416 protein-coding genes, 8 tRNA genes, 3 other RNA genes, 1 pseudogene and 1 riboswitch (1 of these 429 cut by a window edge) are annotated in these 461,373 nt (G+C 39.4%); of the genes and pseudogenes, 250 read left to right on the top strand and 178 right to left on the bottom strand.

Translation table 11 applies throughout. From position 1 onward, the window contains the following. Positions 1-51: 51 nt before the first annotated feature. From J580_RS23805 to bfmS, 3 genes are read left to right on the top strand one after another with little or no spacing between them, the layout of a single operon-like run. The gene (locus tag J580_RS23805; RefSeq protein ID WP_031944149.1) at positions 52-234 is read left to right on the top strand and encodes a hypothetical protein; all 183 of its coding nucleotides are present in this window, start codon (positions 52-54) and stop codon (positions 232-234) included. Further along, positions 231-947, top strand: coding sequence for a response regulator transcription factor BfmR (bfmR, locus tag J580_RS11890; RefSeq protein WP_000076440.1), 717 nt, complete (start codon positions 231-233; stop codon positions 945-947). Before J580_RS23805 ends, bfmR begins: the two co-directional genes overlap by 4 nt. A 32-nt stretch (positions 948-979) precedes the next feature. Beyond that, a complete protein-coding gene (bfmS, locus tag J580_RS11885) occupies positions 980-2,629 on the top strand; it encodes a sensor histidine kinase BfmS (RefSeq protein ID WP_002120020.1) in 1,650 nt (549 codons plus the stop codon). Between the two features lie 21 nt (positions 2,630-2,650). Here the strand turns inward: bfmS and J580_RS11880 are convergent, their stop codons facing one another. Both J580_RS11880 and J580_RS11875 read right to left on the bottom strand, forming a co-directional pair. Continuing rightward, the gene (locus J580_RS11880; RefSeq protein WP_002120022.1) at positions 2,651-3,004 is read right to left on the bottom strand and encodes a hypothetical protein; all 354 of its coding nucleotides are present in this window, start codon (positions 3,002-3,004) and stop codon (positions 2,651-2,653) included. Positions 3,005-3,096: 92 nt separating this feature from the next. Next, complete coding sequence (locus tag J580_RS11875; protein ID WP_032004301.1) at positions 3,097-4,515, bottom strand: sensor domain-containing diguanylate cyclase; 1,419 nt, start codon at positions 4,513-4,515, stop codon at positions 3,097-3,099. 425 nt (positions 4,516-4,940) lie between these two features. On the opposite strand from J580_RS11875, the gene ndhC reads away from it, so the two are divergent. From ndhC to J580_RS11800, 15 genes are all read left to right on the top strand, one after another. Continuing rightward, positions 4,941-5,492: an NADH-quinone oxidoreductase subunit A gene (gene ndhC / locus J580_RS11870; protein ID WP_002120061.1), complete on the top strand. Its 552-nt coding sequence runs from the start codon at positions 4,941-4,943 to the stop codon at positions 5,490-5,492. 6 nt (positions 5,493-5,498) lie between these two features. Continuing rightward, a complete protein-coding gene (locus J580_RS11865; protein ID WP_002120034.1) occupies positions 5,499-6,176 on the top strand; it encodes a NuoB/complex I 20 kDa subunit family protein in 678 nt (225 codons plus the stop codon). A gap of 84 nt (positions 6,177-6,260) precedes the next feature. Further along, positions 6,261-8,048 carry an NADH-quinone oxidoreductase subunit C/D gene (gene nuoC / locus J580_RS11860; protein ID WP_002120052.1) on the top strand — a complete coding sequence of 596 codons (1,788 nt, stop codon included), beginning with the start codon at positions 6,261-6,263 and terminating at the stop codon, positions 8,046-8,048. Positions 8,049-8,061: 13 nt separating this feature from the next. Then, positions 8,062-8,571, top strand: a complete 510-nt coding sequence (gene nuoE, locus J580_RS11855; protein WP_002120040.1) for an NADH-quinone oxidoreductase subunit NuoE — start codon at positions 8,062-8,064, stop codon at positions 8,569-8,571. Then, complete coding sequence (gene nuoF, locus J580_RS11850) at positions 8,568-9,899, top strand: NADH-quinone oxidoreductase subunit NuoF (RefSeq protein ID WP_032004300.1); 1,332 nt, start codon at positions 8,568-8,570, stop codon at positions 9,897-9,899. The genes nuoE and nuoF overlap by 4 nt, the downstream gene beginning before the upstream one ends. 11 nt (positions 9,900-9,910) lie before the next feature. Continuing rightward, positions 9,911-12,595: an NADH-quinone oxidoreductase subunit NuoG gene (gene nuoG / locus J580_RS11845; protein ID WP_032004299.1), complete on the top strand. Its 2,685-nt coding sequence runs from the start codon at positions 9,911-9,913 to the stop codon at positions 12,593-12,595. Between the two features lie 3 nt (positions 12,596-12,598). After that, positions 12,599-13,615, top strand: a complete 1,017-nt coding sequence (gene nuoH, locus J580_RS11840) for an NADH-quinone oxidoreductase subunit NuoH (protein ID WP_004703499.1) — start codon at positions 12,599-12,601, stop codon at positions 13,613-13,615. 18 nt (positions 13,616-13,633) lie between these two features. Continuing rightward, the gene (nuoI, locus tag J580_RS11835) at positions 13,634-14,176 is read left to right on the top strand and encodes an NADH-quinone oxidoreductase subunit NuoI (RefSeq protein ID WP_002120012.1); all 543 of its coding nucleotides are present in this window, start codon (positions 13,634-13,636) and stop codon (positions 14,174-14,176) included. Then, positions 14,176-14,694, top strand: coding sequence for an NADH-quinone oxidoreductase subunit J (nuoJ, locus tag J580_RS11830; RefSeq protein ID WP_014205902.1), 519 nt, complete (start codon positions 14,176-14,178; stop codon positions 14,692-14,694). The genes nuoI and nuoJ overlap by 1 nt, the downstream gene beginning before the upstream one ends. After that, a complete protein-coding gene (gene nuoK / locus J580_RS11825) occupies positions 14,694-15,002 on the top strand; it encodes an NADH-quinone oxidoreductase subunit NuoK (RefSeq protein ID WP_000529822.1) in 309 nt (102 codons plus the stop codon). The genes nuoJ and nuoK overlap by 1 nt, the downstream gene beginning before the upstream one ends. Further along, complete coding sequence (nuoL, locus tag J580_RS11820) at positions 14,999-16,888, top strand: NADH-quinone oxidoreductase subunit L (RefSeq protein ID WP_002120008.1); 1,890 nt, start codon at positions 14,999-15,001, stop codon at positions 16,886-16,888. The genes nuoK and nuoL overlap by 4 nt, the downstream gene beginning before the upstream one ends. A 1-nt stretch (position 16,889) precedes the next feature. Further along, entirely contained in the window at positions 16,890-18,488 is a 1,599-nt protein-coding gene (gene nuoM / locus J580_RS11815) for an NADH-quinone oxidoreductase subunit M (protein WP_002120006.1), read from the top strand. 2 nt (positions 18,489-18,490) lie between these two features. Then, the gene (gene nuoN / locus J580_RS11810; RefSeq protein ID WP_032004298.1) at positions 18,491-19,984 is read left to right on the top strand and encodes an NADH-quinone oxidoreductase subunit NuoN; all 1,494 of its coding nucleotides are present in this window, start codon (positions 18,491-18,493) and stop codon (positions 19,982-19,984) included. A 100-nt stretch (positions 19,985-20,084) separates the two neighbouring features. Continuing rightward, entirely contained in the window at positions 20,085-20,720 is a 636-nt protein-coding gene (gene upp / locus J580_RS11805; RefSeq protein WP_002120045.1) for a uracil phosphoribosyltransferase, read from the top strand. Positions 20,721-20,835: 115 nt separating this feature from the next. After that, positions 20,836-21,129, top strand: a complete 294-nt coding sequence (locus tag J580_RS11800; RefSeq protein WP_032004297.1) for a cold shock domain-containing protein — start codon at positions 20,836-20,838, stop codon at positions 21,127-21,129. A gap of 19 nt (positions 21,130-21,148) precedes the next feature. Here J580_RS11800 and gigC read toward each other — a convergent pair whose 3' ends face one another. Further along, entirely contained in the window at positions 21,149-22,033 is an 885-nt protein-coding gene (gene gigC / locus J580_RS11795) for a LysR family transcriptional regulator GigC (RefSeq protein WP_002120024.1), read from the bottom strand. A gap of 86 nt (positions 22,034-22,119) precedes the next feature. Here gigC and J580_RS11790 point away from each other — a divergent pair, with 86 nt between their 5' ends. Then, complete coding sequence (locus J580_RS11790) at positions 22,120-22,881, top strand: ferredoxin--NADP reductase (RefSeq protein WP_032004296.1); 762 nt, start codon at positions 22,120-22,122, stop codon at positions 22,879-22,881. Positions 22,882-22,929: 48 nt separating this feature from the next. On the opposite strand, the gene J580_RS11785 is transcribed toward J580_RS11790, so the two are convergent. Further along, complete coding sequence (locus tag J580_RS11785; protein WP_014205905.1) at positions 22,930-23,349, bottom strand: hypothetical protein; 420 nt, start codon at positions 23,347-23,349, stop codon at positions 22,930-22,932. A 290-nt stretch (positions 23,350-23,639) separates the two neighbouring features. On the opposite strand from J580_RS11785, the gene J580_RS11780 reads away from it, so the two are divergent. The 3 genes from J580_RS11780 to J580_RS23095 all read left to right on the top strand — a co-directional run bounded on the left by J580_RS11780 (position 23,640) and on the right by J580_RS23095 (position 26,093). After that, positions 23,640-23,867, top strand: a complete 228-nt coding sequence (locus J580_RS11780) for a hypothetical protein (RefSeq protein WP_002120072.1) — start codon at positions 23,640-23,642, stop codon at positions 23,865-23,867. Between the two features lie 225 nt (positions 23,868-24,092). After that, a complete protein-coding gene (locus J580_RS11775) occupies positions 24,093-25,796 on the top strand; it encodes a mechanosensitive ion channel (RefSeq protein ID WP_032004295.1) in 1,704 nt (567 codons plus the stop codon). Positions 25,797-25,922: 126 nt separating this feature from the next. Continuing rightward, complete coding sequence (locus J580_RS23095; protein WP_002120038.1) at positions 25,923-26,093, top strand: hypothetical protein; 171 nt, start codon at positions 25,923-25,925, stop codon at positions 26,091-26,093. A gap of 12 nt (positions 26,094-26,105) precedes the next feature. Here the strand turns inward: J580_RS23095 and J580_RS11765 are convergent, their stop codons facing one another. The 5 genes from J580_RS11765 to J580_RS11745 all read right to left on the bottom strand — a co-directional run bounded on the left by J580_RS11765 (position 26,106) and on the right by J580_RS11745 (position 31,736). Beyond that, positions 26,106-27,305: an NAD(P)/FAD-dependent oxidoreductase gene (locus J580_RS11765; RefSeq protein ID WP_032004294.1), complete on the bottom strand. Its 1,200-nt coding sequence runs from the start codon at positions 27,303-27,305 to the stop codon at positions 26,106-26,108. A 117-nt stretch (positions 27,306-27,422) separates the two neighbouring features. Next, positions 27,423-28,304 (bottom strand): 1-aminocyclopropane-1-carboxylate deaminase/D-cysteine desulfhydrase, encoded by an 882-nt coding sequence (locus J580_RS11760; protein WP_032004293.1) that lies wholly within the window; start codon positions 28,302-28,304, stop codon positions 27,423-27,425. Between the two features lie 64 nt (positions 28,305-28,368). Beyond that, a complete protein-coding gene (locus J580_RS11755; RefSeq protein ID WP_032004292.1) occupies positions 28,369-29,487 on the bottom strand; it encodes an HlyD family secretion protein in 1,119 nt (372 codons plus the stop codon). Positions 29,488-29,526: 39 nt separating this feature from the next. After that, positions 29,527-31,170: an MFS transporter gene (locus J580_RS11750; RefSeq protein WP_032004291.1), complete on the bottom strand. Its 1,644-nt coding sequence runs from the start codon at positions 31,168-31,170 to the stop codon at positions 29,527-29,529. After that, entirely contained in the window at positions 31,167-31,736 is a 570-nt protein-coding gene (locus J580_RS11745) for a TetR/AcrR family transcriptional regulator (protein ID WP_002120318.1), read from the bottom strand. The genes J580_RS11750 and J580_RS11745 overlap by 4 nt, the downstream gene beginning before the upstream one ends. A 179-nt stretch (positions 31,737-31,915) precedes the next feature. On the opposite strand from J580_RS11745, the gene J580_RS11740 reads away from it, so the two are divergent. The 3 genes from J580_RS11740 to J580_RS11735 all read left to right on the top strand — a co-directional run bounded on the left by J580_RS11740 (position 31,916) and on the right by J580_RS11735 (position 33,206). Further along, positions 31,916-32,539 (top strand): LysE family translocator, encoded by a 624-nt coding sequence (locus J580_RS11740; protein ID WP_002120398.1) that lies wholly within the window; start codon positions 31,916-31,918, stop codon positions 32,537-32,539. A gap of 162 nt (positions 32,540-32,701) precedes the next feature. Further along, positions 32,702-32,890 (top strand): NF038215 family lipoprotein, encoded by a 189-nt coding sequence (locus J580_RS0104215; RefSeq protein WP_032004289.1) that lies wholly within the window; start codon positions 32,702-32,704, stop codon positions 32,888-32,890. Then, the gene (locus J580_RS11735) at positions 32,871-33,206 is read left to right on the top strand and encodes an EF-hand domain protein (protein ID WP_032004288.1); all 336 of its coding nucleotides are present in this window, start codon (positions 32,871-32,873) and stop codon (positions 33,204-33,206) included. Before J580_RS0104215 ends, J580_RS11735 begins: the two co-directional genes overlap by 20 nt. Positions 33,207-33,288: 82 nt before the next feature. Here J580_RS11735 and metG read toward each other — a convergent pair whose 3' ends face one another. Next, a complete protein-coding gene (metG, locus tag J580_RS11730; RefSeq protein WP_032004287.1) occupies positions 33,289-35,355 on the bottom strand; it encodes a methionine--tRNA ligase in 2,067 nt (688 codons plus the stop codon). A gap of 284 nt (positions 35,356-35,639) precedes the next feature. On the opposite strand from metG, the gene J580_RS11725 reads away from it, so the two are divergent. The 3 genes from J580_RS11725 (at position 35,640) to J580_RS11715 (ending at position 38,493) form a co-directional block, all read left to right on the top strand. Then, a complete protein-coding gene (locus tag J580_RS11725; protein WP_017386611.1) occupies positions 35,640-36,140 on the top strand; it encodes a hypothetical protein in 501 nt (166 codons plus the stop codon). A gap of 145 nt (positions 36,141-36,285) precedes the next feature. Further along, positions 36,286-37,476, top strand: coding sequence for an iron-sulfur cluster carrier protein ApbC (gene apbC / locus J580_RS11720; protein ID WP_017399777.1), 1,191 nt, complete (start codon positions 36,286-36,288; stop codon positions 37,474-37,476). Between the two features lie 144 nt (positions 37,477-37,620). After that, positions 37,621-38,493 carry a 5'-methylthioadenosine/S-adenosylhomocysteine nucleosidase gene (locus J580_RS11715; protein ID WP_032004286.1) on the top strand — a complete coding sequence of 291 codons (873 nt, stop codon included), beginning with the start codon at positions 37,621-37,623 and terminating at the stop codon, positions 38,491-38,493. A 32-nt stretch (positions 38,494-38,525) separates the two neighbouring features. Here J580_RS11715 and J580_RS11710 read toward each other — a convergent pair whose 3' ends face one another. Then, positions 38,526-39,092, bottom strand: coding sequence for a DUF2062 domain-containing protein (locus J580_RS11710; protein ID WP_016802582.1), 567 nt, complete (start codon positions 39,090-39,092; stop codon positions 38,526-38,528). A gap of 362 nt (positions 39,093-39,454) precedes the next feature. Between J580_RS11710 and J580_RS11705 the strand changes: the two genes are divergently transcribed. The 7 genes from J580_RS11705 (at position 39,455) to J580_RS11675 (ending at position 48,923) form a co-directional block, all read left to right on the top strand. Further along, on the top strand, positions 39,455-40,048 hold the full coding sequence (locus J580_RS11705; RefSeq protein WP_032004285.1) for a LysE family translocator: 594 nt from the start codon (positions 39,455-39,457) through the stop codon (positions 40,046-40,048). Between the two features lie 114 nt (positions 40,049-40,162). Then, positions 40,163-40,732: a dCTP deaminase gene (dcd, locus tag J580_RS11700; RefSeq protein ID WP_002120290.1), complete on the top strand. Its 570-nt coding sequence runs from the start codon at positions 40,163-40,165 to the stop codon at positions 40,730-40,732. A 302-nt stretch (positions 40,733-41,034) separates the two neighbouring features. Beyond that, on the top strand, positions 41,035-42,348 hold the full coding sequence (locus tag J580_RS11695) for a hypothetical protein (RefSeq protein WP_032004284.1): 1,314 nt from the start codon (positions 41,035-41,037) through the stop codon (positions 42,346-42,348). 232 nt (positions 42,349-42,580) lie between these two features. Continuing rightward, a complete protein-coding gene (locus J580_RS11690; RefSeq protein WP_032004283.1) occupies positions 42,581-44,623 on the top strand; it encodes a hypothetical protein in 2,043 nt (680 codons plus the stop codon). A 15-nt stretch (positions 44,624-44,638) separates the two neighbouring features. Continuing rightward, positions 44,639-45,364 (top strand): DUF6160 family protein, encoded by a 726-nt coding sequence (locus tag J580_RS11685; RefSeq protein WP_032004282.1) that lies wholly within the window; start codon positions 44,639-44,641, stop codon positions 45,362-45,364. Positions 45,365-45,396: 32 nt separating this feature from the next. Further along, positions 45,397-47,808, top strand: a complete 2,412-nt coding sequence (locus J580_RS11680; RefSeq protein ID WP_032004281.1) for a DUF6160 family protein — start codon at positions 45,397-45,399, stop codon at positions 47,806-47,808. Between the two features lie 161 nt (positions 47,809-47,969). Continuing rightward, on the top strand, positions 47,970-48,923 hold the full coding sequence (locus tag J580_RS11675) for a DUF6160 family protein (protein WP_032004280.1): 954 nt from the start codon (positions 47,970-47,972) through the stop codon (positions 48,921-48,923). Positions 48,924-49,005: 82 nt separating this feature from the next. On the opposite strand, the gene J580_RS11670 is transcribed toward J580_RS11675, so the two are convergent. Beyond that, positions 49,006-49,950, bottom strand: coding sequence for a tRNA dihydrouridine synthase (locus J580_RS11670; protein WP_068791274.1), 945 nt, complete (start codon positions 49,948-49,950; stop codon positions 49,006-49,008). An 84-nt stretch (positions 49,951-50,034) separates the two neighbouring features. Further along, positions 50,035-50,844 (bottom strand): cytochrome C assembly family protein, encoded by an 810-nt coding sequence (locus J580_RS11665; protein ID WP_002120294.1) that lies wholly within the window; start codon positions 50,842-50,844, stop codon positions 50,035-50,037. A gap of 140 nt (positions 50,845-50,984) precedes the next feature. Between J580_RS11665 and ffh the strand changes: the two genes are divergently transcribed. Further along, entirely contained in the window at positions 50,985-52,397 is a 1,413-nt protein-coding gene (gene ffh / locus J580_RS11660) for a signal recognition particle protein (RefSeq protein ID WP_002120334.1), read from the top strand. Positions 52,398-52,446: 49 nt separating this feature from the next. Here ffh and J580_RS11655 read toward each other — a convergent pair whose 3' ends face one another. Together J580_RS11655 and J580_RS11650 are read right to left on the bottom strand one after the other, a co-directional pair. Continuing rightward, positions 52,447-53,181: a pantothenate kinase gene (locus tag J580_RS11655; protein ID WP_032004277.1), complete on the bottom strand. Its 735-nt coding sequence runs from the start codon at positions 53,179-53,181 to the stop codon at positions 52,447-52,449. A gap of 15 nt (positions 53,182-53,196) precedes the next feature. Then, positions 53,197-53,949, bottom strand: a complete 753-nt coding sequence (locus J580_RS11650) for a biotin--[acetyl-CoA-carboxylase] ligase (RefSeq protein WP_032004276.1) — start codon at positions 53,947-53,949, stop codon at positions 53,197-53,199. Positions 53,950-53,979: 30 nt separating this feature from the next. On the opposite strand from J580_RS11650, the gene J580_RS11645 reads away from it, so the two are divergent. The 7 genes from J580_RS11645 (at position 53,980) to J580_RS11615 (ending at position 64,576) form a co-directional block, all read left to right on the top strand. After that, positions 53,980-54,783: a sulfite exporter TauE/SafE family protein gene (locus J580_RS11645; protein WP_014205929.1), complete on the top strand. Its 804-nt coding sequence runs from the start codon at positions 53,980-53,982 to the stop codon at positions 54,781-54,783. Positions 54,784-55,039: 256 nt separating this feature from the next. After that, positions 55,040-55,735 (top strand): GntR family transcriptional regulator, encoded by a 696-nt coding sequence (locus J580_RS11640; protein ID WP_002120391.1) that lies wholly within the window; start codon positions 55,040-55,042, stop codon positions 55,733-55,735. Between the two features lie 10 nt (positions 55,736-55,745). Then, entirely contained in the window at positions 55,746-59,195 is a 3,450-nt protein-coding gene (gene smc, locus J580_RS11635; RefSeq protein ID WP_032004274.1) for a chromosome segregation protein SMC, read from the top strand. Between the two features lies 1 nt (position 59,196). After that, the gene (locus J580_RS11630; protein ID WP_032004273.1) at positions 59,197-60,243 is read left to right on the top strand and encodes a cell division protein ZipA C-terminal FtsZ-binding domain-containing protein; all 1,047 of its coding nucleotides are present in this window, start codon (positions 59,197-59,199) and stop codon (positions 60,241-60,243) included. A 94-nt stretch (positions 60,244-60,337) separates the two neighbouring features. Beyond that, positions 60,338-62,377 carry an NAD-dependent DNA ligase LigA gene (gene ligA, locus J580_RS11625; RefSeq protein WP_032004272.1) on the top strand — a complete coding sequence of 680 codons (2,040 nt, stop codon included), beginning with the start codon at positions 60,338-60,340 and terminating at the stop codon, positions 62,375-62,377. Positions 62,378-62,629: 252 nt separating this feature from the next. Next, positions 62,630-63,094: a heteropolymeric bacterioferritin subunit Ftn gene (gene ftn / locus J580_RS11620; protein ID WP_001214863.1), complete on the top strand. Its 465-nt coding sequence runs from the start codon at positions 62,630-62,632 to the stop codon at positions 63,092-63,094. 288 nt (positions 63,095-63,382) lie between these two features. Beyond that, positions 63,383-64,576: an MFS transporter gene (locus J580_RS11615; protein ID WP_081403635.1), complete on the top strand. Its 1,194-nt coding sequence runs from the start codon at positions 63,383-63,385 to the stop codon at positions 64,574-64,576. Positions 64,577-64,645: 69 nt separating this feature from the next. On the opposite strand, the gene J580_RS11610 is transcribed toward J580_RS11615, so the two are convergent. Next, on the bottom strand, positions 64,646-66,079 hold the full coding sequence (locus J580_RS11610) for an alpha,alpha-trehalose-phosphate synthase (UDP-forming) (RefSeq protein WP_017399789.1): 1,434 nt from the start codon (positions 66,077-66,079) through the stop codon (positions 64,646-64,648). Beyond that, on the bottom strand, positions 66,067-66,918 hold the full coding sequence (gene otsB / locus J580_RS11605) for a trehalose-phosphatase (protein WP_032004269.1): 852 nt from the start codon (positions 66,916-66,918) through the stop codon (positions 66,067-66,069). Before otsB ends, J580_RS11610 begins: the two co-directional genes overlap by 13 nt. 356 nt (positions 66,919-67,274) lie before the next feature. On the opposite strand from otsB, the gene J580_RS11600 reads away from it, so the two are divergent. The 5 genes from J580_RS11600 to bioD all read left to right on the top strand — a co-directional run bounded on the left by J580_RS11600 (position 67,275) and on the right by bioD (position 71,930). Further along, a complete protein-coding gene (locus J580_RS11600; protein WP_032004268.1) occupies positions 67,275-68,006 on the top strand; it encodes an alpha/beta fold hydrolase in 732 nt (243 codons plus the stop codon). A gap of 93 nt (positions 68,007-68,099) precedes the next feature. Further along, a complete protein-coding gene (gene bioA, locus J580_RS11595) occupies positions 68,100-69,380 on the top strand; it encodes an adenosylmethionine--8-amino-7-oxononanoate transaminase (RefSeq protein WP_032004267.1) in 1,281 nt (426 codons plus the stop codon). A gap of 1 nt (position 69,381) precedes the next feature. Beyond that, entirely contained in the window at positions 69,382-70,539 is a 1,158-nt protein-coding gene (locus J580_RS11590) for an 8-amino-7-oxononanoate synthase (RefSeq protein ID WP_032004266.1), read from the top strand. Further along, positions 70,536-71,285, top strand: a complete 750-nt coding sequence (gene bioC, locus J580_RS11585) for a malonyl-ACP O-methyltransferase BioC (protein ID WP_032004265.1) — start codon at positions 70,536-70,538, stop codon at positions 71,283-71,285. The genes J580_RS11590 and bioC overlap by 4 nt, the downstream gene beginning before the upstream one ends. Continuing rightward, the gene (gene bioD, locus J580_RS11580) at positions 71,286-71,930 is read left to right on the top strand and encodes a dethiobiotin synthase (RefSeq protein ID WP_032004264.1); all 645 of its coding nucleotides are present in this window, start codon (positions 71,286-71,288) and stop codon (positions 71,928-71,930) included. It begins immediately after the preceding gene. A gap of 60 nt (positions 71,931-71,990) precedes the next feature. On the opposite strand, the gene rluB is transcribed toward bioD, so the two are convergent. The 5 genes from rluB to J580_RS11555 all read right to left on the bottom strand — a co-directional run bounded on the left by rluB (position 71,991) and on the right by J580_RS11555 (position 75,934). Continuing rightward, the gene (gene rluB / locus J580_RS11575) at positions 71,991-72,914 is read right to left on the bottom strand and encodes a 23S rRNA pseudouridine(2605) synthase RluB (RefSeq protein WP_002120431.1); all 924 of its coding nucleotides are present in this window, start codon (positions 72,912-72,914) and stop codon (positions 71,991-71,993) included. Positions 72,915-72,955: 41 nt separating this feature from the next. Continuing rightward, complete coding sequence (gene scpB, locus J580_RS11570) at positions 72,956-73,552, bottom strand: SMC-Scp complex subunit ScpB (protein ID WP_002120355.1); 597 nt, start codon at positions 73,550-73,552, stop codon at positions 72,956-72,958. Continuing rightward, positions 73,549-74,340 (bottom strand): segregation and condensation protein A, encoded by a 792-nt coding sequence (locus J580_RS11565; protein WP_017387236.1) that lies wholly within the window; start codon positions 74,338-74,340, stop codon positions 73,549-73,551. The genes scpB and J580_RS11565 overlap by 4 nt, the downstream gene beginning before the upstream one ends. Before the next feature lie 223 nt (positions 74,341-74,563). After that, entirely contained in the window at positions 74,564-75,181 is a 618-nt protein-coding gene (locus J580_RS11560) for an L-threonylcarbamoyladenylate synthase (RefSeq protein ID WP_002120255.1), read from the bottom strand. Positions 75,182-75,271: 90 nt separating this feature from the next. Beyond that, positions 75,272-75,934 carry an elongation factor P hydroxylase gene (locus J580_RS11555; protein ID WP_002120452.1) on the bottom strand — a complete coding sequence of 221 codons (663 nt, stop codon included), beginning with the start codon at positions 75,932-75,934 and terminating at the stop codon, positions 75,272-75,274. Between the two features lie 96 nt (positions 75,935-76,030). Here J580_RS11555 and J580_RS11550 point away from each other — a divergent pair, with 96 nt between their 5' ends. From J580_RS11550 to lysM, 6 genes are all read left to right on the top strand, one after another. Further along, positions 76,031-76,591, top strand: a complete 561-nt coding sequence (locus J580_RS11550) for a YceD family protein (protein ID WP_002120393.1) — start codon at positions 76,031-76,033, stop codon at positions 76,589-76,591. A gap of 74 nt (positions 76,592-76,665) precedes the next feature. Then, positions 76,666-76,851 carry a 50S ribosomal protein L32 gene (rpmF, locus tag J580_RS11545; RefSeq protein ID WP_000290730.1) on the top strand — a complete coding sequence of 62 codons (186 nt, stop codon included), beginning with the start codon at positions 76,666-76,668 and terminating at the stop codon, positions 76,849-76,851. Between the two features lie 151 nt (positions 76,852-77,002). Next, on the top strand, positions 77,003-77,989 hold the full coding sequence (gene fabD, locus J580_RS11540; protein WP_002120357.1) for an ACP S-malonyltransferase: 987 nt from the start codon (positions 77,003-77,005) through the stop codon (positions 77,987-77,989). Further along, entirely contained in the window at positions 77,986-78,720 is a 735-nt protein-coding gene (gene fabG / locus J580_RS11535) for a 3-oxoacyl-ACP reductase FabG (RefSeq protein ID WP_032004263.1), read from the top strand. The genes fabD and fabG overlap by 4 nt, the downstream gene beginning before the upstream one ends. Before the next feature lie 84 nt (positions 78,721-78,804). Then, complete coding sequence (acpP, locus tag J580_RS11530) at positions 78,805-79,041, top strand: acyl carrier protein (protein WP_001279871.1); 237 nt, start codon at positions 78,805-78,807, stop codon at positions 79,039-79,041. A gap of 186 nt (positions 79,042-79,227) precedes the next feature. Next, a complete protein-coding gene (gene lysM, locus J580_RS11525) occupies positions 79,228-79,701 on the top strand; it encodes a peptidoglycan-binding protein LysM (protein WP_032004261.1) in 474 nt (157 codons plus the stop codon). A gap of 44 nt (positions 79,702-79,745) precedes the next feature. Here lysM and J580_RS11520 read toward each other — a convergent pair whose 3' ends face one another. After that, a complete protein-coding gene (locus J580_RS11520; RefSeq protein ID WP_032004260.1) occupies positions 79,746-80,513 on the bottom strand; it encodes a hydroxymethylpyrimidine/phosphomethylpyrimidine kinase in 768 nt (255 codons plus the stop codon). Positions 80,514-80,610: 97 nt separating this feature from the next. Here J580_RS11520 and J580_RS11515 point away from each other — a divergent pair, with 97 nt between their 5' ends. Then, the gene (locus J580_RS11515; RefSeq protein ID WP_014205944.1) at positions 80,611-81,285 is read left to right on the top strand and encodes an HAD-IA family hydrolase; all 675 of its coding nucleotides are present in this window, start codon (positions 80,611-80,613) and stop codon (positions 81,283-81,285) included. Positions 81,286-81,343: 58 nt separating this feature from the next. Here J580_RS11515 and ribB read toward each other — a convergent pair whose 3' ends face one another. After that, complete coding sequence (ribB, locus tag J580_RS11510; RefSeq protein WP_032004259.1) at positions 81,344-82,003, bottom strand: 3,4-dihydroxy-2-butanone-4-phosphate synthase; 660 nt, start codon at positions 82,001-82,003, stop codon at positions 81,344-81,346. Positions 82,004-82,093: 90 nt separating this feature from the next. Next, positions 82,094-82,244, bottom strand: a riboswitch (FMN riboswitch). A 176-nt stretch (positions 82,245-82,420) separates the two neighbouring features. Between ribB and J580_RS11505 the strand changes: the two genes are divergently transcribed. Next, the gene (locus tag J580_RS11505; RefSeq protein WP_032004258.1) at positions 82,421-84,205 is read left to right on the top strand and encodes a DUF2157 domain-containing protein; all 1,785 of its coding nucleotides are present in this window, start codon (positions 82,421-82,423) and stop codon (positions 84,203-84,205) included. Next, complete coding sequence (locus tag J580_RS11500) at positions 84,202-84,762, top strand: GDYXXLXY domain-containing protein (RefSeq protein ID WP_017387239.1); 561 nt, start codon at positions 84,202-84,204, stop codon at positions 84,760-84,762. The genes J580_RS11505 and J580_RS11500 overlap by 4 nt, the downstream gene beginning before the upstream one ends. Before the next feature lie 45 nt (positions 84,763-84,807). Here the strand turns inward: J580_RS11500 and panD are convergent, their stop codons facing one another. The 11 genes from panD to J580_RS11450 form a co-directional block, all read right to left on the bottom strand. After that, entirely contained in the window at positions 84,808-85,188 is a 381-nt protein-coding gene (gene panD, locus J580_RS11495) for an aspartate 1-decarboxylase (protein ID WP_002120296.1), read from the bottom strand. A gap of 131 nt (positions 85,189-85,319) precedes the next feature. Continuing rightward, on the bottom strand, positions 85,320-85,901 hold the full coding sequence (gene pth, locus J580_RS11490; protein WP_002120328.1) for an aminoacyl-tRNA hydrolase: 582 nt from the start codon (positions 85,899-85,901) through the stop codon (positions 85,320-85,322). A gap of 20 nt (positions 85,902-85,921) precedes the next feature. After that, positions 85,922-86,218, bottom strand: coding sequence for a 50S ribosomal protein L25 (rplY, locus tag J580_RS11485; RefSeq protein WP_002120443.1), 297 nt, complete (start codon positions 86,216-86,218; stop codon positions 85,922-85,924). Positions 86,219-86,314: 96 nt separating this feature from the next. Further along, on the bottom strand, positions 86,315-87,265 hold the full coding sequence (locus J580_RS11480; protein WP_002120445.1) for a ribose-phosphate pyrophosphokinase: 951 nt from the start codon (positions 87,263-87,265) through the stop codon (positions 86,315-86,317). A gap of 36 nt (positions 87,266-87,301) precedes the next feature. Continuing rightward, positions 87,302-87,376, bottom strand: a tRNA-Gln gene (locus tag J580_RS11475). A 91-nt stretch (positions 87,377-87,467) separates the two neighbouring features. Beyond that, a tRNA-Gln gene (locus J580_RS11470) sits at positions 87,468-87,542 on the bottom strand. Between the two features lie 20 nt (positions 87,543-87,562). Further along, a tRNA-Gln gene (locus J580_RS11465) sits at positions 87,563-87,637 on the bottom strand. Between the two features lie 26 nt (positions 87,638-87,663). After that, positions 87,664-87,738 (bottom strand) — tRNA-Gln (locus tag J580_RS0104210). Further along, positions 87,737-88,570, bottom strand: coding sequence for a 4-(cytidine 5'-diphospho)-2-C-methyl-D-erythritol kinase (ispE, locus tag J580_RS11460; RefSeq protein ID WP_032004257.1), 834 nt, complete (start codon positions 88,568-88,570; stop codon positions 87,737-87,739). Before ispE ends, J580_RS0104210 begins: the two co-directional genes overlap by 2 nt. An 18-nt stretch (positions 88,571-88,588) precedes the next feature. Further along, positions 88,589-89,167: a lipoprotein insertase outer membrane protein LolB gene (lolB, locus tag J580_RS11455; RefSeq protein WP_005070955.1), complete on the bottom strand. Its 579-nt coding sequence runs from the start codon at positions 89,165-89,167 to the stop codon at positions 88,589-88,591. Between the two features lie 4 nt (positions 89,168-89,171). Continuing rightward, complete coding sequence (locus J580_RS11450) at positions 89,172-90,881, bottom strand: tetratricopeptide repeat protein (RefSeq protein ID WP_212750313.1); 1,710 nt, start codon at positions 90,879-90,881, stop codon at positions 89,172-89,174. 88 nt (positions 90,882-90,969) lie between these two features. Between J580_RS11450 and hemA the strand changes: the two genes are divergently transcribed. Further along, positions 90,970-92,253, top strand: coding sequence for a glutamyl-tRNA reductase (gene hemA, locus J580_RS11445; protein ID WP_032004255.1), 1,284 nt, complete (start codon positions 90,970-90,972; stop codon positions 92,251-92,253). Here the strand turns inward: hemA and J580_RS11440 are convergent. Then, positions 92,250-94,118, bottom strand: coding sequence for a DNA primase (locus J580_RS11440; protein ID WP_032004254.1), 1,869 nt, complete (start codon positions 94,116-94,118; stop codon positions 92,250-92,252). The genes hemA and J580_RS11440 overlap by 4 nt on opposite strands. A 157-nt stretch (positions 94,119-94,275) precedes the next feature. Further along, positions 94,276-95,439: an outer membrane protein assembly factor BamD gene (locus J580_RS11435; protein ID WP_032004253.1), complete on the bottom strand. Its 1,164-nt coding sequence runs from the start codon at positions 95,437-95,439 to the stop codon at positions 94,276-94,278. Positions 95,440-95,510: 71 nt separating this feature from the next. On the opposite strand from J580_RS11435, the gene rluD reads away from it, so the two are divergent. From rluD to J580_RS11420, 3 genes are all read left to right on the top strand, one after another. Continuing rightward, complete coding sequence (gene rluD, locus J580_RS11430) at positions 95,511-96,563, top strand: 23S rRNA pseudouridine(1911/1915/1917) synthase RluD (RefSeq protein WP_032004252.1); 1,053 nt, start codon at positions 95,511-95,513, stop codon at positions 96,561-96,563. A 10-nt stretch (positions 96,564-96,573) separates the two neighbouring features. Continuing rightward, positions 96,574-97,311 (top strand): peptidoglycan editing factor PgeF, encoded by a 738-nt coding sequence (gene pgeF / locus J580_RS11425; protein WP_032004251.1) that lies wholly within the window; start codon positions 96,574-96,576, stop codon positions 97,309-97,311. A 189-nt stretch (positions 97,312-97,500) separates the two neighbouring features. After that, on the top strand, positions 97,501-98,052 hold the full coding sequence (locus J580_RS11420) for a flavodoxin family protein (protein ID WP_032004250.1): 552 nt from the start codon (positions 97,501-97,503) through the stop codon (positions 98,050-98,052). Positions 98,053-98,100: 48 nt separating this feature from the next. On the opposite strand, the gene smpB is transcribed toward J580_RS11420, so the two are convergent. Further along, complete coding sequence (gene smpB, locus J580_RS11415; protein WP_002120348.1) at positions 98,101-98,577, bottom strand: SsrA-binding protein SmpB; 477 nt, start codon at positions 98,575-98,577, stop codon at positions 98,101-98,103. A 134-nt stretch (positions 98,578-98,711) separates the two neighbouring features. Here smpB and coaD point away from each other — a divergent pair, with 134 nt between their 5' ends. The 5 genes from coaD to J580_RS11400 all read left to right on the top strand — a co-directional run bounded on the left by coaD (position 98,712) and on the right by J580_RS11400 (position 101,326). Further along, the gene (gene coaD, locus J580_RS11410) at positions 98,712-99,203 is read left to right on the top strand and encodes a pantetheine-phosphate adenylyltransferase (RefSeq protein ID WP_005070938.1); all 492 of its coding nucleotides are present in this window, start codon (positions 98,712-98,714) and stop codon (positions 99,201-99,203) included. Between the two features lies 1 nt (position 99,204). Then, a complete protein-coding gene (locus tag J580_RS0104205) occupies positions 99,205-99,468 on the top strand; it encodes a YfhL family 4Fe-4S dicluster ferredoxin (RefSeq protein WP_005070936.1) in 264 nt (87 codons plus the stop codon). Between the two features lie 27 nt (positions 99,469-99,495). After that, positions 99,496-99,851: RNase P RNA component class A (gene rnpB, locus J580_RS12270), an RNA gene on the top strand. 64 nt (positions 99,852-99,915) lie between these two features. Continuing rightward, positions 99,916-99,992: transfer RNA gene (locus J580_RS11405), tRNA-Met, on the top strand. A gap of 149 nt (positions 99,993-100,141) precedes the next feature. Further along, on the top strand, positions 100,142-101,326 hold the full coding sequence (locus J580_RS11400) for a porin (protein ID WP_014205957.1): 1,185 nt from the start codon (positions 100,142-100,144) through the stop codon (positions 101,324-101,326). 54 nt (positions 101,327-101,380) lie between these two features. Here the strand turns inward: J580_RS11400 and J580_RS11395 are convergent, their stop codons facing one another. Further along, positions 101,381-102,361, bottom strand: coding sequence for a LysR family transcriptional regulator (locus tag J580_RS11395; RefSeq protein WP_004710275.1), 981 nt, complete (start codon positions 102,359-102,361; stop codon positions 101,381-101,383). A 103-nt stretch (positions 102,362-102,464) separates the two neighbouring features. On the opposite strand from J580_RS11395, the gene J580_RS11390 reads away from it, so the two are divergent. The 7 genes from J580_RS11390 to J580_RS11360 all read left to right on the top strand — a co-directional run bounded on the left by J580_RS11390 (position 102,465) and on the right by J580_RS11360 (position 110,146). Then, positions 102,465-103,577: a tartrate dehydrogenase gene (locus tag J580_RS11390; RefSeq protein WP_032004248.1), complete on the top strand. Its 1,113-nt coding sequence runs from the start codon at positions 102,465-102,467 to the stop codon at positions 103,575-103,577. Positions 103,578-103,597: 20 nt separating this feature from the next. Continuing rightward, positions 103,598-105,250 (top strand): BCCT family carnitine transporter, encoded by a 1,653-nt coding sequence (locus J580_RS11385; RefSeq protein ID WP_023187688.1) that lies wholly within the window; start codon positions 103,598-103,600, stop codon positions 105,248-105,250. Positions 105,251-105,261: 11 nt separating this feature from the next. Beyond that, positions 105,262-106,230 carry an alpha/beta hydrolase gene (locus tag J580_RS11380; protein WP_032004247.1) on the top strand — a complete coding sequence of 323 codons (969 nt, stop codon included), beginning with the start codon at positions 105,262-105,264 and terminating at the stop codon, positions 106,228-106,230. A 48-nt stretch (positions 106,231-106,278) separates the two neighbouring features. Further along, complete coding sequence (cntA, locus tag J580_RS11375) at positions 106,279-107,394, top strand: carnitine monooxygenase subunit alpha (protein ID WP_002120432.1); 1,116 nt, start codon at positions 106,279-106,281, stop codon at positions 107,392-107,394. A gap of 63 nt (positions 107,395-107,457) precedes the next feature. Continuing rightward, positions 107,458-108,909 carry an NAD-dependent succinate-semialdehyde dehydrogenase gene (locus J580_RS11370; protein WP_032004245.1) on the top strand — a complete coding sequence of 484 codons (1,452 nt, stop codon included), beginning with the start codon at positions 107,458-107,460 and terminating at the stop codon, positions 108,907-108,909. A gap of 47 nt (positions 108,910-108,956) precedes the next feature. Next, complete coding sequence (cntB, locus tag J580_RS11365) at positions 108,957-109,913, top strand: carnitine monooxygenase, reductase subunit CntB (protein WP_032004244.1); 957 nt, start codon at positions 108,957-108,959, stop codon at positions 109,911-109,913. Positions 109,914-110,069: 156 nt separating this feature from the next. Continuing rightward, positions 110,070-110,146: transfer RNA gene (locus J580_RS11360), tRNA-Met, on the top strand. Positions 110,147-110,189: 43 nt separating this feature from the next. Here J580_RS11360 and J580_RS11355 read toward each other — a convergent pair. From J580_RS11355 to J580_RS11335, 5 genes are all read right to left on the bottom strand, one after another. Continuing rightward, the gene (locus tag J580_RS11355; protein WP_032004243.1) at positions 110,190-111,218 is read right to left on the bottom strand and encodes a hypothetical protein; all 1,029 of its coding nucleotides are present in this window, start codon (positions 111,216-111,218) and stop codon (positions 110,190-110,192) included. Beyond that, positions 111,211-112,836, bottom strand: coding sequence for an NAD+ synthase (locus J580_RS11350; RefSeq protein WP_014205965.1), 1,626 nt, complete (start codon positions 112,834-112,836; stop codon positions 111,211-111,213). The genes J580_RS11355 and J580_RS11350 overlap by 8 nt, the downstream gene beginning before the upstream one ends. Before the next feature lie 385 nt (positions 112,837-113,221). Further along, positions 113,222-113,782, bottom strand: a complete 561-nt coding sequence (locus J580_RS11345; RefSeq protein WP_014205966.1) for a hypothetical protein — start codon at positions 113,780-113,782, stop codon at positions 113,222-113,224. Positions 113,783-113,943: 161 nt separating this feature from the next. Further along, positions 113,944-114,396: a protoporphyrinogen oxidase HemJ gene (gene hemJ / locus J580_RS11340; RefSeq protein ID WP_002120291.1), complete on the bottom strand. Its 453-nt coding sequence runs from the start codon at positions 114,394-114,396 to the stop codon at positions 113,944-113,946. A gap of 18 nt (positions 114,397-114,414) precedes the next feature. Continuing rightward, positions 114,415-115,644, bottom strand: coding sequence for a beta-ketoacyl synthase N-terminal-like domain-containing protein (locus tag J580_RS11335; RefSeq protein WP_014205967.1), 1,230 nt, complete (start codon positions 115,642-115,644; stop codon positions 114,415-114,417). A 300-nt stretch (positions 115,645-115,944) separates the two neighbouring features. Between J580_RS11335 and J580_RS11330 the strand changes: the two genes are divergently transcribed. From J580_RS11330 to rimI, 8 genes are all read left to right on the top strand, one after another. Next, on the top strand, positions 115,945-117,264 hold the full coding sequence (locus J580_RS11330; RefSeq protein WP_032004241.1) for an EcsC family protein: 1,320 nt from the start codon (positions 115,945-115,947) through the stop codon (positions 117,262-117,264). A gap of 200 nt (positions 117,265-117,464) precedes the next feature. Then, the gene (gene rpsL, locus J580_RS11325; RefSeq protein ID WP_002050319.1) at positions 117,465-117,839 is read left to right on the top strand and encodes a 30S ribosomal protein S12; all 375 of its coding nucleotides are present in this window, start codon (positions 117,465-117,467) and stop codon (positions 117,837-117,839) included. 160 nt (positions 117,840-117,999) lie between these two features. After that, the gene (gene rpsG / locus J580_RS11320) at positions 118,000-118,470 is read left to right on the top strand and encodes a 30S ribosomal protein S7 (protein WP_001138055.1); all 471 of its coding nucleotides are present in this window, start codon (positions 118,000-118,002) and stop codon (positions 118,468-118,470) included. A gap of 177 nt (positions 118,471-118,647) precedes the next feature. After that, the gene (gene fusA / locus J580_RS11315) at positions 118,648-120,786 is read left to right on the top strand and encodes an elongation factor G (protein WP_002120436.1); all 2,139 of its coding nucleotides are present in this window, start codon (positions 118,648-118,650) and stop codon (positions 120,784-120,786) included. Between the two features lie 95 nt (positions 120,787-120,881). Continuing rightward, on the top strand, positions 120,882-122,072 hold the full coding sequence (gene tuf, locus J580_RS11310; protein ID WP_005065785.1) for an elongation factor Tu: 1,191 nt from the start codon (positions 120,882-120,884) through the stop codon (positions 122,070-122,072). Between the two features lie 205 nt (positions 122,073-122,277). Further along, the gene (locus J580_RS11305; RefSeq protein WP_002121792.1) at positions 122,278-123,159 is read left to right on the top strand and encodes a metal-dependent hydrolase; all 882 of its coding nucleotides are present in this window, start codon (positions 122,278-122,280) and stop codon (positions 123,157-123,159) included. Between the two features lie 235 nt (positions 123,160-123,394). Continuing rightward, a complete protein-coding gene (locus J580_RS11300; protein ID WP_002121736.1) occupies positions 123,395-124,270 on the top strand; it encodes a metal-dependent hydrolase in 876 nt (291 codons plus the stop codon). A 106-nt stretch (positions 124,271-124,376) separates the two neighbouring features. Beyond that, the gene (gene rimI / locus J580_RS11295) at positions 124,377-124,838 is read left to right on the top strand and encodes a ribosomal protein S18-alanine N-acetyltransferase (RefSeq protein WP_032004240.1); all 462 of its coding nucleotides are present in this window, start codon (positions 124,377-124,379) and stop codon (positions 124,836-124,838) included. On the opposite strand, the gene J580_RS11290 is transcribed toward rimI, so the two are convergent. The 3 genes from J580_RS11290 to trxB all read right to left on the bottom strand — a co-directional run bounded on the left by J580_RS11290 (position 124,824) and on the right by trxB (position 127,459). Then, the gene (locus J580_RS11290; RefSeq protein WP_032004238.1) at positions 124,824-125,639 is read right to left on the bottom strand and encodes an arginyltransferase; all 816 of its coding nucleotides are present in this window, start codon (positions 125,637-125,639) and stop codon (positions 124,824-124,826) included. The genes rimI and J580_RS11290 overlap by 15 nt on opposite strands. An 18-nt stretch (positions 125,640-125,657) precedes the next feature. Continuing rightward, positions 125,658-126,389 (bottom strand): leucyl/phenylalanyl-tRNA--protein transferase, encoded by a 732-nt coding sequence (aat, locus tag J580_RS11285; RefSeq protein WP_032004237.1) that lies wholly within the window; start codon positions 126,387-126,389, stop codon positions 125,658-125,660. A gap of 122 nt (positions 126,390-126,511) precedes the next feature. Continuing rightward, a complete protein-coding gene (trxB, locus tag J580_RS11280) occupies positions 126,512-127,459 on the bottom strand; it encodes a thioredoxin-disulfide reductase (RefSeq protein WP_032004236.1) in 948 nt (315 codons plus the stop codon). Between the two features lie 269 nt (positions 127,460-127,728). On the opposite strand from trxB, the gene J580_RS11275 reads away from it, so the two are divergent. Together J580_RS11275 and rhtC are read left to right on the top strand one after the other, a co-directional pair. Beyond that, positions 127,729-130,782, top strand: coding sequence for a DNA translocase FtsK (locus tag J580_RS11275; RefSeq protein ID WP_032004234.1), 3,054 nt, complete (start codon positions 127,729-127,731; stop codon positions 130,780-130,782). Between the two features lie 149 nt (positions 130,783-130,931). After that, positions 130,932-131,552, top strand: coding sequence for a threonine export protein RhtC (gene rhtC / locus J580_RS11270; RefSeq protein ID WP_032004232.1), 621 nt, complete (start codon positions 130,932-130,934; stop codon positions 131,550-131,552). Between the two features lie 55 nt (positions 131,553-131,607). On the opposite strand, the gene J580_RS11265 is transcribed toward rhtC, so the two are convergent. The 7 genes from J580_RS11265 to J580_RS11235 all read right to left on the bottom strand — a co-directional run bounded on the left by J580_RS11265 (position 131,608) and on the right by J580_RS11235 (position 136,656). Beyond that, positions 131,608-132,147 (bottom strand): tyrosyl-tRNA synthetase, encoded by a 540-nt coding sequence (locus J580_RS11265; RefSeq protein WP_032004231.1) that lies wholly within the window; start codon positions 132,145-132,147, stop codon positions 131,608-131,610. Positions 132,148-132,292: 145 nt separating this feature from the next. Then, the gene (locus J580_RS11260) at positions 132,293-132,580 is read right to left on the bottom strand and encodes a PA4642 family protein (RefSeq protein ID WP_002121755.1); all 288 of its coding nucleotides are present in this window, start codon (positions 132,578-132,580) and stop codon (positions 132,293-132,295) included. 83 nt (positions 132,581-132,663) lie between these two features. After that, positions 132,664-132,936: a cell division topological specificity factor MinE gene (gene minE, locus J580_RS11255; RefSeq protein WP_000896934.1), complete on the bottom strand. Its 273-nt coding sequence runs from the start codon at positions 132,934-132,936 to the stop codon at positions 132,664-132,666. A 2-nt stretch (positions 132,937-132,938) separates the two neighbouring features. Then, on the bottom strand, positions 132,939-133,751 hold the full coding sequence (gene minD, locus J580_RS11250) for a septum site-determining protein MinD (protein WP_002121719.1): 813 nt from the start codon (positions 133,749-133,751) through the stop codon (positions 132,939-132,941). A gap of 66 nt (positions 133,752-133,817) precedes the next feature. Further along, positions 133,818-134,546 (bottom strand): septum site-determining protein MinC, encoded by a 729-nt coding sequence (gene minC, locus J580_RS11245; protein WP_005075304.1) that lies wholly within the window; start codon positions 134,544-134,546, stop codon positions 133,818-133,820. A gap of 120 nt (positions 134,547-134,666) precedes the next feature. Beyond that, positions 134,667-135,713 carry a hypothetical protein gene (locus tag J580_RS11240; RefSeq protein WP_005803142.1) on the bottom strand — a complete coding sequence of 349 codons (1,047 nt, stop codon included), beginning with the start codon at positions 135,711-135,713 and terminating at the stop codon, positions 134,667-134,669. A 16-nt stretch (positions 135,714-135,729) separates the two neighbouring features. Beyond that, a complete protein-coding gene (locus J580_RS11235) occupies positions 135,730-136,656 on the bottom strand; it encodes an acyltransferase (RefSeq protein WP_032004229.1) in 927 nt (308 codons plus the stop codon). A 246-nt stretch (positions 136,657-136,902) separates the two neighbouring features. Here J580_RS11235 and J580_RS11230 point away from each other — a divergent pair, with 246 nt between their 5' ends. The 10 genes from J580_RS11230 (at position 136,903) to J580_RS11185 (ending at position 146,905) form a co-directional block, all read left to right on the top strand. Further along, positions 136,903-137,556 (top strand): OmpA family protein, encoded by a 654-nt coding sequence (locus J580_RS11230; protein WP_009390536.1) that lies wholly within the window; start codon positions 136,903-136,905, stop codon positions 137,554-137,556. A 193-nt stretch (positions 137,557-137,749) separates the two neighbouring features. Next, on the top strand, positions 137,750-139,789 hold the full coding sequence (locus tag J580_RS11225) for a UvrD-helicase domain-containing protein (protein WP_005070868.1): 2,040 nt from the start codon (positions 137,750-137,752) through the stop codon (positions 139,787-139,789). Between the two features lie 24 nt (positions 139,790-139,813). Further along, positions 139,814-140,266, top strand: coding sequence for a dUTP diphosphatase (gene dut, locus J580_RS11220; RefSeq protein WP_002121799.1), 453 nt, complete (start codon positions 139,814-139,816; stop codon positions 140,264-140,266). Between the two features lie 197 nt (positions 140,267-140,463). Then, entirely contained in the window at positions 140,464-141,882 is a 1,419-nt protein-coding gene (locus tag J580_RS11215) for a phosphomannomutase/phosphoglucomutase (protein ID WP_032004228.1), read from the top strand. A gap of 15 nt (positions 141,883-141,897) precedes the next feature. Then, positions 141,898-142,803 (top strand): acetylglutamate kinase, encoded by a 906-nt coding sequence (argB, locus tag J580_RS11210; RefSeq protein WP_002121716.1) that lies wholly within the window; start codon positions 141,898-141,900, stop codon positions 142,801-142,803. Positions 142,804-142,925: 122 nt separating this feature from the next. Continuing rightward, positions 142,926-143,708, top strand: coding sequence for a GNAT family N-acetyltransferase (locus tag J580_RS11205; RefSeq protein WP_002121744.1), 783 nt, complete (start codon positions 142,926-142,928; stop codon positions 143,706-143,708). 106 nt (positions 143,709-143,814) lie between these two features. Further along, positions 143,815-144,663 carry a class II glutamine amidotransferase gene (locus J580_RS11200; RefSeq protein WP_032004227.1) on the top strand — a complete coding sequence of 283 codons (849 nt, stop codon included), beginning with the start codon at positions 143,815-143,817 and terminating at the stop codon, positions 144,661-144,663. Between the two features lie 251 nt (positions 144,664-144,914). Beyond that, a complete protein-coding gene (locus J580_RS11195; protein WP_002121698.1) occupies positions 144,915-145,370 on the top strand; it encodes a bacteriohemerythrin in 456 nt (151 codons plus the stop codon). A gap of 153 nt (positions 145,371-145,523) precedes the next feature. After that, a complete protein-coding gene (locus J580_RS11190) occupies positions 145,524-146,591 on the top strand; it encodes a membrane protein (protein ID WP_032004226.1) in 1,068 nt (355 codons plus the stop codon). Next, positions 146,591-146,905, top strand: coding sequence for an RnfH family protein (locus J580_RS11185; RefSeq protein WP_032004225.1), 315 nt, complete (start codon positions 146,591-146,593; stop codon positions 146,903-146,905). The genes J580_RS11190 and J580_RS11185 overlap by 1 nt, the downstream gene beginning before the upstream one ends. Before the next feature lie 64 nt (positions 146,906-146,969). On the opposite strand, the gene J580_RS11180 is transcribed toward J580_RS11185, so the two are convergent. Further along, positions 146,970-147,368 (bottom strand): outer membrane protein assembly factor BamE, encoded by a 399-nt coding sequence (locus J580_RS11180; protein ID WP_002121740.1) that lies wholly within the window; start codon positions 147,366-147,368, stop codon positions 146,970-146,972. 111 nt (positions 147,369-147,479) lie between these two features. On the opposite strand from J580_RS11180, the gene fur reads away from it, so the two are divergent. After that, complete coding sequence (fur, locus tag J580_RS11175; RefSeq protein ID WP_002121758.1) at positions 147,480-147,917, top strand: ferric iron uptake transcriptional regulator; 438 nt, start codon at positions 147,480-147,482, stop codon at positions 147,915-147,917. A gap of 69 nt (positions 147,918-147,986) precedes the next feature. On the opposite strand, the gene J580_RS11170 is transcribed toward fur, so the two are convergent. Continuing rightward, entirely contained in the window at positions 147,987-149,105 is a 1,119-nt protein-coding gene (locus J580_RS11170) for a PilT/PilU family type 4a pilus ATPase (RefSeq protein ID WP_032004223.1), read from the bottom strand. A gap of 19 nt (positions 149,106-149,124) precedes the next feature. Then, entirely contained in the window at positions 149,125-150,162 is a 1,038-nt protein-coding gene (locus J580_RS11165) for a type IV pilus twitching motility protein PilT (protein WP_002121749.1), read from the bottom strand. A gap of 126 nt (positions 150,163-150,288) precedes the next feature. Between J580_RS11165 and J580_RS11160 the strand changes: the two genes are divergently transcribed. Beyond that, the gene (locus J580_RS11160) at positions 150,289-150,981 is read left to right on the top strand and encodes a YggS family pyridoxal phosphate-dependent enzyme (RefSeq protein WP_032004222.1); all 693 of its coding nucleotides are present in this window, start codon (positions 150,289-150,291) and stop codon (positions 150,979-150,981) included. Positions 150,982-151,181: 200 nt separating this feature from the next. Here the strand turns inward: J580_RS11160 and J580_RS11155 are convergent, their stop codons facing one another. After that, positions 151,182-154,778 carry an AAA family ATPase gene (locus J580_RS11155; protein ID WP_032004221.1) on the bottom strand — a complete coding sequence of 1,199 codons (3,597 nt, stop codon included), beginning with the start codon at positions 154,776-154,778 and terminating at the stop codon, positions 151,182-151,184. Between the two features lie 9 nt (positions 154,779-154,787). Then, positions 154,788-156,056, bottom strand: a complete 1,269-nt coding sequence (locus tag J580_RS11150; protein WP_032004220.1) for an exonuclease SbcCD subunit D — start codon at positions 156,054-156,056, stop codon at positions 154,788-154,790. A gap of 164 nt (positions 156,057-156,220) precedes the next feature. Here J580_RS11150 and J580_RS11145 point away from each other — a divergent pair, with 164 nt between their 5' ends. Next, on the top strand, positions 156,221-156,694 hold the full coding sequence (locus tag J580_RS11145; RefSeq protein ID WP_032004219.1) for an OsmC family protein: 474 nt from the start codon (positions 156,221-156,223) through the stop codon (positions 156,692-156,694). A 61-nt stretch (positions 156,695-156,755) separates the two neighbouring features. On the opposite strand, the gene J580_RS11140 is transcribed toward J580_RS11145, so the two are convergent. Beyond that, a complete protein-coding gene (locus tag J580_RS11140; RefSeq protein ID WP_001091952.1) occupies positions 156,756-157,133 on the bottom strand; it encodes a VOC family protein in 378 nt (125 codons plus the stop codon). Positions 157,134-157,513: 380 nt separating this feature from the next. On the opposite strand from J580_RS11140, the gene J580_RS11135 reads away from it, so the two are divergent. Together J580_RS11135 and J580_RS11130 are read left to right on the top strand one after the other, a co-directional pair. Further along, positions 157,514-157,966, top strand: a complete 453-nt coding sequence (locus J580_RS11135; RefSeq protein WP_032004218.1) for an ABZJ_00895 family protein — start codon at positions 157,514-157,516, stop codon at positions 157,964-157,966. Positions 157,967-158,049: 83 nt separating this feature from the next. Further along, positions 158,050-158,955 (top strand): TIGR01777 family oxidoreductase, encoded by a 906-nt coding sequence (locus J580_RS11130; RefSeq protein WP_032004217.1) that lies wholly within the window; start codon positions 158,050-158,052, stop codon positions 158,953-158,955. Here J580_RS11130 and J580_RS11125 read toward each other — a convergent pair. Both J580_RS11125 and hemB read right to left on the bottom strand, forming a co-directional pair. Continuing rightward, positions 158,947-160,062, bottom strand: coding sequence for an NAD(P)/FAD-dependent oxidoreductase (locus J580_RS11125; protein WP_032004216.1), 1,116 nt, complete (start codon positions 160,060-160,062; stop codon positions 158,947-158,949). The genes J580_RS11130 and J580_RS11125 overlap by 9 nt on opposite strands. A gap of 25 nt (positions 160,063-160,087) precedes the next feature. Further along, positions 160,088-161,101 (bottom strand): porphobilinogen synthase, encoded by a 1,014-nt coding sequence (hemB, locus tag J580_RS11120; protein ID WP_004794101.1) that lies wholly within the window; start codon positions 161,099-161,101, stop codon positions 160,088-160,090. A 142-nt stretch (positions 161,102-161,243) separates the two neighbouring features. Between hemB and J580_RS11115 the strand changes: the two genes are divergently transcribed. From J580_RS11115 to J580_RS11070, 11 genes are all read left to right on the top strand, one after another. Further along, positions 161,244-161,741 carry a thioesterase family protein gene (locus tag J580_RS11115; protein WP_002121786.1) on the top strand — a complete coding sequence of 166 codons (498 nt, stop codon included), beginning with the start codon at positions 161,244-161,246 and terminating at the stop codon, positions 161,739-161,741. A 267-nt stretch (positions 161,742-162,008) separates the two neighbouring features. Continuing rightward, on the top strand, positions 162,009-163,160 hold the full coding sequence (locus tag J580_RS11110; RefSeq protein WP_032004214.1) for an EmrA/EmrK family multidrug efflux transporter periplasmic adaptor subunit: 1,152 nt from the start codon (positions 162,009-162,011) through the stop codon (positions 163,158-163,160). A 6-nt stretch (positions 163,161-163,166) separates the two neighbouring features. Next, entirely contained in the window at positions 163,167-164,690 is a 1,524-nt protein-coding gene (locus J580_RS11105; RefSeq protein WP_017398872.1) for a DHA2 family efflux MFS transporter permease subunit, read from the top strand. Between the two features lie 303 nt (positions 164,691-164,993). Further along, positions 164,994-166,979 carry a gamma-glutamyltransferase gene (gene ggt, locus J580_RS11100; protein ID WP_032004213.1) on the top strand — a complete coding sequence of 662 codons (1,986 nt, stop codon included), beginning with the start codon at positions 164,994-164,996 and terminating at the stop codon, positions 166,977-166,979. Between the two features lie 163 nt (positions 166,980-167,142). Then, positions 167,143-167,502: a transfer-messenger RNA gene (gene ssrA / locus J580_RS22770) on the top strand. Positions 167,503-167,672: 170 nt separating this feature from the next. Next, entirely contained in the window at positions 167,673-170,126 is a 2,454-nt protein-coding gene (locus J580_RS11095) for a type I restriction-modification system subunit M (protein ID WP_032004212.1), read from the top strand. Further along, positions 170,126-171,466 (top strand): restriction endonuclease subunit S, encoded by a 1,341-nt coding sequence (locus tag J580_RS11090; protein ID WP_050675754.1) that lies wholly within the window; start codon positions 170,126-170,128, stop codon positions 171,464-171,466. The genes J580_RS11095 and J580_RS11090 overlap by 1 nt, the downstream gene beginning before the upstream one ends. Before the next feature lie 36 nt (positions 171,467-171,502). Continuing rightward, positions 171,503-173,353: a DUF262 domain-containing protein gene (locus J580_RS11085; protein ID WP_032004210.1), complete on the top strand. Its 1,851-nt coding sequence runs from the start codon at positions 171,503-171,505 to the stop codon at positions 173,351-173,353. 24 nt (positions 173,354-173,377) lie between these two features. Further along, complete coding sequence (locus tag J580_RS11080; protein WP_032004209.1) at positions 173,378-176,470, top strand: type I restriction endonuclease subunit R; 3,093 nt, start codon at positions 173,378-173,380, stop codon at positions 176,468-176,470. Continuing rightward, on the top strand, positions 176,467-177,171 hold the full coding sequence (locus tag J580_RS11075) for a M48 family metallopeptidase (RefSeq protein WP_032004208.1): 705 nt from the start codon (positions 176,467-176,469) through the stop codon (positions 177,169-177,171). Before J580_RS11080 ends, J580_RS11075 begins: the two co-directional genes overlap by 4 nt. A 24-nt stretch (positions 177,172-177,195) precedes the next feature. Further along, positions 177,196-177,597: a hypothetical protein gene (locus tag J580_RS11070; protein WP_032004207.1), complete on the top strand. Its 402-nt coding sequence runs from the start codon at positions 177,196-177,198 to the stop codon at positions 177,595-177,597. A gap of 28 nt (positions 177,598-177,625) precedes the next feature. Here J580_RS11070 and J580_RS11065 read toward each other — a convergent pair whose 3' ends face one another. The 5 genes from J580_RS11065 to J580_RS11045 form a co-directional block, all read right to left on the bottom strand. Beyond that, positions 177,626-178,459: a TIGR02391 family protein gene (locus J580_RS11065; protein WP_032004206.1), complete on the bottom strand. Its 834-nt coding sequence runs from the start codon at positions 178,457-178,459 to the stop codon at positions 177,626-177,628. A 226-nt stretch (positions 178,460-178,685) separates the two neighbouring features. Then, a complete protein-coding gene (locus tag J580_RS11060; protein ID WP_032004205.1) occupies positions 178,686-178,970 on the bottom strand; it encodes a hypothetical protein in 285 nt (94 codons plus the stop codon). 651 nt (positions 178,971-179,621) lie between these two features. Beyond that, on the bottom strand, positions 179,622-180,968 hold the full coding sequence (locus tag J580_RS11055) for an OprD family outer membrane porin (protein ID WP_032004204.1): 1,347 nt from the start codon (positions 180,966-180,968) through the stop codon (positions 179,622-179,624). 78 nt (positions 180,969-181,046) lie between these two features. Next, positions 181,047-182,432, bottom strand: a complete 1,386-nt coding sequence (locus tag J580_RS11050; protein WP_032004203.1) for an MFS transporter — start codon at positions 182,430-182,432, stop codon at positions 181,047-181,049. A 172-nt stretch (positions 182,433-182,604) separates the two neighbouring features. Further along, positions 182,605-183,549: a dihydrodipicolinate synthase family protein gene (locus J580_RS11045; RefSeq protein WP_000050879.1), complete on the bottom strand. Its 945-nt coding sequence runs from the start codon at positions 183,547-183,549 to the stop codon at positions 182,605-182,607. A 185-nt stretch (positions 183,550-183,734) separates the two neighbouring features. On the opposite strand from J580_RS11045, the gene J580_RS11040 reads away from it, so the two are divergent. The 9 genes from J580_RS11040 to J580_RS11000 all read left to right on the top strand — a co-directional run bounded on the left by J580_RS11040 (position 183,735) and on the right by J580_RS11000 (position 194,199). Continuing rightward, positions 183,735-184,625: a LysR family transcriptional regulator gene (locus J580_RS11040; RefSeq protein WP_032004202.1), complete on the top strand. Its 891-nt coding sequence runs from the start codon at positions 183,735-183,737 to the stop codon at positions 184,623-184,625. 136 nt (positions 184,626-184,761) lie between these two features. After that, the gene (locus J580_RS11035; RefSeq protein WP_080758527.1) at positions 184,762-185,283 is read left to right on the top strand and encodes a sigma-70 family RNA polymerase sigma factor; all 522 of its coding nucleotides are present in this window, start codon (positions 184,762-184,764) and stop codon (positions 185,281-185,283) included. Continuing rightward, the gene (locus tag J580_RS11030) at positions 185,284-186,300 is read left to right on the top strand and encodes a FecR family protein (protein ID WP_032004200.1); all 1,017 of its coding nucleotides are present in this window, start codon (positions 185,284-185,286) and stop codon (positions 186,298-186,300) included. It begins immediately after the preceding gene. 139 nt (positions 186,301-186,439) lie between these two features. Further along, positions 186,440-189,613: a TonB-dependent receptor domain-containing protein gene (locus J580_RS11025; RefSeq protein WP_032004199.1), complete on the top strand. Its 3,174-nt coding sequence runs from the start codon at positions 186,440-186,442 to the stop codon at positions 189,611-189,613. A gap of 193 nt (positions 189,614-189,806) precedes the next feature. Beyond that, positions 189,807-190,598 carry a Slam-dependent surface lipoprotein gene (locus J580_RS11020; RefSeq protein ID WP_032004198.1) on the top strand — a complete coding sequence of 264 codons (792 nt, stop codon included), beginning with the start codon at positions 189,807-189,809 and terminating at the stop codon, positions 190,596-190,598. A gap of 102 nt (positions 190,599-190,700) precedes the next feature. Further along, on the top strand, positions 190,701-192,167 hold the full coding sequence (locus tag J580_RS11015) for a porin family protein (RefSeq protein ID WP_081403631.1): 1,467 nt from the start codon (positions 190,701-190,703) through the stop codon (positions 192,165-192,167). 10 nt (positions 192,168-192,177) lie between these two features. Next, positions 192,178-193,098 (top strand): energy transducer TonB, encoded by a 921-nt coding sequence (locus tag J580_RS11010; RefSeq protein ID WP_032004196.1) that lies wholly within the window; start codon positions 192,178-192,180, stop codon positions 193,096-193,098. A gap of 32 nt (positions 193,099-193,130) precedes the next feature. Next, entirely contained in the window at positions 193,131-193,730 is a 600-nt protein-coding gene (locus tag J580_RS11005) for a biliverdin-producing heme oxygenase (RefSeq protein ID WP_002062720.1), read from the top strand. A 28-nt stretch (positions 193,731-193,758) separates the two neighbouring features. Further along, the gene (locus tag J580_RS11000) at positions 193,759-194,199 is read left to right on the top strand and encodes a YbaN family protein (protein ID WP_032004195.1); all 441 of its coding nucleotides are present in this window, start codon (positions 193,759-193,761) and stop codon (positions 194,197-194,199) included. Positions 194,200-194,201: 2 nt separating this feature from the next. Here the strand turns inward: J580_RS11000 and J580_RS10995 are convergent, their stop codons facing one another. Further along, positions 194,202-194,477, bottom strand: a complete 276-nt coding sequence (locus J580_RS10995) for a hypothetical protein (protein WP_000061143.1) — start codon at positions 194,475-194,477, stop codon at positions 194,202-194,204. 321 nt (positions 194,478-194,798) lie between these two features. Between J580_RS10995 and J580_RS10990 the strand changes: the two genes are divergently transcribed. Both J580_RS10990 and J580_RS10985 read left to right on the top strand, forming a co-directional pair. After that, positions 194,799-195,506: a YoaK family protein gene (locus J580_RS10990; protein ID WP_032004192.1), complete on the top strand. Its 708-nt coding sequence runs from the start codon at positions 194,799-194,801 to the stop codon at positions 195,504-195,506. A 149-nt stretch (positions 195,507-195,655) separates the two neighbouring features. Then, the gene (locus J580_RS10985) at positions 195,656-197,569 is read left to right on the top strand and encodes an esterase/lipase family protein (protein ID WP_032004191.1); all 1,914 of its coding nucleotides are present in this window, start codon (positions 195,656-195,658) and stop codon (positions 197,567-197,569) included. Positions 197,570-197,624: 55 nt separating this feature from the next. Here the strand turns inward: J580_RS10985 and J580_RS10980 are convergent, their stop codons facing one another. The 7 genes from J580_RS10980 to betI form a co-directional block, all read right to left on the bottom strand. Next, positions 197,625-198,959, bottom strand: coding sequence for a basic amino acid/polyamine antiporter (locus J580_RS10980; protein ID WP_032004190.1), 1,335 nt, complete (start codon positions 198,957-198,959; stop codon positions 197,625-197,627). Between the two features lie 5 nt (positions 198,960-198,964). Further along, the gene (locus J580_RS10975) at positions 198,965-199,843 is read right to left on the bottom strand and encodes a homocysteine S-methyltransferase family protein (RefSeq protein WP_014206015.1); all 879 of its coding nucleotides are present in this window, start codon (positions 199,841-199,843) and stop codon (positions 198,965-198,967) included. Between the two features lie 216 nt (positions 199,844-200,059). Beyond that, entirely contained in the window at positions 200,060-200,530 is a 471-nt protein-coding gene (locus J580_RS10970) for a hypothetical protein (RefSeq protein WP_068791272.1), read from the bottom strand. A gap of 91 nt (positions 200,531-200,621) precedes the next feature. Then, positions 200,622-202,262: a malate dehydrogenase (quinone) gene (gene mqo, locus J580_RS10965; RefSeq protein ID WP_032004188.1), complete on the bottom strand. Its 1,641-nt coding sequence runs from the start codon at positions 202,260-202,262 to the stop codon at positions 200,622-200,624. 510 nt (positions 202,263-202,772) lie between these two features. Further along, positions 202,773-204,431 carry a choline dehydrogenase gene (betA, locus tag J580_RS10960; protein ID WP_032004187.1) on the bottom strand — a complete coding sequence of 553 codons (1,659 nt, stop codon included), beginning with the start codon at positions 204,429-204,431 and terminating at the stop codon, positions 202,773-202,775. Between the two features lie 95 nt (positions 204,432-204,526). Further along, positions 204,527-205,999, bottom strand: a complete 1,473-nt coding sequence (betB, locus tag J580_RS10955; protein WP_032004186.1) for a betaine-aldehyde dehydrogenase — start codon at positions 205,997-205,999, stop codon at positions 204,527-204,529. Beyond that, positions 205,992-206,615, bottom strand: a complete 624-nt coding sequence (betI, locus tag J580_RS10950) for a transcriptional regulator BetI (protein ID WP_005070763.1) — start codon at positions 206,613-206,615, stop codon at positions 205,992-205,994. The genes betB and betI overlap by 8 nt, the downstream gene beginning before the upstream one ends. Positions 206,616-206,879: 264 nt before the next feature. Here betI and J580_RS10945 point away from each other — a divergent pair, with 264 nt between their 5' ends. The 4 genes from J580_RS10945 to J580_RS10930 all read left to right on the top strand — a co-directional run bounded on the left by J580_RS10945 (position 206,880) and on the right by J580_RS10930 (position 212,082). Further along, on the top strand, positions 206,880-208,502 hold the full coding sequence (locus J580_RS10945; RefSeq protein ID WP_032004184.1) for a BCCT family transporter: 1,623 nt from the start codon (positions 206,880-206,882) through the stop codon (positions 208,500-208,502). A gap of 121 nt (positions 208,503-208,623) precedes the next feature. Further along, entirely contained in the window at positions 208,624-210,690 is a 2,067-nt protein-coding gene (locus J580_RS10940) for a choline transporter (RefSeq protein ID WP_017387102.1), read from the top strand. A gap of 11 nt (positions 210,691-210,701) precedes the next feature. Further along, complete coding sequence (locus J580_RS10935; protein ID WP_002117499.1) at positions 210,702-211,316, top strand: MarC family protein; 615 nt, start codon at positions 210,702-210,704, stop codon at positions 211,314-211,316. A 250-nt stretch (positions 211,317-211,566) separates the two neighbouring features. After that, the gene (locus J580_RS10930) at positions 211,567-212,082 is read left to right on the top strand and encodes an acyl-CoA thioesterase (RefSeq protein ID WP_005070756.1); all 516 of its coding nucleotides are present in this window, start codon (positions 211,567-211,569) and stop codon (positions 212,080-212,082) included. A gap of 131 nt (positions 212,083-212,213) precedes the next feature. On the opposite strand, the gene J580_RS10925 is transcribed toward J580_RS10930, so the two are convergent. Beyond that, entirely contained in the window at positions 212,214-212,414 is a 201-nt protein-coding gene (locus tag J580_RS10925) for a hypothetical protein (protein ID WP_000761577.1), read from the bottom strand. A 500-nt stretch (positions 212,415-212,914) separates the two neighbouring features. Between J580_RS10925 and J580_RS10920 the strand changes: the two genes are divergently transcribed. Further along, positions 212,915-213,913, top strand: a complete 999-nt coding sequence (locus tag J580_RS10920; protein WP_032004183.1) for a CobW family GTP-binding protein — start codon at positions 212,915-212,917, stop codon at positions 213,911-213,913. Positions 213,914-213,958: 45 nt separating this feature from the next. On the opposite strand, the gene dctA is transcribed toward J580_RS10920, so the two are convergent. After that, on the bottom strand, positions 213,959-215,221 hold the full coding sequence (gene dctA, locus J580_RS10915) for a C4-dicarboxylate transporter DctA (protein ID WP_032004182.1): 1,263 nt from the start codon (positions 215,219-215,221) through the stop codon (positions 213,959-213,961). 189 nt (positions 215,222-215,410) lie between these two features. Here dctA and J580_RS10910 point away from each other — a divergent pair, with 189 nt between their 5' ends. The 5 genes from J580_RS10910 (at position 215,411) to pgaD (ending at position 220,381) form a co-directional block, all read left to right on the top strand. Next, positions 215,411-215,941, top strand: coding sequence for a YaeQ family protein (locus J580_RS10910; protein WP_002117684.1), 531 nt, complete (start codon positions 215,411-215,413; stop codon positions 215,939-215,941). Between the two features lie 87 nt (positions 215,942-216,028). Next, positions 216,029-216,367 (top strand): FKBP-type peptidyl-prolyl cis-trans isomerase, encoded by a 339-nt coding sequence (locus tag J580_RS10905; RefSeq protein WP_002117532.1) that lies wholly within the window; start codon positions 216,029-216,031, stop codon positions 216,365-216,367. Between the two features lie 243 nt (positions 216,368-216,610). Continuing rightward, positions 216,611-218,605: a poly-beta-1,6-N-acetyl-D-glucosamine N-deacetylase PgaB gene (gene pgaB, locus J580_RS10900; RefSeq protein ID WP_032004181.1), complete on the top strand. Its 1,995-nt coding sequence runs from the start codon at positions 216,611-216,613 to the stop codon at positions 218,603-218,605. Between the two features lie 13 nt (positions 218,606-218,618). Next, entirely contained in the window at positions 218,619-219,878 is a 1,260-nt protein-coding gene (pgaC, locus tag J580_RS10895; RefSeq protein ID WP_002117710.1) for a poly-beta-1,6-N-acetyl-D-glucosamine synthase, read from the top strand. Positions 219,879-219,961: 83 nt separating this feature from the next. Beyond that, positions 219,962-220,381, top strand: a complete 420-nt coding sequence (pgaD, locus tag J580_RS10890) for a poly-beta-1,6-N-acetyl-D-glucosamine biosynthesis protein PgaD (protein ID WP_032004180.1) — start codon at positions 219,962-219,964, stop codon at positions 220,379-220,381. Positions 220,382-220,482: 101 nt separating this feature from the next. Here the strand turns inward: pgaD and J580_RS10885 are convergent, their stop codons facing one another. Beyond that, complete coding sequence (locus tag J580_RS10885) at positions 220,483-221,271, bottom strand: crotonase/enoyl-CoA hydratase family protein (RefSeq protein WP_032004179.1); 789 nt, start codon at positions 221,269-221,271, stop codon at positions 220,483-220,485. 247 nt (positions 221,272-221,518) lie between these two features. Here J580_RS10885 and pnuC point away from each other — a divergent pair, with 247 nt between their 5' ends. Both pnuC and J580_RS10875 read left to right on the top strand, forming a co-directional pair. Continuing rightward, on the top strand, positions 221,519-222,100 hold the full coding sequence (gene pnuC, locus J580_RS10880) for a nicotinamide riboside transporter PnuC (protein ID WP_005070736.1): 582 nt from the start codon (positions 221,519-221,521) through the stop codon (positions 222,098-222,100). A gap of 14 nt (positions 222,101-222,114) precedes the next feature. Further along, a complete protein-coding gene (locus J580_RS10875; protein WP_032004178.1) occupies positions 222,115-222,414 on the top strand; it encodes a hypothetical protein in 300 nt (99 codons plus the stop codon). Positions 222,415-222,459: 45 nt separating this feature from the next. Here the strand turns inward: J580_RS10875 and J580_RS10870 are convergent, their stop codons facing one another. After that, the gene (locus J580_RS10870; RefSeq protein WP_017399043.1) at positions 222,460-223,272 is read right to left on the bottom strand and encodes an IclR family transcriptional regulator; all 813 of its coding nucleotides are present in this window, start codon (positions 223,270-223,272) and stop codon (positions 222,460-222,462) included. A gap of 273 nt (positions 223,273-223,545) precedes the next feature. On the opposite strand from J580_RS10870, the gene J580_RS10865 reads away from it, so the two are divergent. From J580_RS10865 to J580_RS10800, 14 genes are all read left to right on the top strand, one after another. Then, the gene (locus tag J580_RS10865) at positions 223,546-223,851 is read left to right on the top strand and encodes a non-heme iron oxygenase ferredoxin subunit (RefSeq protein ID WP_002117586.1); all 306 of its coding nucleotides are present in this window, start codon (positions 223,546-223,548) and stop codon (positions 223,849-223,851) included. 27 nt (positions 223,852-223,878) lie between these two features. Next, the gene (locus J580_RS10860) at positions 223,879-224,178 is read left to right on the top strand and encodes a recombinase-like helix-turn-helix domain-containing protein (RefSeq protein WP_005070730.1); all 300 of its coding nucleotides are present in this window, start codon (positions 223,879-223,881) and stop codon (positions 224,176-224,178) included. A gap of 16 nt (positions 224,179-224,194) precedes the next feature. Further along, positions 224,195-225,262, top strand: a complete 1,068-nt coding sequence (locus tag J580_RS10855; RefSeq protein ID WP_017387110.1) for an aromatic ring-hydroxylating oxygenase subunit alpha — start codon at positions 224,195-224,197, stop codon at positions 225,260-225,262. Beyond that, positions 225,255-226,019: an SDR family oxidoreductase gene (locus tag J580_RS10850; protein ID WP_005070723.1), complete on the top strand. Its 765-nt coding sequence runs from the start codon at positions 225,255-225,257 to the stop codon at positions 226,017-226,019. Before J580_RS10855 ends, J580_RS10850 begins: the two co-directional genes overlap by 8 nt. Positions 226,020-226,030: 11 nt before the next feature. Next, positions 226,031-226,960 (top strand): VOC family protein, encoded by a 930-nt coding sequence (locus J580_RS10845; protein ID WP_032004177.1) that lies wholly within the window; start codon positions 226,031-226,033, stop codon positions 226,958-226,960. A 28-nt stretch (positions 226,961-226,988) separates the two neighbouring features. Next, positions 226,989-228,200 carry an NAD(P)/FAD-dependent oxidoreductase gene (locus tag J580_RS10840; protein ID WP_032004176.1) on the top strand — a complete coding sequence of 404 codons (1,212 nt, stop codon included), beginning with the start codon at positions 226,989-226,991 and terminating at the stop codon, positions 228,198-228,200. A 42-nt stretch (positions 228,201-228,242) separates the two neighbouring features. Further along, the gene (locus tag J580_RS10835) at positions 228,243-229,466 is read left to right on the top strand and encodes an MFS transporter (protein ID WP_017399048.1); all 1,224 of its coding nucleotides are present in this window, start codon (positions 228,243-228,245) and stop codon (positions 229,464-229,466) included. A 23-nt stretch (positions 229,467-229,489) separates the two neighbouring features. Continuing rightward, positions 229,490-230,011 carry a cupin domain-containing protein gene (locus tag J580_RS10830; RefSeq protein WP_002117566.1) on the top strand — a complete coding sequence of 174 codons (522 nt, stop codon included), beginning with the start codon at positions 229,490-229,492 and terminating at the stop codon, positions 230,009-230,011. 35 nt (positions 230,012-230,046) lie between these two features. Beyond that, complete coding sequence (locus tag J580_RS10825) at positions 230,047-230,871, top strand: alpha/beta fold hydrolase (protein WP_002117692.1); 825 nt, start codon at positions 230,047-230,049, stop codon at positions 230,869-230,871. 15 nt (positions 230,872-230,886) lie between these two features. Next, positions 230,887-231,681, top strand: coding sequence for an SDR family oxidoreductase (locus J580_RS10820; RefSeq protein ID WP_000009973.1), 795 nt, complete (start codon positions 230,887-230,889; stop codon positions 231,679-231,681). 15 nt (positions 231,682-231,696) lie between these two features. Then, positions 231,697-232,488 carry an aspartate dehydrogenase gene (locus J580_RS10815; RefSeq protein ID WP_032004175.1) on the top strand — a complete coding sequence of 264 codons (792 nt, stop codon included), beginning with the start codon at positions 231,697-231,699 and terminating at the stop codon, positions 232,486-232,488. 13 nt (positions 232,489-232,501) lie between these two features. Further along, the gene (locus J580_RS10810) at positions 232,502-233,968 is read left to right on the top strand and encodes an aldehyde dehydrogenase (RefSeq protein WP_032004174.1); all 1,467 of its coding nucleotides are present in this window, start codon (positions 232,502-232,504) and stop codon (positions 233,966-233,968) included. A 38-nt stretch (positions 233,969-234,006) separates the two neighbouring features. Further along, positions 234,007-235,647: a thiamine pyrophosphate-binding protein gene (locus J580_RS10805; RefSeq protein WP_032004173.1), complete on the top strand. Its 1,641-nt coding sequence runs from the start codon at positions 234,007-234,009 to the stop codon at positions 235,645-235,647. A 155-nt stretch (positions 235,648-235,802) separates the two neighbouring features. Continuing rightward, positions 235,803-236,999: a hypothetical protein gene (locus J580_RS10800; protein WP_032004172.1), complete on the top strand. Its 1,197-nt coding sequence runs from the start codon at positions 235,803-235,805 to the stop codon at positions 236,997-236,999. Between the two features lie 61 nt (positions 237,000-237,060). Here J580_RS10800 and J580_RS10795 read toward each other — a convergent pair whose 3' ends face one another. Continuing rightward, positions 237,061-238,359 (bottom strand): MFS transporter, encoded by a 1,299-nt coding sequence (locus J580_RS10795; RefSeq protein WP_032004171.1) that lies wholly within the window; start codon positions 238,357-238,359, stop codon positions 237,061-237,063. 234 nt (positions 238,360-238,593) lie between these two features. Between J580_RS10795 and def the strand changes: the two genes are divergently transcribed. Together def and J580_RS10785 are read left to right on the top strand one after the other, a co-directional pair. Further along, positions 238,594-239,076: a peptide deformylase gene (gene def / locus J580_RS10790; RefSeq protein WP_032004170.1), complete on the top strand. Its 483-nt coding sequence runs from the start codon at positions 238,594-238,596 to the stop codon at positions 239,074-239,076. Between the two features lie 178 nt (positions 239,077-239,254). Beyond that, positions 239,255-240,576 (top strand): annotated as a pseudogene (locus tag J580_RS10785) (glutaminase). Here the strand turns inward: J580_RS10785 and J580_RS10780 are convergent. Next, a complete protein-coding gene (locus J580_RS10780; protein ID WP_032004168.1) occupies positions 240,543-241,331 on the bottom strand; it encodes an AraC family transcriptional regulator in 789 nt (262 codons plus the stop codon). The pseudogene J580_RS10785 and the gene J580_RS10780 overlap by 34 nt on opposite strands. A 106-nt stretch (positions 241,332-241,437) precedes the next feature. Here J580_RS10780 and J580_RS10775 point away from each other — a divergent pair, with 106 nt between their 5' ends. After that, positions 241,438-242,658, top strand: a complete 1,221-nt coding sequence (locus J580_RS10775) for an MFS transporter (RefSeq protein ID WP_032004167.1) — start codon at positions 241,438-241,440, stop codon at positions 242,656-242,658. Between the two features lie 69 nt (positions 242,659-242,727). Here the strand turns inward: J580_RS10775 and J580_RS10770 are convergent, their stop codons facing one another. Beyond that, positions 242,728-243,873 (bottom strand): aldose epimerase family protein, encoded by a 1,146-nt coding sequence (locus J580_RS10770; RefSeq protein ID WP_032004166.1) that lies wholly within the window; start codon positions 243,871-243,873, stop codon positions 242,728-242,730. A gap of 192 nt (positions 243,874-244,065) precedes the next feature. Between J580_RS10770 and J580_RS10765 the strand changes: the two genes are divergently transcribed. Continuing rightward, complete coding sequence (locus tag J580_RS10765) at positions 244,066-244,470, top strand: hypothetical protein (RefSeq protein WP_050675753.1); 405 nt, start codon at positions 244,066-244,068, stop codon at positions 244,468-244,470. A gap of 53 nt (positions 244,471-244,523) precedes the next feature. On the opposite strand, the gene J580_RS10760 is transcribed toward J580_RS10765, so the two are convergent. Next, complete coding sequence (locus tag J580_RS10760; RefSeq protein ID WP_081037658.1) at positions 244,524-245,399, bottom strand: LysR substrate-binding domain-containing protein; 876 nt, start codon at positions 245,397-245,399, stop codon at positions 244,524-244,526. Positions 245,400-245,583: 184 nt separating this feature from the next. On the opposite strand from J580_RS10760, the gene J580_RS10755 reads away from it, so the two are divergent. The 4 genes from J580_RS10755 to J580_RS10740 all read left to right on the top strand — a co-directional run bounded on the left by J580_RS10755 (position 245,584) and on the right by J580_RS10740 (position 249,592). After that, complete coding sequence (locus J580_RS10755) at positions 245,584-246,333, top strand: SDR family NAD(P)-dependent oxidoreductase (protein WP_000926503.1); 750 nt, start codon at positions 245,584-245,586, stop codon at positions 246,331-246,333. 77 nt (positions 246,334-246,410) lie between these two features. Next, a complete protein-coding gene (locus J580_RS10750) occupies positions 246,411-247,712 on the top strand; it encodes an MFS transporter (RefSeq protein ID WP_017387125.1) in 1,302 nt (433 codons plus the stop codon). A 19-nt stretch (positions 247,713-247,731) separates the two neighbouring features. Next, the gene (locus tag J580_RS10745) at positions 247,732-248,577 is read left to right on the top strand and encodes a transketolase (RefSeq protein ID WP_079381098.1); all 846 of its coding nucleotides are present in this window, start codon (positions 247,732-247,734) and stop codon (positions 248,575-248,577) included. A 10-nt stretch (positions 248,578-248,587) separates the two neighbouring features. Continuing rightward, a complete protein-coding gene (locus J580_RS10740; RefSeq protein WP_017387127.1) occupies positions 248,588-249,592 on the top strand; it encodes a transketolase family protein in 1,005 nt (334 codons plus the stop codon). A 79-nt stretch (positions 249,593-249,671) separates the two neighbouring features. Here the strand turns inward: J580_RS10740 and metH are convergent, their stop codons facing one another. Further along, complete coding sequence (gene metH, locus J580_RS10735) at positions 249,672-253,358, bottom strand: methionine synthase (protein WP_032004163.1); 3,687 nt, start codon at positions 253,356-253,358, stop codon at positions 249,672-249,674. 462 nt (positions 253,359-253,820) lie between these two features. On the opposite strand from metH, the gene J580_RS10730 reads away from it, so the two are divergent. Continuing rightward, positions 253,821-255,452, top strand: coding sequence for an inorganic phosphate transporter (locus J580_RS10730; protein WP_005070664.1), 1,632 nt, complete (start codon positions 253,821-253,823; stop codon positions 255,450-255,452). Between the two features lie 165 nt (positions 255,453-255,617). Continuing rightward, complete coding sequence (locus J580_RS10725; RefSeq protein WP_032004162.1) at positions 255,618-256,952, top strand: D-serine ammonia-lyase; 1,335 nt, start codon at positions 255,618-255,620, stop codon at positions 256,950-256,952. Between the two features lie 47 nt (positions 256,953-256,999). Here the strand turns inward: J580_RS10725 and J580_RS10720 are convergent, their stop codons facing one another. The 5 genes from J580_RS10720 to J580_RS10700 form a co-directional block, all read right to left on the bottom strand. Then, positions 257,000-258,547, bottom strand: a complete 1,548-nt coding sequence (locus J580_RS10720) for a hypothetical protein (RefSeq protein WP_032004160.1) — start codon at positions 258,545-258,547, stop codon at positions 257,000-257,002. 554 nt (positions 258,548-259,101) lie between these two features. Continuing rightward, the gene (locus J580_RS23060; RefSeq protein ID WP_000854552.1) at positions 259,102-259,266 is read right to left on the bottom strand and encodes a hypothetical protein; all 165 of its coding nucleotides are present in this window, start codon (positions 259,264-259,266) and stop codon (positions 259,102-259,104) included. A gap of 109 nt (positions 259,267-259,375) precedes the next feature. Then, positions 259,376-260,380, bottom strand: a complete 1,005-nt coding sequence (locus J580_RS10710) for a formylglycine-generating enzyme family protein (RefSeq protein WP_032004159.1) — start codon at positions 260,378-260,380, stop codon at positions 259,376-259,378. Next, entirely contained in the window at positions 260,377-262,053 is a 1,677-nt protein-coding gene (locus J580_RS10705; RefSeq protein WP_032004157.1) for an arylsulfatase, read from the bottom strand. Before J580_RS10705 ends, J580_RS10710 begins: the two co-directional genes overlap by 4 nt. Positions 262,054-262,223: 170 nt before the next feature. Next, entirely contained in the window at positions 262,224-262,841 is a 618-nt protein-coding gene (locus J580_RS10700) for a rhomboid family intramembrane serine protease (RefSeq protein WP_002117778.1), read from the bottom strand. Between the two features lie 158 nt (positions 262,842-262,999). Between J580_RS10700 and nfuA the strand changes: the two genes are divergently transcribed. Together nfuA and J580_RS10690 are read left to right on the top strand one after the other, a co-directional pair. Beyond that, positions 263,000-263,638 (top strand): Fe-S biogenesis protein NfuA, encoded by a 639-nt coding sequence (gene nfuA, locus J580_RS10695; protein ID WP_002117617.1) that lies wholly within the window; start codon positions 263,000-263,002, stop codon positions 263,636-263,638. Positions 263,639-263,807: 169 nt separating this feature from the next. Continuing rightward, entirely contained in the window at positions 263,808-266,072 is a 2,265-nt protein-coding gene (locus J580_RS10690; RefSeq protein WP_017398680.1) for a TonB-dependent siderophore receptor, read from the top strand. Between the two features lie 23 nt (positions 266,073-266,095). Here J580_RS10690 and J580_RS10685 read toward each other — a convergent pair whose 3' ends face one another. Together J580_RS10685 and J580_RS10680 are read right to left on the bottom strand one after the other, a co-directional pair. After that, positions 266,096-267,103 (bottom strand): hypothetical protein, encoded by a 1,008-nt coding sequence (locus J580_RS10685; RefSeq protein WP_032004156.1) that lies wholly within the window; start codon positions 267,101-267,103, stop codon positions 266,096-266,098. Positions 267,104-267,129: 26 nt separating this feature from the next. Beyond that, complete coding sequence (locus tag J580_RS10680) at positions 267,130-268,155, bottom strand: alpha/beta fold hydrolase (protein ID WP_032004155.1); 1,026 nt, start codon at positions 268,153-268,155, stop codon at positions 267,130-267,132. 284 nt (positions 268,156-268,439) lie between these two features. On the opposite strand from J580_RS10680, the gene J580_RS10675 reads away from it, so the two are divergent. After that, positions 268,440-269,054: a carbonic anhydrase gene (locus tag J580_RS10675; protein WP_002117769.1), complete on the top strand. Its 615-nt coding sequence runs from the start codon at positions 268,440-268,442 to the stop codon at positions 269,052-269,054. Positions 269,055-269,089: 35 nt separating this feature from the next. Here the strand turns inward: J580_RS10675 and J580_RS10670 are convergent, their stop codons facing one another. Next, positions 269,090-269,713 carry an arylesterase gene (locus J580_RS10670; protein WP_005129345.1) on the bottom strand — a complete coding sequence of 208 codons (624 nt, stop codon included), beginning with the start codon at positions 269,711-269,713 and terminating at the stop codon, positions 269,090-269,092. A gap of 44 nt (positions 269,714-269,757) precedes the next feature. Here J580_RS10670 and J580_RS10665 point away from each other — a divergent pair, with 44 nt between their 5' ends. Both J580_RS10665 and J580_RS10660 read left to right on the top strand, forming a co-directional pair. After that, on the top strand, positions 269,758-270,450 hold the full coding sequence (locus tag J580_RS10665; protein ID WP_005070633.1) for an ABC transporter ATP-binding protein: 693 nt from the start codon (positions 269,758-269,760) through the stop codon (positions 270,448-270,450). 3 nt (positions 270,451-270,453) lie between these two features. Continuing rightward, complete coding sequence (locus J580_RS10660) at positions 270,454-272,913, top strand: ABC transporter permease (RefSeq protein WP_032004154.1); 2,460 nt, start codon at positions 270,454-270,456, stop codon at positions 272,911-272,913. A gap of 1 nt (position 272,914) precedes the next feature. On the opposite strand, the gene J580_RS10655 is transcribed toward J580_RS10660, so the two are convergent. Continuing rightward, positions 272,915-273,724 (bottom strand): rhomboid family intramembrane serine protease, encoded by an 810-nt coding sequence (locus tag J580_RS10655; protein WP_032004153.1) that lies wholly within the window; start codon positions 273,722-273,724, stop codon positions 272,915-272,917. A 76-nt stretch (positions 273,725-273,800) separates the two neighbouring features. Here J580_RS10655 and mtgA point away from each other — a divergent pair, with 76 nt between their 5' ends. Together mtgA and ppk1 are read left to right on the top strand one after the other, a co-directional pair. Continuing rightward, on the top strand, positions 273,801-274,478 hold the full coding sequence (gene mtgA, locus J580_RS10650; RefSeq protein WP_002117784.1) for a monofunctional biosynthetic peptidoglycan transglycosylase: 678 nt from the start codon (positions 273,801-273,803) through the stop codon (positions 274,476-274,478). Between the two features lie 105 nt (positions 274,479-274,583). Then, on the top strand, positions 274,584-276,662 hold the full coding sequence (ppk1, locus tag J580_RS10645) for a polyphosphate kinase 1 (protein ID WP_002117516.1): 2,079 nt from the start codon (positions 274,584-274,586) through the stop codon (positions 276,660-276,662). Positions 276,663-276,722: 60 nt separating this feature from the next. Here ppk1 and J580_RS23055 read toward each other — a convergent pair whose 3' ends face one another. After that, positions 276,723-276,851 carry a hypothetical protein gene (locus J580_RS23055; protein WP_081037648.1) on the bottom strand — a complete coding sequence of 43 codons (129 nt, stop codon included), beginning with the start codon at positions 276,849-276,851 and terminating at the stop codon, positions 276,723-276,725. Between the two features lie 57 nt (positions 276,852-276,908). Here J580_RS23055 and J580_RS10640 point away from each other — a divergent pair, with 57 nt between their 5' ends. Further along, positions 276,909-277,499, top strand: a complete 591-nt coding sequence (locus J580_RS10640) for an SPOR domain-containing protein (RefSeq protein WP_032004152.1) — start codon at positions 276,909-276,911, stop codon at positions 277,497-277,499. A 28-nt stretch (positions 277,500-277,527) separates the two neighbouring features. Here J580_RS10640 and oxyR read toward each other — a convergent pair whose 3' ends face one another. The 4 genes from oxyR to rubA form a co-directional block, all read right to left on the bottom strand. Continuing rightward, positions 277,528-278,436, bottom strand: coding sequence for a LysR family transcriptional regulator OxyR (gene oxyR / locus J580_RS10635; protein ID WP_005070616.1), 909 nt, complete (start codon positions 278,434-278,436; stop codon positions 277,528-277,530). Positions 278,437-278,442: 6 nt separating this feature from the next. Next, on the bottom strand, positions 278,443-279,387 hold the full coding sequence (gene estB / locus J580_RS10630) for an esterase EstB (RefSeq protein ID WP_032004151.1): 945 nt from the start codon (positions 279,385-279,387) through the stop codon (positions 278,443-278,445). 52 nt (positions 279,388-279,439) lie between these two features. Further along, positions 279,440-280,621: a rubredoxin reductase RubB gene (rubB, locus tag J580_RS10625; protein ID WP_017387143.1), complete on the bottom strand. Its 1,182-nt coding sequence runs from the start codon at positions 280,619-280,621 to the stop codon at positions 279,440-279,442. Between the two features lie 94 nt (positions 280,622-280,715). Continuing rightward, positions 280,716-280,880, bottom strand: coding sequence for a rubredoxin RubA (rubA, locus tag J580_RS10620; RefSeq protein ID WP_000760495.1), 165 nt, complete (start codon positions 280,878-280,880; stop codon positions 280,716-280,718). 446 nt (positions 280,881-281,326) lie between these two features. Between rubA and J580_RS10615 the strand changes: the two genes are divergently transcribed. Beyond that, positions 281,327-281,767, top strand: a complete 441-nt coding sequence (locus J580_RS10615; RefSeq protein ID WP_032004150.1) for an SRPBCC family protein — start codon at positions 281,327-281,329, stop codon at positions 281,765-281,767. Between the two features lie 15 nt (positions 281,768-281,782). Here the strand turns inward: J580_RS10615 and J580_RS10610 are convergent, their stop codons facing one another. After that, on the bottom strand, positions 281,783-282,271 hold the full coding sequence (locus tag J580_RS10610; RefSeq protein WP_032004148.1) for a YqiA/YcfP family alpha/beta fold hydrolase: 489 nt from the start codon (positions 282,269-282,271) through the stop codon (positions 281,783-281,785). 255 nt (positions 282,272-282,526) lie between these two features. On the opposite strand from J580_RS10610, the gene lysS reads away from it, so the two are divergent. The 5 genes from lysS to cysN all read left to right on the top strand — a co-directional run bounded on the left by lysS (position 282,527) and on the right by cysN (position 288,615). Beyond that, on the top strand, positions 282,527-284,056 hold the full coding sequence (gene lysS / locus J580_RS10605; RefSeq protein WP_005070604.1) for a lysine--tRNA ligase: 1,530 nt from the start codon (positions 282,527-282,529) through the stop codon (positions 284,054-284,056). Positions 284,057-284,241: 185 nt separating this feature from the next. After that, a complete protein-coding gene (locus J580_RS10600) occupies positions 284,242-285,684 on the top strand; it encodes a capsule assembly Wzi family protein (protein WP_032004147.1) in 1,443 nt (480 codons plus the stop codon). 254 nt (positions 285,685-285,938) lie between these two features. Then, positions 285,939-286,070 (top strand): hypothetical protein, encoded by a 132-nt coding sequence (locus J580_RS23050; protein ID WP_002117520.1) that lies wholly within the window; start codon positions 285,939-285,941, stop codon positions 286,068-286,070. Further along, complete coding sequence (cysD, locus tag J580_RS10595; RefSeq protein WP_032004146.1) at positions 286,063-286,971, top strand: sulfate adenylyltransferase subunit CysD; 909 nt, start codon at positions 286,063-286,065, stop codon at positions 286,969-286,971. The genes J580_RS23050 and cysD overlap by 8 nt, the downstream gene beginning before the upstream one ends. A 30-nt stretch (positions 286,972-287,001) precedes the next feature. Beyond that, positions 287,002-288,615: a sulfate adenylyltransferase subunit CysN gene (gene cysN / locus J580_RS10590; RefSeq protein ID WP_032004144.1), complete on the top strand. Its 1,614-nt coding sequence runs from the start codon at positions 287,002-287,004 to the stop codon at positions 288,613-288,615. 51 nt (positions 288,616-288,666) lie between these two features. Here cysN and J580_RS10585 read toward each other — a convergent pair whose 3' ends face one another. Next, positions 288,667-289,224 (bottom strand): DUF2239 family protein, encoded by a 558-nt coding sequence (locus J580_RS10585; protein ID WP_081403617.1) that lies wholly within the window; start codon positions 289,222-289,224, stop codon positions 288,667-288,669. A 213-nt stretch (positions 289,225-289,437) separates the two neighbouring features. On the opposite strand from J580_RS10585, the gene J580_RS10580 reads away from it, so the two are divergent. Next, positions 289,438-289,950 (top strand): hypothetical protein, encoded by a 513-nt coding sequence (locus tag J580_RS10580; protein ID WP_002117749.1) that lies wholly within the window; start codon positions 289,438-289,440, stop codon positions 289,948-289,950. A 42-nt stretch (positions 289,951-289,992) separates the two neighbouring features. Here the strand turns inward: J580_RS10580 and J580_RS10575 are convergent, their stop codons facing one another. From J580_RS10575 to J580_RS10565, 3 genes are all read right to left on the bottom strand, one after another. Then, on the bottom strand, positions 289,993-291,330 hold the full coding sequence (locus J580_RS10575; protein ID WP_002117607.1) for a CitMHS family transporter: 1,338 nt from the start codon (positions 291,328-291,330) through the stop codon (positions 289,993-289,995). A gap of 568 nt (positions 291,331-291,898) precedes the next feature. Further along, positions 291,899-293,224, bottom strand: coding sequence for a hemolysin family protein (locus tag J580_RS10570; RefSeq protein WP_002117726.1), 1,326 nt, complete (start codon positions 293,222-293,224; stop codon positions 291,899-291,901). Positions 293,225-293,347: 123 nt separating this feature from the next. Further along, complete coding sequence (locus tag J580_RS10565) at positions 293,348-294,337, bottom strand: LysR family transcriptional regulator (RefSeq protein WP_004703082.1); 990 nt, start codon at positions 294,335-294,337, stop codon at positions 293,348-293,350. 587 nt (positions 294,338-294,924) lie between these two features. Here J580_RS10565 and J580_RS10560 point away from each other — a divergent pair. After that, positions 294,925-296,529, top strand: a complete 1,605-nt coding sequence (locus J580_RS10560) for an isocitrate lyase (protein WP_002117581.1) — start codon at positions 294,925-294,927, stop codon at positions 296,527-296,529. A 55-nt stretch (positions 296,530-296,584) separates the two neighbouring features. Here the strand turns inward: J580_RS10560 and J580_RS10555 are convergent, their stop codons facing one another. Together J580_RS10555 and J580_RS10550 are read right to left on the bottom strand one after the other, a co-directional pair. Then, positions 296,585-297,055 carry a copper resistance protein NlpE gene (locus J580_RS10555; RefSeq protein ID WP_002117559.1) on the bottom strand — a complete coding sequence of 157 codons (471 nt, stop codon included), beginning with the start codon at positions 297,053-297,055 and terminating at the stop codon, positions 296,585-296,587. A 187-nt stretch (positions 297,056-297,242) separates the two neighbouring features. Then, on the bottom strand, positions 297,243-297,566 hold the full coding sequence (locus tag J580_RS10550) for a hypothetical protein (protein WP_032004142.1): 324 nt from the start codon (positions 297,564-297,566) through the stop codon (positions 297,243-297,245). A gap of 201 nt (positions 297,567-297,767) precedes the next feature. On the opposite strand from J580_RS10550, the gene J580_RS10545 reads away from it, so the two are divergent. The 9 genes from J580_RS10545 to J580_RS10505 all read left to right on the top strand — a co-directional run bounded on the left by J580_RS10545 (position 297,768) and on the right by J580_RS10505 (position 303,963). After that, on the top strand, positions 297,768-298,643 hold the full coding sequence (locus J580_RS10545) for an urease accessory protein UreD (protein WP_032004141.1): 876 nt from the start codon (positions 297,768-297,770) through the stop codon (positions 298,641-298,643). Between the two features lie 101 nt (positions 298,644-298,744). Then, on the top strand, positions 298,745-299,047 hold the full coding sequence (gene ureA / locus J580_RS10540; protein WP_002117495.1) for an urease subunit gamma: 303 nt from the start codon (positions 298,745-298,747) through the stop codon (positions 299,045-299,047). 11 nt (positions 299,048-299,058) lie between these two features. Next, a complete protein-coding gene (locus tag J580_RS10535; RefSeq protein ID WP_005802937.1) occupies positions 299,059-299,379 on the top strand; it encodes an urease subunit beta in 321 nt (106 codons plus the stop codon). Beyond that, a complete protein-coding gene (locus tag J580_RS10530) occupies positions 299,369-299,827 on the top strand; it encodes a GNAT family N-acetyltransferase (protein ID WP_032004140.1) in 459 nt (152 codons plus the stop codon). The genes J580_RS10535 and J580_RS10530 overlap by 11 nt, the downstream gene beginning before the upstream one ends. A 12-nt stretch (positions 299,828-299,839) precedes the next feature. Further along, on the top strand, positions 299,840-301,540 hold the full coding sequence (ureC, locus tag J580_RS10525; protein ID WP_032004139.1) for an urease subunit alpha: 1,701 nt from the start codon (positions 299,840-299,842) through the stop codon (positions 301,538-301,540). A gap of 70 nt (positions 301,541-301,610) precedes the next feature. Further along, positions 301,611-302,093, top strand: a complete 483-nt coding sequence (gene ureE / locus J580_RS10520; RefSeq protein ID WP_017387150.1) for an urease accessory protein UreE — start codon at positions 301,611-301,613, stop codon at positions 302,091-302,093. Beyond that, entirely contained in the window at positions 302,080-302,745 is a 666-nt protein-coding gene (locus J580_RS10515) for an urease accessory protein UreF (RefSeq protein WP_005070574.1), read from the top strand. Before ureE ends, J580_RS10515 begins: the two co-directional genes overlap by 14 nt. A gap of 24 nt (positions 302,746-302,769) precedes the next feature. Next, entirely contained in the window at positions 302,770-303,384 is a 615-nt protein-coding gene (gene ureG, locus J580_RS10510; RefSeq protein ID WP_002117800.1) for an urease accessory protein UreG, read from the top strand. A gap of 9 nt (positions 303,385-303,393) precedes the next feature. Then, the gene (locus J580_RS10505; RefSeq protein WP_032004138.1) at positions 303,394-303,963 is read left to right on the top strand and encodes a HupE/UreJ family protein; all 570 of its coding nucleotides are present in this window, start codon (positions 303,394-303,396) and stop codon (positions 303,961-303,963) included. Between the two features lie 42 nt (positions 303,964-304,005). On the opposite strand, the gene rsmD is transcribed toward J580_RS10505, so the two are convergent. Beyond that, on the bottom strand, positions 304,006-304,557 hold the full coding sequence (gene rsmD / locus J580_RS10500) for a 16S rRNA (guanine(966)-N(2))-methyltransferase RsmD (RefSeq protein WP_005070570.1): 552 nt from the start codon (positions 304,555-304,557) through the stop codon (positions 304,006-304,008). Further along, on the bottom strand, positions 304,557-306,575 hold the full coding sequence (gene mrdA, locus J580_RS10495) for a penicillin-binding protein 2 (protein WP_017398665.1): 2,019 nt from the start codon (positions 306,573-306,575) through the stop codon (positions 304,557-304,559). The genes rsmD and mrdA overlap by 1 nt, the downstream gene beginning before the upstream one ends. Before the next feature lie 235 nt (positions 306,576-306,810). Between mrdA and J580_RS10490 the strand changes: the two genes are divergently transcribed. The 4 genes from J580_RS10490 (at position 306,811) to J580_RS23990 (ending at position 309,653) form a co-directional block, all read left to right on the top strand. After that, complete coding sequence (locus J580_RS10490) at positions 306,811-307,329, top strand: hypothetical protein (protein WP_002117557.1); 519 nt, start codon at positions 306,811-306,813, stop codon at positions 307,327-307,329. Positions 307,330-307,390: 61 nt separating this feature from the next. Continuing rightward, positions 307,391-308,704 carry a membrane protein gene (locus tag J580_RS10485; protein WP_032004137.1) on the top strand — a complete coding sequence of 438 codons (1,314 nt, stop codon included), beginning with the start codon at positions 307,391-307,393 and terminating at the stop codon, positions 308,702-308,704. Positions 308,705-308,790: 86 nt separating this feature from the next. Further along, on the top strand, positions 308,791-309,444 hold the full coding sequence (gene adk, locus J580_RS10480) for an adenylate kinase (protein WP_002117671.1): 654 nt from the start codon (positions 308,791-308,793) through the stop codon (positions 309,442-309,444). 71 nt (positions 309,445-309,515) lie between these two features. Then, positions 309,516-309,653, top strand: coding sequence for a hypothetical protein (locus J580_RS23990; protein WP_335340275.1), 138 nt, complete (start codon positions 309,516-309,518; stop codon positions 309,651-309,653). A 37-nt stretch (positions 309,654-309,690) separates the two neighbouring features. Here the strand turns inward: J580_RS23990 and nth are convergent, their stop codons facing one another. Then, positions 309,691-310,380 carry an endonuclease III gene (gene nth, locus J580_RS10475; protein ID WP_017398664.1) on the bottom strand — a complete coding sequence of 230 codons (690 nt, stop codon included), beginning with the start codon at positions 310,378-310,380 and terminating at the stop codon, positions 309,691-309,693. After that, positions 310,381-311,172 (bottom strand): RnfABCDGE type electron transport complex subunit B, encoded by a 792-nt coding sequence (locus J580_RS10470; RefSeq protein ID WP_032004136.1) that lies wholly within the window; start codon positions 311,170-311,172, stop codon positions 310,381-310,383. A 272-nt stretch (positions 311,173-311,444) separates the two neighbouring features. Between J580_RS10470 and gdhA the strand changes: the two genes are divergently transcribed. After that, positions 311,445-312,848, top strand: coding sequence for an NADP-specific glutamate dehydrogenase (gene gdhA, locus J580_RS10465; protein ID WP_081403615.1), 1,404 nt, complete (start codon positions 311,445-311,447; stop codon positions 312,846-312,848). Positions 312,849-312,901: 53 nt separating this feature from the next. Here gdhA and J580_RS10460 read toward each other — a convergent pair whose 3' ends face one another. From J580_RS10460 to J580_RS10440, 5 genes are all read right to left on the bottom strand, one after another. Continuing rightward, on the bottom strand, positions 312,902-314,011 hold the full coding sequence (locus J580_RS10460) for an META and DUF4377 domain-containing protein (protein ID WP_025466047.1): 1,110 nt from the start codon (positions 314,009-314,011) through the stop codon (positions 312,902-312,904). Positions 314,012-314,179: 168 nt separating this feature from the next. Next, the gene (locus J580_RS10455; protein WP_032004133.1) at positions 314,180-314,956 is read right to left on the bottom strand and encodes a DODA-type extradiol aromatic ring-opening family dioxygenase; all 777 of its coding nucleotides are present in this window, start codon (positions 314,954-314,956) and stop codon (positions 314,180-314,182) included. Positions 314,957-315,068: 112 nt separating this feature from the next. Continuing rightward, on the bottom strand, positions 315,069-315,548 hold the full coding sequence (gene rlmH / locus J580_RS10450) for a 23S rRNA (pseudouridine(1915)-N(3))-methyltransferase RlmH (RefSeq protein WP_002054393.1): 480 nt from the start codon (positions 315,546-315,548) through the stop codon (positions 315,069-315,071). A gap of 304 nt (positions 315,549-315,852) precedes the next feature. Further along, positions 315,853-318,282, bottom strand: coding sequence for an endopeptidase La (lon, locus tag J580_RS10445; RefSeq protein ID WP_002117591.1), 2,430 nt, complete (start codon positions 318,280-318,282; stop codon positions 315,853-315,855). Positions 318,283-318,744: 462 nt separating this feature from the next. Continuing rightward, entirely contained in the window at positions 318,745-319,329 is a 585-nt protein-coding gene (locus J580_RS10440) for a 5-formyltetrahydrofolate cyclo-ligase (protein WP_032004132.1), read from the bottom strand. A gap of 240 nt (positions 319,330-319,569) precedes the next feature. Between J580_RS10440 and J580_RS10435 the strand changes: the two genes are divergently transcribed. From J580_RS10435 to J580_RS10430, 3 genes are all read left to right on the top strand, one after another. Then, a complete protein-coding gene (locus J580_RS10435; protein WP_017398660.1) occupies positions 319,570-319,914 on the top strand; it encodes a hypothetical protein in 345 nt (114 codons plus the stop codon). 112 nt (positions 319,915-320,026) lie between these two features. Beyond that, on the top strand, positions 320,027-320,140 hold the full coding sequence (locus J580_RS23040) for a hypothetical protein (protein WP_081403614.1): 114 nt from the start codon (positions 320,027-320,029) through the stop codon (positions 320,138-320,140). Between the two features lie 93 nt (positions 320,141-320,233). After that, positions 320,234-320,554 (top strand): hypothetical protein, encoded by a 321-nt coding sequence (locus J580_RS10430; protein ID WP_032004131.1) that lies wholly within the window; start codon positions 320,234-320,236, stop codon positions 320,552-320,554. Between the two features lie 141 nt (positions 320,555-320,695). Here the strand turns inward: J580_RS10430 and ssrS are convergent. From ssrS to J580_RS10420, 3 genes are all read right to left on the bottom strand, one after another. Further along, positions 320,696-320,880, bottom strand: a non-coding RNA gene (gene ssrS / locus J580_RS22765) — 6S RNA. 191 nt (positions 320,881-321,071) lie between these two features. Further along, positions 321,072-321,356, bottom strand: coding sequence for a cell division protein ZapA (locus tag J580_RS10425; protein ID WP_005070547.1), 285 nt, complete (start codon positions 321,354-321,356; stop codon positions 321,072-321,074). Beyond that, positions 321,353-321,913 (bottom strand): hypothetical protein, encoded by a 561-nt coding sequence (locus tag J580_RS10420; protein WP_002117619.1) that lies wholly within the window; start codon positions 321,911-321,913, stop codon positions 321,353-321,355. The genes J580_RS10425 and J580_RS10420 overlap by 4 nt, the downstream gene beginning before the upstream one ends. A 64-nt stretch (positions 321,914-321,977) precedes the next feature. Between J580_RS10420 and J580_RS10415 the strand changes: the two genes are divergently transcribed. The 5 genes from J580_RS10415 to J580_RS10395 all read left to right on the top strand — a co-directional run bounded on the left by J580_RS10415 (position 321,978) and on the right by J580_RS10395 (position 326,925). Next, positions 321,978-322,607, top strand: a complete 630-nt coding sequence (locus tag J580_RS10415; protein ID WP_032004130.1) for a UPF0149 family protein — start codon at positions 321,978-321,980, stop codon at positions 322,605-322,607. Between the two features lie 67 nt (positions 322,608-322,674). Next, the gene (gene pepP / locus J580_RS10410; RefSeq protein ID WP_032004129.1) at positions 322,675-323,997 is read left to right on the top strand and encodes a Xaa-Pro aminopeptidase; all 1,323 of its coding nucleotides are present in this window, start codon (positions 322,675-322,677) and stop codon (positions 323,995-323,997) included. Between the two features lie 31 nt (positions 323,998-324,028). Then, positions 324,029-325,237, top strand: a complete 1,209-nt coding sequence (ubiH, locus tag J580_RS10405; protein ID WP_032004128.1) for a 2-octaprenyl-6-methoxyphenyl hydroxylase — start codon at positions 324,029-324,031, stop codon at positions 325,235-325,237. Beyond that, positions 325,234-326,466: an FAD-dependent monooxygenase gene (locus tag J580_RS10400; RefSeq protein ID WP_032004127.1), complete on the top strand. Its 1,233-nt coding sequence runs from the start codon at positions 325,234-325,236 to the stop codon at positions 326,464-326,466. The genes ubiH and J580_RS10400 overlap by 4 nt, the downstream gene beginning before the upstream one ends. 207 nt (positions 326,467-326,673) lie before the next feature. Further along, entirely contained in the window at positions 326,674-326,925 is a 252-nt protein-coding gene (locus tag J580_RS10395) for a hypothetical protein (protein WP_002117665.1), read from the top strand. Positions 326,926-326,963: 38 nt separating this feature from the next. Here the strand turns inward: J580_RS10395 and J580_RS10390 are convergent, their stop codons facing one another. Then, positions 326,964-327,365, bottom strand: a complete 402-nt coding sequence (locus tag J580_RS10390; RefSeq protein WP_032004126.1) for a MerR family transcriptional regulator — start codon at positions 327,363-327,365, stop codon at positions 326,964-326,966. Positions 327,366-327,430: 65 nt separating this feature from the next. Between J580_RS10390 and J580_RS10385 the strand changes: the two genes are divergently transcribed. Beyond that, positions 327,431-328,072, top strand: coding sequence for a cation transporter (locus J580_RS10385; RefSeq protein WP_032004125.1), 642 nt, complete (start codon positions 327,431-327,433; stop codon positions 328,070-328,072). A 55-nt stretch (positions 328,073-328,127) separates the two neighbouring features. Here the strand turns inward: J580_RS10385 and J580_RS10380 are convergent, their stop codons facing one another. Then, entirely contained in the window at positions 328,128-328,730 is a 603-nt protein-coding gene (locus J580_RS10380; RefSeq protein WP_002117603.1) for a LysE/ArgO family amino acid transporter, read from the bottom strand. A gap of 105 nt (positions 328,731-328,835) precedes the next feature. On the opposite strand from J580_RS10380, the gene J580_RS10375 reads away from it, so the two are divergent. After that, positions 328,836-329,726, top strand: coding sequence for a LysR family transcriptional regulator ArgP (locus J580_RS10375; protein WP_032004124.1), 891 nt, complete (start codon positions 328,836-328,838; stop codon positions 329,724-329,726). 2 nt (positions 329,727-329,728) lie between these two features. Here J580_RS10375 and J580_RS10370 read toward each other — a convergent pair whose 3' ends face one another. Together J580_RS10370 and rsmI are read right to left on the bottom strand one after the other, a co-directional pair. Further along, on the bottom strand, positions 329,729-330,115 hold the full coding sequence (locus J580_RS10370) for a hemin receptor (RefSeq protein WP_032004123.1): 387 nt from the start codon (positions 330,113-330,115) through the stop codon (positions 329,729-329,731). Between the two features lie 99 nt (positions 330,116-330,214). Further along, on the bottom strand, positions 330,215-331,051 hold the full coding sequence (gene rsmI, locus J580_RS10365; RefSeq protein WP_032004122.1) for a 16S rRNA (cytidine(1402)-2'-O)-methyltransferase: 837 nt from the start codon (positions 331,049-331,051) through the stop codon (positions 330,215-330,217). Between the two features lie 209 nt (positions 331,052-331,260). Between rsmI and J580_RS10360 the strand changes: the two genes are divergently transcribed. The 3 genes from J580_RS10360 (at position 331,261) to J580_RS10350 (ending at position 333,316) form a co-directional block, all read left to right on the top strand. Next, positions 331,261-331,662: a YraN family protein gene (locus J580_RS10360; RefSeq protein WP_032004121.1), complete on the top strand. Its 402-nt coding sequence runs from the start codon at positions 331,261-331,263 to the stop codon at positions 331,660-331,662. Positions 331,663-331,741: 79 nt separating this feature from the next. Beyond that, positions 331,742-332,449, top strand: coding sequence for a BON domain-containing protein (locus J580_RS10355; RefSeq protein WP_017398647.1), 708 nt, complete (start codon positions 331,742-331,744; stop codon positions 332,447-332,449). A 3-nt stretch (positions 332,450-332,452) separates the two neighbouring features. After that, positions 332,453-333,316 carry an alpha/beta hydrolase gene (locus J580_RS10350; protein WP_014206106.1) on the top strand — a complete coding sequence of 288 codons (864 nt, stop codon included), beginning with the start codon at positions 332,453-332,455 and terminating at the stop codon, positions 333,314-333,316. A gap of 28 nt (positions 333,317-333,344) precedes the next feature. Here J580_RS10350 and nudC read toward each other — a convergent pair whose 3' ends face one another. The 3 genes from nudC to dnaQ form a co-directional block, all read right to left on the bottom strand. Further along, positions 333,345-334,088: an NAD(+) diphosphatase gene (gene nudC, locus J580_RS10345; protein WP_005070517.1), complete on the bottom strand. Its 744-nt coding sequence runs from the start codon at positions 334,086-334,088 to the stop codon at positions 333,345-333,347. Continuing rightward, positions 334,088-335,731: a hypothetical protein gene (locus tag J580_RS10340; protein ID WP_032004120.1), complete on the bottom strand. Its 1,644-nt coding sequence runs from the start codon at positions 335,729-335,731 to the stop codon at positions 334,088-334,090. The genes nudC and J580_RS10340 overlap by 1 nt, the downstream gene beginning before the upstream one ends. Positions 335,732-335,860: 129 nt before the next feature. Continuing rightward, the gene (gene dnaQ / locus J580_RS10335) at positions 335,861-337,240 is read right to left on the bottom strand and encodes a DNA polymerase III subunit epsilon (RefSeq protein WP_032004119.1); all 1,380 of its coding nucleotides are present in this window, start codon (positions 337,238-337,240) and stop codon (positions 335,861-335,863) included. A 233-nt stretch (positions 337,241-337,473) separates the two neighbouring features. Between dnaQ and J580_RS10330 the strand changes: the two genes are divergently transcribed. The 6 genes from J580_RS10330 to J580_RS10305 all read left to right on the top strand — a co-directional run bounded on the left by J580_RS10330 (position 337,474) and on the right by J580_RS10305 (position 347,636). Further along, a complete protein-coding gene (locus J580_RS10330) occupies positions 337,474-340,689 on the top strand; it encodes a lytic transglycosylase (RefSeq protein ID WP_032004118.1) in 3,216 nt (1,071 codons plus the stop codon). Positions 340,690-340,704: 15 nt separating this feature from the next. After that, positions 340,705-342,540, top strand: coding sequence for an extracellular solute-binding protein (locus J580_RS10325; protein WP_032004117.1), 1,836 nt, complete (start codon positions 340,705-340,707; stop codon positions 342,538-342,540). A 31-nt stretch (positions 342,541-342,571) separates the two neighbouring features. Beyond that, entirely contained in the window at positions 342,572-343,624 is a 1,053-nt protein-coding gene (locus J580_RS10320) for a microcin C ABC transporter permease YejB (protein ID WP_032004114.1), read from the top strand. Next, positions 343,624-344,634 (top strand): ABC transporter permease, encoded by a 1,011-nt coding sequence (locus tag J580_RS10315; protein WP_032004113.1) that lies wholly within the window; start codon positions 343,624-343,626, stop codon positions 344,632-344,634. Before J580_RS10320 ends, J580_RS10315 begins: the two co-directional genes overlap by 1 nt. Then, the gene (locus tag J580_RS10310; protein ID WP_032004112.1) at positions 344,609-346,204 is read left to right on the top strand and encodes an ABC transporter ATP-binding protein; all 1,596 of its coding nucleotides are present in this window, start codon (positions 344,609-344,611) and stop codon (positions 346,202-346,204) included. Before J580_RS10315 ends, J580_RS10310 begins: the two co-directional genes overlap by 26 nt. 187 nt (positions 346,205-346,391) lie before the next feature. Further along, positions 346,392-347,636 (top strand): NADH:flavin oxidoreductase/NADH oxidase family protein, encoded by a 1,245-nt coding sequence (locus J580_RS10305; protein ID WP_032004111.1) that lies wholly within the window; start codon positions 346,392-346,394, stop codon positions 347,634-347,636. Positions 347,637-347,641: 5 nt separating this feature from the next. Here the strand turns inward: J580_RS10305 and J580_RS10300 are convergent, their stop codons facing one another. The 5 genes from J580_RS10300 to pyrC form a co-directional block, all read right to left on the bottom strand. Then, entirely contained in the window at positions 347,642-348,325 is a 684-nt protein-coding gene (locus J580_RS10300; RefSeq protein ID WP_032004109.1) for a glutathione S-transferase N-terminal domain-containing protein, read from the bottom strand. Positions 348,326-348,530: 205 nt separating this feature from the next. Continuing rightward, positions 348,531-350,645, bottom strand: a complete 2,115-nt coding sequence (locus J580_RS10295; RefSeq protein ID WP_032004107.1) for a TonB-dependent siderophore receptor — start codon at positions 350,643-350,645, stop codon at positions 348,531-348,533. 174 nt (positions 350,646-350,819) lie between these two features. Further along, positions 350,820-350,895 (bottom strand) — tRNA-Glu (locus tag J580_RS10290). A gap of 18 nt (positions 350,896-350,913) precedes the next feature. Further along, a complete protein-coding gene (gene rnt / locus J580_RS10285; protein WP_002117536.1) occupies positions 350,914-351,576 on the bottom strand; it encodes a ribonuclease T in 663 nt (220 codons plus the stop codon). After that, entirely contained in the window at positions 351,561-352,595 is a 1,035-nt protein-coding gene (pyrC, locus tag J580_RS10280) for a dihydroorotase (protein WP_005070491.1), read from the bottom strand. The genes rnt and pyrC overlap by 16 nt, the downstream gene beginning before the upstream one ends. A 149-nt stretch (positions 352,596-352,744) precedes the next feature. On the opposite strand from pyrC, the gene J580_RS10275 reads away from it, so the two are divergent. Further along, positions 352,745-354,007: a GGDEF domain-containing protein gene (locus J580_RS10275; protein WP_032004106.1), complete on the top strand. Its 1,263-nt coding sequence runs from the start codon at positions 352,745-352,747 to the stop codon at positions 354,005-354,007. 61 nt (positions 354,008-354,068) lie between these two features. Here J580_RS10275 and argG read toward each other — a convergent pair whose 3' ends face one another. Next, positions 354,069-355,427, bottom strand: coding sequence for an argininosuccinate synthase (gene argG, locus J580_RS10270; protein ID WP_014206117.1), 1,359 nt, complete (start codon positions 355,425-355,427; stop codon positions 354,069-354,071). 297 nt (positions 355,428-355,724) lie between these two features. On the opposite strand from argG, the gene J580_RS10265 reads away from it, so the two are divergent. The 3 genes from J580_RS10265 (at position 355,725) to J580_RS10255 (ending at position 358,615) form a co-directional block, all read left to right on the top strand. Next, on the top strand, positions 355,725-357,755 hold the full coding sequence (locus J580_RS10265; protein ID WP_032004105.1) for an NADPH-dependent 2,4-dienoyl-CoA reductase: 2,031 nt from the start codon (positions 355,725-355,727) through the stop codon (positions 357,753-357,755). An 85-nt stretch (positions 357,756-357,840) separates the two neighbouring features. Next, positions 357,841-357,930 (top strand) — tRNA-Ser (locus tag J580_RS10260). Positions 357,931-358,297: 367 nt separating this feature from the next. Next, on the top strand, positions 358,298-358,615 hold the full coding sequence (locus J580_RS10255) for a hypothetical protein (RefSeq protein WP_080779859.1): 318 nt from the start codon (positions 358,298-358,300) through the stop codon (positions 358,613-358,615). Between the two features lie 11 nt (positions 358,616-358,626). Here the strand turns inward: J580_RS10255 and J580_RS0104180 are convergent, their stop codons facing one another. Further along, entirely contained in the window at positions 358,627-359,727 is a 1,101-nt protein-coding gene (locus J580_RS0104180; protein WP_032004103.1) for a M48 family metallopeptidase, read from the bottom strand. Positions 359,728-359,747: 20 nt separating this feature from the next. Then, the gene (locus J580_RS10250) at positions 359,748-360,836 is read right to left on the bottom strand and encodes a YjgN family protein (RefSeq protein WP_032004102.1); all 1,089 of its coding nucleotides are present in this window, start codon (positions 360,834-360,836) and stop codon (positions 359,748-359,750) included. A gap of 933 nt (positions 360,837-361,769) precedes the next feature. On the opposite strand from J580_RS10250, the gene J580_RS10245 reads away from it, so the two are divergent. Together J580_RS10245 and J580_RS10240 are read left to right on the top strand one after the other, a co-directional pair. Beyond that, the gene (locus J580_RS10245) at positions 361,770-362,345 is read left to right on the top strand and encodes a TetR/AcrR family transcriptional regulator (RefSeq protein ID WP_032004100.1); all 576 of its coding nucleotides are present in this window, start codon (positions 361,770-361,772) and stop codon (positions 362,343-362,345) included. 233 nt (positions 362,346-362,578) lie between these two features. Continuing rightward, complete coding sequence (locus tag J580_RS10240) at positions 362,579-363,502, top strand: hypothetical protein (RefSeq protein ID WP_005075600.1); 924 nt, start codon at positions 362,579-362,581, stop codon at positions 363,500-363,502. A 75-nt stretch (positions 363,503-363,577) separates the two neighbouring features. Here the strand turns inward: J580_RS10240 and J580_RS10235 are convergent, their stop codons facing one another. Further along, positions 363,578-364,048 (bottom strand): hypothetical protein, encoded by a 471-nt coding sequence (locus J580_RS10235; RefSeq protein WP_032004098.1) that lies wholly within the window; start codon positions 364,046-364,048, stop codon positions 363,578-363,580. A gap of 268 nt (positions 364,049-364,316) precedes the next feature. On the opposite strand from J580_RS10235, the gene J580_RS10230 reads away from it, so the two are divergent. The 4 genes from J580_RS10230 to J580_RS0104170 all read left to right on the top strand — a co-directional run bounded on the left by J580_RS10230 (position 364,317) and on the right by J580_RS0104170 (position 370,706). After that, positions 364,317-367,049, top strand: a complete 2,733-nt coding sequence (locus J580_RS10230) for a type VI secretion system Vgr family protein (RefSeq protein WP_032004097.1) — start codon at positions 364,317-364,319, stop codon at positions 367,047-367,049. A gap of 20 nt (positions 367,050-367,069) precedes the next feature. Continuing rightward, on the top strand, positions 367,070-368,128 hold the full coding sequence (locus tag J580_RS10225) for a T6SS immunity protein Tli4 family protein (protein WP_032004096.1): 1,059 nt from the start codon (positions 367,070-367,072) through the stop codon (positions 368,126-368,128). A 1-nt stretch (position 368,129) separates the two neighbouring features. Beyond that, the gene (locus J580_RS10220) at positions 368,130-369,866 is read left to right on the top strand and encodes an esterase/lipase family protein (protein ID WP_032004095.1); all 1,737 of its coding nucleotides are present in this window, start codon (positions 368,130-368,132) and stop codon (positions 369,864-369,866) included. 420 nt (positions 369,867-370,286) lie between these two features. Then, a complete protein-coding gene (locus J580_RS0104170; RefSeq protein ID WP_032004094.1) occupies positions 370,287-370,706 on the top strand; it encodes a hypothetical protein in 420 nt (139 codons plus the stop codon). 346 nt (positions 370,707-371,052) lie between these two features. Here the strand turns inward: J580_RS0104170 and J580_RS10215 are convergent, their stop codons facing one another. The 9 genes from J580_RS10215 to J580_RS10175 all read right to left on the bottom strand — a co-directional run bounded on the left by J580_RS10215 (position 371,053) and on the right by J580_RS10175 (position 380,795). Continuing rightward, entirely contained in the window at positions 371,053-371,412 is a 360-nt protein-coding gene (locus tag J580_RS10215; RefSeq protein ID WP_002120526.1) for a hypothetical protein, read from the bottom strand. 365 nt (positions 371,413-371,777) lie between these two features. Continuing rightward, entirely contained in the window at positions 371,778-373,136 is a 1,359-nt protein-coding gene (locus J580_RS10210) for an amino acid permease (RefSeq protein ID WP_081403611.1), read from the bottom strand. 146 nt (positions 373,137-373,282) lie between these two features. After that, a complete protein-coding gene (locus J580_RS10205; protein ID WP_032004092.1) occupies positions 373,283-374,728 on the bottom strand; it encodes an NAD(P)/FAD-dependent oxidoreductase in 1,446 nt (481 codons plus the stop codon). 18 nt (positions 374,729-374,746) lie between these two features. Beyond that, positions 374,747-376,078, bottom strand: a complete 1,332-nt coding sequence (locus J580_RS10200) for an APC family permease (RefSeq protein ID WP_032004091.1) — start codon at positions 376,076-376,078, stop codon at positions 374,747-374,749. A 186-nt stretch (positions 376,079-376,264) separates the two neighbouring features. Further along, positions 376,265-376,972, bottom strand: a complete 708-nt coding sequence (locus J580_RS10195; RefSeq protein ID WP_032004089.1) for a cache domain-containing protein — start codon at positions 376,970-376,972, stop codon at positions 376,265-376,267. Between the two features lie 65 nt (positions 376,973-377,037). Beyond that, complete coding sequence (locus J580_RS10190; RefSeq protein WP_032004087.1) at positions 377,038-377,757, bottom strand: FadR/GntR family transcriptional regulator; 720 nt, start codon at positions 377,755-377,757, stop codon at positions 377,038-377,040. A 55-nt stretch (positions 377,758-377,812) separates the two neighbouring features. Then, a complete protein-coding gene (locus tag J580_RS10185) occupies positions 377,813-378,583 on the bottom strand; it encodes a nuclear transport factor 2 family protein (RefSeq protein WP_002120573.1) in 771 nt (256 codons plus the stop codon). Positions 378,584-378,611: 28 nt separating this feature from the next. Then, entirely contained in the window at positions 378,612-380,042 is a 1,431-nt protein-coding gene (locus tag J580_RS10180) for a gamma-aminobutyraldehyde dehydrogenase (protein WP_032004086.1), read from the bottom strand. Positions 380,043-380,372: 330 nt separating this feature from the next. After that, positions 380,373-380,795, bottom strand: coding sequence for an Lrp/AsnC family transcriptional regulator (locus tag J580_RS10175; RefSeq protein WP_002001056.1), 423 nt, complete (start codon positions 380,793-380,795; stop codon positions 380,373-380,375). A 135-nt stretch (positions 380,796-380,930) separates the two neighbouring features. On the opposite strand from J580_RS10175, the gene J580_RS10170 reads away from it, so the two are divergent. The 7 genes from J580_RS10170 to J580_RS10145 all read left to right on the top strand — a co-directional run bounded on the left by J580_RS10170 (position 380,931) and on the right by J580_RS10145 (position 387,268). Beyond that, positions 380,931-382,166 (top strand): aspartate aminotransferase family protein, encoded by a 1,236-nt coding sequence (locus J580_RS10170; protein WP_032004085.1) that lies wholly within the window; start codon positions 380,931-380,933, stop codon positions 382,164-382,166. Further along, entirely contained in the window at positions 382,163-383,257 is a 1,095-nt protein-coding gene (gene astA, locus J580_RS10165; protein WP_032004084.1) for an arginine N-succinyltransferase, read from the top strand. The genes J580_RS10170 and astA overlap by 4 nt, the downstream gene beginning before the upstream one ends. Before the next feature lie 399 nt (positions 383,258-383,656). Beyond that, a complete protein-coding gene (locus J580_RS10160; RefSeq protein ID WP_032004082.1) occupies positions 383,657-385,120 on the top strand; it encodes an amino acid permease in 1,464 nt (487 codons plus the stop codon). A 300-nt stretch (positions 385,121-385,420) separates the two neighbouring features. After that, a complete protein-coding gene (locus J580_RS0104165) occupies positions 385,421-385,747 on the top strand; it encodes a hypothetical protein (protein ID WP_081403625.1) in 327 nt (108 codons plus the stop codon). 75 nt (positions 385,748-385,822) lie between these two features. After that, entirely contained in the window at positions 385,823-386,275 is a 453-nt protein-coding gene (locus J580_RS10155; protein WP_014206140.1) for a DUF4265 domain-containing protein, read from the top strand. Positions 386,276-386,309: 34 nt separating this feature from the next. Further along, on the top strand, positions 386,310-386,642 hold the full coding sequence (locus J580_RS10150) for a hypothetical protein (protein ID WP_032004080.1): 333 nt from the start codon (positions 386,310-386,312) through the stop codon (positions 386,640-386,642). Positions 386,643-386,713: 71 nt separating this feature from the next. Continuing rightward, entirely contained in the window at positions 386,714-387,268 is a 555-nt protein-coding gene (locus tag J580_RS10145) for a hypothetical protein (protein WP_032004079.1), read from the top strand. 34 nt (positions 387,269-387,302) lie between these two features. Here J580_RS10145 and J580_RS10140 read toward each other — a convergent pair whose 3' ends face one another. Then, positions 387,303-388,763 carry a coniferyl aldehyde dehydrogenase gene (locus J580_RS10140; protein ID WP_032004078.1) on the bottom strand — a complete coding sequence of 487 codons (1,461 nt, stop codon included), beginning with the start codon at positions 388,761-388,763 and terminating at the stop codon, positions 387,303-387,305. Between the two features lie 129 nt (positions 388,764-388,892). Here J580_RS10140 and J580_RS10135 point away from each other — a divergent pair, with 129 nt between their 5' ends. Then, positions 388,893-389,963, top strand: a complete 1,071-nt coding sequence (locus J580_RS10135; RefSeq protein ID WP_032004077.1) for an AraC family transcriptional regulator — start codon at positions 388,893-388,895, stop codon at positions 389,961-389,963. Between the two features lie 15 nt (positions 389,964-389,978). On the opposite strand, the gene J580_RS10130 is transcribed toward J580_RS10135, so the two are convergent. The 3 genes from J580_RS10130 to J580_RS10120 all read right to left on the bottom strand — a co-directional run bounded on the left by J580_RS10130 (position 389,979) and on the right by J580_RS10120 (position 393,984). After that, on the bottom strand, positions 389,979-390,875 hold the full coding sequence (locus J580_RS10130; protein ID WP_032004075.1) for a DMT family transporter: 897 nt from the start codon (positions 390,873-390,875) through the stop codon (positions 389,979-389,981). A 126-nt stretch (positions 390,876-391,001) separates the two neighbouring features. Beyond that, positions 391,002-392,549: a galactarate dehydratase gene (gene garD, locus J580_RS10125; RefSeq protein ID WP_032004074.1), complete on the bottom strand. Its 1,548-nt coding sequence runs from the start codon at positions 392,547-392,549 to the stop codon at positions 391,002-391,004. Between the two features lie 70 nt (positions 392,550-392,619). Continuing rightward, the gene (locus J580_RS10120) at positions 392,620-393,984 is read right to left on the bottom strand and encodes an MFS transporter (RefSeq protein ID WP_014206146.1); all 1,365 of its coding nucleotides are present in this window, start codon (positions 393,982-393,984) and stop codon (positions 392,620-392,622) included. Positions 393,985-394,269: 285 nt separating this feature from the next. Between J580_RS10120 and gudD the strand changes: the two genes are divergently transcribed. The 4 genes from gudD (at position 394,270) to J580_RS10100 (ending at position 399,355) form a co-directional block, all read left to right on the top strand. Next, positions 394,270-395,604, top strand: coding sequence for a glucarate dehydratase (gene gudD / locus J580_RS10115; protein WP_032004073.1), 1,335 nt, complete (start codon positions 394,270-394,272; stop codon positions 395,602-395,604). Positions 395,605-395,871: 267 nt separating this feature from the next. Continuing rightward, on the top strand, positions 395,872-396,783 hold the full coding sequence (gene kdgD / locus J580_RS10110; protein WP_032004072.1) for a 5-dehydro-4-deoxyglucarate dehydratase: 912 nt from the start codon (positions 395,872-395,874) through the stop codon (positions 396,781-396,783). A 30-nt stretch (positions 396,784-396,813) separates the two neighbouring features. Next, on the top strand, positions 396,814-398,400 hold the full coding sequence (locus tag J580_RS10105; RefSeq protein WP_032004071.1) for an aldehyde dehydrogenase (NADP(+)): 1,587 nt from the start codon (positions 396,814-396,816) through the stop codon (positions 398,398-398,400). Positions 398,401-398,641: 241 nt separating this feature from the next. Continuing rightward, positions 398,642-399,355 carry a FadR/GntR family transcriptional regulator gene (locus J580_RS10100; RefSeq protein ID WP_005042034.1) on the top strand — a complete coding sequence of 238 codons (714 nt, stop codon included), beginning with the start codon at positions 398,642-398,644 and terminating at the stop codon, positions 399,353-399,355. Between the two features lie 74 nt (positions 399,356-399,429). On the opposite strand, the gene J580_RS10095 is transcribed toward J580_RS10100, so the two are convergent. From J580_RS10095 to J580_RS10060, 8 genes are all read right to left on the bottom strand, one after another. Next, on the bottom strand, positions 399,430-401,181 hold the full coding sequence (locus tag J580_RS10095; RefSeq protein ID WP_032004070.1) for a tannase/feruloyl esterase family alpha/beta hydrolase: 1,752 nt from the start codon (positions 401,179-401,181) through the stop codon (positions 399,430-399,432). Between the two features lie 33 nt (positions 401,182-401,214). Then, a complete protein-coding gene (locus J580_RS10090; RefSeq protein ID WP_032004069.1) occupies positions 401,215-401,604 on the bottom strand; it encodes a PaaI family thioesterase in 390 nt (129 codons plus the stop codon). A 40-nt stretch (positions 401,605-401,644) separates the two neighbouring features. Continuing rightward, positions 401,645-402,181 (bottom strand): DUF3237 domain-containing protein, encoded by a 537-nt coding sequence (locus J580_RS10085; RefSeq protein WP_000758285.1) that lies wholly within the window; start codon positions 402,179-402,181, stop codon positions 401,645-401,647. Positions 402,182-402,237: 56 nt separating this feature from the next. Further along, the gene (locus J580_RS10080; protein WP_000041309.1) at positions 402,238-403,488 is read right to left on the bottom strand and encodes an OprD family porin; all 1,251 of its coding nucleotides are present in this window, start codon (positions 403,486-403,488) and stop codon (positions 402,238-402,240) included. 81 nt (positions 403,489-403,569) lie between these two features. Further along, positions 403,570-404,709 (bottom strand): acyl-CoA dehydrogenase family protein, encoded by a 1,140-nt coding sequence (locus J580_RS10075; protein WP_032004068.1) that lies wholly within the window; start codon positions 404,707-404,709, stop codon positions 403,570-403,572. Between the two features lie 74 nt (positions 404,710-404,783). Then, positions 404,784-406,670, bottom strand: coding sequence for a feruloyl-CoA synthase (locus J580_RS10070; RefSeq protein ID WP_171071972.1), 1,887 nt, complete (start codon positions 406,668-406,670; stop codon positions 404,784-404,786). Between the two features lie 81 nt (positions 406,671-406,751). Then, on the bottom strand, positions 406,752-408,203 hold the full coding sequence (locus J580_RS10065; RefSeq protein WP_032004065.1) for an aldehyde dehydrogenase: 1,452 nt from the start codon (positions 408,201-408,203) through the stop codon (positions 406,752-406,754). A 37-nt stretch (positions 408,204-408,240) separates the two neighbouring features. Next, complete coding sequence (locus J580_RS10060; protein WP_014206158.1) at positions 408,241-409,080, bottom strand: p-hydroxycinnamoyl CoA hydratase/lyase; 840 nt, start codon at positions 409,078-409,080, stop codon at positions 408,241-408,243. Between the two features lie 248 nt (positions 409,081-409,328). On the opposite strand from J580_RS10060, the gene mhpT reads away from it, so the two are divergent. The 3 genes from mhpT (at position 409,329) to J580_RS10045 (ending at position 411,903) form a co-directional block, all read left to right on the top strand. Next, the gene (gene mhpT / locus J580_RS10055) at positions 409,329-410,561 is read left to right on the top strand and encodes a 3-(3-hydroxy-phenyl)propionate transporter MhpT (RefSeq protein WP_032004063.1); all 1,233 of its coding nucleotides are present in this window, start codon (positions 409,329-409,331) and stop codon (positions 410,559-410,561) included. Positions 410,562-410,631: 70 nt separating this feature from the next. After that, positions 410,632-411,087, top strand: coding sequence for a MarR family winged helix-turn-helix transcriptional regulator (locus J580_RS10050; RefSeq protein WP_014206159.1), 456 nt, complete (start codon positions 410,632-410,634; stop codon positions 411,085-411,087). A 123-nt stretch (positions 411,088-411,210) separates the two neighbouring features. Then, entirely contained in the window at positions 411,211-411,903 is a 693-nt protein-coding gene (locus J580_RS10045) for a GntR family transcriptional regulator (RefSeq protein WP_005802836.1), read from the top strand. Between the two features lie 43 nt (positions 411,904-411,946). Here J580_RS10045 and J580_RS10040 read toward each other — a convergent pair whose 3' ends face one another. The 5 genes from J580_RS10040 to J580_RS10020 form a co-directional block, all read right to left on the bottom strand. Further along, positions 411,947-412,891 (bottom strand): PDR/VanB family oxidoreductase, encoded by a 945-nt coding sequence (locus J580_RS10040; protein ID WP_032004061.1) that lies wholly within the window; start codon positions 412,889-412,891, stop codon positions 411,947-411,949. Positions 412,892-412,903: 12 nt separating this feature from the next. Beyond that, positions 412,904-413,980, bottom strand: a complete 1,077-nt coding sequence (locus tag J580_RS10035) for an aromatic ring-hydroxylating oxygenase subunit alpha (RefSeq protein ID WP_032004060.1) — start codon at positions 413,978-413,980, stop codon at positions 412,904-412,906. 236 nt (positions 413,981-414,216) lie between these two features. Continuing rightward, positions 414,217-415,404 carry an OprD family outer membrane porin gene (locus tag J580_RS10030; protein ID WP_032004059.1) on the bottom strand — a complete coding sequence of 396 codons (1,188 nt, stop codon included), beginning with the start codon at positions 415,402-415,404 and terminating at the stop codon, positions 414,217-414,219. A 12-nt stretch (positions 415,405-415,416) separates the two neighbouring features. After that, positions 415,417-416,370, bottom strand: a complete 954-nt coding sequence (locus J580_RS10025; protein WP_081403624.1) for a formylglycine-generating enzyme family protein — start codon at positions 416,368-416,370, stop codon at positions 415,417-415,419. Between the two features lie 25 nt (positions 416,371-416,395). Then, positions 416,396-418,081, bottom strand: a complete 1,686-nt coding sequence (locus J580_RS10020) for an arylsulfatase (RefSeq protein WP_032004057.1) — start codon at positions 418,079-418,081, stop codon at positions 416,396-416,398. A 369-nt stretch (positions 418,082-418,450) separates the two neighbouring features. Between J580_RS10020 and J580_RS10015 the strand changes: the two genes are divergently transcribed. The 3 genes from J580_RS10015 to J580_RS10005 all read left to right on the top strand — a co-directional run bounded on the left by J580_RS10015 (position 418,451) and on the right by J580_RS10005 (position 423,559). Further along, entirely contained in the window at positions 418,451-419,797 is a 1,347-nt protein-coding gene (locus J580_RS10015) for an MFS transporter (protein WP_032004056.1), read from the top strand. Positions 419,798-419,828: 31 nt separating this feature from the next. Then, positions 419,829-421,109: an OprD family outer membrane porin gene (locus tag J580_RS10010; protein WP_032004055.1), complete on the top strand. Its 1,281-nt coding sequence runs from the start codon at positions 419,829-419,831 to the stop codon at positions 421,107-421,109. A 251-nt stretch (positions 421,110-421,360) separates the two neighbouring features. Next, positions 421,361-423,559, top strand: coding sequence for an OsmC domain/YcaO domain-containing protein (locus J580_RS10005; protein WP_032004053.1), 2,199 nt, complete (start codon positions 421,361-421,363; stop codon positions 423,557-423,559). Positions 423,560-423,623: 64 nt separating this feature from the next. Here the strand turns inward: J580_RS10005 and J580_RS10000 are convergent, their stop codons facing one another. The 4 genes from J580_RS10000 to J580_RS09985 form a co-directional block, all read right to left on the bottom strand. After that, positions 423,624-425,294, bottom strand: a complete 1,671-nt coding sequence (locus J580_RS10000) for a GMC family oxidoreductase (protein WP_032004052.1) — start codon at positions 425,292-425,294, stop codon at positions 423,624-423,626. A 27-nt stretch (positions 425,295-425,321) separates the two neighbouring features. Then, complete coding sequence (locus J580_RS09995; protein ID WP_032004051.1) at positions 425,322-426,215, bottom strand: alpha/beta hydrolase; 894 nt, start codon at positions 426,213-426,215, stop codon at positions 425,322-425,324. 72 nt (positions 426,216-426,287) lie between these two features. Beyond that, positions 426,288-427,142, bottom strand: a complete 855-nt coding sequence (locus tag J580_RS09990; RefSeq protein WP_032004050.1) for an SDR family NAD(P)-dependent oxidoreductase — start codon at positions 427,140-427,142, stop codon at positions 426,288-426,290. A 44-nt stretch (positions 427,143-427,186) separates the two neighbouring features. Next, entirely contained in the window at positions 427,187-428,674 is a 1,488-nt protein-coding gene (locus J580_RS09985; protein ID WP_032004049.1) for a flavin-containing monooxygenase, read from the bottom strand. 135 nt (positions 428,675-428,809) lie between these two features. Here J580_RS09985 and J580_RS09980 point away from each other — a divergent pair, with 135 nt between their 5' ends. Next, complete coding sequence (locus J580_RS09980) at positions 428,810-429,823, top strand: AraC family transcriptional regulator (RefSeq protein ID WP_032004048.1); 1,014 nt, start codon at positions 428,810-428,812, stop codon at positions 429,821-429,823. 43 nt (positions 429,824-429,866) lie between these two features. On the opposite strand, the gene ttdB is transcribed toward J580_RS09980, so the two are convergent. From ttdB to J580_RS09965, 3 genes are read right to left on the bottom strand one after another with little or no spacing between them, the layout of a single operon-like run. Next, entirely contained in the window at positions 429,867-430,475 is a 609-nt protein-coding gene (gene ttdB / locus J580_RS09975; RefSeq protein ID WP_032004047.1) for a L(+)-tartrate dehydratase subunit beta, read from the bottom strand. Next, on the bottom strand, positions 430,472-431,371 hold the full coding sequence (gene ttdA / locus J580_RS09970) for a L(+)-tartrate dehydratase subunit alpha (protein ID WP_000356537.1): 900 nt from the start codon (positions 431,369-431,371) through the stop codon (positions 430,472-430,474). Before ttdA ends, ttdB begins: the two co-directional genes overlap by 4 nt. 49 nt (positions 431,372-431,420) lie before the next feature. Further along, on the bottom strand, positions 431,421-432,719 hold the full coding sequence (locus tag J580_RS09965) for an MFS transporter (protein ID WP_032004046.1): 1,299 nt from the start codon (positions 432,717-432,719) through the stop codon (positions 431,421-431,423). A 237-nt stretch (positions 432,720-432,956) separates the two neighbouring features. Here J580_RS09965 and J580_RS09960 point away from each other — a divergent pair, with 237 nt between their 5' ends. Continuing rightward, positions 432,957-433,877 (top strand): LysR family transcriptional regulator, encoded by a 921-nt coding sequence (locus tag J580_RS09960; protein WP_032004045.1) that lies wholly within the window; start codon positions 432,957-432,959, stop codon positions 433,875-433,877. A gap of 59 nt (positions 433,878-433,936) precedes the next feature. On the opposite strand, the gene J580_RS09955 is transcribed toward J580_RS09960, so the two are convergent. The 4 genes from J580_RS09955 to J580_RS09940 all read right to left on the bottom strand — a co-directional run bounded on the left by J580_RS09955 (position 433,937) and on the right by J580_RS09940 (position 438,333). Beyond that, positions 433,937-434,815: a class I SAM-dependent methyltransferase gene (locus J580_RS09955; protein ID WP_032004043.1), complete on the bottom strand. Its 879-nt coding sequence runs from the start codon at positions 434,813-434,815 to the stop codon at positions 433,937-433,939. Between the two features lie 113 nt (positions 434,816-434,928). Further along, complete coding sequence (locus J580_RS09950; protein WP_032004042.1) at positions 434,929-436,452, bottom strand: flavin-containing monooxygenase; 1,524 nt, start codon at positions 436,450-436,452, stop codon at positions 434,929-434,931. A 22-nt stretch (positions 436,453-436,474) separates the two neighbouring features. After that, on the bottom strand, positions 436,475-437,308 hold the full coding sequence (locus J580_RS09945; protein WP_032004041.1) for an SDR family NAD(P)-dependent oxidoreductase: 834 nt from the start codon (positions 437,306-437,308) through the stop codon (positions 436,475-436,477). Between the two features lie 65 nt (positions 437,309-437,373). Then, entirely contained in the window at positions 437,374-438,333 is a 960-nt protein-coding gene (locus tag J580_RS09940) for a metal-dependent hydrolase (protein ID WP_005070390.1), read from the bottom strand. A gap of 524 nt (positions 438,334-438,857) precedes the next feature. On the opposite strand from J580_RS09940, the gene J580_RS09935 reads away from it, so the two are divergent. Continuing rightward, the gene (locus tag J580_RS09935) at positions 438,858-439,478 is read left to right on the top strand and encodes a TetR/AcrR family transcriptional regulator (RefSeq protein ID WP_002163161.1); all 621 of its coding nucleotides are present in this window, start codon (positions 438,858-438,860) and stop codon (positions 439,476-439,478) included. A gap of 78 nt (positions 439,479-439,556) precedes the next feature. On the opposite strand, the gene J580_RS09930 is transcribed toward J580_RS09935, so the two are convergent. Further along, positions 439,557-440,279, bottom strand: a complete 723-nt coding sequence (locus J580_RS09930; RefSeq protein ID WP_032004038.1) for a pirin family protein — start codon at positions 440,277-440,279, stop codon at positions 439,557-439,559. 605 nt (positions 440,280-440,884) lie between these two features. On the opposite strand from J580_RS09930, the gene J580_RS09925 reads away from it, so the two are divergent. The 3 genes from J580_RS09925 (at position 440,885) to J580_RS09915 (ending at position 443,869) form a co-directional block, all read left to right on the top strand. After that, a complete protein-coding gene (locus J580_RS09925) occupies positions 440,885-441,112 on the top strand; it encodes a hypothetical protein (RefSeq protein WP_032004037.1) in 228 nt (75 codons plus the stop codon). Between the two features lie 322 nt (positions 441,113-441,434). Further along, positions 441,435-442,754: an NCS2 family permease gene (locus J580_RS09920; RefSeq protein WP_032004036.1), complete on the top strand. Its 1,320-nt coding sequence runs from the start codon at positions 441,435-441,437 to the stop codon at positions 442,752-442,754. 116 nt (positions 442,755-442,870) lie between these two features. Beyond that, positions 442,871-443,869: an adenosine deaminase gene (locus J580_RS09915; protein ID WP_032004035.1), complete on the top strand. Its 999-nt coding sequence runs from the start codon at positions 442,871-442,873 to the stop codon at positions 443,867-443,869. Between the two features lie 43 nt (positions 443,870-443,912). Here the strand turns inward: J580_RS09915 and J580_RS09910 are convergent, their stop codons facing one another. Beyond that, positions 443,913-444,467, bottom strand: a complete 555-nt coding sequence (locus J580_RS09910) for a cytochrome b (RefSeq protein ID WP_014206183.1) — start codon at positions 444,465-444,467, stop codon at positions 443,913-443,915. 239 nt (positions 444,468-444,706) lie between these two features. On the opposite strand from J580_RS09910, the gene J580_RS09905 reads away from it, so the two are divergent. Together J580_RS09905 and rnhB are read left to right on the top strand one after the other, a co-directional pair. Beyond that, positions 444,707-445,096, top strand: coding sequence for a hypothetical protein (locus J580_RS09905; protein ID WP_005076998.1), 390 nt, complete (start codon positions 444,707-444,709; stop codon positions 445,094-445,096). Between the two features lie 70 nt (positions 445,097-445,166). Further along, positions 445,167-445,733: a ribonuclease HII gene (rnhB, locus tag J580_RS09900; RefSeq protein ID WP_002163155.1), complete on the top strand. Its 567-nt coding sequence runs from the start codon at positions 445,167-445,169 to the stop codon at positions 445,731-445,733. Positions 445,734-445,800: 67 nt separating this feature from the next. Here the strand turns inward: rnhB and csrA are convergent, their stop codons facing one another. The 3 genes from csrA to alaS form a co-directional block, all read right to left on the bottom strand. Further along, on the bottom strand, positions 445,801-446,055 hold the full coding sequence (gene csrA / locus J580_RS09895) for a carbon storage regulator CsrA (protein ID WP_031950299.1): 255 nt from the start codon (positions 446,053-446,055) through the stop codon (positions 445,801-445,803). Positions 446,056-446,301: 246 nt separating this feature from the next. After that, entirely contained in the window at positions 446,302-447,582 is a 1,281-nt protein-coding gene (locus J580_RS09890) for an aspartate kinase (RefSeq protein ID WP_032004034.1), read from the bottom strand. Between the two features lie 65 nt (positions 447,583-447,647). Then, entirely contained in the window at positions 447,648-450,284 is a 2,637-nt protein-coding gene (gene alaS / locus J580_RS09885; protein ID WP_032004033.1) for an alanine--tRNA ligase, read from the bottom strand. 269 nt (positions 450,285-450,553) lie between these two features. On the opposite strand from alaS, the gene J580_RS09880 reads away from it, so the two are divergent. The 5 genes from J580_RS09880 (at position 450,554) to J580_RS09860 (ending at position 455,739) form a co-directional block, all read left to right on the top strand. Next, on the top strand, positions 450,554-451,579 hold the full coding sequence (locus J580_RS09880; protein WP_032004032.1) for a type I glyceraldehyde-3-phosphate dehydrogenase: 1,026 nt from the start codon (positions 450,554-450,556) through the stop codon (positions 451,577-451,579). Between the two features lie 275 nt (positions 451,580-451,854). Next, positions 451,855-453,021 carry an ATP phosphoribosyltransferase regulatory subunit gene (locus J580_RS09875; protein ID WP_032004031.1) on the top strand — a complete coding sequence of 389 codons (1,167 nt, stop codon included), beginning with the start codon at positions 451,855-451,857 and terminating at the stop codon, positions 453,019-453,021. A 63-nt stretch (positions 453,022-453,084) separates the two neighbouring features. After that, on the top strand, positions 453,085-454,404 hold the full coding sequence (locus J580_RS09870) for an adenylosuccinate synthase (protein ID WP_002121613.1): 1,320 nt from the start codon (positions 453,085-453,087) through the stop codon (positions 454,402-454,404). Positions 454,405-454,526: 122 nt separating this feature from the next. Beyond that, a complete protein-coding gene (locus J580_RS09865; RefSeq protein WP_002121533.1) occupies positions 454,527-454,844 on the top strand; it encodes a hypothetical protein in 318 nt (105 codons plus the stop codon). Between the two features lie 115 nt (positions 454,845-454,959). Continuing rightward, positions 454,960-455,739: a M48 family metallopeptidase gene (locus J580_RS09860; RefSeq protein ID WP_002121572.1), complete on the top strand. Its 780-nt coding sequence runs from the start codon at positions 454,960-454,962 to the stop codon at positions 455,737-455,739. A gap of 54 nt (positions 455,740-455,793) precedes the next feature. Here J580_RS09860 and J580_RS09855 read toward each other — a convergent pair whose 3' ends face one another. Continuing rightward, positions 455,794-456,843, bottom strand: coding sequence for an NADP(H)-dependent aldo-keto reductase (locus J580_RS09855; protein WP_032004030.1), 1,050 nt, complete (start codon positions 456,841-456,843; stop codon positions 455,794-455,796). Between the two features lie 159 nt (positions 456,844-457,002). Beyond that, the gene (gene crp, locus J580_RS09850; RefSeq protein WP_032004029.1) at positions 457,003-457,710 is read right to left on the bottom strand and encodes a cAMP-activated global transcriptional regulator CRP; all 708 of its coding nucleotides are present in this window, start codon (positions 457,708-457,710) and stop codon (positions 457,003-457,005) included. A 240-nt stretch (positions 457,711-457,950) separates the two neighbouring features. Here crp and J580_RS23035 point away from each other — a divergent pair, with 240 nt between their 5' ends. The 3 genes from J580_RS23035 to J580_RS09840 all read left to right on the top strand — a co-directional run bounded on the left by J580_RS23035 (position 457,951) and on the right by J580_RS09840 (position 459,093). Then, positions 457,951-458,070, top strand: coding sequence for a hypothetical protein (locus J580_RS23035; protein WP_002121587.1), 120 nt, complete (start codon positions 457,951-457,953; stop codon positions 458,068-458,070). 78 nt (positions 458,071-458,148) lie between these two features. Then, complete coding sequence (locus tag J580_RS09845; protein WP_002121528.1) at positions 458,149-458,571, top strand: OsmC family protein; 423 nt, start codon at positions 458,149-458,151, stop codon at positions 458,569-458,571. Positions 458,572-458,667: 96 nt separating this feature from the next. After that, a complete protein-coding gene (locus J580_RS09840; RefSeq protein WP_005076986.1) occupies positions 458,668-459,093 on the top strand; it encodes a GNAT family N-acetyltransferase in 426 nt (141 codons plus the stop codon). On the opposite strand, the gene J580_RS09835 is transcribed toward J580_RS09840, so the two are convergent. Continuing rightward, the gene (locus tag J580_RS09835; protein ID WP_032004028.1) at positions 459,090-459,899 is read right to left on the bottom strand and encodes a M23 family metallopeptidase; all 810 of its coding nucleotides are present in this window, start codon (positions 459,897-459,899) and stop codon (positions 459,090-459,092) included. The genes J580_RS09840 and J580_RS09835 overlap by 4 nt on opposite strands. Positions 459,900-460,198: 299 nt before the next feature. Here J580_RS09835 and clpB point away from each other — a divergent pair, with 299 nt between their 5' ends. Next, a protein-coding gene (gene clpB, locus J580_RS09830; RefSeq protein ID WP_005070314.1) for an ATP-dependent chaperone ClpB crosses the window boundary here: on the top strand, positions 460,199-461,373 show its start. The gene runs 1,405 nt beyond the window's last position; only the first 1,175 of its 2,580 coding nucleotides appear in the window; the start codon lies at positions 460,199-460,201; the stop codon falls past the right edge of the window.

Below are 461,373 nucleotides of genomic sequence, written 5' to 3'. Positions count from 1 at the left end.
TTCATACATTGGAAATATGAATAGAATATGAAATTTAATAACAATAAATAAATCTTAAAAACACGTGAAAATTCAAAGGCTAATAAAATGCAACAAAATACGATGGTCATGTATCAGTTTGGTGAACGCCTACTTGTTTACAATGTAAACGTGTGTATATTGCAAATGATAAACGAATGTATCTGCAAGATTTTTAAGATGCATGAAACGAGATTTATAGGGGCAATGATATGAGCCAAGAAGAAAAGTTACCAAAGATTCTGATCGTTGAAGATGACGAGCGCTTAGCGCGATTAACTCAAGAATATTTAATTCGCAACGGCTTGGAAGTTGGTGTAGAAACTGATGGTAACCGTGCAATTCGTCGTATTATTAGTGAACAACCAGATCTAGTAGTTTTGGATGTCATGTTGCCGGGTGCCGATGGCTTAACAGTTTGCCGTGAAGTTCGTCCACATTACCATCAACCGATTCTGATGTTGACTGCACGTACAGAAGACATGGATCAGGTACTTGGTTTGGAAATGGGCGCAGATGACTATGTTGCTAAACCGGTTCAACCACGTGTTCTTTTAGCGCGTATCCGTGCACTATTACGTCGCACAGATAAAACTGTAGAAGATGAAGTTGCTCAACGTATCGAGTTCGATGACCTTGTAATTGATAATGGCGGTCGTTCTGTAACGCTAAATGGTGAACTTGTTGACTTCACTAGCGCAGAATATGACCTATTATGGTTGCTTGCATCAAATGCTGGTCGTATCTTATCGCGTGAAGATATCTTCGAACGTTTACGTGGTATCGAATACGATGGTCAGGACCGTTCAATCGACGTCCGTATTTCACGTATTCGTCCAAAAATTGGTGATGATCCTGAAAATCCAAAACGTATTAAAACTGTACGTAGTAAAGGTTACTTGTTCGTTAAAGAAACCAATGGGTTATAAGATCTGAATAAACTTCCTATAAGGTTGGTCGAGTGTTTAAACACAGTATATTCCTGCGAATATATGCGGGACTGGTAATTCTTGTTGTTTTGGTTGCTGTCTTTGGTTATTTGCTTGTACAAATTATCAATTATCAACGGGCACAAGAATACCGAGAATCTTTAACTGATGGTATCTCTTATGTCATTAGTGAGGGAGTCGCTCGACAACCGGGGAAACAACAGAAAATAGACTGGGTTTCAGATGCGTCAGATTTATTGGAACTTCCAATTTACTATACTGATGCAAGCAAGGTTGAGTTATCTCGTACCGAGAAAAAACGAATCGAAGCTCAAAAGTCTGTTGTCCGTTACGATGCCAGTAATAGTATTGCGTATATCATTATTGGCTTGCGTGACGACCCTCAGCATTTTTTATCTATAAAAGTCGACAAAATTACTGAGCGCCAAATGAAGGCTCTCCCTATTTTTGTACTGGATTATCTAATGTTTTATCCGGGGCAAGAACAAGAATATCTTGCCAAGATTCAAAAGCATTTCTCTTACCCAATTAATATCTACAATATTCAAGATATCAATCTGGACTCCGAACAAATTGGTCGTTTACGCCAAGACCAAAGCGTTATGTTGTACAAAGACAGTGCGACAGTCCGCGGTACAACCATTTCAATCGTCTCTCCAATTCCGAATCAGCCTACACGGGTTCTCGTGCTTGGACCGGTTCCGATGTTTAACTGGATGCCTTTGCAGCTTTCAGCAGGGATTACTTTATTTAGCTTATTTTTGCTGAGTCTAGGTGTTTATGGGTTGATCTTGCCGCTAGAGCGTAAAATTCGCCAAGTACGTTATGCATTAAACCGCATGAAGTCTGGTGATTTGTCATTGCGTGTTCCTATTGAAGGAAGTGACGAAATGGCAAACTTGGCATCAAGTTATAACAACATGTCTGATCATATTCAGCGCTTAATCGAGGCTCAGCGTGAGTTAATGAGAGCCGTATCTCATGAGCTTAGAACGCCTGTTGCCCGTATTCGCTTTGGTACAGAAATGTTGGCAGAAGAAGATGATTACAATCATCGTATGCATCAGGTCGATATGATTGATAAAGATATTGAAGCACTCAATACCTTAATTGATGAAATCATGACTTATGCAAAACTAGAGCAGGGTACACCTTCGCTAGATTTTGATGAAATTACTTTATTTGATGTGTTAGATCAGGTTGCGGTCGAAACCGAAGCTTTAAAAACGCAAAAAGAAATTGAACTGGTTGCTCCTCCACTTTATGTAAAAGTAGATGCTGAGCGCCGTTATTTACATCGTGTTGTTCAAAACTTGGTGGGTAATGCGGTTCGTTATTGTGATAATAAAGTTCGGATTACCGGTGGTATCCACAGTGATGGCATGGCCTTTGTTTGTGTTGAAGATGATGGTGCAGGTATTCCTGAACAAGACCGTAAAAGAGTATTTGAAGCTTTTGCCCGTCTAGATGATAGCCGTACGCGTGCGTCGGGCGGTTATGGTTTAGGGTTGTCTATCGTAAGCCGTATTGCCTATTGGTTTGGCGGTGAAATTAAAGTGGATGAAAGCCCAACCTTGGGTGGTGCTCGTTTTATTATGACATGGCCAGCAAAACGCTTTAAACAGCCTCCTTTAAAAGCCAATAAAAAAGCACCTTCATAAGGTGCTTTTTTATTGATCTATTTATAGTTGAGTCGCATCTGGTTCCAAAATAGGTTTTCCGCTTCTTAAGCTGGTTAAGGCATCGGAATTAAAATCGATCAGTAACGAATTGTTTTTTGCATCAATCTGGTATTTTTGTATAAGAGGTTGATCTCCATTAAGCGTTTCTATTTTATATTCATCTGCAATATGCAAAATACCTTCTAGGTTTGTTGTCGTTGACGCAAAATCCTGTCTAAATATTTCATAGACATCCCGCAAGTCAAAAATTGCATTGTTGGCATCTGGATGTTTGTGAATATAGCTTTCTATATGTCGCACCAGTAATTGTGCAAACAAGTAGTAGTTTGGTTTATGCGTATATTCTAGAGTCATGCATTTTTCTCCTTATTATCTGTTATTAGCATACATGGCAAAACACGGGTTATTGTATAAAATTCATTACACTAGATGATGAAATGAAAATATTATAAAGAGATAAACACTCGATTACGTCCTTGGCGTTTTGCTTGATATAGAGCGTCATCTGCTTCTTTAAATAAACTTTCAATCGCTCGATGGGAAGATGGGGAATATAAGCTTATTCCAATACTCACCTGTATAAAAATTGGTAATTTCCCATAAATATAAATCGGTTGCTGACTAATTTTAATTCGAATTTGTTCAGCCAGTTCAAATGCACTTTCCTTGGTGGTATCTGCAATAAAAATGGCAAACTCTTCACCTCCAAAGCGACCTAATAAATCATGAGGATGTAAAATATTTTGAATCGTGGTGACACAAGTTTGTAGCGCCCGATCACCGATTTGATGACCATAGTTGTCGTTAACTTGCTTAAAGTGGTCGACATCAAGCATGAAAAAAGCTGAGGTCTTATTTTCTTTTTGTACTTTTTCTTGAAGTAATCTGACCGACTGTAAAAACTGGCGTCGAGTCAGACTTGAAGTTAGTTCATCATGTGCAATGGCATGTTGAAGTTTTTGAATTAACTCTGAATGCAAAACACTAATACTAGAAACCGTAAGTGGGGCAATCGTCATCATAATTAACCCAATACGGATTGAAATTGTATTGCTGAAATATTCGTTTGGATAGAGCAAAAGGTAATGTCCAGAGACATGATAAATAATATAAGCACTGGTAAAGCTAGTAATGAGTGCAACAACAATAGGTTTGTAGCGAATGGCACACCAGATCAGTGCAGCAATCGGGTAGAGGAGCGAACCCGGGCCAGAGTCATAATAGCTAGCAGCAATCGAAATAAGCACAGCGCCAAAAGGTAAAAGGTCGGTTGGTTGTAGGCCACGATTTCTTGAAAAGTAATGCTTAACCTGACTATATTGAGGAATGTTCAATATGATAGGTAAAAGAAGCAAGGCATTTTGCAGTTCTGAAGTGAACCAGTAACCAAACTCATCCAACAAGCCACCAATCATAAATTTGGTATTAAACATAGGCACGAAAGTTGCTGCAAACAATGCACCTACTACGCTACCTATTCCGCATAATCCAAATAAAAAGAGGTAGGAATAACCGCGATAGGCCGCCTTAATATGTTGATTAAAAAACATATAGAGCGCAAACGTAGTAACAACATAAAGAAAGTTTGATGTTGTTAAAACAAGTGTGAGAGCAAATGGAGTGCCCTGAAATAAGTCAGCAATCACATATCCTATATAGGCACCTAAAAATGCGCTTGGTCGGCGTGTGATTGGGAAACGAATAAGCAACCCGAGCAAAACCGAATTGGCAGGCCAAAAGAATGCAAGAAAACTTAAAGGGCGAGATGCAATGCCAATGAAACAACATACTGCAATAATAATGCTAAACAGGAGAAAAAATTTTAAAAAGGAGAGAAATGAAAATTCACGAAGTGAGTATGGCATCAGCTGCCCTTAATGATAAATACTCTTATCCAAGAGTAATAAAATATTATGCATGATTAAACATTCATCATAATTCAGAGGAGAAGCTGAATACAATAAAAAACAAACTAATATTATAAAAAAGTAAGTTATAAAAAGTTAATAAGCGCTTCAACTGTGTAAATATTCTAAAATTAAAAAATGAAAAAAATCATCATAAATAAAGAAACAATTAAATAAACCGATTATGTGCGGTGAAACCCCCCTTACAACACATAGATGAATAGTTTTGTCTAGAAAATCATCCGAAAGACTAAGACGCTTCAACTAGCATGGGAAATTAGAAATCAGGTACAATTGGCGGGATTAATTTTGTGTTTGGTGTATTTGAAGGCCAATACATACATTCTTTGTTAAATAATAGGCCTGCCAGGAGTTATCCCCGCATGAGTGCCATTACTCCATACGACTGGGCGATTATCGCCTTCGTGATCGGCGTTACATTTCTTTGCGTCTTTATGCTCACAGTTCCCTTACTCCTCGGGGGAAAATCGTGGGGACGTGCTAAGCAAGAGCAGTTTGAATCAGGTGTCGTGAGTGCTGGTGGCGCTCGCATTCGCCTGTCTGCAAAGTTCTATTTAGTTGCAATTTTCTTTGTTGTCTTCGACTTAGAGGCACTTTACCTCTATGCATGGTCTACTTCTGTGCGTGAAGTAGGGTGGTTGGGATATACCACTGTAGTGATCTTTGTCGTTGATTTATTGATTGCGCTTGTTTATGCCTTCTCTGTAGGTGCTTTAAGTTGGTCACCAGCAGATCGCCGTAAATCAGCAGGTGAGGCGGTTAAAATCGGTTCACCAACAATGAACATTGCTGAAATTACACGCTTTAATTCTATTGAAGAGCTCGTAACTGACCCTACAGGCCAGATTCCAGCTCAATCATCAGGTCGTGTTAAGTCAAAAACTACACCTGCATTGTCATCTGAAAAGGAGTAAGTCGGGATGAAATATACTCTGACCCGCGCGAATCCGGATGCTGATCAATACCCATTGCAAGAACGTCAAATTGTGACGGATCCGCTTGAAGAGGAAGTGAATAAAAACGTATTCATGACTCGTTTAGAGGATGTCTTGCATACAGCAGTAAACTGGGGACGTAAAAACTCTTTGTGGCCATTTAACTTTGGTACCTCATGTTGTTACGTCGAATATGCAACGACCTTAACAGGTGTGCATGACTTGTCACGTTTCGGTGCAGAGGTTATCCGTGCTTCACCTCGTCAGGCTGACTTGATGATTGTTGCAGGTACCTGTTTCGTAAAAATGGCACCAGTTATTCAGCGTCTGTATGAACAGATGTTAGAGCCTAAATGGGTTATTTCGATGGGTGCTTGTGCAAACTCTGGAGGTATGTACGACATCTATTCAGTAGTACAAGGTGTAGACAAAATTATTCCTGTTGACGTGTACGTCCCAGGTTGTCCGCCTCGTCCTGAAGCATTAATTCAAGCTTTAATGCTTTTACAAGACCAGATTCAATTAGAGCGACGCCCGCTTTCTGCCGTGATCGGTGATGATCTTCAGCCAGTATATAAGCCAAAGATGATGCCAGAACGTGACCGTAAGAATGCAGAGCGTATTGCCGTTAAAAACTTACGCTCTATGGATGAGATTAAATAATTTTTTGACGGTGTTTTGACATATCTAACTGATATGTTCATCGAGAAAATTGACAGAATTTGTATTAAATAGGAAGCCAAGCCAATGGCTGAAACTGACATTGCTATGCCAGAGTCAACAGCAGTTGATTCACGCCCAGCATTTGCAATCGTAGAAGAGCTCAAAACCAAATTTGGTGAGAACTTTTACGTGCAGGCGACTTTTGAAGAGTTTCCAACAGTCTGGGTCGAGCGCGCACGCGTGCAAGAAGTCCTTATGTTCCTGCGTAAAGTGGAACGTCCGTATGTAATGCTGTTTGACTTATCTGCGATGGATGAACGTTTACGTGTTCATCGTGATGGTTTACCAGCATCTGACTTCACTGTGTTCTATCATTTATTATCGCTTGAGCGTAATAGTGACATTCGTATCAAGGTTGCCTTGAACGAAAATGATCTAAACATTCCGACAGCGACAAATATCTGGCCAAATGCCAACTGGTATGAACGTGAAGCTTACGATATGTTCGGTATCAATTTCGAAGGGCATCCAATGCTCCGTCGTATTTTGTTGCCAACCTATTGGGAAGGTCATCCGCTTCGTAAAGAATATTCAGCACGTGCGACAGAATATACGCCGTACATGCAAGACAAAGCGAAACAAGACTTTGAACAAGAGCACTTACGTTTTGTACCAGAAGACTGGGGCCTTAAGCGTGGTAACGCTGATGAAGACTTCATGTTCTTGAACTTGGGTCCTAACCATCCATCTGCACATGGTGCGTTCCGTGTTGTATTGCAGTTAGATGGCGAAGAAGTGAAGGACTGTGTACCTGATATCGGTTATCACCACCGTGGTGTGGAAAAGATGGCTGAACGTCAAACATGGCATTCTTTCATTCCTTATACTGATCGTGTTGACTACTTAGGTGGTTGTGCTCAAAACATGCCGTATGTAATGGCTGTAGAGCAAATGGCAGGGATTAAAGTTCCTGAACGTGCGCAAGTGATTCGTGTCATGTTGAACGAATTGTTCCGTATTAATAACCACTTGTTATTCTGTGGTACGGCAATTCAGGATGCCGGTGGTATGACACCAGTATTCTATATGTTCGCAGACCGTCAAAAAGTTTACGACATTGTTGAAGCAATCACGGGTTACCGTATGCATCCAGCATGGTTCCGTATTGGTGGTACAGCACACGATCTTCCAAACAACTGGCAAAAGCTTGTTAAAGAATTGCTAGAGTGGATGCCTAAACGCTTAAATGAATACTACACAGCGGCATTGAAAAACTCTGTGTTTATTGGACGTACGCGTAATGTTGCACAATACGATGCCAAATCTGCACTCGCATGGGGTGTAACTGGTACTGGTTTACGCGCAACAGGTATCGATTTTGACGTACGTAAATATCGCCCATACAGCGGCTATGAAAACTTCGATTTTGATGTGCCGGTTGAGTATGAAGGCGATGCATACGCACGTGTGCTTGTTCACTTCCGTGAAATTACCGAGTCGCTAAAAATTATTCAACAGTGCTTGGATAACATGCCTTCTGGTCCATACAAAGCGGATCATCCATTGGCTGTTCCACCACCGAAAGATAAGACATTACAAGATATTGAAACCTTGATTACGCACTTCTTGAGCGTTTCATGGGGTCCTGTCATGCCAGCGGGCGAGTCATCATTTATGACTGAAGTGGTTAAAGGTGCAAGTACTTACTACTTGACTTCAGATAAAGCGACCATGAGTTATCGTACTCGTATTCGTACACCGACGTTTACTCACTTACAGCAAATGCCTTCAGTGATTAACGGAAGTTTAGTATCTGACTTAATCATTTATCTGGCGACCATTGACGTGGTTATGGCTGACGTGGATCGCTAAGAGGTAACACATAATGATGATTTTGACTGATAAAAAACCACGTGTGAATGTCGAAGGGATTTTGACTGCGGAAGAAATTCACGAAATCGAACATCACATTGGTCACTATCCATACCCTCGTGCAGCCTCTTTGGATGCATTGAAGTGTGTACAGCGCCGTAATGGTTGGGTAGATGACGCTCAAATGAATGCCATCGCACAGTTGTTGTCGATGAGTGTTGCTGATTTGGAAGGCGTTGCAACATTTTACAACCGTATCTATCGTCATCCGGTAGGTCGTCACGTAATTTTGCTTTGCGACTCAATTGCTTGCTTCTTAATGGGTGCAGAAACACTTGCTGAAGCATTCCAGCGTGAATTAGGAATTCAGTATGGTCAAACGACACCAGATGGTCGTTTTACATTGCTTCCAATTTGCTGCCTAGGCAACTGCGACAAAGGCCCAACTTTAATGATTGATGAAGATACTCACGGTTTAGTCGAAGTGACATCAATTAAACAGTTATTGGAGAAGTATGTATGAATACTGAACCAAAACCAATTTATGGCGACGGTAATCCGGAAACTCATCCGCTCACTTGGCGTTTAAGCAAACAAGAAGCGGTACGTAGTGCTGATGATTACGAAGCACTTGAAGGCTATGCTGGCTTTAAAAAAGCTTTAGGCATGAAACCTGCTGAAGTGTTAGACGTCATTAAAGCTGCAACTGTAAAAGGTCGTGGTGGTGCGGGTTTCCCAGCGGGGATTAAATGGTCATTGATGGCACCAAATGATGGTGGTCCACGTTACTTGATCTGTAATGCTGACGAAATGGAACCGGGTACCTTTAAAGACCGTTTGTTGATGGAAAAACTTCCACATCAATTGATCGAAGGGATGTTAATTGCGGGTTATACCTTAGAAGCAACTCAAGGTTATATCTTTATCCGTGGTGAATACATTGAGGCTGCTCAATATCTAAATGAAGCGTTAGAACAGATTCGTGCTAAAGGTTATTTAGGCGAAAATATCTTAGGTTCTGGCTGGAATTTTGATCTGCATGTACATACGGGTGCAGGGCGTTATATCTGTGGTGAAGAAACTGCATTGATTAACTCGCTTGAAGGCCGTCGTGCTAACCCACGTACTAAGCCACCGTTCCCGCAAGTTGCTGGAGCATGGGGCCGTCCGACGATTGTGAACAACGTTGAAACTTATAACAACTTGCCAGCAATCATGCTTCGTGGGCCAGAGTGGTATATCGGCTTTTCAGCGGGGAAATCAAAAGATCCAGGCACTAAAATTTATGGTGCATCGGGTAAAGTTAAATTCCCTGGTCTTTGGGAATTGCCATTTGGTACAACTGCGCGTGAAGTGATTGAAGATCATGCAGGTGGTATGCGTGAGGGCTTAAAGCTCAAAGCATGGTTACCGGGCGGTGCTTCAACTGACTTTTTACCAGCAGATACCATTGATTTACCAATGGATGCAGACACGATTATGAAAGCAGGTTCTCGTTTGGGAACATGTTTGTTAATGGTGGTAGATGAAACCCAATGTATGGTATCGCTCACTCGTAACTTAGAAGAATTCTTTGCGCGTGAATCATGTGGTTTCTGTACACCATGTCGTGATGGTTTGCCATGGGCTGTTAAAGCGCTTAAAGCACTTGAAGCAGGCGAAGGTAAGAAAGAAGATATCGACCATTTACAAGAACTAACTCGTAAATTATGGATTGGTAAAACTTTCTGTGCCCACGCACCAGGTGCGATGGAGCCGCTTATGGGCGCACTCAAACATTTCCGTGGTGAGTTTGAAGCGAAAGTGACGAATCGTCCTGTCGTGCAAACCAGCAACGTAGAACAAGCTTAAGGAATTCGACTATGGCTACAATTCATGTCGATGGAAAATCGTATGAAGTCAACGGCTCGGAAAACTTGCTACAAGCATGTTTGAGTCTGGGCATCGACATCCCATATTTTTGTTGGCATCCATCCTTAGGTTCGGTTGGTTCTTGCCGTCAATGTGCTGTTACGCAATATGCGAATCCAGAAGATACGCGTGGTCGTTTAGTCATGTCTTGCATGACTCCAGCATCTGACAATACCTATATCTCAATTGAAGACAAAGAAGCAACGGATTTCCGTGCATCTATTGTTGAATTTTTGATGACCAACCACCCACACGACTGTCCAGTTTGTGAAGAGGGGGGTCACTGTCATTTACAAGATATGACTGTAATGACAGGTCATGACCGTCGTCGCTACCGTTTTACAAAACGTACGCATTACAACCAAGAACTCGGCTCATTCATTGCGCATGAAATGAACCGCTGTATTGCTTGTTACCGTTGTGTTCGTTACTACAAAGACTATGCGGGCGGTACAGACTTTGGCGTATATGCCAATGCATCTCGTGTTTACTTTGGTCGTCCGGAATCAGGTACTTTAGAGTCTGAATTCTCTGGTAACTTGACTGAAGTATGCCCAACAGGTGTATTCACTGATAAGACTCATTCAGAGCGTTATAACCGTAAGTGGGACATGCAGTATGCACCAAGCGTGTGTCAAGGCTGTTCTTCTGGCTGTAACATTTCTCCGGGTGAACGTTATGGTGAAATCCGTCGCGTAGAAAACCGTTTTAATGGTTCGGTTAACCAGTACTTCCTTTGTGACAAAGGTCGTTTTGGCACAGGTTATGTGAACCGTGCAGACCGTCCACGTCAGCCTCAGTTCCGTAATGGTGAAACTGTTGCAACTGTTTCTGTCGATCAAGCTCTCGATCAAGCGATTGCTAAGCTTCAAGGCAAAAAAGTTTTGGGTATTGGTTCTCCTCGCGCAAGCTTGGAATCGAACTACGCATTACGTGAGCTTGTAGGTCAGGCAAATTACTCAACTGGTATTGCACAAAAAGAGCAAAAGCTTGTTGAACTTGCTGCATCTATCATGCAAACCGAGGGTATCTACAACCCGAATATGCGTGAAATTGAAAGCTATGATGCTGTTCTGATCTTAGGTGAAGACCTAACTCAAACTGCACCTCGCATGGCATTGTCTGTTCGCCAAGCTGCGAAAAACAAAGCGCGTGAAATGGCTGCAAAAACACGTACACCAGATTGGTTAGCTGAGCCTGTACAACGTATTGGCCAAGAAGCAAAATCTCCGGTTTACATTTTAGCTGCAACTCAAACTCGTCTTGCTGACGTTGCAACTGGTGAAGTGGTTGCTTCTCCAAATGACATCGCACGTTTAGGCTTTGCAGTTGCTGCGGCAGTGAATGGTGAAGTTGTAAGTGGTTTAGATGAAGATGCAAAAGCATTTGCTCAAACCATTGCTGACACTCTAAAAGCAGCAAACAAACCATTAATTATTGCGGGTACAAGCTTGCAAGATGCTTCTATTATGGAAGCTGCTGCACAGTTAACTCAGAACTTAGGTTCTAAAGCTGGTTTAAGTCTTGTAGTTCCTGAAGTGAACTCTATGGGCTTGGCATTGTTCGGTGGTTTAAGCCTTGAACAAGCATTTGCTCAAGACTACGACACGCTTGTTATTGTTGAAAATGACTTGTTCCGTCGCTTACCAGCTGCTCAAGTAAAAGCTGCATTAGATAAAGCTGAAACAGTAATCGTGCTTGATCACAGCGAAACTGAAACTGTGAAACAGGCTGATATCGTTCTTTCGGCAGCAAGCTTTGCAGAGGGTGATGGTACTGTTGTAAGCCAAGAAGGTCGTGCACAGCGTTTCTATCAAGTTTACGATCCAAGCTACTACAAACCTGAATATGCAATTAAAGAATCATGGCGTTGGTTACATGCCATTGAAACTGGCATTAAAGGTAAGGTTGTAGATTGGACATTGCTTGACGATGTAATTGAAAGCATCGTGAAAAATGTACCAGTACTTGAAGCTATCCAAGATGTAGCACCAGATGCGGGTTATCGTGTACATGGCTTGAAAATCGCGCGTGAACCACGTCGTTATTCAGGTCGTACAGCAATGCGTGCACCGTTATCGGTTCATGAACCTAAACAGCCTACTGATCCAGATTCAGCATTAACATTCTCAATGGAAGGTTATGTTGGTCCGCAAAAAGCATCATCATTAGTACCGTTTGCATGGGCTCCGGGTTGGAACTCCCCGCAATCTTGGAACAAATACCAAGATGAAGTCGGTGGTCACTTAAAAGGTGGTGATTCTGGTGTTCGTTTATTCGATCGCTTGGCAAAACGTCCTGCACGTAGCTACGTTGCTCCAGTGCCAGTCGTTGCAAACCCTGAAAGTTTCCGCTTAGTACCAATGCATCATATTTTTGGTTCTGGCGAATTCACGATTAAAACACCTGCAATGGAAACTCGTATTCCTGAAGCTGTGTTTGCAGTGGGCGAACAAGATGCAACTCGTTTGAACCTTCAAGAAGGTCAACGCATTACGGTAAAAGCAGGCGAAACAACTGTGAGCTTGCCGGTACAAGTAATTGAATATTTACCTACAGGTTATATTGGTTACCCAGTTGGTTTAGCACCAATGGTGTCACTAGCTGAGCCTGTTTCAGTGGCTTTAGGAGTGTAATTCATGAATCAAGAAATTATACGTCAAACGCCACTTTGGGCTGAGAACTGGCCGATTGCTTACGCTGTCGTTCAAGCAGTTGTAATTTTGCTTGTTGTAGTTTTAGTTGCAGCGTTGATGTCTTTTATTGAGCGTCGTTTACTTGCTTGGTGGCAAGACCGTTATGGTCCAAACCGTGTTGGTCCTGGTGGTATGTTCCAGATCGTTGCCGACATGCTCAAAATCATGTTCAAAGAAGACTGGACACCAAAGTTTGCTGACAAACTTACATTCCGTTTAGCACCAGCTGTTGCAATGGCAACAGCGGTTCTTTCGTTCATGGTAATCCCGGTGAGTCCTTCACTGGGTGTTGCTGACATGAGTATCGGCTTGTTGTTCTTCATGGCAATGGCTGGTATTGCAGTCTATGCAGTATTGTTTGGTGGCTGGGCTTCAAATAACAAATATTCATTGCTTGGTGGTTTACGTTCAGCTGCTCAAACTATTTCTTATGAAGTGTTCTTGGGTATTTCATTGATGGGTGTGGTTGCAATTGCAGGCTCATTTAACCTTCGTGAAATTGTTGAAGCACAACGCGATGTTTGGTTCGTTATTCCACAATTCTTAGGTTTCTTGATTTTTGTGGTTGCTGGTGTTGCGGTAACTCATCGTCATCCATTTGACCAACCAGAAGCAGAACAAGAATTGGCAGAAGGTTACCATGTTGAATATGGCGGTATGAAATGGGGTATGTTCTTCGTTGCTGAATATGTCAACGTAGTACTGATCTCTGCATTGATCGTGACTTTATTCTTTGGTGGCTGGTTAGCGCCATTCAATTTAGAAATTCCATTTGTTCCACCAGTATTCTGGTTTGTGATTAAAACAGCATTCTTTGTAATGATGTTCGTATTGGCACGTGGTTCTTTAATGCGTCCACGTTATGACCAAGTCATGAACTTTGGTTGGAAAATTTGTTTGCCATTGGCGTTGGTCAACTTGTTAGTGACTGGTGCTGTGATTCTGATGAATCAGGCCTAGGACAGCAGGGAGTACAAAATGTATAAATTTCTAGCTGGATTCGGATCAATTGTACGTACGTTGCTCATGGTGTTTAGCCATGCAACGCGTAAACGTGACACGATTTTATATCCAGAAGTTCCGGCTGAACAGATTGTGCCGCCACGCTTTCGTGGTCGTATCGTATTAACACGTGACCCTGATGGGGAAGAGCGTTGCGTAGCATGTAACCTATGTGCGGTTGCATGTCCGGTTGGCTGTATCTCACTACAAAAAGCAGAAACAGAAGATGGTCGTTGGTACCCGGAGTTTTTTCGTATCAACTTCTCACGTTGTATTTTCTGCGGTATGTGTGAAGAAGCTTGTCCAACAACTGCGATTCAGCTCACACCAGACTTCGAGTTAGGCGAATATGTACGTCAAGACCTTGTTTATGAGAAAGAAAACTTACTCATTTCAGGTCCAGGCAAATACCCAGATTACAACTTCTACCGTGTAACGGGTATGGCAATTAACGGTAAAGAGAAAGGTCAAGCACAAAAAGAAAGTGCACCAATCGATGTACGGAGTCTATTACCATGATGTGGCCGTTTTATTTGATGGCACTCGTGGCCATCGTTTCTACGGTTCGTGTAGTGACTAACACGAACCCTGTACACGCTCTACTTAGTCTAATTGTTTCATTGCTTGCTGTTGCTGGTATTTTCATGATCGTGGGGGCGCCTTTTGCAGGTGCTCTTGAAATCATTGTTTATGCCGGAGCAATTATGGTTCTGTTTGTCTTCGTGGTGATGATGCTTAACTTAGGTCAACACACCGTTGAACAAGAACGTAAATGGCTTTCTTCAGATGCTTGGGCATATCCAGCACTCATGAGTTTCTTACTCGGCTTGCTTTTAGTTTGGATGCTTGGTGGTGAATACACCACTATTTCAGCACCGCTTGGGGCACAAGTGATTGGACCAAAAGTAGTTGGTCAAGCACTCTTTACTCACTATTTATTATTGGTTGAAGTTGCCGCGATGTTATTGCTAGCAGCCCTTGTTGCAGCATACCACTTAGGTAAACGTGAACCAGGTGCAGAAGAGGAAAAAGAATAATGGGCCAGATTCCTTTAGAACATGGTTTGATTGTTGCAACCATCCTTTTTGCACTCGGTTTTTACGGTGTAATGGTGCGACGCAACCTATTATTTATGTTAATGAGCCTTGAAATCATGATGAATGCTGCAGCATTGGCATTTGTTCTTGCGGGTAGCGTATGGGCACAACCAGATGGGCAAGTGATGTTCATCTTGATTTTGACCCTTGCAGCAGCAGAGGCATGTATCGGTCTTGCGATTGTCCTTCAGTTCTATCATCGCTTCCATCATTTGGATGTGGATGCTGCTAGTGAGATGCGCGGATGAGTTATTTATATTTAACAGTATTATTTCCGCTAATCGGTTTTATTTTATTGGCGGCAGGACGAGACAAACTCTCTGAAAACGTTGCAGCAGTTATTGGTGTAGGTTCTGTAGGTTTATCTGCATTATTTGCACTCATTGCTGGAATGGCATTTACCACGAGTGGTCAGCAAGTTTTTGTTCAAAACTTGTGGACATGGTTCAATGTTGGTGGTTTTGCGCCGGGCATTAGCTTACATTTAGATGGCTTATCTTTACTCATGATGGGCATGATTACGGGTGTTGGTTTCTTAATCCACATCTTTGCTTCATGGTACATGCGTGGTGAAGAGGGTTATGCGCGTTTCTTCTCTTATTTCAACCTGTTTGTTGCAAGCATGCTTGTGCTTGTATTGGGTGACAACTTGGCGTTGTTATTCTTGGGTTGGGAAGGCGTAGGTCTTTGCTCTTACTTGCTGATCGGTTTCTATTATGCAAACCCTGCAAATGGTTGGGCTGCGATCAAAGCGTTTACAGTGACCCGCGTTGGTGACGTATTCTTGCTTATTGCTTTATTCTTGCTTTACCAACAATTTGGTACGCTGAATACTCAGTACATCGTTGAACACGCAGCAGAAGTAATGACGAAGAGTTCGTCACTTACAATCTGGACTGCATTAATGTTGTTCTTGGGTGCTGCTGGTAAGTCTGCTCAAATTCCATTGCAAACATGGTTGGCAGATGCGATGGCAGGTCCAACACCTGTTTCTGCATTAATCCACGCTGCAACAATGGTAACGGCTGGTGTGTACTTATGCTGCCGTCTATTCAGCGTATTTGAACTTGCTCCTGAAGTGATGCAATTCATTTCGGTAACTGGCGCGGTAACTTTGTTAGTTGCAGGTTTTGCTGCACTTGTACAAACAGACATCAAACGTATCTTGGCTTACTCAACAATGAGTCAGCTTGGCTATATGTTTATGGCTGTAGGTGCGGAAGCGTATCAAGCTGGCTTGTTCCATATGTTGGCTCACGCATTCTTTAAGGCATTATTATTCTTGTCTTCTGGTGCGGTGATTCTGGCTTATCACCACGAGCAAAACATTTTCAAAATGGGTGGTTTGTTCAAACGTAACAAATTCCTGTTTGCTTGTTTCGCGATTGGTGGCGGTGCATTAGCAGCGATTCCATTCTTGACTATTGGCTTCTTCTCTAAAGATGCGATTCTTGGTGAAGTTTGGGTACAAGGTCAATCAGTTGCTTTATATCACACCTTATATTGGGTGGGTGTAGCAGGTGCATTCCTGACTTCAATCTATACATTCCGTTTAATCTGGGTTGTATTCTTTGGTCAAGAAAACACGCCTTACCATGAAATTAAAGGTGCAACTTACTGGGCTCCACTGGGTATTCTAGCTGTATTGTCTACTTTTGTTGGTGCGGTATTAAAAGCACCGGTAGCAGGTATTCTGAATACTGCAAAAATTCCTGAATTCCATGTCGCTGAACAATTTGTAGAAGGCATGCATGGGGCAGAGCACTTAGCAGTAGGTATTGCACTAGTTGGTCTAGTTGTTGGTATAGCATTATTTACATTTGCTTATGGTGCAGTGAAATCATTCGCTCAAACAAGTTTGGGTTCAGGTTTGGCACATATTTGCCGTACCGCTTTTGGTTTTGATGCATTGTATGACATCGTTTTTGTTAAACCTTATTTATTCTTCGCCAAAATCTTTGGCCGTGATCCGATTGACGGTTTGTGGTTAGTTCTTCCTGCACTCGTGAAAGGCGGAAACAGTTTTACAAGCTCACGTCAAACAGGTTCATTGCGTGAATACGCATCAAGCATGTCACTCGGTGTAGTGGTGTTATTGATGATCTTGATCGTTATTCAGGTAGTGGGGAAATAAAATGGAAAACAATTTAATTTTACCCGCGCTGATCCTTGTTCCGTTCATTGCCGGTTTTATTTGTTGGTTAGTCGATAAGCTCGACAAAACTTTGCCACGCTGGATTGCCTTAATTGGTATGCTCATTACTTTGGGCTTAGGTCTTGCACTTTGGCAAAGTGGAACTTATAGCTACGAGTTGGGTTCTAAAATCCCAACTTGGTCTGCTGAGTTCTATTTACCGTGGATTCAATCACTCGGTATTGGCATTCACTTAGCTGTGGATGGCTTATCTTTACTCATGGTGCTATTAACAGCGTTACTTGGTGTACTTGCTGTTGGTTGTTCATGGGGCGAGATTCAAAAGAACGTTGGTTTCTTCCACTTAAACCTATTATGGAGTTTAGGTGGCGTTATCGGTGTATTCTTAGCGATTGACTTGTTCTTGTTCTTCTTCTTCTGGGAGATGATGCTTGTACCAATCTACTTCTTGATTGCGTTATGGGGTCATAAAGGTTCAAATGGTCGTTCACGTGTTTACGCTGCTACTAAGTTCTTCCTTTACACACAGATTGCCGGTCTAGTGATGTTAATCGGTATCCTAGGTCTTGTAGTTTATGGCTACATGATGACAGGCATGATCGGTTTTGATTACAACTATTTATTAGCTGTAGCTAACCATTTACCTGCAGGCTTAGCTTACGGTTTTATGATCTGTTTCTTCATCGGTTTTGCGGTGAAATTACCAGTATTCCCATTACATGGTTGGTTACCAGATGCGCATGCTCAAGCTCCTACAGCAGGTTCTGTAGACTTAGCGGGTATCTTGATTAAAACAGCTGCGTATGGCTTGCTTCGTTTTGTTATTCCATTCTTCCCGACAGCTTCTGCACAGTTTGCAGACATTGCGATTATTTTCGGTTTGATTGGTATTTTCTACGGCGCATGGTGTGCTTACCAGCAAACTGACATGAAACGTTTACTTGCGTATACGTCGATTTCACACATGGGCTTTATCTTACTTGCAATCTATGCAGGTAATATTTTGACTTTCCAAGGTCTAATGATCATGATGTTGGCACATGGTTTGTCATCAGCTGCATTGTTCATTATGTCTGGTCAAATCTACGAACGTTTACATACACGTGATTTACGTTTAATGGGTGGTCTTCGTGGCCAGCTTCAGTACTTGCCATTTTTCTTGATGTTCTTCGTTGCTGCTCTTGTAGGTGTACCAGGTTTAGGTAACTTTATTGGTGAATTCCTGATTTTGATGGGTTCATTTAATAAATATCCTGTCTTCACGATTCTTGCTTCTATCAGCCTTGTATTTGCAGGTTTATATGGCTTGATCTTGATTCACCGTGCTTTATTTGGTGAACCAAATCCTGAACAAAAGCAACATTACACTAGTCCATTGAAAGACTTATCTGCTCGTGAAGTTGGTATTTTGATGATTTGTGCGATTGGTCTCGTTTGGCTTGGTATCTACCCACAAACATTCTTGGATGTATCTCATTCAAGCATGCAGTGGTTGGTCAATAGTTATGTGCCAGTACAAGAAGTCGTTGAAACTGTTCAGCAAACAGCTACTCAACTTGACCATGTGGAGATCCAATAATCATGAACTTCACAGTATCATTCTCTACGCTTATGCCTTTAGCTCCGGTGATGATTGTTGCTTTGACAACAATCGTCGTCATGCTGTTAATTTCAATTAAGCGTAATCATAATTTAATCGCAACAGCTTCTGTTGTCGGTTTAAACCTTGCTGCACTTTATATTTTATTTGCAATATTTGGCGGTAAGTTTGTACCGGCAAATGTGATGGGCATGTTTATGGTTGATCCATTTACCATGTTCTATCAATTTATGATTTTGATTGCGGCATTGGCATGTTGTACTTTGTCTCATGCTTACATTGAAACTTATAAAGACAACCGCGAAGAGTTATATCTTTTGTTACTTGCTTCAGTAGCAGGTGCAATGTTGATGGTTGCAAGCTCTCACTATGCATCGTTCTTCATTAGCCTTGAGTTAATGTCGATTCCTGTATATGGCTTACTTGCTTATACTTATCAACGTAGTAACTCACTTGAAGCGGGTATTAAATACCTTGTACTTTCAGCGACAGCTTCGGCAATGTTGTTGATGGGTATGGCATATATCTATGCATATACAGGTTCGCTTTCATTCTATGATTCTGTACAAGCATTATTTGAAGCAATCAAACAGCCAATGGTGTTATTAGGTTTAGCACTTATTATCTTTGCTGTTGCATTTAAATTGTCGCTTGCGCCGTTTCATAAATGGACACCGGATGTATATGCAGGTGCACCAGCGCCAATGGCAACTTTCTTAGCGACTGCTGCTAAAGTTGCAACAATTGGTTTGTTCGTGCGCTATATGCTTGCTTCAGGCGCAATGATGGTGAACTCGTTAGTAACTATTTTGACGATCATTGCTGTATTGTCGATTTTAGTTGGTAACTTACTCGCTGTTCGTCAAGTTAATTTAAAACGTATTCTTGGTTATTCATCTATTGCTCACTTTGGTTATTTGTTAATTGCTTTAATTAGTATGACTTATGCGAGCTTGGGTAGCGTAACTGTATATGTAGTGTCTTATGTATTAACAACTATTGGTGCCTTTGGTGCAGTAGCGTTAATGTCTAGCCCATATAACAACGTAGATGAAGCACAAAGCCTTGCAGACTACCGTGGTTTGTTCTGGCGTCGTCCAGTACTTACAGCAACTTTAACAGTCATGATGTTATCTTTGGCTGGTATTCCATTAACAGCAGGCTTCATTGGTAAGTTCTTGGTGGTAATGGCTGCTGTAACAACTCAACACTGGTTCTTAGCTGCAATGATTATTGTGGGTAGTGGTATCGGTTTGTACTATTACTTACGTGTGATGGTTGTAATGTACATGACACCACCGGAAACTCCTCGTATTGATGCAGATGCTCATTGGGGACAAAAAGTGGGTGGTTTAATGGTATTGGCTGCTGCTGCCTTAGTTATTATTTTGGGTGTTTATCCAGATCCAATGATTAATTTGGCATTAAAAGCAGAAATTTTATCTCCATTACATTTCATGCTTTCACAACAGTAATTCTGGTGTACAAAAAAGCCTCCAAATCTGGAGGCTTTTTTTTATTGAGCGTTAAAAAAAGATTATAATAAATACGTTTTTATATTTTTAGGTAACATCTGTGGCCATTCAAGAAATTCGTCACCCACTTATTCGTCATAAATTAGGCTTGTTACGCCGTGCTGACATCAGTACTAAGAATTTCCGTGAGCTTGCTCAGGAAGTGACTATGTTGTTGACTTATGAAGCAACAAAAGATTTACCAGTTGTGGATTGTGAAATTGATGGATGGGCTGGAACTGTTACTACTCAGCGTATTGCTGGTAAAAAAATAACGATTGTACCGATTTTACGTGCTGGAATTGGTATGTTAGATGGTGTACTTAATCTAATTCCAAGCGCAAAAGTGAGTGTTTTAGGTCTTGAGCGTAATGAAGAAACTTTAGAAGTTCGCACGTATTATAAAAAACTAGTTCCAGATGTCGCTAACCGTCTTGCGATGATTATTGACCCAATGTTAGCAACGGGTAATTCGTTAGTTGCTGCTATTGATGTGTTAAAGGCGAGTGGTTGTAAAGATATTCGTGTTATGGTGTTAGTTGCCGCTCCAGAAGGTGTTGCTAAAGTTGAAGCAGCTCATCCAGATGTGCAAATTTATACAGCATCTATTGATAATGGCTTAAATGAACAAGGTTATATTGTTCCTGGCTTGGGCGATGCTGGCGATAAAATTTTTGGTAGTGTACAAAAAGATTAATTTTTTGAAATCGCATTAAAAAGAGACTTCATTAAACCGTATAATTTTAAAACGGAATCGTGAGTCTCTTTTTTATTTACCGCAACAACTGGATTGGAAAAGTAGGGGAAAGATCATGAAGCAAGAGTTTTATACTGGATGGGTAAAACAATATAACGCTGATAAAGGGTTTGGTTTTATTGAAACTAGTGAAGGAGATATTTTCTTTCATATTTCTGATTTCCCTGCATCAGAGGGCGAACCGAAAAGAAATGAAAAAGTGAAGTTTCTTGCCGCAGATAATCAGGGCAAATTTAAAGCGATCAAAATTGAGCGTGTTGACCCGAATCCTGCGAAAACCAAGAAAAATAAAATTGCGGATCACAATAAAGCGATCACAAGCGAATTGCTATCAAATTTTCGACGCTAATCAATGAAAAGATCAGGTTTTAAACCTGATCTTCACAGAATTGTAAGAAAGCTTTGAGACCTGGACCCTGATATTTTTGACGGTGTACCAGCATATAAAGCGGACGGGTAAGCTGCCAGAATGGTGTATCTAAAATTACTAATTGTCCCTTTTCAATTAAAGGTTCAATGGCTAGTTTAGAAATACATGACATACCTAAACCACCAGCAACGATTTTTAAAATTGCTTCATTGTGACCTAGGGTTAAGCGAATATTCGCGTCTGGCAGATCTTGCAATATCGCATTATCAAACACTTCACGAGTCCCTGAGCCTTCTTCACGTAAAATCCATTCGACTTGAAGAAAATCATGCGCTGTTAGAGGTCTATTTAAACGTGCTAACGGGTGATTTGGGGCACAGCAAACTGCAAGTTCATCATCACGCCAATGAATACATTGGAGTTGAGGTAAATGACATGATCCTTCAATTAAAGCTAAATCAAGTTGGAATTGATTGACTGCTTCAATCATTTGGCGTGTATTGCCCACTTGTAATTGCAAATGTGCTTTAGGATGATGCTGTAAAAAGTTTGCCATTAAATCTGGCATGAGGTAATCACTAATCGTTAAAGTGGCCCCAATACGTAAATCAATGCTTTGCAATTCACCTTTTGCAGCTTGCTCAAAAGCTTCACAGCGACCTAATATTTCTAATGCTTGAGGCAATAGAAAACGACCTAAATCATTAAGCTGTAATCGTTTACCTAAACGATCAAATAGAGGAGCACCAAGGCCATCCTCTAAATCGGCTAAAGCCATACTTGCTGCACTTTGCGTCAGTCTGACCGCATCACTGGCTTTAGTGACAGTTCCTTCTTGAGCGACTGCTACAAAAACAGCCAACTGGCGTAATGTCATGCGCATGTTTAAAAAGCCTTAACGTTTAAAAGTATTCATTATTTCGGCTGTCATGCTAACATGAGCGCACTATTTCATGCCACGTTGAAATCATGTCAATTGAAAAATTTAGCGTAGAAAAAGTTTTATCTGTACACCGCTGGACTCCAACTCTTTTCAGTTTCACCATGACTCGCCCTGCACATTTTAAATTTACTGCTGGGCAATTCGCACGTATTGGGCTAAAAGTTGGAGAGGAACTCGTTGTTCGTGCTTATTCGGTAGTCTCATCACCATTTGATGAAACGCTTGAGTTTTTTTCGATTGTAGTACCAGACGGTGCATTTACGTCAAATCTTCAACATTTAAAGGTAGGAGATGAGCTTTATTTAGAAAAAATACCTTATGGTTATTTGACTTTAGCTCGCTATCAACAACCTTTACCGCATGATTTATGGTTATTGGCAACAGGTACGGGTTTAGCTCCATTTTTATCGATGCTACAAGACTTCGATACATGGTCTAAATATCAAAAAATTAATTTGGTCTACAGTGTCCGTACCGCAGCTGAGTTAGCTTATGTTGATCGTATTCAAGAGATTGCTGAAACTTTTGGGGAAGGACATAACGGATTTAAATTTATTCCGATTATTACTAGAGATCCATCTGCGCCATTGCATGATCGTTTGCCGATTCTGATTGAAAATAGTGAATTAGAAAAATCTGTTGGTATAGAGCTGAATCCTGCCACAAGCCACGTCATGCTTTGCGGAAATCCGCAAATGGTAGATGACACGAAAGAGGCTTTAAAACGCCGTGGTTTGACGATGAACCGTCGAGGTGAGGGAAATATTGCGGTAGAAAATTACTGGTAATAAATTGCGGTGAAAACAACTTTATAATTAATTTTATGGATATGTTTATTAGTGGACAAACATATCCATAAATTCGCGAATTTCTGAAATTGCGCTATCTACATCGGTTGAAAGCCAAGTTGGCTCAAAAAGACCTGCATAATGTTCCAAACGATCTTGTGGAACGACTAAGCGAACAGGACAGTCTTCTTCTAGTAAGCGCCAAGGCAAGATTGGAACATCATTGTCTAGAAAAATATTGATATTACGAATATCAACAATCATGGCATTAATGCAGTCAGGAAATGGCATGACCGAAAATTCTTCAGTACGGCGACGAAAATACTCTAAATCACCCCATTTGAGTTCATAACTTGGTTTATTAAATTCAATAATACCAATGAGATGTTCGTCTCTCGTCTGATGTATATAACATTGATGTGTGACGTCAGTGTCGAGATCAAGTGTTACGTTTTGCTGACGATACATCATAAAATAGAGCAGCTTTAAAACAAGGGGGCTTATTATAGCCTATTTTATAAAAAGTAAGCGCTAAAACATATTGTATTACAAATAGAACCTCAAAGAAGCTCGAGCATAACTTGTCATTATTTTTTAATGGCTAAATATTTTTGCCTAAATTTTATACTGTTTTTATTATTTTAATAGTAGAGTTTTGCAAACACAGACACCTTAGCATAATGCTTTTTCACACAATGCAACAAACCAAATTGCTATGATGATTATAAAGTTAATGATAAAAGAAGAGGGGAAAGAAGATGCATGATTTTTCAAAACCACCTCATGTGACGAGTCCTGAAGAAACTGCGAAAAAAAGAAGATTGCCAGTTTACATTTTAATTATTGTTGGGCTTTTTCTTATTGCACTCATCGTCTACATGGTTGCTGATCACAGCAAAACACCTAAAGAAGAAGCCGCTTTTCAACATGAGGTCACACCACATGTCATTAAGAGCACTTCAGATTTGAATATTTATAAAGGGTAATAAGCTAACCAGTATATCTTTATAGAAAGCCTTTGGGATGTGACCTGAAGGCTTTTTTTGCAACCTTTTGCATCAATTTGTTGTATTTATGCAGAAGTGTGTTGATTAGAAAATATTCAAAACATAAGGTGAGATAGACCGCATTTATCGTCATTTTTAACAACGAAAAGTGTTTTTCATAATTGATGGCACTGAAAAGAACATAACAATTGAGGACATAACAATATGAATGAATTTTTTGATGGGCCTCGCGGCGCTCAGTTTGATGCGATGTATTACTGGGATCAGTTTCATCCTATTTTAGCTGCAATCGTCATCTTACTGGTCGGCTGGATAATCGCCTTATTAGTTGCGGCAGGTGTAAAAAAACTTCTGCAAAAAGTAAATACCAATGCAAAATTATCTTCAGCAACTGGGCGTGCTCCAAACATAGAAGGTCTTATTTCAAAAGTCGTATTCTGGTTTATTTTAATCTTAGCTGTTGTCGCAGCTCTCAATGTACTTAACATTAGTGGAGTAAGTGGCCCGTTCAGCAATATGGTTAATCAGGTACTCGTCTATATTCCAAATATTATTGCTGCTGTTGTGGTGGGTTTTATTGGTTGGATCGTTGCTCGACTGGTGCGAGCGGGGGGGACCAATGTTTTATCCCGAACTCAACTTGACGATAAGTTAAGCAGTGAAGTGGGTGTAGGTGGAATTAGCCAGAATATTGGTGAAATTCTTTACTGGCTTGTATTGTTACTTTTCCTTCCGATTGTTCTTTCAATATTAGGATTAACAGGCTTACTGATTCCAGTTCAAAATATGGTAAATGATGCTGTAGCATTCTTACCAAATATCTTTATTGCTGGTGTTATCGTTTTTGTTGGTTATATCTTGGCAAAAATTGTACGCGGTATTGTTGAAGGTTTAGTGAATAGCTTAGGTGTTCAGGCTCAAGCTGAAAAAATTGGTCTTTTCAAAAGCTCTAACGTAGGCAAATTCTTAGGGTCATTTGTTTTCGCAATCATCATTATTACAACATTGATTGTAGCGTTTGAAGCTTTAGGGATTGAGACAATTTCTCAGCCAGCAACAGCAATGCTTAATGAAATCTTGCAGGCGATTCCAAACATTATTGCTGCTGGTTTAATTCTACTGGTTGCTTATATTGTTTCTCGTTTTGTTGGTCGCTTAGTCGCTGAATTAATTGCAGGTACAGGTGTTGATGAGATTCCTGCAAAGTTAGATGTACAACGCTTTTTAGGTCAAACTAAAGTTTCTAATGCAGTTGGCTGGTTAATTGTATTCTTTACTATGCTATTTGCGGTTTCTGAAGCTGCGGATCGTCTTGGTTTCGATCAAATTAGTGGTCTAATTGCAATGTTTATCCATTTCGGTGCAAACATTCTATTGGGCGCTGTAATCTTGGTTATTGGTTTCTGGCTTGCCAATGTTGTGGCGAACGTGGTTCAACGCGGCGAATATAATAGCTCGCGTTGGTTAGGTAGTTTAGTTCGTGTATTAATTATTGGTCTTGTACTTGCGCTTGGTTTAAGAGCGATGGGTATTGCAGATTCAATCGTTAATCTTGCATTTGGTTTGACTCTAGGCGCAGTTGCAGTTGCTTTCGCTCTTGCATTTGGTTTAGGCGGTCGCCAACCAGCAGAAAGACTGTTGAGCGATTTGCTAGATAAAGCTAAAAAAGAAGCTAATGAACCAAATCCGCTTTATCAACCGCCTTCTACTACGACAACAAGCAGTCCATCTGCTGGTAGCTCATCTGCAACTACGAGTTCGTCAACATCTACAGTTGCACCAACGACTACAACTTCACCATCAACTGTTTCATCTGATGCAAAACCAGCTGATTCTGCGCAAGTAAATCCAGCAGAACCACCTGTAAATAAACCGTTTGGATCTACTGGAGAAAATGACGAAATTTAGTATGTAAGACTAATTTTCAGATAAACCGTACAAAAAATCTTTGATTTTTGTGATAAGTTCGACCACTCTATATTGAGTGGTCGTTCTTTTTAGACGTTATAAAAACAAATAAGTGAGGAAAATACGATGAAGAAACCAGGTCGTTTTTTAGCACCGATTGTCATTGCGGGAATTACGGTAGGTTTTTTAGCAAGTGCTTATAAATTTGTGTTTAATAAATCTAATTCATCAAAACAGGCAACAACTCATACACGTAATTCTGAAAAATCATCTAATGATTCGAAAGCCTCAAATTAGCTTATTCATCAGTTAAACGTATTGTGCTGCTGCATAAGCGGAAGACCAAGCCCATTGGAAGTTATAACCTCCTAAATGGCCAGTCACATCAAGTACTTCCCCAATAAAAAACAGTCCTTTCTGCTTTTTACTTTCCATGGTTTTGGAAGATACTTCACTTGTATCAACCCCACCTAAAGTAACTTCGGCAGTACGATACCCTTCTGTGCCTGATGGTTTCACAGCAAAACCATGTAGTTGCTCAGCAATATGATCTAGCTGTGCATCACTGATATTACCAATTGCAGTCTCGCTCTGCTCTGGCCATATAAGTTGTTGTAACTCTTGTACAATACTTTTTGCAGTAAATTCATTCAGAAGAGTACGCAATAAAACTTTAGGTTGGGCTTTCTTTTTATCTTTTAAATAAGTTGCTAAATCTTGGCTCGGGAAAAAGTCGATTTTAAAACTTTCACCTGTATTCCAATAGTTTGAAAGCTGTAAAGAACTTGGACCACTCAAACCACGATGCGTAAACAATAAGGCTTCAGTAAAGCTATTCTTCGAGTTACTTAGAGTCACATCTAAAGCATTACCACTTAGGCGTGTAGTGACTTCTTTAATATGATCTGAAAAAGTAAATGGGACTAATCCTGCGCGAGTTGGGAAAACCTGATGTCCAAATTTTTGTGCCAGTTCATAACCAAATCCAGAACCACCTAAAGTTGGGATGGATAAACCACCTGTAGCAACCACTAATGACTCACAGCTAAATCGGCCTTGGTTTGTGTGTACAGTAAAACCGCCTTTTTCTAAAGGATCAATCTGTACAGCTTCACATTGAGTTTGGATATCAACATTATTGGTTTTATTACATTCACTCACCAGCATCTCTAAAATTTCTTTAGCGCCGTTTAGCGTGAATAATTGCCCGTGTTTCCGTTCTTCATAAGCAATTTTATAATCACATACCAGCCCAATAAAGTCCCAGTTGCTATAACGTGACAGGGCAGAAATAACGAAGTGCGAATTATGAGAAATATAGTTGTCAGGCTCTACATACAGGTTGGTAAAGTTACACTTGCCACCGCCCGACATTAAAATCTTTTTACCAATTTTATTGGCTTTTTCTAAAACTAAAACCGAGCGCCCTCGTTTAGCAGCATGTGCAGCCAACATGAGTCCAGAAGCACCTGCACCTAAGACAATGACATCGACATGACTGTTAGACATAAGAGATTCTCGATTAATCGTGAAAATTTAAAAGGGGCATATACTATCATGCCGAGCCTTAGTCATGCTAAAGACATTTACTGCTATGCGGAGTAATGTGCACTAAAAGCTAATAAGTTATTGATGTGATTTATTTCTTATATCTGCCTGTAAACCACCAGAATGAATTGCCAGAATGCGAGTTCCTTCAGCAAAGTAATTATTCTTTATAAGATCAAACAGACCAAACATCATCTTTCCCGTATAGATCGGTTCAAGTGGTACCGCATGCTGCTCTTCAAAACTTTCTATAAACGCCAATAACTCGGGTGAAGTTTTTGCATACCCACCACAGCAGTATGCATCTGTCACAGACCAGTTCTGTTTTTTGGTCCACTGCCGAATTTCTTGTTGTAAAAAGTCACCTTTTAAAGCCGAAAATCCTAAGACTTTTTGATCGGCTGAACTCCTTTCAATAAGACCCGAAATCGTTCCGCCAGTTCCTACTGCACAGCAAATCACATCATAGTTTTGCAAATCGCTTTGACTGATAATTTCCTGACAACCTTGAACTGCCAGTTCATTGGTACCGCCTTCAGGAATAATGAAAGTTTCAGGAAATTGGTGCTGTAATTGTTGAAGATAGTTTGCATCTTCTCGTAAGCGATATTCATTGCGTGAGACAAAATGTAGATGCATTCCTAAACTTTGAGCTTTTGCTAAGGTTGGATTCAGAGGTTTGTCAGCTAACTCTTCACCACGAATAATTCCAATACTTCTTAAGCCAAAAAGATGAGCTGCATACGCAGTTGCGGCAATATGGTTTGAATAAGCGCCACCAAAAGTCAAAATGCTCGATAAACCTTGTTGTTTTGCGGCAAGCAAATTGTATTTTAATTTGAAAAATTTATTACCTGAGATTTGGGGATGAATTAAATCTAGCCGCTTAATGTCGAGATGCAGGGGATGGGGTAGTTGAATATGTTGATAAGGAACTGATTGAGCAATGTGATCAAACATTAGAAATTGAGAAAATAATGATTGATCACATTGTAACTTTTTAAATAGAACTTTAAAAAGCTGTTTACGAATTTGTATCGACAGAAGTAACCACTGACATACCAGGACGTAAATGTTCCATTCCTTCCTGATTTGGATCAATAGTAATGCGGACGGCAATTCGTTGAACAACTTTGGTAAAGTTACCTGTCGCATTGTCAGGTTTTAATACACTGAACTCGGAACCCGCAGCAGGTGAAATCTGCTCAACATGCCCTGTAAATTTTTTGTGTTTCATCGCATCGACTGTAAACCATGCTTTTTGACCAATCCGCATATTGGCAATTTGGGTTTCTTTAAAGTTGGCAATCACCCAAGTTTGCTGTGGGATGAGGTAGAGTAATTGTGACCCTGCTGCTACATATTGCCCAACACGAGGGTTCACCTCACCAAGTTGACCATCCATTGGAGCAACAATAACGCTATAGTCTTTAGTAGTTTGTGCTTGGTCTAGTTGTGCTTTAGCACTGGAAACTTGTGCTTCTAATCCAGCTTCTGCCACTTGCGCTGTTTTAAGCGCTTCTTTGGCAACTAAAACATTGGCCTCTGCCTGCTTCAGTGCTGCAAGGTTATTTTCAGCATCTGCTGCGGCTTTATCCTGCTCAGATTTAGAGGCTGCGCCACTATTTCCTAACTGTTGATAGCGTCTAAGCTGTGCTAAAGAAAGTTCATATTGAGCTTTAACTTGTTCAACTTTAGCCTGTGCAGCCACAATATCAGCTTGTTTTTGAGCAATAGACTGTGTCTGATTGGCTAAAGTATTTTTAGCTTGTTCAACTCCAGAAGCCGCTTGCGTTACTTTTTGGTCGTAGGTGGTTGCATCAATATGCATTAATACTTGACCCTTTTTAACGTGGTCAAAGTCCTTAACTAATACATCTTTAACATAGCCATTAATTTGCGACGATAAAATCGTTGTTTTACCTTTAACATAACTATTGTCAGTTTGCTGAACGCTCGTTGCGAAGGGTCCGATTCTCCATGCCCACAAAATCACTAAAATACCAACAATGAGCACAACTAGCATCCATAATAAAGTTGAGCGTTTTGTTGGAATTAGTTTGCTCGCAGGTGCTGGTTCATTAGACGAAGCAGGAGCTGCTTGAGGTGGAGCTTGTTCCGGTTTGTTTTGATCATCTGACATATATCAATCTCAATTTCTATTTCATCAATAAAGAAGCCATTAAGGACGGCTAATTCCTCTGCGTTGTAGATATTTACTACGTGCAATATTAAATCCGCCCCACAAGAGTAGGGCGATAGCAAAAATACCGTTTAATGCAATAACGTCATTGTAGGCACGCACTTGCGCTTCACGAGTGACCACTTGATTAAGTGAGCGCATGGATTGGGCTGTTTGTAATGCTGGGTCAGTAGTCGTAACTGATGCACTGCGTTGATATGTAGAGAGCCTTTGAGCAACTAGAGGATCTGCTTGTTCCAAATCTTTAATAATCTCGACTTGATAATTTTGTGTGCGGTGTTGTTGATAGGTCGAGAAGAAAGAAGATCCAACAAGACCACCAAATGTTTGAGTTGCAGAGAACAGCACAATAAAAGTCACCACATACGAAGGACCTTTAGCCAAAGTTTGCGCAAAGCCAATCAGGAGCAATGGCCCAATAAATAAACCACCTGCAAAGCCTACTAAGAACTGACTTGCAAAGAAGTTCACAGGTCGGACATCACTGGTTAAGTGATAATCTAATCCACACGCAACTAAAATTAAAAATTCTGCAAAAAGTAAGTGGAAGATAATCCGTTCGCGTGAAAAAGTTAGTGCACTAAAAAGTGTTCCGCTTAAAATCCCCACCAAGATGACAACATAGAGTGGAACAAATTGGTCAGGACCCATTCCCATAGTTTTTAAGAAATTAACCGCTGCGTAGCTTTGTTCTGACATTAAAAGTCGAATAGCAAAAGCACCAAAAATGAAGCGTAGGGTCGAAGCGGCACCTAACCAACGTGTCATAATTAATGGATTGGCGCGATAGTGCTCATAGAGCAACCCCAAAACAACTAAGCTAAAACCTGCAATTAATACATAAGCAAGCCACTGGCTATTAAACCACCATAAAATTGGGCCTTGCGTGAGCACAATACATAAACAAGCAAAGCCGGGAGCGAGTAAAGCAAAGGTGAAAAAATCTTGCTTCTCAAAAACGTAAATTCTTAAGCTACGTGGTAACTTCAATGAAACGACCATGGCTAAACAACAAAGTGCTAAGCCGAGCTCAAACGTATATAGAACAGACCAACTGTCTGTATTTACAAGAAATGGAGAAATAATCCAAGCGAGGGGAACACCTAACTGTTGAAAACCAAAGGCAATATATATTCCTTTTGCCATGTCTGCTTTTTTAAAAGCTTGCATGGTGTAATACATACCTAGTGAGCTTAATGGCGCACCAGCTAAACCAGCTACAACCCGCGCAAATAGGGCCATTTCATAAGTATGCACAAAAATATGTAATACCAGAACTGCAATAAAAATCACGAGTCCTATTTCCGAAAATACTCTCAGGCCATACTGTTGCCGGGCTTTAAATAAAATCAGGTTTGAACTGACATTTGCCATGACATAAGCAGCAGGTAACCAAGCCGCTTCGGAAGGAGTTAGTCCATACTCACCTTGGATTAAAGGTAAATTTGCCGTAATAAAACCATTACTTAAGCTTGCCGAAAGGGCGATAAATAAACCAATAAAAAAGTAAATAAACCGCTTAGGTACAGAGTGTGCAATAGCTGCTGGTGAACCAGGTAAAGTCGGTTGCTCTTCTGGGGTCCAGTCGGGTGGTGTTTCTAAGTAACGAGGCGTTTTACTCATTCTATCCCTCGAATTTTTTGTATTTGAATACCATGAAATAGTAATTCAATTGCTCGTTTTGCTAAGCGAGTCTGTTCTTCTGGCTCATGTCCTTGAAATGAAGAACCCAACATTGCTGTGACCATTGCATAGTCATCGGCGGTCAGATCAGCTCGGCACAATTTTTGTTCTATCGCATTTTCAATCAGTGGGTTAAGTGCATTATTTCGCCGTTCATAAATTTTTAACATAATTGGATCTTGCCGATCAATCACTCTCCAAAAATCTTGCAAAATTGCGAGCTTGGGAAGTTGCCCAATATGTCCTTCAATTAAACGAAATAAACCATCTTCGAATTGTTGAAAATGAGCTGCTTTTTGCTCTAGCTGTGTAATTGCACGTTCTAAAAGTGCACTAATTAAAGCTTTTCGATCACAAAAATTACGGTAGAACGTCGCTCTGCCTACACCAGCGTGGTCAATCACAACTTGTAAGGGAACATTAATACCATGAATACGAAAACATTCTTCGGCTGCATTGAGTAATTCATCCCGATTATGGGCAGCAATTTTTTGACGTTTACTCATGTCATCGGTTTGGGGAGTTCGAAAGGTTATATATTTAACGGACATTTTTGTCCGTTGTGAAGATCTAAATTGTAAAAACATGAAAATTCAATTTTCATCATTTATATCTTCGCCATTTTTATATGTGTCATAAAAAGCTGTTAGAATACCGCGCAATTGCGTGATGCTAGGTCAATACAATGTTTGAGTCCCTTATTCCTCTTTTTTCAATTGCGATGGCATTGATGCTTGGAGCAATAAGTCCTGGGCCAAGCTTTATTTATGTTGCACAAAATTCAATTTCTAAATCACGTAAACATGGGTTGTTTACCGCTTTAGGGACGGGGACAGGTGCAGCGCTTTTTGGTCTATTAGCAGTTATGGGATTGCAAGCAGTTTTATTGGCGGTGCCTTCTGCTTATCTGATTTTAAAAATTGGTGGTGGTCTATATTTACTTTGGCTGGCTTTTAAAATTATTAAACATGCTAAAGAACCAATTGCGATGGAAAACGATGGCAAATCGAAAATGACCTATAAGCAGGCATATCGATATGGCTTAATTACCCAGTTAAGTAATCCAAAAATCGCAGTCGTGCTAGCGAGTGTATTTACTGCTTTGTTGCCAAAAGAAATTCCAAATTATTACTACGTCGCATTACCAGTGATTTGTTTTATGATTGATGCTGGTTGGTACTCATGTGTGGCAATGCTGCTCTCTTCAGAGAAGCCTCGAAAAATGTATCTGAAAGCAAAAACAGGGGTGGATCGAGTTGCTGGAAGTATTGTGACTTTATTGGGTTTAAAATTAATTTTCTTCAAATGATTACTCTTTAATTAAAATATCTACAAAATCCAAAGCCAGCTATTTATAGTCTGGCTTTATTTTTGAGTAAAATATATACAAATTGAAATATCTTTTTTAGCACTTAAATACTTTAAAAGTGGTAACTTAATAAATAAAACAAAAAGAAATGAGGATCACGTTATGAAAAAACTAATAGTGAGCATTTCTGTAGTTTTTCTCATCTTAACTACAGGATGTGAGATGAGAACGACGAGTAAACAACAATCGGCAAATGAGCGGACTATGAGTATTGTGGGTACTCCAGTTCATGAAAAGGATTATAAAATTTCCGATATACAAGTGAATAATCATGAGCAATCTAACTATTAGGTTACTTGCTGGATGTGCAACTTACTGTGTTTTGAATATGGTAAGTGCATGTGAGCCTGCTTCTTTAGATTGGGAGCTTTTTCAGGAAAAATATGATTTAAATCATGATGGCATGTATAGCCAAAAAGAATTTCAACGGGTTGAAGACTTTTATCCTTATAACTGGCCGAGTGATAAGCGTTTTCAAGGTGAAAACAAGCAGACAGAGCTATTTCATTATTTAGATGAAAATAAGAATGGCTATTTAACAAATGAAGAGTTGGGAAATATACACGTTTTATTTAATAACCCTTGCGAAGGGTGGCCGTGGTCCTAATTTAGTAAGCCCCGTTTAAACCTATTCAAAGCCCTTAAAAATAAAAAAGCTCCCAATTTAGGGAGCTTTTTTTGAAAGCAGATTAAGAAACTTTATCGCCAGGTTTCGCACCGCTGTCTGGAGAAATAATGAAAATACCTTCACCATTTCCAGCAGCAAGTACCATGCCGTTTGAAATACCAAAACGCATTTTGCGTGGTGCAAGGTTAGCAACCATAACAACCAATTTACCTTTTAGGTCTTCTGGTGCGTATTGGCTACGAATGCCACTAAATACATTGCGTGGTTCAGCTTCACCAACATCTAATGTCAATTGAAGTAATTTATCTGAACCTTCAACTGTACCAGCTTCAAGTACTTGAGCAACACGCAAGTCAACTTTTAAGAAATCTTCAATACCAATAATTTCAGCTTCACCCACTGCTGGAGCAGGGGCAGCTTTTTTCTCGGCAGCTTTGTCCTTTTTCGCCGTTGCTTTAGTTGCTTCTGGAGCAGGAGCACCTAAAGACTCTTTAGAAGCATCAACCATAGCTGCAACAGCTTTTGGATCAACACGCTGCATAAGCGGTTGGAACTGCGCAATCTCATGACTTACAAGAACTTGTTTACGTGACTCGAAATCGAAACTTTCAAGTTTTAAGAAATCTTGAACTTGCTTGGCCAAAGTTGGAAGAACTGGAGCCAAGTACACTGCAAGTTGACGGAATAAGTTGATACCCACAGAACATACATCAAGAACTTGTTGCTCTTGACCTTCTTGTTTAGCAAGTGCCCAAGGCTTTTTCTCATCAATATATTGGTTTGCACGGTCAGCTAGCGCCATAATTTCACGGATCGCCGTAGAGAATTCACGTGCTTCATATGCAGCAGCGATTGAATCGCCAGCATCAATAAAACTTTGTACTAAATCAGTTTCTGCACATTGAGCAGATAACGTATTGTTAAAGTTGCTGTTGATGAATTTCGCACAACGGCTAGCAATATTAACGACTTTACCGACTAAGTCTGAATTTACTTTTTGAACAAAGTCATCAAGATTTAAGTCAGAGTCTTCAACTTTATCTGAAAGCTTAGATGCAAAGTAATAACGTAAATATTCAGGGTTTAAATGCTGTAAATACGTCTCGGCCTTAATGAAAGTACCACGTGACTTAGACATTTTTTGTCCATTTACAGTCAAGAAACCATTTACAAAAAGACCAGTTGGAGTGCGATAGTTCGCACCTTCAAGCATTGCAGGCCAGAATAAAGCATGGAAATAAACAATGTCTTTCCCAATAAAATGATAAACATCGTTTTGGCTGTCTTTTTTCCAGAAATCATCAAAGTTTAAATCTGGGCGTTTAGTTTTGATGTAGTTTTCAAAACTAGACATATAACCAATTGGGGCATCTACCCATACGTAGAAATATTTATTTGGTGCGTCTGGAATTTCAAAGCCAAAATATGGTGCATCACGAGAAATATCCCAGTCTGCTAAACCAGCTTCAAACCATTCATCTAACTTGTTCGCAATTGAAAGAGGTAAACGTCCTTCATCACGCGTCCATTTTTGTAAATATTCAGAGAAGTTTGGAAGCTTGAAGAAATAGTGATCTGATGATTTTTCAACTGGTGTTGCACCACTTAAAGTCGAACGTGGATTAAGTAACTCAGTCGCATTGTAAGTTGTACCGCACACCTCACATGAGTCGCCGTATTGATCTTCTGATTTACATTTTGGGCATGTACCCTTAATGAAACGGTCAGACAAGAACATCCCTTTTTCTGGGTCAAATAATTGAGTTACAGGACGAACTGCAATATTTCCAGCTTCACGGTTTTTAATATAGATATCTGTTGAACGTGCTTTGTTTGCATCGCTATGCGTTGAATCGTAATGATCGAAATGTACACCAAAACCGTCAAAATCACGGATGTGTTCTTTTTGAATATTCGCAATTTGCTCTTCTGGGCTAATACCATTTGCTTCGGCACGTAGCATAATTGCTGTACCGTGAGCATCATCCGCACATACATAAGTCACATCATGACCCATTGCTCGCATGGCACGAACCCAGATATCTGCCTGGATGTAACCGAGTAAATGACCCATATGAATTGGACCATTAGCATAAGGGAGGGCATTAGTGACTAAAATTTTACGCACGGATTTCATTCTCTCATTCGTATTTATAAGGTGGAAGATTTTAACTGATGCAGGGAGATAAGCAAAGATTAATAATCTCCAGCTTGGCATAAGCGATTTCTATTAAAATGGATTTTGGTCAGGCATGGTTTCTCTTTAGAACAGATAAACAAATCAAAAAATATTTGAATCTTCCTGTATTGTCTTTGTTTCAAATTGCAGTTACGGTCAGAAAATAAGCCATAACGATGTATAACTAATAACTTATTCAGGTAATTTTTTAATTAACTATGAGGATAACAACGATGACTACAGAAAATAAATTAGATGAATTAAAGGCAAAAGCGGCTGATGCAAAAGTACAAGGTGAAAAAGCTTTGGACGATTTAAAGGAAAATGTAAAAGAGAAGCAAGCTGCTGGTAAAGAAGCAGTTGAAGATAAGGTAGATCAATTAAAGGCAAAAGCAGCTGATGCGAAAGTACAAGGCGAAAAAGCTTTGGACGATTTAAAGGAAAATGTAAAAGAGAAACAAGCTTCTGGTAAAGAGGCTCTTGAAGAAAAAGCAACTGATTTAAAAGGTAAACTTGAGGATGCTCAGCATAGTCTACAAGATAAGTTTGATCATTTGCGTACAGAAGCAGCTCATAAACTTGACGATGCTAAAGCCAAAGCTGCGGAATTAAAGGAAGAGGCTGCTACAAAATTGGATGAGTTGAAAACACAAGCAACTGCAAAACTTGATGAGTTGAAGAAAACTGCAACCGATAAACTCAATAAATTAAAGAATCATGATTCTGCTGAATAAGCTGATTTAAACTAAAATCTGCACTCCTTACCTAAAAGATGAGATCTGAAGTGAGTAATTATTCATCCCAAGGTGAGCGAGTGTGGAGCAATACTGTTACACTATCTCCATTAAGCTGTAATGATCTGTTTTTGGAGTAAACAATATGTCTTGGCTTTCTTCATTAAAGTCCGTTTTTTCACCCGCACAAGAGGTGAAAGAAGATGAAATCCAAACCGTACTCCAAAATTATTTATTACCGCATTCAAAAGATGCTTTAAAGGAGCGCATTAGTCAGCTTCAAGTTCAGGGTCGTGTATTACAACTTACGATTAATACATTTCCTGATGAAAAAGAGCATTTGCAGCAAATCCATGATGATTTAGCTGGTGCATTAGAAAAGTGCGGTATTGAAGAACTTAATTTACACGTGGTTCAACAAAAGCGCCCTACACAAGAAAGTTCAAATTTACCTCCTGTGCTTGATGCCTCACCTAAATCAGAACCAGATCCAAATAATCCACCGATTCAAAAAGCCGCTCCGCAACAAAGAGATGTTCCACTTCACCCTCGCATTAAGAATGTTATTTTAGTTTCATCTGGAAAGGGTGGCGTTGGTAAATCGACAACTACCGTCAATTTGGCGCTTGCCTTGCAAAAAATGGGTCTTAAGGTTGGGGTATTAGATGCTGACATCTATGGTCCAAGTATTCCCACAATGCTAGGAAACGCTGGCAAAACTCCACTTATTGAAAGTGAAAATTTTGTACCTTTAGATGCTTATGGTATGGCTGTGCTTTCTATTGGACATTTAACTGGTGATAACAACACACCTGTTGCATGGCGTGGACCAAAGGCAACAGGCGCTCTAATGCAATTGTTTAATCAAACACTTTGGCCTGATTTAGATGTACTCATGATTGATATGCCACCAGGTACTGGTGATATTCAGCTTACGCTTGCACAGCGTATTCCGGTTACAGGCTCCATCATTGTGACTACTCCACAAAATGTTGCCTTGCTTGATGCCACCAAAGGAATTGAGTTATTTAATAAAGTAGGTATTCCCGTATTAGGTGTTGTCGAAAACATGTCGACTCATATTTGCTCAAACTGTGGTCATGAAGAGCAAATTTTTGGTATCGGTGGTGGTGATAAGCTTTCCGAGCAATACCATATTCCATTGTTAGGCCGTTTGCCTCTAAATGCTCAAATACGTGAACATGCTGATCAGGGTAAACCGAGCGTTGTGGCAATGGATGATGCGGCTGATAGTTATATTGAGATTGCTAAAGCGGTCTGGCAGCAGATTGAAAAAATCCCTCAACGCACACGTGATGATAAGCGTATTTTCTAATTTATTAAAACCCGGCTTTAAGTCGGGTTTTTTTATCATCTGATTAAAATAAAAAATTAAATTACTGAATCCTAATAACAAAGCTGAACTTGAAATTGGCATGCAGATTGCTACTTTACACTTTTTAAAAAGAAAGGTTAAAAAATGCAATTTAAGTATAGTTTGGGCGTAATCAGTTTATGTAGCGCTTTATTTTTAGTTGGATGTAACGATGACAACTCATCTGCCTCACAGACACCAACAGTTCAGGAACAAAAACAGAAGTTACAGCCGATCATTATTCAGGGTGCTTTACCCGTAGAGTCGGAAAGAATGGCTTCAAAGTTAGAGAATAAAACTGTTGAAACAGTAGGGGGATGGACGTTCTGGAAAGGTACCTATAATGGTTATCCAATGATTATTTCTAAAACTCGCATGGGTATGAGTAACTCTGCTGCAGCAACTGCTCTAGCGATTGAGCGTTATAAACCGATTGCGATCATTAATCAGGGAACTTCAGGTGGACATGATCCTGATTTGCATGTTTACGATATTGTTTTAGGAAAATATACAACCAATATTGGTGCATTTAGAACACCTAAACAGCCAGTGGGCGGTGGTTCAGACTCACTCACATGGGTTGAGGCTTTTGATGTTTTGCCAACAGATGAATCTGACCCAGAACCGATTGCAATTCGTAAATTTGAAGGTGACCAAGAGTTGTTAATGGCGGCACATAAAGTCCGTTATGATAAAGGTGATGTGGTTGAAGGAACGATTGGTTCAGCAGATGTCTGGAATAATGAGCTAGATCGTATTCAATTTTTCCACCAGCGTTATGGTACTTCTGTTGAAGAAATGGAAGCGGCTTCTGTTGCACAAATTGCAAGCCAGTTTAATGTTCCTTTCCTAGGCATTCGAATCTTATCTAATAATATTACCAATAACGGAGCTTATGACCCTGGTACAGGAGAGGCTTGCCAAGAATATGTGCTTAATGTGGCCGAAGAATATATGAAATCAAAACTACCGAAATAATGATTTAAACTTATGCAAGAAGAGTGAAGCTTTTATAAAACCTCTTCTTGCTTCTTTTGATGATGTCTACTTTTCCAGTTTTTAACAACCATCCAGCGCCAGAAAATTTCTGTGCATATATATAAAATAACAGCAAATACAAAAGCTTCTACAACAAGTCCAGTCATCAAGATTTTCGCAAGACTAAAATCAATGTGGCCATGGCCGAAATGAGTAATCCAACGAGAAATCTGATGCAATACACCTAGCAGCATTTCTTTGTTAATCATATGCACATGAAAAATGTGTGCACCGAACCAAAAACCAATATATAGAATAGGAACTAATGTAAGCGGGTTACTTAACCAAGCGAGCATCAAGCTAATTGGTAAATTTACTTCAAATAGTAATACCGCCATCACAATAAATACGCTGTGAAAAGGAATAGGCAGTAAACCAAAAAAAGTTCCGACAAAAACAGCTCGGGTAATTGATTTTCGATTGACATACCAAAGCACAGGATTAAGGGTTTTTTTACCAAAAATCCTTAGAAATTTCATATTTGAAACTTTCTCGGGGGAGGGAAGCCAAGATTGAAAAAAATGCTTTGCCATAATCATTAAGGGTAGTAAAGCGCGATGCTCTATATAAAAAAATCAGAAACAATATATGAATTGAAACTTATTAAAAGCTTAAAATTTAAACTTACCAGTGCTATATATTTTTATTATAAAGACTTTTGATGGAAAAATAGACTTAAAATAAAAATAGTTATGTTACTTAACTCAGAATCTATTTGAAAAGTATAACAACTGACCGTAAAGTTTTCTTCTCGACTTTATGTGATAATTTTATAAATATTTGTTTTTATATACTTTATTTTTATTTTGAAAATAATTTGAAATACTTTGTCTTACAATTACCTTTTGCCTTGTGACAGGATATCTATTAATCTGAGATGACTATATTGTGAGGTCATTCAATGATTTCATGGCTTTTTATTGGCTTAGTAGCCACAATTTTACTTACTCCTGGTCCAACCAATACCTTACTAGCTTCTTCTGGGGTACAAGTGGGTTTAAGGAAGTCAGTAAAACTTATTCCAGCAGAAGTTTTAGGTTATGTCATCTCTATTTCTGCATGGGGAATGCTGATTGGAAAAGTGTCTAGCACACTACCAATGCTGCCGCCTATTCTAAAGCTATTGAGCGCTTGCTATATTATTTTCTTAGCCATCAAGTTATGGCATACGGCAAATCAAGAAGTTGAATTAAATCAGCCAACAATTCGTGCTCGTGAGTTATTCTGCGCCACTTTATTAAACCCAAAAGCATTACTGTTTGCCTCAGCAATTTTCCCAGTAGGTGCATGGAGTAATTTTCATATTTATTTAATTCATATGATGGCTTATTTAGCGCTTATTACCCCAATTGCATTGTTCTGGATTTTCTTGGGATCGGTTTTAGCATCTAAAAAAGTAGGTTGGTTAAATCAAACTAACTTGCAAAAAACTGCTTCACTTGTATTGGTCAGCTTTTCAATTCCAATTAGTTATTCTGCTTTACTGAACCTCTAAATGTGCAGCTGAGCTATTCTTATTTATTTGAGTAGCTCTGTGTTGTTTTCATAATTGGTTTTTTAAGTTAAAGTACGTCGAAATCAATGAATTTACCTTTTGGATAGAAAATACATGGCCATTAAGTCTGATCGTTGGATTCGCGAAATGAGCGAAAAACACGGCATGATTGAACCTTATGCAGAGAATCAAGTCCGTTTTGATAAAAATGGTGAAAAGTTGATTTCCTACGGGGTCTCTAGCTATGGTTATGATGTACGCTGTGCCCGTGAATTTAAGGTTTTTACAAACGTACATTCTGCAATTGTCGATCCAAAAAATTTCGATGACAAAAGTTTTATCGATATTGAGTCTGATGTTTGTATTATTCCGCCAAACTCATTCGCTCTAGCGCGTACAATTGAATATTTCCGTATTCCTCGCAATGTGTTGACTGTATGTCTAGGCAAGTCAACCTATGCTCGCTGCGGTATTATTGTAAATGTGACTCCATTAGAACCTGAATGGGAAGGTCACGTTACTTTAGAATTTTCAAATACAACAAATTTACCTGCACGTATTTATGCTGGGGAAGGCGTAGCACAAATGCTATTCTTTGAAAGTGATGAAGTATGTGAAACCTCTTATAAAGACCGTGGTGGTAAATACCAAGGTCAAACAGGTGTTACGCTTCCTAAAACTTAATCTTTCCTCGATGAAAAGATTTTAAAAATAATGGGTCACTTAGGTGGCCCAATTTTATAAATAAAATTTTTTTGAGAAGCGTTTATCGGAATTATGATAAACGACAGTTTCCTTTTGTAAAAAATGATATAAAATGATCAATAATTGATTTGTTTTTTTGTTCTGCATCACAGAATTTAAAAGTAAATGTGGTTGATATAGGCTTTCTTTGATAATGTTTAGTTAAATATTTATCAAATGTAGATAGGCCAAATAAAAAGAAATTAAACAGGATTATGCCCCCACGGATATGGAGGTCGGCCATGCGACAGTTTACGTCTCTTCATTTAGCAATATTAGCGCTTGGAAGCTTGTGCTTTTCTTCGGCGCATGCTGCTTCTACATTAGTTCCTATGACAGATGCTGAACTATCAGCGACGCGTGGTCAAGCCTTGATGAGCATGTCATATGTTGCGCCTACCGATTCTGCGAACTTGGAAAAACTGCGTGACAGTAATAGTAATGTAGGTTTTTATAAATTAGGTCTAGATGCTGATTTAGAGCTGAACGCGAATATTAAAAAATTGCAGCTTGGATGTGGTGGAGCCAATGGAGCAGGTGCCTGTGATATTGATATCGATAACTTAAGCCTAAGTGGTATTTCTGATACTAATGATGGTCGTGCTAGTTCTTCAGCAAAATTAACCAATCCATTTATTGAATTTGCAATTAAAAATCCTAACAGTGCATCGACTCGTGAAGTTGCTGGGGTGAGATTAAGTGCAGAATCCATTCAAGGTCTACTTACTTTTGGTTCAGAAAATACAACTACAAAAAATGGTATTAACTCTTTTAGTGGTTATATGGTGACTCAAGCGACTGGAGGTACGGTTAGTACTTTACAAGCAGTGTCAGGACAAGCTGGATTAACTCAAACAAATTTAGGAACAGCAATTACCGGTAAGGTAAAAAGTACAACAGGGTTTATTACAGCAGACTTCCAGACAACAAGTTATGATTTAGGCTTAAGTAGTGCTTCTGGTAGTTTATCTTTACCTTCCCAAGTTATTTCTGGAAAACGTATTACGACGGCTAATTTAACAGGTACTGCTGTAGTTAGTGGAATTAATTTATCGGGGCCTATCCAGGCAAATGCTCAAGCATGGGGAGCTATTCCGCTTACTATTAGTGGGAATCTGTCTGGTACAATTAATAATTTAGGAGTCAATGTTGCAGTCAATGAGGATTTAGGATATTTCCATAAAGTTAATTTGAATGGTACGGCGGCTTCTTTATCATTACAAGGACAAAATTTACAGTGGACAGGAGCAAAGTCTGTTTCTCAAGCGGGCTGGTGGTTAGAATTATCAAATCCAATTGATATTGGTGATGTAACCCCTCAATCACAAGTTAAAATTACGGATGACGTGGTAAAAGCCACTTTAGGTAAAGTTAGCCAGTATTTAACTGCTAACCCAATTGAGTGTGGAGCTTTGGCTCTAAATTGTATATTGGGAGATATTAATGTTCAATCAGTTGATTTAACAGGTCAATATGTTCCTATGAATTTGACGAATTTGGTCTTAAAAAACCAAAGTTTTGCTCCGAACTGTTATGGCAGCTTGAAGTTCTGCTAACTTAAAAAGAAAGTAGCTATTGCTATTTTACATTCATCGGAAAAGTAAATTTTTACATGCTTTTTTTTGCATTTGTGCAAATATTCCGCATAATAGAAATGTGGAAAGGTTGGCAATATCTTTTAGATTTGCCTCATTGTCTAAGGTGAAAAGGATGGATTCACCTGGCATCAAGGAATGTTAAAGAAAAATAAATATGGTGCGCGGCATCGTATAAAACAGGAAGGTCAAGATGACTACACTTAATTATACGGTAAGGTTTCAAAAAACCGTTTTGGCAAGTTTAATCGGGCTTTGTATAAGCCAACCTAGTTTCGCACTCGAAGAACTTTCTGATGCGGGCTTGAGTGAAACGACAGGTGAAGGTATTGCTATCTTGCCACAGAATACTTATATGGTATTTCGTGGTGCAGGTGCAAATGAAACCTCAACTCAGATTTTAACTGATCGTACTAAAGATACAGGTTATATCAATTATGTACCTGTTGGCCCTTTAAGTATGACAGCCGCTGATACCAATAAAAATGGCTCGATTGATTCTGGTGACCGTGCGGTAGGGAAAGCTGATATTTTTCTTTATGGCTTAGCACTTTCTAAATCTGATAATAATACCAATACTCGCCTTGCTTCTACCGATGCAGCTGCTGCAATCTCAAGTTGGGGTACTGCTGTTAACCCGTGGATTTTCAAAGTTGCGACTGAAAACTCAGTGCCGAATTTTAGTGCAAATAATTGTACAGGTGCGACTGATCCAACATGTCAGGTAACTTACTTAGCTTTAGAAGCCCCTTTATATGAAGTCGGAACGAGGGATTCTGCAGGTATTGACGCTTATAAGTTGAAACTAGGTCTATGGTCCGATATTTTTGTCCGAAATCCAAATAAAATAAATGGCGCCGCAGATCAATTTAATTATGGTGATTCAAATGGTCTAATTGGAACAAGTACTGATGCAACTCGTGCAAACCGTCTTCGTTTACAAGGAGTGTGGAATAACTTTAGCTTAAATGGCAGCCGCTTACAGCTTTTCCAAACATTAGGGGGAGCAACATCTGCTGGTGGAATGAGCCCTTTTTATAATGATACTTTGGGTTTAGCTGGAGTTATTCGTTTAAACAGTGGCGATGCCTCCAATTTAAGAGCAACGATTACTTCAAATACTCCAACGTCTACAGTGGGATCATGGGTAAATCGTTATAGTACCCAATATACTGGTGCGCCAAGCAATAACTCACCGAGCTCAGACTGGTTATATCGTATCCGTAGCCAAACTACGACTGTTACTTCAACAGGTTCATGGACTGCTCCAACTGATAGTGCTATGAATAATGTTTTACGTTTAAGTACGCGCGAATCAGGGACTACACAAGGTAATTTAGTAACTCCAGCAATTAATGGAGGAGTTGCACCAACCTTTGATGCGAATGAAGGTCTATATCTCTATAACCCGAATATTAATCTTGTGTTAGGTTCTTTATATCAACCATTGGTTTTAAGCTCGGATGGTAAGAACTTTAGCTTAGAACTTGCACGTATTCCGAATAAACCTGAAATTTATAAGAAAATCTATACAGACTATAGTGGGGCAGACACTAGTTATTTAGGGTCAACTTGTAATATTTATCAGTGTGGCACGAACGTAACTTTAGGTGGTAAAACATATCAAGGTTCTAGTGCGACGCATAGTAGTATTTCAATTGGTTCAACGGTCTATAATGCAGCCAATAATACTTTAGAAGCCTTTAAAGGTAATAGCACACAAGATGCGGTTGGTATTTCATTTGGTAAATTACCTACAGGAACTGTAGCGGCTATAACACAAACTAAAAACTTCTACCAATTACAAAATCAGGAACGCCGTGCAGGTAGTTATAGTTGCGGATTTTTGAATTTAAGTACTTGTTATGATACATGGCAATATCGGACAGCCACAGGCTGGACTGGCAATGCAGGCTCTGGTTTAAGATTTGATTCCCAAGGGGCGAACTGGGCTAATATTGATAGTACTTCCTATTATAACCCGACAGTAAATAATACAGGGTATACCTTGGCTGATGCTGGAAATGGTGCTCAATACACTGTGCCGAACAGCACACCTTTGCCAGATGCTCGTTATGAGGGTGGTCGTTGGTATAGCACTACACCAAATGCAGATTTAAATACCTATAAGTTATCGGGGGCACAGATTAGCTCAGCGATTACCAATAACATGGGATCTGCTGTCATTGACGGTGTTTTAATCCAGCACTTAAAACTGACAACTAAAGGTCTATAAGAGGAGGGTAACGCGATGAAAAAAATAACTGCTTTACTCCTTGCTCTTTGTGCAACAGTGACTCATGCAGAGCTACAAACTTTAGATAATGAAGCATTACAGGCGATTAATGGTCAGGCTGGTGCTGATTTATCTTTAATGCTTAATTTAAACCAAACAGCTAACGGTGTATTTGACAATGGTAGTGGTGGTGTCTGTGAGAACGTAGAGTTTTGCCATATTGGCTTGGCAATTAATAAGCGTTTTGTACAAGCAGATTCGACCAAACCAAGTGGTTGGGCCGAAAATAGTGATAGTGGTAATAAACTTTGGCTCGTATTTAAAGGCGTACAAGGTACCTTAAATATTCAAAAAATGGGTTTGGATGGCGCTGATTTAAAGTATTTGGATAAAAATAATACTGAAATGATTAAACCGGCTATTCAGCTTAGTTTTAGTGCAGCACAGCCAATTTTAATTCGTAACTTTGGTTTTAATGCGTTATCAATTGAGCAAGATAATTTTACCAGCTCAACAACAGCGCAAGGTTCGAGTGCAAATATGTATGATTATGCATATTTCAAAAAGCCAACTTATGCGGCGACTGCTAATAGTGCAAACCAGCAAGTTGCTACTGCAACGCCATCGGTGTATGACTATGGGCGTGAAACTGGTTTTATGGGTTTGATGATGAACGGAAACTTGGCTATTCAAGGAAAAGTCATGGTCTTTAGCTGTGATGGCAGCCATCCCCGTTGTTAAGGGTTAATGTAGATTTCAAAGGAACTGAAGTGATGAAAAAAAATAAAGAAAATCACAGCTCAAAGTTTATTTTAAACGCATTAACAACCAGCATGTTGTTAGTGAGCGGACATGTTTTTGCGTTAGAAGCTTTAACAGATGCTGACATGAGTGCTGTTAATGGGCAAGATGGGATTTCGATTCAAACGACGTTTAATGAAATCAATATTGATAATGCTTACTGGGATGACCATGCAGGTACACCTAGTAGTGCAGATCAGGTCTTAAGAGCTCAAGCGAGCGGGATAAAAGTTCAAAAAAGTAATGTATCTAGTCAGCCTTTAAGTACAAATTACCGTTTAGATGTAGGGAGTAACCCAACTACGGGTAAAACTGGACTCGACTTTTCTATGCAAAGCAGTCCATCACTCATTACTGTAAATAGTTTTAAAGTATGTAATAACTCTGCTACTTGTTCACCGACAATGGGGCAGTTGGCTATTCAAACGACTTCACCTCTAAATTTGGCACTTACAACCCAAGATGGTCTATTTAATGCAAATAGTCAGTCAAGCATGACGCTTGGTATTAATAATGCCAATATTTATTTAGGGCAATTAGATGCTCGTAGTCAGCTAAATCAGTTAATTTTAAGAAATTTTAACTTTAATTTTGTTGGTAAAGGAGTCATGCTGATTGACCCAACTCGTGGCCTAGTTTTACAGACGAATACTGGAACTAACGTTGCTAGTGTAGGGCAAACTCCAAATAGTACCTATGGCTATGTTGATTTTAACCGTGTAGCAGATTCAGCTTCTGGTCTAACAGCAGGCACATATGTAGACAGTAGTGGAAAAGTAACTAATTCAGGCCTGAATATTGAGGTCATGTTAAGTTCTAATGTCGATAAAACTAACCCTTATGCTTTAGATGCAACCAATAGTCCCCAAAATGCGAAAGGTTTGATTCGTTTAGGTGCTAGTGGACGTATGGTAAATAGTTATTTACAAGTCCGTGGCATGGATGGTACGGCAGATACAACAATATTAGGTACAGCAAATACCGCTACAGGTACGGGCTCAAGTAATAGTATTTTAGGTAATTCCGGGATTGCCTTTCGTATGAAAGGTGAATTCACTAAAGACAATGACTCAATGCTAGGCTCAGATGGCAAAGCAACCACTTTAGAAATTGGTGGAGCAGGTCTGAATGCTTATGGTTTCGAATTTGGTAATTTAACAGGCCTTAACTCCGCTACGCGTGGTTATTTTGACAGCGGAAATATTTATTTAAATCTTGCTGATACAAAAACATTGTTAATGCCAAACAACGCGACTTTAAATGCAATTCGTTTAGGGTCGGGTACTTTAACAACAGCTGCTGATTACCAACATAACATTCACCGTGATACGGTCACTAATCCGTTTAGCTTAATTCTTGCGATGCGTGGAGCAGAGTTTCAAGCATTTTCAAGACGCGGTCGTTTTACGACAAGTGCGAATGTTGCTGCTGCCAATCAGTTTGCAGACAATGGTGCAAATAACCAGTGGGGCTTAGCATTACCTTTTTATAATTTAAATGCTAATGCTGCTGTATATGGTTTAGATGCACCGGCAAATAGTGCTTATTACTATACCAAAGATGCAAGTGGTAAGCCTGTTCGAAATGTAGTGGCGACCTCTGGAACGACTTCGCGTTTAGGTTTTGGTATTGCTGCTGGAACTACTGGACGTGATGCGACTGGAACCAAAACGACCTCAATTTTATTAATTGATGGTTCTCCAAATGCTAATAATGGTGGTAGTCCTACTGATTATTACATGGGCTTACGTAATATCGATATGTTCCTCAAAGGCAATGGAAGTATTGGTTTAGAAAATGGCAGTCTTAATATTAGTTTAAAAGAGATGCTACTTGCTTTATCAACAGAAATTGCAGCTGGTTATTTACCAGGGGCTAAATATAAAACTTGTCCAGCGACGGGTTCATGTACTTCACCTATTGATAATTTTGCCAAAAATAATGATGTGTTATTTGGTCTAAAACTCCGTTTAGGTGGCGATCTTAACTTATCAATTGTGCCAAATAGTTCAATTGCAGATGGTAGTGCCTTAACTGTACTCGGCGATTTCACAGTGCCTGCGACAGCAACTGGAAATACGGTTCAAATTAGTGATCCGATTGATGGTTCTGCAATTGGTTTTGATAATATTACAGGAAAGCTAGCGTTTAATAGTGCTTTGGTTGTGGGTAAAGATACAACAAGTGGTTTAGGTAAAGTTGGCGTAAATACGGCGGTTTATTTTAACCCTGATAAGAGTATTGACGGTGCATTACGTGTTAAAGATATTAATTTCTATCCGCCTTCAACAGGAGCGGGAGCACGTTTAGGTGAGCTTGCAATTACGGGTGGACGTTTAAATAGTAGCTTCAGTATTGTGCCTAGAAATGGGGCCTTTAACTAATAAATAAAAGTGACAATTATCGTCACTTTTTTATATAAATTTTATTTTAGTGTGATTGGATTTGCATTCGTCGGGTTATAGAGATAATTGCTTTGTACTTGAATATTATTCTGATAGTCTGAACAAATAATAAGCGTTTGTCTCTTAAGGATTAGAGCGACATGAAGAATAAAAATATAGGGTTTTGGCTGCTACTTGCCAGTAGTTCAAGTGTTTTTGCAATGCAACCTTTGGATGATCAAAGCCTTGCAGCAGCGACGGGTCAAAATGGCTTAACTTTAGGAATTCAGGCCGATAAAGTTAAATTTAATCAAGTCGCACTTATTGATACTAATGGTATTGCTTCAACTTCTTATAACAGTAAAGCTGGTTTTGTCATTGCTGGAAACTCTACTAACCCAGTTCCTGGTATAGAGTTTATTAAAGCTGCTGTATCGGGTAATCCTTCTTTTAATATTGCAATGGATACCGATGCTGGGGGGGGAAATCCTTTTTTAAATTTAGCTATATCTATGGGAAATGATGTAAACGGAATTCGACTTCTACCTTTTTCAGTTTATTTAGCCCCAAGTACATCTTTATCTAGTCCATCCGATTATGCATTAACAAGTTATGCACCAAAATCAATTTTTAGTTCGGGAACGACAGTAAATACGGGTGTAAAAGAAATTATTCGTTCTACTGGAAATCTAGATATTAACTTTGTACAAACCAATAAACCCCGTTTAAACATTCAACTGGGTCATGCTGCCCAGTCCGTTATGGTTAAATTTGGTGGGGCAATTCAATCTATTTGTTCTGCTGCTACGGGTTGTCCAATTACTTTAGTGTCCGATAATACGGGAGCTACATTTGGGTTTAAGTTTGCAGGAACAAATACCTCAACTGGTTTTGTGTTAGATGGTTTTTATGCAGGTGTTGAACCAACTGGATTAACTTTTGGGAATACAGGCGCATCTAGTAAATTTGATGCTTCACTTAATAATGTCACTTTAGGGAATATGGGTACTCAAAATACAACAACGTTTAATAATTTACCTAATGGTTCTATGGGGAGTTTTGGTGTCACTGGCGTTTCTGTAACTGACTTTAAAATGAAAGTAAGCGGCTTTTAAAAAAGAATAATAGCTTAACCTGAAATACGAAAGAGGGCAGTTGTGAAAACAATTGCCCTCTTTTTTAAAAGGCTATGCCGAGTTAAATAGTATCTGATCTGGTGTGTTCTAATTGTTGAACAATTTCATCTAAAGCTTTAATACGTTTCACTTGGTCCCATAATTCTTTCGCTTGAGGATAGGCTTTGGTCATCATGCCTAACCACTGCTTATAACGACCAACCATCCCAATTTCTGTTTTTGCTTGACCGTTTAGAAAGCGAATTTGTAAATCAACAAGTTGTTCCCAACTAAATAACGCTTCATCCATATTTTGGCGAATGCATTGGGTTAAATCTGGAGTCGTTACCGCACCACGGCCAATCATTAAGTCTTCACAGCCAGATTGTTGCTGACAGACTCTAGCATCAGCATTGGTCCAGATTTCACCGTTAGCAATGACATTAATTTTTAAAGCTTCTTTAATAGGTAGAATTTTTTCCCAATAAGCTGGTGGTGTATAGCCATCTGCTTTAGTTCGAGCGTGTACAGTTAACCAGCTTGCACCTGCATCTTCGACAGCGTGGGCATTTTCCATTGTATGGTTTTCATCGAGGTAACCTAAACGCATTTTTGCTGAAACAGGAATATGAGCAGGTACAGCATCTCTCACTGCTTTAATCAGCAGATGTACCACGTCTGGTTCATCAAGAAGGACTGAACCACCACGATGTCGATTAACGGTTTTTGCAGGGCAACCAAAATTAAGGTCGATTGCAGGTGCACCCAATTCAACAACTTTTGCTGCATTTGCTGCCAGCATATCTGGGTTATTACCTAGGAATTGAACATGAACAGGTGTACCGGCTGCCGTTTTACCGTCATTTTTTAGTTCAGGACAAAAACTATAATAGATGTGGTCTGGCAAAATACTGTCTGTAACGCGAATAAACTCGGTCACACACCAGTCGAAATCACCAACAGATGTGAGTGTATCCCGCATGATCGGGTCAGTTAAACCTTCCATTGGAGCGAGTATGAGTTTCACAGTCTGTGTCACCTGAGTAAAACGAAAACAGCGTTATACGGGATATGCATAACGCTGTCTAGTATCGATTAAATTTTAATTTCTCTAGCGCCCTAAGATCATCTCAAGCACAAATTTACTGCCGATAAATCCGATCGCTAAAAGTACAAAACCCATTAAGGTAAAACGAATTGCTTTTTGGCCTCTCCAGCCAAGTTTGTAATGGCCGATCAGTAATGAGCCATAGATAAACCAAGAAATAATACTAAATACGGTTTTATGAGCGAGATGCTGAGCAAAAAAGCTATCAATTGTTAAAAAACCAAATGTAAGCGCAATCGTTAATAAAATGAAACCTGTAATGATTAGGTCAAATAATAAAGATTCCATCGCCTGAATTGGCGGGAGTAAGTTGACCCAGAAACGTTTTTTTTGTTTCTTTTTGAGTTCACGATTTTGGAACCACATTAAGATCGCATGTATGGTTGCCATCAGTAAAACTGCATAAGCAGAAAGCGAAAGAATGATATGAGTATCAAGTCCTAACGAATGCTGTTCAATAAATTGATCTGGTCGACTAAAGGCAAACCCTAAAATAAGACCAATAGCTGCGACAGGAATGCCTAACAAATTTAACGGCAGAATAGGGCGAAAAGTACTAAAAATTAAGCTTAACAATAACATAAGCCCCGATGTAAAAGACATCAGGTTAAATACATCGTAGTTAATTCCTGCTGGTGTAAGCATGGCATCGCATAAAACTGTGCCGTGCAGTACTAATGCCAAGATAGTAACAAAAGCAAATAACCATGAGTTTGGTTCACGTTTTGACATTAAACGAATAAACAGATACCAGAAAGAAGTGGTATATGCGATGAGTGCCAAAATTGTATAAACCAAGGGGAGGCTAATCATGTCAAACCTTTTTCAGGATTAATTCATCTATATAAGATATAAATTCGCTGCGAACTAAAGTATCCTATAGCATTCTATGCATAAATTTTCTATTTCGAGAAAGATTTTTTTGCAACTAGCCATTTTAAGCGGATTTTGCAATGTTTGATACCTTAACAGAACGACTCACACAGAGTTTAAGAAATGTTACTGGCTCAGGGCAGCTGACCGAAGACAATATTAAAGATACCTTACGTGAAGTACGTATGGCACTTCTTGAAGCCGATGTCGCGTTACCTGTAACTCGTGAATTTATCGCGAAAGTTAAGGAAGAGGCATTGGGCCAAGAAGTGATGACTCAGTTATCACCAGGCCAGGCATTTGTAAAAATTGTCTATGACGAACTCACCAAGATGATGGGTGAGGCGAATGAAACACTTGATTTAAGTGCGAAACCTCCTGTTGTAGTATTACTTGCTGGTTTACAAGGTGCAGGTAAAACCACAACTGCTGCCAAGTTGGCACGTTTCTTAAAAGAACGTCAAAAGAAAAAAGTAATGACTGTTTCTGCCGACGTTTACCGTCCAGCAGCAATTAAACAGCTAGAAACTGTTTCAAATGAAGTTGGTGCAGGCTTTATTCCTTCAGATCCTTCTGAAAAGCCAATTGATATTGTTAATCGTGCAATTGAACAGGCAAAAATCCAGTTTGCTGATGTGTTGATTGTCGATACGGCAGGCCGTCTACATGTCGATGCAGACATGATGGACGAAATTAAAGAATTACATGCAGCAGTTAAGCCAACTGAAACCTTGTTTGTGGTTGATGCCATGACAGGTCAGGATGCTGCAAATACAGCAAAAGCATTCAATGATGCTTTGGCACTTACAGGTGTAATTCTTACTAAAACTGATGGTGATGCACGTGGTGGTGCTGCACTTTCTGTGCGTGCCATTACTGGTAAGCCAATCAAGTTCTTAGGTATGGGTGAGAAGCTTGATGCTTTAGAACCATTCCATCCAGATCGTGTTGCTCAACGTATTTTAGGCATGGGTGACGTACTTTCTTTAGTCGAAGAAGTTGAACGTAAAATCGACAAAGAAAAAGCCGAAAAAATGGCGAAAAAATTGCAGAAAGGCGGTAGCTTCAACTTTGAAGATATGCTGATGCAATTTGAGCAAATGAAAAAAATGGGCGGCATGATGGGCTTCTTAGACAAGTTGCCTGGCATGAGCGGTGCAGGAATTCAGCAAGCGATTGAGCAAGCGAACCCTGAAAAACAAGTCAAGAAGATGGAAGCGATTATCCAGTCAATGACTGTTAAAGAGCGCCGTAATCCAGACCTGATGAACCCAAGTCGTAAAAAACGTATTGCGGCAGGTTGTGGTATGGATGTTGCTGAAGTGAACAAACTTATCAAGCAACAAGCACAAATGGCTAAAATGATGAAGAAATTTGCGAATCCATCTGGTATGAGCAAAATGATGCGTTCATTAGGCAATATGCAAAAGCAATTTGGCGGCGGCGGTGGCGGAATGGGACCACTGTTTGGTAATAATGACCAAAAGAAATAAATCCATAAAATAAAAGGCGCATATAGCGCCTTTTATTTTGTTCTGTATTTTAGTCTTTAGGATAATGGGCAATATATTGCTGTAATCCTTTGAGTAAAAGATCGGTTTCTACCACAGGCTCATATTTTTGTAAGAACCTGGCAAATAGTGTTGCATCACCACCAGTCAGCAGTAGCTTTTTAGGAGATTGCTGCATAATATTTTCAATGGTACTAATGAGGCCTAATAAAATACCGTGATGTACTGCATCTACAGTGTTATTGCCCGGATTTAGGTTATCAAAAGCTGAGTCTGGAATTTTAATACCCTTGGTATTTTGAATAAGAGCATCTCGCTGCAAATACAAATTAGGCAGGATGTAACCTCCTAAATGCTGTTTACCTTGAGTTAAGTCAATTGTGAGCGCTGTTCCGCAACCAATAATGCAATAGTTTTCATCTGTCTGAGCTACAGCGAGTACTTGTAACCAGCGGTCAATCCCGAGCTGACTCGGAACTTCATAACCACACTGTAAGCCTGCATATTCAGAATGAACTTTGGCAAAAACTACTGGAATTTCAAGCCATTTTAAAATCTGCTGAATACGTTGGTTATTTTCGGTATCGAGTACCGAAGAAATCCCGATTCGATGCAGACTTTGATGCTTAAAGTGTTGAATTAACCCAAGTAATAAATCGGCAGGGGACTGTAAATGTAGCTCAGCTGCATGTTCGATAATTTGCTGATTTTTAGTAATCCAGTATTTTAAACGAGTGTTTCCTATATCAAGCCATAAACTTTTCATGGAGAAAACACCTATTTACTGAGTGGTCTGTGGTCTTAAACGACCTTGATAAAACTGCTGTGGTTCCGGAGTTTCAAGAATTACCGCACCTTCATTGGAAATCCCAACGAAACGACCATGTACCAGTCCTTGGCTATGCTCAAACTGAACTAACTGGTTGATCCATGCAGCATGATGGTTAAAACGTCCTGCCAAATTGTAGCAGCCATGATCAAACCAGCGAGCAGCATTTTGAATTGCAACATAAAGTTCTGAAATGAGTTCAAGGCGACTCGTTTGCTCTAGGCCTAAATCTTCTAGAGAGGTAATCGATTGATCGCTACCTGTCACTGGTGGTGTTTTTAAATTGATACCTACACCCACAATAGCCTGATGCTGAGAAAGAGGTTCAACTAAAATTCCACCCCATTTCCCTTGAGTACTATATAAATCGTTTGGCCATTTCACTTGCAGATTCAAAGGTTGTAACTGCGGTATTTGTAGAATATTTAGAGCAACTTCAAGTGCTAAGCGACCATCTAAGGGTGTTCGAGTTTGCACCAATGTGCTTAAATAAATGTTTCCTTCAGGTGAAATCCATTGCCGTTGATGTTGGCCTCGCCCTTGAGTTTGTTGAGCACTGCAAACCAAGCCTGTTGTAATGCCTTTGTGGGCAATTTCACGAATATCATCATTGGTCGAAGTTGTGGTTGCTTTTAATAAAACCACTTCTGGAAGCTGGTTTTTTGCGCTTAAAAGTTGTTGTAGTTGGCGAGTCTCTAAATCCATGTTGAATATGAGCAGAGTGGTAAAACATTTATGGAGTTAATCATATATTTACTCATTGGCGCAATTGCTGGTTTTACTGCCGGATTGTTTGGGGTGGGCGGTGGACTAATTATTGTACCAATCCTCTATGTGGTTTTTACCCAGTTACACTATGATCCAGCGGTAATCATGCATATTGCAGTAGGAACATCGCTTGCAACCATTATTGTGACGTCTTTTAGTTCTGTTTCAGCTCATCATAAAAAGGGTGCAGTACTTTGGCCTGTTTTTCGTAATTTAGCTCCTGGACTGGTGTTGGGTTCATTTTTAGGGGCGGGTATTGCTGACCTGATGTCTGGCCAGCATTTGCAACTTCTTATTGGTATTTTTGCGGTTGTGATGGCCTATAGGATGTTTAAAGGAGCACATGTAGTTGTTGATCCAACGCGCCAGCTCCCTTCAACCCCTATGCAATTCATGGCGGGGGGAGGCATTGGTATTGCCTCTGCAATTTTTGGAATTGGGGGAGGAAGTTTAACCGTTCCATACTTAAACCGTCATGGCGTGGTCATGCAAAAAGCAGTCGCGACTTCTGCCGCTTGCGGTTTACCAATAGCAGTTGCTGGAGCGATTGGCTTTATGTGGTTTGGTGCAAAAGAACAAATCTCAGTGCCTAACACGATTGGTTATGTACATATCTATGCGTTTATTGGCATTAGTGTCATGAGTTTTGTCACAGCGAAGTTTGGAGCAAAGGTTGCTCATGCGTTGTCGCCGCAGATGTTAAAAAAATGCTTTGCTTGCCTCTTAGTGGTGGTAGGTAGTTATTTTATTTATAAAGGCATTATGCATTAGAGACTAAAATCTTAAATTTATAAGACAGTGGTGTAAAAGCTTGAATTTTTAGGAATTCGAGCTTTTTTTATTCATAGAATATAAGAGCGCTCCAAGCTTTTATTCATCTGATTTTGGTGTTGTTTTTAAATGAGTTGGCTTAAAATGCAATAAAATTGTCAGACAATGACATAGTTTTTAATCGATGGGATCAGTTAAAAACAAGGATGCGAAAGAAAAGCATGGATTAATGCATATAAAAAGTAGCGGGTGATTTATGAATCTCGAAGACACAGAAAGTCTTTCTGAGCAAATTGTCAAATATATTAGCGAACAGATCATTAGTGGCGAGCTAGTAGAAGGCGAACGTATTCAAGAACTACGTATTGCCAAAGAACTTGACGTTAGCCGAGGATCAGTTCGTGAAGCATTGTTATTATTAGAGCGTACTCATTTAATTGAGATTTTTCCACGCCGTGGGGCAATTGTTTCAGAAATGTCTGCACAACAAGTTAAAGCGTTGTTTGATACAAATATGATGTTATTGGGGCATATTGTACAACGCATGAGTGAAACATGGCGTGCGCATGAAGCAGATCAATTACAGTTGCTATTAGAGCAACTTCTTGAGCATGTCAAAGCAGGTGATATCGAAAAATTTTATGATGGAGTCTTCCAATATTTAGCTGAACAGCAAGATATGGTGGGGAATCCTTATCTAATGAAATTTTATAAAGAGTTATTACCTTCATTACGTCGTAGTTATTTTTTGACCTTAAATACCTCTAAGCGGGAACTACAAGAAGCATTTGCATTATTTAAACTCGTGACTGATGCAATTTTAATCCGAAAATCACAACAAGCCGCTTTATTTATGGAAGATTTTTGTCGACACTTACGTAACCTTGTGTTGGAATCGCTGACACGAATGAAACAGATTGAATTGGCTTGGGCAAGACGCTCACGCCGCTAGTTAGGGCATTATGCGTTTAAGCAGTTTAAAACTTTCCGGCTTTAAATCTTTTGCAGATAGTACAACCTTAAATTTTAAGGCTAACCGCACAGCAGTGGTTGGTCCAAATGGTTGTGGCAAATCCAATGTAATTGATGCGATCCGCTGGGTGATGGGTGAGTCAAACGCTCGTCAGCTCCGTGGTGGTAGCATGCAAGATGTTATTTTTACGGGGACTTCCAAACGTAAGCCCGTTGGTGTGGCCAGTGTTGAGCTACGCTTTGATAATACTTATGGAAAGTTGGGTGGATCGTATAATGCTTATAATGAGTTAGCTGTTCGCCGTCAGGTGACCCGTGAAGGTAAGTCAGAATATTTCTTGAATGGTACACGTTGCCGCCGCCGTGATATTACCGATATTTTCTTGGGAACAGGTTTAGGACCACGCTCATATGCGGTCATTGAGCAAGGCATGATTAACCGCTTGGTTGATGCCAAGCCTGAAGAAATGCGTGTGTTCATTGAGGAAGCCGCGGGTGTTTCTCGTTATCAGGCTCGTCGCCGTGAAACTTTGCAGCATCTTGAACATACAGAGCAAAACCTTTCACGCTTAGACGATATTGCACTAGAGTTAAAATCGCAGCTTAAAACGCTTAAGCGTCAGTCGGAAGCAGCGGTTCAATATAAAACTTTAGAAAGCCAGATTCGTACGCTCAAAATTGAAATTTTGTCTTTTCAGGCAGAGAAAAGTGTACGCCTACAAGAAGAATATACCGTTCAAATGAATGAATTGGGTGAAACCTTTAAATTGGTTCGCTCAGAATTAAGCACGATTGAACATGATTTAGAAGCAACCAGTGCTTTGTTTCAGCGACTTATTCAGCAATCTTCACCGCTACAACAAGAATGGCAACAAGCTGAAAAGAAACTATCAGAGCTGAAAATGACTCTTGAACAAAAACAGAGTTTATACCAGCAAAATAGTACGACTCTCGTTCAGTTAGAGCAGCAAAGATTCCAAACTAAAGAACGTTTACAGCTTTCTGAATTGCAACTTGAAACACTGAATAATCAGCTAGAAGAACAAACAGAAGCTTTAACTGGAGTTGAGCATACAGCGACGGAGGCTGAACAAAACTTTGCTGATTTACAATCTCAGCAAAAACAAGCACAACAACAGTTTGAACAAGTAAAAGCTCAAGTTGAAAAACAACAGCAGCAAAAAATGCAGATGTCAGCTCAAATTGAACAGTTGGGTAAAAATGTTCAGCGCATTGAGCAGCAAAAAGAAACTTTGCAGCATCAAGCAAACCAAATTCAATCGCATGTTCATGAAGATGAGCAGAGTGAGCTTGAGCAACTGCAACAACAGTTGCATAGTGAAATTTCGATGCTTGAAACTGAAATTGAGCAGCAATTACTGCATTTAGAGCAATCTCAACAGCAACATCAATCAAGTAAAAATCAGCAGCAAACGCTGAAAACAGAAATCCAAGTTTTATTATCAGAGCAGAAAAACCTAAGCCAGCTTGTTGCAAAGCAAAGTCCAAAACAACATCAAGATACGCTACGTTTAATGCAGACTCTAGAGTTAACAGAGCAAGGTAAACCACATGCGCAGATTGTTGAGAAGTTTTTAGCAAAATGGTTACAAGCTCATATTCTTGAGACTGAACAAGTCTTTCAAGAAGGAGTTGCTCGCCAGCTAAAACCTTCAGAGCAAACAAGTAAATTTAAAGGTAACTTGGCTTGTTTAAATGAGTGGATTGCATCGCCACAGCTATCAATCTTTTCAAATGTAACGATTGCACAAGATTTGACTCAAGCTTTAAATGAGCAAAAGCAGTTGCAACATGGCCAGTCTGTTTTGACTTTAGATGGCTATCATGTCGGGCAGGATTGGGTGATTGCCCTTATGTATGATGACGAAAGTCAAAGTGCACAAGGTATGCTGAGCCACCGTATTCGTCTAGATGAAATTGAACAAGCTCTTGAAAAGCAACAACCTCAATTACAAACACTAGATCAAATTGTAGTTCAGCAAAAAGATGAGTTAGCGCAATTACAGTCAGGTGTGCAGCACAAACAGCAGATTGTGAAACAAAAACAAAAAGACTTACAACAGCTTGATGTACAAATTGCCAAGCAACAAACCGCAGCACAAGCATTTTTATTGCAAAAACAGCAATTAAAAGATCAACTTGGTCAGTTAGATATGCAGCTTGAAGAAGATGCAATGCAAAAAGATGATCTTGAAATTGATTTGCATGCATTAGCAATTAAGCTCGAAACCATTTTACCTGACTATAAAACTTTGCAATTTCGGGTAGAAGAATTAACAGAGCAGTTAGACGAGCAGCAACAAGCCTTGCAACATCAGCAACAAGAACGTGAAATTTTACGCCGTAATAGCACGCAGACAACTCAACAGATTGAGTTGCTTGAAAAAGATATCTCATTCTTGCAAAGCCAATATCAGCAAATTGCAGCTCAAATGGAGCAAGCGAAAAAGTTTGTTGACCCTATTCAATTAGAGTTACCAAATCTTGAGTCAGAGTTTCAGCAACAATTTGCTCAAACTGAAAAGTTGCAAAAGAACTGGAATGAATGGCAGCTTGAACTCAATAGTGTGCAGGAAAAACAGCAGACTTTGACCGATCAGCGTCATCAATATCAACAAAAAGATGAGCAGCTCAGAGAACAACTTGAAGCGAAACGGTTGGCATGGCAAGCAGCCAAGTCAGATCGTGAGCATTATCAAGAGCAGCTTAAAGAGCTAAATGCCGAGTTTCAAAAAGGCTTACAAATAGATTTAGTCGAGCACCAGCAAAAACTGGAAAAAGTACAGAAACAGTTTGAAAAAATCGGTGCAGTTAACCTTGCCGCTTCGCAAGAGTTTGAAGAAGTTTCTCAGCGTTTTGATGAGCTGAGTCACCAGATTCAAGATTTGGAAAATACGGTAACTCAATTAAAAGATGCGATGAAAAGCATTGACCAGGAAACCCGTAAGCTGTTTATGACAACTTTTGATCAGATCAATCAGGAGTTGCAAAACCTGTTTCCAAAGGTTTTTAATGGTGGTGAGGCGAGTTTAAGTCTTGAAGATGACTGGCAATCTGGTGTTAAACTGATGGCAAGGCCACCGGGTAAGAAAAATAGTTCTCTAGCATTACTTTCCGGTGGAGAAAAGGCTTTAACAGCGTTAGCATTAGTATTTGCGATTTTTAGATTAAATCCGGCACCGTTTTGTGTACTAGATGAAGTGGACGCACCACTTGATGATGCGAATGTTCAGAGATATTGTAATTTGGTAAAAGAACTTTCTGAACATGTACAATTCATTTACATTACACATAATAAGCTGGCGATGACCATGGCAACTGATTTGTTGGGTGTGACCATGCCTGAACCGGGTACATCAAAATTAGTCACTGTCGATTTAGAACAGGCAAAAGAATACGGGTTAGTTTCGGAGTCATAGAATGGAAATCAATACGATTATTGGCATCGTTGTTGCCATTATAATTATGCTAATTGGCTTAAAAATGATTTTAAAAAAGCCAAACCATGCTGAACCCTCATTAGACAGTGATTTGCATATTAATCCTGATAGTAATCAACCGGTTATACCTAGGCACGTGAGAGATCAGCTTGAGAAAACTGAAGCTGAATCTGTAGCGGTGACTAGTGCAGAGCGAGTAGAACCGACTTTAAGCGAAGCTGCGCCGTCACAAGTATTTGAAACAAAACAGTTAGAAATTGAGACCGTAGAACCCGCTAAAGCAATTCAAACTGAAAAAACTCAAGCAGTTGTTGAAAACGCTTCTGTAGAAGAAATTAAATCTGAAGAAACAGTACCAAGCTCTACCATTCATAAAGATGGTTCAGTTGAGTTGGTTGATACAGTTTCTGTTAAACCGGAAGCTGAAGCTTTAGCAAAAGAAAATCTGGAAGCTGAAAGCGAAAAAACTGAGCCTGAGCTGAGTTTAAACCCGAATATTGAAACTGCCGAAATTGCTGAGTTTGAAGGCGAGAGTAATATTCTGGATGTGCATTTACATGAACAGCAACGTTATGATGATGAAAGTGCATTAGCGATGGCTGAACAGATTATTGCGCTAAATGTGTATCCAAACCCTCGTCGTGCATTGTCTGGCGATAAAGCGCTTAAAGTGCTGTTGAAATATGGTTTACGCTACGGCGAAATGTCGTGCTTCCATCGTTATGAAAATACCGATGAGCCGAGTGTACTCATGTTCTCTGTATTGCGTATGACAGACAATGGACCAGCTGGTTTTGATCTTGAAACGCTATCTACTGAACAAGTTCAAGGGTTAGCATTTTTCCTTGCGCTTCCAAACAGTAAAGCCGTGACTGGTTTTGACATGATGGCGAGTATTGCAGGTTTAATTGCTCGCGAAATTGATGGCAAAGTTTACGATGAGAATAATCTTGAATTTACGCCACAGTTAAAAGAGCACTGGCGTCATCATGTGATTGATTATCGTCCGGCACAGGCGACCGCCTAGTTTTAATTTTTTACGTTCGTTGCGATAATTGCAACATATCTAGTCGCAGCTCAGGGTGGAGAAATTTCCACCCTTTTTTATGGTGAATAACATAATGGCAACAACTTCCGTGATCGAACAGATGCGTCAGCTTATTCAACTGATTGCAAAGCATAACCATGCCTACTATGTCATGGATCAGCCGACAATCTCGGACAGTGAATATGATCATTTATTTCACCAGTTAAAAGCTTTAGAAGAGCAATATCCTGATCTTGTTCAATCAGATTCACCAACTACAAAAGTAGGTGGACAAGCACTCTCTAAATTTCAAAGTGTGACTCATGTAGTTCCGATGCTTTCTTTGGGGAACGTTTTTAATCAGGAAGACTTGTTTGCATTTGCACGTCGTGTTGAAGAGCGTTTGCCTAATCAAAAAGTACAATACGAAGTCGAACTAAAACTTGATGGTCTTGCGATTTCTCTTTGGTATGAAAATGGTGTCTTAATACGTGGCGTTACACGTGGTGATGGAGAAACTGGGGAAGACATTACCCAGAACGTTAAAACGATTCGTAATTTGCCTAAAGTGTTACATTCAGATCACTTTGAAATTCCACGTTTGCTGGAAGTTCGTGGTGAAGTACTTATGCCAAAGTCTGGTTTTGAAAAACTCAATGCTGAACAGGAAGCCAAAGGCGATAAAACATTTGCGAACCCGCGTAATGCAGCAGCTGGTAGTTTAAGACAACTCGATCCTAATATTGCTGCGGCTCGACCTTTAGCATTTTATGCTTACGGTATTGCTCAATGTGAACCTAATCATGGCTTAGCTACCATGCATGACAGCCTGCAATGGCTTACAAAACTTGGATTTGAAATTGCTGAACGTCAATATCTGTGTAATTCAATTCAAGAAGTACAGCAACGTTATGAGCAAATTCAGCAAGAACGTTCAGATTTACAAGTCGAAATTGATGGGATGGTTGTAAAGGTTGATGACTTAAGACAGCAGCAACAACTTGGTTTTTTAAGTCGTGAACCGCGTTGGGCAACTGCTTATAAATTCCCTGCACAAGCTGCATTAACTACAGTTGATCAGATTGATTGGCAAGTAGGGCGTACAGGTACTTTGACTCCAGTAGCGCGTTTAAACCCTGTATTTGTAGGGGGAGTTACGGTTTCCAATGTAACTTTACACAACATTGGTGAAATCCATCGTCTTGATGTACGTGTTGGTGACACGGTGAGTGTTTATCGTACAGGCGATGTTATTCCTAAAGTAGAAAAAGTTTGGCCAGAGTTCCGTCCTGTTGATGCCGAAGTTGTACATTTACCTGAAAACTGTCCTGTTTGTGCCTCACCAGTAGTAATGCCTGAAGGGGAAGCTTTAGCGCGTTGTTCTGGTGGACTGTACTGTGCTGCACAGCGTATTGAAGCGATTCGTCACTTCGTATCACGTAAAGCTCTAGATATTGAAGGTCTAGGCGATCGTTGGGTAGAGTCTTTATTACACCTCGATTTGCTCAAAGATGTTGCCGATATTTACCATTTGCACGAACACCGAGAAACTTTACTCGGGATTGAAAAAATGGGCGAAAAATCGGTACAAAATCTGATTGATGCGATTGAAGCTAGTAAAAAGACAACGCTTGCGCGTTTTATTTATGCTTTAGGAATTCGTGGGGTAGGTGAAACAACAGCTAGAATGTTAGCCAATACTTTCCAAACTTTGGAAGCGCTTAAAGCTGCTGATGTTGAAGCTTTAAAGAAAACACCAGATGTTGGCGATATTACTGCAGAATGGATTGCTGACTTTTTCTTGGCGCCGCACAACATTGAAGTGCTTGATCGCTTAATTGCAGCAGGAATTCATTGGGATGCACCGACTGCACCAACACGCCAGCCATTAAATGGCGAAAGCTGGGTGTTAACAGGCACTTTAGAGCAAATGACCCGTGATCAGGCAACTCAAATGCTACAAGCATTAGGTGCGCGTGTAAGCGGTAGTGTATCGAGTAAAACCAAATGTGTTGTTGCGGGCGAGAAGGCTGGTTCGAAATTAGAAAAAGCAGCAAAACTAGGTATTGCTGTTATGAATGAGACTGATTTCTTATCACTTATGGCAAGCTACGGGCAGACTTTAAGCGAATAGATCTACCGAAATAAGAACTATTGATTTTAGTTACAAATTTATAAATTGATGGTTTGAGCCATATTTTAACGCTTGTCTGGACTTATAAATTGGACAAGCGTTTCTTTTTGCAGAGGAAATTTAAATAACTTAAACTGCAAATGCGTATGTTTCTCATTTTAATTTGATAAAAATCATAAACTTAACCATTTTTTGTTTTGCAATCACTTTTAAGATTGCCCATAATAGTTCTCATACGATAGGAGATTTATTATGCGTGGCAATCCAGAAGTCATAGACTATTTAAATATGCTCATTGGCGGAGAATTGGCTGCCCGTGATCAATATCTAATCCATTCTCGTATGTATGAAGATTGGGGTTTAAATAAAATTTATGAACGTATTGATCATGAGATGCAAGAAGAAGCTTCTCATGCTGATGCGATCATTCGCCGTGTATTGTTTTTAGGTGCTAAACCAAACATGCACCGTGAAGATATCAATGTTGGTACAGACGTTGTATCTTGTTTAAAAGCTGATTTGGCGCTTGAATATCATGTTCGTGAAAAGTTAGCGACAGGTATCAAACTTTGCGAAGAGAAGGGCGATTACATTAGCCGTGATATGTTGCGTCAACAATTATCAGATACTGAAGAAGACCATACATACTGGTTAGAAAAGCAATTACGTTTAATTGAGTTGATTGGCTTGCAAAACTATATTCAATCTCAAATTTAATAAAAAACCCAGCTAAGGCTGGGTTTTTTATTGGCTCATTTTAATAAAATGAAGTCTTAACTTAGATGTTGTTTTTGTCAAATTGAACATATTCAAAGCCTTACTATATAAGGCTTTGGCAGTTACAAAAAAGTCAGAAAAATTGTATCGCACCCCCTGTTTTTTTTATGAAATTGTTTATAATTTCGCCAATAAAACCCTTGCCTAGAAATTTAATGAGGCAAGGGTTTTTCTATGGAAAATCGGTTGGTATGGATCGCCAATGATTTTATGGTGAGTTCGCGAAATATGTTATTTACCAAACCTGCTGTTCTAGATACAGCTACTCTCCTAAGCACACAGCGTCTTGCAACACGACTAAGCTTTTTTAGCTTAGGTTTTGCGACTGCAGCTTGGGCACCTCTTATTCCTTTTGCACAGCAACGTTTAAACCTAAATCATGCCGATTTTGGTTTACTTTTGCTGTGTATGGGTATCGGGTCAATGATTGCTATGCCTGCGACTGGTGCTTTAGTAAAGCGCTGGGGATGTCGTCCGTTAATTGCTTTGGCATTGATGTTGTTAATGGTTTTATTGCCTAGCCTTACGATGTGGAGCAGCATTGTGACGATGGCCGTAGCATTGTTTATTTTTGGATCGGCAGCAGGATGTCTTGGAGTAGCTATCAATTTACAAGCAGTAGTTGTTGAAAAACATAGTGTGAGAGCTCTTATGTCTAGCTTCCATGGAATGTGCAGTCTTGGTGGCTTAACAGGCGCTATGCTTGTGACAGCATTATTGGCAGTAGGTCTTTCACCCTTAATGAGTACTTTATCAGTCGTTATGATTTTGCTTGTTATTGGTGGTGTTGCGATTCCATCTTGTTTAACGTCTTTTGAACAGGATGAAAAGCAACATGAAGATACCACTCAAGCGCCCAAAAAACTTTATCGTCCTGATGGCATTATTCTGCTTATTGGTGTGATGTGTTTTATCGCCTTTTTATCAGAAGGTGCAGCAATGGACTGGGGTGGTATTTATTTAACAAGTAAATATCAGCTTAATCCTGCTTTTGCTGGTTTAGCTTACACTTTTTTTGCGCTTAGCATGACGACTGGTCGTTTTGCAGGTCATATCTTGCTTAAGCAATGGGGTGAAAAAAATATTGTGACTTATAGTGCAATTGGAGCCGCTATTGGTATGGCTATTATTGTAACGGCACCAGTGTGGCAAGTGGTTGTATTGGGTTATGCACTGTTAGGATTAGGCTGTTCTAATATTGTACCAGTGATGTTTTCTCGTGTTGGTCGACAAAACAATATGCCTAAAGCAGCAGCACTTTCTTTAGTATCAACAATTGCCTATACAGGTTCATTAAGTGGACCAGCTTTAATCGGTTTAATTGGGGAATGGACTGGTTTAAGTACGGTTTTAACAGGCGTCGCTGTATTACTATTTATTATTGCTTTACTTAACCGCTTTACATTAGTAAAGACAAATTAATTTATAAATAATAATCACCAAATAGCGAACATCGAGAAATTAAATTTCTCGATGTTCTTTTATTTAGATTTATAAAACCTGATAAATAGATTGATAATTATCTTGTAATAATCGCTGAGGCTTCATTAGTAAAGTTGGTGTCTTTTCTAAATCATCTAAGAAATTATTTCGCCAATGGGTAAGATCAGATGATGTTAATCCCTCTATCAATTGTTGATAACGATTAATACGCTCAGCTTTAGACATTTCTAAAGCCATTTTTAAAGCATCCATCATTGCCGCTCTATCTTGTGGGTCAACAATCAAGGCTTGAGACATCTGCTCAGCAGCACCAGCATATTTAGATAAAATGAGCACACCTGGATTTTCAGGGTCTTGTGCCGCAATATATTCTTTAGCCACTAGATTCATCCCATCACGTAGTGAACTGATCCAGCAAATATCTGAATGACGATAAATGTGCATGAGATTATGGTGCTGTACCGTGTCATAGCAGCAATCTACAGGTCTCCAGTCTTCATGCGCAAACTCTTCGTTAATTAACTCCAGCTTGGTTTTAAAACGTTGATATAAGCGTTGATAAGCTGGAATATCGGTACGAGAAGGGATCGCCACTTGAAGATGTCGAACTAAGCCATGATATTCAGGGCTGGTTTCCAAAAAGGTTGCAAATGCATTAAATCTTTCAAGTAAACCTTTTGAATAATCAATACGATCAACTCCAATAATAGTTTTTTGACGTGGTATTTCTTCAAAATTAAACACCGAAGAGGTCGCCAAATCTTGTTGGGCTTGCTTTTGTATAAGTTCTGGTTGAACGCCAATTGGGTACGATTTAATTAATATTTGACGTTTTTTATAGCTAATACTGTTGCTTTGAATTTTTTGAGCTTCGAGTAAATTCAGGCAAGTCTGCATGCAGGCATTTTGGTCAATCTGAGTTTGTAAGCCAATAACATCATATTGGCTCAAGTCTTGAATTAACTCACGGGCTACCGGAATTTTGTGCCAGATATTCAGACTGGCAAAAGGAATATGTAAGAAGAAACCAATTTTGTTTTGCATGCCTAATTCACGGCAATAACGAGCAACACTAAAAAAGTGGTAATCGTGCACCCAAATAAGATCTTCAGGCTGAGCAAGCTCTTTTAGCTTTTGAGCAAATAAGCGATTAACCTTTTGATAGGTATTGTACTCTTCTGCATCATATTCAATCAGATCATCTCTGCCATGCATTGCTGGCCACAAAACTTTGTTAGCAAAACCACAATAATATTGGGCATATTGCTGATGAGTGAGGGGGCAGGTAATGTAGTCAATTCCTTGAGAATAAGCCTGCTCAAACTCTGGCGCTTCGCTATCGGTAATTTGCTGCCCATTCCAGCCTAACCAGATGCCGTTACTATCATTTAGTGCATCTTGTACAGCTACAGCAAGACCACCTGCTGAAGCTTTACCCGATGGCATACTTATTCTGTTCGATAATACGATTAATTTAGACATAATTTTTCTCCATTCTGATTTTGGCTATTTTTGACATATAAGCTTTTTATTTTGTTTTGAAATAAAAGAAGAAAAGCCGAGACACTATCAATATCTTTTAATCTATATTTAGCTTGTGTTTCACCCGGGCCTACTTTAATACTCAGGCCAGATTGCTGATTAATGTAAGTGAAACCAACTTCATCTGTTAAATCATCACCTATAAAAATAGGTAATACAGTAGGTAAATCAAGATGATTTAATATAGTTTTAATTGCTCTACCTTTATCAGCTTGTTTTGGAATTAATTCAACAACAAATTTTCCTCTATTTATTTTTAATTGAGGATAATTGAGATTAATTTTCTGCATAATATTAATGGCATTATTTTCTAAATTAGGATTTTTACGATAATGTAAGGCAATAGAATATCCTTTGTCCTCAACTAATAATTCAGGATATTTATCACAATTTTTGGTAATATCTTGTTTTAAATTTTTGAAATTAATACTGCTTAAATCTGGTCGAATATAATTTCCTGAATCAAAATAAATATCTAAACCATGTAAACCAGCAATTGGAACTTCAATAGGATGCAGTAGTTTGCTTGCTGTATCTACATCACGACCTGTTACAGCAATAACAGGTATATTTAATTTAGTAATTTTTTTTATAACGTCTAATGTAGTTTGTGGAATAAAGCTATGCTCAGGGTTAATTTGAAAGGGTGCGAGTGTGCCATCAATATCCAAAAATAAGCAGTAATTTTTATCTAAAGATAAGTTGTTTATAATATCATTGGGTGTAACAAAAGATGTATTTTTTTCTCTCCCATCAGATATTGTGCTTTGACTGTTCATATTAGCCTTCCTAATACTTTTTGATCAATAATTAATCTTCTAGCATTAAAATGAATTGGTGAGTCATTTTTTTTAATAAAAAAACATAAGTATTAACATTAATTACATTGCATAATGGATTTATAGGCGAAGTGTGGAGTATGTTGTTTTTTGATTGGCTTCAATGTTTAGATAATTAAATTTTTGTATATTTACTATGAATAATGCGGGTCTTACTTATCAATATATTTCAGAATATTAACTCATTATAAATGCTTAATTTTATGCTCTAAAATTTACCATTTATATTGATTTTAAAAGATATTTTAAATCGATATTATTATATAATCTTTATAAAATCGGCTTTGGACAGGCATATGAAGTTACAAAATAAAATTTTATTAATTACAGGTTGGGGAGTAGGAGTGGAGCCTTTGCAGTCCCTTAAATTGCAATTGGAAAAAGCTGGCTATCAAACACAACTTATTAATATTTTTAATATTTTAGATGGTAAGTATCGTGCCCAGCTTGATTTAGTTGCTGAGGTTGATGTAGTAATAGGTTGGTCTTTAGGTGGACAGTTAGCAACTCAATTGGTTAATACTTTTTATGAACAAACAGGGCAAACTAAAACTTTAATTACGCTCGCTTCAAATCCTTGTTTTGTTACCAACGATAATTGGCAGACTGCTATGCCTGCTGATGTGTTTAGTCAATTTAAGACTTCTTTTTTACAAACCCCGAAAGCCACTTTAAAGCGTTTTTATTATTTAATTACACTCGGTTCCTCTCAGGCTAAACAAGATTGGATAAGCATGCAAAACATAGTAAATCCGCCTTCAAGTGAATTGCTATCAGAAGGTTTGCAAATGCTTGAGCAACTAAATTTGGTAAATAACTTAAAAAACTATCTAGGTCCGCAGCTTCATGTGTTTGCCGAGCAAGATAATGTCATTCCTTGCAAAATTAGTGAAAATTTCAAGGATATCGCGACAGAAAACATGAGTTATAAAGTATTAGAAGGCGCTACCCATGCTTTTCCATACCTAGAAGTAGATCGAACAATTGAAGAAATCTGCCAATTTTTAACAATTCATCAGCAAAGTTAATAAGCTTTGGTTGATCTCGCAATTTTCTTTCATTCTTAACAGGTTTAACATGTGCTAAATGAAAGATTTAATTGCTGTAAAAGGGTATAGAGGATGACCGATAATTTTGATTTGGAACATATTTGGCATCCATATACCTCAATGACCCAACCTTTACCAACGTTTAAAGTTAAACGTGCCTATGGGGCAAAGATTGAACTAGATGATGGTAAGACTTTAATTGATGGTATGTCGTCATGGTGGTGTGCAATTCACGGCTATAACCACCCTGAACTCAATCAGGCAGTGACAGATCAATTACAGAACATGTCGCATATCATGTTTGGTGGTTTAACTCATGATCCTGCCATTGAACTTGGAAAAATTCTTTTAAAAATTACTCCACCGAGTCTCGATAAAATTTTCTATGCAGATTCAGGTTCGGTTGCTGTTGAAGTTGCTTTAAAAATGGCTGTGCAATTCTGGACAGCACAAGGCCAACCACAAAAAACAAATTTTATTACTACACGTTCTGGTTATCACGGTGATACATGGAATGCGATGTCGGTCTGTGATCCAGTGACAGGCATGCATCAAATTTTTGGTACAAGTTTACCGAACCGTCTTTTTGTAGCAGCACCGCAAACCAAATTTCATGAAGAGTGGAACCAAGAAGATATTGCCGAGCTAGAGCAAGCTATTCAGCAAAATCATGAAAACCTTGCTGCACTCATTATCGAACCAATTGTTCAAGGTGCCGGGGGGATGCGTTTTTATCATCCTGAATATTTACGTCAGGCGAAAGCACTTTGTGAACAATATAATCTGTTATTAATTTTTGATGAAATTGCGACTGGTTTTGGTCGCACGGGTAAGCTTTTTGCTTGGGAGCATGCACAAGTTGAGCCAGATATTATGTGCATAGGTAAAGGGCTAACAGGCGGCTACATGACGTTATCTGCTACCTTAACGACAAAGCATGTTGCAGAAACCATTAGTCGCGGTGAGGCTGGGGTGTTTATGCACGGCCCAACCTTTATGGCCAATCCACTTGCTTGCGCGGTCGCTTTAAAAAGTGCTCAATTATTAATTGAGCAAGATTGGCAGGCTAATATTGAGCGAATTGAACAACAGCTTGGCCAATATTTAAAGCCTTTAAGTCAGCTTGATTATGTTGTCGATGTGCGAGTGCTGGGTGCAATTGGTGTAGTAGAACTCACCTTTAATGTTGATATGAAAACTTTACAGCAACAATTTGTAGACCGCGGAATCTGGATCCGTCCTTTTGGAAAATTGGTTTATGTGATGCCACCGTATGTCATCACGCATCAAGAGTTAAGCGATTTGCTCGAACAATTAGTTGAAGTTGTTCAAACGATGCAGGGAGCGAATTAAGATGTCTTTACTCGATCATTTTTCTACCGAATTAGATGAGTTAAAGCAACAAGGTAACTTTAGACAATTTACCCAAAATGTGCAGCACGGACGTTTTATTATGATCCAAAATAAAACGATGCTCAACTTAGCTTCAAATGATTATCTTGGGTTGGCTGCTGATATCAATCTTCGTCAAGAGTTTTTAGATAGCTTTCCAATCGAGCGTAGCTATTTTAGTTCATCATCTTCACGTCTATTAACGGGCAATTTTGATGAATATGAACAATTAGAAAATAGCCTAAGCCAAGCATTTGGTGGTCGTGCGGCACTATTATTTAATAGTGGCTACCATATGAATATTGGTATTTTGCCAGCTGTTGCTAATAGTAAAACTTTAATATTGGCGGATAAGTTAGTTCATGCCAGTATGATTGACGGTATACGTTTGTCTGGTGCTCAGTATGTGCGTTATCGACATAACGATTTACAACACTTGGAACAACTCCTCCAAAAATATCATGAGGATGACAAGATTGAACGAATCATTGTGGTCACAGAAAGTATTTTTAGTATGGACGGTGATGAGACGGATTTAGCCGCTTTAGTTCAGCTAAAAAAACGGTTTGCTAAAACTATGTTATATGTTGATGAAGCGCATTCAATTGGCGTTCGTGGTCAGCAAGGCTTAGGATGTGCTGAACAATATAATGTGATTCAGGAAATTGATTTTCTGGTCGGTACATTAGGCAAAGCATTAGCAGCAGTCGGTGGTTACATTATTTGTGATCCAATTATTAAAGATTATCTCATTAATAAAATGCGCCCACTTATTTTTAGTACTGCACAGCCTCCGATTGTTATGGCATGGGCAAACTTTGTTTTTCAAAAAGTATTAATCGCTCAATCTCAGCGTGAACATTTAAAAAGTATTAGCCAATATCTTCAACAAGCTGTTGTGCAAAAGGGCTACGATAGCCCATCGACCAGTCATATTATTCCAGTCATTGTTGGAGAAAGTCAGGCTGCGATCGATAAAGCGAAATACGTTCAGGAAAGTGGTTTCTATGCTATGCCTGTACGTCCACCAACAGTACCTAAAAACAGTTCACGTTTGCGTATTTCTTTAACGTCAATGGTGCAGCAACATGAACTTGAAGAATTGGTGAGTTTTCTGTGAGTTTGAATAAAAACTTGGTTGCCCAGCGTTTTGCCAAAGCAGGGCAAAGCTATTCAGAACATGCAATTGTTCAAAAACAGATTTGCCAAAATTTAAAAGGTTTAGTTCAGCAGTTCTGCCCACGTAAGATGTCGCGTGTCTTTGAAATTGGTTGTGGTTCTGGCAATTTAACTCATCTTCTTACTGCATCTTTTCAGTTTGAAGAGTTAATTTTGAATGATCTATATGCAGATATGCAGCAACACTTTAGTCATCAAGAAAATTTAAAATGGTTGATTGGGGATGTTGAAACTTTAGATTTTCCCCAGCAGCTCGATATGATTGTTTCAGGTTCAGCTTTACAGTGGATGCAAGATTTACCGCGCTTGCTCGAACGTTGTAATGATGCTTTAGTCGATCAAGGTTGGTTATGCTTTTCAACATTTGGCTATAAAAACTTATTAGAGATTAAAGAATTAACAGGACAGGGTTTAAGTTATTGGTCAGTTGAAAATTGGAATAGGGCCTTAACTCAGGCTGGTTTTGAGGTTTTGCATTTGTCAGAGTCAGAAACTCAACTCTATTTCGATTCGCCTAAAGCTGTTTTGCAGCATTTAAAGGCAACAGGGGTCACAGCAACGGCGCAGCATCGTTGGACTAAGCAAACTTTACAACAGTTTTATCAAGATTATGATCGGTTTAAGTATGCCGAAGGATATTCCCTAACATATCATCCGATTTATTGTATTGCCCGGAGAATGAAGTAAATGAGTGGCCAGATCTATTTTGTGAGTGGGATTGATACCGAAATTGGTAAAACTTACGCAACAGGCTTCTTAGCAAAATTATGGACTGAGCAGGGTAAAAAAGTGATTACCCAAAAACTCATTCAAACAGGTAACGCTGATATTTCTGAGGATATTGAAAAGCATCGTGAAATTATGGGTCAGGGCTGGTTTCAAGAAGATCATGACAAGCTAACCATGCCTGAAATCTTCAGTTATCCTGCTTCACCTCATCTTGCAACACGTCTTGATAACCGAGAAATTGATTTTCAAAAAATTGAAGATGCGACCCAAACATTGGCGGAGCGTTTTGAAATCGTATTGTTGGAAGGTGCTGGTGGCTTAATGGTGCCATTAACCACCAGTCTGCTTACCATTGATTATGTCGCTCAGCATCAGTTTCCTGTTATTTTAGTAACATCGGGCCGTTTAGGAAGTATTAACCATACTTTGCTTAGTCTTGAAGCACTTAAGTCTCGTGGGTTGAAGTTGCATGCCTTGGTTTATAATCTAAAAGATGAATCAAAAGATCCATTAATTTCTCAAGATACTTCAAATTTTTTGAAAGATTATTTAGCTATTCATTTCCCCGAAGCTGAATGGATTGAACTGGCAAAAATGAATTAAGTCAAAAGGCTATAAAAAAACCGCTCTAATTTGAGCGGTTTTTTACATCTTTTTAATATCTTAGAATTTCTTCGAACCGCGGTTAAAACCAGTCGATTTACGTTGATTCCCTGTGTTAACAGGAGCTTCTTTTTCATCATCACGACGTTGTTGACGTAAGTATCCGCCACGACGTGCTGCCATTGGTTTTTCAGTCATACGATCAGTACGACGTTTTGCCATACCAAATAAACCTGTACCTTGACGTGGTTTTAACTCAACCGATTTGGCTAAGTTGTCGATGTCAGTTTTGTCGAGTTCCATCCAGCGACCAGTACGTAGTTCGCGCGGTAAAATAACTGTACCGTAGCGTGTACGTAATAAACGGCTTACTTTAAGATCTTGCGATTCAAAAATACGACGTACTTCGCGGTTACGACCTTCTTTTACTACAACTTGGTACCAGCGGTTAATACCTTCACCACCAATTTCAGAGAATGATTCGAATTTGGCAGGGCCATCTTCGAGCTCTACTCCGTTGACCATGTTTTGGCGTAGTTTTGGCGTTACTTCACCCATTACTCGAACAGCGTATTCACGTTCGATTTCATTAGATGGGTGCATTAAGCGGTTAGCAAGTTCACCATCATTTGTGAATAGTAATAAACCCGTACTGTTAATATCCAGACGACCTACCATTACCCAGCGGTCATTGGCAATTTGTGGTAAATGATCAAATACAGTTGGGCGTTTTTCAGGATCATTACGTGAACAGATTTCACCCTCAGGTTTATAATAAATCAGTACGCGACGACGAATTTCGTCTTCAATCTGAAACTGAACTTTACGGCCATCAATGCGTAATTCATCGCCTGGTTCAATGCGCTCACCCACTTGGGCAACACGACCGTTTACACTCACGCGTCCTGCGGCAATAACCTCTTCCATATATCGGCGGGAACCTAATCCGATTCGCGCTAATACTTTTTGCAATTTTTCACTCATGACAGCACAACCTTAGACATAATGATCAACAGTCCACCTCTTTATGATTTCGGTGCATTTGCATCGAGAGCCATAAAGGCTTCCTTGGCGTTCTGTAGGGGAGGCAATTGGCCTAGAGAGGCTAGACCAAAAGCATTCAGAAACTGAGGCGTTGTAATTAGCAACGCAGGTCTTCCGGGTAAATCTCTAAAACCGGCTTCTTTAATCCAGTTCCAGTCAAATAGTGTTCTAAGAATCTGACTATTATTAGATACACCACGAATTTGTTCAATATCAGCTCGGGTAACCGGTTGATGATAAGCAATGACAGCCAGGGTTTCTAGTAATGAAGGCGACAGTTTTGTTGGTCGCTCTGGCCAAATTTGCGCAATAATACTACGATATTTAGATCTTACCTGAAAGCGAAACCCTTGTGCTGTTTCAATCAGCTCAATAGACCGACCATGTTGTAATAGCGCGAGCTGTTGCAAAAGCTGACGAAGCTGTTGTTTATTATATTGATTGTTAAATGCTTCTTTTAAGCGGGCAATTGAAACAGGCGCTTCACTGGCAAAGATAATTGCTTCAAGTTGTAATAAGACTTCATGATGTATGTCAGCTAATGACAAATCACTATTATTTTGTTCAAAACTACTCATATTGAAGATCCTTGAATTGCTAACGGGGCTTCAATACCAGTGGCAATAATTTTAATTTTCTGTTGGCGAGTCAATTCTAAAACTGCCATAAATGTAACAACCATTCCCATACGACCTTGCTGGGGATTGAGTAATTCTTTAAAACTTAACACGTCACCAGACTCTAATTTCTCTTCAATATATGCAATACGTTCTTCGAGTAAAACAGGTTCTTGAGCGACAACATGGGTAATAGGTTCGGGGCGATTAAATACACAGAACAACGCATCATGTAGCGCTGAGATATCGTAACCTTCATAAACAGGAGAGATATGTCCCAAGCTTACATTGGCACTAAATGTATCGCGTTCAAGAATTGGCATTTGACCTAAACGCTCAGCTGCTTGCTTAATGCGTAGATAGGTTTCAAGACGATCAATAAGCTCCTGCTTAGGGTCTTTTTCAATGCTTATAATTGTAGGTTTTGGTAGAAGTAGGCGAGATTTTAGGTCAGCTAATAGAGCAGCCATCACCATATAATCTGCTGTCAACTCGATATTTAAAGACTTCATACTATCCATATAGGCTAAATATTGAGTCGCTATAGGAGCAATATCGAGTTGAATTAAATCGAAGCCATTTTTCTGAATCAGATAAATTAAAAAATCTAATGGACCTTCAAACCGCTCGAGCAAAATCTCAAATGCAGCTGGAGGTATATAGAGATCTTCTGGAATTTTGTCATGCCACTCATCTAAAACACGGATGTGTGGAGCGTCTTCCATGGATTGATGAAGTGATTGATTCATTACGATTATAAGCCACGCGAATTTTCAAAAGCATGAGACTTGTTATTCAAGTCCTAGACAGCTGTAAGTAGAAGAACAGCAGATAGTGAAAATCATTCTAAATGAATTGTGTCTTTTAATAAATTACTTAACGACTAAAGTGTAAAAAAAATCCAAAATAAATAAAGAGTATTTTTTTGAGTGATAATACTTTTTTTTAAACTATTGGTAAAAAAGTAAGTGCTTATTCAAAAGCACTTACATCGCCAACACCACGGCGGATAATTTCAGGATGTTCGCCCGATAAATCAACAATACTTGTACTTGTTAAGGTACCAAAACCTCCGTCAATAAATACATCAATTCGTTTATCTAACTGATTTTCAATATCGTAAGGATCATCTAGGGGGTCTTCTTGGCCTGGTAAAATTAATGTACTGGTGAGTAGGGGCTCGCCAAGTTCTTGTAATAAAGCCTGACAAATCGGGTTACTCGGAATACGTAAGCCAATTGTTTTCTTCTTAGGGTGCATCAATCTACGAGGAACTTCACTTGTTGCAGGTAAAATGAACGTAGTAATAGCTGGTGTATTCGCTTTCAATAAACGATATGTCGCATTATCAACTTTTGCATAAGTTGCAATATCAGATAAGTCACAGCACATAATGGCATATTGATGTTTAGGCCCTAAGCCACGAATCTGTGCAATACGTTCCATGGCATTTTTATTACCGATTTGACAGCCAATCGCATAGGCAGCATCGGTAGGGTAGACCACAACATCTCCTGCTCGGATACGTTCAACCGCTTGGGCAATGAGGCGTTGCTGTGGATTTTCAGGATGTACATGTAAATGCATCATATTTTAGAGACTCCATCACGCCAGTGTTAAAAATAATTATTAGGCTTTTTAAATGGCCTAGGCAAGCAATTAACGTAGCTTTTTTGTCAATTAATCAAGGAGTTCACGTTTAAATTCATTTAATTGTAAAGGTGTACCCGAACGTGTACATTGGCAAATAAAACCAATAAATGCTGCTGCATCACGTGGCAACTTAGCTTCACCCGAAAAGTAACGTTGCACTTGAGCATAAACGTTATCTTTAAATAGTTTGCCATCACCGCTATCACCTGTAAGGTTATCGAGTGAAACTCTAAATTTTCGGCCAAAAGATTGCGCAAATAACCATTCAATTGCTTGTGGCTTAATTTCTACTTGTTCAAATAAACTTTGCTGTTCTTGGGTGCGACCATCAGGTGCATACCAATAACCTAAATCTGGTAATAGACGTCTTTTTTCACCTGCAATAGACCAGTGACTAATTTCATGCAAAGCACTATTAAAGAAACCGTGAGCAAATTGGATCTTGGCTGGTTCTTTATTTGTCGCTGGAAAATATTCAGGTTCAAAATCACCACGAACTAATGTCACATTATGGTGGGAAAACCAGTGATTAAAGTGTAAAATAAGCCAATCAACTTGCTCAGACTCCGATTTTGAGCTTGACCATGGTGAGAGTTGCACTAGGTCAGGTACAAGAGTGTTCTGATGAGTTGAATGGGTGCAAACGAGTAATGAAGTGTTAACTTCAGGTTGCGGCTGCAACAGGTGCATTGCTTAATTTACCCCGAGTTCTGTCTAAAGAAGTGCAAAATTGTATCTTAATCTTTGACAGAGTACCGATGAATTTGTAGAATTGCCGCCTTAATTATGTCAGCAAATACCTTTCCGGCACAGATTGAGCCGTTTAAATGGGCTGAACAAGGCTTTACATGGTCAGGTCAACTGCCCTTGTCTCGCTTTGCTCGTATCGCTCGTGAAGCTGTTGGATCAATTGATAACCAATTGATCAACATAGACTGTAAGCTATCAATGGATGCATATCATCGCATTGTGTGGATGGACGGTCACATGGACACGAAAGTTCCAATGGAGTGCCAACGTTGTTTGGAACCTGTTGAAATGCCTCTTGTCTTAGACTTCCATATTGCATTAGTGGATGATGAGTCACTGATAGAGCGCTTGGATGAGGATGCTGATTTCATCGTTTTAGGTGAAAGTGAGTCTTCGACGAAAGGCGATTATGATACGCCTGCCTCGATTAACTTACTCGCATTACTAGAAGATGAACTGTTATTGTTGATGCCTTTATCTCCCAAGCATGATGCTTGTGAACATAAACATCAACCTACCATTCAGAATGTTGTCGAAGAAAAACGGGATAATCCGTTTGATGTTTTGGCAGGTTTGAAGGGTAAACTTAACTCATAATTTGTGTTATAATTATGAGATAAGACAACTGAATTTGTTCTGATCCATTTTTTCGATCTTTGTAAGGAGCCATCATGGCCGTTCAGCAAAACCGTAAAAGTCGCTCTCGCCGTGACATGCGCCGTTCACATGACGCTTTAACCGAGAATGCATTAACAGTAGACCAAGCAACTGGTGAAACTCATCGTCGTCACCACGTGACTAAAGACGGTTTCTACCGTGGTCGTCAATTATTCGCTAAAGCAGCTGATGCTGAATAATTGCATGATATGCATTAAGCGTGATGCTTAAGTATAGAAAAAATGGGAGCGAAAGCTCCCTTTTTTTGTTGTTTTTCGCAATTATAAATATATAAATAACATGTTAAATTTCCGCTCCAGAAATGAGTGAAAACCCAAAAAAGGATTTCTTATGTCTGCTAAACGTCTTGAACAAGTAGCTTTAGCCACAAAAACTGCATTTGTGTTTCCTGGTCAAGGTTCACAAAAAGTCGGTATGCTTGCTGAACTAGCAGAACAGTTTAGTGGGGTCGGGCAAACTTTTGCAGAAGCTTCAGATGCTCTTGGATTTGATCTTTGGCATATTGCACAAAGTGGCGAAGGTCTCGACCAAACAGAAAATACCCAACCTGTGTTATTAACTGCCAGTATCGCTTTATGGCGTGTATGGCTTGATTTAGGTGGTCTGGCACCTAAATACCTTGCAGGACATTCACTAGGTGAATACAGTGCATTGGTAGCTGCAGGCTCTATGAGCTTGGCGGATGCAGTTAAATTAGTTAACTTGCGTGGCAAGCTCATGCAAAGTGCTGTACCTCAGGGTCAGGGGGCTATGGCTGCAATCCTTGGTTTGGCTGATGAAAAAGTGGTTGAACTTTGTCAAACCGTGAGTGCATCAGGTGAAGGTTCTGTAGAAGCTGCAAACTATAATTCACAAGGTCAAGTTGTGATTGCAGGAAGTACAGCTTCTGTACAAGAAGTCATGGCTTTGGCAAAAGAGCAGTCAGCTAAAGCAATTGCTTTACCAGTGTCAGTTCCTTCTCATTGTTCGTTGATGAAACCTGCCGCTGAGAAATTTGCAGAAGCTTTGGAACAAACTGCCATTGAGCTACCTACCATTCCTGTAATACAAAATGTCAACGCGGGAATAGCTACCGATGTTGCTCAATTGCGTCAGGCATTAACTGCACAATTGTACCAATCAGTACAATGGACACGTACCATGCAGTCTCTACAAGACCAAGGTATTCAATACATTGTTGAGTGTGGTCCAGGTACAGTATTGAGTAACCTCGCAAAGCGTTTACCAAATATTGAAAAAGCTTTTTCTATTGATAGTAAGAGCAAAATGGAAGATGCCCTAAATGCTGTTTTAGTGGCAGAAGGAAAAATTGCATGACACAAGAACGCAAAGTTGCATTAGTAACGGGCGCGAGTCGGGGTATTGGCGCTGCCATTGCCCAGCAACTTATTCAAGACGGTTATTTTGTTGTAGGTACTGCGACTTCTGAATCTGGTGCACAAAAGTTAAGTGATAGCTTTGGTGAACAAGGTGCAGGTTTGGTGCTCGACGTGCGTAATCTCGATGAGATTGAAGCAGTCGTTTCTCATATTGAACAGAACTATGGTCCTGTACTTGTTCTAGTTAACAATGCAGGTATTACGAAAGACAATTTGTTGCTTCGTATGTCTGAAGATGATTGGGATGACATTCTCAACATTCACCTTAAAGCAGTTTATCGTTTATCTAAACGTGTGCTTAAGGGTATGACGAAGGCACGTTTTGGTCGAATTATTAATATCAGTTCTGTTGTAGCTCACTTTGCAAACCCAGGCCAAGCGAACTATTCTGCTGCTAAAGCAGGTATTGAAGCATTCAGCCGTAGCCTTGCAAAAGAGATGGGTAGCCGCCAAATTACTGTAAACAGTGTGGCGCCAGGTTTTATTGCAACAGAAATGACAGATGCACTTAGTGAAGACATTCGCAAAAAAATGAGTGATCAAGTGGCTTTAAATCGCTTAGGTGAGCCACAAGATATCGCAAATGCGGTGAGTTTCCTTGCAAGTGATAAAGCAGGTTACATTACCGGTACGGTATTACATGTAAATGGTGGTTTATACATGGCCTAACGCCGATGTATAAACTTTTAAAAATTTTTATATTCAATTAAACTAGTGGCAAATTAAACGCCACAAGCAATGAGGAGAATTCCTGTGAGCGATATCGAACAACGCGTTAAACAAGCGGTTGCAGAACAACTTGGTCTTAAAGCTGAAGAGATTAAAAACGAAGCATCTTTTATGGATGACTTAGGTGCTGACTCTTTAGATTTAGTTGAACTTGTTATGTCTTTCGAAAACGACTTCGACATCACTATCCCTGATGAAGATTCTAACGAAATCACTACAGTTCAATCTGCAATTGACTATGTAACTAAAAAACTTGGTTAATTCGCATATTGCTGAATAAAAAGAAGGCCACCGTAAGGTGGCTTTTTTTATTTTAGAAAAAATTTAAGAGATACATATTTTTACAAGATCAACCTCAATTGATAGCAGAGGTATAACTTTTTTGAAGTATAACAATAAAGGTCAGTTTAATGACTTTACTATAAACAATAATATGAGGACTAAAAGATGGGTCTTTTTGATTTTGTAAAAGGTATTGGCAAGAAAAATACCGCACCAGCAGAACCACAACCAGCTCCAGCAACACCAGCAGAACCTTCTGCACAAGAAGTTGCAAATAAATTATTAGGTTTAATTAAAAGTTTGGGCTTAGGGGTAGAAGGCTTATCTGTAACCTATAACGGTACTACTGATACCGCAATTATTAAAGGGCAGGTAAAAAGCCAAGCAGATAAAGAGAAAATTATTCTTATTGTTGGAAACATTGATCATGTGGCTCAAGTAGATGACCAGATGACAGTGGCAACTCCTGAACCAGAAAGTAAATTTTATACAGTGAAATCTGGTGACAACCTTTCAAAAATTGCGAAAGAAGTTTACGGTGATGCAAATCAATATCCAAAAATCTTTGAAGCAAATAAACCAATGTTAAAAGATCCTGATGAGATTTTCCGGGGGCAAGTTTTACGTATTCCTCAATAATTAAGATTAATAAAAAAGGCGCTTTAAGCGCCTTTTTTGTGCTTTTAAAAACGCTTTGGAATCTTTTGTCCGTTTGGTACAGGGGTGTCTGCATTTTTTAAAACACCAAATAACCATGTTTCAGCATGCTGTACTGCAATTTTTAAAGAATCACCTAAAGCTAAACGGCCAGCGATAAAGCTAGCTAAAGAACAACCTGAACCGTGATATTCACCTTCAAGGCGAGGACAGCTACTACTCGCTGCTAGTTCACCATCGATATATAAACTATTTTTAATATGATCTGGTGTATCTTCATGTCCACCTTTCACTAGAACAGCTTTAGCACCCATTTCAAAAAGCTTTTGAGTGGCTTGATCTAAATCAGTAATACCTGTTAGAGCACGTAATTCAACGGTATTTGGAGTAATAATTGTGGCTAGAGGAATAAGTTCAACGAACGCTTTAACGAGAGTTGCCTGATCACCTAAAGAGCCGCCACTGTTTGCGACTAAAACAGGATCAAGTACATATTGATAGTCAGGATGAGCACGTAAAAATTCAGCTAGTGCCGCAATATTATCTGTCGTTCCAAGCATGCCTGACTTAACACATTTAATGGGTAAGTCACCTACAACTGCATTTGCTTGTGCTAATAAAAGTTCTTTTGAGGTTGCTTCGAAGCCAAATACTTGTTGTGAGTTTTGAATGGTGAGGGCAGTACATGCAATTGCTGCGTGGGCACCACTTTGTCCAATTGCTTCGATATCGGCTTGTAAACCTGCACCACCTGAAGGGGCTAAACCCGAGAAACAAAGTACGGTTGGACGCACGGTTATTTCCTTTTCAATTTAAATTTACGTTAGTATAAGAGAGTTTGATTAAACTCTCGACCAATTGAATTAAATACTTTACTGGGTTAATGATTGAATGGCTATAAAACATATTCTGATTGATTTAGATGGAACCTTAACAGACCCAAAAGTTGGAATCCATACTTCAATTCGCTATGCAATGGAGAAATTAGGCTATCCATTGGCTGCTGATTTAGATATTGACTGGACAATTGGCCCACCATTAAAGCCATCACTCGCAAAATTATTAGCTACTCAAGATGATGCTTTAGCTGAACAAGCTTTACTTGCTTATCGCGAGCGTTTTTCGGTGGTTGGCCTGTTCGAAAATGAAGTATATCCATCTGTTGCAAAAACGCTTAGCGCTTTAAAAAAAGAAGGATATCGTTTATTTGTTGCAACTGCTAAACCAACGATTTATGCAAAACGTATCTTGGACCATTTTGAATTAAGCCAATACTTTGTACATATCTATGGGAGTGAGTTAACGGGTGAGCGCACAAATAAAGCTGATCTTATCCATTATATTCTTGAGCATGAGCAATTAAACCCAGAAGAGTGTTTAATGGTCGGTGATCGTCAATATGACATTTTGGGTGCTCGTCATAATGGTATTGAGGCGGTAGCGGTGACGTATGGTTACGGAACAGCAGAGGAACTTGCTCAAGCACAGCCAAAGGCAATGATTAAGCAATTTTCTGAGCTTTTGGACTATGTTGAAGAACTGGCAACACAAAAGAAAGTTTCTTAAATATACGTAAGTTTTAATTTGAAGGTTTGGCTTTGATCTAAAGCCAAACCTTTTTTATTTAAATACCGTGTTGCTGGCGGTATTGAACAAGTTCTTCAATCGTAATCACCGTTAAGTGATGAGTTTGAGTATATGCTAAAACTTGAATGCCCGATGCCATCGTGCCATCTGGATTGGTTAATTCACATAACACACCAGCAGGTTTTAAACCGGCTAATCTTGCTAGATCAATTGTTCCCTCGGTATGACCTCGACGAGTAAGGACTCCACCATTACGTGCACGTAATGGGAAAACGTGACCCGGACGATTTAAGTCACTTGCAACAGCGCCATCTTTAATAGCAGTTTGAATAGTTGTTACACGGTCTTTAGCAGAAACACCAGTGGTAACGCCTTGAGCTGCCTCAATGGTCACTGTAAAAGCGGTATGAAACTGACTCGAGTTTTGAGAAACCATTGGAGGGAGTTCTAGATGATCTGCTAGCTCTTCTGTAAGGCATAAACATACGATACCTGAGCCATCACGAATCATACGTGCCATTGTTTCTACCGTTAAAGTTTCGGCTGCAACAATTAAATCTGCTTCATTTTCGCGATCAAAGTCGTCCATAACCAAGACAGGCTTGCCTTGACGGATATCTTCTAATGCTTGTTGAATGCGTTGCTCAGCAGGAGAGAGGGCTGAGAAAAAAAGTTCTGGTTGAATTAAGCTAGACATAATGAAACGCTCTCGTAAAAATACGGTTGAACATTTCAGGACTGATGTAAAAACAGGCTGGCACTGAAATAAAACGGATTTATCCCAGTTCGTCGTCTTCTTTCATCCGGACTATACCGTCGGCTTTGGAGTTTCACCAAATCTGCTCAAATTACACAATTTAAGCTCGTGGGCTTGTTAATCTATTTATAAAAATTAACTCTACCACCGGTGGGGAATTACACCCCGCCCTGAAGCGATGGGTTTTATTATAGCGCGCTTGATAAAATTGGCTAGATGCTTTTATAGAATGCTAAGTTTCTTTATGAATAAGCATTTTCATAAATCGAAATAGGCTTTTTAACAAGAGCTTACTTGTTGATATGAAAATGGAATGCTATGTTTTTTATAGAAAATTATAAATAAAATAGGTGTTTCATGCAGATAAGAGACTATTATCCTCTGACCAATAGCTCGTTTATTCAGCATCTCCATATTTTCAGTTATGTATTTATGGCGGTAAGTATTCTGTATTTAATTGCTGCCAACTGGTTGATGCTTCCAGACAGTATTCAACTCGCTATCCCGCCCGTTATATTACTTGTAACAGCATGGTTCAGCACAAAAGATACTTTAAGCGATGGGGTTAGGCAGACCTTACATAGCGTTTGTGGTTTGATGATAGGTTTAAGCTTGGCTGTTATTGGACAGGTTTATCAAACTGGTGCAGACAGTTATTTGCTTTTTTTAATTTGGACATTGCTTTTACTGCCGTGGTTATATCGACCGAATATTGGAATCTTTGCTTTAATTTGTATTACCAGTCAACTTACACTTTTTTTATTTTTTAAACAGACTTTCTGGTCTGAAAAGTTTCCTTATTTATATTTAATCGCTCTAAATTTATTAAGCCTTATTGAGTTTTGGGTATGTATAAAGAAATATCGTGCTTTAAGGTTTGTCTTTATCGCTTGGTTCGCCGTTATTTCGATTATTGGAATGATTCAATATTTATCGAATGAGAATATTCCTTATCTAATTTCTGCCTTCTTTTCAGGAATAATCGCTTTTTATTATTTCTTCAAAAAAGACGATCAGCTATGTGCTAGTTTGATGGCAGCTGTTCTTGGTGTGACTGCAACGATATGGCTTGTAGATGGGATTAATAACCTATTTAAAGACTCTAATGAGTTCATATTTTTATTGATTGCAGGCATTATTTTTATTTGGTTTGCGCTGATTAGCTATCTTTTAATAAAAATTTTTCGTCAAAGCCGCTTTTATATCATTCCATTGGCAATTGGTGCTTGGCTTGCTGGCTTGGCACTTGCAGCTTTTACGCTGGTGTTTTGGGAAGCTATTTCTTTAGTTATTGGAGTTGTTTTTGTTGGATTGGCGTTTATTCTTTTAAAGAAATCACAAAGCTATTTCTTTCGGCAATTTGCCTATTGTTTGTTTATCAGTGGGCAGACCGCTTTCTTATTTCATCTTGGTTCAGAAACAGATCAAATTCTATGGGTTTTAATTGCACAGATTTTTATTCTATGTATCAGTTGTTTTCTTAAACCACATTGGTTCTTCATTTTAATTCAAATGCTTGCTACGTATGGCATAGCTTTTATCTATTTGTTACAACTGGACCATTCATTGTGGTCGATACATTCTACTCAGACTTATTTAAATTTAACTTTGCTCAGTTACTTGGTTTTTAGTTTGGTACTCTTACCTAAGAAGAAATCAATAGCTCTATATGAGCGTAGTATTTTTTTATGCGTGCTGGTCGTAATTCTTGTAGCTTCTTTTTTCGATACTTTTATGGGGGTGGTACCAGAAAATTCGATAGATCAACAGGTATGGGTTTTATATTTGCTACCTGCTATCTGGTTACTTTGCTTTAGTATTTTTCATTCATATCGACAACTTAAGGCACTCACTTTTTTCGCCTTTTTAATATTTGGTGTGTTCCTTATTGTGTTGGGATATTTTGAAATTTTCATCCTACTTATTATTTTAACGTGGGCATTAAAAAAGAAAGATTATCTTGCGTATGGAGTGAACTTAACAGTATTCGTTTTTGTGTTCTGGCAGCTCTATTACAACCTACAAATAACTTTTCTAGCTAAGAGTGCATCTATTTTTATTTCGGGCATTGTTTTGTTGGCTCTGTCTCGGTTACTTCAACGTGAAAATAAAAATGATTTTGTTAAAGGAGAGAAAGAATGAAAAAGTATTTTTCTCTTATTCTTGCCGTTATCACGCTATTATTTTTTGCAGGTTTAGTAGCGAAAAACGAATGGCATTTGCACCATAGTAAAAGTATTTTCATTGAGCTTAAGCCAGTTGATCCTCGTTCAATTTTACAAGGTGACTATATGGCACTGGCTTATGAATTACATTTACAATCTCTTAAAGCTCTTGCAGGAAGTGAAGGTGAGGCTCTGGAACAGGTGATTTTTAATCGCTCTTCCGTTCCCGCAAAAGTTATTTTGGATTCACAAAATCGCGTAGTTCGTACCATTTTAGATATCAATAATTCATTTGCTGGGCAGAGGTTAATTTTAAAAAATCCTGAAAATCGTTTGCAGGCTTTATATCCTGCCTCTCGCAGTTTCTTGTTTGCAGAAGGCTTGGCTCAATGTTATGAAAAAGCCAAATATGCTGAATTTAAGGTAAATCCTGAAGGAGAGGCGATATTGTTCGAATTACGAGGAGAGCAGCTTCAACCATTAAATTGTGAAAAACAAAAGAACTGGTGGGAAGGAACTATTAAGGATTTATAAAATAATAAAAGCCCGTCAATGCGGGCTTTTTATTCTTAAAATAAATTAGGCAACTTGAACAGGAATGCAATTCGCTGTGTGGTTGACTGTATTATTTGGATTAGCATATACCAAACGTGGTTTATGAATATTTGCTTCAGCTTCAGTAAAATCACCAAATGTAGCAATAATTACTAAATCGCCAACGTCTGCTTGATGTGCAGCACCGCCGTTTACTGAAATAATTCCAGAGTTATCTTCACCACGAATCGCATAAGTTGTGAAGCGTTTGCCATTGGTTACATTCCAAACATGAATTTCTTCATATTCACGAATACCAGCTAAGTCCATCAATACGCCATCAATTGCACAAGAACCTTCATAGTGAAGTTCAGCATGGGTTACAACTGCACGGTGAATTTTGCATTTTAATAAACGAGATAGCATGGCTAGCGTCTCCTGAGTAGACCTAAGATGTAGATCTTATGGTGAAATCTTTAGCTTTTGCGGTTGGCAAAGTGGCTGATGCGCATTTTGCTCCTAAAAAAGCAAGATAGCAAGCATGATTGTTCAACAATTTAAGTGGGTTTATATGCATTAATTTGATTCATGGCCTGTGGAACTTGTCCTTGAACAAGTAGCTTCACTTTAGAAAGGGCATGATCAATTGCTGCATCCATCAGACTTTGTTCACTACTTGGTGCTTTTCCAAGTACGTGACCTGAAACTTTCTCTTTCGAGCCAGGATGTCCGATACCAATACGTAAACGGTGAAAATTTGGACCAATATGAGGGACAATGTCACGTAAACCGTTATGACCACCGTGTCCACCGCCTGTTTTAAGACGAATTACACCAGGGTTCATATCAAGTTCATCATGAGCAATCAAAATTGCTTCGGGAGCAATTTGATAAAATTTTGCAAATGGAACTACACTTTGTCCAGAACGGTTCATAAATGTAGTGGGTAGAAGTAGACGGACATCGTGTCCTTCTATATTACCACGTCCACTGATTCCGTGAAATTTCGGATCATTTTTTAATGTAATGCCATATTTGTCAGCAAGCTGTTCAATGAACCAAAAACCTGCATTATGGCGGGTTTGGGCATATTCTGAACCAGGATTGCCCAAACCAACAATTAGCGAAATATTTGACACTAATCTACGCCTTTAAACACTTATGCGCGTTTGAAGTCAGCGTGCATAGGAGTGTTTTTAGATGGGTGGCGTTGTAACGCTTGGATTTTAACGTTTTCAACTTTGTCGCCCACTTTGATTTCTACAACTTCTTCAAAGAAAGCATTGCTTTCTAAAGCTTTTACAAGCTCACGAAGTTCTAAAGTAACAGTTACAGGCTCAGCGTTGCCACCATAAATGATAGCTGGAATTAAAGCTTCGCGACGAAGGCGGCGGCTCGCACCTTTCCCTTGTTTGTCTTCAGCACGCGCTTGAGCGTTTAATACGAAGTTTGCCATGAGTAAATCCTCATTAAAGTTTAAAAGACTAAACTTGCGACCAGTTTAGTGATAGAAAACCCCAGCCAAGGCTAGGGTTTATAAAAAGCTGCAATATTATAAACTATCGAACATTGCACTGATAGACTCTTCGTTATTAATACGACGAATCGTTTCAGCAACCATGCTAGCAACAGAAACCTGACGGATCTTGCCTAAGGTCAATGCTTCTTCAGAAAGAGGAATGGTATCAGTCACAACCAGTTCATCAATAACTGAATTACGTAAGTTTTCAATAGCCTTACCTGATAGTACAGGGTGAGTTGCGTATGCAACTACACGACGTGCACCAAATTGCTTAAGCGCATCAGCTGCTTTACACAATGTACCAGCAGTATCGACCATATCGTCTACGATAACGCAATCACGATCTTTTACGTCACCAATTAAGTGCATAACTTGCGACTCATTGGCTTTTTGACGACGTTTATCAATAATTGCTAAATCGATGTCACCCATCTGTTTGGCAACAGCACGAGCACGTACTACACCACCAACGTCAGGAGAAACCACCATAAGGTTGTCATGTTGTTGTTGACGTAAGTCAGCAAGCAAAGCAGGAGTACCGTAGATGTTGTCGACTGGAATATCGAAGAAACCTTGAATTTGGTCAGCATGTAAGTCGATCATCACGACACGATCAATACCAACAGTGGTAAGCATGTCTGCGACAACTTTAGCTGTAATCGGCACACGTGCAGAACGTGGACGACGGTCTTGGCGAGCATAACCAAAATAAGGGATAACAGCGGTAATACGACCAGCACTTGCACGACGCAAAGCATCTGCCATAACCAAGATTTCCATAAGGTTATCATTGGTAGGGGCACAAGTAGGCTGAACGATAAATACGTCTTTACCACGAACATTTTCAGTAATTTCTACTGAAATTTCTCCATCAGAAAAGTGACCGACTGATGCAGCACCTAGAGGGATATGTAAGTGACTTACGACTTTTTGAGCGAACTGTGGATGAGCATTTCCACTAAAAACGACAAGATTGGGCATGAAGCACCCTTGGCGGTTGGTATGTAATGAAATAGATGGCAGGGGCGGCTGGATTCGAACCAACGGATGCCGAGATCAAAACCCGGTGCCTTACCACTTGGCGACGCCCCTAATGCGGCAGAACTTTAATATTTTTGCAATGCAATGTCAAGATTAATCAACAAAAAGCATAGCAATTAAGTCTGTCTTTAAAATAAGAGAATGGCAGGGGCGGCTGGATTCGAACCAACGGATGCCGAGATCAAAACCCGGTGCCTTACCACTTGGCGACGCCCCTAAATTCGATGATATATATGATGGCAGGGGCGGCTGGATTCGAACCAACGGATGCCGAGATCAAAACCCGGTGCCTTACCACTTGGCGACGCCCCTAATATAATCATCATTACAGGTGAGGTTGGCAGGGGCGGCTGGATTCGAACCAACGGATGCCGAGATCAAAACCCGGTGCCTTACCACTTGGCGACGCCCCTAACGTGTAACCTTAAAATGATTAAGAGGAGATTCATTTAAACTATTTACCAAGTAAGATTTACATGGTGAATGCTTAAGAATTTCATCAATATTCATTTCATTCGTTACTTCAATAAAAACACAAGCACCTGTACCTGTAAGCTTTGCTTGACCAAATTGATCTAAATATTGCATTGCTTCTTCTACTTCAGGGTATAACTGCCGAGCCAGTGGCTCAAAGTTATTTCCAAAATTAGAAGGTTCTAACTGATAGGCGCAAAATTTAGTGGTCTTAGAGTCTCTTGTCAATGTTTTTTGTGAAAAAAGCAATTGAGTGCTGATAAAACAATCAGGTTTTAAAATAATGAACTGTTTTTGATCTAAGTCTATGAATGATAAATGTTCACCGATGCCTTCAGCCCATGCATTTTTACCATAAATAAAAATTGGAACATCAGCACCGAGCTTTACACCGTAGTCCGCAAGTTGTTCTTGCTTTAGGCCACATTCCCATAATTGATTTAACACAATAAGCGTTGTGGCGGCATTAGATGAACCGCCGCCTAGCCCCGCGCCCATTGGAATTTTTTTTTCAATTTTGATGTGAAAGCCACAAAATTTTTTCGCATGTGGTTTTAGTATTTGAGCTGCCCGATAAATCAAGTTTTCTTCAGCTCGAACTTCACTTAACCCATCGATTTTGATTTCTTCGCCCAAAGTCGGTGTAAATGTCATCCAATCATATAAATCAATCAGTTGGAAAATGGTTTGTAGCTCATGGTAACCATTCTCACGTCGGCCTGTAATATGTAAAAACAGGTTGAGCTTAGCAGGGGAAGGAACTCGAATCATAGATTTATATAATTAGACTTAGCGGTTTTGGATGACCATTGTAATACGGTTTTCTTTATCTTCAGCAAGAGCTTGCTTTAAAACCAGTTTGTTTGGCAAAGTTTGTTCACCATCGTAACTGAAATTAACTGTCCAGCCATCTTCAATCAGTTGACTCACTCGATTTGCAGCGTCTTTCGTAATTTGAGCATTTAGCGTTGCTGGTTTTGCTAAAATCCAGCTCGTTAAGTGCGTAATTGGTGCTTGCCAACCCGTTGCTCGCTCTAAAAGTTCTTCTGGAGAGGCTGCGCTAATAAGTCCTGTTTTAGAACTATTTAAAGTTACTTCGCCCGGTTTACCCTGAATTTGGGTTTTTCCAACGCCTAAAATACCGCTTAATTCGATATCAAAATTATCTTGCTGTTGAAGCCAAGTAAAAAAAGCACTACCAGTTTGCTGTGGTGTACGAACCCCAATCTTACCTTGCAAATTAAAGTGTTTTTCGTCTTGAACTTGTTGGGTAACCGCAGGTTTTGGTTGAGTAAAATGCTGACAACCGGTGAGAAATAATACACTTGATCCACAGATCGCTGTGCACAGTTGGGCAAATTTGCTCATATATTTAACTCTTTTTTGCAGATGTAGGTAAAATTAACGCATCAAGCTGTTGTAATTGTGGATCATTGGCATGTTTTTGTTTCAGTTGTTGTAACACTGCGCTAAATTGAGTGAGTGACCCTTGCATATACAAAGCTTTAGCATAACGAATGCCAATATTTATATTATGGCTAAGTTCATACGCTTTGCCTAAGGCTTCCGCCGCAGCTTCATAATCATTCTGTAAAAATGCAATATAACCTAGAGTATCAAGAATTGAGGCCTGTTCAGGCGCATATTCTAATGCTTGCTCTGCATACTGACGTGCTTCTTTTAAACGACGGTTTTGCAGTGCCAGTGTATAAGCATATGCATTTAGATACGTTGGGCTGTTGGGCTCAAGTTGTAATAATTGTTTTAAGGTTTTGTCCAGCTTGTCACGGTCCGTATATGGATCAAGTAATAAAACTTCCGCATAAATCAGTTCTGGGTCGTCGGGTAGGTTTTTAATTGCTTCATCTAATAGATTTAGTGCAGCTTTTTTATTGCCCATTTTCTTTAAGATCTCAGCTTGGGCTTGATATAAGAAACTTGCATGTTGAGGATAATTTACTCGTTCTTGAGTAAGGAACCGTAAAGCATCGTGTAAATTTTCTTGTTTATCATATATTGCGATCAAGTTTCGTCTAGATACCACATATAAACTGCCATCAACTAAACGATAGTAAGCTTTTGCAGTTTCATAATGCTGTTTACGCTCTGCATTAATGGCTAAGTAGTAATACGCTTCATTTTGATATTTTGCCGAGTTTCGTAGGTCAATAAGATATTGTTCCGCTTTGTCATATTGCTTTAAATCAATACTTGTTAAGCCTGCAATAAATAAGGCTTCTTCAGCTTTAGGGTTGGTTTCTATAATCTTTTCAAGTTTTTCTAACGCAAGCTGAGATTGGTTAATTTGTATGAGATAGCGGATTTCAGCTAATCGAATATCTAAATTTTTCTTATTTTTACGACTCGACTTTGCATACCATTTAAGCGCACCTTCTTGATCGCTGAGAGCAATAAGTAAGTTTGCTTTCATTAAAATAAAGCTCGTTACTTTAGGACGTCGACGTAATGCTTTGTTAATGTTGGTTAGCGCAGTTTGTAATTGGCCATTTTGAGCCTCTAAATTGGCGATGAGTGCCAAAATAGAAGGATTGTCTTTTTCTGCGCTAGAACGTAAAGCTGTTAATAGTACTTCTCGATCTTGCGCATTTTCTGGAGCAATGCTGGCTAAAATTTGTTCTAAATCAGCAGTGGGATCTATCTTTAAGATTTTATCTAATGTCTCAGCAGCAAGCTGATATTCGTGCGTTTTTAAAGCAATGTGTGACAAATAAAATAAAGCTGGTACATCTTTAGGCTCTTGAGCTACCCAATGAGTAGCAATATTTAACGCAGCTTGTAAATCATTATATTCAAGTGCAACGTCTAAAGCTCTCTGCTTAATTGATGTAGAGTTGCTTTTAATTGCGAGCACTGTGTAATTATGCAAAGCGTTTGGAATATCGTCATAAGCTAGAGCAAATTCAGCGACCATCGTTTGCTCTAGTGCCTGATCAAATGAATGCACGGCATAGGTCTCTTGCACAGGACGTGCATAGACATACGAGGACATGCTACCTAACAACAAGAATGTGGTAGAATACTGTCTTATCGAAGCACCGTTAAAATTAATACGGCTATTCATTTGACGCAATTTTTATTGATCCAAAGTAATGCTTTTTATGACACCGATGTTGCACAATAGCATAAATTTAGCGAAATGATGATCTGATATGTCTTTCTTTGCATTGGGTGTCAACCATCAAACAGCTTCTGTAGAACTCCGCGAACAAATTGCTTTCAATGCAGAGCGATTAAGTCGTTTGCTTGCCGAACAACGCCATCACCAAAGCCTAAAGGATTTGGTGGTCGTCTCGACCTGTAACCGTACAGAAGTTTATGCCATGGCTGAAAACGCCGAAAGCCTTCTAAAATGGTTAGCCGATGCCAATAATATTGATGTAAAGCAGTTAATTCATCATGTTTATCGTTACGAGAACACGCAGGCAATTACACATTTAATGCGAGTAGCGAGTGGTCTAGACTCTCTTATGCTAGGTGAGCCACAAATTTTAGGGCAGGTCAAAAGCGCTTTGGCATTGTCTAAAGAAGCGCAAACGGTCTCTCCTGAATTAAATAGTGTTTTTGAATACGCTTTCTATGCAGCTAAACGGGTACGTTCCGAAACAGCGGTAGGTAGTCATGCTGTTTCAATGGGTTATGCAGTTGCACAACTGGCCTTACAGGTTTTTAGTAAGCCTGAAAAGCTTACTGTTATGGTGGTTGCTGCGGGTGAAATGAATAGCTTGGTGGCTAAACATTTGGCTGAAATGGGTGTCGCGAAGATTATTATTTGTAATCGTAGCCGTGAGCGTGCTGACCAGCTGGCTCAGGAGATTGCACATCAGGTTGAAGTTGAAATCATTGAGTTTTCAGCATTAGCAGAGAATTTATATCGTGCTGATGTCGTGTCGAGCTGTACTGGAAGTTTATATCAAGTTATTGCTTATTCTGATGTTAAGGCTGCATTAAAAAAACGCCGCTACCAACAAATGTTAATGGTTGATTTAGCGGTACCACGTGATATAGATCCTAAAGTTGAAGCACTTGATGGGGTCTATTTATATGGTGTCGATGATTTACAAAGTGTGATTGATGAAAACCTTGCTCAACGTCGTCAGGCGGCTGTTGAAGCAGAGGTCATGGTTAATCAATTAGCTACTCAGCTTATTACGCATCAAAAGGTTAAAGAGGCGGGTAGTACAATTCATGCTTACCGCCAGCACAGTGAAGAGATTAGTCAACAAGAGCTTACACATGCGTTAGAAGCTTTGCATCATGGTGAGAATGCCGAACAGGTGTTACAGCAATTTGCTCATCGTTTGACGCAAAAACTTATGCATCCCACATCTATCTTGTTACGTGAAGCTGCTAAAGCAGAAAATCCTGATTATTTTGAATGGTTACAACAGCATTTACAGGATGTATTTGATCATGAGCGTAAGCCAAAACATTAAGACAACAACTTTAAGCTAATTTGTTTTGTTAACTCATTGAGCTGTTGTCTTAGATTTCTTGATTCAATTAAAGAAATCGGTGATTTCAGCTTCTGACGTAAATATCTTTCTTGCAAACTTAATGAATATTCTTTAGCTAACTTATCAGCTACTTCAGGTGCCTGTGTTAGTGCTTGAATATTTGTTCTTTGCATAATATCGGCGATTTCATGGCAGTAACTACTACATGCACCAAGCACATAATAAGTTGCCAGCTCTTGATCATCCGGTAAATCATCAAAAATACGGTTTAAGATTGCCAGTACTTTAGCCAATAATTCATCTTGCTGAATATAAGCCCGTAATCCTTCGAAATGAATATAAAGAAAAGGATGATGCATTAAAATTGCAATCGCAAAATCTTCGTCTTTGGTTTGAATGTTAAAAGATAAAGATGCATCGTGGCTGATTTGTGGGGTAAAACGTTTACCTAGTCCGAGTTTTTCACGGAAAGATTGAGTAAGCAAATAGCGGAAAGAACCTTGTTTAGGTAAGAGTTCAGTTAGTTCTCTGAGTTCTCCCATGACTAAACTTTTCCCTTCAGGCGTACTGATATCGTGTTGACCTGTTAAGTGCGCAAACACGAAATCGGACAGAAGAGGGGCTTGTTGTAATAGTTTTTGAAAATTTTCGAGTCCTTCTCGACGGATGAGAGAGTCTGGGTCGTGATCATTGGGTAGAACAAAAAATTTGAGTTCGCGACCATCATTAAGAAGTGGTAAAGCAATTTCTAAAGTTCTGCGTGCTGCTTTTTGACCTGCTGCATCACCGTCAAAAGCAATCGTAATACGACTATTTTGTTTAAATAAAATATTAAGATGTTCTGTATTACTTGCGGTACCTAACGTTGCTACAGCTCCAGTAATGCCATACTGCTGAAGCGCAATGACATCCATATAGCCTTCAACCATTAACCAATCGCTAGATTTAAGCTTTCTACCTTCATAAAGTCCGTAAAGTAGCTGATTTTTATGAAAGACTTCTGAGTCCGGCGAGTTAATATATTTGGGTTTTATTTCATCATTTAAAGCACGCCCACCAAAACCAACCACTCGGCCTTTAGGGTCGCGAATTGGGAAAATGACGCGGTCACGTAACAAATCAAAATCACGCCCATTATCACTTGAGCGGATAAGTCCGAGTTGTTTTAAACCGTCAATATCATAAGGAAAAGCTTTTTCTAGGTGTTGCCAGTCTTCTGGAGCATAGCCTAAGCGCCAAAATTGAATCGTCTGATTGGTTAGTCCACGCTGTTTAAAGTAATTTTTTGCCTTTTGACTATGAGGTAATTGTTGTTCATAGAACTGAGCAACATTTTCCAGTAAGTCATATAAATTACCTTCTTGAACGGGTTCATCAAAGCTAAACGGCTGTTCGAACTGAGCAAAAGGATCATCAAAAAATACGGGTTCAAGCGTGTTGTAGCTTTCATCTGATGGCTGCTGTGAAGTTACAGGCTCAGCCGTATTTGTTTTAGTAACAGGTGGCTTTGTAACCTGACGGGTATAAGATAGTTTTTTATTCTCAGTATTATCTTTGGGTAATTCAATTCCAGTACTGCTCGATAATTCTTTCATTACCTCAATAAAGTTTCGGTTATCAATATCCATAAGAAAACGGATTGCATTTCCGTTAGCCTGACAACCAAAGCAGTGATAATACTGTTTGTCACGGTAGACATGGAATGATGGCGTTTTTTCTTGATGAAAAGGGCAACAGCCGGAATATGTACGTCCGGTTTTTTTCAATTTCACACGCTGACCAATCAGATCGACAATATCTGTGCGATCTAAAATTTGATCAATCGTATGCTGTGGAATTGCCATAATTCAGATAACCGTATTAAAACTTGATGAGACAGTGAGTCAGAATATTCTGACATGATGAATCGAGATATGCCCAATAAATATTTTAATATTTTATAAAAACAAACAGGCAAGTGATATCACTTGCCTGTTTGTTGATGTTTTTTAAAGCTTAAACTTATTGAGCAGCGTCATCCGCACCTTGTGTTGCCTCGTCTGATTGAACATCAGTTGAAGCTTCAGTAGAGGTTACAGCTGGTGCAACAGTTGTATTTTCTGCTGCTTGTGACTCAGGTTTGTCTAATAAACCGAAGCTTAAACGGTTTGTCCAACTACGTTCAGACTTAGGAGCTTCAACAGGTGTTTGTTCTGGTGCTTCAGTTTCTTCTTTATCTGAATTACCAATTAAACCAAAACTAACACGGTTGAGGAAACCACGTTTTGGAGCTTCTGCTTCAGTTGTGCTCTCTGGCGTTGCAGCAGTCGATTCACGACCGAAGATACCTAAAGTTGCACGGTTGATCCAGTTACCTTCTTTACGAGCAGCACGCATGTTAACTGTGCCGTCTTTTTTCACAAGGCTTGGATAATTAAGCTTTAAAACTTCAATATATTGTTGCGAAGTAGCTTTATCACCTAACTTGTCATAGCTATATGCCAAAGTAGCTAAAGCTTCTGGAATTTGAGGTGTTTGTGGATAGTGTTCAATCACCCATTGCGAACGTTCTGCAGCGGCGATCCAAGCTTTACGTTTAACGTTGAAGCGGGCAGCAGTCATTTCATTTTCGGCAAGTTCTTGCCCAATGAATTTCATACGCTGAGCAGCATCGACAGAATATTGGCTACTTGGGAAACGACGAATTAAATCAACAAAGTTTTGATACGCAACTTTTAAATAACTCACGTCACGATGTGACTGTTGCAAAGAGGTATAACGCATCAAACTGTCGTAGTTTTGCTCCATATTGGCAACAGCACGAACATAATAAGCATAATCCACATTTGGATGTTGAGGATTTAAACGAATAAAACGTTCTGCTAAGGCAATCGCGCCTTCATAATCTTTTTGTTTAAATTTCGAATATAGAAGTTCAAGTTGTGCTTGTTGAGCGTATTGTCCAGTCGGATAATAAGTATCGATTGCCTCTAAAGACTTGGTCGCATCAAGATATTGACCACGGTCAAGCGACTTTTGGGCCTTTTCGAAGTAAGCTTGTTCACTAGATTGAGGGCCAGTATCGACCACTTCTTTTTTACTTGGATTGCTGCTACAGCCCACAAATGCAGACGCTACGCCTAAAGATAAGGCAAGCATCGTAATTTTATAACGTGGTAGCGACATAAAAACTCCTCTGTTATGTTGGGCAATGAGCTACAATTGCGCTATTAAACCACTTTTATCTCAATGATCAAATGACTTCAGCACAATCTTCAAACACAAACTTCTCTGAAACCGACTTCAATTTACTTGAAGATTCTGAGGATGCAGATAACCATACTTCTGATACAACTGCAACACGTTTATCGTTGCAAGTTCAGCTAGATGAAACCTATCTGGGACAACGTATCGATCAGGTAGCAGCTTTGGTGTGGAGCGAGTTTTCGCGTGAAAAGCTCAAGCAATGGTTGAAAGATGGCCATCTGTTGGTGAATGGTAACATTGTCAAGCCTAAGCACCGTTGTGAAGGAACTGAGCTGCTTACGCTTGAAGTAGAGCTCGAAGCCCAGACGACGAGTCAACCTGAAAATATTCCACTTAATATTGTCTATGAAGACGATGATATTTTAGTCATTAATAAGCCAGTAGGCATGGTGGTACATCCAGGAGCAGGCAATAGTTCTGGAACTTTAGTGAATGCTTTGCTTTACCATTTCCCAAAATTGGCAGAACTTTCGCGCGCTGGTTTAGTACACCGTATTGATAAAGATACCAGTGGTTTACTGGTTGTCGCTAAAAGCCTAGAAGCTCAATTTTCTTTAAGTAAACAGTTGGCAAATAAAACGGTTTACCGTGTATATGATTTGGTTGTTTATGGAAATATTATTGCTGGCGGTACGATTGATGAACCAATCAAACGCCACCCAGTTGACCGTGTGAAAATGGCAATTTTACCGGGTGGGCGAGATGCGGTAACTCACTACAATGTAAAAGAACGCTTTAAGGATTTTACTCGTGTACAAGCTCGTCTTGAAACAGGACGAACACATCAGATCCGTGTGCATTTTAGTTACATTGGTTATGGCTTGATTGGCGATCAGGGTTATATGAACCGTGTACGAGTGCCAGCTGGTGCATCTGAGTTGCTCATTGAAACTTTACGTGGTTTTAAACGTCAGGCATTGCACGCAGCGAAATTGGGCTTGAAACACCCTCGTACTGGTGAAGAAATGCTGTTTGAAGCGCCGTGGCCTGAAGATTTTACACATTTAGTGAATGTGTTGCGTTCAGAAAACGCTGCATATTAAGGACGTGCATATGGAATTTGTTCAAGGTTTACCTCAAGGCGTATTTGTAGGGCAGACACGTGTTCAACATCCTTTGGCATTACCAACGGATCAACTTGAATTATCTGGCTTTAATCTGGCTTTACATGTCAAAGATGAGCCACAGCGTGTTCAACAGCATCGAATGATATTGTTAGATGAGTTTGCGAAATTTGGTGTTAAAAAAATGACATGGATGACTCAAACGCATAGTACGATTTGCCATACTGTAAATGAACAAATTCCTTTTAAAGCTTTAATTGGCGATGGTTTGGTCACCCAAACAAAAGGCCATGCTTTAATGATGATGACGGCTGATTGCTTACCTGTCGTGTTGGGAAATGCTGAAGGCAGTGAAGTTGCTAATTTGCATGCCGGTTGGCGTGGTTTGGCTGGTGGCATTATTGAAAATACAGTGGCCGCTATGCAGAATCCTCCAACTTGGGCATGGTTAGGGGCTGCAATCAGCCAACCTTGTTTTGAAATTGGGGCTGAAGTAAAAACTGCTTTTTGTGATAAATATCCAGAGTTGGAAACAGCCTTTGTTGAGGGCGTGGCTCCAAATAAATTTCATGCAGACTTATATGCCATTGCTCGCTTTATTTTGCAAAGTCTAGGTGTGCAACAAGTCTTAGGTGGAGATCAATGTTCTTATCAACAGGGTGATGAATATTTTTCTTATCGTCGTGATGCGAAGACAGGACGTATGGCCACGTTTGTTTTTATATAAGTTTTGATCACCGCCTTAAATGACTCTCTTATTTTATAACCGCTAAAAATAAGAGAGTTTTTTATTTAATTTAAAAATACTTCTATAGTATGCGGTAGTAAAAACCTTATATTTCATATTTATAGATGAAGGTTTAGCAAGTGTTAATAAAATGATAAAATAGAAAAAATCGCTCAAAATTTTAATCTTATGTCTTTGCCTGAAAAACATCTCTCTATTGTATACCACAGCCCATATGGTCATACCGCGAAGGTAGCTTCCGCTATTGCTGCTGGTGCAGAGGTGATGGGTGTAAAAGTACATTTAATGAATATTGAACATATTGATTGGGATGCACTTGATGCATCGCACGGTATTATTTTTGGTTCGCCTACCTATATGGGGAGCATGACCGCTGACTTTAAAAAGTTTATGGACAGTACTTCTAAACGTTGGAAAGAGCGTTTGTGGCAAGGCAAGCTTGCAGCTGGCTTTGCAAACTCAGGTGGTCTAAGCGGCGATAAATTGGCGGTATTACAACAATTAAATATTTTTGCGATGCAACATGGCATGCTTTGGTCAGGTTTACCTTTAATGACGACTGGGCATAGTGAAAAAGATTTAAACCGATTATCGAGTTGTTTAGGTTTAATGACGCAGTCAGATAATGCACCTGTTGAAATTACTCCTCCAAAAGGTGATTTAGATACAGCTAAATGGTTTGGCGAATATATTGCTGGACTCTTATATAGATTAAATTAATAAATTCCGCGATATAAAAAAGCCTCTAAAAAGAGGCTTTTTATTTAATTACTTATGAAATATACGAGCTTTATCACGCTGCCAATCGCGATCTTTTTCAGTCGCACGTTTGTCGTGAAGCTGTTTACCTTTCACAAGCGCGATTTCAAGCTTAACCAAGTGACCTTTCCAGTAACATGCTAAAGGAACACATGAGTAACCTTTTTGGTTAACTGAACCTGTTAGCTTTTCTAGTTCTCGGCGTGATAATAATAATTTACGTGTACGTGTAGCTTCAGGTACTACATGAGTAGATGCCGAAAGGAGCGGTTGAATTTGTGCACCAAATAAAAACGCTTCACCATTCTTAAAAATGACATAACTTTCTGTCAAACTCATGCGACCAGCACGTAAAGACTTTACTTCCCAGCCGAGTAAAGACATACCAGCTTCAAATTTTTCTTCGATAAAATAATCATGACGGGCACGTTTATTTTGTGCGATGGTTCCGCCATTATGTTTCTTTACTACTGTTGCTTTCGCCATAATTCAAACTTCCACAATTATGCCTATTGTGCCGTAAACTGATGCTAAGGTGAAGTTTTTCCTGCACGTCAATATTTCGCCCCATGTATAACTTTTGCTAAAATAGGTTCACAATACAATTAGAGTACTAGCGGATGTCTAAAACGCGTGTAATTTATCCTGGAACATTTGACCCCATCACGAATGGACACGTTGATTTAGTTACTAGAGCATCAAGAATGTTTGATGAGGTTGTAGTAGCAATTGCAATTGGACATCATAAAAACCCTTTGTTCAGTCTAGAAGAGAGAGTTGAACTGGCCCAAACATCACTCAGCCATTTATCAAATGTTGAATTTGTAGGCTTTGATGGTTTACTAGTTAATTTTTTCAAAGAACAAAAGGCAACAGCAGTACTTCGTGGTTTAAGAGCAGTTTCTGATTTTGAATATGAATTTCAACTTGCCAATATGAACCGTCAACTTGACCCACATTTTGAAGCAGTATTTTTAACACCATCTGAGCAGTATTCATTTATTTCTTCGACATTGATTCGAGAAATTGCTCGTTTAAAAGGGGATGTAACCAAGTTTGTTCCGCAAGCTGTGGTTGAGGCCTTTGAACGTAAACATCAACAAGGTTGGTAAAGTGTCGTTATATATCACCGATGAATGCATAAACTGTGATGTTTGTGAACCAGTTTGCCCAAATGAAGCTATTTTCATGGGTGAAGTAATTTATGAAATTCATCCAGATTTATGCACTGAATGCGTTGGTCATCATGACCAGCCGCAATGTCAGTTATTTTGTCCAGTGGACTGTATTCCTAAAGATCCGCAGCATGTGGAGACGGAAGATGAGCTATTCGACAAATATAAAAAATTAATTGCTCAAAAAAGCACAAGCAATTAGTAAATAAATTTGTTAATATGCGCCCCTGAAGTGAGCTGGATGGTCGCTGCTGTGGAGGTCTTCGTGACTGAAGCAGGGGAGGAAAGTCCGGGCTTCATAGGGCAGGGTGCCAGGTAACGCCTGGGCGGTGAAAGCCGACGGAAAGTGCAGCAGAGAGTAGACCGCCTCATTCGTGAGGTAAGGGTGAAAGGGTGCGGTAAGAGCGCACCGCGTGTCTGGTAACAGTTCACGGCATGGTAAACCCCACCAGAAGCAAGACCAAATAGGAATCCTGAGGTACGGCCCGTACTGGATTCGGGTAGGTCGCTTGAGCGTATGAGTGATTGTACGCCTAGAGGAATGACCATCCTCGACAGAACCCGGCTTATAGGCTCACTTCACCTCATTTTATTTAAAATTTTTCTTGACGTGCGTTAAAGAAGTTAAGATAATGCGCGCACAGTTTTCGGCTATGTAGCTCAGTTGGTTAGAGCACCGCACTCATAATGCGGGGGTCACAAGTTCAAGTCTCGTCATAGCCACCATTTTATAGACCACGCTCCTGCGTGGTCTTTTTTTATGCTCATTTTTTTGATTAAACACAGTTTGTAAAGACCGACTTTATAGTTATGGCATTGTTTGTCTAGATTAATTTCTTCATGTTCTTATAACACTTAACAAGGATGTTGAAGACATGAAAAGGTCATTATTATTTTTAGGAATTTTAAGTTTAACGGCGGGAGTAGAGGCTTCTGCGGCTGATTTGAGTTGGGGAGATCCAACTTTGGATTCGGGACAGTTTAAAGTTTCTGGTGCCGTGCGTTCCCGTTATTTGCATAAAGATTATGTGGTTGATGCAAATGAAGGTTCTCAAAATGATGACTGGCGATTAACTGATATTAAATTAGTGCTAGGTTATGAAAATCCAGATTGGATTGCAGGTGCGGATGCCCGTTGTTATCAATATGATCGCTTATGTGATGCGATTTTCCTAAAAAAAGCTTGGGTAGGTTATAAATTATCTGATCAGCAGAGAATCACGGCAGGTTTGCAACCCGTTGATTTTGGCTTTGGTGAATTTTGGGGAAGTAGTTATTACGAAACGCTTTTAAATACCGTTGGTTTAGAAGATATTGATAATCTGGGGATTAAATATAAATTTGCAGATGATCAATACAATTTGACCTTAGGATTCTATCCAACTGATGGAGGAAACTATAAGGGAACGTCAAAAGACTCAAGTAGATACAGCGGTAATTTCGTTGAAGCTGATGACTTGACGGTAGGAACCAACATTGAAGAAAAAAATATGTGGATCGCGCGGGCCTCTAGAAAATTTGAGCTTGATAAAGCTCAAAAATTTTCGACCGAGTTAGGTGGTTCAGTTTGGTATTCTGATTTAGAAAATAAAAGAACAGACGAAGATGGACACCGCAAGTCATGGAATGTATTTGCTCAAACGCAATATCAAGCATGGCAATGGATGTTCTTAGTAGGTAAGCAAGATGTCACGAATGGCGACGATTTATTCCCTAATAGTTCAACGATTGGTGCGTTCGACTATCCATATCAAGTTGCTAATAAAGGCAAATATCTGGTCAATGAAATCAACTATACCTTTGCTCAGCCATTTCACAAACTTGAAAATATTAAACCTTATATCTCTCATAGCCGCTTCTTTAAAGATGAGAATGGTTATAAAGACTCTGAACGCTTAATTGCAGGGGTTTATTTTAATTACAAAGCCATTGGTATTCAGGGTGAATACATTATGAGTAAAAATGATCCAATGGTTGGTGGTGGGGCTGATGGCCTTGCACAAGGTAGCAGTAATGATTGGGATAAATTATTTTATCTTTCAATCGGATATTATTTTTAAAATTTAAAAGCGATTTATTGCCCTAAGTGAATAGACCTCACTTAGGGCTTTTTTTCATAGAAAGACTTTTTCAGGCGGTGGTTCTCTTTTAACTGCCGGAGAAATGAGTTGTCCTCGGTTTAGGTTTTGAACATGCTGTAAACGATTGAGCAATTCGTTTTGAATAAACAAAATACAGGTTTGTAATTTAGATGAGCTTTTGAGTCGTGATGGATAAACTGCCCAAACATCAGCATCTTGCCAATATTCGGGCAAAATGTGTTGGAGTTGACCTGTAATTAATTCATCTGCAACATCCCAAATTGATCGGAAAATAATCCCGTGGCCTTCTATGGCAAGTTGATGAATAATTTCGCCGTTATTCGAAACAAAACGTGGTTTGATATGCACTGAGACATCTTCAGAAGCATGCCTAAATTTCCATAATACAGATGATTGATCGCGTTCACTAATCGTCAAACAATCATGTGTTTGCAAATCTTCAATGCTGTCTGGTACACCGTGTTTAAGTAAATAACTTGGTGCCGCACATAAAATTCGGAAGTTAGAAGCCAACTTCTTTGCAATCATATTTGGTGCAATTTCATTACCAATTCTAATGTCTAAATCAATACTGTGTTGAATCAGGTCTTTGGTATTGTCGATGGTGTCAAAATGAATCTGAAGTTTTGGATACAGCATCATTAGTTTAGACAGAATTGGTGCAATATGCTTTCTGCCAAAACCAAAGCTACTAATAATATCCATACGACCGGTAGGCGTACTGAGTGGGTTATTCACCAGTTCACAGACTTCATCAAATTCTTCAAGAATATTTGAAACTCTCTCAAGGATGAGTTTGCCATCTTCTGTCAGACTAACGTGACGCGTGCTGCGATGAAAAAGTTTGCAGCTTAACGTGTTTTCTAAAATATTAATTCGCTTGCTAATAAAAGCTGGCGAAGTCCCTAGTTCCTCAGCAGATTCGACAAAACTTTTTAGTTTGGCGACTGTGCAAAAAACCTTTAAATCCGATAGGTTAGGTAGATTGTTCACGATCCGTGTCCATTGGAGTGATAGTTCTGTTGTTGATCATTTTTGCTTAAAACATCATGTTTAAGCCATACAAGGATATTAGTCGAAGGTGTGAAGGAAGCTTATGGCAAAAAGATATAAAGTTGCCACGATTGCAGGCGATGGCATTGGTTTAGAAGTTCTACCAGAAGGCATTAAGGTTGTAAAGGCAGCAGCAGAGAAGCATGGTATTGAGCTTCAGTTAGATGTTTTCGATTGGGCAAGCTGCGATTACTACCTTGAGCACGGCAAAATGATGCCAGATGACTGGTTTGAAACTTTGCAGGGCTACGATGCAATTTATTTTGGCGCTGTAGGCTGGCCAGATAAAGTGCCGGACCATATTTCGCTTTGGGGTTCGCTGCTCCAGTTCCGTCGTGGTTTTGACCAATATGTGAATTTACGTCCAGTGCGCTTAATGCCGGGTGTGAAATGTCCCTTAGTAGGTAAAAAACCGGGCGATATCGACTTCTACGTGGTCCGTGAAAACAGTGAAGGTGAATATTCAGCCATTGGTGGTAAGGCTTTTGAAGGAACAGATCGAGAGTTTGTTTTACAAGAAGCTGTATTTACGCGTCATGGTGTAGATCGCATTTTGCGTTATGCATTTGAGTTTGCAAATCAGCGTGACGCGAAAAAAATTACAGCAGCGACCAAGTCTAATGGTATTGCGGTCAGCATGCCCTATTGGGATGAACGTGTGGATGCGATGGCAAAACAATATCCACAAATTCAGGCCGATAAACAGCACGTTGATATTTTAGCAGCTCGTTTTGTTTTACAACCTGAACGCTTTGATGTGGTTGTTGCATCGAATTTATTTGGCGACATTCTTTCCGATTTAGGCCCTGCATGTACAGGAACTATTGGTTTGGCTGCTTCGGCAAATTTAAACCCAGAAAGAAAATTCCCATCATTGTTTGAACCTGTACATGGTTCAGCACCAGATATTTACGGTAAACAAATTGCCAATCCAATCGCTGCGATTTGGTCGGGTGCCATGATGTTCGAATTCTTTGGTGAAGAAGACGAACGTTGCATTCAAGCAGGTCAGGACATTATGCAGGCGATTGAGCATGTATTAATTAATGGGCCAAAGACAGCCGATGTCGGCGGTCAGGCAAAAACTTATGAGGTAGGAGATGCAATTGCATCGTGTGTAGCCCAAATTAAAATGGACGTGTTCGCTATGGAATAACGCCATCCAAAAATGGATGTATGGATATGGATAATCAAAACACAAAAATTTATACGGATAAAGTTCTTGCCGTAACCAGTTTACTGTTTGTATTTATTTCAGTTGCTGGTTTGGCGATTTATTCGCAAGAGTCGATCAAGATCGCTGCAACATGGATGCAGTGGACGACATCGGTATTTACCACCCCAGTATTACTGTTTGCTTTTTTAGCCATTATTTTTACTTTTGGTCTAGCTTTTAGTAAATACGGCAAAATTAAACTCGGTGAAGGAAAGCCTCAATACACCACGATGTCATGGATATTTATGTTCATTTTGTCAGGTATTGGGTCTTCTACACTGTACTGGGGCTTTTTGGACTGGGCTTACTATTATCAAACACCTGGTTTGAGCTTACCGCCTGAGTCAGCAGAAGCATTGAAATATAGCGTGGCTTACTCGTTTTTTCACTCGGGTTTAAGTGCATGGGCAATTTATGCTTTGGCATCAATTTCTTTGTGCTACAGCTACCATGTGAGAAAAAACAAAGGTTTAAGTTTAGCTTCAGTGATTGAAGCTGTGACAGGCTTTAAATCAACTGGTGTGGTTGGTCGTTTAGTCGACTTAATGTTTTTGCTTTGTATGTTTGGCGCATTGACGATTTCATTGGTACTCACTGCTGTGACATTTACCAATATTTTGTCTCAGCTCACAGGTATCCCAAATACTTTTATGACTAAGGTCATCATTATTTTGGGTGTTTCGGTTCTGTTTGCACTTAGTTCGTATGTAGGTATGGATAAAGGCATGCAACGTTTAAGTCACATGGTGTGTTTAGGCGTGGTGTTATTTGCGATTTATGTACTGTGCTTTGGTCCAACTCAATTCATTTTGAATAATTCATTAATGAGTTTCGGGTTAATGGCAACCAACTTTGTTGATATGAGTCTGTTTACCGACCCAATGGGTGATGGCAAGTTTACTCGTGAATGGACTGTTTTCTACTGGTTATGGTGGATTTCATATGCACCGGGTGTGGCACTGTTTGTAACACGTGTTTCTAAAGGCCGTACCATTAAAGAAGTGATCTTTGCCATGGTGATTGGTGGCAGTGTTGGTCTTTGGTTCATCTTTGGTGTGTTTGAAAACTACAGTGTTTATAGCTTTATTCATGGGGCTGTAAATGTACCGCAAATCTTAAGCCAACAGGGTGGTGAGGTTGCAATTGGTCAATTGCTCAGCCTATTACCTGCTGGAAAGCTGATGATGTGGATTTTCCTCGGCATTATGGTGGTGTTCTTGGCAGCACATATGGATGCGGTTGGGTATGCGGTTTCAGCAACATGTACACGCGGTTTAAGTGAAGGGCAAGATCCATCGCCAAACGCACGTCTGTTCTGGTGTGTCATGCTGACTTTGGTTCCAATTGCCATGATCTTTAGTAAGGCACCTTTAGACACAATGAAAACAGCAACTATTGTGACGGCTTTACCATTCATTGTGATTATTCTGATTCAAACCTATGGTTTAGTGAAATGGTTGATTCAGGATTATGCCAAAGTCCCATCACATTTAATTGAGCAACAAGGTTATGATGATGTGGAAATTGGTTTAAACCAGACTCAAGATGAACATGCAAAACGGATGCAGCTTGAGCTTGCAAGCTCAATCAAACTGGACAGAAAAACCAGCTAGAGGGAACGGTAATGACTACATGTGAACAGACCACGTATGTTTTAAGTGAAGAAATGCAAAGCCTTGTGTATTGGAGCAGCATTTATTCACCAGCAGATGCAGATATTGACTCAGTCCGCGCGGCCTATGACGCGATGTGTCGACACTACACTTTGCCTCGTGATGGCAAGATCGAAGTAGAAGACCGAGTTGTTGCAAATGCAGAGCATCCTGTACCTGTTCGCATCTATTCACCAAAAACTAAACGACCTGAAGCTGGTTGGCCATGTGTGTTGTATTTACATGGTGGCGGTTGGATGGTCGGTGGACTCGATTCACATGAGTTTATTACCAGTTATTTATGTCAGGACCTAAATGCAGTTGTCATTGGTGTGGATTACCGCATGGCACCAGAACATCGCTTTCCAGCAGCTTTTGAAGATTGTTTAGAAGTTTATCAATGGCTTAAACAACATGGTTCTGACTGGCAGATTGATAGTGAAAATATCGTTCTAGCAGGCGATAGCGCAGGCGGTAACTTAGCAGCAGCCCTTGCAGTGCATCTACAGCATAGTGGTTTACAAGCTCAAGGTCTGGCTTTGGTTTATCCGTGTTTAACTACAGCACTTGATACACCAGCCGCACAAAAGCATGCCCATGCGCCGTTACTCACAACGGAAGATATGCATTTTTATTTAAAGGAGTATGCACCGAATTCACAAGATTGGCAGGATTTACGTCTAGCACCTTTATTGGCAACTGATTTTTCAGATATGCCTACAAGTTTTGTGGCGGTTGCAGAATATGACCCTTTAAGTGATGACGGTTATTTCCTTACCCAAAAATTGGAACAAGTAGGTATCCCTAACGAGTTCCATTTAGGCAAAGGTTTATTACATGGCAGTTTACGTCTGATGCGTGACTGTCCTGAAGTTCAACAGTTATATCAAAACATGCTGAGTGCGATACGTCGCATGTTTGGCAGTGTCGAAAAGATATGAATTTAATATCGAGTCATTTGGACGAAAAGAATTTAATGGAGTAATAACATGAGTGCAGTTGAAAAATTACCTGAAGATTTTTGCGCAAACCCAGATGTTGCATGGACTTTCCCTAAAGTTTTCTATACTTCATCGCAAGTATTTGAGCATGAGAAAGAAGCAATCTTTGCTAAAAGCTGGATTTGTGTTGCACATGGCAGTGAATTGGCACAACCGAATGACTATATTACCCGTAAAGTAATTGGTGAAAATATTGTCATCATTCGTGGTAAAGATAGCGTTTTACGTGCGTTTTATAATGTGTGTCCACATCGTGGTCACGAGCTTTTAAGTGGCAGTGGTAAAGCAAAAAATGTAATTACTTGCCCATATCATGCTTGGACTTTTAAGCTAGATGGTAGCTTAGCTTTGGCACGTAACTGTGACCACGTTGAATCTTTCGATAAAGAAAACTCAAGCATGGTGCCTTTAAAAGTTGAGGAATATGCAGGATTTGTTTTCATTAATATGGATGAAAATGCAACTTGCGTAGAAGATCAACTTCCGGAATTTGCTGAGCGTTTAAATCAAGCATGTAGCGTAATTAAAGATTTGAAACTGGCAGCACGTTTTGTGACAGAAACTCCAGCAAATTGGAAAGTGATTGTTGATAACTATCTAGAGTGCTATCACTGTGGACCAGCGCATCCTGGTTTTGCTGACTCCGTACAAGTTGATAAATATTGGCATACCACACATCAGAACTGGACATTGCAATATGGCTTTGCTCGCTCATCTGAGAAGTCATTTAAGCTTGATCCATCAGTAACAGATCCTGAATTTCACGGTTTCTGGACTTGGCCTTGCACGATGTTCAACGTACCACCGGGCAGCAATTTCATGACTGTGATCTATGAGTTCCCAGTAGATGCAGAAACGACTTTGCAGCATTACGATATTTACTTCACGAACGAAGAACTCACTCAAGATCAGAAAGATTTGATTGAGTGGTATCGCAATGTATTCCGTCCTGAAGATTTGAACTTGGTCGAAAGCGTACAACGTGGTTTGAAATCACGTGGTTATCGAGGTCAAGGCCGTATTATGACTGATAAGCAACGTTCAGGAATTAGTGAACATGGTATTGCTTACTTCCAACATTTAGTGGCGCAGCATCACAAATAAAACAAATGGATTTATTCAGGTGTAAAGATGACTTACACCTGATTCTTCAGTTAGGAAGATGATATGTCGAGTTTACAAAGTACTGAATTATTTCAGCAACAAGCCTACATTAATGGGCAATGGTTAGCTGCACAGTCAAATGCAACGGTTCCAGTGACTAACCCTGCAACAGGTGAAGAAATTGGCACAATTCCTAATATGGGAGTGGCCGAAGCGACACAGGCTGTTGAGGCTGCTTATATAGCTTTGCAAAGTTGGAAGGCTTTAACTGCTCAAAACCGTGCAGATATTTTATTGGCTTGGTACAAACTGGTTCTCGAACATACCGATGAACTTGCTTTAATCATGACCATTGAACAAGGTAAACCTTTGGCAGAAGCGAAAGGTGAGGTGCGTTATGCTGCATCATTTATTCAATGGTTTGCCGAAGAAGGTAAGCGTATTTATGGTGATGTGATTCCAACCGTCAATAATCAGCAGCGTTTTATTATCAGTAAAGAACCTGTGGGTGTGGTGGCTGCGATTACGCCGTGGAATTTCCCAATCGCCATGATTACCCGTAAAGCAGCACCAGCTTTAGCAGCTGGATGTACGGTCGTGATTAAGCCAGCGAATGAAACGCCTTATTGTGCTTTAGCGATTGCGAAGCTTGCAGAAAAAGCAGGTATTCCGGCTGGTGTGATTAACGTTGTTACAGGTAAATCACAAGAAATTGGTTCTGTATTTACTTCGCATGAAAAAGTGAAGAAATTGACTTTTACTGGCTCAACTCCAGTGGGCCGTTTATTGATGCAGCAGTGTTCAAGCACCATTAAAAAATTGGCGCTTGAGTTAGGCGGTAATGCGCCTCTGATTGTGTTTGACGATGCCGATTTAGATAAAGCTGTACAAGGCGCGATTTTTGCCAAGTTCCGTAATGCAGGCCAGACCTGTGTTTGTGCTAACCGCATTTATGTACACGACAATATTTATCAAGCTTTTGCCGAGAAGTTTGTACAAGAAGTACAAAAGTTTAAAGTCGGTAATGGACTTGAAGATGATGTGCAAATTGGTCCATTAATTAATGAAAAAGCAGTTTTGAAAGCACAGCAGTTGATTGATGATGCAGTGAGCAAAGGCGCTAAAATTGCTTGCGGCGGTAAACAGCATGTTTTAGGGCAAACCTTTTATGAGCCGTCAGTTCTAACGAACGTTGACCGTACAATGGAAATTGTCCAAGAAGAAATTTTTGGTCCAGTTGCGCCGCTTATTCGCTTTACAGATGAAGCAGACGTCGTTTCTCAAGCAAATGACACGATCTTCGGTTTGGCTGCGTATGTTTATAGCGAAAATATTTCACGTTTATGGCGAGTATCAGAACAGCTTGAATATGGAATGGTCGGCATGAATGCCACAGCAATTTCAAATGAAGTTGTACCATTCGGTGGTGTGAAACAATCAGGTGTTGGGCGTGAAGGCTCAAAGTATGGTCTTGAAGAATTCATGACCATTAAATACATGTGTTTAGGGCTTTAAGGATAAGCCCTAACAACAAGAATATGCGGTAAAAGAAGGATTCTAATATGGCTAGTCATTATGAAATGTTCCCAGCGGTTGTTACTCATGTGGAGCAACTAACCCCTTTAATCAAACGGTTTACGTTCAAACGTCAAGATGGGCAGAACTTTCCTCGATTTAGTGGGGGAAGCCATATTATTGTCAAAATGAATGAACAGCTTTCAAATGCATATTCATTGATGAGTTGTACACAAGACCTATCGACTTACCAAGTCTGCGTTCGTAAAGATGTGGAAGGTAATGGTGGTTCAGTGTTTATGCATGATCAATGCAATGAAGGCTGTGAAATTCAGATTTCAGAACCAAAAAATTTATTTCCATTAGCCGAAACAGGGAATAAACATATTTTAATTGCAGGTGGAATTGGCATTACACCATTCTTGCCTCAAATGGATGAGCTTGCAGCACGCGGTGCAGATTTTGAGCTACATTATGCTTATCGCTCGCCTGAACATGCGGCTTTGTTAGATGAGTTAAAGGAGAAACATGCAGAACATGTATTTAGCTATGTTGACTCAGAAGGTTGCTCATTGAAGCTGGATGAACTGATTTCATCACAACCTAAAGGCACACATGTGTATGTCTGTGGGCCGAAACCCATGATTGATGCTGTGATTGATTGCTGTAATAAGCACCGTTACCGCGATGAATACATTCACTGGGAACAATTTGCCTCAACAGTTCCTGAAGATGGTGAAGCATTTACAGTGGTACTTGCCAAATCTAATCAAGAAATTGAAGTACAAAGTAATCAGACGATTTTACAAGCTATTGAAACATTAAATATTGATGTGGAATGCTTATGTCGCGAAGGCGTATGCGGTACATGTGAAACTGCTATTTTAGAAGGCGAAGCAGAGCATTTCGATCAATACTTAAGTGATGCAGAAAAGGCTTCACAGAAGAGCATGATGATTTGTGTGTCGAGAGCTAAAGGTAAAAAACTAGTATTAGATCTTTAATATATTTCTGTGGCCGATCAATTGTTTAAAGCAAAAAATGCTAAAAAAAGAACAAATAATGATGATCTGAATCTTATTTGTTCAATTGATAGGCATTAAGGGTTTTTACCTATTGACCTGCTATACAGAACTATAGATAATGCGCACACAGTTTACGGCTATGTAGCTCAGTTGGTTAGAGCACCGCACTCATAATGCGGGGGTCACAAGTTCAAGTCTCGTCATAGCCACCATTTTAAAAACCACGCTCCTGCGTGGTTTCTTTTTATCTATTTTTTACTCATTAAAATGTTTTTCAATCATATCGAGTGTTTTTGAACTTTGATAAAAAGGAGCTAAAAGCGCTTGAAGTAAAGGTTCTAAAATACCGTGTTCATTAAAGGCATCCATAACTTTTGGATAAAAACGTAAAGCTTCAGTTTGTAAGTCAGTTTCGGATAAACCAATTGCACTTAATACTTCAAATAAACTTTGGTCTTTATAAAAATCATAAAAAACTTCGACACCATACAAAATAAGACCTTGCATAAATTGTGACTGTCTTAATTCTTTCCAGTATTCATAAATTAAAACAAAGAACTCCTCAACATCGAGAGGAGTGAGCTGTTTCATAAACTCATAGATTTTTTTATGTCTAATATCTTCCCAGATATGACGTACTAAGCTTTCTAAATCTTCAGCCGATAAAAGGCTTAATTCTGTCAGTTGTTCATGAATAAAGCTGGCAATCCACGTTTCAAGCTTATGCTCAAGACGTTGTTGCTGTAAAAAAGAGAATTTTTTGAGCTTATGTTGCCATTCAAAATGGTAGTCATCTACTCTAGATGCAGTTAGAAGTTTTGGTAATTTTTGTTCTAGAGTCGAGGTTGCAATATATTGGCAAAGCTGTTGTACAGAAGGGCTAGTTCTTAAAAACTGATTGAGATAATGAGGAATATGTTCCATTTCTAAAAATTTAGAAAGCCACATTTCAAATTGGTGGTCAGAGACCAAGTCTTGTAACTGAATTGGAGACTTCATAGCAGATAAATAAATACGCTGCGCGATTTCCCCAATAAACTCAAGTAAACCAGCACCTAGCTGCATTTCAAAAGCATAGCGTTTCACAACGGCTTGTAGTTGCTCTAAATCAACAACCTCATGTAGCTTGATTTCGTCAGCATGTTGCATAAACAACTGAATGAACTGCTGAAAATAAATAGGTGAGTTTTCTATAGATAATTGTTTTTTGAAAAATTCCACCTGCTCAAGCAAAAGTGCTTGAGCAAGTGCTGTAGTTTTTGATGAGTTTTTCTGCTCAGTCATTCGCTGTCCAACCGTTGACAATCGGATAACGTCGTTCGCGACTAAATGCACGAGAGGTAATTCTCGGGCCAATCGCACCTTGACGACGTTTGTACTCATTACGATCAACTAAACGGATGACTTTTTCAACAACTTCTTTATCAAAACCTTTGGCAATAATGTCGGCCTGACCTAAATCTTCTTCAATGTATGCGTAAAGGATGGCATCCAATACATCATATGCTGGTAAAGAGTCTTGGTCTTTTTGATCTGGGCGAAGTTCTGCTGAAGGTGGGCGGGTAATCACACGCTCAGGAATCACAGGGGTTTCGCTTAAGCTGTTACGGTATTTTGCTAATTCAAATACAATAGTTTTATAAACATCTTTTAGAACCGCAAAGCCACCAACCATATCACCATAAAGCGTACAGTAGCCAACTGAAAGTTCAGATTTATTCCCTGTAGCAAGGACTAAATTACCAAACTTGTTTGATAACCCCATAAGCAATGTACCACGAGCACGCGCTTGTAAATTTTCTTCAGTTGCATCAGCTGGTGAATTACCAAAGAAAGGATACAGCGTTTGCATGAAGCTATTTACGATTGAGTGAATTTCAGCAATACCGAAAGTCACACCCATACGGCGAGCTTGTTCAGCCGCATCTTCTACACTAATTTGAGAAGTGTAAGTATAAGGCATCATTACAGCTTGCACTTTTTCTGCACCGATTGCATCCACAGCAATCGCAAGTGTAAGGGCAGAGTCGATACCACCAGAAAGACCCAGAATCACACCTGGGAAGCCTGAGCGCTCTACATAGTCACGAGTTGCCATGACTAAACCTTGATAGATTTCTGCAAATGTTTCTAATGCAGGAGCAGATTCAGTGACTTTATATAACTTTGTATCACGGTCAAATTCAGCAATATAAATGTCTTCTTTAAAGCTCGGTGCTTGTAAAGCAATCTCACCATTTTGATTACTGACAAAACTTGTACCATCAAAAATTAAATCGTCTTGTCCGCCCACTTGGTTAACGTAAACAATATTTAGATGAAGTTGTTTTGCAAGTTCACTTAAGGTCTGTATACGGTGTTGTGGTTTGCCGACTTCATATGGTGATGAGTTGAGTACAAGAGCAGTATCAACATTTAATTGGCTCAACTGTTTAACCGTATTAATTGACCAGATATCTTCACAAATTAATACACCAAACTTATGCCCAAGATATTCAAAAACTAAGTGCTGATGGCCTTTTTGGAAATAGCGTTTTTCATCAAAGACGCCATAGTTTGGTAAATTGTGTTTGTTAAAAACACCTAAAACTTGACCGTCTTTCATGACAGCAGCAGAATTATAACGTTGACCATCTTCTGTCTGGTTTACGAACCCGAAAACCATAACAATATCTTTAACTTCGGCAAGTTGTGCAAAAGCCTTTTGCATACGTTTATTTAAATTTGGACGTAACAATAGATCTTCAGCTGGATAACCAATAACAGAAAGCTCGGGAAAAATAATCAGGTCAGCGTCTTGTTTTTTCGCCTGATTTACTTGCTCAATCATCTTTTGGGTGTTTGAGTCAATATTGCCAATATGCGGAGAAAACTGAGCAAGGGCAACTTTAAAACTTTTCATTCAAACCTAATCCTAGATCATAACGAATATAGATACACACAGTGTTGATTTTTATGGATATAATTTTTCAACGATGTGTATGATACGATAGTAAACAATTAAAATAGTAAACAAAAATGTCAAGATCAATAATATATACCAATCCCATATTTTCTGCGTAAAAATAACGAGATTTTCTGTATAGAATAGAAACAGGCTTCATTATTTTTATTGTTTGTATACTGCCTTATCACAAGCTAATTTGGAATAAGTCTGTTCTATTTTTTTCAATAATTTGAATTGAATAAGCGCACTTTTATAGTTTAGATAAGTATTTCTGATTTATAAGAATTCTCATTTACATTACGCAAAAAATGTTACGTTCAAAGCGAGATTGATTATTTAGTTACAAATGAAGTTGAGGTGAACAGATAATATTTGGGATTTTTCCAGAGCAAATATCGCGCGCAATTTCGCCTTGCTGTTCAATATTATACGTACTAAATGCCTTGTCAGGGTGGTAGGTATATTTGTAGGGATTGTAACTTTTAAAGCTGAGGTAATAGGCTGATTGTAATAAAGCACCTTTAACTAGTACATGAATGCCTTTTTGATATTGCATGACGTGGGTGAGTTCGTGAATAAAAATACCCTGCATAAACTTAGACTCTAGAGCGTAATTTTCACTGTAATCAGCAGGATTGACATAAATATTCCCATTGGGAGCCATAAAAATACCGCAACTCTGCCAAGGGAGGTAGCGCGTAGCAATAATTTTAGGCCGTTCACAATCAAGCATGTCACCGAAAACCATTTGCGCTAATATTTTTTCTTGAGCAGTCAAATGTCTAATCGGATATTTTTTTAAGTGACGGAAAATAAAAAGGGTAATAAGAATAAATGGTGTATGGATTAAGCGTTTAAAGGCATTAAAAGTTAGCATAGCTTTGCCATTAAATGAGTTCATCTATTTCTTTAGCATACTATAGATCATGTGTTGCTAAATAAAGAGGTAGGGTATTGATTAATTTTATAGTTCTGTTTTGAAAAATATAATTGTTTGAATAGATTGTGCATTTTATTAGGATGAATAAAAGAATTCTTGGATAAGAAAAGCAAAAGCCCCAGTTAAAACTGAGGCTTTACAACAACTAAAATCACAACAGCAAATAAAATTAAGGTTGGCATTTCATTAAAAAAGCGCCAGAACTTATGTGATTTATAGTGAGCATTTCCGATGAGCTTTTTACGATAATAGCCACATACTAAATGATAAATCACTAATAAAGCCACTAATCCAACTTTGAGGTAAAACCATGTGGCTTGATGGTAATGTCGAGTTGCATCACCCCACTCTACAAGGAAATGGGCGGTAATTAATGTAGCAATCATCGAAGGCCACATAATTCCACGATACAACTTGCGTTCCATTACCTCAAAGCGTTGATGACTTGCAGCGTCTTCACTCATAGCATGATAAACATATAGACGTGGTAAGTAGAACAAAGCAGCGAACCAGCAAACCACGGCAATAATATGTAATGCTTTTACCCACAAAAAAGCATCAGAAGGTGCATCCATCGATAATCCTAGGTGGGATTATGCATCCCACTTCTTGAAAATAAGGCAAGCGTTAACACCGCCAAAGCCAAAACTGTTACTCATTACAGTATTCAATTTTGCATCACGTTTTTCAAGTACGATATCAAAAGGTTTTGCGCCTTCATCAAGTTCAGTCACGTTGATGTTTGGTGCAATAAAGTCATTTTGCATCATTAGCACAGAGTAAATAGCTTCTTGTACACCAGCCGCACCCAAGCTATGACCTGTCATAGATTTGGTTGAGCTAAGAGGAGGTACGTTACCTTCACCAAATGCACGTTCCATTGCTTTAAGTTCTGTAATGTCACCCGCTGGAGTAGAAGTACCATGTGTATTTACATAGTCAATTTTCTCTACGCCATGTTGCTTAGCTTCTTCAAGTGCCATTAATACACAACGTGTAGCACCTTCACCACTTGGAGCAACCATGTCCGCGCCATCACTGTTCGCAGCATAACCTACTACTTCAGCTAAAATGTTCGCACCACGTGCTTGCGCGTGCTCAAGTGATTCAAGTACTACGAAACCACCACCGCCAGCAATAACGAAGCCGTCACGGTCTGCTGAATATGGGCGAGATGCTGTTTCTGGAGTGTCGTTATATTTCGAGCAAAGTGCGCCCATTGCATCAAACAATAAACTTTGAGACCAGTGATCTTCTTCACCGCCACCAGCAAGCATAAGGTCTTGTTTGCCAAGTTGGATTAAGTTGTACGCATAACCAATTGCATCTGCAGAAGTTGCGCAAGCACTTGTAATAGTATGTGAAATACCTTGTAGTTTAAATGCAACACCTACGTTTGCAGTAATGGTGTTTGACATGTTACGTGGTACGAAGAATGGACCCACTTTACGTGCGCCTTTAGTCTCTAATAATTCTGTCATTTCAACAACAGAAGCAGTTGAGCCACCACCTGAACCACCTGCAATACCATAACGTGGATTACCAGCAAGTTGTTCAGGAGTAAGGCCTGCATGTTCAACTGCAGCTACAGCAGCGTTGTATGCATACATCGCACATACGCCCATGAAGCGTTTTAATTTACGGTCGATATTATCAAAGTCTTGTTCTGCAGCAGCGCTGACATGACTTTTAAAATTGAGTTCAGCATAAGTTGGGTTAAAACGTGTCCCGGAGATTCCATTTTGAAGTGAATGAGTAACTGCTTCTAAAGAGTTACCGATACATGAGTTAATACCCATACCAGTGATTACAACACGTTTCATCTACAGGTCCCTTTATGGTGATATTTAAGAGTCTATCGTGTTCAACAGCTATGAAAATGAATAGGAGAATATAGCTGTAAGAAAACGGGACTCATGTTTTTCGTTGTTAACATGATAGCAGAAAGGATTTTTATTTCTTATGGCAAATCTTTATGACAATTTTACATTTAAAAAAAATAACCAAATACATAGTATGTTGCATTTAGGGTTAACTAAAATACACACATTCAAGTTGAGATAAATCCACATTCCACCTAGTATTTATCTCTAATTAGATAAATTAAAAAATCGAGGTACTTGATGACAAAATTTAATAATAATCAATCTGACAATTTGTTTTCTCAGGTCTTCGGAGTGGCTAAAAAGCTCAGTTCTACAGGATTGAGTATCTTGCAACAGAACCAATCAGGTGACGTCAGTAAGGTAATTGAACCAATCCCAACTGGAAAAACTGTTGAAGGTAGATCGAGAACAAAAAGCCCATTTGAAGTTGAGCAATATGAAAGTCCTCAACAAATGCTAAGAGAACATTTACCAAAAGTCACACGTCAGGTATTTGGTCGACATTTTAAAAAAGTAAATGGTGTTGCTACATTTCTTTCGCCAGATTGGGATGAAAAAATCTCAGGCCATTTATTTAATTGGTTAAATGACTTTAGTTCAAAAAGTACCTTAACTGAAAAAATCCTAGAAGAAGCGGGTGCTAAAGATTTATTTGAATTAACTAAAGATACAGGTCGTTCTCAACGTCTAAGTCAGGCGCTTATAGAACAAAACAAGCTCATTGCGACTGTACAAGGTGCAATTACAGGTGTATCAGGCGTTGTTGGTGCAGCTGTAGATATTCCAGTATCATTGGTTTTGGTCTTAAGAACTATTTACCAGACAGGAAGGTCACATGGCTTTGATCTGCTGGAGGTAGCAGACCAAGATGTTGTTGAGTTTATTTTTAAAGAAGTTGACATTAGCCTGATTGCAGAGAAACAAACTCTCTTGTTGGCTTTAAAAACATTGCGAAATATGTTGGAAACTCAAGATATTCATCAATTTCAGCAAGTATTAGGTTCAACCACAGATATAGATACTTTGAAAAAATGGCTAACAGATGAAGATGGTGAGTTTAAATGGGAGTGGTTAAACCGTATTCCTAAACTGTCTACTTTTGGTAAGTTTACGCCAGTTGCGGGAGCTGTTTTAAGCGCGGTATACAGCTGGAAATTACAAGAAGATGTAGGCCATAAAGCTCAAGCAATTTTTGGAGCTGCAAGACATTATTTAAACGAACATCCAAGTGAGCATTTATCTCCACTACAGGCTTATTATGCTGCGGTTACACTCATTCAAAAAGCAAGCCCAAGACTTTTAAATGTAGGTGAAGATGGCAACATTCATGCTGCTCATCATCATAAAGTAGAAAACCACGAGGTAATCTCTAAAGTATCTATTGTGTTAAAATCTACAGAAAGCGAAAAAAGTGAAGAGAAAGTTCAGGAAAATGTTCATCAGGGCTTAGAAAAACTCGCTGACAAACATGTGACAGAACATGAGCATACTGAACAAAAGCCTGCTCTAACTCCAGAGAAAGATGATGATATACTGCAAGATAAAAAATACTCTTAACAATACGCTTACAAAGTGAAGGTTTAAAAAGTAAAAATAGCCTCTATTTAAATTTGTAAATCGTGCTGTCAAACATTGATATGGTCAACATTTGGTAAGTATTGCCGTGTTGACCATTTTTGCATCTTGGCTTACAATTATGTGCCCTTAAAAAGAGGTATTTTCTTTTTAAGGTTTTTTAATAACGGGAGAATTGCCATATGGCAACAACGAATCAGTTGATCCGTAAGGGTCGTACGACTTTGGTTGAAAAATCCAAAGTTCCTGCGTTGAAGGCTTGTCCACAACGTCGTGGTGTTTGTACACGTGTTTATACAACTACACCTAAAAAACCTAACTCAGCTATGCGTAAGGTTTGCCGTGTTCGCTTAACTTCAGGTTTTGAAGTGTCTAGCTACATCGGTGGTGAAGGCCATAACTTACAAGAGCACAGTGTTGTTCTTATCCGTGGTGGTCGTGTTAAAGACTTACCGGGTGTACGTTACCATACCGTTCGTGGTTCATTAGACTGTGCTGGTGTTAAAGATCGTAATCAATCACGTTCTAAATACGGTACTAAGCGTCCTAAGAAGTAATTCTAGGAAACTAGTCGAATAAGCCCTTTAGCGTTTCGCTTGTTTGAATTCTTCATAGATTTGTAATTCAAGCGACGTATAGTAAGGCCAGCGTCGTGTACATGACACTTGTACAAACTGCTGGATCATCCTGAAGTGTCATATTATTAGGTGTATTAAAATGCCAAGACGTCGCGTAGTCGCTGCTCGTGAGATCCTTCCAGATCCAAAATTTAGCAGCCAAACAATCGCTAAATTCATGAACCACGTAATGCAAGATGGTAAAAAATCTATTGCAGAAAGTATCGTTTACGGTGCTTTAGAACGCGTTCAAGAAAAAAACAAAGTAGACCCAGTTGAATTTTTCGAGACTACTCTTGAAAAAGTTCGTCCTATGGTTGAAGTAAAAGCACGCCGTGTTGGTGGTGCTACTTATCAAGTACCTATGGAAGTGCGCCCATCCCGTCGTACTGCCTTAGCTATGCGTTGGTTAGTAGATGCTGCTGCTAAGCGTTCTGAAAAAACGATGGCTTTACGTCTTGCTGGTGAGTTGCTTGATGCAGCTGAAGGTAAAGGTGCAGCAATCAAAAAACGTGAAGATGTGCACCGTATGGCTGAAGCTAACAAAGCCTTCTCTCACTACCGTTTCTAAGCGGATAAAACAGGCCTTATTCAGGAGAATATTCATGCGTACAGCAGCTCGATTCAACATTGCTCTCTATCAAAGTGGGGGCTTTGCAGGTATTTAAGTTGCCTGTTTGGATATTCGCGCGCATCAATTTAATTGGTGCGTCCTGTTTTAAATATAACATTTAGGAATGTAGACATCATGGCTCGCCAAACCCCAATTACTCGTTACCGTAACATCGGTATTTCTGCGCACATTGACGCAGGTAAAACAACTACAACTGAACGTATTTTGTTCTACACAGGTGTATCTCACAAAATTGGTGAAGTACACGACGGTGCAGCAACAATGGACTGGATGGAACAAGAGCAAGAGCGTGGTATTACAATTACCTCTGCGGCTACGACTTGTTTCTGGTCTGGTATGGGTAACCAATTCGAACAACACCGTATCAACGTAATTGACACCCCGGGACACGTAGACTTCACAATCGAAGTTGAACGTTCTATGCGTGTTCTTGACGGTGCGTGCATGGTTTACTGTGCTGTAGGTGGTGTACAACCTCAGTCTGAAACTGTATGGCGTCAAGCGAACAAATATAAAGTGCCTCGTTTAGCATTCGTGAACAAGATGGACCGTACTGGTGCAAACTTCTTCCGTGCTGTTGAGCAAGTTAAAACTCGTTTAGGTGGTAATCCTGTTCCTATCGTTGTGCCAATTGGTGCTGAAGATACATTCCAGGGTGTTGTTGACCTTATCGAAATGAAAGCGATTATCTGGGATGAAGCATCTCAAGGTATGAAGTTTGAATATGCTGATATCCCAGCTGACCTAGTTGATACGTCTAACGAATGGCGTACAAAAATGGTTGAAGCTGCGGCTGAAGCTTCTGAAGAATTAATGGACAAGTACCTAGAAGAAGGTGATCTTTCTAAAGAAGACATCATCGCTGGTTTACGTGCTCGTACATTAGCTTCTGAAATTCAAGTAATGCTTTGTGGTTCTGCGTTCAAGAACAAAGGTGTTCAACGTATGTTGGATGCTGTAATTGAATTCTTACCATCACCTACAGAAGTTAAAGCGATCGAAGGTATCCTTGACGACAAAGACGAAACTAAAGCGTCTCGTGAAGCATCTGACGAAGCTCCGTTCTCTGCGCTTGCGTTCAAAATCATGAACGACAAATTCGTAGGTAACTTAACATTCGTACGTGTTTACTCTGGTGTTCTTAAACAAGGTGATCCGGTTTATAACCCAGTTAAAGCTAAGCGTGAACGTATCGGTCGTATCGTGCAAATGCATGCGAACGAGCGTCAAGATCTTGATGAAATCCGTGCAGGTGATATCGCAGCGTGTGTAGGTCTTAAAGACGTTACAACTGGTGATACATTATGTGATGAGAAAAACATCATTACTCTTGAGCGTATGGAATTCCCAGAGCCAGTAATTTCATTGGCTGTTGAACCAAAAACTAAAGCAGACCAAGAAAAAATGTCTATCGCTTTAGGTCGTTTGGCTAAAGAAGATCCGTCGTTCCGTGTTCGTACAGACGAAGAATCTGGTCAGACAATTATTGCTGGTATGGGTGAACTTCACCTTGACATCATTGTTGACCGTATGAAGCGTGAATTCGGTGTTGAAGCTAACATTGGTAAACCAATGGTTGCTTACCGTGAAACGATCAAAAAGTCTGTTGAACAAGAAGGTAAGTTCGTACGTCAAACTGGTGGTAAAGGTAAGTTTGGTCACGTATATGTACGTCTTGAACCGCTTGATGTTGAAGAAGCTGGTAAAGAATACCAATTCGTTGAAGAAGTTGTTGGTGGTGTAGTACCTAAAGAATTCTTTGGCGCGGTTGACAAAGGTATTCAAGAACGTATGAAGAATGGTGTATTGGCTGGTTACCCTGTTGTTGGTATTAAAGCGACATTATTCGACGGTTCTTACCATGACGTCGACTCTGACGAATTATCGTTCAAAATGGCAGGTTCTTATGCCTTCCGTGATGGTTTCATGAAAGCGGATCCTATCCTTCTTGAACCTATCATGAAAGTTGAAGTAGAAACTCCAGAAGACTACATGGGCGATATCATGGGTGACTTAAACCGTCGTCGTGGTATGGTTCAAGGTATGGACGATCTTCCTGGTGGAACAAAAGCAATTCGTGCAGAAGTTCCTCTTGCTGAGATGTTTGGTTACGCGACTCAAATGCGTTCTATGTCTCAAGGTCGTGCGACTTACTCTATGGAATTTGCTAAATATGCTGAAACTCCACGTAACGTGGCTGAAGGCATCATCGCTAAATTCCAAGCTGGCGGTAAAAAAGGTGACGACGAGTAATCTTTCGATTACTATAAGCCCAAACTAATTTCTTAGTTAAAAACCAAGTGCTCATGGGGTGACCCTCCATGAGTAGTTTATAAAGGAAGATCATCATGGCTAAAGCCAAGTTTGAACGTAATAAGCCACACGTAAACGTGGGCACAATCGGTCACGTTGACCATGGTAAAACAACTTTAACTGCTGCGATTGCAACAATTTGTGCAAAAACTTACGGCGGTGAAGCGAAAGATTACTCACAAATCGACTCAGCACCTGAAGAAAAAGCACGTGGTATTACAATTAATACTTCACACGTAGAATACGATTCTCCAATTCGTCACTACGCGCACGTTGACTGCCCGGGCCACGCCGATTACGTTAAAAACATGATTACTGGTGCTGCTCAGATGGACGGCGCGATCCTTGTGTGTGCTGCGACTGACGGTCCAATGCCACAAACTCGTGAACACATCCTTCTTTCTCGTCAGGTTGGTGTACCTTACATCATCGTATTCTTAAACAAGTGTGACCTTGTTGATGATGAAGAATTACTTGAATTAGTAGAAATGGAAGTTCGTGAACTTCTTTCTACTTATGACTTCCCTGGTGATGACACTCCAGTTATCCGTGGTTCTGCGCTTAAAGCGTTGGAAGGCGATGCTGGTCAATATGGTGAGTCTTCAGTTCTTGCTCTTGTTGAAGCGCTTGACTCTTACATTCCAGAACCAGAACGTGCTATCGATAAAGCATTCTTAATGCCAATCGAAGACGTATTCTCAATTTCTGGTCGTGGTACTGTAGTAACAGGCCGTGTAGAAGCTGGTATCGTTAAAGTTGGTGAAGAAGTAGAGATCGTTGGTATTAAAGATACAGTTAAAACAACTGTAACTGGCGTAGAAATGTTCCGTAAACTTCTTGACGAAGGCCGTGCAGGTGAGAACTGTGGTATCTTACTTCGTGGTACTAAGCGTGAAGACGTACAACGTGGTCAAGTACTTGCTAAACCAGGTACAATCAAGCCGCACACTAAATTCGACGCAGAAGTATACGTACTTTCTAAAGAAGAAGGTGGTCGTCACACTCCATTCTTAAATGGTTACCGTCCACAGTTCTACTTCCGTACAACTGACGTAACTGGTGCAATCCAATTACAAGACGGCGTTGAAATGGTTATGCCAGGCGACAACGTTGAAATGTCAGTAGAATTAATCCACCCAATCGCAATGGACCCAGGTCTACGTTTTGCGATCCGTGAAGGTGGTCGTACTGTAGGTGCTGGTGTTGTTGCGAAAGTAACTGCATAATCACTTTCAGTGAAAAAAAGCGCTCTTTTTAGATCGCTTTTTTTAATACTTAATTGTCTAACAACCACTATAAAGGCTGGCCCTAACTGATATTTCAATGTCCTTATTTCCCCTTAATCCTTTTTATTAAATTTGTATGATAAGAATCAAGAAAACGAACAATAAAGTTTGAGTAACTAGGGTTACTTACTAAGGAGCTTTGGGTATGAATGCTAAAGTGAATATTACGAATCGTGCAGGTGCAAGCTTTCCAGTACGTCGTATGAATTTTGACTTTAATGATGTACCAGAATATTGGATGAATGGTTCTGCTGGACTCACACATTTTATGACTGCATTGTCAGCATTGTTTCCAGCTGGTGAGAAATTCTTTATAGATAGTGTACGAGCAGTACGTTATCACCCAGCTATTAAAGATGATGAAGCGCTCCAAAAAGAGATTAGTGCTTTCATTGGGCAAGAAGCAATGCATACTCAAGAGCATGTAAACTTCAATGCTTCTGCTCAAAAGTTTGGCCATGATGTAGAAACGTTAGAAAAATTTACCGATACGGCAATTCAAACAGCCATTAAAACTTTTGTAAAAATTGTCAAACCTTTCGGTATGACAAAAGAAATGGTTGACTTGACTGCTACAACGGCTCTTGAGCATTTTACCGCTACTATTGCGTCGCAATTATTGGTCAATAAGCACATTCAAGAGCTTATGACAGATGAGACAATGTCAACAATGTGGTATTGGCATGCGATTGAAGAAAATGAGCATAAAGCCGTAGCTTATGATGTGTACGAAGGTGTGTTTGGTAAAGGCATAAAAGCTTATGCGTTACGAACCAGTTCTTTAGTGTTTGCTATGACTTTAATCTTTTTGATTCAGTCATCCTTTGTGCTTCGTTTATTAAAGCAAGATAACAAGTTGAATTTAGATGAACTATCAGTAATTTATAAATACGGATATAGCCCATCTAAAGGTATTATTAGTGGTATGGCTAAAGAAATGTTAGCTTACTTTAAACCTGGCTTTCATCCAAATGATCTAGATACCGTTGGTCTATTGAAAACATGGAAAGCAAAATTAGGTTTATAGATTTAATTCATGATTTATAAAGGGCCGATAGTGGCCCTTTTTTATTTTTCTATAACTATTTTAAAGAGATCATGGAGCAGATATTGCACCTTTATGTGTCTATGAATGACCTCATCTGATATTTCTCTGTCCTCATCTGCACTTAATTGGTACTTCGAAAGACGTATGATTATAAATATTAAGAAAATAAATAAAGTTATATGTGAATTAGCTATTCACTTAAAAGGAGTCTGAGATGAATGCTAAGGTAAATATTTCCAATCGTGCTGGCGCTAGTTTCCCTGTGCGTCGTATGGATTTTGAATTTGCTCAGGTCCCACGTTATTGGGCAAATTATGATGCAGCATTAACACATTTTATGACAGCATTATCGGCCCTTTTTCCAGAAGGTGAGCAGTTCTTTGTAAATAGTACACGTGCTGTTCGAAATGATCCAAAGCTTGCTGATCCAGATCTTCAAAAAGAAATTAGTGCTTTTATTGGTCAAGAAGCGATGCACTCCAAAGAGCATTTAGCATTTAATGCTTCAGCGCAGGCTTATGGTTATGATGTGCGCCATATGGAAAAGCAAACAGGAAAAGTCATTAAGATGGGTACAGCTGTTGTAACCAAATTGATGAAACCTTTTGGCTATACCAAAGAAATGATTGATTTAACTGGAACCTGTGCTCTAGAGCATTTCACATCGACCATTGCAGCTGAACTTTTACAAAACCCTGAAATTCAGGCCATGTTCCAAGACGACACTATGTATCATTTGTGGATGTGGCACGCAGTTGAAGAAAATGAACATAAAGCTGTGGCATTTGATGTGTATACAAGTATGTACGGACAAGGTCCGAAAGCTTATTTTATGCGTTCAACAGCCTTGATTATTGCAATGGCATTAATCTTTGCAACGCAGTCTTATTTTACTGCTAAGTTACTTAAGACTGATGATAAATTAACTTGGAAAGATACGAAATACATGCTTAAGTTCATGTATGGTCGTAAAGGTTTTATGACTCGTCAAATTCCAGAGTTACTTGATTTTTTAAGACCAAAATTTCATCCAAATGATTCGGATACCACCGCATTGCTAGCAACTTGGCGTGAAAAATTAGGTCTTTAAAAAATACTGAAAAAAGGGCAATTCAATTGTCCTTTTTTTTGCTCGTTTTTTCTTGGGAAGTTTTTATAATACGCACTACTTTAGAATCTTCATTGCGTTGAAACTCATGATTCGTATTATGCAAAACACTGATGTGGATATTGTCGTTCAAATTGAAAAATCAGTTCAGACCCATCCGTGGTCAAGACAGCAATTTATTGAATCTTTGAACTCTTATCAATGTACAGTGGTTGAGTCACAAAACAGAGTGGTTGGGTTTTGTATTTTACAGCCTGTTTTAGATGAAGCTAATTTGTTACTCATGGCAATTGATCCTAAAATGCAAGGGCAGGGTTTAGGGTATGAGTTATTAAATGCATCGATTGAAAAATTAGAAAATCAGCCAGTGCAAATCTTTTTAGAAGTACGTGAAAGTAATAAAGCCGCTATCGGTTTATATGAAAAAACAGGCTTTCACCAAATTGACCTGCGCCGCAATTATTATCCTACTCAAGAAGGCGGGCGGGAACATGCAGTCATTATGGTAAAAACCTGTACAGATGATTTCGCATCTTTATTTAATGATTAAATTATTCCATTCAGAAGGTAACGTTGTCATAAGAGACGTACCTAGCTGTTGAATTTCCTCTGGTGACAATGATCGGTTTAAACGACGCCATTGTCCATCAAGTAGAAGTTCTAAAGGTGTATATTGCGATTTATAGTTCATTTTAGCTGAATGAGGCACCCAATAGCCTAAATAAAGGTACTCTAAACCGAGCGATTTCACATATTCAATTTGGTTAAGAATAGAGTAGACACCCAGTGATCTGCGATGTTCGTCTGGATCAAAAAACGTATAGACAGCCGACAATCCATCATCCATTAAATCGCAAGTAGAAACACTAATGAGACGATTGTCTTTCCAAAGCTCAAGAAAAAAACTATCTGTGCAGCTATGTACTAAAAACTTTTCAAACTGATCTAAGCTCGGCGGAAACATATCACCATCTGCATGGCGTTCATTAATATAGCGTTCGTATAAATCATAATGAATTTGGGCTGCTTGTCGCGTAGGCAGAACAGTCATGGTGAGAGCTTGATTTCGTTTCCATGCTTTTTTTTGCATGCTGTTCATTTGGAAATCGGCCACTGGGACACGACAAGACAAACATTGTCTACATAAGTGACATTCAGGGCGATAAACAAAATCGCCACTACGGCGAAAGCCTAAACGAGAAAGTTCTGAAAGAGTGACCACATCAATTCGATGGATAGGGTCTAAAAACACCATGCGTGCAGATTTATTTTCTAAGTAGCTGCAATCATGAGGTGGAGTAATATAATACTGCAGATCATTTAAAAGGGACTTCGGGTGATATGATTTCATGATTGGTCCCTCCTGTTATCATTCCATTAATTTTGCATCTAATGCTATTGTTTTACTTGAAAATACACGTTCTTGATACTTTTTCCAATTGATAGAGGGGTGAATAATTACATCTTGTAACGATTTTAAGTAGTCTTGACGAGAAAGTGTACTGGCTCCCAGACTAATTAAGTGACTGTTTACGAGTTGGCAGTCTATCCATGGTAGCTGATTTTCTTGTCCAATGAGCATTAATGTATAAAAAGCCATTTTTGAAACATCGGTTTCGTTGCTAAACATTGACTCACCAAAACACCCTTTACCAATCGTAACACCATATAAACCTCCTACAAGCTCCTCTTGTTGCCATACTTCAATACTGTAACCATAACCAGCACTAAACATCTCACAGTAGCCCTGGATAATATCTTCACTAATCCAGGTTTCGTCTGCATAACTTCTTGGCAAAGAGCAAGAGCGAATAACTTGTTCAAAGGCATGATTAACCGTAATTGCATAGTCATGTTTTTTCATATTTCTCAGTAATGACTTGCTGGGCTTGTAGTTTTGAGGGTAAATCAGGCAACGAGGTTCTGGGCTCCACCAACAAATCGGCTCATCTTCATTAAACCAAGGAAAAAGACCATGGGTGTAAGCTTCAAATAGTGTAGAAGGGGAGAGGTCTGCTCCAATACAAATTAAACCATGCCCATCTGGGTCAGCTTCAATCGGGTCAGGAAAAATGAATTGAGAAAGTGGAAGTGTATTCATAGAAACAAAATAAGATGAGCTTAAGGTTATGCTATAAAAATTAATATATGTCAGCTAGTCATTATTCTAAAAAAAACAGCCGTTATAAGAACGGCTGTTTTTAAACTCTAGAAATCTATTAATTAAAGATTATCTAGATATTTTTCAGCATCTAGAGCCGCCATACAGCCAGACCCAGCAGAAGTAATCGCTTGGCGATAAATGCTGTCAGCGACATCACCAGCAGCAAAAACACCAGCTACAGAAGTCGCTGTTGCATTACCATAGGTACCACTTTGTACTTGGATGTAGCCATCACGTAAGTTTAACTGGCCTTCAAACATTCCAGTGTTTGGCTTGTGACCAATTGCTACGAACAGACCATGAACCTCTACGTCTTGCTTAGAATCATCTTGAGTTGATTTAAGGCGAACACTGGTTACGCCAGTATTGTCACCCAATACTTCTTCAACTTCGTGGTTCCAGATAATGCTGATTTTGCCTTCTTTTTCTTTGGCAAATAAATGATCTTGCAAAATCTTTTCAGAACGTAAAGTATCACGGCGATGTACTAACGTTACATGTGAAGCAATATTTGATAAATAAAGTGCTTCTTCAACAGCAGTGTTACCACCACCAACAACCATTACTTTTTGGTTTTTGTAGAAGAAACCATCACATGTTGCACATGCGCTTACACCTTGACCCATAAAGTTTTGTTCAGACTCTAGGCCAAGATATTGAGCTGTAGCACCAGTTGCAATAATTAACGCGTCACATGTGTACTCTTCCATGTCACCTTTTAAAACGAAAGGACGTACATTTAAGTCCACTTCGTTAATATGGTCATAGACGAGTTCTGTACCAAAGCGTTCAGCATGTGCTTGCATACGATCCATTAATGCAGGACCTGTTAAACCTTCAGGATCGCCCGGCCAGTTGTCAACTTCGGTTGTTGTTGTAAGTTGCCCACCTAGTTGTAAACCTGCAATTAAAGTAGGTTTAAGGTTTGCACGCGCTGCATATACTGCTGCACTATAGCCCGCAGGGCCAGAACCGAGAATAATTAACCGAGAATGACGAGCACTCATTGAGGGTATCCTTATTTATTTCGAGAATTTTGAAAATTATACGTGAATTTGCCGATCAATAGCGTTAAATCAATGTGGATAATATTGATCAGGTCAATCGAATTAAGTTATATAACAATATAGAAGTGCCTTATGTTAACAACAACTGTAAAGAATCATGCACCTTTTTTGTAAGAACAGGTGCATAATATAAAGTTCATTCGTTGAAGATCTAAAATGTAGTTCTTCACATCTCTAAACCAATAATTAAATGGGTTACAGGACAGTATATGACTGCGGTGTCAAGTGTTTATGCACAGCGCTTATTGATGACATTATTCTTGGTTTCTTTTGGTATTTATATGTTTCTGGCAACAGTAACATATACACCATTTGATCCGGGCTGGATGCATATTTCCAGTGATACTCAGCAAGTATCCAATGCAAGTGGTATTGCTGGTGCATGGATTGCAGATTTGCTGTTTGGTTTTTTAGGATGGGCAAGTTTGCTTATTCCAATTTTTCTTTTCATTGAAGCAATTCAGGTTTGGTGGCCACGTAGTTTCCTAAATCGCCCATTTCGTTATGCTGCACAATTCTTCTTAATTTTAGTTGTATCTAGCTTACTTTATTTACACTGGAATGTGCCGGCAGATACTTTAGATAATGCAGCTGGGGGAATTATTGGTTACGAGCTAGGTCAAAGTCTATCTCAATTGTTAACAATTTACGGTGCAACCTTATTTTTACTGGTTTTCGGGGTAGTGTTGTTTACTCTTGCATTTGGGGTGCAATGGAGTAAAACATGGGTTACGCTCAAAGCTACACCAAGTTATTTACAAGATTTATTTTATAAGAACGTATCTCCGAATGAATCAGATTATGACTTAACAACTCACCCTGCCAATAAAGCAGCCGTGGTTAAAGTTGCGGACAATGCAGAAACGAATGCGAATGCTTCAGATGAGAAAGAAACACCAGTTCAACCTGAATCAGCTCAACCGCAATCTACCACAACACGACATGATGCGGTTGCCGAGCGCTTATTTGCAGATGTGCTAGCGAAAGAACAGAGCCGACCTGAACCTGTTACAGATACACCAGTTGCAAATAATCAGAATTTTGAGCAGACGCTTGAACAGGCCCATAAGCTTGAACGAGATAGCCAACGTTTAGTTGCGACTGGCGAAGTATGGCGTGCTTTACAGCGTGATGATGCGAGTCATAAGCAAGAAATTGATGCGCTTTTAAGAGCTGCTGATGATTCGACAGAGATAGAACAAGTTCCTGCTCATGAGCAATTCCAGCAAACAATTTCTCAAGTAAATCAAAATCAACCATCATCAAAACAAGACTTACATGGTCTTGATTGGAATGATGATGAGATTTTTGATGAGTTGCTTGCCGCGGTTCCAAACAGTAAAACTGCAACAGATGTGCATACACCGTTTGTTCAAGATCACCATGTAGAAGCCGAACCAACTTCGCAATCTGTTAATATTGCGAATGAAACATCTTCAAATATTTCAAATTTAAATCAATCACCTAAAAATTTGGCAAACGAACAAGTCCTTGAAGATTTTGATGATTTATTAATAGATGAAGACATTGCCCCAACTGAACCTGTGAGAGCAAGTAGTTATGCGCAATCTTCAGCATTTGTAAAAGCTCCTATTCAAACGACTATTCAGGCCGACAAACTTTCAAAAGAAGAGTTTATTGAAGCTTGGCAGGAGACTGCTGGGAAACCGCAGGAAAATTCTGATTTTGATGAAGACGATTTCGATTTTGATGCGCCGTTAACAGACGCATCAGGCCGCCCAATGTCTCGTGCAATGCAAGTTGCTAAGAAGCGTTTGGATTTACCAACTTTACCGGGTCTTGACCTACTTGATAAGGTCGATCCAAATAAGAAAGTCAACTTTACTGAAGAGCAACTTTCACGTTTGTCTGAATTGCTTGAAATTAAATTGCAAGAATTTAACGTAAAAGCTCAGGTGGTAGAGGCTCAACCAGGGCCAGTTGTAACTCGCTTTGAGTTAGATTTGGCACCGGGTGTTAAAGCTTCTAAGGTAACGAATATCTCACGTGACTTGGCGCGTTCAATGTCGATGGCATCGGTCCGTGTGGTGGAAGTCATTCCAGGTAAACCATATATTGGTATTGAAGTGCCAAACAGTGCCCGTGAAATGGTACGTTTGATTGAGTTATTGGAAACACCAACATATCGCGACCCAAGTGCATTAATTAGTATGGCGATGGGTAAAGATATTTCAGGTAATCCTGTACTCACTGATTTAGCGAAAGCACCACATATGTTGGTTGCTGGTACGACAGGTTCTGGTAAATCGGTTGCGGTCAACTCGATGATTTTATCGATGTTGCTTAAATATACGCCTGACCAATTACGTTTAATTCTAATCGATCCAAAACAGCTAGAACTTGCAAACTATAATGATATTCCACATTTATTAACTCCAGTCGTTACTGACATGAAAGATGCGGTAAGTGCTTTGAACTGGTGTGTGAATGAAATGGAACGTCGTTATAAGCTTATGTCGTTCTTAAAAATTCGTAAATTAAGTGACTACAACCGTAAAGTTGAAGAAGCGATTGCGAATGGCGAAGACTTAATTGATCCGACTTGGAAGCCAAGTGATTCGGCGACACAGGAACGTGCACCTCGTTTAACGCCATTACCATCTATTGTCATTGTTGCGGATGAGTTCGCCGACATGATTATGCAAGTAGGTAAAAAAGCAGAAGAAATGATTACCCGTTTGGCGCAAAAATCTCGTGCTGCTGGTATTCACCTATTGCTTGCAACTCAACGTCCATCTGTTGATGTTATTACCGGTTTGATTAAAGCCAATATTCCAACGCGTGTAGCACTACGTGTAAACAGTAAAATTGACTCACGTACTATTTTGGATGCTGGTGGTGCAGAAGACTTGTTAGGTCATGGTGATATGCTGTTCTTAGGCCCTGGTAAAATTGAGCCAGAACGTGTGCACGGTGCTTTCATTAGTGATGATGAAGTAAACCGTATTTGTGATGCTTGGCGTGAGCGTGGCGAGCCTGATTATATTGATGAAATCTTGACTCCATTTGATGAAGAGCCTGCATCACGTGGCTTTGAAGAGGGTGAGGGTGGTTCTGACCGAGATGCACTTTATGATCAATGTGTGTCCTTCGTATTAGAAACTCGAAAAGCGTCTACATCTTCGCTACAGCGCAAATTTAGCCTTGGTTATAACCGTGCTGCTCGTATTATTGATCAAATGGAAGAGAACGGCATTGTGAGCTCAATGGGCCCTAATGGTAAGCGGGATATTCTAGTTTAATACGTATAATTTAAGCCTCTTCGGAGGCTTTTTTATAACTTAAATAAAGTGAACCTATTTATAAATGACTTAAAGATTTTATCGTCTAGTAAAAAATGCTAATGTATTTTCCCTAAATAAATAACAATGAATTAAATCAGGAGAAAGACATGCTATTAGCTCTGATTACTTTAGCCTTTATTCACTTTTGCGCACTTATTACTCCCGGGCCTGATTTTTTCCTTGTATCTCAAACTGCCATTAGCCGGTCTCGTAAAGACGCTATGCTGGTCGTTGCTGGTATAACGGCGGGTGTTATGTTTTGGGCGTGCTTGGCACTGATGGGGCTAAATCTTATCTTTGAAAAAATGGCTTGGTTAAAGCAAGGGTTGCTCATTGCTGGTGGCTTATATCTATGTTGGTTGGGCTATCAGATGCTACGTTCAGCTTTTTCAAAAAATGAGCAAGAGGGCAATGTTGCTGTTGAGCTCCCAAAAGCATCTTACTTATTTTTTATTAAAGGTTTGATAACCAATTTATCAAATCCAAAAGCTGTTATTTATTTTGGTAGTGTTTTCTCTTTATTTTTAGCTAATCCTCAACTTGATCAAGTTCACTGGCTACTCTTTATTATTGTCACGGTCGAGACAATTTTATGGTTCTGCTTTGTGACTTTTATTTTTTCACTACCAAGTTTTAGAGCAGCTTATCGTAATTTTTCAAAATGGATTGATGGCATTTCGGGTGGTATTTTTACCGTATTTGGTATTTTCCTGATTGGTAATCGATAAGTCTAGATAAGAAAAAAGCCTCTTTTAGAGGCTTTTTTAATTGCTAAATTTTAGATCATTGATATAGGAATAATATAACAAAACTGAAAAGAATCAGCAGCCACATGATAGATCCTATAATAATTAAAATGATTTGAGGTGTATTGAATTTTTCTTGCTCAATTGTCGTATTTAGTTGTTTTTGTGCATAGTTCAACGCTTTAAAGGCTGGGATTAAAAATATAATGCTGCAGAGCGAGATAAGCCAGTAAGGATCAGGTAAGCCAACCAGTAAAGATGTAATGAGATATCCTAGATACATCCAACCTGAAGAGAAATCATTAGTATACCCTTGTTCTTTTGCGTATTTTTTTATGTGATTAAATAGTGAATATAAAAAGAATATAGAAAAAATTGCACGAGCAGCAGGCATAATATTTAACTTATCTTTGATTAGAAAAAATCGCCATGCTTTAAACATCCACCAAATTGGGTATAAGCCAAACGAAATTAAGGATAGAAAGATAAACTTATTAACACTAATAATTTTTAAATTTTCTATATGATTTGACTGGATGGATTGTGTTTGTTTTAAATTAATATGTTCTGGGTTCATAAATTTATATTTAGAATTAAATGGTATTGATGACTTTAAGATTATTTGTAATAAATGTAAATAATTTAGGTAATTGAATAAACCACATAATCTATCTCTTAAGTTTTACTAGGATAGATTATGCAGTGTTATTCAAATAGAAAAGCTAGGCAAACTTTGCTAGAACTTCTAAAAATGGTGCTGATTGACGCGGAAACTTAGCAATTACATCATGGATGCGTTGGCCTTCAGGGTCTTTGGCATTAATATCACGCCCGTCCGCAATAAATTGCGTTAAAAGACGCTCATAGTCTGTTGGGCGCATATGTTTGAATGCATGGTAGAGCACATGAAAATCTGCATTCACACCACTTGGAGGAAGTTGGTTGAGGTAGGCAAAAACACGCTCATCGGACCATTCTTCATTGAAAGTTGCTGGCTGTGATAATGCCATGACAATCTCCTCATTTTAAAAAAGGCAAAATAACTTGCGTTATTTTGCCTTGATTCTGATTTATTGAATAGTCAGAAATAGAATTATCGTTCTTCAGGTAAATTGATATTCATTTCTAACATTTCGATATTAGCTTCAGAGCGAACTTGCATTTGGATATGCTGTTCACCTACACCGCTAACATAACGACTAACCACTTGCATGATTTCTTTTTTCATCTGATCAATTTTGTCTTGGCTTAAACGGCGGCCTAAACCTTGTTCAGAAGCAACAATAACTTTCAAACGATCTTTGGCAGTTTGAGCACTTGATGGTTTTTCTTCGCTGCTAAATAATTTACTCCAGAATCCTGCCATATCTACGCTCCAAATAGTCGTGCTAACCAGCCTTTAGGTTGAGCTGTGATGTGTCGATAAGGACGGTCTTCGCCAAGGAAGCGTGCAACCAAATCATCATACCCCTGACCAGCTTTAGTTTCTGAATACAGAATAACTGGCTTACCTTCGTTTGATGCTTGTAATACACTTGGACATTCTGGAATAACACCTAATGTCGGTACGCGTAAAATATCTTTAGAAATATCATCAATTGTCAGCATTTCCTGACGGTCAGCACGTTCCGGGTTAAAACGTGTAATACATAAATGTTTACGTATACGCCCTTCGTTGTGTTCAACTTTCTTGGTTTTGCTATCTAACATACCAATAATACGGTCAGAGTCACGTACTGAAGAGATTTCAGGGTTTGTTACAATGATTGCTTCATCTGCATGATACATGGCTAAAATCGCGCCACGCTCGATCCCTGCAGGTGAATCACAAATGATGTAATCAAACTCTTGAGATAGCTCATCAATAACTCGAGCAACACCTTCGTCGCTCAATGCATCTTTATCACGTGTTTGTGAAGCCGGTAAAATATAAAGGTTTTCGATATCTTTATCGCGAATAAGGGCTTGCTGCAGACGTGCTTCGTTATTAATAACATTAACAAAATCATAAACAACACGACGCTCACAACCCATAATCAAATCAAGGTTACGTAAGCCTACATCAAAATCAATCACAACAGTTTTATGACCACGAAGGGCTAAACCTGTTGCAAAAGATGCGCTCGTTGTAGTTTTACCTACACCACCTTTGCCTGATGTTACGACAACAATTTTGGCCACCGAATCCACTCCTATTATGGTCATACACCCTTAAAAGGGCTGTTTTTTGGTGATTTGCTTAATAAATTAAAGTTCTAGAGCTTCAAATTCAAGCTCTTGCTTTTCATTTAAATAAATATGTACTGGTTTTTTTACCACATGTTTAGGGATATCATCTGCGACACAATACGTTCCGGCAATGGAAACGAGCTCAGCCTCTAAAGATTGGCAAAAAATGCGTGCAGCTGCGTGCCCGCCCGCACCAGCAATGACTCTACCACGAACTGTGCCATAAATATGTATATTTCCTGAAGCGATCACCTCGGAACCACTATTCATGCCAGCCTTTAAAATAATATCGCCGTTATCTTGTACAAGGGATTGGCCTGTACGCAAAATTTCATCATGATAAGAGGTAATATGAGCGACCGCTATCTTGTTTAGTGGTTTTTTTGTTTCTGCTGAAGACGAGGCAGGAGCTGTAGCAGGTTTTTCCACAATAGCCACTTGTTCAGCTGTCGCTTTAATGCGCTGTAATGGTTGATCTGCTGGTAAAACAGGGAATTGAATAGCGCGAGCCTCATCTCCTAAAATACCGTCGATTACCGCCATTGGTTGTAAACCTAAGCTCACCAGAAGTTGAATCAATGCAATTAATTCTTGCTCAACTGTACTGTCAATAATCACTAAAGTTCCTTGATAGGAACCTTCATTTAAAATATTTGATAATTGCTGGCGGATCACATCATGATCATTGGTATCGAAGGTTATCCTGCTAAAGTTAACCATTCTGCCGGTAATCCGTATATCAGCCATAAGTCTTCCTTCAAGGCGTTAAACGAGCTGTAATATCGTTAAGTTTATTGTAAATAGGGCAAATGCTAGAACAATTCGTGCCAATTCTCTAGCGTGATTCATAAAAAATTAAATAAATGCTTATTCTTTGATTCGATCATACTCCGCAAGGGTTTGTTGCCATTGTTTGACCTTGACTTGTTTACGTACAGACTCCAGTGTCTCGAACACGACAGATTCAACCAATTGCTCAAGCTGACGATTATTAATATTGATTTCACTTACTCTTTGAGAAATTAATTGATAAGTAGGATTTGGAGCATCTTGAGATCCCTCAATTAAAGGTTCAATTAAACCTGCACTAATATTTTCACCTAATCTTTGACCAATGCTTTGAATTTGCTGTTCAATGCGGCCCCCGACTAAAGGAATTAATCGTAATAATTGAGTTAGCTCAGGCGTATCAATAATGGCTTGATCTACAATTTTGCCCACACCTTTTGTAATGGCAGGCTTTTGTTCTTTTAAAGCGGTGGCTAAAGATTCTTGTAATAATGCAGTTAGAGCAACAGTAAATTGCTCACGATGATGATTAACCAAGTCGTGAATAATCTGTTTATGGCTAGAACTTGTTTCAAGTTCATATCTAATACCATCAATCACGGTAATTACAACGCGGTCAGATAATTCTTCCATTACGACGCGATAATAAAATAGCCCAGTTTTCCGCCAGCTTTCCGGAACAACTGGATAACCCAACTCATGTAAACGGTAAGCAATAATCCCAGCGCGGAATAAACGTAAAAAACGGAGCTGAGGAATAATAGCTAAAATTTCATACCAGTGAATAAACGGGAAAAAGAACCAACGCTTATGGTGCTTGTTGATGATCGCAATAGCCCAGCGTACAAGCAGCTCAATAATTAAAAAACCAATAAACCAAGCTTCTGATGTAATCACCCACGGATGTAGTGAAGTACGATAAAAGCTGAGTACTTGGGGCAAGTGAATATGTTCGAAGAACCATGCCCCAATACTGCTCATTAAAAAGAAATTAGTTGCAAGACAGAACAAGTTAAAAATGATAATAAACACCATAAAGATGTCGTAGACCAAAAACAGCTTAAATGAAAGGCTGTTTGGGTCTACATGATGGTATTTGGTTTTTTTCCCAGAACTGTTTTGCATAATAACGGGTGCTTTCTTAAATATTTGCAGTGGTATATTGAGACTTCATTTGCTCAATAAGTTGATCTTTTTCGGTCCAAATGTCATGAACCCATTGCTGGAAACGTTCACGATAAGCCGCGTCATCTTCATAGTTGCCGCCAAGTACCCAGTCTGGAATTTCAATTTTACGTAAGTTAACCGCAATTTTAGAAACATCCCCAAGCCAGAAATCGCTATATCCCGGTACGCCATCAGGATAGACGATGGTCATATCAACTAGGGCATCGATTTTGTCACCCAAGATATTTAATGCAAGCGCCAAGCCACCTGCTTTGGGTTTTAGCAAATGCTTATAAGGGGATTTTTGCTGGTCATGTTTTTCTTGAGTAAAACGAGTACCTTCCAAATAATTTAATAGGGTGAAGGGCTGACTTAAAAGCTGCTCACAAGCTTTACGTGCTTCCATCATGTCACGGTCTTTAAGTTCAGGATTCTTAGCGATCTGTTCTTTAGTGTGACGTTTCATCATTGGGAAGCCTAAAATTTTAAATGCTTGCCCAACAAAAGGAATAAAGATGAGTTCCCATTTAGTAAAGAAACGGGTAAGGGGCATACGGGTTAAACCAAAATATTGATTTACAGTCGTGTCAACCCAACTTTGATGATTACAGGTCATTAAATAACGACCTTGCATATTCAGATCAAGCTCTTCATCAATGGTAATGTCCCATTTTAGATTGGGTAGAACATGGTCAATTAACCAGTTATTTACCCCTAACCAGCTATTTGTAATTTGAATATTAGTTTCATCTATTTTTGATGATTTTTTTAAAAGCTTGGTCAGACCTAATGCAAGAACAGGAGGACCATGAAAAAAAGTACTTCCTGTAATGACTGTACCTACAGTGAGTCCACGTGTAATTTTTTTTAGCGCAGATTGTTTATTGGGTGCAGTTGGCATATGAATGACCCCGAATGTCTCAAATCTATAGAAAAGTTGTTCAACTATAACTGTCATAATATGAAATACAACGTTATCTTAGACAACAATGAAGAAATTGTGATGAGCTAGCATCTTAAAGTGCATCAAAATATTACAAAAACATAACTAAACTGTTTATTATTAACAAAATATCAATGTTTTATACTTCCTTTTTGTTTCATTATTCATTCAGACAACAAAACACACAAAGTGAGGAGGCATGCAATGCGTGCATTAGTTATTTCAACAGTGGTAGGGGCAGCAGTAGTTCTTTCTGGTTGTCAAACAACTGGTAATAATCTTGGTGGCGTTGAATACGATAAAACCGCATTAGGTACTTTAATTGGTGCAGCAGCTGGTTATGGTATTTCTAAATCAAATGCAAACTCTAGCCGTCAAAACAACCGTGCTGCGGCAATTGGTGCAGTTCTTGGTGCTGCTGGTGGTGTATACCTTGACCAGAAAGAGAAAAAATTACGTCAACAAATGGCGGGTACTGGTGTAGACGTTGGCCGTAACCCAGATGGTTCTGTTCAATTGATCATGCCTGGTAGCATTACTTTTGATACAAACAAATCAAACATCAAGCCAAACTTCTACGCAACTTTGAACAAAGTGGCTCAAACTTTGGCTGAAGATAACAAGAGTGCAATTCTTGTAACAGGTTATACTGATAACACTGGTAATGACTCCATCAACATTCCGTTATCACAAGCACGTGCTCAATCAGTACGTAGTTATTTAGCTAGCCAAGGCGTATCTGCTAGCCGTATCGACGCGCAAGGTTATGGTTCATCTAACCCGATCGCAGATAACTCAACTGCATCTGGCCGTGAACAAAACCGCCGTGTAGAAATCAGCATTTATGCTAAACAATAAGATCTAGTTTATTGTTTCAAAAACCACCTTCGGGTGGTTTTTTTATGGGGGCAGTACAAGAAATAATCACGACATTCTGCGGCTCATAAATTGCATTATTAGACATCATTTATACATATCCGTAGATTTACTATTGGGATTCTAAAAAAGAGATGACTATAATCATGCTCGAAAAATTAAGAGGTAATACACGATGTCATCTGCCAGTCAATTGAACAACAAGCAAGAAGAAGCCATGAAATATACTCAGGGCCCTTTATTGGTGCTTGCTGGCGCTGGTTCAGGTAAAACATCGGTAATTACGCGTAAAATTGCCTATTTGGTGCAACATTGCCGTATTCCTGCGCATCGTATAACCGCGATGACCTTCACAAACAAAGCTGCACGTGAAATGAAAGAACGTGTGACTAAGCTTTTGTCACGTGAAGAAGCAAAAGGTTTATCAGTTTCTACCTTCCATACTTTTGGCTTAAACCTTTTACGCTTAGAACTTAAAAATTTACCTTTAAAAGCTAATTTTTCGATTTTGGATGCAGACGACTGTAAACGTATTTTGATGGATCTCATGCATCGCGACAATTTATCGGGTGCAGAGAGTAAAGAATTAATTGCCAAGGCAATGAAGAAAATTTCAGATTGGAAAAACGATCTGATTTTGCCAGAACAAGCACATTCGACTTGTGAAACACCAGAAGATGTCCAGTTTGCACATCTCTATCAACTGTATGAACGTAATTTACGTGCCTACAATGCTGTCGATTTTGATGACTTGATTGTTATGCCAACACGCTTATTGCAAGAAAATGCAGAAGTACGTGACAAATGGCAAAACCGTGTCCGTTACTTATTGGTCGATGAATATCAAGATACCAACACCGCTCAGTATATTTTGGTCAAACTGTTAGTTGGGGTAATGGGGCAGTTCACCGCGGTAGGTGATGATGACCAGTCGATTTACGCATGGCGTGGTGCTAAGCCTGAAAATATGGCATTGCTTAAACAAGATTTCCCAAATCTACATATTATTAAACTTGAACAAAATTATCGTTCGACCAGCCGTATTTTAAAAGCTGCCAACTGTGTGATTCAAAACAACCCACATATTTTTGACAAGAAATTGTGGAGTGATAAAGGGCATGGGGAAGTCATCCGAATCATTACATGTCGTAATGATGACGATGAAGCAGAACGCGTGGTCAAAGACCTACTGACTCATAAACTGATGAACGGTAAGAACTGGAAAGATTATGCTGTGTTGTATCGCGGAAACTTTCAGGCACGTGTGTTAGAAACCCAGCTTCGTCAAATGCAAATTCCGTATAAACTCTCTGGCGGTACATCGTTCTTCGCCCGTGCAGAAATTAAAGACGTGATGAGTTATTTGCGTCTTATTATTAATCCAGAAGATGACAGTGCTTTCTTACGAATTATTAATACGCCTAAACGTGCAATTGGCCCTGTTACTCTAGAGAAACTAGGTTTATTTTCACAAGAAAATAATTTGTCTTTACTCGGTGCTTCTGCTGACCAGCGTTTAAGCATGGTGCTTCCTAAAAAGGCAGAAACACAGCTTCATGAGTTTGCTGACTTTATTGCGACATTTACTCGTGAACTCTTGGAAGATGATGAGCCTGTGCCTAAAGTTCGTCAAATGATGAATGAAGCGGGTTATATGGATTACGTTCGCGAACAGTCAGCAACACCTGCACAAGAGAAAAGTAAACTCGATAATATCGAGAACTTATTTACCAGTATTCAAAATCTGATTAATCGTGCTGAAGATGTTGATGAAAAGAATATTGAAAGTGTCATCCGAAAACTAGTTTTGCTCGATCTGTTAGAACAGCAGCAGGAAGAAGAAGATACAGATAAAGTTAACCTTCTTACTTTGCATGCAGCAAAAGGTCTGGAATTCCCATATGTATACATTATGGGACTGGAAGAAGAACTATTGCCGCATAAAAACTCGATTGCAGCAGAAACCATTGAGGAAGAGCGCCGTCTCATGTACGTGGGAATTACACGTGCACGCCAAGGTTTAACGTTAACTTTAGCGGAACAGCGCAAAAATGGCGGACAGATGAAACAAATGACGCCTAGCCGTTTCCTTGATGAGCTTCCGCAAGATGAGCTTGAGTGGTTAGGCCGTAAAAAGAAAATTGCGGCTAATGTTGACCCTAAAGAACAGGCTCAACAATATCTGGCAAATTTAAAAGCTTTATTAAAGCGTTAATTTTTTTAATTTTTAGGAAATCCCATGAAAGTTCAAGTGAAATTGCTCGATCCGCGTTTAGGTAAAGAATGGCCTTTACCTTCATATGCAACAGCAGGTTCAGCGGGTTTAGATTTACGTGCCTGTTTAGATGAGGCAATTGATATTGAACCAGGACAAACTGTTTTAGTTAAAACAGGTATGGCAATTTATATTCATGATGTAAATTTTGCTGGTTTAATTTTACCGCGTTCAGGTTTAGGTCATAAACACGGTATCGTGCTTGGCAACTTAGTTGGTTTGATTGATTCGGATTATCAAGGTGAATTGATGGTTTCAGTTTGGAACCGTGGTCAAACCACATTCCGTTTAGAACCAGGTGAGCGTTTGGCACAATATGTTTTAGTGCCTGTCGTACAAGCTGAATTTGAGCAAGTAGAAGAATTTGAAGAAACTTTACGTGGCGCTGGTGGCTTTGGTCACACAGGTAAACAATAAGTTTTTTAAATATTAACGAAAATCAAACGCCTGTTGAACAGGCGTTTCTTTTTACATCTTGAATGTTACAAAGGATTATATTACAACACGCTTTACTCATATTCTTTTAACTTTTTTAGCAAACAAACCTTTCAAAAATTTTGAATAATCTATGTTTTTGCGATAGATCGAATTGATCTTTAAATAGAAGATACGCTATGAATGTAAGACACTCATTTCCAAAAAGTATTTTTCGTGCTTACGATATTAGAGGCAAACTTTCTTTCTTAACCACGGACGTTGTCCGTTCAATTGCCTACGGATTGGCACAACAATACAAACAAGCAAAACAAACTCAATTAGTAATTGGCTATGATGCCCGTCTCACAAGCCCAGCCTATGCACACTTAATTGAAGAAATTTTAATAGAACAAGGTTTAAAAGTGACCAACATTGGTTGCTGTTCATCACCAATGATGTACTACATTGCCCGAGATTTTGGAGGCAATGGCATTATGGTGACCGCAAGCCATAATCCAAAATCTGACAATGGTATTAAGTGGATTTTAAAGGGTGAACCGCCGTCTCCAGAAATGATTCAGCAGGTGGGTGAAGAAGCTCAAACTTATGTACCCAACCATTCAATTTCTGTACTTGAGTTAACACTACCTCAATTTAAAGCTGAATTTTGCCAACAATACCAACAAGCCATTTTTAAAGATATTCAGTTAAAACGTCCTTTAAAAGTTGTTTTAGATGGTTTGCATGGTTCTGCTGGGCATTGTTCAAAACTAATCTTAGAAAAAATGGGTTGTGAAGTCATTGCTTTACGCACCAATCCAAATGGTGAGTTTCCAGATCACGCACCAGACCCTTCACATGCGGCACATTTAACTCATTTACGTAAAGCCGTGGTCGAGCAGCAGGCGGATATTGGCATCGCTCTTGATGGCGATGGAGACCGTGTTGTTTTAGTCGATGAAAAAGCACAGATATTGACAGCAGACCGCTTATTGTCGCTTTTTGCGCAAATGTGCCTTGAGCAGCACCCAGAGCAAGAAATTGTTTTTGATGTGAAATGCTCACGTATGGTTCAAGAAACCGTCGAGAAACTCGGCGGAAAAGCAAAAATGATCCGCACGGGAAGTAGTTTCCTACGGGCTTATTTATCTCAATCGAATGGCCGTGCCATTTTTGGTGGAGAATATGCAGGTCATTATGTATTTAATGATGGCCGTGGTTTTGGATACGATGATGGTTTATATGCCGCATTAAGAGTAATGGAGTATTTTACTCAATCGAGTGCTACAACAATTTCTGAGTTATTTGCCCCATATCCAGAAAGATGTTGTACAGAAGATACTTATATTGGTACTTATCAGTCCGATCCAAAGTATGTATTACAAGATATTGAGATTTTAAGTCATCGCTTAGGGGCACGTATTAGTAAAATTGATGGCGTACGTCTTGATTTTGATGATGGTTTTGGCATTATTCGAGCATCAAATACTGGTGAATATTTTACAGTACGATTTGATGCGGATAATCCTTTACGATTAAAGGAAATCCAGCAAAAATTTGTAGATATGTTACAAGAACACTATCCGCAAATTGCACAAGAACTTTCAGAGGCCTAAGTAAGGAGAGGCGTAATGCCACAACATCAGCATATCGGTGTCGACAAAGCAAAAATCTTGATTGAAGCTTTGCCGTATATTCAACGCTTTACTGGTAAAACGCTGGTGGTGAAATACGGTGGCAACGCAATGACTGATCCAGAGCTTGAAAGTTCATTTGCCCGAGACATCGTTTTACTTAAAACTGTAGGATTAAATCCGATTGTTGTTCACGGTGGTGGGCCACAAGTGGACTCATTCTTAAAGCAGTTAGGCCGTGAATCTGACCGCATTGACGGTATGCGCGTAACTGATGCTGCAACCATGGAAGTGGTTGAAATGGTGTTGGGCGGCAGTGTAAATAAATCAATCGTTAACCTGATTAATAAACACGGTGGACGTGCGATTGGTTTAACGGGTAAAGACGGTAATTTACTTCGTGCCCGCAAATTGCTTATGGAAAAGCAGGAAGAAGATGGTTCTATCAAACATATCGACTTGGGTATGGTTGGTGAAGTCACTGGCGTTAAAACGGATGTATTGGAAATGTTCACCCAAAGTGACTTTATTCCAGTGATTGCGCCATTAGGTGTAGATGAAGAAGGCAATACTTATAATATTAACGCTGATTTAGTTGCAGGTAAGGTTGCAGAAGCTTTAGGCGCTGAAAAATTAATTTTGCTCACTAATATTAGCGGTGTGCTTGATGAAAATAAAAATCTGTTAACTGGCCTTACGACACAAGAAGTTGATCGCCTCATTGAAACAGGTGTGATCTATGGCGGTATGATTCCTAAGGTAGGCTGTGCGCTTGATGCTGTTAAAGGCGGCGTTGTGAGTGCGCATATTGTTGACGGTCGCGTGCCACATGCAACATTACTTGAAATCTTCACTGATCATGGTGTTGGAACGCTGATTTCTAACCGCACTAAAACAGCTTAAGAAATCCGTTATTCTCAATAAAAAGATCACCCTAGGTGGTCTTTTTTTATACCATCTTGATTTGGTCATTTTTTTGTCATGAGCTTTGACTAGTGTAGGGGGTGTCACTAGGAGCGTTCATTATGCTGGAAAAATTTAATCAATATCGCCAAACCTGGACTTTACCTTTAAATCGTCATAAAGCAATAAATCAGACGCAATTTCGTTTTGAGTGGGTTGATAATTTAAAAGAATTACAAGATGTACAACGGTTTCGTGCACAACAATTTAGTCAACAATTCGGAATCAAGTTTGAAGATAACTTAGACCAAGATATTTACGATTTTGGTTGTGAACATGCGGTCTTGCGTGAGAAGTGGACTGGAGAAATTGTAGCGTATACGCGTTTAAAACTATTTCAAGGTCATGAAATAGCACAGAGTTATAGTGCACATGAGTTTGATATTGTTCCTCAGTTATCGCATCTTCCAAATGTGTTAGAAATAGGCCGTACCTGTGTACATCCTCGCTTTCGTAATGGTAAAGCGTTATCTATGCTGTGGTTAAACCTTGCACCGAAAGTGCTATGGTCAATGCGTGCTAAATATTTAATGGGCTGTGTCAGCATTCATTTACAAGATAATTTGGCTAGAGCGTACTACACGCATCGTCAGATTCAGCAGTTACCAGAAAGTAAAACGATTGATATCCGTTCGAAAAAAATCTATGAACCTGAATATCCTGAGTTTAGCTTCCCACAAGATGAACGTATGCCAAAGCTATTCCAAATGTATCTAAGCATGCAGTCAAAACTATCGAAACAGGCTTTTTTTGATGAAGAGTTTAACTGTTTGGATTATTTTGTATTTCTTGAGGTGAATAAAGTCGCGACCTCATTTGTAATGAATAAAATGGTGCAGCGTTAATCATATTTTCTATTTTGTAATAGCCAGCACATATTGAGATTTGCAAGCCATTTTACTCTCATGCACAATAGAGCAGATGGGGTATTAGAAGTAGTTTAAAAGCGATATGTGCCAGCTATTAGGAATGAATTGTGCAACACCAACGGATATCACTTTTTCCTTCCGTGGTTTTTCACAGCGTGCAGGAATTACCTCAGATCATAGTGATGGATTTGGCATCGCATTTTTCGAAGATAAGGCGTGCCGTTTATTCGTTGATAACCAATCAGCAGTTGAGTCTCCAATTGCCGATCTCATTCGTAATTATCCTATTAAATCACGTAACGTGATCGCTCATATCCGCAAGGCTACCCAAGGTAAAATCACTTTAGAAAACTCTCATCCCTTTATTCGAGAGTTGTGGGGGCGACACTGGATTTTTGCCCATAATGGTGATTTACATGATTTTAATCCGCCACTGAGTGGCCGTTTTACACCTGTGGGCAACACAGATAGTGAACGAGCATTTTGCTATTTGCTCGATCAACTCGTTGAAGCTTTTGGCTATGAAGAGCCGAGCCTTGAACAAATCTTTGAAGTATTAGAAAAAATTTCTCCGCAAATTGCGGAATATGGCACATTTAATTATTGTCTATCTAATGGCAAAGCATTATTTAGTTATGCCATTACTAAATTACATTGGCTCGTTCGTGAATATCCATTTAATTATGCTCATTTAATTGATTTAGATGTCGAAGTCGATTTTAGCCAGGTAACAACACCTGACGATCGTGTGGCAGTAATAACCACTGAACCTTTAACACATAATGAAAATTGGACAGCATACCAACCTGGTGAAATGATTTTATTTCAACATGGTAAACCAATTAAAAAAGCTATTACTTTTGTAGAAAGATTAAAGCGCGAACAGGAAAATCCTGAACTTAAACGTATTACGCGTGCAGATCAGTATTAATATAAAATACATTTAAAATATATGAATAAGGATGTTTATATATTTTTATCATTTAATAATTAAATAGTTTGTTTAAAAAATACTTTATTATTTTAGTTGGTTAATTTTAATTAAATATTTTAAAAACAATAACTTGAGTTGAATATAATTTTTATATGCTAAAGCCGACAAAATAGGTTTGTTTTTATTTATATTCTTTAAATATATCATGGAGTTTATGCAACGATCATTAATCATCATTGGGGAGATGTATGAAAATGAAATGGGCTTCAGAATATAATACGGGTATTGATGTTATTGATGAGCAACATAAACGAATACTTGATTATATTAATGAAATTGATGATGTAAAAGATGAAGAAGACAGACGTCGAATTAAAGATGTTCTAGACAATATTATCGATTATACGCAATCACATTTTACTTTCGAAGAAAGTTTGCAGGAGGAAGCTGATTATAAATATCGTGTACCTCATAAACGTGTACATGATTTATTTATTAAAAAAATAGAGTTATATCGTGAACGTTTTGAAATGGGGCACACGATTGAAGCAGAATTACAAGAAATTTTGGCTAAATGGTTAATTAACCATATTCAACATGATGATGCCGATTATGTAGGAGCAGTAAAAGAAAATATGATGGGAATTATTAGAGAAAAAGAAAAGAAAAAAGGGAAAAACTGGTTTGCTCGGTTTTTCTCATAACCTGAAATAAAAATAACTCATAATTTCAGTTAGCGCGGCAAACTATCATTTCGGTAGTTTGCTTTTTTTATTGAGCAAACTTTGATTTTCAAGCATGACACGGGCAAAATATCTCTAGTCTTTTTCAAGGAATGCATAATGCAGGACATACCTATGTCACGATGGTTATCGCCCCTGATGGCGTTTTGCTTATCTTTCATCATTATGGCGACATTGGCACCCACAATGGGAATCCAGATTGATCGTCAACTCGATTTCTGGTTATTGTGGTTAGGCACAATGTTGTTATTGGCACTACCAGTTTGTTATTTGGAAATTGCTTTAGCAAAACGGTCGAAGACTACAGCCTTAAATGCTTTATCAAGTTTAACTCGTGAAGCAGATAGTTCCCCAAAATGGCGTTTGGTTGGCTGGCTTGCGGTTATTTTTATTCCATTTTTAGCTGGTAATGTATTAAGTACAGCTGGCAATTTACTGACTACACAACTTAATAATAGTGTTTCAGGGCAACTTGTTTTTGCTGGTCTTGCTGTTGTGGCCCTCATTTTATCCTTTATTCCACGTCAGATTTTAATCTTACTGATGACGATTGGTGTAATTGCTTCTCTTGTTTTAGCTAACACGATGGGAACGACTTTACAGCCTTGGCACTGGACCAATGTTGAGTTTAAAGAATGGGGTAATGCGACTGTACTTGCGCTCGTTGCGAGTGGATTGGGCCTAGGGCTTTATTGGCAAAATAGTGTAGGTGCTGTGCAGATGCAAGAAGGCGCAACGAAAACTGTTCTTCCAATCTGGTTAGCTCAGCTCATTGCTGTAATTGCCTTTGGTTTCTTTTCTTTACAAGCACAGCTTCCTGTTTTTACTTGGATCTTTACCGCAGTAATGACAACAGCGTTATTTGTGCAATTGGCTAGAGAGCAGCTTGCTCAGCGTCAGCTTATGCCTATTTTACAATGGGTGATTATTGTTGTAACGATTGCTGTTTGGGCTGTGCCTGAGCTTCATAACATCTTTACGCTGATTTTAATGCTTTGGGGATTACTCATTTGCTTGATCTATGCCATTTTTGCTGGCTGGATTATGAAAATTAGCCATTTGCGTAAATCTATGAATTTTAGCAATGAGTTGTTTTATAACTTATGGCGCATTGCGGTACGTATTGTATTGCCGCTTTCAATTGTCATTGCCATGATTGCGGTGATTGGACAAATTATCTGATGGAAAAAGCTCAGCAAGTGTGGGTTGCTTATGCAGCCCCAGAGCAACAGTTTTTAGTTGCTATTCCATTTGAAGCTGGTATGACTGCATTACAAGCAGTTGAGGCGAGTGGCTTGCAGACACAGGTCAGTTTGCCTGAGCCATTACAACTTGGCATCTTTGGCGCAAAAGTTGAAGTACATGCGATTTTGCAAGCTGGTGATCGAGTTGAGATTTATCGACCTTTAACGATTAACCCCAAAGATATACGTCGTAAACGCGCCGAGAAAAACCCTGTGGGGCGATATATTAAAAGTAATCGCTTTAAGCAATAAGTCCCATAAACAAAACCCCTCAAAGTATTTCACTTGAGGGGTTTATTTTTATTAGAAAAAACGATTATAGTGGTGGTGCAGTTAAAATCGCTTCTTTAGAAGCAGGTAAACCTGGTTGCGATTCTGGAATAGTTTCTAAACCTTCAATTTTAGTTACTGTGCCAGTGCCATCAAAGTAAATTTTTAAATGCTGACCATGTGCTGCTGGGATTTTTGCTTTTTTAGCATAAGTTCCCGGGATATAGTTGTAAATGTAGTCCCAACGTAGAGGATTGAGGGGATCAGTCACAGTTGGACTACCAAGCAAAAAACGCACTTGCTGGAAATTCATGCCGACCTGTACTTGAGAGGCTTGAGCTTTGGTCAATGGAGTCCCTTGAGGAATATCAACCTTATATACACCAAAGATTGAACAACCAGCAAGGAGTGAAGTGACTAATAACGTCAGCACGAGTTTTTGCATTTTGCTACACTATCCCAATAAATTATGATGCATTTGATCAAAGGATAGATCATACTTCATCTAAATTCTATTGCCTATTCCAACTTGAGATTTGTTGAGAGACCTTTTTTCATGCCTATTTCCAATCAAGATTTGCGCAAAGCTGGACTTAAAGTTACCCTTCCTCGAATTAAGATTTTGGAATTATTAGAAAATTCAAAACAACATCATCTTAGCGCTGAAGATATTTACAAGACTTTGTTAGAACAAGGGGAAGATGTCGGCCTTGCGACAGTTTACCGTGTGTTAACACAATTTGAAGCTGCAGGTATCATTCAGCGCCACCATTTCGAAAATAATCATTCTGTTTTCGAAATTATGCAAGAAGATCACCACGATCATTTGGTTTGCCATAATTGCAACAAAGTTATTGAATTTACTAATGATGTTATCGAGAAAGAACAGCATGCTGTAGCTGAGCAACATGGGTTTACCTTAACGGGTCACTCATTAAACCTCTACGGTTACTGTAACGAACCTGAATGTCAGGAAGTACTGCGCAAGAAATAATCGTTTTCACACAAAGAAAACAAATAAAAAAGGAAGGTTACGTTTAACCTTCCTTTTTTTATGAAGAAATTACTGTCTGTCGAAGGTTAAATGCTGATTTGTGCCTGCAATTTGCTCAGGACCTTCTTCGGCAAGCTTAATTGTTAAACGTAAATCGTTTGGTGAGTCGGCATGTTTTAATGCATCTTTGTAGGTAATTTGGCCTGACTTATAAAGATCAAACAGTGCTTGGTCAAAAGTTTGCATACCGAGTTCACGTGAGCGTTTCATTAAATCTTTAATTTCATGAATTTCACCTTTACGAATATAGTCTGAAATTAATGGGGAGTTAATGAGAATCTCAATCGCTGCACGGCGAGAATTACCATCTGGAGTCGGAATAAGTTGCTGTGCAATCATGGCCTTTAAATTAAGCGATAAATCCATGTAGAGCTGGCTATGACGGTCACTTTCAAAGAAGTGAATAATACGGTCAAGTGCTTGGTTGGCATTGTTCGCATGCATTGTGGCTAATACCAAGTGACCCGTTTCGGCAAAACCAATCGCATAGTCCATAACTTCACGAGAGCGAATCTCACCAATTAAGATCACATCGGGTGCTTGTCGCAACGTATTCTTTAAGGCAATTTCGAATGAGTCTGTATCGATCCCGACTTCACGTTGGGTAATGATGCAGCCAGCATGTTCATGAATAAACTCGATAGGGTCTTCAATGGTAATGATATGACCTTTAGAGTTATGGTTACGATAGCTAATCATTGAAGCCAATGATGTCGATTTACCTGTACCTGTTGCACCTACAAAAATAATGATGCCGCGTTTAGTCATCGATAAATCTTTAAGCACAGGTGGTAACTGCAAGTCATCAATTGAAGGAATTTTAGTTTCAATTCGACGTAGTACCATGCCGGGCATATCACGCTGTTGAAAAGCACTCACACGAAAGCGGGCAGTTTTATCACGATTCATAATGGCAAAGTTACATTCACGAGTGTCCGCAAATTCTTTGCGCTGTTTTTCACTCATGATGGAGTGTAATAGTTGCCCGATAATTTCGCCTGAAAGACTATTTTTTGAAATGGGAACAATTTGCCCGTTAATCTTCATCGATGGTGCAACGCCATCTGTAATAAAGAGGTCGGATGATTTTTTTTCAACCATCAGGTTGAGCAGGTCATTAAAATCCATATTTATTCTCTAATTATTTTTATAGAAATGATTCAGGCTGTTTAGCAGCAGTACGAGCGGTTTGTGGGCTGATCACACCGCGAGATACCAAATTTTTTAAGCTTTGGTCGAGGGTGGTCATGCCATGATTTGCGCCAGTCTGAATAGCTGAATACATTTGCGCGACTTTGTTTTCACGAATTAAGTTACGAATGGCAGGAATACCAATCATGATTTCATGAGCTGCGACACGACCGCCGCCATTCTTTTTAAGCAGGGTTTGTGAAATTACAGCCTGCAATGATTCAGAGAGCATGGCACGAACCATGTCTTTTTCTTCGGCTGGGAATACGTCAATTACACGGTCGATGGTTTTCGCAGCAGAAGTGGTATGCAGCGTGCCAAATACCAAATGTCCTGTTTCGGCAGCAGTAAGTGCTAAACGAATAGTCTCAAGGTCACGCATCTCACCGACCAAAATAATATCTGGGTCTTCACGCAGTGCTGAACGTAGTGCCTCATTAAAGCCGTGTGTATCACGATGCACTTCACGTTGGTTAATCAGGCATTTCTTTGACTGATGTACAAATTCGATAGGGTCTTCAACCGTTAAAATATGGTCATAACGGTTTTCGTTGATGTAGTCCATCATGGCTGCAAGTGTGGTCGATTTACCCGAACCTGTTGGGCCTGTCACCAGTACAATGCCGCGTGGATAGTCACAAATGTCTTTAAAGATTTGACCTAGGCCTAAATCTTCCATGGTAAGTACTTTGGACGGAATGGTACGAAACACTGCACCAGCACCACGGTTTTGGTTAAATGCGTTTACACGGAAACGAGCAACGTTGGGTACTTCAAAAGAAAAGTCGGTTTCGAGTTTTTCTTCGTAGTCACGACGCTGTTTATCATTCATGATGTCGTAGACCAGACGATGAACATCTTTATGATCTAGAGCAGGTAAGTTAATGCGACGGACTTCACCATCCACGCGAATCATTGGTGGCATACCAGCAGATAGGTGTAAATCGGACGCGCCATTTTTCACAGAGAAGGCGAGTAGCTCTGTAATATCCATAATTTCCCCAAGTAAATCAAAATATGTCATTATTTTGTAGAATAATATACGGCTTTCACCGAGGCTTACCAACACCTCGCTTTAGGTGAAAAGCAAAAAAGTTTTTTGAAAATGAGAACCTTGTCAATGAATTACCTGCAAGATGCGCGGCAGCACGTATTACAGCAAATCCAAAGTGCTTGTGAACATGCTCAACGTGCGCCTGAAACCGTACAACTTTTAGCCGTATCGAAAACACATCCAAGTGAAAGTTTGCGTGAAATGTATGCAGCAGGGCAAAGAGCATTTGGCGAAAACTATTTGCAAGAAGCTTTAGATAAAGTCGAAGCTTTACAGGATTTAGACATTGAATGGCATTTCATTGGTCATGTTCAACGCAACAAGACGAAGCATTTGGCCGAGAAATTTGATTGGGTACATGGTGTAGATCGTTTAATTATTGCCGAGCGCCTATCTAACCAGCGTGGTGATGATCAATCTGCGCTTAATATTTGTTTGCAAGTGAATATTGATGGGCAAGACAGTAAAGATGGCTGCGCACCAGAAGAAGTTGCCGAGTTGGTTGCTCAAATCAGTCAATTACCAAAAATCAAGTTACGCGGTTTAATGGTCATTCCAGCGCCTGACAATACTGCTGCTTTTGCAGATGCTAAAGCCTTGTTTGATGCTGTGAAAGACCAACATAGTCATCCAGAAGATTGGGACACTTTAAGTATGGGAATGTCGAGTGATTTAGATGCAGCAATTGCTGCTGGTTCAACCATGGTTCGTGTGGGAACAGCTTTATTTGGAGCTAGAGACTATTCGCAAAAAGGCTGATGTAAGCTTTATCTTACAGAAATTGCGGCCTTTTGCGGCTATGGCAGAAAACGCTTTTTTCGTACTATGAATTCATCAGGAAACAGGATGTTTCTAAGAATAACAATAAACAGTGATGAATGGATGCATACAGGTGCGACAGGAGTTATACCAACGCAGAATCTAAAAAAGCCCCGACAGGATGTCGGGGCTTTTTAGTTTTAACCTACTACTTCTATGGTACTTGCACCCGCGCCGAGTGGTTTTACCTGAATTTGTACAGGAATACGCTCATGCATTTCTTGAATGTGTGAGATGAGAATGACTTGGCGTCCCTGATTTTGCAATTGGTCTAAAGCATTCATCACCATGTGCAAAGATGAGGCGTCTAAAGTACCAAAGCCTTCATCAATAAACAGCGATTCAATTTTCATTGAGCCCGAGGCCATATTGGCAATCGCTAAAGACAAAGCAAGGGCAGTTAAGAACGACTCGCCGCCAGATAGCGATGCGACAGAGCGAGTTTCGCCGTCCATGTCATGGTCAATAATCGCAAGGCTTAAAGACTGATCTAGACGTTTTAACGTATAACGTTGAGAAAGCATCGCCAGTTGCTGGTTGGCATGTTCCACTAAAATATCTAAGTGATATTGCTGGGCGTAGTCGCGGAACTCTTTACCTTTTGCATCACCAATCAAGCCTGAAATTTTGCTCCAGCGATGTTCTTCTTGCTGAATATTTTGAATTTGCTCAGCGTATTGTTGCTGCTTAGCCAGATTTTGCTGATGGACTTCAAGTTTAAGTTTAAGCCGATCACGTACTTCAAGCTGGGCTTTAAGCTCTGCAATATTGTCTTGAATAAGGCTAACAAGCTTTTCATATTCAATATCTGGCTGAGTTTGTAAGTGCTCGCTCAATTGCTCTTGCATGGTTTTAAGGGCAGAAGAGGCTTCACTTAATAAACGCTCGGCATGATTAAGACGGTTACGAATATCTTGCTCTTGAGCTGAATTAATTTGCATGAGCGCCGTAAGATCAGTTGCCTGAAAATCAGTGTGGGCTTTTAACCAGTTTTGAATTTGCTCATCAATCTGCTGCTGGTGCCCCGCAGTGTGTTGATGTTGATGCTTAAGCTGATCGAGTGCTTGTTTTTGTTGTTCAAAGTGCTGTCTAGTTTGTTCGAAACGCTGTTTAGCCTCGTGATACGCGGTTTGTTGTTGCTGACGTTTAGCATCGTGTTCAATTAACCATTCATGCGGTTTAATATCAGCGCGGCCTGTCATTTGTTGAATGAGCGACACCGCTTTTTCATTATTTTGCTGACCTTTAAGCGTAATCTCTTTGAGATTTTGATCGATCTCATCAATTTGCTTAGCCATTTGTTCAAAGTTAGCAGTCAATATTTTAAGTTCTTGTTGCTGCTGTTCAAAACGATGTGAAAGTTGTTCTTGTTGCTCAAGTTGCTTAGCACGTGCGTCTAAAATCGACCAAGTCTGCTTAGCCGTTTGGCTACTCGACTGCTGCCATGCGTGCTGTTCAGCTTCCGATAAACACTCGACAATATGTTGAACTTGTTGTTGCCATTGCTGTGCTGTATTAAGTAAACTTTCATTGCGCTGAATTGATTGAACCAGTTGATTGTGCTGTTTAATCGCTTGGGTTAAACGCAAGTTTTCTGAGTCAAATGAACTTATGGCAGTTTGCGCGGCTTGTCTGAGTTCGTTCAGCGTTAGCAAAATCTGCTCAGGAGCTTGATTAAGCTCAATATGTAACTGATTGAGGTTAAACGCTTGCTCAAGTTCTTGTTGCAAGCTTGATTGTTTTGTTTGAAGTTGAGCTAGATATTTCTGAACTTGCTCAAGCTCGGCACGACACTGGGTAAGTGCATGTTGCTGGGTTTGCCATGCATTAAATTTAGTTTGCTCGAGTGCAACAGCTTGCTGCTCTTGTTGTTGCTGCAAATCGAACAAGGCCTTGCAGACTGCACTGTCATCAACACGATAGGGGTGATGTGTGCTTCCGCACACTAGACAAGCTTCGCCTTCTTTAAGATTGGCACGTAACTGCTCAATATTTTCAGTGTGTAGTAAACGCTGCTGTTGCAGGATGTGCTGTAACTTTTCACGTTCAGTTTTTGCTGTTTGGTAGTCTTGTTCAGCTAACTGACAAACGGTTTTAAGCTGCTGCTCTTGGGCTGAGGTCTGCGTTTGTTTTTCAGAGAATTGCTGAAGCTCAGCATATAGCTCATGATAAATTTTAATTTTTTGCTGAATCAGATCTAACTGAGTGATTTGAGCAAGTTTCTGATCTTTATCTTTACGCTGTTGCTCAAGTTTTAACTCAATTTGTTCAACTGTGCCGAGTGAAGCTGTGAGTTGTTCGAGTTCACTTTTAGCTTCCGATAGCTTTTGGCGAGCAAGGGTAGGATTGCCAAGCTGTTGTTCAATTGCTTCGTAATTTTGAATAAATTGCCCGAGCTGATGCAGATGCGCTGAAAGGCCTTTGTCCAATACAGCATATTGCTGAGTCTGAGTAAGCTGCTGTTGTAGGTGAATTTTGTTCTGCTCAAGCTGTGCAATGTGCTGTTGCACACTGTTTTGCTGCTGGTGCAGTGGACTGAGTTTTTGCTCAATTACGTTTCTTTTTTCTTTGCACTTTTTATATTCATCGGCAATAAAAGCACGTTCTTGAATGGACTGTCGAACTTGATTTAAAGCTTGTTGATGCTGTTGCTCAAAATCAAGCGTCTGTTTGAGCTCTTGTTCTGCGAGTTGATACTGTTTTTGTCCGGTTTCAAAAATTTGTACTAAATCATTAAACTTGGTTTGCGCTTGCTGAATTTGCGGCTCAAGTTGTTGTAGGGCTTGTAAATTTTGAGCTTGCTGAAAAACTTGTGGACGTATTTCAGAGAAAACTTCGAGTCGTTTTAATTGCTCACGCTCACCAGCCAATTGTTGATGATGATTTTGCTGTGCTTGAAACTGTTGCTGTTTAGCTTGAACTTCTTGCTCAAGTTTCGCCTTACGCTCAAACCATTGTTGCTGTTTGTCTAAGACATTTTTTTGTTGTTCTAACTTTTGATGGTTTTGTTCTGCCTGCTGATATTGTTCGGTAAATGCAGCAATTTCTTCATCAGACAAAATTTCAATGTGGCCTAAGAACTCTTCAAGCTGTTTACGCTGCTTTGCTATATCTGCGGTTTTACGAAAAGCCAGCTCACCAATTTTGGCGAAAATGCTGGAGTTGGTCAGGTACTCGAGTAACTCACCGCGTTCGCTGTCTCGTGCTTTTAAAAATACAGTGACTTCTGACTGCGCAAGTAATACGGCACGCGTAAATTGTTCAAAAGAAAGCTGGGTAATTTGTTTAACTTTTTCATCAACCGCTTTGGCTTTATCGGCAAGCACGACACCATCGGTCAGGCATTTTAAGTGGCGCTGTACGCTTTGTAATTTACCATTTGGGTTTTCACGTGCCCGCCTAATTTCCCAGCGTGCCAAATAGCGTTTTTGATCTTGTGCAATAAAGCAAAGCTCAGCAAAGCCATGTCCTGTACCACGGCGTAAGACAGTTAAAGGTGAGTTAGTGAGTAACTCAGAACCATCAACATCTTTTAATTTACCGTCACTGTCTTTCAGGCGTGGAACCCGATTAAACAAGGCCAGACACATGGCGTCTAAAATAGTCGATTTACCCGCACCAGTTTTTCCTACAATTGCAATTAAGCCTGCATGGGCGAGAGGTGAGCTTTCGAAATCAATAAAGTGTTCATCAGAAAGAGATGCCAGATTTTTTATTCGAATGGATAAAATTTTCATGACATATCCTTAAGGTGTTGCATCATTTTCAAGATGTTTTTGTGCTTCTTGTACTAGACTTAGAAAATCTTTTAAGACCGCATCATCGGCACTGTAACCTTGTTTTTCCCAGATATTTTGAAAGAGTTTTTCTGGTGTTGGTGGTTCAAGTGCGATTTGCTGAGTAGTATTTGAATCGGTGGTGTCTTTGTTCACATATTGACGTGAAATACGTACTAAACGATAGCGGTCAGGTGGTAGGGCTGCTTCAAACTGCTGACGTAAATTCGGCTGTGGCGGCGTTAAACTATAATATTCAATATCGACATATTCACGGTGGTCAATATTTTCAATCATGCCGTTTGGTAATGCTTTGAGTTGTTGCAAGACCTCATTTAATTCACCACGAATGCGGTGCAACTGTATACAACGCGGAATTTCTACAGCTTCAAATTGCAAACGACTGTCTGTGTCTTGAGTCGGGTCAATTTTGACTTCAACTCCTTGGTGTTTATAGTTAATTCCAAAAAAAAAAAGGGGAAGGGGGGAGCCACTATAACGGATATGCGGCTGACCTACTTTTTGTGGTTTATGTAGATGCCCTAACGCGACATAGTCGACAGCATCTTCAAATAAAGTCGTTGAAAGTGCCTCTTCATTACCAATAATAATGGGGCGTTCAGAGTCGGATGTTTCTCCACCTTGCATGTGGGCATGCGACATCAAAATAAGTGCTTGGTCTGGTGTTTTACGACGTTTGGCTTCGGCAATGAGTTGCTGGTGCAAATAGGCAATCGCGTTTTTGCTATTGGTGGTATATTCGTTAAAACCCGTAATTTCGGCCGAACGTAAAAAAGGCAGGGCAAGGCACCACGCCACAATATCTTGATTTTGGTTATAGATAGGTAAAAGTAGTCGATCGAGATCTAGAGTTTTATCTTCATTCCAGCGAACCACGCCCACGGTTTTTGCGTTATATTTTTCTAAGAGTGGTTCGACCTGTTCAATACGGTAGCCTGAGTCATGGTTACCCGCAATCATGAGCGTTTGCATGTGCGGTGCAATACGATGGGCATCTGCTAAAAATTGGTAGAGTTGCTTTTGTGCTTGAGAACCTGGGTTAATGACATCAAAAATATCGCCAGCGATGAGTAGGGCATGCGGCTGTTTTTCTTGAATTTGAGTGAGTAACCAGCTTAAAAATTGTTGGTGTTCGTAGTGGCGTGAATGATTATAAAAAAACTGCCCCAAATGCCAGTCAGAAGTATGTAGAAAATGTACGGACATAGAAACAGACATCAAGCCAAAATAAACACAGATACGTTAGCATAAATTGGCAGGAGATTTTATCAAGACATTTTAAAGTGCTCGTTATTTAAGCCCATAGTAAAACTTGAATTAAATTTTTCACTTTAAACGCTGCTTTGTTACTATCAGGGCAAACCATGAACTTTGAGAACAAAATGACCATTCACGAATACGAAGTAAAAATACAGTGGGAAGGCAATACGGGTACAGGCACTTCATCTTATCGTTCTTATAAACGCGATTTTAGTATTCAGCATCCGCAAAAGACCACTATTCAAGGTTCATCAGACCCTGCTTATTTGGGCGATGTAACCAAATGGAACCCTGAAGATTTATTGGTCGCGTCAGCTTCTGCTTGTCATAAACTTTGGTATTTACACCTTTGTGCAGTCAACCATATTCATGTGCTAAGTTATGTCGACAAAGCACTTGGTTTTATGGAAGATACAGATCCGGTCAAACGTGGTCACTTTACCCAAATTATTTTAAGACCAGAGATTGTTTTAGAAAAAGGTGCTGACCAAGAGCTTGCTGCAAAACTGCATGAAGAAGCACATCACGAATGTATGATTGCCAATTCGATGAATTTTCCAATTACATGTGAAGCCAGCTTTAGCTTTGCTGAATAAACTATATGAAATAGCCACCGATAAAAAGGCGGTGGCTATACATTAAAAATAAATAAAATCTTTAAGCTGCGTTTTCATCGACTTGAAAAATACCAAAAACGTTGTGGTCTAAATCGACAAAGTAACCATGCCAAGCGCGGCCCGGAATAGCAAATTTATCCATTGCGACAATACCGCCTTGCGCTAAAATTTTTGCAGCCACTTCATCGAAGTTTTCGACCTGAACCGAACAGGTAAATGCATTGGTGCCATATTCCATTGGCGGTGTTTGAGCAGGGCGTTTTAATAGTCCACCCATAATTGAAGGTGTCTCTATGCGGTAATATTCAATCGGTAAGCTTTCATCAAGTTTAAATTGCCAGCCGAACACAGCTTGATAAAACTGCGCATCGCGGGCAGGGTTTGAAGACTGGATTTCAAAATAGGCAATAGTGTTCATATTATTTAAATCATATTTTTATGGTGTAAAAAGTATAAGCATAGCCTTTATAGCTACGAAAGCACTATTGTGTATGGTGAGCGTAAAATAAATGAAAGTGCTAGAAAATAAAAACCGACGATTCGAGTGATGAGAGAATCGTCGGTCAAAAACTTCATCAAGGGTTTCGGCTGCTAACAAAACCTAATCCGAAGGAAGGAAAGAGTCGTAATGAAAGGTCACCGAAACAATTTTGCGGATGCCGTGCAAAGGAAGTATTCGGTTGCTGCGACCTTGTTACCCTATATAACGTCAAGAGATCAGGATTGGTTGACAGAAAAATGAAAAAAAATCGAAAAAAATTTATAATTATTTTTTGAACCCATAAATTAGGCAAAAATATGACCAAATTACGTTCTTACTTTCTCTGGTTTTTTGCTTTATGCATCGTGCTCACCTTAATTGTAGGTGTGGTTGCAGCACTATTACCAGCGAGTGTAGGCGGTATTTTAACAGCCGTTCCATATTTAGGCGCAATGATTTTTGTCTTATTTAAATTTTTAAAGAAAGAACGCCGTGCCCCGACTGTACCAGAAAAAAAGAAATTTACTTTGGGTTTTACCCTGATTTTTTGGGGCTATAACTTATGTGGTGTTTTATTTGGCCTATTTTTATTTGCCAGAAAAGACCCTGAGATTTTGCAAAACTTTATGCTTTACCTAAAACAACCTCAGTTTTTAAGCATTATGGTGATTATGCTTTTAATGTTAGCTATTCCACTTTATTTAATTACCTACTGGTTTTATGGCAAACAAGCACAGCGAATGGCTGACAAAATGTTTAACGTGCAATAGATCACTACGAAAACTCATACGATTAAATATAAATGAGTCTTATACAATTAAATAAAACTTGAATCCTCAGCTTAGGAGGAAATATGAATAAGAATGTATTAATTACAGGTGCAAGTGGTTTTATCGGAACGCATTTAATTAAGTTCCTGCTACAAAAAAATTATAACGTGATTGCTGTGACACGGCAGGCTGGAAAGGCATCTGACCATCCTGCCTTGCAGTGGGTGCAAAAGTTTGAAGATATTTCGACACGTCAAATTGACTATGTGGTGAATTTGGCAGGCGCAAATATTGGTGAGAAACGTTGGACCGAGTCACGTAAAAAACAGCTCATTGAAAGCCGTGTAAATACGACCCGAAAACTGTATGCATGGCTCAAGCAGTCTGAAATTTTTCCGGAAGTAATTGTGTCTGGTTCTGCAATTGGTTATTACGGAATAGATGATCAAGAAAAGTGGGCAGAAGTGTGTACTGAACAAAGCCCGCCACAGCCTATTTTTATGTCCGAGCTTTGCCAAGAGTGGGAGCGAGCAGCTTTAGCAGATTCTCAACAAAATACTAAAATTATTCGCTTAGGTGTGGTGTTTGGGCAGGGCGGTGGCATTTTGCCTAAAATGTTACTTCCGATTCGACTCAATTTAGTCGGTCAAATTGGTCATGGTCGTCAGCCTATGGTTTGGGTACATATTGAAGACGTATTAAACGCAATTGAGTTTATATTTCAGCATCCTCAATCTGCTCAAATTCACAATGTCGTGGCGCCAGAAAATGTGACCCAAAAGGTATTTGTTGAACAAGCTGCTGTGGTACTCAATAAGAAACCACTGTTGTCAGCACCGAGCACGGTTTTCCGCTGTTTGTTGGGCGAACAGTCTCAATTGATCTTAAATGGTCAGTACGTCAAACCCGCAGCCCTGCAAGCAGAAGGATTTGAGTTTACTTATCCTCAATTAAAAATGGCTTTAGAGAATATACTCGCGTCAGGCTAAGATTTTATTTTGCAAACGCTCTGGAGAATATGCTTTGGTATCCACTAATGTCGGTTGATCCAGCATAAGCTGACGGAGCAATTGCGCAGAGCCTGCGCCCATACATAAACCATTTCTAAAGTGACCAAAGTTTGCCCAGAGATTGTCCATTTCAGGCATTTTGCCAATGTACGGAACGCCATTTGGTGAACTTGGTCTGAGGCCTGCCCAGCGCTGTACAATCGGGAAATCGGCCAGTTCAGGCACCATTTCTAAACATGCTTCTAAAATATTGTGCTGCGTAGTTTCATCGGTAGACGTGTCAAAACCACGATGTGCCATGCTAGAACCACACACAATATGACCGTCTATACGTGGAATCAGATACATCACCCGATTCATACACATGGTCGGTAGCCAGTGAGCTGGGGTTTTAAACAACAGCATTTGACCTTGAACAGGTTCGACTGGAATATCGAGTTGTAATTGTGAGTTCCAATAATGGCTCCAAGCTCCAGAAGTTATTACAAAATGATCTGCTGTATGTTTGCGGCCATCTTCGGTTTGGAGCGCTTGTATCACATCACCTTGTTGAATCAGTTTTTTAACAGCAGAGTGCTCAAAAAACTCAACATTTGGATGTTGTTTTAAATAGCTAATCAGTGACTGTAATACGCGTGGGTTGCGAATATTAGACAGTTCAGGAAAATAAATGGCTTCCTGAAACTGATTGGAAATATGCGGGTTGACTTGCTCTAGCTCATCTCGCTGTAAATATTCACAGCGCTGCATTGGTTCTTGATGTTGCTCTGCGTAGGACAAACCAACGTCAAAATCTTCTTCATCAAAAATCAGCATGCCTGTGTCATGTATTTCAAAATCAATCCCTGTAACAGGGTAGAGTTTTTGGTTCCATGCTTGATAAGAGGCTTTACCAAATTGAGCAAGTTGGTTCACTGCATGCACATAGCGCCATGGGTACATCGGAGAGAGAATGCCTCCGCCAGCCCAAGAGGCTGCTTGTCCCGCTTGTTGTTGATCAAAAATGCTGATGGTACAGCCTTGTTCAACCAACTCCAGCGCAGACATTAATCCACTTATGCCCGCGCCAATGATTGCAATATGCATGCAGTGTTATCCTTTCTCTGCGAACTTAGTTCATTTCCTTGAGTTTTTCAGCAGCGGTTTCTGCAAAGTAAGTCCAGATTCCGTCTGCACCAGCGCGGCGGCAGCACATCAGTGATTCTAAAATGACTGAATCTGATAACCAACCATTTTGAATTGCGCCAGCTAACATCGCGTATTCGCCACTCACTTGATAAATGAATGTAGGAACACCAAAGGTATCTTTTACTTCACGTACCACATCTAGATATGGCATGCCTGGTTTTACAATCACCATGTCGGCGCCTTCTTGAATATCAAGCGCGATTTCATGTAACGCTTCGGCACGGTTGGCAAAGTCCATCTGGTAGTTATATTTATTACCACCTTTTAGGTTGGATGCAGAGCCAACGGCATCACGGAACGGGCCATAGAAGCTAGATGCATATTTTGCAGAGTAGGCCATGATGTTGGTATAGATGTGACCATTGGCTTCTAAAGCCTGACGAATTGCGCCAATACGGCCATCCATCATGTCACTTGGAGCAATCACTTCGGCACCTGCTTCTGCGTGACTTAAAGCTTGTTTAATCAAGCATTCTACAGTCTCGTCGTTTAGCACATAGCCAGTTTCATCAATAATGCCGTCTTGACCATGCGTGGTGTATGGGTCGAGTGCACCATCGGTAATTAAAACCATTTCTGGTAATTCTTTTTTAAGCAGACGACATGTGGTTTGTACTAAACCATCTTCATGCCATGCAGCTTCTGCGGTAAGACTTTTATCTTCTTGTGGGGTAACTGGAAAAAGAGCCAGTTTTGATACGCCCAATTCCAGAAGTCTTTCAGCTTTTTTCAGTAACAAATCTGCCGACAAACGCTGAATGTTTGGCATACTTGGAATATCTTGGGTTTGATTTTGTCCCGGTAATACAAATACTGGATAAATCAAGTGATTGGTAGTGAGCTGTGTTTCGCTGACCATCGCACGCAACTGGTCATTTTTACGGATACGGCGCATGCGAGTGGCTGGAAATGCAGGACGATTGAACGTATAAGTCATAACAATCTCGATGTTCGGTATTACACTAGGATAGGTTGGCGGATATTCCATTACTGTCAACCGACTGCTGTATTGTAGCCCCATAATGCTGTATTTGTACAAAATTATGGGTGTTTATCATGCTTTTAAATTTAGGCAATGTATGAGTGAAGAAAAGAAAAATTGGACTGGGAACATTCATTTAGGTGCAAAAACTGACCTAACTGTGGTTCTCAACCAATTATGTAAGGCGTTTAATAGCTCTCCTTTTTTTAAGCATAGTGGAATGATTATGCGTGTGGTGGACGGGCACATTGAAGGCTATATCGAGATGCAACCCAACCTAATTGGTAATTTGGCATTTCAGATTTTGCATGGCGGTGTTGCTGCAACTTTGCTCGATAGTATTGGCGGAATTGTAGCAATGGAACACCTATATCGCCGTTCAACTCCCGAAACTTTAACTGAAACCATTAAACAAGTATCGCGTTTGGCAACCGTCGACATGCGTGTAGATTATTTAGCACCGGGGCGTGGTAAATATTTTATTGCACGTGCCGAGGTACTACGTTTAGGTCGTAAGGGCTGTACCATGCGCATGACCATGGTTAATGATGAAGATAAAGCCATTGCTGCTGGCATTGCTTCATATGCCTATTAAGCAATGAATTGAACCCTTTAAAAGCGCCAAGTGCGCTTTTTTTAGTGTATAAAAAGCAGAAATTTTTACAAAAACTTTGAGATAAACATTAATTTAATTAGAACGAACGCATGAGTTATAAATTTTTATTCTCATATTATGAGGTTTTAGCGTTAAAATTAGCTCCTTTGACAATGCGGTATGTCTTGTTTATAGAAAAATAAAAACTCTATAACAAGGTGTAGTGCGAGATTGATGGCAAAGCCAACTCATCTTTAGGAACATACCATGACTGATGCACAAAGCAATGTACAAGAAACAGTGCCAACAACATCTGCCTCGGATGAAAACAATCAAAACAAGCGCAAAAAATTTCTTGGTTTTTTTGCGCTGATTTTATTGATCGCCGCTATTTTGTATGCAATCTGGGCATTATTTTTAAATAATTCCGTGAGTACGGATAATGCCTATGTCGGTGCAGAAACCGCGCAAATTACTTCAATGGTGAGCGGACAGGTCGCTCAGGTTGTCGTAAAAGATACCCAAACTGTACATCGTGGTGACGTGCTGGTTCGTATTGATGACCGTGATGCCAAAATTGCATTAGCTCAAGCTGAGGCAGAACTTGCCAAAGCAAAACGCCAATACAAACAAACTGCGGCAAACAGTAGTTCTTTAAACTCTCAAGTTGTGGTGCGTGCTGATGAAATTAACAGTGCCAAAGCACAGGTTGCTCAAGCACAGGCAGATTATGACAAAGCTGCTTTAGAGTTAAACCGCCGTGCACAGCTTGCTGCCTCTGGTGCAGTGTCTAAAGAAGAACTCACTAAGGCACAAAGTGCAGTTGAAACAGCCAAAGCAGGGCTAGAGCTTGCTAAAGCTGGTTTAGCGCAAGCCTCTTCGAGCCGTAAAGCTGCTGAAAGTACCTTAGCTGCAAATGAAGCGTTAATTCAGGGTGTAAGCGAAACTTCGACACCTGATGTACAAGTTGCACAAGCACATGTTGAACAAGCTCAGCTTGATTTGGAACGTACCGTGATTCGTACACCAGTTGATGGGGTGGTTACGCGTCGTAATATTCAAGTGGGTCAACGCGTTGCACCGGGCACCAGCATGATGATGATTGTGCCGCTCAATGATTTATATGTAGATGCGAACTTTAAAGAAAGTCAGTTGAAAAAAGTCCGTCCGGGTCAGGCGGTCACGCTTACTTCAGATTTATATGGCGATGACGTTGAATATCACGGCAAAGTGATGGGCTTCTCTGGTGGTACAGGCTCTGCCTTTGCCTTAATTCCGGCTCAAAACGCAACAGGTAACTGGATTAAAGTGGTTCAACGCTTACCGGTTCGTATTGCACTTGACCCGAAAGAACTTGCTGAACACCCACTGCGTGTTGGCTTGTCGATGGAAGCAAAAGTCGACTTATCTGCGAAGTAAACGCTTATGAAAACGCAAACACCTTTTGCCGAACTAAGCGGTGGCCGTTTAATACTGGCAGCGTTTGTTATTGCCTTGTCGAACTTTATGGTCGTGCTCGATACGACCATTGCCAACGTATCTGTACCGCATATTACCGGTAACCTTGCCGTTTCAAGTACACAAGGAACATGGGTTGTTACGTCGTATGCTGTTGCAGAAGCGATTTGTGTACCTTTAACAGGGTGGCTTGCGGGTCGCTTTGGAACCGTTCGGGTTTTTATTTTTGGCCTGATTGGTTTTACCATTTTTTCTTTCTTGTGTGGTCTAGCAAACTCGTTAGGCATGCTGGTGTTTTTCCGTATTGGACAAGGTCTATGCGGTGGCCCACTCATGCCACTCAGTCAAACTTTGCTGATGCGTATTTTCCCTCAAGAAAAGCATGCACAGGCGATGGGTCTATGGGCCATGACGACCGTCGTTGGACCAATTTTAGGGCCAATTTTGGGTGGTCTGATTAGTGATAACCTGTCTTGGCACTGGATCTTCTTTATTAACTTACCGGTTGGGATTATTTGTGTTTTAGCAGCAATGCGCTTGTTAAGAGTGGCTGAAACAGAGACGATTTCTTTAAGAATCGACACGGTCGGTTTAGGCTTGTTAATTCTCTGGATTGGTGCGCTACAGCTCATGCTCGACTTAGGGCACGAACGCGACTGGTTTAACAGCACCAGCATTATCGTTTTAGCTTTAACTGCCGCCATTGGCTTTGTGGTGTTCCTCATATGGGAGCTGACCGATAAACACCCCGTCGTAGACGTGAAAGTCTTTAGGCATAGGGGCTTTGCTATTTCGGTACTGGCCTTGTCGCTCGGCTTTGGCGCGTTCTTTGGCAGCATTGTACTGATTCCGCAGTGGCTGCAAATGAACCTTTCTTACACTGCGACATGGGCCGGCTATTTAACTGCAACCATGGGCTTTGGTAGTTTGACCATGTCACCAATTGTGGCAAAGCTTTCGACCAAACATGACCCACGTGCGCTGGCGAGTTTCGGTTTGATTTTGCTGGGTGGTGTGACCTTAATGCGGGCATTCTGGACCACAGACGCCGACTTTATGGCATTGGCTTGGCCACAAATCCTGCAAGGTTTTGCTGTACCGTTCTTCTTTATTCCACTGTCGAACATTGCACTTGGTTCAGTACTCCAGCAAGAAATTGCATCTGCTGCGGGCCTCATGAACTTCTTAAGAACTATGGCAGGGGCGATTGGTGCTTCAATTGCAGTCACCGTGTGGGATGACCATGCCAAAGTTGCACGTAGTGAAATGGTGTCAAACCTACATACCACTGAAGTACAAAACACACTTTTGCAAAATGGTTTTACGGCTGACTCGACCTTAGGAATTATTTCTAACCTTGTCGATAAAGAAGCCATTACCATGTCGGCAAACCATGTATTTTTGCTGTTTGCGATAGTGTTTGTCTTTGCGGGGCTGGTCATTTGGCTGTGTCCAAAACCCAAACAGGTCAGTGGTATGCCTTCTCATTAAATATCAAAAAGCATCTCTTCGGAGGTGCTTTTTTTAGGCCTACTACAAAATGAGCGAGTTTATAAATAGCAGATTTAGCTTGTATTTAAAGAAATAAAGCATGCCAGAATTGGGCAAATCAGTTATAAAAGAGTGTGATAACAAACAAGGAGACTTCAAACAGAGCACAAAATAAACATCCTTAATCATTTAATATTATTAAAACTTTATTTTTATCAAAGATTAAAAAACTGAAGACCTGAAAACAAAGAAGCTTGCATGGCAATTGCATGGATAGGCAGGCGGATATATTGGAGTTATCACGTGAATAAAAGATATTCATTTTTGTTCAGTAGTTTATTAGCAGTCGGTTTATTACAAGGATGTGGAGATGATTCCTGGTCAGATCAGCCCAAGGATGATTCAAATACAACCCCACCCAATTTAATTGTAGATAATGACCCGACCAGTTGTAGCAAACTGGCACAAGATGGTTCAAGCGTGGTGGTCGGTTCAAACCAAAATGGTGCCCCCGCCGCGCCAGAGGGTGCATCGGGTTATAGACTCGGTAACACGGTTAAATACGCAGATAAATATATGGTGGTGGCAAACACGCCACTTGCGGTAAAGGCAGGTTGTGATGTTTTAAAAGCAGGCGGTAGTGCAGTTGATGCAGCCGTAGCTGTACAAGCCGTGCTTGGTTTGGTCGAGCCACAGTCGAGTACCATTGCCGGTAGTGGTTTTATGATGTATTACGATGCCAAAACCAAACAAGTCACAGCCTATGATGGCCGTGAAACCGCACCAGCTGCAGCCAACGAATTTTATTTAATTCGCCAAGATATATATGACCCAAATTCACCTGCACCAGTACCAAGTGCGCGCCGTAGCGGTCGCTCGATTGGTGTGCCGGGTGTAATGCGTTTGCTTGAACAAGCACAAAAAGAGCATGGCAAACTTAAGTGGCACCAACTTTTTGGTGAAGCGATTGGTTTGGCTGACAACGGTTTCCGTATACCGGGGCGTTTGGCAGATGCCATTGCAAGTAATGCAAATAGCTTGGCGCTCGATGCAAATGCAATGGCGACCTATTTCTACCCAGATGGTTCACCTCGTAAAGTGGGTGAAATCATGACCAATAAAGAATATGCAAAAACGCTTGAAGCACTTGCTGTACAAGGGGCAAATGCATTGCACACTGGGCCAATTGCTCAAGCGATTGTGGCAAAAGCAGGCCAAACGGTAGGGGATGACCCAGCAAGAACTCCAATTACCCCAAGTTTGATGACTTTGCAGGATTTATCGAACTATCAGGTGAAAAAACGCGACCCGATTTGTACAACGTACCGTGACCGTTACTATGTATGTACCATGCCACCTCCATCTTCGGGAGGGATTGCGGTTGCACAGACACTGGGTATTTTAGAAAACTTTGATATGTCGCTTTATCCACCTAAAAACCCTGAAAATGAAGGTGGTGTACCTGATGTGATGGGCGTGCATTTAGTGTCTGAAGCAGAACGTTTGGCCTACGCTGACCGTGACAAATATGTCGCAGACACTGATTTTGTGGAGTTACCAGCACAGGGTATTCCAAGCTTTATTGATAAAAATTACCTGAAACAACGTGCAGCACTGATTAACCCGAACCAAAGTATGGGCGTAGCACCAGCAGGTAATTTTAATACAGCGGCAGGGGTGGACACCACTGTTGAACATGGCACGACTCAGTTCACGATTGTAGATGCCTATGGCAATGTGGTTTCAATGACATCGACTGTTGAATCGAGCATGGGTTCTTTCCACATGGTGGATGGTTTCTTGCTGTCAAACCAGTTAACTGACTTTAGCGCGAACCCTTATGATAGCACTGGGGCACTGGTTGCCAACCGTGTGGAAGGGGGCAAACGCCCACGTAGTACTATGGCACCAACCTTAGTGTTTAAAGGCACCACGCCAGATGAGTTTTATATGGCAACAGGCTCACCAGGCGGCGGGACCATCATTCAATATGTGGTTAAAACTTTGGTGGGTGCATTAGACTGGAACTTAAATGCACAGCAGGCCACTTCGCTTGTAAACTTTGGCGCGACTAATAGCAAAAACACCAATGTGGATAGCTCGAATGTACAGCTTTCCTTAGTTGACCTGATTGAAGGTTTAAAAGCAAAAGGGCATGGCATATCGAACACTGCACAAACCAGCGGTATTTCAACGATTATGAAAGTAAATATAAATAATCAGAGTAAATACGCAGGTGGGGTAGATCCACGCCGTGAAGGGATCGTGCTAGGCAACGGAGCCTTATAGATCAAACTTTAAAAAAAAGCTGTCATTTTTGGCAGCTTTTTTTATAAGGGGCCTTGAAAAAAACAAAAGGCTCTCCATTATGTAAATATGTTCATCAGTAGCAGACTGTTGATAAATTGCACAGCATTTTATTTTAGTTATGCTATGATGTTCAGACATTCATGGGGATGTTATTGGCTTCGACGCCGGTGATGAAACTCATAGATGCATGCCGAGAGCGCATTTTCTCTCGTAAATAAAATTTGCATTTTAATAGTCGCAAACGACGAAACTTACGCTCTAGCTGCCTAAGGGCAGTTTGTCCGCTTCCTAGAATACTTGTGGTTTAGGAACCCGACCGTAGCGCACGCACACAAGTCCGTATAGAGTCAAGCCTCGGGGCTTTATACCAAACTTAGAGGATCGCACCTTGTACCCTGTTCGTCGGGTCACTTGGTGTTAAAACAATAGACGATATCTAAGCATGTAGTATTCTCGAGCGTAGTGCTGGCGGACGCGGGTTCAACTCCCGCCATCTCCACCAAAATTCGTGAGAAACCCTGAAACGTAAGTTTCGGGGTTTTTTATTATTTAAAATTTGAATAATTATAAAAATTTTGTAGTTTTAAGCATTAAGATTAAAAACTGATCAGATGTTTTGGTGTAATTTCGATATGATTCTAATAATATTTTGATTTGTATATTTGGTCAGGCATGGCGATTAAAAAAACAGAACTCTATTCTTCTCTTTGGGCAAGTTGTGATGAATTGCGTGGTGGTATGGATGCGAGTCAGTATAAAGACTATGTACTTACCATGCTGTTTTTAAAATATATTTCTGATCGTTACAGCAAAGATGAATTTGCCATTATCGAAATTCCTGAAGATGCAACATTTGATAAAATTAGTAAGCTAAAAGGTAATAAAGAAATTGGTGATAAGCTCAATATCATTATTCGCAAAATTGCTGAAGCCAATAATCTGCGTGGTGTTATAGATATTGCTGACTTCAACGATGAGGATAAGCTAGGAAAAGGTAAAGACATGATCGACCGATTAACTAAGTTAATCGGAATTTTTGAAGGTCTTCATTTAGCAGATAACCGTGCAGATGGTGATGATTTACTTGGTGATGCATATGAATATTTGATGCGTCACTTTGCGACTGAGTCTGGTAAATCAAAAGGTCAATTCTATACGCCAGCAGAAGTTTCACGTGTTGTTGCAAAAGTCGTTGGTATTAAAAAAGACACGCCTAAAAATGCTACCGTTTACGATCCAACTTGCGGTTCAGGCTCACTTTTATTAAAAGCATCTGATGAAGCTGTAAGAGGTTTAACTATCTACGGTCAAGAGATGGATAACGCAACATCTGCATTAGCACGTATGAACATGATACTGCATGGTGATGTAGGCGAAGGTGCCAAAATTATACAAGGTAACACGCTATCTTCACCAGAGTACAAAGATGAAGCAGGTCAGCTCATGACCTTTGACTTTGCTGTGGCTAACCCCCCATTTTCAAGTAAAAACTGGACAAACGGTTTAACACCAACGAGTGATGAGTTTGACCGCTTTGTGTGGGGTGTACCACCAGAGAAAAATGGTGACTTTGCCTTTTTATTACACATTCTTAAAAGTCTAAAAAGTACTGGTAAAGCTGCGGTGATCTTGCCACATGGTGTTTTATTCCGTGGTAATGCTGAAGCACGAATCCGTGAAAACCTAATCAAGCAAGGCTACATTAAAGGCATTATTGGTCTACCTGCAAACTTGTTCTATGGTACAGGTATTCCAGCATCGATTATTGTGATTGATAAAGCTGCGGCTAAATCTATTCAGTTTAATGAAGAAGGTGAAGTGCTTGATGGTCAAAGCATCTTTATGATTGATGCAAGCAAAGGCTTTGTAAAAGATGGCAATAAGAATCGCTTGCGTCATCAGGATATTCACAAAATTGTTGATGTCTTCAATAAACAGTTAATTATTGAGGGTTACAGTCGTAAAGTTGATATTCACAGTATTGTTGCTAATGAATATAACCTGAATATACCTCGCTACATCGATTCGAGTGAAGCTGAAGATTTACATGATTTAAGTGCGCATTTAAAAGGTGGTATTCCAAAACGTGATATTGACGCATTACAAAACTATTGGGATGTTTTACCAAATGTACGTGCCAACTTATTTGAAAAAGACCGTGAGGGTTATGTACGTTGTTTAGTGGCGGCTAATGAAGTTAAGAAAACCATTTTAGAGCATCATGAATTTAAAACTTTTGCAACTGAAAGTTTAAAACCGTTTACTGCTTGGTTTGAGCGTAGTGCATTTAAAGTCATTGAAAAAGATCAAAAGCCAAAAGACATTATGCTTGATGTTAGTGAAGACTTATTGGAAAGTTATGCTGATGTGAAGCTATTGTCAAAATATGACATTTACCAAATCTTTATGGAATATTGGGATGAGGTGTTGCAGGACGATATTTCTGTAATTACCCAAGACGGTTGGGAAGGTGCGAAGCTGATTCGAAATTTAACGGCTGAAAAGGACAATAAATTAAAAGAAGTACCTGATTTAGTGATTGGGAAAATTAAGTATAAAGCCGAGGTCATTCCACCACATTTAATTGTGACGAAGTACTTTGCCATTGAACAAGCTACCTTAGATACAAAACAGGCAGAGCTTGATATTGCAACTCAAGAGCTTGAGAGCTTTATTGAAGAACATACGGCTGATGAAGGTTTATTGCTTGAAGCATTGAATGATAAAGATAAGGTGACTTTGGCTTCAGTAAAAGCTCGTTTAAAACTTACAATGGATATTGAAGAAGAGCTCGTGTTAAGAAAAGTGCAAACTTTGTTTGAAACCGAAGCGACCTTAAAGAAAAAAGTTAAAGAGTTACAAGAGGCTTTAGATCTTAAAGTCTTTAATAAGTACCCAACTTTAACTGAAGATGAAGTTAAAGATTTGGTGGTGATAGACAAATGGTTTGCTACCTTAAATAGCAGTATTGAGGCTGAGATTGAGCGTGTGACGCAGCAATTGGCAAATCGTGTAAAAGAATTAAATGAACGTTATGCCGAACCTTTACCGCAAATTACCCAAAATGTTGAAGCTTTGAATTTAAAAGTGGTTAAGCATTTAAATGCGATGGGTCTGGAGTGGTAATGATGATTCAGCAAAATTTATTTAATATTCAGGATGAGATTGACACACCTGTAGGTTATAAAAAAACTGAGGTTGGTATTATTCCAAGTGACTGGGAAACACCTAAATTCGGTGAAATTTGTACTCTTATCAATGGGCGTGGATTTAAACCCTATGAGTGGAGCAAAAGAGGACTTCCTATCATCCGCATTCAGAACTTGAATGGATCAGATGACTTTAACTATTACGAAGGGCCATATGACCCTAAAATATTTATTGAAAATGGTCAGCTTTTGTTTGCATGGTCAGGAAGTAGAGGAACATCCTTTGGCCCCCATATTTGGAAAGGTCAAAATGCACTTTTGAATTACCATACTTGGAAATTAAATATTAATCATTCTAAAGTAGATGATAAATATTTTTATCATATTCTAAAGTCATTAACGAAAATTATTGAAGATTCTGCTCACGGAGCATCGGCTTTAGTACATACTCAAAAGGGTGAAATGGAACAATTTGATATTCCATTACCACCTTCTAGGATTGAACAAGAAAAAATCGCTACAGTTCTCTCGGACACTGATGTATTAATTTCTGAACTTGAAAAACTCATCGAGAAAAAACAAGCCATTAAAACTGCAACCATGCAACAACTTTTAACAGGTAAAACACGTTTGCCTGAATTTGCTTTGCGTGATGATGGCATGCCTAAATCTTATAAAGACAGTGAGTTAGGTCAGATTCCTGAGGATTGGGATGCTTTTGAAATAAATGAAGTAGTCGAAAATATTATTGATTATCGCGGTAGAACACCAAAAAAACTTGGAATGGATTGGGGCGGTGGTAATATCGTTGCTTTATCAGCAGGTAATGTAAGGAAAGGATATATTGATTTTGGTGCTGAATGTTATTTGGGATCAGAATTATTATATAAAAAATGGATGTGTAATGGTGAGGCTCAAAAAGATGATATTGCCTTCACAATGGAAGCGCCTTTAGGAAATGTTGCATTAATACCAGATCACTCTAAATACATATTGAGCCAACGTACAATTTTATTGCAAATCAACAGGCAAGAATTTGATCCTCATTTTATTTTTCATCTGCTGATGTCAAATGAGTTTGAAAAATATATTTCAGATCAAGCAACAGGTTCTACTGCTCAAGGGGTAAAAAGAAGTTTATTTGAAAAACTAAAATTAGTTTTACCTATAAAACTTTCAGAGCAAAAAAGTATTTCACAGATTTTAGATGATTTTGATTTTGAGATAGAAAAGTTAAAGCAAAAATTGAAAAAATTGCAACTTATCAAACAAGGCATGATGCAAGAGCTTTTAACGGGTAAAACTCGTTTAGTTTAAGTACGGTTAAAACAATATAATATTTAGGGGGTAAAGATGAAAATTGATGCACAAGTAAAATCGATTGAAAAATTAAAGGACTATTTTTTTCTCGTACCTGACTATCAGCGTGAATACGTATGGAAAGCAGATGATCAGGTCGAGCAGTTTTTAACAGATATTGATAATGAATACGATGAAAATGCTGAGCAACAGGAAAGCTATTTTATTGGTTCAATTATTATTGTTAAAAACAAAAATAAATACGATGTAATTGATGGTCAGCAACGTCTAACCACTATTACACTCACCTTGTGTGTAATTCGAGATTTATTATCAAACCAAGAATTAACCGAGCTACAAAAGAACCATTTAAGTACCGTCAATAACTTGCTGTATAGCTTTGATTTGGATACTGAAAAACATCTACTGCGTCTTGAGCTTCAATACGAGGAAAGTAAGAATTTTCTAGATATGTTAATTCTGAGAGAAAAATACGAGGGTGAAAATACGGCTTCCATTCAGAAAATGCGTGCCGCATACAATCAAATTTATAATTATCTTGAAAATATTTTGCAAAATGGCGTACCTGCCTTAACCAAATTTGCACGCTATTTTATGAGTAAAATTGATTTAGTACTCATTGAATCTGAAGATATCGGTAGCGCACTCAAAATTTTTGAAACCATCAACCAGCGTGGTGCAAGCTTGAATGCTATGGACTTGGTCAAAAACCTGTTGTTTAGACAAGCCAATGAAAGTCAGTTTAGTACCATTAAGGAAACATGGAAAAAAATTAATGAGGCTTTACTACGTTGTGGAGAAGATGAAAATCCACTACGTTTCCTACGTTACTTTATGATGGCACGATACCACAACGGTATTTTGCGTGAAGATGATATTTATAATTGGATTATCACCAAATCAGGAAAAGCTATTCTGAAGTATGAGACTCATCCAATTGAGTTGGTCAAAGAAATTGAATTTATGGCGCAACGGTATGCTGACTTAGTTAATGCAACGAAACGTTTGAGTGATGGAAGCGATTACCCACATGTAACTCATATTGGTTTTATTAACAAATATAAAGCTCGACAACATTTGGTTATGCTTTTGGCATTATCAAAAAATGCGGACAAAGCAGCTATTGATTATTTAGCCCAGCAAATTGAAAGCTTTTACTTTGTCACCAATACAGTGGGTATCTTAGGTAAAAGTAATGAGCACTCATTTGCTAATTGGGTGGTTTCATTCCGTGGAAAGGCTACGATAGAAGAGATTCAGCACGCTATTGAAAAAACAATTGTGCCGTATGTGTTAGAACGCTTAGATACGTTGAAATTCAAATTTTTAAATATCCGACACGATGGTTATAACCCACAATATCGTCAGCGTTTTATTTTGGGTCAATTAGAAAATCAAGCACGCACACAAGTAGGTCTAACTGAGTTTAATTTTAAACAAATCGGTCAATTCGAAATTGAGCACATTTTCCCACAAACTCCAAAAGATGATGTGTTGCCAGAAGATTTTTTAGATAAAGCTGAATACAACAACACCATATATAAACTCGGTAATGTTACATTACTCGAAAGTGTGATTAACCAAGCCATCAATAAAATGAATAATCTGACAACCAATTGGTTTGAGCAGAAGCAACAAGAATATGCAAAGTCAAATTTATTGACCGTAAACTTATTGGATCACCAATATAATATTGGGAAAAACACAGCAATTAATCGTTTTAAAGATAATAAAAATTATATTTTTCCATCTTGGTCAAAACAAGCGATTATTAATCGTCAACAAATTATGTTAGATCTAGCCTTAGATGTATGGCGTTTCAATGGGCAGCGACTAGATCAATATAAATTTTCCTTACAACATAAAGACATAATAACTGCTTGAATATTAAAGATTAGGGTAAAGATAATGAGTGATATAGGACAAGTGGAAAGAATCACACAAAACCGTATTGTTCGACTATTTAGAAATGATTTGGGTTATCGTTATTTAGGAAATTTACAGGATCTAAAGAATAAAAATATCCGTGAGCAAGATTTAAAAGCATGGCTGAAAAAACGGGGTATCAGTGATGGGCTTATTCAAAAAACATTCCGTAAATTGGATTCAGCCTCCGCTTTAGGTGAGGGTAGAAAGCTCTATTATGCTAATAAAGATGTATATGATTTATTACGCTATGGCATTAAAGATAAAGACGGGCAAGGTGAACAGAAGCAAACGGTATGGTTAATTGATTGGCAAAATCCAGAAGAAAATGACTTTGCTGTAGCAGAAGAAGTCTCAGTACAAGGTGAAAATAAGAAGCGCCCAGATGTCGTTCTCTATGTAAATGGTATCGCTTTAGGTGTGATTGAACTTAAACGTTCTACAGTTAGTTTGACCGAAGGTATTAGACAGAATCTTGATAACCAAAAGAAAGATTTTATTCGTGATTTCTTTACCACTATGCAGCTGGTAATGGCAGGTAATGATTCACAGGGCCTACGCTATGGCACAATTGAAACACCTGAAAAATACTATTTAGAATGGAAAGAAGAATTAGAAAATCCTTATGAACATAAGTTGGATTTTCATCTTAGTTTAATGTGCAATAAAAAGCGGTTTTTACAATTGATTCATGATTTTATTGTCTTCGATGCAGGAGTTAAAAAGGCATGTCGTCATAATCAGTTCTTTGGTATTGAAGCCGCGAAACAAAGGGTAGCACAGCGAGAAGGCGGTATTATTTGGCATACACAAGGATCGGGCAAAAGTTTAACCATGGTTTGGTTAGCCAAATGGATTCGAGAAAATATTATTAATAGTCGGGTTCTTATTGTCACAGACCGTACCGAACTTGATGAACAGATTGAGAAAGTATTTAGCGGTGTTGAAGAAACAATTTATCGGACACGTAGTGGTACAGATCTGATTCACACGCTCAATACAGTTAATCCATCCCTTATTTGTTCTTTAGTACATAAGTTCGGGCGACATATTGAAGATGAAGAGGATGATACTGAATCAGCGGATGAATTTATCGAAGAAATGAAAAGAGCATTGCCTCATAATTTTAAAGCGAAAGGTGATCTTTTTATTTTTGTCGATGAGTGTCATAGAACGCAGTCTGGTAAGCTCCACGGAGCAATGAAGCAGATATTACCTGAAGCCATGTTTATTGGTTTTACCGGTACACCGCTTATGAAAAAGGATAAGAAAAAGTCAATTGAAGTTTTTGGTTCTTATATTCATACCTATAAATTCAACGAAGCTGTAGAGGATGGCGTTGTCCTCGATATACGCTATGAAGCAAGAGATATTGATCAGCGAGTAAAATCACCCAAAAAAGTAGATGAATGGTTTGAAGCCAAGACTCGAAAATTATCTGATTTAGGCAAAACCTTACTTAAGCAGAAGTGGGGCACAATGCAAAAGGTACTCTCCAGTCGTTCAAGACAAGAGCAAATAGTTGCTGATATTTTAATGGATATGGATACACGACCACGTCTTATGGATGGTAGAGGAAATGCCATGCTCGTCTGTTCAAGTGTGTATCAAGCTTGTACAGCTTACAAACTATTTAATGATACTGACTTAAAAGGCAAAGTGGCGATAGTCACAAGTTATCTTCCGACAGCTGCAAGTATCAAAGGTGAAGAGTCGGGTGCGGGTTTAACGGAAAAACTTGCTAAGTATGATATCTATCGCCAAATGTTGGCAGACTATTTTGAAAAGCCAGCAGATCAAGTGGGAAGTTTGGTTGATGAATTTGAAAAACAAGTGAAAGAAAAATTTATTAATGAACCAGGTCAAATGCGGTTACTGATTGTAGTTGATAAACTATTAACAGGCTTTGATGCACCATCTGCAACTTATCTTTATATCGATAAAACGATGGCAGACCATAACTTATTCCAAGCGATTTGTCGTGTAAATCGCCTAGATTCTGATGATAAGGAATATGGCTATATTGTTGATTATAAAGATCTCTTTAAATCTATAGATAAGACTATTAAAGATTATACGTCGGAAGCTTTAGATGGATATGACAAAGAAGATGTTGATGGGTTATTGAAAGATCGTATTCAGGCAGCACGACTAGACTTAGATACAGCTTTAGAGATCGTTAAGGCACTATGTGAACCTGTACCTGCACCAAGACTGAGACAGGACTATCTACATTATTTCTGTGGAGAATCAGGATTAAACTCTGAGGAAATTAAAGAAAAAGAAGCACTGCGTTTAAGCTTGTATAAGGCTATTAATAAGTTCTTACGTAGTTATGCCAATATTGCAAGTGAGATGAGTGATGCTGGATATACAGATCACGAGGTGCAATCTATAGAGGAGGATGTTAAGTTCTTTGAGAACTTAAGTAAGGAAATTAAAGCGTATAGTGGTGATGCCGTAGATATGAAAGTATATGAGCCAGCAATGCGCCAACTACTTGATATGTATATCGAAGCTGAAAGTAGTGACGAAGTCATTAAATTTGAAGAGTTTGGTTTGATTGATCTGATTTTGCGAGGTGATGATGCTTTTAATGGGGTGCCAGATAGTATTCGTAGAAACCCTGAATCCATGGCTGAAGCAATTGAAAACAACGTTAGAAAAAAAATTGTAGAAGAAAATCCATTAAACCCTGCTTACTATGATCAGATGTCAGTTCTGCTTGATGAAATTATTGAATTAAGACGGAAGAAAGCCATTGAGTACAAACAATATTTAGAAAAAATTCGTGATATCACTCGAAAAGTAACTCAACCAACAGGCCGACCGAATTATCCAGAAGTGATTAATACATCTGGTAAACAAGCACTTTATGACAATTTTGGTAAAGATATTGAACTGACAGTTAAAATTGATTTAGCTATTCAATCTAATAAATTAGCGTCATGGGTAGGAGATCACGCAAAAGAAAAAATTTTGCTCAGGGGCCTCAGCCAAGCCTTGGGAACTAACAATAGAGATGTTTTAATAGCATATATAGAGTTGGCTAAACTACATCAGGAATATCATTGAGCGAAACGCTAAAAATTGGTTCTATTGATATAAAAGTATATCGAAAAGATGTGAAAAATTTAAATATTACAGTGCATCCTCCATCTGGAGATGTACGTGTTGCTGTGCCTTTACATATGACAGAAACATCTGTACGAATGGCAATTATTGGACGTTTAGGGTGGATAAAAAAACAACAGGCAGATTTTAAGGAGCAAAGAAGACAATCTAAACGTGAAATGATGAGCGGAGAAAGCCACTATTTATGGGGTAAACACTATAGGTTAAATGTTATAGAGCATCGTGGAAAGCATACCATCAAGAAACATGGTCAATGGTTAGATCTTTTTGTGAATCCTCGCTCTACGGTAGATAGCCGTCGTAAAGTCATTGAAGAGTTTTATCGTAGCGAGCTAAAGACAGCTTTGGAAGAATTATTAGTGGATTGGCAAAAACGTCTACAAGTTAAAATGAATGCTTATGGCATACGCAAGATGAAAACAAAATGGGGGAGTTGTAATACGGATACAGCTCGGACATTATTTAATCTTGAATTAGCGAAGAAGCCTTATGAGTGTCTTGAATATATTGTAGTACATGAGCTGGTACATTTATTAGTTCGCACTCATAATGACGAATTCAAGGCATTAATGGATACTTATTTGCCAGATTGGAAACAACGAAAGTTATTATTAAAAAATCAACCGCTTACTGATTTGTAAAATTTTAATGTTTGATAGGTAAAAATCACATATTTAAGCTGTAAAGAAATTTATGAGCTCATGACAGAGCTAGGGGATACACAAACTAATACTCGTAAATATGCTCATGAATTTGAATTAAAGAATGGTCAATATATTTATATTAAACGTTTGAAAGATAGTCAAAAAAGGAAAAAAGAACCTTCGAGGCTGATGATACATCCATCTTTTCTGAAATTTAAAGAAGCTTTTACAAAGCTAGAGAAAGTTGAGTTTAGTTTTGAAGAAAAAGGGAATATGAATTCTGCTTTTGCTGAATTTCCAAAATGTGATCTATCGAAGTGTGATGGAAATCCTACAGAATATGGAATAGGCGTTAACTTTAAAGATAAATTAGCATTAATTAATTTTCTAAAATTTATTGAAAATAAAAAAGAGCTCTCCTGAGCTCTTTGATTTAATTAGATACCGGCTCTTAAAGAGGGGATCTTTCAACTGCTTCACCTTCTAATAGATATAACTCATTAATTAAAAGAAACTCTCTAAACATTTGAGCATAGTTCTCAGTTGACTCTCGATGTGCTCGAGCATTTCTGAAAGCTTGATAAGTTCCAATGAATATGTTCGCTCGACCAATAATTTCGGATTTATCTGTTAAACTCCATGTAAGAGGGCAGTTTGGAGAATTAAAAGCTTGAGAAAATAGTTTACTGCTATGTTCCGTTAAGTCAGTACGACCTCTAATAATATCTTCTAGACGTTTATAAGCTTTTAGAAGAGCTGAATCAGGATCGTGCTTAAAAAGCAGAGCAAGATCAAAAATTCTATCATCTAAAATTGAATAAGGTAGTTCCAGAGGATAGTAGCGTTTAGATTTATGAGTTTCAGAAACTTCTTTTGTAAAAGGATAGATATAATCGTGTAATCTGATTGGGCGAATGATTTCTTGTTTAAATAGAAGTTCAATCTCTGAGTCATTCAAAGTTGAATTATTTGCCCTTCTTAAAATTTTTGAACTTACCAATATTTCTTCAGTTTCTATTTGATGTCTTTTTAATAATGTTAATGCTGTTGCTAAGCCTCTAGGGCCTTCACCCATATATCCTGAGGTAAAACCTGAGCGTATTACATAAAAGCTCTCATTTTCGTCTTTAATAATAAAGGCATGAGCCTGCTCATTGGTAAGAAGCAAAGCATAGGTTAAATCTGAATGAGTTTGAATTAAATTACAAAGACTCATTAGACAGGTTTGAGTTATTCCCTGATTTCCCCAATACTCTACGTGATAATAATTTTCAGTTTTAAACATTTGAATAATTAGTAGTTGTTAAATGTAGAATGAATAATGAAATATAATTTATTAAAAATCTATAGCTTATGGAAATATGAGTTCACTGTAATTTTTTAATCTTAATTTATTTAGAACGATCACATTCCTCCCAAGGCCCCCGTGCCACAACAGAACTTTAATTTTTTGCGCTGATTTAAAGTCATCTACCATTGCGACACAGAGATAAGGGAGCTAAGCCAAACGCTTAGCCCATGTCTTCTTTATCGCACCGCCGCATGACACTAAAAAAAGTAGGGGCAAAGTCCTGTGGGAGAGCAGGACTTTGCAAACTGACATGTTCTAGACGTTGCATGAGTTTAGGCGAATACACTTGTTCAAGCCGTTGGTAAATACAGTCGCAACTGGCTTGGGTGTGCCCACCCGACAGGCAAATTTCTTCAAAATCCTGTTGAGTGTGGAGGTCACAACCCGAAACGCTGTAATCGCCGATCACAAGGCCTAAAATCAAAATAGTTTTATAAAATTTCATATTATTCTCGTGATGATTTGGGGATATCTCAATGAGAAAAAATAAACCGCTATATTTTAATTTTAAAAATTTTTTTAAAAGGAAATAGTTACCCCGCCTATAAAAGCAATAAAATAAAATGATTAAAATTTTAAAATAAAATTATTTATAAATTTAAAATATTTTAGGTGAGAGAAAGCCTAAATTTTAAATAAATAAAATTACGAGAGAGGATAGGGGATTAATATAAAAAATATCATGGTCAACTCCTAGAATGTATGGAGCTCTACCACCAAAGATCACCGTCAATTGATTAGGGTGGTAGAACGAAAGAGGGTTGACAGACCGGACATACAGAACCAGCACACCCGAAGGTGTCCCCCTTCCGCCCTACCGCAACGTGAGGGGGACGGTGGTTTTTACACACAGATCTCCCCCTCAGAAGGAGCAAATCTGATGCGCTGTATGTATAGCGGTCTGTCAAAACCGACTGGCAATGTAGGCCAGCGGGACCATAATAATCATAAGTTTTTAATAGGTCAATTCAATTTAAATAAAATATTATAAAAATTTTAAATATAAATTTATATTTTAATTAAACTCAAAAGTTAATCGATTTAAATCGTAAAATTAATAAAAATAATAAAGCTAAACTAAAAATTTAGCCTATGCTTAAAATGTATAACGGTAATTAATAAATACACGGTGCTGGTCCCAATCTTTCCGAGACATGCCATTTATTTTCTCGCCTAGGTTTGCATTTTCAAATTTTGACTCATAATGCAAAAATGAATAACGTACATCTAAGTTTTTCACCCATGGCAAGGTATAACTCACCGTAAAGTCAAAGTAACGCTCTTTACCTTCAATATCACTGCTAATGTTACTTTGGTGAGCACCAAAGCCATAAATATACTTCGCTTCGGTTTTTAAACCTTTCACATAGTCTTTCCAGTTATATTTCAGGCGAAGGGCAACGGCAGTTTCATCATTATTGGTAAAGTCAGGGCCAATGGTCGCAGAGGTAGGAAACGGGTTGGTGCCGTGGTCTTGCGTCAAAACCGAGTTGCGGTCAGAGTGCACGGCAAAGTTATCTTCAATCCAAAAACCATCAAACTTTGAAACAGCAATGCCACCTTCAAGATTATTTTTGGCCACATTTACATCGACAAAATAGCCATTCCCACGGTTGTTAATGTCTTGACCTTTGATACAGTCCAGCTCACTTTCGGCACCACATTTAAACAGCTTGCCATCATCACGTGAGAAAAAAGCGCCTGTGTTAAATGTCCATACAAGGCCATGCAAGGGCAATTTATATTGAGCAATCGCCCCATACTTTTTTAAATAATCTTTGCTATTTAAATATTCGGCATTCATGCTCCAGTTTTTGTACTGATATTTGGCACCAAGCAAACCGACATAATCAATGCGCTCGTCATTTTCAGTTACTAGTTTTTCAAAAGAGTCCATGCTGCGCGGTTTCCAGCGGTCATAGTAGGCTATGTAAGTCTGTAGCTGATCATTCAGTTGAAACTGACCACTTGCACCCGAAAAAGTATCGGGCACCGCGCGGTTATTGGTGCTTTTAAGCAACAGCGAATCGTGCAACTGACGGCCCAACTTAATTTCGCCTTTATCATCCAGTTTTGCTTTGAGGTAGAGCTGCCCTAAAGTTGCAAAGTTTTGGTCGAGCTTGCCGTTATTTTCGACTTCTAAAAGCTGAGCGCTCGGCTTGCCAGAGTCAAATAACTTGGTGACTGCATAGAGTGAGCCATCTACCCCAAGCCAGTCCCACAAGTAAGGTGACTGATAATTTAACTCAAGCCCTAAGGCACTTTGTTCATATTCACTCGATGAAGGCGAAGGGTTGGCAAGCGTGGGGTGGGCGGTGCCTTCATCATTCCAGTAACGGGTGTTGAGTTTTAATTCTAACTTGCCAAATTCTTGAGGAAGCTCTGCATACGCATTGCTCACGCTGCCTAAACCAATACAGCCCCATAGCAAATATTTATTCATTTTAAATTCCTTTTTTAAGCATGAATAAGCCCTTTGCCTAACGCTGGGGTTAGGCAAGCTTTTTATGAAATGGATGAATTAAGGAGAGAGTTTTTCGAGCACTTGGCCTTTGGTTTCAATGGCAAACAAGAAGGTCACCAGACCACCAATGAGTGCCACAACGGCAAGCACACTAAACACATATTGAATGCCGTAACCACCAACCACGAGGCCCACCATAACAGGCCCAATTGCAGAGCCGGCACGTAACCAAGCGGTACTAAAACCAATGCCCATCGCACGTAGGCGAGTAGGGTAAAGTTCGGCAGCGTAGAGGTATAAAGAGAAGGAAATAGTTTGCAAAATGGCATAGCTGAGCGTTGCCAAAATCACAACTTCCATCGCCGATTTTGCGCCTAAAATTGAAAGGCTCATGAGTGGAATGATTGCCAAGAAAAATGCTGCACTGTACCAAGGGCGGCGACCGACTTTATCAATCATTAACGCACAGATAATAGAGGCAATCACACCCACGCCCGAGGTAATCCAGCCATAACCTAAACTGGTTTGAAGCGACAGGCCAAAGTGTTGTTTGTAGAGAGATGGCAGCCAAGTCACCATGGCATTGTTCACCATGTACACGCAAAACCACATGCCCCATAGGGTAAAGGTACGTTTGCGGTAGATACCACGGAACAGCTCGCGCCAGTCGGTTTTTGCCATGCCTTGTGGGTTAATCTCTTTAACCACTGGTTCAGGCAAAGTTTTACCGCTTTTGATGGCACCGTCTTCAAAGCTTTTAACCACTTGATCCGCTTCTTTAAAACGACCTTTTGAAGCAAGCCAACGTGGTGACTCAGGCAAGAAAAACCGTAAAGGAATGACCAGTAAAGATGGAATTAGGCCCACAATAAACATGACTTTCCAGCCGTAAATTGGCATGAGGAAAAATGCCGCCATGCCTGCAAACATAAGACCAAGTGGGAACAAAACTTCATAGAGCAAGAAAAACTTACCGCGTTTTTCTGCACCAATAAACTCATTAATATAGGCACTCGCAACAGGCACTTCGCCACCTGTTCCAACACCTTGTAAGAAGCGGAAAATTAACAGCGACATTCCGCTCCACGCAAACAGACAAGAAATATCCATTGCCACAAACAGTAAAATGGTAAAAGACAGCACTTTTAAACGACCGACTTTTTCGGCAAGAGAACCAAAGAAGATCGCACCGACCAGTTGGCCGACATAGCCCGCGGCAATGATCGCACCGACATAGGCAGGCGTCAGGTGCCATTCGGTAATGAGTTGGGGTAAAGCAAAGGCAATTGCTAGAACAGTATAAGCGTCAAAAAAGGTCGCTATACCAATGGTAATACGCATGAATTGCAATCGACCAGTGACGGGTAGTCGTTCGAGTCTTGCAATAATTTCCGCATTTTTTTGATGATGACTAATTTGTTCTACATCCGCTAGATTTGTCATCTTCTATCTCCTTATTACTACATTCCTCGTAGTTTTTTTGTTCTATTTCGCACTACCTGTTCACCACAGTTTGCATGCTTTTTATTATTGTTTTTAAGAGACATGCCCGATGTTTGGCCTCAGGCAGCGTACAGGAAAAAAAGGCTAGCGTACATGCTAGCCCGAATAGAATTTAAGCAACGGCTTGGGTTAAATCGACCTTGCCAATTCCGGCTTGACGCATTGCATCATGAATTTCTTGCTCAGCACCATCTGCTAGTGGAAGCAGTGGTGAACGTACAGTGGCATGGTCCAAAATTCCGCGAGCAACCAATGCATGTTTAAGCGCGACCGTACCTTCCATATGTGAACCGCGGTGATAAACATTGCGAGTCACTGGTAATAATTGGTCGTGAATGGCACGTGCTTTAGCGTAATCTTTGGCTTTACCTGCTTTAATCATTTCAATTAAAAGTTCAGGAGCAATGTTGCCATAGCCAACCAAAGCGCCGTCTACATCAAACATAGTGTGAAGCAAATATTCATCGTGGCACGTCAACACCTGTAAGTCTGGACGTTCACGGCGAATAATCGGAATTTCGACATCCCAGCGGCGCATGTTACGCACGCCATTTTTCATGGCAAATACGCCTGGCTGTGCAGAAATATCGAGTAGAGTCTCTAGGTCGTAAGTGGCCTTCGTTGCATCTGGATATTGGAATAAAATAGATGGCAAACCACTTTCTTCATAAATTGCTTTATAACGGTCTTGTGGTGCGCCTTTTTGATAGCCAAAACGCAACCAGCCATGTGAAGGGTAAATCAAACCTGCCGAAGCACCTGCGCTGACTGCACGTTTTGCTTCTTCTGCTGCAACCGAAGTACCTTCGAGTGTAATCCCCGCGATTACCGGAATTTTGTCATCTACCGATTTAACAAAGCTTTCGATGACCTGCATTTGTTCTTTTTGTGACAAGAATGTTCCTTCACCTGCATGCCCAAGAACAACCAAGCCTTTCACACCATCAATACTGCCTAACCATGAACCTAAACGTTGAATTGCATTATGGTCTACTTGTCCGTCACGGGTAAAAGGAGTCACAGGTGCTGGGGTTAATCCACGTAAATCTAAACTCATAATCGTACTTCCTATACAGTGTAATTAAATATTCTCTGGTTCTTAATCTGATTTAAATCGTGTTGTAGAGAACATGATTGGAGTATAGAAATAGGTGAGCTATGTAGGAATTACCAATTCTTGAATTTCAGTTATACTGAAAATGTATAGCTCAAAAGCGCTAGTTTACGATTTAGGAAGAATCGATGAATTATGATTTATGGAAAATATTTTTAGACGCGGTGGAACTCGGTAGCTTAAGCAAAGTCGCCATGCTGCATAACACCAACCAACCACAAATTAGTCGGCAAATGAACGAGCTTGAAGCGCAATGTGGTGGTCGTTTATTTAACCGAACTGGACGAGGCGTTGAACTCACCGATTTAGGCCAGCACTTACTTCCTAAAATTCGTTCATGGCTAAACGTAACCGACCAGCTCAATAATGAAATTTTACACTCGACCAATACCCCGATCGGGACGGTTCGTATTGCCAGTTTGCCGTCTACTGCACATCCGTTGTTATCGACCCTCTATAAAGTGCTTCAAGAGAAATATCCCTTAATTAAACTGTCAGTCCGTGAAGGGCAAGGGGTGCATTTGGAAAAATGGCTTGAAGATGGCAGCGTCGATTTAGCCATTCTCTACCGGTTTAACCCGACACCTAAACAAAGCGATGTTTACCTTACCGAAGCAGATACTTACTTGGTGGGCTGTGAAGGAGACGCGCTCACTCAGGCAAATGAAGTCGACTTTAAAGAGGTAAGTCAGTTACCACTGGTCACCTTTTGCAGGCCAAGTAACTGGCGCAATTTTTTAGACCACATGGCTTATGAAAATGGGGTAGAGCTGAATATTGTTTTTGAAGCCGACTCGATTAGTTTACAAACCCATTTGGTTTCCGAATCTCGCATGTATACCATGCTGGGGCCGCAAGCTTTAAAAAAGGCCAGCCAATACACCTCAATTCAAGCCGCAAAAATTATTAACCCCGCACTCAAGCGCTATATTTCTTTGTCTATTTCTAAACATGGCTATTTAACGCCTGCGTGTAAGGCGGTGATGGAAGAAATTAGAAATCTTGCCGATTTGCTTTAAGAGAAGTGCAGCAAAGCAAGCGGGCAATTAATTCAATTTATTAAAAAGTGATTTAAGTTTTACTTGAATTATTGCTTGACTTGTTTAAATGATAATTATTATCATTTGTAAGTTCCTTGTTTTGAGTCCAATTGCTGTGAACAAAACTTCTTTGCTTGTAGATCAGTTATATAGAAGTCACCAAAGCTGGCTTCACCAATGGTTGAGACAAAAATTAGGTAATACTGATCAGGCCGCAGATCTGGTTCAGGACACATTTATTAAACTGCTACAAACCCGAGACGAGCTATTCGGCATTAAGGAACCGCGCGCCTATTTAACGTCGATTGCTAAAAACTTACTCATTGACCAAGTGCGCCGTAAACGCATTGAACAGGCCTATTTAGATGGCTTGAGTCAAATGGAATATATGCTTGATGCAGTGGCTTCACCCGAAGACCAGATGCAAATTATTCAAGCAATTAACCAGCTTTGCAAAGCACTCGAAGGGGTTTCTGAAAAAGCACAGCAAGCTTTTATTTTGCATTACCTCGAAGGCTATACCCATAAAGAAATTGCAGAGCGTTTAAGTGTGTCGACCAAAATGATTCAAAAATATTTGGCGAGCTGTTTAATTCAGTGCTACCAAAACCGACAAGACATGGACGCTTGCATTTAAATGGCCATGGACAAAAGCAAACATCACCAACTCGTTGAAGAAGCCGCGCATTGGATTGTTCAACTGAGTTCGGATGATGAAAGCTCACGAAAAACCGCCAAGCAAAAATTTGAAGAGTGGAAAAAAACCAGTGAGCAACACCGCCAAGTGGCTGCCGACATTGAACAGTGTATTGGTTCAATTCAAAAACTTTCTCAAACTAGCGGACATAAAAAAGTTACCAAGGTTGCCCTTAAAGCTGGCCTAAGCTCAGGAAAAGCTTATAAACATTTACGTGCAGGAACAGCTTTTGCCGTTGTGTTTGTTGCCATGAGTGGGGCGTTATTTTATTTAACTGACACCACTGTGGCCTATGTCACAGCCGACATTCAAGGGCAATCGGGGCAGTGGACCACGCAAACCTTACCAGATGGTTCACGTTTAATTTTACGTGGTAAAAGTGCAGTTAATCTTGATTTTAAAACTAACCAGCGAATGGTTGAGTTGGTGCAAGGTCAAATTTATGTCGATGTTGCCAAAGATAAAACTAGACCGTTTTTGGTCAAAACCAGTCATGGACAAATTCAGGCACTCGGTACAGCTTTTAGCGTCAGTTATGACCCTTCGGCAACTGAACTCAACATGTTGCACTCAAAGGTAAAAGTAGAAGCCACGCAAGTTAAAACCACCCAATTGCATGCGACTCGTCAGGCTATTGTTGAAGCAGGGCAAGCCATTAAAATGGACAAAAATGGCGTGCAAAAACTGCCTGCACTAAATGTTTATAACGAACAACAAAAATGGCAAAAGCATCAGCTTATGGTAGAAAACCTGCCGCTGAATCAAGTACTACAAGAGCTAGACCGCAACTACAAAGGCAGAATTATTTTTAATGATGCAGCATTGCAACATGTGCAGGTCAATGCGGTGTTGCCTTTAGACCAGACTACAGAATCGCTTAAGCTTTTGGCTACGGTTTTTCCAGAGCTGGAAATTAAGCAAATCACGCCGTTTGTGGTCATGGTTTCTTTAAAATAATAAAAAATTAAATTTATTTTTAATTTTAGGTTCCACTTTTTTGAAAGTCGTTCGTCATAGTAAGTAGAAGCAATAAATATGGATCATTTTAATTAGTTGTATTGAATGATTCTTATTACGATTTACTGGGGCGGGTCAAATGAAAAAAGCGGGAACGGGGCAAAAGCAGAATCGATCGATTTTTCGATTCTCAACACTGGCGTTTGCCATACATGCTGTGTCGATGGGTGGACTTGTTGTGCTACCTATGCAGCAGGTCTATGCACAAACAGCCGGAGTTAAAAGCTATAACATTCCTGCCGGTCGCCTTGCTAACGTACTCAACCAGTTTGCCGAACAATCGGGTACTTCAATTGCAATGGATGCTCAGCAACTCCAAGGGTTGCATAGCCTAGGCTTAAAAGGCAATTTTGCTATCGAGCAAGGTTTTGAGCAGCTTTTAAAATCAACTGAATTTAATGCTGTAAAAGTTGGGCAGGGCTACACACTCAGCAAAAAATCTACCCCACGAGTCACTCCCGCTAAGGTTCAGGCCGCTAGCCTGCCGCCAAGTAGTGCCGTAATTGAAGAAGATGCATCGGTACGACTCACACCAATTGTGGTGTACGGCAAAGAAGACCGTGACACCGAAGGCTATAACAAAGTTTATGACGCAAACCGCTCTTCGGTCTATGCAGGCAAAGACTATGTTGAGCGATTTAAAGGAACCACCCCAGCCGATGTTTTACAAGGTATGGTGGGAGTCTATAGCGGCGATGCTCGCAACAGTGGCGCACTCGACCCAAGTGTACGTGGTGTGCAGGGTGTTGGCCGTGTGCCTTTAACCATTGATGGTACTGAACAGTCGATTGCGGTGTGGCGTGGCTATAACGGGGTAAACAACCGAAACTATATCGACCCCAATCTCATTGCGGGCATTGAAGTCATTAAGGGCCCATCTTTAGAGCGCAATACCACAACTTCTGTTGGCGGCGGTGTAGTGGTTAAAACGCTAGAGGCCGATGATATTGTTCGTCCGGGTAAGTCTTTCGGTGCCGAGTTAAAAGTAGAAGGTTCAACCAACTCAATTGATCCTTCTTTGCCGGACATGAGTAAAGTGGGCCAAAACTACGATGACACAACGCCTTGGATCGAGATGAATGGGGCGAAATATGACCCCGATATTTATAAAAAGAACCGGACCAGAAGTGATAACTCTCATTTTTCGGGCGATGACTTGGCGGGCCGACTGGCAATTGCCACCAAGCAAGACAAATTCGATTTACTGGCTGTTTATGCAGTACGTGAGCGCGGCAATTATTTTTCAGGGACACATGGCGCGGGCTACTATAAACGAGCGACACCGGACAGTAGTCTCGATTTTATTCCTTACTTTGCCTATGCCTATCAACCGGGTGATGAAGTTCCCAACACTTCAAGTCATATGGAGTCATGGTTATTAAAAGGGACCTATCGCCCAACCGATAGCCAGACTCTTAAACTGACTTACCGAGATACCAAAAATATTTTTGGTGAAATTATGCCGTCTCGAATTGTTTGGGGTATTACGCCTGACTTGGGTGTTCCGCAGTGGCCTTTAAGCAATATTCACTCTAAAGCTTATAGCCTCGAATATAAGTTTAAGCCTGAGAATAATCGCTGGATTGATTTCTATGCCAACATTTGGCAAACCGACACCGAAAGCCAGACCTACACACGTGGTGGGTGGCCAACCACAATCGATTTTCGAGATAACACGATTATTAACACGGCAATAAGCCATTCTGACAATACGCGTAAAGGAATTACGGTCAGTAATAAAACTCGTTTGCTTGACCAGCTTGATTTGACGCTCGGTGGAAGTTTCTTAAAAGAAAAACTAACGTCCGACGATATATATGGCGAATTTGGCCCGAGTTATTCGCTCTATCAGGCGCTGCCACGAGCAGGGCGCCGTGAGGAAAAAACGTTCGACTTTAATTTTAATTATCGACCGCTGTCTTGGTTAAGTTTTGATGCTGGCATGCGTTATCGTTCGTATTGGGCTGTTGATGACTTTTTAAATAAGTCATTGCAGAGCGAGATTGACCCGAGTTTAAATCCGCTGTTTACCAAAAAAAGTAGGCTTAAAGAATATACATTTGAATATCAGACCATGCCTGAGAGTTACACCGCGACTCAGCAGCGTTTAATCAATGTTTTAAAACAGCGCTATGCCACAAAAAATCCTGATTGGGATGGGCAGCTCGATACTGTACCTGCATCAGAGAGCACGTTGTATAACATGATCTGGTCACAGAAAAATACGCTGAGCTGGAAAGCAGATGCGAATGGGCAATTGTCGCTTGCCGATAACCCTTTAAACCAGCTCAATGCCTCTGGCCAAAAGTACGTCGTAACTGGTGGGAACTTTATGTCAGTGGTAGACCAAGTTCCGGTTGAGTCTGCCGACAAAGTTAAAGATAGCGGCTGGGCACCGCAATTAGGTGCCTCAATTCATCTCACGCCAAACAGTAGAATCTATGCACGCTATGCAGAGGAATATCGCTTACCAAGTTTGTTTGAAAGCACTGTCGGTTTTTCTGCCATGTTGCCATATCAAGCAATTAAGCCTGAACATGCCTTTAACTACGAAGTAGGCTATGTCTATGACATGCGTGATTGGTTTAGTACAGCACGCAATGCTGACATTAAGCTCGCCTATTACTACAACAAAACCAAAAATGTGATTGAGCGTGATCAAAACCTTATTTTTACCAATATGGATGAGCAAAAGCTATCAGGTCTAGAGTTACAAAGCCGTTTTGATAATGGCGGTTTCTTCACAGACTTGAGCGTGGCCTATAACTTAAAAAATGAAGTGTGTGACACCAATAGTGCCATTAACAAAATGATTTTAGGCGGCACGGTTCAAACCGAGCAGGGCCTTGAGTTCCGTGAACCGTATCAGCGTTGTGTTGATGATGGTTTCCCAAATGGCTACTTGGTAACAATGGCCACTCCTGAACTGAGTTTCCACGGTTTGCTTGGCGCACGCTTTTTTGATGAAAAGTTAGAGTTAGGTGCACGCGCAACATTCTATAAAGCTTATGAAAGCCCGCTACGCAAAAACAATGATGCTAGCGTCAATAAAGGCTATTACCTCAATGTGCCTTTGGCTTGGGATGACACGTGGATTTTTGATGCCTATGCGCGTTATCAAGTCGATAACTACAACACGGTTGAGTTTGTCGGCAGTAATCTTTCTAACCAGTTTTATATCGATCCTTTAACTCGTAGTGCCATGGCCGCACCCGGCCGAACGATGAAAATTAGTTGGACCACCAAATTTTAAACAGAATTTGATTCCCTCTACACATACATAAAAGGGGAGTCAGGTAACGGTAAATAATAAGTTTGAATGATTATTATTTACAGAAAAACCGAGTAGGTTTGCAGCTGGGCCTACTCAATAAACTAAAAAATAGCGAAATCGTTATTTTAAATTAAACAATAACTTAGTTTAAAAAAAGATGGAGTAACAACAAATGAAAATCTCTCAATTGTTCTTGGGTCTCGTTGCTTGTTCAACTGCATTTGCTTATGCAGGAATTGATGGTATTTCGAGTAATGAAAGTAACATCAAAATCGGTGCTGCTGCCAATGCAAGCCATCCGGGTGGTGTAGCAGCGGTATCGGTTCAAGCTGCGGGTGCACCATATAACGCTTTTACAGGTTTTAGTTCGTTAAAAGGTTTGGCTCAGGCTTTTGCTGCTCAGGGAACAAGTAACACCAATGTAACGGTTGGCAGCAAAACCTTTAATATTTCGCATATTCCAGTGTCTGCAATGCCACCTTCACACAGTGCATTAGGTAATTTTAACTTTGGTCAGGTGGGCACACAGGAAGTCTATTTTGGTGAATGGTGGAAAGCGGGCGACACGCCGGCAAGCGCGAGCCATACCGTTTACTACGCGGGTGATAATACCAATACCACGGTTCCAACCGCGGGTACTGCAACCTATACCGTTGCAGGGATAAACGGTTCTGGAAGTAATCTGTTAAGTGGTACATTCACGGCAAATTATGGCGCGGGTACACTTGAAGGAACGCTTACAGGAACTGGTACGGCTGTTTCATCATTAAGCCTAGATGGTGTGGCATTTAACTCAGGTACTGCTGCGTTTGCAGGTTTAGCAACGGCTAATGGTACAGCTGGTGTCGACAACTCTGGTGTGGTGCAAGGTCAATTCTTTGGTGCAAATGCTTCGGCTTTAGCGGGTATTGCCCAGTTTGATAACGTGTCTTACAACACTGCATTTGGCGGTGCTAAAAATTAATCAATGCAAAAGGAATCTACACACGTAGGTTCCTTTTGTTTTTTGGCTTTTGCTTGGTTGCTTCAGGTTTATTGTTTTATGAAACGAACGCTTTTGTGCTGTCTGACATTGTTGAGTTGTCCATTTTTATATGCCGACGAAGACACACAGCTTCGTCTCAATCAAAGCTTGGACCAAACGCTTTTACAAGAACAGCGCCAGTTTCACGAGCAGGGAACCATTCGTAGTACCGAGCAATTACCTAAACTTCAAATTAATGGACAAGAATATAGTGTTGAGCAAAACCCGAATGATCTTGCCAAGGCGTTATATTTGGCAGTCATGCAAAAACAGTGGCTCAAAGCCACGGTTTATTTAGAACATTATAAGAAATATGTTGGCTACGATCGGGCTTTAACCGACTTTGCCGAAGGGGCAGTTGCACGTTCTCAGGGTCAACTGAAATTGGCTGAACAAAAATTTCAAAGCAGCCTAAAACAACAACCTCATAATTTAATTTGTGAACTTGAGTTAGCGCGCGTGCTGTTTGAACAACAGAAGAATAAGGAAGCAGCACGCCTTTTTATTTCCATTCAAGACCAACTGAAACAAAGTGACCCTGCGGTAATTCCATCTGGGGTTTTAACAACAGTGAATACCTTTGTTCAAGCATTAAAAAAACGAGACTCTTGGCAAGGCTCGGTTTCAGCGGGTTACACCTATGTTAGTAATTTAAATAGTTCATCTGAACAAAGCAAAACATGGACGCTTTATGGCAAAGATAGTGACGGTAATATTATCCCAGTTAGGGAAGTTACCCGTGGGACGCCTAAAGCTGAGTCGGCAACAGGTTTAGATTACGAAGCCAGTCTGATTAAACGCTATGCGATTAAGGGGCATCATGGCGTGGCTTTACGTGCGCTGGCGTTTGGACAGTCCTATAACGACCACGCGGCATTTAATGAATCTACCATTAACATTAATGCAGGCTACAGCTACTTTGACTTAAAAAATCAAATTGGGGTGAGTCCACTTTTTGAACATAAACGTTATGGCAATGATGGTCTTTACAATGCGTGGGGCGCACGTGCCGAGTGGATGCATTTTATCTCTGCAGATAAAGCTTTCAAGCTTGAGGCTGAGAGTAAAGATTTAAATTATCAGAAATATAAAACCCTAGATGGGGTAGAAAGCTCAGCTTTTGCTACTTTCTGGAAGATTTTTCCAGACCAGTGGACTTTTTTTGGTGGTCTAGATGTGCTCGAGCATTCGACCCAAGAAAAATACATGGCTGCCTACCAACAGCAAGGTGTGCGATTGGGCTTAAGCAAATCTTGGAGTACAGGATTTAATACCACTTTGCTGAGTTCTTATCGTTGGCGCCTGTTTGATAAATACGCAGAAACTTTCTTAGCTCGTCGTCATGATTTTGAACAAAACTATACCTTTGTTGTGCAAATGCCGCGCTTTGAGTTTTATGGCATGACGCCTAATTTAACCTATCGCTATAACCATAATAAAAGCAATGTCGATTGGCTGTATTCCTACGATAAACACAACATTAGTCTCAAGCTTGAGCATCGTTTTTAGGGAATAAGCCATGAAATCAAAATCATTATTCCCTACACATAAGCCAATGGTTATGTTGCCTTTACTACAAGGGCCGAAGCATTTTTATAAGTGCTTAACCCTAGTGGTGGTGATTGGACTGCATGTGTTTGCTGTCTGGATGCTGAGTCATTTAATTGAACCTTATACTTTCAAGGCAACACTCAAAGTAGATGCACTAAAAGTAAGTTTTGTGTCATTGGCACCTGCTAAAAAGCCATCGGTTGAAAAGACTGAAAGCCAACCTAAAAACAGTGTAACGCCTCAATCTACTTTAAACAGTTCGGTATCTCATGCGCCCGATCAGCCAAAAAACTCGCCTACAAATGTTCAAACATTAGCGTCAAAAACTGCTTCTAAAGAAGTTGTGCAAAATAATTTAAATGACAAACAGCAAGAACAACCAAAAACGAATTTAAATAATTTAGCTTCGTCTCAAGCAATGCAGCCTACAGAAAGGCGAGCGGCTCATAACGATAAAAAACTGAGTTCGACAGACCTTGAACAAACGCAAACTGAGCAGTTGCCACAAAACACCAATAGCGAGACCAAAAGTGGCGGCGTTAAAACACCTGCAACGCAGCAAGAGTATTCCAAAGCACCGAACACTCAAGTTGAACATGATGATGTTGTTCAGGTGAGTAGTGTGGATGTGCTGAGTTTTGGCGGGCTTGATTACGATGACCGAGAGTTAAAACAACAAAATCGTTTGGTTGAGCTTCGTATTCGCATTAATGAAAAAGGGCAGCCAATCAACATTCAATTACGTCAAAGTTCGGGTATTCAAAGCCTTGATGAACGGGTCATACAAGCTACACGTAAATCCAGATTTAAACCCCACAAAATTAACGGTCGAGCCGTGACCATTGTTGTAGATTTTCCAGTCCAACTCAAACTCAATCGGGGCCGCTAACCGATGAGTAATATCTATTTTGCAGGAGAAAGATGATGAATTCATCTACAGAACAAATCATTAGCAACAGTTTGTCTTTACGTTTGAAACAAGAAACTGCTGCTGAACACGAACGTATGCATCAATTAATGTCAGAGGCAAAGGTGTTTTCAAGTAAAGAAAAATACGCGCAATTTACTTTGTCTCAATATTACTTTCAGCGTGAAATTGAACATCTTTTTGAAAAAGAGGGTGTAGCTGGACTGATTCCGGACTTAGACATTCGTGGCCGCTCAAAACAAGCACTTGCCGATTTAAATGATTTAGGTATTCAACCCAACGGGCAGCAATTACAGAGTGAAAACGTACAGCTACCCGAAGCTTTAGGCTGGATTTATGTGTCTGAAGGTTCAACTTTAGGGGCCGCATTTTTATTTAAAGAAGCTCAAAAGCATTTAGGTTTTTCTGAAACGTTTGCTGCACGTAATTTAGCGGCATATCCCGAAGGGCGCGCGAAAGTCTGGAAACGTTTTGTACAAGCACTGGATGAAGCAGGCTTTGACCAAACCCAGCAAGACCGAGTCGTTCAAGGAGCTTTAGATGCCTTTGGATATTTTGGTCAAGCGCTTGATCAGCTTGATGAATTGAAGTAGTAAAAAGTGGATAAAGGGAATACCCGATATGGATAAACTTAATCAAGTAAATGTCATGGTAAAACATGAGCAGTCGTTAGCACCCGCTCAACCAGTCAGTAAGCTTGCCCGTTCTATGTGGGCACGCTGGGTGTTTATTGGTTTGGCTTGGTTGTGTATTGCGCTTGGCATATTGGGTATTTTTATTCCGGGTTTACCTACTGTTGATTTTATAATTTTGGCGGTTTTCTTTGCGGCTCGAGGTTCTGAAAAACTTCATCAATGGTTTCGAAATCATCGCTATATCGGTCCACTCATTCGTGAGTGGCAAGAACATCGTCGTATTCCCAAAAAGGCAAAATACATCTCGACGTTGAGTATGAGCCTGGCTGCGGGACTGATGATTTGGACCATTCCTCACCCGTGGTTTGTCTATCCGGCAATTTTATGTATGGCTGGGGTATTGGCGTGGATGTGGCTTAAAAAATAAAATTATGACTGGCATTTTTGCATGGTACGCATCATGGATTTTACAAAATCACGCGGTATTTCAGGACTTTGTAAACTCAAACTTCCAAGTTTATGCATGAGCTTAGGGGAGTATTGGCGTTCTAAACGATGATAAATGCATGTACAGCTTGCACGGCTATGACCAGCCGCAATACATTTTAGATAGAAATCACGATGAGGACTGTTTTTTTGACCCGCGAAGGCAACAGATACAAATAATAATCCCCCTAAAAAAACTGAAAAATTATAAAGTGACATATATCTACTCGTGATTGTTGTTATTGATTATCCATATTTTGGCATAACTTTTTCAGGTCCAAAACCAGTTGATGTCAACTAGCGGCTTCATCATAGTTAGAACAGTTTTGGAGGTCAAATTGATTTAAGGATGATAACAGTTTAGTGTTTTAAAAATAGTCAATTTTGATTGTTGCCATTTTAAAGACAGTGTTACGACATTACGCACCCTATTTTTTTACATGATTTTTTGCTTTCATAAACGCTTTAGTATTATTCATTTTTAAATCATTTATATACAACTTGCTTACTTTAAAGTTTTAATTTAACAGGATATTTTTTATGACAGATACCCCAATGAAAAAAGACACAGAAAGTACCTGGGCGATATGTCGAGATCCTGTTTTACTCACCATGGTGGGTGGGGCAATTGATACTATTGGTTTTATTGCATTGTTTGGCTTTTTCACCGCGCATGTGACGGGAAACTTAGTGTTGGCAGGGGCAGCATGGGTTAAAGGTGGCTCGGGTTTATGGATTAAGCTCGCAGCAATTCCACTATTTATTTTGACCGTTGTTATTACCAAATTGTTGATTGACCGCAGTCAGGTCAAGCACAAGACGCTGTCTTATTTATTTTTATTTGAAGCTATTTTTCTATGTGCCTTTATGGTGGCAGGGCTTTACTTCGAGCCATTTAAAGATCCGGATGCATTAACAGTTGCAGTAACGGGTGGGCTAGGTTTAATTGCTTTGGCTATTCGTAATACTTCAAGCAAAACCCTTATTAAAAATATTAGCCCAAGCACCATGATGACAGGCAACACTACCCAGCTCGGAATTGATATTGCCAACTTACTTAAAAACAATAACGCAGCCAATCGGGCCAGTTTTCTAAAAAGTGCCAGTATTGTAATTGGTTTTGTGATTGGTGCTTTCTTAGGAGCGATCCTCTATGTCTATTTTGATTTCTGGAGTGTAGCGCCGTTTATCTTACCAATTTTGTATTTCTCTTATTTAGCTTCACAGCAAAAGTTCAACCAAGCTTAATTTGAAGAAATAACAAATTAGCCTGAATTAAAATGAGTTCAGGCTTTTTTTCGTAATAAAGCAAAACGGAAGCGGAGTCGAAATTGTTCGTTCACTGCTTTACAGGCATAATGACCAGATGGGGAATACATTCGATTAAGGAAGGCAGAATGACAAAGTCTTACCATTATTCAATCATAACAATAATGGCTTTGCTCAGTGGCTGTCAGGTCATTCATTTAAAAGAAAGTAATTTAAGCAATGCTTTAAAAAGTAAGAATGAAAGTATTTTGACCGACGGCACCTTAAGTCATCAAACCCAAAACTTACTGTATTTGGTCAAAGAAGATGAAAAAACTTGCCTACAAAATTTTGATGATTGTTTAAAGAAAATTCAGAGTCTGTCCGAAAATAGTAGCCGAGAAGAACGCTATGCTGCGCTGAGTGAAATTTACTTGGCAAAAGCTTTAGATGTCGGGCGTAGTAGCCAGTGTCATGTCATTAATAAAAGTAACAGTTGCGTTGAGCAAGAGTTAGCGCTATTCGATAAAAGCTTACGCTATAGTTATGTCTATTTATTTGACTCTGAAGAGTCGCCTTTCGATCGGGTGTTTGACCATCGCCAAAATCAGGTACGTATTTTTTATAACGTCGCCTTGTCAAAGCTCATGACCACGTATTTTAATCATTTAAATACACAGCGCTTTCCACCACTGCTGAAAGCAGATGGGCATGAGTACCACGTCAATTTTGACCACGCGTTAGATGTACAAAAAATTGAAGTCGATACTTTTCGCTCCAGCTATAACATGAATTTTTCCGGTTTTAATACCGTTAACCGTAAGGATGGTTTGGGGGCAGAGTTTATTGTTGGGCGTAAAGAAAATGATGTAAATCACGGCTTCATTTTAGACCCAGATAATTTTTATGCTCATCAGGCCAACCCTAATATTCATTTACCACGCTTCTTTCCAGCCACTGCGATTGCATACCCAAAGCAAAAAGCCACAGCCGATCAGGTCATTGCTGGGGCAGAGTTAGAAATTTCAATGTTCGATCCATATCGACAAGACCGTGTAAAAATCGAAGGTGTGGACTATCCACTGACTGCAAACTACTCGGCACCTTATGGGCTGTGGCTATCGAAATATAATTTAGGCGCAGCAGGTTATTGGTCTTTAATTAATAAAGAAGCCAATTTAATCATGCCGCATTTATATATGCTGGAACCTTTTAACCCGAATAAGAAAATTATTGTGTTTGTTCATGGTTTAGCAAGTAGCCCAGAGGCGTGGGTGAGTCTAACCAATGACATTATGGGCGATGCTGAATTAAGGAAAAACTATCAGGTTTGGCAGGTGTTTTATTCAACCAATATGCCGATTTTTGAAAGTCGTTTTCAGATTTATTCATTGTTGAATCAGGCTTTTCAAAACATTGCTAAAGACAGCTATGCGGCACATGATGCAGTGTTGGTCGGGCATAGTATGGGGGGAGTAATTAGCCGTTTACTCGTGAGTAATGCCGATGTTTCGGAGCAAGCCATACAAAAAATGAATGAAGCGCAGCTAAACCGTTTAAAAGAAAATCCAGTCATTCGTGAGCGTTTTCAGTTCAAAGCTTTGCCATATTTTAATCGAGTTGTTTTTGTTTCGGCACCGCACCATGGTACTGACTACGCTGACCGATGGTTTACCCAAATTGCCCGCCGTATTATTCGTTTGCCCGCTGATTTTTTTATTGCAGTTGAAATGAGAGACGAGAAAAATACAAAACTCAGAAAAGGCTTAATTGAAAATGGAGCAAGTAATTTAAGTCGTTCTTCTAGCTTTATGCAACTTACGCAAGCCATTCAACCATCGCCCCAAGTGGTCTATCACTCGATTATGGGCAATATTAACGGGACAACAGATAAGTTAAAAAGCAGTGATGGGATTGTGCCTTATCAAAGTTCACATTTGGGTGGGGAGCAGTCAGAGCTGATTATTAAAGGTGGCCATTCAATTCAAACTAGCCCTGAGGCAATTTTAGAATTACGCCGTATTTTACGATTGCATTTAAAGCAGTCGCAGCTTTCAAAGTAGAGAGTTTTATTCTTAGAAAACCACTGCTGAACTAGGTCAACAGTGGTTGAAATAATTAATTTAGCTGATTTTGTTTGAGCGATTTTTTATGCTCAAAGTAGCTGATTGAAAAAATAACCAAGCCGACCAAATACAAGACACCAGACAACAGCAGTAAGTCTAAACCTGCTGCATAGAGTAACCAAAGCGCATAGATTGAAGCGACACTTGCAATCGCAATATGCGGCATGCGTTTATGGCGAATGGATTCTTTAAGGTAAAAAGCTGACACCAGAAAATAAGGCAGCAAAATCATGACCGATGAAATCAATAAAAGCTGAGTGTAGTTTTTATTGAAAAAATACACGGCAATTAAAGAACCTTGTACGACCAGTGTCGTCAACCAAAGTGATGAAATGGGTACGTTATTTTGGTTATTCTTTAAAAATAATTTCGGGAAAGCACCATTTTTTGCAGCTAAAAATGGAATTTCAGTGGCAAATAAGGTCCAACTTAAGTAAGAGGATGCAACCGAAATAATCAACCCGATGGTAATAATGATGGTACCTGGCAAGCCGATCAGTTGCTGTAAAATGGTCGCCATTGATGGGTTATGCATGCCTGCAAGCGCTTCACGACTCGCCACACCATAAGCCAATACTGTCACCATCACGTAAAAACTTAATGCTAGCAAAACACCTAAAATGGTTGCTTTACCAATATCATGACGTTTTTTTGCACGTGATGATAAAACCACTGCACCTTCAATACCAGTAAATACCCAAAGGGTGATCAACATCAGGTCTTTCACTTGCTGCCAAAGTGGAACTTGCAAAGAAAAGTCATGTAAGTTGAGTTTGAACAAATCAAACTTAAAGGCAATGAAGGTAAAGAAGATGAAAACCACCATTGGAATAATTTTGGCAATGGTTGCCAGTAAATTTACAATCGCAGCTTCTTTAATGCCTCGACTCACTAACCAGTGTACCAGCCATACAAAAATGCTTGAGCCAATCAGTGAATAGAGCGTATTACCTTCACCAAAAATAATATGGTCTTTGCTGTCGGTAAACATGCCGACGCCTGAAAAGGCAATCACCACATAACCCACAATACCAATGGTAGTACACAACCAATAGCCCCACGCCGAGCAAAACCCGATCAGGTCTCCAAAGCCTTCGCGTGCATAGTTATAAATACCGCCGTCAAGGTCTGGTCGTTGACGCGTTAAATGCAACAATGAGAGGGCCAAGAAAATAATGCCGACCCCAGTAATGAGCCATGCAACAAGAAGGGCAGAGCCGTTGGCTACTTGAGCCATATTTTGGGGGAGGCTAAAGACGCCTGACCCCACCATAGAACTAAAGACCAGTGCTGTAAGAGACAATAATCCGATTTTGGCAGCAGACATGGTATTTATTCTTTAAAAAATTGAGAAAGTTCAGCAATGTGTTCTGGCCCGATACCACAACAACCGCCCACTAAACTTGCACCTGCTTGCTGCCATTGTTTAGCAAAACCTAGATAAGCTGGAGCATCTAAGTCTTTACGAATTTCATCGAGACCATCGTTGGCAGTAGCGCTTTCATCTTGCGGTGGGAACGCGTTGGCATAAGCACCAATCTGCACCGACTCTGGAATGAGTCCTTTAATTTCATTAATTGCTTGCAAGATCACTTCAGGTTGGCAGCAGTTAAACAATACTGCTTTGGCATTTGATTGTTTGATGAAATCAGCCACTTGTTGCATATTTTCGCCTGAACGAAGGAGTGCTTGTTCTTGTTTAATCTCATCTTGCAGCGTAAATGACACCCAATAGTCTTTACCATCTTGTGGTAATAACGCATGGACTGTTTCGACTTCTTTTAAGCAAGATTGGGTTTCAGCGAGCCAAAAATCTACTTCCGGTGCCAATGTGTTAATAATTGGCTCAGCAAGGCTTTTAGCCTGTTCAGGTTGGAACAGGTCTGCACGGTAAGAACCAAATAACGGTGGTAAGCAGCCTGCAATTTTGACATTTTTGCCGCTTTCTTTAACTGCATTTTTTGCTTGTTCAATCGCAACTTTAATTAAACGCACGCCGTCAGTTTCAAAGCGTTCTTGTCCAATATGAAATGGCACAACAGCATAGTTGTTAGTCGTAATGACTTCTGAACCAGCGTTAATAAAATCGAGATGTACTTCTTTTACTGTTTCAGGAGCTTCAATGAGTGCAAGCGCAGACCATTCTGGTTGACGAAATGGAGCGCCACGACGGGCCAATTCACGGCCTAAACCGCCATCTAAAATTTTCATAAATTACAACGTAAAGGGAGAAAAATAATTCAGCTAATCTAGCGTGTAGATGGATTGTGTTCAATCGCGAATATGCTCGATATATTTCTAAATAAATTAGATTGTTATGAATATTTTTTCTTAAAAGGAATTCTGTAGATCATGTTCAGTTTTACTGATGATCTTCATGTGAAAAAGATTACGTATTTAATTGAAAATATAGACTAAAAAATAATCTTATAACGCGCCATATTGTTGCCAACTTTCACCTGTGTGTTGCGTTTTATAATACGCTTTAAGTTGTTCAAGTTGCATAAAATGTATGCCTGACCAAATTAATAAACTAATGAATAATAAAACCTTAGATAAGCTGCGAACTTTTTCTAGGCGAGCAAAAGCTAACAGTACAAAAAATAGAGCGGGTAAAAATATAAAGAATTGAACAGGTGAGAAAAATAAATGAGCAGTACTAAAATATAACGCCACTGCACTCATCAGCACATTTAAAACAGCACATAGCTTTTGATATTTACCGAGCTTAAATGCATAAGCCGTTATGGCAAGTAACACTGCTGAGCTGATGTAAATTGCTGTGCCGCCAATCATCCACATATAAAAACCGCTTACCAAAAGATAAGCCAGCAGTAAAACAAGCACTGGCTTAAAACCAAATGACAAGAGGCGAGGTGATGAGTTTAAAGGCGTCATAGTGAATCTAAATATCTCAACTGAGGTCTTAAAAAACAAAAGGACGAATCGAAATTCATCCTTTTGGTATTTTACTTATACATCGTCAAACTTAGTTTGCTTTTGCAACTGGGGCAGCAGCAGTTTCATCGTTTGCAGCTTTGAACGGAGATGTATAGTTCAAGCCAAGCGTAGAACTTGTGTATTGACGAACTTTGTCGAGTAACACAGGATCTTTGCTTAAGTCTTGTTTATAAGAAACCACAATTTCATGAAGCTTCTGGTTCCACTTACCTTCAGTTTGCTGAGGGAAAGCTTTTTCAAGCAAGTTAAGCATAATGTATGGAGAAGTCGAAGCACCCGGAGACGCACCTAACAATGCAGTTACAGCACCATCTTTAGACGCAAAGATTTCTGTACCGAATTGAAGTGTTGCAGGTTTACCTGGTTCTTTTTTGATGATCTGAACACGTTGACCACCTTGGCTTAAACGCCAGTCTTCAGCTTTCGCATCTGGGTAGTACTTACGAAGTTCATTGAGACGGTCTTCATCTGACATCATGACTTGGCTAACCAAGTATTTAACAAGATCAAGGTTCTCTAAACCAACAGTCGTCATTGGTAGAACGTTGTTTTTGTTTGTTGATGCAAGTAAATCAAGCTGAGAACCATTTTTCAGGAACTTGTTTGAATACGTTGCAAATGGGCCAAACAATACATATTTTTTACCGTCGATATAACGTGTATCAATATGTGGTACAGACATTGGAGGCGCACCAAGTTCAGCACGGCCATATGCTTTCGCTGTGTGTTTAGCAGTAATTTTTGGGTTGTCAGTAATTAAGAACTCACCACCAACAGGGAAGCCAGCATATTGTTTCGCTTCTGGTAAACCAGTAAGTTGCAATAATTTAACTGCTGCACCACCTGCACCGATAAATACAAAACGTGTTTTAACGTGATCTACTTTACCAGTTTTCAAATTTTTGAAAGCCACCGTCCAAGTTTTGTCATCATTTTGGCTGATGCCAGTCACTTCAGTCGATGTCTGTAATTTGAAATTCGGGTTTTGATTTAAATGACCTACTAATTGTTTAGTGATTGAACCATAGTTCACGTCAGAGCCAACATCCATACGGGTCGCTGCAACTTTTTGACTAGGATCACGGTCATTCATCACTAAAGGTGCCCATTGTTTAATCACAGCAGGGTCTTCAGTAAACTTCATACCTTTGAACAACGGGCTTTGGATCATGGCAGCATAACGTTTTTCTAAGAATTGAACGTTATCGCCCCAAACGAAAGCAATGTGTGGAACTGGATTAATGAATGATTTTGGTTCAGCTAAAACGCCTTGTTTTACCTGATATGACCAGAACTGTTTAGCAACTTCAAATTGAGAAGCAACTTTTTCAGCTTTGGCAATTTCCATCTTACCGTTTTTCTCTTCGGTATAGTTCATTTCCATAAAGCCAGAGTGGCCTGTTCCGGCATTGTTAAAGCCGTTTGAACTTTCTTGAGCAACTTGGTCAAGACGTTCATACATACGAATTTGCCAGTTTGGTTCAAGCTCAGTGAAATAAGTACCGAGAGTGGCACTCATGATGCCGCCGCCAACAAGAACAGCATCAACAACTGGCTCATCTTTTGCAGTTTCAACTTGTTTTGACGTTGTTGGTCTAAACAAGAATGCAATACCTGCAATTAGAATAAGAATGATTAATACCAGAAGGTATTTCAAAAACTTTTTCATGTAAGGGGGACCTTAAAATAAGTTATTTGAGTCACTTAAGGTGTGAGGAAACCTAGACAGCGTATCCAGACAAAACGGATATAAATGCGAAAGTAAATTCTCAAAATTAGAGAACTTCGAAAAAAATAAAAATTACTTGGGATTATCGCAAACACTCTATATTTTAGACTAATTTTGCATTGACAAGACAATTTTTATAATAAATGGGGTTCATCAAAATCATAAATATGATTTATATTTAATCAAATTGAGCTTTGAAAAGATAATTTAAGCTAATTATTTTTATTTAAATATTTGAAATTAAATTAATAATTTTAATTTGATTAAAGTTAAATCATTTGAAGAATATTTGCCTATAAAAATCGATTAATTTTTATTTCATACCATATTTATGTAAATAAGCTGCTCGTAAGTGCTTATTTTCTGTCATACATTGTTCTTATTAATATTGGTTCTATAAAGATTAAATTAAAGGCATATCTCTGCATAAGAAATATGCCCTTTCAGATTTTATGATGCTACATAGAACGGTGCAGTTGAACGTGGTAACGCTTCGCGTCCACGAATTTGGTCTGCAATTTTCTCGGCAATCATAATGGTAGTTGCGTTTAAGTTACCGGTAATAATGAGTGGCATGATAGAGGCATCGACAACACGTAAACCACGCATACCGTGTACACGGCCTTGACCATCTACAACAGCCATTTCATCTTCACCCATCTTGCAGCTACAAGATGGATGGTAAGCTGTTTCTGCATGGTTACGAACAAAGTCATCAAGCTCTGCATCGGTTTGCAAATGTTTGCCCGGACTAATTTCTTCACCACGATATGGATCAAGCGCAGGTTGCTGCATGATTTCACGAGTAATACGAATTGCATCGCGGAACTCGCGCCAGTCTTGCTCAGTCGACATGTAGTTAAACAAGATACTTGGATGCTCAAACGGATCCTTCGATTTAAGTTTGATACGACCGCGTGAAGGCGAACGCATTGAACCGACGTGAGCTTGGAAACCATGTTCTTTCACTGCATTACTACCGTTGTAGTTAATGGCAACTGGCAAGAAATGGTACTGGATATTTGGCCATGTAAACTCATCCGAACTACGGATAAATCCGCCTGCTTCAAACTGGTTACTTGCACCAATACCTGTACCGTTAAATAACCACTCGGCACCAATCGCAGGTTGGTTATACCATTTCAAGGCAGGGTATAAAGAAACAGGTTGCTTACATTTATATTGTAAGTACATTTCTAGATGGTCTTGCAGGTTTTCACCTACGCCCGGCAAATCATGAACCACATCAATGTCCATTGATTTTAAGAAAGTGCTTTGACCCACACCTGAGCGCTGTAAAATTTGCGGTGACGCAATTGCACCTGCGCACAGTAATACTTCGCGTTTAACCAAGGCACGTTGTAAGTTGTTTTGGTCAGCGCCAATAATATATTCAACACCAATTGCTTGTTTTTGATTAAACAAGATTTTGTTGGTCGTCGCATGAGTCAAAATAGTCAGGTTTGGACGACCTTTTGCCATATCTAAATAGCCACGTGCAGTGCTTGAACGCCGACCTTTAGGGGTTACCGTACGGTCCATTGGACCAAAGCCTTCTTGTTGGTAACCGTTTAGGTCATCAGTACGCGGATAACCTGCTTGTACACCAGCTTCAACCATGGCATGGAACAACACATTGTTGCCATTTTTAGGGGTAGCAACGGACACAGGACCATTGCCGCCATGGTAGTCATTGCCACCAATATCACGGGTTTCGGCTTTTTTGTAGTATGGCAAACAGTCGGCATAAGACCAGTTTTCAAGGCCTTTATGAGTTGACCATTGCTCTAAATCCATTGCGTTACCGCGGATATAGCACATGCCATTAATTAAAGATGAGCCACCTAAACCTTTACCACGACCACATTCCATACGGCGGTTATTCATGTGTGGTTCAGGGTCGGTTAAATAAGCCCAGTTATAGCGACGACCTTGAAGAGGGTAGGCCAAAGCTGCCGGCATTTGTGTACGAAAATCCAAGCGATAATCCGGGCCACCCGCTTCTAAGAGTAAAACGGTGGTATCTTTGTCTTCAGTAAGACGCGCAGCGAGTACATTTCCGGCAGATCCTGCGCCAATAATAATGTAATCATATTCTTTAATATTCATAACTATCCTTTTTTTACTAACAGTTTGCCTGAGCAATCTATAAAGACTGCTCGGCATATGTGATTTAGGTTGAAGTGTTTAGAGCGATTGATGCATTAAAAGATGCTTTGATAATCGCCAAGTTCAACTTGAATAGATTTGATACGGGTATAGTGCCCAAGCGTAGTTAAGCCATTTTCGCGGCCTACACCAGATTGTTTATAGCCACCCACTGGCATCTCGGCAGGCGATTCGCCCCAAGTATTGATCCAGCAAATACCAGCTTCAATCTGGTGAATAATGCGATGAGCACGGCTGATGTCTTGAGTAACAACGCCAGCAGCTAAACCAAAGGTGGTGTCGTTAGCACGACGGATGACTTCTTCTTCGGTTTCATAGCTTAAAATGCTCATGACAGGTCCAAAAATTTCTTCTTGAACAATGGACATCGGGTCAGTGCAGTCGCTAAATACTGTTGGTAGTACATAAGCGCCTTTGGCAAGTTCGCCTTCTGTTGCGCGGCCACCGCCAATTAACACTTTAGCGCCTTGTTGTTTGCCTGACTCAATGAAAGACAACACTTTTTCCATGTGAGGGAAGCTAGTGAGTGGACCGAAGTTCGTATCTTCAGCCATTGGGTCGCCAATGCGAATACGTTTTACACGCTCTACAACCGCTTTTTCAAAGTCGGCTAGAAGTGATTTTGGAACAAATACACGCGTACCGTTGGTACATACTTGACCTGAGCTAAAGAAGTTCGCCATGACTGCAATATCTGCGGCACGGTTAAGGTCAGCATCTTCACAAATAATCAGTGGCGACTTACCACCAAGTTCCATGGTCACTTCCTTAAGTGTAGAGCCAGCAGCGCTTGCCATGACTTTTTTGCCAGTTTCCACACCACCAGTGAATGAGATTTTTTCAATCACAGGATGTTCAGTGAGCCATTGGCCAATTTCACGGCCAGCACCTTGTACAACGTTAAATACGCCGTCTGGTAAGCCTGCTTCTGTATAGATTTCTGCAAGTTTAAATGCAGTAAGTGGCGTGGTTTCACTTGGTTTGAAAATCATGGCATTACCCGCAGCAAGGGCGGGGGCAGATTTCCATAAAGCAATTTGAATTGGATAGTTCCAAGCACCAATACCAGCAACTACACCTAAAGGTTCACGGCGTGTATAAAAGAAACTTGATTCGCGAAGTGGAACTTGTTCACCTTGAATGGCTGTTGCAAGTCCTGCGTAGTATTCGAGTACATCTGCGCCAGTCACAATATCGACTGTAGATGTTTCGCTAAAAGCTTTACCTGTGTCGAGTGTTTCAAGACGGGCAAGCTCATCATTACGTTCACGAAGAATGTCGACAGCACGACGTAAAATACGTGAACGTTCCATGGCAGTCATGGCAGCCCAGATTTTTTGTCCTTGTTGGGCACTTTGTACAGCAGCTTCAATATCTTGTTCAGAAGCTTGTTGAAGAGTCGCGATTGTCTCGCCGTTGGCAGGGTTAATACTATTAAATGTTTTACCACTGGTTGCTTTAACGTAGCGTCCATGGATATACAATTGATGAACTTGTACATCACTCATTTTGTCTCTCCTGCAAAGGCTTGTTCGCAAATTGCAATTGCGTTTGTACATAATCGTAAGCAATGGAACGAGCAAGGTTGCTGTCAAATTCGTTATGACGGCTTAAACTGCCTCGTAACCATAATCCATCAATCAATGCTGCCAAACCTCTAGCGGCAACACTGGCCTGTTGTTCATCCATTAACTTAAGAAAATAAAACTTTAAGTTGGAGTACAGGCGTTGATCATTAATCTTTTGCAAGCGGCTTAAGTCTGGTACATGCATACTTGCTGACCAAAAGTCCAACCAGACCCGCATTGCTTTTTCATTGACCTGACTAATGTCAAAGTTAGAGTCGATAATGGCCTTAATCTGGCTCTCTGGATGCGAATCTGCTTCTGCTCTGTACTGTTCGGTTTTACGACGCAGAACATTTAACATTTCTTGCATACAGGTATTTATCAACCCTTGTTTGTCGCCAAAGTAATGGCTGACAATGCCGGTCGACAGCTCGGCTTTTTTTGCAATTTGTGCAATGGTGGTATTGGATAACCCCACTTCATAAATTACGTCGAGTGCAGCGTTCATGATTTCTTCACGTCGCACATGTTCTGGTTTTACTCTGCGTTTTGTCATGGTTGTCCACATCAGCACTTTTATGGGTGCTTAAAATTCAACATGTTAACTTGCAGAGCATCATAGCACTTTTTTATCATACTTGTTATTGATTGAACGTTCAATCAATAACAAGTATGATATGTAAAAATCAATGAATTTTTGAACAAGCTTCTAAAAATAAAGAGGTGAAATCAAAGGTTCTTAAGGATAGGATGATGCGCATAAGTACATTACTTATCACGTTATTTTGAGAAAAATACACCGATTGCAAGGAGCAATAAGATGGTGTTGAAAAGTGATGGATATTCTTCAGACCATATTCGGTTAAATCGTTTCGTATTTTGGAGTTCAGCAATCAGTATCGGTATTTTTGGCCTACTTTTTGTGCTGTTTCCAGAAAAAAGTCAGTTTTGGCTGACCTATGTACAAGAGCAGGTAAATCACTTTTTTGGGTGGTATTACATGCTAGTTATTGTGCTGTGTCTGGGTTTTGTTGGTTGGCTCGCTTTTTCAAAAGTAGGGCAGATTCCTTTGGGAAAAGATGACGACAAACCAGAGTTTAGTTATTTGGCTTGGACTTCAATGCTGTTTTCAGCAGGGATTGGTATTGCGCTACTTTATTATGGTGTGGCCGAACCAGTTGACCATTTTTTAAGACCGCCAGAAGGTGAGGCAGGAACGATTCAGGCAGCCCGTAATGCGATGACTTATAGCTTTTTGCATTGGGGGATTCATGGCTGGGTGCTCTATGCATTGCTCGGAGTTACTTTAGGTTATTTTGCTTTCAGACAAAACTTGCCATTAGCACTGCGTTCAGCGCTTTACCCAATTTTTGGAGAGCGAGTGCATGGCTTGGTGGGCGATTTTGTCGATGGCTTTGGAATTTTAGCGACAGTTATTTCCTTGGTTACCAACTTGGGAATCGGAGCGTTAGTGCTGGTATCGGGCATTTGTTATTTACTTCCGCAAATTCCGGATAACTCTGCGACTTTAATTACTGCCGTGCTCATCATGATGTTCGTTGCCACGATTACGACAGTGGTGGGTATTGAAAAAGGTTTGGCGTGGTTGTCGCGTATTAATTTACGTCTGCTATATGCCTTACTTTTATTTGTATTTTTAACGGGTCCGACAAACCATTTATTAAATGGTCTGGTACAAAATACGGGCGATTATCTCAATAATTTTATTGGTAAAAGTTTTGATATGTATTTGTACAATCAAAAAGCCAGTGTCTGGTTGGGTTCGTGGACTGTATTTTATTGGGCATGGTGGATTGCTTGGGCGCCTTTTGTCGGCATGTTTATTGCCCGCATTTCAAAAGGACGTACCATTCGTGAAGTAGTATTAGGTGTATGCTTGATTCCACTCGGCTTTACACTGGCTTGGATTTCGGTTTTTGGAAACACTGCAATTTATTTTATCTTGCAACAAAAACAGAAAGTATTAGGTGATATGGTCTTAACTGATCCAGCATTATCTTTATTTAAATTACTCGAATATCTGCCGTTTAATCCGTACGTTGCCGGTATTGTTGTTGTAATTTGTTTCGTTTTATTTTTGACACCAGTTGGCTCTGGTACACTAATGATCGCTAATTTGTCCTCAAAAGGGGGCACCAATGATAGTGATTCACCGATCTGGTTACGCGTCTTTTGGTCTGTGGTAATTACCATTGTAAGTATTGGCTTGCTTTTAGCCGGTAGTTTTAACTCCATGCAAAGTGCTGTGGTGTTATGTGGTTTACCATTTTCAGTCATTATTTTGCTTTATATGTTTGGTTTAGCCAAAGCGTTAAAGCAAGATGATTTTGACCCTCAATTAGTGAAAAAACAGTTAGCTGTTTCAAAAGACATTTCAGTCCCATCGAATTGTGACCAGAATAAAGTGACCGAGGTTTTATAACCTCAATCGATCACATCTATATATTATTTTTTTGCGTTTAAAGTCGTCTTTTCATTGTTTTAAATAAGAGTGAAAAGACGAAATTAAATATTTTGTTTTTATTTTATTCCTTGAGGATTGTATGGCAACAGATAATCCAAGAGCAGTTGATGATTTAACATTATCTAAATCTAAAAAAGACCCGCTCAACCGTGTGGTTTTTTATTTTTCAGCTGTACTTATTTTAATTTTTTCTCTCGTCACGTTTTTGTTCAACGATTTTGCAAATCGAGTCATGAATGCTGTGCTTCAGTGGGTAACTTCAACCTTTGGTTGGTATTACCTGCTGGCAGCAACACTATATATGGCTTTTGTGATTTTTATTGCCTGCTCAAGATATGGCAGTATCAAATTAGGGCCTAAGCATTCAAAGCCTGAGTTTAGTTTGCTCAGTTGGTCTGCCATGCTGTTCTCGGCGGGGATTGGTATCGACCTCATGTTCTTCTCGGTCGCTGAACCATTGTCTCATTACATGCAACCTCCGGTTGGAGTAGGTCAAACCTATGAAGCAGCACGCCAAAGTATGGTCTGGACATTGTTTCACTATGGCTTAACCGGCTGGTGTATGTATGCCTTGATTGGTATGTCGTTGGGATATTTTAGCTATCGTTATAATTTGCCGCTTACCATTCGTTCTGCACTTTATCCAATCTTTGGACAAAGAATTAATGGGGCAATTGGGCATAGTGTTGATACAGCTGCCGTGATCGGGACAATTTTTGGTATTGCGACGACCTGCGGGATTGGAGTAGTACAGCTAAATTATGGCCTACATGTTTTATTGGGGTTACCAGAAAATATCTGGATGCAATTTATCCTGATTGCTGTTGCAGTGGGTATTAGTATTATTTCAGTGACATCCGGGGTCAATAAAGGCCTGCGGATTTTATCTGAAATCAATATTTATGTTTCGGTCGGGTTATTGCTGTTTATTTTATTCTTGGGAAATACCGAGTTTTTACTTAATGCCCTTGTCCAAAATATTGGTGACTATTTAACTCGTTTCCCTGCTTTAGCATTACAAAGTTTTGCTTTTGAGCAGCCTAAAGAATGGATGAGTAGTTGGACTTTCTTCTTCTGGGCGTGGTGGATTGCTTGGTCTCCATTTGTAGGACTCTTTTTGGCACGTATCTCAAGAGGGCGTACCATTCGTGAGTTTGTATGCGGTACCTTAATTATTCCACTTCTATTTACACTCACGTGGTTATCTATTTTTGGTAATAGTGCACTGCACAGCGTTATTTTTGAAGGCAACCAAACCTTAGCAGCGACGGTGTTAGCAAATCCGGCTCATGGTTTTTATGACCTGTTAGCGCAATATCCGGGCTTTACCTTTATCGCTTCAATTGCCACCGTAACAGGGCTTTTGTTTTACGTGACTTCTGCCGATTCGGGAGCGCTGGTTTTAGGTAACTTCACGACTAAACTTACTAATATTGATAATGATGCTCCACGTTGGTTAAGCGTGTTTTGGGCAGTGGCGATTGGTTTACTCACATTAGCCATGCTCATGACCAACGGTATTACCGCCTTGCAAAACGCAACTATTATTATGGGTTTGCCGTTTAGTTTTGTGATGTTTCTTGTGATGGCTGGGCTTTATAAGTCCCTCAGACTTGAAGATTACAGACATGCTAGTCGCAGTATGAATGCAGCGCCAGTCGTAGGAAACGTTGATATTCTGAACTGGAAACAGCGTTTAACTCGAGTGATGCATCATCCTGGAACCACTGAAACACACCGCATGCTAGATACGGTGTGTTTGCCAGCTGTTCAGGCTGTTGCTGATGAGTTGATTAAGCAGGGTATGAATGTGGACGTGCAGCAAACCCCGCTTGAAGATGAAGATACGCTTTACCATCTAGATCTCACTATCCATTTGGAAGAAGAGCAAAACTTTGTTTATCAGATTTGGCCTGTACGCTATAGCGCGCCGAACTTCAGTCAGCGTGTAAAACGTGGCAAACAGTTCTATTTCCGACTTGAAACCTATCTTTATGACGGCTCGCAAGATAACGATCTGGTTGGCTACAGTAAAGAACAGGTCATTAACGATATTTTAGATAAATATGAAAGACATATGACGTTCTTACATATTAATCGTATTAGCCCTGGGAATCGTCCATTGTTCCCAGATCCACAAGCTTAAGAGGAAAATGCATGGCTTCTCCTTATCTACATTCTTTTGCTTTATTTTTCTCGTTGCTCAATCCATTTTTAATGAGCATTTATATGATTGGCCTGATCCGCCATTCAGAAGCCAAGGTGTTTAATAAAGCACTGATTCAGGGAAGTTTGATTGCTTTTGTCGTGTTCATGCTATTTGCATGGGGCGGCGAAACAATTTTTAGTAAATATCTGAATGTACGTTTTGAAGCCTTTCAGATTTTTGGAGGTCTTATCTTTTTGGTGATTGGCTACCGCTATGTGTTTCAGGGTGCCGACACCATTGGAGAAATGCGTGGTGCTCCAGAACATCTGGCTGGTACCATTGCCATGCCGTTTATGATTGGCCCAGGGACTATTAGCGCTGCGGTAGTCACAGGGATTGAAATGTCAATTGGTGAGGCAGCGCTAGTGATTGCCTTCACTTTATTTTTAACTTGCAGTATTTTGATTTTGATGAAATTTTCACATGATCATTTACGCTATAAACATGCCAAACATATTGATCGCTATTTTGACATTGTCGGGCGTTTATCCGCTTTATTAATTGGTACGATCGCCATTGATATGATCATTAATGGTGTGACAGGCGTCATTAATAAAGTTTAGCAAGTCACTCATAAGAACCGGCTATGCCATTGAACATGGAATAAAATGGCATAGCATCTTCTAAAAAATTTTAAGATAAATAAAACAGCTTTAAAAAATAACTTTAAAAATAGTGTCTTAAAAAATTAAATTTTAAAAAACAATCAAAGATATTAAAAAATACAATGCTATGTTGTGGATTTAAGCATGTTTTTTTTGTGAATTATCAACCATAATGTTGACTGAGCTTGTTTTAAGACAGAGTTGAGCTATGCCTACATTAGATGAAATGACCACAGCAACTGATGATCAGTCTGAATTGACGATGTCAGTTTTGATGACGCCTGATATGGCAAATTTTTCAGGTAATGTTCATGGTGGTACGATTCTAAAACTACTAGACCAAGTCGCTTATGCTTGCGCAAGTCGTTATTCGGGTGGCTACGTGGTGACTTTATCTGTAGATAAAGTAAATTTTAAAGAACCTATTTATGTAGGTGAGTTGGTAACCTTCTTGGCAAGTGTGAACCATGTAGGTCGTACTTCAATGGAAGTCGGTATCCGTGTTGAAGCGCAAAATATCCAGAAGCGGACAGTGCGCCATACCAATAGCTGTTATTTCACGATGGTTGCTGTTGATGAACAGGGCAAGCCATGTGAAGTACCTCAATTAAATCTCAATACAGAATGGAAGCGTTGTCGCTTTGAAGCTGCTGAGCATCGTAAGGTTTTACGTCTTCAAGAAAACCACAACCCATCTTGTAGCATGTATAAGAAAACTTCTTAAAAAAATAGATCAAATTAAAAAAGGATCGAACCGCAGCATGGTTCGATCCTTTTTCTTCTTTACCAAAATTCAGCGTCCATTTTTCATTTCAGTAAAATTATCTCTGAGCTTGGAGGAGAATGCTGAGAGAATTAACGAGTTGCAGGAGCAGCTTCAGAAGCAGAACCTACAGCATCAGATGCAGCATTTGCAGTGTTTGCTTGTTCTTGAGTTGAAACAACAACTTTTTCTTCACCAGCAGTGTTATGTGCTTGGTCGTGCTTAGAAGCAGCAAAAGTTGAAGCAGCAGTTAAAGCGAGTGTAGTAGCGAGTAAAGTTTTAGCTAATTTCATTTTATGGCATCCTTAAATTTCATTTAAAAATAAATTAAACCTAATCGTTCATACATACCTGAAACCTGTATGGCTGAATGACTAAGCTAGGACACATGCTAAGCCGAGGTTGGTATTACATCAATTAACTTAACAATCTATTACGGCTATCTTAACAATATGAAATATACGGGTCATTTATGTGAGCAATCTGTAAAATAAAGGGACTTAAATACACCTTAAAATGTGAAAAAATATTTCTTATCGAGTAAAAAAAAGCCAACTCTGTTACGTAAACCTAACACTCTGGCATAAATTGTGAATGTGCTTGAATAGGATATTTCGTTTGAGTTATAGATGTTAAAAGCTAATTTAGATAATTGATGAGATGCCTGTCACAAATTGAGAGCTTTAGCCTGATAATTGAAAAGTATATCTTCAAAGTTAAAAATCATTTTCATGCTACTTAAACAGTGATATACCTTTCTTAGTTTTTTAAACCTTGTTGATTTGAGCCGCTTGTGAAACTGATTGCCCCAAAAACTGTTCCTACCCATATTATTTCCGGTTTTTTAGGGGCAGGAAAAACCACATTATTACAGCATTTATTAAGCCAAAAGCCTAAAGATGAGGTTTGGGCTGTATTAATGAATGAGTTTGGACAAATTGGAGTAGACCAACAACTCTTACCTCAAGATGAAGGATATGCAGTCAAAGAGCTATTAGGGGGCTGTCTATGTTGTAGCAGTCAATTGCCGATGCATATTGCTTTAGCACGGCTATTGAGTGAGCAAAAGCCAGATCGACTCTTTATTGAGCCGACTGGACTTGGGCATCCTTCTCAGTTATTTGACCAACTGACTGAGCCTCATTGGCAAAGTAGTTTAGCCATGCGGGCACTGATTACTGTGGTAGATGGTAGTCGTTTGCATGATACTAATTGGGTTAAACAAAACCTTTACGAAGATCAGTTAAAAGCTGCCCAGATTGTGGTGGTGTCACATACCGATGTGATGACTTTTGAAGATGATCAGGCGCTTGAGCTATTAAAAGACGAATACCAGCCTTATCACCAAGAGTGGATTAAAACTGAAAATGGTCAGTTAGCTTTAAATAAAATTGATATAGCTGCTCGTTTAACCGAGCGATCTATACAACCTTTACTTAAACTTCAAAAGCAAATGACTGAAACCGAGGTCGCAAAGGAAATTAATCAATTACCTTATCATTATGTCGAGTCGGCACAAGGTTATATTGTGGCTGGTTGGAAGTTGCCTAAACGCTGGAAATTCGAGTTTTATGCTTTGCTAGATTTATTATGTGCACAGCAAGACTGGCTCCGAATTAAGGGAATTTTTAACACAGATCAAGGATGGAAAGTTTTTAACTTTAATCCTGATCAGTTTAATTATAAGTCGGGCGAAGAGGGCATTGATAACCGGATTGAGATCATTAGCGAACATAACCATGATTGGTTAGCTTTTGAAACAGCATTACTTGCCTGTCAGCTTGAAGAATAGAGAACATTAAACCAAAAGTAATTCAATGTTCTCTGAAGAGTGGGATTAAGGTTTGCTATCTAACACAGCTTTAGCTTGCGCATGGTCAATATCTTTTTCCCAGTGAGCAATCACTACGGTCGCGACACAGTTACCAATTAAGTTGGTACAGGCACGAATAATTCCGATAAACCAGTCGACTGAAAGTAGAAGCACTAAGCCAATTGCAGGGAGACTTGGTATCACTGAAAGTGTGGCTGCAAGAATAACTAAAGCTGAGCCTGGAATACCGTGTGCACCTTTAGAAGTAATGAGCGAAACCAGCAAAATAGCCAGTAAGTCATGCATAGATAAATCAATATTGCAGGCCTGTGCAATAAAGATCACGCCTAAAGTTAAGTAAATTGAAAAGCCATCTAAATTAAATGAATAACCAGTTGGAATAACCAAACCGACAGTTGAATCTTTAATTCCCAAATTTTTGAGCTTTTTCATAATTTGAGGAAGAACAGAGTCAGAAGAAGCTGTACCTAAAACAATCGCGAGTTCATCTTTAAAATAGCCTACAAATTTGAAAATGTTGAGACCGGCAAGTTTTAAAATCGAACCTAAAACAATAACGACAAATAAAATGCAGGTTGCATAAAACAGTAAAACTAAATAACCCAATTGTAAGAGTGAATCTAAACCAAATTTAGCAGTGGTATAGGCCACTGAACCGAATACACCAATTGGAGCTAAACGAATAATGAGTCCCATAATTTTAAAGAAGACTTCTGAAAAAGCTTCAAGCGCTTGACGTACTAACTCTGCTAAATGTTTAGGAATTAAAAGTAGGGAAACACCAAATAAAATAGCGATCAATAAAACCTGTAAAATATCGCCGTTTGCAAAAGCAGCAGTGAAGGTCTTCGGAATAATATTGAGTAGAAATTCCGAACCTGTGTGCATTTCGTGGGCACGTTCGGTATAGGTACTTAAATCTTTTGCATCTAAATGGCTAATATCGATATTCATACCGACGCCCGGTTTAAATACATAGGCCACAATAATGCCTAAAATTAAAGCAATACTGGTCACCACTTCAAAATAGAGAATAGTTTTTGCACCGACTTTGCCCATTTTTTTTATGTCGTTTGCACCATAGATTCCCAGTACAACAACACAAAACACAATTGGTGCAATAAGCATCTTAATTAAAGAAATAAAACCATCACCTAATGGCTTTAGAGAAAGGGAGAAATCATGAAAGCCGATTCCAACTGCAACCCCAAGAAAGAGAGCACAAAGAACCTGTAAAAATAAACTACGCTTGAGCTTTAGCCACATAAGTCATCAATTTTAGCAAGAGGAAAATATCTCTCTCTAAAGCAAAAAGCCGGCCAACTATAAAATAAGCTGAGCGTTTTGGAAGAATATGCAAATTTCACATGACTATGCTTTGCATTGTTCAGTTTTTTTATAATTTTTTACCTAAAATCGAGTATCCTTAGCGCCAAATTTTTGGACATATTAATCATGGCGCTTAAAGCAACAATTTATAAGGCAGACTTGAATATTGCCAATATGGATGACCATATTTATGGTGATTATCAACTGACGCTTGCCTTGCATCCTTCGGAAACTTTAGAACGCTTAATGGTTCGTTTGATGGCTTTTGCCCGTTTCGCAAGTGATGAGCTTGAGTTTACTAAAGACCTTTTTGAAACTGACGAGCCAGCATTATGGCAAAAAGATTTAACGGGTCAGTTAGAAACATGGATTGAAGTTGGCTTACCATCTGAAGATAAAGTCAAAAAAGCCAGTGCGCGCTGTAAAACAGTTGCGCTTGTTGTGTATGGCACACAAGTCGAAGAATGGTGGAAACGAAACAGTAAAATTAAAACGTTAAGTAACGTTCAGGTGTGGCAAATTGCTCCTCAAAGTACAGCAGAGCTTGAACAACTTTGTGAACGTACAATGCAGCTTCAATTAAATGTCATGGACAACGAGTGGACGCTTTTAGGTGAAAAGGGTCAGGCAAGTGTTGTGTGGACACAGTTACAGTAACATAGAAAAGCACAACAAATTCTACAGATTCAGTTGGTACACTAAGTACCAATTGCGATTTTAAAGATTCAGATTAAGGGGTAAACCATGTCAAATGAATTAGAAATTATCGATTTAAAAGTAGGTGAAGGCAAAGAAGCGGTTAAAGGTGCTTTGATTACAACTCATTACACAGGTTGGTTAGAAGACGGCACAAAATTTGATTCTTCAATTGATCGCGGTAATTATTTTGAATGTGTGATTGGAACAGGCCGTGTAATTAAAGGTTGGGACCAAGGCATTATGGGAATGAAAGTTGGCGGCAAGCGTAAATTAATCGTACCTGCTCATTTAGCTTATGGTGAGCGTAAAATGGGTAAGATTATTCCCGCTAATTCTAATTTAATTTTTGAAATTGAATTATTCGATGTCAAAACTCGTGACTAGTGAAAATTTAAAGCCCTTTAGGGGGCTTTCTTGTTTATATGAGCTTTAAATATAAATACATTATTAATTTATATTTTAGCTTTTTAAATATTTAAGATTATTTTCAGATTATTTGATTATAAATGCTGACTGAGAAACTGTTCATTTATGGGTAGGCTGACATTAAGACCAAATTCCAAAAAGTTTGCGTCTTAAAATCAAACTCCGCATAAATAATCTATATTGTTATTGAGACGCTATTTCATGATTATCCGCTTTGCATCTCCTTTGTTGAACATATCACTTGGCTTAGCTCTGGCAGGTTTGTCAGGCATGGCATTAGCCAAACCACCTAAACTGGACGCGTCAACACTTACGGTGATTGGTTATCATGAAATTACCGATACCAAAAATGCATTAATTCCTCAATATGCAGTGACGACTCAACAATTTACACAGCATGTTGAATGGCTGCAAAAAAACGGATTCCATTTTATTACGGTTGATCAGTTGATCCGTGCTCATCAAGGTAAATTTCAATTACCTACAAAACCTGTTCTATTAACTGTAGACGATGGTTATCAATCTTTTTATCAAAATGCTTATCCTGTCATTAAAGCTAAAAAAATCCCTGTAGTACTCGCAGTAGTAGGTTCATGGTTAGAGCCAAAAGCAGGGCAAAAAGTCGATTTTTCAGGGGAAGAAATTCCACGCGATAAAATCTTAAGCTGGCCTGAGCTGAAAGAAATGCAAGATAGTGGCTTTGTAGAAATTGCAAACCATAGCTATCATTTGCATCGCGGTATTACAGGCAACCCACAAGGCAACTCTGAACCTGCTGCAACAACTCGTTTTTATGATGTAAAAACTCAAACTTACGAGAACGATGCACAATATCAGTCACGTATTTATAACGACTTAAAGAAAAATAACGAACTACTTAAAGCACACGGCTTACGTTCACCACGTATTATGGTATGGCCTTATGGTCGCTATAATATGCAAACTGTTCAAATTGCTAAAAAGCTTGGTATGCCAATTACCATTACACTTGATGATGGGGCAGACCACGCAAAACAATCTCTCCAAAATATGAGCCGTATTTTGGTAGAAGGCGATATGACGACTGATGATTTGGCTCAAGAAATTAAAAATCGTGAATTGAATTTAACGGATAACAATCGTCCGCAAAAAATTATGCATATCGATCTGGACTATATTTATGATCCAGACCCGAAACAGCAAGAACGTAATTTAGGTCACTTGTTAGACCGAATTAATGCGATGGGTGTAAATACCGTCTATTTACAGGCATTTTCAGATCCAGACGCGAATGGCTCTGCTGATATGGTGTATTTCCCAAATCGTCACATTTCAATGCGTGCCGACTTGTTTAACCGTGTAGCATGGCAAATTCAAACCCGTACGCCTGTAAGTCGTATTTATGCATGGATGCCTTTATTGGCATGGGAACTACCAAAAACTGATCCAGTTTCTAAAGATTTGGTGGTGACAGAGCAAGCAAAAACAGGTGAACACCTTAATATGGGGTATATCCGTTTAAGTCCGTTCTCAGCAGACGCACGCCAAACTATTCGTGAGATTTATCAAGATTTGGCTAAGTCATCTTCATTTAACGGAATTTTATTCCATGACGACGTCACCTTATCTGACTATGAAGATGCAAGCCCAGATGCCTTAAAAGCTTATGCGAAACAAGGTTTACCTACAGATTTGGCAAAAATTCGCGATAACGATCAAGATTTGCAAAAATGGACGGCATATAAGACAAAATATCTAGATGATTTTGCAATGCAACTTGTTGATGACGTGCGACAATATGAACCGTTCTTACTCACCGCACGTAACTTATATGCGCAAGTTGCTTTAAAACCATATGCAGAAAACTGGTATTCACAATCGCTTGAAGAGTCATTAAAACGTTATGACTTTACGGCTATTATGGCAATGCCTTATATGGAACAGGTCGATAATGCTGATCAGTTCTATAAAGATATGGTTGATCGCGTGAAACAATATCCAAATGGTATTAAGAAAACCGTTTTTGAATTACAGGCAACCGACTGGCGTAAAAACGAAAAGGTACCTTCAACTGAAATGGCCGCAACAATTCATTCTCTTTATCAGCAAGGTGTAATGCATGTCGGATATTACCCAGATGACCCAATTAAAGATCATCCGGATGTGGACACTATGCATAAAGCATTTGCTGAAAAATCATCTCGTCTTGTGCCGTAGTTGAGGCTAAAACATGACAATCTTTGCTGCAATATGGTCGCATGCCTTAAAATTCGTTTTCTATTATCCATTATTCATGTCGTATTTATGGATGATTGGCGCGATCATTTTCTATTGGAAAGAACGTCAGGCTCCGCCTTACGATCAACCTGCTCCATTAGAGAGTTATCCAAAAGTCGCTGTATTAATTCCTTGTTTTAATGAAGGGGATAATGCAGAAGAAACCATTAGCCATGCGTTAAAACTGGACTATCCTCATTTTGAAGTGATTGCGATTAATGATGGTAGCTCGGACAATACAGGAGAGGTACTCGACCGTTTAGCAGCACAACATGAAAAACTCCGTGTTGTTCATTTGGCTCAAAACCAAGGTAAAGCAATGGGGTTGCAAGCCGGAAGCTTAATGACCGATGCCGAGTTTTTAATTGGTATTGATGGCGATGCTTTACTTGACCCACATGCAGCAAAGTGGATGATTCGTCATTTTCAGGAAAATCCAACAGTTGCAGCGGTTACGGGTAACCCGCGTATCCGTACTCGCTCAACTTTATTAGGGCGTATTCAGGTCGGTGAGTTTTCTTCGATTGTCGGCATGATTAAACGTGCACAACGTACCTTTGGACGCTTATTTACCGTATCAGGTGTAATTACCGCTTTTCGTAAGAGCGCTGTTCACCAAGTGGATTATTGGTCACCCAATATGTTGACTGAAGATATCGATATTACTTGGAAATTACAGCGTGCAGGTTGGGACATTCGTTTTGAGCCGAATGCCTTGGTCTGGATCTTAATGCCTGAAACTTTAAACGGTTTGTGGAAACAACGTTTACGTTGGGCTATGGGTGGGGCACAGGTATTAATTAAAAATATTGATGTGTTCACCAAACCAAAATTAAATTTTTTATGGCCTTTAATGTTTGAGCTTTGCTTAACCTTAGTTTGGTCATATTTAATGTTGGCGATGGCTTTATTATGGTTGGTACATTTTATTTTACCGGTCCCTGCTTTAGCCGTTGTGAGCTCTCCATTTTTACCGTATGGTAGCGGTATTTTATTGGGGGCAACCTGTCTCATTCAGTTTGCTTTAAGCAAATGGATGGATAGTCGTTATGAACCACATCTGGGAAAAAACTATTTCTGGATGATCTGGTATCCATTGGTCTTTTGGCTAATCACCATCTCGGCAACTATTGTGGCATTTCCAAAAGTTTTAAAACGTGGAGATGAGAAACGTGCGCGTTGGGTGAGCCCGGATCGGGGCATTCGTGGATGAAATGCAAGAGTCATGAGATTTTAAAGATCGTGCTGTATTGATGTCTGGGGAAAACCACAGCACTTCGTTAGGTAAAGAGAGAAATGAAGACAAATTCGTTGATTATTGATTTACGCCGTCAATTACCATGGCATAAACGCTATGCTTCTACAACAAGCACAGCCATGATGTGGGCGGTTTGGTTGTTGCTGTGGCGTCCATTTGTACTGATCTGGGTTTTGGCTGAGCTCCAAAAAACACATTTGGTTCACCGTTTGTTTAGTGCCTTTGGTTTAGGTATTGAACATGGCATTACTGCGTTAATTGCTTGTGCAATTTGCTTATTGCTGTGGAGTCATTTGCTGCCTGAGCATCGTGTTGGTGGTAATGCGCTTAAAGCAAAACAGACAGATGATTATGCGCGCTATTTTGATTTACCTGAACATGAAATTGAGCAGGGACGTAGTCAGAAAATTACAGTCGTTCACCATGATGAACTAGGTAAAATCGTTAGAGTTGAATAAAGCCAATTAATAAAAAAGCCCGCATCATGTGGGCTTTTTTTTACGCTAATTTCAGTATATCCATAAGTTTTAAACTGTAGAGCGCAGTGTTTGAGTAGGTATTATTTACCTTTGAAAACAGGAGGCCTTTTTTGCAACATGGCAAAAACACCCTCTTGAACATCTTCTGTTGTGAGCAAAGGTTGAAGATGGCTTTGCAATTGCTTAAAGGCAACCTCGTACCCTTCATTAATAGCTTCACGAGCAGAGGCGAGGGTCGCTTTTACAGCAAGAGGAGCAGCTTGCGCAACATGTTCAGCAAGTTCTATTGCACGGTTGAGCTGAGAACCATCTGGGCATATTTCGGTAATCAGGTTCATGTCAAATGCTGCTTGGGCATCGAAAGAGTCACCAGTGAGTAAATAACGCATGGCTTTGGCCCAACCCGCGGCTTGAGTAAAACGCGCAGTAGCTCCGCCAAAAGGTAAGATGCCACGTTGAACTTCCATTTGAGCAAATTGTGTATTTTCACTCGCAATCGTAATATCTGCGTTGAGGAATAGTTCTATACCAGCTGTATAACAATAACCTTGTACTGCCACAATCAAAGGTTTACTGAGCTTTCGGCCTATTGTGCCCCAAGGGTTAATCTCATTTTTACTAAAATCAAAAACACCTGTAGCGAGTTTAGGTTGTAACTCAACTAGGTCCAAACCAGCTGTAAAATGATCGCCATGAGCAAAGATAACAGCGCAGCGCAGGGTATCATTATTTTCATATTCGGTGAGCGCTAGTGATAAGTCTTTGATCATGTGACTATCAAAAGCATTACGTTTTGCTGCCCGATCTAGGCCAATTAAAAAAATATGTCCGCGAGTTTCACGGCTGACTTTTCCTTCTTGATTTGACATATTGTCATGCTCTTTATTTGTCTTTAATCATGTTTTAAACAATCGTTTAAAAACTAGCAAATATAATTTGTTCGCGACTCGATCAGTATTTCTTTTGTCTGTGCATTGCAATAAATCGATGACATTAGAAAAGAATAAAACCTCAGACAATGCCAATTTGCATCATTTATTTAAATTAGCAGTTTGCTTCGCTTTATATTTTTCTCATAATACTTCGTCAAATTGATCTCAATAAGCAGCTGTTTTTATGTCACCTCTAGAAATCTTTGCGGTCTTGATTAGCCTGATTGGAGTCGGATTAACGGTAATCCGTAATATGTGGTGTTGGCTGTTTAATTTCTTTGCCTTTGTTTTATATGCCTATTTGTTTTACGAATTTAAGCTATATGGCGAAACGATTTTGCAGTTCTTTTTTATGGTCGTAAATTTTTATGGCTTTTACTACTGGCTCAAAGGAAAGCAGCAAGATCACGATATTCGAATTGAACCGATAGCAGTTCAAACTGCTATCATCCAAATGATCATTGCCGCGGTAGGTGGCTTGCTTTTTGGCTTAATTCTTAAAAACTTTACTGATGCAGCAGTTCCTATGCTCGACTCACAACTTGCCGCATTTAGTTTGCTTGCAACGTATTGGACCAGCCGAAAACATATTGCGACTTGGATACTTTGGGTATTTGTCGATATTATTTATGTCGGCATGTTTATCTATAAAGATTTATTCTTAACAGCCGCTTTGTATGCAGCATTTGTTTTGATGGCAGCTTATGGTTGGTATCAATGGGAAAAGGTTAAAAAGAAACAGCTTTTAGCCTCAAACCAGCTTTAATTTGGAGAGTGATCATGTTGTTGAGCTTAGAGGTTTATAAACAACAACAGTTTGATCAAATGGCTACAAAAATAATGGCTAAGCCAAAAGAATATTGTGAATTTAATTCTGTATCAGATTTTTATAACGCTGCATGGCTCAACGGTTTTCCACAAGGTAGCCAGATTTCTGCTACTGGTTTAGATGATGGTGCTGAGGAGTTTTATGCAATTATTCAGTTTAAACAACAGTATTTAAAATTTGATATTAAAGAAAATGATTCGACAATTATCTTTCAGGATATGAATGGGAACATTTTTAAAAGTAACTTTTAATTTATGAAATAAAATCTAAAAAAAAGCGACTTAACGTCGCTTTTTTTAATAAATAAATTTGGAAATTTTATTAGCTGTTTCAACAACTAAACTTGCGATATCTTCTTTAAATGTTCTTTCATCATAAGTCGTAATTGGACAACTTACAGAGATAACAGCGACCATTTTACCATTTGATTGTTTAAAAATAGGCGCCGCACAGGCTGCCATATCATGATTGTAATGACCCCAGCTCACCATGGTTTTTTGAGTTTTTACGTAAGAGAGTCTTTGCAATAAAGCTTTTAAATTAGTTGGCGTCAGTTCAGAGAAACTGTCCCAATCGCTAAAATTGCGGTAACGCTGACGTACTTCCGTTTCAGGTAAATCAGATAAAAGCATTTGACCAATGACGGTTGCATGGGCAGGCCAGCGAGTTCCTAAACTAATGTTGCTCGTAAAGGTTCCCATCGACTGGATATTATTTACAAAGACAATATGAGTGCCTTCTAAAATTGAAAGATGTACTGCGAGTTTGGTCTGGTCACGTAGTTCTTTCATTAAAGGTGTCGATAAATCAAGTAATGAAAGTTTAGATAAACTGTTAAAACCAAGTTCCATAACTTTTGAATCGAGAGCGTAAGTTTTTTGAGATGCTTTTCTTAAATAGCCACAAGATTCGAGTGTATAGATCAGACGAAATGCACTAGAACGGTTCACTTCTAAAATTTCAGCAATTTCTGTAATGGTCATTTCTTGCGCTTGTTGATTAAATGCTTGCAAGATAGCTAAACCCCGTACAAGTCCGGGTACTAAATATCGATCATCATTTTTTGTTGTTTCCGATTCTTGCGAATCTTCATCAATTGCTATGCTCATTCGTGTCATTTTCCTATAAATAAAACATGATTCAATTTGGGGCATGCTGCTTTATTTTATAACTATTGTAATTGTTAAAAATGCATAAAACAATTTTTATATTTAAAACTTTGTTTCCTTCTTGAAACGTAACAAAATATTTAAAAATTAATAAACCAATGAATTTTATATTTATTTTTACTTTGACAAAAAATGATCAAGGGGATTATGCTTAGCTTGTGTTTTGAAAATCAAATTATGTTTTGTATATAAAACAAAATGAGGACGCAAGGTATGAGTTGGATCTCAGTTTGTCAGCAGGGTGACGTTAGCGAAGATGAGCCGAAAGCCATCGAAATTGAAGGGAAAAAAATAGGCGTATTTTTTGTCGATGAAAATTACTTTGCTATCGAAAATGTTTGCCCTCATGCGTATGCCTTATTAACCGAAGGATTTATCGAAGATCAGACTGTTGAATGTCCATTGCACGAAGCAATTTTTGACATTCAGACAGGTGAGCTAAAAAGTGGGCCAGGGTGTAGAAACCTATGTACGTACCCAGTTCGTGTTGAAGGACAGGATATTCAAATTCAACTCTAGTCCTCACATGTACAAGGAAGCAGAACAATGAAGACATTTAATGAAAAGTTGGCAAGCTGGATTCATGCAACGCCAGCAACCGAAGCAGGTATCAACAATATTCAAATTCCAGGTCAATCTGAATTGTTGGTTTGGCAGACACGTTATAAAGAACCAACGCTCTACGAACAGGATTTTGTAAAAAACTTGATTCAGGCATTTTCTGCGGGCGCAACAGAGTTAGATGACGTTGTTTCTGCACTTAATCAACAGGGTTTCCGCTGTGAATCTGGTGATGAATGGACTTCTGCAAGCTTTACAGAAGAAATGCAACGTTTAGGTTATTGATTCAGGGAAGAATAAAATGAACGCAATCGTATCAACTTCACAAAGCGCTGAAGAATATTTAGAACTTGGTTTACGTGACCAATGGCATCCGGTTTTGGCAAGTTGGGAAGTCGCTGCTAATCCAGTCGGAATTACCCGTTTAGGCGAAAATATTGTGGTTTGGCGTGATGCCGAAGGTCAGGTTCATGCACTTGAAGATCGCTGTCCACACCGCGGTGCTCGTCTTTCCCTTGGTTGGAACTTAGGTGACCGAGTTGCTTGCTGGTATCACGGTGTTGAAGTTCGTGCTGATGGTGTTGTTGCCGATGTGCCAGCAGTTCATGAATGTCCAATGACCGGAACTAAATGTTTAAAGAACTATCCTGTAATTGAGCAACATGGTGCAATCTTCATCTGGTTTGGTATTGATGCAAATGAACAACCAGCGCCGCTTGAGTTCCCAGAGCAACTTGCAAGTGAAGAATGGAGTGCGTTCCTTTGCCAAGCAGACTGGAAAGTAAACCATCAATATGCGATTGATAATGTGATGGACCCAATGCATGGGACCTATTTACACGCGACATCACACTCAATGGCAGATGGTGAACGTACTGCAGAGATGAAGCACCGCACGACTGATAATGGCTTTGTTTTTGAAAAAGAAGGTCAAACAGGCGTGAACTTTGACTGGGTTGAATACGGTTCAACAGGTGCGAGCTGGTTACGTCTTTCAATTCCATACCGCAAACAATTTGGCCCAGGTGGCGAATTCTGGATTGTAGGTTATGCAACGCCAATTGATGCCAACAATACTCGCGTATTTTTCTGGCGCTGCCGTAAGGTAAGTGGTTGGCAACGTAATGTATGGCGCTTCTTATATCGCAATCATTTAGAACAGTTGCATTGGGATGTATTGGAACAAGACCGAATTATTTTAGAAAACCTTGCGCCAAATGCGCGTGCACGAGAATTCTTATATCAACACGATGTAGGGCTTGCACGTTTACGCCGTTTAATGAAGAAAGAAGCTGAAAAGCAATTAAAGAAAATTGCTGCGCTAAATGCATCAAACCGTATCGAGATGCAGGAAGAAGCTCATGGCTAATGTAGCGTTGCTGCAAGGCAAAAAAGTTTTAGTGACTGGTGCTGCGCGTGGTTTAGGCCGAGATTTCGCTCAAGCCATTGCCGAGGCTGGTGCTGAAGTTGTGATGGCAGATATTTTGTCTGACTTGGTGCAACAAGAAGCGCAAGCGTTACAGCAACAAGGGCTAAACGTTCATGCAGTAACAGTTGACCTTGCCAATGCAGACTCTATTGAAAATGCGGTTGCAAAAAGTGTTGAAGTATTACAGGGGCTAGATGGCCTTGTGAATTGCGCAGCACTGGCGACCAATGTCGGTGGAAAAAATATGATTGATTACGATCCTGAACTTTGGGATCGGGTCATGAATATTAATGTGAAAGGCACATGGCTGATCAGTAAGGCATGCGTTCCCCATTTAAAGCAATCGGCTGCAGGCAAAATTATTAATGTTGCTTCCGATACAGCACTTTGGGGCGCACCGAACTTGATGGCTTATGTTGCAAGTAAAGGTGCAATTGTTGCCATGACGCGTTCAATGGCAAGAGAGTTGGGACAATCTAATATCTGTGTCAATACATTGTCACCGGGCCTTACTCTGGTTGAAGCAACCGAGTATGTACCTCAAGAACGTCACGATTTATATGTCAACGGAAGAGCGATTCAACGTCAGCAACTTCCACAAGATTTAAATGGAACAGCATTGTATCTACTGTCGGATTTGTCCTCTTTTGTGACAGGTCAAAATATTCCGGTCAATGGCGGTTTTGTCTTTAACTAAGGAGTAGTCAAATGATTACAGGGATCGAGATTTTAAAGTTTGGAGTTGAAGATAGAGCCGCTTCAAACAAGTTTTTGGCAGATTTTGGTTTAAGCCAAAGTGCTTCGGATATTGAAGGCACTGATCTTTACCAAACTCAAAACGGTAGCAAAATTTATCTATTTAATTGTGATGATGATCGTTTACCGCCTGCTATTGAGCAAGGTTCAACTTTACGTGAAGTGACTTGGGGTGTTGAAAGTACTCGAGACCTTGATAAGTTGGCAGCTCGTTTGGCCGATGTAGAAGGTTTTAAACGTACTGAAAATACAGTTCAGTGCCTTGACCCAAATGGCATGACCATTCGTTTTGAACAAAGCTTTGTTAAAGAAGTACCTGAACTTAAAACGGAAGGTATTAACCAATACGGCAACATTCAACGTGTTAATGCAGCAAGTCCTGTCTATGAAAAAGGTCAGCCTGTTGCGATTGGACACGTGGTGTTTTTCACACCGGATTTGGCAACAACTGAAAATTTCTATATCGAGAAAGTAGGTTTCCATTTATCTGATGCTTACAAAAATCGCGGTGCATTCTTACGTTGTCGCGGTGAAGGGTATCACCATGATTTATTCTTGCTCAGTGTTCCAAATAAACCTGCTGGCTTAAATCATGTTGCGTTTGTAGTACGTGATATCCATGAGGTGATTGGGGGCGGTTTAAATATGAATCGTTCGGAATGGTCAACCTTTATTGGACCCGGACGTCATCCAATTTCTTCTGCTTATTTCTGGTACGTCAACTCACCATTAGGTGGTGCATTTGAATATTACACCAACGATGATTATTTGACAGAAGAATGGCAACCTCGTGTAGAAGAACATCGTCTAGAGCTTTTCACCGAATGGGCGATTGAAGGTGGTCTTGATGACACAACCCGCCGTCAGGTGAAGCCTGTTTAACAGGGATTGCTTTACAAGGAAGATGGCTATGGAAAAGATCGTAATTGTAGGTGCCGGACAGGCAGCGGGTTGGGCAGTAAGTACCTTACGTCAAAATGGGTATGTAGGCGAAATTCACGTGGTTTCAAATGAAGATCAAGTGTTTTATGAGCGTCCGCCACTGTCTAAGCAAGTACTTTCAAAAGAAGCAACGTATGAAAGTTTGAATCTATTCTCACCTGAACAGGTTCAAGAGTTCAACGTTCAATGGCATAAACCGGAAATTGCAACAAAAGTCGATCGTGAGCAAAAACAGGTTCATTTAGAAAGTGGTCAGATTTTACCGTATGACAAATTGCTGATTGCAACTGGAAGCCGTGCACGTGTACCCGTCAATACATGGCAGTTCATTCCAAATGTTGTGACTTTACGCAATGTGCATGACTGTGAGCGTTTGGCTGAAATTTTAAAGAATGCCAAAAATGTCGCTGTGATCGGCGGTGGCTGGATTGGTTTAGAAATTGCTGCAACTGCACGTAAGCAAGGTAAAGATGTTCATATTTTTGAGTATGGCGACCGCTTATGTGCAAGAAGCGTGAGTCCGGAAGTTTCTGCATTTTTAAAAAATATGCATGAAACCCAAGGCACAAAAATTCATTTAGACAGCAAGAGCCTTCATTTAGTTGAAGCGCCGAATCAGAAAGTTGAAGTGGTGAACCATCCTCAAAATAGTCAGTTATTTGACTGTGTTGTGGTAGGTGCAGGCGCTGAAATTGCCAAAGAGTTAGGTGTACATGCTGGTCTCGATGTGAAAGATGGCATTGTAGTGAATTGTTTTGGGCAAACTTCAGATCAAAACATTTATGCCGCAGGTGATGTCGCGATTCATCCGGGCTTGGGTTATTGCATTCAGTCTTGGGCAAATGCACAAAATCAGGCAATTGCAGCAGCAAAGTCGATGCTCGGAATTGAAACTGAATATAGCGATATTCCATGGCTTTGGTCAGATCAATATCTCTTTAATATCCAGATTTTAGGTACTTATCAGCCTGAAAAAACGAAGGAAGTCGTCATTCGCCAAGGCGGGGAAGATCAGGTGAGTTATTTATATCTGGACCATGAAAATCGTTTGCTCAACATGATTGCCATTAATGATTCTAAACTGGTCAAACTGGCAAAACGTTGGATGCAAGCCAACACCGTTTTAGATCCAAAATTATTAGCAGATGCTGAATTTAATGTCATGAAGTTAAAACCGTAAACATTAAATCTAGTTCTCATTACCAAATCGAAGGAATGACACATGAGTAATGAAGAAAAAAGTGGATTGAAGCATTGGGTACCTGCTTTTGTCCTTATGGTGTGTGTGGTACTGGCGTTTTTCGACAAGATTAGTATTGCGGTTTTATTTTCAGATCCTCATTTTCAAAGTGCAATGGGAATTGCTGAAGATAAGGCCAAGCTCGGATGGCTCATGACAAGTTTCTTACTTGCTTATGGTTTTTCATCAGTCTTTCTAAGCTTTTTGGGTGACATTTTTAACCCAAAGAAAATGCTGTTCTGGAGCGTAACATCGTGGGGCGTACTCATGTTTTGCATGGGGTTTACCACCAGTTATTCAGGCATGTTGATTTTACGTGTATTGCTTGGTTTAGCTGAAGGTCCCTTATTTGCCTTGGCATATACCATTGTTAAGCAGACTTACACAGACCGTCAGCAGGCACGTGCTTCTACTATGTTCTTACTTGGAACGCCAATAGGTGCATTTCTTGGGTTCCCGATCACTGCAAATGTTTTAGCTCACCACGACTGGCACACCACGTTTTTTGTGATGGCTGCGCTAACCCTGATTGCGATTTTTAGCATTGTTTTTGGTCTGCGTAACTTGCAGCTCAAGAAAACTGTCGAAATTGAGGGCGAGAGTAAACGCACTAATTTCAAAGGTCACATTACTAATACTAAATTGCTGCTCAGCAACAGCGCATTCTGGTTGGTTTGTCTCTTTAACATTGCATTGATGACGTATTTGTGGGGCTTAAACAGCTGGGTTCCTTCTTACTTAATGCAAGACAAAGGATTCAATCTCAAAGAGTTTGGGATGTATTCAAGCTTTCCGTTCATTGCCATGTTAATTGGCGAAATTATCGGTGCGTTTTTATCTGACAAGTTAGGCCGCCGTGCAATTCAAGTATTTAGCGGTTTATTACTCGCGGGCATCTTCATGTATGTGATGGTCATAATGACTGAGCCACTATTGATTATTGCTGCCATGTCTTTAAGTGCTATGGCGTGGGGTTTTGGAGTAGCAGCTGTATTTGCTCTGCTTGCAAGAGTGACGACCTCAAATGTAGGTGCGACTGCGGGTGGAATATTTAACGGTTTAGGTAATTTTGCAAGTGCAATTGCGCCTGTTCTTATCGGTTACATCGTGATGCAAACACATAGTTTTAATTTAGGAATTACCTTCTTGGCTGCCGTCGCTGTCATTGGGTCGTTGTTCTTGGTTCCTCTTTTAAAACGTTATTAATTCACTGTATAGGAGTTTAAAAAATGACTACACAACAATTCGAATCGTGGGCACAACCAGAGGGTGCTTCTTTAGAAGATTGGTTAAACACACGTATTGCTCGCTTTGAGACACGTAAATACGACTTCGATGCTTTGAAGTTCCAAGCAGATTACGACCCGAAATATCGCCGTGCACAAATGCGTTACATGGGTACGGGTGCAACAGGTGTTGCAAATGACGGTAACACCGTTCCAGCAGAAAACTTCACGTTTTCAACCATGGTTCTGCCACCACAGTGTGAAGGTCCTTTGCATATTCATCACGATGTTGAAGAAGTTTTCTTTATGCTTCGCGGCGAAATTGATTTGTTCATTGAGCACAACGGCGAAAAATTTGAAACCCGTTTAAAAGAGCGTGACCTGATTTCAATTCCACCAGGTATTTACCGTGGTCTATTTAACCCAGGTCAAGAAGATGCCTTGATGTGTGTGATGTTGGGAACAGGTAAACCAACAATTCCGAACTATCCACCAGAGCATCCGTTGTCTCAAATCAAACGTTAATTGTTTGATGAAGTGAATGAAGGAAAGAATTGAAAATGATGACACTCATTGAAAAGTTAGCAGAATTTCCGGTGAAAACCGTTACTGTTCAAGGCCAGCAGCAAGCCTATCGGGAAGCCGGTCAGGGCGAGTACCTTGTGCTGTTGCACGGCATTAGTTCAGGTTCTGCTTCATGGGTAAACCAACTTGAAGTGTTGTCTCATCATTTTCATGTCATTGCCTGGGACGCACCGGGCTATGGCAAATCAGATGAACTTTTAACTGATCAGCCCAATGCTACCGACTACGCAAAGCGTTTGGCAGGGTTGTTCAATGCTTTAAAAATTGAAAAAGCGATTGTGGTGGGACACTCATTAGGTGCCTTACAGGCCAGTGCATTTGCTGCACTTTACCCAGAGCGAGTGAAACACTTGATTGTTGCTAACTTAGCGCAAGGCTACCAACGCCACGATGAACAGACACAGATTCAGGTTTTTGAAAAAAGACCAAAAATGTTGAAAGAACTCGGTGCTAAAGGAATGGCCGAAAGCCGTGGACCTCATTTGATTTATAAACAAGAACCACAGGCCTTAGCTTTAGTTTCAGAAGTAATGCAGCAGTTGACCTTACAAGGTTTCACCCATGCATCGTACTTATTGGCATATGACGAAATACGTAATTACTTAACCGATTTAAAAGTCCCATGCACAGTGATTGCAGGGCAGCAAGATCAAATCACTCCTGCGTTAGGTATACAAGAGCTTGCTCAGGAATTGCAGTTGGAACAGCGCTTCGTCATAGAAGATGCCGGACATTTAAGTTATGTCGACCAACCGCAAGCATTTAACCAAATTATGTTGACGATTCAGGAACAATCGTAAGAGAGATTAAGGATTATGAGCTTCCAAGTTGAAGGAAAAGTTGCAGTTGTTACCGGTGGCTCATCTGGGATTGGGCTGGCTGCTGTTGAAATACTGGTTGCAGAGGGTGCAAAAGTTGCTTGGTGTGGTCGCGATGAAGAACGTTTAAATGCTTCTAAGCACTATATTTTAGAAAAATTTCCACATGCCAATATTTTTACCAAAGCATGTAATGTGTTGAAAAAAGAAGAAGTTCAGCAATTTGCCAAAGAGGTCAAACTCAATTTGGGCAATGTGGACATGCTCATTAACAATGCTGGGCAAGGCCGTGTTTCAAATTTTGAAAACACACAAGATGAAGACTGGATGAAAGAAATCGAGCTGAAATATTTCAGTGTCTTACACCCGGTACGGGCTTTTCTCGACGACTTAAAACAGTCGGCAAATGCCTCAATTACCAATGTGAACTCGTTACTGGCATTGCAACCAGAACCGCACATGATTGCGACTTCATCTGCACGCGCTGCGCTGTTGAATTTAACCCATTCATTGGCGCATGAGTTTACTCAATATGGCGTTCGTGTGAACTCGATTTTACTCGGTATGGTCGAATCTGCGCAGTGGAAACGCCGTTATGAAACCCGTTCAGATTTAAATCTGTCATGGGAAGAGTGGACCGGCAATATCGCAAAAAATCGTGGCATTCCTATGCAGCGCTTAGGCCGACCAGAAGAGCCTGCACGTGCTTTAGTTTTCTTGGCATCACCATTGGCATCTTACACCACAGGTTCGGCAATAGATGTCTCAGGTGGTTTTAACAAACATTTATAAATATCAGGTGCTGTCATGAAAAAGTTGATGATGATTGGTTTTGGCGCAATGGCAGCAGAAGTGTATGCCCACTTGCCTCAAGATCTGCAACTCAAATGGATTGTAGTGCCATCTCGCAGTATTGGAAAAGTGCAGTCACAAGTCTCTTCCGAGATTCAGGTGATTTCAGATATTGAGCAATGCGATGGTACGCCAGACTATGTCATTGAGGTGGCAGGTCAAGCAGCAGTGAAAGAGCATGCTCAAAAAGTTTTAGCGAAAGGCTGGACCATTGGTCTGATTTCGGTGGGTACTTTGGCTGATAGCGAGTTTTTGGTTCAGCTTAAACAAACTGCCGAAAAAAATGATGCCCATCTGCATTTACTTGCAGGGGCTATCGCAGGCATTGACGGTATTTCTGCGGCTAAAGAAGGTGGTTTGCAAAAAGTCACTTACAAAGGCTGTAAAAGCCCAAAAAGTTGGAAGGGCAGTTATGCAGAGCAATTGGTCGATTTAGACCATGTTTCAGAACCTACAGTCTTTTTCACAGGAACTGCCCGTGAAGCTGCGACCAAATTTCCAGCCAATGCCAATGTTGCAGCAACCATTGCGCTTGCAGGGCTTGGAATGGATGAAACCATGGTTGAGTTAACTGTTGATCCAACCATCAACAAAAACAAACACACCATTGTGGCAGAAGGTGGCTTTGGGCAAATGACCATTGAACTGGTGGGCGTGCCGTTGCCAAGTAACCCAAAAACATCAACTTTGGCTGCGCTTAGCGTGATTCGTGCTTGTCGCAACAGTGTAGAAGCAATACAGATTTAAGAAGGATTTGATCATGGCAAAGGAAATTTATATTGCAGGTGAATGGCGATTAGGCCGTGGTGCAGTCATTCAAAGCCTGTTTCCGGCAGATCAGTCGGTTAATGCAGAGCTTTCAACGGCAACGCTTGATGATGTAAATGAAGCAATTGAAAAAGCAGATCAGGCTTGGCGTCAGCCGAGCTGGAGAAACAGCTTACCGCATGAGCGCGCCCGTATTCTCTACAAAGTTGCAGACATTATTGAAGCACGTGTAGATGAATTATCGAAACTGCAAACCCGAGATAATGGGAAGCCTTTAACCGAAACTCGTGGTTTGGTGATGAGCGCTGCGGCGACTGCACGTTATGTTGCTGCGGCATGTGAAACGTTGAACGATGAGCTTACCACTCAACGTGCTCCAGACTTTATGACCATGAGTGTGCATGAACCTGTAGGTGTTGTAGCAGCTATTACTCCTTGGAACTCTCCAATTGCGAGTGAGGTTCAAAAGCTTGCTCCTGCTTTGGCAGCAGGAAATGCCGTGGTGTTAAAACCAGCAGAAGCGACTTCACTGATTGCTTTAGAGCTTGCCAAAATTTTTGAAGAAGCTGGCTTACCAAAAGGTTTACTCAGTGTGTTAGTGGGGCGTGGTTCTGTAATTGGTGATGCAATTGCTCAGCACCCAATGGTTCGTAAAATTTCTTTTACAGGTGGAACAACCACGGGTCGTCATCTGGCACACATTGCCGCAGATAAACTGATTACCACTTCGCTTGAGTTAGGTGGTAAGTCACCAACCATCGTTTTGCCGGATGCAGATGTCGAACTGGCGGCTAAAGGTGTCGCATACGGTATTTTTAGCTCGGCAGGCCAAGCGTGTATCGCAGGTTCTCGCTTGTTTATTCATAGCAGTCTTTACGATCAGTTTTTAACGCGTTTGGTTGAAATCACCAAAGGCTTACGTGTGGGCCATCCAGAACAGGCGGGGGTGCATTTAGGGCCATTGGTCAATGACAAACATTTGCAGTCCGTCGACCGCTATGTGCAGCTTGCTAAAAGCGAAGGTGGTCAAGTTCTGATTGGTGGTGAGGCACTTACTACTGGTGACTATGCCAAAGGAAGCTATTACTTACCCACCATTATCACAGGCTTAAATAACAGTGCTCAAACCTGTCAAGAAGAAATTTTTGGCCCTGTTTTAGTGGTTATGAAATATGACAACGAGCAAGATTTAATTGCCCAAGCCAATGACAGTTGTTTTGGTCTTGCCGCAGGTATTTGGACTGAAAGCTATCGTAAAGCTTGGCGCATCGCACGTGCCTTAGAGGTGGGAACGGTATGGATTAATACCTACAAAAAATTCTCGATTAGTGCGCCGTTTGGTGGCTTTAAAGACAGTGGTATCGGGCGCGAAAAAGGCCGTTTGGGCATTCTATCGTACATGCAACAAAAGAGTATTTATATGGGGCTGAATGAACAGCCTAACCCTTGGTGCGATTAATAAATTCAAGGACTGAAAACAAATTTTGAGGAACAGACATGACTGAACGTGTAAATGTAGGCGAAGCAATCGCAAGAGTATTAGAAGCGCACCAAGTTGATAGTATTTATGGTGTTATTTCCATCCACAATTTACCTATTGCCGATGCGGTAGGGCGCCGTGAAAAAATGCGCTTTGTCGCAGCCCGTGGTGAGGCTGGCGCAGTTACCATGGCAGATGCACACTCACGCTTTAAAGGCCTAGGTGTAGCGTTGACCAGTACAGGTGCTGGGGCAGGTAATGCCGTAGGTTCACTGATTGAAGCAATGAATGCGGGTAGCCCTGTATTGCATTTAACAGGTCAAGTTGAGCGTGAATATCTCGACCGTGATGCAAGCTTCATCCATGAAACCAAAGACCAACTTACATTCTTGCGTGCATCGAGCAAAGCGGCGTTCCGTATTACCAGTCCAGACAATGCTGTTGGCGTAATACGTGAAGCAATCCGTGTAGCAACTACAGTTCCAATGGGACCAGTAAGTGTTGAGCTACCAATTGATGTACAAGCAGCGGAAATCGATTTGCCACTTAATCTTGGGCCAGTCAAAGCGCTTGAGTTACCACAGGCAGAGCAAACTGAAATTGACCTTCTTGTAAGCGAAATCAAAAAAGCAAAACGCCCGATTTTCTGGATTGGTGGTGGAACTTTAAATAGCATTGCCGAAGTTAAAGCAATTGCAGATTTAGGTATTCCAGTTGTTTCATCGACTCATGCTCGTGGGGTGTTGCCAGATGATCACCCACGTAGTTTAGGTGCTTTCCATAACTCGGCAGGTGTTGAGCAGTTATTAAAAGATGCAGACTTAATGGTTGTGGTGGGTTCTCGTTTACGTAGTAATGAAACTAAAACTTATTCGGTTGAATTTCCTGAAAACATTATTCAGGTAGATGCAAACCCAGTGGCTCAGCAACGTAATTACAAAATCCGCAACTTCATTTGTGGCGATGCCAAAGATGTCTTAACACGTGTGTTGGAACAGCTTCAGGGGACTTCAAAAGTTGATGCCGATTACGATGCTGCTGTAGTGGCTGCTAAACAGGCTGCAATTGATGCACTGCGTAAACAAATCGATCAGTACGCATTAATTTGTGATCACTTGCGCGCAGCTTTACCTCAAGACGGTATTTTTGTACGTGACATCACCATGTCGGGTAGTACATGGGGCAGTCGTTTATTCCCAGTACAAGCACCAAACCAAAACATCCACTCACTCGCGGGTGCAATTGGTTTAGGCCTTGCAACAGCAATCGGTGCTTCAGTTGCTAACCCTGATAAAAAAGTAATTGGTTTAGTCGGTGATGGCGGCTTAATGCTGGGTATTGGTGAAATTGCAACTATGGTGCAAGAAAACACCAACATGGTCTTAATGATTATGAATGACGGTGGTTATGGCGTAATGCGTGGCATTCAAAATAACTACTTTGGTGGTCGTCAGTATTTCAATGAATTGCATACGCCAGACTACAAACTTCTTGGCGAATCAATGGGTGTGAAAAGCTGGAAAGTGGGTAGTGCAGATGAGTTTAAAACGGTTATTCAAGAGGCTGTTGCTTTTGAAGGGCCAACCGTGATTGAGCTCGATATGAACTCGATTGGACCATTAAACTTCGCGGGTCCACCGCAAAAGAAACTGTATTAACCAGTTTGGATGGTTTAGTACATATGCGATGGGAGCTGCTAAGCCATCCTTTTTTTAGATAAATTTTTTTGTCTAAAAAACAATAAAAACGAAGTTTTACAGGTAAAACAAATAAAGTTCCAGCAGGACGCTGGAACTCAATCAAGGATGTAGAGATGAAAAAGACTTCATTGATCATGGCATTCATTGCACCGCTTACGCTGGGGGTAAGCGTCAATGCATTTGCAAAAGACTCATTGCTTGAATGGAAAAGTGATGACGGCACCGACTCATTAAAGTTAGGTGGGGTGGTTCGGTTAAATCAACGCTATGAAGATTGGGAAGGGCCAAACCGTGGTTTTGGTAAGCTCCATTTTGATATTTTCAGGGTTGATCTCAAAGGTAAATTTGATGATGCCTATATCAATGCCAGCTATATGTTTCAAGACCAACAGAAAACGTCCATTGAAAAAGCATATGTTGGCTATAACTTAGATGCCAATAACAGCATTGAAGCAGGTTTGGTTTATAAGCCTTTTACGATTTATCCTTACCCGCAAAATGGCTGGACCTATCACATTCCATTCTTTTTAGGTTATGGCAATAACATTGCACCGGGGATTAACTGGAATTATCACAACAAAGATTGGGATGTAAAACTCGGTTATTACCCGCAAATGTTAGAGACTAACTTGCGTTATTCCCCTGAGAGTGCAACTTATGATGACTTAGCAGGAAATGCATTTCCATCTCAAAAAGCCTATCAAAATGAAAAGCGCAATCAGGTGAATACCCGCATTGTGCGCAAGTTAGAAACTGATTTCGGTAAACAAGAGTTTGGTGTATCGGGTGCAATTGCCCAGCTACATAATGATATTACCGATAAAGACGGCAAATATTATGCAGTTGGTTTGCATACCGAAAACAACTATAAGCGCTTTAACTTACAAAGTTCGGTCATTCATTATCAGTACGATGCTAAAAATCCGGATGGTGTAAATAGTGATATGACTTTGATGGGGGCAAATGGCCTTACGCCTGCTTATTTCATTGCTTCGGAAGGAACCATTGCCAGTTTAAACCTTGCTTATACATTGCCTGTGACCAATATGGGCAAGCTAAAAGCCATTAAGTTTTATAATGATTATAGTTATCTTGATAAAAAACGTGATGATTGGTCAGACTCGCAAATGAATACCACAGGGATGATGTTTATTGCTTCACCATTTATGGTTTGGGCAGATTATACGTGGGGTAAAAACTCTAACATTATTGGTGGGGCAACCAACTCAACGGGTTATACCTCTGCAACTTCACCAAATAGTGATAAATGGTTATACCGTATTAACTTTAATATCGGGTTTACTTTCTAAAATAAGCAGCATTAAAAAACCACGCAATCGGCGTGGTTTTTTATTTAATAAGTGAAAATTTTTAATACCTGTTTTTTTCAAACTTATTCCGAAACACAAAGGCAGTTACAAAGGCCAAAATGGTCAGTGCGAAAATATAATACATCGCACCAATATCACTATATTGACTGAGCCAATGCACTAAAGGCAGGGTCATACCACCCACAATTGCATACGATAAATTATAAGAAAATGAAATGCCCGAGAAGCGAACAGGCGCGGGGAACATTTTAACCATACTGCTCGACACCATGCCGACGGTACCAGAGCATAGACCCAACAACATATATAAACCAAAAATGGTTGAATGTGCCGCGTGCCCCAAACTGTTATAAAAAACTGCTGCTGTGAGTGCCACGGCAAGCGCACCGACCATCATGACTTTGCCACAGCCAAAACGGTCAGCAAAATAGCCTGCCAAAATACAACCGACCATTTGCATGATAATAGCTGCACTTTGCATTTCAAAAGTCTGTGCGCGCTCAAAGCCAAACGTACCAGTTAATAAATTTGGCATGGCTAAAATCACCACCACCACACAGCCTGTTAAAAACCATGTAAATAACATGCCAATCGCAACAGCTGTTTTATGCGTTTTTAAGACTTGTTTTACAGGCATTTCTTTAGAAATTTCTTTACGAGCCTGCATGGCTTTAAACACAGGCGTTTCTTTTAAATAAGTTCGTAAATAAAGTGCAACCAGACCAAAAATACCACCTGCAATGAAAGGAATACGCCATGCCCAGTCATGGATTTGTCCTTCACTAAAATTCAGCGAAATCCATAAAGACATGAGCGCACCCAATAAAATTCCTAGAGACAGTCCGGCAGTGAGTAAACCATTTGCCAGCCCAATTTTTCTTTCGGGTACATGTTCAGACACAAAGGTCCATGCGGCTGGAATTTCACCCCCAATTGCAATACCTTGCACCATTCGCATAAGCAATAAAAGTAGCGGTGCCACATACCCAATATTTTCAAAGGTCGGCAATATCCCGATAAAAAGGGTAGGCAGTGCCATCAGTAAAATAGAAAGCGAAAATAGTTTTTTACGCCCGACCAAATCACCAAAATGGGCCATAACAACCCCACCCAAAGGCCTAAAAAAATAACCTGCTGCAAAAATACCGTAAGTATTAAGCATGGCCCAAAACGGGCTAAGCGTGCTTGGGAAAAAGAGGTCGGAAATGATTTTGGCGTAAAACACATAAATCACAAAATCGTAAAATTCTAAAGCTCCACCCAATGAAGAAAGGGCAAGGGTTCGTTTATCTTCTTTATTAAGATAGTTCGCATCCTGCAAAGTTAAGTCCTGATCCATTTTTTACTTAATTGTTGTAATTGAAGTTTGGATATTAATGGAAAAGTGAAGTAAAAGTAAATGGAGGAAATTTGTTCTATAGGACGATGTCGATTGGACTTACTCAGAACAAAAAGCTTTAAAACAAAAAACGCTTTAGATGAAACAAAAACAGATGTAGGAATGACTTTTCTTTTGAGTCGTTCAGCGACACAATAAAACTTGTCATAGCCAGTTTAATGAGAGATTCAAAGGATGAGTGTAGTTCTACCTGTCGCGAAGCGTGGCGAAGATATTTTAAAACTAATTGCGGCTCCCGTTTCGGTAAATGAGTTAAACAGTAATTGGCTTTATCAGCTTGCTGACGCTATGCATGCAACAATGCTTGAGCGTAATGGAGTAGGGATTGCCGCACCGCAAATTTATATCTCTAAACGTGTCATTATTGTGGCATCTCGACCAAACCCACGCTATCCCGATGCACCTGAAATGGAAGCAGTGGTCATGGTGAATCCTGAGATATTAGAGTTCTCAGACGAAGTTTGTTTAGGTGAAGAAGGCTGCTTAAGTGTGCCAGATGAACGTGGACAAGTTGAACGTGCCGAAATGGTTAAGGTTAAATATTTAACACTTCAGGGCGAGACGGTGGAAACAATTTTTCATGGTTTTCCTGCTCGTATTGTTCAACATGAGGTCGATCATTTAAATGGGATATTGTTTGTAGAAAGAATAAGCTAATCTTCAGTTTAAAGTTTTGAAAAACCTATAATGAGCTTGAAAAGGGTAAGTCATCGGAATTAGAATACTTATAGCGTGATATTTAAATCATTACAAAAGATATAATTTTAATATTATCAGCAGGTTGTGCTGAAATTTTACGCGATGTTGTAAATCTCCTCATTTAAGGTTGCTAACCATGAAAACCCCTCTCCCAGAATATTTGGCAAATGTTATAGAAGCCTGTGACATCGATAACAGCGGTCATCTCGCCGATTATATTCCTGAGTTGGCAAATGCAAACCCAAATCGATTAGCTTTAGCAATGTCTACGGTAGATGGTGAAATTTATTCGGTTGGCGATGATGATGTTGAATTCACCATACAATCAATTTCTAAACCATTTGTATATGCCTATGTTTTACAACAGCTTGGCATTGATGCAGTACTTGCGAAAGTAGGGGTAGAGCCTTCGGGGGAAGCCTTTAATGAAATTTCATTGGGTAAAGACGGACGTCCGAAAAACCCGATGATCAACTCTGGTGCAATTACTGTACATTCCTTAATTCAGGTCAAGCATGGTTTACATAGCGCAGAAATTCTACGCCGTTTTATGAGCGAGCTTGCTGGTCGTGAATTAAGTTTTGATGAGTCTGTTTATGATTCGGAAGTCAAAACAGCCTACCGTAATCTTTCGATCGGTTATATGTTGCGCACGGTGGGGATTTTGGAAACTGACCCTGTCGATATTGTGAATGGTTACATTCGTCAATGTGCGATCATGGTTACAGTTAAAGACTTGGTACGTATGGGCAGTGTACTTGCTAATGGCGGGGTCGATCCTAGAACTGGAAAACGCCTATTGAATCGATCTGTAGTTAGACAAGTCCTCAGTGTCATGATGAGCTGTGGTATGTACGATGCAGCGGGTGACTGGCTTTCAACTGTAGGTATTCCTGCTAAAAGTGGTGTAGCAGGCGGTATCTTGGGTGTGCTACCGGGGCAGGTCAGTATTGCTGCTTTTTCACCTCGACTAGATGAGCATGGTCATAGTGTTCGAGGTATTGATATTTTAGAACGATTATCTCGTGATATGGGATTACATCTCATGGAAGGTACACCTTCTGCCCAGACTATTGTACAAAGCCATTATCGTACTGGAAAAGATGCATCATTAAGTGTGTATGTGCTTCGGGGTGTATTGAAATTTACCGAAGCTGAAATGTTGTTGCGTATTTTACAAGACGAGACAACTGACCAAAGCACGATCGTTATTGATTTAACCCAGATTTCACTTATCCACGATGTGGGTAAACGTATGTTTTTAGAAGGCGTAGATCGTCTGATTGATGATGGCCATACTCTTGTTTTAGTCGACCCTGAGCAGCGCTTAGACCATGCCCGAACTGGTAAAGATCGAGAACTGCATGTCTATCATGATTTCGATGATTTGCTCGAAAAGCATGACCTACCTGCAAAAAAAAGACTTATAGCGACATCGCGGCACTTCTAAACTGCTGAGGTGTTTTTCCTAGATGTCGCTTAAACATTGCACTGAACGCGCTGGGGTTTGTATACCCCAGTGACTCTGAAATTTGAGCAATAGATTCACCATTCGCGATTTTACTCAAGGCAAGTGCAATATGCATTTGTTGTAACCATGCCCGATATGACAGTCCAGTTTCTTTTTGGAACATACGCATTAGGGTTCTAGAACTCGCACCAATATCATCAGCCCAATCTGTTAAATCTTTTGAATGGTCAGGCGTATGTAATAACTCTTGGCAAATTTTTAATAATCGTTTGTCTTTCGGCCAAGGTATCTGGATAGGCAATAAATTGGCTCGATGGATTTCTTCAAAAATCAAAATTTGTAAAGAACGGGAAAGTTCTTGAGAGGTTGCTGTATTTGGCGTGTCTTCTCGTTCAATTTCATTTAAACGAATCAAAAGCTCATGCAACAGGTTGCTTACCCGAATAATAAAACAATATTGTCCCATTAGAGCAGCAGCATTTACTTCAACCAATGCCGTATTTAACTTAACGTGACTCAGTGAAATCACGCTGTGCTCTACATGTGCTGGAATCCATAACGCGCACATGGGTGGCACAATCCACACATGATTAGGTGTAAAAACCTGAATAGTTCCAGTAGAGGCATATAAAAACTGCGCACGTGTATGCGTATGGGTAGGGGTGATTTCTCGGTAAGAATGCTCAGAAGATAGCCCAATCACAAGTTCAGACAAATCAGACTGAATAAGAGAATCGGACATAAACTATCCTAAAAATTGTCACTTATACGATGATTATTGGAAGATAACTTTATAAGCGACAATTTACAATAAGCATCTCATTTAAAAATATTGGAGTTTTTCAGGTATGACGTCTTCAATACAATTGAAAGATGGTATTGCCAATACCGTTGCAAATGATCAGCCTCAAGGAATGATTATTAAAATTGTAGGCGCCGTGGCAGTCGCACATTTACTGAATGATTTAATTCAGGCGGTGCTACCAGCCATCTATCCAATGCTAAAAGCAAACTTTTCGCTGAGTTTTGCGGAGGTTGGCCTAATCTCGTTTGTATACCAGATTACAGGTTCACTGCTACAGCCTTGGATTGGACTTTATACCGATAAACATCCAAAACCATATCTTCTACCACTCGGAATGGTTGTCACATTCTGCGGCATTATCTTGTTAGCATTTTCACCAAGTTTTGCTGTGTTGTTATGTGCCTCTGCACTTATTGGGGTGGGGTCTGCAACCTTTCATCCAGAAGCTTCACGTGTGGCACGAATGGCATCGGGCGGGCGCTTCGGTACAGCTCAGTCGACTTTTCAGGTGGGCGGAAACACCGGTACTGCCATTGGCCCATTGTTAGCAGCTTTACTGATTGTTCCATTTGGGCAGCATGCAGTTGCGGGCTTGGTGATATTTGCGCTTTTAGCGATTTGGGTTTTATTTGGCGTAAGCCGTTGGACAGTGAGCCATGCTAAAAGTCAGGTGGTTGCACGTGCTACCCAAGTACATAGTAAATTGCATGGCCGTAAGCTGATTATTGCTTTGAGCACAATTAGTGTGTTGATGTTTGCTAAATTTACCTACATTGCCAGCATTAGTAACTACTTTACTTTTTACTTAATTCAAAAGTTCCATATCAGCATTCAAACGGCTCAGTTGCATTTGTTTGCCTTTTTGGCAGCCGTTGCTTTAGGTACGTTTGCAGGTGGCCCAATTGGTGACAAAATTGGCCGTAAAGCAGTGATCTGGGTTTCATTTATTGGTATGGCACCGTTTGCATTAATGATGCCGTATGCAAACTTATTTTGGACAACAGTTTTCTCAATTATTGCAGGTTTAGTGTTGTCGTCTGCTTTTGCTGCAATGGTGGTTTACGCACAAGAAGCTGTTCCGGGCCGTGTGGGTATGATTGCAGGTTTAATGTTCGGTCTTATGTTTGGGGTCAGTGGTATTGCCGCAGCTGGGTTAGGACATTTAGCTGATATTAACGGCATTGAATGGGTATTTAGTTTATGTTCATTGTTGCCATTACTTGGTTTTGCAACTGTATTTTTACCTAACACAAAAGTTAAATAAAGGAAAAGACTCTCAGTTATATTCAGCTGAGAGTCTTTTTTTAGATAAATATAGTGTCAATTCAAAAGACTATTTTTGAACACCAAACTTAAATACGGTAACACTGTTATACGTTTGATTTGGATTTAAACGTGTAGAAGGGAAGGATGGTTGATTTGGGCTATCTGGAAAATGCTGTGTTTCTAATGCTAGTGCGTCTGCTTGTCGGTAGAGTACGCCATTTGCGCCAACAATATTTCCTAATAAATGATTGGCTGTATACATTTGAATGCTTGGTTCAGTAGTTAAAACCTGCATGGTCCGTTTAGATTTTGGATCAACTACACTAGCTGCAAGATTGAGTTTCCCTTGAGACTTTTGATTAATTACCCAAGTTTGGTCATAGCCATATCCATAGGCCAATTGCTGATTATTCGCTCGAATATCTTTCGCAATCGTCTTAGGCGTCCGAAAATCAAAAGGTGTACCTGCAACTGAAGCAATTTCACCTGTTGGTAAGGAGTTTTGGTCGGTTACTAATATACGGTCTGCATTGAGTTGTACCACATGATCTAGTACACCATAAGGATTATTGCCAGCGCCTGATAAGTTGAAATAACTGTGGTTGGTGAGGTTGACGACTGTCGGTTGATCAGTTTTGGCTTTATATTCAATCTGGAATTCATTTTGATCTGAAAGGCTGTAGATCACTTCCACATCTAATTTTCCCGGAAAACCTTGATCACCATTTGGGCTGGTTAACTTAAGAGAAGCTTTAACGGTTTCACCTTTAGAAACCAAGGGCTTAACTTGCCATACACGTTTATCAAAACCAGGATTGCCGCTATGTAATGAGTTCGGCCCATTATTTTTTTCAAGATTATATGTTTTTCCATCTAAGCTAAATTTAGCTTTGCCAATACGGTTCGCATAACGACCAATTAATCCGCCAAAATGAATGCCTTCCTTAGTATCAGTGACTTCATAGCCTTTTAGATCATCAAAACCTAAAACGATATTATTTTGTTTACCTTGGGCATCGGGAGTCAAAATCTGTGTAATTACACCACCGAAGCTAATAAAAGAAACTGAGACTCCTTTGTTATTGCTCATGGTGTATAAATCAACTTTTTGGCCGTCTTGAGTCGTACCATATGGTTTTACATTTAACGTTGCTGCATTTGCTAGTTGTGCAAAGCTATAAACCGTAACACCTAAAATTGCTAATTTTTTCATGCTTATACTCTATTTTGTAATAGTAAGACTGGATGAATATAAGATTGATTTTTCATCTTTTTAAAGAGGTTTTTATTATATATAGTGTTAATAATAATCGATTAGTTAATGTTAAATATTGGAAAAACTGGTTCAATTTATGCTTATAAAGAAGCTAATCTTATGAGCAAAATTCAACGGTAAGTTATTTTTATGACTCATTCCGACTCGGTTTTAAAATTTTCACTTGGTCTAAATAGTCTCTCGTTTGATGTAGACAGCCAACACATTCACCTTGAGCAGGGCTTAGGTTTTGTTAATTCAAAAAGTGTCAGCGATGGCGTGATTGATGAACTTGCTATCGAAAAGATGATTTATTTCATTGAAGAGATCATCGAGTCAAAGCCACTCAGAAATTTAAAGATAAGTGGTGTAGCTGTTACGTCTGATGTAGCCATGAAACAACTCAGTGAGTTATTTTTTAGTGCAAAAAAGAAAATCAGCCGTATTGAGCTTGAGCATGGATTTAATGATTTTATAGAGCGTTTGAGCTACTACACAAATCAAGTGGCACCAAATCAGCTTTATGTTTTTACCTACTTTGTATTTGTTCGATAGATGATGCATCACTTAAGAATTGAGGAAATTCAGATCATTTAAGAAATGATTTCTCAATCTGCCAGCTCATCATGAATCCAGTTTAAAAACAGCTCAATTTTAGGAATAAATTGGTGGGTTCGAGGATATACCAAGTGATGAGCAGAGATAGGAATTGATAGTTCATCTGCAAAAACTCTAACTAATTTTCCAGATTCCAAATAATTTTGAGTGAGTAAATTACTTTCTAAAACAAAACCTAGTCCGTGTGTGGCTGCCTCAAGTGACATATAAGAGCGGTCAAAACTCAAAGTATAGGGAAACTCAGGAATGCTTAAGCCCTGATGGGCAAACCATTGTGGCCAAGTAACCAAGGTCGAGCGCGATAAAATCAGTTCTTTTTTTAATAAATCTTGAGGTTTATTTACTGGACTGCGTTCAAGTAGTTTGGGGGATGCAAGCACTTCTAACTTTTCATTACGAATGGTTCTGATTTCTACCCCTGTCCAGTTGGGCAAACCATGACGAATATCAATGTCGATCTTGTCGCGAGTAAAGTGCAAATTTTCATAAGAACATGACAAGTTGACCTGAATCATGGGGAACTTTTCTTTAAATGACTCGAGGCGAGGGAGCAACCAAAGCAAACCGAAACTTGGGGATGAATGAATATATAAACTGTCTTTAGGGCTTTTATCGGCAGCTTTTTCAGTCGCTAACATGAGGTTATGCAAAATGGTGGTGACATCTTGAAAATAGCGTTCGCCAGAAGGGGTCAGCGTCACACCACGCGCACCACGAATAAATAAACTCTGCCCAATCATTTCTTCAAGCTTAGCAATTTGGTGACTCACTGCCGAAGGAGTGAGATTCAAATGCTCGGCTGCCTTGGCAACATTGCCGAAACGGGCGGTTTGTTCAAAAGCCTGTAAGGTTTTAATTGAGGGCATCTGGTTGAAATTGTTTTCACTACTATCCATGAAATGATCCGTTTTTATCCCTAAAACTTATTTGAAAATAGCATAGGCATGAATTTTTTTCATGTCTTGTTGAATTCGAGATGATTGCTGGGCTTTGTGAAAAAAGAGATTCTAAGTCAGAACTCAGGAAATAAAGCGTAAAAGAGGATTGAATATGTTACTACAAGGAAAAGTGGCATTAATTACCGGTGCAGCATCAGAACGTGGAATTGGGCGAGCAACCGCAGAAATCTTTGCACAACAGGGTGCCAAAGTCATTATTGTTGATTTAGATCTTGCTCAAAGCCAAAACGCTGCAAAGGCGCTTGGCGAAGGACATATGGGTCTTGCTGCCAATGTTGCAAATGAAGAGCAGGTCAAAGCTGCTGTTGAACAAGCGCTACAGCACTATGGAAAGATTGATATTTTAATTAACAATGCGGGCATTACTCAGCCTATCAAAACACTTGATATTCAACGCAATGACTATGACCGTGTTTTAGATGTCAGCCTGCGCGGAACACTGATTATGTCGCAAGCTGTTATTCCATCTATGAAAGCAAACGGTGGTGGAAGTATTGTCTGTCTATCTTCAGTTTCAGCACAACGTGGTGGCGGTATTTTTGGCGGGCCACACTATAGCGCTGCTAAAGCAGGAGTGTTAGGTCTAGCAAAAGCGATGGCTCGTGAGTTTGGTGGTGACCAGATTCGTGTAAATTCTCTTACTCCGGGCCTAATCCAGACTGATATTACTGGCGGTTTAATGAATGATGACCGTCGTCACGACATTCTGGCTGGTATTCCGCTGGGCCGTTTAGGTAAAGCACAAGATGTTGCAAATGCAGCACTATTTTTGGCAAGTGATCTATCAGCTTACTTAACTGGTGTCACACTCGATGTAAATGGTGGCATGCTGATTCATTAATGCTTGTCATTTAAAAACTAAAAATAGAATGATGGTCACAAGAGGATACTGTGGCCAAATGTAAAGGGATTCGCATGATGGATACAGTATTTTCATCTGAAGTAGATACAACGGTTCGTAAATCGGCGTATCGAAAAATTGCATTTCGGCTCATGCCATTTTTAATGCTTTGTTATTTTTGTGCCTATTTAGATCGGGTAAATGTGGGTTTTGCCAAACTCCAAATGATGAGCGATTTACAGTTTAGTGAAGCTGTATATGGACTAGGCGCAGGGATTTTCTTTATTGGTTATTTTCTCTGTGAGGTGCCAAGTAACATTGTACTTCACAAGGTAGGTGCGAGACGTTGGATTGCCCGAATCATGATTACATGGGGAATTTTGTCAGGCTGTTTTGCTTTTGTTCAAACCGAATGGCAATTTTACACCTTACGTTTTTTGCTTGGTGTTGCTGAAGCTGGGCTAGCTCCGGGTTTGTTGCTCTACCTCACTTACTGGTTCCCATCTTACCGCCGTGCGCGCATGACCGTACTTTGGTTTATCGCGATTCCAATTTCGGGAATGATTGGTGGGCCACTTTCAGGCTTAATCATGGACCGAATGAGCGGCGTACATGGCTGGTTTGGCTGGCAGTGGATGTTTGTAATTGAAGCCATTCCCACAGTGGTTGTCGGCTTGCTAGTACTTGCTGTTTTAAAAGATTCAGTTCAAGACGCTAACTGGTTAACCCAAGACGAAAAAAACTTGGTGAAGCAAGAGCTTGCTCAAGACAACCAGCACAAAGAAGGTCATGCTAGCGTCAAAGAGTTCATCGCAGATAAACGGTTATGGCTACTGGCAGGGATCTACTTTTGTGTCGTGATGGGGCAATACGCCATTACATTTTGGCTACCAACTCTCATTCGTAACTCGGGCATTAATGATAACTGGCATATAGGTTTGCTCACAAGCCTGCCTTATATGTGTGCCATTGTGGTCATGATTTTGGCAGGGCGTAGTGGTGACCATTTCCAAGAACGCCGCTGGCACTTAATTATTCCGATGTGTGCAGGCGCTATAGCACTCACATTTGCGACTTTATTCGCTTCAAATCTAACGCTCTCTTTAATTTGCCTTTGCATCGCAGCCTCAGGTGTGCTGACGGCATCCTCTTTATTCTGGATGTTACCGACCAACTTTTTGGGTGGTGTTTCCGCAGCGGCAGGTATTGCAGCAGTGAATAGCTTCGCCAATCTTGCAGGATTTTGCTCACCTTATTTGATCGGTTGGGTCACTACCAACACAGGTTCAAATGCAATCGGCATGTTCTTAATCACAGCAGTATTAATTTTCGGTGCCAGTCTGGTTCTGCGTGTTCCGGCAAAACTGGTCAATCGTTAATAAGGAATAGTAAATGACAATGTTAAATGTTGATAAAGCAGGCCAAATTGCCGAGTTGCAACAACGTGCCTACCACATTCGCCAACATGCTTTACGTATGGGGCAAGTACAGGGGCAAGGTTATGTTGGGCAAGCCTTAGGGGCAGCAGATTTGCTCGCCGTGTCTTATTTTCATGCCATGAAATATCAGCCAGAGAACCCTGAATGGGAAGGCCGTGACCGTTTTTATCTGTCTATTGGGCACTATGCAATTGCACTCTATGCAGCCTTAATTGAAGCAAAAATTATTCCGCTTGAAGAACTTGAAACCTACGGAGCCGATGACAGTCGGTTACCAATGTCGGGCATGGCTTCTTACACACCGGGTATGGAAATTACAGGTGGTTCATTGGGGCATGGTCTTGGAATTGCAGTCGGTGCTTGTTTAGGGCTGAAACAGAAAAAGTCGGATGCTTTTGTATATAACTTACTTTCTGATGGAGAGCTAAATGAGGGCTCAACATGGGAAGCCGTGATGTCTGCTTCGCATTGGAAACTAGATAACTTAATTGCCATTATTGATGTGAATAATCAGCAGGCAGATGGGCACTCCAGTGAAATTTTAGCATTTGAGCCAATTGTTGATCGTTGGCAGTCATTTGGTTGGTACACCCAACGTGTGGATGGCAACAACATGGAAGCTTTGCTTGAAGCATTCGAACAAGCACGAAACCATGAGGGAGCATGCCCACGTGTCATTATTTGTGACACCAAAATGGGTAAAGGCGTGTCGTTCTTGGAAAGCCGCGAAAAAACACACTTCATTCGTGTTGATGAACATGAATGGGACGATGCTTTAAATATTTTGACCCATTACGGACAGTAAGGAATACACCATGAGCCAGTTAGCTAATCCTCCTAAGAAAAAACTAACCACTTCGGCAATGATTGCTTCTATTGCTGCCGAGGGCCAACCGACCAAACCAGCACCATTTGGACATGCACTGAATGCCTTAGCAAAAGAGCGTGACGATATTGTGGGGTTATCAGCAGATTTATCTAAATACACTGATCTACATATTTTTGCTAAAGAAAACCCAGACAAGTTTTTCCAAATGGGTATGGCAGAACAACTTTTGATGAGTGCAGCAGCAGGACTTGCTCGTGAAGGGTTTGTTCCTTTTGCAACAACTTATGCCGTATTTGCATCACGCCGTGCCTACGATTTTATTTGTATGGCAATTGCGGAAGATAACCTGAATGTCAAAATTGTAGCAGCACTTCCGGGGTTAACCACGGGTTATGGCCCAAGTCATCAAGCGACAGATGATATTGCGATTTTCCGCGCTATGCCGAACTTGATGGTTATCGATCCATGTGATGCCTTGGAAATAGAACAGGCGATTCCTCAGATTGCCGCGCATAATGGTCCGGTATATATGCGTTTATTACGCGGTCAGGTTCCGTTAGTGCTCGATAAATACAACTACCAGTTTAAATTGGGTAAGGCACAGGTGATTAAACCGGGTAAAGATTTACTCATTATTTCCACTGGTCTATTGACTATGCGTGCGCTTGAGGCAGCCGAAGAGCTTGAAAAAGAGGGCATTGAGGTTTCTGTGCTGCATGTGCCTACCATTAAGCCTTTAGATGAACAAACTATTTTGGCCGAAGTCGCAAAAGGTGGCCGTTCTGTTTTAACTGCCGAAAATCATTCAGTGATTGGTGGTTTAGGTGAAGCTGTCGGCTCACTACTTCTAAGAAATGGGCAACATCCTCGTTTTGACATGATTGGTTTGCCAGATGCATTTTTAGATGCAGGCGCATTACCCACTTTGCATGATCGATATGGTATTTCAACTGAAGCAGTTAAAGAGAAGATTAAGTCACATTTGAAGTAGAAAGATTAAACTTTCAAATTGAAAAGGGCGTGATGGAAATTCCTTCACGCCCTATTTTTAATCAAGATGATTCAAAAACTTAAGCAATCGAATCATCTAAATTCGGCGCTAACCAACGTTTCGCTTCATCCAGTGTCCAACCTTTACGTTTTGCATAATCTTCAAGTTGGTCTTGAGATATTTTACCTACGTTAAAGTATTCACTTTGTGGATGAGAATAATAGAAACCACTTACCGAAGATGGTGGCATCATTGCAAAGTGTTCAGTCAGTTTAGTACCAATTTTGTCTGTAGAACCTAACCAGTCAAATAACACTGCCTTTTCAGAGTGCTCAGGGCAAGCAGGGTAACCCGGTGCAGGGCGAATACCGACATATTTCTCTTTAATCAGCTCTTCATTGCTAAGCTGTTCATCCGCTTTATAGCCCCAGAACTCTTTACGAATGCGTTCATGTAAGTGTTCTGCAAAGGCCTCAGCAAAACGGTCAGCCAGTGATTGAACTAAAATTGCAGAGTAGTCATCACCTTTGGCTTTGTACTCATTTGCCAGTTCTTCTGCACCAAAAATCGATACAGTGAATCCGCCTAGGTAGTCCTGTTGTTCACGGTCATTACGAATGTAATCTGCCAAAGACAAGTTCGGTTTACCTGTCACTTTGTCAGATTGTTGACGTAAGTGCTCAAAAGTATGCGTAATATTTTGACCTGCTTCATCAAATACACTTACTGTGTCGGCGTCAGTGCGCTGTGCAGGGAACATACCGAATACGGCACGAGCATCAAAACGGTTGTTGTCGATAATATCTTTCAACATCGCTTGAGCTTGGTTGTACAAATCTGTTGCAGCTTCACCAACCACTTCATCTTCTAAAATTTTCGGGAATTTACCTGCCAAGCTCCAAGAAATGAAGAATGGTGTCCAGTCAAAATACTCTACAAGGGTTGCAAGCGGGTAGTTGGTGAGGACTTGTGTTCCCAAAAGATTTGGTTTCGGTGGTACATAGCTTTCGTCAATTTTAAAACCATTTTCAACTGACTCAGCATAGGTCAATTTTGCAGCTTTTGGCTGTTTGTTGGCTAAGCGCTCGCGAATCTTGGCATATTCCGCACGGTGCTCTGCAATAAAGTTTCCACGCATTTCTTTAGAAAGCAGAGTCGTTGCAACACCTACCGCACGTGAAGCATCAGCCACATAAATCACAGCATCGTTTTGGTACTGAGGATCAATTTTTACTGCTGTGTGGGCTTTAGAAGTAGTCGCACCACCAATTAATAAAGGAATTTTAAAGCCTTTGCGTTGCATTTCTTTCGCAACAAATACCATTTCATCTAAAGATGGAGTAATCAGCCCTGACAAGCCGATGATGTCACATTTTTCATCAATTGCAGTTTGTAAGATTTTCTCGCAAGGTACCATTACTCCAAGGTCAACAATGTCATAACCATTACAGCCGAGTACCACGCCTACAATATTTTTACCAATATCGTGTACGTCGCCCTTAACAGTTGCCATCAGGACTTTACCTTTAGATTGGCTACCTGTTTTTTCAGCTTCAATGTACGGGTTGAGCCAAGCCACAGCTTGCTTCATAACACGTGCAGATTTCACAACCTGTGGTAAGAACATTTTGCCCGAACCGAACAAGTCACCAACCACGTTCATACCGTCCATCAAAGCGCCTTCGATTACATCTAAAGGACGTTTGGCTTTGAGGCGAGCTTCTTCGGTATCTTCATCAATGTAAGTGGTAATACCTTTAACTAAAGCATATTCAAGACGTTTTTCGACTGACTCATTACGCCATTCAAGGTTCTCGGCTTCTTTTGTAGCACCGCCTTGTCCACGGTATTTTTCAGCCACTTCAAGTAGTTTCTCAGTCGCAGCTTGACCAGACTCACCTTGGTTTTGGTTTAAAATGACATCTTCAACTGCTTGTTTTAGCTCGGCTGGAATATCATCATAAATTGCCATTTGGCCAGCATTCACAATCCCCATGGTCATGCCTTGCTTGATGGCATGGTACAAGAACACAGAGTGAATGGCTTCACGAACAGGCTCATTACCACGGAACGAGAACGAAACGTTCGACACGCCACCAGAAATCATGGCGTGAGGTAAGTTTTGTTTAATCCAACCTGTGGCCTCAATAAAGTCGACGCCATAGTTATTGTGTTCTTCAATACCTGTTGCTACTGCAAACACGTTCGGGTCAAAAATAATATCTTCAGCAGGGAAGCCTACATCGTTAACCAAAATGTCATATGAGCGCTTACAGATTTCACGCTTACGTGCAGCGGTGTCGGCTTGACCTGTTTCGTCAAATGCCATGACAATAATCGCAGCACCATATTGACGGCACAGGCGAGCTTTTTCTACGAACTCGTCATAACCTTCTTTTAAAGAAATCGAGTTAACAACGGGTTTACCTTGTACGCATTTTAAGCCAGCTTCAATGATTTCCCATTTTGATGAGTCAATCATGATTGGCACACGTGAAATATCTGGTTCAGAAGCCACAAGATTTAAGAAATGCACCATCGCATTTTGCGAATCGAGCATCCCTTCATCCATGTTAATGTCAATAATCTGTGCGCCAGCTTCCACCTGTTGCTGTGCCACTTCTAAAGCTTCAGCAAAGTTTTCTTCACGAATTAAGCGTAAGAATTTTTTCGAACCTGTAACGTTAGTACGTTCACCCACATTCACGAAAAGTGAGTCATCATAAATATTAAATGGTTCTAAACCACTCAAACGACATGCAGGTACAGTTTCAGGAACTTGACGAGGCGCAATATCTTTTACCGCATTGGCAATCGCGCGGATATGGTCTGGTGTTGTACCACAGCAACCACCAGTAATATTAATTAAGCCGCTTTCTGCAAATTCTTTTAAGAATGCTGCAGTTTGTTCTGGCGTTTCATCATATTCACCAAAAGCATTTGGTAAGCCCGCATTTGGGTGCGCTGAAACAAACGTATCTGCGACATCGGAAATGGTTTTTACGTGAGGACGCATGGCATCTGCACCAAGCGCACAGTTAAAACCAATCGATAGTAAGTCACCATGACGTACAGAGTTCCAGAACGCTTCCGCAGTTTGACCTGTTAAGGTACGACCCGATGCATCAGTAATGGTCCCTGAAATCATGATTGGTAATTCACGACCAATTTGTTTAAAGACTTCTTTAACCGCAAAAATTGCAGCTTTACAGTTTAATGTGTCAAATACGGTTTCAATCAAAATGATATCTGCACCGCCTTCAATCAGCGCATGAGTAGCTTCAATATAGTTTTCTTTTAGCTCATCAAAAGTGATGTTACGAAAGGCAGGGTCATTTACATTCGGTGAAATTGAACAAGTACGCGATGTTGGCCCAAGCACACCTGCTACAAAACGCGGTTTATCTGGAGTTGAGTACTTTTCACAAGCTGCTTTGGCTAAACGTGCTGCTTCTCGGTTAATCTCTGGAACAAGATCTTCCATATGATAGTCAGACATTGAAACACGCGTGCCGTTAAAGCTATTGGTTTCAATAATGTCTGCACCAGCATCAAGATAAGCTTCATGAATACCTTGAATGATTTGAGGCTGGGTCAGAACCAAAAGGTCATTGTTACCTTTTAAGTCATGTGCCCAATCGGCAAAACGCTCACCACGGTAGTCTGCTTCTTCCAATTTATGGCGCTGAATCATGGTACCCATTGCACCATCAATAATCAGAATACGTTTGGCAAGAAGCGCTTTTAGGGTGGCAAGCGTGGACATATAAAACCCCGATATTGTACGAATTTAAAAATGCGGCGCTATTGTAACAGAATAGTTGCGCAATAGATGATCTATGACGACCCACCATTCACCGTAAATTAGTCGTAAAAAAAAGTGTTTTCGAACAAAAAGAGGGTGTTTTTTCATCAAATATTCATAAAATGATCATGATATTGAAATATTTCATCTCCAATATTCGATTTTATGACAGTTGTGGTGTTTAAAAAGTAGACGTTTAGGTAATTTTTTAGATATTTTTGCTTCAAAAATAGTCATAAAATAGATGGGTGGGGATTTGTGTAAATTATTGTATTTAAATAAAAAAATAAAAATCATAGAGGAAAGGTGCATCAAATGAGGTCAAAATGTGAAAAATTGACTTCATCAGGCGCCGCTTTGTCATATAATTGTCATAATTTAATTTAAGAATACAGAGGATTTTTTTATCCTCTTACCGTCTGCATGAATTCTAATCTACCCCCTGTTTCGGATTCAAAACTTGCGGCAAACCTGCAAGTCAAATCGACGAATGTACATGTCCCGACACCTAAATTTTTTATGCCGGTGTTTCTGACGATTATTGTTGCAACACTTATTTATATTGGATTTCAGGTGAGTGCTGATTTAGCACATGTACCACCTTTGAGTCTTTATTCAGTTATTCTTTTATCAACTGCACTCTTGATTGCTTTAGGCTTTGAGTTTGTAAATGGCTTCCACGATACTGCAAATGCAGTGGCAACAGTGATTTACACCAATGCTTTACCAGCACCAGTTGCAGTCATGTGGGCTGGTTTTTGTAATTTCCTTGGGGTAATGGTTGCAAGCGGCGCAGTCGCTTACGGCATTATTGCATTGTTGCCTGTTGAATTGATCATGAATATGGGTAGCGGTGCAGGTTTCGCAATGGTTTTTGCATTGCTTATTGCTGCGATTCTCTGGAACTTAGGTACTTGGTTCTTGGGTATTCCTGCTTCTAGCTCTCATACCTTGATTGGTTCAATCTTGGGTGTGGGCATTATGAACCATCTATTGAGTGCATCGACTGGCGTAACGACCAGTGGTGTTGATATGGATCAGGTGATTAAAGTCGGTAAGGCATTATTATTTTCACCTTTAATTGGTTTCGCTTTTGCAGCGATTGTATTCTTGTTGGTTAAAACTATTTTTAAACGCCAATTAGAATTATTCCAGCCACCTGAAGGGAATAAACCACCACCAGCAATCATTCGTGCAATTTTGATCTTTACCTGTACAGGTGTGAGTTTTGCACATGGTTCTAATGACGGTCAAAAGGGTATGGGACTCATCATGCTGATTTTGGTTGGTCTGGTGCCGTTGGCTTATTCATTAAATAAAAATCTTGATACTCAGCAAGTTCAATCATTCCATCAGCTTTCTTCTCAAACTGCCGTATTTTTGAATCAAAATCAGCCAGAATTAACCGATGAAAAAGCACGTGTTATTCTGACTAAATATATTCAAACTAAACAGCAAACTCCGGAAGTTGTGCCTGCATTGGCAAGTATGACTGATCACTTGGGTGAGCGAGTTTCTAGCTATAGCAACTTAAAAGATATTCCTGAAGCTGCAATTAGCGAAATTCGTAATGACATGTATTTAAGCACCACGACGTTTAAGCGTTTGGATAAAGCAGATGCTTTACCAAAAATGGATGACTCACAGAAAAAGCTTGTGAAAGAATACCGTAGTAGCTTAGATTCATTCTTACAATACATTCCGACTTGGGTAAAAGTGGCTGTTGCTTTAGCACTTGGTCTAGGCACAATGGTGGGTTGGAAACGTATCGTTGTGACTGTAGGTGAGCGTATTGGTAAGCACCACATGACTTATGGTCAAGGGATGTCTGCTGAGCTTGTTGCAATGAGTACAATTGCAGCTGCTGATGGTTTAGGTATGCCAGTTTCAACAACACACGTTTTAAACAGTGCTGTTGCGGGTACGATGGTCGCGAATAAATCAGGTTTAAACTTTAATACCGTGAAGACAATTCTCTCTGCATGGGTATTTACTCTTCCTGCAACAATCTGTTTGTCAGGTGGTTTGTACTGGTTATTCTTACAGTTTGTATAAACGCATTTAAAAAATTAAAGCCACTGTTCACAGTGGCTTTTTTATTTGTTTAGTTTTTAAAGTTGAGACTATTTTTCATGTACATTCATCTATAAATTAATAAGTTGTTATAGGTCATTAAACAGCTTTATAGGCTGGGCTTAAAATTTTATATCAGGATATATTATGAATGCGGTTCAAATAGATCAGCTAAAACAACAATTTCCACTTATTGAAACACTTCAAACCTATCAAGAAACATTTTGGTTTACACCTCATCGCTATCCTTTAAAAGAAGCTTTAGAAAAAGTTGGACTAACCGCTAAAGATGTAAGTGAAGCAGAAGCAAGACTAGCGCGTTTCGCACCTTATTTGGCAAAAGTATTTCCTGAAACTCAAGCACAACAGGGAAAAATTGAATCAGATATTGTTGAAATTGCTCATATGCAACAAGCACTTTCTTCAGCAAAACAAGTACAGCTTAACGGAACATTCTGGCTGAAAAAGGATAGTCATCTACCAATTTCAGGCTCCATCAAAGCACGTGGTGGCATTTATGAAGTGCTCACACATGCTGAAAAACTTGCCATGCAGGCAGGGTTACTCAAACCAGAAGATGATTATAGTAAATTAGATCAAGATTCATTTAGGGCATTCTTTTCTAAGTATCAAATTGCAGTAGGTTCTACGGGCAATCTTGGGCTTTCTATTGGCATTATGAGCGCCAAACTGGGCTTTAGAGTCACTGTTCATATGTCGGCTGATGCTAGACAGTGGAAAAAAGACAAACTACGTTCACTTGGCGTCAACGTTGTAGAATATGCGAGTGATTACGGCGTAGCTGTTGAAGAAGGACGAAAAGCCGCAGAGCAAGATCCACACTGCTTTTTCATTGATGATGAAAACTCAACAACATTATTTTTAGGTTATGCCGTTGCAGGAATACGCTTAAAACAGCAATTTGAACAAAAACAAATTAAAGTCGATGCTGAACACCCATTATTTGTTTATTTGCCATGTGGCGTCGGTGGTGGCCCTGGTGGGGTGAGTTTTGGACTAAAACTGGCTTTTGGTGAGCATGTACATTGTATCTTTGCAGAACCAACACATTCGCCATGTATGTTACTTGGTGTCCACACAGGTTTGCATGATCAGATTTCAGTCAATGATATTGGTATTGATAACGTTACTGCGGCAGACGGACTTGCGGTAGGGCGTGCTTCAGGTTTTGTCGGGCGTGCCATGCAACAATTAATCGATGGCTACTACACCATTCATGATGAACGTTTATACGAGCTCATAGCGCTTTTAAATCAAACTGAGAATATTCAGCTTGAGCCTTCTGCAGTAGCAGGCATGATGGGGCCGTATTATGTTCAGACGAGTCCTGATTACTTGGCTTTACACCAGTTTACAGCTGAGCAGTTGCAACAGGCAAATCATGTAATATGGGCTACTGGGGGCGGCATGGTGCCTCCTGATGAAATGCAAAAATATCTATCACACTTTCAATATAAATAAAGACACATTAGAAAAAAGCCCAATTCTAGGATTGGGCTTTAATCAAATTATTTTTTAGATGATTTTCTAAAAGGGAGTTTTTCGGTAGCAAAACCATAAATTGCAGCGAAAGGTAGGGCAGTTCGTGCTAAATAAGCGACACGCCATAGACCACCATGATTGGCACCTTCCATCATAAGTTCAAGCGGATGGTCTAAGACAGTTTCAGGATTCGCGACAGAAGACTCATTTCTTAAGTCATGAATCCAGAGTGCCGCCATAATGGCATTGGTGGTTTCAGGGCTAAATGCTTCTACATCGAAAAGTTCTGCGCCATTAAAAGCTGCTTTCAATAATGGATTTTTAGTCACTGAATGAGTGGTTGTCGATGGTGCAATATTAATGCTGACACGTTGTCCTTGATGGCGGGCCAAAATAGCACGCCATTGTTGAATACGCTTTGCCAAAGCATAGTTTGGACCTTGTTCAACCACTAAGCAGTCGGCAATACCATAAGTTTTTCCATTTTCACATGTAACCAAGTCTTGATATGGCGCTTGAAAAAAACGATTGAGCGAAAGAGCAGAAACACCTTTTACTGCCAACTTTTGCATTTTTCTGCGGGATTTAAATTTCTCTTGAGCAGCCTCTGCAACTTCTTTTGGTACTGCATAAACATCGGTTGGAGTACACATAAACATAAGGCTTGTATCAGGCTTATGCTCGCTCACAAATTGCATGATGCTATCCATTGCCATGGAAACGCGGACATGCTTTTCACCATCTAAATAGGCGATTGCTGCCAAATCTAACTTTTGTGGAAACTGCCCCAGCCACTGCGCTATTTCTGGTAATTGAGTCAGTAAATTTGCACCCAGCTTATCTTTTAACTCAGAAGCTTTTGCTGAGGAATCAACGGCTTCAACACATGGTGCAATGAGTGTTGCATTCCCTTGTTGAATCGTATTTAAGATTTTGCCCCAGACTCGTGAGTTTGGTAAATCTACAGCAACAATATTTGCTTTCCATTTGGCTAACCAAGGCAGTGGTCCTGCTTCTGAGGCTGCACCAAACAGCACCATCGTACGGTCAGACAAATCGAACCATTCAGGATGAGCAATAGCTTCACGAAGTGCCTTTGCATGACTTGGTTCAATAATACCAGCTTCTTCCCAGCGTTGAATCTGGTCTAATAAGCTTTGTCCACTCAGCTTTTGCCCTTTATAGGGAACATACCACTCTGGTGCTGCGTCACTTTCACCTTTAAGTTTTACTGTATAAAGAGGAGTTAATGAAGCAATATGAACTGCATCTTTTAAAAGGTAGTGTTTACCATCACGATAATAATCAAAAATATGGTGAGCTTTATGCAATCCTTGCTTCGCAATAGTAATTGGGTTGTTGATATTAGAAATCCCTTGTTTAACAAGAGTTTTAAAATATAAAGGATAGTTTTTTCGCCAGTTTTTTTCATTCAACACTTGTTGTGCGGTTTTATTATCTACAATAGATAAGGCCTCTGACAAAATCTCTTGGCCTGTAAGAGATGTACTTTGTTTTTTTGTTGAGGCGTGTACCGGAAATTGTAGACCTTCGACTTGACTTGTGCTGGACATAAAATATCTCGTTTATACGACTGGGTTAATATACATGTGTATACATTATCTATGCCAATGAAAGGAAACGAGTGGCAATAACTGACAAAATAATATTGATTATTTATGTGATGAAACGTGAAAGAGAAAGTTATTATGATAAATTCATCTCATTTTGGCCTTAATTTTTTTCACATTTTTAGAACATTTTTATAGACTTACGTTACATAAATGTTTATTTTGTATTAAGCAAATACATCAGTATTAACCTGAAGGTAAAATGTTCAAAATGTATCAATAATAGAGATACAGAAATGATTAAAAACTAGACTTTTTTCTTAAGCGGTAAGAAAAGTCAAACGGAATAAGAAAGAATTGGGGTGAAACTAGATAGAAGACAACGTAAGATTGTCTTTTAAAAATCTTGGGGATATGGTGATTTTTTTACACCATAATTTTCTAGTTTCATCCCATCTATTTTTGGGCTGGAACCCTCCATTTAGTATTCAATTCATCATTTGATTGAAGCCTATTTCTTTAGAGTAACTTCAAAATTACTTTAAAAGAGGGTATTTCTAACAACGTCCTTTTTTAGCTTGTCCTGGTGGGCAAAAGCCTCCTGGATGTCCGTAATATGGTGAATCAGGGTCAATCACAATACTACCTTCAGGCGTATGGACCGCACAGGCTGATAGTGACATTGTGAAAATTGCTGCGGCACAAAGAAGTAAAGTTTTCATCTTGTTCTCACTTTTTTATCATTCTCACTTGTACTATAAAAATATTTTGATCATTTTTCGATCTAATTTTGGTTAAAAAATATCTTTAATCAGTCGAATTAAGAAGAAATTAAGGAGACCGTAAAATAGTTCGAAATCCAACATGTGTTGCAGCTAAATCAAAATCTTGTGGATAACGACTACTGCTACGATAACGTGAACAATAATTTTGTGCACAAAGAAAAGATCCACCTTTAATTACATATTTAGTGCTGGTGATTTGTTGTTGACGTAAATCAGAATAATTTCCCATATGCTGGTCATGAGCACCTTGATAAGGAGATGATGTCCATTCCCATACATTTCCAATCATATCAAATAGTTTGAAATTGTTTGATGCAAAACATCCAACGGGTGCAACACCTTTAAAGTGATCTTGATTTAGGTTTTGAAAAGGGAATTCGCCTTGCCAGTAATTGGCTTGCGGATGTTGATGTTCATCAGTAGGGGCCTCATGTAAAGGCGTATCAGTTTTTGAATTGGCTTTAGCTGCATATTCCCATTCTAGTTCTGTTGGTAAATCACGTCCTAGCCACACTGCATAATGTTCAGCATCATTTTTACTTACATACCTTACAGGCTCATTCGCATTAGCTACAGCACCATGACTGCCGTTTGGCGTTTTCCATGTATACCCTGATTTTAGCTGCCACCATTGCTGTGAGTGATGAGGGTCTGGTGAGAAAACAGCAGCCTGTTTTTGTTTTTCGGCATCGGTAATATAGCCAGTTGCTTTTACAAAACTTGCAAACTGAGCGACCGTAACTTCAGTTTGGTCAATCCAAAATCCTTTGACTTCGCGCTGCTTTTTTCCAAAATTAAGTTCATCGGGATAGGCCTTTTCAGAACCAAAGTTAAAATCTCCATCGGCAATTAAAACCATTCCTGCTGTAGGCTGTTTGAGCCAACCCTGAGGCAGACCAGTATAGTTTTGACATTTTTCAATAGACCCTAAATCAACTAAAGAAGTTTGCTGTTGCGTCGAAGACCTAGATTCAGAAACTTTTGAAGATTGGCTACAGCCCGTCATGATAGACAGGCTGATTGTGGTAACTAAAAATGGCTTCAATTTCATTTGGCGTTATATTCCTGCACACCATTTTTTTCAGTATATTTTTGATAGACCGATAAAAGTTCTTGAACTTTTGCAGGATAAAGCTGAGCAACGTTTTGTCTTTCACCGCGATCTAATTTAATGTTGTATAGCTCCCAAGTCCCTGTGCCTAATTCAGGTCGTCCTTGAAGTGCGATTTTCCATTCACCTTGTTTTGCATATTTGCTGCCATGTAACTCATCGGCAAAGCTAAAATTTGCAGGACGAATAGTATCGGTTTTGTTTTCAAGCAAAGGTTTCCATGAAATCCCAGATGGTGTATTAATGGCTCGGCCCTTATATTGGCCTTGAGGTACTGGAATATGAGCATATTCTAGTAAGGTAGGGAAAACATCGAGTACAGATGCAAAGCTATGATTTGTCTCTTCCGCTTTTTTCTGATTTGGTAATTTCACAATAGCAGGGGCAGTCGTTGCACCTTCGCCCGCCGTATCTTTCCATAAGTGGAAAGGTGCCGCACTGACTTCGGCCCAACGTGGCCCGATATAGTGGTACGAAGTAGGTGTACCTACATTGGCTACTGAGTTATCAAAACCAGATTCACTGCCATATCCGCCACGTACAAAACCTTCTGCACCATTGTCTGAAACAAAGAAAATTAAAGTATTGTCATAAAGATTATTTTGTTTGAGATATTGAATAATACGGCCGACATTGGCATCAAGATTTTCTACCATACCCGCATAGATTTCCATCTTACGAGCTTCTAGTGCCTTTTGTTCGGCTGTTAACTCATCCCATTTCCCATATTTTTGTGGAGCATTTTGAGTCGCAATTGGTTCTGCTGCATCAAAATTTGCAGGAATAATTCCAAGCTGTTTTTGTCTAGCAATGCGGGCATTACGAATTGCATCGTAACCTACATCATAAACTCCGCGATATTTTTCACGATATTCGGCTGGGGCTTGAATTGGCCAGTGAGGCGCCGTATAGGCAGCATAAGCAAAGAACGGTTTGCCACTATTTTTGCCTGAATCTAAGTAGCTCAGTAATTTGTCGGTAAAATAGTTGGTAGAGAAAAAGTCATCAGGCAATGCCGAAATTGGAATAATTTGCCCATCTTCTGTATAAGTTGAATTTCGTTTAAAGGCACTTGGAGCTTGTTTAAAATGATGGTCTAAACCTTGTAATAAGGTAAATGAATGATCAAAACCCTTAGCATGTGCATTGCTTTCAGGGGTTAAGCCTAAATGCCATTTACCACTAATATACGTGCGGTAACCATTGTCTTTAAGTACTTGGGCAATCGATAAAGAACGTTCGTTTAAATAGCCCTCATAACCTGGTTGTCCCTTCAAATGCTCTGGGGTGAGTTCCGCCATTGCCCCAATACCAGCTAAATGATGATCAGTACCGGAAATAAGTTGAGAGCGTGTTGGCGAACAGGTCGGGGCAGTATGATAATCCGTTAAAAGTCGACCTTCTTGAGCCAGACTATCAATATTAGGGGTGTGAATTTCGCCACCAAAAGCCCCTAAATCTGAATAGCCTAAGTCATCAGCCATAATAAATAAGATATTGGGTTGCTTAGGCGTGCTTACGACATTTTCTTGATTATCGTTGTCATTACATCCAGCCAAAGATAAGCTAAATAAGGCAATAGAAAGGCTAGATAAAATTGCTCTGTACTTCATTGTATCATCTGAATTATTAAAAGAATTGGCATGAGTTTAATCAGATGGTTTTTGCAAACAAAACAACGAATTGATCAAAGAAAATCAGAAAAAAGACTGAGAATTTATGCAGATAAATAAATCAGAAAAAAAGAAAAGCCCATAACGGGCTTTTCTTTGATTTATATCGTTTAGAAAGGAAGACGGGTAAGCTGGTCTAAGAAATGTGGAATAACTTTAGGTTCAAGTAAAATGGTTACGATGATTCCGTAAGCTGCACCCCATAAATGAGCACTATGGTTAATATGACTATTACCACGTTTACCAGCCCAAATACTGTACGCTACATATAAAATAGCAAAAATAATAGCGGGTACAGGAATGAAGAATACAAAAATCAGCTTCCATGGCTGAAACAGAATATAAGCAAATAAAACCGCTGAAACAGCACCTGAAGCACCTAGGCTGGCCCAATTCGCATCATTTTTATGTTGTAAATAGCTTGGCAAAATCGCAAAGATTAAGCCACCTAAATAGAACAACACAAAACCCATGTCATAGAAATATTGGCGGTAAAAACTTTCAATGATACTGCCAAAGAAAAACAGGGTAATCATGTTGAACAGTAAATGTGTTCCGTCGGCATGGATAAAGCCATGAGTAATGAATCGATCAATTTGTCCACGTTGCATTGCAGGCGGCCAAAAAATCAATCGGTTCATTACATTTTGATTGCTAAAAGCAAGTAAAGAGATAATGACCGTAATAATAATAAGAGTAACTGTATGGTTAAACGGCAAATGCAACATAAGAAATATTTAAAAAATGATCAATACTGAGCTCAATAATGCCATTAAAAACTTAACTTGAAACCCTGTTGTGTATAAATCCGACAAATTTAGTTGATTTTTTTTAAATCCACCTCATCTTCGGTTAATATAAAGGCATCAGCTTGAGGAATATTGTTATGTCGACTGAGAACACCAACACTGCTGTTGCAGAAGAAATTCCAAACCTTTTGATTACACCATCTGCACAAGAGTATTTGCACGATTTACTAACGAAGCAAAATACTCCGGGAATTGGCGTTCGAATTTTTGTTGAGCATCCGGGTACGCCACGTGCAGAATGCTGTATGGCATATAGTGCGCCAGAAGAAGTGATCCCAACGGATTATAAACAGGACTATCCTGATTTTCCTGCGTATATTGATGCGCCATCTATTCCTTATCTTTTAGATGCCGTAATTGATTACAACAAAGACCGTTTTGGTGGTCAGCTCACTTTCCGTGCTCCAAATTCTAAAGTTCCACGTGTTGGTCCAGATGCTTCGATTGAAGAACGTATTACTTACATTCTTCAGGCAGAAATTAACCCAGGTCTTGCAGGGCATGGCGGAAATTGTAGCTTGGTAGAAGTACAAGATGACCCAGAACACGGTTTAACTGCTGTATTGAAATTTGGTGGTGGTTGCCAAGGTTGTTCTGCAATTGATGTTACCTTGAAACAAGGTGTAGAAACTACTTTAAGAGAGAACATTCCTGAGCTTCAACGTGTGGTTGACCAAACAGACCATACACAAGCTGAAGGTGCTTACTTCAAATAATTAAATTATTTGAAAAGTAAAATAAAAAAGCCTCGCAATGAGGTTTTTTTATTATTCAATATAAATAATGATAATTATTATCAATATCATTTGTAATTTTATTTATCTTTGTTACAATGCGGAACTGAAAATGAGAGATGTTTAATAAATCAATATATTGGGAATACTTATGTCGAAGCGTATTATCCAGTCAGTGCTTTCTGTTTCAGTACTGGCAAGTATGATGTCTATGGCTTATGCTGCACAAAATGAGCAAGAACAAGCTGAAAAAGCATTAGAAAAGCCTGCTGAACCTGTGAAATTGGAAACAATTTTTGTAACAGCTGAAGAGCAGGTGAAGCAGTCGCTCGGCGTATCAGTAATCACCCAAGAAGATTTAGAAAAACTACCAGTTCGTAATGATATTTCTGATTATGTGCGCCGTATGCCTGGTGTCAATTTAACAGGTAACAGCGCAACAGGGCAGCGTGGCAATAATAGACAAATTGATATCCGTGGAATGGGGCCTGAAAACACGCTTATTTTAGTAGATGGAAAACCAATTAACTCTCGTAATTCAGTTCGTTATGGCTGGAAAGGAGAGCGTGATACACGAGGTGACTCAAACTGGGTGCCAGCAGAAGCAATCGAATCGATTGAGGTTTTACGTGGTCCAGCAGCAGCTCGTTATGGCTCTGGTGCGGCAGGTGGTGTGGTTAACATCATTACTAAAAAAGTGACTAATGAAACCCATGGCTCAGTAGAGTTTTATACGTCACAGCCTGAAGACTCTAAAGAAGGTGCATCAAATCGTGTTGGTTTTAACGTAAGTGGGCCACTGATTAAAGACGTTTTATCTTATCGTTTATATGGTAATTACAATAAAACAGAAGCTGACGATGTTGATATTAATAAATCAATTGGTAGTACCGCAGCTGGGCGTGAAGGCGTTAAAAATAAAGATATTTCGGGCCGTTTAGCTTGGCAGGCAACAGACCAGCAAACTATTTTGCTTGATGTTTCTTCTAGCAAACAAGGTAATATTTATTCTGGTGACTCTCAGTTAAATGCAAATGCGGAAGCTGATGCGATTCTTTCGGAACTTATTGGTAAAGAAACCAATACTATGTACCGTGATAGCTACGCATTAACACATGAGGGGGATTGGTCTTGGGGTAAGAGTAAGCTCGTTGCTCAATATGACAAAACGCATAATAAACGCCTTCCAGAAGGCCTGGGCGGTAGCACAGAAGGAAAAATTAATAACCTTGATGATAAAGCCACTTCACGTTTAGAAACTCTTCGATTTAATGGTGAAGCCAATATTCCTTTTGAATATTATGTACCGCATGTATTAACACTTGGTACCGAATGGGTTGAAGACAGATTTAAAGATAATGTGTCGACAAATCAAGGGAAAGACAGTAGTGGTTCAGGCTATGGCGATCAATTGGCTAAAGGCGATCGCAGTAAAATGGAGTCACGTATTGCTTCTGCATATGTCGAAGATAACTTGAAACTCACAGACAGTACAGATATCGTGTTAGGCCTTCGTTTTGATGACCATAGTAAATCTGGTTCTAACTGGAGCCCAAGCTTAAATATTACCCAAAGACTTAACGATTATTTCACTTTAAAAGGTGGGGTAGCAAAAGCTTATAAAGCACCGAATATGTATCAAAATGCCGAAGGGTATTTATTAAGTACAAATGGCAATGGTTGTCCGGCCAATATTGAGTCACGTTGCTTGTTGCAAGGTAATGGTGATTTAAAACCAGAAACTTCGGTTAACAAAGAGCTTGGTATCCAGTTCCAAAAAGATATCGTGAATGCAAGCTTAACTTGGTTCCGCAATGACTATAAAGATAAAATTGTGGCTGGTACAAATGTTGTTGGAACAGTTGATGGTTCAAGTACCAATGCAAATACAGGAGCTGTGACCAATACCAAGTGGAATATCTTACGTTGGGAAAATACGCCTAAAGCATTAATTCAAGGTTTTGAAGGAAGCTTAGGATTAGACTTCGGTGATATCCGCTGGACTAATAACTTTACGTATATGATGGATTCAAAAGATAAACAAACAGGTAATCCATTATCTTTAGTTCCAATCTATACAATTAACTCAATTTTTGATTATGACATCACAGATCAGTTAGATGTGAATTTTGTATTTACTCAATATGGTCGTCAAAAATCACGTCAGTTTGCAGAAAGTAGAATCGAATCTGGTATTGGTTCAGGTGGAGCAAATTCTGCGCTTAAGCCAAGTACTGTAAAAAGCTATAGTACCGCTGGAATAAATGTCGGTTATAAATTTTCAGACAATATAAGTACGCGTGTTGGTGTGAGCAACTTGTTTGATAAACAAATTTTAAGAGACAGTAATTCAATCAGCCAAACTTATAATGAACCAGGTCGAGCTTATTACGCTTCTTTAAAATATTCTTTCTAATCAACATAAATAACAAAGGCGCTCTAAGCGCCTTTGTTATTTAAAATATTTAATGTTTTTTCAGAATAATAAAATTTTTCTAGGTAAACACGGGCACGACGTCTTAAATGTCCTGTTGTAATTAATTGCTGTAATACAGGCACAAGTAGCTTGGTCAGTTCATGTTGCACTAAGCTTTCATCAATATTGAGGTCACGGAGCAATAAATCAAAACTACGCTCTTGATTACGTACATACCAAGTATAGATACCATCATGTACTTGTTGTTTTAAATAATCAGTTTGGCGAATGTGGTCCCAGATTTCATGCCCTAAACCAACCGTTTTTGATAAATCTTGAGTTTCTACATAATTTTTTAAAACAGAAAGTGGCATAGTTTTAACTTTATGCCAAACATTTGCCTGAAAATGGTAGAGCTTATCATTGTCAAAATGTTGGTTTAAAACACGCTCACTCATTTGGCTGAGTTTTAGAATATTCTTTTGCAAATAATGATTAATCGTATCGTCCAGATTTGAATCGGTTACTGTTTCTAAGACAGATTTCCCCATTTTCATGAAACGGCCTACACCGGGTACGCGTTTTGACATGGATTCATCTAAATAATCATGCATTGTTTGCTGAATCAGTTGCGTGAGCAGGGCCGAAAAAGCAGGATTATTCACAATTGTTTTAATGAGTTTTTTACGGTGCTCTTCTTTACTAGCAACGTATTGTGCAATCCGATCAATCGTTAAAACAGGAATAACATCTTCAACAGTTGCGGTTTCATTTGCAGGATGAATCAATGCAAACCGAATATGCTCAGCAATTTGTTCAATCAGGAAATCAGAAGCAGGCGTATCTAAAATCTGCTTTTGAATGAGCTGTTGAATTTGTTCAAAAGTCCACAGATGTTGTAATTGCCGACTCCCCAACCAATGATAAAATTGCTCAAACTCTTGCTGGATCACCTGAGTCTGAGCAAATTGCTCATCTAAAAAATCTAGATGAGCTTCAATAAGTTTTTCAATAAGTGGTTGGGTAGACATAAGGTCTCACAAGTCCGAAGTTTTATTTAAGGTGTGGTCGTTTTTGACGACTGATTTGTTTCTACTTTAAGTAGAAATGGTAGATATTGTTGCATAACCAACTGTTCAGCTTCTAATATCGGCATATGGCCTACATTTTCTAAAATAACTGGAGGCTGAGCATTCTTTAAAAGTCGTTTTAGTTCACTTGCTACTTCGACATTAATAATCTTATCTTGTTTACCCCATAAAATGAGCGTCGGTGCATCGATCGTTTTGGTAAGTACCGCAAAGGAGTCTGGTGTATAGACTTTATTAAGTGCAATCAATTGATCAACCAGTTTTTGTGTTTGAGGTGCTTGATCAATCATCAACTTTTCTTGAGCTTGAAGAAACTCTTTAGGAATAAACGGAGGATTAAACATGGTTTGTTTTAATAAATAATTAAAGTCACCTTTTTTAGACACTAAAAGTTGTTTGAGGTAAGCAGGATCTTTTAAATAAATTGTATTGGCTGAGCGAAAAATACCGCCGCTATCTACTAAAAATAAACTTTTGGTTTCAAATGGATACTGTCCAGCATAGAGTAGAGCAATAGAGCCACCGAGTGAGTGCCCAGCAATATGAATTGGACCTTTTAAATTTGCAGCCTCAACAAAGCGGCGTAACTTTTCAGCAAGATTTGGTACCGAATAATCGAAGTCTTGGGAAACGATAGTTTCACCACTACCCGGTAAATCAGGAATAATGACATGGTAATTTGTGGTGAGATAACGAGCCACTCGGTTCCAGTTATCACGACTACCCGCTAAACCATGAATAAGGAGTAAAGTCGGTTTTGTTGTAGAGCCGCCTTCGCTATATGACCAAGTCACATCACCGACTTTTAAGCTTTTACTTTGTAGACCTGCCCAGCTACGTTCTTGCTGTAATACATTCTGGAATGTCACATCAATATTATCGGCTGCCTGTGTGTGAGAAATACTCATCACTGACAATACGCTACAAGCCAAAGTCAGGGCGGTAGCAGTTTTTTTCATAGAGGCCTTAATTGATGTGGACAGCCTTGTCATAGATTTCATCCTTGAAGCTTGAGCGAGTTTGAAAAATTATTGAAAAACTTTGCCAATGAGTCATTTGCCAAATGTTTGGAATGAAGAAAATTATAGTCAATCCGAGAACCAAAGTATGTCTATTTTTTCACTAAACAGTAGCGAATATGCAGTGAGCTCTACATTAAAGCAGGTTAAGTATTTTTAAATTTTTTCATAGAAAAGGATTTATTTTTTGTCAGTGACATTCAAATTTTGACACATTAAAATGATTTCCAACCTTGAAAAAACAATGGAAATATAAAATGCCTACTGCGCAAGAAGTTTTAGATCGTCTGAAAGCCGGTAATCAACGATTTGTAAATGGAAATACTTCCCTTGCAAAAACCTTATCTCATCAAGAACGCGCTGAAATGGCAAAGGATCAAAATCCGTTTGCAATTGTACTTGGCTGCTCAGATTCTCGTGTTCCAGCAGAGATGGTATTTGACCAAGGTCTTGGTGACTTATTCGTAATTCGTGTAGCTGGTAATGTGGTTGCACCTTCACAAGTCGGTAGTGTTGAGTTCGCAGCAGAGCGTTATGACTGCCCAGTTGTAGTTGTATTAGGACACAGCCATTGTGGTGCGATTCAAGCAACAATTGATACGTTAATGAATCCTGATCACCCGCCATCATCTAACCTAATGTCGATTGTGAACCGCGTTCGTCCATCAGTTGAAATTTTAATGCAGACTGATTTAAAAAATGATTTGAAAAAACTTTCATGTCATGCGGTACGTTCAAACGTTTTTGCTTCTGTAAATCAATTACGCCATGGTTCAGCGGTGTTAGAGAGCCTGATTGCAAAAGGTGAATTAATTGTTGTCGGTGCAGAATATTCACTAGAAACTGGTGAAGTTACTTTTTTTGATTTCTGATCATATTAAAAAGAATGCTTAAAGATAAAAGGTGCCTATAGGGCACCTTTTATATATGGGTAAGCTAAATTAAGTAGTTTTGACTGCGCTTGAGCATTGGGATGAATTAAATCATTTTGCATAAGCTGTTTTTGACCAGCAACACCATCTAGAAAAAACGGTAGTAGTTTCACCTGATATTTTTGACTTACAACTTTATAATTATTTTCAAAAGCTTTGCTATACGCAGCCCCATAATTTGGCGGAATCTTCATGCCAAAAAGAATAACTTTGGCTTTTTGTTTCTGGCTTAATTGAATGAGCTGATCCAGATTTTTTTGAATCATTTGAGGTGGTTGCCCACGCAAGCCGTCATTTCCACCTAATTCAATCACGACCACATTCGGCTTATAGGTCTGTAATAACTTAGGTAATCGGGCTAAAGCGCCGCTTGTTGTTTCTCCACTAACACTTGCATTGACCACTTTGTGTTGTTTGGGATACTGTTGGTCTAAGCGTTTTTGCAGTAATTGTACCCAACCTTGTTTGGGATCAATTCCGTAACCGGCACTAATACTATCTCCTAAAATTAAAATAGTTTTCGCCGATACAAGCATAGGCAGCATACTTAATGAGATGAGCATGATGCTTTTAGAACCAATCAAAAAAGATTTAGACATTTGTACTTCGACCCTGATTCTGAATACATAGGACTTTTCACATCATGCCACAACCCATCATTGCTGCCCATCAAGTTACACAAACTATTCAGATTAACCAAAATCAGTTTACGATTTTAAAAGATATTGATTTAGAGATTTTTGAAGGGGAACAGGTAGCAATTACGGGACGTTCCGGCTCAGGTAAATCAACCTTACTAGGAATTTTGGCGACTTTAGATCAACCGTCTGAAGGAGAAGTCTGGTTGTGTGGTCAAGCTGTTCATCAGTTAACAGAGGAACAACGTGCCCAAATCAGAATGCAGCATATTGGTTTTGTATTTCAGTCTTTTCAACTTCTGCCTCAGTTGAGTGCGCTTGAAAATGTGATGTTACCTTTACGATTACGTAAAGACTTTGATTATAAAACAGCGGAGAAAAAAGCTTTAGATTGGTTGCATCGAGTAGGGCTCAGTCGTCAAGTTGAACAAACGCCTAAAGTCTTATCTGGTGGCGAGCAGCAGCGTGTAGCCATTGCACGCGCTCTTATTGCAGAACCACAAATTATTTTTGCGGATGAACCGACTGGAAACCTAGATGGTCAGACAGCACAAGAAATTGAAAGCTTGCTCTTTGATTTAAACCGAGAGTTAGGTACGACTCTGATTTTAGTCACCCATGATCGTAATTTAGCATCCCTTTGTCAGCGTCATGTTGAGTTAGATGATGGCCGACTAAAGACAGTACAGGGTGGTTAAACTATGCGTAATCTTCTCAAACCACTTTTGCTACAAAGTTTTCGTACGGGTGGATTATATCTACTCATTATTGCTTTATCGCTTGCGATCAGTGCAACAACTGCCCTGAAATTTAGTAACGACCAAGTTAAAAATGCAGTCAGTCTGCAAGCTTCACAAATGCTGGGTGCGGATTTGGTTCTGTCGAATAACGAGCCTATCGAACAGCAGTGGAAAAAGAAAGCTGAGCAGCTTGGTTTAAAGCAAACTAATGTCACTATATTTAGCTCGATGGCTCATACCCAAGATCAGTTTGTCATGGTGAATGTAAAGGCAATTGAGCCTTTATTTCCACTCAGAGGACAGTTGGAAATTGAACCAAGCGCTAAAGCGATTCAATCTGGGGAAGTTTGGCTAAGTCAAAGAGCAGCCGATTTACTTAAAGTAATGCTAGGAGATACTGTTTCTATTGCTGATGGTACCTTCCGTTTTAGTGGCGTGATTGTGCGTGATTCAAATCAGGAACTTGGTTTTTCAGGCTTTTCGCCAACCGTTATTATTCATCAAGCCGATATTGCTAAGACTCATGCGATTCAGACAGGCAGCAGAATTGACTATCGTTTATTAATGGCAGGTAGCCCTGAACAGGTTCAGTCATTTTCAAAGCAATTTAAGCAACAGCATCAACCTTCTAAAGATGTAGATGAAGCGGCTGGCTTGCGTTTACGTGATGCAAGTGAATCGAACAGTAGGTTATTACGTCCGCTTGAAAATTTAGATACCTTTTTGCAATTGGCCAATATTTTAACGATTTTATTGTGTGGTATTGCCATCGCTTTAACGAGTCAAAGATATGTTCAACAAAACCAAGATAACATTGCACTTATTAGATGCTTAGGCGCCAGTAAGTTCCAAATCTTGTGGGCATATATTGGATTGCTTTGTATTGTCAGTGCGATTTCAATTGTGCTAGGAAGCCTATTAGGTTTAATCATGGGGTTTGGTCTGCTGCAACTTATGCTGCAATTGATCCCTCAATTAGAGTTAAGTTTTTCGGTTGTACCTCTTTTAATCGGGCCTTTACCAATTGCGATTTTTACCAGCGTGATTGTGCTGCTTGGTTTTATTTTGCCAAGCATTTGGGAGCTTTTAAATACACCTCCAATTCGTGTTATTCGGGAGCAAGCCAAATCTCGCAAATCTTTATTCTTCATGTTTTTTGCAGGAATCACTAGCCTAGTTGTTTTTAGTTTGGTGTTGAGTGAAAACTTAATACTCAGCATTCTGGTTTTAGCGGCAATTATTGTTCTTTGTATTTTGCTTTACACCGTTGTTTGGCTATTGCTTCGTAGCTTAAAAAAGCTGAAAAATCGATTGTCTTTTTATATTCGTTCGCCATCACAAAGCGCCTTACAAATTACCGCATTGGCTTTAGGCTTAAGCCTCATTACGGTACTCAGTGTATTAAGAACAGATTTATTAGAGCGTTGGCAGCAACAACTTCCAGAAGGGACACCGAATCAATTTGTTTATGGATTACCTCCATTTGATTTAAAAGCATTTGAGCAACAATTAAAGCAGAATGGCTGGCAAAGCACGCCGTTATATCCAAATATTCGTGGCCGACTAGTAGCAAAGAATGATGTACCTTTTTCGGAAGAAGCCATAAAACAAAATAACTCTTTGCGCCGTGAATTGAATTTAACACAATCAAATCAATTACCGAATGACAACGCAATTACAAATGGTCAAGCCCAGTTTAATGGCATTGGGCAAGTTTCAGTCGAAAGTAAAACTGCCGAAAGTTTGGGAATCCAAATTGGAGATAAGCTTACTTTTAGTTTGCCCGAAGGCAACTTACAGGCCAAAGTTGTGAATTTTCGGAGTGTCGAGTGGGAGAGCTTTAGCCCTAACTTTTTCTTTATTTTTTCACCTAAAACCTTAGACGAAAATGCTGGAAGTTATTTAGGTAGTTTCTATGTGCCTAAGCAAGATCAACCAAAAATGATCAATATTATTCAGCAGTTCTCAAATACCGTATTTATTGATGTTGACCGGATTTTAGATGAAGTAAAGCGCTTAATGAATGTTCTAGTCAAAATAGTAACTGTTCTAGCGGCATTAGTTGGTTTTTCTGGAATACTCGTTTTAATTGCTTGTCTAAATTTATTAATGGATGAGCGACGCCGTGAAGTTGCTTTGTTACGTTCATTTGGTTTATCTAAAAATAAAATGAAGCAAATGCTCAGTTTTGAGATTGGGTTTTTAGGTCTGTTAGCAGGCATAGTTGCCTGCTGTTTTGCAGAAGTGATTAGTGCGATCGCAAGTTATAAAATGAATATGGCAATACAATGGCATATTGAAATCTGGCTAATTTTACCTTTTGGCATGATGCTGGTTTGTGCTTTGATTGGTCGTTATCGACTAGGCTATCTCTGTAATTTACCACCTTTACAAAGTTTAAGAGAATTAAACCAATTGTAGTTTAAGGAATAATATCAGGGTTCTGGATGATGATTTCATGCCATAGTGGAAGTAACGGTGAGTTGATTTGTACACAGTACATATAAAAACCACCAGTAATGATTACTGCACCTAATAAGCCTAAAATTTTAAGTATGGTTTTTAACTTGCTGACATAGCTTAAGTACCACATCAGTGCAAGGAATGCTCCAATAATCATGCCGCCAATATGCGCGGCATTATTAATACCCGTTGCGACAAAACCAAAAATAAGGTTGATGACCATAACCATTAATAAAGCTTTTTTATCGAGTATGTAGGCTTGATCTGGAAGCGGGGGAAATAGAGAAAGTACTGTTAACGCAGCACCTAATCCCATCACGGCACCCGAAGCACCTGCACTGACATGCGGAAGTAAGCTCTGATCAAAATGTTGCAGTAATTCATGCCCATTTTGAATAGTCATATAGCTACTAAGAAGGCTACCGAATAAGCCAGCAAGTAAATACAGGCATATAAAATAGAAGCGACCAAATAGAGACTCTGCAACATTACCAAAAATATAGAGGGCCCACATGTTAAGCATGAGGTGAACAAGACCAAAATGAAAAAACATGCTGGTAAATAGACGTTCAGGCTGCCCAGAAAAAGTAAGTGGTGTAAAATCTGCACCCCAATGAATAGCATCTTTCATGGCTGGGTCGCTAATATCGACACCAGTCGCAATTTGCCAGACAAATAAACCTACATTAATCAAGATCAATAAGGCGGTCAGCCACCAAGTTTGTACATTGAGTTTACGATTAATGTGCGGAGGCTGATATTGAGTCATGCTATGCTTTTGTTATATATGAACATGCTTAACAGCTTAACATGAAAAAAGTTGAATACAGGAGATCAGGACGAACATGAAAGCTTTTATTGTTCGCGTGTTGTTAATTTTTATTGGGGCAATTCTCCTTATTCAACTTTGGATTTTCTCAAGTTTGGTTTGGTGGCGTACACATGAAGTTGATACCACCATGTTTATGCGAATTGATTATTGGTCAGATACCTCAGAGCCGATCATTCATGAATGGCTTGACTATGATGATATTAGCGACAATTTCAAGCATGCGATTTTAGCTGGGGAAGATGCAAAATTTATTCATCACCATGGTTTTGACTGGGATGGCATTCGTTTTGCTCTAGAGCGGAATAATGAAGAAGGAGAGGTTGTTGCTGGTGGTTCTACGGTGTCTCAACAACTGGCAAAGAACTTGTTTTTATACAATAAGCGTTCATTTATTCGTAAAGGCCAAGAAACCATAGCCACATGGATGATGGAGCGAATGTGGTCAAAACGCCGAATTCTTGAGGTATATATGAACTCTGTTGAATTTGGCAAAAATCGATATGGTGTAGAAGCAGCCGCGCAATATTATTATGGTAAAAGTGCGAGAAGCTTAACGCGCGAACAAGCTGCTTTTTTGGCCGCATTATTGCCTGATCCGAAATATTATCAAGATCACCGCAACGATCGTAAACTACAATATAGAAAACGCGTTATTCTACGTTATATGAATAGCACCCAGATTCCTGAATAATGATGTTTTAAAGATGTGTAAATTTTTTAGTTTTTACCAAATTGTCATATTTTTGCAGCATACTGTTTTATAGAGATTTTGGCTGGATAGAGAATTGAGTTAGACATGAATACAGCGATTACACCAACGACCCCAACAGAATATAGTTATAATGACCGTTATATAAATCGTGAATTGTCTATTCTTGACTTCCATTTGCGTGTATTGGAGCAAGCGGTAGACCCTTTACATCCATTACTTGAGCGAATGAATTTCTTGCTCATTTTTTCACGTAATCTAGACGAGTTTTTCGAAATTCGTGTTGCAGGGGTGATGGAGCAATTTTCTCTGGGCAATGAGAGTCGTAGCCCTGATGGTTTGACGCCAAGACAAGTCTTACAAAAAATCTCTGAAACTGCTCATGCTGCGATTGAACGTCAATATCGTATTTTAAATGAAGAAATCTTACCTAAATTACGTGAAGAAGATATTTGCTTCCTCCGTCGTGGTGAACTAACGCCAGCACAGTCAGCTTGGATTAAGAAGTATTTTCAAGAACAAGTTGCTCCTGTATTAACTCCAATTAGCTTAGATCCAGCGCATCCGTTCCCACGTCTCGTAAACAAGAGCTTAAACTTTATTATTACCTTAGAAGGTAAAGATGCTTTTGGCCGTCAAATTGATTTAGCTGTGGTTCCAGCCCCACGTTCATTACCTCGCGTTGTCCGCCTGCCAGATGAGTTAACAGGTGGTAAAGAACATCACGTCATGCTATCTGCAATTATCCATGAGCATGTGTCCGATTTGTTCCCTGGAATGACAGCAACAGGATGCTATCAATTCCGTGTTACACGTAATGCTGACTTAGCATTAAATGAAGATGTTGAAGATTTAGCAAAAGCTTTAAAAGGTGAATTAAGTTCTCGACGTTTTGGCCGTGCTGTTCGCTTAGAAGTAACTCATAACTGTCCGCAGCATATTTATGAGTACTTATTAGAAGAATTTGATTTAACCGATGAGCAATTATACAAAGTTGATGGCCCTGTAAACTTGGCTCGTCTGGTTTCAAATTTTAAACGCCCTCATTTGCGTTATGACTCACATACGCCGGTTGTACCTAAAGTGTTTAAAAAGACCGAGAGCATTTTCTCTGCAATGCAGAAGCAAGATATTTTGCTTCATCATCCGTTTGAATCTTTCGCTCCCGTGATTCAGCTACTTCGTGAAGCTGCTCGCGATCCACAAGTATTGGCAATCAAGCAGACACTTTACCGTAGTGGTGCTGACTCTGAAATTGTACAGATTTTGGCGGAAGCTGCGCGTAATGGAAAAGAAGTGACCGCGGTTATTGAATTGCGTGCCCGCTTTGATGAAGAGTCAAATATTGAAGTGGCTAACGTTTTACAAGAAGCGGGGGCTGTCGTTGTTTACGGTATTGTTGGTTATAAAACACACGCCAAAATGATTATGGTGGTACGCCGTGAAAACAACAAACTTGTGCGTTACGTTCATTTAGGCACTGGTAATTACCATGCAATGAATGCTCGAATTTATACCGATTATGGTCTCATGACGACCGATAAAGATCTGTGTGAAGATGTGCACCGTATCTTCCAAGAGTTGACTGGTATGGGCAAAATGGCGAAATTGAAAAAGCTATTACATGCACCATTTACCTTACATGCTCAGCTCATCAACTTTATTGATGAAGAAATTGCCAATGCTAAGGCGGGGCGTAAAGCTCAAATTATTGTGAAAGTAAATGCCTTAACGGAAGTTCAATTAATCAATAAATTATATGAAGCATCTCAAGCGGGTGTTCAGATTGATCTGATTATTCGTTCTATTTGCTGTTTACGTCCAGGTTTGCCTAACTTATCAGAAAATATTCGTGTACGTTCAATTGTAGGACGTTTCCTTGAACATACTCGCGTTTATTACTTTAGCAATAATGGCGATGCGCGTATTTACTGCTCAAGCGCAGATTGGATGGATCGTAATTTATTTAACCGTGTTGAAGCATGTTTCCCTGTGGAAGATCCTGCATTGAAAAAGCGTATTTATCAACAAGGCCTAGTGAACTATTTACAAGATAACCAGCAAGCTTGGTTGTTACAGTCAGATGGTACTTGGGTGCGTGCTGAGCCAGCAGAGGGTGAAAAATTGCATAATGCTCAACGGGCACTATTAGAAATGATTAAATAATAAGTTTTAAATTTAATTAAAAAAGCCGACAAAATGTCGGCTTTTTTAATTCACTGAAATTCAAAATAATTTAATTAGTTTTTCTAAATGGTTGTTGGGTAAACGATAATAATTTGAAGCACAGCAAGATGTTTTTAAAATATGTGATTTTCCCCATAAAACATTGAATTTTAAAAATATACAAATCATGTGAAATCTACTTTAATACGCCGCATTAAATATACTTAACTTCGGTAAATGAATAAGATGCAATACTTTATTAGAAATTTACTTATTAGAATACTTTTGGGGATAATGCCAGTGGCGGCCTACGCAGATCAGAAGTGTTATGGGGATATCATCGTATTTCAAAGGTTTGATGATCAAGCGATATATCCTTATTTTGCGCCCGTTTCCAATGATAAAACTAAAAAGAGTGAGGTAAGGAATAAAACAATAATTATTCAAAAAAGAAAACAAAAGCAAGATGAGTTTTTAGCGCAAAAGAAAAATGAGGAAGTTCACACAAAAAAAGTAGAAGAAAAGAAAAATTCTGAAAATAAAAAACAACTTGATGCTGCGATTGCTAAAGAAATTTTAGAAAATGGTGAAAAAAAGTGGATGGTACAGGTTACACTAGCAGCTAATCAAAATAAAGCAAATCGGGTTCAGTCACAGCTTGAAGCAAAGGGCTATAAGGTCGTAACCAGCTCAACCACTAAAGGAATACGAGTCATGATAGATCCAGCCAACGACTATGCTATAGCACAGATTATTAGAGAAAAAATTATTGCTGATAATAGTTTGAATATGCCGTCTGCTTGGGTGTTTAAGTGGGCATCGCTTACAGCTCAGTAAAACAAAAAGGAGTCCGAAGACTCCTTTTTTATTCATGTAGGTTTGTCGTGATTTTCTGCATAATTTGCAGTAACACGTCGAATTCACTTTGTAGCGGCGTACTTTTACGAGTGACTAGCGCTAAAGTGCGACTCGGGGCATCTTCAATTGGTTTTGCAGTAATTTGATCATTAAACTTGATCATACTGTTATCAATTGCAATTTCTGGTAAAAGGGTAAAACCTAAATCAGAAGAAACCATTTCAACTAAAGTTGGTAAAGAGCTTGCTTTTAAACGGTTGTCGTTTTTACGTTCACCGATAGGGCATGCACTTAAAACGTGGTCACGTAAACAGTGGCCTTCTTCAAGCAAAATTAATCTCGATAAATCAAGATCATCTAGTGAGTTTGCTTGCAAAGCATTTGTATCTTGCTTACTACATACAAGGTACAAATTTTCTTTCGAGATTTCAGCGACTTTTAGACCTCTAGTATCAAACGGTAGAGCAAGAACAATCATGTCTAGATTACCGTGTTCTAGACGCTCTACAATTTTTTCACTTTGAGCTTCATGTAGATGCAACTGAATTTTAGGTAACTGCTGATGCACTTCATCAAGTAACCGTGTCAGGATAAAAGGTGCAATGGTTGGGATAACTCCCAAATGCAAATCACCTGTTAACGGTTCACTCATTTCACGGCTCAATCGCATTAAATCTTGAGCATCTGCTAGTAATACACGGGCACGAGCAACAACTTGTTCACCCAATGGTGTTAAACGCACATTCTGACGGTCACGCTCTACCAGAACGCCACCTAACAATCGTTCAAGCTCCATGATGCCGCCTGATAACGTCGATTGCGTGACAAAAGAGCGGCGTGCTGCTTCAGTAAAATGCAAAGTTTCCGACAACGTAACTAAATATGATAGCTGTCTTAGTGAGGGTAATGCAGCCATAGTGTCCTAGTATGATGATTTAAAATGATGCGCAAATAAACCGCTAAGCTGAGGAATAAAATGTGCAGGGATATCATGCCCCATTCCATCAATTAATTCAAACTTAGCACCGGAAATTGCTTTTGCTACAGCCTTACCATGACTAGGTGGAAGTAAGCGATCACGAGAGCCATGTAAGACTAACGCAGGTTGCTTAATTTCACGGTCCAGTTGAAGTAAGGAGCCTGTACATAATATTGCTAAAAACTGTTGAAGTACACCAGCAGGATAATAGCTACGTTGATAAAGTTTGCGTGCAGTTTGCATTGCTTCAATCTGGTTGACGTAACCAGGTGAACCAATCAATTGAAATAGTTTTAAACTGTGATTAACAATACCTTCTTCGTCACGTGACTCAGGTTTGCCAATTAAACTCAAAAGCTGCTTCGGAAAAGGAGGGGGTAAAAAAGGCTGATTATTACTGGTAAACATGAGCCCCAATTTTTCAACCTTTTCAGGATATTTTGCTGCAAGAATTTGAGCAATCATACCGCCCATTGATGCACCAATGACATGTGTTTTAGTCACGCCTAAGCGGTCAATAAGCATTGATACATCATCTGCCATATCATGCAGAGTATAAGGGGCACCTTGATTACTTAGTCCGAGCGCAAAGCGACCCATCAATTTAACCGTATTTAACCGTTTACCTTCATGACGTACTTTTGAAGAAAGGCCAATATCGCGGTTATCAAAACGAATAACACGAAAACCTTGATCAATGAGTGATTTACAGAAGAAATCCGGCCAGAAAAGCATTTGAGCCCCAAGACCCATAATCAGCAAAATGGTTGGATGTTCTGGTTTTCCACCTACTTCTACATGTAGCTCAATACCATTGCCTAAGTTGACCTTGGTTTCTTGCATGAAAGATGTATACGGCGAAACATTAAACTGTAAGGCACTATTCATGTTATTCATTCCTTAAAGGAATACTCACAAAAGAGTATTCCTGATTCAAACCTTATGCTTGGGCTGGAATAAGATCTGGAACAAGCTTTGTTAAAGTTAAGCGTTGTTTACCTGCTGTCGCACCTAACAATACGAAACCACGCAATGTTCCTTCATTGTCAATTGCTTTAGCAAGCATACCATCGTCGAACTCTTCTGTTTCCCAGTTCACTTCTACATCAACTGGAGCTGGTAACACTGTAAGTGGAGCTGCAGGAGTTTTTACTGCAACTGGCATAGCAGGGTAGTGCACGGCAGTTTGTTGTCCGCTGAGGGTTTTTGCAAGAGCACGAGCTTGCTGCATAATTGGCATTACATACGGAAGTAGCGTGCCATTTACTTCAGCGCAATCGCCAATCGCATAAATATCGGCTTGATTTGTTTCAAGTAAACTATTGGTAATAATTCCACGGCTTGTTTGAATATCTGCACTTTTAGCAAGTGAAATATTTGGCTGTAAACCAATTGCTGAAAGAACAATATCGGCTACCAAAGTTTGGCCGTTTGCGAGTGTAATCGCATAATCTTCGCCATTATTAATTTTGCTGACTTTTTCAACGGTTGTGCCTAAAGCAAATTTAACACCAGCCTCTTCGAGATTTTGCTGGAATGCAGAAGCAATATGACCTGGCAATAAGCGACCTAATGGTTGAGGTGCCAAATCAATGACAGTGATGTCATATTCACTGTGAAGTAAGTCATTGGCGAATTCACAACCAATTAAGCCAGCACCTAAAATAACAACACGTTTGTCTTTACGTTGAGCTAGATTTTCACGGAAAGCACGGTAATCAATCAGCGAGTTCACTACATGAATGTCATCGCTACCATCGCCTGCAATTGCAAGACGAATTGGGTTAGCACCAACCGCTAAAATCAGTTTTGAATAGGGTTGATTCGAAGTTACCCCATCTTTCTCAAGAACAAGCTCATGACGTTCAGCTAAAATTTCTTTTACAAAAGTGAAAGGCTCAATACGCATATTGAGTTGGGTACCCATTTTAGCAGCATCACCTAAAGCAATCTGTTCAGGTGCTTTTTTACCTGCAAATGCATTTGATAATGTTGGTTTTGCATAATTCACTGCATCATCCGCACAAATCATCACAAGTTCTTGCTCTGGGCTAAGTTTACGAAACTCACGTGCTAAGGTATAACCCGCCATGCCTGATCCGATAATGACGATAGGATGCATTTTTCTCTCCAGAGTTAGAATTGTTTATTTAATACGGTAATGGGTAATATTCGTAAAAAAGACCATGTCAATCATGGCCTTTTGCTTTAAATCATTAGATTTCGATCATTTCGAAGTCAGCTTTTGAAACGCCGCAATCAGGGCAAGTCCAGTCATCAGGGATATCTTCCCATTTTGTTCCAGCTGCAATGCCGTCTTGTGGCCAACCTTCTGCTTCATCGTAAATCCATCCACAAACGATACATTGATATTTTTTCATGAGACTCTCCGCACTGATAAGTTTGCTCAAAGCTGCCTTTCAGTAAAACTATTCCATCTATTAATAATGTAACCACGATCCGGTCAATAATAACCAATGTGCCTTTGATCGGATATCAAATTTTTACGCAGTTCTACATTTAATGTAAAGCAAATAACGGAGTTTAATCATTCGTAAGCAAAGATGAATGGCAGGTTAGGACAAATAAGTGGTTTTTTAGGCAAAACTTGAGCATAAAATAATAATAACTAATACATTCTTAACGTTAATTTTAAACTTAATGTTGTTTGTGAAATTATTAAGAAATAAAAAGTGTCTGCTCATTTAAAAGATTTATATAATAAGAAAGCTAAATAACAACAAATAAAGATTCAACAGATGTCATTATTAAACACGAAAATTAAAATTCGACAGTATAAGAACGGAATAAATCAGGGAAGTTAAGTATGGAAAATTTAGTATACGAAGTAGAAATTGAGGCGCCTATAGAAAAAGTATGGGAATTACTTTGGAATAACGAGACATATAATGCTTGGACAAAATTTTTTGCTCCAGACTCTTCAATGCGTACTGATTGGCAAATCGGTGGTAAAACTTATTTCCTAGATGGTGAAGGCAATGGCATGGTCTCCACCATTGAAGAATTGAAAAAGCCGGAAATCTTGATTTTTAAACATTTAGGAATGATTAAGGACGGTAAGGAAGATTTAGAAAGTGAAGAAGTTAAAGGCTGGAGTGGTTCCCAAGAAAAATATTTTTTAAGCCAATACGATAATATAACTAGTTTAAGAGTCGAATTAGCCACCTTACCTGAATATATGGGTATGTTGAAAAGTGGCTTCGTTCAAGGATTTGACGTAATCAAGAAATTGGCAGAAGTAAAATAGGCAATCGCCATCAATTTAAGCCAAATATTTTTTATAAATTTTCATAATCAAATCATTGAGGCGAGAAGGATAGGCTAAACGATGATGTCCGCCTTCAAACGTTTCAATATTCATGTAGGGCGCAAGTTTTTCTTGAACCTGATACATATCAAGTTGCTCATCTCCTAATTCTAAATAAGCCATTTTAGGATTAGAGAGGGTAAGTTCTTCTTCGGAAAGCTGAGGATAATCAGGTCGAAAGCTAGGCGTAAGACTTGGATTTGCCACAATCACAGCTAATTTATGTTGAGCGGCAGTTTTTAAGGCCCAATATCCTCCAAGGCTATGACCAACCAGTAAATCTGGTTTAATCGTCTGAATAGCCTGATGATAAAAGTACTCAACAGACGCATAACTTAGGTTACGATAATCAACGTCAATACAAAACTTTTCAGGATGTAAAATGGCGTGGAACTTTGTTGATTCACGAGAAGAATCCAAGCCATGTAAAAATAGAATTTTCATTATTTACGACACATCTCATTGATAAAATAAAAGGCAAAAAGGGCCTTTGAATATCGAGGTTATTTGGATTTTTTTATATTTTACTAAAAGCTTTAAAAAATGATCTTAGCGATTGGTCTAAGTCATTTTGCCTTTAAAAAGTACGGCTCGTTTCCATAAATTGTCTTTTTTCATTTTTGTTTGATTGAAATCATTCGAAAAACTCCTGCAATCTGTTAAGCTATGCCACTTCATTTTTACTTAATCGAGGCAGAGATGACGCAACAAAACGCTCAATCGACTTCTGAACCAACTATTTCCGAAAACGATTTAATTGCACAGCGTCATGCCAAATTAAAGCAAATCCAAGATGTTGCGAAGGAAACTGGAAAGAGTCCTTGGCCAAATACTTTTAAGCGTGAACATTACGCAGCTGATCTACAAGAACAATTTAAAGATCAGTCGAAAGAACAAATTGAAAGCGCTGAGCATGTCTATGTAAAAGTGGCTGGCCGTGTCATGTTAAACCGTGGTTCTTTCATGGTGATTCAAGACATGACAGGTCGTATTCAGTTATATGTTGACCGTAAAGGCTTACCAAAAGATATTCTTGAAACTATTAAAGGTTTAGATCTTGGTGACATTATTGCTGCCGAAGGTTATATCGGACGTTCAGGCAAAGGTGACTTATATGTTCATCTTGAAGGTTTTGAACTTCTTACAAAATCTCTTCGTCCGTTACCAGATAAATTTCATGGCTTAAATGACACAGAAGTTAAGTACCGTAAACGCTACCTTGACTTAATTGTGAATGAAGAAACACGTAAGACTTTTGAAATCCGTGCCAAAGTTGTTGCAGGTATTCGAGCATTCTTAAACAATGAACGTTTCATGGAAGTTGAAACGCCAATGATGCATGTGATTCCAGGTGGTGCTTCTGCACGTCCATTCGAAACACATCACAATGCTTTGGATATGCCTTTATTCTTACGTATTGCACCTGAACTTTATTTGAAGCGTTTAGTGGTTGGTGGTTTTGAGCGTGTGTTCGAAATTAACCGTAACTTCCGTAATGAAGGGGTGTCAACACGTCACAACCCTGAATTCACGATGATCGAGTTTTATCAGGCATATGCTGATTATAAAGACTTAATGGCATTGACTGAAAATATGCTTGAAAAGTTGGCTTTGGATATTCTAGGTACAACTGATGTTCCTTACCAAGGTGAAGTATTTAGCTTCAAAGGACCATTCAAGAAAATCTCTATGTTCGATGCAATTTTAGAGAATAACCCGCAGTTCACACCTGAAAATGTAAGTGATCGCGAATTTCTTGCAAAATTTATTCGTGAAGAGTTGAAAGAAGAGGTTAAGCCAGGTTTTGGTTTAGGTAAGCTTCAAACGATCGTATTTGAAGAAACTGTTGAAACTAAACTTCGTCAGCCAACATTTATTACTGATTACCCAGCGGAAACTTCTCCATTGGCGCGTCGTAATGATGACAATCCACACGTTACAGATCGTTTTGAATTCTTCATTGGCGGTCGTGAATTGGCAAATGGTTTCAGCGAGTTAAATGACCCGATTGATCAGGCTGAACGTTTCCAAGCGCAAGTTGCTGAAAAAGACGCAGGTGATGATGAAGCAATGCATTACGATGCAGAGTTTGTTGAAGCACTTGAATATGGTTTACCTCCAACAGCAGGTGAAGGTATTGGTATCGACCGTTTGGTTATGTTATTTGCTGACGCACCAAGTATTCGTGATGTAATTTTATTCCCGCATATGCGCCGTAAAGAAGGTTAATCCTCTACGATGCAAAAAGGCAGTATTTATACTGCCTTTTTTATTACTTTTTATATCTAGAAACTTACCTAATTATACCAATCTTCAGGTAGCGTTAAAAAATGTAATTGCACAGTTTAACAATTGCAAAGTTGTGATAAAAAATTTAAGGTGTTGCTCATAAATAACTTTGAGAATTGGCTGGCATGTTTCTAAGAAAAACACTTTCGATTGCAATATTGGCAACTGCTTCATCCGCTATTTTTGCACAAGGTTTAGTGCTAAATAATGAAGACTTACGTACCGACTTAAACTGGTTAAATCAACAAGGCGTTATCAGTATTAGCACCTCAACTTGGCCCTTAAGTGGTGATGAAATTCAAAGAGCACTTTCTCAAGCAAAAGTGACGCATCCAGCTCAACAAAAAGTTATTAATTCAGTACTTAATGCATTAAAAGCAGATAACAATACAGTTAAAGTGGGTGCTTTTGCTGAAACTGATATCAAAAATATTCCTCAAGCATTCGGTGATAACCAAAAAGCTCAATATCAAGGTTCGTTAGAGTTTAATGCTGGCGGTGAAAACTGGGACGCTAAAATCCGAGTAAATGCAGAAAAAGACCCACAAATTGATAATGGTCAAGATGTTAATGTTGAAGGTTCATATGTCGCTGGTAAACTTTGGAATCAATGGGTAGTTGCAGGTCAAATTCCAACATGGTGGGGGCCAGGACACGATGGTAGCTTAATTCGTGGTGATGCTAGTCGACCAGTTTATGGGGTAACTGCACAACGTGCTGTGCAAAATGCTTTTGAGACAAAATGGTTGTCTTGGATTGGACCTTGGCAATACCAAGCATTTGCTGGTCAATTAGATGATTATAAAGCAATTCCAGATGCTAAATTATTAGGCTTACGTGTAACTGCAAGACCATTACCTTATTTAGAACTAGGTGCTTCCCGAACTTTACAATGGGGTGGTGAGGGACGTTCTGAAAGTTGGGATTCTTTATGGAATGCGATTAAAGGTAATGATAATGTTTATGATGCGTCTGAAGACAGGTCTAACCAAATTGCTGGATTTGATGCTCGTTTGAATCTGCAATCTCTTTTAAATGCTCCTGTTGGTATTTATGGACAATACGTGGGTGAAGATGAGGCTGGGTTACTTCCATCTAAAAAGATGTATTTAGCTGGGGCTGATTATTCGTCAAGCTACAATGATATGCCATATCAACTTTATGCAGAATGGGCTGATACACGCACCAATGGTGATGTAAAAGGTATTTCTTATAACCATTATATTTATAAGGATGGCTATTACCAACATGGTTTCCCGTTAGGTCACGCGATGGGCGGTGATGGGCAAATGTATTCGGTGGGTGGCGATATCCGCTTTGATGTCATGAACCGTTTAAGTGGTCGCGCTATGGTGGTTAAAGTTAACCAATCTAACTTGGCAATCAATAAAGCATTCCCTAAAGATGATGAAATTAAAGCACTTGATTTAACTTGGACGCATTTCATCAAACCTGATCTTCCATTAAAAATTAATGGATGGGTAAGTGATTCGGATCTTGAAGGTAATGATGCAGGTGCATCTATTGGAATTGAAATTCCATTAGAACGTAAAATGTTTGGTTTCTAAGATTAGATCATGTTTTAGAAAAGAGAAGCGATTAATGCTTCTCTTTTTTTATGGCTTTTAAAGAAAACTAAAGACTAGAACATGATTTGCTTAAGTTGATTATACAAGCTACGATTATGAAGTTATGCAAGTGAATCAGCATATTACATGTATATGATTAAATCGAATATCAATATGAAAAAACAAGCAAAAGGAAACGGTTTTAAATCACTATAATGCATAACTAATGCTATAAGCCATATAAAGGCTTGTGGTTGGATTATCTATCACGAAAAATTGGAGTTGTTATGGCACTCGTTCCTCCACATGGTCTTCTAGGTGGTGGTTTAATACTACTTCTAGATTTTATGGGCAAAATGGATAGAGAAGGACGTGTTCATGACTGAATCAAGACTCACACATCTCAAGCAACTTGAAGCTGAAAGCATTCATATTATCCGTGAAGTTGCTGCAGAATTCGAAAACCCAGTCATGCTTTACTCAATTGGTAAAGACTCGGCTGTGATGCTTCATCTTGCGTTAAAAGCATTTTATCCAGCTAAACTTCCATTCCCATTATTACATGTAGATACGGGTTGGAAATTTAAAGACATGATCGAGTTTCGCGATAACATGGCAAAAACTCATGGTTTTGACTTAATTGTTCATCAGAACAAAGAAGGCCGTGAAGCTGGGATCAACCCATTTGATCATGGTAGTTCAAAATATACAGATATTATGAAAACCCAAGCTTTAAAACAGGCTTTGGATAAATATCAATTTGATGCTGCTTTTGGTGGTGCACGTCGTGATGAAGAAAAATCACGTGCAAAAGAGCGTGTGTATTCATTCCGCGATAGCAAACACCGTTGGGACCCGAAAAACCAACGCCCTGAACTTTGGAATCTTTACAATGGTAAAGTGAACAAAGGTGAAAGTATTCGTGTATTCCCTTTATCTAACTGGACTGAGTTAGATATCTGGCAATATATTTATTTAGAAAATATTCAAATCGTTCCTCTTTATTTCTCTGCTGTTCGTCCAGTAGTAGAGCGTAGCGGTACGTTAATCATGGTTGATGATGAGCGTATGCGTCTAAAAGAGGGTGAAGTTCCACAGATGAAGTCTGTACGTTTCCGTACGCTTGGCTGTTACCCGTTAACTGGTGCAGTTGAGTCTGAAGCAGATACGTTACCTGAAATTATCCAAGAGATGCTTTTAGCCACGAGTTCTGAGCGTCAGGGTCGTATGATTGACCATGATGAAGCGGGCTCAATGGAAAAGAAAAAGCAAGAAGGCTATTTCTAAGACAATTTCTAAATTTGTGGAGTTTGAGCAATGTCTCATCAATCAGAATTAATCAGTCAAGATATCTTGGCCTATTTAAAGCAACATGAACAAAAAGACCTTCTACGCTTTTTGACTTGCGGTAATGTAGACGATGGTAAAAGTACGCTTATTGGACGTTTACTTTACGATTCAAAATTGATTTATGAAGATCAATTGCAAGCAGTAACGCGTGACAGTAAAAAAGTAGGAACTACGGGTGATGCACCAGACTTGGCATTACTGGTAGATGGCCTTCAAGCAGAACGTGAACAAGGTATTACCATTGACGTAGCTTACCGTTATTTCTCAACAGAAAAGCGTAAGTTTATTATTGCGGATACCCCGGGACATGAGCAATATACACGTAACATGGCAACAGGTGCGTCAACTGCGGACTTGGCAATCATCTTGATTGATGCGCGTTATGGTGTGCAAACTCAAACTCGTCGCCATACGTTTATTGCAAGTTTGCTTGGTATTAAAAATATCGTTGTTGCAATCAATAAGATGGACTTGGTTGAATATTCACCTGAACGTTTCACTGAAATTCAGATTGAATATGATGCTTTCGTAAGCCAATTAGGTGATCGTCGTCCAGCCAATATTCAGTTTGTACCAATCTCTGCTTTAAATGGCGATAACGTTGTAAACCCGTCAGCTCATACGCCTTGGTACAAGGGTCAAACCTTGATGAGCATTCTTGAGTCGGTGGAAATCAGTCGTGAATCGAATAAACACGAATTCCGTTTCCCTGTTCAGTATGTAAACCGTCCAAATCTTGATTTCCGTGGTTTTGCGGGTACCGTTGCTTTAGGTGAAATCAATGTTGGTGATGAGATTGTTGCACTGCCATCAGGTAAGCGTTCAACAGTTAAAGAAATCGTTACTTTTGATGGAAACCTTGAGCAGGCTGTAGCGGGTCAAGCGGTTACATTGACCCTCAATGATGAAATTGATATTAGCCGTGGTAACGTTTTGGTACGTGCTGGCGAGCAACCGTTAATTTCACGTAGTGTTCGTGCTTCAGTGGTGTGGATGAATGAACATCCGCTCGTGAAAGGTAAGTTATACAACGTTAAGATTGGTACCCAGACTGTTCCTGCTAAAGTCACTAATATTCACTATCGAGTGAATGTGAATACACTTGAACATACTCATGTGGAAGAGCTTGAGTTAAATGCAATTGCAGATGTTGTAGTTGAGTTCGATGCGCCAGTTGTGTTTGATCAATATCAAGATTCTCGTTATACAGGTTCATTCATCTTCATTGACCGCTTAAGCAACGTAACTGTTGGTGCAGGTATGGTTGAGGCTGCTGTTGAATGGACTGCACATAGCAATCCTGTAACAGCTGAAGATCGTGCTGCACGTTTGGGCCAAAAGCCAGCGGTGATTGGGATTTCTGCACAGTTAATCGAGAAAGCTCAAGTTTTAGAAAGTTTATTGATCCAACAAGGTGTGGTTGCGATTGCAAAAGCCAACTTAACTGCTGAACAAATTACTTTATTGCGTGAGACAGGTGTTGTGGTTATCACAACTTCTGTGGAAAGTACGGATACAGAAGTTACTGCTGAAACCGTTGAAGAGGCAGCTGAAAAAGTTGTGGAATTAGTTCGTCTTTAATAGACTGAATTGATTTTGAAAAAACCCGCGTAAGCGGGTTTTTTATTGGGTTTAGAAAATACTTTGAGTTTTTAAATTTAAATATTCTCTTAAATCTTTGGGATAGCTTTGAATCATCTTTAAAAATATATCTCGATCACCTTGATATAAGGCACGTGTTGCTTCTTCGTAATTTGGCATATTGCCCAACATGGCAGACATAAAACGGTCGATGGCTTGTTTAGCGAGCATAATATTACCTTCAGAATTTGGGTTATTTAACTCTTTATCAATTAACTTACGAATTACTGCTGATGCACTCGCACTTTGTTGATCTAACCAATCCCAATGTTTTTTCTGTAAAGTGATTTCACGAGAAATTACTCCGAGTTTAGGTCGTCCAACTTTTTTAATTTCTTCCGGTTCACCATAACGTTGATGAAATTCTTGTTCCGAACCAGAAAGATCAAGATCAATTTGTTGACCTGTTTGATCATTAAAAATCAGAATATTTTCCGTTGTTTTCGAAAGATCTTTGAGTTTTTTTGCAAGTTCAATAAGGGAGTCACTCGCAATAAGCGTGCTTCCAGTGAAGGCAGTATAGGTGATTTTAGTATTCATTTTAGCCATATATTTTTATCTGGGTAAAATAATATTATCAGGGTAAAATTATTTTGGCAAATAATTAAAATTATAACCAAAGAATTATTTGATTTTATGAGTGTAGTCTATGAAGTTAGGACTATAAAAATAGTCAAGATAATGAGCTATTTAAAATTTTACTCTGCTTTAGTATCGCTTTTATGAGAGAATACGCCTTTAGTTGTATGTATAGAGACTCCTATGTTTGAGCAATCTCCTGAATCTTTAAGCGATATCGAAATTTTAGACATTTTACAGTCGATGAAAAAAGATAAGCTAGATACGGAAGCAAATGAGATCATCCGTAACGGGGGAAAAGCAGGACGTCAGGAAGCACATAAACAGGCTTTAGTGGCACTGAATACAAATTTTGAAGAAAAGTTTGTAGAGGCAGTTACTCTTGCACTAGGTTTAAATGCAGCTCAAGCTAAAAAAATTCGCTATAAAAAAGATCGAATTCGTATTTTAAAAGCGCGTGGTATTGATTATTTAGCTATTGATGGTGCAGAGACAGCGCAAGTTTTGGCACAAATTTCACAAGCGATTGTTCGAGAAGATGCAATAGTTACTCATGACTTACATGACATCTTCCCATTTTGGAAAGAAGGTTGGCCAATGGTGCAATTTGATAATGCCTATAAAATTTTAGAAGAAGATATTAGCTTGCACTTTCATGCGTTTTTAGACGCCATGATTGAGTATATAAATAAATAAAAATAAAAGCCCCGTTTGGGGCTTTTATTTTTAGAAGAATAATTAAAGTGTACTAAAGAGCGGGAAAACGCCAATCACTAGTGCGGTGCCCATCAAAACCATACATGTTATAAATGCCCACTTAAATGTGAACTTTTGATGATCTGCAAAGTCAACTTTAGCAAGACCGCATAATAAGTAAGTTGAAGGAACAAGAGGCGATAGTAAGTGTACTGGTTGACCTACAATTGATGCACGAGCAATAGCCTCTGGGCTAATGCCGTAGTGCGAAGCCGCTTCAGCAAGAATTGGTAAAACACCATAGAAGAATGCATCATTTGACATAAAGAATGTCAAAGGCATACTGACTAAAGCGGTAATCGGAGCCAAGTATGGACCCATGCTTGGAGGAATCATTGCGACGAATTCTTTAGACATCGCCTCAACCATACCTGTACCAGATAAAATACCTGTGAAAATACCTGCAGCGAAAATTAAACCTACAACAGCTAAAATACTATCTGCATGCATTGCGATGCGCTTTTTCTGCATATCAACATCAGGATAGTTAATCAGCATTGCAATACAGAACGCTAGCATGAATAACACTGACATTGGCAAAATGCCTTTGATTAATGCAATCATGAGAATAATAGTAAGTACCATATTTACTTTGCGTAAATGTGGACGCGTCGCTTCAGGGTCTTTCGACACGGTAATATTGTCACCATGATGACTTTCAAGCTCAATCACGCCTAAACGTTTTTGCTCATAACGGCCATATAAATATGCTAAGAAGAATAACCAACCAATACTAATGATCATTGGAAGGATCATAGGTACGAAAATATGGCTTGGATCAACTTGTAACGCACTTGCAGCACGAGCAGTAGGACCACCCCATGGCGTTAGGTTCATTACACCACTACATAAAAGCATAAGCGCAGTCATGATGAGTGTGTTCATTCCTAGACGTTGATAAAGTGGTAACATTGCAGCCACACAGATCATATAGGTGGTTGAGCCATCACCATCTAAAGAAACGAGAGTGGTTAAAAAGACAGTTCCTAGAGTAATTTTTAAAGGATCGCCTTTAACTTTTTTCAAAATCCATTTAACCGGTGGGTCGAAAAGACCTGCATCGATCATTAAGGCAAAATACAAAATTGCGAATAAAAGCATTACGCCAGTTGGCGCTAATTTTTTGATGCCATCCAGCATCATCTCACTGAGACCTTTAAGTTCAATGTGACTTAAACTTTCAAAGTAATGACCTAGGCCCCAAGCAATGAGAGAAAAAATAAACGGGATGAGAATTAAAGCAATAATAGGGCTTAAACGTTTGGACATGATTAAGTACATGAAGCACAAAATCATGCCAACACCAAGTAATGTCAGCATACAATCAATCCTTTGCCTATAGTTTTACTGAACAAGTTTATTCAAAACTCTGACCTTGGTTATTCTTATTAATTTTTATTAAAAAGACAAATAATATATTTAGTTTATTTGGTTAATATATATTCATTTGGATGGGTATATTTAGATGAAATACTGAACATATATATTAAGGTTATAATGGTTTTATAATAAATGAATGCTATTATAAAATAATATAAAGGTATTATAAAAATAAAAATTATATGGCATTTTTTTTAATTATATATATTTTGATGATTGAAATGAGAAGAAGAAGCATTTAGAGATTGACTTTGAGCTAAATTACATAAGTTTTTTTACAATGTAAATGGAGCTTAATCACTTTATAGGCAGTTAAGAGATATAGATTATTTTATTAATTTTCAGTATTTAAGCTTTAATAGAGTTACTAAATAAAATAATAATACTTTTAGATTAAAAGAGCAAATTGAATAAATGAATCTAAAATAATTATTACATATATTTAAAAAAGTTATTTAGTTTAAAAAAATACCCCAGCTAAATTGTGGGGCATTTAAATTAATACCGATTAGTTTTCATCAATTGATGAGTGTGTTTCGGTTTGTTCTAAAATTCGAGTTACAAGAAGTTGGTCAATTTTAAAATGGTCGACATCGACAACTTCAAATTTATATCCACCAAATTCCACAAAATCTGCTGGACGTGGAATTTTGCGTAAACGGTACATCATGAAACCTGCGAGCGTCTCATAGTTTTCTTCATCAGGCATTTCATCAATTTCAAGAGCATGCCTTAGGTCATCAATTGGTGTGCTGCCATCAATTAACCAAGAGTTATTATCACGTTTAATGATTTGCTGTTCTTCTTCAATAGGAGTAACCCAATCACCCATAACTGTAATCATGATATCGCTTAACGTAATCACTCCTACAACAAGTGCATATTCATTGATAACGACAGCAAATTTCTCTTTTGTAGAACGAAAACGGTCAAGTAGTTCAGAGAGTGTGAGAGTGTCGGGAATCATGAGTACAGTACGAATGGTAGACTCATTTAATTGAGTTGGTGATTGATTATTTAAAATGCGTACTAAGAAATCTTTAGCATCAACATAACCAATAACCTGATCAATATTTTCATTACACACTAAAAATTTTGAGTAAGGATATTCTGCTAATTTTTGACGAATACTATCTTCATGTTCGTTTAAGGTGAAATAAACGACGTTCTCGCGTGTCGTCATGCTTGAAGGTACGGTACGTTCTTCTAGTTCAAAAACATTCTCAATAAAGTGGTGTTCTTGTTTTTGAAGTACGCCGGCTTGAGCGCCCGCATCCATGACCGCTGAGATATCATCAAAAGTAATGTTATCTTCGCGTGTTGTATTGACTTTAAATAAGCGAAATAACAGATTCGCAATAGCATTAATTCCCCAAGCTAAGGGTTTACACACCTTAATAAAAACTTGAATTGGGTTAATAACGCTAATTGCAATTTTTTCAGGTGCAATCATTGCCAAGCGCTTTGGCATAAGATCGGCAAATAAAATAAATAGAGAAGTTACTAATGTGAAGGAGAGGGCAAAACCGATAGTTTGTGTCCAAGGGCCTTCATAAAAACGATCAACTAAAGTGACGAAAAAAGGACGAAAAGCAGCTTCACCCAAAATACCGCCTAAAATTGCAACTGCATTTAGGCCAATTTGAGAAGCTGCAAAAAAATCGGCAGATTGTTCTTGTAGATCAAGTACTTGTTGGGCACGTTCTTCGCCAGCTTCGGCTAAAATTTTTAACTTTACTTTTCTGGCGCCAGCCAATGCAATTTCAGTTAAAGATAAAAAGCCTGCTGCGATGATGAGCAGTACGATGATAATGATATTTTGAAAGAGACTCACAAATCACCCGAGGTTCATCATTATTATGACTATGTTTTAACACAAAAAAGCGCTGAGGTAATCAGATTGATTGCTCAGCGCTTGAAGATAATGTCTAAAATCGACAATTAAATCAAAATTTACTTAATAGTGAGAAAATTGCGAATTATTGGTTAGAAATTCACGGTTTTCTTCTTCAATCATTTGACGAGCAACAAATAAAATAAGTTGGCGCAACCAGCGATGGGCTGGATGATGGTGTAATAAGGGGCACCAAGCCATTTTAAGTTCAAATTCTGGAATATAAAAAGGAGGATCCTTTATAACCAGTTTAGGATTTTGAGTTTGTAGGCGTGCCATTCGAGTTGGAAGGGTGGCAATCAAGTCAACATTTTGAGCAAGTAATGCTGGCATTTGGTAGTGACGAGTAAATACAGAAATTTTACGACGTTGACCAATACGTTCTAATGCCTGATCGATCCAGCCTAAACCGCCTTGTTTATCTGGATTTACACCAAAGCCTACACCCATACCAGTTTTAGAAACCCAGATATGCTGTGCATCTAGATAGCTTTTGAGATTCAAATGGGTTACAGCAGGGTGTTTGTCATTAAGAATACAGCTGAAACTATCACGCCAAACTAAAACTTGGTGGAAACTTTGCGGTATTTCATTAAATCTATTAATTGCAAGATCAACTTTACCTTGTTCCATGTCTCTATAAGACACATCACTTGGTGTAAGAAAGTCGAGTACAACATTTGGAGCTTCAGAGCGTAGAGCTTTGACAAGACGAGGAACTAAAGTTGCCTCAGCATAGTCAGATGTCATAATGCGGAAAACGCGATTACTTGTATAAGGGCGGAATTCGGTACGGGGTTCCAAAATCATAGAAAGATCAGAAAGGGCATCTCGAATACGAGGTTGTAATTCAAGTGCACGTTCTGTCGGGGTCATCCCTTCAGAAGAACGGATAAGAAGCGGATCATTAAATAAATTACGTAAGCGTCGTAAAATATTACTCATTGCAGGCTGAGTTACCCCAAGCTGTTCGGCTGCGCGCGTAACATTTTTTTCACGAAGAAGTACATCAAGATATATTAATAGATTAAGATCTACTCGCTCCAGATTCATAAAAAAAATACCGAAAATAAAACCCTGAAATTGTTTCAAATTATGCCATATTTAATAATCATTGTGTGAAAAAATGATGAGAAAAGCGACATTTTTTGTAGGAATTAAGTAGGGTGGAAAGGCGTTTCAAAGGCACGATTTTACTGTCTTTGCTCAGTTTTGAATGAAAGAAATCTAAATAGAATATATTTATGAATAACTTCTCAATTTCTAGCATATCAATTGACTTTTTGCATTGGCAAAAATAGCCTAATTTACAATTGACTTTTAGATTTAAAAATGAGTGGAAAATCTCCAAAAATTGTATGAAAATAAGACTTATGGATTTTTTAGAATAAAACTCTATACTCCTTTAGGATAATTTTATTTTTATAAACAAAGTGTTAAAGTTTTTGGTTTTATCTATAATATCGATTTATTGGTATATTTTTTAAATAAATACTGAAGATTAACAAAGGATATTGGATTAATTGATTGGCTAAGTCTAAGCTGTGTTCATGAGGAAGCAGCTGGTGTCATAAGAAATTTAAGTAACGTGACTCTAGGCTTCAATCGATGAAATCCTAAAATGAATACAGGACAATATCATGACTACATATCAAACAGCGATTGATGCAGTACGTCAATTAAAAGCAAAATTCGGCAATACTTGGGCAGACATTAGCCCAGAAGATGCTGCTCGTATGCAACTTCAAAACCGTTTCAAAACTGGTTTAGATATTGCTAAGTATACAGCTGCGATTATGCGTCGTGATATGGCTGAATACGATGCTGACTCAAGCAAATACACTCAATCATTAGGTTGCTGGCATGGTTTCATCGCACAACAAAAAATGATTGCGAACAAAAAATATTTCGGTACTACAAGCAAACGTTATATCTACCTTTCTGGTTGGATGGTTGCTGCTCTTCGTTCTGAATTTGGTCCACTTCCTGACCAATCTATGCACGAAAAAACTTCTGTTCCTGCATTGATCGAAGAAATCTATACTTTCTTACGTCAAGCTGATGCAAAAGAATTAAACGATTTATTCCGTGCGCTTAAAAAAGCACAAGAAGCTGGTGATACTGCTAAAGCAGCTGAAATCACAGCTCAAATCGACAACTTTGAAACTCACGTTGTGCCAATTATTGCGGACATCGATGCTGGTTTCGGTAACGAAGAAGCAACTTACCTACTTGCTAAGAAAATGATCGAAGCTGGGGCTTGTGCGCTTCAAATCGAAAACCAAGTATCTGATGCTAAACAATGTGGTCACCAAGCTGGTAAAGTAACTGTTCCACACGAAGACTTCATCGCTAAGATCCATGCATTACGTTATGCATTCTTAGAAATGGGTCTTGAAGAAGGTATCATTGTTGCGCGTACTGACTCTGAAGGCGCTGACTTGACTCAAAAAATCCCAGTGGTTAAAGAGCCAGGTGACATCGCTTCTCAATACATCAGCTACTTAGATACTCAAGAAATTGACATTGCTGATGCTCAAGAAGATGAAATCTTAATCAAGCGTGATGGTAAATTACACCGTCCTAAGCGTTTACCTTCTGGCTTATATCAGTTCCGTGCTGACACTCAAATTGACCGTGTTGTACTTGACTGTGTGTCTAGCTTACAAAATGGTGCTGACCTTCTTTGGATCGAAACTGCGACTCCAAACGTAGAAGAAATCGCACACATGGTTAACCGTGTTAAAGAAGTTGTTCCAAATGCTAAGCTTGTTTATAACAACAGTCCATCATTCAACTGGACTTTAAACTTCCGTCAACAAGCTTACGACCGTTGGGTTGCTGAAGGTAAAGACGTTTCTGCATATGACCGCGCTAAATTAATGAGTGCTGAATATGACAACACTGAATTAGCTGCTGATGCTGATGACAAGATCCGTACTTTCCAAGCAGATGCTTCTCGTGAAGCGGGTGTATTCCATCACTTGATCACACTTCCGACTTACCACACTGCTGCTCTTTCTACTCATGAGCTTGCACAAGGTTACTTCGGTTCTGAAGGTATGTTGGCTTATGTTGCTGGCGTACAACGTAAAGAAATCCGCGGCGGTATCGCTTGTGTTAAACACCAAGCAATGGCGGGTTCTGACATCGGTGATGATCACAAAGAAATCTTCTCTGGTGACAACGCTCTTAAAGCACATGACGATGCTAAAAACACAATGAACCAATTCGCAGCACACTAAGAATTGATTCATAAAAAACCCGCTCAAATGAGCGGGTTTTTTTAATTATTAAAAATTATTTTTTCAAAACATAGTGCTCGGCTAAAGAGCCTTCAACTTTTTTACCTTCCATATCTAAAGCAGTTGCAGTGTTTTCACCGATAAAGAATTTACGGTTTTGACCTTTATCATCTAACGTAATAATTGAAGTATTATCTTTGTCGAAAGTAAAGGTACCATGGGTTTCAAATGGGTTTGTATCACCTTTACCAAGATAAGTTTCAGTTAGCTCGTAGGTTTTATCATCTTTAAGTTCTAATTCGGTTTTAATACCTTCACAGTCTGCACATGGGAGAGTGCCTTTATATGTGCCGTCCCAATCGAGTGAGTTTTCAGCTGTGTGTGCGGTATCTACAGCATTATTATTTGCTTCAGTCGTTTGTGCTGGAGCAGATGCTTGAGTTGTCGTGTCGGCTTTATTTTCATTTTTGCTACAAGCGGCAAGAAGGATACTTAAGAGTGCTACTGATAATAATGTTTTTTTCATGATGATCTAAACCTCGGAAAATAAATAAAAAACAAGTAAACAGGCTATGAAATATAAGAGCCTAATAAAAGTTTAAGTATGTAATTTAATTTTAACAAAAGGTAAAGTGAGTGAAATTTAATCAAAAAGAAAGATATAAAATTAAAAAAAGGTATCCACTAAAAAATTAAGTGAATACCTTTATATATTAAGGTTGAGAAGAAACCCCACCTAAAGAATCACAAGCTGATTTATAAAGTTGATATTGTTGCTTTAAAACTTCATCGAGCGGCATGTCGAATAATTCTTCACCATTCTTGTAACTTTCTACATATGAAGTCGCCTTTTCTTTGCTTACCGCTAAAGACTGCTGGTAGTAAGAATTGATTGAGCTTGTTGCAATCTGACTTGTCTCAACATTTTTACATTCAAAATTATGGAGAATTTTTTCTGCACGTTTGACCTCATTAGATTGGCCAAAAATACACCCAGTTAAAAAGACAAGTGGCGTTAACACGAAAAAAAGTTTCATGGAGAGCAAGTATGGAAGCAACGGTGGGCGCTATTGTATAAATAATTCCATGAGTTACTGTGGTTTTATGTTAGACATTGATTGTTTTTTAACTCATTAAAATCAAAAAATTGTATCTAATTTTATCATTTTGCTTATTTTTATATTTGGTGCGTATTTTGCTTATAACTTTAAGCACTTATTTTGAACATATGAACCAGAATGAATCAGGTACAAACGTTTTCAAAAAACTCTTTAGCACCATTTTGGTATGCGCAATTAGAACTCGGATTCTGTTTTGAAAATTCGCGCACCATAATGAGTCATAGAAAGCATTATGGCCCTGTAAGGGTGCAAAAAATGCTCTGGCCTGAAAAAACAGGCATATGTCACGCCATTATTGTACATCCTCCAGCAGGAATTGCAGGAGGAGACCATCTTACTTTTCAAATCGAAACCAAAGATCAAGCTCATGCGGTTGTAACGACTCCTGGTGCGGGAAAATGGTACAAAACCAATGGAAAGCAAGCCTTTCAGCATATTCATCTTCATGTGCGAGATCAGTCTATTTTGGAGTGGGTTCCACAAGAAACGATGCTGTTTGACGGAGCTCTAGCACACTCAGAAACTCATATTCATCTTGACCATGCTGCCAGTTTTATTGGCTGGGATATGTTGGTACTCGGGCGGCAGGCACGCGCTGAACGTTTTGTGCAGGGAAGTTATCACAACCAGTTTAAGTTGTGGCGAGAACAAAAATTATTGGTTGCAGATACATTGTTTTTTGAGGGTGAAGACCGTTGGCTTAGTTCGTGTTTAGGTATGAATAATCAAGCCGTAATGGGAAGCTTTTGGGCGGTTGCACCTGAGAAATATCGATCTTCATTTTATTTAGAACAACAGCTCGAATTCATTCGTGAATTGATGATGCGTATGCAAGCACCTGTAACTTTAACGTTATTAGATGATGTGGTTTGTGCGCGTTTTTTGGGAAATGATGTCCGACATTGCCATGATGCTTTTGCAGCAATAAGAGCAAGATTAAGACGTTATTGGTTTGATTTAGATGAAGAATTCCCAAGAATCTGGAGAACCTAAGTTACGTTAAATTGCGTATTTAAAAAACGATTAAAACAAGTATGCTGCTTTTGAGCACGTATTTTGCTTAAAGAAAATTAGATGCTATTTAGGAAAGAGATATGGAACTCAATCCAACAGAAAAAGATAAATTACTTATTTTTACCGCAGGGCTAGTTGCTGAGCGCCGTAAAGCTCGCGGCTTAAAGCTAAATTATCCGGAAGCTATCGCTTTTATTTCTGCTGCTTTGCTTGAAGGAGCGCGGGACGGTATGACGGTGAGTGACTTGATGCATTACGGAACAACTTTATTAAAGCGCGAAGATGTGATGGATGGTGTGCCAGAAATGATTGCTGAGGTTCAGGTCGAAGCAACTTTTCCTGATGGCTCGAAGTTAGTCACTGTTCATCAGCCAATCGTATAAAAGGAGCGTTTATGATCCCTGGTGAAATCATTACTCCAGATGCAGACATTGAGCTGAATGTTGGGCGACAAACTTTAAAAATTGTAGTTGCTAATATTGGTGATCGACCTATTCAGGTGGGTTCTCATTTTCATTTTTATGAAGCAAATGATGCACTACAGTTTGATCGTGAAACAGCGAAAGGCTTTCGATTAAATATCGCTGCAGGCACAGCGATACGTTTTGAACCGGGACAAAGTCGAGAAGTAGAGCTTGTTGCTTTAGCGGGTAAGCGCGAAGTATATGGTTTTGCTGGTCGTGTCATGGGGCGTTTGGATGAAAATGTTGATTAGAAAAGCAATGAAAGATGACACAGATACTATCGTTGCCATAATCGCTCCATATGTAGATCAAGTGATTGCAAATGAAGAAGGGCGCTCACGCTTTAAACCAGAAGTCATACAAACAATTTTTGATCGAGAAGATATTCATTATTTTGTTGGAGAGATTGATCAACAGATCGTGGGTATAGTCGCTTATATGGAACCCTCACATTTAATGCATTTTTTTATTAAAAAAACACATTTGAAACTAGGTCTAGGGCGACAGCTTTGGGATTTCATAGAAGAAAAAATTAAAAATGAAAATATAGACGTTGAGAAAATTACGGTAAATTCAAGTTTTTATGCTCAAGATGTCTATGAAAAATTTGGTTTTATTGTAAGTGGTGATGCTGCTGAAAAATGGGGAATCCGGTTTATCCCGATGACAAAATATTATGCTTTGCCATCAGAAAAATAAGGAACTAATCATATGAAAATGTCACGTCGTGCATATGCTGAAATGTTTGGTCCAACGGTTGGTGATCGTATTCGCTTGGCTGATACAGAGCTTTTTATTGAGGTTGAGCAAGATCTAACGACTTATGGTGAAGAAGTTAAGTTTGGCGGTGGCAAAGTCATTCGTGATGGAATGGGGCAATCTCAACTTTTAGCCGATGAAGTTGCCGACACTGTGATTACCAATGCTTTGATTGTAGATTGGTGGGGGATTGTAAAGGCGGATGTTGGCTTAAAAAATGGTCGAATCTGGAAAATAGGGAAAGCAGGAAATCCTGATATTCAACCTGACATTACCATTCCTTTAGGTGCTGCAACAGAAGTGATTGCGGGTGAAGGGCAAATTTTAACGGCAGGTGGGATTGATACTCACATTCACTGGATTTGCCCACAGCAAGTTGAAACTGCACTTATGTCGGGTACAACAACAATGGTGGGTGGCGGAACAGGACCTGCGGCAGGTACTTCGGCAACGACAGTGACTCCGGGGCCTTGGCATATTGCAACCATGTTGCAAGCCATTGATGATTTACCTATGAATATTGGCCTGTTAGGCAAGGGTAATTTGAGTTTGCCAGACCCAATTCGGGAGCAAATTAAAGCTGGGGTAATTGGGTTAAAACTACATGAAGACTGGGGCTCAACACCGGCAGCCATTGATAACTGTTTGAGTGTGGCAGATGAGTTTGATGTGCAGGTTGCAATTCATACAGATACTTTAAATGAAGGTGGTTTTTTAGAAGAGACTCTGGCTGCATTTAAAGATCGTACGATTCATACGTATCATACCGAAGGTGCGGGTGGTGGGCATGCACCTGACATTTTAAAGGCAATTGGACAAAGTAATGTGTTGCCATCTTCAACTAATCCAACGAGACCTTATACCATCAATACTATTGATGAGCATTTAGATATGCTCATGGTTTGCCATCACTTAGACCCAGCAATTGCTGAAGATATTGCTTTTGCAGAAAGTCGTATTCGCCGTGAAACTATTGCCGCTGAAGATATTTTGCAAGACTTAGGTGCAATTGCCATGATGTCCTCTGACTCTCAGGCGATGGGTCGTGTGGGTGAAGTAATTATACGTACTTGGCAAACTGCTCATAAAATGAAAATTCAACGTGGTTCTTTAGAGGGTGATAATGATTTTCATGATAACAATCGCGTTAAACGCTACATTGCCAAATATACAATTAACCCAGCCATTACCCATGGTTTAAGTCATGAAATCGGTTCGGTTGAAGTTGGAAAACTTGCTGATTTAGTGTTATGGAAGCCTGCATTTTTTGGTGTGAAACCTTCCATGATTATTAAAGGTGGCATGATTGCAGCGGCACCGATGGGTGACATTAATGCTTCAATTCCGACACCTCAACCCGTGCATTATCGCCCAATGTTTGGGGCTTATCCGCGTGGTGTACATAACACCTGTATTACCTTTTTATCTCAAGCAGCAATCGATGAAAAAGTTGCTGAGAAGCTAAATCTTAAAAAGTTAATTAGTCCATGTAAAAACACTCGTTCAATTACCAAAGCCGATATGAAGCACAACACATATTGTCCAGTCATGCATGTTCATCCTGAAACTTATGAGGTGCGGGCTGATGGTGAATTATTAACGTGTGAACCTGCTGACGTGTTACCGATGGCACAGCGTTATTTCTTATTTTGATGAATTTTATAGAGATGATATGTCTCATTACTCTAGATATGAAAGAAATAAATAAGGAGAGAAAAGCTAAATGAAAATCTATACCCAACGACTTGAAGATATTTCTCCTGATCAGGCATTTGAAACGGTTGAACTGACTTTTGATACCCGCCAAAAATCCCGCTTTCGAGCAGCTTTAGCGAGTGGCATCGATATTGGTGCTGATTTACCGCGTACTGGTATTTTGCGTAGTGGTTCATATATTGCAACTCAAGAGGGTGATGTATTACGTGTTGACGCGAAACCTGAGCGATTAATGCAAGTCACTGCTCAAACCGATTTTGATTTGCTTAAAGCTGCCTATCACTTAGGTAATAGACATGTACCGTTAATGTTGACCCCTACAGCTTTGTATTTTGAGCCTGATCATGTGCTTGCAGAAATGGTAGAAGGTTTAGGACTTACGGTGACTGAAACCGATCATCCGTTTGAACCTGAAAGCGGTGCCTATGCACAGCATAGCCATGACCATCGTTTAAGCCCAATCAAAGCTTTACATCATGTCCATTCATAGTGCCGCGCAATTACTGCAATTACTGACATTGTCTTCTACGGCATTGCCAGTTGGAGCGTATTGTTATTCGCAAGGTGTAGAAACAGCAATTGATATTGGCCTAATACATGATGAAACCTCGGCAATTGCTTACTTTGAAGAAGTGCTTGAGATGTTGTTGGTGAGGTTTGAGTTGCCCGTACTAAAGCGTCTTATGCAGCATCATGATGACTCAGAAGAGTTCTTGGTTTGGGCAAATTTGTATAAGGCCAGCCGAGAAAGTAAAGAACTTTTGGCAGAATCTCAACAGCTGGCATTTTCTTTAAATGCATGGATTAAAGATGTTTTAAGAAAAGCAGTTGAGGTTAAAAAGCAGTTTGGTTTCGTGCCGGTCTATGCACAGCTGTGTGGCCGACTGGAACTCAACGACATGGATGTACTTACGGCTTATACCTTCACTGTTTTAGAAAATCAGGTTTTAGCCGCAGTAAAAACAGTTCCTTTAGGACAAATGGCTGGGCAAAGAATTTTATGGCATTTGCATGGTTTAGTCCCACAAGCGGTAGAGAAAGCTTTGAAGCTTAGTGATGAACAATTGAGCAGCGCTTTACCTCGTTATGCCATGCTGAGCATGAAACACGAAACACAATATTCACGGTTATTCAGATCTTAAGTTTAGGAAAAAAGGATAAAAATCATGACAGAACGTAGTCCATTACGAGTTGGAATTGGCGGACCAGTGGGTTCGGGTAAAACAGCACTTACACTTAATTTATGTTTAGCCTTGCGTAATAAATACAATATGGCTGTGGTGACAAATGATATTTACACCAAAGAAGATTCAAACTTTTTAACCCGTAATGAAGCGATGTCGCCAGATCGTATTGTGGGTGTTGAAACAGGTGGTTGCCCGCATACGGCAATTCGTGAAGATGCTTCAATTAACTTGGCTGCAATTGATGATTTGTGTGAAAAATTCGAAGGTTTAGAACTCATTATCATTGAAAGTGGTGGTGATAATTTAGCTGCAACATTTAGCCCAGAGCTTTCTGATTTAACTTTATATGTGATCGATGTAGCTGGTGGTGAAAAAATTCCTCGTAAAGGTGGGCCAGGTATTACCAAGTCAGATTTACTCATTATTAATAAAACTGACCTTGCGCCAATGGTTGGTGCAAACCTTGATGTCATGGACCAAGATGCAAAACGTATGCGCGGTGAAAAGCCATTTTTATTTTCAAATATGAAAACACAAGATGGGCTTGAAGAAATTATTCAATTTATTGAGAAGCAAGGGCTGTTTAAGGCTTAAGGAGAGATTATGGACTTCATGAAAAAATGGAGTGTAGTGCTCCTTTCATTATTGCCAGCACTTGCAATGGCTCATCCGGGACATGACCATGCACATTCTGGTTTTATGGCGGGCTTTTTTCATCCCTTTACTGGGTTAGACCATTTAGTCATGGCCTTGGGTTTCGGTGTCTTACTGTGGTCAGCTGCTAAACAGTGGAAAATTGCTGGAGTTATTGCCTTAAGTATTACCTTAATTATAGGCTTTTTAGTAGGTGCTCAAGGTTTGGTACCAGTTAATATGGCTGAATACGGCATTGTTGCTTCTTTAGTTATTACAGCAATTGCCCTATGGACAAAATCCAATAAAGTTTTACCAATTGCCGCGGCATTACTTGCAAGTTTCCATGGCATGGCTCATGGTGTTGAGTTAGCACATGCGGGGCATATTGTTGCATTAGTAACTGGTATGGTTGCTGGTATGGCGCTCATCTATTCGGGTGGATTAGTGTTGGGTGTTGTGCTTACCCGATATGTACCTTATGGCAAAAAAATTGTTGGCGCCTGTGCAGCAGTTGTTGCAGTGATTGGCTTAAGCTAACTAAAACTTTGCAAAGAAAAAGGTAGCTTTGAGCTACCTTTTTTATTCGTTTACTTTCTGGTAAAGCCCCGCGTGAACTGTACCAGCTTTAGTGGTTTTAACTTGTTGCCATGTGGCTGGAAGATGAAGCTGAGATAAATCTCGGTCAGCTTCAACATAAATATATCCATTTTTTTTAATATGAGGCTCGGCCAAGTTCGAGAGTTCTTGCCATAAATCAAGACTATAAGGTGGATCTAAAAAAACCACATCGAACTGTTCTTTTAAACGGGGTAGAGCTTGTTGAGCCGTTGCATTAATTAGATGACAGTTTTGGGCTTTTAATAGTTCAATATTATCTTTTAAAAATCGTGCCTGAGTTTTGTCAGGCTCAATCATATAAACAGATGCAGCACCACGTGACAGAGCCTCAAAACCTAATGCACCAGAGCCTGTACAGATGTCGAGAACTTTAGCGTTTTGAATATCCCACATGAGCCAGTTAAATAAAGTTTCGCGTACTCTATCTGGGGTTGGGCGTAAGCCATCAATGCTAGCGAAAGGCAGTACTCGTCTTTTCCATTCGCCGCCAATTATACGTAATTGATTTTTCATTATTCATCGGCCTCATTGGTAGCAGGACGAGCAGGAGCAGCTTGCGGTGTTGATGCTGCTGGTTTGTTGGTGGTGGCTGTAGCCGATGCAGGACCAGAACTTTCACCGCCGCTTGGAAGTTCACCTGGTTTAATTCCTGCTGTCATTAGCCCGCCATTGACTTGGTGATTTGCTGGACGAATCGGGTTTTTCTTACGAGTTAATAGCCAGTAATCAAAGACAGGTCTTGCAAGTTGAGCAGCTGAACCACCATGACGACCATTTTCCCAAATGACTGCAATCGCAATTTCAGGTTTTTCAGCAGGGGCAAATCCAACGAATAAACCATGGTCAAGTTGACGTTCACTCAAGGCTGCTTCGTTATAGCGTTTACCCTGTGCAATACTCTTAACCTGTGCTGTACCTGTTTTCCCTGCAATTTGGTAGAGGGGAGTACGAATACCGCGGCCAGTACCTGATTGAATTACATCAATCATGGCATCACGCATTTGAATCCAGTCTTCATCCGTGCCGTTGAATTTGATTTTGCCATCAGGTGCATTACGTACTGTAAATGGTTTTGCACCATGCGTTGCGCGTAAAACATGAGGCGTTACATGAGAACCATGATTTGCCGTAATTGCTGTTGCCATCGCAAGCTGTAATGGAGTGGCTGTAAACGCGCCTTGACCAATACTGACAGAAATAGTTTCACCCTTCATCCATTTCGCTTTACGCGTACGCATTTTCCATTCAGGACTTGGATAAAGGCCTTCACTTTCACTTGGTAAATCGACACCTGTTTTTTGACCAAATCCAAATTGGCGCATCCATTGGTTCATTTGATCAATACCCATTTGATGGGCAAGAATATAAAAATAGGTATCACAGGATTGCACAATCGCTTTATGCATGTTCACGATGCCATGACCAGATTTTTTCCAGTCACGGAATTTATGTGAATCACCTGGTAGATGGAAATAACCAGGGTCAGAAATTGCCGTTGACCAGTCTACAATACCGTAGTGTAGGCCACCCATTGCTTCCATTGGTTTAATGGTGGAACCAGGGGGATATACACCCTGCACAGCACGGTTATAAAGAGGTTGGTCTAAATTGTCACGTAGTGAACTGTAGTCAGTATGACTAATGCCTGTCACAAACAAATTAGGGTTAAAACTTGGACTAGACACTAAAGCTAGAATTTCACCTGTACGAGGATCAATAGCGACAATAGCTCCACGACGACCTGCGAGCTGCTGAGAAGCGACAACTTGTAAACCGTAATCTAAAGATAAATAGAGGTCATTACCGCGAGTAGGGTCTTTACGACCTAAATGACGCAATACATTACTATGTGCATCTGCTTCAACAGATTCGTAACCGGGTGTCCCATGTAGTAGGTCTTCATAGCTTTTCTCAACACCAATTTTTCCAATTAGGTTGGTCCCAGCATATAAGTCTTTATCAATACTTTTTAATTCTTTATCGTTGATACGCCCGACATAGCCAATCACATGAGCAAATAACTCACCGTGTGGATAATAGCGAGTCATTTGTGTCTCGATTCTTACACCTGGAAACTTATATTTGGCTTCACTAAATTTAGCAATATTGGCTTCAGTTAGATTAAGTTTAATCGCGACGCGTTCAGTTTTACGGGCAGTTTTTATACGGCTTTTAAAACGGTCAATATCTTCTTGTGTTAAATCTAAAATAGGTTGTAATTGCTCAATGACACTATCAACATCTTCTACATCTGTTTTACTTAAAGTTGCTGTAAAAACAGGATAGTTATCTGCTAGTAATACACCATTTCTGTCATAGATATAACCACGAGCAGGCGGAAGCGGCTGCAAGCGAATTCGGTTTTTGTCAGATGCAGTCGAGAATTCGTCGTAGTGAAAAATTTGTAGATAAGCGTATCGGCTAATTAAGACTAATAAGCAGATGGTCACGATCCCTACGGCAAAAAAGATACGACCTCGATAAATGCGCTTTTCTTGCTGGATATCTTTTAAAGGAAAGTGCTGTTTCATAAGGATCGACTTAATGACATAGGGTAGAAAAATAGCTGCTTATTCTAACGCAAGAGCACTTAAAATATTGCATAATTTTCAAAGTTTCATTGCATTTTAATAAGATACTTTTTGACTTTGCAGACAACAAAATTGTAGATACTTGTATATAAGAAGCAAAATAATTCTGTTAAAGTCTCTCATTCAATAGAATAGGGTTGTTCTCACCATACGATTAGGGAAAATGGAGAAAATAATGAGAAAAATTTATCCCTTACTTGCAGTTTTGACAGTAAGTAGTTGGGCCCATGCTCAAGACTACTCGTTTCTTCCGGAAGCAAAATTAGCAGGACATAATGCATCTACCTGGAATGTGGGTGCAGGCGTTACTCAAAAATTATTACATCTTAACGGTGAATGGGTAAACCCGTATGGGATTGCTTATGCGAAAGCAGGCGCATTTTTGAATGGTGACAAAACCGCTGGTGGTCAAGTTGGCTTCCGATACCCTTATTATCTTACTGGCACAGACAAAAATGGTTACTATATCGGTTTCTATGCTGGTCATCTTGATAGTAAAGAGGTCGATGGTGATTTTAAATCCCGTTTAGGTGCGGGTGTTGATTTAGCCTATGTGTGGTTAAATTCAGAAAGAATTAGCACTTTTAGTGTGGGTATCGGTGCAGCTGAAAAATTAACCGACCAGAACGGAAATGTTGCTGCAGATACGAAACCACAAATTCAATTTTCTTATTCTCTAAGTTTTGGTTTATAAAACAAAGCAGTTTATCGTTAACTCGCCATAAGCAGAGCACAAATAAATACGAGAGTCTTACATGTTAGAGTACGTCAGTGGATTGTGGCAGACCTTTTTACACAGACCTGATTTTTGGGCCGTTTTGAGTATTATTCCCGTAACGGCTTTTGTCACATGGGTACATGTGTGGATGGCTTTAAAAATGGTATTTTACCCAATTAAATTTTGGGGATTCCATTTAGGACCATTGCCAGTAGGTTGGCAAGGTATTGTGCCACGTAAAGCAGGACGTATCTCTGGGATTATTACCGATAACACTTTATCTAAATTAGGTTCATTGCGTGAATTTTTAGAAGCAATGGATCCTGAAGATATGGCGCGTATTATTGGTGAACAAGTTGGTTTTGAACTTGAACATCTTATTGATGAAGTAATGATCGATCGTAATGCCGTACTTTGGGAAAATTTACCTTATTCAATTAAACGCCGTATTTATGCTCAAGCACATAAGCAATTGCCGGGTGTGCTAAAAGAATTAGTGACTGAGCTGACCATGAATGTAGAGTCACTGGTTAACATGCGTGAAATGGTCGTGAGCCAGATGGAAGGTGATCGCCGTTTAATGGTACGTATGTTCTTAAAGGTGGGTCAAAAAGAAATTAACTTTATTTGGCATATTAGTGCACTGATTGGGATGTTCTTTGGTATTTTCCAAATGGTGGTTTGGTTTGTAGTACCATGGCACTGGACAGTACCATTTTGGGCTGCAATTTGGGGCTTTTTAACTAACTGGATCGCAATCTGGATGGTGTTTAACCCAATTGAGCCGCATTATATTCGTTATCCACAGATTTTTAGATTAACAAAAGATCGTAAGTTTCCATGGATTGTACCAGTTCTTCGAATTGGGACTTATAATGTCCAAGGCGCTTTTATGAAGCGTCAAGAGGAAGTCTCTGATGTGTTTTCGAGCGTAGTCACAGAAGATCTGATCACGTTAAAATCGATTATGACCGAAATGATGTATGGGCCGCGTAAAGATAAAACGCGCCGCATTGTTAAGCGTCATATTAACGAAATCATGGAAACCCCGTTAGTTCGCACCTCTTTACAGCTTTCTTTAGGGCCAAGAGAGTACGCAAGATTAAAGACGGACTTGATTGATCGTTCAATTGAAATTACGATGGGACCCGTATGTGACCCAGCACTGAACGCAAGCCGGGCACAGAAGATTTTTCAAATGTTTAAAGAGCGTATTCGTGAACTAACACCAAAAGAATTTCAGAATTTATTACGTCCTGCATTTCAGGAGGATGAGTGGATTCTTATTGTACTAGGTGGGGTAACCGGATTTATTGCTGGTACAATACATTTGTTTGTAGCTTTTTTATAATTCGATGTCAGGCAGGATCTATTGAAGATTAACGAGACTTTTTCTGCCGGACTTCATATTCATTGTTTTAAATGAGGATGTTTTTTATGCGCATTATTTTACTCGGACCACCTGGAGCAGGCAAAGGGACTCAGGCTCAGTTGATCTGTAAGCGCTACAATGTCCCACAAATTTCAACCGGTGATATGCTCCGTGCTGCGATTCGTGAAGGTACTGAATTAGGTCTAAAAGCTAAAAGTGTAATGGAATCTGGTGGTTTGGTTTCAGATGAACTTATTATCGGTTTAGTAAAAGAACGTATTGCTCAACCTGACTGTGCAAATGGCTGCATTTTTGATGGTTTCCCACGTACTATTCCACAAGCTGAAGCTTTGGAAAAAGAAGGGATTAGCATTGATCACGTGATTGAAATTGATGTTCCTGATGAAGAAATCGTAAAACGTCTTTCTGGTCGTCGTCAGCATCCAGCTTCTGGTCGTGTTTATCACACTGTATACAATCCACCTAAAGTGGAAGGTAAAGATGATGAAACTGGTGAAGATCTTGTTCAACGTCCAGATGACCAAGAAGAAACAATCCGTAAGCGTTTAGCGTCTTATCACACTGAAACAGAGCAATTGGTTGGTTTCTACCAAGGCCGTGCTGCTTCTGGTGAAAATGCTCCAACTTATGACAAGCTTGATGGCTTGCGTACAATTGAAGATGTACAAAAAGATTTGTTCAACATCTTAGACAAATAATTTAATATTGTTTGTGATAATGAGCCCTCTTTGTGAGGGCTCTTTTCTTTCATTCAGTGCAGGAGAACAATATGAAAATCATATTGATTTTGGTGGTATTGCTGAGTCTGGCACTATTAATATTTTTGGCTTTTCAAAGCTATAAAATGCTAAGACAGGTTCAAAAACAAGCAAAAGAAGAGCGTAATGAAAAAAAGCGTCTAAAGTAAGTTTGATTGGGTATATTACCTATACCCAACCATATTTTTAAGCTTCAATATTTTTAATAGCAATTTGCTTTTGTGCACCAAATTCAAAGCGATCAGGCCAGTTACAGACATCTGCAACAACACATTCTGCACATTTAGGTTTACGGGCGATACAACAATAACGACCGTGTAATATGAGCCAGTGATGTGAATCTAAAATAAATTCTTTAGGAATAACCTTAATTAAGCGGTGCTCAACCTCAAGAACATTTTTACCTATTGCTAAACCGGTTCGATTCCCCACACGGAAAATATGGGTATCGACAGCCATAGTCGGTTGTCCAAATGCCGTATTTAAAACCACGTTGGCTGTTTTACGCCCGACACCTGGTAAAGCTTCTAAATCTTTTCTGTTGCTTGGAACTTCGCCGTTAAATTGTTCCATTAAAATCTTACAGGTCTTAATGACATTTTCGGCTTTAGCGTTGTAAAGGCCAATTGTCTTGATATATTCCTTTAACCCATCTACGCCCAAGTTATAGATTTTCTCGGCTGTATTCGCCACAGGGTAGAGTTTATCAGTTGCTTTATTAACACTTACATCGGTCGCTTGAGCTGACAACATAACTGCAATAAGTAGCTCAAATGGAGATGAATATTTTAACTCGGTTTGAGGTGAAGGTCGTTGTTCGCGAAGGCGTTCAAAGAAAATTTGAATCTGCTTTTTCGTCATATTCTTGACGGCCATTCAGACCTCCTGTAATTGCATGAGTTGCTGTTGAAGTTCTTCAAGTTGAAGACGTTTTTTAGCATCTTCACGTACACTGAGTTGTTTTTCCAGTTTCTTAATTTGCGTACGAATTTTCGCTAACTCAATTGTAGTTTTTGCATCAGTTGACACAACTTCTTTGGGTTTCTCGATGAGCTCAATTGAAGGTACTTCATCTAGTACCTGAGAGAACTGGGCAAACAGTTGGGTATCAATTTCAGCGCGTACTACAGGCCCTTTACGGTAAGTACGACGCTTTTCTTCTCGCTGAATGTGAGCGTAATAACGTTGTCTTAAATCATTTTGTTCAGCGATACGCTGTTGCTCATTTGGTAATGCTTGCGTGTCTTCGACCAAATCAATGCAATCTACCGGACAAGGTGGAATACATAACTCACAACCTGTACATAAGTCAGTCAAGATGGTATGCATGAGCTTACCACTTCCAATAATAGCATCTACAGGGCAAGCACTAATACATTTGGTGCAACCAATACATTCATCTTCCCGAATAATCGCTTTCATTCGCTGGGGACGACCATCGGCTTGTACAGGCCATACGCTAGTTTCAGCGGTTAACACAGGACGATTTAATAGATTTGCGAGTGCATCGGCTACAGGCTGACCACCTGGAACACATTTATTTGCTTCTTCACCTTCAGCAATCGACTTTGCGTAGGGTAGACATCCATCACGATGTCCACATAAACCACACTGAGTCTGTGGTAATAACGCATCAATCTCGCGTATGAGAGAAATAGATGAATTCATAGTGGGCAAATAGCTTGGTTAAAACGATGCGATAATGAAGAAAAACCTAAGTAAGGTCAATGGATTTTAACGAATTTATTGGCTTTTTGATTGACCTAAAATGTAGCCAATATTGCACAATAATAGATCAATAAAAATGAAAAGATAAATTAATATTTCTTATTTTTAAGTAGTTTTTCTAAAAATAACTTTTTGATAATTAAGGTAAATAAAATAATTTAAAATAAGTATTGTTAAAATTGATGGAAAGGGATTTAATATTTTGCTGCTAAATGATGCATTTAAAAATGTATTGCACCAATTTAATTCATTACTATGCTGAGGACCGTGCATTGAAATACAACAACCTGAATGAATTCCTGAATTACGTGCAAGCGCGTGATCCGCATCAACCTGAGTTCTTACAAGCTGTCGAAGAAGTCATGACGAGTTTGTGGCCATTTATTGAAAAAAATCCGGAATATGCAGAGCAGGGATTGCTAGAACGTTTGGTTGAACCAGAGCGTGTGATTCAATTCCGTGTTTCATGGATGGATGATCAAGGCCAGACTCAAGTTAACCGTGCTTTCCGCGTTCAATACAATTCAGCAATTGGTCCATTCAAAGGTGGAATGCGTTTCCATCCATCAGTCAATCTATCAATTTTAAAATTTTTAGGTTTTGAGCAGACTTTTAAAAACTCACTTACCACCTTACCAATGGGTGGTGGGAAAGGTGGTTCAGATTTTGATCCTAAAGGTAAATCTAATGCTGAAATTATGCGATTCTGTCAGGCATTAATGATTGAGCTTTATCGCCATTTAGGACCAAATACGGATATTCCTGCGGGTGATATTGGTGTGGGTGCACGTGAAGTTGGTTATATGGCAGGTATGATGAAAAAGCTGAGTAATGACACCGCTTGTGTCTTTACCGGTAAGGGAATTTCATTTGGTGGTAGCTTAATGCGTCCTGAAGCAACTGGTTATGGTACGGTTTATTTTGCAGAAGAAATGCTTAAAGCCCGTGGACAATCTTTTGCTGGTAAAACTGTTTCTGTTTCAGGCTCTGGTAACGTCGCACAATATGCGGCGGAAAAAGCAATGTTCTTAGGGGCAAAAGTTGTTACCTTGTCGGACTCAAACGGCACAGTTTATTTAAAAAATGGTTTTACAGATGAGTTACTTACTGAAGTAATGGAACTGAAAAACGTTAAACGTGGTCGTATTTCCGAGTTTGCTTCTAAACATGGTTTTGAATATTTTGAAGGAAAAACGCCTTGGCATATTCCTGTTGATATTGCTTTGCCATGTGCTACACAAAATGAATTAACAGGTGAAGACGCTAAAACGCTTATTGCAAATGGTGTCATTTGTGTAGCTGAAGGCGCTAATATGCCATCTACACTCGAAGCAGTTGAACACTTTATCGAAGCGAAAATTTTATATGCCCCAGGTAAAGCATCTAATGCGGGTGGGGTGGCAACCTCTGGTTTAGAAATGTCTCAAAATGCAATTCGTTTAGGCTGGACACATGCTGAAGTCGATGAACGCTTACATGCAATTATGAAAGACATTCATGCCAATTGTGTTAGATACGGTACTAAAGAAGACGGTAGTGTGAACTATGTAGACGGTGCCAATATTGCCGGTTTTGTAAAAGTTGCTGATGCAATGCTTGCTCAAGGTATTTTCTAAGATAGAAATAAAGAATCCGATGCATAAGCATCGGATTCTTTTCGTCTAAAAACTTATTTTTTAGGCTTTTTAACTAACTCTTGTTCTACAACCATATCTAATACATCTGCTTGACTAGATTGGTCTGCAGCTGGGTTTTTCACTTCAAAACGTTTTACGCGCAAAATTACGCGTTGGTCTGGTTTGTGTTCAAAACCTTCGATTTGACCGTAATATAAAGACCAGTTTTTATCAGCGTAAGTTTTAACGCCTTTGTCATCATATTTAATTTCACGAACTTGCATACAAGTTTGTGGTGCAACACCAGTACAAGATTTAGTTTCTGGAGCTACTTCTAGGAAAACAGTTTTTCCTTCAGATTGATATTTTGCTTCAGGTGTCATTTTACCTGTGAAAGTATATTTCTGGCCTTGAGCATCAGACACTGTCAATGTTGGTTGATCAACATTTGTAGTATTGAGTTCAAATGGAATTGCACGTTTTTGGAAGAGGCTGCTAGAGAACTGTTCCTGTTTCATTAAAGCAGGTTCACACGCCATCATCGTCGACATTACGTCAGCTGTTACAATCGTATTATTTTCAACTTTCCAAGTTGTTCCTTGGCGGTTACAACCTGTTGCGATAGATAAACGATCATTTGTAAAGTTAAGAACGATTGGCTTTTTAGTATTTTCAGGCTGATATGACCAAGAGTAATCTGTTAAAGCTTGAGTATTAACTGCTTTTTGACCTTGGAAAATGTGTTTTTGACCAGTTTTATCTGTCACCGTTAAAATCACCTGACCATTAGTGTTGCTAATTTCAATTGGTAATTTTGCTTCATTAAAGATGCTAGTAGAAAGTTGTTCTTGTTTCATTAAATCATCTTGGCAAGCCATCATCGTTGAAACAAGATTAGAAGTAACAAGTTGGTTGCCTTCAACTTTCCAAGTACCGCCTTGGCCATTACAGCCCGTATTAATGGCTAATTTACCATCTGCATTAAAGTTAAGAATAAGTGGTTTAGAAGCTTTTACATTTTGATAAGTCCATGCATATTCACCTAAAGTGGTTGCAAGGTTTTGTTGTTGCTCAGAAACAATTGGAGCAGGAGTATTAGTAACTGTTTGACACGCCATCAAAGAAAAAGGTAATAACGCAAGAATTAAATATTTAATTTTCATTTAAAAACTTCAAGTAAAAAAACAACAGTAATAAGCTTAAAACATTCTTAAAAAAAGAAAATGTAAACATTTGATTGTTTCGGTTTTTAAAATGTATAAGTTTGTAAATTATTCTAATTTTCAACAAAAATAATGGTATACCCCGCAAAACGGGGTATTTCTTAATAATTAATCAAAACGATAGATGTCCATTCCTAATGAGCCCATTGTGAAGCTACTATGAACAATCGTAAAGCGATTGCCTGTACCCATAGCAAAAAACAAAGGTGAAAAATGTTCAAGCGTAGGGTGGTTGCGTTTCACAAACGGCAGTGATTGCCAGTCTAAAACTCCATCATAATCTTGATGGGAAAGCTTATTAACGACAGTATTTCTAAAAGTTGAAGCCCATTCAGGAACTTTAGAGTTGTCGCCTTGCCAAGATAATTCTGCAAGATTATGAGTAATACTTCCCGAACCAATGAGTAAAATTTGTTTGTCACGTAAAGGGGCGAGTGTTTGTCCTATACGATAAATTTCTTGTGCACTTAAATTTGATGGCAAAGAAATTTCGACTACAGGAATGTCTGCATCTGGGTACATATGCAATAAAGGCATCCATACGCCATGATCACGAGGACGTGTACTATTGGCATGTGCAACAAAGTGAGCATCGGCCAATAATTTTAAGATTTCTTCTGCTAATGCTGGTTCGCCAGGCGCACTGTAGCGAATTTCATATAACTCTTTAGGAAATCCACGGAAGTCATGCCATGTTTCAGGACGAGTTGAAATGCTCACTTCAAGTGCTTTACTTTCCCAGTGCGCAGACATCACAATGATTGCCTTAGGTATAGGAAGATTTGTACCTAAACGGTGTAGAGCAGGTCCCACTTGTTCTGGGTCAAGTGCAAGCATGGGTGAACCATGTGAAATAAACAGTCCGGGAAGGGTTTGTAGTTCCATTTCATTACACCTGAGTTGAAAAGCAGAATAATAGGTATTATGCCAAAATCAGGACATGTTAAAAGTATCCAGATTTCAACGGATTGTTCTTAAAATGAAACGTTTGTTCCTTTTATGCACGGTGATAGGGATGATTGTGATTAATACTCATCGCCCGATATAGTTGCTCGATTAATAAAACACGTACTAAAGGATGGGGCATCGTAAGTTTTGAAAGTGACCAATGCCAAGCGGCAGCTTTACGTACCTGATCTGACAAACCATCTGGACCGCCAATCGCAAGTGCTACATCATTACCCTCAAGCATCCATTGTTTCATTGTATCAGCTAATTTTTCTGTACTTAGTTCCCGACCACCAACTTCAAGAGCAATTAACGTTTCATTCGGTTTTAAAGCATTTAAAATACTTTCGCCTTCAATTTGGCAATACTTTAAAATATCCGCTTCTGAATCATTCTTACCACGTTTGGCCATAGGTAGTTCAATAACTTGGGTTTGAACAAAAGGTTGGATGCGTTTGAAATAGTCTTCAAAACCAGTAAGAACCCAAGCAGGCATTTTTTGACCAATGGTCAGAATACGAATTTTCATGTTATCTATTCATTCAAAAACAGCTGGCGCATTATACCTGAGGAATGAAAGCATCTGACGATCTAAAAAGCTGGCATAAAAAACGCAGTCCAAAAAACAGTGTTGGACTGCGATCAAATGATCATCTGTCTGGAGTTCAGATGATCATAGAGAATAAAAACAAGGCTATCTAAGAATTAGATAGTTAAGAGTACTCATTTATTTAAATACTCTTATTACCTATTATGAGGATGGTTGGATATTTTTCAATCAAATTGTGTAACAAAAAAAAGAGAGCCGAAGCTCTCTTTTTCTATATTTTTAATTAGTGGCGTGCTGCTTTTGAGCCTTCTACCGGTTTTACAATCGGTGTTTTAGGTAAAGGCTTTGGCATCGAAACTAATGCTAAAGGTAAGATGTCATCAATACTTTTCACAGCTTTGATTTCCAAACCTTCTTTAACATTCGCAGGAATTTCTGCTAAGTCTCGTACGTTGTCTTGAGGAATAAATACAAGTTTTATTCCACCCCGGTGTGCCGCAAGAAGTTTTTCTTTTAAGCCACCAATACGCATTGCACGACCACCTAAGCTTGTTTCACCAGTCATTGCAATATCTGGACGAATTGCAATACCTGTAAATGCTGATACAAGCGCAGTTGTTAATGCTAAACCAGCAGATGGACCATCTTTTGGTGTTGCACCTTCTGGTAAGTGAACGTGTACATCAGTTTCTTCAAAACGAGAAGCTTCAATACCTAATTCATCGGCACGTGTACGCACTAAAGTCATTGCTGTAGTAATAGATTCTTTCATTACGTCACCGAGTGAACCAGTCGTAATGAATTTACCTTTACCTTTAACAGCTGCAACTTCAATGGTAAGTAACTCACCACCTACAGATGTCCAAGCTAGACCATTTACGCGTCCTACTTGTGCTTCATCTTCTGCGATACCAAAGTCAAACTTATGGGGACCTAAGTATTCTGGAAGATTGGCAGAAGTCACATCAAGTTGTAAGTTTTTAGACTTTTTACTTACTGCTTCTTTTACCACTTTACGCGCAATTTTAGACACTTCACGTTCTAAACTACGTACACCGGCTTCACGTGTATAACGTTGAACAATGTCACGAATCGCTTCTTCATGAATTGTTAACTCTTTTGGACGTAGACCATTGTTCTTAATTGCTTTTGGAACAAGGTAACGTTCAGCAATGTTAACTTTCTCATCTTCGGTATAACCCGGTAGACGAATAACTTCCATACGGTCAAGCAAGGCTTCTGGAATATTCATACTGTTTGCAGTACAGATGAACATCACTTCAGATAGGTCAAGATCAAGATCTAAATAGTGATCGTTGAACTTACTGTTTTGTGATGGATCTAATACTTCAAGCAATGCAGAAGCAGGATCACCACGGTAGTCTTGTGCCATCTTGTCAATTTCGTCGAGTAAGAACAATGGGTTCTTCACGCCAACTTTTGTTAAAGATTGCACGATTTTACCTGGCATCGCACCAATATAAGTACGACGGTGACCACGAATTTCAGCTTCGTCTCGTACACCACCAAGTGCCATACGAACAAATTCACGACCAGTTGCTTTCGCGACAGACTCACCAAGTGAAGTTTTACCTACACCAGGAGGGCCTACTAAACATAGAATCGGACCTTTGAGCTTTTTAACACGTGACTGAACAGCTAAGTATTCAACAATACGGTCTTTTACGTCATCTAAGCCGTAATGATCTGTATCGAGAATTTCCTGTGCTTTCGCAAGGTTAATACTCACTTTGCTCGCTTTATTCCACGGTGTATCTAAAATTACTTCTAGATAGTTACGTACAACAGCTGCTTCACTAGACGCAGGTTGCATTGCTTTAAGCTTACGGAACTCAGCTTCAGCTTTTTTACGTACGTGTTCAGGTAAATCAGCTTCAGCAAGACGTTTCTCTATTTCAGCAACGTCATCTTCAGCACCGCCATTCATGTCAGAAAGTTCACGTTGAATGACTTTCATTTTTTCATTTAGAAAGTATTCACGTTGATTTTTTTCCATTTGGCGTTTTACGCTGTCATGCAAAGTTTGTTCAATTTGCTGTTCAGCAGATTGATTTACCAAGTAGCTCATAAGCTCTTGCAAATGTGCTTCGAACTCATCGTGCTCTAAAAACTTCTGTTTAATTTCAATATTTAGAGGCACACGTGTTGCTACGAAGAACATGAGTTGTAGCAAGTCTTCAATTTTATTAGCTGCAGCAACGAGTTCGCGTGCATTACGTAATTTTGCTTCAGCATATTGAGCAAATAAAGTACGTAACTCTTGCAAACGAGTTTCTTGAGTAGCTTTATCTACGTTAATTGTCATTGGACTTAAGCTGTGTTCAGCAGTCAAATGGCTATCTTCATCGATAATCTTTTCAAGTTTAGAGCGATGTAAACCTTCAATAAGTACTTTAATGCAGTTTTCATCATTCTCATGATTTACGACTTGAACAATCTTGGCGACAGTTCCGTACTGATAAAGGTTATCGTGATCAATTTCTTCTGTAAGCGAATCTTTTTGCGCAACTACAAATACTAAATTGTCACTGTTACGAGCCACATCAACTGCATTGATCGATTTTTCACGACCCACGAATAACGCAATTTGCATGTGTGGGTAAACCACAACATCACGCAACGCTAAAAGTGGTAATACACTTGGAACCTGAGGCTCTAAGTCAGTTTTTTCATTCATAATAAGTTCAGACATGGGCACTCCTAATGAGTGACAACGAGGTTGCCATGTTTTTTATAGTGATGTGTATTTTAAAAATTACAAGGGCCTCACTAGAGAAAATGTGGAAAAAAGGACTAATTTAGTCAACTTTTTTTTAAAAATGTTATGAATCAAGAGATTAATTCTTAAGAAGAATAAAATTTTGTATTAATGCTAAGTAATTTAGCTTAATAATTATAAATATCCATATCACAAAAAATGTTTATGAATAGAAAATAATCATTTTACGGGCGATTTATAGACATTATATGGTTAACAATAATTCACAACTTATTCAATGTTTGGTGCCTAATAGAGGTGGTAATATAAATTGGTAAAACGGTCTGTCACGTAAAAGTAACCATCTTTAGGGTGGTTACTTTTATGATTTTGAAAGACATAAAAGTAAAAAAACTGGTTTTATATGACTAAATTTTATTAGTTTTTATATAAATATTATCTTTTAAAATAATAAACACGTTGAGGTGTGAGTAAAGCATCTAATGGCTGATCCCAACTCTGACGCTTTAAAGTATGTTCGATAAATTGAAATTGATGAGCTAACCCTAAACGATAAGGTTTGTGTTTTGCACTTGCCAAGGTACGATCATAATAACCACCTCCCATGCCAATACGCGTACCATATCGGTCGCATGCCAGAAGTGGCATGATCAATAAATCAAGTGATGAAACATGTTTTGCTCTAGTGGCCATCGGTTCTTTCATTCCCAATGGGTGATGCGAAAAACGTCGGTTTATATATTGGTTTTTAGATATTTTTACCCAGACCAAACGCTGGTTCATAGAACAAATCATCGGCAAATAAACCTGCTTATTTTTTTTAAAACATAATTCTATGAGAAGCTCTGTGTGAACTTCTCCAAAGGCATGCAAATATAAACCAATTTTTTTGGAAGAATGAAAAATAGGGAGGGTATTTAAATGATGAAGAACATCAAGCTGAGCTTGTTTTTGCTCAAATGAACTTAAAGAACGTCTTTTAAATCTTAAATTTTTTCTAATAAAGCTGAGTTCATTCATGTATAAATCTAACTAAGATTAAAGATCAGTCGTGCAAAATTATACCTATTTTTCGACAGCTTTATGGAAATAGAAGGGTAATTAGAAAATAACTTAAATTCGTTAGACCAAAAGTCATAAATTGATCTGATTTATTGTGTTTAACTATTAAAAATTCTATTTCTTTACGTATTGTCAGTATTTCTTTACATTTAATAAGGTTAAGTATATTTAAAAGATTAATGCAGAATTGTTAAGCCTATGAAGTTGAAAATTTTAACCATTACAATAAGTATTGGTCTGCTACTTGGTGGATGTACGAAACAAGCCGAACCTGAAGCGGCAGAAGTTGATTATAAAGCTCAATTTGAAGAATCAGATCGTAAAATAGGAGAGTTTTTAGATCAACTAGATAACCCGAATACACCGCAAGAAGTTAAAGTCAAAATCTTATGTCATGACTATCCAGAAGTTTATAAGACCCAATATATGCCTGCCTTAATAAAAATTTCGCCTAAACCTTATACTGAAGAGAAATTATTATCGGATTTGAAAAGTGCGACGGACTACTATAAGGATGCTTTTGCGATTAGATGCACTCAATAAGTTTGTTTTGATTTTAATCTCAAAAAATCCGATAAATGTGAATTGATTGGCATTATTGGGTTGTGATAAATTTTCTTCTATCTTTATAAGTGAAAGTTTAGGGGATTTAGATATGGAAATCTTAAAGTTCTTACAGAGTTTTAATACAGTTGGTACATACTTAATGATCGCTTCAACCGTTTTAGTAGGTCTAATTATTTATTTTTATGTGATTAATCCAGCATAAAAACCTTTAAAAGAAATAGGGATCAATTTCCTATTTCTTTATTAATAATAAAATTCTGTAATTAATTCAAAGCTATAAAAATAAGGTAGGTATATGAAATTTAAATTATTTTTTCTTAGTTTTTTAGCTTTTGGCTGTTATGCCGATGAAAGTGTAAATGACCCCGAAATTTGTAATGTGGTAAAGAAAGTTTCTTATACTGTCATGGAAGCGCGTCAACAAAAAGTCCCATCTGAAGACTTGCTGCATATAGCGAATAGTCTTGAAGATCCAAAGGCAAAAAAACTTTATCAAGATTTAATTACTTCTGCTTACTCAACCAAAGTATTCAAGACCAGCTTCTTTAAAAGAAAAGCGATAGAAGATTTTCAAACAGCTTGGTATCAAGAATGCCTGAGTAGAAAAGAAAAGTAATTTTGAATGCAGAAACTTATTCATCTCTAAAATAATAATGTTATGCATTATTGAATGCTTGAGAAAAAGATTGTACCGACAGGTCTGTATTGAAAGGCTAATTGAAATAAATTTTTGGAATTTTATTATTTAATTAAAAATAAATGCTCCGAAGATGCCGCTGCATGTGTCGTTACCCTGAACCCGATGAGTTCAAGGTGGACGCGACGTATACTTGCTGGGTTTCCTACTCGAAGGTAGGCATACACTCTAAATATACAGAACGCAATCCATAAGTTTAAGTATCGGCAGGGGAATAGACCCGCTGGCGAACATCCCAGAGATAGCTTAAGTATAACCGATCTGACCATGTTGGCAATCACTTGAGCCTAGGGAACTGTAAACTTAGTTTGCGTTTGATGAAGCTTTGTACATTGAAAGTAGATAAAACGATATTCAACTGTAGTTGATAGTCAAAAATAAAAAAGCCTTGCATCTATGATTTATAGAGCAAGGCATTTTGTGGTAATCAAAGCTGTTAAATAACCTGTTCCACATCTTCTAAAATCGTTTGAAGTAGACGTTCACAGTGAGTGTATTCCTGCAAAGATTTATTAAGACTCAACACTTCTTGAGTTAACTGTAGAGCGACCATAATGACTAGTTTGTTGTGCTCAACACGTGGGGCACTACGGCGCATGTCATTAAATTTCTCATTGAGAAGTTGTGCAGCGCGTTCAAGTTCATCTTTTTTATCTGAGGTAGTCGCGAGTCTAAAAGTCTGCTCAATCAGCCTAAGCTCTACCATGACTTGTTCACTCATGATTGGATCTCCTCACCAGTTTCAGCATTAGGATGTGCAAGTTGCTGGATTTCTTGAGCATGTTGATCTTGAGCAGTGCCTAAAATTCCTAAACGCTGAATAATGGCTTCAACTTTTGATTTGGCAAGCTCATTTTTTTGTAACAAACGGTCACGATCTTGTTGTAAATCATGCAGCTCTTGTTGGGTTTGACGCTGGTGGGCTTGTAACTTCTCTTTTGCAACACGTAATTCATTTCGTTCTGCAAGAATTTCTTGAAAACGATTTTTTAAATCAGTCGTACTTTTTTCTAATCGGCTATAACGTTCGGCAAGTGTGTTAGCATCTTGATTCAATTGTTGAAATTGACCTTTTAACTGAGAAAGTTGCTCAGTTACCGACTCAATTTCCTCTTGTTTTTTAGTGATAATACTATTTTTTTGCACAACTTGTGCGTGATGCTCTGTTTCAGCCAGTTCTTTAGCTTCTGAGAGTGCCGCATGTTCACTCTCTAAATGATGTAAGCGTGTTTTTAAAACGCTAATATGCGCTTGTAGCCGCTGTAATTGTTCTAACATAACGAGGTCGCACAGAATTGCAATCAAAGGTAATATATACAAAGTATAGAGATTGGATAAACGAATGCAAGACGATATTTCAGGCTGGACAGATTGGAACGCTCATTTTGAAGGAATTGAAGAAATTTCAAGCCCTAGTGAGTTACATGGTCTGTTAACAGGTATTGTTTGTGTGACAGAAGCGCCTACGCGTGAAGAATGGTCACAAATTTTAACAACCCTTAATGTGCCAGAGTTAAGTGAAGATGCTTTAGCGCTTTTGACTGACGAAGCAGAAGATGTGGTTCATGCTTTATCTGAAGATGAATTAGATTATCTACCAATGCTTCCAGATGATGAACATCTACTTCAAGAGCGTGTGCAAGCATTATCTGATTGGTGTGCGGGTGTTGTGTTAGGTTTTGGTTTGGCATCGGGTCATGTTCGTAGTGATGAGCGTGAATTGATTGAACACCTTCAAGATGTTGCAGCAGTTGAATTTGAAGATTCTGACAATGATGAGGAAGGTGAAAGCAGTTACGAAGAATTGTATGAATTTGTACGCTTAATCCCTGTGAGCTTGTCTATTGGCAGAAAAAAAATCACTGTAGCTGAAAGTTCTTTATTGAAAAACTTTCATGCAAAAAGTAAAAATGCGGCTCTAGGTACAGATCAGAATATTGTAGAAATGTTCACACCACATCGTCCAAGCTAATTGAGGCGATGTGTTATTGGTTGTATTTTATTTTTTGACTTTAAAATTCTAAATCAAGTAGATCATTATGAAATTGCCTCAAGCTGATTTTCAACATCGTAGAGACCGTTTAGCAGAAAAAATGGGTCCTAACAGTATTGCAATTATTGCAACGCGTGAGGAGATGTACCGTAATCGTGATGCGGATTATAAATTCCGTGCCGATAGTAGTTTTTTCTATTTGACGGGCTTTGCTGAGCCTGAAGCAGTTGCAGTTATTGAAACTTTTGCGGATGTAACTGACTATAGCTATAGTCTTTTTTGCCGTGAACGTAACCGCGAGATGGAAATCTGGAATGGTTACCGTGCCGGAATTGACGGTGCAATCGAAGACTATGATGCAGATGAAGCCTATGCAATTGATCTGCTTGATGAAGAAATTATTGAAAAGTTATTAAATAAAGAACGTCTTTATTATCGGATTGGGCAAAATGCTGCGTTTGATGCACGAGTGAGCCAGTGGATTAAAAAAGCAGATGCTGAGCATCGACATCAAGGTGCTCCGGCTCAACTGATTCAGCTCGACCGTATTGTTGATGAAATGCGTTTAATCAAGTCATCACAAGAACTTGAGCTGATGCAAATTGCCTCAAAAATTAGTGCTCAGGCACATACCCGCGCGATGCAAACTGTTCGCCCTGGCATGATGGAATATGCACTAGAAGCCGAGCTCAATTATATATTTGGGCAAAACGGCTGTGTCCCATCTTATAACAGTATTGTTGGTGGCGGGGCTAATGCCTGCATTTTACACTACGTTGAAAATAACCAACCTCTTAAAGACGGTGATTTAGTCTTAATTGACGCTGCATGCGAATATGAGTTCTATGCGTCAGATATTACCCGTACTTTTCCAGTAAATGGTAAGTTTAATGCTGAACAAAAAGCATTATATGAAGTTGTATTGGCTTCTCAATATGCGGCGATTGATGCAGTACGCATTGGTAATTCGTACCGTGAGCCTCATGAAGTAGCCGTTAAAATTTTAACCGAAGGCCTAATTGAGTTAGGTTTGCTCAAAGGTGATATTAACGAACTTATCGAAACTGAAGCATACCGTCAGTTTTATATGCATGGTACAGGCCATTGGTTAGGAATGGATGTACATGATGTCGGGTCTTACAAAAAAGGTGAAGACTGGCGTCAATATGAAGAAGGTATGGTCGTTACCGTTGAACCAGGCCTATACATTGCACCAGACGATGAAACTGTAGATAAAAAATGGCGTGGTATTGGTATCCGTATTGAAGATGATGTGGTCGCAACATCAAAAGGTCCGCGAGTTTTAACTGCTGATGTAGTTAAAAATATTGCAGATATTGAACATTTAATGGCGCAAGCTAAATCATAATTAAACGTATTCGCCAAAGGAGCACAACTAGATGCAACAACAAGTGATTATTGTAGGTGGGGGAATGGTTGGACTTAGCCTTTCACTCATGCTGGCGAAGGCTAATATTGCAGTAAAGCTGTTAGAAGCTGTGAAATACCCAAACTATGATGATCAAAATGTTGCCCCTTATCATTCCAGTTTCGATGCGCGTAATACGGCTTTATCGCGTCGTAGCGTCCAGATTTATCAGAAGCTGGGGTTATGGGATGCATTACAGCAGCACGCGACTCCAATTCTACAAGTTCACATTACTGAACAAGGCAGTTTTGGTAAGGCACGATTAATTGCAGAACAAGAAAAAGTCGAAAGCTTTGGGCAGGTGATTGAAAATGCTTGGTTGGGTCGTGTTTTATTGACTCAAGTACGTCAGCAGCCTTTGATTGAGCTGATTGATGGCGTTCAAGTGACTGCTTTAACTCAAGATGCTGAGCAAGTACATATTGAGGCCAAGCGTGGTGATGAAGTTTTAAAACTTGAATCAAAACTATTAATCGCTGCAGATGGACGTGACTCTTTCTGTCGTCAGGCTATCGGCGTTGGTGTAGATGTTCATGATTATGATCAGGTTGCAATTGTCACTACTGTTCAGACTTCAAAACCCCATGAACAAGTCGGTTTTGAGCGTTTTAGTGCATTAGGTCCTTTAGCTTTATTGCCTTTACCGGGCGAATATCGCCGTTCGGTTGTATGGCCTGTTAAAAAAGGCACTGAAGGTGAGTGGTTAGGTGAAGAAAACGACCAACACTTTTTAGATGCTTTGCAAAAAACTTATGGTGACAGAGCGGGTAAATTTGAAAAGACGGGTAAACGCTTTAGTTATCCGCTTTCACAAGTGCTTGCACATAAACAAGCAGTCGGACGCGTTATTTTAATTGGGAATGCGGCGCATACAATCCATCCTGTTGCAGGACAGGGCTTTAACCTATGTCTACGTGATGCGGATGTTTTAGTGCGTTATTTAGTGAACCAGCTAACTACTTCTGATGATATTGGTAACCCAGATAATTTACTGGCTTATGAACAAGCCCGTTTGTCAGATCAACAGCGAGTGATTAAGTTCTGTGACACCGTGGTTCGTGGTTTTAGTAACCAAAATCCATTATTAAAATTAATTCGTAATACGGGATTAATTGCATTCGATGTCATTCCGGGAGTTAAACCACTGGTAGCGAACTATGCAATGGGGTTAAAAGCATGAGTGAAGTACTAGATGTTGTCATTGTTGGTGGTGGACTGGTTGGTGGTTTAACAGCTTTATTACTTGCACAAGGTGGTGTACAGCCTACTGTGCTTGATGCTGCTCCTGTACTGGATGTTGAAAAAACACTAAGTGTGATGAACCCGCGTGTTTTAGCACTGAGCCAAGCGACCATTCATTTACTTAAAACTGTCAATGTTTGGAATGATCTAGCACGTCAAATGCCATATACAGGAATGCAGGTATGGAATCTGAATGGCTATGGTGAAATTAATTTTGGCCATGAGTCCGTACAAAGACCAATGCCAGAACAGTCCTTGGGTTCTATGGTTGAGCCAAGTGTATTGAATGTTGCCATTCAGCAAAAAATGCTTGAGCAACTAAAAGATTATCGTACTCAGGTTCGTGTGACTCGCATTGAGCAGGGTGTTGGTTGTTGGCATATTCAATTGGCAGATGGTTCGACACTTAAAACAAAACTACTGATTGGGGCAGATGGTGCCAATTCATTTGTACGAGAACAGGCCTTTATTGACCTAGATGTCTTAGATTACAAGCAAGCAGCGATTAGTTGTGCCATTAAAACATCTAAACCCCACAATCATGTTGCTCGGCAAACTTTCTTACCTACAGGGCCTTTAGCCTATTTACCGATGGCTAGTCTTGAAGAAAGTGAAAATGGCTACTGGCAGTCAATTGTCTGGACACTACCTGATGATTATGCCGATGAATATTCTGCTTTAACCGATCATGAGTTTATGCAGCTTTTAACTCGAGAAAGCCAACATATGTTGGGTGAAGTGTTAGATGTACGTTCAAGAGCACAATTCCCGCTCAAGGCGCGCGCCGCAAAACAGTATGTGAAAGCTGGTTTAGCTTTAATTGGGGATGCAGCACATGTTATCCATCCACTTGCTGGACAAGGAGTAAATATTGGTTGTTTAGATGCGGCTGTACTCTGTGATGCATTACTACATGATTTAGCGCGTGGCGTATGGGCAAATGAACAGACATTGTTGCGTTATGAGCATCGCCGTAAAGGCCAAAATGATGCAATGATGCATAGCATGTCGGCAATTGGCTGGTTGGAAAGTAGTGAGCTATTTCCATTTATCTGGGCTCGGAATGTGGGACTCAAGCAAGTTGAACAAATTTCTTTCTTAAAAGAGCGTTTTATGCAACAAGCAAACGGTTTAGGGGCTTTACAAAACACCCAGTATAGTCGTTAAAATAATTACGAAGTTTATGCTCTACTGGTCTAAATAAATATCAGTAGATATTTTTTAAGCAATCATTTATATATCATTACCAATTGGGTTGAAAAAGATACACATTTGACCAATTTGGCTCTTTGCTAAATGCAAAGAGATTGCTAAATTTCTGAGGTCTTGGGACCATAGCGATGATGCAATAGAAATCATTCTGGGGAGTGAAAAATGTCAGATATCAATGATTATGAAGATGCAGAAGATTCTGCTGTAGATGAAGATGAAGCGAAAGCAGCTGAAAGCGGTGCAGCTGATGAAGAAGCAAGCAGTATTAATGATACTGATATTGCTGAGGCAGAAACACTGACTGTGACTGCTAAGCAAAAACAGCGCCAAGCGCTGGAAGATGAAGTTGCCGCATTTTTAGCTCGAGGGGGGAGAATTACTGAAGTTCCTCCAGATGAACATAGCGACCATTAATCCTAAAAAGCATCACATGAGTGATGCTTTTTTTATTTTTAAAGAGAGTTTTGAAGCTCTCTCAAGATCCCGCACTCATCTACTGTTCGGTTGGTAGAACAGTGCTGTTTTAAATCAATCAAAGATTCTTTTAAAAGTAATAATCGTTCGATTTTTTCTGATACTTCTTTTAAGTATTTATCGACTAAATTATCAATTTCTGTGCAGGCCTGTTTAGGCTGAGTTTTCATTTCTTTTAATGTTTTAATATCACTCAGTGAAATATCTAATTCACGGCAATGCTTAATAAATAAAAGGTCTGCAAGTGTTTGTTCGGTGTAAATACGATAATTATTTTCTGAACGTTGGATGCGATCAAGTACACCTACTTTTTCGTAATAACGGATCGTATCAATTGGAATATCCGCTTTTTTTGATAATTGACCAATAGAAAGACTCATAAGACTTGACTCTGGAGCTACTCGAGGGTTTTTAATCACTATAAAAGAGTTTTTGAGGAAATAAAATGGCTGGATGTAGTTGTGCTTCAACATGTTCTCCTTCAAAGAAAGTGAGTCCACGTTTTAGAAAAGCGTTATGGATTGCACTTGTGATCAATGCCTTAATGTTTGTGGTGGAAATATTGGGAGGTTATAAGACCCAATCTGTTTCACTTTGGGCAGATGCATTGGACTTCGCCGGAGATGCAGCAAACTATGCACTATCTTTAGTCGTTCTTTCGATGAGTTTATATTGGCGTGCGACAGCGGCATTAGTTAAAGGAATAACGATGGCGGCTTTCGGTGTTTTTGTCATTGCGAAAGTGGTCTGGTCATATTTTTATGGTGTTTCACCCGAACCAATGGTGATGGGGGCAATTGGTGTAATGGCTCTAATTGCTAACGTTTCTGTTGCGCTTATGCTTTATGCATTTCGTGATGGGGATGCCAACATGCGCTCTGTTTGGTTGTGCAGTAGAAATGACTCAATTGCCAATATTGCTGTAATTTTAGCGGCGGTTGGGGTATTTGGAACAGGCAGTGTATTTCCCGATTTATTTGTTGCCTTTGTTATTGCATACTTGGGTGTATCTTCTGGCTACGCTGTTATAAAACAGTCACAACAAGAAAGAAAACAGGCAAGGGTTATAGTGGCCAGTGAAGCGTAATACTAAAGAGTAATAAAAAAGGATCTTTTTATGATCCTTTTTTAATTTTAAGCCGTTAAAACAAGAGGGTTATAGCGATACTCCACATAACGCAACCAATAATGAAATCTAAAATTTTCCAAGCTTTGGGATTGGTAAATAGTGGCTTTAATAATCTTGCACCATAGCCCAGACTAAAAAAGAAAACCCAAGAGGCAAGAATGCTGCCCAAAGCAAAACTCACTTTGTCTTCAAGCTGAGTTGCAACTGAACCAATCAGAACAATAGTGTCTAAATACACGTGAGGATTAAGCCAAGTAAAGGCAAGACAGGTCACTAATGCTTGGGTTAAAGTCTGTTTTTGACTGCTATCAAGGTCCATACTTTGGGTGGTCTTAAATGCAGCATAAAATGCTTTAGCACCGTAAACTAATAAAAACGTTGCCCCTAAATATTTAGCTACGGTAATTAAGATAGGTGATGCCGTCATGATTTCGGCAAAGCCTAATACACCACAGGCAATTAAAATTGAGTCGGACAGAGCGCAGATTAAACACAACCAAAATACATATTGCTGTTTAAGTCCTTGTTTTAGGACAAAAGCATTTTGAGCTCCAATTGCTACGATAAGCCCACTGCCAATACCGAAACCTTTAAAAAATATACTAAGAGAGAACATAACAATAAGGTGAAAAAATCAGATGTGGGAATTATCTGACTTTTTATTAAGAAATAAGTAAAATTAAGAATATTTAGGTTTAGCTAAAAAAAATTTAGGTTTTATATGTTAGATAGCAAACAATGTGAAGCCTTTCTTGCAGTAGCAGAATTGGGAAGTTTTGATGCTGCAGGAGAGTATTTATATATTACGCCCTCGGCAGTGTCCTTACGCGTACAGGCTTTAGAAAAGTATTTAGGACAAATACTAATTATACGGGGTCGCCCGTGTGTGCTCACTCAAGCGGGGCAAACTTTATTGCAACATTTACGTCATACGAGATTAATGGAGCAAAATTTATTACAAGGTTTGATGGGAAAATCATCAGAATCTGAATTTTATAAAATTGCTCTAGCTTCAAATGCAGATTCATTAGCTACTTGGCTTTTACCAAATATTCAGCAAACGCTTTTTAAAGAAAAAATAGTATTAGAACTAAAAATTGATGATCAATCTCACACGCATACTTTATTGGAGACAGGACAAGTCAATGCCTGTATTTCGGCAGAAGAGCAGGTCATGTCAGGTTGTTTAGCTCAACCACTAGGAAAAATGCGTTATAAAATGTTGGCCTCTGCTGAATTTGTAAATAAATGGTTTAGTGCCGGAGTGAATAGAGATGCATTAAGAAAAGCACCAGCAGTTATTTTTAATCATAAAGACTTAATGCATTCAGAGGTCTTACTAAAAGGATACGGTTTACCGATGCAAAGTTATCCTTATAGTTTTATTCCAGCAACAGATGCTTTCGTCAAAGCAATTCAATTAGGTTTAGGCTATGGCATGGTGCCCGAGTTGCAGGTTCAGCCACTACTCGAAAATGGAACACTTGTTGATATTATGCCTGAAGCCGAACTTGATGTTCCTTTATATTGGCACCACTGGAAAAGACAGTCACAGCAACTTGATGTATTAACTGAGACAATTGTTCAGTCAGCGAAAAAGATATTGAGATAAATTTAAGTCCGTGAGCGGGCATAAAAATTTGAAACATACTGAATATAAAACTCTATATCTTGTGTTGAGTAACCTAAAAGCTGTCCGATTCTACGGTCAAGCTCTAAGTGATCTTCGAGCTGAGTCTCCTTTAGTGATTTTTCAATACATAACACAAGTTCATTTAAATTTGCTAAAGGTGCATCTTTGTAGATCAGCATAATTGAAAATGGTAAAGGTAAAGAGGTTTCAATGTCTTTACTCAGCATAGATAAAGTACCTTGCTCGAGATGCTCTAAAAACTCGGTAGGTAGTAGATCATAAAACAAAGCGATAGGTTTCTCGCCTGAAAGTAGTAATTCTAGTTCACACTCTTCATGCGGCCCAAGCTTTCCAAACTGTACATTCATGTAAATACTCTTATTTTTATCTTTAATATTATTATGCAAAATTCATGCACAGTGATGATGAAGAAAATTTATTATTCATCACTGTGCTTAATCAAAAGATTAAGATTGTGTTAACTCAAGCGCACGTTGATAAGCGACTTTTTTCTTAACTCCTGTTAAATCAGCAGCCAGTTGAGATGCCGCTTTAACAGATAAATCTTGAAGTAAGCGCTTTAAAAGTTCATCTAGTTTTTCTTGTTCCAGATCTGTCTTTTCTGGTGCACCGCCAACTACAAGAACAATTTCGCCTTTTTCTTGGTTGTGATCATTTTCTATAAAACTGACCAAATCTTTTAAAGTCATTTTTTTGATGGTTTCAAAGGTTTTGGTAATTTCACGTGCGAAACCTACAGGACGGTTTTCACCAAATACCTCAGCCATATTTTTTACACATTCTAAAATACGGTGTGGTGCTTCATAGAAAATTAAGGTCTGAGTTTCATTTTTGAGTTTTTCTAATTGAGAAATACGTTGAGAAGCTTTTGATGGCAAAAATCCTTCAAAACTAAAACGATCGCTCGGTAGACCTACTGCACTTAGAGCAGCAATTGCAGCACATGCGCCAGGCACAGGAACAACCCTAATGCCATGTTCTTGAGCAGCTCGAACTAACTTAAAACCAGGGTCACTAATAAGTGGTGTACCGGCATCACTAATTAAAGCAATGTTATCGCCTGCAAGTAATTTTTGAACTAACTGCTCAATTTTATTACTTTCATTGTGGTCATGACATGCAGTAAGTTGAGTCGATATATTATAGTGCTTAAATAATTGTGCTGATTGACGAGTATCTTCGGCAGCTACGATAGAAACTGATTTTAAAATATCAATTGCGCGGAAAGTCATATCATCTAAGTGCCCGATTGGGGTGGCTACAACAAATAACTGAGCACTCATTTGGTTTTACTCCGTACAGATAAACAATTTTAATGGGGTAGTTTACCCGAAATTATGATTTGGGCGTGAACAATGTCTGCCAACCTTTGCTTTTCCAAAATGATCTGATTTTCATTTGTTCAATTTAAATCAAAAAGTACGGGTGGATTTAACGAAATAATTTAAGCATCAAAATATGTGGTGCTACTTTTAATTTGGGGAAGATAAAAATGTTATTAGCGCAGCAGTTGGGGAAATGGGCAGAGCAAACAGCTTTAAACCTGTTGCAAAAGCAAAACTATGTATGGGTAACCAGTAATTACCATTCACGCCGTGGTGAAGTGGATTTGATTGTTAAAAGAGGGCAAGAGCTGGTTTTTGTTGAGGTAAAGGCACGTACTATAGGGAGTTATGGACAGGCTTGCGAAATGGTGACAAGAGCAAAGCAGAAGAAAATTATTAAAACCGCGATGCGTTTTTTACAGCGCTACCCATCTTATCAGGATTTTTATTGTCGTTTTGATGTGATTTGTTTTGATTTTCCACAGAAAATTGCAAAAACAGTACAGCAAGACTTTTCAAATTTCCATTATGATCTGCAATGGATCGAAAATGCATTTACTTTGGATTAAGAGTTCATTACTCTTTTGAGCAAATTAAAATCGATATTTTATGATCAAGCCAAGAAGAGATTGATAGGAGTCTGGTGGAGTGTTGAAACGTATTGCTGTAACAGCGCTTTGTGTCGCAAGTTTGTCAGGTTGCGCAAGTTTTATTTCTGGTGGAACAGGTACAGCTCCAGTCGGAACAGATAGTGGTGTACGTAGCTTAGGTCAGGTATTCATTGATTCTTCAATTAAACGTACAGCGAATATTAACCTCTATAAGCTTGATCAGCGTTTTAAACAATCACGTATTAATATCGAAAGTTTCCATAGTACTGTTTTATTAACAGGACAAGTGCCAGACCCATACTTGAAACAATTGGCAGAAGACAATCTTAAAGCCATGAGTGATGTAAAAGCTGTACATAACTACATTACCGTGGGTAATAAGGTCAGCTATAACACGATCATGCAAGATGCTGGTGTAACTGCAAATACACGTGCGCTTTTAATGAAGGCACCTGTAGTTTCTGATAGTAAGGTTCTCGTACATACCGAAGACGGCGTACTTTATGTCATGGGACGTTTAAATACTGCTGAAATTAATGATTTGAATAGCGTCTTACAAAATGTGGGTAACGTGACTAAAATTGTTACTTTAATTGATAACGTTGATTTAGCACCTGCGCCAGCGGCGAGTACTGCTAGTGCAACGACTACACCAATTATTAATAACGTCATTGCTCAACCAACAGTTCAAACTCCTGTTGCAATTGATCCTGACCAAACAGATCCAGCTTCGAATGCACAGTAATATATGAATCTGATTGAACAACTACAAAGTAAAATTGAACAGGCGCGAACTCTTTATAAAGAGTTCCGCCTTTATGATTTGGGGAGTTTTGCTTTAAACCGTTTTACGCCAAAAGATGGTTTTGAACAGGTCGCAAATGTACGTTATGGTCTAAAGCCGCGTCACCGTTTGGATATTTACCGATCTGTTAAAAAACTAGCACATCAGCCTCTTATTGTTTTTGTACATGGTGGTGCTTGGCAACATGGTAATAAGCGAGATTATCTTTTTATTGGTGAGACGTTTGCTAAAGAAGGCTATGACGTTGCAGTTATCAACTATCAATTAGCTCCTAAAAATATTTTTCCGAGTTTTGTTGATGACCTGACTCAGGCATTGAATTATTTACATCAAAACCAAGACAAACTAGAAATTTCTACAGAAAATGTTGTGCTTATGGGACATTCGGCAGGGGCATTTAATGTAATGTCTGCTGTTTATCACCCAACGCCAAATCCTATTCAATGTTTAGGAAATATTAAGGCGATTTTCGGTTTAGCTGGACCTTATCATTTTGATTATAAGGGTGACCCACTTGCAGAAGATGCTTTTGATCAAAGTATTTCTTATCAAGAGGTGATGCCATACTATTTCGTCAATCAAAATAGTATTAAACATTACTTGCTCATGGCTGAAAATGATCAGCTTGTCGGCAAAGAGAATACATTGGATTTGGATCGGGCTTTAAGACAGAGTGGAAATCACAGCCATATCGCTGTGATTCCTAAAACTGGACATATTACAATTTTGGCCAGTCTTTCTAGCTTTATTAGCCACTATTTCAGAACGAAAAGAACGATCTTACATTTTCTCGAAGAAGTGTTTTAAACGAGAGTCTCGTTTAAAACACGGCAGATTACCCAGCTTGGGTAATCTGCATAATCATTGAATGAGCAATACTTCCTTTAAACGGAATCTCAGGTAATTGATCAATTTTGAAGAATTGGGCATCTGCAATTTCTTCTTCTTGAAGCTTAATTTCACCCGACTCATATTCTGCCCGAAATGCTACCATAAGGTTACTTGGGAATGGCCAAGGCTGGCTGGACATATACTGAATATTTTTAAGTTTTAAACCGACTTCTTCAAAGGCTTCACGTTGTACTGCCTCTTCAAGTGTTTCGCCCACCTCAACAAAACCTGCAATCAAACCATACATGTTGGTTTTATTGTGAACTGACTTAGCCAGCAAGATTTCATCATCACCTCGAGTAATGACGGTAATAATGCAAGGGTTTACACGAGGATATTGGTGGTAGCGACAAGAAGGGCATACCATTGCATATTCGGTTGGATGAACTTCCGTCGGATGTCCACAGTGGCTACAAAACTTATGGTTTCGTCGCCATTCAAGTAATTGAACAGCACGGCTCGCCTGCAAAAACTGTTCTTTCGACCAGCTGGTAATAAGCTGGCGAATTGGAACAAGCTGTAAGCCTTCGGGGATAGGTTCCTCAGCAAGCAAGTCACGTGCAATGACTTGCTCATCATGAGTGAAAAGTAAATCACTTGCTAACTTTTCGACTTTGGGTAGTTGGAGATTCTGGTCAACCAGTAATTGTTGATGATGGAAAATATAAGCAAGTGATAATTCAGACATTAAGCTGCCTTTTTTTGAAGTTGTTGACTACTCGACAATGCTACATTAAACATGGATTGTAGAACAGGTTGTTTATTTTTTAAATTGTCAACTAACATGTCAATGCCTGCTAATACGTTAAAAATACAGTGAATTTGGTCTGTATTAAAAGGCTGGCTTTGTTCAAGTTGCTCTTGAACAAATTGGGCAGTTTGGAGTAAAGCATGTTGTTGAGTCGTACTTCCTAAAAATTCGGCTGCACCCGCTAACTCTTTTAATGAACCTGCGATGGCTTCAATATTTTGTGTCTGGTCATTGGCATACAAAGTAAGACTTTGGCAGATAAAATCAATTAAATTTTTTGTCTCAGTAAGCAAAGCTTGGTGAGCTTCATCAAGACGATCTAAAGAAATAGCCGTATTATTCACGCTAAGTTGTAGACGATTTGACGTGTAATTGCGTACCAAAATACCAATTGAGTTCATGGCAGATAAAATACTGTTCATCAGCTGCTGAGCATAGTTTTCATCACTTAAAATGTTAAGTTGACTTAAACTGCTGGCTTGTTGAGAAAGAGCAGATGCGGCTTTATCAAGGTTTAGAAGTTTAAAGGTATGAGCCAGTTGTAAAAGGCTCGCTTGTAGTTGCTGTGCTTTTTCAGGCGACATATTTTGATAGTTGTATTCAATATCGTTCCGCACCTTATTCATTTCATCTAAGATTAATTGGCTGACTGTGTGCATCGTGTCAAAGTCCGGACCAAAGAGATGGCGACTTAAAATGAGTAATTGAGTATCAGTTGGTGTTTCATCACCAATATGAAGCTGTTTACGAATATGGTGAGCAATCTCATCTTCTTGAGCAATAACAATACTTAAAATATCTGCGAAGGCAGCTAAATTGGGCTCAAAACTTTCGGGCGCTGCTAAAAATAGAGCAATATGACTTTCAATATTAATCAGTACACGTAGGCGTGAATCATTTAAAAGGAGGTCATCAATATGGTTAAAAGCGTAATTGACGAGCTGCCAATATTTTTGGCTTGGCTGAGTATTCGCCATGCTGACCAAATAGGTTGCAATAAGTTTAAAGGCTTGAAAATTCTGAGCTGAGGCTGTCTTTTTTAAAAATTGGTGTAGAGATAGTTTGTATAGTTGATGGATGAACTGAGTTTTTTCACTAATTAATATTTCAGGCAAGGGCAGTTCAAGCGAAGTATTTGCAAGTAAAGGAACAATAGCTTGTCCGGAGGTAGTCAGTGGCTTATTTAAAGCCAATTCTAAATTATTTAAGGTCGTAAGAAGAAATTGTGGAACTTGTATTTCACGCAAACAGATAAATTCAATATAGCGCTTTACCATGGTCGTGCCTTCGCTTAGGGCAACCACATCATCCGTATTAATTTGGGTTGGATTCGCAATAATTTTTTGCATCAATTCAGTTGAATACTGAGTGATTTTTGCAAGATAAGGAACATCAATTAAACGTAGAACTTGAGTGCATTGTTTAAACTGTTCTAATGCATCATCAATACCAAAAGGGAGAGTTTGTTCTTCAATTAAGGTACTTACCGCACCTTCTACCAGTTTTATTGAACGATCAATTTCATGTTTAATGATGAGTAAAGCTGTTGGATCGAAATGAATCGACGTATGCTCAGACATAAACGTTCCCCTTTGCAAAAAATCAATTGTTATATTCGTAGTGCTCAATAACTTGAGCTAAAAATCTATGCGACTAATATAACTTAACTTACAAAGGGGAAAAGCTAAAAACACTAAAGAATCAAAAATTTATTTTGCAAAAAGGCAAGGTTCTCCGTGTTTTTCCTCATATTCTTTGACCCAAGTCTCATGTGTATTTAACTCTTCATCTGAAGGGTAAATTACAGGAAGGTCAATTTGAACTCTGCTTCTATTGGTTGTTTGCTGGCTATTTTCACTCTGAGATAAGGCATCTATATCAAAAGAAACCTGACCACCAGTCATTGCCAAGTAGACATCTGCAAGAATTTCAGCATCGAGTAATGCGCCGTGGAAAGTACGGTCACGTGCTGGAATTTCATAACGTCTTACAAGCGCATCAAGGGAGTTCTTTTGTCCCGGATGTTTGTTTTTCGCTAAAGCTAAAGTATCCGTTACCTCACATACTTCAGAAAGTGCAGGAAGCCCTACGCGTTTAAACTCCATATCAAGGAAGTTCATATCGAAGGTCGCGTTGTGGGCAATAATCTCTGCACCTTTGAGATAGTCAAATAAGGTGTCAGCAATGTCCGCATAGAGCGGTTTATCTTTTAAGAAATCATCACTGATACCGTGGATATTTTCTGAGTCTCCCACTGGTTTTTGTGGATTAATATAAATATGAATCGAACTACCCGTAAGTTTACGGTTAATCATCTCAATCGCGCCCACCTCAATAATGCGGTCGCCATCTTGGAAATAAAAACCAGTGGTTTCCGTATCGAGAATGAGTTGTCGAGGACCCTGTAATTTTAATTTGGCTTCGGTCACAACGATTTGAGGATGAATGTTGTTGTTTGGCTGCTTACTTTCTTGTTCGGCAGTTTCAACTTCAATAATTTCTTCTTCCACAATAATCATCTCAACTTCTTCAGTTATTTCAAGATGAATATTTTCTTCTTCTGTTGCGTCAGCCAGATCAAACCCGAAAGGGTCATCTAGCAACCAGTCCTGTTCATGCTTTTTTATATCTTGCGATACAGTGGCAGACTGTGGTTGCTTGAGTTCTTTCGCAGTTTTGTCTGCACCTAAATTAGCAAGCTGGTCTGCCATTTCATTGCCAGGGTGTCCTGCGTGGCCTTTAATCCAGTTCCACTCAATATTTCTACCTGCACAGACAGCATCTAATTTCTGCCAAAGGTCAGGATTTTTTACATCTTTCCAATTTTTCTTTTTCCAACCATGAATCCACTCAGTAATACCTTGCTTCACATAATTTGAATCTGTCCAGATAATCAAATGTGCATCGGTTGGACAAAATGAAACACCTTCAATGGCAGCAGTGAGTTCCATACGGTTATTGGTCGTATCAGGCTCACCGCCAAATAATTTATGTTCACCCTGCTCAGTAATGACATATGCGCCCCAACCACCTAAACCTGGATTGCCACGACATGCACCATCAACATACAGTGTGATTGTTTGAGACATAAATCGAAACCTAAACTAAAAGAAAAAGAACTGAATATGGTGTATTGTATACGCAAAAAGTTCGGTTCCATCGTATCAAAGCAAGGTTTTTTTAATTTCTTGTAACATTTCCATGCAAATGACATTAAATTATTGCCTTGTCTATCTTGCATGCTTTACTACAATGGCATCGAAGACCTAGGGTTTGTGGGCAGACCCCAAAAAAATATTACGCGAGTTGTTTGGAAGTTTTTATGTATAAACCAACCACATTTGTGTGGCAGCCATCTGCAGCATCATTGTTTAAAATTACCGTACTTAGCTCTGCGTTAGCTGCGTTGGGTATTACAACAGGCTGTTCATCGACTCCGCAATCTGCAAAAACCTCAAAATCGAAACAGGTCAGTGGTGCAGGTTATTTAGATGCGAGTAGTCTTGATTCATTGGAAGACTTACTTTCAGCAACTGATATGCGTGCTGTAGAGGGTGACCGTCTGCTTATTTTAAAGCATGGTGATGTCTGGAAACGTATGTCTGTTGGTTTCAAAATGGATTTGAACCATTGGGATTCACGTATTGAAGCTCAGCGTAGTTGGTTTATTTCTCGTCAGCCTTATCTTGATCGTTTAAGTGCCCGTGCAAGTCGTTATTTGTACCATACAGTTAAAGAAGCTGAACGCCGTGGTTTGCCGACAGAACTTGCACTCTTACCTGTAATTGAAAGTTCATATGACCCAGCTGCAACAAGTAGCGCAGCCGCAGCAGGTTTATGGCAGTTTATTCCGAGCACTGGCCGTATTTATGGCTTAAAGCAAACAGGCATGTATGATGGCCGTCGAGATGTTGTTGAGTCGACTCGTGCTGCCTATGAGTTTTTAGGAAGCTTATATAACCAATTCGGTTCTTGGGAGCTTGCTTTAGCAGCCTATAACGCTGGACCGGGCCGTATTCAACAAGCAATTAACCGAAATCAGGCAGCAGGTTTACCAACTGATTATTGGTCTTTAAAATTACCTCAAGAAACCATGAACTATGTTCCGCGTTTCTTGGCTGTTGCCCAAATTATTAAAAATCCAAAAGCTTACGGTATTTCTTTGCCGCCTATTGCAAATAGACCCCATTTCCGTGAAGTGACTTTATCTGCACCTTTATCATTGAATGAAATTGCGTCTGTAGCTGGATTAAGTCGTTCGGAACTCTATGCATTAAACCCGGGATATCGTGGTGAAATGGTGGATCCAGCAAGTCCAATGCGTATCTTGATTCCAGCCGATTTAAGTCCTTCAATTGATAATAAATTAAAAGGTATGAAGTCAGGCAGTGGTTCAGGTTGGTGGGCAAATGTGACCTCACCATCTAAGCCAGATGTAAGTGCTTCAACATCTGTGACAATTAAAACCACGCCTGCAAATCAGGTTCAACCGGTTAAACCGTCAACACCTACTAAAACAACGAGTAGCTCTACCACGGTAAAAACTTCAACTCCACGTGGGTCTGATGCTTTAGCCGCGTTTGCAGCTTCGGCTGATGTACCAAGTGCTCCACGTATTCCTGTTGCTGTGACACCTGCGGCAAATATTAAGCAAGTGAAGACAGAGCCACCAATCTCGGCTGCAGAACGTGAAAAGATTTTAGCGGCAGTTCGAGCTGAAGGTGAAAAAGAAACAGTTCAACAAGCTTTAGAGCCACAACCAACGCAGGCTGAAAAAGATCAAGTAGTTGCCGAGTTGAAAGCTATTGCACCACAAGGAACAGAAATTGTTGATCCTTATGATGGCAAAATTAAGTTAACTGCGATTCAAACAAGTCAGTCAGTTGCAGAGCAACAAGGTAAAGAAGTAAGTAAAGGTTTTGCATATCCAAAAACTTTAGCTGAAGATGTGACTGTAGCTAATTCTGAAGATGGGCAGCGCAATAAAGACAAGCCTTACATTAAAACTGACACAGATGTAGTGGTTGTGCAGCCAAAAGGCAAACGTAGTACCTATACAGTTTTACCAGGTGATACTTTAGCCGTTATTGCGATGAAAAACGGCGTAAACTGGCGCGATGTTGCTAAGTGGAACCAGATTGATCCTGAAAAGACGTTATATGTTGGTTCAACGCTTTACCTTTATGATGCTAAGCCACAAGAAACTCAAACGACTTCAAAAAGCACAGCTAAACCAGATGTATATGTCGTTCAGGCTAACGATAGCTTAAGTGGTGTGGCTAACCAGTTTAATTTGTCAGTAAGACAATTGGCTGAATATAACGATTTATCAGTGACTGATGGCTTATTTGTTGGGCAAAAACTACAGTTAAAAGAACCAAAAAATAGTCGCTTAAGTGCTAAAGCAGAACCGAAAGCTGTTCAGGCAAGTGCAAAACGTATAGCAACTAAAAGCTATACTGTTAAGCGCGGTGAATACCTTAAATTGATTGCAGATCGTTATGCGCTCTCTAATCAGGAACTTGCTGAATTAACACCGGGATTAACTGCGGGCAGTAACTTAATGGTAGGCCAAAAAATTAATGTGCCTACACAAGATATTTCTGTAGATGAAGTTGCTGAAACTAAGGCTTCTAGTAAATCTGAGAAAGCATCAGCAAGTGTTTCTTATAAAATAGAAGGCTATAAAGTACAACGTGGTGATACTTTATCGAGTATTGCAACTAAATCAAAAATTAGCCTAGCTGAGTTAGCCGAATTAAATAACTTAAAAGCAAATAGCCATGTACAGCTTGGTCAAACTTTAAAAGTACCGGCAGGCTTAAGTGTTCCAGAGCAATACGTTGTACAGTCTGGCGATAGCTTAAATGCGATTGCGAGTAAATATAATTTGCAAACAAGCTATTTGGCTGACCTAAACGGTTTGTCTCGTACTGCTGGTTTGCGTGCTGGTCAACGCTTAAAACTAACAGGTACGGTTGAAGAAGTGCCAACTAAATCTTCTAAAAACGCCAAAGAAGAAACACCAGAAACTTATACAGTTAAATCTGGTGATAGCTTAGGTAATATCGCTAATCGCTACCACTTACAGCTGGACTACCTTGCTTCATTAAATGGTCTTTCACGCAACAGTAGCGTTCGTGTGGGGCAGCGTTTAAAGCTAACGGGTGATGTGCCTACAGTTGAAACAGCTAAAGTAGATACTAAGTCTTCAACTAAAACAGTTGCTGCTGGTAAAAACACTGAAAGATATACGGTTAAATCTGGTGAGTCTTTAAATAGTATTGCGAGCCGTGCTGGTATTTCAGTGCGTGAACTGGCTGAAATGAATGCATTAAAAGCAAATGCTAACTTACAGCGCGGTCAGAATATTGTGATTCCAAAAACTGTCGTGGAATACAAAGTGAAGCGTGGTGATACCTTAATCGGTCTTGCGAGTAAATATGGTTTAGAAACCAATTTATTGGCTGAGCTGAATAATTTAACGCCTTCTACTCAGCTTCGCATTGGTGATGTGATTAAAGTGCCTAATTTATAAAATAATTAGTAACTTATGCATAAATCATCTTTTCAACTGAGCCTGCTAGTCGGGCTCAGTGTCATTTCCCATAGTGTTTTTTCTGCACAGCAAACCACTTCATATATAGCGATTCATTCTAAGCCTAAGTATTTAGAAATGATGGCTATGCCATATGCAAACCCTAATGCACCTAAAGGTGGCCTATTAAGTCAGGCAGCTCAAGGAACTTTTGATAACCTCAATAGTATGAATGGGAAAGGGAATGCTACAGAAGGCGTTAATTATCTTTTTGATACCTTAATGACTCAATCACTTGATGAGGTTGGAGTTTTATATCCGCTTTTGGCTCAAAAAGTGAGTTATGACCCAGAAAAAACGCAATTAGTGACTTTCTATTTAAACCCTAAAGCGCGTTTTAGTAATGGGCAGCCAGTCACTGCGGCAGATGTTAAATTTAGTTTTGATGCCTATCAGACTAAATCTAATTTAGGTTTGCAAATGTACCTTGCCGATTTGGCTAAAACAGAAGTAATAAATACTCATCAAGTAAAGTTTATTTTTAAGTCTACACATAATCCTAAAATGCCATTCATTTTGGCAACCTTACCCATTTATTCAAAAGTAGATTGGCAAAAAAGAGATTTTAGCCGAATTACCCTACAACCGATTATTGGTTCGGGGCCATATGTAGTTGAACGAGTTGATCCGGGCAGAAGTATTAGTTATAAACGGAACCCAAATTATTGGGCAAAAGATTTACCTATTAATAAGGGGCGTTATAACTTTGACCGATTAAAATATGTCTATTATCGAAATTGGGATATTGCTTTTGAAGGATTTAAATCTGGGCAATACACTTTGCATGAAGAAACTAATCCTAAAAAATGGGTAACTGATTACCGGTTTCCAGCCGTAAAAGCAGGGTTGGTTACTCAATATAAGTTTCGTCATCATAATCCTATCGCCACTGAAAGCTATGTTTTTAATACGCGACGAAAACCTTTAAATGATATTCGTTTTAGACAAGCCTTAACCTATGCCTATGACTTTGAATGGCAGAATAAAGCTTTGTTTTATGGACAATATCAGCGCCTACAAAGTTATTTTGAAAATAGTGAATTAGCAGCAACAGGTCGACCTTCAAAAACTGAATTAGAGTTGTTAAAACCGTTATTACCTAAGTTATCTCCACTCATGCAGCAAGGTGTGTTAGCAGATTGGAAATATCCAGTGTCGGATGCGAGTGGTTTCAATCGTCAGAATTTATTAACGGCACGGCAATTACTGATACAAGCTGGCTATAAAGTTAAAGAAGGACAGCTATTTACACCTGAAGGAAAAAAAGTTCAGCTTGAGTTTTTAATTCAGCAAGATGGTAAACAACGAACACTTCTACCTTTTATTCGTAACTTAAAAAAATTAGGTATTGCAGTTAATTTGCGTCAGGTTGATGCTCCGCAATATTTAGAACGGACTCGCCGTTACGATTTTGACATGACCACAATGAATTTGCCGCAATCTCTCAATCCGGGAAATGAACAAACTCAGTTTTGGGGGAGTATCGCCGCAGCTCAGGATGGAAATTACAATTATGCCGGAATTCGTAATCCAGTAATTGATCAAGTGATTTCAAAACTCGTGACGAGCAAAAGTCGTGAACAACAGATTATTTATACTCGCATTCTCGATCGAATGCTTAGAGCTGGTTATTATCAAATCCCGACCTATGGTAAAGGTGAAAACTGGTATGCTTATTGGAATATGTATCAACAACCTAAAGTTAAACCAGCACTTTCTTCTGGGATAGAATATTGGTGGAGTGATACAAGCAAAGCCAAAAAAGTTGCCAAATATTTACATCAACAATAAAAAGCACCTGCCATAAAGGAAATCCTGTTATATGGGTTCATATATTCTCAAGCGACTTCTTTTAATGATTCCCACATTGTTTGTCATTTTATTGATTAACTTTGTGGTTGTGCAAATTGCACCAGGTGGGCCAGTTGAGCAAGCAATACATCAGGCACAAAGCGATTTGGGAATTGGCCGTGCATTGAGTGCAGAAACTTATTATCAAGGTGCTCAGGGGTTAAGCCCTGAAATGGTTGAGCAAATTAAGGCTCAGTACGGCTTTGATCGTTCTGCTCCTGAACGTTTTTTTCTAATGTTAAAGGGCTATTTAACTTTAGATTTTGGAAAAAGCTTCTTTAAAGATAAATCTGTCGTGCAATTGTTATGGGAAAAAATGCCTGTTTCCATTTCACTTGGGCTGGTGAGTACTTTTCTCATTTATCTCATTTCTATTCCGCTGGGAATTAAAAAGGCAAAACAGCAGGGCTCTTGGTTTGATCGGTCCACTTCTTTAGTGCTTGTGGTGGGGTACGCTGTACCAAGTTTTGTATTTGCGATTTTGTTAGTTGTTTTTTTTGCGGGTGGGTCTTATTTCCAATGGTTTCCACTACAAAACTTAGTCTCAGATAACTTTCATCAACTCAGTCTCTGGGGCAAAGTTACCGATTATTTATGGCATATGACTCTGCCACTCATTACCATGGTATTAGGCGGTTTTGCCAGTTTAACCTATTTAACTAAATACTCATTTTTAGAAGAACTCAATAAACCCTACGTTTTGGCAGCATATGCAAAAGGTTTGAACAGCCAACAGGTCTTATATAAGCATGTCTTTCGTAATGCCATTTTAGTTGTGCTCGCAGGATTGCCAGAAGCGTTAGCAGGTATTTTCTTTGTAGGTAACCTATTTGTAGAAATTATCTTTCACCTAGATGGGGTGGGTTTGTTGGGCTTTGAAGCTATTGTCCAACGTGATTATCCTGTTATTTTTGGTGTTTTGTTTTTCTTTACTTTATTTAGCCTAATTTTACGTCTCATTTGTGATGTGTTGTACCAATGGATTGATCCACGAATTCACTTTAATGCGCAAGGAGGCAAATAATGTCTTTGATTGTGCGAACACGATTACAGCGTTTTAGACAGCATAAATTGGGCTGGGCCAGCTTTATTTTATTTAGTCTAATTTTGTTTTTGTCATTAGCCGCGGAGTTGATTGCTAACGATAAACCCCTGTTAGTGAAGTATGAAGATTCTTACTATTTACCCGTGTTAAAAACTTATCCTGAAACTGCGTTTGGTGGGGTGTTTGAAACAGAAGCTGACTATAAAGATCCTGCCGTACAAGCGCTTATTGAAGCTAAAGGATGGGCAGTTTGGCCCCTCATTCAATTTTCATATCAAACTCCCAATTTAGACTTGGCAGTTCCTGTGCCATCACCACCTTCCAAGCAAAACTGGTTGGGAACAGATGATCAGGGAAGGGATGTTCTTGCGCGTATTCTTTATGGATTAAGAGTATCGTTGCTTTTTGGCTTAGCCTTAACCTTTTGTTCTGCTTTATTTGGAATTACCGTTGGTGCTATTCAAGGCTATTATGGCGGCTGGGTCGATTTATTGGGGCAACGTTTAGTTGAAGTCTGGAATGGCTTACCCATGCTTTTTATGGTCATGATTTTAGTCAGTATGTTTGTTCCAAATGTATATTGGCTATTTTTCATTATGTTGTTTTTCGGCTGGACCGTTTTGGTGGGCATTGTTAGGGCAGAGTTTTTAAAAGCTCGTCAGCTTGATTACGTTCGTGCAGCCCAAGTATTGGGAGTGACTGATCGTGCGATTATTTTTAGGCATATTTTGCCAAATGCGATCAGTTCGAGTTTGTCTCAGTTACCTTTTATTTTAACAACTAACATTAGCGCTTTAACTGCTCTTGATTTTTTAGGATATGGTCTACCGCCAGATGCGGCCTCTTTAGGTGAATTATTACTACAAGGTAAAAATAATTTAGATGCGCCATGGTTAGCAATTTCAGGCTTTTTTAGTCTGGCGATTGTTCTTTCACTTTTAATTTATATTGGGGAGGCGGCCCGTGAAGCGTTTGACCCAAGAAAATAACTTAAATCCCGCTTTAGCATTATTAAAAGTAGAGCAACTTTCGGTTCAGACCAAAGACCGAAAGGTTTTATTAGAAGATCTGAATTTTTACTTGAATGAAGGGGAAACATTGGCTATTGTGGGCGAAAGTGGTTCAGGTAAATCGATAAGCTGCTTAGCAATAATGGGCTTGCTACAAGAAAAATTAGAAATAACGGGTCAGGTCTGGATTGGTTCACAAAATATGCTTGAGCTAGATGAAAGAGCTCAATCAAATTTACGTGGTCGACAAATCGCTATGATTTTTCAAGAGCCTGCTACTGCGTTAAATCCGCTCCATCGGGTTGAAAAAATTATAGGAGAAAACCTTCTTTTATCAGGTTTTTCAAAACGCGAGGTTCGACAACAAATAGTTGAACTGCTAAAAGATGTTGGAATTGTCGAACCAGAACAAATTTTAAAACGTTATCCTCATGAGCTTTCTGGTGGGCAAAGACAACGTGTCATGATCGCGATGACATTGGCACTTCGGCCTAAAATTTTGATTGCTGATGAACCTACTACTGCGTTGGATGTAGTTTTACAGATACAGATTTTAGAGCTATTAAAATCTTTGCAAAGCAAATATGGGATGGCACTTATTTTAATTAGCCATGACCTAAATTTAGTACATCGCTATGCTGAAAAACTTATTGTATTGCAAAGTGGGCGTGTAGTAGAGCAAAGTGAACTGAGCCAAATTTTTGCAAATCCTAAAACAACTTATACAGCACAGTTGTTAGATCATGATTTTGGAAGTGTAGAGTCTAGACCTGCTCAACAGAATGTTTTATCAGTTCGACAGCTCAGCGTGCAGTTTCCTATAAGAAAAGGAATTTTAAATCGCATTCAAGGGTATTTCACCGCAATAGAAGATTTGAGTTTTGATCTTGCTCAAGGTGAATCGCTTGGGGTGGTTGGTGAAAGTGGTGCTGGTAAATCATCCCTGGCGATGGCTTTGGTCCGACTTATTAAAAGTGAAGGGCAGATTATTTTTTTAGGTCAAGATTTAAATCAGCTACAGCCTAAAGCCCTACGCTTGATGAGATCAGATTTTCAACTTGTATTCCAAGACCCATTTGGAAGTTTAAACCCGCGTATGACAGTAGGGCAGATTATTGCTGAAGGATTGAAAGTGAAAGCAGTAGCTGATAACGAGATCAAACAGCAAGTTGAATCTGTATTGGTAAAAGTTGAATTGGCTGAAGATTTTCAACACCGTTATCCTCATGAACTTTCAGGTGGACAGCGTCAACGTGTCGCCTTAGCCAGAGCTTTGGTGGTGCAACCGAAACTTTTAATTTTGGATGAACCTACCTCTGCCTTAGATCGGACCACGCAAAAAGCCATGATCAAGTTGTTGAGACAATTACAGCAAACTGAGCAGTTAAGTTATATTTTTATTAGTCATGATCTCAATATAGTAAAAGCAATATGCCATAAAGTGATGGTATTACGTCATGCAAAAGTTGTTGAATATCAGAAAACTGAACTCTTATTTTCTAAGCCTCAAAGTGAATATACGAAACAGTTAATTAAAGCATCCTTTTAAAAATATTTTTAATTGATTGTTTTATATAAATAAATTTTGGTTAAACTTCTAATGCAAAAAGTTGCATATTTTTATATTTTTTAAAATTGACATGTGCTATTGTCAGTTATCGATTATGACTTGACATGCCCAATAACTCATTTAAATTAGAGTAATTGCTCTAAAATTCAAAGAACAGAGGTTAACCATGAACCAGATTGCTCAACCCATTACGATACGCAATACCACCTTTAAAAACCGAATTATTAAAGGCGCAATGAGTGAAGCGCTTGCAAATTATGAAGGCCAACCAAATGACTTACATTTGGGTTTATATGGTGCATGGGCAAAAGGTGAGCTTGGCTGTGCAATTACGGGTAATGTCATGGTAAATGCCAGCGCAAAAAATGAACCGGGTGTTGTTGTTATTGAAACTGAACGTGACCTAGAGCGCTTAAAAGAGTGGGCGGCATTAGGTAAAAAATATGGCATGGTTCAGTTGATTCAATTATCGCATCCAGGTCGTCAGTGTCCAAAAGGCTTAAATAAAGAGACTGTAGCGCCATCAGCGGTACCTTTTAGCCCAGCTTTAGCAACCATGTTTGGAACGCCACGTGAACTTACTCATGACGAAATTCTAGATATTATTAAACGTTTTGCGACAGCAGCTCATATTTGTGAAAAAGCAGGTTTTGAAGGGGTACAATTACATGGTGCACATGGCTATTTAATTAGTCAGTTTTTATCGCCATTAACCAATAAGCGTACAGATCAGTGGGGCGGTTCAGTTGAAAATCGTAGTCGTTTTTTACTAGAGGTTTATAAAGCGGTACGTGAAGCAACTTCAGAGAATTTTATTATTTCAGTGAAGCTTAACTCTGCTGACTTCCAGCGCGGTGGTATTAGCGAAGAAGATGTAATTTCGGTATTTAAAGCCGTTGATGAAGCAGGAATTGATTTAATTGAAATTTCAGGTGGTACTTATGAAGCACCTGCAATGGCTGGCGCAAAAGCCGATAAACGTAAAGCAAGTACCATTGCACGTGAAGCATACTTCTTAGATTTCGCTGAAAAAATCCGTCAGCATGTAAAATGTAAACTTATGGTGACAGGTGGCTTCCGTACGGTAGAAGGCATGAACGCTGCTCTAGCAAGTGGGGCATGTGACTTTATTGGTATTGCTCGTCCACTTGCTGTTGAAACAGATTTAACTGACCGTTTAATCGCAGGTCAAGATGTTCGCTATGCCGTAAAACCAATTAAAACAGGTTTACCTTTTGTCGATAAGATGGCGATTATGGAAATTATTTGGTACGCAGCACAATTTAAAGCAATTGGGCAGGGTAAAAAACCAAATCCAAAACTATCGCCTTTAATTGTGTTTTTAAATTACGCGAAGGGCAATATTAAGGCCGTTGTTCAGGGGCGCGTGAATTCACGTAAATCTGCATAAATAAATTACCAAGCAATAGCCCAGTAAGTTTGAAAAGTAGAAGCAGACCATTGACCTTTAATTAGAGCATTTTTAAAGGCAGGTCTGTTTTCTATTTGGGTCAGATAACGCTGTATATGTTTAAACTGGCTGTAATTTGGTGAGCAAGTCAGTAACGGAAACCACATCAAAATATCAGCAGTAGTAAACTGATCTCCAGCAAACCATAAGTGACGTTCTAAATGTTTATCAATCATATTCATGTGTCGTTGTAATGATTGATTGAGATAGCCTTGATCAAATCCATATTTTAAAAGTTTTGGAACGAAACGAACCAGAAAAGGAGTACGCTCTGCAATTTGGTGAAAGATTTGTTTGAGTACCAAATCTGGGATGAATGTCGCCTCACAGTAATTTTTCCAATAATAAAAATTTTGAAGTTGTTGATTTCCTAAATTACTCTGCCCCAGTTGTGGGTGTAAATGAGAGAAATAATCTAGGATTGCTGAGGTTTCAGCCAAAATTGCAGTTTGTCCGTGTTCAATAATTTCGAGGGTTGGAAATTTTGATAATTGATGCGGTGAGTTATTATTTTTGTTTTCATCTGAATGATATTTCGTGATGAGCTCATAGTTGAGTCCTAATTCTTCTAAAAACCAAATAATGCGTTGAGAGCGTGAATTTTGTAAATGAAATAATCGAATTTGCATGTTATGTTCAAATTATAGTTCTGATCTGTTTTTAGTATAGGGTAGAACATAGTTTAAGTATAATAAAATATTTATAAATCATAAATTTATAATATTTTATATGAGAAAATAAAAGCCACTGTATTTTTAGACAGTGGCTTTCTTAATGACTGCTATCCCTAGAGAGATCTTACACGGTAAAAGGCTGATGTTTGGTTCTTTTAATTTAGAACGTATAGCTCATACCTAATTGAACAGTACGTGATTCACCCGGATATGCATATAGATTGAAAGCGCTTTCATCATAAACTTTGTCAAAAAGATTTTTCAGATCTAAGTTAATACGAAGTTTTGGTGTTGCCTGATAATAAGAAACTAAATCTGTAACAGCATAACCTTTCATTGTATAAGTGCTATTGGCTGTTTGACCTGCACGCTTATCAATATATTTTTGATTAATGCCTAGACCTAAGCCTTGTAAAGGGCCATCTTCAAATTCATAGATATTTAACAGATTAAAACTATTCTTTGGAATATTGGCTAAAGTGGTTCCTTTTTTCAAAGTATTATCTTTGCTGACTTCTGCATCTGTATAGGCATATCCACCAATAATTTTCCAAGCTGGAGTGATTTGTCCTGCAACATTTAGCTCAATACCTTGGCTACGAACTTCACCAGCAGCAACTTTATAGGCTGAATCTACAGGATCGAGAGTTAAGACATTTTCTTTTTTTGCATAGAAAATTGCAGAGTCAACCGACAACATATTGTCGAGTGCTTGCCATTTAAAGCCCAACTCGTAAGCCATGCCTTCCTCTGGGTCAAATCCCTCTCCATTATGGCTAGCACCAGTGTTAGGTTTAAAAGATTTCGCAGCATTGCTATAGATTGAAAGGTCATCACGCGCTTTAAAAACTAAACCTAAACGCGGAATAAATGCATCATGACTGGTATTCCAGTTTGCAGTATTCGGTAAAAGATTTTTGTAATCATGTTCGTAGTGCTCAAAACGCAAGCCCAGCAGTGCACTTAAACGCTCATTTAAATCGATTTGATCTTGTACAAAAAGAGCAGTTGTTTTTAAATTTTCACGGTCATGGGTCGTAATATTTTTAAGCTCAGGGAGAGGTTGGCCTAAAACTGGATCATAAATATTGATCGGGTAGTTATTTGACTTAGGATCTGAACGAATAATAAATGACTTGTAATCGTAGTTTTCATATTCAAGCCCAGTCACTAAAGTATGAGCTAGACCTAAAAGTTGGAAATTACCTGTTAGATTAATTTGGGCATTGGTATCTTGCCATTTTAATTCGCGATAGTTGTAATTTCGGTTTAAAGTTTCTCCGTCATCTTGAATGCCATTTGCCTCTACCGCATAGCCATGCAATTTGCCATTTAAATATTGCACACCAGCATTCAGCTTCCAGTCATTACCAAGGTCGTGTTCGACTCGTAATTGAGTCATGTTGTTATCATTGTAGAGTTGGTTGTTATATTTACCTGTTTCCCACAAATAGGTTTCGGGTGAACTATTAAAAGACTTCTGACCTGCATAGCGTGTTTGGCCACGATCAAGTGGATGCTGATTTCTTAAAATATCGGCTTCAAAGGTAACTTTGGTTGCATCAGAAGCTTGCCATTGAATGACTGGTGCAATTCCATAACGTTTAGACTCGACATGATCGCGATAACTATCACCGCCTTCAGCAATCACATTTAGACGATAACCAATATTTTCTGTATTTGGAATATTACCTGTGGTGTCTACGGTGGTGCGATATAAACCTTCACTGTTAAGCTGCGCACCTAAAGTGGTTTGTTGTTCAGACTTTGGTGTTTTAGAAATTAAGTTAAACGTACCACCTGGGTCACCACGACCATATAAGCTAGAAGAGGGTCCACGTAAAACGTCTACACGTTCAATAGTGTTGCTATCTGGAGCGTTTGGATAACCACGGTTAATCGGGAATCCATTACGGTAAAACTCACCGCTAGTGAAACCACGGAGATTAAAGCCTGTTAAGCCTTGGCCACCAAAGTTATTAGCGCGAGTCACACCACCAGCTAAATCAAGCGCTTCGATTAAACGTGTCGCGCCAATATCTTCAATTACTTTTTGAGTCACTACACTGACAGATTGTGGTGTATCTTTTAATGCGACTTCACTACGTGTTGCGCTACTTGAACTATCGACTTTATAAGCTTGGTCGGCAGCTTGTTGGGCTTTAATCTTAATGGTAGCGAGCGTTGTTGAGGAATTATGGGTTTCTGCGAAAGTACTTGAAATACAGCATAGTTGAGCGATGCTCAGGGAGAGGAGGCGAAGCTTAAGATCCATTTAAAACCTTGTTGATAATAAATATCAGTATAAAAATAAGAATTATTATATTGTAAATCTATGTAAAGGAAATACTGGATCAGTGATATATATGTACAAGTGTATTTTATTTGGAAATACAGAAAATTAGAAATATAAAAATAAAATAGAAAGGAATTTTATAAGAAGAGAATATGGCGTCCCTACGGGGATTCGAACCCCGGTTACCGCCGTGAAAGGGCGATGTCCTAGGCCTCTAGACGATAGGGACGTTGAGGATGGCGGTATCTTAAGAAGCCGCCACCAAACTGTCAAGAAGGTAAGGTGACAGTTTGTTCAAAATATAGCAAAACAGTTCAGCAGTCTTCTGAGTATCGTACAAAGCAGAGTGTGCTTCTTTGCCATCGAACTCAATTCCAGCTTGAATACACGCTTTCGCAAGCACGGTTTGTCCAAACATAACAGCACTTAAAGTAACCGTATCCATCACAGAAAAGCTATGAAATGGGTTTTGGTTTTTTGTACTTGTACGCGCAATTGCTGCTTGTACAAAACCAAGGTCAAAATGCGCATTGTGGCCCACTAAGACTGCATGTGTACAGTGTTGCTGTTTACGGACTTCATTCACCGATTTAAAAATACGGCGTAATGCAGTGCGCTCATCTTCAGCCATTGCAATACGCATTGGATTGAATGGATCAATACCAATAAAGTCCAGCGAACGACGATCGAGATTAGCCCCTTCAAACGGGTTAATATGTGCATGAAATGCTGGACCAGGGACAAATTGTCCCTGAGCATCATACACAATTGGAATGCACGCAATTTCTAGCAATGCATCTGTCTGGGCATTAAACCCTGCCGTTTCAACGTCAACAACAACAGGTAAGAAGCCACGAAAACGTTGGCCAATGACCGGGACAGAGGTTTCTTGTGTCACACTTTTCTCCATTGCAGCGTTTTCCCGGCATGCAGCGGGATAATTTTTTGATCATCTAAATAATCAAAAGATTCCGGAACGAGGTTATCTTCTTTTACCAAAGTAATGGTAGAAGTATTACGTGGTAGCCCGTAGAAGTCTGCACCAAAGTGGCTTGCAAAACCTTCTAAACGCTCTAATTTACCCACTTGGTCAAATGCTTGAGCATAAAGTTCAATTGCATTAGGCGCACTATAACAGCCCGCACAGCCACACGCATTTTCTTTTGCATTTTGCGAGTGAGGAGCACTATCTGTACCCAAGAAAAATTTAGGGTTACCGCTCGTTGCAACTTCAAGCAAAGTGGTCTGGTGAGTTTGACGCTTTAAAATTGGTAAGCAATAGAAATGCGGTTTAATACCACCAACCAACATATCATTACGGTTAAATAATAAATGCTGAGGTGTAATCGTTGCAGCCACATTGCGGTCTTGTTCTAAAACAAAGTGCGCAGCATCGCTTGTTGTGATGTGTTCAAGTACCACTTTAAGCTTTGGAAACTGTTTTAGTAACGGTGATAAAACTTCGTCTAGGAAGCGTTTTTCACGGTCAAAAATATCAACGTGGTTATGAGTCACTTCACCATGAAGTAATAACGGAACTTGATGCTCTTCTAGTTGCTCAATGACCGCATAAACTTTACGAATGTCACTTACACCGTTATCAGAATTGGTGGTCGCACCTGCTGGGTAAAGTTTAATAGCATTTACATGTCCAGATTCTTTAATTTTACGAACTTCATCTGGTGAGGTGAAATCAGTAAAATAAAGCACCATACGCGGGTCAAAGTTAAGACCCTCTGGAACATGAGCAAGAATACGTTCACGGTAAGCTAATGCTTCTTCCACAGTTTTTACAGGTGGAACAAGGTTTGGCATACAGATCGCACGAGCAAATTGTTTGGCCAAATCAGGTACAGTACGTTTTAATGCTAAACCATCACGTAAATGTGCATGCCAGTCATCTGGCTGGAGCAGGGTAATAGAGTCCAAGGCAGTTCAAACTTCGAAATAAAACAAATGATAATCGATAAAGTGTGAAAATGGTAACGAGAATTACGGACAAATGGCAAAATAAAGCGCCAGAGGCCTTAAAAAATAATGTTATATTTTGTTAATGTGTGAGAGGCAGGAATCAAGTAGTGGCAAATAGGGGAAATGTACATGAATTACTCAAAGCAAAAGAAGAAATAGAATATTTAGTAACTCTACATACCCATCGTTATGCCAATATACCTCTGCCACATCAATTAGAAAAAAAATTCTGGTGTCTAAATCTTGAGCGAACTAAACAGAATATCTCAAAGTTTTTAGCAAGTGGCATTTTAACCTATCTCATTTTCATATTGCTGGCTCTACCTACAGATTATTTGGTCATAGGCGTGCCTTATATTACTTGGGATTTTATTTACTGTTTACTTAGCGCAATTAATATTGCTTGTGCACTGCTTTTATTTTGGGTTTTTGCAAAGTTTAAAAAACTCACTGAATATTTTTATATCGCTGCATGTGGCATTGTATTTTTGACCATCATTATCAATGCAATGTTGCTCCTTAGCGTAGGAAATGTCGCTCTTAAAAACCAGTCGATGTTATTACTTTCCTTCTTATATATGCTGGGTTTTATTTTAAGCGGAATAAAGCCTCTACATATGCTTTATGTAGGTTTAACAGCAGCCTTTTGTGTTTTTTCCCTACTGATTTTATGGCAAGCGAATTGTGATTTTATTGCTTTGGGAAGAGCGCTGTTTGGAAGTTGTATTTTAGGTTTTTCAATTAGTACGATGCTTACCTCAAGAGAAAGAAGCCTTTTTTTAAATAATCAGCTTGCTGAGCTTAACGAACAGATTTTACGTATTGAGGCATCTGAATTGCTTCATTTAAGCCAGCAGGATGCACTGACGAATATCTCAAATCGACGTACTTTTGATGAGATGTTCGACTTTTTTTACTATCGTGCAAAGCAAGAAAAGCGTCCATTGGCTGTTTTGTTTATTGATATCGATTTTTTTAAAAATTATAACGATTTTTATGGACACCAAATGGGGGATAAAGTCATCTCATCTATTGCCGCTGCAATTAAAAATTCGATTCGGCATGTTGATTTTGTTGCCCGCTATGGAGGAGAAGAGTTTGTCGTACTGTTGCCGAAAACACCAGCTCAAGGTGCCTATGCAGTGGCTGCAAATATTTATAAAGCGATTGAGCGACAAGCGATTCCTCATGCAGCATCTTTAGTCTCTAAGCATGTCACGATTAGTTTAGGTTTTACTGTTTATACAGAAGGTTTTAAAGTAAATCAGGAAAAATTAATTCACGCTGCGGATCAAGCTTTATATCGGGCTAAGCAGCTTGGACGTAACCAGATTTATTATCAACCTTTGGAAGTAGCAGAACTTGTTTGAGCACAAATATTTGAAATAAAAAAGCCACCTTTGTCGGTGGCTTTTTTATTAAGTAAGAAAATTATTTTTTCTTGCTATCAAGTTGTGGTACAGCAGAACCTTGGCCGATTGAAAGCAAACCAGCATCTGTATAGATACCAAGTTTTGCACGTGTATCGGTAATGTCGAGGTTACGCATAGTTAACTGACCAATACGGTCCATTGGCGTAAACATTGAATCGCCTTTTTCCATTGTTAAACGTTCAGCTTCGTACGTTAAGTTTGGAGATTCAGTGTTCATGATGGTGTAGTCATTACCACGACGAAGTTCAAGAGTCACTTCACCAGTAATCGCTTTAGCAACCCAACGCTGTGCAGTTTCACGCAACATAAGTGCTTGAGAGTCGAACCAGCGGCCTTGGTAAAGTAAACGACCTAAACGTAAACCGTTAATGCGGTATTGTTCGATCGTATCTTCGTTATGAATACCAGTAACCAAACGCTCATAAGCAATATGAAGAAGGGCCATCCCCGGTGCTTCATAAATACCACGAGATTTCGCTTCGATAATACGGTTTTCGATTTGGTCAGACATACCTAAACCATGACGACCACCAATACGGTTTGCTTCAAGAATAAGCTCAACCGGATTGTCAAAAGTTTGACCGTTTAAGGCAACAGGTACACCTTCTTCAAAACGTACAGTCACTTCTTCTGGAGTAATTTCAACTTCATCTTTCCAGAAAGCAACGCCCATAATTGGGTCAACGATTTTGATACCAGCATTTAGGTATTCAAGATCTTTTGCTTCGTGAGTCGCGCCCAACATGTTTGAGTCAGTTGAGTACGCTTTTTCTTTTGACATTTTGTAGTCAAAACCGTTGTCGATCAGGAACTGTGACATTTCAGCACGGCCACCGAGCTCGTCGATGAAGTTTTGATCTAACCAAGGCTTATAAATTTTAAGATTCGGGTTAGTCAACAAACCATAACGATAGAAACGTTCAATATCGTTACCTTTATAAGTTGAACCGTCACCCCAGATGTTTACGTCATCTTCTTTCATTGCGGTAACTAGCATTGTACCTGTTACTGCACGACCGAGTGGAGTCGTATTGAAATAAGGAACACCACCTGTACTGATATGGAATGCACCACACTGAATCGCAGCAATACCTTCAAGCGCAAGTTGTAAGCGGCAGTCAATTAAGCGAGCTTTTACAGCGCCGTATTGTTCTGCTTTCTTTGGAATTGCATCGTAGTCATCTTCATCAGGCTGACCTAAGTTTGCAGTATATGCATAAGGTTCTGCGCCTTTTTGTTTCATCCACAATAAGGCAGCTGAAGTGTCTAGGCCTCCGGAGAAGGCAATCCCAACTTTTTTGCCTACTGGTACATGCTGCAAGATAGTTGCATTATCAGTCATTGCTAATCCTAACATTTATGAAAAAGACCCCATATAGGCGGTCTTGAGAATTCTGAATGGCGGCTATTGTAGCACTATTCATGGTGCTTTTTTTCGCAAAAAAAGCATTAATTCACTTGTTCTGATTCGAAGTTTTAATTTGATAAAAAATATAAGGCTATTTATAGAATAAGAAGAAGTGAATGAAGTATTGTTCTTAAATAAATGGATTGACCATAAGCTCCGATAAATTTCTTTGCATGGTCATCCAAAATTATCAAAAAAGTATTAAAGTACTATGCAACAAGTTGCAAAAAATTATTGGGACGCAGCATGACAAGTTACGCCAATTTATTAAAACCATTACATTTGGGCTTTACTACCATTAAAAACCGTGTGGTGATGGGTTCCATGCATACGGGGCTTGAAGACCGTTTTTACAATTATCCAAAACTGGCAGCTTATTTTGAAGAGCGTGCGAAAGGTGGGGTTGGCCTGATTGTGACAGGTGGTATCTCACCGAACCGTCAAGGATGGTTAGCACCTGCTGGCGGAACCATGAATAGCTTATTTGATATTCCACAGCATCGTCTGGTTACACATGCTGTGCATAAACATGGTTCTAAAATCTTAATGCAAATTTTGCATGCAGGTCGCTATGGTTACCAGCCGTTTGTTGTGTCTTCAACTGCAATTAAATCTCCAATTTCACCTTTTAAACCACGCCAGCTTTCTGAAAAAAATATTCTGAGTACAATAGAAGATTACGCACAGTGCGCCGATATTGCCAAAAAAGCAGGTTATGACGGTGTCGAAATTATGGGTTCGGAAGGTTATTTAATTAACCAGTTTTTAAGTCGCCACGTGAACCAGCGTACTGACCGTTGGGGTGGTGAAATTGAAAACCGTATGCGCTTTCCAGTCGAGATTGTTAAAGCGATCCGTGCCAAAGTTGGTGAGAAATTTATTATTTGTTTCCGCTTGTCTTTACTCGATTTAGTCCATGACGGTAACACCATGCAAGAGGTGGTGACTGTAGCCAAAGCTTTAGAAAAAGCAGGCGTGACTTTATTAAATACCGGCATTGGCTGGCATGAAGCTCGTGTGCCGACCATTGTCACGTCTGTGCCTCGTGCCGCTTTTGTCGACTACACTGCTCATGTAAAACAGCATATTTCTATTCCGATTATTGCGTCAAACCGCATTAACATGCCTGAAACTGCCGAAGAAATTTTGGCAACTGGCAAAGCAGATATGGTTCAAATGGCGCGTCCTTTATTGGCCGATGCATTTTGGGTAAATAAAACTGCGACTAACCGCGTTGATGAAATTAATACTTGTATTGCCTGTAATCAAGCCTGTTTAGATCATGCTTTTAAAAATAAGCGTGTGTCTTGTTTAGTGAACCCACGTGCAGGACATGAAACTGAACTGGTCTATTTAAAGACTAAACAGCCTAAGCGAATTGCAGTTGTGGGTGGCGGAGTAGCGGGGATGTCGGCGGCAACTGTTGCTGCAAGCCGTGGCCATGCAGTGACGCTGTTTGAGGCAACTTCAGATGTAGGTGGTCAGTTTAACTTTGCCAAAGTTGTACCGGGCAAAGAAGAATTTCACGAAACGATCCGCTACTTTAAAGTCCAACTGGAAAAAACTGGAGTGGACGTACGTTTAAATACTCGCGTAAATCGTGAGCAGCTCGAACGCGAAGGTTTTGATGAAGTGATCGTTGCAACAGGCGTAATCCCTCGTGCATTAAAAATTGAAGGAAGTGATGCACCACAAGTCCTTTCATATGCTCAAGTTTTGAAAGGGGCAGAAGTCGGGCAAAAAGTTGCAGTGATTGGTGCGGGTGGTATTGGTTTTGACGTGTCAGAGTTTTTACTTAAACCGCCACATCAACCACAGCCTCAACCTTTGGCTGATTGGCAACGTGAATGGGGTGTAGACCCAGATCCGAATTATGTTTCTGAAGGGGGGATGCAGCCGCCAGTCGTTGAACCAGCGATCCGTGAAATTTATTTATTGCAACGTAAAACCACACCACTTGGTATTGGTCTTGGCAAAACTTCAGGTTGGGTCCATCGTGCACAGCTTAAAAAGCATGGCGTACGTATGCTGCGTGGTGTGCAATATAAAGCAGTCACTGATGAAGGGCTTTGGATTGAGCACAATGGGCAAGATCAACTTTTACGTGTAGATACGGTTGTTGTGTGTGCAGGTCAAGAGTCGGTAAAAGACTTGATGCCAAAAGAAGGTGAGTCGACTATAGCGAACTACCATATTATTGGTGGAGCAAAGCTCGCAGCAGAGTTAGATGCCAAGCGTGCGATCAAAGAAGGAGCAGAATTAGCTGCGCAACTGTAAAATTGATGAAACAATATGCACTTGAACACAAAGCGATGATATTTTTCTTGAATAAAATGAATAAGCTTTGTATTCTTACGCACATGGAAGCGTGGCAGAGCGGTTTAATGCACCGGTCTTGAAAACCGACGAGGGTGTGAGTCCTCCGTGAGTTCGAATCTCACCGCTTCCGCCAAATTCGAAAAGCCCCTGTTAAAAACAGGGGCTTTTTTTATATCTATTATTTTACCCCTCATTCTACCCCACATAAAAATTTGGATTGAGTTAGACAGATTTTGATTTCAGTTTAATTTTATATTGTGTAGTTAATCGCACCTTCATAATGGTCAATATCTTGTAATTGTTTGAAGAATTCTTTCGGGGCAACTATTGCTGCTATATGTATAATTATGAGTAGAATAGCTCCTTATAATACTACCCCCTTTGCGTCCCTAACTTGCAAAGTAAAATCGCCTGATATGTACCAAATTTAAATTAAGAGATATGGATAATTCATGAATCTAATAAATCACAGTAGTAAGTTCTTTTTTGCAATTTTTCTTATGATGAATCTTTCAAATACATATGCAGCAAAAATACAGGCTGTAGATGCTGAAGTACAGGAGAGTGCTGTAGATGTGATGGAAGCTGCTGAAGCAGAAGCTGTAGGTGGGCAAGAGGATATATGCCGTGCTGACGAGGCTTGTGACGTTGCATCTCCTGTTTCTGAGGATGAAATGTATGGTGGCATTCAACAAGAATATGTCGTAAAAGGCTGCAAGGTAACAATCTACAATGATGGACCTGTGAAAATGGTCAACGTAAAGACAGATCAACCATGTGATGCTCCACTTCCTAAAGACCATAAATTTTCTAGATAGACTTTGTGAGCCTATAAATTATTTTGTGCGCCTTTCTGTTTTTTCTCATAATCATGAACCATTCGAATACGCTCTTCGGTTGCAGGATGAGAGGATAAAGTATCAAGAACAGCTGTAGATAGTTTATTAGCTGAAGATTCTTCTTGAGAAGTTGGTGGGTTGGCCTGATTCTTTTTATCGATACCTTCTTCTGTTGTATCGCTTAAACGTTGTAAGAAATTTGCAAAGTGTGAGACTTCGATATGCTTCCTATCCATCAGCTGTAAAGCATATAGATCGGCTTCGGACTCAAATTTACGTGAGTAATTTGCACCAATCATAGCGGCAGGGAAGGACGTAAATAAGTCTGAATTATCTCCTGTCATTGCAATGTATAATATACTTAGGCCTAAACTCGTTAACCCTTGTTGCAAACTATGGCGATAAACCAAATGGCCTTGTTCATGGGCTAATACGCCTAAGATTTCCTGATTCGTATGTGCCAATTTGATCAGTTCATCCGTGATAATAATCGTATTATTGGGTAGCGCTACAGCATTTGCCCCTAACTGATCGCCTTTACGGAAGACTAATTTAGCTGGTTTGTTTTCAGCAACAGTATTCAAATATTGTTTAGTAATTTGGTCTTTTTGAGTTTGTGCTAATTGGCTGGGTGCAGTCCAATTATTTAATACATAATTCTCGGCTTCATCACCTAGTTTCTTTAAAGTATTCTCAGGTAATTGAAAAGCAAGATAATGGGACGTTGCTGGAACACCCCATTTGACTAGACTGATCGCAAAAGTAATCACAAAAATTACACTAAAAAGAATAAGACCCGGAGAGCGTTCAAATTTCCAGATCGAATGTTGAACCTTTTTAGTTGAGTAATTAAACCATTCAGGTAATGCACTATGAAATTCAATCCGTGCATCATCAGATAATTCAATTACTGGGTGTAACTGTCCCAGCGCACCAATCAATTTCATATCAGTATATTGATAATGGCGCTGAAGTTCTAATTGCTCACCATACCGAATTAGAACTTCAGATTCAGATTGAGCTGAAATCTGAGCACGGTATGGTTTAGACACTAGGCCATCATAGAAAGTGATATCTACTGCGTGGGACATAAATTATTAAACTCAGATTATTATAAAGAGATGTCGATATCAAAAATATCACTGATTTCTTCAGCTAAAGCGCTTTGCTCTTGTTGAGCTAGATTCATCATTTGATCTGGATCATCTAATAAAATTAAACTCATCGATTCAATCTGATATTTGTGAATACGAACTGCAGCCCAAGCAGACATTAAACCTATGGATAAGATTTTTACAATCCAGTTCGATGCTAAAATCCATGCAAAACGCCATTGATTACAGTCTGTTTTAAATTGACTGTTTCCAACTGTAGTATTGTTCCATGTCGTAATAAAAATACGTGCAGCAATTAATGGATAAATAAATAATCCAATAAATGCATATACCGTAAATATTCCGAAAAATATAGCGTTTGGTGAGAACCCAGAAATTGTTCCTGCCATAGCAAAGTAAATGATTGAAAAAATAGCAATTATACCAATTGCAATAAAAACTGGTATATAAACTGCAGCCATATATGCAGACCATTTCGCGTTTAATTTAAAATTTAATTGTCCAGCATATAAGTTGTTAAGATAATATTTTTTATATAGCCAAATAGCTACAGGTGTAAAGATTCCTAAAGTGAAAATATATACCAATATACTCAAAAGAAAGACTTTATAAGATTCTTTTATTGTTCCACCAAAGTAAAAACGTGCGTTGCCGAACTTACTATTTCTTGCAGTAAAACGCAAAGTAGCGCGAATTAGCCAAGGTACTGCTGCATATAGCGCAACTAGTCCAACCACCGTCGCAATCATTGAATACTGTGATGAAATTGCAAATACGACGTAAATTCCTAATGCAATTAAACGTCCAATCAAAATCTTGGTTGGAATCCCTGTAAAATCAAAGCGGCGTTCAAAAAATTCTGTATTACCATAGAAATAGCGTAAGCGACGAACTTTAGCCCAAGGCGCATATAAGCTTAAGGTAATAATAGTCAAAAGAATATTAACGATCCAGATTCCAAAATATTCTGAGGCATTCCCATGAAACTTAAAATGATGAATTCCTGAGTGTGAAATTGGTGGAGTTGTAATATTTTGATCCTCATTTACATCTTGAGGAAGAGAGGTTAAAGCTTGGTCTTGCATTTTATTCTCTTTATTGAAAATATATGATCTTGATTGAATGTAATAGATAATTAGAAAACTATTGAGAATATTATATATTTTTTATAAATTGAAATAAATAGAATGAAAAGCAAACAATTATTTTTACCATTATATTCTTATTGAGTTGTTTCGAGCAGAAAGCTTATCGCGAGAAGTATAAATAATAGGTTTAAAGGCATCGGTGACTTATTGTGATTGTAAATTTAGTAGTAATTCTAAGAAAAACTTTCTACATCATTAATTTCATCATTTACCATTTTTTATATTCTAATCTTACCTGTTAAAACTAATACATCTATATAAAATTCAATCCCGTTATAAACCCTACTTTAACAATAACTCATTCATTATTTATCCTTACTTTTTAATGATCTAATTTAAAACAAATGTCATTTTGTGTGCTTGACTGTAAGAGAGTTGAATACTATTCTTCGCATGCTGGCCACATTGCCAGTCGGTTGTCGCAGACCAGGAAAACAAAGTCGATATGCAAAATTCTTATTTTGTGTGTCGGGAACTCGTTCGCCCCCTTTTTCTCTACGGTAGGGCGGAAGGGGGACACCTTCGGGTGTGCTGGTTCCTTTGTTTCCAGTCTGCGAACCCCCTTTCGTTCTGCCACCATAATTTTAATGATTTGGCAGAACTCCCAATAAAAAAGGAGTTGGCTTTGCACATTCATTATTTCTTGGCAACGGCTGCCAAAAGCTATAACGACACAACTTAAAAATTTAAAGCAGCTTGAACGCCATAAGGTTTTTCAGGCTTTAAGTCATTTTTACTTAAAACTTAGCGAAACAAAACTTGAGATGTGCCAAGCACCGTCTTACGGCTTCGCTGTGCCTTTTTTTCTCCCAAAAAGGGCACAGGCTTTTTATCTCATTTAGAAACAACAAGAATTTATAACGGTAAAACATGCCAACTTTAGAAATATCTTCCAAAAAATTACAGGTGGTTCAAACCGCTATCCAACTTTTTACCACGCATGGATTTCATAATACAGGCGTAGACCTGATTATTAAAAAATCCAAAATTCAAAAAGCCACGTTTTATAACTACTTTCACTCGAAAGAACGACTTGTTGAAATGTGCTTAATTTTTCAAAAAAGCCGACTCAAAGAAGAAGTACTGGCAATTGTCTACTCACACCGCTACCCAACCGCAGCCGATAAACTCAAAGAAATTGTCCGCTTACATGTTGATGTAAATAGCCATTACCATCTTTTGTTTAAAGCCATTTTTGAATTAAAACCGCTTTATCCTCGTGCTTACCGCATGGCGATTGAATATAGAAAATGGCTACTTAAAGAACTTTTTGATTTGATATTTAGTCTAGAAAGTCGTGGCTTAAAAGCTGATGCAAACATGATTTTATTTATGATTGATGGCGCAATCATCCAACTTTTAGATCCTAATAAAGCGGAGAAAAGGGAGAAGTTGTTGGATTACTTTTTAAACTTTCTATCTAATATGAATGATTATCTTAGATGACATGATGAATACATCATTGGATTAAGGATATTAGCTATAAATCTTAAGTATAATATTAAAACCTGAAGTTAATTTTTATTCAGATTATTTAAGTAATTTTCTTAGAGTGTAAGAGGTTAAATGTAGTTTAATAAACTTTGTTTTCTCATAGGGTTATAGTGCTATTTCTTAAATAAGTTGGCACTTACTGGAAGTTTATCCAATCTTACGCTTAAATAAAATATACAATCTTAATGATTTATTTTATGAAATTTAATAACTATAATTTAAAAAATTTGTTTAATAGCAATGATATCATTATGTCAAAATTAGAAGTAAAGGCTGAAAACCATAAAATATTTGTTTTTAAGAAAATATTTGAATTTGATTCAGCAAAGCAACAAGCTGAAAAGAAGAAGGTTAATGCTTTTGGAATGTTAGCAAAATTTAACTTTTTAAAACGTCCTACGGAAGAAACAGTACATTTAAAAAATCATATATTACGTTATGAACCATTTTGGTTTGTCTCAAGCGAGCGTAACCTTAATTACGATTGTGTTGTGACTTATTCTATTCCTGTACATAATTCACATGCGAAGCAAATCCAGGTTTATGAAGATCCTGAACAAAAAAATTATCCTGTTACACGTCAACAGGATAAAGGCAAAATAGAATTGCAAATGAAAGAAGTTTGTAGCAGAAAAATAGAATTTTCAAATTACTTTGATGGCTTGCAACGTGAGCTTAAATCATCTCATTTAGCGGAATATATTAGAAAGTTTGAACTTTCTGAGGTAGATAAAGTCGAAGTTGATAATGTACTTCAACCATTACTATCTCTTGACTCTATTACTAGCATTGTCAGATCGGAACTACAAAATCAAAAAGTTCATGCAACTAATATTATTGAAGATTCAGAGGAAATAACTCAACTGTACCTATATTTTCGTCCAGTTTATGCATTTGAGTATATTTGGTCTAATGCAGATAAAGTTGGCGTTATTGAGGTTGATGGACTTACAGGAGAAGTTATTGAACAAGGAAGTTGGTTCCGGAATACTTTTGATCAAGCTTTTACTAAAGAGAATTTAGTAGAACTTTCGGCAGAGTTAGCTAGTACGGTTGTTCCGGGTGGAGGAACTTTGGTAAAAGTCGCATCAAAGGCGATTCCTCTTTAATATAGCTTATAGCTGTTCGATTCTTCTAGCCAAACTTACTAGTTTGGCTTTTTATTTTTAGAATTTAACTTCGATTTATTGGGATTCATCTAAATCGCGTTCGCGGCATGATAATTCATAGTAATTACCTTTGGGTAATGAACGGATTTTAAATCCATAGTAATCACTGTCCTGTTCTATAGGAGAGATTTTGCATTGATTAGTTTTTGCAAAATGTTCAATTAATTTCAAATTAGAGATTTGTTTAAATACCGCACCCCAACCTTCACTAACGCAACAGCCCACATATTCAGACATATATTCATCTGAGATTAATACAACATTTTGTCCCATAAATTGATAAGGCTTTTTCAGTTTGTATATATCATTATAATCTGCCCTTGAAATAGTTGCTTTCTTTGCTATAAAGCCTTGTTTTTTGAGTATTTCAAACTTTAAAAAATCTTTAGTACCAGTGCCTAGTCCGCGGTAAATTGAACTATTGTCTTCAGCAAAAGTATATGAGCTAAGGACACTTACTAAACTTAAAAATAATATTTTTTTCATTTTAACTTTCAGATGTTATATGAGGTAATAATTTTTTCATATCCTCTTAATAATGTAAAGTAAGTCACTGATTTTATTGTTTCTCTCCACTGAGATTGGTTGTAAATATTTTGTTTTTAAAATTTAAGTTCGGTTTAGATTTCAATAAAGCAAATGAGAAGATGATAGGGAAAAGATACTAATATAAACAAAACATGAAATACCCTAAATTGAGACAGACTTATCATTCTGTTAGACTTGTTTAATTAATAATAAGGTTTGCATAATAATGTTGAATAATATCTTTGGTATTTTGGAAAAAATAGGATTTGGCGCTCAAAAACGTGCGATTAGTATCCAGTTTTCAAATACTGAGCTTAATTCACAGATTATGTTGCAGCGTATTGATGGCTATCATGGTATTAATGATGGACTATCGGCAGAGCTTATTTGCTTATCTACAAACCCATATATTGAATTAAAACAATTTATTGGATGTCAGGTTGCAATTGATCAAGTAACAGATGCAGGTCAGCTTTTTAGAACTACGGGTATTGTCACTGGTGCTAGCCAAGGTCAAAGCGATGGTGCTTTTAGTTTATATCGTTTGACTATGCAGGACGCTACTAGCTTATGGCATAAACGACGTAATAGTCGTGTGTTTATGAATAAAAGCGTTGTGGACGTTATCGAAGTCATCTTTAAGGAATGGCAGAGTAAAAGCCCGTTATTTGCGTCAAGTTTACAGTTAGACACGAGTGGTTTAACCAAAACATATGATGTACGCCCATTCTCTATGCAGTCGAATGAAAGTGACTATGCATATTTAACTCGAATAATGCGTGAAGAATCGGTTAACTGGCTTGTGGATGAGGCGAGTTATCTTGTAGCAAGTAATAGCCAAAGTATTGAGGCACAAAAACTACGTTTAATTGATGATAATACTCAGTTTCAATCGCTCGAACGTAGAACCATCCGTTATCACCGTTCAAATGCGACTGAACAATATGACAGCATTACTAGTTTTATTGCTCAGCGGCAGTTACAACCAACAGCTATCCATGTACAACGTTGGCAAGCTGATAGTCTAAGTCAAGAAGATGCCAGTGGATCAGTGGTCAGCTCACATCAACACAGCACTCAGCGAGACAATGAAAGCTTAAGTCTGGAACAGGCGTGGAATATATCTCCTGCTTGGATAAGCGATCTTAAAGGAGAGGATCAAGCCACCGCTTCAAGTAATTCTCAGTTAGAAAAACTGAATATGCACTTAAACCAATATCAGGCATTACAAGCCAAGTATTTTACTGCACATAGTAGTGTACGTGACACTCAAGTCGGTTATTGGTTCCAATTGATTGACTATCCAGAATTAGAAAAAAATCATAGTCAGCAAGATAAAGAGTTTTTAATCCTTAATAAGCACTTTTATAATCAAAATAACCTACCCAAAGATATTCAAGACCAAGTAGAAAAACTATTGACCTTAAGTCACTGGCAAAACAGTAAAGACAGTGAACAAGAGCGCCAGGCCAATGAATTTGTAGTTGTTCGCAGAAATATTAACGTTATCCCTGAATATGATCCATTGAAGCATCGCCCCGTTGCCCATGTCCAACGTGCCAAAGTGGTTAGTGATGGTGAAGAAATTTATGTGGATGAATGGGGGCGAATAAAAGTCAGATTCTTATTCACACGTACCGATGACCATGCGCATGATGGTGGCGCGGGGGCCAATAATAGTGATACAGATTCGGCTTGGGTAGATGTCCTTACTCCATGGGCTGGTGAAGGCTATGGGGCACGTTTTTTACCGCGTAAAGATGAAATCGTAGTGATTGATTTCTTTGATGGCAACATTGATCGCCCATTTGTGACGGGACGCATCCATGAAGCTCAGCGTTCGCCAACGAAGTTTGATATTAAAGGGCAACTTCCTGACACAAAAAAACTGAGTGGTATTCGATCCAAAGAGGTTGGCGGTAGTGGATATAACCAGCTGCGTTTTGATGATACGACAGGGCAAATTAGCGCTCAGTTACATAGCAGTCACGGTGCAACACAGCTTAATTTGGGGAATTTAAGTCACCCTAAAGAAAGTGCGACGAGTGAAGGGCGTGGTGAGGGATTTGAATTAAGAACCGATGAGTGGGGAGCTATTCGTGCTACTAAAGGAATACTTGTAACATCCGAATCGTCAGAACAAGCACAAGGCGAACAACTAACAAGGTCGAACATAAAAGAGAATATTAATTTTCATACCGAAAGTAATAAATACTTTAAAGAACTTGCTTCAGCTCATGAAGTAGATGAACCAGATTTAGGTTCACAAGACTCACTAAAAGAAAAATTTGATAAATGGAATGAAAGTTCAGATGCTTTAGTGGCTTTGCATAGTGAATCAGCAATGATTTTAGATAGCAAAGAGAGTTTGCAACTTGCCGCTAAACAAAATATCGATGTCAGTACACCGAAAAATCTGCAATTTTTTACTGGTAAAAGTTGGATTGCAAAGGCACTGGATAAAATTAGTATTTTTGCCAAACATGCAGGAATCAAAATTAAATCGGGTGAAGGTGATGTAGAGCTAGCAGCACAAAAAGGAAAAATGACTTTATCTTCCAAACAACAAATGCATGTTTACTCACTTAATGATTTTGTCCGAATCGAAAGTGGAAAAGGAATTTTGATTACTGCTGGGGGCGGATATATCAAAATTCAGGATGGGAATATAGAAATTGCATGTCCTGGTTTAATCGAACTTAAAGCTGGTCAAATCCAGACAAAAAGCGGTGCCTCACTTTCGAGCCAATTACCAGCAATGCCAGAACTAAAATCACACTATGACGAGCATTTTATTTTGCATTATCCAGACGGTGAACCTGCCAAGAATCTGAAATACCGAATTACGGCTGAAGATGGTCAGGTTTTTGAAGGGGTATCTGGCGAAGATGGGAAAACTACAGTTTTTACCAAAGATGCGATGACAGCATTAAATATAGAAGTTTTTTCTCCTGAATAAAGGACTAAGGAAAGTTAATAATGAATTTATTAAAGCGCTTAACCCTTTGCTTATTAACAACAGTTTCTTTTAGTGCATGTTCAAATGTTGAGAAAGAACAAGAAGGAATTAAAGTGATTGATTATAGTAATCCTAAAAAAGTATGTTTTGGCCGAATTGAATTAACAGTCCCGAAAGAGACCCAAGTTGAATACAGTAACTTTAACTACAACGGCAGTAACATAGAAGTTGATGAAAGTGTAAAAACATACGAAGCATATCAAAAACTGATTAATGACAAGATTCAGTATTTAAAGCATGAACCTCATGAAACAGAAGGCGTTTTATTAAAACGAGAAATACAAGGTCCTATAAACAAAGATGGGCGGGTTGTAAGCAATATTATTATTTATAGAAGTAATAAATTTACCACTGAAGCATATGAAATTGATGGTTACCTATACTTCCCATTCAAGGGATTGTTGGTTCTAAAAAGTGGTGCAGATAATGATTTATTGGATAATGCTATTGAGGATATGAAACAAACATTAAAAAGTATAAAAATTAGATCGGCTAAAGAAGAAGAACAAGCTGGTTTGTGTTGGAAAGATTTCTTTATTTTAGATGATATGAGTAAAAATATTCCGTTTACAGGAGGGTATTTACATTTTAGATTTCCAAGTTATCCAAGAGTGCGAGTAGATATAGAGCATCGAGCTCGACTGGAATCTGATCGTCCATTAATTGAGATGGTTAAGGAAAATGAAGCAAATGCTCCTGCCATTTTTAAAGCTATGATGAGCACAGAAAATTTAAGAGAACAAAAGAAAGAGATTAACAGTTTAGCTGGTGAAGAGATATTTGGTCACGCCCATCGTAGAGGCTTCTCTGAGCGTGGTTTTGAGTCAGCAGCGTGGCAATATTTGGGTTCACTGGAAAATAATAATGATCCATTTATTCATTATAGTTTAGAAAGTGCCGAGCTTGTTCATGATGATGAGCCACTTCAGTCTACTATTAGTCAAAAAAAAGTTTTTCAACTACATGATTTTATTTTAAACAGCATCCAAATTGCCCCTAATAATAAAAAGGAACAATAAGATGGTAAATAAGTCTATTGCTCAATCAGGCTCGGCGACTAGCCCTACTACAAATAAGGCTGGAACTTATGTAGAAGTGCCTTTGCAAGATACAATTCCAATTATTTTTGTGCCCGGAATTATGGGATCAAATATTTTTAATACTGCTTTGAATAAGCCTGTATGGAAGTTGGGCAATGGTGGAGGTATGGTGGGTACCATTTATTCACAAATGCAAAAAAGTCCAGCGGTATTACAGAATGAGTTGGATCCGTTAAATACTAGAGTTGATACAAGCGGTGATATAGAAGTTGATAGTCGACTTAAGTTAACTGAGAAGACATTAAGAGAACGTTATTGGGGTACAGTGCATTGGAGTAGTTATGGTGGAATTTTAACTTATCTACAAATGGTACTGAATAATGTTGATTTAAATGAAAAACCGATTTATGCATCAGGAGTAGGAGGAGGTTATGCAGCAGTTCGGCAAATGAAACAACAGGAAGCGGTTTATGAGTGGAAAAGTTTACTTAATCAGGGAGAATCAAAAAAATGGACTCCTCAAGAGCCATTTATATCAATTAATCAACAAGAGATAGAACATTTAAAAAAATTTCATTTTCCTGTCTATGCCATGGGCTATAACTGGCTACAATCTAGTGAAAATGGAGCAGCAACTGTTGCTCAAAAATTGGATAAGATAAAGCAAGAATATGGTGCACGCTTCCATAAATTTATTATTGTCACTCACTCTATGGGAGGGCTACTAACGCGTAGACTAGTACAATTACGTGGAGGAGATATTGCTGGGGTGGTGCATGGAGTTATGCCGGCAGAAGGAGCGGCAGCTGCTTATAGACGACTTGTTGCAGGTTCATCAGAGGGTGGGCTGGTAAGTGCAGTTGCGGCTAATGTTATTGGTAAAAATACTGAGCATGTGACTGCTGTACTGGCAAATGCTCCCGGTGGTTTAGAGTTGTTACCAAGCAAAGCTTACAATAATGGACGACCATGGCTATTTCTGAATGGTTCTGGACTTATGAATGGGAAAGACTTACAAACTAATGTTGTTTCCCTTCCTAAAAGCGACCCATATGAAGAAATTTATAAAGCTGATGGTGTCTGGTGGGAAATGGTCAAGGAAGAATTAGTTGATCCGGCTAATATGGTGAAAAAGAGCAATCCTAACAAATCAGTGAAAAATATCTATAAATTAAAAATTAATGAAGTTAAAAATTTCCACGATAAAATTACCAATAAATATCATCCATGTACCTATGTTAATTATGGACATGACCCTAAACATTCAAGTTTTGGCACACTAACATGGACATTAGATCGACCATTAAGGGGTTTAACGGCCGAGCAAATGAAAAGGTTACCAAGAGCAACAGCAAAGCAAATAGGTACATATCGTCAAAAAATTGTTCAAGAACAAATGAAAAAAATTAAAGAAGGCAAAGGTACAGATGCTAACAATCGTGACTTAGCACTTGAGAATAATGGTATTCGCTATATCTCGTTGGTAAGTGGTAATCTGGGTGTCTTTTCAATCTCGAATCAAAACGCACCTGGAGATGGTACCGTGCCGTACCAGTCTGGTTGTGCTCCACTAAAGCAGTCTGGAGTTAAACAAGTATTCAAAATGACAGGTTTTGATCATCAAGGTAGTTATAACAATACACAGGTTAAGCGTTCCGTACTTTATTCTATAGTCAAAATTATTAAGGAAAATAATATTCAACCGAAGTATAGATAAACTAAGGGGAGGCGAGCCCTTTAGTTTAAAGAAATGATTGATGTATGGCACTCAATTTGACTTAGATAATAATTTTCAGCGGTTATTGAAAAGTTTAAATATAAAAAGCTAACAATGGATCAGATTATGAATAGTTTAATGTCTGAAGCTGGGTAATGAATTTTTTATTAAGATAAATGAATATAAGTTCTAAGTGGAGAGAAATAATGAAATATAGAATACTATTTATTTTACTTGGTATACCAGTAATTTTAACTGGTTGTAATTGGATGTATGGGCAAATTTAAGTAGTGGTAGGGAAATTCAAGGGTATTTATATTTATCTGCATATTTGTACTCTAATGATACAGTAGAAATTACTACATCTAATAATTGACCAAGTCCAGCTGTAAAAGGTCTAAGATAGCAAGAAGAAATACTATGAGTCTCAAAAAGTTATTACTCCTACCAATAAGTTTAGTGTTCAGTGTAGCAGGGTGTGCAGATATTCGGCCAAATACAATATATTATATGGGGACAACATCTGTTAATTATAATCCCTCATATAATACTTATGATGTGAAGCTAAATAATCATATTATTGGTGGAGCACTAGGCTCAATGAATACTTCGCCAGTGATACTAGGTTTACAGATTGTAACTTGGAAAGATGCTAAAACTAGTGAATTACATACAGCAAAAAATCAAGTTTTTTTAAAAAAGAATGACGTTAAGGATATGAAATATCTTGTTGTTCATCTATACCCAGATGACACTATTGAAATAGTTACATCTCTTAATTGGCCAAATCCAACTGAAAAGGGTTTAAAGTGGCAAGAAGAAATAAGAAAAAATAAATAGTGGAATTTGATAATGTTTAAAAGACTATTATTATAAAATGAATAGCAGAAACTAATAGGGATGTTTCCAATACTCCACCTACTGCAATAGGATTGTTCTGATGTGGTTAATAATAAAGTCGCTGAAGTATGTAGTGTAGGTAGTCAAGATGTTAAGCAAGGACAGCTTTTTGATGAATACCAAAAAGCCCAGCAGGACTTTAAAGCAGCCAGTTAACTCAATAAGAGTCAGATTACAGTCGAAAACTTTCTCATCCTTGAAAAACTAAGGCTTGTATTGATAGGGTCTTGATGGTGTTTATGGTGGTAGGAGAGCTAGAGCAACTAGTTCTCCTATTTAATTTAAATTACTTCTTTTGCTTAAAACGGTATTTACATTTTAGACAGCGATAATCTTGAAAAATATTCTTGTCGATTATTACGCCAGCTTTCTTACCAAAAATGTTACCAACTACACCGCCAGTAATTCCTGCACTAATGGCACCAACAAAAGTCCCTACTGTTCCGCCAACAATTACACCTAAAGGACCAGCAACAGTACCAATAGCTGCTCCAACAGTAGCGCCAGTTGCAGCACCACCTACAGTGCCTGCTGTTGTGCCGGCAGCTGTAAGTAAAACACCGCCAGTTGTTCTAAGTAATTTGTCATGGTCACGTGCTTCAATTTCTGTAGAACCACACTTAGGACATTGCAGAGCTTTTTCCATAAAATTTCCTGTCTTTCATCATTGAGTGACACAGTTGAGGGCTAAATCAGTGCAGTGGGTAAAGAACCTGTCTTGCGATGCAGTATCTTTTGCCTATTGAGTGATCGTAACGATAAACTGGTCTGTTTTGATTTTAGCTGAACATTGACACAAATATTTATAGATCATGTAAACACTTGTACTTTAATAATTATCTCATTAAATACCAATGTTTAGAATGACTAAGGCTTACATATCCATGTGTCTAGTAGAGAACAATTTAATAATGATGAATAGAATGTGAATGGTTTTTCTAAAGTTGCTTAGGGTGACAAGCTGGTAAATGATAAAAGGCTTATCCAGTTTGAATAAGCCTTTTTTGAATATTAGAGTGCTTTTTTCCAACTCAGAAATTTATATAGTCCAAACATGAATGTAATCCAGATTGGAATTAAAATAACAGATTTTTCAAACCCTTGAGTCCACATGATATATAAAATCATGCCAATAAAAATCAAAACAATATAGTTACTTAAAGGTGAAAATAGAGCAGGAAATTTGGCAACTTTATTTTCAAGTTTCATGGCACGTTTAAACTTTAAATGAGTAAAGCTAATAATTGCCCAGTTTAAAACCAGCGCAGCCACAGCCATGTACATAAGATAGCTTAAAGCTTGTTCTGGGATAAAATAGTTCAGTAATACACAACCAAAAATCAGAATAGAAGAAAAGATAACAGCAGGTGTTGGAACCCCTTGTTTGCTGACTTTTGTAAAAATTTTAGATGCGTGGCCCTGTACTGCTAGGCCATATAACATACGGCTGTTTGCATACATACCGCTGTTATAAACTGATAAGGCAGCCGTCAAGATAATAAAGTTAAGCAAATGTGCTGCCCAGCCAATCCCAAGTTGGCTAAAAATCATCACAAATGGACTTTTATCTAAACCACCGAGGTCAAGCTGATTCCACGGAATGAGTGACATGATGATAGCAAGCGAAGCCACATAGAAAACCAAGATTCGAAAGATGACTTGGTTAATGGCTTGTGGAATGCTTTTTTCTGGATTTTCGGCTTCAGCGGCAGTCATCCCAATCAGTTCAATACCGCCGAAAGCAAACATTAAGAAGGCGAGCATATAAAATAGGCCCGAGAACCCATGCGGGAAAAATCCGCCATGCTGCCACAAGTTCGCAAAGCTAGCGATAGAATCATTACCTGCGGTGAGCAACAAATATAAGCCAAACACGATCATGGCAATAACCGCCGCAACTTTAATAATGGCTAACCAAAACTCAGATTCACCGTAAAATTTAACGTTGCCTAAGTTCAAACATGTGACCAAAACAAAGAAAAATAAAGCTGATATCCAAGCAGGAATGTGGGGCCACCAGTAATGCACATATTTAGCAACTGCTGTTAATTCGGTCATCGCGACCAGAATATAAACCACCCAATAGTTCCAGCCCGATAAAAAACCGGGGAATTTCCCCCAATATTTTTGTGCAAAGTAACTAAAGGAACCGACCACAGGTTCTTCTACGATCATTTCACCCATTTGGCGCATAATTAAAAATGCGACCAAACCGACGATGGCATAACCTAAAATAATAGAAGGACCAGCAGACTGGATGACTTGTGCAGAGCCTAAAAATAAACCTGTCCCGACAGCACCACCCATAGCGATCAACTGGATATGGCGATTTTTAAGTCCGCGTTTTAATTGGGAAGATGAATTGCTCAAAATATATGCGCTGAATAAAAAAGCTGGCGCTATTGTAATAGATTGGTTAGGGATAACCTAGTTTGAAAAGAATTTTACTCAGCTAAATAAAAAAGGATCCGTACAAAGCTATACGAATCCTTTTTTGAAACTGGTTATTTTATAAATTAGAAAGATACCATTTTGCCTGGATTAATCATTGCGCCAATGCCATACATACTTTTTGCGAGTGGAATAACAACGGGTGCAAGGGTACGACCAAACATAATATTTTGATGGTCAATTTTAGATAACATTTCAAAGTCGTTAGATTGCCCAACAAAGTCATTCGCGATGGCTTTACCAATACGTACCGTCTGAGCAACGCCGTGACCACTCCAACCATGAACAGCATAAATCGGGAACTTATTACCAAACTTACGGCTATCGACTGCACCATTTACGGTTAAATCAGTTGTTCCACTCCAGACAAAATCCATCTCTAGATTTTTAATTTGAGGGAAAACGGTATTAATTCGATGCTCTAGATAATTTAATGTTTTCTCTGGACCCCAGCAGGTTCCTGTACCTTGGCCACCAAACAATAAGCGGTTATTAAACACGGGACGGTAGTAATCAATTTGGAACTGAGTGTCATAGACCGGATGCCCAAATGGCAGTAGCTCTTTTGTATCAAGCTCTAGCGGGGCAGTCGTCGCAACATAGGTATAAAACGGAATAGTAGTATTGTTTTGCTCTGATAAAAGTTTAAATGAAGCATGGTGTACCGCTAACACCACAGACTTTTTAGCTTTTACAACAGCATTTGCAGTTTGAACATAAATACCATCTGCTTTTTCTTCTATTGAAAGGACTTCTGTTTGCTCATAAACAGTACCGCCATTTTGGCAAAAGCCATAAATTAAGCCACGGTTTAAAGCTAAAGGATGAATTTGTCCACCTAACTCATCAATTAAACCCCCTGTATAGTAGTCAGATTTAATATAGTCCATGAGTTCGTGTTTACCCACAATGCGGGTATGGTCTTCACCTAAGTATTTTCGTGCATCGGCGCCTTGTGTTAAACCAACTAAATGCCCTTCATGAACGGCGGCGGTAATGTGGCCGTATTTGCGGTCAAAGTTGAGTTGGTATTTTTCCGAAATGTCATCAATCAGTTGCATCGCTTCTGTAGAGGTAAAATGCCAGAGTTTTTTGGCATCTTCATAACTCAAGCGATCGGCCATTTCTTGAGCTTCCCAGCGAGCTAAACCAGGGGTGAGTTGTCCACCATTGCGTCCAGAAGCTGCGCTACCTACACGGTTTTTTTCTAATAAAATAGTCTCTACGCCTTGTTCAGCTAAATGTAGGGCCGTAGATGAACCTAATAAACCTCCACCAATAACAACCACATCACACTCAATATCAGCTTTTAAACTTTCAAATGTATGCCAATCAGAAAGTGAGCTTTCATAATAGTTTGCAGGGTTATCTACCGAGGTGCCTTCTACAGTAGTTGAGTCAAATTTTGCATGTTTCGGATTTAACCAGCTCCATTCTTTACCCACTTGTAGAGATTTACTTGGTTTATATTCCACGTCTTTTAAAAGTTGAGGTTTAGAAATAATTTTCATAATAAAGTTCCTTAAAAATTAATAAGCATTACTAATAGCAATACTTTGTTTTTTAATCGTTTTATAGATAAATAGGAGAACACCCAAAGCTAACCAGAAACAACCAAACATGAGTGAAGATGAATCGAGATTAAGCCAGAGGCAAATAATGCTAAAGACTGATATAAGCGGTAAAAACAGGTTTAGAAATTTGTTTTTAAACCCTGAACGCTGTTTATCTTTAATATAAAACTTCATAAAAACTGAGAAATTTACGGCTGTAAAAGCGACTAGAGCACCAAAGCTGATTAGGCTGACGACTTGGGCTAAATCTAGAAAAACCGCTGACATTGAAATAAGACCAACAAACAAAACCGAGAAAAACGGTGTACCTAATGAAATATGAATTGTCCCAAAATACTTTTTAGGGAAAATATTATCGGTGCCCATTATATACAGTAAACGTGAAGCGCTGGCATGTGAGGCAAGGCCAGAGGCGACTGTGTTCATAATTTGCCCGCACAAGAATACGGATTGGAAAAAAGCACCACCAACGTAAAGTACAATTTCAGGCAACGCTTCTGAAGGATGTTGAAAACGAAGATTGTTTGGAAAATAAAGTTGAATAAACCAAGCGGCTGTGAAAAAAATAAGCCCGCCAGCGAGAGTCGTTAACATGACTGCACGAGGAATATTTTTGGTGGGTTGTTTGGTTTCATTAGAAAGCGTGGTAACCGCATCAAAGCCCAAAAAAGAAAAGCACAAAACTGAGGCACCCGCGACGAGAGGGAGTAAAGATTGGTGCTCATGCCAGAGTGGCGCCAATGTAAGCACATGCTCATAACCTTGAGTCGAGCCAATACCCTTAATCACTAAATAAACAAAAATGACCATCAGTATGATCGGTGCAAACACAAACAACAGGCTTAAATTGGCGAGTAACCGAATGCGGAAACAGTTTACTAAAGTGACTAAGCTTGCCGACACAATGACCCAGAACCAGTAAGGCAGACTTGGAATAAGGGCTGTGAGATAAATCGCAGCTAGCAAAACATTAATGAGAGGTAATAATAAATAGTCGAGTAGTGAACACCAACCGACAAAAAAACCACTTTTAGGCCCTAAACTCTCGGCAGTATAACTATATGCAGAGCCTGATTTTTCTGAATTTTGACTAAATCTTGCATAGCTCCAAGCGGTGAGTAGCATGGCGCCAAGTGCGAGTAAATATGCCAGTGGTACGTGTCCATTGGTAATTCCAGAGACAATACCGAAGGTATCAAATACCGTCATAGGGGTCATGTAGGCAATACCAATAATCGTGACTTGCCAAAGAGACAGTTTTTTTAAGGAAGACGTTTTATTTTCCATGTCATTTCAACCTCAAATTAGTTGTTTTGCTTTTCATCCGGAAAAGCGATGCTATTTTTGAGCCAAAACTTCCCCTAGACCTGAATAAACAAGTCTGTTTGGAGAAACTTTGAACAAAAGCTAGGGGCTGTTTCGCTTTAGTGATGCCCTAAAGCAAGATCAGATATTTATATTTTCGGCTTCACTCTAGATCACGACCAGTTGAAAAGATTGACACGGTCGTGAGAGAACTTGCTCGGGGCTTTGGTCTTTAAATAATGTGCCTGTTCTGATGGTGATGTCATTTGAAGTAATCACTCGAGAAGAGTCGTTAATCACAATTGCTTTTTGCTTAATATTCTTGAGCTTCGGCATAAGAAGTTTTTCGAGTGCGGAAACTAAAATATCGGTAGCAATTACACCGATAAATTGATCACGAATCATGACCGGATGGGCAAGGGTGATGGTGTATGCACCATTGCAAATATAGTCGACATAGGGCCCATGGATGCACGGACTTTTGTTTTGAGCAGGCTTATGAAACCATTCGAAAGAGCGAAAATCTAAAAATCGCTGAGCATTTTGATAGTTTTCAAGTTTGGCTTGCTGTAACTGATCTTCTTTTTTATACCACCATTCGAGTGTCCAATAATCCTGTTCTTCTTGCGTTGCAGGGCTATAACTTGCAAAACCAATGCCTTGACTGTAATGGCTTTCCTGTAATGCCTTTTTAATTTCCTTTTGCAAAGCTGTGCGTTCTGAACCTGAAAGCTTAACGTCTTTTGTTTTTTCAGGTTCATGTTTCGAAAGAATTTTGCTCGCTTTAGTTGCAAGCTTTTCTGTAATGGCTGTCGTTTCTTCAACCACCGTCTTTAACAAATTTTGAAGCTCTTCTATATCTAAATGTTGGGTCATTCCTATAACTCCTAAAATTCCGTATTTCTCACTCGATATTTTATAAGTGCTCTACTTTATTGTTTTTATTCGATAGATAACTTATATCGAAGCATTTGGTCTGTTAGCATCAAAATGATTTTTCGCGCTTGAATAACAGCATCATCTTCATTGCCTTGAACAAAAGATGATAAAAGTTGGTGGTATTGTGCGACGACCAGTTGATGAAATTGATCATCTTGGTAAAGCACAGCAATGAGCGGTGCCCATTCGGCTTGTATGGTTAACTCTTGATTTGCCAGTCGAGCTGATTGAGCAAAAGAGGTAAGTGTTAACAAACAACGTAAATCAAGTTGGGCACGTGTGTCTGGTTCAACTGCTTGTTCAAATTGATCAATAAGCTCTTTGATTTTACCCAGTTCATATTCAGTAGTTCTTTGTGCTGCCAAATATGCACCATGGCTTAAAATTGCACTATGAAACTCGCCTAAATCAGCCAGATATTCATTTGAAGCTTGACGTAGAGGATGCTTGTTTAAGAGTAAATCGGAAGGTAACTCACAAACAAAGCTTCCGCCGTTTCGCCCGCGTCGTGTATCAATCAGACCCTTTACGCGTAAAGTATTTAACGCTTCACGAACGGTAATGGGTGACACTCCCATTAAGCGAGCTAGATCCGCCTCGTTAGGAAGTTGTTCATTGCTTTTGAGCAATCCAGAGATAATTGCATTTTCCAAGCGTTCCACAACTTGTTCCGATCGAGTTGCCTGAGCGATAGGTGCAAAAATTATCGTATATGCTGACATGGCGAATTCTCTAAAAGCTAAGTCAGTGACTTAGCTTAATGAAACGGATAAATGATTAAAACACGCCATATTGATGGACTGCCTGTTCATCTTCAGGCACAGCTGGTATTGCATCCCAAAGTTCAACAATTTTGCCATTATCTACACGCCATAATTCAAAATAGGCATGTCGATTTCCGGCAATACTTCCTTCGGAATGTGTCAAGACAAATTGACCATCAGCAATGGAGCGATGCGTTTTGGAGTATACCAAACCTTGTCCTTCATTACGGATATTGTTCAAAAAATCAATGACTGCTTTAACACCATCACCAATGTCTGGACTATGTTGAATGAACTGATCATTGTGAGTGTATTCTTTAAATGCCTCATAATTGCCATCAATTAAAGACTTCTTAAAGAACGAGGTCACAATCTCACGATTTTCCTCTGGGTCATGGTGAGTGACGATTTCAGTCGGACCATCTAATTGAGTTCTACCACTCACATTTGGCGCGGCTTCTGCCACCAGACCATCCCAGTGTTCCACAATTTTGCCATCTTTCACTCGGTAAATATCAAAACCGACTAAAGGATTTTCATCTAATCCTTGAAAGCGGCCATGAATTGCAACCAAGTCACCATCTGCTAGTACACGTACAGCTTCGTGTTGCATGTCAGGACAGTCTTCTACCAATTGGCGAAGGCCCGAAATGCCATTTGCAACGAGTGGTGAGTGCTCTATAAAGTCTTCAGAAAAATAACGATCCAGAGCAGTGGTGTCGTGCAAATTAAATAGCTCATGATGGGCTTTAGTCACCAAGTCTTTCATTTCTTGCTTATTCATTTTGATCTCCTTTCAAAGCTCATTGTTATTATTCATTTGAACTCATCACATGTTTAACGCGAGTATATTCTTCAAAACCATAGCCAGATAAATCTTTACCATAACCTGACTTTTTGAAGCCGCCGTGTGGCATTTCTGCGGTTAAAGGAATATGCGTGTTAATCCAAACTGTACCGAAATCAAGTTCACGAGAAAGACGAGTTGCACGAGCATGATCTTTGGTCCAAACACTTGAAGCTAGGCCATATTCAACATCGTTGGCTTTTTCAATCGCATCATTTTCATCTGTAAATTTTTGAACGGTAATCACTGGTCCAAAAATTTCATTTTGAATGGCTTCGTCGTGTTGTTTTAAGCCACTAATAACAGTTGGTTCAAAATAGAAGCCTGGACGGTCTGCCTGTTTTCCACCTGTTTCAACTTTGGCGTGAGCAGGTAAGTTGTCGATAAACGCTTTAACGTTTTTCAATTGGTTGGCATTGTTAAGTGGGCCATAAAGTGCGTCTTGATCATCGGGTTCACCAAAACGGGTATTTTTTGCAGCTTCAACCAACTTACTTAAAAATTCATCATGAACAGATTCAGCCACAATTACACGCGTTGCCGCAGTACAGTCTTGCCCTGCGTTGAAATAGCCCGTTAATGCAATCATTTCAACTGCTTTATCGAGGTCAGCATCTTCAAAAACTACCACAGGTGCTTTACCACCAAGCTCAAGATGCGCTTTCGCCAGATTTGCTGCGGCAGAAGCTGCAACTTGTAATCCGGCACGAACTGAGCCTGTAATAGAAACGAGTGCAGGGGTCTTATGTGATACAACTTTTGAACCCACCTGAGCTTGTCCTAACACCACGTTAAATGCACCTTTAGGAAGAAATGGTGCAGCAATTTCAGCAAGTAAAAGCGTACTTTCCGGCGTCGTATCACTTGGTTTAAGTACCACTGTATTACCAGCAGCCAAAGCTGGAGCAATTTTCCAAACAGCCATCATGAGTGGATAGTTCCAAGGTGTAACTTGTCCAACTACACCGACAGGTTCGCGGCGAATAGAAGAGGTTAAACCTTCTAAATATTCACCTGAAGCTGTGCCATTGAGTAGGCGAGCAGCACCTGCAAAGAAACGAACCTGATCTGCTGATGCCCCCACTTCTTCCGATGCAATTAAGTGTTTTAACTGACCCGTATTACGGCTTTGTGCCTCAATCAAACGATCAGCATTTGCTTCAATAGCATCTGCTAAATTCAGTAATGCTTTTTGACGAGTCGAAGGTGTACTGCGTCCCCAAATTTTAAATGCTTCTTTTGCAGCGGCATAAGCTGCATCAACTTCTGCCTCGGTTGCATTCGGTGATTGTGCATAAACTTCACCAGTCACTGGGCTTACCAAGTCGAAATAATCATTTCCTTTGCTAGCAACATATTCGCCGTTAATGAAGTGTTGTAGTTGAGTTTTAGCCATTTTTTATACCTTGTCCTTAGGTTTTAACATATAACATATAACATATAATACTATATGTATTATGTTTTAAATTTTCTGTCAAATGCTTTGATGAGGGGAGTAAGTGAAAAAAGTTGGAATTTAAATCAAATTGGATTTTAAGTTTTTGATTTGATTATTTAAAAAAATTAAAAAATTTATTGAAGATTTTTAGGAAAGATTCATTGTCGTAATAGTTCAATAGATTTGATAAAAATCATAGAATAATTTTTCTAATCGAAAGCAGTTTGATGAGCCAAACATTGTGCTTAGCTCATCAATTTCGAGTTCTTATTTATTGAAATTAAATTATTAGGTTTTATGACTCGCAAGCAGAATGCTAGTTTCACTGTTATAAATACCTGAAATATTCCTGATTCTTTCTAAAACTTTGTCGAAGTTTTCTAAAGTGTCAGAACGTAGCTCGACCAAAATATCCCATTTGCCATTCGTTTTATGTAGACATTCCACAGCACTTTCTAGGCGTAATTCTTTAATCACAGACTGCGCTTTGGTCCCTTCAACCATAATGCTCATCCATGCACGGATGACGTTGCGTTCAGCATTCGGTTTAAAACGAACCGTATATCCGGTAATAATGCCCGAAGACTCCAGATACTCCATTCTCTTCTTGATAGTTGCTCTTGAAACGTGAACTTTTTCGGCTAACTCGGTAACAGACATCCGTGCGTTATCTTTAAGTAAACCTAAAATAATTTGATCAATGTTATCCATATTGTAATTGTCAATTATCAAATTGGTAAAAATTAATTCATTTTTGACTGAATTACAAATTTTGTGAATCAATTTGATTTTGAATAATAGGGGCATCGGTTAAGCCTAATAATTCAATTTAATGGACTAGATAAGATGAATAATTTTGCAGTTTCTCGTAATGACTTTAACGAGTGGATGGTTCCAGTTTTTGCACCGGCAAATTTCATTCCGGTACGTGGCGAAGGTTCACGTATTTGGGATCAAGTAAATAAAGAATATATCGATTTTGCAGGCGGGATTGCAGTAAACGCATTAGGTCATGCGCATCCAGTGGCAGTAAATGCTTTAACAGAACAAGCAACAAAACTTTGGCATGTCGGTAACGGTTATACAAATGAACCCGTTCTACGTCTTGCAAAACAACTCACTGAAAATACATTTGCAGATAAAGTATTCTTCTGTAACTCAGGTGCAGAAGCGAACGAAGCTGCTTTAAAACTAGCTCGTAAAGTTGGACTAGACAGCGGTGTTGCTGGCAAAAGTGGCATTGTGGCATTTAATAATGCGTTCCATGGCCGTACCTTATTTACCGTTTCGGCGGGTGGTCAACCTAAATATTCACAAGACTTTGCACCACTTCCAAATGGTATCAACCATGTTGCCTTTAATGATTTAGAAGCTGCAAAAGCGGTCATTAATGAACAAACATGTGCCGTGATTGTTGAGCCGATCCAAGGAGAAGGCGGCGTTATTCCAGCTGACATCGAATTTTTAAAAGGTTTGCGTGCACTGTGTGATGAGTTTGGTGCATTGCTGATTTTTGATGAAGTACAAACTGGTGTTGGCCGTACAGGTGCACTATACGCCTACATGAACTCTGGCGTTATTCCAGATGTATTAACCACTGCAAAAGCACTAGGTGGTGGTTTTCCAGTCGGTGCAATGTTAACAACAGATAAGTTTGCTCCGCATTTTTCAGTGGGTACACATGGTACGACTTATGGTGGTAACCCGTTAGCAAGTGCGGTTGCAGGGGCTGTATTTGAATTTATTAATACGCCTGAAGTGCTGAATGGTGTTAAAGAGCGTCATGACTACTATAAAAACGCTTTAAATAAATTAAATGAAAAATATGAAGTCTTTAAAACGATTCGCGGTGAAGGCTTATTGATTGGTTGTGCCTTAAAAGATGAATTCGCTGGTAAAGCAAAAGATATTAATAATCTTGCGGGTGAAGAAGGTTTACTGAGTCTTATTGCAGGTCCGAATGTTGTACGTTTTACACCGTCTTTAATCATTCCATTTGCTGATATTGATGAAGGTTTAAAACGCTTTGAACGTGCGCTTGCTCGCTTTGTTGAAATTCAAAAGGATGAACAAGCAGCATGATGATTATTCGTTACATCGAACCTAAAGATGTTAATGACCTTTACCTGTTGGCAAAAAAAGCGGGTTTTGGTTTGACATCTTTGCAGCCCAATATGGAAAAACTTGCTGCTCGTATTGAGAGGGCGTGTAAGACAGTCGCAGGCGCACTCCCAAAGGCAGATCAGGTTTACCTATTTGTTTTAGAAGATACTGAACTCAACAAAGTTGTCGGTGTTTGCGGTATTGAAGTCGCACTTGGTTTAAAAGAGCCTTGGTATAACTTCCATGTAGGAACACAAGTTCATGCTTCTGAACCGTTAAGTGTTTATAACGCTTTGCCGACTTTGTATTTGAGTAACGACCATACTAACTGTAGTGAGCTTTGTACGTTATTTTTAGATCCTGACTATCGCTTAAATAAAAATGGCAAGTTTCTATCTAAAGTCCGTTTCTTATTTCTCTCAGCATTCCGTCAATATTTTGAAGAAACGATTGTTGCCGAAATGCGCGGATATTCTGATGAAAATGGACAATCACCATTTTGGAATGCGGTAGGCCACAAGTTTTTTAATATTGAATTTACCAAAGCCGATTATTTGAGTGGAGTCGGGCAAAAGGCTTTTATTGCTGAGCTGATGCCAAGACATCCACTCTATGTCGATATGCTACCTGACGATGCTAAAGCCGCGATTGGCATTGTTCACCCAAATACTCGACCAGCCTACAATCTCTTGCTTGAAGAAGGACTGCGCTACAAAGGCTATGTCGATATTTTTGATGGTGGCGCAACGCTGCAAGCAGATATCGAAAATTTACGGGCGATTAAAGAAAGCCAGTCCGTAACGGTACAAGTCGAACAAACTGAAAATATCGCTGTAGGGGATGAATCTTACATTGTGGCCAATGATGATTATGAAAATTATCGCGCCATTCTTGTGTATAGCAAACCTCATCAGAACATATTGCAGTTAACAAAAGAACAGGCAAAACAATTGAATGTCGAAAATGGCTCTTTAGTTCGTGTGCTAAGTGTCCATGTTAAACAGGTTTCGAGTCCAGAAGTGGTCAATAAACTCAAAGAGGTTAAACATTTGCGAATGGCTGTTAATTAAGCGGAGATTACTATACATTTCACCAAATTTAAGAAGGAATACTATATTATCGCTAGCGCAAGATGGGTATATGGATAAATACAATCTTGCTCGCTGAGCTGAGATTAATTAGTCTGTTTTTCTTTATAAAAGTTAAATCAATAAAATATTTAATTAGTTTATATATTTTAGATGTTTATCGAAATTATATTTTGGAAATCAGGCTAATATAATAATGAAGGAAAGGATTGATGAATAATTTTTATTGTTATAGGTGATGGCTTTTAAAAAGGAATTTATAAGGTCTTAAGTGATTTAATAATATTTTTAGAATGGTTTAATGGACTAAATTAATAATCATATAATTTGTTTATTATTAAAGCATTTACGACGGTTGCTATAAATTGGAGTAAATATTACATGAGTAAGAATAACGGAAAGCAGTTCCTGGAAGGAGATCTTCTTGGTAGTCAACATATGACTGATCAAGAAGAAGAGAAATTGCAGCGCTCATTGACAAATCGTCATATTCAAATGATCGCAATCGGTGGTGCAATTGGTACTGGATTATTTATGGGTTCCGGGAAAACATTAAGTGTTTCGGGTACTTCAATTGTTTTAACCTATTTAATTATTGGTTTCTTCTTTTTCTTCGTGATGCGGGCAATGGGTGAATTGTTGCTTGCCAACACGAATTTTAAAACCTTCGCCGATTTTGCAACAGCTTATCTCGGTCCATGGGCGGGGTTTTTCCTTGGTTGGTCCTATTGGTGTAACTGGATTATTACTGCGATTGCCGATGTAATCGTGATCGGAGGGTACATGCAGTTTTGGTATCCCGATTTACCCGTTTGGATTCCGGCATTTACATCATTGGCCATCTTAACCATACTCAACTTTGTGGCCGTTCGGCTTTTTGGTGAACTTGAGTTTTGGTTCTCACTCATCAAAATTACTGCAATTATTCTATTTATTCTGGCTGGTATTTATTTAATTGGGACCGGGTTTACTTCACCAAATGGTGTTAAGGCTTCAATGAGCCATTTGTTTGAAACAGAATCAATGTTTCCTTATGGGGTAACAGGTTTCTTGGCAGGTTTTCAAATTGCCATATTTGCATTTGTGGGTATTGAGCTTGTCGGTACGACTGCTGCTGAAACTAAAGATCCGCATACTTCACTTCCAAAAGCGATTAACTCTATTCCTTTACGTATTTTATTATTCTATGTGGGCGCGTTGGTTTGTATTATTGCAGTCACATCTTGGGCAAAAGTTTCACCAGAAAAGAGCCCATTTGTGGAAATGTTTACTTTGGTCGGGTTACCAATTGCGGCAGGGTTAATCAACTTTGTTGTTGCGACTTCAGCTTTATCTTCTGCAAACAGTGGAATCTTTGCGACCAGCCGTATGTTATACGGTTTGGCTTTAGACAACGATGCCCCTAAAAGCTTTAGTAAGCTGTCAAAAAGAAAAGTTCCAATTCGCGGACTTATATTTTCAATGGCGTGCGTAACGGTTGGAACATCTATTTTATTTATTGTGCCTAATGTTATGACTGCATTTACGATTATTTCAGCGCTCACTTCAATTTTATGTATTTTTACGTTTATGTTGATAGTGCTTTCATATATTTATTATCGTAAGAAAAGCCCTGAATTACATGCCCAGTCAAAATATAAAATGCCGGGTGGATTATTTATGGCTTGGATGACCATGTTATTTTTAGTGTTTACTATCGTAATTTTGGCTTTGGACCATGATACTTTAATTGCACTTGAGTGCTCACCAATCTGGTTTATTGGTTTATTTATTGCGTATAAATATAAAAAGAAAAAGATGTTGCAGCTTGATATTTTAAAAGCACAAAAGGTTGATTATATTTAAGCTAGAAGATGTAATTTTTTTAAAGCTAGGCGTGTGTCTAGCTTTTTTATTTTTACAATAAGGAGCTAATTGAAAGAAGTTCAACTTAAAAAGATAAGAGGTATACAAATAAAATTTGAAATGAGATATGGTAAAAATTGTATAATATATAGTTATATATAGATCAGTTGTTTAATTACTAATTCGTTAAAAAATGAGAAAATAATGTTTGAGATAACCCCATACGTTGGAGCCGGTTTAATTAAGTTTGGCATAAGAAGAGAAGAAGTAAGAAAACTAATGTCTGAGTATGAGCCTAGAGTGTCTTGGGAAACCTCTTATTCAGAACCTACTATTGATCGTTATGATAAAACTGGTGTGAATGTACACTATGATAGTACTGATAAAGTTATAGCATTGGAGTTTTATGAGCCTGCTCAAATTCTTTTTAAAGGTATAGAAATATTTAATCTTTCTGCATCAGAAGCTTATAAACTAATGGCTTCATTAGATAAAGATATTGCTATTGATGGGGATGGTCTAACTTCATTTAAATTTGGGATAGGCTTTTATGAGCCGAATTATGAAGAAGAACCATTTTTACCAGTTGAAGCAATTATAATATTCATAGAAGGATATTATGATTAGAAATATAATGAGAAAAATAGATATTTGAAAATTTATATCATTCAAACAAAAGATTCTTGAATAAAAGGAAGTATAGTGGATAAGCAAAAAATTGTAATAGACTATTTAGATAAAAATAATGAACTATCAAAAGAGTTAATATGGGGAGAGATGTACAAGACTGATCAGTACTTTGTTAGAAGTATTCCTTTCTTTGCACCTAATCTTGCATTTGATGATCTTATTCAGGTTGAAATAGAAAATGAAAAGCTCTATTTTGATGATTTAATAAAACCATCTAATAATTCAACATTAAGAATTGTATTTTTTAATAACGATATTAAATGTATTGAAAAAATATTAACTACTTTGGAGTCTTATTTATGTAGTTGGGAAGGCTTTGAAGGTAGATACTATTATGCAATTAATATACCCAAAAAGGTTGATTATAATCTAATTAAAAAATATTTAGATGATAAGAAGATTTTTTTTGATTATGAGGAATCATGCTTGTCAGATAAGCACTCAAGTGATTTATGCTTGTTTTAAAATATTAGTAAATAAAAGAGAGGGGGAATTAGTCATGAGTGATGTTGATAATTTAAATAGAAAATTTGTTGGATATGATAATGTGCATTCTATAAATATGTATTTTGATGACTTTGATGGAGCCTATAATTTAGATATGGTTTTAGCCAAAGATTTATCAGATATATATAGTGAAAAAATAAAAATTAGATTCTTTAATATTACTAATCTTTATCTGAATGATGTTGGTAATAGGTTTACTCAGTTTTGTAGAATGTATATTGAGAAAAATTTAGATGGATGGGATGGTGTTAAATACAACTTAAATCAATTAGAAGATGATAGAATTCTCTTTAAATTTTTTAACTTTGAATTGTTGGAAGAGTAATTTTTATAAAATAATAAACTTTGTATTTGGGAATTTATTTAGTCTATATAAATTAATTTATTGAGAAAATAATGACTGATTTTGTTAAAGAATTATCTGCCTGCCGTGTTGAGGGAACACAACTTCCTTTTTATCCTGAAAAAGTACAAGGTTATACAGAGCAAGAAGTAGAGCTAATTGCTAAAAATCTTAATCTTGATATACATGGACAATTTAGAGATTTTTTACTTCAAATAGGAAAATGTTCAGGGGGCTTATTATTGAGTGATGAGTTCTACATGTATGATTATAGATGTGAAAAATATTTTTTTATCAACTATCAAAAAAATATTCAAGAAGATGATTATATGTTTGATAATCAGGGAAAATTAAATCCTGTAGGCAAAAAAATATTTTTTCTATCCTGTGAATATGAAACCTATCTGTATTATTTATTTACTTCTGAGCAGGATAATTATGTATGGTTCCTTGATAGTGCTGAATCTGCAATTTGGGAAAAAACTAATATGACCTTATTAGATTATCTAAAAAATTATGTTTTTGAAAAAACTAAAAGAAATCGATTTATAGATTTTGATTTAACAGAAGAACAAATTAATAGATCTATTACAGGTCGTTTGTTATAGAAAAAGCCTCATAACGAGGCTTTTTCTATACTCTTTATTTAATATTGGGATCGCCTTTTTTTAAGAAAAAGCGAATCGCTAACTTTTGTAGGAATGTTCCATAAGGAGGGTGGAAAAGCTGAGTCGGGAAAAACCGATGACGAATAAATACAGTTTTTGCATGAGAAAGTTCACGAAAACCTTCTTCGCCATGATATGACCCCATGCCTGAGTTTCCGATACCACCGAAAGGAGCATCGTGGTTGACTACATGCCAGCCCCAGTCATTAATGGTCACACCACCCGAATGAGTTTCACGTAAAATACGATCACGTTCTACTGAATTATGCGTAAAGCAATAAAGTGCTAAAGGTCTTTCGTCCGATTTCACATAGGTAATCGCATCATCTAAAGAATCATAAGCCACCACAGGTAAAATAGGGCCAAAGAGTTCTTCTTTCATAATGCGCATATCTGGCGTGCAATTCAGCACAATCTGTACAGGCATCCTACGGCCTTGTTGGTCAAAGCTGTAAGTGTCACAAGGAACAATACGCGCACCTTTTTCTTGTGCATCAGTCAAAATATCTTGAATACGTTTTAAATGACGGTCATTTACAATCGATGTGTAATTTTCATTGTCCGTGATGTTTTGACCAAACATTTTTATAAAGCTTGATTTTGCAGCTTCTACAAATTCATCAATACTTTCTTTAGGAACCAACGCATAGTCAGGTGCTACACAGATTTGACCACTGTTTGTTGCTTTACCATGCGTAATACGTTTTGCCGCATCAGCAAGCGGGTAGTTGCGGCTTACAATTGCAGGAGATTTACCGCCTAATTCGAGTGTAACAGGTGTTAGATTTTCAGCAGCCGCTCGCATGACGACCTTGCCAATGGCAGGAGAGCCAGTGAAGACAATATGATTAAATGGCAACGAGGTAAATCTTGCTGGGTCTGTAATTTCTTCACCAAACACAGCCACTTCATCTTCATTAAAGACTTCGGCAACCATGCGTCGAAGCATTGCATTGGTATTCGGTGTAATTTCAGGCAGTTTAATCATGACTCGGTTGCCTGCAGCTAATGCGGCAATGAGTGGGCCAAGTGCTAAATAAACTGGGAAATTCCAAGGTACAATGACACCCACCACACCTTTAGGTTGGTATTGCACACTTAAACGGTTTGATAAAAATAAAAGCTCGGTACGGCGTTTACTTGGACGCATCCAGCGGCGTAAATGATGAATCGCATGATCAGCCTCTAACACAGAACCAAGCAAATCTAATAGCTTAGATTCATCAAGTGATCTAGAACTAAAATCGGAATTAATCGCGGCAGCTAAAGCATCTTGATAACGGATAATTTGTTTTTTAAGTTGATGCAGTTTTGTGCGGCGTGCTTCAAGACTTGGGTAAGGATCTACCTCAAAATTGGCACGTTGTTTGGAAAAAATAAGTTCCATATGTTCAGTGGCAGAGCCGCTATATTCTTTTAAGATGGACTGTTCCATTATTATTCCTTCCATACTTTTGCTTATCATACTTTATGCTTGAAGCGTCGTATGGTCGATGTTAAATTGAGACAACAAGAGGTAGTTTAGTGCCATTATGCACGTCACTCTAGGGATGGTGTGAATTAAATGCCTAATAATGTTTATAAAAATACAAATGCTATTATCGAAGGAAATTATGATAATACATCCTTAGGTGCCAATACATATTTGCTGGGTTTGACCAGTTTATTTGATGAAATGGGTTTGCAAGGCCATTCAATATCCGATGTTTTATCTGGCACAAATATTTCGCCAGATGCGATGAATCAATCCTCTTTATATATTTCCCAAGTCCAAAAAATTCAGCTATTTCAAAATATTCAAAAGCTATCACATGATCCACTCATTGGCCTGCGCGCAGGGCAAAAGCAGCGATTGTCAGATTTTGGAGTGTATGGCTATGCGTTATATTCCTCACGTAATTTTAGACAAGCGGTAGAGCTTGGTATTCGACACATTAAGCTTGCAGGGCCTATTTTAAAGAAGTCATTTTATATTCGAGATGATGTTGCCGTTTTTGAAGGGCAGGACATTATTGCACTGGGTAAGCTTTTACCTTTAGTGTGCGAGTTTTGGTTTAGCTCAATGCAGACTTTAATTGAACGGGTACTTGAAGGACCATTTCAAGCGAAGAAGCTTTTATTGCCCTATCCAGCGCCTGACTATGCAGAAGAATATGAAAAAGTTTTTCATTGTCCCGTTCAGTTTAATGCTGGGGTGATGCAATGGCACTTTGATTTAAAATGGCTCGATGTACCTTGCCCAAATGCCAACCCGATTACTGCGGACATGTGTAAGTCGTTTTGTGAGCGGATGCTAGGCGCTGCTGAACTTGAAGAGCCTGAGTTGGTGAAAACAATTCGTTTAATATTATTGGATGGAACAGGGCTTTTTCCATCGGCTCAAGAAATGGCTGAACGTTTACATATATCAAAGCGGACCTTACATCGGCGCTTGGCAGGTTTTGATTTAACCTATCAGGAACTGTTAGATGAAACTCGTCGCCGTCTTGCGGATGAGTATTTGCGAGAGACAACTTTAACCGTAGATGAAATTGCGGAGAGAATTGGCTTTTCAGATACTTCTAATTTTAGAAAAGCCTACCGTCACTGGACAGGCATTTCACCAAATGAGTATCGAATACAGTACCTAAATTAGATTAAGGTTTGTTTGTTATTTAAATCGAGAAAGTAACTTTTTCTGCAAAAATGGATTACAGAGCAAAATCGCAAATAAAATAATAAATATGCCGATAATGCTGAATAAATCCGGTAATTCATGCCAAAAAACAAATCCCCAAATTCCTGCAAAAATAATGGCAATATAGTTCATTGGGCCAATTTGTCCTGCCGGTGCTAAGCTGTAGGCATAAGACATAAACAGTTGGCTTATATTTGCTAAAAGTCCTGCGGCAATCAGTAATGCTAGTTCATGCCAAGTGAAAATTCGCCAATGCCAGAACATCGGAATAGAGGAAATTAAACTACCAAAAACACAGAAGTAAAAAACGATACGTTCAGGTGGCTCTGTACTGGTTAAAGCTCTTACAGTTACAAAGGCCATTGCTGATAAAAAGCATGCCCCCAAGCCAATAAAAGACAATGCGTTAAATAGACCTTGGTCGGGTTTAGCGACAAATAAAACCCCAATGAGTCCAATCACAGCAGCAAAAATCATCGATTTGGTAATTTTTTCTTTTAAGAAAAGCCATGCAATCAATGGAATAAAAATAGGAGATGAATAACTAAAAACCATAGCATTTGATAGTTTTAAGTTCGCTATGGCATAGAAAAAACCGTACATTGCAGCAAGACCCACCAGACTTCGCCAAGTGTGCATCCAGAGTTTATCGGTTTTAATAAAGTCTAAACCCTGTTTAAATAGCATCGGAATAAAAATAAATAAACCCACTGCATTTCTAAAAAACACGACGGTTGCATTGTCTACCGTTTGCGAAGCAAAACGAATGCACACTCCCATAATGGAAAATAATAATGCCGATGTCATAAGACAAAGCAGCGCTTTTCCAAGTTGAGTTGAGGGGAGATTTGAAGCAGTCTGATTTTGCATAGAGAAATAGAGTTCTTAATTTTTCGATGTTATTTTAGCAGCGATGTTAAATTTTGGTTAAATGTGTCGTAATTAAGATGGGAAATATGAAAAGATGAGGTGATATGCCTCATCTTTTAAACTTTATTAGGTCACTGGTGCAGGGTTAAATACAGCGAGTGAGTTATGAATACCCCAACGGTCCGACCACGTTTGTTTTTCACCGCTAGCTACTTGTAAAATCAGCTCAAAAAGTTCCCAGCCCACTTCTTCAATAGTTTTCTTTCCAATAGCAATATCGCCAGCACTGATATCAATCAGGTCATACCAACGGTTTGCAATATTGTTTCGGCTTGCCATTTTAATGACAGGTACGGCTGCCAGCCCGTAGGGTGTACCACGACCTGTGGTAAAGACTTGAACAGTAATACCAGATGCCATTTGCTGCGTACCACAGATAAAGTCACTCGAAGGGGTGGCCGCAAAAATTAACCCCTTTTTTGTCGGTCTTTGGCCCGGTGCGAGAACTTCTACAATCGGTGAGCGGCCTGATTTTGCAATTGATCCCATCGCTTTTTCTACAATGTTATTCAGTCCACCTTTTTTATTACCCGGTGTGGTATTGGCACTTCGGTCTACTTGGCCTGCTGCTAAATAGTCATCGTACCATTTCATTTCCCGAATTAGATCTTTGGCAACTTGTTCATTTGCTGCACGTGGAGTAAGTAGGTGAATACCATCGCGGACTTCCGTAACTTCAGAGAACATGACTGTACCGCCACATTGCACAATCAAGTCAGCTGCGAAACCAACGGCAGGGTTAGAGGTAACTCCCGAAAATGCATCACTCCCACCACATTGCATGCCTACAACTAAATTAGAAACTGGAACTTCTTCTCGAGTACGTTGATTAAGCTTTTCAAGGTGTTGTTCTGCCACGGTTAAAATATGGTTGACCATACTTTCAAAACCGTTATGGCGTTCATCTTGCAACTGAATAATATCTTCGTTTGCTAGGGGGATATATTTGTTTTCTTTAGGAATGTTTAGAAGTCGTTCGGGTTGCATTTTTTCGCAGCCTAGACTCACCACCATAATTTCTCCACCAAAATTAGGGTTGAGTGCAAGATTATGAATTGTACGAATAGGAACAATTGCAGCGGGGGCATCGATTGCCACACCACAACCATATAAATGGTTTAATCCGACTACACCATCTACATTTGGATATTTAGGAAGTAAATCGCGCTCAATCATTTTAACGACATAATCGACAATACCTTCTACACAGTTAACACTAGTCGTAATACCTAAAATATTTTTTGTGCCGACGCTGCCATCTTTATTTTTATAACCTTTAAATGTATATCCGGTCAGTGGAGGAAGCTTAGGATCGGGGCGAGTTGCTAATTCAAGATCATCTAGCTCAGGTGCCTCAGGCATTTGGGTAACGGCTTCATTTACCCATGAACCTGCGGATAAATCTTTATTTGCATAACCAATAATTTCCCCATAACGAACAATTGCTTCACCTTGCTTTAATGACTTTAATAAAACTTTATGTCCCTGTGGCACATGATCAACCAAGATGAGTTGGTATTCTTCAATATGTGTAGAAGGTGGTAAACCGCCGTCATTCACTACAATGGCTACATTATCAAGAGGACTAATTTTTATGAGGAGAGGCTTCAGCATGATCATTCCTTTTATACATTTGAAGAGAGGTCATAACGCTTAAGTTAGTTAAGCGTTATGACTTAAAGTTTTAAGAGGTAGGTTTTAACTCGAAGCGCTGGATTTTTCCGACCATAAAGAGGTAGCAAATAATTGCGATGACGGCATGTATACCTACAAAAACAAGTGCACCATTGAAAGAACCAGTCGAATTGATAATATAGCCAATCGCAATCGGGATCACGATGCCTGCTGTATTGCCGAAGGTATTAAATAGACCACCCGATAAACCTACCATTTCTTTTGGTGCAACATCCGACATAACTGCCCAACCTAATGCACCAAAACCTTTACCAAAAAAGGCCAGTGACATAAAGAATAAGATGGCTGTTTGCGAATCGACATAGTTACAAACCACAATACTGGTTGATAACAACATGCCAAAAATAATGGGAAACTTACGGGAAAAGGTTAGAGATTTATTCATTTTGATGAGTTTATCGGAAATTACTCCTCCTAATACACCGCCAATAAATCCGCAAAGCGCCGGTAATACAGCTGCAAAACCAGCTTCTAAAATTGACATGTGACGTTCTTTTACAAGGTACACAGGGAACCAAGTAATAAAGAAATAGGTTAAGCAAGTAATACAATATTGAGCGATAAAAATACCTAGAAGCATACGAGAAGAGAGCAGCTTTTTAATATTTTTAAAATTCATTTTATTGTTTTCATCAGCAATTTTAAGCTGATTTTCACCCATGCTGGTAATAGCACCGCCTGCTTGTAAATATTTAAACTCATTTGAATTAATAGTAGGGTGCTTTTCTGGGCTATAGATGACTTTTAACCAGATAAAAGCAATCACAATACCTAGTCCACCCATAATCCAGAATACAGATTGCCAATGAATATGGGCAACCAACCATCCCATGAATGGCGCAAATATGACAGTGGCAAAATATTGAGCCGAGTTAAATATCGCTGCGGCGGTTCCACGTTCTTTGGTTGGGAACCATGCTGCTACAATCTGGCTGTTTCCAGGAAAGGCAGGACTTTCAGATAATCCAACCAAAAAACGTAAAAGAAATAATGAGGCGATAATGAGAGGTATAGAACCTAAAATATCGACAAAACCTAAGAGAATAGTGAAAAATGACCAGAGCATGATGCTCCAGAAATAGACTCTTCGAGCACCAAACTTATCGAGTAACCATCCACCTGGAATTTGACCAATCACATAAGCCCAGCCAAACGCAGAGAATATATATCCCATGGTCACTGAGCTTAATCCAAGTTCTTGAGACATTGGAGCGGCAGCCATTGAAAGGGTTGCTCGATCACCGTAATTTAATGAAGTGACTAAGAAAATCATCGCTAAAATGTAATAGCGCGTTTTATTATGCTTCGCTCGTTGCTGATTCACAGCAGCAATATTTGTTTGCAGATTATCCATATACAAACTCTTTTTAATAATCGACCTATTTGCATATCCGTGAAATAGGTGACGTCATGTCAAATTCATCGATAGAATAGATGAGAAAACGGAATTTTGTATCTACTCTATAGTCCTAGTTCTAAAACCGCGTCTTTAGATGTATGACATCATATGATTAAAAATATTATTTTGGCAAGTAGGGTCGAAAAATAATTTTTATGCGGGTTTATATTGACAAGTTGTCTGATGTCTTATAAGTTTTGGTAATGAAAAAATAGTATCAGAATGCCAAGGAGTATTTTAATGGCGACCTCTACACCTATCGTTAAATCAATTCGAGCAATTCCTGTTGCTGGACATGACAGCATGCTGCTCAATTTGAGTGGTGCTCATGGACCTTATTTCACTCGTAATATACTTATTATCGAAGATAATTCTGGAAATATTGGTGTAGGTGAAATTCCGGGTGGAGAAAAAATTTTAGCGACGTTAAATGATGCTAAAGCCTTGGTAGAAGGGCAGCCGATTGGCGAATATAAAAATCTACTTAAAAAAATTCAACAAACTTTTGCTGATCGTGACAGTGGGGGGCGAGGCAACCAAACCTTTGATTTACGTACCACAATTCATGTTGTAACGGCTTATGAGTCAGCATTACTTGATTTGCTGGGCAAGCATTTAAATGTGAATGTCGCAAGCTTACTAGGTGAAGGCCAGCAACGTAGTGAAGTTGAAGTTTTAGGATATTTATTCTTTATCGGTGACCGAAAACAGACTTCATTAGACTATGCGACTACACCTCAGCATAACCATGACTGGTATAAAGTCCGTCATGAAAAAGCGTTAACACCTGAGGCTGTACAGCGTTTAGCAGAAGCATCTTATGATCGTTATGGATTTAAAGACTTTAAGCTAAAAGGTGGCGTGTTACAGGGCGAACAAGAAGCCGAAGCTGTTACAGCCATCGCGCGCCGTTTTCCAGAAGCGCGTGTAACGCTTGATCCAAACGGAGCATGGTTTTTAGATGAAGCCATTGCTTTAGGTAAACACCTTAAAGGGGTGCTGGCCTATGCAGAAGACCCATGCGGTGCAGAACAAGGCTATTCAAGCCGTGAAATTATGGCCGAGTTTAAACGTGCAACAGGCTTAGCCACTGCGACCAATATGATTGCTACGGACTGGCGAGAAATGTCGCATAGTATTCAATTGCAAGCTGTTGATATTCCTTTGGCTGATCCACATTTTTGGACATTGGAAGGCTCGGTTCGAGTGTCGCAGCTCTGCAATATGTACAATTTAACGTGGGGTTCGCATTCTAATAATCACTTTGATATTTCACTTGCCATGTTTACCCATGTTGCTGCCGCTGCGGTAGGTAAGGTAACGGCAATTGATACGCACTGGATTTGGCAAGAAGGTACAGATCAGCTCACTAAAGCACCGCTTGAAATTAAAGACGGTAAAATTCAGGTGCCAACAGCACCGGGACTTGGGGTTGAGCTGGACTGGGATCGAATTAATCAAGCCCATGAACTGTATAAATTAAAAGGTTTAGGGGCTCGTAATGATGCCGATGCGATGCAATTTTTAATACCAAATTGGTCATTTAATAATAAAAAGCCCTGTTTGGTTCGTTAATGTTTTACCGATATCTTTGAACAATTCGCTTTTTGAATTGTCTTAATGCTTTGCTGTCCATATGGACAGCTTTTTTTATATCTAATGATTAGCCATAAAATTAAGAATTTTTAATTCTATTTTATAAAACAATAGGTTAGGTTGTTTTTGGGTAATGAATTTTAATCTTTTTAAAAAAATTAATTTTTCAGAGGAAAAATATATTGATTAAAATAAAATTTATGATGTAAGATGTCTGACAACATAAACATGTATGGATATTTTCTAATGGATGCTCTTGAGTTAAAAAACATTGTTTCTGATGGCCTTCTTTCTTTTCCGGTTACTGATTTTGACCAAAATGGGGACTTTAATAAATCTTCTTATGTAAAACGTCTTGAATGGTTAGCGCCTTATGGTGCAAGCGCATTATTTGCTGCGGGTGGTACAGGTGAGTTTTTCTCGTTAACTGGAAGTGAATACTCTGACGTGATTAAAACTGCTGTCGATACTTGTAAAGGTAGTGTACCGATTATTGCTGGGGCAGGTGGTCCGACACGTCAGGCGATTGAACAGGCAAAAGAAGCAGAGCGCTTAGGTGCACATGGTATTTTGTTAATGCCGCATTACCTAACTGAAGCAAGCCAAGAAGGTTTGATCGAACACGTTAAGCAAGTATGTAACTCAGTAGACTTTGGCGTAATTTTTTATAACCGTAGCGTTTCAAGATTAAATCTCGATTCAATCCAAAAGTTAGCTGAGATGTGCCCGAACTTAATCGGTTTTAAAGACAGCTCTGGTCAAATCGATATGATGACAGCAGTGACTCAGACTATGGGTGATCGTTTGTCGTATTTAGGTGGTTTACCAACAGCAGAAGTTTTTGCAGCGCCATATAAAGCCTTAGGTTGCCCAGTTTATTCATCAGCTGTATTTAACTTTATTCCAAAGACTGCAATGGAGTTTTATAACGCGCTTCGCAGTGATGACTTTGAAACAACGAATCGTTTGATTAAAGATTTCTTCTTGCCATTGATTAAAATTCGCGACCGTAAATCAGGTTATGCGGTAAGCATGATTAAAGCAGGTGCCAAAATTGTTGGGCATGATGCAGGTCCTGTGCGTCCACCATTAAGTGATTTAACTCAAGCAGACTATGAAGATTTGGCTGCCCTCATTGCGACACTCGGTCCGCAATAATTCTAACTGTTTAGGTATTGGAGCTTTAAAATGAGTAAAAATAACGGTCGGCAGTTTATTAATGGTCAACGTGTTGCTGCAAATGCGCCAGCTCTAGAAAGTATAGCTGCAAAAGACTATCAGCCAACAGGTTATGTATTTAGTCAGGCGACCCTTGAAGAAGTGGATCAAGCTGCTCAAGCTGCACATAACGCTTTTTTAGTTTATAGCCAAACTTCTCAAGAGCAACGTGCCTCTTTTCTTGAAGAAATTGCTCGCCAAATTGAAGTATTAGGTGCGAACCTGCAAGAAGTCGCTTCACTTGAAACAGGCTTACCACTTGCTCGTCTTCAAGGAGAGACAGGCCGTGTTACTGGTCAGCTTCGACTGTTTGCTGAACTTTTACGCCGTGGCGATTTTTATGGTGCCCGTATTGATGTGGCATTACCAGAACGTAAGCCTTTGCCACGTGTCGATTTGCGTCAATATAAAGTTGGGGTAGGACCGGTTGCTGTGTTTGGCGCGAGTAATTTCCCACTTGCATTTTCAACTGCAGGCGGTGATACAGTAGCTGCTTTAGCAGCAGGCTGCCCGGTTGTCTTTAAAGCACACTCTGGCCATATGGCAACTGCTGAGCTTGTTGCAGAAGCCATTGAAAAAGCAATCGAAGTTTGCGATATGCCTAAAGGCACATTCAATATGATTTTTGGCGGCCGTATTGGCGCAAACTTGGTAGAACATCCGCTGATTCAGGCAGCCGGTTTTACGGGTTCTCTTGAAGGCGGAATGGCACTTTATAACCTTGCACAGAGCCGTCCTCAGCCAATTCCATTCTTTGCTGAAATGTCGAGTGTGAACCCTGTAGTGGTTTTATCTCAAGCGCTGAGTTCTCGTGGTGAACAAATCGCTCAGGATACGGTTGCCTCATTCAATATGGGATGTGGTCAGTTCTGTACAAAACCAGGGTTAATTTTAGGTGTAGAAGGACCTGAATTTGACAGTTTTGTAGCGGCTTTAGCTGAAAGCACGCAAAAAGCTGTGCCTCAGGTTATGTTGAATGAAGGTACTTTAAAAAGTTACCGTCAAGGTATTGATGCTCTAAACTGCGAAGCTGGTTTTGAAGTTATTGCGACAGGACAAGAGGCCGAGCTAGTTTCTCAAGCAAAAGCACATCTATTTAAAGCGGAACAATCTGTTTTATTGTCAGGCAACCCAAAACTACAACATGAAGTTTTCGGGCCAATGTCGATTGTGATTGGCGTAGAGGATGAAGCGACTTTGTTAAAAGGGATCGAGGCTTTAGGTGGACAGCTTACGGCAACCATTATTGGTGATGAAAATGAGTTGTCTGAAGCAGGCGAGCTTCTTCATTTGCTAACCGGTAAAGCTGGCCGTGTATTGTTTAACGGTTTCCCGACAGGAGTTGAAGTGTCTGATGCAATGGTGCATGGTGGTCCTTTCCCTGCAACCAGTGATGCACGCGGAACTTCGGTGGGTACGGGAGCGATTGAGCGTTTCTTGCGTCCGGTATGTTTCCAAAATACCCCACAAGTTTTATTACCCGATGCATTAAAAGATAGTAATCCACTACAGATTACTCGTCTGGTCAATGGGCAATTAACTCAGGCTCAAATTTAAAAGTTGTGCAGCTCAATCAATGGTATTGAGCTGCATATTTTTTAACTTATTCAATGTATTATTAAATATCAACAGAAGCATAAGTTGCTTACTTTTTAAATATGTGTGAGGGTTTGATAACGGAGATAAAATATTTTGATTTTAATAACTTAGATGTATAAAAACCGAATATGACTATCGTCTAAGTTTATAGTAAAATGAATTTTCTAATTTTTTCAACATTTCATGAGTTCTTCAGATTATGTCTAGCGCAATTAAACCTAGATCAACAAAAAAACTAAGCCAGATTATTGTAGAACAACTGATCGAAAAAATTCAGTCTGGAGACTTCCAAGTCGGAGAGAAAATTCCGACCGAACTTGAATTAATTGAAACTTTTGAAGTAAGCCGTTCTGTTATTCGTGAAGCAATTACTGAGTTGCGTTCTTTAGGGTTTGTCGAAACTCGTCACGGGATTGGTACTTTTGTAAAAGAGCAGACGGTTGAACAGAATTTTTTGCTGTCTAATGCCAGTTTAGAAACCATTAACGATATTGTTTCTTTACTTGAGCTTCGGATTAGCCTTGAGTCTGAAGCTGTTTTTTTAGCCTCTGAGCGCCGTAAGCAAATCCACATCGATAAAATGAAAGCTGCGCTTGAAGACTTTGAACGTCATATTTCATCAGATGCAAATGATGGCACAGTAAAAGCTGATTATGATTTCCATATTGCCATTGCTGAAGCTTCTGAAAACCAATATTTCGTTGATTTTTTGAAGTATCTGGGTGAAAAAATTATTCCACGTGCACGCTTAAAATCTATTGAGCAAAGTCCTGAAAACCGCGAAGAATATTTAAAAGCGGTTCATCATGATCATGTGAATATTTATAACGCAATTGTCGATCAGGATGGTTTGTTGGCTCGACAAATGATGCGAGCTCATTTGTCTAAAAGTATTAAAAAGTTTAAGCAGTAAAACTTGAGCTAAGATTAGGCAGAGTAAGATAAAAAAGAGAGCTTATTTAAGCTCTCTTTTTATCTTATTGGATGTTATTTACAGCTAAAGTTCTCTGCTTTTTCGCTATCACCTTGACCATTGTAACGAGTGATTAGTGGGTAAGGACAAAGTGGACGGGTACGGTCTGGTGCCCAGTCTTGTGGAAGCTCAGTATTAATTTGACCACTCGGGTTACCTGCGCCGCGTGCGGTTGCAATGATTTTGTCAGGTGCTTGTCCATATTCTACCCAGTTGACTAAAGCATTCAGCGCATCAAATTGGTCGGTCGCAATACCATCACGGGTATGGTTCATACCCGGAACTCTAAAGAAACGTGCGAATTCAGGTGCTGTACCTTTTGCATCATTTTTATAGTGTTGTAGCAGTTGATCGTACCAATTTTGGGTGTCATCTACAGAGAAAACGCCGTCTGCTGTGCCTTGTACTACAATCATTTTTCCACCGTGATTACGGAGTTTATCTAGATTAAGTTCATCAGGTGGCATCATGAAAGACATCGAACTTTCAGTATAAACATCATTGGTTGCCGAGAGTTTTGGATAGTCGGTATCGAAGTTAAAATTAAAGGCAAATTGTCTAGAGTTTTGAGTCACAGTTGGGTCTGGTGGAACCTGAAAAAGAATGCCGACTGCAACGGGGTCACGCGCTGTTCCCACCGAAGATTCAAATTTCCAGCTTGCCCAGTTACTGCCGACTAAACCTGGGTCGAAAGGTTGGGTTGCATAGAGTGCTTGTCCAGCAGAGTTTACAGGACCACGGTAAATGTTGGCTAATACATCAATTTGTTCGGTGCTTAAACAAGTACCATCTCTTGTGCTTGAGCAAACGGGTACATGCTTATGAATATCAAAAGCCGTACGGCAAGCCTCGACATCTTGAACCAAGCCATCTGCAACACCGTCTAAGGCATCGCATCGATCTAAAATCGCTTTTGCTAAAACTTTACGCTCTGGAAGAGTTAGAGCAGTACTTAGGTCATTTTCATCTGTTGCGACACGACGAAGCTGTTGTGCTGTGTAGAGTTGAGCTGCGGCTGCACGAGGTAGGTGAAAACCTGGTGTACTCGCTAGAATTCCGTCATATTGGTCGCCCAAACGAGTTGCGGCAATCATGGCATGACGCCCACCGTTCGATGTACCGCCTGCATAGGAGCGGTCTGGCAATTTACCATATGCGGCTTTAATTAGGTTTTTTGCCATAGGCGTGAGTTTGGTAATCGCACCGTAGCCGTAGTCAATTCTGGCTTGAGGGTCTAAACCAAACATTGGATTTTGTGAAGCGTTATGTCCAGCATCGGAAGAAATAACAGCAAAACCATCATGCAGGGCATTGGTCAGCGGGCCACCACTGCCGACCTGACCTGTCGCAGGGACTAAATTACCATCGGTTCCGCCATTGCCTTGATAGAGGAAACGACCATTCCAGTCTATTGGTAAGCGCATTTCAAAACCAATTTGATAAGTTTGTCCATCGATCGGGCTTACACGTTGATCCATATAACCTTCGACCAAACAATGTGCGCCAATCGGTTTGTTGGCGACATTCAATGTACCTGCTTCTTGAAGGGTAGCTGAGCTAATAACGGTATTGTTGTACTGAAATCCGAGTAAGTCTGAACAGCTTCCTGTCATTTTTACGCCAACAGCAGGAGATAACTGCGGTGGTTTGGTTGTTGACGGAACCGTTGTGTCATCATTATCACTTCCACAGCCTGCCAAAGAACCAAGTATGGCAAGCACCAAAGCGGAGCGGGTCAAAATTCGTTTATTGTTGGTGTAATTCATTTATTCATATCCTTATTGAATGAATGTTTGTAATTAATCTAAAACCAGAAAATTAGCTGTGCTTCGTGCAATCATTTTGTTGTTTTGCCAAGCTTCACTTTCGAGATTCAGTACGGTTTTGCCTTGTTTAATGAATCGGCATTTTGTAATGACTTCGCCCACAGCACAGGGCCTTAAAAAATCCATCGTTAAGTTGATGGTGGTGGCGGGTTTATGGTCATTGGCGAGATATGCAAAAAGTCCCATCACATCGTCAAGCATGGCGCAGATCATGCCGCCTTCAACGGTGCCGCGTGGATTGGTAAAGCTTTCTAGCGCCGTGTAGTGGATGTTAAGTTCAGTGTTTTGGTCATTCCAATGGATATTATGTCCACCCAAATGCTGATGGATGGGCGGTAAGTGTTCTAAAGTTTTTTGATCCATAATGAAGGCTCCATCCTTTTTGTAGGTGTTATAAAAATTATTATTTCAGGGTATAGGCATCATAAATAACTGCTTTACCCAAGCGCATTGCACTGCCTACCGCAACGGTCTGATTGAGCCATGAATATTTTGGTGAGCTGGTTTCAAACTGCATGGTAATTTTGAAATAGTAGTTTTTCGGGTCCACATCTTTGCCTTGGGCAAGCTGTTTTAGCGTCTCTGCCGAGCCATGGCGGTAACCTTTGGTTTGAAGGTAAATAAGCGCACCGTCATCGGTTTCTAACAAATATCGCGTATCAATAATGGCCAGTCCTTTACTGTCAACGATTTGCCAATCTGCACCATTATTTAAAATGCGGCCCTTAAGGGATTTGCCTTCAAATGTCCCACCTGTAATGGGAATAATTCGGCGTTTACCTGCATCACTGGTCGTGCCTAATTCCCAAACAGGCGCATTTAGATCAACACTAAATTTTGCTAAAGGCTCAAGCTGAATAGGTGGTGGGTTATATTGAGTTGCGGCATGAGTTAGGCCAATGAGACAAATTCCGCAGAGTAGTGTTACAACTTTCTTCATGATGAATTTCCCGAAATAAAAAGAGGTTCTATGTGTGACAGAACCTCTGGTTTTAATTATTTAAATTTCCATGTGTAGTCGATGTTGAGACGGGTTTCGTTTACAGGTTTGATATTGGCTGTAGAGAGCATGTTGTTGTCATAAATGGCGTAGCGCGCGCGTAACCCTAGATTTTTTAACCAGCCACTTTGAACGGTGTAGCCTAAATCAAAGTCTGTTTCGCGTTCTTTTAGATTGGTTCCACCTAAGTTGGGTGCATAAATATTGTGACCTGTGGTGTAACGAGTCATAAAACGTAAACCCGGTACATAATCTTTAAAGTCATATTCATAACGGAAGCTATAGGCTTTTTCTTTTGGATTTAAAAACTCGCCCGGCCATGTATCAATGAGTAGACCCGTTTCACCTCCCGTTAAATACGGAAACGCGGTGTCGCCATGATGTTGGAAAGTCCCAAAAATAAATTTATGGTTTTGATGTTTTAGTTCGAAATGCGCGTGATAAAGATCATTATCGACTAAGCCTGCTTTTGCTTGTCCGTCATCTCGGCTGCGGTAGTAACGTAATTGAGAGCTAAAATTAGTGGTGTCATTAATTTTATGTTGGTGTAAAGCGCCGACCATGGTTTGGTTATAAAGATCGTCAACATCCATGTAAAAAGCGGTGAGCTTGAGTGCAGGATTAAACTGATAGTTTCCACCTAAATAATAGAGTCCATCAGTTTCAGCACTTTTAAATCGTCCATTCACCCCAGAAATTTTAATTTTTTCATAGTTGGTTGAATCACGATGATTCACTTTATCGAGGTAGGCTGCCTGTAAATCAAAATCTTTAATATCTTTACTGGTCAGTGAAATTCCTCGATAAGTTTGAGGAAGCAAACGAGCAGGTGAAGCCACTAAAACAGGATTCATTGGCATTAGGGTACCAATGCGTAGTTCAGTCTGACTCATTTTGGCTTTTGCTGTGACCCCAATTTCGCCATAAGAGTCGGCAGGCTCATTGGTGCGCGTGTCTCTAGGTAAGTTTCCTGTACCTCCGTGCTCGGCATCGGCATCGAGTTTAAAGCCTGCCGTTGCAAGCACATCCAGCCCAAAACCGACAGTCCCTTCGGTATAACCTGAATTGGCTTTAAGAATAAAACCTTGTGTCCAGTCCTTGGCAGCAGGGTAAGCAGATTGCTCTTGGTAGTCGCGGTCAAAATAGAAATTTCGCGTGGTGAGTTCTACTGAACTATTATCAATAAAACTGCCAGCCCACACTGAACCTGAGAGCATAAGGGTAGAGTACATCCATAATTTCGACATAGCATTTCTTCCTGAAATATCATTTTTTGTTTTCAACAAGGCATAGTTGTTGTGTCTGCCTTATTCGGTTTTTAAATCGAACTATTTCCCGAGCAGTTCTCGGGCCACGATTTCTTTCATAATTTCATTGGTTCCCCCATAAATTTTTTGTACCCTTGCATCCACAAAAAAACGTGAGATTGGGTATTCCTGCATGTAGCCGTAGCCACCAAAAAGTTGAAGTAATTGATCAATCACTTCACATTGGACATCGGTGATAAAGCATTTCAATGCAGCCACTTGAGTGACGCTTAACAGGTGTTGTTGATACAGCGCTGCACATTGATCTACAAAGGCTTGGGCGGCTTTGGCTTTGATTTGCGCATTTGCGAGTACAAATCGTGTGTTTTGCATTTGGCTTAAAGGTTGCCCGAAAGCTTTACGCTCTAATACATAGTCTTTGGTCAGTTCGATGGCGCCTAAAATTGACCCCAAAGCCATCATGGAAATGCTTAAACGTTCGCGAGGTAATTCTTGCATTAAATAAGCAAAGCCTTGTCCTTCTTCCCCCAAACGCTGAGTTGCCGGCACACAGACATCATCAAAAAACAGTTCAGCTGTATCTTGGGCATGCAGCCCGATTTTTTGTAAAGAGCGACCTTTTTTAACGCCGTCTAAAGCAGCATCAACTAATAATATTGAAATGCCTTTTGCTTTAGCTTGAGGGTCAGTTTTTGCCACCAAAACAATCAGGTCGGCATGTAATCCATTCGAGATAAAGGTTTTTGAACCATTCACACGATAGTGGTCATTTTCTAAAATGGCTTGAGTGCGTATGGCTTGTAGGGCTGAACCAGCATTGGCTTCGGTCATAGCAATTGCAGTGACGACTTCACCTGTGACCATTTTCGGTAACCAATAACGTTTTTGCTCTTCAGTTCCAATATTTTGCAGGTAAGGAGAAACCAACTCATTTTGCCCGCCAATGGCAACCGCCAAAGACGCAAAGCCCGCTTGAGCCGTTTCTTGAACCAGCATGAGGGAGTAATGAACAGGAGCGCCGTAACCGCCATATTCCTCAGGCACATCAACACACAAAAAACCATTTTCCCCAAGACGAAGCCATAGATCACGTGGGATAAGGCCATTGTGTTCCCACTGTTCGTAATACGGGGCAACCTGTTCTTTTAAGAACCTGCGATAGCTGTCCCGAAATAGTTCAAATTCTGTATCGTGTGGCATGTTGAACCTTTTTTAGGCAAAAGTGAGGCTAAGGCCCAAACCGAAATTTGAGCTTCCTTTTTTATTTCAATTGCTTATTGTTTTAAGGTGGGCACCCGAATAATCAGCGGGTTATCAGTCTGCTTTTGATAAAGTTCATCAATTAAAGCTGCACGACGCTTGGTAATACTGCTTTGATTGAGGTTGCCTTTATCGGTCACTTCACCTGCATCGAGTTGAGGTGGTTCGATCATTAAATAAAGCATTGAGACTGTATTTGAACTGCCAGTCGCATCTTTATTAAAGGTCGTTAAAAATTGGCGGAACCATTGCTGGACTTTAGGATGCTGTAATATCTCTGTTGCAGAATGATCACCAAGGTTAAGACCTGCATGTTGAGCACAAGCTTCTAATTTTGGAAAAATCAGAAAACCCACAGCATTCAGGTTTGAACCAGTAATACAAACATCTTGAATCAGTAAATTACCTTGAATCAGTACTTTGTTGCGTAGTGTGCCCACATTCACAAAAGTACCCGTATTGAGTTTAAAGTCTTCGGCAATTCGTCCGTCGTACATCAGACCTTTAGTTGGATCATTCACATCGACTAAACGAACAGCATCTCCAGTATGGAAAAAGCCTTCATCGTCAAATACAGTGCTTTGTTGGTCTGCCTTTAAACGCCAATAACCTTTCATGACATGTTTGCCACGAACACAAAACTCAAGTTTGTCACCACATGGCACTAGCTTAATTTCGCATCCCGGAGCAGGGTATCCAATAAAGCCAGCCATCACGCGTGGACCAGTGGTAAAAGCACAAGAGGGTGCTGTTTCAGTCATGCCCAATCCGCTCATAATGCGAATTTTTTCTCCGCAATGTTGCTGAGCAATTTTATCGAGTCTGTTCCAGCCAGCTTCTGAAAGCGCTGCACCTGCAAAGAATAAAATTTTAACTTTGGCAAAAAAGCGGTCTCTTAATTCTTGATCTTTTTCTAAGGCTTCGGTGAGTTCTTCCCAACCTTTTGGCACATTTAAATAAACAGTTGGAGAAATTTCTTTGAGATTACGAATAGTTTCTTCAAATTTTCCTGCAACGGGTTTGCCATCATCAATGTAAATCGTACCGCCGTTATAGAGTGCGATGCCGACATTGTGACTGCCGCCAAATGTGTGGTGCCAAGACAGCCAGTCGAGTAGGACAGGCGGCGTTTCTTCAAACTCAGGGAAAGTTTGTAATAACATTTGCTGATTAACACACAACATTAAATGCGTGGTCGGCACAGCTTTAGGGAGTTTGGTTGAACCTGACGTAAATAAGAACTTGGCAATTTGGTTTTCATCAAGGGTTTGATAAAACTCTTGGACATTTGAAACAGGCGTATCTAAAAGCGATTGAAAAGATGTGCAAATCTGATCGCCCACAATGCCTTTATTGGTCACCACTTCAATATCAGGCGTAATACATGCCTGAATGGCTTTGGCAAAAGCTTGTCCATCGCTGGCATAAACCATACCAGGTGTGAGCACTTCAAACACATGTTTGAGTTTGCCAAAGTCTTGAGAAATCAGAGAGTAGGCAGGGGAAATAGCCGAGAAAGGCACACCTGCCAACATAGCACCCATAGAGAGTGTTAAATGTTCGAGATCATTACCACTTAAAATGACCAGAGGTCTTTCTTGGCTTAAATTACGATCATGCAAAGCTTGAGCAATGTGCCATGCGCGTTGTAGAACTTCTGCATAACTCAGTTTGACCCATTCGCCTTGAGCATTGCGTTTTGCTGCAAAAATATGGTCTGGTTTGGTTTGTGCAAAATGAATTAACCGATCTGTCAGTTTTTGTGGATACGGTTTTAATTGCTCTTTTGGGCTGATATAGAGCGTGTCATCTTTATGGTGATAATGAATATCATGTTGCCCTAATTTTACGAACCGTTCGCGGTCTTGTGATTGAGTGGCATTCATTTGCATTTCTTTCACTCCATGGAAAGCGCATCACTGCGCTTTATTTTTTGCATCATGCAATTTTTATTTAATATGTTGTTGTCCGCATTAGCCTGACTAAATCGGGTAATGACGTGATTGGGTTTGAATGGTAATCCAGCGTAGTTCGGTAAATTCGGCAACAGAGACTTTACTACCAAAACGTCCGTAACCACTCGATTTTGTTCCGCCAAATGGCATTTGAGCTTCGTCATGTACGGTTGCACCGTTAATATGACAAATACCCGAATCAATTTGTTTAGCGACTTCTAATGCCTGCGAAATATTTTGGCTAAACACTGCTGAAGAAAGGCCGAACTCGCTGTCATTTGCCAGTGCTATGCCTTCTTCAATGCTTGAAAAACGTTGAACTGTGCATACAGGCCCAAATGATTCTTCGCGGTAAAGCAGCATGTCAGATTTAATATTGAGCACCAGCGTCGGTTGCATGGTGGTGTCTTCAATATGAATGCCTAAAGGTAAGTCAGCACCTTTGTTTTGGGCATCTTCTAGCAAATGCTGAATACGGTTTACAGCACGTCGACTTTCTAAAACACCAAGTACATTGTCTTTTGAGGTTGGATTACCTGCTTGAATAGACCGAGTTTTCTCAATCAGCTTTTCAATAAACTGGTCGGCAATTTTGTCTTGAACCAAAACACGTTCGGTCGACATACAGATTTGACCCTGATTAAAGAACGCTCCAAAAGCGACTGCATTTACAGCTTCATTAATGTCAGCTTCATTTAAAACCACGACAGGCGCCTTACCACCCAATTCAAGTAAAACTGGTTTTAAATATTTAGCAGCAGTCTCGGCAATAATTTTTCCAACTTTGGTTGAACCGGTAAAATTAATGCGTTTCACAGCTGGATGAGACACTAAACGCTCCACGATTTGTGGTGCATCTTCGGCGGCATGCGTAATCACATTGACCACACCTTCACCTATACCTGCCTCATGTAACACTTCACCAATTAAACGATGTGTTGCTGGGCAGGCTTCTGAGGCTTTTAATACAACAGTGTTGCCACAAGCCAAAGGCATAGCAAGTGCACGTGTTGCCAAAATGACAGGCGCATTCCAAGGTGCAATTCCTACAATCACACCACAAGGAACTCGCACACCCATCGCAAGATTGCCCGGCACATCTGATGGAATCAGACTTCCGTCAATTTGTGTGGTCATGGCTGCGGCTTCACGTAACATGTTGGCAGCAAGGTGAACGTTAAACCCATACCATGTTGCAGTTGAACCTGTTTCTTGCATTCCAGTTTCAATGAATTGCTCGGTTTTTTGGTCCATTAAATCGGCTGCTTTTAATAAGCGTAAACGGCGCTCAGTAGGCGAGAGTTTCGACCATACTTTAAAAGCTTGTTGTGCCGAATCGATTGCACGATCAACATCTTCCAATGTTGCAGCAGCAGCTTTAGTTGCTACCGTTCCATCAATTGGACTAATACGCTCAAAAGTTGCCTGATTTGATGCATCAACAGATTGACCGTGAATAAGTAACTGTACATTTTGCATGGGGTGCGTCCTTACATTGCCATTAAAGTATCAAAAGTTAACCAGTACGTTTGTAGCTCTGTAAACCCGGTTTAATTGATTTTTCATCTAAAAATTGTTTCAAACCTTCTTGACGGCCGTTTTCCGTATCGCGGTGGATACATTGATCAAGCTTGGCATATAAGTAGTCTTCGTTTTGGTCCCAAGTGAGTTCACGACAACGCTTAAATCCATTTTTAGCGGTACGAAGAACTACTGGGTTTTTCTCAAGTAAGCAATTTGCAAGCTCAGTCACTTCTGCTTTTAATTGGGCAAGCGGTACGCTTTTATTTACCAAGCCCATGGTTTCAGCTTCTTTACCGCCAAAGGTTTTACCCGTCATGATGTAGTACAAAGATGCACGATGACCTACGGTATCTGCCATTGCTTTACTTACAAGGTTGCCCGGTGGGATACCCCAGTTAATTTCAGATAAACCGAAAGTTGCTTCATCTGCTGCAATTGCGAGGTCACAAGCCACTAAAGGTGAGAAACCGCCTCCAAAACACCAGCCGTTGACCATAGCAATGGTTGGTTTTGAATACATACGAAGAAGTTGCCACTGCCAGCGACAAGAGTCACGACGAATACGTTCTTGGAAAATTTCAGGCTGAGTGTCGACTTCACGGAAATATTCCTTCAAATCCATACCCGCTGTCCAAGAGTCACCAGCACCCGTCAAAACTAAAACACGCGCATCTTGATCAAGCTCAAGAGTTTCGAGCACATCAATCATTTCGCGATTGAGTGTTGGACTCATGGCATTTTTCTTTTCTGGGCGGTTTAGGGTGACCCATGCAATTCCTTCTTCAACTTTAACATCTACTGTTTCCCAGCGGTTTTCATAACTCATCTTCATACTCCTTGAATGATTTTTTGCTGTTCTGGGATTTAATCTAATATCAGTTAAACTTACATTCAAGTCTTTTTTATAAAATTTCATAAATATTTTTTAATTCATTGTATTTTAAATATTAATTATTTTTTTAATTAATTTAATATAAAAATATGTTGATTTTTTAGTAAGTTTAACTGATATTTTTGGTGTGTTTAAACAACAATACACAAAGGGCTAAATGGAACGACTAGTCAATAAAGGACAACACAATGGAAAAAATATCAGGACAGCCTTCAAGGGCAAAAATCACGTTGCTACTGTGCTTTGCTATAGCAATTTTTGAAGGGTTTGATCTTCAATCAATGGGGGTAGCCGCTCCACGAATGCGGGCTGAGTTTATGTTAGACAATGCGCAGATGGCGTGGGCATTTAGTGCTGCAATTTTAGGGACCTTACCAGGTGCAATATTAGGCGGTCGGTTGGCTGATATTGTCGGGCGTAAGAAAATTCTGATTTTTAGTATCTTACTTTTTGGAATTATGTCTTTGCTAACAGCTTATGCAGCTAACTTTAGTTTGTTATTGCTCATTCGCTTTTGTACAGGTTTAGGAATGGGAGGGGCATTACCAATGATGATTACACTTGCCTCTGAAGCTGTACCTGACCAGCACAAAGGCACCGCAGTGAGCATTATGTATAGTGGCATTCCTTTTGGCGGATTACTCACTTCTGTGGTTGCTATGTCGTTGGCAGGCGATGCAGAGTGGCGTCATATTTTCTATATTGGTGGGATTGCTCCTATTTTACTAATTCCACTTATTATGCGCTTTTTACCTGAGTCAAATGACTATCTGCAACGTAAAGTTCAAGCACAAAAAACGACGCCATTTTTGGAAGTTTTATTTGCGAAAGAGCGTCGTATGTCGACGATTCAGCTTTGGGTCAGTTTTTTCTGCACATTAGTCGTGTTGTACTTCTTATTGAACTGGTTGCCGTTACTGATGGGTGCGCAAGGTCTATCAAAACTACAAGCAAACTATGTACAGATGGGCTACAACGTTGGCGGAATTTTAGGTTCAATCCTCATGGGTGTATTGCTTGATAAATTACGCATGAGTTTTGTGATTAAGCTGATTTATCTCGGCATTTTATTTTCGCTTTGTTGTTTAGCAATATCTCCAACCGTGGCTTTACTTGCACTTTCGGCAGTGGGTTGTGGCTTATTCATTGTGGGTGGACAATCGGCGTTGTATGGTCTGGCAGCCATGTATTATCCAACTGAAATGCGTGGAACTGGTGTAGGTGCAGCAGTTGCAATTGGCCGTATTGGTTCGTTTGCAGGGCCTTTAATGGCAGGGTTTTTACTCTCGCTTGGACAAAGCTCGACCATCGTGATTGGTTCAAGCATTCCAGTGATTTTAATTGCAGCGATCTCTGCATTACTTCTTGTCAAAAAACCTAAACAGCCTGTACATTTAGTACAAAGCTCAGGTGCTCGCTAAGTTTTAACGAAAGTATGGGGTTAGAATCTCATACTTTCACTACAGATTTTCTTATGATGAATGAAAGGTTATGGTACGTTCGAATTTAGTTCCAAAAAAAGTAGAAGATGAGCCTAAGTTAAGTTATATGATTGCTCGTGTTGACCGAATTATTAGTAAACATTTAACAGAACATTTAAAAGAGCTTGAAATTACCTTGCCGCAATTTACTGCACTTTCTGTTTTAGCTTCAAAAAGTAATTTATCCAATGCCAAGCTTGCTGAGCGCTCTTTCATTAAGCCGCAATCAGCCAACAAAATTTTGCAAGATTTACTGGTGAATGGCTGGATTGAGAAAAAACCTGACCCAACACATGGCCGCCGTATTTTAATTACCCTGACCGAAAGCGGTGTTGAAAAGTTAAATAAATGTAATGAAGTGGTTTTAAAAGTTGAAGAAAAAATGCTTGAAGGTATTGATATTAACTTGGCTTATTTAATCCGCAATAATCTCGATATTATGGTCAATAATCTTAAAAACCTTTAATTGAATGTGTTTTTTAAATTAATTTATTAAAATCTACAGAAATGCTTAAGCACTGATTCACACAGAAAATTTATTTCATTTTACAAATGAACTTGCTAGCATCGAAGTGACGTTTTTGGTGATGTGTGGCAGCGAATGTCTTCAGGACAACAAGTTTTACTTAAACTAAGAAAAATGATTATTTCAGGGGAACTTGAAGGCGGTGCCAGAATTGCCGAAATTCCGACTGCCGAGTTACTTGGTGTTTCAAGGCAGCCTGTTCGTATTGCCTTTCGCTTGCTTGAGCAAGAAGGTCTCCTCATTAAAAACCCAACTCGTGGTTACACGGTTCGTGAAATTTCAGAACAACTCGTTCATGATGCGCTCGAAGTGCGCGGTGTGCTGGAAGGGTTGGCTGCAAAAACTTTGGCAGAACAAGGCTTAAGCGAAGAACAGAAAAAGACACTGCAACATTGCATTCAAGAAACTGAAAAACTATTTAATGAAACAGACGAGTTTGGTGATGCTGAACTGGAACGTTATCACCATTTCAACGTCATTTTTCATGACACGATTATTGAAGGCGCGCAAAACGTCGCACTCATCCAAGCCTTAGCGAAAAACAATCAATTGCCGATGGCGTCTGCCCAAGCCATTACCTATGACCAGAACCAAGCTTTATCGGAATATCGTCGTTTGCACTATGCGCATTTACAGCATTGTTCGATTTTCGATGCATTGGTACATCGTCAGGCAGGGCGTGCTGAAACTTTAATGCGTGAACACAGTAGTGTGGTGATTTTAGGTGAAACGCTAAGAAATGTTCTCAGCGCTTAAGTTAAAAGAAGTTCCTTTATTTTTGAATAAAGGAACTCAAGAATTAAAGCTCAATCACAAGATTTTTAGTTTTTGCACGAGAACAGCAGGGCGTAAATTGGTCATTTAGTGCATGTTCTTCATCGGTCATAAATAGATCCCGATGATCAGGTGTGCCTTCTACTACGCGGGTAATACAGGTCCCGCAAATGCCTTGTTCACATGAAACAGGAATATCAAAACCATTTGCAATTAATGCCTCCGTAGCAGTCTGCTCTGGTAATACTTCAATTCGGCGGCCTGTACCTTTCACTTCAATGGTAAAAGCTTCATCGTTGGACGTATCTACCTTTTGAGCGACAAAATGCTCTTGATGTAACTGTTCACTATACCACCCAGCTTGTTCAGCCGAGCTCATGACAAACTGCATAAACCCTGTAGGTCCACACACATATAAGTGTTTATCAGATGAAGCTTGGCCTAAAACCTCTGCCATTTTACATTCGGTGTCGGGTTGATCTTGAATATGAAAATGAACTTGGTCACCAAAGTGCTCGGTTAAGTTGCCATAGAAAGCAATCATTTCATGACTACGAACAAAGTAGTGCAGTTCGAAAGGTATATTGGCCGACTTAAGCCGATACGCCATCGACAAAATAGGGGTAATACCAATACCGCCCGCAAATAAAACTGCCTGTTTTGTTTGAGGATGAATCTCAAATAAATTGCGTGGTTCACCAATCTTTAAATGGTCGCCTTCATGATATTCGGTGTGGATGCAGCGTGAGCCACCGCGTGAATTGGCATCATGTAAAACACCAATGACATAGCGATGTTTTTCAGTGCAACAGTTTGAAAGTGAATATTGGCGGGTGAGACCATTTTTAAGATGCACATCAATATGTGCACCTGCCTCAAAATTCGGTAGCTCCGTACCATTTGCTGCAACCAATTCAAATGCACGAATGGTCGGGGTGAGCTGGTGAATTTTTTGAATAATAACGTCCATGTTCATACTCCTTTAAATAATCCGAATGTTTGGAAACTTTTGTGCGGACGTTTCAGGAGGTGTTTTATTTTCTTCAGTAAGCAGTCGCTCAATCACCTTACGAGACTGGACACCGCCTGCGTCGATATTGAGCATCAGTAATTTGCGATGTGGGTTGTTTAAAATATTTTGTTGTTGTTGCTCCAGCATTTCTAAATCTTCAGTAAAGATTTTGCCTTGGCCTTCACGAATTTGATCGGTGAGTTCAGCATTATCTGGTTGGAAGTTACGTGCCATTCCCCAGAAATACCAATGTGATGTTTCAGTTTCCGGTGTAATAAAATCGACCACAATTGAGGAAACTTTTTTGTCTTTTGGTGCGTGATAACCACCATGTCCGGCATGAGCTACACCTACTTCAATATGCACATTACTTGGCGCAAAGAAGTGACAACGTTGCCAACGGTCAACAGGTACATCATCTGCTAAATGATTACCGCGAAGGGCCATTTGCCAAAATGGAGGTGCGATCACATTTTCCATATAGCGTTCGGTAATGACATGATCGCCGTCAACCTTAGTGACTGGTAATGATTCATCAATCTCTTTTTGCCCAATACTGCTTGAGTGAACATAGGTCTCGTGGGTTAAATCCATCAGGTTATCGACCATCAATCGATAGTCACACTGAATGTGAAATAGGCCTCCGCCATAGCTCCATTCAGGATGATCTGCCCATTCTAAAGTTGGCAGTTTTGCTTCATCTGCTAAAGCTTTCTCGCCTGGCCATATCCAAATAAAACCGAATTTTTCGACAACTGCATATGATTTATTGCAAGGGAAACCATTTACACGTTGAGCTGGCATTGAAACGGTCTTTCCGTCACAGCCCATGACTAAACCATGATAACCACACACGAGGTTGCCATCTTCTACATAGCCAAGTGAAAGTGGGGCGCCGCGATGGGGACAAAAATCTTCAACGGCTGCAACTTGGTTTTCTTTGCCACGATAAAAAACGATTTTTTCACCACAGATGGTGCGACCTAGTGGTTTGTCTTGGATTTCTTCTGGGCGGCAGGCAACATACCAAGCATTTTTAATAAACATTGTGACGACTCCTTATCACTTATTGGATCCAATTTATAATAAATAAAAATATTGGTCAATTGATAAGCAGTATATTTTTTAAAAAATATTGATCTTTTAATTTGGTTGTTTTTGTATATTTTTAATTGCTATTAAAGACTTTTGTATTTACTTTTAATTTTAGAGGTTAAATTTTTACTCATCTTAATTTGGATCCATAATGGCTTTAACTATAGCCATTATGGGGGCGTGAAAATTTAGAAATTAAAAGTGTAATGAAGCATCATGCGCTGTTCATCCAGACTTTTGCCATGTTTGGTGTCGTAGTTAATATTTAAGAAAAGAAACTTAAGATTTTTAATCCAAGCATTTAGGTCGTACTGAATCAACACATCACTTTCTTGCTCAAAATCATTATGATTCATGGTCTGAAATGAATCGCCGTAAATATATTTATAGGTGATTTTTAAACCCTTGATATAGTCTTTAAAGTCATACGAGGCAACGAAATGATAAGACTTTTCATCTGCTTTGGTAAACGCACCTAAGGTCCAGTTCACCATATGGGGGATGGGCATATTGTCGAGTTTTGGAATTCCATCTTTGCCAAAGTTTTCTTGGTAGCCAATTCCAGTTGTAAAGTTGCCATGTTTGATAAAATGCATAGCGCCTAAGGATGTATTGTCATATTCTCCAAGTTTTGATTTACCGACGTCGTCGTGGCGAAACACACGTAATTTTGTAGTGTGCTGCTTTGTCCACTGATAATCAAAAGCAAAGTAACTTTGATTGATGAGATCTGTTAAGTAACCATTATAAAATTTCCAGTGGTACCGAGGTGTATTGCTGTCCCATTGAAAGAAATAGAGTCCGTCAGATTCATGTTTTGAAATGGCGAGTTTGTGGTAGTCCTCCTCATTTTTTGGTGAATAACGGTTAATCAAACCCAGCTCAAAATTTTGTTGCGGTGTCTTATATTTTAATTCCAAGCCTTTATAGTTAACTCGTAATTGATGTGTATCCACTTGTGGTGTAAGTGGTGAATCGGGAGTGATTTCACCTACATTCATGCGAAAGTTTTGATATTCAACTCCAGCACCTAAGCCATATTTAATTTGGTCTTGTGCTTGTTTCTTGGTGTTAGGGTCAAAGGGTATGACCATGTCATTGGTGTGTTGGTCGCTACTTAGGCGATAAGCATATTGAATGCTTGGATTGAGGTGGAGCTGTACATCATTAAGCTTGGTTGACCAGTCACCACGATAAATCAGACCTTGGCTCAAGCTATGAGTATCGGGACTAGTGCCATTTTCATATTGTCTGTCGAAGTTGAATGTTTTTAGTGTGAGTGTATTTTGAAAATTAACATCTACTTCACTATGAGCGAAACAACAGGCAAGGGTTGTCCCTGAGAAGAAAATCCCATAAATAAAAATATGCTTCATTTTTAAATCCGTTTAAAAGCGTTTTACTGTTCTAAATCCGACATGGCTGGTGGCAAGGTCGAGTTCCTGTGGATGCCTCGCGGCAGCACGATAACGCGCGCAATAGTTGGTTGCACATAAATAAGATCCACCTTTAATCGTGTATTGCAAAATCTGTTCGTGACTTTGCCGATATTTCGATGGATCTCCCATATGATGATCTCTTGGTCCTATGTAGGGTGTTTGCGTCCATTCCCATACATTGCCAATCAAGTCATATAAACCAAATGGGTTTTTACTAAAACAGCCAACAGGGGCAACATCCTTAAAACCATCTTCCCTAATGTTTTTATAAGGAAATTCGCCTTGCCAGAAATTGGCTACAATATGGCCTTCGTGGGTAGGGCCAATATCGGAATTTTGCTGAAAACCTTTGGCTGCATATTCCCACTCAAGCTCAGACGGTAAGTCATGGCCCAACCAGTTCGCATAAGCGTAAGCATCATTCCATGTCACCATACGAACAGGCTCGTGAGGCGCAGGTTGTTTAGGGTTGTTTGGGCCCCATGGATGTTTCCAATTGGCCCCTTTTTCAAATTTCCACCATTGTAATTCTTCAACTGGATGATCTGGTTGTACAAACATAGCTGCGCCGCCTTGCTTCTCTGCATCGGTGACATAACCCGTTTGTTTAACAAACTCTTGAAATTGAGCATTGGTGACTTCAGTCGCATCAATTAAAAAAGCGGGAACTGAAGTTGCCTGTAAGTTTAATGGGCGTTCATCTTCATAACCTTGTGTGGTGCCTAAAACAATTTTTCCTTGCGGAAGCTTGACCATGCCTGCTTCTTTATTTTTAGGCCAACCCGAAGGAAGGCCCGAATAAGAATTACATTTAGCTTTGCTGCCTAAGTCGGGCAAGGTGGTCTGTTCTAGTTGAGGCGTGGTTTTTTGGCATGCACAAAGTAAGAGGAACGATGAAAGCATCATGATCTGTTTCATCTGGTTTTCTCTACTTTTTGTTATATTGCTCAAAATCCACAACACCATTTTCATCGGCATATCTTAAATATTTATCATTTAAGACTTTGACGATCTCTGGATGGGCTGCATAAACATTATGTTGCTCATTAAAATCTGTTTTTAAATTGTAGAGTTCCCAGCCATGGCTCTTAAATTTAGAAGGTGAGTTTTCAACAAGTTTCCATTCGTCAGTTTTAGCGTAGCGGCTGCCATGTAGTTCTTTAAAGTCATAATAATTAACAGGACGAATACGGGCAGTATTATCTTTAAACGCAGGGATCAGACTAAAACCAGATGGTTTAATTTTGGTGCTTGAAGTTGGATAAACCTGATTATTTTGAATACCAGCTAGCTCCATCACAGTTGGGAATATATCTCTGACTGTCGCAAAGTTATTGTTAATTCCATGTTGTTTAGAAATCTGAACAGGTGATTTAACAATAAATGGGACTCGTACTCCGCCTTCTGAAGCAGCTGACTTCCAGTGGGTAAATGGTGTGCTGCTCACTTCGGCCCAGCGTGGCCCCATGTAAACATATGAGCTGGCGTTGCCTATATTTTCATAGCGATTGTCGGCATCACCCATTGGGAAATTATGATCACCACCTTCAGCGCCGTTATCTGACATAAACACAATCAAAGTATTGTCATATAAATGATGCTTTTTAAGGTATTGAATGACATCGCCCACACGGTCGTCTAATTGGGTAACCATGCCCGCATAAACTTCCATTTTACGTGCTTCGTATTTGCGCTCTTGTGAGGTGAGTTCATTCCAGCTTTTGGTGCCTAAAGCTTGGTTGCCACGCTCGACTGGGTATTCTGCGTTTGCTGGAATTAATCCTAATTGCTTTTGTCTAAGAAAGCGTTGTTTACGAATTGCATCGTAGCCTTGATCGTATTTACCTTTATATAAGTCTCTATAATGAGCAGGTGCTTGTAGCGGCCAGTGTGGAGCGGTATAAGCTAAGTAGGCAAAAAATGGTTTTTGCGCTTTATTTTTGTCTAAGTATTCAAAAGCTTTTTGCGTAAAAAAGTCGGTCGAGTAGTAGTTGTCTGGCAATGTGACTTTTTGACCATTTTCAGTGTATTGGGTGTTACGCGGATAGTTTTTAGGTTGGTCTTTAAAATGTAAATCGAAGCCATCGAGCAGAGCAAAAGATTGATCAAAACCACGGGCTTTAGGGTTTTGTTCGGGAGCATAGCCTAAGTGCCATTTACCAACCATGAAAGTGTAATAATCTTTTGTCTTTAAAATCTCTGCGAGTGTATACGCATTTTGCGTTAAGTGACCTGAATAGCCATCAATTTTTAGGAGTGCACGCGGGCTATCTGCTCCAACCAATTTTTCTTGTCGTTTTGAAGTTTCATACATGGCACCTAAACCTACCAAATGGTTATCTGCACCTGTCATAAGCTGTGCACGAGTGGGTGAACACATTGATGAAGCATGAAAATTAAAAAGCATTTTTCCTTGCTTTAACAAACTATCAATATGAGGAGTTTTAATTTCGCCACCATAAGCACCAATATCTGAAAATCCAAGATCATCGGCTAAAATAATCATGATATTAGGTGGTTGTTGATTTTTTGGAGGTGCTGCTTGCGTTGTGTAAAACAATTGGCTGGCAAAAAAAAGTCCCAATGTAAGCTGACTTACTCTTTTGAGTTTCATAACAACAATCCTTTGATGTTTTAAAAATGCATCTTGCATTCCATAAAAATGAACTGAGCTTTTTTGGCTAAAAAATGCTCTGGAATCGATCATAATAGATTTTTTAATATGGATCCATAAAAATATTCAAGCATTCTAATTTTATGTTTTTAATAATTTTATACTTATATAATTTATGTGTTTATATACTTTTTAATAATCTGTTTATAATTTTAGTTGATTTTTTGGATCCAAATATTCAGTATAGAAAAAGAGCAGGATGCTCAAAAAAATATTCCTCTAGGTCATTATGGATACGGATATGCATAACCACCCAATCGCTCATATCAGCAATGTCGTGTGTATGTCTTATCCAAGGGAGATACACAAATGGAAAGAGACGTTCTAAGTGAGATCAATCAAAACAATATGAGCCGCTATCAATGGTTCGTCATTTTGATCTGTATTTGTCTCAATATTATTGATGGCTTTGACGTGATGGTAATGGCATTTACTGCTCCATCCGTGTCAGCAGAATGGTCACTTTCAGGCGCACAAATTGGCTTGTTGTTAAGTGCTGGCCTTTTTGGAATGGCTGCCGGTTCAATTTTTCTCGCGCCTTTAGCCGATAAAATCGGTCGCCGTTTACTCATCTTAGTTTGTCTTGTAATTGCAGGTCTTAGCATGCTGGGCTGTGCTTTTGTACAAAGCCACGGCATGTTAGCTGCACTTCGGTTTATTACTGGAATTGGGGTGGGGGGCATCCTTGCGAGTAGTAATGTATTGGCAAGTGAATATGCCAATGCTCGCTGGCGCAGTCTTGCTGTTAGTTTAATGTCTACTGGTTATGGAATTGGCGCGACACTTGGCGGGGTACTATCACTGGCATTGATTGAGCATTTAGGTTGGCGCTCAATCTTTTTAGCAGGTGGGGTTACTACCATTGCAATGCTGCTGATCAGCGCATGGTTATTACCAGAATCTTTAGATTACTTACTCGCGAAGCGACCAAAACAGGCACTAGAACGAATTAATACAACTGTAAATCGTATGGGTCTTAATCAACTATCAGTTATGCCGCGTTATGAAAAAATCAGCACGCAAAATGGCAGTGAACTGGGCAAATTATTTGCTGGACAACTTGGATTTCAAACGCTTTGTTTGTGGTTTGCATTCTTTTTAGTGATGTTTGGCTTTTACTTTGTCATGAGCTGGACACCAAAAATTCTAATTTCAATGGGAATGTCACCAGAGCAAGGCGTAAGTACTGGTATTTTAATTAGTATTGGTGGGATTTTCGGGGCAGCCATTATTGGTTTATTGGCATCACGTATGAAAATCTTCTATGCCTTAAGCCTGTTTTTAGGACTAACCTCGGCATGTGTTTTCCTATTTGTCGCTGTCTCATCTCAAGTCAGCATTGCACTCATGGTGGGGTTATTACTTGGCACACTCATTAATGGCTGTGTGGCAGGTTTATATTCTATTTCTCCAACAATTTATGATGCTGAAATCCGTAGTCGCGGCGTGGGCTATGCAATTGGTTTTGGACGAATTGGGGCAATTTTATCGCCAACGGTTGCAGGCATCTTCCTGGATAAAGGTATAGCACCCGCAACGCTTTATGCCTATTACGGTGTGGTGTTTATTTTGGCTATTTTCCTCATTTTAAGTTTGGGTAGTGCTTTTTACCGAAGTAAGAAAGAGCAGAACTATTCGCTTAAAACAGCACCTTAATCCATTAAAAATTAAATAGTTGAGATAAAAAATGAAGAAGACGCCATTGTGGGTGGGGGTATGCTTGTGCCCATTATTTAGTCAAGTTGTGCATGCCGAATTTCTTGCAGACAGTAAAGCTGAGCTAACACTACGTAATTTTTACTTTGACCGAGACTATAAAAAGGATCCATATCCCTATACAGCAGGTAGAGATTGGGCGCAGGGTTTAATTTTTAAAGGACAGTCTGGCTATACTGAGGGTACGGTTGGGTTTGGTGTTGATGTACTGGCAATGGCAGGTTTTAACCTGTTGGGAAGCCGTGCTGATGACTATGCGCGTAGTGGCTTATTACCAGTGAATACCGATAACTCGCGTGATGATTATTATGGAAAAATAGGCATTACAGGGAAGGCAAAATTTAGAAAAAATGAGCTTTTTGTGGGGGACTTAGTTCCACAATTACCGACCATTTTTTCATCGCCAGCGCGTTTGTTCCCTCAGACTTACCGTGGTATCCGTTTTGTTTCAAATGAAATTCCAAATCTTCAACTCGAAGGCTTTTATGTCGATGAAGTACGTCAACGTGATTCGATTCGTTATACCGATGTTGGAACAGACAATATCAACCATCGTTTTGACAAAGCGGCAACTACTGATTCTTTTTATACATTAGGTGGAAGCTATCAGTTAAAGGATTATCGTCTACGGACTTACCATGCTGAACTCAAAGACATTTACCAGCAACAATTTTTAGGTTTTAACGGCAAACAACCTTTAAATGATCAACTTAATTTTTTAAGCGACGTGCGTTTTTTTAATAGTGAAGAAACTGGAAGTAAAAAAATAGGAGAGGTCGATAACCGACATATTAGTGGCTTATTTGGTTTGAACTATCAAAACCATACAGTTTCTTTGGGCTACATGCAGTCATTTGGCTCGACTGGTTTGCCGTTTTTGTCGGGAACCGAAAGTCCGGTTGTGCTTGATTTTATGAGTTCTGACTACTCAAATAAAGATGAAAAAGTCTATTCGATTCGTTATGAATATGACTTTAAAAATGCACGACTAGGTGATGTTTCGTTAAACGGTCTGCGCTTTATGACTCGCTATGCAAAAGGCGAAGACATTGATTTACTGCAATATGGTGATCAGCGTTTTAAAGAAGAGTCGATGGAATTTGATTTAGGCTATAAAATTCCTGAAGGTAAGTTAAAAGGTTTGGGAGTGCGAGCTCGTTTTTCTCACTATCGCAACGATATGCCTACTAATATGACCTTTCATTCGACAAATGAAACGCGGTTAAATGTCGATTACACTTTTAAATTTTAACACTCAATATTTATTAAATTAAAGACAAGTTAAAACATTGTGAGCAGCAATGTTTTAACTTTAGTTATCAACTTCACAAAATCCCTCTATAATACCGCCAATCTTATTAAAGCCAATTGAGTCGTTCATTAAACACATGGCTTTAATCTCTCATTTTTTTAAGTCAATTTCTTCGCTGTGATTCGGCTTATTTTTCAATATTTAGAATTTTATGTGTCTGTGCTGACACATAAAAATATTTAGGTGCCAGCATGGAAATCAAGGTTAATTATCTCGACAATCTTCGACAGGAAGCTAAGTTCGATGACTTTACGGTAATTGCCGATCAACCAATTCGCTACAAGGGTGACGGTTCGGCACCGGGCCCATTTGACTACTTTTTAGCATCGTCAGCATTGTGTGCCGCGTACTTTGTAAAAGTGTATTGTGCCGCTCGAGATATCCCAACCGATAATATTCGTTTATCGCAAAATAATATTGTTGATCCTGAAAACCGCTATAAGCAAACATTTAAAATTCAAATTGAATTACCAGCCGATATTTCAGAGAAAGATCGCCAAGGGATTTTACGTTCGATTGACCGTTGTACTGTTAAAAAAGTCATTCAAACGGGTCCCGAATTTATTATTGAAGAAGTTGAAAGCATCGATGCAGATGCGCAAGCATTGTTATTGCCAAGCTTAACTTCAGAAAGTCATACCTATATTCAAGGTAAAGACCTGCCATTAGAAGAAACCATTGCCAATATGTCTGCCATTTTGGCAAATTTGGGCATGAAGATTGAAATCGCATCTTGGCGTAATATCGTGCCGAATGTATGGTCATTACATATTCGTGATGCACAATCTCCGATGTGTTTTACCAATGGTAAAGGTGCAACTAAAGAAAGTGCTTTGGCATCTGCATTGGGCGAGTTTATTGAGCGTTTAAACTGTAACTTCTTCTATAACGACCAGTTCTGGGGTGAAGATATTGCCAATGCCGAATTTGTGCATTATCCAGATGAAAAATGGTTTAAACCGGGCCCAAATGGTGAATTACCTAAAGAAATCTTAGATGAATATTGTCTTGAGATTTATAACCCAGATGATGAGTTGCTTGGTACACATTTATATGACACCAACTCAGGCAACGTAGAGCGTGGCATTTGCTCGCTACCTTTTGTGCGCCAGTCTGACGGTGAAGTTGTCTATTTCCCATCAAATTTAATTGAAAACTTGTACTTAAGTAATGGTATGAGTGCAGGCAACACTCTGGCAGAAGCCCAAGTTCAATGCTTGTCAGAAATTTTTGAACGTGCCGTTAAACGTGAAATTTTAGAAGGTGAAATTGCACTTCCAGATGTTCCTGAAGAAGTATTAGCAAAATACCCAAGTATTGTTGCTGGTATTAAAGGTCTAGAAGAGCAAGGTTTCCCAGTATTAGTTAAAGATGCATCGCTAGGTGGTCAGTTCCCAGTAATGTGTGTGACTTTAATGAACCCGCGTACGGGTGGGGTGTTTGCATCTTTCGGTGCGCATCCAAGTTTTGAAGTTGCGTTGGAACGTAGTCTGACTGAATTACTTCAAGGCCGCAGTTTTGAAGGCTTAAATGATTTACCTCAACCGACTTTCCAAAGTAATGCAGTGACCGAACCGAATAACTTTGTTGAGCACTTTATTGATTCAAGCGGTTTGGTATCTTGGCGCTTCTTTAGCTCTAAATCTGACTATGACTTTGTTGAATGGGATTTTTCTGGCGAAGGCGAAGAGTCGAACGCAGAAGAAGCTGCAACATTGTTCGGCATTCTTGAAGAGATGGGCAAAGAAGTGTATATGGCAGTCTATGAGCATTTAGGTGCGACTGCTTGCCGTATTTTAGTACCAGATTATTCAGAAATTTATCTTGTTGAAGATTTGATTTGGGACAATACCAATAAAGCACTTTCATTTCGTGAAGATATTCTAAATCTGCATCGTTTGGATGATGAACAGCTTGAGGCATTGGTTGAGCGCTTAGAAGAATGTGAGCTAGACGATTACACTGAAATCACCACGCTGATTGGCATCGAGTTTGATGACAATACAGTTTGGGGACAGCTCACCATTTTAGAACTGAAATTGCTGATTTATGTTGCTTTACAACAGTTTGAAGAAGCAAAAGAGCTTGTCGAAACTTACTTGCAATATAACACCAACACCGTTGAGCGTGGCTTGTTCTATCAGTGCATGAACGTGGTGCTTGAAGTGATGTTAGATGAAGAACTAGAGCTTGAAGACTACCTTACGAATTTCCGCCGTATGTTTGGTGACACACGAATGGATGCGGTATTAGGTTCTGTCGATGGTAGTGTTCGTTTCTATGGTTTAACGCCAACAAGTATGAAACTAGAAGGACTTGATCGCCATTTACGTCTGATCGAGAGCTATAAAAAGTTGCATGCAGCTCGCGCTAAAGCCGTAGCGATGTAATTTAAAAAGCGAAATAAAAAAGCCTATTTTTAAATAGGCTTTTTTTATAAAACGACTCGCTAGTTTAAGCAGAAGCTTTAGTGATCTCTATGGTTCCTGCCACTGCTCTATAACCTTGTTGCTCATCCAAAGTATGTTTAGCCGGAATATAAGACATTGCGCGTTCTGCAAGAGCTGTAATGGTAAGACTTGGGTTAACGCCCAAATTGGCACCTAACATTGAACCATCTACAACATATAAGTTTTTATAGTTAAACACGCGGTTTTGTCCATCTACCACGCCGCGCTCTGGGCTTGAAGCAATTGCGCAACCACCCATACAGTGGGCTGTAAAAGGTACATTAAACAAAATTTCGGTAATAGTTGTCATTGGATGACCATTAAACATTTTGGCAACTTTTTCGGTAAATGCATTGGCCTGTGGAATATACACAGGTAGCTTTTTACCTTCGCTCGATAATACTTTGCCAAAAGGCCAGAACCAATTACGTTTCAAGCGCATGTTGATGGAGGCATCTGCTGTTTGCATCACCAAAAAAATTAAAGTCTGACGCGCGAAACTGACAGGATTACTCATGCGAAGAAAAATAAATGGATGGCAGATTAAAGCCCATAACCAAAAGAAGATACGCGTCCAACCCGGTTTGCCTTTAGCCATGTAAGTACACATGAGACCCATGGCATCTGAGCCAGTTTGGTAACGAGTCGCTTCAATGTGAGTATCATGGTCAATGTAAATACTTGAACCAATGGCAACACCTTTACTCATGTCGACATCTTTACCAAAAAAGCGAACCCCTAAAATCGACTCGGCATTAGTACGAACGCGATTACCCAAATCATCAGAGATATTTGGCAGTGAACCAGACTGTTTTAAACGGAATAACATCTCTTGCGTACCCAAAGAAGATGCAGAGAAAATCGCGTTACGAACACGCCATGTACGGCGTTGTTTATTGAACCATGAGCTCGAACATTCAGTCGTAACTTCATAGCCATCGCTGCCATCGGCTTTACCATTGAGTGGTTTAACGTCAACGACTTTGGTTTCTTCGTAAACCTTGGCGCCATTTTTTTCGGCAAAGTACAAATAGTTTTTATCTAAGGTATTTTTTGCGTTGTGTTTACAACCTGTCATACAGCCGCCACATGCCGTACAAGTTCCGCGGTCTGGACCTTCGCCGTTAAAATATGGGTCAGGGTAGGTCTTGCCGCCTTGTTCACCTTCGGGTGGAAAGAAAGTTGCAACGCGCGTCGGTTTAAACGTATGTCCAACCCCAACTGCATCGCCCATTTTTTTGAGCATGTGGTCGGCAGGACCGAAAATTTTATTATCCGTCACACCAAGCATGCGTTCGGCTTCAGCATAGTGTTGTGGCATTTCATTTTTCCAGTCCGCTGCATCTGCCCACGTACCTTCATCCCAAATATGTTCAGGTGGAACCAGTAGGGTATTGGCGTAGGTGATTGAACCGCCACCTACAGCATTACCGCAAATAATGGTGACATGGCGAAAAAAACGCATGTTGAAATAACCAAAAAGTTTCATGCCCGGGCGCCAAATCCAGCGACGGGTATTCCAGTTATTTTTAGCAAAATCTTTAGCTTCCCAGCGTCGCCCCATTTCCATTACAGCAACAGAGTAGCCTTTTTCGGTTAGACGGCAAGCAGAAACACTACCACCAAAGCCTGAACCAATAATGAGGTAATCATAGTCATAATTGTTTGTTGTCATGCCGAGGACTCCTCTCTGGCGATATTTTTATATTGACTGTGTATGTTTATCAATGAATTGCCCAATGCGCTCAATCGAGTCATTAGATTCATTTAGTATACCCGCGTGGAACTGAAAAACATGTCCGACTCGGTCATAAACCTTCAAATTCGTCGGAATACCGTATTTTTCAGTTTGTTCAGCAAGGCGTTTTGCATCGTCTAATAAGACTTCTTCTGTACCGACATGAATCAAAATAGGCGGTAATCCAGTTAAGTCGGCATAGAGTGGGGAACAGGTTGGATCGGTTGCCGATTTTTGTCCGCAATAGTTTTTTGCACACCACGCTAACCAGTCTTCTGACAGCATCGCATCTTGAGCAGCATGAGTTTTCATCGTGCTTCCAGAGAGGCTTAAGTCAACCCAAGGTGAAAGTAAAACTAATGCTGCTGGTAACGGTAACCCTGCATTTCGTATCGCAATTGCAGCACTTAAACTCAGTCCACCGCCAGCAGAATCGCCAGCAATCACGAGTTTTTTCGGGTCTTGTCCTTGAGCAAGTAAAGCTTTATAGACAGCAACGATATCTTCAATAGCAGCAGGGCTTGTGTGCTCAGGGGCCATGCGATATTCAGGTAACCAGACTTGTGCTTGAGCTACATGTCCGATTTGAGCAGCAAGCTTGGTGTGACTTTTTGAGCTACCCACCACATAGCCACCACCATGTAAATACAAAATGCCGCGTCCTGATTGAGTCGTTTTGGGCTGAATATGGACTGTCAGTACTTGAGCAATTGTTTGCTTTTTTGTTTTATAGCCACGTGGCCCAAGCACAATTGCACTGGCTGCATCGCTACAAAAACGTTGTAGCTTTAGTGGTGTTTTAGGGGATAAAGCTGGACGTAGTGTGGTACGGATAGTCCATGCAAGAAGCTGCTTCATAATAAGGACTCATACTAAGCATTTAATGTCAGTCAGCATCTCTTAAAATAAAGAGTATGCTGACCACTATTTTTATTTTGCTGATTTGTTGAGTAGACGGGTTTGCAAGGCAGTCGCAGTTGCAAAAATCTTTTGGTAACCCTGTGGAAGAATACGTTGAATCACATCAACGGCTTTCGCATCGGCTCCGATTAGTAAGCGGCGGCGGTCCTTACGAACAGCTTCTAAAATTTGTTGAGCGGCATCATCAGCAGGGGTGCGAAGTAATTTATCGAAAGCATCCTGACTTTTTAGCGGGTCCATTCCTAAAGACTGGACGCTATTATTCATGCGGGCAGCTTTGGCAATATTGGTACGAATACCACCCGGATGCACACAGGTCGCACTCACTCCAGCATTTTGTAGATCGAGTTCTTGGCGCAATGATTCAGTAAAGCCACGAACGGCAAATTTACTAGCGTTATAAGCACTTTGAGTTGGTTGAGCTGTTAAGCCGAACATACTGGAAATATTAATAATATGCCCGTCACCACTTTGCTTTAAGTAAGGTAAAAACTCTTTGGTGCCATAAACTACACCCCAAAAATTAATACCAATCAGCCATTCAAGGTCTTCATAGCTCACCCCTTCAGCCGTACTACCAATTGCGACACCAGCATTATTAAAAATCAGGTTAACTTGGCCATGTTCATCTATTACTGCCTTTGCCCAAGTGGCAACTTCATCACGCTTAGCTACATCAACTTTTTGAGTGGTGACTTTGACAGAATAAGGTGCCAAAAGCTCGACTGTTTTAGCTAATCCAGCTTCACTGATATCAGAGAGTGCCAGATGGCAACCTTGTTTGGCTAATGCAATGGCAAGTGCTTGTCCAATACCAGAGCCCGCACCTGTCACAGCTGCGACTTTATTTTTAAAAGACTTCATAAAATTCTCCGTTTATTTTTCTCATTTCCTATGGTGAAGCTTGTTTAAGAAATAGCCGAAACCTGAGTGTAGTTTTCAATATCGAAGCGACGAGTACGTTGTCGATATTCAAGAGTAAAACCCGGCCAGTTATTGGTATTTTTGCCATCAGCAGTTTGATACCAACTGGTACAACCTTGAGCCCATACGGTTTTTTTCATTTTTTCTTGAATGCTTTGATTAAACTCATGCTGAACTTCTGCACGAACATTGGTGAACAAAAGTTTGTTTTGTAGGGTGGTCTGGATGGCATCTAAAATATAATTCACTTGACTTTCAATCATATACACAATTGAATTGTGCCCAAGATTGGTGTTTGGACCATAAAGCATAAAGAAGTTTGGAAAGCCGCTTACAGTTAAGCCAAGGTATGCTTCTGCACCATCTTTCCATGTGTCTTTTAAGGTGCGGCCATCAAGACCTGTAATCTGCATTGGCGCCATAAATTCCGTTGCGGCAAAGCCCGTACCATAAATAATGGTATCGACTTCACGCAGATTTCCGTCTGTATCTAAAATACCGTTTTCAGTAATTTCTTGAATGCCCGTATTAATCACATCGACATGAGGCTGGGTCAGTGTTTCATACCAATGGTTAGAGATTAAAATACGTTTACAACCAATTGGGTAATCCGGTATTAGGCGGTGGCGCAACTTCCCATCTTTAACAACTTTTCGAATGTGGCGCTGGAATAAATATTCCACCAAAGGCATTTCATTTAAAGAAGTTGTAAAGGCCAGCAAACGAATTTCATGGTGTCCATATTGCAAAGCACGGTCTAGACTTTGCAAAACTGGCAGTTTGCGGAAAGCTTTTTTCTCTAAAGGTTGATAAACCCGATCCGGTTTGGGAATAACATACGGTGCCGAGCGTTGATAAACGTCTAGGTGAGCCACTTGTTTAGAAATTTCAGGTACAAACTGAATTGCGCTTGCACCTGTACCGATCACTGCAACACGTTTGCCAGTTAAGTCATAGTCATGGTCCCAACGTGCTGAGTGAAATGCCTTACCTTTAAAGTTTTCAATACCTTTAAGTTTTGGATAGGCTGGGCGGTTAAGTTGGCCTACCGCGCCCACTAAAAATTCAGCTTCAAATTGTTCGCCAGTCGTGCTTTGAATGTGCCATACACCTTGCAAAGCATCAAATTTAGCACTGGCTATTTCAGTATTAAATTGAACATATGGACGAATATCATATTTATCCGCACAGTGGCGTAAATATTGATAAATCTCTTGAGATGTTCCGTAGCGATTTTTCCAGCCTAGCTCTTGTTCAAAAGAAAAAGAATACAGATGAGAAGGCACATCACAGGCAGCACCTGGATACGTGTTGTCACGCCAGACACCACCTACATCGGCAGCTTTTTCAAAGAGCGTAAATTGTTCAAAACCTGCTTGTTTGAGACGAATGGCAAGTCCTAGACCACCAAAACCAGTGCCAATAATGGCGATGCGTACATTTTTATTTGAATTAGACGTCGAATTAAACATGGGCTGCTCTAAATCCTTAAAAACTGTGAGCGAAAAAATCGCAATTTCCTGTATGCAGAATAGACGTTTATTTGCTTGATTTAGAGGATGGATGAGGACAAAATATTGTGATTCGAGGACATTCTGAGCAATACAGTGAAGTATGCATGGGCATTTGAACGCAGTGTACATAGTGTTCGGTTAATGGCTGATTTTGCGGTGGAATCAGGCATTTCTTATCAGACGATTTTGCAAGGGACAGGGCTTAGCCAACAACAATTACTCGACCCTAATATGGTGGTGACAGGCCATCAGGAATTACAGCTGATTCATAACTTGGTTGAGCAACTAGGAGGCAGACCGACATTAGGCTTAGAAGTGGGCACACGCTATCATTTCACCACATTTGGGCCATTAGGTATGGCTCTGATGAGTAGCGCCAGCATTCGCGAAGCACTAGATTTGGCTTTAACCTATTTCACTTTAACTTTTGCTTTTACTCGCTTTGATGTGTCGGATACACCGCAAGGAATCCGTATCGAAATTGATGAGCAAGATATTCCATCTTCAGTGCGTCAATTCATTATTGAACGCGATGCCGCTGCACTCATTACGGTACAGCGAGATTTGGTGCAGGACAATTTTTGCCAGTATTTGGCTTTTTCTTTCCAACTCAAAGGTGATGCCGAGCCTTATCAGAACTTATTTGGTGTGATGCCTGAATTTGGTGCTGCGAAAAGCTTTGTAATTTTGGACCCGCAAAAAGTAGATCAAAAGCTACTTATGGCAAATGATTTGGTGCTACATACAGCCGAAGAACAGTGCCGTCAAATATTAGAAAAACGCCAATCACAAAATAAATTTACAACCTTAGTACAACAGCAATTGATGAATGTGCGAGGGGAAATGCCTTCTATGGAAATAGTCGCTGACCGATTGCATTTAAATGCACGAACTTTACGCCGTCACTTGGCATTAGAGGGAATGACTTTTATTCAAATACGTGAAGAAGTCAGGCAAGTTCTAGCTGAGCAATATTTGGCATTACCAAAAGCTTCGGTTGAGCAGATTGCCGAGTGGTTAGGTTATGCAGAACCTGCCAGCTTTATTCATGCTTATAAAAGATGGCATGGGAAAACACCTCATGCCATGCGTTTAGTACAAAAATAAAAAAATGAAGGGTGCTTTTGCTTTCCCTTCATTAAAGAGCAGTTTATTTAATAAAGCTTAGTTGCTTACTGATTTTTTCTAAAATCGGTGCTTTCTTGGCTTGAAATTCAACTTTATTTTGTTGAATCAGGTTGTTGCCTTTGGTGTCGATAGAAATAATGAGCGGACCAAATTCTCTCACATGGTTAATCCAAAGAGTTTCTGGCATACCTAGATCTTGCCATTCAGCACCTTCGATCTCTTCAACTAAAGTTGCTGCGAGCACTGCGCACCCACCTGGGAAAATCGCATGAACCGCAACATTTTCCTGACAGCCGGCAGCTGTTTCTGGCCCCATGCCGCCTTTACCCACAATAAGCTTAACTCCAGTTTGTTTGATAAATTCTCGTTCAAATTTTTCCATTCGCATACTGGTTGTTGGACCAATCGAAACCATTTCGAAGTCGTTTTCACCTTTTTTGCGCACAATAGGGCCGGCATGAAAAATCGCTCCGCCTTCAAGGTTAACTGGCAGTTCTCGACCTTGTTCGATCAGTCTGCGATGGGCAACGTCACGACAAGTTACCAAACGGCCAGTCAAATAAACGACATCACCGACTTTAAGGTCTAAAAGATCTTCATCTTTAATAGGAGTTGTCAGAATTTTTTTCATAGTACAACTCCTTCATGAGACAAGATTTCATACGACATATCTGGATTAATCTTAATTTTGCCACGGCGATGTGCCCAGCAACCTGTATTTACTGCAACCCCAATGGTTGATGGGTGGCGTGCAGAAGATTCAATATTGACTCCCATTACGCTGTTATTCCCTGTGAGCCCCTGAGGACCAATACCAATTTCATTAAGACCTTGTTCTAACAGTTGTTCCATTAAGGCAGCGCGTGGGTTTTCACTTGTTGAGTCAACTGGACGCATAATCGCGAGTTTAGAAAGACGAGCTGCGGTTTCAACCGAAGTTGATACGCCAACACCAACCAGTAACGGTGGACAGGCATTTACACCGCGTTCGGTAATAACATCCATCACAAATTCAGCAACACCTTCATAGCCTTGACCTGGCATTAAAACTTTTGCCGCACCTGGTAGGGTACAACCGCCACCAGCCATATAGACATCAATGGTACAAGTGTCGAGTTCAGGTACAATACGCCAGTCTAACCATGGAATTTGAGTACCTGTATTGGTGCCCGTATTTTTTTCATCGAAGGTTTCCACAGCGTTGTGACGTAAAGGACCTATGCGAGTTGCCTCAGCAGTTGCTTCGCTCAAAATATCTTGAAGTTCACCAAGCAAAGGGAAGTTAGCACCTGCTTCAACAAAATATTGAATAACACCCGTGTCTTGGCAGCTTGGGCGGTTGAGTTTATCCGCAGCTTGCTGATTTTCTTCCATCGAGTCATAAACTGATTTAGCCAATGGATTGGTTTCTAAAGTACGCAGTTCAATTAACTTGCTTTTCACATCTTTCGGTAGGCGTTTTCCAATATAGGCCGTAAATTTGGCCATGGTGTCCGTAAGGGACTGGACTGCAATATCTTTGTCCATGTTGTGCTCCTTGAAGAAACTTGTTCAGATCTAATTGGTGTAAATAGGGTTATTGGGTTGCTTTGGCAGCGTTTACTTTCACTTTTTGGGAGAAGCTCAGCACTAGTGTCAGTAAGGTCGAGATGATGAGTAGGCCTGCAACAAAATAGAGTCCACCTGTGAAGTCTCCAGTTTGATCTTTAATCCAGCCGATCATGGCAGGGCCTGCAAACCCGCCTAAATTTCCGATTGAGTTAATCGTGGCAATGCCTGCTGCTGCGGCTGATCCTGACAAGAACATGGTTGGCATGCTCCATAGCGGTGGCTTTGCACAGCTAATACCCACATTCACAATGGTAAGTGCTGCAATTAATCCAATGACATTGTGTGTGCCAGCTGCAATTGCGAGACCAACTGCTGCGGTTAAACATGCGAGAGCAACATGCCATGTACGTTCATTGGTGCGGTCAGAGTGTCGAGACCATAAAACCATGGCAATGACAGAAACGATTGGTGGAATGGCATTTAAAAGCCCGACAGTCATAGACGTTACCCCAAGCTGTTTAATAATTTGTGGTGCCCAGATACCGAGGGTATAAAGCCCAGCTGACGTTCCGAAATAAATCAATGCAAGGGCAAGTACTCGTGGGTTGGCAAGACCGCGAAGAATGCTGTGATGCTGTGGTGCATTTTTCCCTACATCCTCTTCCTTCATGGTTTTTACAAGCCATTCACGTTCATCCTGTCTTAACCAAGTAGCTTGTTCAGGGCGATCCGTCATATATTTAAAAACAACAACGCCTAAGATGATTGCTGGTATTGCCTCAATAATGAACATCCACTGCCAACCAGCGAGCCCCCAAATTCCATGCATTTCAAGTAATGCGGCAGAGATTGGTGAACCCACCGCGGTAGCAATCGGAGCGGCTGCCATGAATAAAGCAATCACCCCAGCGCGATGGCGAGCAGGAAACCAGTAAGTTAAGTACAAAATAATGCCGGGAAAGAAGCCAGCCTCGGAAACACCGAGTAAAAATCGCATAATGTAAAAGCTGGTTGAGCTTTCTACAAATGCCATGCCGGCTGCGATCAACCCCCAAGTCACCATGACTCTAGCAATCCAGATGCGGGCACCGACTTTATGCAAAATAATGTTGGATGGGACTTCAAATAAGAAATAACCCAAAAAGAAAATTCCGGCACCAAACCCGAGAACCGAGGCTGTAAAGCCTAAGTCTTCTTTCATGGTGAGTGCGGCAAAACCAATATTGACGCGGTCGATATAGGCTATAAGGTATAACAACATAATAAACGGTACGATTCTCCAAGTAATTCGACGTAACGTTCGCTTTTCAATATCCATTTCCATGTCATGACTCCATATTCATGACTACCAATCCTGATTGGTAGTTTTCGCTTTCTTTACCGCTATTGATTCGGCTAGATGGCTTTTCCCGTTCATCCACAGCATTCCTTCTGCGGACATTGTTATGCTCTTAAATAAGAGATGGCTTATGTCGGGAAACATTGAAATGGATGTTAAACCCTTTAAAAAACTGATGAATCGATATAAAGTTAAATCACTATTGCAAAAAACTTAATAATCATGAATGCAGATACGGAATTAGCTTTCTTTTGTTTATTGGTTAAACAAGGAAGTCTTGTCGCGACGGCACGAGAGTTAAACTTGACTCCACCTGCGGTTTCCAGACGTTTAAATCAACTTGAAGAGCGTTTAGGTGTAAGGCTTTTAAATAGAACAACACGCCGAATTAGTTTAACCAGTGAAGGTGAGGTCTACTTTGAAAATGCGGTTCGTATTTTAAAAGAGATTGATGAAATGGAGCGTTTGGTTTCAAGTAGTCGGGCAGCACCCAAAGGGGTATTGCGTGTGAATGCTCCTTTAGGCTTTGGCCGTTCTTATATTGCGCCAGCGATTTCTACATTTGCCAAAATCTATCCTGATGTCGATGTCCAACTGCATTTAACAGACCGCCCGATTAATCTGCCAGATGAAGCCATTGATGTCTCAATCCGCTTTGGCGAAATACCTGATTCACGTCTAATTGCAAAAAAATTGGTAGCCAACCGCCGTTTATTATGTGCATCACCTAGCTATTTAAAAACGGCAGGGCAACCACTCACTCCTCATGATTTAACACAGCATCAGTGTATTGTGATTCGGCAAAATGATTCTGCTTATGGCAATTGGCGGTTAAGTCATGGCAAACAAGTTGAAACTGTTAAAGTTCATGGGCAACTAAGTACCAATGATGGGGCAGTTGCATTAAATTGGGCCTTAGAAGGCTATGGTATTTTGATGCGAGCAGAGTGGGACGTAGCAAAATATTTAAGAAGTGGTAGATTAGTTCAAGTGCTAGCGGACTATGAAACACCACCAGCAGATGTCTATGCGGTGTATTTAGAGAGACTGAATCTGTCACCTAAAGTCGCGCACTTTTTAGATCATTTACGCCAATTTTTAAATCAGCATGTCGATGGGCCAGAGCCGCGTTCAAGCTGGTAATGGTGCTATTAATCTTGATTGTAAAAAAGCCAACTTAAAGTCTAAGTTGGCTTTCAATATTATTTTCTATTTAAACGCAAATGCAATAACCGTGTTGCTGAGGTGTGGCGAATTTCATCAATTCGTGCATTAAAATATCGTTCAGTAATGGCTTCGCCTGATAAGTCTTCGACCACTTCAAATCCCATCTGCTCCACTGCATGATGTAAATCTCTTGGTTTAAATTGGCCCAATAAAGGCTCTTTCAGCAAATGAGTAAACTGCGCAACCCCCATACTTCCAAGTCGCTCAATACCGTTTAATTCCTGAAAATCGGTCGAATAGTCGAGTACTACTTCGCTACCGTTTGCAGCAAATTCAGCAATACTTTTTAAAGTTTGTAACGTAGTTTGCGGATTTAAATAGTGCGTTGTGCCTAACCACGAAAAAAATGCAGGAGCAGATGAATCATAGACACTTCTGGTCAAGGCTTCCGAAATAGACTCTTTCTCAAAGTTAATCGCAACAAATTCAACGGTAGCAGGAATATTCCCTAACTTTTTTAGCTTAGTCTGTTTGGCCGCTTGAGTATCAGGATGATCCACTTCAAAAATTTTCAAAGTAGGGTAGTGGTGTGATTCACGTAGTGCAAAAGAGTCTAGGCCAGCACCCACTAATACATATTGTTCAGTGTTCTGTTGAACTGCTAGATCAAGTAAATCTTCGGCATAACGGGAGCGCCCGACCACTTGCCCAGTAAGTAAACCTAAAGTGCGGTTTAACACCGCAGAATTCATGAGTTTAACAATCAGTGTGTTAGATAGAAGTTTTTTCCAGCCTTTACTCGTTAGTTCAAAAGCATAAGGGTCTGAAAATACAGGGTTCTGTGTATTTTGAAAATGATTGGCTCGTAATGCAGCAGCGGCTTCAGCAGTACGGCTTGATTGTCCTTCTTTCATCTTTATCCTGTTTTTTTATTTCTTGAAGATATTCAACGAAGAAGGCAGTGTATTTCATGAAAACTTAAAATACACTGCCTCTTTCTTACAACGGATTTGATCGAAATTACAAATTAGTGAGTTTTTGTCGTTTGATACGTCACTTCATAATCTTTCAAATCTACTTTTTTCAAACGCTGTTTAAGTTTTTTCAATGACCAAGGCCATGCGGCAAAGTTACGACCGTTGGCATCAAGGTAATAACTCTTACATCCGCCACTATTAAATACAGTTGTTTGCAGGTGTTTTTGAACCAAGTCATTGTGCTTTTTAATCACATCAGATTTAACATTTAACTTGCTAATTCCTTTGTGTTTAATTTTCAATAAGCCATCTACGATATAGTCGAGTTGTGCTTCTGCTAACCCAATGAAAGAATCATAGACCAATACGTTTGGACCCAAAACTAAAAATGCATTCGGTACATTCTCAATATTGGTTCCTAAGTAAGCCTCTGGTGAAGTGTTTTTCCATAAATCATTTAAACGTTGTCCTTTTTCATTAAACACACGTTTACCAATTGGTGGGTGAGATACTTCAAAACCTGTACCCCAAATAATCACATCAACTTCGTGGCGTTCACCATTGGCAGCAACCACTGTGTTGCCTTCTACTTTCACTAAACCATGAGGAATGAGTGTGGTATTCGGTGCTTGTAGAGCAGGGTAATAGTTGTTAGCAAACAAGATACGTTTACAGCCGATATCAAAGTTCGGCGTTACGTTTTTACGTAGAACTGGGTCATTAATTTGCAATTTAAGTAATTGCTTACCCAATACATTTACTGGTTTTAGGGCAAGTGGATTACGTAAACCAAAGTTAATTGCATTCAGTGTTAACGCTACACTTTTACGCCAGCTCGCCTGAATCGCCGGATATTTAGCAATCACTGATTTACTAAACTCGCCCAAGTCTGTATCTGGTTTTGGTAATACCCAAGGTGCTGTACGTTGGAATACAAAAAGTTCTTTGGCTTTTGGTTGAATTTGTGGCACAAACTGAATAGCAGATGCGCCAGTACCAATCACGGCAATGCGTTTACCTGTCAAATCATAATCATGGTTCCATTTCGCTGAATGGAACATTTCGCCTTTAAATGTTTCTAAGCCTTCAAGACGTGGAATTTGAGCTTCGGTAATTGGACCTGTGGCAAAAATAACGGTTTTAGATAAATATTGACCAGTAGTGGTGTCAAGTACCCACACATGACGTGAGTCATCCCACGCTGCGTTAAGCAACTCGTTGTTAAACTCAATTTTAGAGGTAACATTAAACTCGTTACTCACATCTTCCAGATAACTTAAGATTTCTGGTTGGCGTGCAAATAAATGGCTCCATTTTGCACTTGGTGCAAATGAGTAAGAATAAAGAGCAGAAGGTACATCACACCCACAACCTGGATAGGTGTTCTCACGCCATGTTCCACCCACGCGACCAGCTTTTTCAATAATCTTATAGTTGGTATAACCAACTTGATCTAGGCGAATGGCAGCAGCGATCCCTGAAATGCCCGCACCCACAATAAAAGTATCGAAAATATGGCTTGGGGATTTGACAGCTTTTTTTGCTGATGCATTTGTTTTCATTTGCGCAGTCATATGTGTACTACCTATAAATTTTTTATTTAAATAATTTGTACGATGTGCCAAGGAACTTGTTATACAAGCTTGGAGATGCACGTTTCATGAGCCAGAATAACTTTGCATCAATTTGAGGAATGGTATACAACTCATCCTGATCAAGGCGATTAAGCGTTAATCTTGCAACATCATCACTTGTGGTCAGCGCATAGTTCATCAGTGCATGGTCTGCCAGCTTTGAATAGCGTCCGGGAATTCGACCATTTTTAATGATATTGGTAGGTACCAGCGTCGGGCAGAGCACGTTCACCTTAATGTTAAACTTACGCAGTTCGGCAGAAAGCGTTTCTGAAAGCGCACGCACACCCGCTTTAGTCACGTTATAAGCAGTCATTTCTGGGGCAGCCGTGTAAGATGCCGCAGATGCCACATTAATAATCGCGCCGTAACCTAACTTTTTAAACTTGGGAACAAATGCATGACAGCCATGAATAACTCCCCAAAGGTTAATATTCATGACCCAGTTCCAGTCTTCTAGGCTGAGTTCGTCAAATTTACCGCCTAAACCTACTCCAGCATTATTAATGACAAGAGTCACAGGATGCCCAAATAAGATTTCAGCAGTTTCAGCGAGATGGTTAACTTGTTCAGCGTTACCCACATCACAGCGCATAGCAAAAGCTTTTGCACCTTCTTGTTCAAGAAGTTTTACTGTTTCTTCAGCAGCCTCCAGATTAATATCTGCACACACTACGCTGCCACCACGTTTCGCAAGTTCAATTGCAAAACTTCGACCAATCCCACTGCCTGCACCCGTCACTACGGCATAAGCTTTTTGGCTTGGTTTAACTTTCTTTTTGCCAAATAAAATCATGATTCATCCATAAATAGCTTGAAGAGATACCAGCTACCTCTTTGATAGCTGGAAATGCAGGACGATTAAGACATGCGTACTGGTGGGGTAAATTCTTTAACAAAGTAAGGAGCAATTGCGCCGCCTTCGGTCAGCAATTTCTTTTTGTAATACTCAAGATATTCAGTTGTATCATGATCATTTGGATGAAAATCTGGGCGTAAGTAGTCAAGAATTTGACCAATCGTACTGCCGAAAACTCCGTCTTTTGGACCAAAGATTAATCCTACACCACGACGAGCATCTTTCCAGAATTTCAAAGTCAGCATCTCTTGTGGCTTTCTTAACACAGGCACAAATAATGTAGTCGCAGGGATTAAACCTAAAATGGTAAATAGCGCGAGGAAGAAACCAGACGCGCGTAGTGCATAGCTACCATTTAAAAGTTGATATACATCGTAGGCAATATCTTTATGCTCAGATTCTTCAAGCATATGCCACATCCACAATGCACGGCTTTTTTCGTCATCTGAATAATAGAAATTCTTTTCATGCTTCATCATGTATTCGGCAAGTACCGCAGTAAAATGCTCAATACCCGCCATCATTGATAATTTGAGTGGCTGTGGAAACTTTAAGAAAACATACTTAAAGAAGTTTGAGCCAAGAAAACGATACAGCGCGACAGGATATTCAGCATCTTGAAGGGCATCGTTATATTCATTGTGCAATTTAGAATGAATTGCTTCTTGGCCAATCAACGACGTTACTCGCTGCTTTAATATTGGATCTTTGATAAATTCACGGTGATGGCGAGCGGTTTCAATAACTAGATCTTCACCGTAAGTTAAAAACACCGAAAGTGTGGCAAAAAACAAAGTAGCAAATTGATTGTCCATATAGAATCTGACATCAATTTCTTTACCATCAAAACCAATATTTAAATGTCTGATTGGAATTGAACTTTTGCTAGCAAAATCTGGTAGCTCAATTTCACGCTGAAATTTAAGCTTGTTGAATGATTTTTTAACTGCGGTCGAGATCATGGCGACACCCTGAGGCAAAGTAGTGGTGCATTTTGATGAAAATCAATAAACTCAATGATCAACAAAGCACTGTAAAATTCCATTTTCAAAAACAGATGATTCTCTGCATTGACTACGGTGTTGTTGCTCCGTTATTTGTTTGATTATTTGGCTGAATAACGGAAGAAGAACCGAGGCAGACAAGAGCTGCTGAATGACTCTTCTTTAATTTTTTCATATTAATCTGACATTATGTTCGGATTCAATTCGGGTAAATTCTTAAATATATAAAAGTATTTTATAGACATTTCTTGTAATAATTTTTCTAAATAAATTGATTTTATCTTTTTGAAAAATAATAAATTAAATTTATTTCTAATCTCTGGAAATAATGAATTAAAACATCAATTGATTGATAAATTGAGATCTATTTTTCTCAGTTTTTTCACTTAAGTTTGACAACTATTCGGATTTTGTTTTTTTATTTCTACCGAGTTAGATTACATGCTAATCTGACTTTATGTTCGGATTATTAATTAGATCGTATGACTACGCGTAAACCACGTCAAACTCGAGCTAAAGTCACTGTCGACACGATTATTGAAGCAGGTTTTATTGCCGTGGCACTTCATGGACCGAGTGGAACCACGACACGTCATATTGCAGAAATTGCAGGAGTGAGTGTCGGGTCTTTATACGAATATTTTAAAAATAAAGAAGAAATTTATGATGCGATGAATCACTTTTTTGTTCGGGAAATTCTGGACATGATTACAGAGCTTACACCGACAATTTTACAGTTGGAGTTAGAGCCTGTTATTGAAATGATTTTTTATACTTTTAGTGATTTATTAAAGAAAAATAACGACCGCTATTTGACTGTTTTACGTTATGCAGGAGAGTTGCAGTACGACAAATACATTCCCAAAATTGAACAGGCTTTAATGGAAGTCATCATGAAATATATGATGCATAATCCAAAATACCTAAAAATCAATAATTTGCCTGTAATTACCTATATCTGTATTAATAGTGGAATTTTTAATGTCGCACGGCATCTTATTTTGCCCAACCCTTATATTAGTTTTGATGAAATGGTGCAGGGGCTAACTACTATGATTATGAGCTATATCAATACAGAGATGGCACGTTCAGAAGAGCATTGAGCAGAGTTAGAATTTTTATAAGTCCAAGTAACGATAAAAAGCCCTCACATAAAAGTTTATATGAGGGCTTAATTGATCTTATGGCATGGTTGGAACTTCTTCAGGACGCATATCGAAAATCAAAATTTCGGCATGATCACCATTGGTAAACGATAAGCTTCCACCTTCACGAATACGTGCAGCATCGCCGGTGTTAAAGGTTTTACCATTTACATCAACACGACCTTTAGCAACGTGTAGGTACACATAACGACCATCAGGAATCACAAAGTCAGCATTTTCTTCACCATCAAAAAGACCTGAGTAAATATTAATGTCTTGTTTGATCGATAAAGTTTTCTCGCCACCTTTTGGTGAGATGATCAAATGCAATTTACCGCGTTTGTCTGCTTCATCAATATGAACTTGTTGATAGCCTGGCTCTGTATTCACTTCATTTGGAACAACCCAAATTTGCAAGAAATGAACGCCTTCTTGAGCTGAGTGGTTAAATTCACTATGAGCAACACCACGACCTGCACTCATCAGCTGAATGTCACCCGGCACAATCACAGAGCCTGTACCCATCGAGTCTTTATGCTCTAATGCACCTTCAAGTACATAGGAAATAATTTCCATATTACGGTGAGGGTGAGTACCAAAGCCTTTAGATGGAGCAACGTTATCATCGTTAATTACAAGCAGATCCGAAAAACCAACTTGTTTAGGATCCCAATAGTTAGCAAATGAAAAGCTATGTTTTGATTGTAACCAACCATGATGTGCTGCACCACGCTCGTGAGATAAACGCATATCAAACATGATGTATTCTCCTGATTTAATTTTTTATCTGAGTACAGTTTATCGTAGCGTTTATTGGAATGAAGCTATGAAAATAGAAAGCTTGGTGCGATTTATAGAACGATGAAACTTGGACGTAATTTTGCTAGTCAACCAATAGAGTCAAAGGAGAAAAAATATTTTTAAATAAGATAAAGATTTCTTTGAGATGAATTTTTACTTTCCATGCTAAATATACAACATAGAAATTAGTCGCTAAAGAAACAATTTTAAAGAAAAGTACATTAACGAAAATAGCTCCTTTTTATCTCATTTAAAGCTTAACAAATAAAAAGAAATTTCAAGCCGTATACACATTTGTCTATGCTCTATCTTTAAAATAACTTAAGAGTTAAAACCGATAAAAAGATAATATTAAAAATAACTAAAATAAACTCTTATTAAATAAAGTTACTTTTCAATGGAAAAGTTTAGTATTTATTAGATTTTTTAATGATATTTTTAAAATAACTTTTATTTTCAATAATTTGAATAAGAGTGTGTTATTGTAAATAAATGTGAAAATATTCACAAAGCTATAATTTTTTGTTAAGATCATTAACATTAAAAACATAGAGATAATAATAATGATCAATAAAGTATTAATAGTGTTGTGTGTGGGTATCGTCTTTGTATTAGGGTATTGGGCTTATTTAGATACTCAAAATAAAAGACATCAAGAGCTAATGCAGATCATACATGAAGCTGAAAAAAACCTGCAAAGTATCGAACGAAATCCGAATCATGCTCATCACAGCAATTTAGCTTCTTTTCATATGCAACAATATATAGGCGAGAAAAAAATTATTTTCTAGCAATAACGAGCTATAAATTTCTAACTTTTTACAGTGTCATTGGTCATATCTTTTCATAAATTTTGATCATGTTTCTGTTGAATCTGTTAAACTTATTGAACGTATAGTAAAAAAGCTGCATAGGGGTTATGCAGCTTTTTTGTGTTTCAAGAGGGGCTGTGGTTGTTTGCTATGTATAAAGCTAGAAATCAAATGAGTGGCATATTTGTTGCTTCTTAAATTTGAGATTCTTGTTTATAGGACTGAACAGAAAAACAATATTGTTCAGCGACCTACATAGACGTAAATATTCCACAGTTCAGATTTTGCATAGAGGCTACTTATGGCGGCGCCCAATTCTTCGGCAGGCTGGTTAGAGCGTTTATTTAAGCTAAGCGACAATAAAACCACTTTCCGAACTGAAGTTCTTGCTGGTGTAACTACATTTTTAACGATGTGTTACATCATTATTGTCAATCCACTCATTTTATCTGAAACCGGCATGGATCATGGTGCCGTATTCGTTGCAACCTGTTTGGCAGCAGCAATCGGATGTTTAGTAATGGGGATCATTGCTAATTATCCAATCGCACTGGCCCCTGGTATGGGTTTAAACGCTTACTTTACCTACTCGGTTTGTATGGGGATGGGCGTGCCATGGCAAACAGCTTTAGCCGCTGTTTTTGTTTCAGGCCTTGTCTTTCTTGCAATTAGCTTCTTTAAAATTCGTGAAGCGATTGTTAATGCGATTCCAATGTCACTTAAGTTTGCGATCGGTGGTGGTATTGGTTTGTTCCTAGCACTGATTGCACTAAAAAATGCTGGAATCATTGTTGATAACCAAGCGACCTTAGTCGGTTTGGGTGATATCAAACAGCCTACAGTATTATTAGCGCTATTCGGATTTTTAATGATTGTGGTTTTACACCAGTTAAAGGTTCGCGGTGCAATCATTATTAGTATTTTAGTTGTTACGGCCATCGCTACTGCTTTAGGTTTAAATGAATTTAAAGGTGTAGTGGGTCAAATTCCTTCAATTGCACCAACATTCATGCAAATGGACTTTGAAGGTCTATTTACAGCAAGTATGGTCGGCGTCATTTTCGTATTCCTTATTGTCGACTTGTTTGACAGTACAGGTACTTTGGTTGGTGTTTCACACCGTGCAGGTCTTTTACAAGACGGTAAATTACCTCGTTTGAAGAAAGCATTATTTGCAGACTCTACTGCAATCGTTGCAGGTGCCGCATTAGGTACATCTTCAACTACACCATATATCGAATCAGCTTCAGGTGTAGCAGCAGGCGGACGTACTGGTTTAACTGCTGTTGTGGTTGCAGTCTTATTTATCTGCTGTTTATTTTTAGCACCTCTTGCTCAATCTGTACCAGGTTTTGCAACGGCGCCAGCTTTATTGTTCATTGGTGTGTTGATGATCCAAGGAATCACTCACATTGATTGGGATGATATTACTGAAGCTGTTCCAGCATTTTTAACCATTGTATTTATGCCATTCACCTATTCAATTGCTGATGGTATTGCAATGGGCTTTATTAGCTATGCATTAGTTAAATTATTCACGGGTAAGGCAAAAACTGTACCGTACATGGTATGGATTATTGCTGCGCTTTGGGTATTTAAATTTATCGCGTTTGGCGGTTAATATGATTTTTTATAATTTTCTTCTTGAGCTATCTTAGACATAGTTTTCAATAAGAAGAAAATTATAAAAGGGTGTGATTTTGACCACACCCTTTTTTCTTTAGACGTGGAGTTAATATGAATCAAGTCGAGCTGATTCGCGCCTTACCAAAAGCCGAATTGCATGTACATATTGAAGGGACTTTCGAACCTGAATTAATGTTTGCAATTGCCCAGCGCAATCAGATTCAGATTCCTTACAAATCTGTTGAAGAAGTAAAGCAAGCTTATAACTTTCATAATCTTCAATCATTCTTAGATATTTACTATGCTGGCGCGAATGTTCTTGTACATGAACAAGACTTTTATGATTTAGCGTGGGCCTATTTTGAGAAATGTGCTGAAGATCATGTCGTTCACACAGAAATGTTCTTTGATCCGCAAACCCACACAGACCGTGGTGTTGCGTTCTCAACTGTGATTAATGGTTTAAAGCGTGCGTGTGCAGATGCCAAAGCTAAGTTTGGTATCAGCTCTCAACTGATTATGTGTTTCTTACGTCATTTAAGTGAAGAAGCTGCATTTGAAACACTTGAACAAGCTTTACCATTTAAACAAGACATTATTGCAGTTGGCCTTGATTCAAGTGAAGTAGGGCATCCGCCAGCTAAATTTGAACGTGTTTTTGCTAAGGCGCGTGAAGAAGGTTTCTTAATCGTTGCTCATGCTGGTGAAGAAGGTCCTCCTGAATATGTATGGGAAGCTTTAGATCTACTTAAAGTGAATCGTATTGATCATGGTGTGCGTTCTGAAGAGGATGAACAATTAATGACGCGTTTAATTAATGAAAAAATGCCATTAACGGTTTGTCCTTTAAGTAACTTAAAGCTATGTGTTGTTAAGGATATGAAAGATCATAATATCCGCCGTCTTTTACAAAAAGGCGTACACGTGACTGTTAACTCAGATGATCCTTCATATTTTGGTGGATATATGAATGATAATTTCTTTGCCATTCAGCAAGCATTAGACTTAAGCAATGATGAGTTGAAGCAACTCGCAATTAACTCTTTTGAAGCTTCATTCATTTCAGATGAAGAGAAACAAAAGTGGATTGCAGAAATCCAAAAAATCTAAATAAAAAACCGCCTGTGATAGGCGGTTTTTTTATACATCAGGTTTATTTAGGTTGTTTGGTCATACTATTTAAAATATTGTCTTTATCAATAAAGTGATGTTTTAAAGCTGCTAGTACATGCCCAACAATCAGCAAGCCTGCAAACCAAGAAATATAAATATGTAAAGGTTTAACGATAGCTAAAAGCTCATCATTTTTTTGAACTAAACGTGGAATATCAAATAAATATAAAACTGGAGCCGGATGGTCTGCACTCCAACTAAATAGACATCCAGTGATAGGTAAAGCCACCAAAATCACATAAAGGAATAGATGACCAATGTGAGCCAGAGTTTTCATCATCGGTGACATAGTGTCAGGTAGTTTTGGAGCTGGATGTGTATAGCGCCATAAAATCCGGATAATCACCAAAAAGATAATGGTGGTTGCAATATTTTTGTGCAGCGTAATGACATCACCTTTAATGGTACTAGTATCATAACTTAAAAAATTACCACTATAGAAACCAATAGCCCATGCTGCGATGAAAATGATTGCCATCACCCAATGCAGAATTTGTGCGGTACGGGTGTAATACTGAGATGAAGCAGCAGGCATAGAAGACCCTTTTTTTGTCGTTTTGATTTGTGATTTTAGGGGAAAGCACAGATTTTAAAAAATGTTTTAAATGTGACAGAGCGTGCTAAAAACAGAACGTTTTACCCCAAAAAAAGTATTTGATGAGCTGAATTTCACTCGGCAAAATAGTTTGCATAAATGCATCAAATTATTTGTTTCTTCTAAAGTTGAGTTTAGGCACAATACGCGCTGCCAACGTTCAATCAAAGGAAAAAATGATGAAAAAATTGATGCTCGCTCTAGCACCAGTTGTTTTAGCTTTAACAGCATGTGCAACAACTACAGGCACTGGTACAGGTGCTGCTTCTGCACAAACCACAACTCAACAATTAGGCGTTGCTGCGTTAAAGGTTGCTGTAAATGCGAAATGTATTACAGAGATTAACAATGTTGCAGCTTGGAAAACAGCAACAAAATATATGACTGCTGAGCAACGTGATAGCATCCAAACGAATGTGTGTGGTTGTGTGAGCGAAAAGGCTCCAAACAGTGTGACAGCAGTAGAATTAGCTGCAGCTGCACTTGATGTAAATACACGTGCTACAATCGTAAACCAAGTGGTTTCTAAAACTGTAAACGCTTGTGTGGCAGAAGCTTTACAAAAGTAATTAATAAATTATGTGTTAAAGAAGGCTGATTACTATTGATCAGCCTCTTTTATTTAAAGGTAGTGAGTCGATGTTTATTGCTGGTGTAGATGAGGCAGGACGGGGGCCTTTAGTAGGTTCGGTTGTGGCAGCAGCTGTGATTTTAGATCCGAATAATCCAATTTTAGGATTAAATGATTCTAAAAAATTAACTGAAAAGAAACGTGAAAAGTTGTTTATTGAAATACAAGAAAAAGCCTTAGCTTGGTCAATTGCTGAAGCAACTCATGCTGAAATTGATGAACTAAATATTTTACAGGCGACTTTTTTGGCTATGCAACGCGCTGTTGATGGCTTGAAAACGCAACCTCAAAAAGTGATTGTCGATGGTAATCAAATTCCGAAAGGAATTATTATTCCTTGTGAAGCCATTGTTGGTGGAGACGCAAGCCATGCTGAAATTAGTGCAGCAAGTATCTTGGCGAAAGTGACACGAGATCGACAAATGGCAGAATTAGATCAGCAATATCCGTTATTTGGATTTGCCAAACATAAAGGATATCCAACCAAAGCACATTTTGAAGCGATTGCCGTGCATGGCGTGATTGATCAGCATCGTCGTAGCTATGCACCTGTTAAACGTGCTTTAGGTCTATAAATACAACCACTTAAAAAATTTAAAGCGACTATAAAGTCGCTTTAATTAGGGAGAGAACAACTTCATACTAACGATTGAAGTTTTTCTGTGCATAATTATCATCTTCATAAGAAACTTGATAATCTTGATCAAGATGTTGAAGGTGTTCATGCATTGCACGTTCATGTTGAATACGTTGATAAATTTCTTCGCGATGAACAGAAACCTCTTTTGGTGCATTCACACCAATACGAACTTGGTTTCCTTTGACGCCAAGCACAGTAACACTGACTTGATCCCCAATCATTAATGTTTCCCCGACACGGCGGGGCAGAATCAGCATGTTTATCTCCTTGCTAAACGCTTAAAACTGCAATATTGGTACCCAAATAAAAAGCTCAACCTCAGTTTTCAGTCAGATTCTAACAGAAATATGAGAACAAAGTCATATTTTGATAATCTCTGCCAAAAAACTTTCCGTTTAATATAACAGAGCCGCTATAAAAAAAACTATAGCGGCTCTGTGTTTTCTTTGATTATTGTCGGACAAGTAAACATTTTTTAATGAATTCTTGACCGGTTGGTAAAATTAAGCGCGAGCGCTGCTTTCACCATGTTCACGATCCAAACCAAAAGCGGTATGTAAGCAGCGAACAGCAAGTTCAAGGTATTTCTCGTCGATAATCACAGAAACTTTAATTTCAGAAGTTGAAATCATAAGAATGTTGATACCTTCATCAGCAAGGGCAGTGAACATTCTGCTCGCTACACCTGCGTGTGAACGCATACCTACACCAACGATAGACACTTTAACGATGTCATCACGTGTTGAAACTTCACGTGCGCCAATATTTTTAGCAGTTTCGTTTAAGATTTTTTCAGCTTTCGCTAAATCAACACGGTTTACTGTGAATGTGAAATCTGTAGTGCCATCTTCTTCAACATTTTGCACTATCATATCGACTTCGATATTGGCATCACTTACTGGTGATAAGATTTTAGAAGCAATGCCTGGTTCATCAGGTACACCTAAAATCGTTAATTTTGCTTCGTCACGGTTAAAAGCAATACCTGCAATAATTGGCTGTTCCATAGTATCTTCTGCCTCAGTAGTAATGAGTGTACCAACATTTTCTTTAAATTCGTCGTCAAAAACGCCGTCGTCGTCATTATCAAAGCTTGATAATACACGTAAAGGAACTTGATATTTCCCGGCAAACTCTACTGAGCGAATTTGTAAAACTTTAGAACCTAATGATGCCATTTCTAGCATTTCTTCAAAAGAAATACGGTCGATTTTTTTGGCTTTAGGAGCAACGCGAGGGTCAGTAGTGTAAACACCATCTACATCAGTGTAAATCTGGCATTCGTCAGCTTTTAAAGCAGCAGCAAGAGCAACACCAGAAGTATCTGAACCACCTCGACCTAGTGTTGTGGTATTTCCATTAGCATCAAAGCCTTGGAAACCAGCAACTACAATAACACGGCCTGCATCTAGATCATTGGTCATGACATCTGTATCAATAGACTCGATACGCGCCTTGGTAAATGCACTGTCAGTTTTAATACCGACTTGACGTCCGGTATAGGATTTAGCTTCCACACCAATCGAATTAAGTGCCATAGCTAACATGGAAATCGTCACCTGTTCACCGGTTGAAACCATTTGGTCTAACTCACGTGGGTCAGGTGTTTCGGTAATGGCTTTAGCGAGAGCAAGTAAGCGGTTTGTTTCACCACTCATTGCAGATACGACCACAACAACCTTGTGACCGTGATCATGCCAACGCTTCACACGACGAGCAACATTTAAAATGCGCTCGGGGGTACCCATAGAAGTACCGCCATATTTTTGAACGATTAATGCCATAGTTGTTCCATATAAGCCATGACCCTGAGAGGCTTTTCAGGGTCAGTTACACAAAAAGTGAAGTCTTATTTTTGTTCAAGCCATGCAGGTAATGCTGCGATAACTTGTCCAAACTTCTCGTTAAGTGGCGCGCCACCTTGTGCTAAGTCAGGTTTACCACCACCTTTACCACCTAACTCGGTTGCTAGATGTTTGATGATGTCACCTGCTTTTAGAGTTGCAATGTATTGTGATGCAACTGAAGCAAGTAGGCTGACTTTGTCACCCTCTACACCAGCTAAAACAATAACTGCATTCTCTAATTTCGATTTAACACTGTCATGTAAGTTGCGAAGTGATTTTGCATCTACACCTTGAACAGTGGTAATAAGCGTTTGACGACCAGCAATGGTTTGTACCTGATCAATCAATTCTGACGCTTGGAAGTTTGCCAATTTCTGATTGAGCTGTTCAATCTGCTTTTGTAATGCAGAAACCAATTCAACATTGGCTTGCACACGCTCAACAGTTTGGTCTTTCTGTGCTTTTAATAAGCCATTAATGTGCTGGATATCAGCATCAGTTTTTTGTACTACATCTAGCGCTTTAGTACCTGTAACAGCTTCAATACGACGTACACCAGCAGCTACACCACCTTCAGAAGTGATTTTGAATAAACCAATATCACCTGTACGTTTAACGTGGATACCACCACAAAGTTCAATTGAGAAGTTTTTCTCATCAATAATTGAACCCATAGAAAGTACACGTACTTCATCACCATATTTTTCACCGAACAACATCATGGCACCTTTAGCTTTTGCAGCTTCGATATCAAGAAGTTCGGTTGTTACAGCACTATTTGCAATAATTTCTGCATTCACTAAGCGCTCAACTTGTTGTAACTGTTCAAAAGTTACAGGTTGGTCATTAGCAAAGTCGAAACGTAAGATATCGCTTGCAACTAAAGAACCTTTTTGTTGTACATGTGAGCCTAAGATTTGACGGAGGGCAGCATGTAATAAGTGAGTTGCAGAGTGGTTACGTGCAGTTGCTTCACGAATGTCCGCTTTAACAATCGCTTCAACACTTTGATCTGCTTTAAGGCTACCAACGGTCACAATACCTTGATGAACAAAGGCACCGCCTGACTTTTTAGTATCTTGAACTTCAAAAATACCAGTTTCATTTTTGAAGATACCAGTATCACCAATCTGACCACCACTTTCAGCATAGAAAGGAGTTTGGTTTAAAACGATAAGCGCTTCATCACCTTCTGAAACTTCTTTAACTTGTACGCCATCTTTATAGATCGCTACAATTTGACCTTGACCAGTGGTGTTGATATAACCATCAAACTGAGTTTCGCCTTCAACTTTTACAATGTTGTTGTAGTCGACTGCAAACTTACCAGCATCACGAGCACGTTGACGCTGTGCTGCCATTTCTACTTCAAAACCAGCTTCATCAATAATAAAGTCACGTTCACGTGCAATATCAGCAGTTAAGTCTGTCGGGAAGCCGTAAGTGTCGTAAAGTTTAAATACAGTGGCACCAGGAATCGTCTTATCTTTTAATTGAGCAAGCTCACCTTCAAGTAGTTTTAAACCTTGCTCAAGTGTTTTAGCAAACTGTTCTTCTTCACGAATTAAAGTTGCTTCAATCACGTCTTTACGCGCTGCAAGCTCTGGATATGCATCACCCATAACTTCAATTAAAGGTTGCAACATTTTGTAGAAGAACGTACCAGTTGCACCAAGTTTATTTCCGTGACGAACAGCACGGCGGATAATACGGCGAAGTACATAACCACGACCTTCATTGCTTGGGTTTACACCATCAGCAATGAGGAAACAGCATGAACGCGCATGGTCTGCAACAACACGTAAAGAAGGCTGACCTTGGTCTTCAATACCAATAATATTTGCAGCAGCTTTTAATAAGTGTTGGAACAAGTCAATGTCGTAGTTCGAATTAACATGTTGCAATACAGCAGAGATACGCTCTAAGCCCATACCTGTATCAACAGACGGAGCAGGAAGAGGGTGAAGCACGCCATCAGCAGTACGGTTAAACTGCATGAAAACGTTGTTCCAGATTTCAATGAAACGGTCACCGTCTTCTTCAGGTGAGCCTGGTAAACCACCCCAAATGTGATCACCATGGTCAAAGAAAATCTCAGAACATGGACCGCATGGGCCAGTATCACCCATTGCCCAGAAGTTGTCAGATGCGTATTTTTCGCCCTTATTATCACCAATACGGATAATACGTTCTGGCGCTAAACCGATTTCTTTGTTCCAGATGTCGTAAGCTTCGTCATCGGTGTGGTAAACCGTGGCATAAAGTTTATCTTTTGGTAAAGCAAGCCATTGTTCGCTGGTTAAAAATTCCCATGCGAATTTAAGCGCATCACGTTTGAAATAATCACCGAATGAGAAATTACCTAACATTTCAAAGAATGTATGGTGACGTGCAGTGTAGCCAACGTTGTCTAAGTCATTGTGTTTACCGCCAGCGCGTACACATTTTTGAGATGTAGTTGCACGCACATAGTCACGTTTCTCAAGACCTAAAAAGCAGTCTTTAAACTGGTTCATCCCAGCATTTGTAAATAATAAAGTTGGGTCGTTGGCAGGAACAAGAGAACTCGACGCGACACGTGTATGCCCTTGCGTTTCAAAGTAGCGCAAAAATGCTTCACGAATTTCAGCAGATGTCATTAAACGAGTACTCACAACCAAGTCACTCCATATTTTCGAATTTGGCTAAATGTATCAATGCCTGTTTGTTTTATGCCAAACCTTGCATGTGATACGGGGCTTATTTTTTAAAAACGCTAAATTGTAGCGGAAAAACCCCACCGAACCAACGATTTTAAAAGGAATATCTTACAAAACTGTGATTTGGCTAAAAATCTATATTCAATTGGCCTTGACGTGCTTTACTATATGCCTTCTTTAGTTTGTAGTTTTGTTGATAAGGATAGGTCATGCAACGTATCGCCATTAATGGGTTTGGTCGGATTGGACGTAATGTTTTACGCGCCTGGTTCGAAAGCCCAAAACAATTTCATTTTGAAATCGTGGCGATTAACGATATAGCAGATGTCCAGACATTAGTGCATTTATTTAAATATGATTCTACACACGGCCGCTTCAATGGAAATGTAGATATATTCATTGAAAATGAAAAAGTTTTTTTGAATATTCAGTCAAATCAACGAACGCTAAAAGTTGAGGTTTTAAAGCAGAAACAACCTGAACTTTTACCATGGTCTAGTTTAGATATTGATGTGGTACTTGAGTGTACAGGACTGTTCCGTTCTCATGCGGATGCGACACGTCATCTACAAGCAGGGGCGAAGCGGGTCATTATTGGGGCGGCACCTTTTGATCATGTTGACGCAGCCATTGTTTATGGTGTGAACCATAATGAAGTCAAAGTGACTGATCAGATCATATCAAGCGTTTCATGTACTACTCAAGCTTTGGTTCCATTAGTCAAAATCATTGATGATGCTTTTGGTATTGAAACAGCACTTATGACAGAAATTCATGCAGTGACGGCAGACCAATCTGTTCTTGACCACGCACATCGTGATTTACGTCGTGCTAGGGCTTCAGGGCAAAATATTATTCCGACCACGTCTAGTGCGCTTGGTGCATTAAAACGTGTTATGCCTAAAATGGAAGACCGTATTGATGGTTATTCAATTCGTGTACCGACTATTAATGTAGCGGCAATTGACTTAACTTTTATCGCACAATCTCCAATTACAGTGCATCACCTTAATGAAATACTAGTTAAAGCCTCCCAAACAGATTATGTAGAAATTATGGCGGTAACAGATGAGCCTTTAGTTTCGAGTGATTTCAATCATTCACCTTATTCACTCATCGTTGATTTAACTCAGACGATGGTTGTTGGCCATCAAGCTAAAGTATTCGCTTGGTATGATAATGAATGGGGCTATGCAAACCGATTATTGGATTTGTGTGATTCTTTCAAAAGTTAAGTTTGGTTAACTGGCAACAAGGGGATAGCTCAGATATTGGCCCATTCTTTGGTCGAAGAACTTTTGTCTATGATATGAGTGAATGAGAATAAAGTATTGAATATTATTATTAATTCATTAAATCTTCTTTTTGACTTTAGAGTTTATTAAGAAAGATTTATGCAAATTGTCAGGTGCATGGCACAAAGTATCATGCTACACTAAGAGAAATCGGGTGTGTTCCCGATTTTTTTATGTGGGGTCGTTCCACGTTGATCAGATTTTAGGCTTGAAATATGACCATTTCAGAGACATGGTTGCTGCCTGACGGGGTAGCAGATGTATTGCCGGAACAGGCGCAAGTCATTGAAAAACTTCGCCGTGAAGCTTTAGATTTCCTCGCGGTACGAGGTTATCAATTGGTATATACACCATTTATCGAATACATCGAATCGTTGTCTTCATTATCAGAATCAAATCAAGACTTAGATTTAGTAACTTTTAAGGTCATTGATCAGCTCTCAGGCCGTTTACTCGGTGTTCGTGCTGATATGACGCCACAAGTTGCACGTATCGATGCACATGTAAGACCAGTTGAAGGCGTTGCACGTTACTGTTATTCAGGGACTGTATTACATACTAAACCACAAAATTTCAATGCCACACGTGCACCTCTCCAATTAGGTGCAGAGTTATACGGGCATGACAGTATCGAAGCTGATGTCGAAATGGTCGATGTTATGCTGGGGCTGATCGAGAATATCTACACTTTACAAGGCGCACATCTAGATTTGGGCCATGTAGGGTTGTTCCGCAGTTTAGTAAAATGTGCTGGACTGTCAAAAAATGAAGAGCATGAGCTTTCAGATCTTTATCAAAGAAAAGCGTTACCAGAGTTAGCTGAATTTACTCAAAACCTCAATATGGGTTCTGATTTCTATGCACTTGGCCGCTATTCTAGTGATCTAGAAGCATTGCAGGCGAATTTAAGTGCAAACATCTTACAAGATGCTGAGTTTAAATCAGCATTAGATGCACTTAAAACTACACTTGCGCAAATTAAAGGCCGTTGGCCAAATCTCAATATCGGTATTGATGTTGTAGAGCTACGTAGTTATCACTACCACACTGGCTTAATGTATGCGGTCTATGCACCGAATCGTGCTGCGCCTTTAGCGCAGGGTGGTCGTTATGATGGTATTGGTGAGCACTTTGGTCGTGCACGTCCTGCTACTGGTTTCAGTTGTGATTTATATGCCTTAGGTGCAAATCAGTTCGCCGAAATCGAAACTGTAGTTGCTCCAAAAGGCTCAGAACAGGATTTACTCTCAGCAATTTCGAATGCACGTGCTCAAGGTTTACGTATCGTTCAATTGTTAGGTAATGATGATTTAAGTTCTATTCCATATGCGACCCATCAACTCGTGTCGCAAAATGGACAATGGAATATTGAAAAGATTTAATCGCCAACGGTAAATTTTTACTGGTGGTTTCCAATTTTAACAGCATGATGTAATGAGGCTATTATGGGCAAAAATGTTGTGGTACTTGGTACCCAATGGGGCGACGAAGGTAAAGGTAAAATCGTCGACCTGCTCACAGATCAGGCGGCTGCGGTAGTACGTTATCAAGGCGGACATAACGCAGGTCATACTCTTGTCGTAGGTGGTAAAAAGACTGTATTGCACCTCATTCCATCAGGCATTTTACGTGAAAACGTATTGTGCTTAATTGGTAATGGTGTAGTACTGTCACCAGCCGCGTTAATTGAAGAAATGGGAATTTTGGAAGCAGAAGGTGTTCCTGTTAAAGAACGTCTACGTATTTCTCCAAACTGTCCACTCATTTTGCCTAACCACATTGCACTTGATCAGGCACGTGAGAAGAAACGTGGTAATGCTAAAATCGGTACTACAGGTCGTGGTATTGGTCCTGCATACGAAGATAAAGTAGCTCGCCGTGCAGTGCGTGTTGCTGACCTTGTTCGTGGTGGTGCAGCATTAGAAGAAAAACTTCAAGAAATGCTTGAGTTACATAACTTCCAATTAACTCAGTTCTACGGTGTAGAAGCTGTTAAATTTGAAGATGTATTGGCTCTTTGCAACCAATGGCGTGAAGTGCTTGCTCCATTAGTGATTGACGTGACTAAAGTGTTGCATGACTATCGCAAAGAAGGTAAGGCTGTAATGTTTGAAGGAGCTCAAGGCTCACTTCTAGACATCGACCACGGTACTTATCCGTATGTTACAAGTTCAAATACAACTGCTGGTGGCGTAAGCTCTGGTTCAGGTATGGGACCTTTACATCTTGATTATGTATTAGGTATTACTAAAGCTTATACAACACGTGTAGGTGCTGGTCCATTCCCAACTGAATTAGTTTACGATGCAGCTGCTGATTCTGGTGACCCAATTGGAAAACACCTAGGTACTGTTGGTCATGAATTTGGTGCTTCTACTGGCCGTCAACGTCGTTGTGGTTGGTTTGATGCTGAAATTCTTCGCCGTTCTGTAGATGTAAACTCACTTTCAGGTATTTGCTTAACTAAACTTGACGTTTTAGATGGTTTGGAAGAAGTAAAAATCTGTGTAGGTTATGAAAATACAGATTCAGGTTGTGTCGGTTCTTCAGATGCAGTTTCTTTTGAATGCTTGAAGCCAATCTATGAAACTATGCCTGGTTGGAGCGAGTCGACTGTTGGTTTAACTAGTATCGATCAATTACCAGCAAATGCTTTGGCTTATGTTAAGCGTATTGAACAATTAATCGAATGTCCGATTGATATCGTTTCAACTGGTCCAGATCGTGCAGAAACAATTGTTTTACGTCATCCATTCTCTGCTTAATTAGCAAAGATTAAAAAGGCCTCCTGAAAGGGGGCTTTTTTTATACCCGACTAAAGTGCAGTTTTCGTTTTATTAGATTCAGATTAAAACGTTATATATAGATAAGGAAGGATGGGCTCAGGATGAAGCTGCAACCAACTATTTCAAAAACAATTTTTTATTCTTTTTTATTTGCTATTGGTGGTTCACCCACGCTGGCGATGTTGGTTATTTATGGACAGGAATATCATGAAGATTTCTTTATGACCGCTTTTATGAGCTTGTCGGTTTTGTTCGCATGTGTGTTAATTCCTGTTGTACTCATACAAAATAGTTATTTACTCTGGAAAAGGGAAAGTCCTAATCTTGAAGAGAAAGTTAAAACCTTAAGTCATGTTTATTTGGGTTTAAATGTAATCTGTTTAATTTTCTGGATTTATTTGATGACTTTATCTACTTGATCGTTACATAAATACTATGATCATGGAGAAATGAGACATTCAAAGCATCAGTGGTATTTCTTATAATAAGTGCAAAAGAATAAACAGCTTTTTATCGATTTAGGTGATCCGTGTTATGAATAAAAAACTCTTTTTAAGCTTGTGTGCTGCAAGTGTGATGACCATTTCTGGCTGTGCAACAGTAGCGGACATGGCTGGGGCAGATACTGCAACCTTAAATGCTCAATCTGCTCAAGGTTTTAATAAGATGGTGCAGGAAGCACGTGGTAAGGGTGCTCTCGATACAAGCTCTAGTACATATAACCGTATTAATGCTGTATTCAACCGTTTAAAACCATATGCTAACCAGATGAATCAGACTGGTCAACCATTTAGCTGGCAGTTAGCGGTGTTGAAATCAGATACGATTAATGCTTACGTTGCACCTGGTGGCAAGGTAGTGTTCTATACAGGTATTGTGAATAAATTGAACCTGACAGATGCTGAAATTGCAGCTGTTATGGGACATGAAATGACACATGCTTTAGAAGAGCATGCAAAAAGTAAAATCGGTGCACAGGCTTTAACTGATTTAGCTCTAGGCATCGGTTTAAGCTATGCGGGTAATAATGTAGGCCAGCTTGGTACTGCTGCTGCTCAGTTAGGTACACAAGTGGGTGTGGGCTTACCATATTCTCGTAGCTTGGAAAGTCGTGCTGACCAAGGTGGTTTAATGTTGATGGCGCGTGCAGGCTATAATCCAAATGCAGCGATTACACTTTGGGAAAAAATGAATAAGCTTGAAGGTGGCGGTGGTTCATCATTCTTGTCTACTCACCCATCTAACTCACAACGTATTGGTGATATGCGTAAAAACTTACCTGCGGCAATGGCAGTTTATAATAGCCGCAAATAAGATGTAAATTTTATATAGATAAAGGAAACGGATGCTTAAGCATCCGTTTTTTATTTAAGGAGCAGGGTTGGGCTGTTGGGTATGGATGGCCTCAATACCTTTTAGAACTTCACTTGGTAGTTCAATCTCAAATGCCTGAATATTTTCTTTTAGTTGGTCTAAATTAGTGGCACCAATAATTGTGCTGGTCACAAAGAATTGTTGTTTAATAAAAGCCAAGGCCATCTGAGTCAAGCTTAGTCCATGCTTTTCTGCTAGCTGTGCATATTGTTCAGTTGCCCACTCACTTTGAGGGTTACTGTAGCGGCTAAAGCGGGGGAATAGTGTTACACGAGCATTGGTGGGACGAGCGCCGTTTCTAAACTTACCCGTTAAGTAACCAAAAGCCAGAGGAGAGTAGGCGAGCAATCCGACATCCTCATATTTAGCAATCTCTGACATACCTATTTCATAAGTACGGTTAAGAAGACTATAAGGGTTTTGAACACTTACAAATTTACTGACACCTAGCTTTTCGGCTAAATGTAAAAATTTCATAGTGCCCCACGGGGTTTCATTTGATAAACCAATATAGCGAATGCGTCCGCGATTAATCTCTTCTTGTAGAGCAAGTAATGTTTCTTCTAGAGGTGTTGTGTCGTAATCATTTTCAGCTTGCTGATTACCATAAGCGAGCGTACCAAAAAAGTTGGTATGACGTTCAGGCCAATGCAGTTGATAAAGATCGATATAGTCCGTTTGGAGGCGTTTAAGTGAACCATCTAGAGCTTTGGCAATATGGTCACTGTTAAAGCGTGTATTGCCTTCTCGAATGTGTGTTCCTCCAAAGCCCGGACCTGCAATTTTAGATGCGAGAAAGACTTTGTCACGTTGTCCATGTTGGGCAAACCAATTACCAATAATCGTTTCAGTTGCACCATAAGTTTCAGGTTTTGGCGGAACGGAATACATCTCTGCCGTATCCCAAAAATATAAACCATGGGCCAAGGCGTAATTGAGTTGTTCAAAAGCTTCTTGTTGGGAGTTTTGCTCACCAAATGTCATGGTGCCTAAACAAATTTCTGGAAGTTTAAGGCCTGTGCGACTAAGTGGGTTAAATTGCATACAGCGGAATCCTTGGAAATTTTGAGTTAGCCTAACGGAGAATATGTATTCAACTTAAATCATAAAATTAGAATAGTTTGTAAGTTTTGTGTATTAACTCATTGTTGCATATAAAAAAAGCAAACCGAAGTTTGCTTTTTATTAAAAATTTAATGAATATTATTCTTCATCGTCGTAGTCTTCATCAGAAACAGTGTTTTCTTCTAATGATGCATCAAAAATAAGAATGGCTTTACCATCAGTTTGGATCATACCTTGATCTTCTAAGGTTTTGAGTACACGGCCAACCATCTCACGTGAACATCCAACAATACGGCCAATTTCTTGACGAGTAATGCGAATTTGACGACCATTCGGCAAAATCATTGCTTCTGGTTGAGAAGATAGATCGATTAAACAACGTGCAATACGGCCAGACACATCAATGAACGCAAGATCTGTCATTTTACGGGTCGTATTTTTTAGACGGCGAACTAATTGTGCAAAAACAGCATAGCTTAAGTCTGGGTATTGTTTGCTAAGTTCGTGGAAGTTGTCATAAGAGATCTCTGCAATTTCACAGACATCACGAGTTCGAACTTCGGCTGTACGTTGAGGGTTCGGTTCGAAAAGCCCCATTTCCCCAAAGAAATCGCCCGGATTTAAATACGCAACAACAATTTCACGTTCATCATCTTCACGCAAAATAATTGAAACTGAGCCTTTTAAAATTAAATATAAAGATTTTGACTCTGTTCCGGCATCAACAATTGTGGTTCGTTTTGGATATCTGTTGATGTGAGCACGTTTTAACAATGCTTTAACGGATTCAGGTAGTTGCCCCGGAGATAAAGCATCTGTGCTGAGTTGTGAAAAATTTGAAGTCATGCTTAATATGTTCCGAATAGGGTAAACAATTCACACAAGCTCGAGATGAGCTATTACACAGAAGAGATGAAATTCCTTATCAACTCATTTTATGTTAGTGTACAAAACAAGGGCCTGTTGACATTTCACAGATGGTTGCAACATAAGACAATTCTTTTAGACGTACCAAATAAGAACTATGAAATTTAGCCATTCTAAATAAATAGATCTTAACAACGGAACGTACAAAATAACTTGGTCTTGCGCTATGCCTGCGCTGCTTTAATTGCAACTCAGATTATGGCTGAAATTTCACAAACTTTATTACAAAACTGGACAAAGGATTGCCATTGTCTGGGTTTTGCGTCTTATTTGGATTAATTTTTAGCTATAACGCAATCCATAGATGAAATGTCAACAGACCCTGCTTAAATTTATAATTTTTTTTGGGTAGTTGCAATGCAAACAAGTGTACATTGGCTAGAGAATGTTGCTTTTGAAGCGAAATCGGATAGTGGGCATAGTGTCATCATGGACGGCTCACCTGAGTATGGTGGTGAAAACCGTGGTCCACGTCCTATGGAATTGATATTAATGGGACTTGGTGGGTGTGCTTCGTTTGATATTGTGACTATTTTAAAGAAATCTCGCCAAGATGTGACGAATGTTGTATGTAATTTAAAAGCTGAGCGCGCTGACGCAATTCCGGCTGTGTTTACTAAAATCCACTTACATTTTGTGGTAACTGGTAAAGCTGTGAAAGAAAAGCAGGTTGCAAAAGCAGTTGAATTGTCTGCCGAGAAATATTGTTCAGCAAGTAAAATGCTTTCCGATGGTGGTGTTGAAATTACACATGACTTCGAAATTATTGAAGCGGAATAAGGCATTTTTTTGCTAGCTAGAAATTAAAAAAAGCTGACATTAGAGTTGGCTTTTTTTATTGTCAAAAATAACTAAAAAATAATAGGGAGAAGAAAGGTGAATATTCGTTCTGCTAAATCAAAAGATACTCAAGCTATATGTGATCTACTTAAACAGATGGGATACCCACAGCCTTTTGCTCTTATTCAAGAAAAGTTTGAGATACTCCATAATGACTCTAATTCACAAATTTTGATTGCTGAAGAGAGGGGTAAAATTTATGGTTTTTTATCTCTCTACTTTATTCCGCAAATTGCCTTACAAGGTGACTTTGCCAAAATATGCTATCTGTGTGTTGATGAGAATATGCGTAGCAAAGGTGTAGGGCATTTACTCGTAAAGGAGGCTGAGCAACAAGCCAGACGCCGAGGGTGTGATCGAATGGAACTGCATTCAGGAATGCAAAGACCTTTGGCACATCAATTTTACCTAAGAGAAGGCTATGTCGAAGCGCCAAAGTATTTTCGTAAAGCTTTAAATTAACGAGCTGTATTTAGAAAAAGCTGAGGATCTACCCGAGCATTATTAAGGCTCATGCCCCAATGCAGGTGTGGGCCTGTCACGCGTCCTGTTTTGCCTACTAAACCTAACGTTTCTCCTTGACGGATATGTTGGCCTTTCTCTACTTTAATTGCGCTTAAATGGCAGAACATGCTGACTAAGCCTTGGCCATGATCAATCAATACAGTTTGTCCATTAAAAAAATAAGATCCAGTTTGAATAACCACACCATCTGCGGGCGCAATAACTTTTTGCCCTACTGGCGCAGGAATATCTAAACCTGAGTGAGGCGCGCGTTCTTCACCATTGAAAAAGCGCTTTCTTCCAAAAGAGTTGCTAAATTTCCCTGAAGTCGGGCGTATAAATGTGGGTAGGGTTTGCCATGAGCTCTGTGTAAATGAGGTATACACATCATTTTGTTCTTTTGCTTCTTGAGCGTAGCGGTCTAATTGACTTTGGTTAGGGTTCACATAATCTTGGTTCGTGACTTTAATCCGTTGTTCTGCGTAAGGATAAGACTTAACTTCTATTTGAATCGGGGCTTTATTTGTGTCGAGTTGAATACTGCCGATTGGAGTAGATAATGGAATACCAAGTACAGCATAGCGCTGCTGACCTTCTTGACTAATTAAAACAGGCTTTTGTTGAAAAGTGACCTGAGTAATATCAGTAGTTAGAGGAATAACTGCAATTCCACCAGGTCGTCTAGAGTCTTGCGGAAGCTGAGCGTTTGCCAGTGCCGAAGTAAAAAGACAAGTTGTTGTTAATATAATGTGTTTAAAGTGCATTTTCATTTCAAAACGAGTAGGAAACTAGCAAGATAAACTAAAGCTTAATTACTAAATTCTCAATGAAGACTTTGTGAAAAGCGTAGTAAGAATAAGCATGAATCTAAATATTCAAGCATTTTAATAAAATGTAGCTGAACTGTACTTGAAATATATACAAAACAATCCCATATTATAATGGAGTTTTACTCATTGTTATTTTTATAACATTATGAAAAATATATAAAAATTTATTTGAAATCCGAAGAAGTGTTCCCATCTATTAGACAAGTACAAATTTGTTGTGAGGAATAACAAGAATGCGTTTTGAAAAATTTACAAACCGCTTGCAGCAAGCCCTCTCAGATGCTCAATCTTTAGCGATGGGTAAAGACCATACCGCTATCGCAGGTATTCATATTTTGTCTACCTTGTTAGAAGAGCCATCAAATATTAGTTTGTTGCAACAAGCAGGTGCACGGTTACCTGAACTTAAACAAAAACTTGAACAGGCTATAAAAGATGCGCCCACAATTGCCAATCCAACGGGTGATGTCAACTTAAACCCAGAAGCTGTGAAAGCACTTAATCTGGCAGACAGATATGCGCAAAAAGCAGGTGATGAATTTTTATCAACTGACTGGGTTTTATTAGGTTTGGCAGAGACAGGCGAAACTAAAAATATTTTAAGTGCGGTAGGTGTAACTCCAGACAGCTTACGCAAAGTAATTGAACATATTCGAGGTAATGACAAAGTCATGAGTAATAATCACGAAGACCAACGTGACTCACTTAATAAATATACGATTGATTTAACAGAGCGTGCTTTATCTGGAAAACTTGATCCTGTCATTGGGCGTGACGATGAAATTCGCCGTACTATTCAGGTTTTATCGCGTCGTACCAAAAACAACCCTGTTCTTATTGGTGAGCCGGGTGTAGGTAAAACCGCTATTGTTGAAGGTTTGGCACAGCGTATTGTGAATGGTGAAGTGCCAGAGGGATTAAAAAATAAACGTGTTTTATCCCTCGACTTAGGTTCATTACTGGCTGGTGCTAAATATCGTGGTGAGTTTGAAGAACGTTTAAAAGCTGTTTTAAAAGACTTGGCAAAACACGAAGGCGAAATCATCTTATTCATTGACGAGTTACATACACTCGTAGGTGCAGGTAAAGGCGATGGCGCAATGGATGCAGGTAATATGTTAAAACCTGCGTTGGCTCGTGGTGAATTGCGCTGTGTGGGGGCGACGACCTTAGATGAATATCGTCAATATATTGAAAAAGATGCAGCTTTAGAGCGTCGTTTCCAGAAAGTGCTAGTTGATGAGCCAAGTGTTGAAGATACGATTGCAATTTTACGTGGACTTAAAGAAAAATATGCCACTCACCATGGCGTGCAAATTTTAGACTCTGCGATTATTGCTGCGGCGAAAATGTCTCATCGCTATATCACCGACCGTCAATTACCAGACAAGGCAATTGATTTGATTGA

Origin of the sequence: Acinetobacter sp. 1542444, assembly GCF_000581835.1 — a bacterium.
Classification (GTDB): domain Bacteria; phylum Pseudomonadota; class Gammaproteobacteria; order Pseudomonadales; family Moraxellaceae; genus Acinetobacter; species Acinetobacter pittii.
The sequence above is the reverse complement of the archived record's forward strand: the minus strand, read 5'-3'. Positions and strand labels throughout refer to the sequence as shown.

Coding starts and splice junctions, on each gene's coding strand:
- J580_RS11040 (WP_032004202.1), top strand. CDS start 183,735: ATGAATTATGATTTATGGAAAATATTTTTAGACGCGGTGGAACTCGGT.
- J580_RS10985 (WP_032004191.1), top strand. CDS start 195,656: ATGACAAAGTCTTACCATTATTCAATCATAACAATAATGGCTTTGCTC.
- J580_RS09875 (WP_032004031.1), top strand. CDS start 451,855: ATGACCATTTCAGAGACATGGTTGCTGCCTGACGGGGTAGCAGATGTA.
- ureC (WP_032004139.1), top strand. CDS start 299,840: ATGAAAATGTCACGTCGTGCATATGCTGAAATGTTTGGTCCAACGGTT.
- J580_RS11785 (WP_014205905.1), bottom strand. CDS start 23,349: ATGTATCGTCAGCAAAACGTAACACTTGATCTCGACACTGACGTCACA.
- J580_RS11205 (WP_002121744.1), top strand. CDS start 142,926: ATGCTGGAAAAATTTAATCAATATCGCCAAACCTGGACTTTACCTTTA.
- J580_RS10675 (WP_002117769.1), top strand. CDS start 268,440: ATGCCTACTGCGCAAGAAGTTTTAGATCGTCTGAAAGCCGGTAATCAA.
- J580_RS10705 (WP_032004157.1), bottom strand. CDS start 262,053: ATGAAGTACAGAGCAATTTTATCTAGCCTTTCTATTGCCTTATTTAGC.
- J580_RS10140 (WP_032004078.1), bottom strand. CDS start 388,763: ATGGAACAGTCCATCTTAAAAGAATATAGCGGCTCTGCCACTGAACAT.
- J580_RS11345 (WP_014205966.1), bottom strand. CDS start 113,782: ATGAACTCATTTAATGGCAAAGCTATGCTAACTTTTAATGCCTTTAAA.
- J580_RS10940 (WP_017387102.1), top strand. CDS start 208,624: ATGGCAACAGATAATCCAAGAGCAGTTGATGATTTAACATTATCTAAA.
- J580_RS10120 (WP_014206146.1), bottom strand. CDS start 393,984: ATGGATAATCTGCAAACAAATATTGCTGCTGTGAATCAGCAACGAGCG.
- J580_RS11195 (WP_002121698.1), top strand. CDS start 144,915: ATGAAAATGAAATGGGCTTCAGAATATAATACGGGTATTGATGTTATT.
- J580_RS10930 (WP_005070756.1), top strand. CDS start 211,567: ATGCCTACATTAGATGAAATGACCACAGCAACTGATGATCAGTCTGAA.
- nudC (WP_005070517.1), bottom strand. CDS start 334,088: ATGTCTGAATTATCACTTGCTTATATTTTCCATCATCAACAATTACTG.
- rimI (WP_032004240.1), top strand. CDS start 124,377: ATGATTCGTATTATGCAAAACACTGATGTGGATATTGTCGTTCAAATT.
- J580_RS09925 (WP_032004037.1), top strand. CDS start 440,885: ATGATCAATAAAGTATTAATAGTGTTGTGTGTGGGTATCGTCTTTGTA.
- J580_RS11775 (WP_032004295.1), top strand. CDS start 24,093: ATGAATGAATTTTTTGATGGGCCTCGCGGCGCTCAGTTTGATGCGATG.
- estB (WP_032004151.1), bottom strand. CDS start 279,387: ATGAATAGTGCCTTACAGTTTAATGTTTCGCCGTATACATCTTTCATG.
- J580_RS11110 (WP_032004214.1), top strand. CDS start 162,009: ATGACTGATGCACAAAGCAATGTACAAGAAACAGTGCCAACAACATCT.
- J580_RS09845 (WP_002121528.1), top strand. CDS start 458,149: ATGCAAACAAGTGTACATTGGCTAGAGAATGTTGCTTTTGAAGCGAAA.
- J580_RS10740 (WP_017387127.1), top strand. CDS start 248,588: ATGAGCCAGTTAGCTAATCCTCCTAAGAAAAAACTAACCACTTCGGCA.
- J580_RS09935 (WP_002163161.1), top strand. CDS start 438,858: ATGACTACGCGTAAACCACGTCAAACTCGAGCTAAAGTCACTGTCGAC.
- J580_RS11565 (WP_017387236.1), bottom strand. CDS start 74,340: ATGAATCAATCACTTCATCAATCCATGGAAGACGCTCCACACATCCGT.
- J580_RS10425 (WP_005070547.1), bottom strand. CDS start 321,356: ATGAGTGAACAAGTCATGGTAGAGCTTAGGCTGATTGAGCAGACTTTT.
- J580_RS11150 (WP_032004220.1), bottom strand. CDS start 156,056: ATGTCTGTTTCTATGTCCGTACATTTTCTACATACTTCTGACTGGCAT.
- J580_RS10910 (WP_002117684.1), top strand. CDS start 215,411: ATGGCGCTTAAAGCAACAATTTATAAGGCAGACTTGAATATTGCCAAT.
- def (WP_032004170.1), top strand. CDS start 238,594: ATGAGTGTAGTTCTACCTGTCGCGAAGCGTGGCGAAGATATTTTAAAA.
- rnt (WP_002117536.1), bottom strand. CDS start 351,576: ATGGAGAAAAGTGTGACACAAGAAACCTCTGTCCCGGTCATTGGCCAA.
- pgaC (WP_002117710.1), top strand. CDS start 218,619: ATGACAATCTTTGCTGCAATATGGTCGCATGCCTTAAAATTCGTTTTC.
- J580_RS10535 (WP_005802937.1), top strand. CDS start 299,059: ATGATCCCTGGTGAAATCATTACTCCAGATGCAGACATTGAGCTGAAT.
- J580_RS10770 (WP_032004166.1), bottom strand. CDS start 243,873: ATGAAAAAATTAGCAATTTTAGGTGTTACGGTTTATAGCTTTGCACAA.
- J580_RS10130 (WP_032004075.1), bottom strand. CDS start 390,875: ATGCAAAATCAGACTGCTTCAAATCTCCCCTCAACTCAACTTGGAAAA.
- J580_RS09880 (WP_032004032.1), top strand. CDS start 450,554: ATGCAACGTATCGCCATTAATGGGTTTGGTCGGATTGGACGTAATGTT.
- J580_RS11090 (WP_050675754.1), top strand. CDS start 170,126: ATGATGATTCAGCAAAATTTATTTAATATTCAGGATGAGATTGACACA.
- J580_RS09990 (WP_032004050.1), bottom strand. CDS start 427,142: ATGAAGTCTTTTAAAAATAAAGTCGCAGCTGTGACAGGTGCGGGCTCT.
- J580_RS11450 (WP_212750313.1), bottom strand. CDS start 90,881: ATGAATAGCCGTATTAATTTTAACGGTGCTTCGATAAGACAGTATTCT.
- J580_RS10990 (WP_032004192.1), top strand. CDS start 194,799: ATGACAGATACCCCAATGAAAAAAGACACAGAAAGTACCTGGGCGATA.
- J580_RS23060 (WP_000854552.1), bottom strand. CDS start 259,266: ATGAAAACTTTACTTCTTTGTGCCGCAGCAATTTTCACAATGTCACTA.
- J580_RS10980 (WP_032004190.1), bottom strand. CDS start 198,959: ATGTCTGCTGCCAAAATCGGATTATTGTCTCTTACAGCACTGGTCTTT.
- J580_RS11560 (WP_002120255.1), bottom strand. CDS start 75,181: ATGATGCATTTACATGTACATCCTGAAAATCCACAGCAACGCCTCATT.
- J580_RS11685 (WP_032004282.1), top strand. CDS start 44,639: ATGAAAAAAATAACTGCTTTACTCCTTGCTCTTTGTGCAACAGTGACT.
- J580_RS10585 (WP_081403617.1), bottom strand. CDS start 289,224: ATGGCTAAAATGAATACTAAAATCACCTATACTGCCTTCACTGGAAGC.
- J580_RS10870 (WP_017399043.1), bottom strand. CDS start 223,272: ATGAGCATAGCAATTGATGAAGATTCGCAAGAATCGGAAACAACAAAA.
- nuoH (WP_004703499.1), top strand. CDS start 12,599: ATGAATCAAGAAATTATACGTCAAACGCCACTTTGGGCTGAGAACTGG.
- J580_RS10700 (WP_002117778.1), bottom strand. CDS start 262,841: ATGTTGCATTTGCCGTTTAACCATACAGTTACTCTTATTATTATTACG.
- J580_RS09995 (WP_032004051.1), bottom strand. CDS start 426,215: ATGAAGCAGCTTCTTGCATGGACTATCCGTACCACACTACGTCCAGCT.
- J580_RS10020 (WP_032004057.1), bottom strand. CDS start 418,081: ATGAAACTCAAAAGAGTAAGTCAGCTTACATTGGGACTTTTTTTTGCC.
- nuoG (WP_032004299.1), top strand. CDS start 9,911: ATGGCTACAATTCATGTCGATGGAAAATCGTATGAAGTCAACGGCTCG.
- J580_RS10380 (WP_002117603.1), bottom strand. CDS start 328,730: ATGTTCTCTCTTAGTATATTTTTTAAAGGTTTCGGTATTGGCAGTGGG.
- ppk1 (WP_002117516.1), top strand. CDS start 274,584: ATGAATACAGCGATTACACCAACGACCCCAACAGAATATAGTTATAAT.
- ftn (WP_001214863.1), top strand. CDS start 62,630: ATGCGTGGCAATCCAGAAGTCATAGACTATTTAAATATGCTCATTGGC.
- J580_RS10340 (WP_032004120.1), bottom strand. CDS start 335,731: ATGTCTGAGCATACGTCGATTCATTTCGATCCAACAGCTTTACTCATC.
- pnuC (WP_005070736.1), top strand. CDS start 221,519: ATGTCACCTCTAGAAATCTTTGCGGTCTTGATTAGCCTGATTGGAGTC.
- J580_RS10505 (WP_032004138.1), top strand. CDS start 303,394: ATGGACTTCATGAAAAAATGGAGTGTAGTGCTCCTTTCATTATTGCCA.
- panD (WP_002120296.1), bottom strand. CDS start 85,188: ATGCTATCTCGTTTATTAAAATGCAAAATTCACCGTGCAGTTGTAACC.
- metH (WP_032004163.1), bottom strand. CDS start 253,358: ATGTCCACGCTTGCCACCCTAAAAGCGCTTCTTGCCAAACGTATTCTG.
- J580_RS10255 (WP_080779859.1), top strand. CDS start 358,298: ATGATGAATCTTTCAAATACATATGCAGCAAAAATACAGGCTGTAGAT.
- J580_RS09955 (WP_032004043.1), bottom strand. CDS start 434,815: ATGAAAGAAGGACAATCAAGCCGTACTGCTGAAGCCGCTGCTGCATTA.
- betB (WP_032004186.1), bottom strand. CDS start 205,999: ATGAGTGATGTACAAGTTCATCAATTGTATATCCATGGACGCTACGTT.
- J580_RS09870 (WP_002121613.1), top strand. CDS start 453,085: ATGGGCAAAAATGTTGTGGTACTTGGTACCCAATGGGGCGACGAAGGT.
- J580_RS11675 (WP_032004280.1), top strand. CDS start 47,970: ATGAAGAATAAAAATATAGGGTTTTGGCTGCTACTTGCCAGTAGTTCA.
- J580_RS11690 (WP_032004283.1), top strand. CDS start 42,581: ATGACTACACTTAATTATACGGTAAGGTTTCAAAAAACCGTTTTGGCA.
- J580_RS10050 (WP_014206159.1), top strand. CDS start 410,632: ATGGTACGTTCGAATTTAGTTCCAAAAAAAGTAGAAGATGAGCCTAAG.
- kdgD (WP_032004072.1), top strand. CDS start 395,872: ATGGATGCTCTTGAGTTAAAAAACATTGTTTCTGATGGCCTTCTTTCT.
- nth (WP_017398664.1), bottom strand. CDS start 310,380: ATGGCCGTCAAGAATATGACGAAAAAGCAGATTCAAATTTTCTTTGAA.
- J580_RS23095 (WP_002120038.1), top strand. CDS start 25,923: ATGAAGAAACCAGGTCGTTTTTTAGCACCGATTGTCATTGCGGGAATT.
- garD (WP_032004074.1), bottom strand. CDS start 392,549: ATGCTGAAGCCTCTCCTCATAAAAATTAGTCCTCTTGATAATGTAGCC.
- J580_RS0104170 (WP_032004094.1), top strand. CDS start 370,287: ATGAGTCTCAAAAAGTTATTACTCCTACCAATAAGTTTAGTGTTCAGT.
- ligA (WP_032004272.1), top strand. CDS start 60,338: ATGGCAACAACTTCCGTGATCGAACAGATGCGTCAGCTTATTCAACTG.
- J580_RS11505 (WP_032004258.1), top strand. CDS start 82,421: ATGCAGATAAGAGACTATTATCCTCTGACCAATAGCTCGTTTATTCAG.
- J580_RS11000 (WP_032004195.1), top strand. CDS start 193,759: ATGGATAAACTTAATCAAGTAAATGTCATGGTAAAACATGAGCAGTCG.
- betI (WP_005070763.1), bottom strand. CDS start 206,615: ATGACAAAACGCAGAGTAAAACCAGAACATGTGCGACGTGAAGAAATC.
- J580_RS10875 (WP_032004178.1), top strand. CDS start 222,115: ATGTTGTTGAGCTTAGAGGTTTATAAACAACAACAGTTTGATCAAATG.
- nuoI (WP_002120012.1), top strand. CDS start 13,634: ATGTATAAATTTCTAGCTGGATTCGGATCAATTGTACGTACGTTGCTC.
- J580_RS11170 (WP_032004223.1), bottom strand. CDS start 149,105: ATGGATTTTAATGACCTGCTCAACCTGATGGTTGAAAAAAAATCATCC.
- J580_RS11715 (WP_032004286.1), top strand. CDS start 37,621: ATGCAATTTAAGTATAGTTTGGGCGTAATCAGTTTATGTAGCGCTTTA.
- J580_RS10970 (WP_068791272.1), bottom strand. CDS start 200,530: ATGACGCCTTTAAACTCATCACCTCGCCTCTTGTCATTTGGTTTTAAG.
- ubiH (WP_032004128.1), top strand. CDS start 324,029: ATGCAACAACAAGTGATTATTGTAGGTGGGGGAATGGTTGGACTTAGC.
- tuf (WP_005065785.1), top strand. CDS start 120,882: ATGGCTAAAGCCAAGTTTGAACGTAATAAGCCACACGTAAACGTGGGC.
- J580_RS10485 (WP_032004137.1), top strand. CDS start 307,391: ATGTTAGAGTACGTCAGTGGATTGTGGCAGACCTTTTTACACAGACCT.
- J580_RS10885 (WP_032004179.1), bottom strand. CDS start 221,271: ATGTCAAATCAAGAAGGAAAAGTCAGCCGTGAAACTCGCGGACATATT.
- J580_RS11590 (WP_032004266.1), top strand. CDS start 69,382: ATGTCTTTACTCGATCATTTTTCTACCGAATTAGATGAGTTAAAGCAA.
- J580_RS11160 (WP_032004222.1), top strand. CDS start 150,289: ATGAATTACCTGCAAGATGCGCGGCAGCACGTATTACAGCAAATCCAA.
- J580_RS10925 (WP_000761577.1), bottom strand. CDS start 212,414: ATGAAATTAGCTAAAACTTTACTCGCTACTACACTCGCTTTAACTGCT.
- J580_RS11055 (WP_032004204.1), bottom strand. CDS start 180,968: ATGAATAAATATTTGCTATGGGGCTGTATTGGTTTAGGCAGCGTGAGC.
- J580_RS10490 (WP_002117557.1), top strand. CDS start 306,811: ATGAGAAAAATTTATCCCTTACTTGCAGTTTTGACAGTAAGTAGTTGG.
- J580_RS0104180 (WP_032004103.1), bottom strand. CDS start 359,727: ATGTCCCACGCAGTAGATATCACTTTCTATGATGGCCTAGTGTCTAAA.
- hemJ (WP_002120291.1), bottom strand. CDS start 114,396: ATGGATGCACCTTCTGATGCTTTTTTGTGGGTAAAAGCATTACATATT.
- J580_RS10245 (WP_032004100.1), top strand. CDS start 361,770: ATGCCAACTTTAGAAATATCTTCCAAAAAATTACAGGTGGTTCAAACC.
- J580_RS10420 (WP_002117619.1), bottom strand. CDS start 321,913: ATGTTAGAACAATTACAGCGGCTACAAGCGCATATTAGCGTTTTAAAA.
- J580_RS10810 (WP_032004174.1), top strand. CDS start 232,502: ATGGCAAAGGAAATTTATATTGCAGGTGAATGGCGATTAGGCCGTGGT.
- nuoF (WP_032004300.1), top strand. CDS start 8,568: ATGAATACTGAACCAAAACCAATTTATGGCGACGGTAATCCGGAAACT.
- J580_RS09890 (WP_032004034.1), bottom strand. CDS start 447,582: ATGGCATTAATCGTTCAAAAATATGGCGGTACTTCTATGGGTACCCCC.
- J580_RS10145 (WP_032004079.1), top strand. CDS start 386,714: ATGACTGATTTTGTTAAAGAATTATCTGCCTGCCGTGTTGAGGGAACA.
- J580_RS10035 (WP_032004060.1), bottom strand. CDS start 413,980: ATGTTTATTAAAAATGCTTGGTATGTTGCCTGCCGCCCAGAAGAAATC.
- rhtC (WP_032004232.1), top strand. CDS start 130,932: ATGCTATTAGCTCTGATTACTTTAGCCTTTATTCACTTTTGCGCACTT.
- J580_RS11755 (WP_032004292.1), bottom strand. CDS start 29,487: ATGTCAGATGATCAAAACAAACCGGAACAAGCTCCACCTCAAGCAGCT.
- ribB (WP_032004259.1), bottom strand. CDS start 82,003: ATGTCTAGCTTAATTCAACCAGAACTTTTTTTCTCAGCCCTCTCTCCT.
- nuoL (WP_002120008.1), top strand. CDS start 14,999: ATGAGTTATTTATATTTAACAGTATTATTTCCGCTAATCGGTTTTATT.
- J580_RS10000 (WP_032004052.1), bottom strand. CDS start 425,294: ATGACAACAAACAATTATGACTATGATTACCTCATTATTGGTTCAGGC.
- pgaB (WP_032004181.1), top strand. CDS start 216,611: ATGATTATCCGCTTTGCATCTCCTTTGTTGAACATATCACTTGGCTTA.
- J580_RS10710 (WP_032004159.1), bottom strand. CDS start 260,380: ATGAAATTGAAGCCATTTTTAGTTACCACAATCAGCCTGTCTATCATG.
- J580_RS11030 (WP_032004200.1), top strand. CDS start 185,284: ATGGCCATGGACAAAAGCAAACATCACCAACTCGTTGAAGAAGCCGCG.
- J580_RS11440 (WP_032004254.1), bottom strand. CDS start 94,118: ATGGCAATTCCACAGCATACGATTGATCAAATTTTAGATCGCACAGAT.
- ureG (WP_002117800.1), top strand. CDS start 302,770: ATGACAGAACGTAGTCCATTACGAGTTGGAATTGGCGGACCAGTGGGT.
- J580_RS11710 (WP_016802582.1), bottom strand. CDS start 39,092: ATGATTATGGCAAAGCATTTTTTTCAATCTTGGCTTCCCTCCCCCGAG.
- J580_RS11615 (WP_081403635.1), top strand. CDS start 63,383: ATGTTATTTACCAAACCTGCTGTTCTAGATACAGCTACTCTCCTAAGC.
- rubA (WP_000760495.1), bottom strand. CDS start 280,880: ATGAAAAAATATCAATGTATCGTTTGTGGATGGATTTACGATGAAGCA.
- J580_RS11480 (WP_002120445.1), bottom strand. CDS start 87,265: ATGCCCAATCTTGTCGTTTTTAGTGGAAATGCTCATCCACAGTTCGCT.
- J580_RS11745 (WP_002120318.1), bottom strand. CDS start 31,736: ATGAGTAAACGTCAAAAAATTGCTGCCCATAATCGGGATGAATTACTC.
- cntB (WP_032004244.1), top strand. CDS start 108,957: ATGGCTAGTCATTATGAAATGTTCCCAGCGGTTGTTACTCATGTGGAG.
- nuoJ (WP_014205902.1), top strand. CDS start 14,176: ATGTGGCCGTTTTATTTGATGGCACTCGTGGCCATCGTTTCTACGGTT.
- J580_RS10170 (WP_032004085.1), top strand. CDS start 380,931: ATGAATAATTTTGCAGTTTCTCGTAATGACTTTAACGAGTGGATGGTT.
- J580_RS11350 (WP_014205965.1), bottom strand. CDS start 112,836: ATGAAAAGTTTTAAAGTTGCCCTTGCTCAGTTTTCTCCGCATATTGGC.
- minC (WP_005075304.1), bottom strand. CDS start 134,546: ATGGCTGATATACGGATTACCGGCAGAATGGTTAACTTTAGCAGGATA.
- J580_RS11515 (WP_014205944.1), top strand. CDS start 80,611: ATGGCTATAAAACATATTCTGATTGATTTAGATGGAACCTTAACAGAC.
- J580_RS10010 (WP_032004055.1), top strand. CDS start 419,829: ATGAAGAAGACGCCATTGTGGGTGGGGGTATGCTTGTGCCCATTATTT.
- argB (WP_002121716.1), top strand. CDS start 141,898: ATGCCACAACATCAGCATATCGGTGTCGACAAAGCAAAAATCTTGATT.
- rpmF (WP_000290730.1), top strand. CDS start 76,666: ATGGCCGTTCAGCAAAACCGTAAAAGTCGCTCTCGCCGTGACATGCGC.
- lysM (WP_032004261.1), top strand. CDS start 79,228: ATGGGTCTTTTTGATTTTGTAAAAGGTATTGGCAAGAAAAATACCGCA.
- J580_RS10680 (WP_032004155.1), bottom strand. CDS start 268,155: ATGACAAGGCTGTCCACATCAATTAAGGCCTCTATGAAAAAAACTGCT.
- J580_RS09855 (WP_032004030.1), bottom strand. CDS start 456,843: ATGCAATTTAACCCACTTAGTCGCACAGGCCTTAAACTTCCAGAAATT.
- betA (WP_032004187.1), bottom strand. CDS start 204,431: ATGAATATTAAAGAATATGATTACATTATTATTGGCGCAGGATCTGCC.
- J580_RS11780 (WP_002120072.1), top strand. CDS start 23,640: ATGCATGATTTTTCAAAACCACCTCATGTGACGAGTCCTGAAGAAACT.
- nfuA (WP_002117617.1), top strand. CDS start 263,000: ATGTCGACTGAGAACACCAACACTGCTGTTGCAGAAGAAATTCCAAAC.
- J580_RS11050 (WP_032004203.1), bottom strand. CDS start 182,432: ATGACAAATCTAGCGGATGTAGAACAAATTAGTCATCATCAAAAAAAT.
- nuoN (WP_032004298.1), top strand. CDS start 18,491: ATGAACTTCACAGTATCATTCTCTACGCTTATGCCTTTAGCTCCGGTG.
- J580_RS10455 (WP_032004133.1), bottom strand. CDS start 314,956: ATGGAACTACAAACCCTTCCCGGACTGTTTATTTCACATGGTTCACCC.
- mqo (WP_032004188.1), bottom strand. CDS start 202,262: ATGAAAAAGTTTTTGAAATACCTTCTGGTATTAATCATTCTTATTCTA.
- J580_RS11145 (WP_032004219.1), top strand. CDS start 156,221: ATGACCATTCACGAATACGAAGTAAAAATACAGTGGGAAGGCAATACG.
- ispE (WP_032004257.1), bottom strand. CDS start 88,570: ATGATTCGAGTTCCTTCCCCTGCTAAGCTCAACCTGTTTTTACATATT.
- fur (WP_002121758.1), top strand. CDS start 147,480: ATGCCTATTTCCAATCAAGATTTGCGCAAAGCTGGACTTAAAGTTACC.
- J580_RS10075 (WP_032004068.1), bottom strand. CDS start 404,709: ATGCCACACGATACAGAATTTGAACTATTTCGGGACAGCTATCGCAGG.
- J580_RS10840 (WP_032004176.1), top strand. CDS start 226,989: ATGGAAAAGATCGTAATTGTAGGTGCCGGACAGGCAGCGGGTTGGGCA.
- J580_RS23990 (WP_335340275.1), top strand. CDS start 309,516: ATGAAAATCATATTGATTTTGGTGGTATTGCTGAGTCTGGCACTATTA.
- J580_RS11740 (WP_002120398.1), top strand. CDS start 31,916: ATGTTTGAGTCCCTTATTCCTCTTTTTTCAATTGCGATGGCATTGATG.
- J580_RS11135 (WP_032004218.1), top strand. CDS start 157,514: ATGACCAAATTACGTTCTTACTTTCTCTGGTTTTTTGCTTTATGCATC.
- J580_RS11010 (WP_032004196.1), top strand. CDS start 192,178: ATGAAATCAAAATCATTATTCCCTACACATAAGCCAATGGTTATGTTG.
- J580_RS10835 (WP_017399048.1), top strand. CDS start 228,243: ATGAGTAATGAAGAAAAAAGTGGATTGAAGCATTGGGTACCTGCTTTT.
- J580_RS10795 (WP_032004171.1), bottom strand. CDS start 238,359: ATGGATCAGGACTTAACTTTGCAGGATGCGAACTATCTTAATAAAGAA.
- J580_RS10995 (WP_000061143.1), bottom strand. CDS start 194,477: ATGTCACTTTATAATTTTTCAGTTTTTTTAGGGGGATTATTATTTGTA.
- J580_RS10555 (WP_002117559.1), bottom strand. CDS start 297,055: ATGAAAAAAACATTATTATCAGTAGCACTCTTAAGTATCCTTCTTGCC.
- J580_RS10060 (WP_014206158.1), bottom strand. CDS start 409,080: ATGAAGATGAGTTATGAAAACCGCTGGGAAACAGTAGATGTTAAAGTT.
- J580_RS11165 (WP_002121749.1), bottom strand. CDS start 150,162: ATGGATATTACAGAGCTACTCGCCTTCTCTGTGAAAAATGGCGCGTCC.
- rplY (WP_002120443.1), bottom strand. CDS start 86,218: ATGGCAAACTTCGTATTAAACGCTCAAGCGCGTGCTGAAGACAAACAA.
- J580_RS10685 (WP_032004156.1), bottom strand. CDS start 267,103: ATGTCTACCCAACCACTTATTGAAAAACTTATTGAAGCTCATCTAGAT.
- J580_RS10470 (WP_032004136.1), bottom strand. CDS start 311,172: ATGAATTCATCTATTTCTCTCATACGCGAGATTGATGCGTTATTACCA.
- dctA (WP_032004182.1), bottom strand. CDS start 215,221: ATGTGGCTAAAGCTCAAGCGTAGTTTATTTTTACAGGTTCTTTGTGCT.
- J580_RS11705 (WP_032004285.1), top strand. CDS start 39,455: ATGATTTCATGGCTTTTTATTGGCTTAGTAGCCACAATTTTACTTACT.
- J580_RS09865 (WP_002121533.1), top strand. CDS start 454,527: ATGAAGCTGCAACCAACTATTTCAAAAACAATTTTTTATTCTTTTTTA.
- gdhA (WP_081403615.1), top strand. CDS start 311,445: ATGATGCATTTAAAAATGTATTGCACCAATTTAATTCATTACTATGCT.
- J580_RS09905 (WP_005076998.1), top strand. CDS start 444,707: ATGAAAAAATTGATGCTCGCTCTAGCACCAGTTGTTTTAGCTTTAACA.
- bioD (WP_032004264.1), top strand. CDS start 71,286: ATGAGTGGCCAGATCTATTTTGTGAGTGGGATTGATACCGAAATTGGT.
- J580_RS10690 (WP_017398680.1), top strand. CDS start 263,808: ATGTCGAAGCGTATTATCCAGTCAGTGCTTTCTGTTTCAGTACTGGCA.
- astA (WP_032004084.1), top strand. CDS start 382,163: ATGATGATTATTCGTTACATCGAACCTAAAGATGTTAATGACCTTTAC.
- J580_RS11630 (WP_032004273.1), top strand. CDS start 59,197: ATGGAAATCAATACGATTATTGGCATCGTTGTTGCCATTATAATTATG.
- J580_RS11125 (WP_032004216.1), bottom strand. CDS start 160,062: ATGCATATTGCAATCATTGGCGCGGGCATAAGTGGATTAATGTCTGCG.
- J580_RS11115 (WP_002121786.1), top strand. CDS start 161,244: ATGAGTGAAGAAAAGAAAAATTGGACTGGGAACATTCATTTAGGTGCA.
- J580_RS10240 (WP_005075600.1), top strand. CDS start 362,579: ATGATTTATTTTATGAAATTTAATAACTATAATTTAAAAAATTTGTTT.
- J580_RS11060 (WP_032004205.1), bottom strand. CDS start 178,970: ATGAAATTTTATAAAACTATTTTGATTTTAGGCCTTGTGATCGGCGAT.
- nuoE (WP_002120040.1), top strand. CDS start 8,062: ATGATGATTTTGACTGATAAAAAACCACGTGTGAATGTCGAAGGGATT.
- J580_RS11225 (WP_005070868.1), top strand. CDS start 137,750: ATGTCATCTGCCAGTCAATTGAACAACAAGCAAGAAGAAGCCATGAAA.
- J580_RS11045 (WP_000050879.1), bottom strand. CDS start 183,549: ATGAGTTTAGATTTACGTGGATTAACCCCAGCACCTGTGACTCCTTTT.
- mrdA (WP_017398665.1), bottom strand. CDS start 306,575: ATGAAACAGCACTTTCCTTTAAAAGATATCCAGCAAGAAAAGCGCATT.
- J580_RS09920 (WP_032004036.1), top strand. CDS start 441,435: ATGGCGGCGCCCAATTCTTCGGCAGGCTGGTTAGAGCGTTTATTTAAG.
- J580_RS10235 (WP_032004098.1), bottom strand. CDS start 364,048: ATGAAAAAAATATTATTTTTAAGTTTAGTAAGTGTCCTTAGCTCATAT.
- J580_RS11435 (WP_032004253.1), bottom strand. CDS start 95,439: ATGTCGCTACCACGTTATAAAATTACGATGCTTGCCTTATCTTTAGGC.
- J580_RS10095 (WP_032004070.1), bottom strand. CDS start 401,181: ATGAATTACACCAACAATAAACGAATTTTGACCCGCTCCGCTTTGGTG.
- otsB (WP_032004269.1), bottom strand. CDS start 66,918: ATGAACAGTCAAAGCACAATATCTGATGGGAGAGAAAAAAATACATCT.
- J580_RS10300 (WP_032004109.1), bottom strand. CDS start 348,325: ATGCAAATTCGATTATTTCATTTACAAAATTCACGCTCTCAACGCATT.
- J580_RS10825 (WP_002117692.1), top strand. CDS start 230,047: ATGATGACACTCATTGAAAAGTTAGCAGAATTTCCGGTGAAAACCGTT.
- J580_RS10440 (WP_032004132.1), bottom strand. CDS start 319,329: ATGAATGAACTCAGCTTTATTAGAAAAAATTTAAGATTTAAAAGACGT.
- crp (WP_032004029.1), bottom strand. CDS start 457,710: ATGACTTCAAATTTTTCACAACTCAGCACAGATGCTTTATCTCCGGGG.
- lon (WP_002117591.1), bottom strand. CDS start 318,282: ATGTCTGAACTTATTATGAATGAAAAAACTGACTTAGAGCCTCAGGTT.
- J580_RS10315 (WP_032004113.1), top strand. CDS start 343,624: ATGTCTTTGATTGTGCGAACACGATTACAGCGTTTTAGACAGCATAAA.
- J580_RS10800 (WP_032004172.1), top strand. CDS start 235,803: ATGAAAAAGACTTCATTGATCATGGCATTCATTGCACCGCTTACGCTG.
- J580_RS10390 (WP_032004126.1), bottom strand. CDS start 327,365: ATGAGTCTTTCTATTGGTCAATTATCAAAAAAAGCGGATATTCCAATT.
- J580_RS10320 (WP_032004114.1), top strand. CDS start 342,572: ATGGGTTCATATATTCTCAAGCGACTTCTTTTAATGATTCCCACATTG.
- cntA (WP_002120432.1), top strand. CDS start 106,279: ATGAGTGCAGTTGAAAAATTACCTGAAGATTTTTGCGCAAACCCAGAT.
- J580_RS10600 (WP_032004147.1), top strand. CDS start 284,242: ATGTTTCTAAGAAAAACACTTTCGATTGCAATATTGGCAACTGCTTCA.
- J580_RS11260 (WP_002121755.1), bottom strand. CDS start 132,580: ATGGCATTATCACAGCCAGCAACTTTCAATGAAGAATGGTCCGATGAG.
- J580_RS10220 (WP_032004095.1), top strand. CDS start 368,130: ATGGTAAATAAGTCTATTGCTCAATCAGGCTCGGCGACTAGCCCTACT.
- J580_RS10760 (WP_081037658.1), bottom strand. CDS start 245,399: ATGCCCTCAATTAAAACCTTACAGGCTTTTGAACAAACCGCCCGTTTC.
- J580_RS09915 (WP_032004035.1), top strand. CDS start 442,871: ATGAATCAAGTCGAGCTGATTCGCGCCTTACCAAAAGCCGAATTGCAT.
- J580_RS10730 (WP_005070664.1), top strand. CDS start 253,821: ATGAATTCTAATCTACCCCCTGTTTCGGATTCAAAACTTGCGGCAAAC.
- J580_RS10090 (WP_032004069.1), bottom strand. CDS start 401,604: ATGGATCAAAAAACTTTAGAACACTTACCGCCCATCCATCAGCATTTG.
- J580_RS10185 (WP_002120573.1), bottom strand. CDS start 378,583: ATGAATAAGCAAGAAATGAAAGACTTGGTGACTAAAGCCCATCATGAG.
- J580_RS10005 (WP_032004053.1), top strand. CDS start 421,361: ATGGAAATCAAGGTTAATTATCTCGACAATCTTCGACAGGAAGCTAAG.
- J580_RS11400 (WP_014205957.1), top strand. CDS start 100,142: ATGAAAAGGTCATTATTATTTTTAGGAATTTTAAGTTTAACGGCGGGA.
- J580_RS10080 (WP_000041309.1), bottom strand. CDS start 403,488: ATGTCGAAATTATGGATGTACTCTACCCTTATGCTCTCAGGTTCAGTG.
- J580_RS10665 (WP_005070633.1), top strand. CDS start 269,758: ATGCCACAACCCATCATTGCTGCCCATCAAGTTACACAAACTATTCAG.
- J580_RS10225 (WP_032004096.1), top strand. CDS start 367,070: ATGAATTTATTAAAGCGCTTAACCCTTTGCTTATTAACAACAGTTTCT.
- J580_RS11390 (WP_032004248.1), top strand. CDS start 102,465: ATGGCAAAAAGATATAAAGTTGCCACGATTGCAGGCGATGGCATTGGT.
- J580_RS10860 (WP_005070730.1), top strand. CDS start 223,879: ATGAAGACATTTAATGAAAAGTTGGCAAGCTGGATTCATGCAACGCCA.
- J580_RS10205 (WP_032004092.1), bottom strand. CDS start 374,728: ATGAAAATTATTTCTAAACCTCAACTTTTAAAAGACGTGGAATATAAA.
- J580_RS11750 (WP_032004291.1), bottom strand. CDS start 31,170: ATGAGTAAAACGCCTCGTTACTTAGAAACACCACCCGACTGGACCCCA.
- coaD (WP_005070938.1), top strand. CDS start 98,712: ATGTCTAAAACGCGTGTAATTTATCCTGGAACATTTGACCCCATCACG.
- apbC (WP_017399777.1), top strand. CDS start 36,286: ATGTCTTGGCTTTCTTCATTAAAGTCCGTTTTTTCACCCGCACAAGAG.
- J580_RS10135 (WP_032004077.1), top strand. CDS start 388,893: ATGCCTAATAATGTTTATAAAAATACAAATGCTATTATCGAAGGAAAT.
- J580_RS11140 (WP_001091952.1), bottom strand. CDS start 157,133: ATGAACACTATTGCCTATTTTGAAATCCAGTCTTCAAACCCTGCCCGC.
- rsmD (WP_005070570.1), bottom strand. CDS start 304,557: ATGAAAAATCAATTACGTATAATTGGCGGCGAATGGAAAAGACGAGTA.
- J580_RS11640 (WP_002120391.1), top strand. CDS start 55,040: ATGAATCTCGAAGACACAGAAAGTCTTTCTGAGCAAATTGTCAAATAT.
- J580_RS10175 (WP_002001056.1), bottom strand. CDS start 380,795: ATGGATAACATTGATCAAATTATTTTAGGTTTACTTAAAGATAACGCA.
- J580_RS11355 (WP_032004243.1), bottom strand. CDS start 111,218: ATGACTGAGCAGAAAAACTCATCAAAAACTACAGCACTTGCTCAAGCA.
- J580_RS10755 (WP_000926503.1), top strand. CDS start 245,584: ATGTTACTACAAGGAAAAGTGGCATTAATTACCGGTGCAGCATCAGAA.
- J580_RS09930 (WP_032004038.1), bottom strand. CDS start 440,279: ATGTTTGATATGCGTTTATCTCACGAGCGTGGTGCAGCACATCATGGT.
- J580_RS10515 (WP_005070574.1), top strand. CDS start 302,080: ATGTCCATTCATAGTGCCGCGCAATTACTGCAATTACTGACATTGTCT.
- alaS (WP_032004033.1), bottom strand. CDS start 450,284: ATGACATCTGCTGAAATTCGTGAAGCATTTTTGCGCTACTTTGAAACG.
- J580_RS10670 (WP_005129345.1), bottom strand. CDS start 269,713: ATGTCTAAATCTTTTTTGATTGGTTCTAAAAGCATCATGCTCATCTCA.
- J580_RS11680 (WP_032004281.1), top strand. CDS start 45,397: ATGAAAAAAAATAAAGAAAATCACAGCTCAAAGTTTATTTTAAACGCA.
- J580_RS10230 (WP_032004097.1), top strand. CDS start 364,317: ATGTTGAATAATATCTTTGGTATTTTGGAAAAAATAGGATTTGGCGCT.
- J580_RS11650 (WP_032004276.1), bottom strand. CDS start 53,949: ATGGATTTAGAGACTCGCCAACTACAACAACTTTTAAGCGCAAAAAAC.
- J580_RS23040 (WP_081403614.1), top strand. CDS start 320,027: ATGGAAATCTTAAAGTTCTTACAGAGTTTTAATACAGTTGGTACATAC.
- J580_RS09940 (WP_005070390.1), bottom strand. CDS start 438,333: ATGATCTCGACCGCAGTTAAAAAATCATTCAACAAGCTTAAATTTCAG.
- fabD (WP_002120357.1), top strand. CDS start 77,003: ATGTCTGCTAAACGTCTTGAACAAGTAGCTTTAGCCACAAAAACTGCA.
- rlmH (WP_002054393.1), bottom strand. CDS start 315,548: ATGAAAATTCGTATTCTGACCATTGGTCAAAAAATGCCTGCTTGGGTT.
- J580_RS10025 (WP_081403624.1), bottom strand. CDS start 416,370: ATGCTTTCATCGTTCCTCTTACTTTGTGCATGCCAAAAAACCACGCCT.
- J580_RS11080 (WP_032004209.1), top strand. CDS start 173,378: ATGAGTGATATAGGACAAGTGGAAAGAATCACACAAAACCGTATTGTT.
- J580_RS10160 (WP_032004082.1), top strand. CDS start 383,657: ATGAGTAAGAATAACGGAAAGCAGTTCCTGGAAGGAGATCTTCTTGGT.
- J580_RS11230 (WP_009390536.1), top strand. CDS start 136,903: ATGCGTGCATTAGTTATTTCAACAGTGGTAGGGGCAGCAGTAGTTCTT.
- J580_RS11335 (WP_014205967.1), bottom strand. CDS start 115,644: ATGAAACGTGTTGTAATCACTGGTATGGGTATTAACTCATGTATCGGT.
- bfmR (WP_000076440.1), top strand. CDS start 231: ATGAGCCAAGAAGAAAAGTTACCAAAGATTCTGATCGTTGAAGATGAC.
- J580_RS10435 (WP_017398660.1), top strand. CDS start 319,570: ATGAAGTTGAAAATTTTAACCATTACAATAAGTATTGGTCTGCTACTT.
- J580_RS11005 (WP_002062720.1), top strand. CDS start 193,131: ATGATGAATTCATCTACAGAACAAATCATTAGCAACAGTTTGTCTTTA.
- mhpT (WP_032004063.1), top strand. CDS start 409,329: ATGGAAAAAATATCAGGACAGCCTTCAAGGGCAAAAATCACGTTGCTA.
- cysD (WP_032004146.1), top strand. CDS start 286,063: ATGACTGAATCAAGACTCACACATCTCAAGCAACTTGAAGCTGAAAGC.
- ureE (WP_017387150.1), top strand. CDS start 301,611: ATGAAAATCTATACCCAACGACTTGAAGATATTTCTCCTGATCAGGCA.
- J580_RS10180 (WP_032004086.1), bottom strand. CDS start 380,042: ATGGCTAAAACTCAACTACAACACTTCATTAACGGCGAATATGTTGCT.
- J580_RS11200 (WP_032004227.1), top strand. CDS start 143,815: ATGTGCCAGCTATTAGGAATGAATTGTGCAACACCAACGGATATCACT.
- J580_RS11130 (WP_032004217.1), top strand. CDS start 158,050: ATGAATAAGAATGTATTAATTACAGGTGCAAGTGGTTTTATCGGAACG.
- J580_RS10935 (WP_002117499.1), top strand. CDS start 210,702: ATGGCTTCTCCTTATCTACATTCTTTTGCTTTATTTTTCTCGTTGCTC.
- J580_RS10805 (WP_032004173.1), top strand. CDS start 234,007: ATGACTGAACGTGTAAATGTAGGCGAAGCAATCGCAAGAGTATTAGAA.
- J580_RS10375 (WP_032004124.1), top strand. CDS start 328,836: ATGTTAGATAGCAAACAATGTGAAGCCTTTCTTGCAGTAGCAGAATTG.
- J580_RS10830 (WP_002117566.1), top strand. CDS start 229,490: ATGACTACACAACAATTCGAATCGTGGGCACAACCAGAGGGTGCTTCT.
- J580_RS10560 (WP_002117581.1), top strand. CDS start 294,925: ATGACTACATATCAAACAGCGATTGATGCAGTACGTCAATTAAAAGCA.
- J580_RS11735 (WP_032004288.1), top strand. CDS start 32,871: ATGAGCAATCTAACTATTAGGTTACTTGCTGGATGTGCAACTTACTGT.
- hemA (WP_032004255.1), top strand. CDS start 90,970: ATGTCTTTCTTTGCATTGGGTGTCAACCATCAAACAGCTTCTGTAGAA.
- J580_RS11180 (WP_002121740.1), bottom strand. CDS start 147,368: ATGCAAAAACTCGTGCTGACGTTATTAGTCACTTCACTCCTTGCTGGT.
- J580_RS11020 (WP_032004198.1), top strand. CDS start 189,807: ATGAAAATCTCTCAATTGTTCTTGGGTCTCGTTGCTTGTTCAACTGCA.
- ndhC (WP_002120061.1), top strand. CDS start 4,941: ATGAGTGCCATTACTCCATACGACTGGGCGATTATCGCCTTCGTGATC.
- J580_RS10325 (WP_032004117.1), top strand. CDS start 340,705: ATGCATAAATCATCTTTTCAACTGAGCCTGCTAGTCGGGCTCAGTGTC.
- J580_RS10295 (WP_032004107.1), bottom strand. CDS start 350,645: ATGGATCTTAAGCTTCGCCTCCTCTCCCTGAGCATCGCTCAACTATGC.
- J580_RS10360 (WP_032004121.1), top strand. CDS start 331,261: ATGTTATTAGCGCAGCAGTTGGGGAAATGGGCAGAGCAAACAGCTTTA.
- J580_RS10415 (WP_032004130.1), top strand. CDS start 321,978: ATGCAAGACGATATTTCAGGCTGGACAGATTGGAACGCTCATTTTGAA.
- J580_RS10195 (WP_032004089.1), bottom strand. CDS start 376,972: ATGACCCAACATTTAGATATAGAAGAGCTTCAAAATTTGTTAAAGACG.
- rluB (WP_002120431.1), bottom strand. CDS start 72,914: ATGAGTGAAAAATTGCAAAAAGTATTAGCGCGAATCGGATTAGGTTCC.
- scpB (WP_002120355.1), bottom strand. CDS start 73,552: ATGAGTAGTTTTGAACAAAATAATAGTGATTTGTCATTAGCTGACATA.
- hemB (WP_004794101.1), bottom strand. CDS start 161,101: ATGACTTATACGTTCAATCGTCCTGCATTTCCAGCCACTCGCATGCGC.
- ureA (WP_002117495.1), top strand. CDS start 298,745: ATGGAACTCAATCCAACAGAAAAAGATAAATTACTTATTTTTACCGCA.
- dut (WP_002121799.1), top strand. CDS start 139,814: ATGAAAGTTCAAGTGAAATTGCTCGATCCGCGTTTAGGTAAAGAATGG.
- J580_RS10725 (WP_032004162.1), top strand. CDS start 255,618: ATGAATGCGGTTCAAATAGATCAGCTAAAACAACAATTTCCACTTATT.
- J580_RS11290 (WP_032004238.1), bottom strand. CDS start 125,639: ATGAAATCATATCACCCGAAGTCCCTTTTAAATGATCTGCAGTATTAT.
- J580_RS10085 (WP_000758285.1), bottom strand. CDS start 402,181: ATGAAGAAAGTTGTAACACTACTCTGCGGAATTTGTCTCATTGGCCTA.
- J580_RS10305 (WP_032004111.1), top strand. CDS start 346,392: ATGAACCAGATTGCTCAACCCATTACGATACGCAATACCACCTTTAAA.
- pgaD (WP_032004180.1), top strand. CDS start 219,962: ATGAAGACAAATTCGTTGATTATTGATTTACGCCGTCAATTACCATGG.
- J580_RS11025 (WP_032004199.1), top strand. CDS start 186,440: ATGAAAAAAGCGGGAACGGGGCAAAAGCAGAATCGATCGATTTTTCGA.
- J580_RS10015 (WP_032004056.1), top strand. CDS start 418,451: ATGGAAAGAGACGTTCTAAGTGAGATCAATCAAAACAATATGAGCCGC.
- cysN (WP_032004144.1), top strand. CDS start 287,002: ATGTCTCATCAATCAGAATTAATCAGTCAAGATATCTTGGCCTATTTA.
- J580_RS10565 (WP_004703082.1), bottom strand. CDS start 294,337: ATGAATCTGGAGCGAGTAGATCTTAATCTATTAATATATCTTGATGTA.
- J580_RS10330 (WP_032004118.1), top strand. CDS start 337,474: ATGTATAAACCAACCACATTTGTGTGGCAGCCATCTGCAGCATCATTG.
- adk (WP_002117671.1), top strand. CDS start 308,791: ATGCGCATTATTTTACTCGGACCACCTGGAGCAGGCAAAGGGACTCAG.
- J580_RS09960 (WP_032004045.1), top strand. CDS start 432,957: ATGAATGCAGATACGGAATTAGCTTTCTTTTGTTTATTGGTTAAACAA.
- J580_RS09950 (WP_032004042.1), bottom strand. CDS start 436,452: ATGACTGCGCAAATGAAAACAAATGCATCAGCAAAAAAAGCTGTCAAA.
- J580_RS10030 (WP_032004059.1), bottom strand. CDS start 415,404: ATGAAGCATATTTTTATTTATGGGATTTTCTTCTCAGGGACAACCCTT.
- J580_RS11790 (WP_032004296.1), top strand. CDS start 22,120: ATGTCAATTGAAAAATTTAGCGTAGAAAAAGTTTTATCTGTACACCGC.
- J580_RS11760 (WP_032004293.1), bottom strand. CDS start 28,304: ATGTTTGATCACATTGCTCAATCAGTTCCTTATCAACATATTCAACTA.
- ffh (WP_002120334.1), top strand. CDS start 50,985: ATGTTTGATACCTTAACAGAACGACTCACACAGAGTTTAAGAAATGTT.
- mtgA (WP_002117784.1), top strand. CDS start 273,801: ATGAAAGCTTTTATTGTTCGCGTGTTGTTAATTTTTATTGGGGCAATT.
- rluD (WP_032004252.1), top strand. CDS start 95,511: ATGACTTCAGCACAATCTTCAAACACAAACTTCTCTGAAACCGACTTC.
- J580_RS11420 (WP_032004250.1), top strand. CDS start 97,501: ATGTCTTTGCCTGAAAAACATCTCTCTATTGTATACCACAGCCCATAT.
- bioA (WP_032004267.1), top strand. CDS start 68,100: ATGACCGATAATTTTGATTTGGAACATATTTGGCATCCATATACCTCA.
- J580_RS11800 (WP_032004297.1), top strand. CDS start 20,836: ATGAAGCAAGAGTTTTATACTGGATGGGTAAAACAATATAACGCTGAT.
- J580_RS10430 (WP_032004131.1), top strand. CDS start 320,234: ATGAAATTTAAATTATTTTTTCTTAGTTTTTTAGCTTTTGGCTGTTAT.
- J580_RS10850 (WP_005070723.1), top strand. CDS start 225,255: ATGGCTAATGTAGCGTTGCTGCAAGGCAAAAAAGTTTTAGTGACTGGT.
- J580_RS11240 (WP_005803142.1), bottom strand. CDS start 135,713: ATGCAAAACAGTTCTGGGAAAAAAACCAAATACCATCATGTAGACCCA.
- rpsL (WP_002050319.1), top strand. CDS start 117,465: ATGGCAACAACGAATCAGTTGATCCGTAAGGGTCGTACGACTTTGGTT.
- J580_RS10190 (WP_032004087.1), bottom strand. CDS start 377,757: ATGTCAGCATATACGATAATTTTTGCACCTATCGCTCAGGCAACTCGA.
- J580_RS09860 (WP_002121572.1), top strand. CDS start 454,960: ATGAATAAAAAACTCTTTTTAAGCTTGTGTGCTGCAAGTGTGATGACC.
- J580_RS10370 (WP_032004123.1), bottom strand. CDS start 330,115: ATGAATGTACAGTTTGGAAAGCTTGGGCCGCATGAAGAGTGTGAACTA.
- pgeF (WP_032004251.1), top strand. CDS start 96,574: ATGGAATTTGTTCAAGGTTTACCTCAAGGCGTATTTGTAGGGCAGACA.
- J580_RS10265 (WP_032004105.1), top strand. CDS start 355,725: ATGACAAGTTACGCCAATTTATTAAAACCATTACATTTGGGCTTTACT.
- J580_RS10660 (WP_032004154.1), top strand. CDS start 270,454: ATGCGTAATCTTCTCAAACCACTTTTGCTACAAAGTTTTCGTACGGGT.
- J580_RS10200 (WP_032004091.1), bottom strand. CDS start 376,078: ATGGAAAATAAAACGTCTTCCTTAAAAAAACTGTCTCTTTGGCAAGTC.
- J580_RS10250 (WP_032004102.1), bottom strand. CDS start 360,836: ATGCAAGACCAAGCTTTAACCTCTCTTCCTCAAGATGTAAATGAGGAT.
- rnhB (WP_002163155.1), top strand. CDS start 445,167: ATGTTTATTGCTGGTGTAGATGAGGCAGGACGGGGGCCTTTAGTAGGT.
- J580_RS09835 (WP_032004028.1), bottom strand. CDS start 459,899: ATGCACTTTAAACACATTATATTAACAACAACTTGTCTTTTTACTTCG.
- J580_RS10775 (WP_032004167.1), top strand. CDS start 241,438: ATGACGTCTTCAATACAATTGAAAGATGGTATTGCCAATACCGTTGCA.
- J580_RS11085 (WP_032004210.1), top strand. CDS start 171,503: ATGAAAATTGATGCACAAGTAAAATCGATTGAAAAATTAAAGGACTAT.
- J580_RS10065 (WP_032004065.1), bottom strand. CDS start 408,203: ATGCAAAATGTACAGTTACTTATTCACGGTCAATCTGTTGATGCATCA.
- J580_RS10575 (WP_002117607.1), bottom strand. CDS start 291,330: ATGCTGACATTACTTGGTGTTGGCATGATTTTGTGCTTCATGTACTTA.
- oxyR (WP_005070616.1), bottom strand. CDS start 278,436: ATGGCTGCATTACCCTCACTAAGACAGCTATCATATTTAGTTACGTTG.
- J580_RS11095 (WP_032004212.1), top strand. CDS start 167,673: ATGGCGATTAAAAAAACAGAACTCTATTCTTCTCTTTGGGCAAGTTGT.
- dnaQ (WP_032004119.1), bottom strand. CDS start 337,240: ATGTCTCAAACAATCACACTGTATGTTGATGGTGCATGTCGTGGCAAT.
- J580_RS11765 (WP_032004294.1), bottom strand. CDS start 27,305: ATGTCTAACAGTCATGTCGATGTCATTGTCTTAGGTGCAGGTGCTTCT.
- J580_RS11385 (WP_023187688.1), top strand. CDS start 103,598: ATGGATATGGATAATCAAAACACAAAAATTTATACGGATAAAGTTCTT.
- J580_RS10765 (WP_050675753.1), top strand. CDS start 244,066: ATGACTCATTCCGACTCGGTTTTAAAATTTTCACTTGGTCTAAATAGT.
- J580_RS09985 (WP_032004049.1), bottom strand. CDS start 428,674: ATGTTTAATTCGACGTCTAATTCAAATAAAAATGTACGCATCGCCATT.
- J580_RS10945 (WP_032004184.1), top strand. CDS start 206,880: ATGGTGTTGAAAAGTGATGGATATTCTTCAGACCATATTCGGTTAAAT.
- gigC (WP_002120024.1), bottom strand. CDS start 22,033: ATGCGCATGACATTACGCCAGTTGGCTGTTTTTGTAGCAGTCGCTCAA.
- smpB (WP_002120348.1), bottom strand. CDS start 98,577: ATGGCGAAAGCAACAGTAGTAAAGAAACATAATGGCGGAACCATCGCA.
- J580_RS11155 (WP_032004221.1), bottom strand. CDS start 154,778: ATGAAAATTTTATCCATTCGAATAAAAAATCTGGCATCTCTTTCTGAT.
- J580_RS10905 (WP_002117532.1), top strand. CDS start 216,029: ATGTCAAATGAATTAGAAATTATCGATTTAAAAGTAGGTGAAGGCAAA.
- J580_RS11370 (WP_032004245.1), top strand. CDS start 107,458: ATGTCGAGTTTACAAAGTACTGAATTATTTCAGCAACAAGCCTACATT.
- J580_RS10105 (WP_032004071.1), top strand. CDS start 396,814: ATGAGTAAAAATAACGGTCGGCAGTTTATTAATGGTCAACGTGTTGCT.
- J580_RS10545 (WP_032004141.1), top strand. CDS start 297,768: ATGAATCAGGTACAAACGTTTTCAAAAAACTCTTTAGCACCATTTTGG.
- J580_RS10385 (WP_032004125.1), top strand. CDS start 327,431: ATGGCTGGATGTAGTTGTGCTTCAACATGTTCTCCTTCAAAGAAAGTG.
- J580_RS11380 (WP_032004247.1), top strand. CDS start 105,262: ATGACTACATGTGAACAGACCACGTATGTTTTAAGTGAAGAAATGCAA.
- J580_RS11655 (WP_032004277.1), bottom strand. CDS start 53,181: ATGAAAAGTTTATGGCTTGATATAGGAAACACTCGTTTAAAATACTGG.
- J580_RS10750 (WP_017387125.1), top strand. CDS start 246,411: ATGGATACAGTATTTTCATCTGAAGTAGATACAACGGTTCGTAAATCG.
- lysS (WP_005070604.1), top strand. CDS start 282,527: ATGACGCAACAAAACGCTCAATCGACTTCTGAACCAACTATTTCCGAA.
- J580_RS11300 (WP_002121736.1), top strand. CDS start 123,395: ATGAATGCTAAGGTAAATATTTCCAATCGTGCTGGCGCTAGTTTCCCT.
- nuoM (WP_002120006.1), top strand. CDS start 16,890: ATGGAAAACAATTTAATTTTACCCGCGCTGATCCTTGTTCCGTTCATT.
- J580_RS11645 (WP_014205929.1), top strand. CDS start 53,980: ATGGAGTTAATCATATATTTACTCATTGGCGCAATTGCTGGTTTTACT.
- J580_RS10610 (WP_032004148.1), bottom strand. CDS start 282,271: ATGAAAATTCTATTTTTACATGGCTTGGATTCTTCTCGTGAATCAACA.
- J580_RS10040 (WP_032004061.1), bottom strand. CDS start 412,891: ATGGACGTTATTATTCAAAAAATTCACCAGCTCACCCCGACCATTCGT.
- J580_RS10745 (WP_079381098.1), top strand. CDS start 247,732: ATGTTAAATGTTGATAAAGCAGGCCAAATTGCCGAGTTGCAACAACGT.
- argG (WP_014206117.1), bottom strand. CDS start 355,427: ATGTTAGGATTAGCAATGACTGATAATGCAACTATCTTGCAGCATGTA.
- J580_RS11235 (WP_032004229.1), bottom strand. CDS start 136,656: ATGCCAACTGCACCCAATAAACAATCTGCGCTAAAAAAAATTACACGT.
- J580_RS10975 (WP_014206015.1), bottom strand. CDS start 199,843: ATGAAAATTTTAGATGGCGGTTTAGGCCGTGAATTGGCCCGTCGTGGC.
- rpsG (WP_001138055.1), top strand. CDS start 118,000: ATGCCAAGACGTCGCGTAGTCGCTGCTCGTGAGATCCTTCCAGATCCA.
- smc (WP_032004274.1), top strand. CDS start 55,746: ATGCGTTTAAGCAGTTTAAAACTTTCCGGCTTTAAATCTTTTGCAGAT.
- J580_RS10655 (WP_032004153.1), bottom strand. CDS start 273,724: ATGACTCAATATCAGCCTCCGCACATTAATCGTAAACTCAATGTACAA.
- J580_RS10350 (WP_014206106.1), top strand. CDS start 332,453: ATGAATCTGATTGAACAACTACAAAGTAAAATTGAACAGGCGCGAACT.
- ttdB (WP_032004047.1), bottom strand. CDS start 430,475: ATGAAAAAAATTCTGACAACTCCTATTAAAGATGAAGATCTTTTAGAC.
- J580_RS10400 (WP_032004127.1), top strand. CDS start 325,234: ATGAGTGAAGTACTAGATGTTGTCATTGTTGGTGGTGGACTGGTTGGT.
- J580_RS09910 (WP_014206183.1), bottom strand. CDS start 444,467: ATGCCTGCTGCTTCATCTCAGTATTACACCCGTACCGCACAAATTCTG.
- trxB (WP_032004236.1), bottom strand. CDS start 127,459: ATGAGTGCTCGTCATTCTCGGTTAATTATTCTCGGTTCTGGCCCTGCG.
- J580_RS11305 (WP_002121792.1), top strand. CDS start 122,278: ATGAATGCTAAAGTGAATATTACGAATCGTGCAGGTGCAAGCTTTCCA.
- J580_RS11875 (WP_032004301.1), bottom strand. CDS start 4,515: ATGCCATACTCACTTCGTGAATTTTCATTTCTCTCCTTTTTAAAATTT.
- J580_RS11880 (WP_002120022.1), bottom strand. CDS start 3,004: ATGACTCTAGAATATACGCATAAACCAAACTACTACTTGTTTGCACAA.
- J580_RS11190 (WP_032004226.1), top strand. CDS start 145,524: ATGTCACGATGGTTATCGCCCCTGATGGCGTTTTGCTTATCTTTCATC.
- J580_RS10855 (WP_017387110.1), top strand. CDS start 224,195: ATGAACGCAATCGTATCAACTTCACAAAGCGCTGAAGAATATTTAGAA.
- dcd (WP_002120290.1), top strand. CDS start 40,163: ATGGCCATTAAGTCTGATCGTTGGATTCGCGAAATGAGCGAAAAACAC.
- J580_RS10100 (WP_005042034.1), top strand. CDS start 398,642: ATGTCTAGCGCAATTAAACCTAGATCAACAAAAAAACTAAGCCAGATT.
- J580_RS11665 (WP_002120294.1), bottom strand. CDS start 50,844: ATGATTAGCCTCCCCTTGGTTTATACAATTTTGGCACTCATCGCATAT.
- J580_RS10215 (WP_002120526.1), bottom strand. CDS start 371,412: ATGGAAAAAGCTCTGCAATGTCCTAAGTGTGGTTCTACAGAAATTGAA.
- J580_RS10395 (WP_002117665.1), top strand. CDS start 326,674: ATGTCAGATATCAATGATTATGAAGATGCAGAAGATTCTGCTGTAGAT.
- J580_RS11215 (WP_032004228.1), top strand. CDS start 140,464: ATGAATGTAAGACACTCATTTCCAAAAAGTATTTTTCGTGCTTACGAT.
- J580_RS11500 (WP_017387239.1), top strand. CDS start 84,202: ATGAAAAAGTATTTTTCTCTTATTCTTGCCGTTATCACGCTATTATTT.
- minE (WP_000896934.1), bottom strand. CDS start 132,936: ATGGCAGGATTCTGGAGTAAATTATTTAGCAGCGAAGAAAAACCATCA.
- fusA (WP_002120436.1), top strand. CDS start 118,648: ATGGCTCGCCAAACCCCAATTACTCGTTACCGTAACATCGGTATTTCT.
- J580_RS11695 (WP_032004284.1), top strand. CDS start 41,035: ATGCGACAGTTTACGTCTCTTCATTTAGCAATATTAGCGCTTGGAAGC.
- csrA (WP_031950299.1), bottom strand. CDS start 446,055: ATGCTGATTCTGCCCCGCCGTGTCGGGGAAACATTAATGATTGGGGAT.
- J580_RS11065 (WP_032004206.1), bottom strand. CDS start 178,459: ATGTTTAAAACTGAAAATTATTATCACGTAGAGTATTGGGGAAATCAG.
- J580_RS10640 (WP_032004152.1), top strand. CDS start 276,909: ATGCAATACTTTATTAGAAATTTACTTATTAGAATACTTTTGGGGATA.
- J580_RS10820 (WP_000009973.1), top strand. CDS start 230,887: ATGAGCTTCCAAGTTGAAGGAAAAGTTGCAGTTGTTACCGGTGGCTCA.
- J580_RS09945 (WP_032004041.1), bottom strand. CDS start 437,308: ATGATTTTATTTGGCAAAAAGAAAGTTAAACCAAGCCAAAAAGCTTAT.
- J580_RS10460 (WP_025466047.1), bottom strand. CDS start 314,011: ATGAAAATTAAATATTTAATTCTTGCGTTATTACCTTTTTCTTTGATG.
- J580_RS11610 (WP_017399789.1), bottom strand. CDS start 66,079: ATGTCTAAATTAATCGTATTATCGAACAGAATAAGTATGCCATCGGGT.
- J580_RS11185 (WP_032004225.1), top strand. CDS start 146,591: ATGGAAAAAGCTCAGCAAGTGTGGGTTGCTTATGCAGCCCCAGAGCAA.
- J580_RS11105 (WP_017398872.1), top strand. CDS start 163,167: ATGAAAACGCAAACACCTTTTGCCGAACTAAGCGGTGGCCGTTTAATA.
- J580_RS10150 (WP_032004080.1), top strand. CDS start 386,310: ATGAGTGATGTTGATAATTTAAATAGAAAATTTGTTGGATATGATAAT.
- J580_RS10530 (WP_032004140.1), top strand. CDS start 299,369: ATGTTGATTAGAAAAGCAATGAAAGATGACACAGATACTATCGTTGCC.
- J580_RS11600 (WP_032004268.1), top strand. CDS start 67,275: ATGAAGTTACAAAATAAAATTTTATTAATTACAGGTTGGGGAGTAGGA.
- J580_RS0104215 (WP_032004289.1), top strand. CDS start 32,702: ATGAAAAAACTAATAGTGAGCATTTCTGTAGTTTTTCTCATCTTAACT.
- nuoK (WP_000529822.1), top strand. CDS start 14,694: ATGGGCCAGATTCCTTTAGAACATGGTTTGATTGTTGCAACCATCCTT.
- lolB (WP_005070955.1), bottom strand. CDS start 89,167: ATGAGCAAATTTGCCCAACTGTGCACAGCGATCTGTGGATCAAGTGTA.
- J580_RS10580 (WP_002117749.1), top strand. CDS start 289,438: ATGTTTGAGCAATCTCCTGAATCTTTAAGCGATATCGAAATTTTAGAC.
- fabG (WP_032004263.1), top strand. CDS start 77,986: ATGACACAAGAACGCAAAGTTGCATTAGTAACGGGCGCGAGTCGGGGT.
- gudD (WP_032004073.1), top strand. CDS start 394,270: ATGGCGACCTCTACACCTATCGTTAAATCAATTCGAGCAATTCCTGTT.
- J580_RS10780 (WP_032004168.1), bottom strand. CDS start 241,331: ATGTCCGATTCTCTTATTCAGTCTGATTTGTCTGAACTTGTGATTGGG.
- rsmI (WP_032004122.1), bottom strand. CDS start 331,051: ATGAGTGCTCAGTTATTTGTTGTAGCCACCCCAATCGGGCACTTAGAT.
- J580_RS10615 (WP_032004150.1), top strand. CDS start 281,327: ATGGAAAATTTAGTATACGAAGTAGAAATTGAGGCGCCTATAGAAAAA.
- J580_RS11555 (WP_002120452.1), bottom strand. CDS start 75,934: ATGCACCTGTTGCAGCCGCAACCTGAAGTTAACACTTCATTACTCGTT.
- J580_RS10865 (WP_002117586.1), top strand. CDS start 223,546: ATGAGTTGGATCTCAGTTTGTCAGCAGGGTGACGTTAGCGAAGATGAG.
- J580_RS10720 (WP_032004160.1), bottom strand. CDS start 258,547: ATGTCCAGCACAAGTCAAGTCGAAGGTCTACAATTTCCGGTACACGCC.
- J580_RS11275 (WP_032004234.1), top strand. CDS start 127,729: ATGACTGCGGTGTCAAGTGTTTATGCACAGCGCTTATTGATGACATTA.
- pepP (WP_032004129.1), top strand. CDS start 322,675: ATGAAATTGCCTCAAGCTGATTTTCAACATCGTAGAGACCGTTTAGCA.
- J580_RS11725 (WP_017386611.1), top strand. CDS start 35,640: ATGACTACAGAAAATAAATTAGATGAATTAAAGGCAAAAGCGGCTGAT.
- J580_RS11865 (WP_002120034.1), top strand. CDS start 5,499: ATGAAATATACTCTGACCCGCGCGAATCCGGATGCTGATCAATACCCA.
- nuoC (WP_002120052.1), top strand. CDS start 6,261: ATGGCTGAAACTGACATTGCTATGCCAGAGTCAACAGCAGTTGATTCA.
- J580_RS23055 (WP_081037648.1), bottom strand. CDS start 276,851: ATGATTTGTATATTTTTAAAATTCAATGTTTTATGGGGAAAATCACAT.
- J580_RS10550 (WP_032004142.1), bottom strand. CDS start 297,566: ATGAAACTTTTTTTCGTGTTAACGCCACTTGTCTTTTTAACTGGGTGT.
- ttdA (WP_000356537.1), bottom strand. CDS start 431,371: ATGGACAAAGATATTGCAGTCCAGTCCCTTACGGACACCATGGCCAAA.
- J580_RS11330 (WP_032004241.1), top strand. CDS start 115,945: ATGACAAAATTTAATAATAATCAATCTGACAATTTGTTTTCTCAGGTC.
- J580_RS10815 (WP_032004175.1), top strand. CDS start 231,697: ATGAAAAAGTTGATGATGATTGGTTTTGGCGCAATGGCAGCAGAAGTG.
- aat (WP_032004237.1), bottom strand. CDS start 126,389: ATGAATACACTTCCACTTTCTCAATTCATTTTTCCTGACCCGATTGAA.
- rubB (WP_017387143.1), bottom strand. CDS start 280,621: ATGCATCCTATCGTCATTATCGGATCAGGCATGGCGGGTTATACCTTA.
- J580_RS09965 (WP_032004046.1), bottom strand. CDS start 432,719: ATGGAAATGGATATTGAAAAGCGAACGTTACGTCGAATTACTTGGAGA.
- J580_RS11265 (WP_032004231.1), bottom strand. CDS start 132,147: ATGAACCCAGAACATATTAATTTAAAACAAACACAATCCATCCAGTCA.
- J580_RS10845 (WP_032004177.1), top strand. CDS start 226,031: ATGATTACAGGGATCGAGATTTTAAAGTTTGGAGTTGAAGATAGAGCC.
- J580_RS11550 (WP_002120393.1), top strand. CDS start 76,031: ATGTCAGCAAATACCTTTCCGGCACAGATTGAGCCGTTTAAATGGGCT.